This is a genomic window from Mycobacterium sp. PTI7 (assembly GCF_056679845.1).
This window is the reverse complement of sequence record NZ_CM155252.1, coordinates 4,655,924-5,113,247: the sequence shown is the minus strand read 5'-3', so window position 1 is coordinate 5,113,247 and position 457,324 is coordinate 4,655,924. Positions and strand designations below refer to the sequence as shown.

Annotated in this window: 425 protein-coding genes, 3 tRNA genes and 3 pseudogenes (2 of these 431 cut by a window edge); 223 read left to right on the top strand and 208 right to left on the bottom strand. The window is 68.9% G+C overall.

The window, feature by feature from the left end; all coding sequences use genetic code 11:
* Window positions 1–48 carry the beginning of a CDGSH iron-sulfur domain-containing protein gene (locus AC1MEY_RS24655; protein WP_480231656.1) on the bottom strand. The gene continues 108 nt to the left of window position 1, outside the view, so 48 of the gene's 156 nt are visible here — the first part of the coding sequence; its start codon is at window positions 46–48; its stop codon lies beyond the left edge, outside the window.
* A gap of 41 nt (window positions 49–89) precedes the next feature.
* On the bottom strand, window positions 90–782 hold the full coding sequence (locus tag AC1MEY_RS24650) for a HemK2/MTQ2 family protein methyltransferase (RefSeq protein ID WP_480227980.1): 693 nt from the start codon (window positions 780–782) through the stop codon (window positions 90–92).
* A 578-nt stretch (window positions 783–1,360) separates the two neighbouring features.
* On the opposite strand from AC1MEY_RS24650, the gene AC1MEY_RS24645 reads away from it, so the two are divergent.
* Window positions 1,361–2,086 carry a SigB/SigF/SigG family RNA polymerase sigma factor gene (locus AC1MEY_RS24645; protein WP_480231655.1) on the top strand — a complete coding sequence of 242 codons (726 nt, stop codon included), beginning with the start codon at window positions 1,361–1,363 and terminating at the stop codon, window positions 2,084–2,086.
* Between the two features lie 48 nt (window positions 2,087–2,134).
* On the opposite strand, the gene AC1MEY_RS24640 is transcribed toward AC1MEY_RS24645, so the two are convergent.
* Window positions 2,135–2,536 carry a hypothetical protein gene (locus AC1MEY_RS24640; RefSeq protein ID WP_480227979.1) on the bottom strand — a complete coding sequence of 134 codons (402 nt, stop codon included), beginning with the start codon at window positions 2,534–2,536 and terminating at the stop codon, window positions 2,135–2,137.
* Window positions 2,537–2,638: 102 nt separating this feature from the next.
* On the opposite strand from AC1MEY_RS24640, the gene AC1MEY_RS24635 reads away from it, so the two are divergent.
* The 8 genes from AC1MEY_RS24635 (at window position 2,639) to AC1MEY_RS24600 (ending at window position 11,244) form a co-directional block, all read left to right on the top strand.
* Entirely contained in the window at window positions 2,639–3,640 is a 1,002-nt protein-coding gene (locus AC1MEY_RS24635; RefSeq protein ID WP_480227978.1) for a magnesium transporter CorA family protein, read from the top strand.
* Between the two features lie 112 nt (window positions 3,641–3,752).
* A complete protein-coding gene (locus tag AC1MEY_RS24630; RefSeq protein ID WP_480227977.1) occupies window positions 3,753–5,279 on the top strand; it encodes a Re/Si-specific NAD(P)(+) transhydrogenase subunit alpha in 1,527 nt (508 codons plus the stop codon).
* 49 nt (window positions 5,280–5,328) lie between these two features.
* On the top strand, window positions 5,329–6,750 hold the full coding sequence (pntB, locus tag AC1MEY_RS24625; RefSeq protein WP_480227976.1) for a Re/Si-specific NAD(P)(+) transhydrogenase subunit beta: 1,422 nt from the start codon (window positions 5,329–5,331) through the stop codon (window positions 6,748–6,750).
* A 4-nt stretch (window positions 6,751–6,754) separates the two neighbouring features.
* Window positions 6,755–7,594 (top strand): EamA family transporter, encoded by an 840-nt coding sequence (locus tag AC1MEY_RS24620; RefSeq protein ID WP_480227975.1) that lies wholly within the window; start codon window positions 6,755–6,757, stop codon window positions 7,592–7,594.
* A 9-nt stretch (window positions 7,595–7,603) separates the two neighbouring features.
* Window positions 7,604–8,167 (top strand): TetR/AcrR family transcriptional regulator, encoded by a 564-nt coding sequence (locus AC1MEY_RS24615; protein WP_480227974.1) that lies wholly within the window; start codon window positions 7,604–7,606, stop codon window positions 8,165–8,167.
* A 126-nt stretch (window positions 8,168–8,293) separates the two neighbouring features.
* A complete protein-coding gene (locus AC1MEY_RS24610; protein ID WP_480227973.1) occupies window positions 8,294–9,043 on the top strand; it encodes an SDR family NAD(P)-dependent oxidoreductase in 750 nt (249 codons plus the stop codon).
* Entirely contained in the window at window positions 9,040–10,011 is a 972-nt protein-coding gene (locus AC1MEY_RS24605; RefSeq protein WP_480227972.1) for a zinc-binding dehydrogenase, read from the top strand. Before AC1MEY_RS24610 ends, AC1MEY_RS24605 begins: the two co-directional genes overlap by 4 nt.
* Before the next feature lie 93 nt (window positions 10,012–10,104).
* Window positions 10,105–11,244, top strand: coding sequence for an acyl-CoA dehydrogenase family protein (locus AC1MEY_RS24600; RefSeq protein WP_480227971.1), 1,140 nt, complete (start codon window positions 10,105–10,107; stop codon window positions 11,242–11,244).
* Here the strand turns inward: AC1MEY_RS24600 and AC1MEY_RS24595 are convergent.
* From AC1MEY_RS24595 to AC1MEY_RS24575, 5 genes are all read right to left on the bottom strand, one after another.
* A complete protein-coding gene (locus tag AC1MEY_RS24595; protein WP_480227970.1) occupies window positions 11,241–12,452 on the bottom strand; it encodes a sensor histidine kinase in 1,212 nt (403 codons plus the stop codon). The two genes, AC1MEY_RS24600 and AC1MEY_RS24595, sit on opposite strands and share 4 nt — an antisense overlap.
* A 2-nt stretch (window positions 12,453–12,454) precedes the next feature.
* Window positions 12,455–13,051 carry a response regulator gene (locus tag AC1MEY_RS24590; RefSeq protein WP_480231654.1) on the bottom strand — a complete coding sequence of 199 codons (597 nt, stop codon included), beginning with the start codon at window positions 13,049–13,051 and terminating at the stop codon, window positions 12,455–12,457.
* A gap of 653 nt (window positions 13,052–13,704) precedes the next feature.
* Window positions 13,705–15,828, bottom strand: coding sequence for an MMPL family transporter (locus AC1MEY_RS24585; RefSeq protein ID WP_480227969.1), 2,124 nt, complete (start codon window positions 15,826–15,828; stop codon window positions 13,705–13,707).
* Between the two features lie 246 nt (window positions 15,829–16,074).
* A complete protein-coding gene (locus AC1MEY_RS24580; RefSeq protein WP_480227968.1) occupies window positions 16,075–16,674 on the bottom strand; it encodes a MarR family transcriptional regulator in 600 nt (199 codons plus the stop codon).
* Window positions 16,671–18,227, bottom strand: a complete 1,557-nt coding sequence (locus AC1MEY_RS24575; protein WP_480231653.1) for a pyruvate, phosphate dikinase — start codon at window positions 18,225–18,227, stop codon at window positions 16,671–16,673. Before AC1MEY_RS24575 ends, AC1MEY_RS24580 begins: the two co-directional genes overlap by 4 nt.
* Window positions 18,228–18,629: 402 nt before the next feature.
* On the opposite strand from AC1MEY_RS24575, the gene AC1MEY_RS24570 reads away from it, so the two are divergent.
* The 4 genes from AC1MEY_RS24570 to AC1MEY_RS24555 all read left to right on the top strand — a co-directional run bounded on the left by AC1MEY_RS24570 (window position 18,630) and on the right by AC1MEY_RS24555 (window position 35,484).
* Window positions 18,630–31,031 carry a type I polyketide synthase gene (locus tag AC1MEY_RS24570; RefSeq protein WP_480227967.1) on the top strand — a complete coding sequence of 4,134 codons (12,402 nt, stop codon included), beginning with the start codon at window positions 18,630–18,632 and terminating at the stop codon, window positions 31,029–31,031.
* Window positions 31,032–31,052: 21 nt separating this feature from the next.
* The gene (locus AC1MEY_RS24565; protein ID WP_480227966.1) at window positions 31,053–33,386 is read left to right on the top strand and encodes a PEP-utilizing enzyme; all 2,334 of its coding nucleotides are present in this window, start codon (window positions 31,053–31,055) and stop codon (window positions 33,384–33,386) included.
* Between the two features lie 62 nt (window positions 33,387–33,448).
* On the top strand, window positions 33,449–34,669 hold the full coding sequence (locus AC1MEY_RS24560) for an acyl-CoA dehydrogenase family protein (protein WP_480231652.1): 1,221 nt from the start codon (window positions 33,449–33,451) through the stop codon (window positions 34,667–34,669).
* Window positions 34,669–35,484, top strand: a complete 816-nt coding sequence (locus AC1MEY_RS24555; protein WP_480227965.1) for a tyrosine-protein phosphatase — start codon at window positions 34,669–34,671, stop codon at window positions 35,482–35,484. The genes AC1MEY_RS24560 and AC1MEY_RS24555 overlap by 1 nt, the downstream gene beginning before the upstream one ends.
* Here AC1MEY_RS24555 and AC1MEY_RS24550 read toward each other — a convergent pair.
* From AC1MEY_RS24550 to AC1MEY_RS24515, 8 genes are all read right to left on the bottom strand, one after another.
* Complete coding sequence (locus AC1MEY_RS24550) at window positions 35,481–35,807, bottom strand: EthD family reductase (RefSeq protein WP_480227964.1); 327 nt, start codon at window positions 35,805–35,807, stop codon at window positions 35,481–35,483. The genes AC1MEY_RS24555 and AC1MEY_RS24550 overlap by 4 nt on opposite strands.
* A gap of 334 nt (window positions 35,808–36,141) precedes the next feature.
* Window positions 36,142–36,624, bottom strand: a complete 483-nt coding sequence (locus AC1MEY_RS24545; RefSeq protein ID WP_480227963.1) for a DUF456 domain-containing protein — start codon at window positions 36,622–36,624, stop codon at window positions 36,142–36,144.
* Between the two features lie 9 nt (window positions 36,625–36,633).
* On the bottom strand, window positions 36,634–37,335 hold the full coding sequence (locus AC1MEY_RS24540; protein WP_480227962.1) for a haloacid dehalogenase type II: 702 nt from the start codon (window positions 37,333–37,335) through the stop codon (window positions 36,634–36,636).
* Window positions 37,336–37,363: 28 nt separating this feature from the next.
* On the bottom strand, window positions 37,364–38,329 hold the full coding sequence (locus AC1MEY_RS24535) for an NADPH:quinone oxidoreductase family protein (RefSeq protein ID WP_480227961.1): 966 nt from the start codon (window positions 38,327–38,329) through the stop codon (window positions 37,364–37,366).
* 6 nt (window positions 38,330–38,335) lie between these two features.
* Window positions 38,336–39,202, bottom strand: coding sequence for an SDR family oxidoreductase (locus tag AC1MEY_RS24530; protein WP_480227960.1), 867 nt, complete (start codon window positions 39,200–39,202; stop codon window positions 38,336–38,338).
* A 55-nt stretch (window positions 39,203–39,257) separates the two neighbouring features.
* Window positions 39,258–40,667, bottom strand: coding sequence for an aldehyde dehydrogenase family protein (locus AC1MEY_RS24525; RefSeq protein WP_480227959.1), 1,410 nt, complete (start codon window positions 40,665–40,667; stop codon window positions 39,258–39,260).
* 111 nt (window positions 40,668–40,778) lie between these two features.
* Window positions 40,779–41,735 (bottom strand): class I SAM-dependent methyltransferase, encoded by a 957-nt coding sequence (locus AC1MEY_RS24520; protein WP_480227958.1) that lies wholly within the window; start codon window positions 41,733–41,735, stop codon window positions 40,779–40,781.
* 150 nt (window positions 41,736–41,885) lie between these two features.
* The gene (locus tag AC1MEY_RS24515; RefSeq protein ID WP_480231651.1) at window positions 41,886–42,521 is read right to left on the bottom strand and encodes a TetR/AcrR family transcriptional regulator; all 636 of its coding nucleotides are present in this window, start codon (window positions 42,519–42,521) and stop codon (window positions 41,886–41,888) included.
* Between the two features lie 199 nt (window positions 42,522–42,720).
* Here AC1MEY_RS24515 and AC1MEY_RS24510 point away from each other — a divergent pair, with 199 nt between their 5' ends.
* Window positions 42,721–43,299: a TetR/AcrR family transcriptional regulator gene (locus AC1MEY_RS24510; RefSeq protein WP_480227957.1), complete on the top strand. Its 579-nt coding sequence runs from the start codon at window positions 42,721–42,723 to the stop codon at window positions 43,297–43,299.
* A gap of 36 nt (window positions 43,300–43,335) precedes the next feature.
* Window positions 43,336–45,492, top strand: a complete 2,157-nt coding sequence (locus tag AC1MEY_RS24505) for an FUSC family protein (protein ID WP_480227956.1) — start codon at window positions 43,336–43,338, stop codon at window positions 45,490–45,492.
* 37 nt (window positions 45,493–45,529) lie between these two features.
* Here the strand turns inward: AC1MEY_RS24505 and AC1MEY_RS24500 are convergent, their stop codons facing one another.
* Both AC1MEY_RS24500 and AC1MEY_RS24495 read right to left on the bottom strand, forming a co-directional pair.
* Window positions 45,530–46,501 (bottom strand): pirin family protein, encoded by a 972-nt coding sequence (locus AC1MEY_RS24500; protein WP_480227955.1) that lies wholly within the window; start codon window positions 46,499–46,501, stop codon window positions 45,530–45,532.
* Window positions 46,502–46,665: 164 nt separating this feature from the next.
* Window positions 46,666–48,390 carry a putative PEP-binding protein gene (locus tag AC1MEY_RS24495; protein ID WP_480227954.1) on the bottom strand — a complete coding sequence of 575 codons (1,725 nt, stop codon included), beginning with the start codon at window positions 48,388–48,390 and terminating at the stop codon, window positions 46,666–46,668.
* 102 nt (window positions 48,391–48,492) lie between these two features.
* Here AC1MEY_RS24495 and AC1MEY_RS24490 point away from each other — a divergent pair, with 102 nt between their 5' ends.
* The 12 genes from AC1MEY_RS24490 to AC1MEY_RS24435 all read left to right on the top strand — a co-directional run bounded on the left by AC1MEY_RS24490 (window position 48,493) and on the right by AC1MEY_RS24435 (window position 63,809).
* On the top strand, window positions 48,493–49,272 hold the full coding sequence (locus tag AC1MEY_RS24490) for a DeoR/GlpR family DNA-binding transcription regulator (RefSeq protein ID WP_480227953.1): 780 nt from the start codon (window positions 48,493–48,495) through the stop codon (window positions 49,270–49,272).
* Window positions 49,269–50,246, top strand: coding sequence for a 1-phosphofructokinase (gene pfkB / locus AC1MEY_RS24485; RefSeq protein WP_480227952.1), 978 nt, complete (start codon window positions 49,269–49,271; stop codon window positions 50,244–50,246). The genes AC1MEY_RS24490 and pfkB overlap by 4 nt, the downstream gene beginning before the upstream one ends.
* Before the next feature lie 26 nt (window positions 50,247–50,272).
* Window positions 50,273–52,315: a PTS fructose transporter subunit IIABC gene (locus tag AC1MEY_RS24480; RefSeq protein ID WP_480227951.1), complete on the top strand. Its 2,043-nt coding sequence runs from the start codon at window positions 50,273–50,275 to the stop codon at window positions 52,313–52,315.
* A 42-nt stretch (window positions 52,316–52,357) separates the two neighbouring features.
* Window positions 52,358–52,615, top strand: coding sequence for an HPr family phosphocarrier protein (locus tag AC1MEY_RS24475; protein ID WP_480227950.1), 258 nt, complete (start codon window positions 52,358–52,360; stop codon window positions 52,613–52,615).
* A gap of 228 nt (window positions 52,616–52,843) precedes the next feature.
* Window positions 52,844–54,193 carry a type VII secretion-associated serine protease mycosin gene (gene mycP / locus AC1MEY_RS24470; protein ID WP_480227949.1) on the top strand — a complete coding sequence of 450 codons (1,350 nt, stop codon included), beginning with the start codon at window positions 52,844–52,846 and terminating at the stop codon, window positions 54,191–54,193.
* The gene (eccE, locus tag AC1MEY_RS24465) at window positions 54,190–55,587 is read left to right on the top strand and encodes a type VII secretion protein EccE (protein WP_480227948.1); all 1,398 of its coding nucleotides are present in this window, start codon (window positions 54,190–54,192) and stop codon (window positions 55,585–55,587) included. The genes mycP and eccE overlap by 4 nt, the downstream gene beginning before the upstream one ends.
* Window positions 55,588–55,606: 19 nt before the next feature.
* Window positions 55,607–57,211 (top strand): PPE domain-containing protein, encoded by a 1,605-nt coding sequence (locus tag AC1MEY_RS24460; RefSeq protein ID WP_480227947.1) that lies wholly within the window; start codon window positions 55,607–55,609, stop codon window positions 57,209–57,211.
* On the top strand, window positions 57,208–57,555 hold the full coding sequence (locus AC1MEY_RS24455) for a YbaB/EbfC family nucleoid-associated protein (protein ID WP_480227946.1): 348 nt from the start codon (window positions 57,208–57,210) through the stop codon (window positions 57,553–57,555). The genes AC1MEY_RS24460 and AC1MEY_RS24455 overlap by 4 nt, the downstream gene beginning before the upstream one ends.
* Window positions 57,556–57,569: 14 nt before the next feature.
* Entirely contained in the window at window positions 57,570–58,628 is a 1,059-nt protein-coding gene (locus AC1MEY_RS24450) for a hypothetical protein (RefSeq protein ID WP_480227945.1), read from the top strand.
* Window positions 58,629–58,638: 10 nt separating this feature from the next.
* Window positions 58,639–59,772, top strand: coding sequence for a hypothetical protein (locus tag AC1MEY_RS24445; protein WP_480227944.1), 1,134 nt, complete (start codon window positions 58,639–58,641; stop codon window positions 59,770–59,772).
* Window positions 59,773–60,199: 427 nt separating this feature from the next.
* Entirely contained in the window at window positions 60,200–61,339 is a 1,140-nt protein-coding gene (locus AC1MEY_RS24440; RefSeq protein WP_480227943.1) for a hypothetical protein, read from the top strand.
* A 1,102-nt stretch (window positions 61,340–62,441) separates the two neighbouring features.
* The gene (locus AC1MEY_RS24435) at window positions 62,442–63,809 is read left to right on the top strand and encodes a hypothetical protein (RefSeq protein WP_480227942.1); all 1,368 of its coding nucleotides are present in this window, start codon (window positions 62,442–62,444) and stop codon (window positions 63,807–63,809) included.
* Window positions 63,810–63,821: 12 nt separating this feature from the next.
* Here the strand turns inward: AC1MEY_RS24435 and AC1MEY_RS24430 are convergent, their stop codons facing one another.
* The 15 genes from AC1MEY_RS24430 to AC1MEY_RS24360 all read right to left on the bottom strand — a co-directional run bounded on the left by AC1MEY_RS24430 (window position 63,822) and on the right by AC1MEY_RS24360 (window position 80,718).
* Window positions 63,822–64,616 (bottom strand): hypothetical protein, encoded by a 795-nt coding sequence (locus AC1MEY_RS24430; protein WP_480227941.1) that lies wholly within the window; start codon window positions 64,614–64,616, stop codon window positions 63,822–63,824.
* A gap of 12 nt (window positions 64,617–64,628) precedes the next feature.
* On the bottom strand, window positions 64,629–66,158 hold the full coding sequence (eccD, locus tag AC1MEY_RS24425; RefSeq protein WP_480227940.1) for a type VII secretion integral membrane protein EccD: 1,530 nt from the start codon (window positions 66,156–66,158) through the stop codon (window positions 64,629–64,631).
* Entirely contained in the window at window positions 66,155–67,555 is a 1,401-nt protein-coding gene (locus tag AC1MEY_RS24420; RefSeq protein WP_480227939.1) for a MinD/ParA family ATP-binding protein, read from the bottom strand. The genes eccD and AC1MEY_RS24420 overlap by 4 nt, the downstream gene beginning before the upstream one ends.
* A 104-nt stretch (window positions 67,556–67,659) precedes the next feature.
* Window positions 67,660–67,947, bottom strand: a complete 288-nt coding sequence (locus tag AC1MEY_RS24415; protein WP_163796174.1) for a WXG100 family type VII secretion target — start codon at window positions 67,945–67,947, stop codon at window positions 67,660–67,662.
* Between the two features lie 37 nt (window positions 67,948–67,984).
* Window positions 67,985–68,287, bottom strand: coding sequence for a WXG100 family type VII secretion target (locus AC1MEY_RS24410; RefSeq protein WP_163796173.1), 303 nt, complete (start codon window positions 68,285–68,287; stop codon window positions 67,985–67,987).
* A 95-nt stretch (window positions 68,288–68,382) separates the two neighbouring features.
* Window positions 68,383–69,654 (bottom strand): PPE family protein, encoded by a 1,272-nt coding sequence (locus AC1MEY_RS24405; RefSeq protein ID WP_480227938.1) that lies wholly within the window; start codon window positions 69,652–69,654, stop codon window positions 68,383–68,385.
* Window positions 69,655–69,724: 70 nt separating this feature from the next.
* Window positions 69,725–70,021, bottom strand: a complete 297-nt coding sequence (locus tag AC1MEY_RS24400; RefSeq protein ID WP_480227937.1) for a PE family protein — start codon at window positions 70,019–70,021, stop codon at window positions 69,725–69,727.
* Window positions 70,022–70,167: 146 nt separating this feature from the next.
* Window positions 70,168–71,940 carry a type VII secretion protein EccCb gene (gene eccCb, locus AC1MEY_RS24395; protein WP_480231650.1) on the bottom strand — a complete coding sequence of 591 codons (1,773 nt, stop codon included), beginning with the start codon at window positions 71,938–71,940 and terminating at the stop codon, window positions 70,168–70,170.
* Between the two features lie 5 nt (window positions 71,941–71,945).
* Window positions 71,946–74,171, bottom strand: coding sequence for a type VII secretion protein EccCa (gene eccCa / locus AC1MEY_RS24390; protein WP_480227936.1), 2,226 nt, complete (start codon window positions 74,169–74,171; stop codon window positions 71,946–71,948).
* A complete protein-coding gene (gene eccB, locus AC1MEY_RS24385; protein WP_480227935.1) occupies window positions 74,168–75,646 on the bottom strand; it encodes a type VII secretion protein EccB in 1,479 nt (492 codons plus the stop codon). Before eccB ends, eccCa begins: the two co-directional genes overlap by 4 nt.
* A 3-nt stretch (window positions 75,647–75,649) precedes the next feature.
* A complete protein-coding gene (eccA, locus tag AC1MEY_RS24380) occupies window positions 75,650–77,371 on the bottom strand; it encodes a type VII secretion AAA-ATPase EccA (protein ID WP_480227934.1) in 1,722 nt (573 codons plus the stop codon).
* Complete coding sequence (locus AC1MEY_RS24375) at window positions 77,364–77,951, bottom strand: YbaB/EbfC family DNA-binding protein (RefSeq protein WP_480227933.1); 588 nt, start codon at window positions 77,949–77,951, stop codon at window positions 77,364–77,366. The genes eccA and AC1MEY_RS24375 overlap by 8 nt, the downstream gene beginning before the upstream one ends.
* Before the next feature lie 23 nt (window positions 77,952–77,974).
* Window positions 77,975–78,820, bottom strand: coding sequence for an ESX secretion-associated protein EspG (locus AC1MEY_RS24370; protein WP_480227932.1), 846 nt, complete (start codon window positions 78,818–78,820; stop codon window positions 77,975–77,977).
* 2 nt (window positions 78,821–78,822) lie between these two features.
* Window positions 78,823–79,137, bottom strand: coding sequence for a type VII secretion target (locus AC1MEY_RS24365; RefSeq protein ID WP_480227931.1), 315 nt, complete (start codon window positions 79,135–79,137; stop codon window positions 78,823–78,825).
* Window positions 79,138–79,164: 27 nt separating this feature from the next.
* Complete coding sequence (locus AC1MEY_RS24360) at window positions 79,165–80,718, bottom strand: EspA/EspE family type VII secretion system effector (RefSeq protein WP_480227930.1); 1,554 nt, start codon at window positions 80,716–80,718, stop codon at window positions 79,165–79,167.
* Between the two features lie 315 nt (window positions 80,719–81,033).
* Between AC1MEY_RS24360 and AC1MEY_RS24355 the strand changes: the two genes are divergently transcribed.
* Window positions 81,034–82,485 (top strand): MinD/ParA family ATP-binding protein, encoded by a 1,452-nt coding sequence (locus AC1MEY_RS24355; RefSeq protein WP_480227929.1) that lies wholly within the window; start codon window positions 81,034–81,036, stop codon window positions 82,483–82,485.
* Between the two features lie 3 nt (window positions 82,486–82,488).
* Here AC1MEY_RS24355 and AC1MEY_RS24350 read toward each other — a convergent pair whose 3' ends face one another.
* Window positions 82,489–83,265: a transcriptional regulator gene (locus AC1MEY_RS24350; protein WP_480227928.1), complete on the bottom strand. Its 777-nt coding sequence runs from the start codon at window positions 83,263–83,265 to the stop codon at window positions 82,489–82,491.
* A 294-nt stretch (window positions 83,266–83,559) separates the two neighbouring features.
* On the opposite strand from AC1MEY_RS24350, the gene AC1MEY_RS24345 reads away from it, so the two are divergent.
* From AC1MEY_RS24345 to AC1MEY_RS24325, 5 genes are all read left to right on the top strand, one after another.
* Window positions 83,560–83,850, top strand: a complete 291-nt coding sequence (locus AC1MEY_RS24345) for a WhiB family transcriptional regulator (RefSeq protein WP_480227927.1) — start codon at window positions 83,560–83,562, stop codon at window positions 83,848–83,850.
* Between the two features lie 318 nt (window positions 83,851–84,168).
* Window positions 84,169–84,582 carry an EVE domain-containing protein gene (locus tag AC1MEY_RS24340; RefSeq protein WP_480227926.1) on the top strand — a complete coding sequence of 138 codons (414 nt, stop codon included), beginning with the start codon at window positions 84,169–84,171 and terminating at the stop codon, window positions 84,580–84,582.
* Window positions 84,583–84,612: 30 nt separating this feature from the next.
* Window positions 84,613–85,584: a pirin family protein gene (locus AC1MEY_RS24335; RefSeq protein WP_480227925.1), complete on the top strand. Its 972-nt coding sequence runs from the start codon at window positions 84,613–84,615 to the stop codon at window positions 85,582–85,584.
* Window positions 85,585–85,593: 9 nt separating this feature from the next.
* Window positions 85,594–85,902, top strand: a complete 309-nt coding sequence (locus tag AC1MEY_RS24330) for a GNAT family N-acetyltransferase (RefSeq protein ID WP_480227924.1) — start codon at window positions 85,594–85,596, stop codon at window positions 85,900–85,902.
* A gap of 47 nt (window positions 85,903–85,949) precedes the next feature.
* A complete protein-coding gene (locus AC1MEY_RS24325) occupies window positions 85,950–86,324 on the top strand; it encodes a malate dehydrogenase (protein ID WP_480227923.1) in 375 nt (124 codons plus the stop codon).
* 7 nt (window positions 86,325–86,331) lie between these two features.
* On the opposite strand, the gene AC1MEY_RS24320 is transcribed toward AC1MEY_RS24325, so the two are convergent.
* Entirely contained in the window at window positions 86,332–88,020 is a 1,689-nt protein-coding gene (locus AC1MEY_RS24320) for a sensor domain-containing protein (RefSeq protein WP_480227922.1), read from the bottom strand.
* A gap of 172 nt (window positions 88,021–88,192) precedes the next feature.
* On the opposite strand from AC1MEY_RS24320, the gene AC1MEY_RS24315 reads away from it, so the two are divergent.
* Both AC1MEY_RS24315 and AC1MEY_RS24310 read left to right on the top strand, forming a co-directional pair.
* Window positions 88,193–89,377 (top strand): beta-ketoacyl synthase N-terminal-like domain-containing protein, encoded by a 1,185-nt coding sequence (locus tag AC1MEY_RS24315; protein ID WP_480227921.1) that lies wholly within the window; start codon window positions 88,193–88,195, stop codon window positions 89,375–89,377.
* A gap of 50 nt (window positions 89,378–89,427) precedes the next feature.
* A complete protein-coding gene (locus AC1MEY_RS24310; RefSeq protein ID WP_480227920.1) occupies window positions 89,428–90,243 on the top strand; it encodes a thioesterase family protein in 816 nt (271 codons plus the stop codon).
* Here AC1MEY_RS24310 and AC1MEY_RS24305 read toward each other — a convergent pair.
* Entirely contained in the window at window positions 90,240–90,743 is a 504-nt protein-coding gene (locus AC1MEY_RS24305) for a pyridoxamine 5'-phosphate oxidase family protein (protein WP_480227919.1), read from the bottom strand. The genes AC1MEY_RS24310 and AC1MEY_RS24305 overlap by 4 nt on opposite strands.
* 91 nt (window positions 90,744–90,834) lie before the next feature.
* Window positions 90,835–91,287, bottom strand: coding sequence for an STAS domain-containing protein (locus AC1MEY_RS24300; RefSeq protein ID WP_480227918.1), 453 nt, complete (start codon window positions 91,285–91,287; stop codon window positions 90,835–90,837).
* Window positions 91,288–91,553: 266 nt separating this feature from the next.
* Here AC1MEY_RS24300 and AC1MEY_RS24295 point away from each other — a divergent pair, with 266 nt between their 5' ends.
* A complete protein-coding gene (locus AC1MEY_RS24295) occupies window positions 91,554–93,005 on the top strand; it encodes a neutral zinc metallopeptidase (RefSeq protein WP_480227917.1) in 1,452 nt (483 codons plus the stop codon).
* Between the two features lie 112 nt (window positions 93,006–93,117).
* On the top strand, window positions 93,118–93,285 hold the full coding sequence (locus AC1MEY_RS24290; RefSeq protein WP_480227916.1) for a hypothetical protein: 168 nt from the start codon (window positions 93,118–93,120) through the stop codon (window positions 93,283–93,285).
* Between the two features lie 415 nt (window positions 93,286–93,700).
* Here the strand turns inward: AC1MEY_RS24290 and AC1MEY_RS24285 are convergent.
* Window positions 93,701–93,783, bottom strand: a tRNA-Leu gene (locus AC1MEY_RS24285).
* 214 nt (window positions 93,784–93,997) lie between these two features.
* Here AC1MEY_RS24285 and AC1MEY_RS24280 point away from each other — a divergent pair.
* The 7 genes from AC1MEY_RS24280 to pknB (AC1MEY_RS24250) all read left to right on the top strand — a co-directional run bounded on the left by AC1MEY_RS24280 (window position 93,998) and on the right by pknB (AC1MEY_RS24250) (window position 103,596).
* Complete coding sequence (locus AC1MEY_RS24280) at window positions 93,998–95,500, top strand: DUF3662 and FHA domain-containing protein (RefSeq protein WP_480227915.1); 1,503 nt, start codon at window positions 93,998–94,000, stop codon at window positions 95,498–95,500.
* Between the two features lie 136 nt (window positions 95,501–95,636).
* Complete coding sequence (locus AC1MEY_RS24275) at window positions 95,637–96,101, top strand: FHA domain-containing protein FhaB/FipA (protein ID WP_480227914.1); 465 nt, start codon at window positions 95,637–95,639, stop codon at window positions 96,099–96,101.
* Window positions 96,098–97,561, top strand: coding sequence for a PP2C family protein-serine/threonine phosphatase (locus AC1MEY_RS24270; protein WP_480227913.1), 1,464 nt, complete (start codon window positions 96,098–96,100; stop codon window positions 97,559–97,561). Before AC1MEY_RS24275 ends, AC1MEY_RS24270 begins: the two co-directional genes overlap by 4 nt.
* Window positions 97,558–98,964 (top strand): FtsW/RodA/SpoVE family cell cycle protein, encoded by a 1,407-nt coding sequence (locus AC1MEY_RS24265; protein ID WP_480227912.1) that lies wholly within the window; start codon window positions 97,558–97,560, stop codon window positions 98,962–98,964. The genes AC1MEY_RS24270 and AC1MEY_RS24265 overlap by 4 nt, the downstream gene beginning before the upstream one ends.
* Window positions 98,961–100,436, top strand: coding sequence for a D,D-transpeptidase PbpA (gene pbpA, locus AC1MEY_RS24260; protein WP_480227911.1), 1,476 nt, complete (start codon window positions 98,961–98,963; stop codon window positions 100,434–100,436). The genes AC1MEY_RS24265 and pbpA overlap by 4 nt, the downstream gene beginning before the upstream one ends.
* Complete coding sequence (locus AC1MEY_RS24255; protein WP_480227910.1) at window positions 100,433–101,719, top strand: protein kinase domain-containing protein; 1,287 nt, start codon at window positions 100,433–100,435, stop codon at window positions 101,717–101,719. The genes pbpA and AC1MEY_RS24255 overlap by 4 nt, the downstream gene beginning before the upstream one ends.
* A complete protein-coding gene (gene pknB / locus AC1MEY_RS24250) occupies window positions 101,716–103,596 on the top strand; it encodes a Stk1 family PASTA domain-containing Ser/Thr kinase (protein ID WP_480227909.1) in 1,881 nt (626 codons plus the stop codon). The genes AC1MEY_RS24255 and pknB (AC1MEY_RS24250) overlap by 4 nt, the downstream gene beginning before the upstream one ends.
* Here pknB (AC1MEY_RS24250) and AC1MEY_RS24245 read toward each other — a convergent pair.
* Both AC1MEY_RS24245 and AC1MEY_RS24240 read right to left on the bottom strand, forming a co-directional pair.
* Complete coding sequence (locus AC1MEY_RS24245; RefSeq protein ID WP_480227908.1) at window positions 103,574–104,239, bottom strand: aminodeoxychorismate/anthranilate synthase component II; 666 nt, start codon at window positions 104,237–104,239, stop codon at window positions 103,574–103,576. The genes pknB (AC1MEY_RS24250) and AC1MEY_RS24245 overlap by 23 nt on opposite strands.
* Before the next feature lie 90 nt (window positions 104,240–104,329).
* Window positions 104,330–105,109, bottom strand: a complete 780-nt coding sequence (locus AC1MEY_RS24240) for a DUF881 domain-containing protein (protein ID WP_480227907.1) — start codon at window positions 105,107–105,109, stop codon at window positions 104,330–104,332.
* 124 nt (window positions 105,110–105,233) lie between these two features.
* Here AC1MEY_RS24240 and crgA point away from each other — a divergent pair, with 124 nt between their 5' ends.
* Both crgA and AC1MEY_RS24230 read left to right on the top strand, forming a co-directional pair.
* Entirely contained in the window at window positions 105,234–105,518 is a 285-nt protein-coding gene (gene crgA / locus AC1MEY_RS24235) for a cell division protein CrgA (protein WP_480227906.1), read from the top strand.
* Between the two features lie 155 nt (window positions 105,519–105,673).
* Window positions 105,674–106,090, top strand: coding sequence for a PH domain-containing protein (locus AC1MEY_RS24230; protein ID WP_480227905.1), 417 nt, complete (start codon window positions 105,674–105,676; stop codon window positions 106,088–106,090).
* Between the two features lie 64 nt (window positions 106,091–106,154).
* Here the strand turns inward: AC1MEY_RS24230 and AC1MEY_RS24225 are convergent, their stop codons facing one another.
* Window positions 106,155–106,682 (bottom strand): peptidylprolyl isomerase, encoded by a 528-nt coding sequence (locus tag AC1MEY_RS24225; protein WP_480227904.1) that lies wholly within the window; start codon window positions 106,680–106,682, stop codon window positions 106,155–106,157.
* Window positions 106,683–106,780: 98 nt separating this feature from the next.
* On the opposite strand from AC1MEY_RS24225, the gene cwsA reads away from it, so the two are divergent.
* A complete protein-coding gene (cwsA, locus tag AC1MEY_RS24220) occupies window positions 106,781–107,206 on the top strand; it encodes a cell wall synthesis protein CwsA (RefSeq protein ID WP_480227903.1) in 426 nt (141 codons plus the stop codon).
* Window positions 107,207–107,341: 135 nt separating this feature from the next.
* Here the strand turns inward: cwsA and AC1MEY_RS24215 are convergent.
* The 10 genes from AC1MEY_RS24215 to dnaA form a co-directional block, all read right to left on the bottom strand.
* Window positions 107,342–107,414, bottom strand: a tRNA-Ala gene (locus AC1MEY_RS24215).
* Between the two features lie 143 nt (window positions 107,415–107,557).
* A tRNA-Ile gene (locus tag AC1MEY_RS24210) sits at window positions 107,558–107,631 on the bottom strand.
* A 74-nt stretch (window positions 107,632–107,705) separates the two neighbouring features.
* The gene (locus AC1MEY_RS24205; RefSeq protein ID WP_480227902.1) at window positions 107,706–108,638 is read right to left on the bottom strand and encodes a DUF3566 domain-containing protein; all 933 of its coding nucleotides are present in this window, start codon (window positions 108,636–108,638) and stop codon (window positions 107,706–107,708) included.
* A gap of 45 nt (window positions 108,639–108,683) precedes the next feature.
* Window positions 108,684–111,197 (bottom strand): DNA gyrase subunit A, encoded by a 2,514-nt coding sequence (gene gyrA / locus AC1MEY_RS24200; protein WP_480227901.1) that lies wholly within the window; start codon window positions 111,195–111,197, stop codon window positions 108,684–108,686.
* Between the two features lie 55 nt (window positions 111,198–111,252).
* Window positions 111,253–113,298, bottom strand: a complete 2,046-nt coding sequence (gyrB, locus tag AC1MEY_RS24195) for a DNA topoisomerase (ATP-hydrolyzing) subunit B (RefSeq protein WP_480227900.1) — start codon at window positions 113,296–113,298, stop codon at window positions 111,253–111,255.
* A gap of 234 nt (window positions 113,299–113,532) precedes the next feature.
* Window positions 113,533–114,042, bottom strand: a complete 510-nt coding sequence (locus AC1MEY_RS24190; protein WP_480231649.1) for a DUF721 family protein — start codon at window positions 114,040–114,042, stop codon at window positions 113,533–113,535.
* A 62-nt stretch (window positions 114,043–114,104) separates the two neighbouring features.
* Window positions 114,105–115,265: a DNA replication/repair protein RecF gene (gene recF / locus AC1MEY_RS24185; protein ID WP_480227899.1), complete on the bottom strand. Its 1,161-nt coding sequence runs from the start codon at window positions 115,263–115,265 to the stop codon at window positions 114,105–114,107.
* 41 nt (window positions 115,266–115,306) lie between these two features.
* On the bottom strand, window positions 115,307–116,200 hold the full coding sequence (gnd, locus tag AC1MEY_RS24180) for a phosphogluconate dehydrogenase (NAD(+)-dependent, decarboxylating) (RefSeq protein ID WP_480227898.1): 894 nt from the start codon (window positions 116,198–116,200) through the stop codon (window positions 115,307–115,309).
* Window positions 116,201–116,226: 26 nt separating this feature from the next.
* Entirely contained in the window at window positions 116,227–117,426 is a 1,200-nt protein-coding gene (gene dnaN, locus AC1MEY_RS24175) for a DNA polymerase III subunit beta (protein ID WP_480227897.1), read from the bottom strand.
* A gap of 620 nt (window positions 117,427–118,046) precedes the next feature.
* The gene (dnaA, locus tag AC1MEY_RS24170) at window positions 118,047–119,531 is read right to left on the bottom strand and encodes a chromosomal replication initiator protein DnaA (protein ID WP_480227896.1); all 1,485 of its coding nucleotides are present in this window, start codon (window positions 119,529–119,531) and stop codon (window positions 118,047–118,049) included.
* 538 nt (window positions 119,532–120,069) lie between these two features.
* On the opposite strand from dnaA, the gene rpmH reads away from it, so the two are divergent.
* The 9 genes from rpmH to AC1MEY_RS24125 all read left to right on the top strand — a co-directional run bounded on the left by rpmH (window position 120,070) and on the right by AC1MEY_RS24125 (window position 126,327).
* A complete protein-coding gene (gene rpmH / locus AC1MEY_RS24165; protein ID WP_073695092.1) occupies window positions 120,070–120,213 on the top strand; it encodes a 50S ribosomal protein L34 in 144 nt (47 codons plus the stop codon).
* Between the two features lie 19 nt (window positions 120,214–120,232).
* Window positions 120,233–120,574, top strand: a complete 342-nt coding sequence (rnpA, locus tag AC1MEY_RS24160; protein WP_480227895.1) for a ribonuclease P protein component — start codon at window positions 120,233–120,235, stop codon at window positions 120,572–120,574.
* Window positions 120,571–120,876 (top strand): membrane protein insertion efficiency factor YidD, encoded by a 306-nt coding sequence (yidD, locus tag AC1MEY_RS24155; RefSeq protein ID WP_480227894.1) that lies wholly within the window; start codon window positions 120,571–120,573, stop codon window positions 120,874–120,876. The genes rnpA and yidD overlap by 4 nt, the downstream gene beginning before the upstream one ends.
* A gap of 43 nt (window positions 120,877–120,919) precedes the next feature.
* Window positions 120,920–122,041, top strand: a complete 1,122-nt coding sequence (yidC, locus tag AC1MEY_RS24150) for a membrane protein insertase YidC (protein WP_480231648.1) — start codon at window positions 120,920–120,922, stop codon at window positions 122,039–122,041.
* Window positions 122,042–122,099: 58 nt separating this feature from the next.
* Window positions 122,100–122,630 (top strand): Jag family protein, encoded by a 531-nt coding sequence (locus AC1MEY_RS24145; protein ID WP_480227893.1) that lies wholly within the window; start codon window positions 122,100–122,102, stop codon window positions 122,628–122,630.
* 67 nt (window positions 122,631–122,697) lie between these two features.
* Window positions 122,698–123,399 (top strand): 16S rRNA (guanine(527)-N(7))-methyltransferase RsmG, encoded by a 702-nt coding sequence (rsmG, locus tag AC1MEY_RS24140; protein ID WP_480227892.1) that lies wholly within the window; start codon window positions 122,698–122,700, stop codon window positions 123,397–123,399.
* Entirely contained in the window at window positions 123,396–124,394 is a 999-nt protein-coding gene (locus AC1MEY_RS24135; protein ID WP_480227891.1) for a ParA family protein, read from the top strand. The genes rsmG and AC1MEY_RS24135 overlap by 4 nt, the downstream gene beginning before the upstream one ends.
* Window positions 124,391–125,377, top strand: coding sequence for a ParB/RepB/Spo0J family partition protein (locus tag AC1MEY_RS24130; protein ID WP_480227890.1), 987 nt, complete (start codon window positions 124,391–124,393; stop codon window positions 125,375–125,377). The genes AC1MEY_RS24135 and AC1MEY_RS24130 overlap by 4 nt, the downstream gene beginning before the upstream one ends.
* 212 nt (window positions 125,378–125,589) lie before the next feature.
* A complete protein-coding gene (locus AC1MEY_RS24125; protein WP_480227889.1) occupies window positions 125,590–126,327 on the top strand; it encodes an acetyltransferase in 738 nt (245 codons plus the stop codon).
* A gap of 9 nt (window positions 126,328–126,336) precedes the next feature.
* Here AC1MEY_RS24125 and AC1MEY_RS24120 read toward each other — a convergent pair whose 3' ends face one another.
* From AC1MEY_RS24120 to AC1MEY_RS24105, 4 genes are all read right to left on the bottom strand, one after another.
* Window positions 126,337–127,527 carry an N-acetylmuramoyl-L-alanine amidase gene (locus AC1MEY_RS24120; protein ID WP_480227888.1) on the bottom strand — a complete coding sequence of 397 codons (1,191 nt, stop codon included), beginning with the start codon at window positions 127,525–127,527 and terminating at the stop codon, window positions 126,337–126,339.
* A gap of 139 nt (window positions 127,528–127,666) precedes the next feature.
* Complete coding sequence (trxA, locus tag AC1MEY_RS24115; protein WP_480227887.1) at window positions 127,667–127,993, bottom strand: thioredoxin; 327 nt, start codon at window positions 127,991–127,993, stop codon at window positions 127,667–127,669.
* Window positions 127,994–128,005: 12 nt separating this feature from the next.
* Window positions 128,006–128,977 carry a thioredoxin-disulfide reductase gene (trxB, locus tag AC1MEY_RS24110; protein ID WP_480227886.1) on the bottom strand — a complete coding sequence of 324 codons (972 nt, stop codon included), beginning with the start codon at window positions 128,975–128,977 and terminating at the stop codon, window positions 128,006–128,008.
* Window positions 128,978–129,095: 118 nt separating this feature from the next.
* The gene (locus tag AC1MEY_RS24105; RefSeq protein WP_480227885.1) at window positions 129,096–129,341 is read right to left on the bottom strand and encodes a hypothetical protein; all 246 of its coding nucleotides are present in this window, start codon (window positions 129,339–129,341) and stop codon (window positions 129,096–129,098) included.
* Between the two features lie 112 nt (window positions 129,342–129,453).
* Here AC1MEY_RS24105 and AC1MEY_RS24100 point away from each other — a divergent pair, with 112 nt between their 5' ends.
* Window positions 129,454–129,774 (top strand): hypothetical protein, encoded by a 321-nt coding sequence (locus AC1MEY_RS24100; protein ID WP_480227884.1) that lies wholly within the window; start codon window positions 129,454–129,456, stop codon window positions 129,772–129,774.
* On the opposite strand, the gene sigM is transcribed toward AC1MEY_RS24100, so the two are convergent.
* The 4 genes from sigM to AC1MEY_RS24080 all read right to left on the bottom strand — a co-directional run bounded on the left by sigM (window position 129,768) and on the right by AC1MEY_RS24080 (window position 137,410).
* Window positions 129,768–130,340, bottom strand: a complete 573-nt coding sequence (gene sigM, locus AC1MEY_RS24095) for an RNA polymerase sigma factor SigM (protein WP_480227883.1) — start codon at window positions 130,338–130,340, stop codon at window positions 129,768–129,770. The genes AC1MEY_RS24100 and sigM overlap by 7 nt on opposite strands.
* Before the next feature lie 118 nt (window positions 130,341–130,458).
* Entirely contained in the window at window positions 130,459–134,067 is a 3,609-nt protein-coding gene (murJ, locus tag AC1MEY_RS24090) for a murein biosynthesis integral membrane protein MurJ (RefSeq protein WP_480227882.1), read from the bottom strand.
* The gene (locus tag AC1MEY_RS24085; protein WP_480231647.1) at window positions 134,064–136,430 is read right to left on the bottom strand and encodes a DUF6049 family protein; all 2,367 of its coding nucleotides are present in this window, start codon (window positions 136,428–136,430) and stop codon (window positions 134,064–134,066) included. Before AC1MEY_RS24085 ends, murJ begins: the two co-directional genes overlap by 4 nt.
* A gap of 95 nt (window positions 136,431–136,525) precedes the next feature.
* On the bottom strand, window positions 136,526–137,410 hold the full coding sequence (locus AC1MEY_RS24080; RefSeq protein ID WP_480227881.1) for an NUDIX hydrolase: 885 nt from the start codon (window positions 137,408–137,410) through the stop codon (window positions 136,526–136,528).
* 173 nt (window positions 137,411–137,583) lie between these two features.
* Here AC1MEY_RS24080 and AC1MEY_RS24075 point away from each other — a divergent pair, with 173 nt between their 5' ends.
* Both AC1MEY_RS24075 and AC1MEY_RS24070 read left to right on the top strand, forming a co-directional pair.
* Window positions 137,584–138,996, top strand: a complete 1,413-nt coding sequence (locus AC1MEY_RS24075) for a CCA tRNA nucleotidyltransferase (protein WP_480231646.1) — start codon at window positions 137,584–137,586, stop codon at window positions 138,994–138,996.
* Window positions 138,997–139,014: 18 nt separating this feature from the next.
* Window positions 139,015–139,506, top strand: a complete 492-nt coding sequence (locus AC1MEY_RS24070) for a pullulanase (protein WP_480227880.1) — start codon at window positions 139,015–139,017, stop codon at window positions 139,504–139,506.
* A gap of 15 nt (window positions 139,507–139,521) precedes the next feature.
* On the opposite strand, the gene AC1MEY_RS24065 is transcribed toward AC1MEY_RS24070, so the two are convergent.
* On the bottom strand, window positions 139,522–140,298 hold the full coding sequence (locus AC1MEY_RS24065) for a TIGR03084 family metal-binding protein (RefSeq protein WP_480227879.1): 777 nt from the start codon (window positions 140,296–140,298) through the stop codon (window positions 139,522–139,524).
* Window positions 140,299–140,307: 9 nt separating this feature from the next.
* The gene (locus tag AC1MEY_RS24060; RefSeq protein ID WP_480227878.1) at window positions 140,308–141,603 is read right to left on the bottom strand and encodes an MFS transporter; all 1,296 of its coding nucleotides are present in this window, start codon (window positions 141,601–141,603) and stop codon (window positions 140,308–140,310) included.
* A gap of 150 nt (window positions 141,604–141,753) precedes the next feature.
* Here AC1MEY_RS24060 and AC1MEY_RS24055 point away from each other — a divergent pair, with 150 nt between their 5' ends.
* On the top strand, window positions 141,754–142,359 hold the full coding sequence (locus tag AC1MEY_RS24055) for a YqgE/AlgH family protein (RefSeq protein WP_480227877.1): 606 nt from the start codon (window positions 141,754–141,756) through the stop codon (window positions 142,357–142,359).
* On the opposite strand, the gene AC1MEY_RS24050 is transcribed toward AC1MEY_RS24055, so the two are convergent.
* Both AC1MEY_RS24050 and AC1MEY_RS24045 read right to left on the bottom strand, forming a co-directional pair.
* Window positions 142,356–142,709: a hypothetical protein gene (locus tag AC1MEY_RS24050; protein WP_480227876.1), complete on the bottom strand. Its 354-nt coding sequence runs from the start codon at window positions 142,707–142,709 to the stop codon at window positions 142,356–142,358. The genes AC1MEY_RS24055 and AC1MEY_RS24050 overlap by 4 nt on opposite strands.
* A gap of 55 nt (window positions 142,710–142,764) precedes the next feature.
* Complete coding sequence (locus tag AC1MEY_RS24045) at window positions 142,765–143,652, bottom strand: LpqN/LpqT family lipoprotein (protein ID WP_480231645.1); 888 nt, start codon at window positions 143,650–143,652, stop codon at window positions 142,765–142,767.
* Window positions 143,653–143,879: 227 nt separating this feature from the next.
* Between AC1MEY_RS24045 and leuS the strand changes: the two genes are divergently transcribed.
* A complete protein-coding gene (gene leuS, locus AC1MEY_RS24040; protein WP_480227875.1) occupies window positions 143,880–146,759 on the top strand; it encodes a leucine--tRNA ligase in 2,880 nt (959 codons plus the stop codon).
* 55 nt (window positions 146,760–146,814) lie between these two features.
* On the opposite strand, the gene AC1MEY_RS24035 is transcribed toward leuS, so the two are convergent.
* Both AC1MEY_RS24035 and AC1MEY_RS24030 read right to left on the bottom strand, forming a co-directional pair.
* Window positions 146,815–148,494: an amidase gene (locus tag AC1MEY_RS24035; protein ID WP_480227874.1), complete on the bottom strand. Its 1,680-nt coding sequence runs from the start codon at window positions 148,492–148,494 to the stop codon at window positions 146,815–146,817.
* Complete coding sequence (locus AC1MEY_RS24030; protein WP_480227873.1) at window positions 148,491–149,156, bottom strand: SDR family oxidoreductase; 666 nt, start codon at window positions 149,154–149,156, stop codon at window positions 148,491–148,493. Before AC1MEY_RS24030 ends, AC1MEY_RS24035 begins: the two co-directional genes overlap by 4 nt.
* 54 nt (window positions 149,157–149,210) lie before the next feature.
* Between AC1MEY_RS24030 and ggh the strand changes: the two genes are divergently transcribed.
* The gene (gene ggh, locus AC1MEY_RS24025) at window positions 149,211–150,551 is read left to right on the top strand and encodes a glucosylglycerate hydrolase (RefSeq protein WP_480227872.1); all 1,341 of its coding nucleotides are present in this window, start codon (window positions 149,211–149,213) and stop codon (window positions 150,549–150,551) included.
* A 1-nt stretch (window position 150,552) separates the two neighbouring features.
* Here the strand turns inward: ggh and AC1MEY_RS24020 are convergent, their stop codons facing one another.
* The 11 genes from AC1MEY_RS24020 to AC1MEY_RS23970 form a co-directional block, all read right to left on the bottom strand.
* Complete coding sequence (locus tag AC1MEY_RS24020) at window positions 150,553–151,020, bottom strand: MarR family transcriptional regulator (protein ID WP_480227871.1); 468 nt, start codon at window positions 151,018–151,020, stop codon at window positions 150,553–150,555.
* Between the two features lie 50 nt (window positions 151,021–151,070).
* Window positions 151,071–151,829: an amino acid ABC transporter ATP-binding protein gene (locus AC1MEY_RS24015; protein WP_480227870.1), complete on the bottom strand. Its 759-nt coding sequence runs from the start codon at window positions 151,827–151,829 to the stop codon at window positions 151,071–151,073.
* Window positions 151,826–153,622: an ABC transporter substrate-binding protein/permease gene (locus AC1MEY_RS24010; protein ID WP_480227869.1), complete on the bottom strand. Its 1,797-nt coding sequence runs from the start codon at window positions 153,620–153,622 to the stop codon at window positions 151,826–151,828. Before AC1MEY_RS24010 ends, AC1MEY_RS24015 begins: the two co-directional genes overlap by 4 nt.
* A gap of 48 nt (window positions 153,623–153,670) precedes the next feature.
* On the bottom strand, window positions 153,671–154,351 hold the full coding sequence (locus AC1MEY_RS24005; RefSeq protein WP_480227868.1) for a GntR family transcriptional regulator: 681 nt from the start codon (window positions 154,349–154,351) through the stop codon (window positions 153,671–153,673).
* A gap of 49 nt (window positions 154,352–154,400) precedes the next feature.
* Window positions 154,401–155,204, bottom strand: coding sequence for an LLM class F420-dependent oxidoreductase (locus tag AC1MEY_RS24000; protein ID WP_480227867.1), 804 nt, complete (start codon window positions 155,202–155,204; stop codon window positions 154,401–154,403).
* A 116-nt stretch (window positions 155,205–155,320) separates the two neighbouring features.
* On the bottom strand, window positions 155,321–157,396 hold the full coding sequence (locus AC1MEY_RS23995; protein ID WP_480227866.1) for a PhoX family protein: 2,076 nt from the start codon (window positions 157,394–157,396) through the stop codon (window positions 155,321–155,323).
* 139 nt (window positions 157,397–157,535) lie between these two features.
* Window positions 157,536–157,676 carry a hypothetical protein gene (locus AC1MEY_RS23990; protein WP_480227865.1) on the bottom strand — a complete coding sequence of 47 codons (141 nt, stop codon included), beginning with the start codon at window positions 157,674–157,676 and terminating at the stop codon, window positions 157,536–157,538.
* Window positions 157,677–157,713: 37 nt separating this feature from the next.
* The gene (locus tag AC1MEY_RS23985; protein ID WP_480227864.1) at window positions 157,714–158,616 is read right to left on the bottom strand and encodes an alpha/beta fold hydrolase; all 903 of its coding nucleotides are present in this window, start codon (window positions 158,614–158,616) and stop codon (window positions 157,714–157,716) included.
* A 116-nt stretch (window positions 158,617–158,732) separates the two neighbouring features.
* The gene (locus AC1MEY_RS23980) at window positions 158,733–159,818 is read right to left on the bottom strand and encodes an inositol-3-phosphate synthase (RefSeq protein ID WP_480227863.1); all 1,086 of its coding nucleotides are present in this window, start codon (window positions 159,816–159,818) and stop codon (window positions 158,733–158,735) included.
* Between the two features lie 51 nt (window positions 159,819–159,869).
* Window positions 159,870–160,418: a PadR family transcriptional regulator gene (locus AC1MEY_RS23975; protein WP_480227862.1), complete on the bottom strand. Its 549-nt coding sequence runs from the start codon at window positions 160,416–160,418 to the stop codon at window positions 159,870–159,872.
* Between the two features lie 184 nt (window positions 160,419–160,602).
* Complete coding sequence (locus tag AC1MEY_RS23970) at window positions 160,603–161,472, bottom strand: DUF1707 SHOCT-like domain-containing protein (RefSeq protein ID WP_480227861.1); 870 nt, start codon at window positions 161,470–161,472, stop codon at window positions 160,603–160,605.
* A 113-nt stretch (window positions 161,473–161,585) separates the two neighbouring features.
* Here AC1MEY_RS23970 and AC1MEY_RS23965 point away from each other — a divergent pair, with 113 nt between their 5' ends.
* The 8 genes from AC1MEY_RS23965 (at window position 161,586) to dnaB (ending at window position 170,433) form a co-directional block, all read left to right on the top strand.
* A complete protein-coding gene (locus tag AC1MEY_RS23965; protein ID WP_480227860.1) occupies window positions 161,586–162,026 on the top strand; it encodes a DUF5318 family protein in 441 nt (146 codons plus the stop codon).
* Window positions 162,019–164,613: a transglycosylase domain-containing protein gene (locus AC1MEY_RS23960; protein ID WP_480227859.1), complete on the top strand. Its 2,595-nt coding sequence runs from the start codon at window positions 162,019–162,021 to the stop codon at window positions 164,611–164,613. The genes AC1MEY_RS23965 and AC1MEY_RS23960 overlap by 8 nt, the downstream gene beginning before the upstream one ends.
* Window positions 164,610–166,295: a glycosyltransferase family 87 protein gene (locus AC1MEY_RS23955; protein ID WP_480227858.1), complete on the top strand. Its 1,686-nt coding sequence runs from the start codon at window positions 164,610–164,612 to the stop codon at window positions 166,293–166,295. The genes AC1MEY_RS23960 and AC1MEY_RS23955 overlap by 4 nt, the downstream gene beginning before the upstream one ends.
* Window positions 166,296–166,420: 125 nt before the next feature.
* On the top strand, window positions 166,421–166,711 hold the full coding sequence (rpsF, locus tag AC1MEY_RS23950; protein WP_163796068.1) for a 30S ribosomal protein S6: 291 nt from the start codon (window positions 166,421–166,423) through the stop codon (window positions 166,709–166,711).
* Between the two features lie 128 nt (window positions 166,712–166,839).
* Window positions 166,840–167,319 carry a single-stranded DNA-binding protein gene (locus AC1MEY_RS23945; RefSeq protein WP_480227857.1) on the top strand — a complete coding sequence of 160 codons (480 nt, stop codon included), beginning with the start codon at window positions 166,840–166,842 and terminating at the stop codon, window positions 167,317–167,319.
* Window positions 167,320–167,370: 51 nt separating this feature from the next.
* On the top strand, window positions 167,371–167,634 hold the full coding sequence (gene rpsR / locus AC1MEY_RS23940) for a 30S ribosomal protein S18 (protein ID WP_480227856.1): 264 nt from the start codon (window positions 167,371–167,373) through the stop codon (window positions 167,632–167,634).
* A gap of 11 nt (window positions 167,635–167,645) precedes the next feature.
* On the top strand, window positions 167,646–168,104 hold the full coding sequence (gene rplI, locus AC1MEY_RS23935; protein ID WP_480227855.1) for a 50S ribosomal protein L9: 459 nt from the start codon (window positions 167,646–167,648) through the stop codon (window positions 168,102–168,104).
* A 517-nt stretch (window positions 168,105–168,621) separates the two neighbouring features.
* Complete coding sequence (dnaB, locus tag AC1MEY_RS23930) at window positions 168,622–170,433, top strand: replicative DNA helicase (RefSeq protein ID WP_480227854.1); 1,812 nt, start codon at window positions 168,622–168,624, stop codon at window positions 170,431–170,433.
* 37 nt (window positions 170,434–170,470) lie between these two features.
* Here the strand turns inward: dnaB and AC1MEY_RS23925 are convergent, their stop codons facing one another.
* The 3 genes from AC1MEY_RS23925 to AC1MEY_RS23915 form a co-directional block, all read right to left on the bottom strand.
* Window positions 170,471–170,839: a hypothetical protein gene (locus AC1MEY_RS23925; RefSeq protein ID WP_480227853.1), complete on the bottom strand. Its 369-nt coding sequence runs from the start codon at window positions 170,837–170,839 to the stop codon at window positions 170,471–170,473.
* Between the two features lie 424 nt (window positions 170,840–171,263).
* On the bottom strand, window positions 171,264–171,968 hold the full coding sequence (locus tag AC1MEY_RS23920; RefSeq protein ID WP_480227852.1) for a GOLPH3/VPS74 family protein: 705 nt from the start codon (window positions 171,966–171,968) through the stop codon (window positions 171,264–171,266).
* Window positions 171,969–172,000: 32 nt separating this feature from the next.
* Entirely contained in the window at window positions 172,001–172,744 is a 744-nt protein-coding gene (locus tag AC1MEY_RS23915) for an SDR family NAD(P)-dependent oxidoreductase (RefSeq protein WP_480231644.1), read from the bottom strand.
* Between the two features lie 98 nt (window positions 172,745–172,842).
* Between AC1MEY_RS23915 and AC1MEY_RS23910 the strand changes: the two genes are divergently transcribed.
* The 16 genes from AC1MEY_RS23910 (at window position 172,843) to AC1MEY_RS23835 (ending at window position 194,558) form a co-directional block, all read left to right on the top strand.
* A complete protein-coding gene (locus tag AC1MEY_RS23910; RefSeq protein WP_480227851.1) occupies window positions 172,843–173,502 on the top strand; it encodes a TetR/AcrR family transcriptional regulator in 660 nt (219 codons plus the stop codon).
* Window positions 173,444–174,661 (top strand): extracellular catalytic domain type 1 short-chain-length polyhydroxyalkanoate depolymerase, encoded by a 1,218-nt coding sequence (locus AC1MEY_RS23905; RefSeq protein ID WP_480227850.1) that lies wholly within the window; start codon window positions 173,444–173,446, stop codon window positions 174,659–174,661. The genes AC1MEY_RS23910 and AC1MEY_RS23905 overlap by 59 nt, the downstream gene beginning before the upstream one ends.
* A 422-nt stretch (window positions 174,662–175,083) precedes the next feature.
* Window positions 175,084–175,746, top strand: a complete 663-nt coding sequence (locus AC1MEY_RS23900; RefSeq protein ID WP_480231643.1) for a nitroreductase family protein — start codon at window positions 175,084–175,086, stop codon at window positions 175,744–175,746.
* 29 nt (window positions 175,747–175,775) lie between these two features.
* Window positions 175,776–177,506 (top strand): FAD-dependent oxidoreductase, encoded by a 1,731-nt coding sequence (locus tag AC1MEY_RS23895; RefSeq protein ID WP_480227849.1) that lies wholly within the window; start codon window positions 175,776–175,778, stop codon window positions 177,504–177,506.
* Window positions 177,507–178,068: 562 nt separating this feature from the next.
* Window positions 178,069–178,830, top strand: coding sequence for an SDR family oxidoreductase (locus AC1MEY_RS23890; RefSeq protein WP_480227848.1), 762 nt, complete (start codon window positions 178,069–178,071; stop codon window positions 178,828–178,830).
* Between the two features lie 25 nt (window positions 178,831–178,855).
* Entirely contained in the window at window positions 178,856–179,473 is a 618-nt protein-coding gene (locus tag AC1MEY_RS23885; protein WP_480227847.1) for a sigma-70 family RNA polymerase sigma factor, read from the top strand.
* A gap of 12 nt (window positions 179,474–179,485) precedes the next feature.
* Window positions 179,486–180,217 carry an SDR family NAD(P)-dependent oxidoreductase gene (locus AC1MEY_RS23880; protein ID WP_480227846.1) on the top strand — a complete coding sequence of 244 codons (732 nt, stop codon included), beginning with the start codon at window positions 179,486–179,488 and terminating at the stop codon, window positions 180,215–180,217.
* A gap of 76 nt (window positions 180,218–180,293) precedes the next feature.
* A complete protein-coding gene (locus tag AC1MEY_RS23875) occupies window positions 180,294–181,187 on the top strand; it encodes a hypothetical protein (protein WP_480227845.1) in 894 nt (297 codons plus the stop codon).
* A 125-nt stretch (window positions 181,188–181,312) separates the two neighbouring features.
* On the top strand, window positions 181,313–184,123 hold the full coding sequence (locus AC1MEY_RS23870) for a helix-turn-helix transcriptional regulator (protein WP_480227844.1): 2,811 nt from the start codon (window positions 181,313–181,315) through the stop codon (window positions 184,121–184,123).
* Window positions 184,124–184,190: 67 nt separating this feature from the next.
* Complete coding sequence (locus AC1MEY_RS23865; RefSeq protein WP_480227843.1) at window positions 184,191–186,941, top strand: helix-turn-helix transcriptional regulator; 2,751 nt, start codon at window positions 184,191–184,193, stop codon at window positions 186,939–186,941.
* A gap of 140 nt (window positions 186,942–187,081) precedes the next feature.
* Entirely contained in the window at window positions 187,082–187,483 is a 402-nt protein-coding gene (locus AC1MEY_RS23860) for a MarR family winged helix-turn-helix transcriptional regulator (protein ID WP_480227842.1), read from the top strand.
* A 563-nt stretch (window positions 187,484–188,046) separates the two neighbouring features.
* Entirely contained in the window at window positions 188,047–189,246 is a 1,200-nt protein-coding gene (locus AC1MEY_RS23855) for an NAD(P)/FAD-dependent oxidoreductase (protein WP_480227841.1), read from the top strand.
* A gap of 162 nt (window positions 189,247–189,408) precedes the next feature.
* Window positions 189,409–190,323, top strand: coding sequence for an MBL fold metallo-hydrolase (locus tag AC1MEY_RS23850; protein WP_480227840.1), 915 nt, complete (start codon window positions 189,409–189,411; stop codon window positions 190,321–190,323).
* Window positions 190,324–190,786: 463 nt separating this feature from the next.
* Window positions 190,787–191,230: an MmpS family transport accessory protein gene (locus AC1MEY_RS23845; RefSeq protein WP_480227839.1), complete on the top strand. Its 444-nt coding sequence runs from the start codon at window positions 190,787–190,789 to the stop codon at window positions 191,228–191,230.
* Window positions 191,227–194,064: an MMPL/RND family transporter gene (locus AC1MEY_RS23840; protein ID WP_480227838.1), complete on the top strand. Its 2,838-nt coding sequence runs from the start codon at window positions 191,227–191,229 to the stop codon at window positions 194,062–194,064. Before AC1MEY_RS23845 ends, AC1MEY_RS23840 begins: the two co-directional genes overlap by 4 nt.
* Window positions 194,064–194,558, top strand: a complete 495-nt coding sequence (locus AC1MEY_RS23835; RefSeq protein ID WP_480231642.1) for a hypothetical protein — start codon at window positions 194,064–194,066, stop codon at window positions 194,556–194,558. Before AC1MEY_RS23840 ends, AC1MEY_RS23835 begins: the two co-directional genes overlap by 1 nt.
* Window positions 194,559–194,706: 148 nt before the next feature.
* On the opposite strand, the gene AC1MEY_RS23830 is transcribed toward AC1MEY_RS23835, so the two are convergent.
* Window positions 194,707–195,588, bottom strand: a complete 882-nt coding sequence (locus AC1MEY_RS23830; RefSeq protein WP_480227837.1) for an SDR family oxidoreductase — start codon at window positions 195,586–195,588, stop codon at window positions 194,707–194,709.
* An 86-nt stretch (window positions 195,589–195,674) separates the two neighbouring features.
* Between AC1MEY_RS23830 and AC1MEY_RS23825 the strand changes: the two genes are divergently transcribed.
* Both AC1MEY_RS23825 and AC1MEY_RS23820 read left to right on the top strand, forming a co-directional pair.
* On the top strand, window positions 195,675–196,253 hold the full coding sequence (locus tag AC1MEY_RS23825; protein WP_480227836.1) for a TetR/AcrR family transcriptional regulator: 579 nt from the start codon (window positions 195,675–195,677) through the stop codon (window positions 196,251–196,253).
* Window positions 196,254–197,179: 926 nt separating this feature from the next.
* Window positions 197,180–198,655: a PGRS repeat-containing protein gene (locus AC1MEY_RS23820; RefSeq protein WP_480227835.1), complete on the top strand. Its 1,476-nt coding sequence runs from the start codon at window positions 197,180–197,182 to the stop codon at window positions 198,653–198,655.
* 385 nt (window positions 198,656–199,040) lie between these two features.
* On the opposite strand, the gene AC1MEY_RS23815 is transcribed toward AC1MEY_RS23820, so the two are convergent.
* Window positions 199,041–199,523, bottom strand: coding sequence for a hypothetical protein (locus tag AC1MEY_RS23815; RefSeq protein WP_480227834.1), 483 nt, complete (start codon window positions 199,521–199,523; stop codon window positions 199,041–199,043).
* Between the two features lie 496 nt (window positions 199,524–200,019).
* On the opposite strand from AC1MEY_RS23815, the gene AC1MEY_RS23810 reads away from it, so the two are divergent.
* A complete protein-coding gene (locus AC1MEY_RS23810; RefSeq protein WP_480227833.1) occupies window positions 200,020–200,457 on the top strand; it encodes a VOC family protein in 438 nt (145 codons plus the stop codon).
* A 40-nt stretch (window positions 200,458–200,497) separates the two neighbouring features.
* Here AC1MEY_RS23810 and AC1MEY_RS23805 read toward each other — a convergent pair whose 3' ends face one another.
* From AC1MEY_RS23805 to AC1MEY_RS23795, 3 genes are all read right to left on the bottom strand, one after another.
* Entirely contained in the window at window positions 200,498–200,899 is a 402-nt protein-coding gene (locus AC1MEY_RS23805) for a PAS domain-containing protein (protein WP_480227832.1), read from the bottom strand.
* 415 nt (window positions 200,900–201,314) lie between these two features.
* Window positions 201,315–202,154, bottom strand: coding sequence for an SDR family NAD(P)-dependent oxidoreductase (locus tag AC1MEY_RS23800; protein WP_480227831.1), 840 nt, complete (start codon window positions 202,152–202,154; stop codon window positions 201,315–201,317).
* Complete coding sequence (locus AC1MEY_RS23795) at window positions 202,151–202,495, bottom strand: nuclear transport factor 2 family protein (RefSeq protein WP_480227830.1); 345 nt, start codon at window positions 202,493–202,495, stop codon at window positions 202,151–202,153. The genes AC1MEY_RS23800 and AC1MEY_RS23795 overlap by 4 nt, the downstream gene beginning before the upstream one ends.
* Before the next feature lie 140 nt (window positions 202,496–202,635).
* Between AC1MEY_RS23795 and AC1MEY_RS23790 the strand changes: the two genes are divergently transcribed.
* The 4 genes from AC1MEY_RS23790 (at window position 202,636) to AC1MEY_RS23775 (ending at window position 205,019) form a co-directional block, all read left to right on the top strand.
* Entirely contained in the window at window positions 202,636–203,463 is an 828-nt protein-coding gene (locus tag AC1MEY_RS23790; RefSeq protein WP_480231641.1) for a MerR family transcriptional regulator, read from the top strand.
* Between the two features lie 142 nt (window positions 203,464–203,605).
* Complete coding sequence (locus AC1MEY_RS23785; protein ID WP_480227829.1) at window positions 203,606–204,460, top strand: TIGR03620 family F420-dependent LLM class oxidoreductase; 855 nt, start codon at window positions 203,606–203,608, stop codon at window positions 204,458–204,460.
* Window positions 204,461–204,688: 228 nt separating this feature from the next.
* On the top strand, window positions 204,689–204,814 hold the full coding sequence (locus tag AC1MEY_RS23780; protein WP_480227828.1) for a hypothetical protein: 126 nt from the start codon (window positions 204,689–204,691) through the stop codon (window positions 204,812–204,814).
* A 67-nt stretch (window positions 204,815–204,881) separates the two neighbouring features.
* Entirely contained in the window at window positions 204,882–205,019 is a 138-nt protein-coding gene (locus AC1MEY_RS23775) for a hypothetical protein (protein ID WP_480227827.1), read from the top strand.
* A gap of 663 nt (window positions 205,020–205,682) precedes the next feature.
* Here AC1MEY_RS23775 and AC1MEY_RS23770 read toward each other — a convergent pair.
* Window positions 205,683–205,970 carry a hypothetical protein gene (locus AC1MEY_RS23770; protein ID WP_480227826.1) on the bottom strand — a complete coding sequence of 96 codons (288 nt, stop codon included), beginning with the start codon at window positions 205,968–205,970 and terminating at the stop codon, window positions 205,683–205,685.
* 140 nt (window positions 205,971–206,110) lie between these two features.
* On the opposite strand from AC1MEY_RS23770, the gene AC1MEY_RS23765 reads away from it, so the two are divergent.
* Window positions 206,111–206,401, top strand: a complete 291-nt coding sequence (locus AC1MEY_RS23765) for a hypothetical protein (RefSeq protein WP_480227825.1) — start codon at window positions 206,111–206,113, stop codon at window positions 206,399–206,401.
* 69 nt (window positions 206,402–206,470) lie between these two features.
* On the opposite strand, the gene AC1MEY_RS23760 is transcribed toward AC1MEY_RS23765, so the two are convergent.
* Complete coding sequence (locus AC1MEY_RS23760; protein WP_480227824.1) at window positions 206,471–207,022, bottom strand: TetR/AcrR family transcriptional regulator; 552 nt, start codon at window positions 207,020–207,022, stop codon at window positions 206,471–206,473.
* Between the two features lie 94 nt (window positions 207,023–207,116).
* On the opposite strand from AC1MEY_RS23760, the gene AC1MEY_RS23755 reads away from it, so the two are divergent.
* The 4 genes from AC1MEY_RS23755 to AC1MEY_RS23740 are packed head-to-tail and all read left to right on the top strand — an operon-like array spanning window position 207,117 to window position 211,142.
* On the top strand, window positions 207,117–208,031 hold the full coding sequence (locus AC1MEY_RS23755; RefSeq protein ID WP_480227823.1) for an alpha/beta hydrolase: 915 nt from the start codon (window positions 207,117–207,119) through the stop codon (window positions 208,029–208,031).
* Entirely contained in the window at window positions 208,028–209,536 is a 1,509-nt protein-coding gene (locus tag AC1MEY_RS23750) for a flavin-containing monooxygenase (protein ID WP_480227822.1), read from the top strand. Before AC1MEY_RS23755 ends, AC1MEY_RS23750 begins: the two co-directional genes overlap by 4 nt.
* Before the next feature lie 31 nt (window positions 209,537–209,567).
* Entirely contained in the window at window positions 209,568–210,359 is a 792-nt protein-coding gene (locus tag AC1MEY_RS23745) for an SDR family NAD(P)-dependent oxidoreductase (RefSeq protein ID WP_480227821.1), read from the top strand.
* A gap of 12 nt (window positions 210,360–210,371) precedes the next feature.
* The gene (locus AC1MEY_RS23740) at window positions 210,372–211,142 is read left to right on the top strand and encodes an MBL fold metallo-hydrolase (protein WP_480227820.1); all 771 of its coding nucleotides are present in this window, start codon (window positions 210,372–210,374) and stop codon (window positions 211,140–211,142) included.
* Between the two features lie 143 nt (window positions 211,143–211,285).
* Here the strand turns inward: AC1MEY_RS23740 and AC1MEY_RS23735 are convergent, their stop codons facing one another.
* A complete protein-coding gene (locus AC1MEY_RS23735; protein WP_480227819.1) occupies window positions 211,286–212,389 on the bottom strand; it encodes a sigma factor in 1,104 nt (367 codons plus the stop codon).
* Between the two features lie 137 nt (window positions 212,390–212,526).
* Between AC1MEY_RS23735 and AC1MEY_RS23730 the strand changes: the two genes are divergently transcribed.
* Window positions 212,527–213,429 carry an MBL fold metallo-hydrolase gene (locus tag AC1MEY_RS23730; protein WP_480227818.1) on the top strand — a complete coding sequence of 301 codons (903 nt, stop codon included), beginning with the start codon at window positions 212,527–212,529 and terminating at the stop codon, window positions 213,427–213,429.
* Window positions 213,430–213,563: 134 nt separating this feature from the next.
* Here the strand turns inward: AC1MEY_RS23730 and AC1MEY_RS23725 are convergent, their stop codons facing one another.
* Complete coding sequence (locus AC1MEY_RS23725) at window positions 213,564–214,655, bottom strand: fatty acid desaturase family protein (RefSeq protein WP_480227817.1); 1,092 nt, start codon at window positions 214,653–214,655, stop codon at window positions 213,564–213,566.
* Window positions 214,656–215,055: 400 nt separating this feature from the next.
* Here AC1MEY_RS23725 and AC1MEY_RS23720 point away from each other — a divergent pair, with 400 nt between their 5' ends.
* The 4 genes from AC1MEY_RS23720 to AC1MEY_RS23705 all read left to right on the top strand — a co-directional run bounded on the left by AC1MEY_RS23720 (window position 215,056) and on the right by AC1MEY_RS23705 (window position 220,421).
* Complete coding sequence (locus AC1MEY_RS23720) at window positions 215,056–215,670, top strand: CGNR zinc finger domain-containing protein (protein WP_480227816.1); 615 nt, start codon at window positions 215,056–215,058, stop codon at window positions 215,668–215,670.
* A gap of 31 nt (window positions 215,671–215,701) precedes the next feature.
* Window positions 215,702–217,324, top strand: a complete 1,623-nt coding sequence (locus tag AC1MEY_RS23715) for a helix-turn-helix domain-containing protein (RefSeq protein ID WP_480227815.1) — start codon at window positions 215,702–215,704, stop codon at window positions 217,322–217,324.
* 193 nt (window positions 217,325–217,517) lie between these two features.
* Window positions 217,518–219,032 carry a GMC family oxidoreductase gene (locus tag AC1MEY_RS23710; protein ID WP_480231640.1) on the top strand — a complete coding sequence of 505 codons (1,515 nt, stop codon included), beginning with the start codon at window positions 217,518–217,520 and terminating at the stop codon, window positions 219,030–219,032.
* Window positions 219,033–219,356: 324 nt separating this feature from the next.
* Window positions 219,357–220,421, top strand: coding sequence for an LLM class flavin-dependent oxidoreductase (locus AC1MEY_RS23705; RefSeq protein WP_480227814.1), 1,065 nt, complete (start codon window positions 219,357–219,359; stop codon window positions 220,419–220,421).
* Between the two features lie 12 nt (window positions 220,422–220,433).
* Here AC1MEY_RS23705 and AC1MEY_RS23700 read toward each other — a convergent pair whose 3' ends face one another.
* Entirely contained in the window at window positions 220,434–221,078 is a 645-nt protein-coding gene (locus AC1MEY_RS23700) for a CYTH domain-containing protein (protein ID WP_480227813.1), read from the bottom strand.
* A gap of 63 nt (window positions 221,079–221,141) precedes the next feature.
* Window positions 221,142–221,969, bottom strand: a complete 828-nt coding sequence (locus AC1MEY_RS23695; protein WP_480227812.1) for a helix-turn-helix transcriptional regulator — start codon at window positions 221,967–221,969, stop codon at window positions 221,142–221,144.
* 86 nt (window positions 221,970–222,055) lie between these two features.
* Here AC1MEY_RS23695 and AC1MEY_RS23690 point away from each other — a divergent pair, with 86 nt between their 5' ends.
* Together AC1MEY_RS23690 and AC1MEY_RS23685 are read left to right on the top strand one after the other, a co-directional pair.
* Window positions 222,056–222,637, top strand: coding sequence for an SRPBCC family protein (locus AC1MEY_RS23690; protein WP_480227811.1), 582 nt, complete (start codon window positions 222,056–222,058; stop codon window positions 222,635–222,637).
* A 187-nt stretch (window positions 222,638–222,824) separates the two neighbouring features.
* On the top strand, window positions 222,825–223,688 hold the full coding sequence (locus AC1MEY_RS23685; protein WP_480231639.1) for an alpha/beta fold hydrolase: 864 nt from the start codon (window positions 222,825–222,827) through the stop codon (window positions 223,686–223,688).
* 127 nt (window positions 223,689–223,815) lie between these two features.
* Here AC1MEY_RS23685 and AC1MEY_RS23680 read toward each other — a convergent pair whose 3' ends face one another.
* The gene (locus AC1MEY_RS23680) at window positions 223,816–224,529 is read right to left on the bottom strand and encodes an SDR family oxidoreductase (RefSeq protein WP_480227810.1); all 714 of its coding nucleotides are present in this window, start codon (window positions 224,527–224,529) and stop codon (window positions 223,816–223,818) included.
* A gap of 97 nt (window positions 224,530–224,626) precedes the next feature.
* Between AC1MEY_RS23680 and AC1MEY_RS23675 the strand changes: the two genes are divergently transcribed.
* On the top strand, window positions 224,627–224,986 hold the full coding sequence (locus tag AC1MEY_RS23675; protein ID WP_480227809.1) for a MerR family transcriptional regulator: 360 nt from the start codon (window positions 224,627–224,629) through the stop codon (window positions 224,984–224,986).
* Window positions 224,987–225,089: 103 nt separating this feature from the next.
* Here the strand turns inward: AC1MEY_RS23675 and AC1MEY_RS23670 are convergent, their stop codons facing one another.
* Window positions 225,090–226,328, bottom strand: coding sequence for a DUF445 domain-containing protein (locus AC1MEY_RS23670; protein ID WP_480227808.1), 1,239 nt, complete (start codon window positions 226,326–226,328; stop codon window positions 225,090–225,092).
* Window positions 226,325–227,029, bottom strand: coding sequence for an Abi-alpha family protein (locus AC1MEY_RS23665; RefSeq protein ID WP_480227807.1), 705 nt, complete (start codon window positions 227,027–227,029; stop codon window positions 226,325–226,327). The genes AC1MEY_RS23670 and AC1MEY_RS23665 overlap by 4 nt, the downstream gene beginning before the upstream one ends.
* A 373-nt stretch (window positions 227,030–227,402) precedes the next feature.
* Between AC1MEY_RS23665 and AC1MEY_RS23660 the strand changes: the two genes are divergently transcribed.
* The gene (locus AC1MEY_RS23660; protein ID WP_480227806.1) at window positions 227,403–228,326 is read left to right on the top strand and encodes a helix-turn-helix domain-containing protein; all 924 of its coding nucleotides are present in this window, start codon (window positions 227,403–227,405) and stop codon (window positions 228,324–228,326) included.
* 137 nt (window positions 228,327–228,463) lie between these two features.
* On the opposite strand, the gene AC1MEY_RS23655 is transcribed toward AC1MEY_RS23660, so the two are convergent.
* Together AC1MEY_RS23655 and AC1MEY_RS23650 are read right to left on the bottom strand one after the other, a co-directional pair.
* Window positions 228,464–229,354 (bottom strand): SDR family oxidoreductase, encoded by an 891-nt coding sequence (locus tag AC1MEY_RS23655; RefSeq protein WP_480227805.1) that lies wholly within the window; start codon window positions 229,352–229,354, stop codon window positions 228,464–228,466.
* A complete protein-coding gene (locus tag AC1MEY_RS23650; RefSeq protein WP_480227804.1) occupies window positions 229,354–230,094 on the bottom strand; it encodes an SDR family oxidoreductase in 741 nt (246 codons plus the stop codon). The genes AC1MEY_RS23655 and AC1MEY_RS23650 overlap by 1 nt, the downstream gene beginning before the upstream one ends.
* A gap of 369 nt (window positions 230,095–230,463) precedes the next feature.
* On the opposite strand from AC1MEY_RS23650, the gene AC1MEY_RS23645 reads away from it, so the two are divergent.
* Window positions 230,464–231,747, top strand: coding sequence for a sensor domain-containing phosphodiesterase (locus AC1MEY_RS23645; RefSeq protein ID WP_480227803.1), 1,284 nt, complete (start codon window positions 230,464–230,466; stop codon window positions 231,745–231,747).
* Between the two features lie 164 nt (window positions 231,748–231,911).
* Here AC1MEY_RS23645 and AC1MEY_RS23640 read toward each other — a convergent pair whose 3' ends face one another.
* Window positions 231,912–232,601 (bottom strand): GAF and ANTAR domain-containing protein, encoded by a 690-nt coding sequence (locus AC1MEY_RS23640; RefSeq protein WP_480227802.1) that lies wholly within the window; start codon window positions 232,599–232,601, stop codon window positions 231,912–231,914.
* 262 nt (window positions 232,602–232,863) lie between these two features.
* Between AC1MEY_RS23640 and AC1MEY_RS23635 the strand changes: the two genes are divergently transcribed.
* On the top strand, window positions 232,864–233,196 hold the full coding sequence (locus AC1MEY_RS23635; protein WP_480227801.1) for a LysE family translocator: 333 nt from the start codon (window positions 232,864–232,866) through the stop codon (window positions 233,194–233,196).
* A gap of 782 nt (window positions 233,197–233,978) precedes the next feature.
* On the opposite strand, the gene AC1MEY_RS23630 is transcribed toward AC1MEY_RS23635, so the two are convergent.
* Window positions 233,979–234,296, bottom strand: a complete 318-nt coding sequence (locus tag AC1MEY_RS23630; RefSeq protein WP_480227800.1) for a nuclear transport factor 2 family protein — start codon at window positions 234,294–234,296, stop codon at window positions 233,979–233,981.
* Between the two features lie 216 nt (window positions 234,297–234,512).
* Here AC1MEY_RS23630 and AC1MEY_RS23625 point away from each other — a divergent pair, with 216 nt between their 5' ends.
* Window positions 234,513–235,883: a phosphatase PAP2 family protein gene (locus AC1MEY_RS23625; protein ID WP_480227799.1), complete on the top strand. Its 1,371-nt coding sequence runs from the start codon at window positions 234,513–234,515 to the stop codon at window positions 235,881–235,883.
* A gap of 52 nt (window positions 235,884–235,935) precedes the next feature.
* Here AC1MEY_RS23625 and AC1MEY_RS23620 read toward each other — a convergent pair whose 3' ends face one another.
* The 5 genes from AC1MEY_RS23620 to AC1MEY_RS23600 form a co-directional block, all read right to left on the bottom strand.
* Entirely contained in the window at window positions 235,936–236,250 is a 315-nt protein-coding gene (locus AC1MEY_RS23620) for a carboxymuconolactone decarboxylase family protein (protein ID WP_480227798.1), read from the bottom strand.
* Window positions 236,251–236,323: 73 nt separating this feature from the next.
* The gene (budA, locus tag AC1MEY_RS23615) at window positions 236,324–237,007 is read right to left on the bottom strand and encodes an acetolactate decarboxylase (RefSeq protein ID WP_480231638.1); all 684 of its coding nucleotides are present in this window, start codon (window positions 237,005–237,007) and stop codon (window positions 236,324–236,326) included.
* A gap of 130 nt (window positions 237,008–237,137) precedes the next feature.
* A complete protein-coding gene (gene alsS, locus AC1MEY_RS23610) occupies window positions 237,138–238,811 on the bottom strand; it encodes an acetolactate synthase AlsS (RefSeq protein WP_480227797.1) in 1,674 nt (557 codons plus the stop codon).
* Between the two features lie 231 nt (window positions 238,812–239,042).
* Complete coding sequence (locus tag AC1MEY_RS23605) at window positions 239,043–239,957, bottom strand: LysR family transcriptional regulator (RefSeq protein WP_480227796.1); 915 nt, start codon at window positions 239,955–239,957, stop codon at window positions 239,043–239,045.
* Window positions 239,958–240,057: 100 nt separating this feature from the next.
* Window positions 240,058–240,771, bottom strand: a complete 714-nt coding sequence (locus AC1MEY_RS23600; protein ID WP_480227795.1) for an alpha/beta hydrolase — start codon at window positions 240,769–240,771, stop codon at window positions 240,058–240,060.
* A gap of 282 nt (window positions 240,772–241,053) precedes the next feature.
* Here AC1MEY_RS23600 and AC1MEY_RS23595 point away from each other — a divergent pair, with 282 nt between their 5' ends.
* From AC1MEY_RS23595 to AC1MEY_RS23575, 5 genes are all read left to right on the top strand, one after another.
* Window positions 241,054–242,703, top strand: a complete 1,650-nt coding sequence (locus AC1MEY_RS23595) for an alpha-keto acid decarboxylase family protein (protein WP_480227794.1) — start codon at window positions 241,054–241,056, stop codon at window positions 242,701–242,703.
* Window positions 242,704–242,874: 171 nt separating this feature from the next.
* Complete coding sequence (locus AC1MEY_RS23590; protein ID WP_480227793.1) at window positions 242,875–243,498, top strand: UbiX family flavin prenyltransferase; 624 nt, start codon at window positions 242,875–242,877, stop codon at window positions 243,496–243,498.
* A 34-nt stretch (window positions 243,499–243,532) separates the two neighbouring features.
* Window positions 243,533–245,059, top strand: coding sequence for a UbiD family decarboxylase (locus tag AC1MEY_RS23585; protein WP_480227792.1), 1,527 nt, complete (start codon window positions 243,533–243,535; stop codon window positions 245,057–245,059).
* Between the two features lie 230 nt (window positions 245,060–245,289).
* Complete coding sequence (locus tag AC1MEY_RS23580) at window positions 245,290–246,639, top strand: SCP2 sterol-binding domain-containing protein (protein WP_480227791.1); 1,350 nt, start codon at window positions 245,290–245,292, stop codon at window positions 246,637–246,639.
* A gap of 27 nt (window positions 246,640–246,666) precedes the next feature.
* Complete coding sequence (locus AC1MEY_RS23575; RefSeq protein WP_480227790.1) at window positions 246,667–248,265, top strand: FAD-dependent oxidoreductase; 1,599 nt, start codon at window positions 246,667–246,669, stop codon at window positions 248,263–248,265.
* A 4-nt stretch (window positions 248,266–248,269) separates the two neighbouring features.
* Here the strand turns inward: AC1MEY_RS23575 and AC1MEY_RS23570 are convergent, their stop codons facing one another.
* The 3 genes from AC1MEY_RS23570 to AC1MEY_RS23560 form a co-directional block, all read right to left on the bottom strand.
* Window positions 248,270–248,749 carry a winged helix-turn-helix transcriptional regulator gene (locus AC1MEY_RS23570; protein ID WP_480231637.1) on the bottom strand — a complete coding sequence of 160 codons (480 nt, stop codon included), beginning with the start codon at window positions 248,747–248,749 and terminating at the stop codon, window positions 248,270–248,272.
* Window positions 248,750–248,813: 64 nt separating this feature from the next.
* Window positions 248,814–249,365 carry a YaeQ family protein gene (locus AC1MEY_RS23565; protein WP_480227789.1) on the bottom strand — a complete coding sequence of 184 codons (552 nt, stop codon included), beginning with the start codon at window positions 249,363–249,365 and terminating at the stop codon, window positions 248,814–248,816.
* A gap of 96 nt (window positions 249,366–249,461) precedes the next feature.
* Entirely contained in the window at window positions 249,462–250,295 is an 834-nt protein-coding gene (locus tag AC1MEY_RS23560; RefSeq protein ID WP_480227788.1) for an NAD(P)-dependent oxidoreductase, read from the bottom strand.
* Between the two features lie 636 nt (window positions 250,296–250,931).
* Here AC1MEY_RS23560 and AC1MEY_RS23555 point away from each other — a divergent pair.
* Entirely contained in the window at window positions 250,932–254,357 is a 3,426-nt protein-coding gene (locus tag AC1MEY_RS23555; protein WP_480227787.1) for an ATP-binding protein, read from the top strand.
* Here AC1MEY_RS23555 and AC1MEY_RS23550 read toward each other — a convergent pair.
* The 8 genes from AC1MEY_RS23550 to AC1MEY_RS23515 form a co-directional block, all read right to left on the bottom strand.
* A complete protein-coding gene (locus AC1MEY_RS23550) occupies window positions 254,354–254,791 on the bottom strand; it encodes a CDGP domain-containing protein (protein WP_480227786.1) in 438 nt (145 codons plus the stop codon). The two genes, AC1MEY_RS23555 and AC1MEY_RS23550, sit on opposite strands and share 4 nt — an antisense overlap.
* Before the next feature lie 62 nt (window positions 254,792–254,853).
* Window positions 254,854–256,263 (bottom strand): amidohydrolase family protein, encoded by a 1,410-nt coding sequence (locus tag AC1MEY_RS23545; protein WP_480227785.1) that lies wholly within the window; start codon window positions 256,261–256,263, stop codon window positions 254,854–254,856.
* Window positions 256,264–256,442: 179 nt separating this feature from the next.
* A complete protein-coding gene (locus tag AC1MEY_RS23540; RefSeq protein ID WP_480227784.1) occupies window positions 256,443–257,693 on the bottom strand; it encodes a multidrug effflux MFS transporter in 1,251 nt (416 codons plus the stop codon).
* Complete coding sequence (locus AC1MEY_RS23535; RefSeq protein ID WP_480227783.1) at window positions 257,690–258,673, bottom strand: antibiotic biosynthesis monooxygenase; 984 nt, start codon at window positions 258,671–258,673, stop codon at window positions 257,690–257,692. The genes AC1MEY_RS23540 and AC1MEY_RS23535 overlap by 4 nt, the downstream gene beginning before the upstream one ends.
* A gap of 48 nt (window positions 258,674–258,721) precedes the next feature.
* Window positions 258,722–259,429, bottom strand: coding sequence for a hypothetical protein (locus tag AC1MEY_RS23530; protein ID WP_480227782.1), 708 nt, complete (start codon window positions 259,427–259,429; stop codon window positions 258,722–258,724).
* Window positions 259,430–259,824: 395 nt separating this feature from the next.
* On the bottom strand, window positions 259,825–259,992 hold the full coding sequence (locus AC1MEY_RS23525; RefSeq protein ID WP_480227781.1) for a hypothetical protein: 168 nt from the start codon (window positions 259,990–259,992) through the stop codon (window positions 259,825–259,827).
* 117 nt (window positions 259,993–260,109) lie between these two features.
* Window positions 260,110–260,709 carry a sigma-70 family RNA polymerase sigma factor gene (locus tag AC1MEY_RS23520; RefSeq protein WP_480227780.1) on the bottom strand — a complete coding sequence of 200 codons (600 nt, stop codon included), beginning with the start codon at window positions 260,707–260,709 and terminating at the stop codon, window positions 260,110–260,112.
* Between the two features lie 215 nt (window positions 260,710–260,924).
* Window positions 260,925–262,130 (bottom strand): NAD(P)/FAD-dependent oxidoreductase, encoded by a 1,206-nt coding sequence (locus AC1MEY_RS23515; protein ID WP_480227779.1) that lies wholly within the window; start codon window positions 262,128–262,130, stop codon window positions 260,925–260,927.
* A gap of 355 nt (window positions 262,131–262,485) precedes the next feature.
* On the opposite strand from AC1MEY_RS23515, the gene sigJ reads away from it, so the two are divergent.
* Window positions 262,486–263,421, top strand: a complete 936-nt coding sequence (gene sigJ / locus AC1MEY_RS23510) for an RNA polymerase sigma factor SigJ (protein WP_480227778.1) — start codon at window positions 262,486–262,488, stop codon at window positions 263,419–263,421.
* Here sigJ and AC1MEY_RS23505 read toward each other — a convergent pair.
* On the bottom strand, window positions 263,418–263,852 hold the full coding sequence (locus AC1MEY_RS23505; protein ID WP_480227777.1) for a hypothetical protein: 435 nt from the start codon (window positions 263,850–263,852) through the stop codon (window positions 263,418–263,420). The two genes, sigJ and AC1MEY_RS23505, sit on opposite strands and share 4 nt — an antisense overlap.
* Before the next feature lie 87 nt (window positions 263,853–263,939).
* Entirely contained in the window at window positions 263,940–264,305 is a 366-nt protein-coding gene (locus tag AC1MEY_RS23500) for a hypothetical protein (RefSeq protein ID WP_480227776.1), read from the bottom strand.
* Between the two features lie 156 nt (window positions 264,306–264,461).
* On the opposite strand from AC1MEY_RS23500, the gene AC1MEY_RS23495 reads away from it, so the two are divergent.
* A complete protein-coding gene (locus AC1MEY_RS23495) occupies window positions 264,462–264,953 on the top strand; it encodes a pyridoxamine 5'-phosphate oxidase family protein (protein ID WP_480227775.1) in 492 nt (163 codons plus the stop codon).
* Between the two features lie 11 nt (window positions 264,954–264,964).
* On the opposite strand, the gene AC1MEY_RS23490 is transcribed toward AC1MEY_RS23495, so the two are convergent.
* The 3 genes from AC1MEY_RS23490 to AC1MEY_RS23480 all read right to left on the bottom strand — a co-directional run bounded on the left by AC1MEY_RS23490 (window position 264,965) and on the right by AC1MEY_RS23480 (window position 266,134).
* Entirely contained in the window at window positions 264,965–265,444 is a 480-nt protein-coding gene (locus tag AC1MEY_RS23490) for an SRPBCC domain-containing protein (RefSeq protein WP_480227774.1), read from the bottom strand.
* Entirely contained in the window at window positions 265,441–265,800 is a 360-nt protein-coding gene (locus AC1MEY_RS23485; RefSeq protein WP_480227773.1) for an ArsR/SmtB family transcription factor, read from the bottom strand. The genes AC1MEY_RS23490 and AC1MEY_RS23485 overlap by 4 nt, the downstream gene beginning before the upstream one ends.
* A gap of 100 nt (window positions 265,801–265,900) precedes the next feature.
* Window positions 265,901–266,134 (bottom strand): hypothetical protein, encoded by a 234-nt coding sequence (locus tag AC1MEY_RS23480; RefSeq protein WP_480227772.1) that lies wholly within the window; start codon window positions 266,132–266,134, stop codon window positions 265,901–265,903.
* A 118-nt stretch (window positions 266,135–266,252) separates the two neighbouring features.
* Here AC1MEY_RS23480 and AC1MEY_RS23475 point away from each other — a divergent pair, with 118 nt between their 5' ends.
* A complete protein-coding gene (locus AC1MEY_RS23475; RefSeq protein WP_480227771.1) occupies window positions 266,253–267,740 on the top strand; it encodes an APC family permease in 1,488 nt (495 codons plus the stop codon).
* Window positions 267,737–269,059 (top strand): SGNH/GDSL hydrolase family protein, encoded by a 1,323-nt coding sequence (locus AC1MEY_RS23470; RefSeq protein WP_480227770.1) that lies wholly within the window; start codon window positions 267,737–267,739, stop codon window positions 269,057–269,059. Before AC1MEY_RS23475 ends, AC1MEY_RS23470 begins: the two co-directional genes overlap by 4 nt.
* Window positions 269,060–269,066: 7 nt before the next feature.
* Here the strand turns inward: AC1MEY_RS23470 and AC1MEY_RS23465 are convergent, their stop codons facing one another.
* From AC1MEY_RS23465 to AC1MEY_RS23450, 4 genes are all read right to left on the bottom strand, one after another.
* Window positions 269,067–270,125, bottom strand: coding sequence for an ABC transporter substrate-binding protein (locus AC1MEY_RS23465; RefSeq protein ID WP_480227769.1), 1,059 nt, complete (start codon window positions 270,123–270,125; stop codon window positions 269,067–269,069).
* Window positions 270,126–270,318: 193 nt separating this feature from the next.
* Entirely contained in the window at window positions 270,319–270,666 is a 348-nt protein-coding gene (locus AC1MEY_RS23460) for a hypothetical protein (RefSeq protein WP_480227768.1), read from the bottom strand.
* Window positions 270,667–270,767: 101 nt separating this feature from the next.
* Complete coding sequence (locus AC1MEY_RS23455; RefSeq protein WP_480227767.1) at window positions 270,768–271,913, bottom strand: BTAD domain-containing putative transcriptional regulator; 1,146 nt, start codon at window positions 271,911–271,913, stop codon at window positions 270,768–270,770.
* Window positions 271,913–273,760, bottom strand: coding sequence for a serine/threonine-protein kinase PknD (locus AC1MEY_RS23450; RefSeq protein WP_480227766.1), 1,848 nt, complete (start codon window positions 273,758–273,760; stop codon window positions 271,913–271,915). Before AC1MEY_RS23450 ends, AC1MEY_RS23455 begins: the two co-directional genes overlap by 1 nt.
* Before the next feature lie 183 nt (window positions 273,761–273,943).
* Between AC1MEY_RS23450 and AC1MEY_RS23445 the strand changes: the two genes are divergently transcribed.
* The gene (locus AC1MEY_RS23445; protein ID WP_480227765.1) at window positions 273,944–274,291 is read left to right on the top strand and encodes a hypothetical protein; all 348 of its coding nucleotides are present in this window, start codon (window positions 273,944–273,946) and stop codon (window positions 274,289–274,291) included.
* An 18-nt stretch (window positions 274,292–274,309) separates the two neighbouring features.
* Here AC1MEY_RS23445 and AC1MEY_RS23440 read toward each other — a convergent pair whose 3' ends face one another.
* From AC1MEY_RS23440 to AC1MEY_RS23430, 3 genes are all read right to left on the bottom strand, one after another.
* Window positions 274,310–274,738, bottom strand: a complete 429-nt coding sequence (locus tag AC1MEY_RS23440; RefSeq protein WP_480227764.1) for a hypothetical protein — start codon at window positions 274,736–274,738, stop codon at window positions 274,310–274,312.
* Window positions 274,739–274,801: 63 nt separating this feature from the next.
* Complete coding sequence (locus AC1MEY_RS23435; RefSeq protein ID WP_480227763.1) at window positions 274,802–275,566, bottom strand: SDR family NAD(P)-dependent oxidoreductase; 765 nt, start codon at window positions 275,564–275,566, stop codon at window positions 274,802–274,804.
* Window positions 275,563–276,618: an alpha/beta fold hydrolase gene (locus AC1MEY_RS23430; protein ID WP_480227762.1), complete on the bottom strand. Its 1,056-nt coding sequence runs from the start codon at window positions 276,616–276,618 to the stop codon at window positions 275,563–275,565. Before AC1MEY_RS23430 ends, AC1MEY_RS23435 begins: the two co-directional genes overlap by 4 nt.
* 221 nt (window positions 276,619–276,839) lie before the next feature.
* On the opposite strand from AC1MEY_RS23430, the gene AC1MEY_RS23425 reads away from it, so the two are divergent.
* From AC1MEY_RS23425 to AC1MEY_RS23405, 5 genes are all read left to right on the top strand, one after another.
* A complete protein-coding gene (locus AC1MEY_RS23425; protein WP_480227761.1) occupies window positions 276,840–277,736 on the top strand; it encodes a LysR family transcriptional regulator in 897 nt (298 codons plus the stop codon).
* Window positions 277,737–277,820: 84 nt separating this feature from the next.
* Window positions 277,821–279,107 carry a spinster family MFS transporter gene (locus tag AC1MEY_RS23420; protein WP_480227760.1) on the top strand — a complete coding sequence of 429 codons (1,287 nt, stop codon included), beginning with the start codon at window positions 277,821–277,823 and terminating at the stop codon, window positions 279,105–279,107.
* A gap of 98 nt (window positions 279,108–279,205) precedes the next feature.
* On the top strand, window positions 279,206–279,364 hold the full coding sequence (locus AC1MEY_RS23415; protein ID WP_480227759.1) for a hypothetical protein: 159 nt from the start codon (window positions 279,206–279,208) through the stop codon (window positions 279,362–279,364).
* Window positions 279,365–279,482: 118 nt separating this feature from the next.
* A complete protein-coding gene (locus AC1MEY_RS23410) occupies window positions 279,483–279,824 on the top strand; it encodes a DUF3140 domain-containing protein (protein WP_480227758.1) in 342 nt (113 codons plus the stop codon).
* Window positions 279,824–279,997: a hypothetical protein gene (locus AC1MEY_RS23405; RefSeq protein WP_480227757.1), complete on the top strand. Its 174-nt coding sequence runs from the start codon at window positions 279,824–279,826 to the stop codon at window positions 279,995–279,997. The genes AC1MEY_RS23410 and AC1MEY_RS23405 overlap by 1 nt, the downstream gene beginning before the upstream one ends.
* Here AC1MEY_RS23405 and AC1MEY_RS23400 read toward each other — a convergent pair.
* Complete coding sequence (locus AC1MEY_RS23400) at window positions 279,994–280,836, bottom strand: DUF4436 family protein (RefSeq protein ID WP_480227756.1); 843 nt, start codon at window positions 280,834–280,836, stop codon at window positions 279,994–279,996. The genes AC1MEY_RS23405 and AC1MEY_RS23400 overlap by 4 nt on opposite strands.
* Window positions 280,837–280,983: 147 nt before the next feature.
* Between AC1MEY_RS23400 and AC1MEY_RS23395 the strand changes: the two genes are divergently transcribed.
* Entirely contained in the window at window positions 280,984–281,634 is a 651-nt protein-coding gene (locus AC1MEY_RS23395; protein ID WP_480227755.1) for a stage II sporulation protein M, read from the top strand.
* Window positions 281,635–281,677: 43 nt separating this feature from the next.
* Here AC1MEY_RS23395 and AC1MEY_RS23390 read toward each other — a convergent pair whose 3' ends face one another.
* On the bottom strand, window positions 281,678–282,622 hold the full coding sequence (locus AC1MEY_RS23390) for a DUF5996 family protein (RefSeq protein ID WP_480227754.1): 945 nt from the start codon (window positions 282,620–282,622) through the stop codon (window positions 281,678–281,680).
* An 82-nt stretch (window positions 282,623–282,704) separates the two neighbouring features.
* The gene (locus AC1MEY_RS23385) at window positions 282,705–283,400 is read right to left on the bottom strand and encodes a GntR family transcriptional regulator (RefSeq protein ID WP_480227753.1); all 696 of its coding nucleotides are present in this window, start codon (window positions 283,398–283,400) and stop codon (window positions 282,705–282,707) included.
* Window positions 283,401–283,527: 127 nt separating this feature from the next.
* On the opposite strand from AC1MEY_RS23385, the gene AC1MEY_RS23380 reads away from it, so the two are divergent.
* The 3 genes from AC1MEY_RS23380 (at window position 283,528) to AC1MEY_RS23370 (ending at window position 287,483) form a co-directional block, all read left to right on the top strand.
* Window positions 283,528–284,694, top strand: coding sequence for a mandelate racemase/muconate lactonizing enzyme family protein (locus AC1MEY_RS23380; protein ID WP_480227752.1), 1,167 nt, complete (start codon window positions 283,528–283,530; stop codon window positions 284,692–284,694).
* 139 nt (window positions 284,695–284,833) lie between these two features.
* Window positions 284,834–286,219, top strand: coding sequence for a cation:dicarboxylate symporter family transporter (locus AC1MEY_RS23375; RefSeq protein ID WP_480227751.1), 1,386 nt, complete (start codon window positions 284,834–284,836; stop codon window positions 286,217–286,219).
* Between the two features lie 184 nt (window positions 286,220–286,403).
* Window positions 286,404–287,483, top strand: coding sequence for a tartrate dehydrogenase (locus AC1MEY_RS23370; RefSeq protein ID WP_480227750.1), 1,080 nt, complete (start codon window positions 286,404–286,406; stop codon window positions 287,481–287,483).
* A gap of 75 nt (window positions 287,484–287,558) precedes the next feature.
* Here AC1MEY_RS23370 and AC1MEY_RS23365 read toward each other — a convergent pair whose 3' ends face one another.
* The 3 genes from AC1MEY_RS23365 to AC1MEY_RS23355 form a co-directional block, all read right to left on the bottom strand.
* Window positions 287,559–287,993, bottom strand: a complete 435-nt coding sequence (locus AC1MEY_RS23365) for a MarR family winged helix-turn-helix transcriptional regulator (RefSeq protein ID WP_480227749.1) — start codon at window positions 287,991–287,993, stop codon at window positions 287,559–287,561.
* Window positions 287,994–288,094: 101 nt separating this feature from the next.
* Entirely contained in the window at window positions 288,095–288,814 is a 720-nt protein-coding gene (locus AC1MEY_RS23360) for a CIA30 family protein (protein WP_480227748.1), read from the bottom strand.
* On the bottom strand, window positions 288,783–289,253 hold the full coding sequence (locus AC1MEY_RS23355) for a DUF4174 domain-containing protein (RefSeq protein WP_480227747.1): 471 nt from the start codon (window positions 289,251–289,253) through the stop codon (window positions 288,783–288,785). The genes AC1MEY_RS23360 and AC1MEY_RS23355 overlap by 32 nt, the downstream gene beginning before the upstream one ends.
* A 138-nt stretch (window positions 289,254–289,391) precedes the next feature.
* On the opposite strand from AC1MEY_RS23355, the gene AC1MEY_RS23350 reads away from it, so the two are divergent.
* A complete protein-coding gene (locus tag AC1MEY_RS23350; protein WP_480227746.1) occupies window positions 289,392–289,694 on the top strand; it encodes an ESX-1 secretion-associated protein in 303 nt (100 codons plus the stop codon).
* A gap of 3 nt (window positions 289,695–289,697) precedes the next feature.
* Here the strand turns inward: AC1MEY_RS23350 and AC1MEY_RS23345 are convergent, their stop codons facing one another.
* The 3 genes from AC1MEY_RS23345 to AC1MEY_RS23335 all read right to left on the bottom strand — a co-directional run bounded on the left by AC1MEY_RS23345 (window position 289,698) and on the right by AC1MEY_RS23335 (window position 292,995).
* Window positions 289,698–290,147 (bottom strand): hypothetical protein, encoded by a 450-nt coding sequence (locus AC1MEY_RS23345; RefSeq protein WP_480227745.1) that lies wholly within the window; start codon window positions 290,145–290,147, stop codon window positions 289,698–289,700.
* Between the two features lie 70 nt (window positions 290,148–290,217).
* A complete protein-coding gene (locus AC1MEY_RS23340) occupies window positions 290,218–292,041 on the bottom strand; it encodes an alpha/beta hydrolase (RefSeq protein ID WP_480227744.1) in 1,824 nt (607 codons plus the stop codon).
* A gap of 69 nt (window positions 292,042–292,110) precedes the next feature.
* Complete coding sequence (locus tag AC1MEY_RS23335) at window positions 292,111–292,995, bottom strand: LysR family transcriptional regulator (RefSeq protein WP_480227743.1); 885 nt, start codon at window positions 292,993–292,995, stop codon at window positions 292,111–292,113.
* Between the two features lie 178 nt (window positions 292,996–293,173).
* On the opposite strand from AC1MEY_RS23335, the gene AC1MEY_RS23330 reads away from it, so the two are divergent.
* A complete protein-coding gene (locus AC1MEY_RS23330; RefSeq protein ID WP_480227742.1) occupies window positions 293,174–293,947 on the top strand; it encodes an SDR family oxidoreductase in 774 nt (257 codons plus the stop codon).
* 136 nt (window positions 293,948–294,083) lie between these two features.
* Window positions 294,084–295,151: a coiled-coil domain-containing protein gene (locus tag AC1MEY_RS23325; protein ID WP_480231636.1), complete on the top strand. Its 1,068-nt coding sequence runs from the start codon at window positions 294,084–294,086 to the stop codon at window positions 295,149–295,151.
* 10 nt (window positions 295,152–295,161) lie between these two features.
* On the opposite strand, the gene AC1MEY_RS23320 is transcribed toward AC1MEY_RS23325, so the two are convergent.
* Window positions 295,162–295,956: a DUF1906 domain-containing protein gene (locus tag AC1MEY_RS23320; RefSeq protein ID WP_480227741.1), complete on the bottom strand. Its 795-nt coding sequence runs from the start codon at window positions 295,954–295,956 to the stop codon at window positions 295,162–295,164.
* Between the two features lie 149 nt (window positions 295,957–296,105).
* Between AC1MEY_RS23320 and pknB (AC1MEY_RS23315) the strand changes: the two genes are divergently transcribed.
* Window positions 296,106–297,563 (top strand): Stk1 family PASTA domain-containing Ser/Thr kinase, encoded by a 1,458-nt coding sequence (gene pknB, locus AC1MEY_RS23315; protein ID WP_480227740.1) that lies wholly within the window; start codon window positions 296,106–296,108, stop codon window positions 297,561–297,563.
* A gap of 22 nt (window positions 297,564–297,585) precedes the next feature.
* Here the strand turns inward: pknB (AC1MEY_RS23315) and AC1MEY_RS23310 are convergent, their stop codons facing one another.
* From AC1MEY_RS23310 to AC1MEY_RS23300, 3 genes are all read right to left on the bottom strand, one after another.
* Window positions 297,586–299,295: a GMC oxidoreductase gene (locus tag AC1MEY_RS23310; RefSeq protein ID WP_480227739.1), complete on the bottom strand. Its 1,710-nt coding sequence runs from the start codon at window positions 299,293–299,295 to the stop codon at window positions 297,586–297,588.
* Window positions 299,292–300,788: a flavin-containing monooxygenase gene (locus AC1MEY_RS23305; protein ID WP_480227738.1), complete on the bottom strand. Its 1,497-nt coding sequence runs from the start codon at window positions 300,786–300,788 to the stop codon at window positions 299,292–299,294. The genes AC1MEY_RS23310 and AC1MEY_RS23305 overlap by 4 nt, the downstream gene beginning before the upstream one ends.
* 91 nt (window positions 300,789–300,879) lie before the next feature.
* Window positions 300,880–301,953, bottom strand: coding sequence for an AraC family transcriptional regulator (locus tag AC1MEY_RS23300; protein WP_480227737.1), 1,074 nt, complete (start codon window positions 301,951–301,953; stop codon window positions 300,880–300,882).
* Window positions 301,954–302,052: 99 nt separating this feature from the next.
* On the opposite strand from AC1MEY_RS23300, the gene AC1MEY_RS23295 reads away from it, so the two are divergent.
* The 3 genes from AC1MEY_RS23295 (at window position 302,053) to AC1MEY_RS23285 (ending at window position 304,854) form a co-directional block, all read left to right on the top strand.
* Window positions 302,053–302,670: a class I SAM-dependent methyltransferase gene (locus AC1MEY_RS23295; protein ID WP_480227736.1), complete on the top strand. Its 618-nt coding sequence runs from the start codon at window positions 302,053–302,055 to the stop codon at window positions 302,668–302,670.
* Between the two features lie 59 nt (window positions 302,671–302,729).
* On the top strand, window positions 302,730–303,500 hold the full coding sequence (budC, locus tag AC1MEY_RS23290) for a meso-2,3-butanediol dehydrogenase (protein ID WP_480227735.1): 771 nt from the start codon (window positions 302,730–302,732) through the stop codon (window positions 303,498–303,500).
* A gap of 553 nt (window positions 303,501–304,053) precedes the next feature.
* Window positions 304,054–304,854 (top strand): hypothetical protein, encoded by an 801-nt coding sequence (locus tag AC1MEY_RS23285; RefSeq protein ID WP_480227734.1) that lies wholly within the window; start codon window positions 304,054–304,056, stop codon window positions 304,852–304,854.
* 10 nt (window positions 304,855–304,864) lie between these two features.
* Here AC1MEY_RS23285 and AC1MEY_RS23280 read toward each other — a convergent pair whose 3' ends face one another.
* The 3 genes from AC1MEY_RS23280 to AC1MEY_RS23270 form a co-directional block, all read right to left on the bottom strand.
* Window positions 304,865–305,794 (bottom strand): SDR family NAD(P)-dependent oxidoreductase, encoded by a 930-nt coding sequence (locus AC1MEY_RS23280; RefSeq protein WP_480227733.1) that lies wholly within the window; start codon window positions 305,792–305,794, stop codon window positions 304,865–304,867.
* Window positions 305,795–305,847: 53 nt separating this feature from the next.
* Window positions 305,848–306,741, bottom strand: coding sequence for a hypothetical protein (locus tag AC1MEY_RS23275; RefSeq protein WP_480227732.1), 894 nt, complete (start codon window positions 306,739–306,741; stop codon window positions 305,848–305,850).
* Window positions 306,742–306,817: 76 nt separating this feature from the next.
* Window positions 306,818–307,633: a LysR family transcriptional regulator gene (locus AC1MEY_RS23270; protein ID WP_480227731.1), complete on the bottom strand. Its 816-nt coding sequence runs from the start codon at window positions 307,631–307,633 to the stop codon at window positions 306,818–306,820.
* Window positions 307,634–307,742: 109 nt separating this feature from the next.
* On the opposite strand from AC1MEY_RS23270, the gene AC1MEY_RS23265 reads away from it, so the two are divergent.
* The 3 genes from AC1MEY_RS23265 to AC1MEY_RS23255 all read left to right on the top strand — a co-directional run bounded on the left by AC1MEY_RS23265 (window position 307,743) and on the right by AC1MEY_RS23255 (window position 310,539).
* A complete protein-coding gene (locus AC1MEY_RS23265; RefSeq protein ID WP_480227730.1) occupies window positions 307,743–309,152 on the top strand; it encodes an amidase in 1,410 nt (469 codons plus the stop codon).
* A 108-nt stretch (window positions 309,153–309,260) separates the two neighbouring features.
* Entirely contained in the window at window positions 309,261–309,758 is a 498-nt protein-coding gene (locus tag AC1MEY_RS23260) for a septum formation family protein (RefSeq protein WP_480227729.1), read from the top strand.
* A gap of 1 nt (window position 309,759) precedes the next feature.
* Window positions 309,760–310,539: an SDR family NAD(P)-dependent oxidoreductase gene (locus tag AC1MEY_RS23255; RefSeq protein ID WP_480227728.1), complete on the top strand. Its 780-nt coding sequence runs from the start codon at window positions 309,760–309,762 to the stop codon at window positions 310,537–310,539.
* A 4-nt stretch (window positions 310,540–310,543) separates the two neighbouring features.
* Here AC1MEY_RS23255 and AC1MEY_RS23250 read toward each other — a convergent pair whose 3' ends face one another.
* From AC1MEY_RS23250 to AC1MEY_RS23240, 3 genes are all read right to left on the bottom strand, one after another.
* Window positions 310,544–311,209, bottom strand: coding sequence for a cysteine hydrolase family protein (locus AC1MEY_RS23250; protein ID WP_480227727.1), 666 nt, complete (start codon window positions 311,207–311,209; stop codon window positions 310,544–310,546).
* The gene (locus AC1MEY_RS23245) at window positions 311,119–312,090 is read right to left on the bottom strand and encodes a sulfite exporter TauE/SafE family protein (protein ID WP_480227726.1); all 972 of its coding nucleotides are present in this window, start codon (window positions 312,088–312,090) and stop codon (window positions 311,119–311,121) included. The genes AC1MEY_RS23250 and AC1MEY_RS23245 overlap by 91 nt, the downstream gene beginning before the upstream one ends.
* A 120-nt stretch (window positions 312,091–312,210) precedes the next feature.
* A complete protein-coding gene (locus tag AC1MEY_RS23240) occupies window positions 312,211–313,137 on the bottom strand; it encodes a LysR family transcriptional regulator (RefSeq protein ID WP_480227725.1) in 927 nt (308 codons plus the stop codon).
* A 176-nt stretch (window positions 313,138–313,313) separates the two neighbouring features.
* On the opposite strand from AC1MEY_RS23240, the gene AC1MEY_RS23235 reads away from it, so the two are divergent.
* A complete protein-coding gene (locus AC1MEY_RS23235; RefSeq protein WP_480231635.1) occupies window positions 313,314–314,075 on the top strand; it encodes an SDR family oxidoreductase in 762 nt (253 codons plus the stop codon).
* A 39-nt stretch (window positions 314,076–314,114) separates the two neighbouring features.
* Here AC1MEY_RS23235 and AC1MEY_RS23230 read toward each other — a convergent pair whose 3' ends face one another.
* Window positions 314,115–314,663 (bottom strand): TetR/AcrR family transcriptional regulator, encoded by a 549-nt coding sequence (locus tag AC1MEY_RS23230; RefSeq protein ID WP_480227724.1) that lies wholly within the window; start codon window positions 314,661–314,663, stop codon window positions 314,115–314,117.
* A gap of 30 nt (window positions 314,664–314,693) precedes the next feature.
* Between AC1MEY_RS23230 and AC1MEY_RS23225 the strand changes: the two genes are divergently transcribed.
* The 9 genes from AC1MEY_RS23225 (at window position 314,694) to AC1MEY_RS23185 (ending at window position 323,287) form a co-directional block, all read left to right on the top strand.
* Window positions 314,694–315,926, top strand: a complete 1,233-nt coding sequence (locus tag AC1MEY_RS23225) for an MFS transporter (RefSeq protein ID WP_480227723.1) — start codon at window positions 314,694–314,696, stop codon at window positions 315,924–315,926.
* A gap of 225 nt (window positions 315,927–316,151) precedes the next feature.
* Window positions 316,152–317,162: a substrate-binding domain-containing protein gene (locus AC1MEY_RS23220; protein ID WP_480227722.1), complete on the top strand. Its 1,011-nt coding sequence runs from the start codon at window positions 316,152–316,154 to the stop codon at window positions 317,160–317,162.
* Window positions 317,159–318,166 (top strand): ABC transporter permease, encoded by a 1,008-nt coding sequence (locus AC1MEY_RS23215; RefSeq protein ID WP_480227721.1) that lies wholly within the window; start codon window positions 317,159–317,161, stop codon window positions 318,164–318,166. The genes AC1MEY_RS23220 and AC1MEY_RS23215 overlap by 4 nt, the downstream gene beginning before the upstream one ends.
* Window positions 318,163–318,945, top strand: coding sequence for an ATP-binding cassette domain-containing protein (locus AC1MEY_RS23210; RefSeq protein ID WP_480227720.1), 783 nt, complete (start codon window positions 318,163–318,165; stop codon window positions 318,943–318,945). The genes AC1MEY_RS23215 and AC1MEY_RS23210 overlap by 4 nt, the downstream gene beginning before the upstream one ends.
* Window positions 318,946–318,955: 10 nt before the next feature.
* Window positions 318,956–319,843, top strand: coding sequence for a PfkB family carbohydrate kinase (locus AC1MEY_RS23205; protein ID WP_480227719.1), 888 nt, complete (start codon window positions 318,956–318,958; stop codon window positions 319,841–319,843).
* Entirely contained in the window at window positions 319,795–320,490 is a 696-nt protein-coding gene (locus AC1MEY_RS23200) for a nucleoside/nucleotide kinase family protein (protein WP_480227718.1), read from the top strand. The genes AC1MEY_RS23205 and AC1MEY_RS23200 overlap by 49 nt, the downstream gene beginning before the upstream one ends.
* 5 nt (window positions 320,491–320,495) lie before the next feature.
* Window positions 320,496–321,485, top strand: coding sequence for a LacI family DNA-binding transcriptional regulator (locus tag AC1MEY_RS23195; protein ID WP_480231634.1), 990 nt, complete (start codon window positions 320,496–320,498; stop codon window positions 321,483–321,485).
* Window positions 321,486–321,521: 36 nt separating this feature from the next.
* Window positions 321,522–322,544, top strand: a complete 1,023-nt coding sequence (gene fbaA / locus AC1MEY_RS23190; RefSeq protein WP_480227717.1) for a class II fructose-bisphosphate aldolase — start codon at window positions 321,522–321,524, stop codon at window positions 322,542–322,544.
* Between the two features lie 74 nt (window positions 322,545–322,618).
* Complete coding sequence (locus tag AC1MEY_RS23185; protein ID WP_480227716.1) at window positions 322,619–323,287, top strand: NADPH-dependent F420 reductase; 669 nt, start codon at window positions 322,619–322,621, stop codon at window positions 323,285–323,287.
* Window positions 323,288–323,299: 12 nt separating this feature from the next.
* Here AC1MEY_RS23185 and AC1MEY_RS23180 read toward each other — a convergent pair.
* The 4 genes and pseudogenes from AC1MEY_RS23180 to AC1MEY_RS23165 form a co-directional block, all read right to left on the bottom strand.
* Window positions 323,300–323,890, bottom strand: a pseudogene (locus AC1MEY_RS23180) (DUF1707 SHOCT-like domain-containing protein).
* A 6-nt stretch (window positions 323,891–323,896) separates the two neighbouring features.
* On the bottom strand, window positions 323,897–325,099 hold the full coding sequence (locus AC1MEY_RS23175; protein WP_480227715.1) for a lycopene cyclase family protein: 1,203 nt from the start codon (window positions 325,097–325,099) through the stop codon (window positions 323,897–323,899).
* 51 nt (window positions 325,100–325,150) lie between these two features.
* Window positions 325,151–325,990 (bottom strand): NAD(P)H-binding protein, encoded by an 840-nt coding sequence (locus AC1MEY_RS23170; protein ID WP_480227714.1) that lies wholly within the window; start codon window positions 325,988–325,990, stop codon window positions 325,151–325,153.
* Window positions 325,987–326,394, bottom strand: coding sequence for a nuclear transport factor 2 family protein (locus AC1MEY_RS23165; protein ID WP_480227713.1), 408 nt, complete (start codon window positions 326,392–326,394; stop codon window positions 325,987–325,989). The genes AC1MEY_RS23170 and AC1MEY_RS23165 overlap by 4 nt, the downstream gene beginning before the upstream one ends.
* Window positions 326,395–326,481: 87 nt before the next feature.
* Between AC1MEY_RS23165 and AC1MEY_RS23160 the strand changes: the two genes are divergently transcribed.
* Window positions 326,482–327,057, top strand: a complete 576-nt coding sequence (locus tag AC1MEY_RS23160; RefSeq protein WP_480227712.1) for a TetR/AcrR family transcriptional regulator — start codon at window positions 326,482–326,484, stop codon at window positions 327,055–327,057.
* A 7-nt stretch (window positions 327,058–327,064) separates the two neighbouring features.
* On the opposite strand, the gene AC1MEY_RS23155 is transcribed toward AC1MEY_RS23160, so the two are convergent.
* From AC1MEY_RS23155 to AC1MEY_RS23135, 5 genes are read right to left on the bottom strand one after another with little or no spacing between them, the layout of a single operon-like run.
* Window positions 327,065–327,688, bottom strand: coding sequence for a TetR/AcrR family transcriptional regulator (locus AC1MEY_RS23155; protein WP_480227711.1), 624 nt, complete (start codon window positions 327,686–327,688; stop codon window positions 327,065–327,067).
* 56 nt (window positions 327,689–327,744) lie between these two features.
* Complete coding sequence (locus tag AC1MEY_RS23150) at window positions 327,745–328,383, bottom strand: class II aldolase/adducin family protein (protein ID WP_480227710.1); 639 nt, start codon at window positions 328,381–328,383, stop codon at window positions 327,745–327,747.
* The gene (locus tag AC1MEY_RS23145) at window positions 328,380–329,639 is read right to left on the bottom strand and encodes an aminotransferase class III-fold pyridoxal phosphate-dependent enzyme (protein ID WP_480227709.1); all 1,260 of its coding nucleotides are present in this window, start codon (window positions 329,637–329,639) and stop codon (window positions 328,380–328,382) included. Before AC1MEY_RS23145 ends, AC1MEY_RS23150 begins: the two co-directional genes overlap by 4 nt.
* A 31-nt stretch (window positions 329,640–329,670) precedes the next feature.
* Window positions 329,671–330,648 carry a carbohydrate kinase family protein gene (locus AC1MEY_RS23140; RefSeq protein ID WP_480227708.1) on the bottom strand — a complete coding sequence of 326 codons (978 nt, stop codon included), beginning with the start codon at window positions 330,646–330,648 and terminating at the stop codon, window positions 329,671–329,673.
* Between the two features lie 5 nt (window positions 330,649–330,653).
* On the bottom strand, window positions 330,654–332,129 hold the full coding sequence (locus AC1MEY_RS23135; protein WP_480227707.1) for an APC family permease: 1,476 nt from the start codon (window positions 332,127–332,129) through the stop codon (window positions 330,654–330,656).
* A gap of 511 nt (window positions 332,130–332,640) precedes the next feature.
* On the opposite strand from AC1MEY_RS23135, the pseudogene AC1MEY_RS23130 reads away from it, so the two are divergent.
* Window positions 332,641–332,906, top strand: a pseudogene (locus tag AC1MEY_RS23130) (DUF222 domain-containing protein); the annotation flags it as partial.
* A gap of 6 nt (window positions 332,907–332,912) precedes the next feature.
* Here the strand turns inward: AC1MEY_RS23130 and AC1MEY_RS23125 are convergent.
* Window positions 332,913–333,890 (bottom strand): phytanoyl-CoA dioxygenase family protein, encoded by a 978-nt coding sequence (locus AC1MEY_RS23125; protein WP_480227706.1) that lies wholly within the window; start codon window positions 333,888–333,890, stop codon window positions 332,913–332,915.
* The gene (locus tag AC1MEY_RS23120) at window positions 333,887–334,705 is read right to left on the bottom strand and encodes a class I SAM-dependent methyltransferase (protein WP_480227705.1); all 819 of its coding nucleotides are present in this window, start codon (window positions 334,703–334,705) and stop codon (window positions 333,887–333,889) included. Before AC1MEY_RS23120 ends, AC1MEY_RS23125 begins: the two co-directional genes overlap by 4 nt.
* Before the next feature lie 110 nt (window positions 334,706–334,815).
* Between AC1MEY_RS23120 and AC1MEY_RS23115 the strand changes: the two genes are divergently transcribed.
* The 3 genes from AC1MEY_RS23115 to AC1MEY_RS23105 all read left to right on the top strand — a co-directional run bounded on the left by AC1MEY_RS23115 (window position 334,816) and on the right by AC1MEY_RS23105 (window position 338,737).
* Complete coding sequence (locus AC1MEY_RS23115; protein ID WP_480231633.1) at window positions 334,816–335,664, top strand: class I SAM-dependent methyltransferase; 849 nt, start codon at window positions 334,816–334,818, stop codon at window positions 335,662–335,664.
* Between the two features lie 113 nt (window positions 335,665–335,777).
* Window positions 335,778–336,626: an HpcH/HpaI aldolase/citrate lyase family protein gene (locus AC1MEY_RS23110; protein ID WP_480227704.1), complete on the top strand. Its 849-nt coding sequence runs from the start codon at window positions 335,778–335,780 to the stop codon at window positions 336,624–336,626.
* Window positions 336,627–336,727: 101 nt separating this feature from the next.
* Complete coding sequence (locus tag AC1MEY_RS23105; RefSeq protein ID WP_480227703.1) at window positions 336,728–338,737, top strand: OPT family oligopeptide transporter; 2,010 nt, start codon at window positions 336,728–336,730, stop codon at window positions 338,735–338,737.
* On the opposite strand, the gene AC1MEY_RS23100 is transcribed toward AC1MEY_RS23105, so the two are convergent.
* Entirely contained in the window at window positions 338,712–339,347 is a 636-nt protein-coding gene (locus AC1MEY_RS23100) for a TetR-like C-terminal domain-containing protein (protein WP_480227702.1), read from the bottom strand. The two genes, AC1MEY_RS23105 and AC1MEY_RS23100, sit on opposite strands and share 26 nt — an antisense overlap.
* 40 nt (window positions 339,348–339,387) lie before the next feature.
* On the opposite strand from AC1MEY_RS23100, the gene AC1MEY_RS23095 reads away from it, so the two are divergent.
* The 3 genes from AC1MEY_RS23095 to AC1MEY_RS23085 are packed head-to-tail and all read left to right on the top strand — an operon-like array spanning window position 339,388 to window position 343,866.
* Window positions 339,388–340,515, top strand: a complete 1,128-nt coding sequence (locus AC1MEY_RS23095) for an Rv3169 family protein (protein ID WP_480227701.1) — start codon at window positions 339,388–339,390, stop codon at window positions 340,513–340,515.
* The gene (locus AC1MEY_RS23090) at window positions 340,512–341,489 is read left to right on the top strand and encodes a TIGR03617 family F420-dependent LLM class oxidoreductase (protein WP_480227700.1); all 978 of its coding nucleotides are present in this window, start codon (window positions 340,512–340,514) and stop codon (window positions 341,487–341,489) included. Before AC1MEY_RS23095 ends, AC1MEY_RS23090 begins: the two co-directional genes overlap by 4 nt.
* A gap of 4 nt (window positions 341,490–341,493) precedes the next feature.
* The gene (locus AC1MEY_RS23085) at window positions 341,494–343,866 is read left to right on the top strand and encodes a PEP/pyruvate-binding domain-containing protein (protein WP_480227699.1); all 2,373 of its coding nucleotides are present in this window, start codon (window positions 341,494–341,496) and stop codon (window positions 343,864–343,866) included.
* Here AC1MEY_RS23085 and AC1MEY_RS23080 read toward each other — a convergent pair whose 3' ends face one another.
* Together AC1MEY_RS23080 and AC1MEY_RS23075 are read right to left on the bottom strand one after the other, a co-directional pair.
* Window positions 343,867–344,214 carry a winged helix-turn-helix transcriptional regulator gene (locus tag AC1MEY_RS23080; RefSeq protein WP_480231632.1) on the bottom strand — a complete coding sequence of 116 codons (348 nt, stop codon included), beginning with the start codon at window positions 344,212–344,214 and terminating at the stop codon, window positions 343,867–343,869. It lies immediately after the preceding gene.
* A gap of 563 nt (window positions 344,215–344,777) precedes the next feature.
* Window positions 344,778–345,545 carry an isocitrate lyase/PEP mutase family protein gene (locus AC1MEY_RS23075; RefSeq protein ID WP_480227698.1) on the bottom strand — a complete coding sequence of 256 codons (768 nt, stop codon included), beginning with the start codon at window positions 345,543–345,545 and terminating at the stop codon, window positions 344,778–344,780.
* 528 nt (window positions 345,546–346,073) lie between these two features.
* Here AC1MEY_RS23075 and AC1MEY_RS23070 point away from each other — a divergent pair.
* The 7 genes from AC1MEY_RS23070 (at window position 346,074) to AC1MEY_RS23040 (ending at window position 352,294) form a co-directional block, all read left to right on the top strand.
* Window positions 346,074–347,234: an NAD(P)/FAD-dependent oxidoreductase gene (locus tag AC1MEY_RS23070; protein ID WP_480227697.1), complete on the top strand. Its 1,161-nt coding sequence runs from the start codon at window positions 346,074–346,076 to the stop codon at window positions 347,232–347,234.
* 13 nt (window positions 347,235–347,247) lie between these two features.
* On the top strand, window positions 347,248–347,655 hold the full coding sequence (locus AC1MEY_RS23065) for a cupin domain-containing protein (RefSeq protein WP_237571766.1): 408 nt from the start codon (window positions 347,248–347,250) through the stop codon (window positions 347,653–347,655).
* A gap of 11 nt (window positions 347,656–347,666) precedes the next feature.
* Entirely contained in the window at window positions 347,667–348,410 is a 744-nt protein-coding gene (locus AC1MEY_RS23060) for an SDR family oxidoreductase (RefSeq protein ID WP_480227696.1), read from the top strand.
* Window positions 348,411–348,626: 216 nt separating this feature from the next.
* On the top strand, window positions 348,627–349,307 hold the full coding sequence (locus AC1MEY_RS23055; protein WP_480231631.1) for a cutinase family protein: 681 nt from the start codon (window positions 348,627–348,629) through the stop codon (window positions 349,305–349,307).
* Between the two features lie 10 nt (window positions 349,308–349,317).
* A complete protein-coding gene (locus tag AC1MEY_RS23050; protein WP_480227695.1) occupies window positions 349,318–350,907 on the top strand; it encodes an ATP-binding protein in 1,590 nt (529 codons plus the stop codon).
* A 201-nt stretch (window positions 350,908–351,108) separates the two neighbouring features.
* Window positions 351,109–351,618: a cupin domain-containing protein gene (locus AC1MEY_RS23045; RefSeq protein WP_480227694.1), complete on the top strand. Its 510-nt coding sequence runs from the start codon at window positions 351,109–351,111 to the stop codon at window positions 351,616–351,618.
* A gap of 28 nt (window positions 351,619–351,646) precedes the next feature.
* Window positions 351,647–352,294, top strand: coding sequence for an FMN-dependent NADH-azoreductase (locus AC1MEY_RS23040; RefSeq protein ID WP_480227693.1), 648 nt, complete (start codon window positions 351,647–351,649; stop codon window positions 352,292–352,294).
* 213 nt (window positions 352,295–352,507) lie between these two features.
* On the opposite strand, the gene AC1MEY_RS23035 is transcribed toward AC1MEY_RS23040, so the two are convergent.
* Complete coding sequence (locus AC1MEY_RS23035) at window positions 352,508–353,206, bottom strand: SDR family NAD(P)-dependent oxidoreductase (RefSeq protein ID WP_480227692.1); 699 nt, start codon at window positions 353,204–353,206, stop codon at window positions 352,508–352,510.
* A gap of 196 nt (window positions 353,207–353,402) precedes the next feature.
* On the opposite strand from AC1MEY_RS23035, the gene AC1MEY_RS23030 reads away from it, so the two are divergent.
* Window positions 353,403–356,198: a helix-turn-helix transcriptional regulator gene (locus AC1MEY_RS23030; protein ID WP_480227691.1), complete on the top strand. Its 2,796-nt coding sequence runs from the start codon at window positions 353,403–353,405 to the stop codon at window positions 356,196–356,198.
* Between the two features lie 162 nt (window positions 356,199–356,360).
* Here AC1MEY_RS23030 and AC1MEY_RS23025 read toward each other — a convergent pair whose 3' ends face one another.
* Complete coding sequence (locus AC1MEY_RS23025; RefSeq protein WP_480227690.1) at window positions 356,361–357,395, bottom strand: NAD-dependent epimerase/dehydratase family protein; 1,035 nt, start codon at window positions 357,393–357,395, stop codon at window positions 356,361–356,363.
* A 293-nt stretch (window positions 357,396–357,688) separates the two neighbouring features.
* Here AC1MEY_RS23025 and AC1MEY_RS23020 point away from each other — a divergent pair.
* Together AC1MEY_RS23020 and AC1MEY_RS23015 are read left to right on the top strand one after the other, a co-directional pair.
* A pseudogene (locus AC1MEY_RS23020) lies at window positions 357,689–358,636 on the top strand (alpha/beta hydrolase).
* Between the two features lie 203 nt (window positions 358,637–358,839).
* Entirely contained in the window at window positions 358,840–359,184 is a 345-nt protein-coding gene (locus AC1MEY_RS23015) for a hypothetical protein (protein ID WP_480227689.1), read from the top strand.
* A gap of 80 nt (window positions 359,185–359,264) precedes the next feature.
* Here AC1MEY_RS23015 and AC1MEY_RS23010 read toward each other — a convergent pair whose 3' ends face one another.
* Window positions 359,265–359,969: a TetR/AcrR family transcriptional regulator gene (locus AC1MEY_RS23010; RefSeq protein ID WP_480227688.1), complete on the bottom strand. Its 705-nt coding sequence runs from the start codon at window positions 359,967–359,969 to the stop codon at window positions 359,265–359,267.
* A gap of 11 nt (window positions 359,970–359,980) precedes the next feature.
* Entirely contained in the window at window positions 359,981–361,264 is a 1,284-nt protein-coding gene (locus AC1MEY_RS23005) for an FAD-dependent monooxygenase (RefSeq protein WP_480227687.1), read from the bottom strand.
* A 227-nt stretch (window positions 361,265–361,491) separates the two neighbouring features.
* On the opposite strand from AC1MEY_RS23005, the gene AC1MEY_RS23000 reads away from it, so the two are divergent.
* Together AC1MEY_RS23000 and AC1MEY_RS22995 are read left to right on the top strand one after the other, a co-directional pair.
* The gene (locus AC1MEY_RS23000; RefSeq protein WP_480227686.1) at window positions 361,492–361,932 is read left to right on the top strand and encodes a DUF4334 domain-containing protein; all 441 of its coding nucleotides are present in this window, start codon (window positions 361,492–361,494) and stop codon (window positions 361,930–361,932) included.
* Window positions 361,933–362,570: 638 nt separating this feature from the next.
* Window positions 362,571–363,296: an SDR family oxidoreductase gene (locus tag AC1MEY_RS22995; RefSeq protein WP_480227685.1), complete on the top strand. Its 726-nt coding sequence runs from the start codon at window positions 362,571–362,573 to the stop codon at window positions 363,294–363,296.
* Window positions 363,297–363,321: 25 nt separating this feature from the next.
* On the opposite strand, the gene AC1MEY_RS22990 is transcribed toward AC1MEY_RS22995, so the two are convergent.
* Window positions 363,322–363,696, bottom strand: a complete 375-nt coding sequence (locus AC1MEY_RS22990; RefSeq protein WP_480231630.1) for a nitroreductase family deazaflavin-dependent oxidoreductase — start codon at window positions 363,694–363,696, stop codon at window positions 363,322–363,324.
* Between the two features lie 96 nt (window positions 363,697–363,792).
* Complete coding sequence (locus AC1MEY_RS22985) at window positions 363,793–365,376, bottom strand: alkaline phosphatase D family protein (protein ID WP_480227684.1); 1,584 nt, start codon at window positions 365,374–365,376, stop codon at window positions 363,793–363,795.
* A 183-nt stretch (window positions 365,377–365,559) separates the two neighbouring features.
* Here AC1MEY_RS22985 and AC1MEY_RS22980 point away from each other — a divergent pair, with 183 nt between their 5' ends.
* From AC1MEY_RS22980 to AC1MEY_RS22970, 3 genes are read left to right on the top strand one after another with little or no spacing between them, the layout of a single operon-like run.
* The gene (locus AC1MEY_RS22980; protein ID WP_480227683.1) at window positions 365,560–366,534 is read left to right on the top strand and encodes a pyridoxal-phosphate dependent enzyme; all 975 of its coding nucleotides are present in this window, start codon (window positions 365,560–365,562) and stop codon (window positions 366,532–366,534) included.
* A 52-nt stretch (window positions 366,535–366,586) separates the two neighbouring features.
* Complete coding sequence (locus AC1MEY_RS22975) at window positions 366,587–366,793, top strand: hypothetical protein (RefSeq protein ID WP_480227682.1); 207 nt, start codon at window positions 366,587–366,589, stop codon at window positions 366,791–366,793.
* Window positions 366,790–367,812 (top strand): hypothetical protein, encoded by a 1,023-nt coding sequence (locus AC1MEY_RS22970; RefSeq protein ID WP_480227681.1) that lies wholly within the window; start codon window positions 366,790–366,792, stop codon window positions 367,810–367,812. Before AC1MEY_RS22975 ends, AC1MEY_RS22970 begins: the two co-directional genes overlap by 4 nt.
* Before the next feature lie 5 nt (window positions 367,813–367,817).
* Here AC1MEY_RS22970 and AC1MEY_RS22965 read toward each other — a convergent pair whose 3' ends face one another.
* Window positions 367,818–370,205, bottom strand: coding sequence for an alpha/beta hydrolase family protein (locus tag AC1MEY_RS22965; protein ID WP_480227680.1), 2,388 nt, complete (start codon window positions 370,203–370,205; stop codon window positions 367,818–367,820).
* A gap of 361 nt (window positions 370,206–370,566) precedes the next feature.
* Window positions 370,567–370,932, bottom strand: a complete 366-nt coding sequence (locus AC1MEY_RS22960; RefSeq protein WP_480227679.1) for a DUF1330 domain-containing protein — start codon at window positions 370,930–370,932, stop codon at window positions 370,567–370,569.
* An 86-nt stretch (window positions 370,933–371,018) separates the two neighbouring features.
* On the opposite strand from AC1MEY_RS22960, the gene AC1MEY_RS22955 reads away from it, so the two are divergent.
* Window positions 371,019–371,627, top strand: a complete 609-nt coding sequence (locus tag AC1MEY_RS22955) for a TetR/AcrR family transcriptional regulator (RefSeq protein WP_480227678.1) — start codon at window positions 371,019–371,021, stop codon at window positions 371,625–371,627.
* Window positions 371,628–371,648: 21 nt separating this feature from the next.
* On the opposite strand, the gene AC1MEY_RS22950 is transcribed toward AC1MEY_RS22955, so the two are convergent.
* Complete coding sequence (locus tag AC1MEY_RS22950) at window positions 371,649–372,500, bottom strand: SDR family oxidoreductase (RefSeq protein ID WP_480227677.1); 852 nt, start codon at window positions 372,498–372,500, stop codon at window positions 371,649–371,651.
* Between the two features lie 324 nt (window positions 372,501–372,824).
* Window positions 372,825–373,391: a TetR/AcrR family transcriptional regulator gene (locus tag AC1MEY_RS22945; RefSeq protein ID WP_480227676.1), complete on the bottom strand. Its 567-nt coding sequence runs from the start codon at window positions 373,389–373,391 to the stop codon at window positions 372,825–372,827.
* Between the two features lie 108 nt (window positions 373,392–373,499).
* Between AC1MEY_RS22945 and AC1MEY_RS22940 the strand changes: the two genes are divergently transcribed.
* Together AC1MEY_RS22940 and AC1MEY_RS22935 are read left to right on the top strand one after the other, a co-directional pair.
* Window positions 373,500–374,069 (top strand): DUF308 domain-containing protein, encoded by a 570-nt coding sequence (locus AC1MEY_RS22940; RefSeq protein ID WP_480227675.1) that lies wholly within the window; start codon window positions 373,500–373,502, stop codon window positions 374,067–374,069.
* A 77-nt stretch (window positions 374,070–374,146) separates the two neighbouring features.
* Window positions 374,147–375,133, top strand: coding sequence for an amidohydrolase family protein (locus AC1MEY_RS22935; protein WP_480227674.1), 987 nt, complete (start codon window positions 374,147–374,149; stop codon window positions 375,131–375,133).
* A 7-nt stretch (window positions 375,134–375,140) separates the two neighbouring features.
* Here the strand turns inward: AC1MEY_RS22935 and AC1MEY_RS22930 are convergent, their stop codons facing one another.
* On the bottom strand, window positions 375,141–376,100 hold the full coding sequence (locus AC1MEY_RS22930; RefSeq protein WP_480231629.1) for an MBL fold metallo-hydrolase: 960 nt from the start codon (window positions 376,098–376,100) through the stop codon (window positions 375,141–375,143).
* 257 nt (window positions 376,101–376,357) lie between these two features.
* Between AC1MEY_RS22930 and AC1MEY_RS22925 the strand changes: the two genes are divergently transcribed.
* A complete protein-coding gene (locus AC1MEY_RS22925) occupies window positions 376,358–376,741 on the top strand; it encodes a hypothetical protein (protein WP_480227673.1) in 384 nt (127 codons plus the stop codon).
* 10 nt (window positions 376,742–376,751) lie between these two features.
* Here the strand turns inward: AC1MEY_RS22925 and AC1MEY_RS22920 are convergent, their stop codons facing one another.
* The 4 genes from AC1MEY_RS22920 to AC1MEY_RS22905 all read right to left on the bottom strand — a co-directional run bounded on the left by AC1MEY_RS22920 (window position 376,752) and on the right by AC1MEY_RS22905 (window position 379,874).
* Window positions 376,752–377,852 carry an Rv2629 family ribosome hibernation factor gene (locus tag AC1MEY_RS22920; RefSeq protein WP_480227672.1) on the bottom strand — a complete coding sequence of 367 codons (1,101 nt, stop codon included), beginning with the start codon at window positions 377,850–377,852 and terminating at the stop codon, window positions 376,752–376,754.
* A 71-nt stretch (window positions 377,853–377,923) separates the two neighbouring features.
* Entirely contained in the window at window positions 377,924–378,625 is a 702-nt protein-coding gene (locus tag AC1MEY_RS22915) for an SDR family oxidoreductase (protein ID WP_480227671.1), read from the bottom strand.
* Between the two features lie 23 nt (window positions 378,626–378,648).
* Window positions 378,649–379,044, bottom strand: a complete 396-nt coding sequence (locus tag AC1MEY_RS22910; protein WP_480227670.1) for a DUF4345 domain-containing protein — start codon at window positions 379,042–379,044, stop codon at window positions 378,649–378,651.
* The gene (locus AC1MEY_RS22905) at window positions 379,041–379,874 is read right to left on the bottom strand and encodes an alpha/beta fold hydrolase (protein ID WP_480227669.1); all 834 of its coding nucleotides are present in this window, start codon (window positions 379,872–379,874) and stop codon (window positions 379,041–379,043) included. Before AC1MEY_RS22905 ends, AC1MEY_RS22910 begins: the two co-directional genes overlap by 4 nt.
* Before the next feature lie 107 nt (window positions 379,875–379,981).
* On the opposite strand from AC1MEY_RS22905, the gene AC1MEY_RS22900 reads away from it, so the two are divergent.
* Complete coding sequence (locus AC1MEY_RS22900; protein WP_480227668.1) at window positions 379,982–380,581, top strand: TetR/AcrR family transcriptional regulator; 600 nt, start codon at window positions 379,982–379,984, stop codon at window positions 380,579–380,581.
* A gap of 35 nt (window positions 380,582–380,616) precedes the next feature.
* Here the strand turns inward: AC1MEY_RS22900 and AC1MEY_RS22895 are convergent, their stop codons facing one another.
* A complete protein-coding gene (locus tag AC1MEY_RS22895; protein ID WP_480227667.1) occupies window positions 380,617–381,273 on the bottom strand; it encodes a TetR/AcrR family transcriptional regulator in 657 nt (218 codons plus the stop codon).
* Window positions 381,274–381,339: 66 nt separating this feature from the next.
* Here AC1MEY_RS22895 and AC1MEY_RS22890 point away from each other — a divergent pair, with 66 nt between their 5' ends.
* Window positions 381,340–382,782, top strand: coding sequence for a carotenoid oxygenase family protein (locus AC1MEY_RS22890; protein WP_480227666.1), 1,443 nt, complete (start codon window positions 381,340–381,342; stop codon window positions 382,780–382,782).
* 57 nt (window positions 382,783–382,839) lie between these two features.
* Here the strand turns inward: AC1MEY_RS22890 and AC1MEY_RS22885 are convergent, their stop codons facing one another.
* On the bottom strand, window positions 382,840–383,610 hold the full coding sequence (locus tag AC1MEY_RS22885) for a helix-turn-helix domain-containing protein (protein ID WP_480227665.1): 771 nt from the start codon (window positions 383,608–383,610) through the stop codon (window positions 382,840–382,842).
* Window positions 383,611–383,655: 45 nt separating this feature from the next.
* On the opposite strand from AC1MEY_RS22885, the gene AC1MEY_RS22880 reads away from it, so the two are divergent.
* The gene (locus AC1MEY_RS22880) at window positions 383,656–384,312 is read left to right on the top strand and encodes a DUF3159 domain-containing protein (protein WP_480227664.1); all 657 of its coding nucleotides are present in this window, start codon (window positions 383,656–383,658) and stop codon (window positions 384,310–384,312) included.
* A gap of 12 nt (window positions 384,313–384,324) precedes the next feature.
* Here AC1MEY_RS22880 and AC1MEY_RS22875 read toward each other — a convergent pair whose 3' ends face one another.
* Window positions 384,325–385,602, bottom strand: a complete 1,278-nt coding sequence (locus tag AC1MEY_RS22875) for a L,D-transpeptidase (protein WP_480227663.1) — start codon at window positions 385,600–385,602, stop codon at window positions 384,325–384,327.
* A gap of 141 nt (window positions 385,603–385,743) precedes the next feature.
* On the opposite strand from AC1MEY_RS22875, the gene AC1MEY_RS22870 reads away from it, so the two are divergent.
* From AC1MEY_RS22870 to AC1MEY_RS22860, 3 genes are all read left to right on the top strand, one after another.
* The gene (locus tag AC1MEY_RS22870) at window positions 385,744–386,013 is read left to right on the top strand and encodes a CDGP domain-containing protein (RefSeq protein ID WP_480227662.1); all 270 of its coding nucleotides are present in this window, start codon (window positions 385,744–385,746) and stop codon (window positions 386,011–386,013) included.
* Window positions 386,014–386,265: 252 nt separating this feature from the next.
* A complete protein-coding gene (locus AC1MEY_RS22865) occupies window positions 386,266–386,670 on the top strand; it encodes an MmpS family transport accessory protein (RefSeq protein WP_480227661.1) in 405 nt (134 codons plus the stop codon).
* A complete protein-coding gene (locus tag AC1MEY_RS22860; RefSeq protein ID WP_480227660.1) occupies window positions 386,667–389,546 on the top strand; it encodes an MMPL/RND family transporter in 2,880 nt (959 codons plus the stop codon). Before AC1MEY_RS22865 ends, AC1MEY_RS22860 begins: the two co-directional genes overlap by 4 nt.
* On the opposite strand, the gene AC1MEY_RS22855 is transcribed toward AC1MEY_RS22860, so the two are convergent.
* The 4 genes from AC1MEY_RS22855 to AC1MEY_RS22840 all read right to left on the bottom strand — a co-directional run bounded on the left by AC1MEY_RS22855 (window position 389,543) and on the right by AC1MEY_RS22840 (window position 392,469).
* Window positions 389,543–390,004, bottom strand: a complete 462-nt coding sequence (locus AC1MEY_RS22855; protein ID WP_480227659.1) for a hypothetical protein — start codon at window positions 390,002–390,004, stop codon at window positions 389,543–389,545. The two genes, AC1MEY_RS22860 and AC1MEY_RS22855, sit on opposite strands and share 4 nt — an antisense overlap.
* 73 nt (window positions 390,005–390,077) lie before the next feature.
* Window positions 390,078–391,109, bottom strand: coding sequence for a fused (3R)-hydroxyacyl-ACP dehydratase subunits HadA/HadB (locus AC1MEY_RS22850; protein ID WP_480227658.1), 1,032 nt, complete (start codon window positions 391,107–391,109; stop codon window positions 390,078–390,080).
* A 141-nt stretch (window positions 391,110–391,250) separates the two neighbouring features.
* Window positions 391,251–391,676, bottom strand: a complete 426-nt coding sequence (locus AC1MEY_RS22845) for a pyridoxamine 5'-phosphate oxidase family protein (protein ID WP_480227657.1) — start codon at window positions 391,674–391,676, stop codon at window positions 391,251–391,253.
* 43 nt (window positions 391,677–391,719) lie between these two features.
* Complete coding sequence (locus tag AC1MEY_RS22840; protein ID WP_480227656.1) at window positions 391,720–392,469, bottom strand: 3-oxoacyl-ACP reductase family protein; 750 nt, start codon at window positions 392,467–392,469, stop codon at window positions 391,720–391,722.
* A 115-nt stretch (window positions 392,470–392,584) separates the two neighbouring features.
* Here AC1MEY_RS22840 and AC1MEY_RS22835 point away from each other — a divergent pair, with 115 nt between their 5' ends.
* From AC1MEY_RS22835 to AC1MEY_RS22775, 13 genes are all read left to right on the top strand, one after another.
* Complete coding sequence (locus AC1MEY_RS22835) at window positions 392,585–393,133, top strand: TetR/AcrR family transcriptional regulator (RefSeq protein WP_480227655.1); 549 nt, start codon at window positions 392,585–392,587, stop codon at window positions 393,131–393,133.
* A gap of 29 nt (window positions 393,134–393,162) precedes the next feature.
* On the top strand, window positions 393,163–393,996 hold the full coding sequence (locus AC1MEY_RS22830) for a CPBP family intramembrane glutamic endopeptidase (RefSeq protein ID WP_480227654.1): 834 nt from the start codon (window positions 393,163–393,165) through the stop codon (window positions 393,994–393,996).
* A 43-nt stretch (window positions 393,997–394,039) separates the two neighbouring features.
* A complete protein-coding gene (locus tag AC1MEY_RS22825; protein ID WP_480227653.1) occupies window positions 394,040–394,681 on the top strand; it encodes a TetR/AcrR family transcriptional regulator in 642 nt (213 codons plus the stop codon).
* A 103-nt stretch (window positions 394,682–394,784) separates the two neighbouring features.
* Window positions 394,785–395,639 carry a shikimate dehydrogenase gene (locus tag AC1MEY_RS22820; protein WP_480231628.1) on the top strand — a complete coding sequence of 285 codons (855 nt, stop codon included), beginning with the start codon at window positions 394,785–394,787 and terminating at the stop codon, window positions 395,637–395,639.
* Window positions 395,640–395,710: 71 nt separating this feature from the next.
* Complete coding sequence (locus tag AC1MEY_RS22815; protein WP_480227652.1) at window positions 395,711–397,069, top strand: MFS transporter; 1,359 nt, start codon at window positions 395,711–395,713, stop codon at window positions 397,067–397,069.
* A gap of 9 nt (window positions 397,070–397,078) precedes the next feature.
* Window positions 397,079–397,849, top strand: coding sequence for a protocatechuate 3,4-dioxygenase subunit beta (gene pcaH / locus AC1MEY_RS22810; protein ID WP_480227651.1), 771 nt, complete (start codon window positions 397,079–397,081; stop codon window positions 397,847–397,849).
* Entirely contained in the window at window positions 397,846–398,406 is a 561-nt protein-coding gene (pcaG, locus tag AC1MEY_RS22805; RefSeq protein ID WP_480227650.1) for a protocatechuate 3,4-dioxygenase subunit alpha, read from the top strand. Before pcaH ends, pcaG begins: the two co-directional genes overlap by 4 nt.
* On the top strand, window positions 398,403–399,602 hold the full coding sequence (locus AC1MEY_RS22800) for a lyase family protein (RefSeq protein ID WP_480227649.1): 1,200 nt from the start codon (window positions 398,403–398,405) through the stop codon (window positions 399,600–399,602). Before pcaG ends, AC1MEY_RS22800 begins: the two co-directional genes overlap by 4 nt.
* A complete protein-coding gene (gene pcaDC, locus AC1MEY_RS22795) occupies window positions 399,599–400,780 on the top strand; it encodes a bifunctional 3-oxoadipate enol-lactonase/4-carboxymuconolactone decarboxylase PcaDC (RefSeq protein WP_480227648.1) in 1,182 nt (393 codons plus the stop codon). The genes AC1MEY_RS22800 and pcaDC overlap by 4 nt, the downstream gene beginning before the upstream one ends.
* Entirely contained in the window at window positions 400,777–401,466 is a 690-nt protein-coding gene (locus AC1MEY_RS22790) for a 3-oxoacid CoA-transferase subunit A (RefSeq protein WP_480227647.1), read from the top strand. Before pcaDC ends, AC1MEY_RS22790 begins: the two co-directional genes overlap by 4 nt.
* Window positions 401,467–401,531: 65 nt before the next feature.
* On the top strand, window positions 401,532–402,149 hold the full coding sequence (locus AC1MEY_RS22785; protein ID WP_480231627.1) for a 3-oxoacid CoA-transferase subunit B: 618 nt from the start codon (window positions 401,532–401,534) through the stop codon (window positions 402,147–402,149).
* A 40-nt stretch (window positions 402,150–402,189) separates the two neighbouring features.
* Window positions 402,190–404,016 (top strand): TIM barrel protein, encoded by a 1,827-nt coding sequence (locus AC1MEY_RS22780; protein WP_480227646.1) that lies wholly within the window; start codon window positions 402,190–402,192, stop codon window positions 404,014–404,016.
* A gap of 87 nt (window positions 404,017–404,103) precedes the next feature.
* Window positions 404,104–405,336 carry a S1C family serine protease gene (locus AC1MEY_RS22775; RefSeq protein WP_480227645.1) on the top strand — a complete coding sequence of 411 codons (1,233 nt, stop codon included), beginning with the start codon at window positions 404,104–404,106 and terminating at the stop codon, window positions 405,334–405,336.
* A 4-nt stretch (window positions 405,337–405,340) separates the two neighbouring features.
* On the opposite strand, the gene AC1MEY_RS22770 is transcribed toward AC1MEY_RS22775, so the two are convergent.
* Both AC1MEY_RS22770 and AC1MEY_RS22765 read right to left on the bottom strand, forming a co-directional pair.
* Window positions 405,341–405,757 carry a hypothetical protein gene (locus tag AC1MEY_RS22770; protein WP_480227644.1) on the bottom strand — a complete coding sequence of 139 codons (417 nt, stop codon included), beginning with the start codon at window positions 405,755–405,757 and terminating at the stop codon, window positions 405,341–405,343.
* A 57-nt stretch (window positions 405,758–405,814) separates the two neighbouring features.
* A complete protein-coding gene (locus AC1MEY_RS22765; RefSeq protein WP_480227643.1) occupies window positions 405,815–406,186 on the bottom strand; it encodes a cupin domain-containing protein in 372 nt (123 codons plus the stop codon).
* Between the two features lie 163 nt (window positions 406,187–406,349).
* Here AC1MEY_RS22765 and AC1MEY_RS22760 point away from each other — a divergent pair, with 163 nt between their 5' ends.
* Complete coding sequence (locus tag AC1MEY_RS22760) at window positions 406,350–407,201, top strand: NmrA/HSCARG family protein (protein ID WP_480227642.1); 852 nt, start codon at window positions 406,350–406,352, stop codon at window positions 407,199–407,201.
* Window positions 407,202–407,208: 7 nt separating this feature from the next.
* Here AC1MEY_RS22760 and AC1MEY_RS22755 read toward each other — a convergent pair whose 3' ends face one another.
* From AC1MEY_RS22755 to AC1MEY_RS22740, 4 genes are all read right to left on the bottom strand, one after another.
* Window positions 407,209–408,441, bottom strand: a complete 1,233-nt coding sequence (locus tag AC1MEY_RS22755) for a threonine/serine exporter family protein (protein ID WP_480227641.1) — start codon at window positions 408,439–408,441, stop codon at window positions 407,209–407,211.
* Between the two features lie 8 nt (window positions 408,442–408,449).
* A complete protein-coding gene (gene fumC, locus AC1MEY_RS22750) occupies window positions 408,450–409,898 on the bottom strand; it encodes a class II fumarate hydratase (protein ID WP_480227640.1) in 1,449 nt (482 codons plus the stop codon).
* Window positions 409,899–410,160: 262 nt separating this feature from the next.
* Window positions 410,161–411,003 carry an MBL fold metallo-hydrolase gene (locus AC1MEY_RS22745; RefSeq protein ID WP_480227639.1) on the bottom strand — a complete coding sequence of 281 codons (843 nt, stop codon included), beginning with the start codon at window positions 411,001–411,003 and terminating at the stop codon, window positions 410,161–410,163.
* 54 nt (window positions 411,004–411,057) lie between these two features.
* On the bottom strand, window positions 411,058–413,757 hold the full coding sequence (locus AC1MEY_RS22740; RefSeq protein WP_480231626.1) for an AAA family ATPase: 2,700 nt from the start codon (window positions 413,755–413,757) through the stop codon (window positions 411,058–411,060).
* A gap of 58 nt (window positions 413,758–413,815) precedes the next feature.
* Between AC1MEY_RS22740 and AC1MEY_RS22735 the strand changes: the two genes are divergently transcribed.
* The 3 genes from AC1MEY_RS22735 to AC1MEY_RS22725 all read left to right on the top strand — a co-directional run bounded on the left by AC1MEY_RS22735 (window position 413,816) and on the right by AC1MEY_RS22725 (window position 415,956).
* Window positions 413,816–414,274 carry a winged helix-turn-helix transcriptional regulator gene (locus AC1MEY_RS22735; RefSeq protein WP_480227638.1) on the top strand — a complete coding sequence of 153 codons (459 nt, stop codon included), beginning with the start codon at window positions 413,816–413,818 and terminating at the stop codon, window positions 414,272–414,274.
* Window positions 414,275–414,356: 82 nt separating this feature from the next.
* Window positions 414,357–415,226: an alpha/beta fold hydrolase gene (locus AC1MEY_RS22730; RefSeq protein ID WP_480227637.1), complete on the top strand. Its 870-nt coding sequence runs from the start codon at window positions 414,357–414,359 to the stop codon at window positions 415,224–415,226.
* A gap of 10 nt (window positions 415,227–415,236) precedes the next feature.
* Window positions 415,237–415,956 (top strand): hypothetical protein, encoded by a 720-nt coding sequence (locus AC1MEY_RS22725; protein ID WP_480227636.1) that lies wholly within the window; start codon window positions 415,237–415,239, stop codon window positions 415,954–415,956.
* 320 nt (window positions 415,957–416,276) lie between these two features.
* Here the strand turns inward: AC1MEY_RS22725 and AC1MEY_RS22720 are convergent, their stop codons facing one another.
* The gene (locus AC1MEY_RS22720; protein WP_480227635.1) at window positions 416,277–417,263 is read right to left on the bottom strand and encodes a glycoside hydrolase family 6 protein; all 987 of its coding nucleotides are present in this window, start codon (window positions 417,261–417,263) and stop codon (window positions 416,277–416,279) included.
* 51 nt (window positions 417,264–417,314) lie between these two features.
* On the opposite strand from AC1MEY_RS22720, the gene AC1MEY_RS22715 reads away from it, so the two are divergent.
* Window positions 417,315–417,974 carry a lysophospholipid acyltransferase family protein gene (locus tag AC1MEY_RS22715; protein WP_480227634.1) on the top strand — a complete coding sequence of 220 codons (660 nt, stop codon included), beginning with the start codon at window positions 417,315–417,317 and terminating at the stop codon, window positions 417,972–417,974.
* A gap of 3 nt (window positions 417,975–417,977) precedes the next feature.
* On the opposite strand, the gene AC1MEY_RS22710 is transcribed toward AC1MEY_RS22715, so the two are convergent.
* A complete protein-coding gene (locus AC1MEY_RS22710; RefSeq protein WP_480227633.1) occupies window positions 417,978–418,799 on the bottom strand; it encodes a lysophospholipid acyltransferase family protein in 822 nt (273 codons plus the stop codon).
* 103 nt (window positions 418,800–418,902) lie between these two features.
* On the opposite strand from AC1MEY_RS22710, the gene AC1MEY_RS22705 reads away from it, so the two are divergent.
* Window positions 418,903–419,604 carry a dienelactone hydrolase family protein gene (locus tag AC1MEY_RS22705; protein WP_480227632.1) on the top strand — a complete coding sequence of 234 codons (702 nt, stop codon included), beginning with the start codon at window positions 418,903–418,905 and terminating at the stop codon, window positions 419,602–419,604.
* Window positions 419,605–419,711: 107 nt separating this feature from the next.
* A complete protein-coding gene (locus tag AC1MEY_RS22700; RefSeq protein WP_480227631.1) occupies window positions 419,712–420,374 on the top strand; it encodes a GntR family transcriptional regulator in 663 nt (220 codons plus the stop codon).
* Window positions 420,375–420,386: 12 nt separating this feature from the next.
* Here the strand turns inward: AC1MEY_RS22700 and AC1MEY_RS22695 are convergent, their stop codons facing one another.
* Window positions 420,387–421,391 carry a 1-aminocyclopropane-1-carboxylate deaminase gene (locus tag AC1MEY_RS22695; protein WP_480227630.1) on the bottom strand — a complete coding sequence of 335 codons (1,005 nt, stop codon included), beginning with the start codon at window positions 421,389–421,391 and terminating at the stop codon, window positions 420,387–420,389.
* 92 nt (window positions 421,392–421,483) lie between these two features.
* On the opposite strand from AC1MEY_RS22695, the gene AC1MEY_RS22690 reads away from it, so the two are divergent.
* The 6 genes from AC1MEY_RS22690 to AC1MEY_RS22665 are packed head-to-tail and all read left to right on the top strand — an operon-like array spanning window position 421,484 to window position 427,716.
* The gene (locus AC1MEY_RS22690; protein ID WP_480227629.1) at window positions 421,484–422,407 is read left to right on the top strand and encodes an alpha/beta fold hydrolase; all 924 of its coding nucleotides are present in this window, start codon (window positions 421,484–421,486) and stop codon (window positions 422,405–422,407) included.
* Window positions 422,408–422,436: 29 nt separating this feature from the next.
* Window positions 422,437–423,972: a GMC family oxidoreductase gene (locus AC1MEY_RS22685; protein WP_480227628.1), complete on the top strand. Its 1,536-nt coding sequence runs from the start codon at window positions 422,437–422,439 to the stop codon at window positions 423,970–423,972.
* Window positions 423,973–424,002: 30 nt separating this feature from the next.
* On the top strand, window positions 424,003–424,206 hold the full coding sequence (locus tag AC1MEY_RS22680; protein WP_480227627.1) for a zinc-ribbon domain-containing protein: 204 nt from the start codon (window positions 424,003–424,005) through the stop codon (window positions 424,204–424,206).
* A gap of 35 nt (window positions 424,207–424,241) precedes the next feature.
* Window positions 424,242–425,906 carry an ABC-F family ATP-binding cassette domain-containing protein gene (locus AC1MEY_RS22675; protein ID WP_480227626.1) on the top strand — a complete coding sequence of 555 codons (1,665 nt, stop codon included), beginning with the start codon at window positions 424,242–424,244 and terminating at the stop codon, window positions 425,904–425,906.
* On the top strand, window positions 425,903–427,222 hold the full coding sequence (locus AC1MEY_RS22670; protein WP_480227625.1) for a molybdopterin-dependent oxidoreductase: 1,320 nt from the start codon (window positions 425,903–425,905) through the stop codon (window positions 427,220–427,222). Before AC1MEY_RS22675 ends, AC1MEY_RS22670 begins: the two co-directional genes overlap by 4 nt.
* Complete coding sequence (locus AC1MEY_RS22665) at window positions 427,219–427,716, top strand: hypothetical protein (RefSeq protein WP_480227624.1); 498 nt, start codon at window positions 427,219–427,221, stop codon at window positions 427,714–427,716. The genes AC1MEY_RS22670 and AC1MEY_RS22665 overlap by 4 nt, the downstream gene beginning before the upstream one ends.
* Window positions 427,717–427,762: 46 nt before the next feature.
* Here AC1MEY_RS22665 and AC1MEY_RS22660 read toward each other — a convergent pair whose 3' ends face one another.
* Together AC1MEY_RS22660 and AC1MEY_RS22655 are read right to left on the bottom strand one after the other, a co-directional pair.
* Window positions 427,763–428,713 carry an SDR family oxidoreductase gene (locus AC1MEY_RS22660; protein WP_480227623.1) on the bottom strand — a complete coding sequence of 317 codons (951 nt, stop codon included), beginning with the start codon at window positions 428,711–428,713 and terminating at the stop codon, window positions 427,763–427,765.
* Window positions 428,714–428,813: 100 nt separating this feature from the next.
* Window positions 428,814–429,683 carry a helix-turn-helix transcriptional regulator gene (locus tag AC1MEY_RS22655; protein WP_480227622.1) on the bottom strand — a complete coding sequence of 290 codons (870 nt, stop codon included), beginning with the start codon at window positions 429,681–429,683 and terminating at the stop codon, window positions 428,814–428,816.
* A gap of 666 nt (window positions 429,684–430,349) precedes the next feature.
* Between AC1MEY_RS22655 and AC1MEY_RS22650 the strand changes: the two genes are divergently transcribed.
* The 3 genes from AC1MEY_RS22650 to AC1MEY_RS22640 all read left to right on the top strand — a co-directional run bounded on the left by AC1MEY_RS22650 (window position 430,350) and on the right by AC1MEY_RS22640 (window position 431,744).
* Window positions 430,350–430,625 carry a DUF732 domain-containing protein gene (locus tag AC1MEY_RS22650; RefSeq protein ID WP_480227621.1) on the top strand — a complete coding sequence of 92 codons (276 nt, stop codon included), beginning with the start codon at window positions 430,350–430,352 and terminating at the stop codon, window positions 430,623–430,625.
* Between the two features lie 39 nt (window positions 430,626–430,664).
* Window positions 430,665–431,189, top strand: a complete 525-nt coding sequence (locus tag AC1MEY_RS22645) for a hemerythrin domain-containing protein (RefSeq protein WP_480227620.1) — start codon at window positions 430,665–430,667, stop codon at window positions 431,187–431,189.
* Between the two features lie 87 nt (window positions 431,190–431,276).
* Entirely contained in the window at window positions 431,277–431,744 is a 468-nt protein-coding gene (locus AC1MEY_RS22640; RefSeq protein ID WP_480231625.1) for a DUF1348 family protein, read from the top strand.
* A gap of 15 nt (window positions 431,745–431,759) precedes the next feature.
* Here the strand turns inward: AC1MEY_RS22640 and AC1MEY_RS22635 are convergent, their stop codons facing one another.
* The gene (locus tag AC1MEY_RS22635) at window positions 431,760–433,115 is read right to left on the bottom strand and encodes a helix-turn-helix domain-containing protein (protein ID WP_480227619.1); all 1,356 of its coding nucleotides are present in this window, start codon (window positions 433,113–433,115) and stop codon (window positions 431,760–431,762) included.
* Window positions 433,116–433,284: 169 nt separating this feature from the next.
* On the opposite strand from AC1MEY_RS22635, the gene AC1MEY_RS22630 reads away from it, so the two are divergent.
* From AC1MEY_RS22630 to AC1MEY_RS22600, 7 genes are all read left to right on the top strand, one after another.
* Window positions 433,285–434,766 carry an APC family permease gene (locus tag AC1MEY_RS22630; protein WP_480227618.1) on the top strand — a complete coding sequence of 494 codons (1,482 nt, stop codon included), beginning with the start codon at window positions 433,285–433,287 and terminating at the stop codon, window positions 434,764–434,766.
* Window positions 434,759–435,457, top strand: coding sequence for an SDR family NAD(P)-dependent oxidoreductase (locus tag AC1MEY_RS22625; RefSeq protein WP_480227617.1), 699 nt, complete (start codon window positions 434,759–434,761; stop codon window positions 435,455–435,457). The genes AC1MEY_RS22630 and AC1MEY_RS22625 overlap by 8 nt, the downstream gene beginning before the upstream one ends.
* Window positions 435,454–436,218, top strand: coding sequence for an SDR family NAD(P)-dependent oxidoreductase (locus tag AC1MEY_RS22620; protein ID WP_480227616.1), 765 nt, complete (start codon window positions 435,454–435,456; stop codon window positions 436,216–436,218). The genes AC1MEY_RS22625 and AC1MEY_RS22620 overlap by 4 nt, the downstream gene beginning before the upstream one ends.
* Window positions 436,215–437,198 (top strand): agmatinase, encoded by a 984-nt coding sequence (gene speB / locus AC1MEY_RS22615; protein ID WP_480227615.1) that lies wholly within the window; start codon window positions 436,215–436,217, stop codon window positions 437,196–437,198. The genes AC1MEY_RS22620 and speB overlap by 4 nt, the downstream gene beginning before the upstream one ends.
* On the top strand, window positions 437,195–438,070 hold the full coding sequence (locus AC1MEY_RS22610; RefSeq protein ID WP_480227614.1) for a polysaccharide deacetylase family protein: 876 nt from the start codon (window positions 437,195–437,197) through the stop codon (window positions 438,068–438,070). Before speB ends, AC1MEY_RS22610 begins: the two co-directional genes overlap by 4 nt.
* Before the next feature lie 204 nt (window positions 438,071–438,274).
* Entirely contained in the window at window positions 438,275–438,445 is a 171-nt protein-coding gene (locus AC1MEY_RS22605; RefSeq protein ID WP_480227613.1) for a CsbD family protein, read from the top strand.
* A 258-nt stretch (window positions 438,446–438,703) separates the two neighbouring features.
* The gene (locus tag AC1MEY_RS22600; protein ID WP_480227612.1) at window positions 438,704–438,964 is read left to right on the top strand and encodes a lipopolysaccharide assembly protein LapA domain-containing protein; all 261 of its coding nucleotides are present in this window, start codon (window positions 438,704–438,706) and stop codon (window positions 438,962–438,964) included.
* 60 nt (window positions 438,965–439,024) lie between these two features.
* Here AC1MEY_RS22600 and AC1MEY_RS22595 read toward each other — a convergent pair whose 3' ends face one another.
* The 3 genes from AC1MEY_RS22595 to AC1MEY_RS22585 are packed head-to-tail and all read right to left on the bottom strand — an operon-like array spanning window position 439,025 to window position 442,296.
* Entirely contained in the window at window positions 439,025–440,695 is a 1,671-nt protein-coding gene (locus AC1MEY_RS22595; RefSeq protein ID WP_480227611.1) for an alpha-amylase family protein, read from the bottom strand.
* Window positions 440,692–441,675: a TIGR03885 family FMN-dependent LLM class oxidoreductase gene (locus AC1MEY_RS22590; RefSeq protein WP_480227610.1), complete on the bottom strand. Its 984-nt coding sequence runs from the start codon at window positions 441,673–441,675 to the stop codon at window positions 440,692–440,694. The genes AC1MEY_RS22595 and AC1MEY_RS22590 overlap by 4 nt, the downstream gene beginning before the upstream one ends.
* A gap of 48 nt (window positions 441,676–441,723) precedes the next feature.
* On the bottom strand, window positions 441,724–442,296 hold the full coding sequence (locus AC1MEY_RS22585) for a TetR/AcrR family transcriptional regulator (protein WP_480227609.1): 573 nt from the start codon (window positions 442,294–442,296) through the stop codon (window positions 441,724–441,726).
* Between the two features lie 88 nt (window positions 442,297–442,384).
* On the opposite strand from AC1MEY_RS22585, the gene AC1MEY_RS22580 reads away from it, so the two are divergent.
* The gene (locus AC1MEY_RS22580) at window positions 442,385–443,284 is read left to right on the top strand and encodes an SDR family oxidoreductase (protein WP_480227608.1); all 900 of its coding nucleotides are present in this window, start codon (window positions 442,385–442,387) and stop codon (window positions 443,282–443,284) included.
* Here the strand turns inward: AC1MEY_RS22580 and AC1MEY_RS22575 are convergent.
* On the bottom strand, window positions 443,278–443,691 hold the full coding sequence (locus AC1MEY_RS22575) for a pyridoxamine 5'-phosphate oxidase family protein (protein WP_480227607.1): 414 nt from the start codon (window positions 443,689–443,691) through the stop codon (window positions 443,278–443,280). The genes AC1MEY_RS22580 and AC1MEY_RS22575 overlap by 7 nt on opposite strands.
* Window positions 443,688–444,536 carry an NAD(P)H-binding protein gene (locus AC1MEY_RS22570; RefSeq protein WP_480227606.1) on the bottom strand — a complete coding sequence of 283 codons (849 nt, stop codon included), beginning with the start codon at window positions 444,534–444,536 and terminating at the stop codon, window positions 443,688–443,690. The genes AC1MEY_RS22575 and AC1MEY_RS22570 overlap by 4 nt, the downstream gene beginning before the upstream one ends.
* Before the next feature lie 80 nt (window positions 444,537–444,616).
* Here AC1MEY_RS22570 and AC1MEY_RS22565 point away from each other — a divergent pair, with 80 nt between their 5' ends.
* Window positions 444,617–445,546, top strand: coding sequence for an AraC family transcriptional regulator (locus AC1MEY_RS22565; RefSeq protein ID WP_480227605.1), 930 nt, complete (start codon window positions 444,617–444,619; stop codon window positions 445,544–445,546).
* 67 nt (window positions 445,547–445,613) lie between these two features.
* Window positions 445,614–447,284, top strand: coding sequence for an FAD-binding dehydrogenase (locus AC1MEY_RS22560; RefSeq protein WP_480227604.1), 1,671 nt, complete (start codon window positions 445,614–445,616; stop codon window positions 447,282–447,284).
* Window positions 447,285–447,288: 4 nt separating this feature from the next.
* Here the strand turns inward: AC1MEY_RS22560 and AC1MEY_RS22555 are convergent, their stop codons facing one another.
* The 8 genes from AC1MEY_RS22555 to AC1MEY_RS22520 all read right to left on the bottom strand — a co-directional run bounded on the left by AC1MEY_RS22555 (window position 447,289) and on the right by AC1MEY_RS22520 (window position 455,696).
* Window positions 447,289–447,999: an ABC transporter permease gene (locus tag AC1MEY_RS22555; protein ID WP_480231624.1), complete on the bottom strand. Its 711-nt coding sequence runs from the start codon at window positions 447,997–447,999 to the stop codon at window positions 447,289–447,291.
* Window positions 448,000–448,094: 95 nt separating this feature from the next.
* Window positions 448,095–449,117 (bottom strand): aliphatic sulfonate ABC transporter substrate-binding protein, encoded by a 1,023-nt coding sequence (locus tag AC1MEY_RS22550; RefSeq protein WP_480227603.1) that lies wholly within the window; start codon window positions 449,115–449,117, stop codon window positions 448,095–448,097.
* The gene (locus tag AC1MEY_RS22545) at window positions 449,114–449,860 is read right to left on the bottom strand and encodes an ABC transporter ATP-binding protein (RefSeq protein ID WP_480231623.1); all 747 of its coding nucleotides are present in this window, start codon (window positions 449,858–449,860) and stop codon (window positions 449,114–449,116) included. Before AC1MEY_RS22545 ends, AC1MEY_RS22550 begins: the two co-directional genes overlap by 4 nt.
* A 252-nt stretch (window positions 449,861–450,112) precedes the next feature.
* Window positions 450,113–450,769 carry an SDR family oxidoreductase gene (locus AC1MEY_RS22540; RefSeq protein WP_480227602.1) on the bottom strand — a complete coding sequence of 219 codons (657 nt, stop codon included), beginning with the start codon at window positions 450,767–450,769 and terminating at the stop codon, window positions 450,113–450,115.
* A gap of 112 nt (window positions 450,770–450,881) precedes the next feature.
* The gene (locus tag AC1MEY_RS22535; RefSeq protein WP_480227601.1) at window positions 450,882–451,886 is read right to left on the bottom strand and encodes a TerC family protein; all 1,005 of its coding nucleotides are present in this window, start codon (window positions 451,884–451,886) and stop codon (window positions 450,882–450,884) included.
* Window positions 451,887–452,038: 152 nt separating this feature from the next.
* Complete coding sequence (locus AC1MEY_RS22530) at window positions 452,039–454,201, bottom strand: xanthine dehydrogenase family protein molybdopterin-binding subunit (RefSeq protein ID WP_480227600.1); 2,163 nt, start codon at window positions 454,199–454,201, stop codon at window positions 452,039–452,041.
* A complete protein-coding gene (locus tag AC1MEY_RS22525; protein ID WP_480227599.1) occupies window positions 454,198–455,175 on the bottom strand; it encodes an FAD binding domain-containing protein in 978 nt (325 codons plus the stop codon). The genes AC1MEY_RS22530 and AC1MEY_RS22525 overlap by 4 nt, the downstream gene beginning before the upstream one ends.
* Before the next feature lie 2 nt (window positions 455,176–455,177).
* Entirely contained in the window at window positions 455,178–455,696 is a 519-nt protein-coding gene (locus AC1MEY_RS22520; RefSeq protein WP_480231622.1) for a (2Fe-2S)-binding protein, read from the bottom strand.
* A gap of 294 nt (window positions 455,697–455,990) precedes the next feature.
* Between AC1MEY_RS22520 and AC1MEY_RS22515 the strand changes: the two genes are divergently transcribed.
* Entirely contained in the window at window positions 455,991–456,230 is a 240-nt protein-coding gene (locus tag AC1MEY_RS22515) for a hypothetical protein (RefSeq protein WP_480227598.1), read from the top strand.
* A 3-nt stretch (window positions 456,231–456,233) separates the two neighbouring features.
* On the opposite strand, the gene AC1MEY_RS22510 is transcribed toward AC1MEY_RS22515, so the two are convergent.
* Entirely contained in the window at window positions 456,234–457,277 is a 1,044-nt protein-coding gene (locus tag AC1MEY_RS22510) for a zinc-binding dehydrogenase (RefSeq protein ID WP_480227597.1), read from the bottom strand.
* Between the two features lie 26 nt (window positions 457,278–457,303).
* On the bottom strand, window positions 457,304–457,324 hold the 3' end of the coding sequence (locus tag AC1MEY_RS22505) for a carboxymuconolactone decarboxylase family protein (protein WP_480227596.1). The gene runs 759 nt beyond the window's last position; the window shows 21 of its 780 coding nt (coding positions 760–780); its start codon lies off the right edge, out of view; the stop codon is at window positions 457,304–457,306.

Here is a 457,324-nt window from a genome sequence, read left to right as displayed (position 1 = left end):
CACCTCGCCGTCGTCGGTCTCGATGCGCACCGGCCCCTGCACCAGCATCGGCCCGGTCCGGCCGATGCGCACCACGCGAGGTTCGTCGGTCACGGCTTGACCGCGGCCACGACCGCGATCCGCTCGATGCGGCGGCCACGCTCCAGACGACCGGTGCGCTCCAGCCATTCGGCACGGGCCGTCATGACCGGTCCGAACGGGATGCGTTGCCCCGTCACGACTTCTGAGCGGAGACCGGCAGCCCGCAGGCATTCGACGGTCCGGTCGATGTCGGCGAACTCGGAGTGCACGACCAGCAACGTGCCGCCGGGGGCGAGCAGCTTCGGGGCGTGCTCGCACAGCGGGTCGAGCACCAGGCGGCCGTCGGGGCCCGCGTCGAACGCCAGTGATGGTCCCGCCGACTCGGGCAGGTGCTCCGAGGCGGCCTCCTCGTCGTCGACCGGCACGTACGGCGGGTTGCTGAGCACGAGGTCGAACGGCGTGAACTCGGCGGCACGCGCCCAGTGGCCCAGGTGGACGTCGACCTCGACGTCGGCGGCGACGGCGTTGGCCCGGGCCGTGCGCACCGCCTGATGGGACAGGTCGAAGGCCGTCACCGAGGCGGCCCCGCGCAACGCCGCGGAGATTGCCACGAACCCGCTACCGGTACACAGATCGGCGACGCGCAGACCGGCGGGCGGCGCGTGCCGTTCCATGACGTCGACGAGCAGTTGGGAGTCCTCCTGAGGCCGATACACATCGGCGGGGACGAGTTCGACCGGATTGGAGATCGCAGTGGTCACGTTGGCCTTTCGCGGAAAGAATGTCCTCGCCGTCGGGCTACAGCGTCGAGGAAATCAATGCCCCCTGCTCAGGGAAGTAAACCTGCCGGTAACACGGGGGCTATGCCTATCGGGGCCCGAGGCGTATCGTGGGACGAGTCCTCCTGGACACTTCGCCGTTTAGTGAGAAGCGGACAACGCACGCCGCGCCCGATGGTCCGGCAGCGCCTACCTCGTAGAGTCTCCTGCGAGGCGAGCACCTCATAGAGTCCCCTGCGAGGTCTGGCGCCCGTCATCGACACGCGACTACGGCAGATTGCCGGTTCCGTTACTGACGGATTGATGTAGCCGAGCGCTCCATCAGGCTGCATTCAGGACACTCGTGAGGGTCCGCCCATGCACAAGCACATCCGCATCACCGCCAAGACCGCCACCACCGACGTCGTCGGGGGGCTGTCATGACCATCGAACTCGAAGCCGTGGACACCGCGGAGACATCCATCGCGGTCACCCACATCCACACCCTCGAGGACCAGCGGCCCACCCGTGCCGCCGCCGAACGTCCTTCGGGCAATGACGAGTACGGCGACGTCATCGGCATGTTCGAGGTGCTCGGCGGCCTCGACGAGGACTCGCCGGCGTACCGCCGCCAGCGCGACGCCATCGTCACCCGCTGCCTGCCGCTGGCCGAGCACATCGCCCGGCACTACGACAGGCGTGGCGAGGACCTCGAAGACCTCACCCAGATCGCACGCCTGGGTCTGGTCAACGCCGTCAAGCGGTTCGACCCCGAGAAGGGCGCAGGCTTCCTGTCCTTCGCGGTGCCGACCATGATGGGCGAGGTCCGACGCCACTTCCGCGACCACGGGTGGGCGATGCACGTCCCCCGTCGGCTCAAGGACCGCCACGTCCAGCTCACGCGGGCCATGTCCGACATGACCCAGTCACTGGGACGTGCGCCGACGCCGAGCGAGTTGGCGGAGTACCTGGAGATCGACCGCCAGGACGTCGTCGAGAGCCTCGTCGCGTCGGCGGCCTACCGCACGCACTCGATCGATGCGCCGGTCGGCGGCGGAGACGACGGCGACGCCCGCATGCTGCAGGACACGGTCGGTGGGCCGGATCCGGCGTTCGCCCGCATCACCGACCAGGAGTCGGTGCGGCCGCTCATCGCCGCGCTGCCCGAACGCGAGCGGACGATCCTGTATTTGAGGTTCTTCGACTCGATGACGCAGAGCCAGATCGCCGAGCGGATCGGCGTCTCGCAGATGCACGTGTCGCGCATCCTGGAGCGCACGCTCAAGGAGCTGCGCAGCAAGCTCTGACGTGAATCCCGCAGTGGCCGAACGGTTTCGGCCGCTGCGGGATCGTCGTCAGACTGCGGGTGCCGCGCCCGGTCCGGCCTCGAGTTCGCGCAGCGGGGACTGGGGTAGGCGCCTGGGCAGCTCGCCCAGGGCGTCCCGTGCGTCGCCCAGTGCGCCGCGCGCCGCCGTGGCGGCCTCGACCGCCAACACCCGGGCGCGCCGGCCCGCCGCCACCACGAGCAGCCACGGCTGGGCGCGGACGCGCTCGCTGTACGGCGTGTACGAGTAGATCTCGGCGTCGGTGAACAGCGGCAGCAGTTGGGTCGAGGTCACCTCGCGGTAGACCTCGCCGCACTGTCCGCAGCGCACCTCGTACTCGATCGTGTCCGGGCCACATTCGACGAACGAATAGTCGGCGAATGCGACGCAGCTGGGACAGCGGGTCTTGCCACGTTCGACCACCAGGCTCATGCATGGATCGTCCGCCTCGTCGCGCCCGGACACAGCACCTCGGTCCATGTCGTTGCGGTTCCGCGGCCGAATCGAGATCAGTGGGGGGAGCATGATGGTGGCGTGACGGAGGTGCGAGGTCGGGTGTGGCACGGCGGCCGGCCGCAGGAGGGCTTCTCCTTCCACGAGATCTCGAACTGCCTCGACGACGAGGGTGCGCTGGTGTGGGCCGACGTCTACGACCCCGACCAGGCGGCGCTCGACGACCTCGCGGCGGAACTGGGCCTCAACGTGTGGGCGGTCGAGGACGCGACGGCGCCGAAGGAACGCGCGAAGGCCACCGTCTACCCCACCCACACGTTCTTCACGGTCTACGCCGTCGACGCGGTGGCCCCGGTGGACGACACCACGTCGATGCTCGTCAAGCACCGCATCTCGGCCTTCGTGCTGCCGCGGGGCCTGATCACCGTCCGACTGCCACCGCCGGACGGCACCGACGACGTCGACATGGACGCCGTGTCGCAGCGGTTCGACGAACTCGGCGGCCAGGATCACGGCGTCGGTGCGCTGGTGCACGGTCTGCTGGACGTCGTGGTCGACGGGCACTTCGAGGCGGTGCAGCAGCTCGACGACGCCATCGAGGCGCTCGAGGACGAGCTGTTCGCCGAGTCGGGGCCCTCACGTGAGTTGCAGCGCAGGACCTTTCGGCTGCGCAAGGACCTGGTCGAACTGCGGCGCGTCGTGCTGCCCATGCGCGAGGTGGTCAGCGCCATCCAGCACCGCCGCCTCGACGCGAAGACCTCGCCGGAGCTGGATCCGCTCTACTCCGACCTGTACGACCACGTGCTGCGCGCCTCGGAGTGGACGGAGTCGCTGCGCGACATGGTGACGACGGTGTTCGAGACCAACCTCTCGCTGCAGGACGCGCGCCTCAACGTCGTGATGAAGAAGCTGACCGGCTGGGCGGCCATCATCGCCGTCCCCACGGCGGTCACCGGCTTCTACGGCCAGAACGTCCAGTACCCGGGCCTCGAGACGGTGCACGGGTTCGTCGTGAGCAGCCTGATCATCGTGCTGCTGGTCTCGCTGCTGTACGTGACGTTCAAGCGCCGCGACTGGCTGTAGGCCACCGAGGGCCGTTCACCCCGCCGCACCCGCCGTTCACCGCCCCTAAGCACACCGCTCACCGACCGGAGGGGTGTACGCGTCGCCGGTGAGCAAATGCGAGACTCTTCGGATGCAGATCGGGATTCCCCGCGAGTCTCACGCGGGTGAGACGCGTGTCGCCGCCACGCCGCAGACCGTCGGACAGCTCATCAAGCTGGGATACTCCGTCGTCGTAGAGTCCGGCGCCGGCGACGCCTCCAGCTTCGCCGATGCCGCGTACGTCGAGGCAGGCGCCGGTATCGCCGACCCGTGGACGGCCGACGTCGTCCTCAAGGTCAACGCACCCAACGACGCCGAGATCGCCGCGCTCGCCGACCACGCGACGCTGGTCGGCCTCATCTCGCCGGCGCTCAACCCGGAACTCGTCGAGAAGTTGTCCGCGCGGCCCATCACGGTCCTGGCGATGGACGCCGTCCCCCGCATCTCCCGCGCGCAGTCGCTGGACGTGCTGTCGTCGATGGCGAACATCGCCGGCTACCGCGCCGTCGTCGAGTCCGCGCACGCGTTCGGCCGGTTCTTCACCGGCCAGGTCACCGCGGCGGGCAAGGTCCCGCCGGCCAAGGTGCTGGTGGTCGGCGCGGGCGTCGCCGGGCTGGCCGCCATCGGCGCTGCCGGCAGCATGGGCGCCATCGTGCGCGCCACCGACCCGCGGCCCGAGGTCGCCGATCAGGTCAAGTCGCTCGGCGGGGAGTACCTGTACGTCGACAAGGAGGCCGCCGAGGTGTCGGCCACCGGCTACGCCAAGGAGATGGGCGACGACTACAAGGCCCGCGAGGCCGCGCTGTACGCCGAGCAGGCGGGCGACGTCGACATCATCATCACCACCGCGCTGATCCCCGGCCGGCCCGCACCCCGCATCATCACCGCCGAGATGGTCGCGTCGATGAAGCCGGGCAGCGTCATCGTCGACATGGCCGCGGCCAACGGCGGCAACGTCGAGGGCACGGTGAAGGACCAGTCGATCGTCACCGACAACGGCGTGACGATCATCGGCTACACCGACCTCGCCGGACGGCTACCCGCCACGGCGTCGCAGCTGTACGGCACCAACCTGGTCAACCTGCTCAAGCTCCTCACCCCCGAGAAGGACGGCAGGCTCGCCCTCGACTTCGATGACGTCGTGCAGCGGTCGGTGACCGTCGTGCGCGACGGCGAGACCACGTGGCCGCCACCGCCGGTGCAGGTGTCCGCCGCCCCGGCGGCCGCAGCCGCGGCCGCGCCGGTCCAGGCGAAGCCCGCCAAGGAGCCCATGACCGCGGGCCGCCGGCTGGGCATCACGTTCGCCGCCGCCGCGGTGCTGTTCCTGCTGATCGCGCTGTCCCCGGCCGCGCTGCAGGTACACCTCACGGTCTTCGCGCTGGCGATCGTCATCGGCTACTACGTGATCGGGCACGTGCACCACGCGCTGCACACGCCGCTCATGTCGGTGACCAACGCGATCTCCGGGATCATCGTCGTCGGCGCCCTGCTCCAGATCGGGCACGGCGACGCCGTCGTCACGGGGTTGGCCGCCGTCGCGATCCTGCTCGCCAGCATCAACGTCTTCGGCGGCTTCGCGGTGACGCGCCGCATGCTCGCGATGTTCTCGCGCAGCTGACGCCACCCAGCCACTCCGCCAAGCCCTTCCCGAGACCGGAACGGATCGCATGTTCACCCTAGAGACCACTGCCACCGCGGCGTACGTCGTCGCGGCCCTGCTGTTCATCCTGGCCCTGGCCGGCCTGTCCAAGCACGAGACGTCGCGCGCCGGCAACTCGTTCGGCATCGCGGGCATGACGGTCGCGCTCGTCGCCACCGTCGCGCTCGCCATCAGCCGGCACATCGAACCGCTGGGCCTGGGCCTGCTGGCCGTGGCCATGGTGATCGGCGCCGCGATCGGCCTGTGGCGTGCCCGCGTCGTCGAGATGACCGGCATGCCAGAGCTGATCGCGTTGCTGCACAGCTTCGTCGGCCTCGCCGCGGTGCTCGTCGGCTGGAACGGCTACCTGCACGTCGAGCACGACCTCGCCGGCACCGAGGCCGCCGTCCTCGACGGCCAGGGCCTGCTCGGCATCCACTCCGCCGAGGTCTTCATCGGCGTGTTCATCGGTGCGGTGACGTTCACCGGGTCGATCGTCGCGAACCTCAAGCTCTCGGCGCGCATCAAGTCGACGCCGCTGATGCTGCCGGGCAAGAACTTCCTGAACGTCGGCGCGCTGGTCCTGTTCGTCGCACTCACCGTGTGGTTCGTGATCACGCCGCAGCTGTGGCTGCTCATCGCCGTCACCGTGCTGGCGCTGCTGCTCGGCTGGCACCTGGTGGCGTCGATCGGCGGCGGCGACATGCCCGTCGTGGTGTCGATGCTCAACAGCTACTCGGGCTGGGCCGCCGCGGCGTCGGGCTTCCTGCTGTCCAACGACCTGCTGATCGTGACCGGCGCGCTCGTCGGCTCCTCCGGTGCCTACCTGTCCTACATCATGTGCAAGGCCATGAACCGGTCGTTCATCTCGGTGATCGCCGGCGGCTTCGGCATCGAGGCCGGGCCTGCCGAGGACAAGGACTACGGCGAGCACCGCGAGATCACCGCCGAGGGTGCGGCCGAACTGCTGACCTCGGCGAGTTCGGTCATCATCACGCCCGGCTACGGCATGGCCGTGGCGCAGGCCCAGTACGGCGTCGCCGACCTGACCCGCAAGCTGCGCGAGCGCGGCGTCGACGTCCGCTTCGGCATCCACCCCGTCGCCGGCCGCCTGCCCGGCCACATGAACGTGCTGCTCGCCGAGGCGAAGGTGCCCTACGACATCGTGCTCGAGATGGACGAGATCAACGACGACTTCGACGGCACGTCGGTCGTCCTGGTCATCGGCGCCAACGACACCGTGAACCCGGCGGCGTCGGAGGACCCCAGCAGCCCGATCGCCGGCATGCCCGTGCTCACCGTCTGGAACGCCGACAACGTCATCGTGTTCAAGCGCTCCATGGCGTCCGGCTATGCGGGCGTGCAGAACCCGCTGTTCTTCCGCGAGAACACGCAGATGCTGTTCGGCGACGCCAAGGACCGCGTGGACGCGATCAACGCCGCGCTGTAGCCCCATGACCCGCGTCCCCGCGTGGTCGGTGCCGCTGTTCTTCGTCGTCGGCGCGGTGTCGCAGTACGTCGGCGCGGCCGTCGGGGTCTTCCTCTTCGAGACCACCGATCCGGCGGCCGTGGCGTGGCTGCGCGCGGCGGCGGCTGCGGTGGCGCTGCTCGCCTGGCGACGGCCGTGGCGGATGCGGTGGACACGGCGGTCGATCGCCGTCGCCGGCGGCTTCGGCGTCGTCACCGTCGGCATGAACGTCGCGTTCTTCGAGTCGATCGCGCGCATCCCCCTGGGTACGGCCGTGGCCATCGAGTTCATCGGTCCGGTGGCAGTGGCGGCGCTGGGCTCGCGGCGGTTCCGCGACCTGCTCGCCGTGCTGCTCGCCGCCGCGGGCGTGGCGCTGTGCGCGGGCGTGCAGGCGGGCGCCGATCTGGCGGGCGTCGGCTTCGCCCTGCTGGCGGCGGGGCTGTGGGCCGGCTACATCCTGCTCGGCAAGCGGGTCGCCGACGCGGGGGCGGGGCTCGACTCGCTGGCCGTCGGCATGGCGTTCGCGGCCGTGGTGCTCGCCGGCCCGCTGCTGGCCGGGCAGCTCGCCTCCGATGCGTCCGTGTTCACCGATCCGCGCACCTGGGCGTTCGGCGCCGCGGTCGGCCTGCTGTCGACGGCGGTGCCGTACGGCCTCGACCAGGTGGTGCTGCGACGGATCGGCCGGTCGCGATTCGCACTGCTGCTGGCGCTGCTGCCCGCGACGGCCGCGATCGTCGGTGCCGTCGCGCTCGCGCAGCGGCCGACGCTCGCCGAGGCGGCGGGGATCGCGCTCGTGATGGCGGCTCTGGTGGTGGCGTCTCCGTAGGATGGCTCGATGGCCCGCCCGCCCGAGTTCGATCGTGCGCAGGCGTTGACCCGTGCCCTGCACCTGTTCTGGGAGCGCGGCTACGACCGGACCACCGTCCGCGACCTCACCGAGGCCATGGGCATCTCGGCGCCCAGTCTCTACAACACCTTCGGCGGCAAGCAGCAGCTCTTCGACGAAGCCGTCGCCACCTACACCGGCGCGCCGACGCGCGTCGTCCCGCCGGGACTCCGGGAACGCACCGCCCGCGCCGTCTTCGCGAAGATCCTCGACATCGCGATCCGCGAGTACGGAAGTTCCACGCAGCCACGGGGGTGCTTCGTCATCTCCGACCCCGTCCTGATCGACGAGCGTCAGCTGGGTCGTGACGCGATACGGGAACGGCTGCAAATGGCCCACGACGACGGTGACCTACCCGCGGAGCCCGGCGTCGACGCCCTGACGGACTACGTCGACGTCGTCCTACGGGGGTTGTCCTCGCTCGCCCGCGACGGCGCCGACCCCGACGCGCTTCGAGCCGCCGCCGACGTGGCGCTCAGCGCCTGGCCGCGGTCGCGGTCTGCCCGCAGCTGACTCGACCCGGTCGAGCGGCGTGCCCGACGGCGACGGTCGGGATGTGGTTTTATCAACGTTGTTACAAAACACGTGCTGACGCCGAACCGACGGCCGCAGCGAGCAGTCGACCCGAGAAGGATGCCCGTGACGAAGCCGCTCGAAGGACGGACCGCACTGGTCACCGGAGGATCGCGGGGGATCGGCGCGGCCATCACCGCCCGCCTCGCCGCCGACGGTGCCACCGTGGCGTTCAGCTACGCCCGCGCATCCGGTGTCGCGGCCGACCTGGTGGAGACGTTGCGCGACAGGGGCTTTCGCGTCCAGGCGTTTCAGGCCGATCAGGCGGACCCCGCGTCCTGCGCCCGCCTCGTCGACGAGGTCGTCGCGACGTTCGGTCCACTCGACGTCCTCGTGAACAGCGCAGGCATCTACAAGACCGGGACCATCGACGATCCCCAGCGTGACGACGCGGTCTTCGCCGAACAACTGCAGACCAACGTCGTCGGCGTCGTGGCCACGACCCGCGCCGCCGTCCTCAACTTCAACGACGGCGGCCGCATCGTCTCCATCGGGACGACCGGCGCGGCGCAGGCACCGTTCCCGGGCATCGGCGACTACGTGGCCACGAAGGCCGCGCTCGCCGCGTACACCCGGGCGTGGTCGCGCGACCTCGGTGCTCGCGGCATCACCGTCAACATCGTCCAGCCCGGCGCGGTCGACACGGACATGAACCCTGCCGATGGACCCAACGGCGAGCTGCAGAAGTCACTGAACTCGCTGCACCGCTTCGCCGATCCGAGTGAGATCGCAGCCCTGGTCGCATTCCTCGCGGGGCCGGAGGCGGGTTTCATCACCGGCGCCACGATCAACGTCGACGGCGGTCTCAGCGCGTGAGCGGCGTGGTCCGGATCCACCGCCAGGGTGGCCCCGAGGTGCTGGAGTACGGCGACGAGACGTTGCCGCCGCCGGGGACGGGCGCGGTCGTCCTCGTCCACGACCACGTCGGCGTGAACTTCGTCGACACCATGTTCCGGGACGGCACATTCCCCCTGCGCGACTTCCCGATCGTGTTGGGCTTGGAGGGCGCGGGCCGGGTGTCGGCGCTCGGTGCCGGGGTCGACGGTTGGCAGGTCGGTGATCGGGTGGCCTACTGGACGAATCTCGGCGCGTACGCCGAGCAGCGGCTCATCGCCGCCGACCAACTGGTCGCGGTTCCCGACGACGTCACCACGGAGGCGGCTACGGCGGTGCTGACCAAGGGACTCCTCGCGTGGGCCCTCGTGCGGCTCGTCGTCGCGGTCGAGCCCGGTGACACCGTCGTGGTCGGGCCTGCCGCCGGCGGCGTGGGCACCATCCTCTCCCGCTGGCTGACGGCCATGGGTGCCGACGTGATCGCCACCGTGGGGTCCGAGGACAAGCGCGCACTCGTGCGTGCCGGAGGCATCGACACCGTCCTGGTCTCACCGACCCCGGGCGCCGCCGTCGACGCGATCGCCGACCTCGTCGGACCCCGCGGCGTCGACGTGCTGTTCGACGGCGTCGGCGGCACCGGTTTCGCCCGCTCGTGGCCGCTGGTCAAGCGAGGCGGTACCGCCGTCCTGTACGGCGGCGCCGCCGGCTATCCCGACGTCGACGTCCCGTCGATGGAGGCCGCGGGCGTGCGGTTCGTCCAGCCCAGCACCGGCGAGTACGTGAATACTCCGGCGCTGGTCGAGGAGGGTTCCGCCGCGGTCTTCGACGCCCTGCGGCACGGCGTGTTCGGCGAGACCCCGGCCACGATCTTCCCGCTCGCCGAGGTGGCGCGCGCCCACGTCGAACTCGGCGGCCGCAGGACGACCGGCAGCATCCTGCTCGCCCCGTGACGATCGACTGGTTCCCTGCACCACCACCACCGTGGCGGTAGGCCTGCGCCGCGGCGATACAGTTGCCTCCAACGGAAACTAGGAGATGCAACCATGCCGGTCGACCGCCTGCTCCCCTCCGATGAGGCCGCCGAACTCATCGCGCTCACCCGCGACGTCGCCGACAAGCTCCTCGATCCGATCGTGGACGAGCACGAGCGCTCCGAGACCTACCCCGAGGGCCTGTTCGCCCAGCTCGGCGCCGCCGGGCTGCTGAGCCTGCCGCAGCCCGAGGAGTGGGGCGGCAGCGGGCAACCGTTCGAGGTGTACCTGCAGGTGCTCGAGGAGCTGGCCGCCCGGTGGGCCGCCGTCGCCGTCGCCGTCAGCGTGCACAGCCTGTCGTCGCACCCGCTGCTGGCGTTCGGCACCGACGACCAGAAGCAGCGCTGGCTACCGGACATGCTGTCGGGCAACAGGATCGGTGCCTACAGCCTGTCCGAGCCGCAGGCCGGCTCCGACGCCGCGGCGCTGCGGTGCAGTGCCGTGGGCGACGACACCGGTTACGTGCTCAACGGGTCGAAGTCGTGGATCACCCACGGCGGCATCGCCGACTTCTACACGCTGTTCGCGCGCACCGGCGAGGGCTCGAAGGGCATTTCGTGCTTCCTGGTCCCCGGCGACCTGGAGGGGCTGACGTTCGGCAAGCCCGAGGAGAAGATGGGCCTCGCCGCCGTCCCGACGACGTCGGCGTTCTACGACAACGCGCGCGTCGACGCCGACCGCCGCATCGGCGCCGAGGGCCAGGGCCTGCAGATCGCGTTCAGCGCGCTGGATGCCGGACGCCTCGGCATCGCCGCGGTCGCCGTCGGCATCGCGCAGGCCGCGCTGGACGAGGCCACGCGGTACGCGAACGAGCGAACCACGTTCGGCCGCAAGATCATCGACCACCAGGGACTCGGGTTCCTGCTCGCCGACATGTCCGCGGCGACGGTCAGCGCGCGTGCCACCTACCTCGACGCCGCCCGGCGGCGTGACCGCGGCCTGCCATATGGAGCGCAGGCCAGCGTCGCGAAGCTGATCGCCACCGACGCCGCCATGAAGGTCACCACCGACGCCGTGCAGGTGTTCGGCGGCGCCGGCTACACCCGCGACTACCGCGTCGAGCGGTTCATGCGCGAGGCGAAGATCACGCAGATCTTCGAGGGCACGAACCAGATTCAGCGACTCGTCATCGCCCGCGGACTGGCGGGCTAGCCCATCTCCCGCGCGAGTGGCTCCGCGGGTGAGGTGACGGTGACGGTCGTGCCGCGGGCCGACGAGTCGACGTCCATCGAGCCGCCCATCGCGTCGAACCGGGCCAGCAGCGAGCCCAGGCCGATGTGGCCGTCGGCGACGCTCTCGGCGATCCGCTCGGGGTCGAAGCCGGTGCCGTCGTCGGCGACCGTCAGCACCACGCGGTCGCCCACGCGGTGCAGCCCGACGTCGACGCGGGTGGCGTGGGCGTGCTTGTGCACGTTCGCGAGCAGCTCGCGGGCGGCCCGGTGCATCAGCGCCTGCGACGGCGGCTTGCCGACGTCGGCGAGATCGGCCTCGATCACGTGGTCGCCGCGGGACTGGAACTGGCGCAGCACCTCTCGCACCCCTGCCTCGAGGCCGAGCTGGGCGAGCACCTGCGGGTGGAGTTCGGTGACCGTCGACCGCAGGCTCGCCGCGGTCTGCTGCAGCGCGTCGTACACCAGATCGAGTGCCGGGTCGGGCGATCGCTCGCGCAGCTCGTCGACCTCCATGCGCGCGGCGAGCAGGTTCTGCAGCGGCCCGTCGTGCAGGTGCTCGGCGATCTCGCGGTTGTGGCGTTCGTCGGCGGCCATCGCCTCGGCGACCAGCTGCCGCCGCACCTCCTGCAGCGCGTCGACGCGGGCCTGGCGGCGGGCGAGGAAGAAGCACAGCGCGGTGACCGCGACCGCCAGCCACAGCAGGAAGCCGACCTGGGTGTAGACGATGTCGGGCAGGCCCATCGTGTCGTCGCGCTTGGAGTACACGATCCACGCCGCGAGGTAGCCGATGGGAGCGGTGATTCCGAGCGCGGCGGTCAGCGCGGGCCGATCCTGGAAGGCCACCGAGATGGGCAGCAGGAAGAACACCGGCAGCAGCGCGGTGGTGGCGCCGCCCGAGACGACGCACAGCACGACGACCACCAGCACGTCGATCGCGGTCGACGCCCAGTCGGCCCACCGCGGTACCGGTCCGCGCAGCACGATGACCACCCACACCGCGGCGGCGACGGCGTAAGCGCCCAGCACGGTGGCGTACACCTCGGGTAGCCAGGAGTCGACGTCCCAGATCCACACCAGCACCGCGATCAGTGCGATCAGCGGCAGCCGCAGAAAGGCCGATACGCGAACGGGTTCCGCGGCGAAGTACCCGAGGGCCCGGTTCCACTGGCCGGTGCGCTGCGCTGACACGGCTACTCCAGCAGTCCGCGCCGCATCGCCTCGGCGACGGCTGCGGCCCGGTCGCTCACGCCCAGCTTCTCGTAGAGCCGCTGCACGTGGGTCTTGACCGTCGAGGGTGCGAGGAACAGCTCCTTGGCCATGGTCGGGATGCTGCGGCCGGCGGCGATCATCACCAGCACCTCGCGTTCGCGCGGGCTCAGTGTCGGCGCATCGTGGTCACCGCGTTTGCGGATCTCGCCGGCGAGCCCGGCGGCCAGGCTGGGAGCGACGACGTCGCGGCCCTTGGCGCACTCGAGGACCGCGTTGACGAGTTCGGAGCGGCTCGACTCCTTGGGCAGGAACCCGGCGGCGCCGTCCTGCAGCGCCTTGAAGACGATGGCCGGTTCGTCGTGCGCGGACAGCAGCACCACGCGGGTGGGCAGCTTGTCGCGGACCACGGCGGCGGCGACCTGGGCGCCGTCGAGGCCGGGCATCCGGTAGTCGAGCAGAGCGACGACGGGCGAGTGATCGCGGATGGCCTGCAGCGCCGAGACGCCGTCGTCGGCCTCGGCGACCACGTCGATCAGCCCGCTGCCCGTCAGCGCGCGGACCACGCCGTCGCGGAACATCGGGTGGTCGTCGCCCACCACCACTCGCACCCTGTCGGTCACGGCGTCAGCTTCCCATAGGCACCGCACCCTCAAGCGTCAACGAATGATGACGCGCCCAGGAGCGCACATGGTCCGGCGATGGGCGCGCAGCCGCAGGCACCGCACCCCCACGCGTCAACGAATGATGACGCGCCCAGGAGCGCACATGGTCCGGCGATGGGCCCGCAGCCGCAGGCACCGCACCCCCACGCGTCAACGAATGATGACGCGCCCAGGAGCGCACATGGTCCGGCGATGGGCCCGCAGCCGCAGGCACCGCACCCCCACGCGTCAACGAATGATGACGCACCCAGGAGCGCACACCGTCCGGCGCCAGGCCCCACCCGCACCCACCGCACCCCCACGCGTCAACGAATGATGACGCACCCAGGAGCGCACACCATCCGACGCCGGACCCCACCCGCACCCACCGCACCCCCACACGTCAACGAATGATGACGCACCCAGCAGCGCACACCATCCGACGCCGGACCCCACCCGCACACACCGCACCCCCACACGTCAACGAATGATGACGCACCCAGCAGCACACATGGTCCGGCGCCGGGCCCACCGCGACTCGTGCACACGCAACCGCGCTCACCGCGGCTCAGCGTGCACGAATCGCAGGACTAGCGCGCGAACGCTCGCGGCAACCGGTGCCTCCCCCCGAGCGCGCGACGCGGCGGCGCCAACCGCCCGCACTCGCGCAACCCGAACCTGTCGTGCCAGCGCGCCAGTCCCTCGGGCGCCCACCAGTTCCGCGTGCCCATCAGGTGCATGAACGCCGGCACCAGCAGCATGCGCACCAGCGTCGCGTCCATCACCACGGCCAGCGTCAGGCCGAGGCCGAACATCCGCATGATCGACACCTCCGACGCCATCAGCGCCGCGAACGAGATCGCCATCAGCAGCGCCGCGGCCGTCACGATGCGGCCGGTGCGCGACAGCCCCAGCGCGATCGCCTCGTCGTTGTCGGCCTTCGACTGCCGACCGGATTCGAGCCAGTACTCCCGGATCCGCGAGATGAGGAACACCTCGTAGTCCATCGACAACCCGAACGCGACGCAGAACAGCAGCACCGGCACGTGCGCGACGAGCGACCCCGTCGCCGTCGTCCCCAACGCGCCGAGCGCGCCGTCCTGGAAGATCCACACCAGCGCCCCGAACGTCGCGGTCAGCGACAGCACGTTGAGCACCACCGCCTTGATGGGCAGCAGCAGACTGCCGGTCAACAGGAACAGCAGCGCGAACGTGATGACGGCAATCACCGCCAGCACCAGCGGCAGCCGCGCGCTGATCGCCTCGGCGTTGTCATGGGTGACCTGCGCGATACCGCCCACCATGAAGTCCCGGCCGTCCGGCCCGATGACGGAGTGGATCCAGTCGAGCGGGCTGGGCATCTCGTCGCTGACGGTCGGTGCGCTGCTGGCGACGGTGAGATACGCACTGCCGTCGGCGATTCCGGTGGGCGCCGACGGCGGCCCGCGCAGCGCGCCCCCGGCGAACGTGCCCGTGGGCGCCGACACCGACGTCACGTAGCGGGTGGCCGACAGGTCGCGCGCGAAGCGCGACATCTCGGCGCCGCCGACACCGTTCGCGTCGGGCACGACGATCGTCATCGCGGTCGCCGGGTTGTAGCCGAACTCGTCGCGCAGCTGATCGCCGACCTGCCGCGCCGACGCCGTCTCCGGCAGCATCCGCTCGTCGGGGAAGCCCCACTTCACGTGCAGGAACGGCGCACCGAGCGTCAGCAGCAGCACGGTGACGCCGATGCCGACGGCCACCGACCGCCGCGTCGCGAACCGCGCGGTGCGGTACCAGAACGTCCCGTTCAGGTGCGGCGCCGGCGCGGGCCTGCCGATCGCCCGCCGCGCGAACGGCCGCAGGTCCAGGGAGTCGATGCGATCGCCGAGCACCACGATCGCGGCCGGCGCGATGACGAGTGCCGCGAACGCCGTCAGCGCCACCACGGTGAGCCCCGCGTACGCGAACGACTTCAGGAAGTACATCGGGAACAGCACCAGCGCCACCATCGACAGCCCCACCGTCGTCGCCGAGAACAGCACGGTGCGGCCCGCCGTGGCCATCGTCTGGCACAGGGCGGTGTCCACGTCGGAGCCCGCGGCCCGCTCCTCGCGGTACCGGCTGACGATCAGCAGCGTGTAGTCGACGGCGAGCGCCAGCCCCATCGCGATCGTCAGGTTCAGCGCGAACGTCGACACCTCGGTCACCTGCGTGAGCAGCCGCAGCAGCGCGGTCGACCCCACGATCGCCCAGATGCCGACGAGCAGCGGGATGGACGCGGCGAGCAGTCCGCCGAAGACGCCGACGAGCACCAGGAACGTGAACGGGATCGCCAGCGCCTCCATCATCAGCAGGTCCCGCTCGGACTGCTGGTTGATCTCGACGTACGCCATCGCGGGCCCACCCGCGGTCACTATCACCTCGCCGTGCGCACCGGCGAACTCGCGGGCCAGCTCCTCGGCGTGGCGCTGCGACTGGCTGCCGCCGCCCGTGATGCCGACGATCACCAGTCCGGTCGAGCCGTCGGAGCTGATGAGCGCATCGGCGCTCGCCGGCGGCAGCGTCCACGCCGACTGCACGCCGACGACGAACGGATAGGAGTCGAGCTGGTCGGCGACGTCGTGGCCGACGGCGCGGACGGCCGGGCTACGCGCTCCGCCCGGGCCGTCGACGGTGAAGACCATCTGCAGGTCGCCCTGGCCGAACCGGGTGGCCATCAGGTCGGCCACGCGGGACGACTCGGCGCCGGGGTCCCGGAAGCCGGCCGCCGACAGCGACTTGGTGACGTGGATGCCGAAGACGGCTGCTCCGACGGCGAGCAGCGCGGCGACGGCGAGGATCAGACGAGGTGCCTTGCACGCGAGGCGGGCGATGAATTGCAGCGGGCCGAACCTTCCTCATTTCATGAGTGGTTCAAGCGTGCAAGATCACTTTCAAGGTCACTGCGATAATCGACGGAATCGACGAATCCGGTGTCAGTCGCCGTCGCGGGTGCGCCCGGCCAGGCCGATGAGTTCTTCGTGGAGTTCGAACCAGACCGTGTGATACGAGTCGACGAGCGGCCGGCTCAGCCAGGTCAGGTCGCCGGCGCGGGCCTTGTCCAGCGCTGCCTCGAGCCGGGCGCCGTAGCGCCGCAGCCGGGGCAGGACGTCGGACGCGGCGGCGACGACGGGCGCCACGCGCCGGTGCACGTCCTCGACGGCGGCCACGATCTCGGCGTCGCGCGCCGGGTCCTCCTGACGCTCCGCCCGCCCCAGTCCTTCCTCCCGTCGCTCCGCTCGCCCCAGCTGCCACTCCGACAGCGCGGCCTTGAAGTCGGCGTTGACGGGCGTGAAGTCCGCGTAGACGGACGAGGCCGCCGCGGCGTCCACGGACGCGCGCTCGGCGGCCAGCAGCTCGGCCAGCCGCGTCCGGCCGTCGGGGGTGAGGCGCAGCGCGGGCCCGGCGACGAGGAGCCCGTCGGCGACCAGCCGGTCGACGGTCGCCTGGGGATCGGCGCCGGTCGCGGCGGCCACGTCGGCGACGGCGACCCGCCCCTTGAGTCGCACGGTCTGCAGCACCTCGAGGTCGGTCATGCCGTCGATCCTCGACGGGCCGCGATCAGCGTCGCAACCAGGGGCTCGGGCGACACCACGTCCACCCGGCCCGCGGCGATCGCCGCCGCGACGGCAGCCTCGTCTGCCTCCACGACGGGGTGCGCACCGGCGGCGTGCACGCACAGGGGGCTCAGACCTCGGGCGATGCCGTCGAGCCGGTGCAGTTCGGGGGTGTCGGAGGCGGTCCACTCGGACAGCTCGAGGGCGCCCTCGCGGACCTCGCCCGCCGCGCCGTCGACGGTGACGATCCGGCCGTCCCACTCGCCGAGGCCGGGGCCGCAGCCGACGACCGCGGGCAGGCCGAGTTCGCGGGCGACGATCGCCGCGTGGCTGGTCGCGCCGCCCACCTCGGTCACGATGCCGCGCGCGGCGACCATGCCCGCCATGTCGTCGGGGCTGGTGGTCGGGCGGACGAGGATGACGTCGTGTCCCTCGTCGGCGGCGTCGGCCGCGGCGTCGCTGGTGGTGCACACCCGGCCGGTCGCGACGCCGGGGCTCGCGGGCAGCCCGGTGGCCAGCAGCGGGGCCGCGGCACGCGCCTCGGGGGACAGCGTGGGCGCCATCGCGGCGCGCAGCTGGGCGGGCGTCACGCGGGCCACCACCTCGGCGGCGTCGATGGCGCCGTCGTCGTGCAGGTCGAGGGCCAGCCGCACCGCGGCCCGGGCCGATCGCTGCGCCACCCGCGACTGCAGCAGCCAGAGCCTGCCCGCCTCGACGGTGAACTCGACGTCCTGCACGTCGGCGGCGTCGGCCTCGAGTCGCGCGCCCGCCGCGAGCAGCTCGTCGTGCACCCGCGGCAGGTGGGCGCGCAGGCTGTCCAGCGACTCGCAGTCGCGCGCCCCGGACACCACGTCCTCGCCCTGGCCGGTGGACAGCCACTCGCCGAACGGCTCGCGGGCCCCGGTCGACGGGTTGCGGGTGAACAGCACGCCGGTGCCGGAGTCCGCGTCGAGGTTGCCGAAGACCATCGCCTGCACCAGCACGGCGGCGCGGTCGGCGTCGGCGAGCCGGTGGTGACGGCGGTAGGCCCGCACCCGGTCCGACGACCACGACGTCAGGACGGCGGCGACGGCGCCGCGCAGCTGGTCGCGCGGGTCGTCGGGCGGCGGGGCGTGGACGGCACGCCGGTAGCCGCGCCGGAAGCGGGCCACGGTGTCGGCGGCGAACTCGGGCGAGTGCGCGGCGGCGAGCGCCTCGGCGACCGCGTCGTCGATGCCCACGTCGAGCACCGTCTCGAGCATCCCGGGCATCGACGTCACGCCGCTGCTGCGCACCGACACCAGCAGCGGGTCGGGTCCCGCGCCGAACGTGGCGCCGGCGCGCTCCTCGAGCCGCGCCAGGGCGGCGAGTACGTCCGCCCAGGCGGCGTCGAGCAGTCCGGTGGGGTCGGCGGCCAGCTCCGGCGTCCAGCGCACCGCCAGGCAGAACGCCGGCGGCACCGGCAGGCCGAGCCGCGCCATCCGCACCAGCCCGTGCCCCTTGGCGCCCAGCACCGACCTGGGCAGGTCGGTGCGTTCGTCCAGGGTCACCACGGCGTGGTCCAGGGTCATCACCACCTCCGCCGTCGGGTCGGGCCGGGTCTCCCTGGCCGTTCGCTGTCGAGGGACCATTCAACCCCGCCCACGTCAGGCGCCTGCGGGCCCGTCCGATGACCACTTGGCGGGCCGATTCGGATATGGTCACCCAAGCGCGACGCGCGGGCCACGCCATCAGTACATTTGCGGCGATGACCCGCTTGGCAGCGCGAAATCGTCGGGGACGAGAACTGCACCGTGACATCGTCGTCCCGGTGCGCACAGCGGGCTCCCACACAGGGCCGACGACGACCGGGCGTCGAAAGATGCCAGTCAGTGCGTCCTGGGCGAGCCCGGCACCGAAAACTTCAGCGTCGCCCACCACGGGCGTCTGACACGGGCCGACAAGGGACACACCGCATGGTCAATCAACTCGAGCACGCCACCGAAGCGCTACGCAAGGCGCTCTCCCAGGTCGAGCGCCTGAAGAACCAGAACCGCGCTCTGCTGGAACGGTCCGGCGAACCGATCGCGGTCGTCGGCATGTCCTGCCGGTATCCAGGCGGCGTCGAGTCCCCCGAGGACCTGTGGCAGATGGTGGCCGAGGGCCGCGACGTCATCTCCGATCTCCCCGAGGACCGCGGCTGGGACGTCGCCAACCTCTTCGACCCGGATCCGGACGCGCCGGGCAAGTCGTACGCCAACACCGGCGGCTTCGTGGACCGCGTCGCCGACTTCGACGCCGGCTTCTTCGGCATCGCCACCAACGAGGCGCTCGCGATGGACCCGCAGCAGCGCATGCTGCTCGAGCTGTCGTGGGAGGCCCTGGAGCGGTCGGGCGTCGACCCGAGTTCGCTGCGCGGCAGCTCGACGGGCGTGTTCGCGGGCGTCATCGCCGGTGGCTACGGCATGTCCGACGACGCCATCGAGGGCTACCGGCTGACCGGCATGACGTCGAGCGTGACGTCGGGCCGCGTCGCCTACGTGCTGGGCCTCGAGGGTCCGGCCGTCTCGGTCGACACCGCGTGCTCGTCGTCGCTGGTGGCGCTGCACATGGCCGTCCAGGCGCTGCGCCTCGGCGAGTGCGACCTGGCGCTCGCGGGCGGCGTGACCGTCAACGCGACGCCGACGATCTTCGTCGAGTTCAGCCGTCACCGCGGCCTCGCGCCCGACGGCCGCTGCAAGCCCTACGCCAACGCCGCGAACGGCGTGGGCTGGGCCGAGGGCGGCGGCGTCCTGGTGGTCGAGCGACTGTCCGACGCGCTGCGCAACGGCCACCAGGTGCTGGCGGTCGTGAAGGGCACCGCCGTCAACCAGGACGGCGCCTCCAACGGCCTGACCGCCCCCAACGGCCCGTCGCAGCAGCGCGTGGTGCGCGCCGCGCTGGCCAACGCCGGTCTGACCACCTCGCAGGTCGACGTGGTCGAGGGCCACGGCACCGGCACGCCGCTGGGCGACCCGATCGAGGCCCAGGCGCTGCTCGCGACCTACGGCCAGGGCCGCACCGAGCCGCTCTGGTTGGGTTCGGTGAAGTCCAACATGGGTCACACGCAGGCCGCGGCGGGCGTCGCGGGCGTCATCAAGATGATCATGGCGATGCGCAACGACGTGCTGCCCAAGTCGCTGCACGTCGACCAGCCCAGCCCGCACGTCGACTGGACGGCGGGTGCGGTCTCCCTGCTCGCCGAGCCGCAGCCCTGGCCCGCGCGTGACGCACCCCGGCGCGCAGGCATCTCCTCGTTCGGCATCAGCGGCACCAACGCCCACGTGATCGTCGAGGAGCCGGCCGCCGTCGAGCGCCCCGCCGCCGAGGCCGCCCCCGCCGTACTGCCGTGGGTGCTGACCGCGAAGACCCCCGGCGCGCTCGCCGGGCAGGCCGCCCGCCTCACCGAACACCTCGGCACGCACGACGTCAGCGACCTGGACGTGGCGTTCACGCTCGCCGGTCGCGCCGCGTTCGACCACCGCGCCGTGGTGCTGGGCACCGACCGCGCGTCGCTGCTGGCCGGCCTCGCCGAACTCGCCGCGCAGTCCGAGACACCCGAGCACTCCGTCACCGGACACGCCACCCCGACGAGCAAGACGGCGTTCGTCTTCCCCGGTCAGGGCAGCCAGTGGCTCGGCATGGGTCTCGAATTGCTGGACAGCTCACCGGTTTTCGCCGACGAGATCGCCGCGTGCGGTGAGGCGCTCGCGGAGTTCGTGGACTGGTCGCTGATCGACGTGCTCCGTGGCGCCGACGGTTCGCCGAGCTTGGACCGCGTCGACGTGGTGCAGCCCGTGCTGTTCGCGATCATGGTGTCGCTGGCCAAGCTGTGGCGGTCGTACGGCGTGACGCCGGACGCCGTGATCGGGCACTCGCAGGGCGAGATCGCCGCCGCCTACGTGGCGGGCGCACTGTCCCTGCGCGACGCCGCCCGCGTGGTCGCGCTGCGCAGCAAGCTCCTGGTCGCACTGTCCGGCCAGGCGGGCATGGTCTCGCTGGCGTGCAGTGCCGACCGCACCCGTGAACTGCTGCTGGGCTTCGACGGCCTGAGCATCGCCGCGATCAACGGTCGCTCCGCCGTCGTCGTGTCCGGCGCGAGCGCGCAGCTCGACGAGCTGGTGCGCCAGTGCGAGGCACTCGAGATCCGCGCCCGCCGCATCGACGTGGACTACGCGTCGCACTCGGTGCAGGTGGAGGCCATCCGCGAGGCACTGCTGGAGGCGCTCGCCGACATCGAACCCCGTTCCACGCGAACGTCGTTCATCTCTACGGTCACCGGCGAGTCGATGGACACCGCCGGCCTGGACGCGCAGTACTGGTACCGCAACATCCGGCAGACCGTCGAGTTCGACAAGGCGATCCGCGCGGCGTGCAAGCACGGCTACCGCGCGTTCGTCGAGGCGAGCCCGCACCCGGTGCTGATGGCCGGCGTCGAGGACACCGCCGCCGACGCCATCGAGGGCGCCGACCCGATCGTCGTGCCCTCGCTGGGCCGCGACGACGGCGGCCTGGACCGCTTTCTCGCCTCGGTCGCGCAGGCGCACGTCGCCGGCGTCCCGGTGGCGTGGCGCGCGACGTGCCCCGGCGGCGCGCTGTCCGACCTGCCCACCTACGCGTTCGAGCGCCGCCGGTTCTGGTTGTCCGGTGGCGCAGCAGGATCCGGGGACGCCAGCGGCTTCGGCCTGGGCGGCACCTCCCACGCGCTGCTCGGTGCCGTGGTCGAGGTCCCCGACTCCGACCAGATCGTGCTGACGGGCCGTCTCGCGGCGTCGTCGCAGTCCTGGCTGGCCGACCACGCCGTCGGCGGCACCGTGCTGTTCCCCGGCGCCGGCTTCGTCGACCTGGTCATCCGCGCGGGTGACGAGGTGGGCTGCCCCGCCATCGAGGAACTCACGCTGCAGGCCCCGCTGATCGTGCCGCCGACGGGCGTGCCGCTGCGCGTCGTCGTGGGTGCGGCCGCCGAGTCCGGATCCCGTGCGGTGGGCGTGTTCTCGCGTCCGACCGACGACGACGCCTGGGTGCTGCACGCCGAGGCCGTCGTCACCGCCGAGACCGACTCCCCCGCCACCGACCTGGCCGCGTGGCCGCCCGCGGGCGCCGTGCCGGTCGACGTGTCCGACGCATACGGCTCGCTGGCCGCCCGCGGCTACGAGTACGGCCCCGCCTTCCGCGGCCTGACCGCGATGTGGCGCCGTGGCGCCGAGGTGTTCGCCGAGGTCGCCCTCCCGCAGGACCTCGCCGCAGGCGACTTCGGCGTCCACCCGGCACTTCTCGACGCCTCGCTGCACGCGGTGGCGCTGGCCGCCGACGACGCCGCGCTGGCCCTGCCGTTCTCCTGGGAGCGGGTCACGCTGCACGCCGCGGGCGCATCCGCGGTCCGCGTGAAGATCACGCCCACCGGCACGAACTCGGTGTCGATCGAACTGGCCGACGGCCTCGGCCTGCCCGTCCTGTCGGTCGGGACCATGACGGCGCGGCCGGTGAGCGCCGACCAGATCGCCGCGTCCTTCAAGGGCGCCGGCCACGCCGACGGCGAACTGTTCGAGGTCGAGTGGTCCGCGGTCACCGGGCCGGAGACGGCGCCGGCCCCGGCCGAGGGTGTCGTCACGTTCGAATCCGAGCCCGCCGCAGTCGATTCCGAGGATCTGCCCGCGGCGGTACGCGCCGCCACCAACCGCGCCCTGGAGTTCGTCCAGACCTGGCTGGCCGAGCCCACGGGCACGCTGCTCGTCGTCACCCGCGGTGCGGTCGCACTGCCGGGCGAGGACGTCACCGACCTGGCGGGTGCCGCCGTCTGGGGCCTGGTCCGCGCCGCGCAGACCGAGAACCCCGGCCGCATCGTGCTGGCCGACGTCCTGGGCGACCTGGACGCCGCCGCACTGCTCGCGGTCGACGAACCGCAACTCGCCGCCCGTCACGGCGCACTGCACGCCCCGCGCGTGACGCGCAGCCGCGGCACCGACGGCGTCCTGACCCCGCCGGAGAGCGGGAAGCCGTGGCGCCTCGGCGTCACGGAGGCCGGCACGTTCGACAACCTCGCACTGATCGAGGTCCCGAACTCCGACCAGCCGCTGCCGCCGGGACACATCCGCGTCGAGATCCACGCCGTCGCAGCCAACTTCCGCGACGTCATGATCACGCTCGGCATGTTCACCCACGACGCGCTGATCGGCAGCGAGGCCGCCGGCGTCGTCACCGAGGTCGGCCCGGACGTCGAGGGCTTCACCGTCGGCCAGCGCGTGATGGGCCTGTTCCCCGAGGGCACCGGCACCCGCGTCGCCGCCGACGCGCGCCTGATCACGCCGATCCCGACCGGCTGGTCCGACGCCGAGGCCGCCGCCGCACTCGTCGTGTTCACCACGGCCTTCTACGGCCTCCGCGAACTCGCCAAGGTCCAGCCCGGCCAGTCGATCCTGATCCACGCCGCGACCGGCGGTGTCGGCCTGGCCGCCATCCAGCTGGCCCGCCACTGGGGCCTCGAGGTGTTCACCACCGCGAGCCGCGGCAAGTGGGACACGTTGCGGGAGTTGGGCTTCGACGACGACCACATCGGCGACTCGCGCACGCTCGAGTTCGAGCAGAAGTTCCTCGACGTCACCGGCGGCCGAGGCTTCGACGTCATCCTCGACTCGCTGGCCGGTGAGTTCGTCGACGCGTCGCTGCGTCTGCTGCCCCGCGGCGGCGTCTTCCTGGAGATGGGCAAGACCGACATCCGCGACGCGGACGCCATCGCCGCCGCGCACGAGGGCGTGTACTACCGCGCCTTCGACCTGTTCGAGCCCGGCCGGCCGCGCATGCAGGAGTACATCGTCGAGCTGGCCGGCATGTTCGAGGCGGGCACCCTGACGCCGCTGCCGGTCACCACGTGGGACATCCGCCGCGGCGCCTCGGCGCTGCGGTACCTGAGCCAGGCCCGCCACATCGGCAAGGTCGTCATGACCATGCCCGACGCGTGGGCCACCGGCACCGTCCTGATCACCGGCGGCACCGGCATGGCGGGCGCCACGGTCGCCCGGCACGTCGTCGCCAAGCACGGCGTCCAGCACCTGCTGCTGGTGTCGCGCCGCGGGGCCGACGCCCCCGGCGCCGCCGAACTGGCCGCCGAACTCACCGAACTGGGCGCCGACGTCCGGATCGTCGCGGCCGACGCCGCCGATCGCGACCAGCTGCGCGCCGTCCTCGCCGACGTCGCGGTGCCGCTGTCCGCGGTGATCCACGCGACCGGCGTGCTGGACGACGCGATGCTCGGCTCGCTGACGCCCGAGCGCGTCGACCCCGTGCTGCGCGCCAAGGTCGACGCCGCGTGGAACCTGCACGAGCTGACCCGCGACGCCAATCTCGGTGCCTTCGTGCTGTTCTCGTCGATGGCGGGTGTGGTGGGCTCGGCCGGTCAGGCCAACTACTGCGCGGCCAACACGTTCGTGGACGGCCTCGCGGCACATCGCCGGGCCCACGGCCTGCCCGCGACGTCGCTCGCGTGGGGTCTGTGGGATCAGGCCAGCGCCATGACCGGTCACCTCGAGCAGGCCGACCTGTCCCGGCTCGGCCGCGACGGCATCCTCGCGATGTCCGGCGCCGACGCCATGACGCTGTTCGACTCCGCGCTCGTCGTCGGCGAGCCGCTGCTCGCGCCGGCCAAGATCGACCGTGGCGCACTGCGCAAGCGGTCGGCCCAGGGCGTGCTGCCGCCGATGTTCTCGGCCCTGGCCAGCGCGCCCACCCGGCGCCGCGTGGACGACTCGCTGGTCGCCGCCAAGTCGAAGTCGGCTCTGGCGCAGCGTCTGCAGGGGCTCACCGAGCCCGCCCAGCAGGCGCTGATCCTCGACCTGCTGCGCTCGCACATGTCGACGGTGCTGGGCACCGGCGATCCGGACGCGATCGTCGCGGAGCTGGCGTTCTCCGACCTCGGCTTCGACTCGCTGACCGCGGTCGAGCTGCGCAACCGGCTGAAGACCGCCACCGGGCTCGCGCTGTCGCCGACGCTGATCTTCGACTACCCCACCCCCGCCGCGCTCGCGGGCTACATCCGCACCGAACTGGCCGGTGAGGCACCGACGCTCGAGCAGGTGCCGACGGCGCTGTCGGTGATCGACGAGCCCATCGCGATCGTCGGCATCTCGTGCCGCTACCCCGGCGGGGTCGACTCGCCGGAGACGCTGTGGGAGATGGTGGCCGAAGGTCGCGACGTGGTGTCGGACTTCCCGACCGACCGCGGCTGGGACCTCGCCAACCTCTACGACAGCGACCCCGACGCGGTCGGCACGTCGTACGCCAACACCGGCGGCTTCCTCTACGACGCCGCGGACTTCGATCCGGCCTTCTTCGGAGTCTCCCCCACCGAGGCGCTGGCCATGGACCCGCAGCAGCGGCTGTTCCTCGAACTCGCCTGGGAGGCACTGGAACGCGGCGGCATCGATCCCGCCGGGCTGCGCGGTAGCGCCACCGGCGTGTTCGCGGGCATCTACGCGCAGGGCTACGGCATCGGCGTCGACGGCGCCGAGGGCTTCCGGCTGACCGGGCAGGCCTCCAGCGTCGCGTCGGGCCGCGTGTCCTACGTGCTGGGCCTCGAGGGGCCGGCCGTCTCGGTCGACACCGCGTGCTCGTCGTCACTTGTCGCGCTGCACATGGCCGTTCAGGCGCTGCGCCTCGGCGAGTGCGACCTCGCGCTCGCGGGCGGCGTCACCATCAACGCCACGCCGGACGTCTTCGTGGAGTTCAGCAGGCAGCGCGGCCTGTCGTCGGACGGCCGCTGCAAGTCGTTCGCGGGCGCCGCGGACGGCACCGGCTTCGCCGACGGCGGCGGCATCCTCGTCGTCGAGCGGCTGTCCGACGCCAAGCGCCACGGCCACGAGATCCTCGCCGTGGTACGCGGATCGGCGATCAACCAGGACGGCGCGTCCAACGGTCTCACCGCCCCCAACGGCCCCTCGCAGCAGCGCGTGGTCCGGGCGGCACTCGCCAACGCGGGCCTGGTGCCCAGCGACGTCGACGCCGTCGAGGCGCACGGCACCGGCACCACCCTGGGCGATCCGATCGAGGCGCAGGCACTGCTCGCGACCTACGGCCAGAACCGCTCCGAGCCGCTGTACCTCGGGTCGATCAAGTCGAACATGGGACACAGCCAGGCCGCGGCCGGCGTCGCCGGCATCATCAAGGTCGTCGAATCCCTGCGCCACGACATGCTCCCCGCGACGCTGCACGTCGACGAGCCCAGCCCGCACGTGGACTGGACCATGGGGTCGATCGCGCTGCTCACCGAGGCCCGGCCGTGGAAGGCCAACGGCCACCTGCGCCGTGCCGGCGTCTCGTCGTTCGGCATCAGCGGCACCAACGCGCACGTCATCATCGAGGAGGCGCCGGCGGTCGACGCCCCGGTGGTCGTCACCGAGCACCCGCCGGTGGTGCCGTGGGCCCTCTCGGCGAAGAACCCCGACGCCCTCGCGGTGCAGGCACGCCGCATCGCCGAGCACGTCGAGTCCCGTCCCGAGATCGACGCGCTCGACGTCGGCTGGACCCTGGGCGGCCGCTCGGCGTTCGCCCACCGGGCCGTCGTCGTCGGCGCCGACCGCGACGAACTGCTCGCTGGGCTGAAGGCGCTGGCCGAGGGCGAGTCCCCGGCGGGCGTCATCCGCGGCCGGGCGGTCGGCGCGGGCAAGACCGCGTTCGTCTTCCCGGGCCAGGGATCGCAGACGCTCGGCATGGGCCGCGACCTGTACGCCGCCTACCCGGTGTTCGCCGAATCCTTCGACAACACCACCCGCGAGCTGGACCGCCACCTGCTGCGCCCCGTGCGCGACGTGATGTGGGGTGCCAACGACGCGCTGCTCGACAGCACGGAGTTCGCCCAGCCGGCGCTGTTCGCGATCGAGGTGGCGCTGTTCCACCTGCTCGACTCGTGGGGCGTGCGACCGGACTTCCTGATCGGTCACTCGGTCGGTGAGCTGTCCGCCGCGCACGTGGCGGGTGTGCTGTCGCTCGAGAACGCCTCCGCCCTGGTGGTGGCGCGCGGCAGGCTCATGCAGCGGCTGCCCGAGGGCGGCGCGATGGTCGCCGTCGCGGCGACCGAGGACGAGGTGACCCCGCTGCTGACCGGCGAGGTCTCCGTCGCCGCGGTCAACGCACCCGGCTCCGTCGTGATCTCCGGACCCCAGGACGCGGTGACGGCGATCGCCGAGACGCTCCGCGGGCAGGGCCGCCGCACGCATCAGCTGGCCGTGTCGCACGCCTTCCACTCGTCGCTCATGGAGCCGATGCTGCTGGAGTTCAACTCGGTCGCCAGCGGCATGCCGGTCTCGGCGCCCACCATCCCGGTGGTCTCCAACCTGACCGGTGCGGTCGCGGGTCCCGACTTCGGGACGTCGGCCTACTGGCAGCGGCACGTCCGCGAGGCGGTGCGCTTCGCCGACGGCGTCCGCGCGCTGTCGGCGGCGGGCGTCACCCGCTTCCTGGAACTGGGGTCCGCGAGCGGACTGACGGCGTCGATCGCCCAGACCCTCGCCGATCCGGATGCCGTGGTCGAGCCGGTCGCGACGTCGCTGCTGCGCAAGGACCGTCCGGAGCCGGCGCAGCTGCTGTCCGCGCTCGCGGAGTACTCCGTCGCGGGCGGTGACGTCGCGTGGCGCAACGTGTGTGGCGGCGGCCGCCTGGTCGACCTGCCCACCTACGCCTTCCAGCGCCGCCGGTTCTGGCTGTCCGGCAACGGCTCCGGTGCCACCAACGCCGTCGGCCTTGGCCTCGGCGGCGCCGAGCACGCGCTGCTCGGGGCGATCGTCGAGATGCCGGAGACCGGCGGCGTCACGCTGGCCGGCCGCCTGACCGCGTCGACGCAGTCGTGGCTGTCCGATCACGCCGTCGGCGGGGTCGTGCTGTTCCCCGGCGCCGGGTTCGTCGAGCTGGCGATCCGGGCGGGCGACGAGGTCGGCTGCAACACCGTCGACGAACTCATGCTGCATGCGCCGCTGGTGCTGCCGTCGGAGGGCGTCGCCGTCCAGGTGGTCGTCAGTGCCGCCGACGCCGGCGGTGCGCGGGTCTTCTCGATCTTCTCGCGGCCCGACGGCGACAACCCGCCGTGGACGCTGCACGCCGAGGGCGAACTGGGCGTCGAGACCACCGCGCCGGGAACCGAACTGGTGGTGTGGCCGCCGGTCGGCGCCCGCGAGGTCGACGTCACCGACGCGTACGCGGTGCTGGCCGAACGGGGTTACCAGTACGGCCCGGCGTTCCAGAACCTCACCGCCATGTGGCGGCGCGGCGACGAGATCTTCGCCGAGGTGAAGCTGGGCCGGGACGCGTCCGTCACCGGACTCGGCGTGCACCCCGCGCTGCTCGACGGCGCACTGCACGCGGTGATCCTGGGCATGGACTCCGACGAGCTGGCCCTGCCCTTCTCCTGGCAGAAGGTGTCGCTGCACGCCGCCGGCGCGTCCGCGGTTCGCGCCAGGATCGCGCCGAACGGCCCGAGTTCGATGTCGATCGACCTCGCCGACGGTCTCGGCCTGCCCGTGCTGTCGGTGCAGTCGATGGTCGCCCGGCCGGTGACGGCCGCGCAGCTCGCGGCCGCGGTCGGCACCACCACCGGCGGTGAGCTGTTCGAGGTCATCTGGACGCCGCTGACCCCGCCCGCTGAGGCGCCCACGGTGGACGGCGAGATCGGCGTCTACGACACGCGTCCGGTCGCATACGAGGCCGGTGTGCCCGGCGTCTACGCGTCCACCCACGACGCGCTCGCACGCATGCAGTCGTGGCTCGCCGAGCCGGCGGGCACGCTGGTGGTCGTCACCCACGGCGCGGTCGCGCTGCCGGGCGAAGACCTCACCGACCTGCCGGGTGCGGCGGCCTGGGGCCTGGTCCGCGCCGCGCAGACCGAGCATCCCGGTCGGGTGGTGCTGGTCGACACCGACGCCGAGGGCGACCTCGACGCGGCCGACCTGGCGGCGATCGTCACCACCGGCGAGCCGCAGATCGTGATCCGCACCGGCACGCTGCACTCCGCCCGGGTGGTGCCCAGCCGGGCCGCCGACGCGGTCCTGGATCCGCCCGCCGACGGGTCGCCGTGGCGACTCGCCGTCGGAACCCCCGGGACGTTCGACGACCTGGTGCTCGAACCGATCCCGGACGCCGACGAACCGCTGGGCGCGGGCCGCATCCGCGTCTCGATCAAGGCCATCGCGGCCAACTTCCGCGACGTCATGATCACGCTCGGGCTCTACCCGGGTGAGGCCGTCATGGGCATCGAGGCCACCGGCGTCGTCACCGAGATCGGGCCGGACGTCGCGGGCGTCGCCGTCGGTGACCGTGTCATGGGTCTGTTCCCGGAGGGCACGGGCACCGTCGCCACCACCGACGCGCGGGTCGTGCTGCCGGTGCCGTCGGATTGGCGTGACGCGCAAGCCGCGGGCTTCACCGTCGGCTTCGCGACGGCGTTCTTCGCGCTGCGCCAGATCGCCGACGTCCAGCCCGGCCAGTCGGTGCTGATCCACGCCGCCACCGGCGGCGTCGGCATGGCGGCCGTGCAGCTGGCCCGGCACTGGGGCCTGGAGGTCTTCGCGACCGCCAGCCGCCCGAAGTGGGACACGTTGCGCGCCATGGGCTTCGACGACGATCACATCGGCGACTCGCGCACCCTGGACTTCGAGCAGAAATTCCTCGCCGTCACCGGCGGGCGCGGCGTCGACGTGGTGCTCGACTCGCTGGCGAACGACTTCGTCGACGCGTCGCTGCGGCTGCTGCCGCGCGGTGGCGCGTTCCTCGAGATGGGCAAGACCGACATCCGCGACGCGGACACGGTGGCGGCCGCTCACCCGGGCGTCCACTACCGGGCCTTCGACCTGTTCGAGGCCGGCGCCGACGGCGTCGCCCGAATCCTGTCGGGCGTCTCGGATCTGAGCCGCACCGGCGTGCTGAAGCCGCTGCCCGTCGACACGTGGGACGTCCGCCGCGCACCGGCGGCGCTGCGGCACCTCAGCCAGGCCAAGCACATCGGCAAGGTCGTCATGACCATGCCGGACGCGTGGACCACCGGCACCGTGATGATCACCGGCGGCACCGGCATGGCGGGCGCCTCGGTGGCCCGGCACGTCGTCGCCGAGCACGGCGCGCGGGACCTGCTGCTGGTGTCGCGTCGCGGTCCGGACGCCCCCGGCGCGGCCGACCTCGTCGCCGAACTCACCGAGGCGGGCGCCAGCGTGCGCGTCGTCGCGGCCGACGTGTCCGATCGGGACGCGCTGGCCAAGGTGCTGGCCGAGATCGACCATCCGCGGGCGCTGTCGGCGGTGTTCCACACCGCGGGCGTGATCGACGACGCCGTCGTCACGTCGCTGACGCCGGAGCGCGTCGACACCGTGCTGCGGGCCAAGGTCGACGCGGCGGACAACCTGCACGAGCTGACCCGTCACCTCGACGTGTCGGTGTTCGTGCTGTTCTCCTCGATGGCCGGCCTGGTCGGCGGCTCAGGTCAGGCCAACTACTCGGCGGCCAACGCCTACCTCGACGCCCTCGCCACGCACCGGCGCACGCTGGGACTGCCGGCGATGTCGCTGGGCTGGGGTCTGTGGGATCAGACCGGCGGCATGGCGGGCGATCTCGACGAGGCCGGCATCGCCCGGCTCGCACGCGACGGCATCCTCGCGATGTCGGTCCCGGAGGCGCTGACGCTGTTCGACAAGGCGCTGGTGGTCGACGAGCCGTTCCTGGTGCCCGCCCGCATCGACCGGGCCGCGCTGCGGACCAAGTCGTCGGCGGGCACGCTGCCGCCGATGTTCAACGAGCTGATCTCCGGACCGGCGCGTCGCCAGGTCGGGGACTCGCTGGCGGCCGCACAGTCGCGGTCGGCGCTCGTGTCGCGGCTGGCCGGACTGCCGGTCGACGAGCAGCAGGCCGTGCTGCTGGACCTGGTGCGCTCGCACATGGCGACCGTGCTGGGCCTGCCGTCACCGGACGCGATCGGAGCGGACCTGGCCTTCCAGGACCACGGCTTCGACTCGCTGACGGCGGTCGAGCTGCGCAACCGGCTCAAGGCCGCGACGGGTCTGACCCTGTCGCCGACGCTGATCTTCGACTACCCGAACCCGACGTCGCTGGCGGAGTACTTCCGCACGCAACTCGGCGGCGAGACCGACGACGCCCCGGCGGTCAACGCCGTCGAGGCCGAGCTGCAGCGCGTCGTGTCGTCGATCCCGATCAAGCGGCTGCGGCAGGCCGGCGTGCTCGACATGCTGCTCAACCTCGCCGGCCAGTCCGACGTCGCCGAGGACTCGGCGGGCGACCGTGGGGCGCAGAGCATCGAGGACATGGACCTGCAGGATCTGCTCAACGCGTTCGACGACGATGACGACTGAGACGATGACGACCAGGTCGCCATGAGGGTCCTCGTCGCGGGCGCCGACGGGCCCCTCGGCCGGGGGGTCGCGCTGCGGCTCGTCAGCCTGGGGCACGACGTCGTCGGCGTCGGGGCCCGGCGGCCCGAGAGTTGGCCGGGCTCAGTGGAATTCGTGGCGTCGGTTGCCGACGTCACCGGCTTCGACGCCGTCGCGATGTGCGCCGACGTGGACCTGCCCGCCGGACCGGTGCGGCGCGTCGTCGTCCGTCATCCGCTGGTGCTCGGCCGCGACGTCGACGACTCGATGCTGCGGGCGTTCGCGCGGCCCGTACACCTCTACTCCGGCGACGAGGTCGACCGGCCGCTGCAGGTGGTGCACCCGCACGACCTCGAGCGCGCCTACGTCCAGGCCGTGATCGGCGGCGTCACCGAACCCGTCGAGGTGGCCGCTGCCGGTCAGACCACGTTCCGCGCGATCGCCTCCGCGGTGGGGCGCCCGCTGGTGCGGGTGCCGCTCGGGCGCGGGGCGGCGCCGGTCCAGTTCGGCCCGTGGCTGGACGGCGCGAGCTTCATCCGGCCCACCTGGACCGCCGCCGAGTGCCTCGAGGACTTCGCGCTGGTGGTCCGCGCCCGGTTCGCCATCCGGTTCCCGGGGACGGCGGGCCACGTGGTCGCCCTGCCGTGGCGGCTGCCCCGCGTGCGCGAGATCCCCGCAGTCGACACCCCGTCGGAGGACGGCGTCGTCCCCGTGCCAGCCGAGACCACCGGCGCCGGCGGCGAATTCGACACCCCGATCGACCCGCGCTTCCCCGCGTTCGTCGCGACCAACCTGTCCGAGGCGCTGCCCGGCCCGTTCTCGCCGTCGTCGGCGTCGGTGACCGTCCGCGGCACCCGCGCCGCGGCGCTGGTGATCTCGCAGCGGCTGCGCCCGGGCGGCGCGGTGCAGCGCGAGATGGCCAAGCGCACCACCGGCGTGTTCGGCCACCGGCTGTACGCGGGCATCACGTCCGGCCACTTCATGGCGCAGACCGTGCCGCTGGTGGACCCCGACCTCATCATCAACGGCTTCTTCGGCCAGACCGTCGAGGGCCTGTCGCTGTTCGGCGACGAGCTGCCGCCCGTCGAGAAGCGCTCGCTACCCGGGCACGTGCGCGGCGTCCTCACGTTCGCCAACAACCTGCTCGGGCTGACGGCGGGTTCGGGGCGCGACACCCGCGACCTGGTCCGCGACGTCGACCGGCTCGAGGTGGCGGCCACCCACCTCGCCGACGTCGACGACCAGAAGCTGCGCGAGCTGATCGTGCTGGCCCGCGACCACGTGGTGCACGCCTGGGTGCTGGCATCGGCGTCGATCCTGGTGTGCACGGCCTACGGCGTGATCCTGCGCATCCTGTGCGGCCGCGACGTACTGCCGTCGGCGGGACCGGACGTCGCGAGCGCGCAGTCCCTCGCCGCGGTGCACCGCCTGGCCGCCGCCGCCCGCCGCGACCCCGCACTCAGCGCGCTGCTCAAGGCCGAGGACCCCGACCCGCAGACGCTCGCGCACGTCGCACCCGACTTCGCCGCCCACCTGGCCCACGAGATCCGCGCGATCGGCCACCGGGGACCCGGCGAGGTCGAGATGCGCAGCGCGTCGTTCGCCGACGATCCCCGCCTGCTGCTGCGGATGGTCGCCAAGACCATGGAGCTGCCGCCGTGGGAGCCGCCCGCGCCGCCCGAGATCCCGCTGCTGGTGCGGCCGATCGCCGCGGCGGCGTCCGGGCAGATGCGCGACCGGGAGGTGCGCCGCGACCGCATGGTCCGCACCATCTGGCTGCTGCGCGGACTGCTGCGGGAGTACGGTGGCCGGCTGGTCGAGGCCGGCACGCTCACCGCCGTCGATGACGTGTTCTACCTGCTAGTCGACGAACTCGACGCGCCGCCGCCCGGCCTCGCCGACGTCGTCGCCCGGCGCCGCGCCGAGCAGACCCAGCTGGAGCGCATCGTCCCGCCCGAGGCGTTCAGCGGCCGGTGGGCGCCCACCGAGGTCGCCGCGGCGCTGTGCGGTGGCGAGGTGCTGCACGGCATGGGCGTCTGCGCCGGCGTGGCCCGCGGCCGCGTGCGCGTCGTGACGCCCGAGACCATCGACGACCTCGAGCCCGGCGAGATCCTCGTCGCGCAGGTCACCGACGTCGGCTACACCCCGGCGTTCGCCTACGCGGCGGCCGTCGTCACCGAACTCGGCGGCCACATGTCGCACGCCGCGATCGTCGCGCGCGAGTTCGGCGTGCCCTGCGTGGTCAATGCCCGGGGCGCCGCGTCCCGGCTGTCGAACGGCACGCTGATCGACGTCGACGGCACCACCGGCGACGTGACCGTCGTCGCCGATACCTGATCTCTGACGTGCCCGGAGCCCGACTCGACGGGTGTCATATCGTGGCGGGCATGGACTTCTCGATGTCGGCCAAGGGTCAGGATTACCACGACCGCTTGTCGGCCTTCATGCTCGAACACGTCTTCCCCGCCGAGGCGTCCTACGACGCCTACCGGCACGAGAAGGGCCGGGACGATCACACCGTCCCGCCGGTGGTCGAGGAACTCAAGGAGCTGGCCAAGGCGCAGGGGCTGTGGAACCTGTTCCTCCCGTCGGAGTCCGGCCTGAGCAACCTCGAGTACGCGCCGCTGGCCGAACTCAGCGGCTGGAGCATGGAGATCGCGCCCGAGGTGCTGAACTGCGCGGCGCCCGACACCGGCAACATGGAGACGCTGCACCTGTTCGCCAACGAAGAGCAGAGCAAGCAGTGGCTCGAGCCGCTGCTGGCCGGCGAGATCCGCAGCGCCTTCGCGATGACCGAGCCCGCGGTGGCGTCGTCGGATGCCCGCAACATCGAGACCACGATGCTGCGCGACGGCGACGACTACGTCATCAACGGCCGCAAGTGGTGGATCTCGGGCGCCGCCGATCCGCGGTGCAAGATCCTGATCGTCATGGGGCGCACCAACCCCGACGCCGCGAGCCATCAGCAGCAGTCGATGATCCTGGTGCCCATGGACACGCCCGGCGTGGCCGTCGAGCGGTCGCTGCCGGTGTTCGGCTACCAGGATCAGCACGGCCACTGCGAGGTGTCGTTCGACAACGTCCGAGTGCCGGTCGCCAACCTGCTGCACGAGGAGGGCAGCGGCTTCGCGATCGCGCAGGCCCGGCTCGGCCCGGGCCGCATCCACCACTGCATGCGCGCGATCGGCGTGGCCGAGCGGGCGTTCGCGCTGATGGTCGACCGCGTCACCAAGCGCATCGCGTTCGGCAAGCCACTCGCCGAGCAGGGCGTGGTGCAGCAGCAGGTGGCGTTGTCCCGCAACGAGATCGACCAGTCGCGGCTGCTGTGTCACAAGGCCGCGTGGACCATCGACAAGTACGGCAACAAGAGCGTCGAGGCGCGCCTGCAGGTCGCGCAGATCAAGGCCGTCGCGCCGCAGATGGCGTGCAACGTGCTCGACCGCGCCATCCAGGTGCACGGCGGCGCGGGCATCTCCGACGACGTGCCGCTGGCCCGGCTGTACGGCTGGCACCGTGCGATGCGCCTGTTCGACGGGCCCGACGAGGTGCACATGCGGACCATCGCGCGGACGTCGATCGGCGCGGAGAAGTCGCCCTTCGCCGCGGCGGTCACGTCGTAGTGGTGTCGACCGGGCACGAACTCTCGGGGGCATGGAACTTCCGCGACGTCGCGGAGTCGACGGGCATCCGGCCGGGCCGGTTCTTCCGGTCCAGTGAGCTGAGCGCGCTCGACGACGCCGGGCGCGCGGCGCTCGCCGCCTACGGCATCACCGACGTCGCCGATCTGCGGTCGGTGCGCGAGCTGGAGCGGCGCGGGGCCGGCCAGGTGCCCGACGGGGTGTCGGTGCACCTGCTGCCGTTCCACGAGCTGTCGGCCGCGGGGGCCGCGGCCGCCGGCGCGCCGCACGAGCAGAGCTTCGAGCGGATGATGACCGAGAAGCCCGACGACGAGGACGTCTCCGTCGCGGCCACCCGGTTCATGACCGAGGAGTACCTGCGGTTCCCGACGCTGCCCGGCGCGCATCTGGCGCTGCGCGAGGTCATCTCGACGCTCGGCGACGAGCGGCCGCTGATCGCCCACTGCTTCGCCGGCAAGGACCGGACGGGCTTCACGGTCGCGACGGTGCTCGAGACCGTCGGCGTCGACCGCGACGCGATCCTCGCCGACTTTCTGCGCAGCAACGACGCGGTGCCACAGCTGCGCGAGCGGATCCTGGAGTCCATCCGCACCCGCGCCGGCGAGGATGCGACGCCGGAGATCGTCACGTTCGCCGAGGCCCGGCTCACCGAGGAGGTGCTCGGCGTCCGCGAGGAGTACCTCGACGCGGCGCGGCGCACCATCGACACGGAGTTCGGCTCGCTGCCGGCCTACCTGTCGGCGATCGGCGTCACCGACGAGCAGGTGTCCCGACTGCGGGCGGCGCTGCAGGACTAACCGCGGTCCTGGGCGATCTCGATGTCGGAGAACAACACTCGCACCCCGCCGGTGGACAGCCGTCCCATCGCCTCGAAGAACGCCCCGGCCTCCGGGGTCGTGACGGCGGCGCTGGCGGCGTCGTAGTCGGGGTAGTACAGGTCGATCGACCGGTACGCCGGGGTCGGGGAGCCGTCCTCCTTGGGCCACACCTTCGACGTCTCGACGCGGATGTGGCCGGGGATCTTGCGGGCCGCCTCGAGCTGCTCGGCCTCGTAGGCCGCCTCGAACGCCGCCGGGTCGGTCGGGTTGTCGTAGATGACGGTGATCTTCGTTTCGGACATGCTGCTCCTTCGGGGTTCCGTGGGCGGCCGGCGCGCTGGGCCGTCTCCATCATGGTCTGCGTGGGGTCCGGCCGCTTGGCTCCGCGGTGCTCCTGCCGTTCGGGAAGCACGTGCGCGCGTGCCCTGGCGAGAAGCATGTTCGCGCGTGCCCGCCTCTGAGCGACAAGTCGCGACAATCCCGTCGCCGCCGGTGATCCGCCGAGGCACAGAACCCGTGGGCGCCTTCCCCGCGCCCCTCGCAGTCCCTCGTTGTCGCGAGTTGTCGCTCAGAGGTGGGCAGTTGCGGTGCCCCCGGCCCAGAGCCGCGCGGCCCCGTCCCCCGGAGCGCGCGGCCCTAGCTCACCAGCACGCCGACGACCCACACCACCGTCGCCAACAGCGCGCCCGTCAGCTCGACGCCCACCGACAGCGCGACGCCCTTCAACGCGTGCACCGTCGACGCCCACGCCCGCCGCTGGTCGCGCCGCCGAGCCAGCTCGGCCAGGTAGATGCCCAGCACGAAGCCAATCACCAGGCCCACGACCGGAATCACGAAGAAGCCGACGATGCCGCACACCGCGCCCGCGAACAACGTCCCCGTGCCGACGTCGGCGCGCTTCATCCGCCGGGCGGGCCACAGGTACTTGATCAGCAGCGTCGCCGCGAGGATCACCGTCACCACGCCGAGCGTCACCCAGCCCGCGATGGTCTGTTCCACGAAGGCCCACACGCCGATCGCCGCGAGTACCAGCAGCGTCCCGGGCAGGAGGGGGATGACGACGCCCACCACGCCGATGGCGATCGCGACCGCCACCAGGATCAGGCCGCCGGTGTCCACGACCCGAGCCTAGGCGAGCTGACGGGCCAGATCGAGGAAGTCCGTGGCGACGTGGTCGAACTCGCCGACACCCACGCGTGGCGGCGCGCGGCCTGGCCCGCGTTCGAGCGGACGGGAGACGTACGCCGTCCGCAGTCCGGCGTCGCGCGCGGCACGCAGATCGCTGGGGTGTGCCGCCACCAGCGCCAGCGAGCCGGGGTCGACGTCCAGCAGATCGGCGCAGCCGAGGTACGCCTCGGGGTCGGGCTTGTAGTGCCGGAACAGCTCGGCCGAGATCACGCAGTCCCACGGCAGCCCGGCGCGCTTGGCCATGTTGGTCAGCAGCGACACGTTGCCGTTCGACAGCGTGGTGATCGTGAACGACGCCTTGAGCCGGGTGAGGCCCTCGACGGCGTCCGGCCACGGGTCCAGCCGATGCCAGGCCCGGTTCAGGTCGGCGAGGTCGGCGTCGGGCACGTCGGTGATGCCGGCGTCGGCGAGCAGGTCGTCGAGGATCATCCGGTGCAGGGCGTCGATCCGCAGCCACGGCAGCTCGCCGGTGCGCACCCGGTCCATCGCCGCGGGATAGCCCGCCCGCCAGTCGTCGGCGAACCTCTCCCAGTCCCGCTGGACGCCGTGGGCCGCGCCGAACGCCGTCAGCTCGCGGATGACGCTGCCGCGCCAGTCCACGACCGTGCCGAAGACGTCGAACGCCAGCGCGCGAATCGTCATTGCTCGATGTTCTTCGCGCAGGCGCTCATCAGGGCTCCAGGACCAGCTTCCCCCGAATCTCGCCCGCCGCAAGCGCTTCCAGCGCCGCACGACCATCCGACAGCGGATACCGCACCGGGGGCGGCGGACGCAGGCCCGCCGCGACGAGCCGGTTGAGCCCCTTGCCGATCTTCGCCTGGGCGCCCGGCGTCCGGTTCACGAACTCGCCGAGACCGACGCCGACCACCGACACGTTGCGCAGCAGCAGCCGGTTGACCTTGACCGTGGGAATGCCGCCGCCGGAGGCGAATCCGATCACGAGCAGCCGACCCTCGGTGGCCAGCACCCGGATGGCGTCGTCGAACGCGTCGCCGCCGACGGGGTCCACCACCACGTCGACGCCACGGCCCTCGGTGTGCTCGCGGACCGCCTGCGCCCACCCCTCGGTCAGGGGCAGCACCACGTCGGCACCGAGCGACCGGACGAACTCGTCCGCGCCGGTACGGTGCACCATCGCGATCACGCGTGCGCCCATCGCCTTGGCGATCTGGATGGCCGCCGTCCCCACGCCGCCGGCCGAGCCCAACACCAGCACCGTCTCCCCCGGCTGCAACGCCGCGCGGCGCTCCAACCCGAAGAACATCGTGTAGTAGTTGCCCAGCAGCGCGGTGGCCGAGGCGTCGTCGACGTCGTCGGGCGTCGGCACGACGCTGTCCGGTGACACCGCCACCGTCTCGGCCCACCCACCGAGCATCGACAACGCCGACACCCGCTGGCCGACGGTCACCGTCGAGCCCGCGGGCGCGGAACGCACCACGCCCGCGACCTCGGTACCCGGGACGAACGGCGGGTCCAGCTTGAGCTGGTACTCCCCGCGGATCAGCAGCAGATCGGGGAAGCAGACGCCCGCCGCACCGACGTCGACGATCACCGCGGAGTCACCCGCGACGTCGTCCACGTCGGTGTAGGTCAGACCTGCCGGTCCGGTGAGGGATTGTGCGACAAGCGCCTTCACCCGGTATCAGCCGAGCGAGAAGCTGGCCGACTTGGCCGCCGACAGGTCGGTGATCTCGCCCCACTTGCTCGCGACGTCGTCGACCGTGGGCACGCCGTCGGAGAAGGTGATGCCCTCGTTCTGGAAGAGCGCGGTGCGCTGCACCTTGCCGCCGCCGACGATGAAGATCGAGTCGGTGTCGACCAGCTCCTCGGTCATCAGGTAGGCCACCACCGGCGCCACGTACTCCGGCGTCAGCTTCTCGAAGACCTCCTTGGGCAGGATGTCCTCGGTCATGCGGGTCGCCGCGATGGGCGCCACCGCGTTGGTCTTGATGTCGTACTTCGCGCCCTCCTGGGCGAGGGTGTTGATCAGGCCGACGAGGCCCAGCTTCGCGGCGCCGTAGTTGGCCTGGCCGAAGTTGCCGAACAGCCCGCTGGTCGACGTCGCGACGACGACGCGGCCGAAGCTCTGCTCACGGAAGTGCGGCCACGCCGCGCGAATCACGTTGTAGCCGCCGTAGAGGTGCACCTTCAGCACGGCGTCCCAGTTCTCGAACGTCATCTTGTGGAAGGTGCCGTCGCGCAGGATGCCCGCGTTGCTGACGACGCCGTCGACCTTGCCGAACTCGTCGATCGCGGTCTTGATGATGTTCTCCGCGCCCTCGGGCTCGGCGACGCTGTCGTAGTTGGCGACCGCACGGCCGCCGGCGGCCTTGATCTCGTCGACCACCTGGTCGGCCATGTTGTGTCCGGCACCCGATCCGTCGCGCGAGCCGCCGAGGTCGTTGACGACGACGCTCGCGCCCTCCCTGGCCAGCGTCAGGGCGTATTCACGACCCAGTCCACCGCCGGCTCCGGTGACGACGACGACGCGATCCTGTACTCCGGGCATTGCACTCCTCTTTCGAAAGGGGTCGGTCTCTAACGGGTCTGGCTGCTGGACGCGCCTAGAACAGCTTGCGCGCCAGCTTCCACGCCTTATCTGTATACGGCGGGTATATCAGTGCGGTTAAGTCGGGTCGGGTCGTCTTGGTGAGCACCGACTTGCGGTGGCTGAACTCCTCGAAGCCGAACCTGCCGTGGTAGGCGCCCATGCCCGACGGGCCGACGCCGCCGAACGGCAGCTTGGTGGTGGAGAACTGAAACAGCAGGTGATTCACCAGCATGCCGCCGGCGGGCACCTCCTTGATGACGCGCTCGCGTACGGCCTTGGTCTTGGTGAACAGGTAGGCGGCCAGCGGCTTGGGCCGCGAGTTCACGAATGCGATTGCCTCGTCCAGGTTTCCGACGGTGACGATCGGCAGGATGGGGCCGAAGATCTCGTCGCGCATGAGCGGCTCGTCGAGGCTGGGGTCCACCACGACGGTCGGCTGGATCTTGATGGTCGCGGCATCCGAGCCACCGCCGACGGCGACGGTGCCCTTGGTGGCGGCCAGCGAGGACACCAGCCTGTCGAAGTGCCGCTCGTTGACGATCCGCTTGCCCGACGGGTCGCCGGCCTCGAACGTCTCGACCGCCGCCCGGATCTTGTCGACGAGTTCGTCGCGGATGGACGCCTCGGCGATCACGTAGTCGGGCGCGATGCAGATCTGGCCCGAGTTGATCAGCTTGGTCCACGCGATGCGCTTGGCGGCGACGTCGATGTCGGCGTCCGCGGCGACGATCACCGGGCTCTTGCCGCCGAGTTCGAGCGTGACCGGCGTCAGGTGCGCGGCCGCGGCCTCGTAGACGCGGCGGCCGATCTCGGTGCCACCGGTGAAGCACAGCTTGTCGAAGCCCTGCGCGATGAGTTCCTGGCTGACGGCCCCGTCACCCTCGACGACGGCGACGGCCTCGCGGTCGAGGTACTTCGGGATGAGCTCGGCCATCAGCGCCGACGATGCGGGCGCAACCTCGGATGGCTTGAGCAGCACCGCATTTCCCGCAGCAAGGGCGCCGACGGCGGGGCCGAGCGTCAGTGCGAACGGGAAGTTCCATGCGCCGATGACGAGCACCACGCCGTACGGCTCGTACTCCACCCAGCCGCGGCCGGGGCGCTGCGAGAACTCCAGCATCCGGTGCTTGCGCTTGGTCCACTTGCCGACGCTCTTCGCGGCGTCGCGCGCCTCGGCCGCCGTGCTGGCGATGTCGGCGAGCCAGGCCTCGAACGGCTTGCGGCCCAGGTCCTGCTCGAGCGCGCCGGCGATGGCCGATTCGTTCTCGACGATGAGTGCCTCGAGCGCCTTGAGCTGGCGCCGCCGCCAGTCGACGCTGCGCGTCCGGCCGCTCGCGAAGGTCGCGCGGAGCCCGGCGACGATGGCCGGGATGTCGGCGGCGCCGGTCCCCGACGTGGGTGGCGCGACGGATTCTGTGGTCACGGAGTGTCCTTCCTGGACCTACGGGCCGGGGGCAGCGAGTGTGCTCTGCGCCACGATCCTAACCAACCACCTGGTTGGTGAACAGGCCCGCGAATCCGGACGACCCCGCCGTCAGCGGCGCTCGCCCACCACGAAGTCGGAGAAGGCGTCCTCGTCGACCTCCTCGGTGAGCACCCAGCGGTCGAGGCGCTGCATCTCGCTCTCCGAGGTGACGCCCGACGCCGTCCACCCGTGCTCGTTGAGCCAGGTCGCGACGTTGGCGCGGTCGGGATCGTTGTACATCAGCTCGGCGACGTCCGTCGGCGAGGCCCCGTCGAACGCGGCACCGAGTTCGTCGCCCATCGTGGTGCGCAGCGCGTCGAACTTCTCCTTCATCCGCGCCCGCCGCTCCTCGGAGTGCACGCCAACGGTCTCGGCGGCCACGCGACTGCCCGGCGCGCTGAGCTCGGTGATCCGCTCGAACAGCCCGTCCTGGGCGTCGGCGGGCAGGTACATCAGCAGGCCCTCGGCGAGCCAGGCGGTCGGCGCCGTGGCGTCGAAGCCCGCGTCACGCAGGGCGGCGGGCCAGTCGTTGCGCAGGTCGACCGCCACCTCGCGGCGTTCGGCGGTCGGCTCGACGCCGTGCTCGGCCAGCCGCTCCGCCTTGTACTGCAGCACCAGCGGCTGGTCGATCTCGTAGACGACGGTGCCCGCGGGCCAGTCCAGCCGGTAGGCGCGCGAGTCGAGTCCCGACGCGAGGATGACGACCTGGCGGATGCCCGAGGCGGCGGCCGTGGCGTAGAAGTCGTCGAAGAAGTGCGTGCGGACGGCCTGGTAGTTGCCCATGTGGGTGAAGATCTGCGCGACCTCGGCGTCGGCGTCGGCCACCTTGGCGATGAACGCGTCGTCGAGCATGAACTCCCAGACACCGGTTCCCGCGCCGTCGACGAGCACCTTGGCGTAGGGGTCGCGGATCAGCGGTTCGTCGCGTGCGGTCTCCGCGGCGCGGGCGGCCGCGACCATGACGGCGGTGGAGCCGACGCTGGTCGCGATGTCCCAGGAATCGTCGTTGGAACGAAGTGAACTCATGTGTGGTCCGTCCGAAGGCGCTACGCAGGGCTGAGTAGCGATCGTTTGCGATGCTACCGAATCAGTTAGCTCACCTAGATGCCGCGTTATGCGGAATGGCGAGTTCGTAGCGGTGGGACGGCGGCGCGACGGGTCGCACCGATCGACGAACTAGGGCGACAGCGTCCAGAGCTTGTTCGCTAGAAGCAGTTCCAACTTCTCGACGATGATCCCGAGCTCGTCGTGGCCGCCGACGTAACCGGCGTAGAAGCCCATGCCCCACATCACGGCGACGAGCAGTTCGACGAGCGTCGGCACGTCGGTATCGGTGGTCAGCTCGCCGCGCTCGATGGCGTCGGTGACGGCCCAGGTGACGAACGCGCGCGACGTCTTGAGCGAGTTGTGCTCGTCGCGGCTCAGCTCCGGATGCCGCTGCGACTCCAGCACGGACGTGACCAGGAATGCCGCGCCCGAGCGATCGCGGGAATCGGCCTGCATCGCCGCGGAGAAGAACGCTGACAGTCGCTTGAGGATCGACGTCTCGGTCTCGGCCTTCGCCATCCCGGCGGCGACCACCATCTCGTTGGTCTTCTCCACGACCTCGCTGTAGAGCACCCGCTTGCTGGCGAAGTAGTGGTTGATGGCCGGCCGGGTCAGATCGGCGCGGATAGCAATCGCCTGAAACGTTGCCGCGTCATAGCCGAGTTCGCTGAAGACCTCGCGCGCCGCACGCACGATGCGCTCCCTGGTCTCGGCCGCCTTCGCTGCAGGCGGACGTCCTGGACCTCTGGTCGCGGTATACGGCACGGTCAAATTGTGCCATACGCACTCCACCGCCTCATGGCGGTTTGGTTGCGGAAGCGTAAGGAAACCGCTTTCAGCAAATTGCCAGGTCCGGAATGTGCGGTGCTCTAGTGCATAGATGACGAATGTCTGACTCATTACTGGAGTTAGCCACTACGCCTGTGTACGGACGTGTCCCCGAAGCGAACTAAGGTTCACCTCCATGGGGGGAACCATTTCACGGGAGTCGTATCTCGACACCGGGTTGGACGTGCTGTCCGACCAGGGTTACGGGGGACTGAAGCTCGCCGAGGTATGCACTCGGCTCGGCGTCACGACCGGCTCGTTCTATCACTACTTCAGCAGCTGGTCGGTCTACGGCGAGGAACTCCTGGCGCACTGGGTCGAGACCCAGACGGAGAGCATCATCTCGAAGGTGATGGCCGAGTCCGACGCTCGGCGGCGCATCGACATCCTCCTCCAAGAGGCGTTGACGCTGCCCTACGGCGCCGAGGCCGCCATCCGGGTGTGGAGTTCGATCGACGCCTCGGTCCACGAGACGCAGTCCCAGGTCGACCAGCGGCGCTTCGACCTGCTGTTCGCGTCGGCTCTGGCGATCCTCGGCGACGAGGAGCAGGCACGTCGGTTCGCGACCATCGCGATGTACCTGCTGGTCGGATGCGAGCAGGCGACGCTGCCGCGCGTGCCCGAGGACCTGGAGTGGGTCGCGAGTCGTCTCCTTGCCGCGCTGGACCTCGGCGTCTTCGCCAACTCACCGACGCAGCCGGACACGACCGGGTAGCCGCGCGACCGTCCCGGCCGGTCTACCATCCGGGACATGCTGACCCCGGCCGGCCTGTGGCGCAGAGCCGCCGGTCGGCTGACCAGACGCGATCCCGAACGCGACGCGCTGCGGCGCGCCGTGCGCGCGGCGATCGCGCTGCCGATCGCCGCGACCATCGGTTTCCTGCTCGGAAGTGGCTCGCAGACACCGATGTTCGCGATCTTCGGGTCGGTCGCCCTGCTGATCATCGTGGACTTCCCCGGCAACCGCGCCGCCCGGGCCGTGGCGTACGGCGGGCTGGCGTTCAACGGGGCCGTGCTGATCACGGTCGGCTCGCTGGTGGCGCCGATCCCGTGGCTGGCGGTGGCCACGATGTTCGTGCTCGGCGTCGTGGTGACCTTCTCCGGGGTGCTGTCCGAAATCGTCGCCGCGGGCCAGCGCTCGACACTGCTGACGTTCGTCCTGCCCGCGTGCACGCCGCCGGGCCCCATTCCGGACCGGCTGCTCGGCTGGGCGATCGCGCTGGCCGTCGCGATGCCGGCCGCGCTCTTCCTGTTCCCGCCGCGCCATCACGACGACCTGCGGCGGCACGCGGCGCAGGTGTGCCGCACGATGGCCGACCGGCTCGACGGCGCCGCCACCGCGGAGGACGTGTCGTCGGCGATGGGCGCGCTGCGCGCCAACTTCCTGGGTGCCGACTTCCGGCCGGTCGCGCTGACGGCGGGTAGCCGCGCGCTGGTGCGGGTGGTCGACGACCTGCAGTGGCTGTCCGACCGCATCACCGACGGCAGCGGCGACCTGCTGGCCCAGATGCGCGGCCCCGTCACCAGGGTCCTGCGCGATGCGGCGCGGGTCCTGACGACGTCGCCGTCGTCCGGCCGGGACGTCTTCCGCGAGGACCTCGCCAACGCGCTGGCCGAGCAGCGCCGGGTGGCGCAGAGCCGCTACCGCGACGACATCGTCGAAATCCTCGGCGAGCCCAGTGACGCCGCGGCGATCGGCGTCGGCCGAAAGCTGTTGACGCGTCGCACGATATCGGCGTGCGCGGGCGCGACGGGCCGCATCATCGGCATCGCCGCCGCGGCCGACGCCCGGCCCGTCTGGGCCCGCGTGCTCGGCCGTCGGCTGCCGAAGACCGGCGCCGCCGACCGCCTGCTGTCGGAGTCGGAGGCGCTGGCCTACCTCACCACCGGCTTCGTCGCGACCCGCGCGGTGGTGGTGCGCAACAGCCTGCGCACCGGCCTCGGGCTGGCACTCGCCGTCGCGGTCACCCACGTCTTCCCCGTCGAGCACGGCTTCTGGGTGGTGCTCGGAGCGATGTCGGTGCTGCGCAGCAGCGCGCTCACCACCGGCACCCGGGTGGTCCGCGCCGTCGCGGGGACGGTGCTGGGCTTCCTGCTGGGCATCGTGTTCATCGAGGTGCTGGGCGTGGAGCCCGTGGTGATGTGGCTGGCGCTGCCCATCGTCGCGTTCGGCTCGGCGTACGTCCCCGAGGTCGCGTCATTCGTCGCGGGCCAGGCGATGTTCACGATGATGGTGCTGATCATCTTCAACCTCATCGTGCCGACCGGGTGGAGCGTCGGGCTGATCCGCGTCGAGGACGTCGTGGTGGGCGCACTGGTCGGCGTGATCGTGTCGGTGCTGCTGTGGCCGCGGGGTGCCGCGAACTCGGTGACGCGGGCGGTCGACGCGTCGCTCGCGGTGGGCACCACCTACCTGACGGCGGCGGTGCGGCGGGTCACCTCCGGCGCGTCCGAGTCCGCGACCGACCGGGTGTTCGCGCTCGGCCACGAGGCCATGACGGCGTCGCGGACGCTCGACGACGCGGTGCGGCAATACCTCTCGGAGAGCGGCGGTTCCACCGATCGGCGGGCGCCGGTGGTGCATGCCGCCAACCGGGCCATCCGGCTGCGCAACGCCGCCGAGTTGATCGCCGACGTGGTGCCGCCGCCGCTGGAGGCGTATCCGCGGGTGCGCGACATCCTCGACGCCCACGCCGCGGCCGTGTGCGAGCGCCTGACCGGCACCGCCGGCCCCGACCACGCCCCGATCAGCGACGACTTCGTGCTCGCGCTGCGGGCCGAGGCGGGCGCCGAGAAGCTGGCGGTGTCGGCAGCATTACCGCTGGTGACCGTCGCGGCGAACATCGGCGAGCTGGAGCTGCTCTACGCGACGCCCGACGAGCGATTCGTGCACCCGCAGCCGCGGTGAGCGCGGCTGCGGGTGCACGAATCGGCTACGACGTCGGTTAGGACGAGGTGTGCGGGCGCAGTGCGTCCGGCGGGATAGACCCGAACCGGCCGGCGTTGAAGTCGTCCATCGCCTCGATGATCTCGGACTTCGAGTTCATCACGAACGGTCCGTACTGGACGACGGGCTCGCGAATCGGCTGGCCGCCGAGGATCAGTACCTCGAGCGCGGGCCGATTGGAGTCCTGGCCGGCGGCCGCGTCGACGCTGATCCGGTCGCCGGGGCCGAACACCGCGAGCTGCCCCTGCTGGATCGACCGCTTCAGCGGGCCGACGCTGCCCTGGCCGGACAGCACGTAGACGAGCGCGTTGAAATCGCGGTTCCACGGCAGGTTCAGCCGCGCGCCGGGTTCGATCGTCGCGTGCGCCAACGTGATCGGCGTGTGCGTCGCACCCGGTCCCTCCTGGCCGTCGAGGCCGCCGGCGATGATGCGGATGAGCGCGCCACCGTCCTCGGAGGCGAGCAGCTTCACCTCGCCGCCCTCGATCGCCTGGTACTTCGGCGCCGCGAACTTGTCCTTCTTCGGCAGGTTGACCCACAGCTGGACGCCGTGGAACGTGCCACCGCTCTCGACGAGTTCGGCGGGCGGCGTCTCGATGTGCAGGATGCCCGAGCCGGCCGTCATCCACTGCGTGGCGCCGTCGGTGATCAGGCCGCCGCCACCGTGCGAGTCCTGGTGGGCGAAGCGGCCGTCGATCATGTACGTGACGGTCTCGAAGCCGCGGTGCGGATGCCAGTCGGTGCCGCGGGGCTCACCCGGCTGGTACTCGATCTCGCCCATCTGGTCCATGTGGATGAACGGGTCGAGGGCGGCGGCGCTCACGCCCGCGAACGCGCGGACGACGGGAAAGCCCTCGCCCTCGTAGCCGCGCGGGCCGGTCGTGATGGAGCGGACGGGCCGCTCGATGTCGCTCGGCGCGGGTGCGCTGACGCGGGTCAAGGTCAGGGTGTCGGCGGTGACTGCGGGCATCGGTACCTCCTGGGTTCGGAACTACCCGCTTCAACCGGACCACGGTCCGATTGTATTCCGGCCCGTCACCTTCTCCCCGCGAGCAGACGTGAACTCCCCTCCTTTACCGGGAAACAGGGGAGTTGACGTCTTCTCGCGGGTGGACTGGCCGGGCTCGCGCGAGGTCAGGAGAGGGCGGCCATCGCAGCCGCACGGGCATCGGCGGCGGTCGCCGTCCCGAGCGCGGCCTCGGCGGCAGCCTCGCACTGCGCGAGCGTGACCTGCGCGAGCTTGGCGCCCACCCCGGCGATCGCCGTCGCCGCCGCGGACAGCGACGTCACCCCGAGGCCGACGAGCACGCACGCGAGCGCCGGATCGGCGGCGGCCTCACCGCAGACGCCGACGGGCTTGTCGACGGCCGCACCCGCGCGCGCCGCCATCGCGACCAGCGCCAGCACGGCGGGCTGCCACGGGTCGGTGAGCGTGGCCAGTTCGGCGGACATCCGGTCGGCGGCCATCGTGTACTGCGTCAGGTCGTTGGTGCCGATGGACAGGAAGTCGACGTGCTCGAGGATGCGGTCGGCGAGCAGCGCGGCGGCGGGCACCTCGATCATGACGCCGGGAGTCAGGCCCATCGAGCGTGCCTCGTCGGCGAACGCCTTGGCCTCGGCGGCGGTGGCGATCATCGGGGCCATCACCCACGGCGTGGTGCCGGTGTTGCGTGCGGCGTCGGCGATGCCCTGGAGCTGACGGGTGAGGATGCCGGGATTGCCCGTGGCGATGCGGATGCCGCGGACGCCGAGCGCGGGGTTGGCCTCGTCGGGGTGGCCCGCGAACTTGAGCGGCTTGTCGGATCCGGCGTCGAGGGTGCGCACGACGACCTTGTAACTCCCGCCCCCGCTTCGCCCGCCCATCCGCTCACCGAACGCCTCCAGCACCTCGCCGTAGATGCGGGCCTGCTCGTCGACGTCGGGTTCGGTGTCGCGGTTGAGGAAGCACAGCTCGGTGCGGAACAGGCCGACGCCCTCGGCGGGGCTCTGGGCGGCGAGCCGAGCGGCGGCGCCGTCCTGCACGTTGGCCAGCACGGCGACCAGGTGGCCGTCGGCCGTGCGGCCCGGCCCCGTCCACTGCCGGGCGAGGTCGGCGTCGCGCCGGGAGGTGGCGACGGCGTCGGTCGCGGCCTCCTCGTCGGGTGCGACGGTGACGGTGCCGAGCGTGCCGTCGACCATGATCATCGTGCCGGCGGGCACGTCGTCGAGACCGTCGACCGCCACCACGCAGGGGATGCCGAGCTGGCGGGCGATGATCGCGGTGTGACTCGTCGGCCCACCGAGTGACGTGGCCAGCGCGACGACGAGCGACGCGTCGAGACCCGCGGTGTCGACGGGCGCGAGGTCCTCGGCGCACAGGATCGACGGCCGGTCGGGCACCGGCACCCCGGGCTCGGGCAGGCCGCTGATTTCGGCGATCACGCGGTCGCGGATGTCGCGTAGGTCGGTGACGCGCTCGGCCATCAGGTCGCCGGCCTTGGACAGGGCGTCGGCGACCTTGTCGATCGCACCGCTGGTCGCTCGGGCGGCGGGGGCACCGGCCTCGATCCGCTTCTGCGCATCGCGTAGCCAGGCGCGGTCCTGCGCGAGCTGCGCGGTGGTGGCCAGCACCTCGGAGGCGACGCCGGTGGCGTGGGCGGCGCGGGCGCGCAGGCGGTCGGCGACGGCGGCCGAGGCGGCCAGCAATCGCTCGACCTCGGCCGCGCGGTCGGGCTCGGCGAGGTCGGACACGGGAGCATCGTCGACGTGCGGGCGGGCGCCCGGCCGGATCACCGGCGCGTACTGCACGCCGCCGACCGCGGGAACGCCCTGCAGGACGCGACCGGTCGAGAGTGAGGTGGCTGACGTCGTTGTGCTCATGTGATTGAGGTTACAAGAAATCATTGACAAGTCAACACGTTCAGGAGTAAAACAACACATATCAACATTCAAAGCACACATTTCCCACACGGGCGGAGGGCCATGTACGCAGAAGAGCGTCAGCAGGCCATCGCCGCGCTGGTGATGAGCCAGGGCCGCGCGTCGGTCACCGAACTGGCCCAGGAGTACGACGTCACCACCGAGACCGTCCGCCGCGACCTCGCCACCCTCGACAAGGCGGGCCTGGTGCGCCGGGTGCACGGCGGCGCCGTTCCGGCCCGGGCCCTGCACCTCGTCGAGCAGGGCGTCGGCGAGCGCGAGTCCACGCGCGCCGACTACAAGGACGCCATCGCCGCGGCCGCCACCGAGTTCTTCCCCCTCAGCGGGGCGTCGGTCCTGCTCGATGCGGGGACGACGACGGCGCGCATCGCCGCCTACCTGCCGACCGACCGCGAGCTGGTGGTCGTCACCAACTCCGTGTCGATCGCCGCGCGCCTGGCCACCGTGCCGACGGTGACGCTGCAGATGCTCGGCGGACGGGTCCGCGGCGTCACCCAGGCCGCCGTCGGCGAGCAGGCGCTACGGGTGCTCGACACCATCCGCGTCGACATCGCCTTCATCGGCACCAATGCCATCAGCGCCCGCCACGGCCTGTCCACCCCGGACAGCGAGGAGGCCGCCGTCAAGCGCGCCATGGTGAAGTGCGCCAACTACGTCGTCGTCGCCGCCGATTCCAGCAAGGTCGGCCGGGAGGACTTCGTCAGCTTCGCGCCGATCTCCAGCGTCGACACCCTCATCACCGACACCGAGATCGCCGACGACGACCGCTTGGTCCTCGAGGGCGAGGGCGTCGAGATCATCCAAGCGGGAGGCCAGCCGTGATCGTCACCGTCACTCCGAATCCGAGCATCGACCGGACCGTCACCCTCGGCTCGCGGCTGACCCGCGGTGCGGTGCAACGCATCACGTCGGCGACGTCGGAGCCGGGCGGCAAGGGCGTCAACGTCGCCCGCGCGCTGGCGCTGGCCGGTGTGGACGCGATCGCCATCCTGCCCGCCGCCGACACCGACCCGATCGTGACGGCGCTGCGCACCGGCGGCGTCGACTTCCGGTGCGTGCCCGTGACGGGTGCCGTCCGCACCAACGTCGCGATCACCGAACCCGACGGCACCACCACCAAGCTCAACGAACCGGGCGCGCTGCTCGACGCCGCCGCGCGCGACGCGCTCACCCGCACGGTGCTCGACGCCGCCGCCGGCGCGGCCTGGGTTGTCCTGTCCGGCTCGCTCCCGCCGGGCCTGCCCGACGACTGGTACGCCGAGATCGCCGCCACCCTCGCCCCCGGCCGCTGCAAGGTCGCCATCGACACCTCCGAACGACCGCTCGGCGCACTGGCCGCGGCCTTCCGCACCGCGGCACCCGACGTCATCAAGCCCAACGCCGAGGAGCTGGCCGGCCTGGTCGGCGCCTCCGGTGACGACCTCGAGAGAGCCGCCGCCGCAGGCGATCCGGAGCCCGTCGTCGCAGCGGCCAGAGAGGTCATCGAACGCGGCGCGCGCACCGTGTTGGTGACCCTCGGCGCCGCCGGCGCCGTCCTGGTCGACGAGAACGGCAGCTGGATGGCGACGCCGCCGCCCATCACCCCGCGCAGCACGGTCGGCGCCGGCGACAGTTCGCTGGCCGGTTACCTCCGCGCCGAGGTGGGCGGAGCCGAACCGCCGCAGCGCCTCCAGATGGCGGTCGCCTACGGCAGCGCGGCGGCAGCACTCCCGGGGTCGGCACTCCCGGCGCCCCACCAGATCGACCTCGAAGCCGTTCGGGTGTATGCCATTACGCCCGCGTCCACCCGTCCCTGAACTCCGAACTACGAGGAAGTAGCGAGATGCCCATCATCACCACCGACCTGGTCGCCCTCGACGTCGACGCCGGCGGCGACAAGGAGTCGGTCATCCGGCTCCTCGCCGGCCGCCTTGCCGACGCCGGACGATCCTCCGACCGCGACGGCCTGATAGCCGCGGCGATGGCCCGCGAGGCGCAGTCCGCCACCGGCCTGCCCGGCGGCATCGCCATCCCGCACTGCCGGTCGCCGTACGTCGACCAGGCCACCATCGGGTTCGCCCGGCTGTCGCCCAAGGTCGACTTCGGAGCCCCCGACGGCCCGGCCGATCTCGCGTTCCTCATCGCCGCACCGGATTCCGGCGGCGCCGAGCACATGAAGCTGCTCTCCAGCCTGGCCCGCGCACTGGTCCGCAAGGACTTCGTGGCCTCGCTGCGCGCCGCGTCGTCGGATGCCGAGATCGTCGAGCTGGTAGAGGGCGTGGTCAACCCTGCGCCGGCGAATCCCACCCCGACCGCTGCACCCGCCGCCACCCCGGCGACCCCGGCCACCGCACCCGCTCCCGCCGCGGTCGCCGAGACCCGCACCCTGGTCGCCATCACCGCCTGCCCCACCGGCATCGCCCACACCTACATGGCCGCCGACTCGCTCGTCGCCGCCGCCAAGGAGGCCGGCGTCACGCTGCACGTCGAGACGCAGGGATCGTCGGGCAGCACGCCGCTGTCACCGGACGTCATCGCCGCCGCAGGTGCGGTCATCTTCGCCACCGACGTCGGCGTGAAGGACCGCGCCCGCTTCGCCGGCAAGCCCGTCATCGCCTCCGGCGTCAAGCGCGCCATCAACGAGCCGGCCAAGATGGTGGCCGAAGCACTCAGCGCCGCAACCAATCCCAACGCCGCGCGCGTCGAGGGATCCGCGGGCGCACCCGCCGCCACCTCCGGCGGATCGTCGGGCGGCGTCGGCTGGGGCACCCGGACACGGCAGATCCTGCTCACCGGCGTGAGCTACATGATCCCGTTCGTCGCCGCGGGCGGTCTGCTCATCGCACTCGGCTTCCTGCTTGCGGGTTACGACATCGCCAACACCCCCGACGGCGAGACCAAGAGCCTCGGCAACCTGATCGCTGCCGCCAACTCGCTGACCGACCTGCCCAGCGGCGGTCTCGCCCAGTACCTCGGCGCGGTGCTGTTCACGCTCGGCGGGCTGGCGTTCTCGTTCCTGGTGCCCGCACTGGCCGGCTACATCTCGTTCGCCATCGCCGACCGGCCCGGCATCGCCCCCGGCTTCACCGCGGGTGCGGTCGCGGTGTTCGTCGGCGGCGGCTTCATCGGCGGCATCGTCGGCGGCCTGATCGCCGGCTTCACCGCACTGTGGATCAGCAAGATCGCCGTCCCGAAGGCCATGCGCGGCCTCATGCCGGTCGTCATCATCCCGCTCGGCGCCTCACTGGCGGTCGGCCTGCTGATGTTCCTGCTGCTCGGTCGCCCGCTGGCCGCCATCACCTCCGGCCTTACCAGCTGGCTGGGCGGCCTGTCCGGCAGCTCGGTGATCCTGCTCGGCGTCATCCTCGGCCTGATGATGTGCTTCGACCTCGGCGGACCCGTCAACAAGGCGGCCTACGCCTTCGCCACCGCGGGCCTCAACGTCGCCGACCCCTCGTCGCTGCGCATCATGGCCGCCGTCATGGCCGCGGGCATGGTGCCGCCGCTGGCGATGGCACTGGCCTCCACCGTGCGCCCGAAGCTGTTCACCGAACCAGAGCGCGAGAACGGCCGAGCCGCATGGCTTCTGGGCGCGTCGTTCATCTCCGAGGGCGCCATCCCGTTCGCCGCGGCCGACCCGCTGCGCGTCATCCCCTCGATGATGGCCGGCGGCGCGGTCACCGGTGCGCTCATCATGGCCTTCGACGTGACGCTGAAGGCACCCCACGGCGGCATCTTCGTGTTCTTCGCGATCGGCAACCTGGTGTGGTTCATCCTGGCCCTGGCACTCGGGACCATCGTGGCCGCCGCCGCGGTGGTCGCGGCCAAGCAGTTCGCCAAGAAGGACGCCACCGTTGAGGCCGACGCCGAGCTGGCGAACGCCTGATCCACCTCACCACCCACGCACGTCCCTAGAAGGAGAGAGTTCATGCCCAGCAAGACCGTCATCGTTGGCTCCGCCATCGGCCTGCACGCCCGCCCCGCCGCCATCATCGCCGAGGCCGTCGTCGCCTCCGGTGCCGACGTCACCCTGTCCGTCGACGGCGGTGAGCCGGTGGACGCCGGCTCGGCGCTGATGATCATGACTCTCGGCGCGGGCAACGCCGCGCAGGTCACGGTCGTCTCGGACGACGAGGCGGCACTCGCGACGATCGCCGACCTGGTTCAGAAGGACCTCGACGCCTGACCTTGATTAGCTGACGACCAGGCCCGCCTGAGCTGCGAGAGTGCAGCCGGGCGGGCCTTCGTCGCGAAAGAAACCGCGTTCCGCCCCAGTCACGCACCCGTAGGATTGCCCCGTGCATGTGGATCGGGGGCGTGACGTCATGGGATGCGCAGCCAAACAGCTGAGAAGAAGTTTGCTGCTGGCGAGTCAGCACATCTCGAGCGGGTCGTGGACGACGGGGGGTGACGGATGGTTCGGCGCGTAGCGGTGCTGTTCGCCGTGCTGAGCCTGACGTTGCTCAGCGCGCCGCCGGCCGTGGCGATCGAGCCGCCGGTGATCGACAAGGGTGCCCTGCCACCTGACGAGACCGGACCAGATCAGCCCACCGAGCAACGTCGCGAGTGCTCGGGACCCATGGTCTTCCCGAACTCCAACTTCGCCGACAAGCCGTGGGCCAACAACTACCTGCGGATCGCCGACGCGCAGAAATTCGCAACGGGCGCAGGGGTAACTGTCGCCGTCATCGACACCGGCGTCACCGGATCGCCCCGGGTTCCGGCCGAACCGGGCGGCGACTTCGTCGACAAGGCCGGCAACGGAATGTCGGACTGCGACTCGCACGGAACCCTCACCGCCGCGATCATCGCCGGCAAGGGATCGCCCGGCGACGGCTTCATCGGCGTCGCACCCGACGCCCGGGTGCTGTCCATGCGGCAGACCTCGGACAACTTCCAGCCCGTCGGCGCCCGTACCGACCCGAACGACCCGAACTCGACCCAGACGGCGGGCTCACTGCGCAGCCTGGCCCGGGCGATCCTGCACGCCGCGAACATGGGCGCGCAGGTCATCAACATCAGCGAGGCCGCCTGTTACAAGGTGACCCGCCGCATCGACGAGACCAGCCTCGGCGCCGCGATCGAGTACGCCGTCAACGTCAAGGGTGCCGTGGTCGTGGTGGCCGCGGGCAACACCGGCGGCGACTGCACGCAGAACCCGCCGCCCAACCCCGCGCTGCCCGCAGACCCGCGTGGCTGGGAGGGCGTCCAGACGATCGTGTCGCCGGCCTGGTACTCGCCGCTGGTGCTCACCGTCGGCGGCATCGGGGAGAACGGTCAGCCCAGCACCTTCTCGATGTCGGGACCGTGGGTCGGCGCCGCCGCACCGGCCGAGAACATCACCGCCCTCGGCTATGACGGCAACCCGGTCAACGCGCTGGCCGGCCAGGACGGACTGATCCCGATCAACGGCACGTCGTTCTCGGCGGCCTTCGTCTCCGGTCTCGCGGCCATGGTCAAGCAGCGCTTCCCCGACCTGACGCCCGCGCAGATCATGAACCGCATCACCGCCACGTCGCGCCATCCCGGTGGTGGCGTGGACAACTACGTCGGCGCCGGCGTCATCGATCCGGTCGCCGCGCTCACGTGGGACGTGCCCGAGGGACCGCAGAGCGTGCCCTACGAGGTGAAGCAGCTGCCGCCGCCGGTGTACGTCCCGCCGCCGGACCGCGGCCCCATCACCATCGTCGTGATCGTCGGCGTGAGTCTTGCTGCCGCACTGGGTATCGGCGCCATGGCGCGACGTGCGCTGAGGCGCCGATGAAGGAGTTCTTCGGCCAGTTCGGAGTGCGCGCCACCACCGGGCACCTGCTGTGGGCGGCCGTGCTGATCCCCGCGATGATCCTGCTGTTCATCCAGCTGAAGCTGCTGTGGGTGGGGATCACGCTCGCGGTGCTGATCGCGATCGCGGCCGTGCTGACCGTGCGCGGCAGGCGTTTTGCCGGCTGGATCGTCGCGATCTTCTCCTGGCGCAGGCGGCACAAGGCGGCTCCCGCACCGCCGTCCGAGCCCGCGGTCGGGGCGACGGTCGAACCCGGTGACCACGTCGCCGTGCGGTGGCAGGGCGATCACCTGGTGTCGGTCATCGAGTTGGTGCCGCGGCCGTTCACGCCGACCGTGCTCGTCGGCGGCGAGGCGATCACCGACGACGTCGTGAGCACCAAGCTCGTCGAGCAGCTGATCCGGGCGCACTGCCCGGACCTCGAGGCCGACATCGTCTCGGCCGGCCACCGCGTCGGCCGGACCGCGCCCGCCAGCCTGGTCGCGCTGTATGACCAGGTGGTCGGACCGTATCCCGCGCCGGCCAACCGGCGGACGTGGATCGTGCTGCGTGCGCTGCCCGAGGAGACGCGGAAGTCGGCGCTGCGCCGCGAGGTCGGCGTCGCCGGGCTGGCGCGCTACCTGGTCTCGTCGACCACGCGCATCGCCGACCAGCTCGCCAGCAATGGCGTCGACGCGCGGTGCAGCCGCAGCTTCGACGACTTCGACAAGGCCACCGAGATCAGCTTCGAGCGCGAGAGCTGGTCCTCGATCAAGGGCCGCAGCACGTTCACCGCGGCGTACACGGCGCCCGGCGGGCCCAACGTGTGGTGGTCGGCGCGGGCGGACCACACCATCACCCAGGTGCGGGTGCGTCCGGGCATGGCGCCGACGACCACGGTGCTGCTGACCACCCTGTCGAATCCCTCGACGCCACGTGGCTTTTCGTGCCTCTTCGGCGGTCAGCGCGCCGCCATGCTGGGGCAGAGCCCCGTCACCGACCAGCACTACGACCTGCCGATCGGATCGGCCGGCGTGCTGATCGGCGAGACCGCCGACCGCTACCCGGTGTACATGCCGTTCGACGACGTCGACGTCAGCATTAACCTCGGCGACTCGCGGCTGTTCACCCAGTTCGTCATCCGGTCGGCCGCCGCGGGCGCGATTGTGACGCTCGGTCCGCAGTTCACCGAGTTCGCGGGCTTCATCAACGCCCGGGTCGGCAAGGTCGCCAAGATCGGCTGGCCCAACGCCACGACGTACCTCGGCCCGCATCCCGGGGTCGGCCGAGTCGTGTTGCGACACAACTTCATCGACACTCCGCGCCACCGTCAGCTGCCGATCCGGCTGATCAATCCGCGCGAGGAGAGTCGCTACCAGATGGTGCTTGAGCAGTGAGGGACGTCGAGGAGGGCTCGTGGCGGGGGAAGTGAAGGTCGATCCGGCTGAGCTGGACGCCAAGGCGGCGCAGATCAGCGAGCCGATGCCGAAGGCGCCGGGTGAGCCGTTGCCGCCGTGCGCGTTGCAGGTGGCAATCAGCGCGACGAGCGAGCTGAACAAGTCGGCGTCCGCGATGCGCGGGTACGCCGCCGCCGGCGAGGTCGAGGCGACCATCCTCGCCGAATCCTTCCGATCCGCCGCAGCGGCGTACCGCAAGGTGGACGAGCAGGCGGGAGTCGCGGTCGAGAACGGCGAGAACGCGCCGGACATTCCGCCGGTCACGCCGACCCCGCCCACGACGCAGTCGATGCCCCTCCCACCCAGTCCGAACTATCAGTGCCACGCCGCGCCGTTCGTGATGCTGGAGCAAGCTGCCGCGCAGATCGAGGCGCCCGACCAGGCGAGTTCCCTCGAGGCGTTCAAGGGTGCCTGGAACAGCTACGCGTCCGCGCTGGAGGCGCGCAAGGCCTCCTTCAGTACGGGCGGGATGTCCTGGGACGGCGGCGCCGCCGAGGCGGCCGGCGCATCCCTAAAGCTGCACCAGCAGTGGTTGCAGGAGATGGCCGACGCATCACGCGAGCTCGCCGGGCAGGCCGGCACGCTCGCCGAGACACACCGCAGCGCCGCCGACGCGCACCCGAAGCTGTCCGAGATCGCGAAGCTCGACGGTCAGATCCTGCTGGCGACGGACATCGCGCAGAAGGTCATGCTGCTCGAAATCCGACAGCAACTGCAGGTGAAGTCGGAGGAAGTCCTACAGGGCTACGTCGGCAGATCGGCGGGTAAGCCGATCGACCTCCCGAAGCCTCCGAGTACGAGCCCCCTGCCGCCCGCGTCCACCGATGACAGGAAGTCGGACGGAAAGTTCAAGAAGATGAAGCGGCCCGGTGAGGGCGGCGAAGGCGAGGGAGGAGCCGGGGAAACCGGCGGCGGCGGAGGAGGTGGCGGCGGAGGAAACCCGCAGGCCTCACCCGCGCAGCAGCCGCAGCCCACTGCCCCGACGGCTCCGGTCTCACCCGCCTCGGCCCAGCCGCAGCCGTCCTCGGGCGGTTCACCCGCTGGCGGCGGCTCACCGTCCGGTGGTGGCGGCGCCCCGTCTGGTGGAGGCGGTTCACCCGCGGGCGGCGCCGGTGGCGGCATGCCGAGCCTCCCCAACTTCGGCGGCGAACCGTCAACCGACCTGCCAGCCCTCGACGATCCCAGTGTCAGCCCCGCCTCGGCGGGCGGTGGCGGATCGGGCGGCGGCTCCGGTGGCGGTGCGGGCGGCGGCGGCGGGCCGATGCCGTTGCAGCCGAACATCGGCGGCGTATCCGTCGGTCCCGGCGCCGGCGGTGTCGGCGCTCCCGGCGGGCCTGCCGGTGGACCGTCGGCAGGTGGCGCGTCCGGCGGCATGGGCGGCATGGGTGGCGGCATGCCGATGCACGGCGCCGGCCATGGCCAGGGCGGCGCCTCGGAGAAGAAGCGCTCACCGGGGCTGAGTCCCGACGAGGACCTCTACAAGGAGGACCGGGCGTGGACCGAGGCCGTGATCGGAAACCGTCCGCGCCGCAAGGACACCGGTGACGCCAAGGACTCGAAGTGACCGACGAGATGCACCCGCAGGTCGCGGCGGTGCTCGCGCAGGCGCAGCGCCTGCAGTCGCTGATGGACGATCAGCTCGCGAAGATGAAGACCCAGGAGTTCACGGCGACCGACGAGACCGGGACCGTGGAGGTGACCCTCAACGGGCACAGCTGGCTGACCAACGTGTACCTCGAGGACGGCATTCTGCGATCGGGTGCGCAGGTGGTCGAGGCGCGGGTCAACGAGGCCCTGCAGAAGGCCATGGCGGAGGCCGGCACGTCGATCGAAGCCGACCGTGAGTACATCGATTCGGTGGTCGCCGAGATCACCGGCGATGCCGATCGCGACGAACGCTGGACGTGAGGATCTGACCCGACATGAGTGATGGTTCCAAGCCGACGTCCCACCGTCCCTCCGATCCCGACGGCTTCGAGCCGCCGCCCGGGTGGGGACCTCAGGAACCGTGGTCGGGTAAGGCCGGCGGCAGCCGACGACGCGTCGCACTGATCGCGCTCGCCGTCCTCGCGGTCGTGGCGGTGGTCGTCGGATCGATCGCAGTGATCTCCAGCGGCGACTCGGGCGATGCAACAGCCGGGACGACGGACACCTCGGCAGCCGTGCCGTCGGTGACGGCGTCGTCTGCGGCGGCCGGACCGGACGCGGCGAGTGCCGGCGACACCGGCGCGGTCGCGATCGTCACCGAGGATCCGACCTGCGAGGCATGGACTCCGATCGGGGCCGCGCTGACCGACGCCCAGAACGGAACGTTCGCGACCCGATCGGACGCCATGCGGACCGCGGCTGAGCAGATCCTGCCGCTGGCCGAGCAGACGCCGAGTCGTGCGATGCGCGATCTGTACGAGCAGAACGTTGCCTATCTCCGGCTGTACGCCGACGGCAATCCGCAAGCACCCAACGAGGTGGCGGCCCGCGTGACGACGTCCTTGTCCGCGGCGCTGTCATCGGTGTGCCAGGCGCTCGGGACCGGATCGGCGAGTGCCCGGGCCGGCCTCGCCCCGGCCGCGCAACCACCGACGGTCGCTGCCCCCGAACCGACCGACCAGCCCGTCGCGTTCATGGGTCAGGCCGACCCGATGTGCACCCAGTGGCGATCGCTGGTGTCGAACTACACCAACGACTTCGCCGCCTGGCGGGCCACCGACCAGAACGTGGCGGCCGATCGGTGGAGCCCGCAGCAGCGTGCGATCAACGACGCCGTGGCGCCGCGAATGGTGGCCTTCGCCAACGAGTCCGAGGCCGTCGCGCGGGGAACGTCGAACGCGGTGCTGCAGGACCTGGCGACGCTGGCCGCGCAGTATCGCCGGGCCTACGCCGCCGCGCTGCCGACCTACGTACCTGCCGACGCGAATCTGATCCGGACGGCATCGGGCATCGTGGTGGCGATCGACGACGCCTGCGCCGCGGTGGGCGGATAGGGGGACCGGCATGACGACGCCGCCACAGGGAGGATGGCAGCCCGACCCGCACGGTCGGCCGCCGCATGGGCAGCCGCAGTACGGTCCGCCGCAGGGCTATCCGGGCCCGCAGCCCCCGGGGTTCCCGCCCGGCCAGTGGCCGCAGCAGCCGCCTCCGGCCAAGGGCGGTGGATCACTGAAGTGGCTGTTGGTTGCGGTCGCGGTGCTGCTGGTGATCAGCATCAGCGTCGGGGTGACGTTGATCGTCACGCGGGAGGACGGAGATGAGCCGTCGCAGGCTGCTGATGCGAGTACGTCGGATATCGCTAGTGCCAATGACACTGGGCCCGTCGCGATCATCATGGAGGAGCCGACGTGCAAGGCATTCAATACGATCAACAACAGTTTGGCGGACATCGTGGCGAACGGTTGGGCCGAGAACCGCGCGCAACTTGGTTCTCTGTCCGAATGGAGTCCCCGGCAGCGCGAACAGGTGCAAGCGGTATCTGCTGCTATGCGGAACGCCGCAGATCAAGCGGTTGCGCTGGCTCGTGAAACTCCGAACAGGGTAGTGCGTGAGATATATGACCAATTCATCGCATTTGGTCGAGCGTATGCCGACAGCGTCGCGACTTACACTCCACGCAACGACAACTTAGCGTCAGCCAACGTGAGCGCAAGCGGAGCCTTAATTGGGATCTGCAATTCAATTGAGTACGAGTCCGCTGGCAGATCGATCGCCGTCGAACCCTTAAGGCCGCCGAGCGAACTGTCACGGGCTAGGAATCCTGCAGACGCAGGACCATTCCTGTCGGACACAAACGGGCAGTGTGGGGATTGGGTGGCTCGACTGGACCAGTTCATCGCGACGACACCGGACTGGCAGACCCGAGATGGCTCAATCCCAGCATCGCAGTGGACAGCCGAGCGTGTCGCACTCGAGCGGTCTACGGTTCCGCTTTTGGAGCAGTATGCGAGTCAGGCGTCCGAGGCTGGGCGGGCCAGCGGTAACCCCGTGTTCGAGGACTTGGCCGAAACCGCAGCTCTCTATATTCGCTCGTACACCGCTGCGTCTGAGCAGTACGTACAGGGTGATAGTTGGTTGCAGTACACCGGTTTTCGAATTTCGAATCTCATCGCGGCCGCCTGTCAATCGGGTGGTTGAGTCTATACAGCTTCGAGCCGATGACCAACTGGACAGGGAACGCGAAGTGCTGCTGAGCGGCCGGTAAGTGTGTCTCCGGGAACCAGCGACGTGCTCGCCTAGGGCACATCATCGATCGATCGCTTCGTACTGGCGAGTAGTCACCTCCTCTATGGGAGCCGGCGTGAGTTGCGACCTTTGTCGCTGCCGTACTCATAGGCCCCGAACTGGAACAGCCAAGGCACGGACGTCGCTTCTGCGGGCATTCGCGCACCTAGATCGGACGTCGCATGCAGTCTTGCTTTTGCAGCCGTCTCGACGAGACATTGCCGCAAGTACCTGTGCCGATCATGGATTAGGGTCTTTACCAGCATCGGTAAACTGCATCGGGTGCGGAGTCAACGAGCGGGGGCCCAAAGGTGAAGTCAAGATCGCTGGCAATCCCAACGTGAGTACTCCAAACCCGCCCAACGAGTGGCAGCCGCGCACGCCCGATCAGCCTCCGCGCAATCCGGCGTTCTACGGCCTACCAGCTCACAACTACCAGCAGCCTCCGATGCAGGGCAATCCACCAACTATGCCGTGGGCCCAACCGCCGCCGCCACCCCAGAAATCCACGCTCAAGTGGCTGCTGCTGACCGTTGCGGGCTTGCTGGTCGTCGCGATAACCATTGGTGCCACTCTGTTGTTCGTTCGTGATGATGAACCTGGATCGTCATCGATCCCTACGACACCCTCCGACATCGCAAGCAGCGGTGACACTGGCCCCGTGTCTATCCCCACAAGTGATCCAACCTGCAACGCATTCATCTCGCTCAACGACAGCCTTGTGAACCTGCGCATGCAAGGATGGGGCGACCAACGCGCGAATCTCGGACCATCGACGTCGTGGACCCCCGAGCAGCGAAAAATGGTGGACACGGTGGCAACAGCCACCTCGAGGGCAGCAGATCAGATGGTCGACCTCGCCAAGCAAACTCCCCATCGGGTGGTTCGTGAGCTATACGAGCAGTTTGTAGCTTATGGACGAGCGTACGCGGGCAGCATATCGGCATATCAGCCCGTCGACAATTACCTTGCCAGCGTAAACGTCAATATTGGTGATGCGCTTCTCGCAATCTGTACGTCTATCGAGAATGGTGCGGCCGGCCGGACTATTGCTGTCGAGGAGGCCAAATCCCCGACTCAAGTAGCCGAAACTGTAAATCTCGCAGATCCGACTCGTCTTCTCACTGAACCCATTGCCATCTGCTCACCTTGGGTAGAACGCGAGAACAGTATGAAGAGCGAGCTTGGTGCATGGTCTGAGTTAGACACAAATATCGCTGCGTCTGAGTGGACGCCGGAGCATCGCGCCATTGAAGAGGCCGCCATACCCCGGCTCCAACAACTCGGCGAGGAAACGGCGAGCGCAGCACGGGAAAGCGGTAATCCCTTGCTCGAGGACTTCGGAACCCTCTCCGACTTGTACCTCACCGCGTACGCCTCCGCTGGGACAACCTACGTGCCGGCGGACAGCTGGTTAAGCAGCGCTGGGCTGCGTTTAATCAACATCGTTACTGACGCTTGTCGCGCAGAGGGCGGCTAGGCCCGCAATGACAATCAATCGGCCCGCCGGAGGACACAAGCCTCAGATGACAGAGCCGGCAGGTGCGTGGCCGCTGCTCAATGAAGATCTGCTGGCGGCACAAGCCGCCGAACTAGCGCGGATAAAAGCCCTTGTTGAGGAGAGTCTTTTCGCATGGCGACGGGTGTCTCCATTCTTATTCCACGGCCGAGTGTGGGCCGGGCTTGCTGCGTTGGGCGCAAAAGAGCGAACTACTTCTCACATCCTCGAAATGGATTCGCAAACTAAGCAATTGGAAGCCGCCAAGAAGTTCTGTACGCAAGCGCAACAGACCATCATCAACGCGAAGAATGAGATCGCTGATGTCTGCACCATGTTCCAAAACGCAATAGACGATGTTCAAGCCTCGACCGACATCGATGACCAAGACAAGACGGCAACAATTTCGCGGCTCATAGAGGCGGCTGTAAAAATCAATAGGTCTATTGTGTCTGCTGCGGGCTCAGCATTGACTGCCGGCAGAGTTTGGGCCGCTGTGACATCTTCAGAGGAACGGTCAAGTCATGCCATCATGGCGGCGAATCCCGGCAACCCAGGGGGCAATGGCGCAAAGAATGCCCTTGGTGGATCGCAGACGGGCGGGAGTTCGCCTCGTTCTGACTCGAATGCGGTAAAACAGCGAGACCCTGAAAACACCACGTCCAAACAACAGGACGATCGGTCCCGAAGCAGCGCGACCGCGGGTGGCGGAAGTCCTGGAAATGTAATTGACGGATCGACTGCTGGAACGTCTTCAGCAAAGGACGCTGCGCCTGGTGCGAACAGCGGAGTTCAACACGCGGTGTCAGGATCGGCGAGCGGCAACACTGCGCCGCCAACCGGTGGATTACTTAACGGATCTTCCCGTAACAGCGTTAGTCCCGTCCAACCTAGCTCTGTGGCAGCCGACGCAGTTAGCGCGCCGTCCCGCTCACCGCTATCCGCTGGAAATCCCCAAGTACTTTCGGGCGGCTCCAGCAGCGGCGGCTCAAGCAGCCCTGGCGGCAGCAGCAGCAGCGCCAGCCCCTCCTCCCCCTCCCAAAGCACCAGCTCCCCCGCCGGCCAGGACTCAAAGTCCCAGACGATGGAAGTCGGCAAGGACACCCAGGCCGGCGGCTCAGGCGCCGAGGCCGGCAAGGGCGCTGGCGGCGGCGCAGCTCCGACCGACGCGGCCAAGGCTGCAGAGTCCGCGCACACCATTCCCGCCTCGCAGCAGCCCATCTCACCCGCGGCGGCGTCCACCCCGATGCAACCCGTCGCCCCGCCGTCCCTGTCCATCGACCCCTCGACCGCTGCAAACGCCAACGCCGGCAACCACTCCGGTGGCGCGGCGGGCGGGTCCGGCGGCGGCGGTCTGGGCAACCTCGGGGGCATGGGTAGTGGCGGCGGCCCGGGTGGAGGCGGAGGTGGTGGCGGCGGTACGCCGTCCGCGCCGCCTCCGATGAGCGCACCTCCCCCACCGATGCCGCTCGGTGCGCCCGCCACCCCGACGCCCGCGGCCCCGACCGCACCGGGCGCAGGCGGCGGCACCGGCGCCAACCCGGCGGCCAGCAACGTCCCCGGCGGACCCGGCGTCAACCCCGCCTCGGCGGGCAAGATCGACCAGGGCGCGATCGGCGCGGCACCCATCCCGGTGTCGACCGCCCGCATGGAACGCGACGCCATCGCCTCCTCGGCGGCCGGCGGCGCAATGGGCCGCAAGTCCGGCACCGGCAGCGCGGCGCTCATCATCGCGCGCCGCATCGCCGCCGCACTCAACATCGGCGTCGCCGACTTCGGCTTCTACTGGGTCACCGGCCTGACCGCCGACGGCTCGATCGTCGTCGCCAACAGCTACGGTCTGGCCTACATCCCCGACCACGTCAACCTGCCCAAGCAGGTGACGATGGCGACCGCAGACGAGTCGATCCCACCCACCGAACGCGCCAAGTGGGCCACCTACCCGGTGCTCGCACTGCAGGGATGGGCACGCGCCCACGAACAGAAGCTGCGCGCCGTCATCGCCACCGAGGAACAGTTCGCCAGCTTCGATCCCGGCGCGGCCAAGGTCATCCTTCGCCCCGACGACATCCCCGAGTCCGGCCGCATGCAGGGCCGCAGCCGCCTCGAGGTCATCGCCCCCAACGCCGCGGCACACCTCGCGTCGTTCCCCGCGGCGTCGCTGACCGACCTGCTCCCACCCGCGCCGGCCGACACCAGCGCACCCGTCGACAACACCAACGCCCTGTGGTTCGAACTCATCAAGCCGCTGATGAGCACGCAGCCCGAACGCGCCGCCGTCCACCTCGAGGCATTCGTCACCTACGCCGAACACGCCCAGGAGCAGGCGCTCTACCGTGCGCACGTCGCCGTCGACACCGAAGAGCAGCGTGCGGCGATCGCCGACTGGGTCTACTGGCAGCACCTCGCAGTGCTCATGTGGGAAGCCGCCGGCGCCGACGCCAACGCCTGACCCGACGAGCGGCTACAGGCTGGTCGTCGGATCCGGCGCAGCGTGCCGCGGTCCGGACGGCTTCTGGTCTGGCACGGCCGAATCCGACTGCGGCGCTTCGGCAACGGGCGCCCGCTCGGGCCGATGCTGACCGCCGGCGGCGGCGTCCCGCTCAGACTTCTCGGCCGACTCGGAGTCCTCCGAACCCTTGGTCGCCATCTGGGTGATCTGCTGCGCGCCCTGCATGCCGCCTTGCACGGCGCCGCCGAGCGCGCCCATCGCCTGCTGCGGCACCTGGGCGGCCTGGCTCGCCATCTGCATCGGCATGCTCATCATCTGGCCCATCTGACCGGCCGCACCACCGGCTCCCGCGGCGGAACCCGCTGCGCTGGAGACCGATTGCACACCGCCGGCCGCAGCCGCTGCACCGCCGCCGGCCGCGCCGCCACCGGCACCCGCGCCACCACCCGCACCCGAGCCACCGCCCGAAGCCGCAGTACCCGCGCCGTCGAACAGGCCCTTCTCGATCCTGGCCGCGATCTCCTCGTCGGTGGTCAGGTAGGTCGCCGCCGAGGTGACGATGTTCCCGGCCGTCTCACTGGCCTCCGCCTTCACCTTTGGCAGGCCTTCGATGATCGGTGTCTCCAACGCGGGCAGCTTCGCGCTGATGGCCGCCGAGATCGCATCCGCACCGGTCACCGAGAACGGCGCGGGCGGGTCCGGCAGCGCATTCGCGGACGTCTGCAGCTGCGACCCGAGGTCCGACAGCATGCCCGTATCGACTCGGAGGATGTTGCCGCCGCCACCCGCGCTGTCGCCTACACCCATCTCAGACCACCTCTAGAAACGCAGGTTCCGCAGGACGTCGTACACGCTTGCGATCCACAGCAGCAGCGGGATCACCGCGGCGATCGCGATGCCGTCGAGCAGTTCGAGGATCCGCTTGGTCACCGGTGACACGCGCCGCACGCTGTCAGTGGCCCCGATGACGATCAGCGCCAGCGCCCCTAGCGCCGCGTAGATCGTCAGCACCAGCCACGCACCGTCGGGGTTCCAGTTGCACAGCCGGAACGTGATACCGGTCGGGATCACGACGACGGTCGCGAGAAGCGCCCAGGCGCACCAGCGTTCGGCGTACAGCCGGGACCGGAACGCACATACCGCTGTCACCAGGCCGGCGACGATCATGCTGTGCACGAAGAAGTGTCCCTGCACCACGACCGTGATCGCACCGACGGCGAGCACCAGCGCGCCCGCGCTGACGAAGCCGATCAACAGTTGCTTGGCCAGATGGCTGCGCTCGGTCAGGCGCGCCGCCGACTCGGGCACCGACGCGATGATCGCCTGCCACGTCGGCGTCTCTTCATCGGTGGGGTTGGGCGTCGAGACGGGATCCAGCAGCTCGTCGTTGTGGACGGACTCACCGGGCGCGGGGATCGGGGGGAGCGCGATGCGCGCGACCGCCACGGTCAGCTTCGCCGCGTTCGTGACGACGATGAGCCCGAACGCGATCGCGCCGGCCGGCACCCAGTAGGCCCAGCCGTAGCCGAAGGCGATCGCCGCGGCGGTGATCGCCACCGCCGTCACCGCCAAGAAGGACGCCAGCTCGGCCCGCTTGCGGGGCCCGCCGCGCGTCGCGAGGACCAGCAGGAGCAGTACGGCGGACGCGCCGGCGACGTTGGGCGCACCCAGTCCCTCGATGCCCCGCGGGATCGGAACGGCCAGTGCCGCAGCGCCTGCCAGCAGCGGTGTCGCCGCCACCAAGAGGCTCTCGCACATGTCGACGTTGCCGTAGCGGTTCTTGGCGAGCATGCTGCCGCCGAGGACGCCGAGACCGAGTACGGCGACCGCGATGGTCCACCACCAGCTGTGACCGGTCGCCGTCCACGCGCGCATCGCGGCGATCGTCAGGACCGTGGTCACGACGGGGACCGCCAGGCCGACGAACCGGTTCAGCGCGGTGCGGTCGAACTCGGGCGACTCGTCGAGCACGGCAATCGCGTCGATCACGTCCTCGACCAGCGGCCGGTACCGCTCCGTGCGGCTCACCGACACCAGCGTCAGCAGCGACCCGTCGACGATGCCCGCCTCGTCGAGCGACTCGGCGGCCTTCAGCGGCGGCGCACCCGGGCGCGCGAACGCCCACTCGCCCTGGGCCTTGAAGTCGAAGCCCGCCAGCACGTCCTTCGGCGAATCCTCGAGCAGGTCGGCCAGCACGGCCACCGTCTCGTCGATGTACGCCTCGACCGGTGCCGCCGCAGGCAGCACCAGGTCGGTCATGCGCTTGCCGGTCAGGATCGTGACACGCGTGGTCGACGGCCGCCCGGGCGTCACGCCCGACGTGCTGGGTGCAGCCGCTGTGGTGGTCAACGCCGTTCGAGCCGGTCGAAGTCGTCGGACAGCGCCGCGGCCAACTCGACGATCCGGCGGCGGAAGGTGTTGCTCAGCAGCTCGAGCTGGATCTCGGTGCCCGCGGCGATGTGCTTGTCCCAGGGCAGCACGATCACCCGTCCCGGCGCGACGTGGCGCTCGAACTGCTGCACCAGGTCCTCGACGTCGATGTTGGGCTTGCCGGGCACCACGTGGTTGATCACGACGCACGACCGGCCCAGCAGGTCCTGATAGCCGTTCTGCCGCAACCAGTCCATGGTGACGGCGGCCTGACGGGCGCCGTCGATGGATGCGCTCGCCACGATCACGAGGCCCGACACCGTGGACAGCACGCCACGCGAGCCGGACTGGAACAGCCCGGCGCCGCAGTCGGCGAGCACCAGGTTGTAGTACCGCGACACAATGCCGACGGCGGACGACCAGTCCTCTTCGTTGAACTCGCGACGCGCACCGCTGTACTCGTCGGAGGAGAGCACCTCGAGGTTGGAGCCGTTCATGCTGGTGTACGCGCGGATGTCGTTGTAGCGGGCAAGTTCCTTGTCCGACAACAGGTCTGCGATGGTGGCGGCGGACTGACGTCCCGCGCGGTCGGCGAGGTTGCCGCCATCGGGATCGGCGTCGACGGCCAGGATCCGGTCGCCGCGGATCTTGCTCAACGCGGAGCCGAGCGCCACGGTGGTCGCGGTCTTGCCCACGCCGCCCTTCAGACCGAACACGCCGATCTGGTACGAGTCCCGGGCGTTGCGGCGGATCCGGGCGAACAGGTCGAGTTCGTACAGTTCGTCGGGCGAGAGTCCGACGTTGATCCGCGTCAACAGGTAGAGGAACCGGCGCCAGCCCTTCTGCGACGGCATCTTCACCGCCGAGCGGACACCCACGTGGGACAGCGCGTCGATCGCGCGGTGATTGCCCATCGATGCGGCGGACGCCACGGCCGGCTGGCCGCCCGTCCACGCACCCGGGTTCTCGGTCTGCTCGAGGTAGTGCTGCGACGGCGCGGGCGCGGCGGCCGGGCGCTGCTGGTGCGGTGCGGGCGCCTGACGCTGCTGGTCGTAGCGCGCACCGGTCTGGCCCTGGCTCTGCGGTGAACGCATCATGCCGTTGGGCTGCGCACCGTGCTGCGGCCCGGCGGCCCGGGTCGGCGGGATCTGCGTGGTGACCTCGGTGGCGCGCGGCGGCGGCGTGCTCGACTGCGTGGCCGTCGGCGTCACGGGCATGGGATCGGCCGGCGCAGTGCGCCCGGTGCCGGTGGGCATCGGGGTCGCCGAGGCGGCCAGTGCGGCTTGCACGGCCTTCGGGTCGACGGTCGTCGTCTCGTCGTCGCCCGCTTCCGCGGGATCCGACGAGTGGAAGAGCCGGTCATAGTCGGCCGACATGGGAACCCCTCAGCTGATCGAAAGATGATGAACACGAAGTGAGGTGGGCGAGATGGTCCAGTCCGTGACTGCGACCAACCCGCCCACCTTCGCGCTTCGTGGTGCTACGCGAACATCCCGGTGACGCCGGCTTCGGTCTGCGCCATGGTCTGGCCGGCCTCGCCGATGGTCTGCGCCAGGTTCTGCAGCGCGTTGTTCAGCTCGAGAGATGCCTCGTCCCAGCGCATCTGCACGGCCTGGTAGGCCTCCGAACCGGAGCCGCCCCAGACGGCGCCCAGTGCGCCGAGCGACTGCTTGCCCTCGTCGAGCAGGCCGGCGGTGGTCGCGACGGACCCCTGGATCTCGCCCGAGCCGCCTTCGATTCCTGCGAAGTTCCACAGCTGTTCACCCATGTTGATTTTCTCCGTTTCCGTGTCTGTTTGAGCTAGGTCAGATGTTCATCGCGGACGACAGCGTCGAGGTCTGATCCTCGTCGGTCGACGTGTACTGCGTGCCGGACTGGTGGATGTTGCTCGAGATGTCGTTCAGCTGCGTGATCTGCTGCTGAGCGGCCTCGTGGAAGCGGACCAGCGCGGCCTGGGCGGCCGTGCCGGCCTGACCGTGCCACTGGCCGGCCAGCGAGCCCGCGGTGGACTCGACCTGTGCGATGACGCCCTTGAGCTCTCCGGAGATGCGCTCGAAGTTGGCTGCCTCCTTGGCGAGGACAGCGGCATCGGTATTCATCTGTGCCATCGGTGTTTACCTTTTCTCTTTTCCTGTGTCCTCACCATGGGACATGGCGAGTCCTTCCGCCCCCTCGGGCCGGGAAGTCTTGTGTCGGGGACGACTCACCAGTCGTCGTCCTCGTCCTCGCTCAGGTCCTGAGCGAGTGGTGACGGCGCCTGCAGGCCCTGTTTGTTGCCGCCGCCCTTCTTGTGCTGGGCCATGTGACCCATCGGTCCGCCGCCGCCAGCACCGCTGTTGACCGGCGCGAGACCGGCGCCCGACGATCCGGCGCCCGCACCCACCGGCGCCTTGTCGGTGCTGCCGACCAGGTTCGCCATCATCGGCGTCTGGGCCATCGATCCACCCAGGCCGGGCAGCGACGCGGCCCGCACCAGTCCGGCGCCCGAACTCAGCCCCGACCCACCGGCGAGCGGGTGGTTGGAGAACGGGCTCGCCCCGATCAGACCGATCTGGGCCGGATTGGAGTTGCCGCCCATCGAGCTGAACATCGACGTCATCTGCTGCAGCGGGCCGGTGAGCTGCTGCAGCGGCTGCGTCACCATCTGCATGCCCTGCTGAGGCATCTGCATCGCCATCGACCCGATCTGCGATCCGACCTGCATCGCCATCTGGGTGCCCTGCTGCATCGGGTTCTGCTGCGCCGCGTTCTCCGCCTTCTGCTCGTGGCCCTGCGCCTGCGTGCTGGCCTGGTTGCCCATGGCCGCCATCCGACCGGCCGTCAGCCCCACCGACTCGAGCTTCGCCCGGGTGCTGACGGTCGCGATCGACAACTCGCGGACCAGTGCGCCCGGCGCCATCGCCGCGGCCCGGGCCGAGGCCGCCGCCACCGCGCCCTCGCCGACGCCGGGGATGACGACGGGCTTGAGCGGCAGGATCGGCTCGAACAGCGTGTTCATCGTGGTCTCGGCCTGGTAGACGTCCATCGCGCCCGCCGCCTGGTTCCACATCCGGATGAAGTAGTCCGCCTCGTTCATCCCGATCGGGACGGTGTTGACGCCGAGGAAGTTGGTGGCGTTCAGAACCGCGTTGGTCACGTGGTTCTGCTCGATCTCCACCAGCGGTGGCGTGGTCGCCATCGCCCCCGTGTAGGCGGTTGCCTGCGCCGCGGCCTGCATCGCCCGCTTCTGCGCCTGCATGGCCGTCGTCCGCAGCCACGTCACCAGCGGCATGGTCGATGCGACGGCACGTTCGCTCGCCGCGCCCGACCACGAACTCGTCAGCGCCGAGAGGCTCGACATCAGTTCGTCGGCCTGGGTCTCCAGCAGGATCGCCAACGCTTCCCACCCGGCGGCGGCCTGCAGCATGGGTGCAGGACCGGCGCCAAGCATGAGCCGTGAGGTGTTGACCTCCGGGGGCACGGCGTGCCAAAGCATCGTGGGAATTGCAGCGATAGCGACCATGATTTGCTGGGTCCGGTTTCAGCTCACTGAGTTGATGTTGTTATTACGACAAGACGGCGGCGTTTTCGCCGTCGACGGTCGTATAAATGGCGCCGATTTCCATGTAGGCGGCGCCGGTACGCGACATCTCCTCTTGTGCGAGGGCGTTCAGCGCGAGGGTCTGTGCACCCTCCATCGCAAAAGCCATCGCGGCCTGTAGCGAAATCTCGTCCGCGCCGGCCGGCGCGAGGGCCGTGACCTCGGCGGATGCAGCGGTTCCACCGGCCAGGCCGCGAGCACCGTTCGCGATCACCTGCGAGCCGACTCCGACTGCTGCGGGGTTGTGGGACATGGGTTCCATTTGCGGTCTCTCCTCACCTATACCGAACACACTGGAAAGCCAACGATTCGGCGGCACTGCGAGATTTACCAATCCCCGCCATGTAGATCCCCCGATCCGTTTGCTAGCGGTTACCCGCGAGCATTGCTGAATGACTGCATCGAATGTTACCGGGCCTCCGGAGGTGCTGCGAACACTTCTTCTTCGGGGGGGTCCACGTACGGGGCCTGGACGACTTCCTTGCCCTCCGGCGAGACGAGAAACGCCTGGCCAGGGGGCCTGCGCTTCAGCTTGATCTCACTGGAGGGGAACTCGGTCTTCTCGCCTGAGAGGAACATCGTGGGCGACCCGGCACCGAACGCGGCGCCCACGAACTTGTCCATCGTGGCCCGGTGCGCCTGGCTCATCTGACACGTCACGACGATGTGCAGCCCGATGTCCGCGGCGGCAGGCAGCAACGGCCCCAGCGGACCCATCGGCGGCATCACCCCACCCGCCGCGACGATCATGTGCCAGTCGTCGACCAGCAGGACGATGTCCGGACCGGTCCACCACGACCGCGCCCGCAACTGGGCGGTGGTCAGATCGGGCGGTGGCAACCGTTTCTGCAGGTTGATCGCCAGCGCCTTGATCGACTCCTCCAGCGAGGAGTTGTTGCGGTTGACCGCGCCGGCCGCGAGCAGGTGGCTCTGCGGAACGGCGTCGAGCAGGCCCGAGCGGTAATCGGCCAGCATGAACCGCACCTGCGACGGGTCGTTGCGCGCGCAGATCGCCTTCGCCACGGCCTGCGCGATGGTGGTCTTGCCCGACTTCGGGGCGCCGAAGATCAGCATGTGCGGCGTCGCGTGCATCGGGTTGTACGCAACCGACAGGTCCGACTCGCGCAGACCGATCGGCACCGTCCACCTGGTGCGGTAGTCGCTCTCCGGCCCGGGCGGGTTCGGATCCAGGTCGTGCAGGTAGATGCGCTCGGGCAGCACCCGCACCTGCGGCGCCTGCACGGTGGTGAGCGACGCGATGTGCGCCACCGCCTCGGTGATGGCGGGCACCATGTCCTGCGCGCTGTGCACGCCGTCGAGGCGCGGCACGCCGATCATCAAGTGGTGCTTCTCCATCGACACCGCCCGGCCCGGCCGGTTGGCCGGTATCTCGCGGGTGATGCGGTCGATCTGCGTCTCGTTGACGTCACCGAGCCGGAACTCCACCTTGGTGCCGAGGTAGTCGCGGACGCGGGCCTTGAGTTCGGTCCACCGCGGTGTCGAGATGATGGTGTGCACGCCGAACGCCAGACCCTGGCCCGCGATGTCCTGCACCACCGGCTCGAGGTCGGGGAACTCCGACACGAACGCCGGCCACCCGTCGATCACCAGGTAGACGTCGCCGAACGGGTCGGCCGACGCGGGATGGCTCGGGTCCTCGCGCAGCTGCCGGTAGGTCGCAATCGACCCGACGCGGTGCTGCTTGAACATCGCTTCACGGCCGCGCAGAACGGCTTTCATCTCCGCCACGACGCGGTTGACCCGGTCGGGTTCGGAGCGCGTGGCCACGCCACCGACGTGCGGCAGGTCCTCGAGGTACATGAGGCCGCCGCCGCCGAGGTCGATGCAGTAGAACTGCACGGTGCGCGGCGTGTGGGTGGCGGCCGCCGACAGGATCAGCGTCTGCAGGAACGTCGACTTGCCCGTCTGCGGCGCACCGCCCACGGCGATGTTGCCGCCGGCGGCGGACGTGTCGATGCCCCAGACTTCCTGGCGGTGCCGTCGCGGCTCGTCCATGATGCCCAGCCCGAAGCGCAGCGGCTGACGCTGGTCGCGCTCGACGAGTTCGTTCACCGGCGTCGGATCGGTCAACGGCGGCAACCACATCCGGTACGCACGGGCCTCGCCGGTCGCCAGCTGGTTGAGCACGACCTCGCGCAGCACCCGCTGTTCGGGATCCATCGTCGTCACGGCGTCACCGGCTCGGCGATCGGTGCGGCGGTGAACGGCCGGATGTGCACGCGGCTCACCGCGGCATGCCGTGGCGCGGCGTCGCCGTTGTCGGACAGCGCCGCGGTGGGCACGTACGGCTCGCCGGTGTAGATGCTCTTGAACTTCGCCGGGTCCTCCATGCCGACCCGCAGGAAGCCGACGCCGGACTCCTTGTTGGTGATGTACTGCGCCTCGGGTGTACCGATCACCGCCTTGGACTCCGCGGAGCTGGTGGTGCGCAACGCGATTCGATAGGTGAGGTTGGGCTCGAGCTTGTCGATGCGGACGCCGCCGGTGTTCAGCGACTGGGTGGCGAGCAGCAGGTGCACGCGCAGCGACCGGCCGACGCGGCAGATGCGGTCGAACAGCGCGATGAAGTCCGGGTGGTTCTGCAGCAGCTCGGCGAACTCGTCGACCACCACGAACAGCGTCGGCAGCGGCGCCAGGTCCGCGCCACGCTCCCGGTGCTTCTCGTACTCGGCGACGCCGGACAGCGCACCCGCGGCGCCCACCTGGATGCCGGCCTGCCGCAGGATCGACTGGCGTCGATCGAGTTCACCGGACAGCACCTCGCCCATGCGGCTGACGAGTTCGGCTTCCTCCTCCATGTTGGTGACCACCGCCGCGGTGTGCGGCAGCTTCTCCATGCCGAGGAACGTGGAGCCGCCCTTGAAGTCGGTCAGCAGCAGGTTGACCTGATCGGGGTGGTGCGTGGCCACCAGCGACAGGATCAGCGTGCGGAGGAACTCCGACTTGCCCGAACCCGTCGTGCCGATCAGCATTCCGTGCGGACCGGCACCGAACTCCGCGCCCTCCTTGATGTCCAGGTACTGGATGTCGCCGGTCTTCAGCTCGTGCCCGAACGGGATCTTGAGGCGGTCGCGGTCGGTGTCGGTGAACATCCGCCAGCGGTTCGGCGTGACCTCTTCGATGGTCTGCGCGCCCACCAGCTGGTGCCATTCGGTGGCGACCTTCTTCTGGACGCGCGTGCTCTTGTCGATGATGGTGCCGGTGATCGACCAGCCCGCGAGCTTGCGGGCGATCCGCGCGGCCTGCGCCGGTCGCATGGTGTCGGTCGAGCTGGTCACCAGCCGGAACGTCTGGTTGGGCAGCCGGTCGTCGGCAGTTCCCTTGGGGTCGACCCGGATTCGGTAGGCCGACCCGCGGTGGTTGCCCAGGGTGATGACGGTGACGCCGGCGCGGCCGTCGACCGGGAAGCCGGCCTTACCGCCGGTGAGGTCGATGACGACGACGTAGGGGCCCGCGGGCGCCGAGTCCGCGGTGTGCGGCCCGCGCGCCGTCAGGTCGGCCAGTCCGTCCGGACGGGTGAAGACGAGCCTCGTCGCGCCCGCCGCGTCGGTGTCGGTCTGGTGCTGCGTGTGCGGCAACCACTTCAACCACGACCACTGCGGGTCCTCGGGGTTGTCGGTGAGCACCCGCAGCTGCAGCAGGTCCGGCGGATGGAACACCGCCAGGTGGCAGATCATCGCGGTGAGCAGGCCCGCGCTGTCGCCGTCACCGCCGATGGCGATCGTCGGAAAGGTGCGCAGCTGAACGAGTTTCGGGCAGTCGTGGATCAGACCGTGGGTGCGCAGGAACTTGGTCACCCACATGTGGCTGACCGGTTCGAGGTGCGGCTGCGGCGCAGCCTGCGGCCCGGCGAGCTCGCCGCCCACCGACGGCTTCAGCAGACGGTCGACGGCGGGCTCGGTTCCGAGCCCGATGCGCACCGCGGCGTAGAAGTCCGAGTTCGCCTGCCGCGACCACTGCCGGTGCGTGCCGATCAGCGACAGCAGATCGTCGGGATGCGGAGCGTGGTAGTTGAAGAACGTGACCTGCGCGGCGGCCGACGACGTGACGCGGGTCCGCAGACCGGCGAGGTACCGCAGGTACTCCTTGCGGTCGGCGTTGATCTCGGGCACCTTCTTGCCACCCGAACCGCCACCGGCCATCATGCCGACCGTGCCCATGACCATCATGAGCGGCATCATCAGCATGTACGGCGACAGTTGGCGCACGCCGGTGAAGATCATGATCGCGATCATCCCGAGCATGCAGCCGCCCATGACGTAGGGCAGCGCCTTCTGCATGCCCGACGGCGGGATCTCGACGCCGAGGTCGTCGGGCGCCGTCACGTTGATCTCGCCCGGCGTCAGCCGGGGGCCGCGCTTGATCGTCGGCGTGAACTTCTTCGTGGTCATCCGCCACCTCCGGTGTTCGCCGCGGGCTGGGCGCCGCCCGGGCCGGTGTTGATCGGCCGCGGATTGGGATCCGCGGGGAGAGAGTCGTGTTCGAGCAGCGCCGCCTCCTTCGACAGCACCGGCCCGTCCACCAGCAGGCTGACCACCTGCCACGGTGCGGTCACCGGTCCCGACAGACCGAGCGTGCCCGCGGTGTCCTCGTTGGGCAGCCCGTACCGGACGCCCTGGGGGTCGATGTAGTACAGGCTCTCGCCGTACCGCGGATCGGGTGACTGCAGCCGGATGAACTGTCCGCCGTTGATGTAGACGGTCGAGTCGCCGCCGATCTGGTCGATCCCGTTGTTGATCGCCGTCACCGGGATCGGCAGGCGGCGGCCGGCGATCACGGTCATCTTCGGCGCCTGCGCTCCCGCCTCGCGGGTCCATGCCCAGCACAGCGTCGGCGTCTCCTGGCGCAGCAGCGTCTGGAGCGGCTTGTCCGGCAGCGGCGAGACGAACACCTGCTCGGCGATCTTCGCGACGTCGCTCGACTCGATCGCCGGCGGTGCCACCAGGTCGTAGGAGTTGGTCGCGCGCAGCGCGGCGGCGGTGGTGTCGTTGACCTTGGCGACGCCGTCGGTCAGCACCACGTAGAGCTGCTCGCCGGACTCGGTGACGGTCTTGAACACCGAGCCGTTCACCAGGTTCGGCGGCAGGCCGACGCCGTTCGGTGCGCCCGCGGCCACGATCTGCGGCAGCTGCCACGGCCCCACGTTGGGCAGCGCGTTGAAGAGGCCCTCGGAGATCGGCGTGGCCTTCGCGGTCACCGGAATCCCGACGGCGGAGGTGACGGCCCGGTCGGACAGGTCGATGGCATGCCTGCCCGCCGCGGTCACCAGCCAGTCATCCCCGGCGTAGGTGACGAGCATCGCCTGGTCGGGACGCATCGGGCCGGTCGAGGCGTCGGTCATCAGCGGCAGGACGATGACCGACGTATCGATCTTCGGCGCAACGCTTTCCGCCTTGGTGACGGTGTCGCACAGCGTCCACGTCGACTCGCCGACGGAGGACACCGGCGTGGCGTACGGGGCGCCCGGGATGCCGATCGGCTGTCCCTTCGACATGCTGTTCAGCTCGTCGGACTTCACGGCCGACGGCGTGCCCGCGTTGCCCAGCACCAGGCGCGCCGACGTCAGGTTGTACACCGGTCGCAACTGGTCGCTGTTCGGCATCACGATGTAGAGCTGGTTGGTGGTCCGGTCCACCAGCAGGGTGTCGCCGCTGCGCTTGCCCAACGGCTTGAAGTACGCCAGCAGCGCTGCGCCCAGGCAGATCACGACGGCCAGCACGATGCCCAACGACACTGCGCGGCTGTAGAACTGCAGCGGATCGTCGAACATCCGGGTGTCGCGGCGCACGATCGCGTGCTCGACGCGTCGCAGCAGGAAGCGCCAGCCGCTGACCTGGATCTTGGTGGTGAGCCGAAAGCCTGCCATCGTCTAGGCGCCGATGTTCAGGCGTGCGTGTACGGCCTCGATGGCTTCCGCCATGTCCTGCCCCCCGATTTCACTGAGTTGGTCGACGTCGAGGGCCTCGAAGTCCACCGAACGCGTCAGCCGCATGTCGCGGTACTGCTCCCCCGCCTCCACCAGCTGGCGCGCATACCGGCCGTTGCCCGCGATGTCGAGCGCAGGCTTGCCGTTCAGCGCACGCTGGTCGAGCAGCGTGGCAGCCTCGTGGATCTGCTTGGCGGCCTCGTCGCTCAGCTGCGAGTCGTTGTTCGCCGCAAGCACCTTCGCGATCTCGACGATCTCCTCCGGTGCGTAGGAGTCGAACTCGATGCGGGTGGAGAAGCGCGAGCGCAGGCCGTCGTTGGTCTCGAGCAGCCGGTCGATGTCGGCGCCGTAGCCGGCGATGATCACCACCAGTCGGTCGCGGTCGTTCTCCATCCGGGCCAGCAGCGTGTCGAGGGCCTCGGTGCCGAATGGATCGGCCTGACCGTTGCGCTCCTGAACGAGGGTGTACGCCTCGTCGATGAACAGCACGCCGCCCAGCGCGCGGTCGATGGTGCGCGCCGTCTTCACCGACGACTGGCCCTCGTACTCCGCGACGAAGTCCTTGCGCGAGGTCTCGACGAGCTTCGGCTCGGCGATCACGCCCAGGCCGGCCAGGATGTTGGCCACCACCCGCGCGATCGTCGTCTTGCCGGTGCCGGGCGGACCGGTGAAGATCATGTGCTTGGACTGCTGGGCGACCTTCATGCCCCGCGCGGCGCGCACCCTCGCCATCTGCGTTGCGGCGCGGTATCTCTCGATCTGATCCTTGACCCGGGCGAGGCCGATCTGCCGGTCGAGTTCCTCCTGCGCCTCGGCCAGCAGCCGCTCACGCCCCGACGTGTCGGCGACGACGCTGCCCGGATCCCAGGGGTCCGTGCGGGAGGCGATCTTCTCCGGCGTCGTGGTGACCAGGCGGTAGTTCGGATCACGAAGTGCAGCAGTCACCTTCGGTTCGGCATGGGTCGCCTGCAGCCACTCCAGCAGGGCGATCGCCGACTCCTCGTTACCCTGGCTGCGGCGCGTCATCGCCAGGAACCAGGCGATCGCGGTGGCACACGCCTCGCCCGCCGGCGACGAGTTCGACTCGGTGAGCCGGCGTTCGGCCTCGGTGAACAGGCCGAGGTTCGCCGCGGCGACACCGTGCGCGACACCCGCCGCCGCACCCAGGAACTTGTCGGGCCAGCTGCTCGCGCCGCGTACCTCGTCGATGACGTCGGTCCACCGCTCGGCGGCGGCGTAGATGACGGCCTTGATCCACGACACCAGGTGTTCGGCACCGGTCGACTGCGCGTCCTCGAGGGCCTCCATCGCGTCGGCGAAGTTGCCGCCCTTGGCCTCGTTCACCGCGAAGCCCATCGTGATCGCGAGCGGCGAGTTCACCGGGTAGGTGATGTCGCCGAACTGCCCGCCGATCGGTACCCGCGCATTGACGGCGTTCATCGAGATCTCGGCCGCACCGGCGAGCTGGCCGAAATTACCCCGCGAGTACCAGGCGCGGAACAGCGTCACGCGGTCGGTGTCGCCGCAGCGGATGCGGCCCACCCACGCGTCGCACGCCGTCTCGTCGTACGAGGTGATCTCGGTGAAGAGCTCCAACGAGCGGGCCGGAGAGTTGCCCAGCATTCCGACGGCGCTGCCGAAGAGTCCTGCCAACTGGTCAGTCATGGTCACCTGCATACCGGGTCGAGAAGATCGAGGCACGTGCCCGGTCGGCGTCCTCCGGCGACGGCAGGTCCAGGTCGCGGTTCAGGAAGTCCCGGGTGGCTGCGTCGTCGTGACCCTGCTGCCGCATCCCCTCGAGCATGAACGCGTATTGCGAGGACCTGGCGTCCTGCGTGGCCAGGCGGGCGATGACGACGATCTCCTCGGCCAGCTGGGACTCGCTCATCCGCGTGACGCGCGGGGACAGCTCGACCATGTTGATCCGACCGTCCAGGAACGCCGACACCGTCACGGTGCCGGGCGGGTTCGTGACGGTGAACAGCGGGACCGGCAGCGCGTCGGGGTCCTGCGCGGGCGTCTCCGCGACGAGGCCGACGTCGCCGGCGATCCACGCCTCGTCGACCACGTCCGATTCGGTCGCGAGGTCGGCGGCATCGACGGGGGCCGAGACGTTGACGAAGTCGTCCAGTCCGGCCAGTTCGGAGCCCGACCCGTCGTCGGGCACGGAGAAGTCCAACGCGGACAGGGCGTCGTACTCGTCGTCCCCGTCGTCGTCGTAGTGGTGAGGCGATCGGTCGTCCACCGGTGGTCTGTCTCCGTCCGTTCTCAGTCGGCGTAGTGATCTGTCTCGGTTGCGTCGAACCAGCCCTTGGACGGCAGGAAGTCCAACAGCCCGTCGAGCGCGCGCTGCAGGTTCTCCTTGGTCCCGGGCAGGAAGCTGCCGTACAGGTCGCCGTTGACCCGTCGCGGGATGGACACGATGCGCCCCTGCCGGGAGTCGAGGACGCCCGCCGCCACGTCGGTGGTGGTGACGGTGCCACCGGGATGCCGTTCGATGGCGGTGATCTCGACCCAGCTGTCGGGTGCGGCGATCGCGTCGGAGTAGATCCGTGCCGACGGCGGCGCGATGCCGAACCGGCCCAGCTCGTTGGCCGTCGCCGACTCGCCGAGCTGGCTCGCCTGGCCGGTCAGGGGCTCGACGTCGGCGGGGGTTCCGGATCCGAGGACGACGTTCACCATGGCCGCGAGCCCCACCTGCGGCGCGACGCGTTGCAGGACGAGCAGGTCCCCGTCCCGTGCAGCGACGACATGGCGGTCCCCCTTGCGGCACACGGTGAAGCGGATCATCTTGCCACCGACGTCCCGGCGCCACCACCGTCCTTCGAGCGTGCGATCGGCGCGGCTCAGGGTGTCCAACATGCCCGCGACCTCGGCGTGCGGTTCACCGAAGACGTCGAGCACGCCCTGTGCGGTCAGGTCGCGCTCCACCTGCTCCCACACGATGTCGCGGAGTTCGGGAATTGGGATGTTGGGCCGGATGCCCATCGACGGTGGGAAGTCCGTCAGGTTCAGCTTGTCGGCGACGACGAGCAGGCCGTCGATGGTCAGTTCGACCGCGACGACGTCGTCGACGTGCGTCCCGCCGTGGTTGGAGCCGAATGCACCGGTCATGGTCACCTCCGCATCCTGGCGCCGAGCAGATCGCCGGCGCATCCGTCGGTTCCGTCGTAGCGGGAGCCCGCCGCACCCAGATCGTCGTCCAACGCCGCCGACGTCCGTCCGATCGACGTCCCCGCCGCCTCCCGGGCCCGGTTGGCCGCGTCCACCGCGGCTGCGGTCGAGGCGGCGATGACGCCGTGGCTGACGCGGACCGACGTGTCGACGCCGCGCGTGACCTGCGTCGCCGCCTGGATCTCGGTGGCCGCCTGCCCCTGCCGGGCGGACAACGCCCGCAGGTGGGCCGTGGCGACTTTCAGATCGTCTGACATGTGGAACCCCCTCCTCGATCAATCCTGCTACACGGACGCCGGAGCCGGTGAGCCGATTCGGTCATCCCGGTCAGGCATGAACGCGATCGGCGTGCTCGACCGGTTGGGACCGGCGTCGAACCGAGGCTCCACCGGCGCCCGCTCGCCCACCACGACGCCGGGGCCTGCGCCCATCAGATCCGCCCTGCCGTCCCCGTCGCGGTCCTGCTCGATGTCGGCCACCCCGTCGGCGTTCTCGTCGTCCTCGGCGTCGGACACACCGTCGCCGTCGGAATCATCCGCGACGTCGGGCACCCCGTCGCGGTCGGTGTCCTTCGCCCGGGCCTCCGCGGCCTGCGTCGCCTCCTGCGCCGCGTCCTGCTGGGCCTTCTGATCCAGGGCCTGCTTCACCATCGACTGGACCAGGCTCGAGATTTGCGCAGCGCCCATTCCGGCGGCGGCTGCGGGCATGGCCCCCATCGACGCCGGGGGCATCGCGCCACTCATCGGTGATCCCGGGGCGGGCCCCGCGGGCCCGACCGAGGCGACGGGTGCGGCCGGCGCGGTCGGCGTGGGAGCCACCGGCGCACCCGTTCGAGCGGCGCCTGCCGCGGGTGCGCCGCCACCGGCCGCGGCACCACCCGATGCGCCGCCACCGGGCGCACCCGGACTCGTGGGTGCCGTGCCCGCGGGGGTCGGCTCCTCGCACCCGGAGGCGTCCTCGTCCTTGGGATCCTCCTTGGGAGCGCCGTCGTCCTTGGGAGCGCCGTCCTCCTCGCCCGGCGGGGGCGGGGCGTCGGGACCCACCTCCGGCGGTGCCGGCCTGCGAATGACGGTCGCGGCGCCGTACTGGCCGACGGTGTGCTGAATCTCGGCGGCGTTTCCGTCGACCTGCTGCGCCAGCTCGGTCAGCCGAGACGTACACACCCCGAGCGCCTTCGTGACCGCCGCGGTCTGCATCGCGACCGAGGCGCCGACGCCGACGTACGGCGTGGCCGCGATGAGCATGGCCACGACGCCGACGTCGGCGAGCCAGTCACTCTGATCGTCCAGCGTCCGGCGCGCCGCGAGGATCTGTTCCGCCTCGCGGGCGAGTACGGCGTTCACCGACTGATCGGCCGCGGAGACGGCCGCGATCCGGCCGACCTGCGCGGAATTGGTGGACTCGTACGCATCGGATGCACTGCCCGTCCACGTTCCGTCCGGGTACGCCGACGACAGCGTGCTGCGCGCCTCGAGAAAGCGCGTCGCACCGTCGCCGAAGCGCGCGCCGTCCTCCGGATCACCGAGGCCCGTGGTGAGTCGCATCCCCGAGATCGCGACCTGGCCACCGGCCAGGATCGGCGTCTTGGCCCGTCGCAGGAACCGCGCGACGTCCGGCCTGGCGAGGAACGTCGTGGCGTCCGCGGCGTGGCCCGACAGCGCGCGGCCGAGCCTCGCGAGGTCGGAGAGTCGACCGACCGGCGAGAAGCGCTGCAGGAGATTTCCCGCGGCCTTCGCCCCCCGGACGAGGTCGTCGGCGTTGTCGATCAACTCCTTGCCCACTTTGCCCACCCCGAGCATCGCATCGCCGACGTCCTTGATGTCCCCGAGCAGACCCATGCACCCAATCCCCTTCGCCGCCAGCGACGTTACCAGCGGCCGGACCCCCCTCGGCGCACCAATTTCGGCCCGCGGACCTGCTACGGGCCCGGTCCTCGGGCGACGAGCGATGCAGTCACCGGCGCCCGCGTCGGCGGCGTGGCCAGGCACGCAACTGTTGCCCGGACGTGCTGTCCGGGTGATGCTGGACGGTTTGCTGACCGGTGTCGGTCGACGGCCGCGGGCCGCAACTCCCGCGGCGGGTCAGTCGGGTGGTTGATACTTGGTGCGACGTCGACAGTCGCGTCGTCCGTGGATGGAGAGGAGCCCGGTGCCGTGAGCGACCGCGACGATGCCCTGCGCAGAGAACTCGGTTGGACGGGCCCCGAGGAGACCGACTACGAGCCCGCCACCGTCGAACCCACGTTCACGCCCGCGGCGACGCCGCTGCCCACCCGGCCACCGGTCGACGCCGTCTCCACCCAGGAGTTCCCGCCGCACGGGCCGGAGCAGCCGGACGAGTCGTCGCCCCCCGGGGACCCGGGACGCCAGGACGCCGTCCAGCCACCGCCACCACCTCCCCCGCCGCCGCGTTACGGCCCCCCGCCCGGGTTGGCCCGCGATCCAGGACAGCGCGGCAACACCGGCCAGTTCACCGGTCAGCAGCCGGTGTGGGGTCAGCAGCAGGGCTGGCAGCAGCCGCCGCCCCCGCCACACCAGCAGCCCCCGCGCCCGCCGCGACCGGGTGGTCCGCCGCAGGGCCCGCCCCCGCAGGGACAGTGGCCCGGCCAGCCCTACGCCCAGGATCCCCGCACCGCGGCACCCCCGCCGCCGGGTTCCTACGCCGACCGCATCCGCGTCGGTGACCTCGTCCCGGCCAAGCGGACGCCGCCGTCACGCGGTTGGCGCCTGGCCCTGTTCCGCGCGACGTTCGGGCTGGTGAACCTCGGTCAGTCGCCGGAGGAGATCCGCGAGGCCGAGATGGAGGCGCGCATCCGGGGAACCCTGCGCGGGCACTTCAAGATCGGCGTGATGGGCAAGGGCGGCGTCGGCAAGACGACGGTGTCCGCGAGCATCGGTTCGGTGTTCGCGGAACTGCGCCAGGACGACCGCGTGGTCGCGATCGACGCGGACACCGCGTTCGGCAAGCTGGGCAGCCGGGTCGATCCGAAGGCCATCGGCTCCTACTGGGAACTCGCGGCCGATCAGCACCTCGAGACCTTCGCGGACGTGCGCAGTCGCGTCGGAAACAACGCCGCCGGCCTGTTCGTGCTCGCCGGCGAGGGGAGCCCGGCCCGAAGGCGCGTGCTCGACCCGGCGATCTACCGAGAAGCCACCGCGCGGCTCGACCGGTACTTCACCATCTCGATCGTCGACTGCAGCTCCACCATGGACACCCCCGTCACCCAGGAGGTGCTGCGCGACCTCGACGCGATGGTCGTGGTCTCCTCGCCGTGGGTGGACGGGGCCGCCGCCGCCGGGCAGACGCTGGACTGGCTCGCGTCGCGCAACCTCACCACGCTGCTGCAGCGAACGGTGGTGGTGCTCAATGACTCCGACGGCCATGCCGACAAGCGCACCCGCGGGATCCTGGCCCAGCAGTTCGCCGGGCAGGGGCAACGGGTGGTCGAGGTGCCGTTCGACGGACACCTGCGCCCCGGCGGCGTCATCGGCCGGACCGCCGAGATGGCGCCCGCCACCCGGCGCAAGTTCATCGAGATCACCGCGGCGCTGGCCGAGTTCTTCCCCACCAGCGACGACCGTGAACGCGGTCGCGACCGCTTCTGACTCTCAGCGCCAATCGATCTGGGCGATCAACGACTCGATCGCCTCGGCGGCGTCCGCGGCAACCGGCTGCTCGGACTCGGCGGCGACTACGGCGTCGTCCGGGACACCCGCCGCCTGGGCGGTCTCCCCGATCGTGAGGTTCGCGTTGCGGCGCGCGGCGTACAGCCGCTGTCCTAGCGTCGCCGTCGGGGCGGTCGCGGCCAGGCGAGTCAGCTCGTCGATCTGACGCCGCACCGCACTCAGCGACCTGAGCAGCGGCGGGGTGACCCTGCCGATCCTGGCGGCGCGGGATGCGACCGCCTCCAGCTGTCGCAGGTCGGCGAGCATCGCGGTGACGCGAGGCGTGAAGCCGGGATCGTCCGTCGGCGGCAGCGCGTCCACGGTGGCGCCGAGGGTGTGCGCGGCGGCGTCGACCGCCTGCGCGATCAGGGACCCCTCGTCGGCGCCGCCGACCGGTCGCGCAGGGCGCTGCGGTTCGACCGCCGCCGCATCGCCCTCGCGCAGTCGGGTGATGGTGCCCGGAGGCCAGCGCAGGACCTCCTCGAGCTTCGCGCGCGTCTTGTCCCGCGGCCAGCTCCGGCCCTTCTCGAACGAGATCAGTGCACCGGCGTTGATGATGCCGCCGGCAGCAAGGCTGCGCTGGCTGATGTCCAGTTCGCGGCGGCGGGCGGCGGCCGCAGCGCCCGCGCGGGCCATGCCGGGATCGACGTCGTCGGGCTCGTCGGCGGCGTCCGGTCCGACGGACTCCGGTTCGACGCTCGTCACCGACTTCACTCCCATCCGCACATACCGCTGCACCGCTACGACTCGAGTCCACCATAGTCGTCGCGATGCCGTGGCGAAACCGTTGCACGCGGTTGCTTACACGCGTGTAATGCAACGGTTCGGCACGTCTAGAGCTGCTCATGAGTGCTTGTCAGGTTCCCGCGGAACGCACGCCTAGCTGCGCGTACGTGCGCTATCGGTCAACGCCGCCGCTGCTCCACGAACAAACTGTTGCATCGCTACGGTTATTGCTATAGCTTTGCCCCATCGCGCTACGGAACATCTGGCGCCCGACCCGAGGAGCTACGAATGAACGCAGTGGGACTGGACGGACTGCCGGTCGGCGAGTGCACCCACGACCCGGACCGCTGGGTGACGACCGCCGACGAGGACGCCAAGACCATCTGCCGGCTGTGCCCGCGCCGCTGGGCCTGCGCCCGCGAAGCCGTCGAGCTGCCTCGCGCCGAAGGTCTGTGGGCCGGCATCGTCATCCCCGAGGGCGGGCGCGGACGCACGTTCGCCCTGCGTCAGCTGCGTTCGCTCGCCGAGCAGAACGGCTACGCGGTACGGGCCCGCCGTCTCTTCCTCGAGTCCGCCTAGCAACGCGCCTCGCTGCCGGTTTCGAGGGGACGGCAGCGGGGTCGCGAAATTGGTGCCCGCCGCAGGAACAACTTTCGGCGTCGGGCCGTTAAACTATCCGTACGGCTCCGGACAATGCCCCGGGTACCACCCCTTAAGTCGCCGAGAGCGACCACTTGCCGAGAGGCGCATAGGCGGAGTCGTACTTGGAAGCCGCCGACGCTCACGCGTCGGCGGCTCTCCTCGTTTCTGGGGCACCAACGGGTCCCGCCTGTGGATGAAATCGCGACTGTGGATGGATCCCCGGATCTGTCACCCGCCGCTCCTAGCGTTTCGGGCATGACGTACTGGATCAACACGGTCAGCCGCGGACACGTCGAACGCGGCGTGGCCGGCGGTTTCACTCAGGCCAACCACGGCAAGCCGCACATGCTGCGCAAGATGGCGAAGGACGACTGGATCGTCTTCTACTCGCCGAAGACCGACCATCCCGACGGCGCGCCGCTGCAGGCGTTCACCGCCATCGGCCAGGTCACCGACGACGAGGTCTATCAGGCCGACCTCGATCCGGAGTTCCAACCGTGGCGGCGGGGCATGCGGTTCGAGCCGTGCGTCGAGACGCCCATCCGGCCGCTCCTCGACGACCTCGACTTCGTGGTCGACAAGACCCGCTGGGGCTACCGCTTCCGCGCGGGCACCTTCGCGATCGACGAGCACGACTTCGAGGTGATCCGCGCGGCGATGACCGGGTAGGCGCCACGCCGCGGAACTACTGTTGGAGCGGTGAGCAACACCGAGGCGGCACCCGACGAAGTCGCCTGCGGCGCATCGCCCTTCGACGCGGTCTCGACCGGCATCCTGCACCCGCGCGACGTACCGCTCGGCGGTCCGCGCGCCATCCGGGTGCGGCGCACGCTGCCGCAGCGGGAGCGGTCCATGGTCGGTGCCTGGTGCTTCGCCGATCACTACGGTCCGCACTCCGTCGCGTCGAGCACCGGGATGGACGTGCCGCCGCATCCGCACACCGGTCTGCAGACGGTGAGCTGGCTGTTCGAGGGCGAGATCGAGCACCGGGACAGCTCGGGCGTGCACGCGATGGTGCGGCCGGGGGAGCTGAATCTGATGACGGCCGGCGCGGGGATCTGCCACTCCGAGGTGTCGACGGCGGACACCCGGACGCTGCACGGGGCACAGCTGTGGGTGGCCCTGCCCGACTCCGATCGCGACACCGCGCGCGACTTCGCCCACTACGTCCCCACTCCCCGCACCGTGGGCGACGCGACGGTCCGCGTCTTCCTCGGCGAACTGGCCGGCGACCGCTCCCCCGTCCACGCGTTCACGCCGCTGCTCGGCGCACAGGTCGACGTCGCGCCGCGGAGCACCGTCACCTTCGACGTCGACCGCGGGTTCGAGCACGGCGTGCTGCTCGACCAGGGTGACGTGGAGGCGCGCGGCGACGCGCTCGGCACCGGCGACCTCTGGTACCAGTCCCCCGGTGCCGACGAGATCACCCTGGTCAACCGTGGCGACGCACCGGCACGGGTCCTGATCCTGGGCGGCCCGCCGTTCGCCGAGGAGATCGTCATGTGGTGGAACTTCGTCGGCCGCACCCACGACGAGATCGTCGAGTTCCGCGACGAGTGGCACCATCGAGGAGAGCGCTTCGGCGAGGTGTCCGGGTACCCGGGCCCGAGCCTTTCCGCTCCACCCCTGCCCAACGGCAGGCTGCGACCACGTCCGAATCCCGGCCACTGAGGGAGCCCGATGAGTTCCGAGACCACCGACAAGACCGGCGCCACCGCCACCGTCACCGAGGAGCCCGGCCGGTTCACCATCGCCGTCGACGGCGAGACCGTGGGCCTCGCCGACTTCCACGACCGCGCCGGTGCCCGGGTCTTCCCACACACCGAGATCGACACCGCCTTCGAGGGCCGCGGGCTCGGGACGATCCTGGTCGCGCACGCGCTACAGGCGACGAAGGCCGCCGGGCTGCGCATCGTCCCCACCTGCTCGATGGTCGCCCACTACGTCGACAAGCATCCCGAGTACGCCGACGTCACCGACGTCGACTGACCCGACGCGGGCCGCATGATCGTCGGCACCCCGGGTACGGCGCAGGCATGACCGTCTCCACCCACATCCCTGCCCGCACGCTGACGACGTCGCTCGGCGTCACCAGCCTCGCCGTCGGCGCGTCGGAGATCGCCTCCCCGGACGCGGTAGCCCGGCTGGCCGGCGTCGTCCCCACCGACCGAACGCGTCGGGCACTCCGCCTGCTCGGGGTCCGCGAGTGGGGGCACGGCGCAGCGATCCTGGCGGGGTCGCCGAAGCTGGTGTGGACCCGGGTGGTCGGCGACGTGCTCGACGTGACGCTGCTCGCCAGGGCCCTGGCCGCACCCGGCGCCGACCGCAGGCGCGGTGCCTTCGCGATGGGCGTTCTGGCCGTGATCGGCGCCGCCGACGCGTGGGCGGCGAAGCAGGCACTCGACGCCTAGCCCGGCGCTACTCCGTGGTGGTCGAGAACACCACCGTGCGCCGGCCGCCCGCCTTCGCCTCGTACATGGCGCGATCGGCCAGCCGCAGCAGCGCGGCGTCGTCGCGGACGTCGCCCGGGCCGGTCTCCACCACGCCCATGCTGGCACCCATCTGCACCGCGAACCCGGTGAGCATGACGGGCTCGGCCATCAGCGATCGGATGCGCTCGGTCATCGACCGCAGTTCGTCGGCGGTGAACCGGCCGACCAGCAGCACGACGAACTCGTCTCCGGCGAACCGGCAGACCACGTCCTCCTTGCGGACGGCGTTCCGCAGGCGCTGCGCGGCGGCCTGGATCGTCAGGTCGCCCGCGTCGTGACCGAGCGAGTCGTTCACGCCCTTGAGGTCGTCGAGGTCGATGAACAGGACGGCGGCGAGGCTGCCCTCCCGGCGCAGCTCGGCCACGCTGTCCATCAGATGGGTCCGGTTCGGCAGACCCGTCAGCGGATCGTGCAGAGCCTGCTGCGCCAACCGGTCGCGGGCGAGCCGCTCCGAACTCACGTCACGAAACGAGATCAGCACCGCGCTCTTACGACCCTCCTCGGGGTTGAGCCGACGCGTGCTGATCGACAACCAGCGGGCCTCGCCGCCCTCCGGTGCAGCCTTGCGGGCCTCCCCGTGGAACGGCGTGCCGTACTTGATCGTGTTGATGACCGGCGGCTCGCTGGGCGGCTGGATCGGATGGCCGTCGACGTCGAAGACGGCGTACTCCCAGTTCTCGGCCCAGTGCCGGGTGAGTTCGCGGTAGCCCACCACCAGCTCGTCGCCCGCGATCCCCAGCAGTCGCCGCACGGCGGGGTTCACCGACAGGACCTGCCCGGTGGGGTCGAGCACCAGCACGCCCTCGTCGAGCGAACTCACCACGTTCTCGAAGTGTTGCTCGGCACGCCGCAGCGCCGTCTGGTCGGTGCACAGCAGCACGTAGCCGTCGTCCATCGCGGCGGCCGACACCCGCACCGTCCGCGGCGTCCCGTCGGCGGCGTAGTGGGTGTCGGTGACGACCCCGCTCTCCATCAGGATCTTCTGCGGATTGAGTTCGGCGCCAACGGCTTCGCTGACCGGACGGCCCAACACCTCGGCGGCGGTCCGGCCGTACACGGTCTCGGCGGCGGGGTTCCAACTCGTCACGTCGCCGGCGCTGGTGGTCGCGATGATCGCGTCGGAGGCGTGATGCACGAGTGCCGCCTGGTAACTGAGTGACGCCTGCGCCGCCTTCTGCGCGGAGACGTCGCGGAAGATCACCTGGTAGGCGGGCTCGCCGCTCCACACCGTCAGCACGCTGACCGCCTCGACGTCGAGGCGGGTTCCGTCGAGCCGCGTCATGACGGCCTCCGACGACTCGGAGATGTCACCTTGGCGCCGCAGGCCGGAGATGCGATCGAGCATCGCCGGAATGGACTGCGCCTCAACGAAGGTCGTAATCAGGTTGCCGACGAGCTGTTCGGCGGATTCGGCCCGCATCCACCGGATGCCGGCCTTGTTGACGTAGACGACGCGGCCCGCCTGGTGCACGCAGATGGCGTCTGGGCTGTGTTCGAGCAGGCGACGGTACCGCTCGTCGGCGGACTCTCTGCTGGCCTCGGACAGTTCCGCTGGGGAGTCGTCGGTCGTGCTGACGTCCGCCGCGGCGTTGCCCTCGTCAGCGTCCAGTGTCACACGGTCCTCAGCGAGTTAGCTCGGCGTCCAAGCAACCACGGTAACACCGATCTACCTGGTCTCCAGTGCAGTGATTTTCGATTCACCCGACTGGTCAATATGGCCGCGCTGGCGGTTAATCAGAGGAGACGACGCCCCGCCGGGGCTCGACGACTCGAAGGTAGGACAGGACATGGGTGCACCAATCGTTGCCGACAGCGCGACCAACATCATCGGCGTCGGCGCCGTCACCGGATACGGGTGGGGCGTCGAGCCGCTGTGGGAGGGGCTGCTCAGCGGCAAGCCCGCGGCCGACCTCGTCCCGGGCTACGGCGCCGAGGGCGAGTCGGCGTGGCTGGCCCGGGTGCCCGCGGGCGGCGACCAGCGCGACGGCGCCAGCCGGTCGGCGCGGGCCATGCGGTTCGCCGCGCGCGAGGCCATCGCCGGCGCCACCCGGCGCGGCTGGACGCCCGGCCGGCGGGTGGGACTGCTGCACGCCGTCGTCATCCCCGAGATCGAGGAATGGCGTCAGTTCTACCTCGACGACGGCGGCGAGCGGAAGGTGCGCGAGTACCTCGCGCTCATGCCGTCCACGCCCGTGTCGATGCTGATGCAGGAGTACGGCTTTCACGGTCCCGCGATGAACGTGTCCGCGATGTGCGCTTCCGGCAACGCCGGCCTGATCACCGCCAAGACGTGGCTGGACACCGGCATGGTCGACGACGTCGTCTTCATCGCCACCGACCTGTCCCTCACCCCCGAGAACGTCGAGCACTTCGTCAAGCTCGGCGTGGCGATCGTGGACGTCGAGCCGCTCGACGCGTGCCGGCCGTTCCAGCAGGGCAGCCGCGGGTTCGCGGTCGGCGAGGCGTCGGTGAGCTTCGTGCTCTCCGGCCGGGGCGACGCGCCGTACGCCGAGCTGCGCGGCGGCGCGATGACCCACGACGCCTTCCACGTGACCTCCGTGGACCCCGCCCGCACGCAGGTCGACGAGTGCGTCCGCGAGGCCCTGCGCGCCGCGGACGTCCGGCCCGAGGACGTTCGCTACATCAACGCCCACGGTCCCGGCACCAGGCAGTGCGACACCGCCGAGGCCGGCGTGCTCGATGAGATCTTCGAGGGCCGCCCCGAGATCTTCTCGGTGAAGCCGCTGGCCGGGCATTGCCAGGGCGCGGCGGCGGCCGTCGAGGTGGCGGCGACGGCGCTGGGCTACGAGCACGGCGTCATCCCCGCGCCGCCCACCGTGGCACCGGGCCACCCGCGCCTGCTGGACGGCGCGACCCGCATCGACGGCGGGGTCACGCTCAAGACGTCGCTCGGCATGGGTGGGCAGAACTCGGCGGTGGTGCTGGCGCCGCCCCGGATGAGTGCGGCGTAGCGCGGGACGGCGACGGGGCGCGCCCACCCGCCCCGTTATCGTCGGACGCGATGACGACACCTCCCGCCCAGGCGTACTTCGTCCCCGACGGCGATGCCTTCGTGCCCACCGCGATGGCGAAGGGGCCGTGGGGCTCCTCGATCAGCGGCAACTTCGTCGGCGGCATGCTCGGCCGTGCCGCCGAACGCGCCGTCGACCCCGGCCTGCAGCCGGCCAGGCTCACCGTCGACCTGTTGCGGCCCGTGGCGATGGCTCCGATCCTGTTGCGCACGAACGTGGTTCGCGAGGGCCGCCGACTCGTGCTGGTCGACGTCGCACTGAGCCAGGACGATGTCGTGGTCTCCCGCGCGAGCGCCCTGTTCCTCCGCCGGGGCGACCAGCCGCCCGGTGCGGTGTGGACCGCGCCCGTCGCGATGCCGCCCGCCCCGCCCGAGACCGTCGACGCTCCGGAGGGGACGTCGATGATGGTGTGGGCGTACGGCAAGGACCCCGATGCCGCCGGCCGGAGCTTCGACCTGACCCAGTGGCAGCACGACGGTCCGAAATCGGTCTGGCTGCGCGACCTCGGTCCGCTGGTCGAGGGCGAACACACGACGCCGTTCGTCCGCGCCGCGATGGCGGGCGACGTCGCGAGTTCCCTCACCCACTTCGGCACCGACGGCCTGCACTACATCAACGCCGACTACACCCTGACGCTCAGCCGGCTGCCCGTCGGATCCGACGTCGGCCTGATGGCCCTGTCGCACACCAGCGACGACGGCGTCGGCACGGGGACGGCGGCGATGTTCGACCGCGGCGGGCTGATCGGCTCGGCGACCGCCACCGCACTGGCGAACCCCGGCTTCACGCCGCGGGCGACGGGCTAGCCGAGGTACTGCGCGGTGGTGCCGCCGACCGGCATCTCGGGCATGCCGAGCTTGCGGTGATCCCAGCTGCGCAACCGCGACGGCACCACGCGAACGGCGATGCGGTTGTTCATCATCTGGTCGACGAACGGCTTCATCTCGTCGGTGTACGGGCCGGTGTAGCGCTCCCAGACGCTGACGCCGACGCGGTGCAGCAGATCCGGGTCGTCGTCCACGATCTCGGCGGTGCCGTCGATGGAGACGCCGCGCAGGGTGTCGTAGGTCAGACCGTCCTCGATCATCACGGTGACGGTGGGATCGCGCCGGAGGTTGACCGCCTTCTGCGACTTCGCCTTCGTCTCGAACCAGATCTCGCCGTCGAGCACGGCGTACCACATGGCGACCAGGTGCGGCCGTCCTCCGGGCGACAGCGTCGCCATGGTGGCCGTGCGGCTGCGATCGATGAACTCGACGATCTCGTCGTCGGACATGACGATCTTCGAGCGTTCGTTTCTACCCACGGTCCATCCTTACCAGGAGACCGCGGCTGCGACCATCACCGGGATGCCGCCGCGCACGACCCGGTGCTGCGCGGCCGTCCTGCGGGAGAAGTCAGGCGATCCGGCCGAGCAGCGGCAGCAGCACCCGCTGGCGGGCGCAGGACACGTCGGCGAAGTAGCGCAGCGCCTCCGGCACCGAGCGGGCGACGGCGCACGCGTTCTCGTCGACGCCGAGCGCGACGGTGACCTCGTCGGACGCCACCAGCGCGAACTCGACACCCACCGCCTCGCACGCGGTGCGCACCTCGTCGGCCAGCGCGCCGCAGCGGGAGTCGACCCCGTCGACGCCGCCCAGGTCCAGGACGACGCTGTCGTCGAGGACGTGGCGGAGCACGCGGGCGGCAACCCGGTCGACGTTGGCGGCGGTGATGGATCCACTGACGGTCACCACGGTCGCCAGGCGGCGGCTGTAGGCGCGGATGACCGCGCCGTCGAACTCCTGGGCCGGGTTGCCGTCGCGGAAGGAGCGGATCGCGGTCACGGTCTGAGTGGTCGTGTGAGCCATCTCGGGTCCCTCCGTCGTGGTGTGTTGACCTCAACGTATGCCGCAAATCTAAGGCGACGGACGCGGTGCTCTAATGGATTGTTGAGAAAGGGTTTTCGCCCGATCTCGGAATCGCCGGCAATCCCGACCCGAATGTTTGACGCGCGACGGGCTGGGTATACCCGACGGCCTTCGAGCGCGCCGTCGTCGATCGCGGCCCTCCCCCCGACGCTGGTACGGGTTAATCTCGGAAAAGCACCGCGCCCGCCTCACCAGATCGTCAGGACATGAATCGACCCTCTCACGTGGTGGCAGCGCTGGTTGCCGTCTGCTCGATCCTCCTCATGGCGGGCTGCTCGACGGTCACGGAGGGCCGTGCGGTGTCCACGCTGTACGACCCGTTCCGGGCCGGCGGCCTGCCCGCCCAGGACGGTCCGAGCGGCGTGCGGGACGACTCCCCCGCCCCGACCGGCCAGGTCGAGGGCAGTGACGGCGGGGACATCGACAAGCTCGCCCTGCTGTCGGTCAACGACATCACCGACTTCTGGCAGCAGAACTACGCGGCGTCGCTCGGCGGCCAGTTCGTCCCGATCGAGACGCTGCGGTCCTACGACTCGGAGGATCCGTCCAGCCCCGCGGTCTGCGGCGCCGACACCTACGGCGAGCCCAACGCCTTCTACTGCCCGAGCCGCAACACGATGGCGTGGGATCGCAGCGTCATGGTGCCGATCGGCCGGCAGTTCTTCGGCGACGTGTCGATCGCGGCGCTCATGGCACATGAGTACGGCCACGCCATCCAGCAGATGGCGGGACTGGCCGACGACGACACCCCCGTCATCGTCATGGAGCAGCAGGCCGACTGCTTCGCCGGCACCTACATCCGGTGGGTCGCCGAGGGCAATTCGCCGCGTTTCGACCTGAGCACCGGCGACGGCCTCAATCACGTTCTGGCAGCTGCGGTTACGCTCCGCGACCCCATCCTGCGGCCCGGCGACGACGCACTGCTCGAGGAGGGTCACGGCACCGCGCTGGACCGGGTGAGCGCCTTCCAGATCGGCTTCGTCGCCGGCGCATCGGAGTGCACCACCATCGACATGGGCGAGATCGAGCAGCGCCGCGGCGACCTGCCGATGGCGCTGCCCACCGACGAGTACGGCGAGGTGCAGGCCGGCGAGGTGGCGCTCGACGAGGGCACCCTGAGCCTGCTGATGGACGTCCTCGGCCAGGTGTACGAGCCCGCCGAGCCGCCGACGCTGTCCTTCGACCCGGTCGCCTGTGCCGACGCGCAGCCGAGTCCGCCGGCGTCCTACTGCCCGTCGACCAACACGATCTCGGTCGACCTGGGCGCGATGCAACAGCTCGGTGCGGCAGCCGACGAGTCGAATTACGTTCTGCTGCAGGGCGACAACACGGCGCTGTCGGTGCTGACGTCGCGGTACGCCCTCGCCGTGCAGCACGAACGCGGCGACGCCCTGGACACGCCCGTCGCGGCGCTGCGCACGGCGTGCCTCACCGGCGTCGCACAGGCCGCCATGGCCGACACCGTCACGCTGCCGAGTGGCCAGAGCCTGGCGCTCACCGCGGGCGACCTCGACGAGGCCGTCGCCGGCCTGCTGACCAACGGCCTCGCGGCGAGCAACGTCGACAGCCAGACCGTGCCCGCGGGGTTCACCCGGATCGTCGCCTACCGCTCGGGCCTCCTCGGTGACCGCGACCTCTGCTACGCGCGCTTCCGGTAGTCCATTACTGCCACGCTCCGCTCAATCACTGCCAACGGAAATTCTTTCCCTGACCTGCCGGTTATGCCCATCAGAACGCTCACCTAGAGCGAATGAGGGAAAGAGGAAGACCATGAAGAAGTTCGGATTCGCCAGCACCATCGCCGCAGGTTTCGCCGCCGCCATGTTCGCTCTGGCAGCCCCGGCCTCCGCCGGCATCGACCACCACACCTGGATCAACGACATCCAGCAGCAGGCCACCGTCGGCTCCGCCCAGTCCACCGTGGGCAACGGCCGCTAAGCACCAGCTTGATAGGAGGGGCATCCGCTACGGCGGGTGCCCCTCCTTCGTATTTGGGGTGTTGCGCCGAACCGGAGAGTCACGTCGCTGCGCGGGCGCGATCGCGACAGTGGCTTCCGTCTCGGCGAGGGCCTGTCGCGAGATAGCGCTCACGGCTGTCAGGTGGCCCGCGTAGCGACCGTCAGCGCTATCTCGCGCGGCGCGCCCGCCCCTGGCCCGTCGCGAGAGTTGCGTTCTGTAGACGCCCACTCGCACATCCCCGCCACAACGCGACTCTCACGCGAGACTGCCGCCACGGCCGTGAGCGAGGCCGCATCGCGACCCTCGCCGCAGTCTCAACGCATCCGCAGAACCCCGGAAAACACGAAGGCCGCGAACCCCGGAGGATTCGCGGCCGTCGCGCTCGAACTCATTGTGGGCGAAGGGGGACTTGAACCCCCACGTCCCGAAGGACACTGGCACCTGAAGCCAGCGCGTCTGCCATTCCGCCACTCGCCCCAACAACCGGGAAAGGCTATCACGCACCGGCGCTCCTCCCCCAACCGCGCCGATCAGCCTGGCCGTAAGCCGCTGACCAGCCGCGATCGGATTCTCAGAGTTCTGGTGGTCACGCCGACAGGGCCTCGGCCGATACCATGCCCTCAAGAGATCCGCTCCGCGACACGCGGGGCGGTGCGAACCGGCGAGACGACGAAGCGAGGTGTGCAGGGCGATGGGTCTGGTGGGCCGCTTCGAACGCAAACTCGAGTCGAGTGTCGGCGACGCGTTCGCCAGGGTCTTCGGCGGGTCGATCGTCCCGCAGGAGGTCGAGGTGATGCTTCAGCGCGAGGCCGACGCCAAGACCAGGGAACTCGGCGGTCGCCACATTTTGGCACCGAACGAGTACGTCATTACCCTCAGTGTGCCCGACCATCAGAAGGTGAGCGCCGACCCCGACCTCACGTCGACCAGTTTTGCCAGACACCTGGAGGGATACATCCATGACCAAGGGTGGCAAACGTATGGTGAGGTGGTCGTCAGATTCGAACCATCACCGACCCTGCACACAGGCCAGTTTCGCGTCCGCGGAGCGGTCAACCCCGATACTCGTTCTGACCCGGCGGGCGCATCCGCCCCTGCCACACCAGACCGCGAGCACACCGCAGAACCAGGAGTTGCATCGATGACTGACAACCCGACGTACCGCGGCGGCGGCCAGGGCCAGGGCGGCCAGGGCCAGCAGCCCGGCGACGAGTACTACGACTACGGCCGCGGCCAGGGCGACGATCCCCGCCGCCCGCAGCCCCCCGAGGGCGGCTATCCGCCTCCTCCCCCCGGCGCACCCGGTTACCCGCCGGCGCAGGGCGGCTACAACCAGGGCGGCTACCCCGAGCAGGGTGGCTACCAGGACCAGGGCGGCTACTCCGACGGGGGCTACGCGCCGCCGTCGTACGAGCAGCGTCCCCCGGCCGGCGGCTACGACCAGCCCCAGGGCGGCTACAACCCCGGCGGCCAGGGCTACCCGCCCGCGCAGGGCGGCGGCTACAACCAGGGCGGCTACGCGCCTCCGAGCGCCCCTCCCGGCCCGCCCGCCGGTGACTACGACTACGGCCGTCAGGGCGCCCCGCAGCGCCACGACGACTACGGTCGCCCCGAGTCGCGTCCGTCCTACCCCGACCAGGGTGGCTACGGCGACCAGGGCGGCTACCCCGACCAGGGCGGCTACCCGGAGCAGGGCGGCTACGGCGATCAGGGTGGCTACGGCCAGAACTATGGCGGCCAGCCGCAAGGCGGCTACGGCGCCCCCGCGGGCTACGACTACGGCCAGCCGCCCGCCCAGCAGGGCTACGGCGACCAGGGCTACGGCGCGCAGGGCGGTTACGGCGACGCCGGCTACGGCCAGCAGGCCGGATACGGCGGCGGCTACGGCGCAGGCGCGGGTGTGGCCGGCGCGAACGTCACGCTGCAGCTCGACGACGGCAGTGGCCGCACCTACCAGCTCCGCGAGGGCGCCAACGTGATCGGACGCGGCCAGGACGCACAGTTCCGGCTCCCCGACACCGGCGTCTCGCGTCGCCACCTCGAGATCCGCTGGGACGGCCAGGTCGCCCTGCTGTCGGACCTCAACTCCACCAACGGCACCACGGTGAACAACGCCCCGGTGCAGGAGTGGCAGCTGGCCGACGGCGACGTGATCCGACTCGGCCACTCCGAGATCATCGTTCGCGTCCACTAGTCGCAGAGGACTCGAACGGGTCACGGCCTCGGCGCAGCCTCTTCACGCCGGTCGACGTCCAAGTATCGTGACGTTGCCTGCGGGTTGGTCGGCGGGTCGGAGAGCTACATCGGGACGGTGACGGAGAGGACGTCGGATGCAGGGGTTGGTTCTGCAGCTGACGCGTGTCGGTTTCCTGTTGCTGCTGTGGCTCTTCATCTGGTCTGTGCTCAGGGTTCTGCGCACCGACATCTACGCGCCCACCGGCGCGGTGATGGTGAAGCGCGGCCTGGCCCTGCGCGGCACGCTGCTGCCGAACCGGCAGCGGAACGTCGTGCGGCAGCTGGTGGTCACGGAGGGCGCGCTGGCCGGCACCCGCATCACGCTCGGCACGCAGCCGGTGCTGATCGGCCGGGCCGACGACTCGACGCTGGTGCTCACCGACGACTACGCGTCGACACGGCACGCCAGGCTGTCGCAGCGGGGGTCGGAATGGTACGTCGAAGACCTAGGATCGACCAACGGCACATACCTTGACAGGGCGAAGGTGACTACGGCGGTAAGGGTTCCGATGGGGACGCCGGTACGGGTCGGCAAGACGGTAATCGAGCTGCGCCCGTGACCCTCGTACTCCGCTACGCGGCGCGCAGCGACCGCGGTCTGGTCCGCGCCAACAACGAGGACTCCGTGTACGCCGGTGCGCGCCTGCTGGCGCTCGCCGACGGCATGGGTGGCCACGCCGCGGGTGAGGTGGCCTCGCAGCTGGTGATCGCCGCGCTCGCCCACCTCGACGACGACGAGCCCGGCGGCGATCTGCTGAGCAAGCTCAACGACGCGGTGCACGAGGGCAACTCGGCGATCGCGGCGCACGTGGAGTCCGACCCCGAACTCGAGGGCATGGGCACCACGCTCACGGCGATCCTGTTCGCGGGCAACCGGCTTGGGCTCTGCCACGTCGGCGACTCGCGCGGCTACCTGCTCCGCGACGGCGAACTCAACCAGATCACCAAGGACGACACGTTCGTCCAGACGCTGGTCGACGAGGGACGAATCACCGCCGAGGAGGCGCACAGCCATCCGCAGCGGTCGCTGATCATGCGGGCGCTCACCGGCCACGAGGTCGAGCCCACCCTCACCGTCCGCGAGGCCAAGCCCGGCGACCGCTACCTGCTGTGCTCCGACGGGCTGTCCGACCCCGTCAGCAAGGAAACCATCGCCGAGGCGCTGCAGATGGAGGACGTGGCCCAAAGCGCGGACCGTCTCATCGAATTGGCGCTGCGCGGCGGCGGACCGGACAACGTGACCGTGGTGGTCGCCGACGTCGTCGACTACGACTACGGCCAGACCCAGCCGATCCTCGCCGGCGCGGTCTCCGGCGACGACGACCAGACGGCGCCACCCAACACCGCGGCGGGACGCGCGGCGGCGTTCAACCCGAAACGTACGGCCGCGGCGGCGAAGCGGCCGGCGATCGAGCCGGAGCCGCCGCCCAAGAAGCGGTCGCGCCGCATGATGCTCATCGCCGCCGTCGTCCTGGTCCTGCTGCTCGGCGCCGGACTCTTCGTGGGCCGCACGATCATTCGTGACAACTACTACGTCGCCGAACACGACGGTGCGGTGTACGTCCTGCGCGGCGTGCAGGGATCGCTGCTGGGCATGCCGCTGCAGGAGCCGTTCCTGGTGGCCTGCCTCGATGACCGCGGCGACCTGAAGATCATCGGCGCCGGGGACGACCGCGGCGGCTGCCAGACGCTCAAGATCGGCGACCTGCGCGAGTCCGAGCGCGCCCAGGTCAGCGCGGGGCTGCCCACCGGATCCGTCGACGACGCCATCCGCCAGCTGCGCGATCTGGGGACCGACTCGCTGCTCCCGATCTGCGCGGCCGCCGCGCCCGTCGCCACCAGCACCTCGCCGCCGCCCCCGACGAGCGGGACGCCCACCACCACGCCGTCGCGCGGACCGCTGCCCGGCCCGGCCCCGGAAACGCCGACCACCGTCACCTCGCCCGCGCCGTCGCCCACCGTGACGGCCCTGCCCCCACCCCCGCAGGAGCCGGGCACCAACTGCCGGGCTGCGTCATGACCACCGCGCCGCAGGCGGCCGTCACCGTTGCTCCGCCGATGCCCACCCGGCGCAACGCCGAACTGCTGCTGCTGTGCTTCGCCGGCGTCATCACCATGGTGGCGCTGCTGATCGTCGAGGCCAACCAGGAACAGGGCCTCAGCTGGGATCTGCTGCAGTACCTCGTCGGGTACGTCGGGCTGTTCGCCGGCGCGCACCTGGCGATCCGCCGGTTCGCCCCGTACGCCGACCCGCTGCTGCTGCCGGTCGTCGCGCTGCTCAACGGCCTCGGCCTGGTGATGATCCACCGGCTCGACCTCTCGGTCGCCCCCGGCGCCGACCGCGGCCCGAGCGCCAACCAGCAGATGCTGTGGACGCTGCTCGGGGTCGTCGCCTTCGCGCTGGTGATCGCCTTCCTGACCGACCACCGGATGCTCACCCGCTACGGCTACGTGTTCGGCCTCACGGGCCTGGTGCTGCTCGTCATCCCCGCGGTGCTGCCGCGGTCGATGTCCGAGCAGAACGGCGCGAAGATCTGGATTCGCCTGCCGGGCTTCTCGATTCAGCCCGCCGAGTTCTCCAAGATCCTGCTGCTGATCTTCTTCGCCTCGGTGCTGGTGTCCAAGCGCAGCCTGTTCACCAGCGCGGGCAAGCACGTCCTCGGCATGAACCTGCCCCGCCCGCGCGACCTCGCCCCGCTATTGGTCGCGTGGATCGCCTCGGTGGGCGTCATGGTGTTCGAGAAGGACCTCGGCACGTCGCTGCTCCTCTACGCCTCGTTCCTGGTGCTGGTCTACGTCGCGACCGAGAAGATCAGCTGGGTGCTGCTGGGCCTGGGGCTGTTCGCCGTGGGCAGCGTGGTGGCGTTCCACCTGTTCGGACACGTCCGGGTGCGCGTGCAGACCTGGCTGGACCCGTTCGCCGATCCCGACGGCGCCGGCTACCAGATGGTGCAGTCGCTGTTCAGCTTCGCCACCGGCGGCATCTTCGGCACCGGACTGGGCAACGGCCAGCCCGGCACCGTCCCCGCCGCGTCGACCGACTTCATCATCGCCGCGGTCGGCGAGGAGCTCGGCCTGGTCGGCTTCGCGGGCGTCCTCATGCTCTACACGATCGTGATCATCCGCGGCCTGCGCACGGCCATCGCCGTGCGGGACAGCTTCGGCAAGCTGCTCGCCGCGGGCCTCGCGTCGACGCTCGCGATCCAGCTGTTCATCGTCGTCGGCGGCGTGACCAAGCTGATCCCGCTCACCGGGCTCACCACCCCGTGGATGTCGTACGGCGGCTCGTCGCTGCTCGCCAACTACGTGCTGCTGGCGATCCTCGTCCGCATCTCGCACTCCGCGCGCCGCCCGATCGACACCAAGGCCGCGCCCCCGGCGCCGATCGCCTCCGCCGGCACGGAGGTGATCTCGAAGGTATGAACACCTCCCTGCGCCGCATCTCCGTGACGATCATGGTGCTGATCGTGCTGCTGCTCGGAAACGCCACCCTCACACAGGTATTCACCGCCGACGGGTTGCGGTCGGACCCGCGCAACCAGCGCGTGCTGCTCGACGAGTACTCCCGCCAGCGCGGCCAGATCACCGCGGGCGGGCAGCTGCTCGCCTACTCCGTGGCCACCGACGGCCGGCTGCGGTTCCTGCGCGTCTACCCGAACCCCATGGCGTACGCGCCGGTGACGGGCTTCTACTCGCTGCAGTACTCCAGCACCGGCCTCGAGCGCGCCGAGGGCAGCGTCCTCAACGGCTCCGACGAGCGGCTGTTCGGCCGGCGTCTCGCCGACTTCTTCACCGGCCGCGACCCCCGCGGCGGCAACGTCGGCACCACCCTGATCCCCGAGGTCCAGGAAGCCGCGTGGGACGCGATGTCCACCGGCTGCAACGGACCGTGCAAGGGTTCGGTGGTGGCGCTGGAACCGTCGACCGGCAAGATCCTGGCGATGGTGTCCGCACCGTCGTACGACCCCAACCTGCTGGCCAGCCACGACGGCGACGAGCAGTCGGCGGCCTGGGAGCGGCTCCGCGACGACCCCGAGTCGCCGCTGGTGAACCGCGCGATCTCCGAGACGTACCCGCCCGGGTCGACGTTCAAGGTGATCACCACCGCCGCCGCCCTGCAGGCCGGCGCGAACCCCAACACGCAGGTGACCGCGGCGTCGCGGATCCCGCTGCCGGACAGCACGGCATCGCTGGAGAACTACGGCGGCTCGTCCTGCGGCAACGGCGCCACCACCACCCTGCGCGAGGCGTTCGCGCGGTCGTGCAACACGGCGTTCGTGCAGCTGGGCATCGACACCGGCGCCGACAAGCTGCGCGACACCGCGAAGGCCTTCGGGATCGACTCGGCCCCCGAGCCGATCCCGCTCCAAGTGGTGCCATCCACCCTCGGTCCCATGGGCGACGGCGCCGCCGTGGGCATGTCCAGCATCGGGCAGAAGGACGTCGCACTCACGCCGCTGCAGAACGCGATGGTGGCCGCCACCATCGCCAACGGCGGCGTCGAGATGAACCCCCATCTGGTAGCTGATCTCAAGGGCCCCGACCTGGCCAACATCAGCACCACCGCCCCGAGCGAGGCGCGCAGAGCCGTGTCCTCGCAGGTCGCAACTACACTTACGGAACTGATGATTGGCGCCGAACAGGTGACTCAGCAGAAGGGAGCCATCCCCGGCGTGCAGATCGCTTCCAAGACGGGGACGGCCGAGCACGGCTCCGATCCGCGCAACACACCGCCCCATGCCTGGTACATCGCCTTTGCGCCGGCCAAGGCGCCCAAGGTGGCCGTCGCGGTCCTCGTGGAGAATGGTGGTGACCGACTGTCCGCCACCGGCGGGGCACTGGCCGCCCCGATCGGCCGGGCAACCATCGCCGCCGCACTGCGGGAGGGCTCGTGAGTGCACGCGTCGGAGTGACGCTGTCCGACCGCTACCGGTTGCAGCGACTCATCGCCACGGGCGGTATGGGCCAGGTCTGGGAGGGGCTCGACAGCCGCCTCGGCCGCCAGGTCGCCATCAAGGTGCTCAAGGCCGAGTACTCGACGGACCCCGAGTTCGTCGAGCGCTTCCGCGCCGAGGCCCGCACCGTCGCCATGCTGAACCACCCGGGCATCGCCAGCGTCTACGACTACGGCGAAACCGAACTCGACGGTGACGGACGCACCGCGTACCTGGTCATGGAGCTCGTCAACGGCGAGCCGCTCAACGCGGTGATCAAGCGCGCGGGCCGGCTCTCGCTGCGCCATTCGCTGGACATGCTGGAGCAGACCGGCCGGGCGCTGCAGGTCGCGCACACCGCGGGCCTCGTGCACCGCGACGTCAAGCCCGGCAACATCCTGATCACCCCTACCGGGCAGGTGAAGCTCACCGACTTCGGCATCGCGAAGGCCGTCGACGCCGCCCCGGTGACGCAGACCGGCATGGTGATGGGCACCGCCCAGTACATCGCGCCCGAGCAGGCACTCGGCCACGATGCGACCGCCGCGAGTGACGTGTACTCCCTGGGAGTCGTTGGCTACGAATCGGTTTCGGGTCGACGCCCGTTCACCGGCGAGGGCGCGCTGACCGTTGCGATGAAGCACATCAAGGAGCAGCCGGCGCCGCTGCCCGCCGATCTGCCGCCCAACGTCCGCGAACTCATCGAGATCACGCTCGCCAAGGAACCGGGTCTGCGGTACCGCACCGGTGGCGCGTTCGCCGACGCCGTCGCCGCCGTCCGCGCGGGCCGCCGCCCACCCCGCCCGAACCAGGCGCCGGTCATCGGCCGCGCCGCACCCGCCGCCATCCCGTCGGTGACCCAGGCCCGCTCGGCCGCGGACTTCGCTAGCAGGCCGGTCACCCAGGCCAGGCCCCGGCCCACCGCGGGCACCCACCGGCCGCCGGTCGCGCCGCGCCGCACGTTCTCGTCGGGGCAGCGCGCGCTGCTGTGGGCCGCCGGCGTCCTCGGCGCCCTGGCGATCGTGATCGCGATCCTCATCGTGCTCAACGCCCAGGACCGCAAGGACACCCAACTTCCGCCGCCCACGATCACCAACACGACGATCGTCACGCCCCCACCCTCGCCGTCGGCGATGCCGGTACCGGGCGGTCCGGACGTGGCCGATCCGAGTGACGACGACGTCGCCGGGGTATTAGAGATGGCGGCGCACCTCGGCGCCCCACACGAGCAGACGTTGAGATGACTACCCCCCAGCACCTGTCCGACCGCTACGAACTCGGTGAGATCCTCGGGTTCGGCGGCATGTCCGAGGTCCACATCGCCCGCGACGTCCGGCTCCACCGGGACGTGGCGGTCAAGGTGCTGCGCGCAGACCTGGCCCGCGACCCCAGCTTCTACCTCCGCTTCCGGCGTGAGGCGCAGAACGCCGCGGCGCTGAACCACCCGGCGATCGTCGCCGTGTACGACACGGGGGAGGCCGAGACCTCCACCGGGCCGCTGCCCTACATCGTCATGGAGTATGTCGACGGCGTCACGCTGCGCGACATCGTGCACGCGGACGGCCCGATGGAGCCCCGGCGCGCGATCGAGATCATCGCCGACGCCTGCCAGGCGCTGAACTTCAGCCACCAGCACGGCATCGTGCACCGCGACGTCAAGCCCGCCAACATCATGATCAGCAAGTCCGGCGCCGTGAAGGTCATGGACTTCGGCATCGCCCGCGCGCTGGCCGATGCGGGCAACAGCGTCACCCAGACCGCCGCCGTCATCGGCACCGCCCAGTACCTGTCACCCGAGCAGGCCCGCGGCGAAAAGGTCGACGCCCGCTCCGACGTCTACTCGCTGGGCTGCGTGCTCTACGAGCTGCTCACCGGTGAACCGCCCTTCGTGGGCGACTCCCCGGTGGCGGTGGCCTACCAACACGTCCGCGAGGATCCGATCCCGCCGTCGCAGCGCCACGCCGGCATCAGCCCCGAACTCGACGCCGTCGTGCTCAAGGCGCTCACCAAGAATCCGGACAACCGCTATCAGACGGCCGCCGAGATGCGCGCCGACCTGATCCGCGTGCACAGCGGCGAGGCGCCCGAGGCGCCGAAGGTGTTCACCGACGCCGAACGCACGTCGATGCTGTCGGCGACGCCGCCCGGCGGCCGCAACGCGCCCACCGAGCACATCCCGGCCCACCGGCCGAGCTACCGGGACTCCGAGCGGAACAAGTCGGTGCGACGCTGGCTCGCCGTGGTCGCGGTGCTCGCCGTGCTGACCGTCGTGGTGACCGTCGCGATCAACATGGTCGGCGGCAGCCCCCGCGACCAGCAGGTGCCGGACGTGAAGGGGCAGTCCGCCGAGGACGCCACGGCCGCGCTGCAGAACCGCGGCTTCGAGACCCGCGTCGAGAACAACTCCGACTCCCGGGTGCCGCCGAACCGCGTCATCGACACCGAGCCGGAGGCCGGCACCGCCGTCGCCGCCGGTGACCTGATCACGATCAACGTGTCGTCCGGACCGCGCCAGCAGCAGGTCCCCGACGTCACCACCATGACGCCGCAGCAGGCGATCGACGCGTTGCGCGCCGCCGGCTTCGGGACCGTGCGGACGTCGAACTCCGCGTCGCTGCCCGAGCAGCGCGACCGCGTCATCCTCACCAACCCGCCCGCCAACTCGACCTCGGCGATCACCAACGAGATCACCGTCGTCGTCGGCACCGGGCCGGACCAGAAGCTCGTACCCGATTGCAACTCACTGAGTTTCGAGGACTGCGACGGTCTGCTCAAGCGCACCGGATTCCAGCAGACGTTCCGCGTCGACGTGGACAGCACCCGTCCGGTCAACCAGGTGCTGGGCACCAATCCCGCGGCAGGACAGAACCTTCCGCTGGACACGCTGATCCAGATCCAGGTGTCGCGCGGCAACCAGTTCGTGATGCCGAACCTGCGCGGTCAGTTCTGGGTGGATGCCGAACCGCTGCTGCGCAATTCGTACAACTGGACCGGTGAGCTGATCAAGCTGCCGAACGCCCAGAACAGCGGCGTGCCGAGCAACGGGATCGTGGATCAGAGCCCGGCGACGGGGACACCGTTGAAGTACGGCGACCCGATCACGCTGAGCTTCGCGCAGTAGCCGCCCGAACGGTATCGGCGACCTCCTGCTCGAGCTGAGCCACCAGCGCCTCGGCAGGCGGCTCGCCGCACATCGTCAGCCAGTTGGCCAGCATCCGGTGCCCGCCCTCGGTGAGGATCGACTCCGGGTGGAATTGCACGCCGTGGATGGGCAGCGACTCGTGCTGGACGCCCATGATGACGCCGCCGTCGGTCTTGGCCGTGACCACCAGTGCGCCGGGCAGCGTCTCGGGCAGGATCGTCAACGAGTGGTACCGCGTCGCCGTGAACGGATCCGGCAGACCCCTGAGCACCCCGAGGTCGTCGTGGTGCACGGTGCTGGTCTTGCCGTGCAGCAGCTCCGGCGCGCGGTCGACGGTGCCGCCGAACGCGACGCCGATCGCCTGGTGGCCGAGGCACACGCCCAGCAGGGGCGTCGAGGTCGCGGCACAGGCCTGGACGAGGCCGATCGAGGCCCCCGCGCGCTCGGGGGTACCGGGGCCGGGGCTCAGCAGGATGCCGTCGAAACCCGCCGCGATGGCGTCCGGATCTCCGAGACGCTCGTCGTCGTTGCGCCACACCTCGGCGTCCACCCCCAGCTGACCGAGGTACTGGACGAGGTTGAACACGAAGCTGTCGTAGTTGTCGACGACGAGGACCTGCATCACCCCAGGTTACCGCCCTGCCGAACGTGGGTTACCGCCACGGTCCACCGACGATCCGCGTCACACGGGCCCACACTCGACGGCCGACGATCAGTACCCGAGTGGACCCGCCGGCGTCGCGAAGCGCAGCCGCACCGGGGGCTGGTAGCCGACGACCTCGACCTCGTCGCGTGCCTCCTCGGTGTAGCCGAGGCCGAACCGGGTGACGTAGCGCCGGTACAGCGTGACCAGGGGAGCGGCGGCCAGGGCGGACTGCATCGCGGACACGTCGCCGACCGCGGTGATGACGTACGGCGGGCTGTAGGTACGGCCGTTGAGCAGCAGCGTGTTGCCGACGCAGCGGGGTGCGGACGTGCCGATGATGCGCTGATCCTGCATCTGGATGCCCTCCGCACCCGAGCCCCACAGCGCGTTCAGCACCGCCTGCACGTCCTGCTGGTGGACGACGAGGTCGTCGGGGGAGGCGTCGCGCGGGAACTGACCGTCGGCGTCGCGTTGGGCGTCGTTGAGGGTGACCACCAGCCCGGGGCCGCGCAGCGGGGCGACGCCGGCGTCGACGGCCAGCGCGTCGGCCCGATCGGTGAGCGCGGACAGCGCGGCGTCGGCGCCGGGGGAGCCGCCGCCGTGGTGGTTGTCGACGTCGTTCACCAGCGCGTCGCGCTGCGCGGACAGCCGGTCCACCGACTGCTGCGCCTCGCGGACCAGGTCGACCAGGCGGGGGGCGTCGCTGCGCCGGATCTCGTCGCCGCCGGACACGGTGTGCGTGGTCGCGAGCAGGAGGCCCGCGCACAGGCACACGACGGGGACGCCGAACCGCCATACGGAACGGCGCGGGGCGTGGCCGTCCGTCGGCGACGTCTGCCGCTGCATCGGTTCCCCCTCCTGCCGTCCGGAGTCCTCCCGGGACTCCCGCCCGCTGCGATAGGCTCACGGGTGCGTCGGTTCCATCGTCGCACCAGATCACCGCCAACATCGCAGTCAGCCGAAGGTACGCATGCCCAAGTCGAAGGTCCGCAAGAAGAACGACTTCACCGCCAACCCGGTGAGCCGTACTCCGGTGAAGGTGAAGGCCGGGCCGTCACCCATGTGGTTCGTCGCGCTGTTCATCGGTCTGATGCTGTTCGGCCTGATGTGGCTGCTCGTCTTCCAGCTCGCCGCCACCAACCCGGTGGACGCGCCCAGCTTCCTGACCTGGATGGCCGATCTCGCGCAGTGGAACTACGCCATCGCCTTCGCATTCATGATCACCGGTCTGTTGCTCACCATGCGGTGGCGATGACCTCATCGAGCCCCGAGATGAATTCATCTTGGCCTCGCTGCGTTACCCGAATCGCAACCTGTGCGTCACCCAATCACATCGATGTGATTCATCCCCATTGTGCATAGCGCCTGTGGATAACCGGATTGACCACGCATAGAGGGTGTGAATAGTCAATGCAGCAAACATCGTGGGCTCCGCCGACCGGCGGCATCGCTGCCTGCGGCGTCTTCGGTGTTCTCATGGGAATAGCCGCTGTGACCGTAGTCACAGACCCTCCGGGCCGCTTCCTCGCAGGCGTTGCCGGCGCCGGGCTGTTGCTGTTCGCCATCATGTCGTGGCGGGCCCGGCCGAAACTGGCAATCACCGACGACGGGCTCGTGGTGCGCGGCTGGTTCAGCACCCACGTCGTCCGGCGCGGCGACGTCGGCGCCGTCCGCATCACGGAGTTCCGCCGCATCGGACGCAAGGTCAAGATGCTCGAGATCGACACGGTGCCCGACGACCGCCTGCTGGTGTTCACCCGCTGGGATCTGGGGACCGACCCCCTCGACGTGCTCGACGCGCTCACCGGCGCCGGCTACGTCCCCTGACACGACACTGCGCGCCCCCCGATGATGGGTGGGCGCGCAGCTGTGTGCGGTCAGTCGGTCCCGATCAAGAAATGGTGATGGACTCGATCACGACGGGCTCGGTGGGGCGATCGCTGCGATCGACCGACGTCGAGGCGATGGCGTCGACGACCTTCTGCGACTCCGGATCGACGACCTCGCCGAAGATGGTGTGCCGGCGGTTCAGGTGCGGCGTCTTGCCGACGGTGATGAAGAACTGCGAGCCGTTGGTGCCGGGGCCCGCGTTGGCCATCGCCAGCAGGTAGGGCTTGTCGAACTGGAGCTCCGGGTGGAACTCGTCGTCGAACTGGTAGCCCGGTCCGCCGCGGCCGGTGCCGGTCGGGTCGCCGCCCTGGATCATGAAGCCGGAGATGATGCGGTGGAACACCGCGCCGTCGTAGAACGGGCCCGAGGCGCCGCCGGTGGCGTTCTCGGTGCTGTAGTCCTTGGTGCCCTGGGCCAGGCCGACGAAGTTTCCGACGGTCTTCGGGGCGTGGTTGCCGAAGAGTGCGATCTTGATGTCGCCGCGGTTCGTGTGAAGCGTCGCGGTCGCGGTCTGAATTGGGCTGGTCACGAAAATCAGTCTGCCATTCTCGGATCCGCGGCAGTCGCCGCCCCCGCATGAATAGGGTCATGGCTGGAAGTACCGCCCGCGCGTAGAGGAGTCGAACGATGAGAGCCAAGACGACCGTCACCCGGTTGACGCCCCGAGAGCGGCTCACCCGTGGGTTGAAGTACTCGGCCGTCGGCCCGCTCGACGTCACCCGCGGCGCCGTGGGGGTCGGCGTGAACTCCGTGGGGTCGTCGGCGGGTTGGGTGCGCGACCGCTACCGCAGTGGACGCCTGCGCAAGGATCTCCGGGCCGCGCAGAACGCGATCGCCGGTGAGTTGGCCGCGGCCCAGGAGGCGGTGGCCAACCTGCCGCAGACGCTGCAGGGGACGCGTCGCGCCAAGCGTCGGCCCCGTCCGCTGGTGCTGGTGGCTGCCGGCGCGGCGGTCCTGGTGGTGGGCGGGGTGTCGTTCTCGATCATCCGGCGCTCGACGCAGCCCGACCCGTCGCCGCTGCCGCCGAGCGTGGACGTGACGCCGAAGCCGTAGCTTTCGGGGGACGCTGGTGCAGATCTCGCGTGACGTGCGCCGAGATCTGCGTCAGCGTCGTTCAGCGGATGCGTCCACGACGCTCGTGCAGATCTCGCGGCCGCAACCGGCCAGTCGAGTGGGGGAGAAGAAGTGTGGAGCCTAGGAGATTCGAACTCCTGACATCTGCCTTGCAAAGGCAGCGCTCTACCAACTGAGCTAAGGCCCCCTCGGGACGGATCAGTCGGGCTGGTCCGCGGCTACGTGCCACACCTCGACACAGGTGCGCGCTCGGATCACCAGCGCGCCCGCCGCCAGGGCGGTCAGCACTACGAGCAGTCTCACGTCGCACCTTCCTCGAAAGGAAAACCGTGGGCCTAGGAGGACTCGAACCTCCGACCTCTTCGTTATCAGCGAAGCGCTCTAACCACCTGAGCTATAGGCCCGTAATCGCATGTGAACCGAGCGCCGAGATTACCCCAACGGCGGCCATGCGCCCAAACCGCGCCGGACGGGACGGTCAGTCCCGGTCGGCGAGTGTGATCTCCACGCCACCGACGAGGTCGGTGGTGAGGTTGTAGATGAACGCCCCGCAGGTCGCCATCGCCGTCAGCAGGATGATGTTCATCAGGCCGACGAGTGCGGCGCCACCGAAGATCGTGCCGCTGGACACCAGCTCGCCGCCGCTACCGCTGGCGCTGGTCAGGAGGTCGCCGACGTTGCTGTTCAGCTTGCTCCAGACGCCCATGCCGCCGAGCACGAGGTACAGGAACGCCACCGCGATCATCCACACGAAGAACAGGGCGACCGACAGCACCAGCGAGACCTTCAGCACGCTCCACGGATCGAACCGCCGGATCTGCATGCTGGCCCGCACCGGACCCTGCGACCGGGTGGCCACCTGCGGCCTGGTCGCGGGCCTGGCCGGCTGATCCGGGCTCGGGGGCTTGCGCGCGCCCGAGCGCGGCGCGCCACCCGACAGGTCGGGGAGCTCACTGGCGTACGTCTCCGAGCGCGTCTGGTCCGGCCGGGGCTGATCCGAGCGCGGCTGCTCGGACCGGGGCTGTTCGGACCGGGGTGCCTCACCCTCCCGCGGCGTCGACGACTCGCGAGCCGGCACCTCACGGGTGGTTGCGGCATCGCGGTTCGCGGGCGGGGGAGTGGCCGGACCGCCCGACATGAACCGATTGATCCGGTCGTCGACGCCGGGTGCACGCCCGGCAGGCGATCCCGTCCGCACGCCCTCGGGCGCCGGACGCTCGGCCGTGCCCTGACCCTGGCGGGCCCGGGCCGTGCCGCGCTGCCACGGTGGGACGTCGCCGCCCTCGTTCTGCGGCCCGTTGCGCGACGGTCCTCCCGCCGAGCCACCGTCCGAGGGGCCACCCGTCGAGCCGTTGCCGTTGGCCGGCCCGTCACCCGCACGCGGATACCCCGGGTCATTCGGTGAGCTCACGCTCGGCTCCTCATCTCACGCCGGACGAAACGAACGGCGTGGCGTCTACTCGGGCGCCTCGTCCTCAACGACGTCCTCCGCTGCATCTTCGTCGGCATTGCGTGCGACGGCAATCAGTGTGTCGCCCTCACCGAGGTTCATCAAGCGCACCCCCTTGGTTTGCCGGCCGGCCTTGCGCACCTGACGTGCGGCGGTCCGGATGACACCACCGTTGGAAGTGATCGCGTACAGCTCGGTGTCGTCGTCCACGATCAACGCTCCGACCAGCGTGCCACGCCTGCGGTCGTATTGGATCGTGAGGATCCCCTTGCCACCGCGGCCCTGTGCCGTGTACTCCTCGATCGCGGTGCGCTTGGCGTAGCCGCCCGACGTCGCGACCAGCAGGTACGTGCCCTCGCGGACGACGTTCAGCGACAGCAGCTGGTCCTCCTCGTTGAACCGCATGCCCTGCACGCCCGAGGTGGCGCGGCCCATCGGCCGCAGCGCCTCGTCGGTCGCCGAGAAGCGGATCGACTGGCCCTTCGCGGACACCAGCAGCAGGTCCTCGGTGGCCGAGCACAGCACGGCACCGACGAGTTCGTCGCCGTCGCGGAGATTGACCGCGACGATGCCGCCGGAGCGGTTGGAGTCGAAGTCGGTGAGCTTGGACTTCTTGACCAGACCCTTGCGCGTCGCCAGCACCAGGTACGGCGCGTCCTCGTAGGACTTCAGCTGGATCACCTGCGCGATGCGCTCCTCCGGCTGGAACGCCAGCAGGTTCGCGACGTGCTGACCACGTGCGGTCCGCGACGCCTCGGGGAGCTCGTAGGCCTTCGCACGGTAGACCCGGCCCTGCGTGGTGAAGAACAGGATCCAGTCGTGGGTCGAGCAGACGAAGAAGTGGTTGACGATGTCGTCCTGCTTGAGACCCGCACCCTGCACGCCCTTGCCGCCGCGCTTCTGGCTGCGGTACAGATCGGACTTGGTGCGCTTGGCGTAGCCGGTCTCGGTGATGGTGACCACCACCTCCTCGCGCGCGATCAGATCCTCGTCGGCGACGTCGCCGTCGGCGGGGATGATCCGCGTGCGACGGTCGTCGCCGTACTTCTCGACCAGTTCGGCGAGCTCGTCGTGGACGATCGCGCGCTGCCGCTCGGGCTTGGCGAGGATGTCCTCGAGGTCGGCGATCTCGGCTTCGATCTTCGCCAGGTCGTCGACGATGCGCTGACGCTCCAGTGCCGCGAGGCGCCGGAGCTGCATGTCGAGGATCGCCTGCGCCTGGATCTCGTCGACGTCGAGCAGCTCGATCAGGCCTGCCCGGGCGACGTCCACGTTGGCCGACGCACGGATGAGCGCGATGACCTCGTCGAGCGCGTCGAGCGCCTTGACCAGACCACGCAGGATGTGGGCCCGCTCGTTCGCCTTGCGCAGCCGGTACCGGGTGCGCCGGACGATGACCTCGAGCTGATGGACCACGTACAGCCGGATCAGCTGGTCGAGCCGCAGCGTGCGGGGGACGCCGTCGACGATCGACAGCATATTGGCGCCGAAGCTCGTCTGCAGCTGGGTGTGCTTGTAGAGGTTGTTCAGCACGACCTTCGCGACGGCGTCGCGCTTGACCTCGACGACGATCCGCAGACCGACGCGGTCGCTGCTCTGGTCCTCGATGTTCGAGATGCCGGCGAGCTTGCCGTCGCGCACCTGGTCGGCGATCGAGGTGATGAAGTTGTCGTGGTTCACCTGGTACGGCAGCTCGGTGATGACGAGCAGCGTGCGGCCGCGCGCGTCCTCCTCGACCTCCACGACGCCGCGCATCCGGATCGAGCCGCGGCCCGTCGTGTACGCGTCGTGAATGCCCTGCGACCCGACGATCAGTCCGTACGTGGGGAAGTCGGGGCCCTTGACGCGCTCGGTGACCGCGGTGAGCGTGGTCTCCTCGTCGGCCTCGTAGTTGTCGAGGCACCAGAACACCGCCTCGGCGAGTTCGCGGAGGTTGTGCGGCGGCATGTTGGTGGCCATGCCGACCGCGATGCCGCCGGAGCCGTTGGCCAGCAGGTTCGGGAACCGGCTGGGCAGGACCGTCGGCTCCTGCACGCGACCGTCGTAGTTCGGGATGAAATCGACTGTCTCCTCGTCGATCTCGCGAAGCATCTCCATCGCCAGCGGCGTCAGGCGTGCCTCGGTGTACCGCATGGCCGCCGGCGGATCGTTGCCCGGCGAGCCGAAGTTGCCCTGCCCGTCGACCAGCGGGTAGCGCAGCGACCACGGCTGCGCCATGCGGACGAGGGTGTCGTAGATCGACGAGTCACCGTGCGGGTGGTAGTTGCCCATCGTCTCGGCGACCGACCGTGCGGACTTCGCGTGCCCGCGATCGGGACGGAAGCCCGAGTCGTACATCGCGTACAGCACTCGGCGGTGCACGGGCTTGAGCCCGTCACGGACCTCGGGCAGCGCGCGACCGACGATGACGCTCATCGCGTAGTCGATGTAGCTGCGCTGCATCTCCTGCTGGATGTCGACCGGTTCGATGCGATCGGTGGTCGCGCCGTCTTCGCCCGGGGGCAGGGTGGTGTCTGTCATGTGCTCCTCGCTCGTCTATGAGCAGCTCGGGAAGGGGGGAAGAGGTCGTCAGACCTCAGACGTCAAGGAAGCGAACGTCTCTCGCGTTGCGGGTAATGAAGCTGCGGCGCGCCTCGACGTCCTCGCCCATGAGGATCGAGAAGAGTTCGTCGGCCGCGGCGGCATCGTCGAGGGTGATGCGACGCAGCACGCGCGCACTGGGATCCATGGTGGTCTCCCACAGCTCCTTGGCGTCCATCTCGCCGAGACCCTTGTAGCGCTGGATGCCGTCCTCGGTGTTGATCCGCCGGCCGGCCGCGCGGCCCGCCTCGAGCAGACCGTCGCGCTCGCGGTCGGAGTACGCGAACTCGGGCTCGCTGCGCTGCCACTTGAGCTTGTACAGCGGCGGCTGGGCCAGGAAGACGTGTCCATTCTCGATGAGCGGCTTCATGAATCGGAACAGCAGCGTCAGCAGCAGCGTCGAGATGTGCTGGCCGTCGACGTCGGCGTCGGCCATCAGGACGATCTTGTGATAGCGCAGCTTGGTGATGTCGAACTCGTCGTGGATGCCGGTACCCAGCGCGGTGATGATCGCCTGGACTTCGGTGTTCTTCAGGACGCGGTCGATGCGGGCCTTCTCGACGTTGATGATCTTGCCGCGCAACGGGAGGATCGCCTGGTACATCGAGTCGCGACCACTCTTGGCCGAGCCGCCGGCCGAATCGCCCTCCACCACATACACTTCGGACAGCACGGGGTCGGTCGAGCGGCAGTCGGCGAGCTTGCCGGGCAGGCCGCCGATGTCGGTGGCGCTCTTGCGGCGCACCAACTCTCGGGCCTTGCGGGCCGCCATCCGGGCCTGGGCCGACTGGACGGCCTTGTTCAGCACCGTCTTCGCCTCGGCCGGATTCGACTCGAACCAGTGGCTGAGCTGCTCGTTGCAGATCTTCTGCACGAACGACTTCACCTCGGTGTTGCCGAGCTTGGTCTTGGTCTGGCCCTCGAACTGCGGGTCGCTGACCTTCACCGAGATGACGGCGGCCAGACCTTCGCGGATGTCGTCGCCGGTGAGGTTGGGGTCCTTCTCCTTGAGCAGCTTCTTGTCCCTGGCCCACTTGTTGACCACGGTCGTCAGCGCGCTGCGGAAGCCCTCTTCGTGGGTGCCACCCTCGTGGGTGTTGATGGTGTTGGCGAAGGTGTGCACCGACTCGGAGTAGCCGGCGTTCCACTGCATCGCGATCTCGACCTCGTGGCCGGGACCCTTGCCCTCGAAGTCGATGATGCTCTGCTGGATCGGCGTCTTGGTGCGGTTGATGTGCTTGACGTAGTCGACCAGGCCGCCGGGGTAGTGGAAGGTGCGGTGCTTGACCTTGCCGACGCCCTTGGCCTCGGTCGCCTTCTCGGCGGCCTCCTCGTCGGCGGTCTTCGGCGCCTCGGCGGTGTCGCTGACCACCTCGTCGACGACGTCCTCGGCGCTGACCCGCTCGTCGGTCAGCTCGATGGTGAGCCCCTTGTTGAGGAACGCCATCTCCTGCAGGCGACGCGCCACGGTCTCGAAGTCGTAGACGGTGGTCTCGAAGATGTCGGGATCCGCCCAGAACCGGATCGTGGTCCCGGTCTCCTTGGACGGCCCGCCCTGGGCGAGCGTGCCGGGCACCGAGCGGTCGTAGTACTGGAACCACTCGTGGCCGTCGCGCCGGATGGTGGCCTCGAGGCGCGTGGACAGCGCGTTGACCACCGAGACGCCGACGCCGTGCAGACCACCGGAGACGTTGTAGCCGCTGTTCTCGCCGCCGAACTTACCGCCGGCGTGCAGCTGGGTCATCACGACGTCGACCGTCGGGGCGCCGCTGGCGTGCATCTCGACGGGGATGCCACGGCCGTCGTCGGTGACCTGGACGCTGCCGTCGGAGCAGATGGTGACGTCGACGCGGCTGGCGTAACCCGCCATGGCCTCGTCGATCGCGTTGTCGACGACCTCCCACACGAGGTGGTGCAGGCCGCGCTCACCGGTCGAGCCGATGTACATGCCCGGACGTTTCCGGACGGCCTCCAAACCCTCCAGAATGGTGATCGCGGAAGCGCCATACTCTTTGGGTTCGGTCTTCTTCTGGGCAGCCACGTTGGACGCGTCTCCTTGGTCTTTTCGGGGGATCGGCGACTAAGGGGCACGAGGCCCCTCGCGGATCTCCACGCCAGTCTACCGTCAGCTACGGTCCACACTGACTCTCAGGCGGCGTTTTCGGATACCTATTTACGCCCTGCACGGAATTTCTCGACCAGAATCGCGTCCCGACGCCGGAGGACCCGACTTTCGAGATTGTCGCGGCGCTGAGCCGCCGGTCGACGAGGCGCTCTAGCCGTACGTGTCGCGGGGTCCGCGACCCGCGATGTGGTACTTCCCGTGCCGCCAGGACGGCGCGGACGGTCCCACGATCTTCAGCGTCGTCACGACGCCGTCGCCGACCGCCGCCGCGATCTTCGCCAGCAGCTGGGACTGCACCATCCGCAGCTGGGTCGCCCACGCGGTGGATTCCGCCTCGACGGTCAGCACGCCGTCCTGCAGGGACTTCGGTGCGGCGTGCGCGGCGATCTGCTCGCCGACGACCGACGGCCACTGACCCAGCACCGATCCCTCGGCCACGCGGGTGGTCCATCCGCGCCGACGCGCGAGGTCGGACGTCGCCGATCCCAGGGTCTGCGGATCGCGGGCGTCCGGACCTGGCCCCGACCACGACCGGCGACCGCCCCGGCCGGCGACCTTGCGCGACGGGGCGCTGCGGCCGACTCCGCCACGGCCCACGTCCTTGCCCTGGCTCTTGGCCGCGCCGCGCGCCTCCTCCAGGGTGCGGCGCACCAGGTCCATGCCCTTCAGGTGGGCCAGGTGGTCGGGCGGTCCGGACCGCTCGTCGTCCGGACGCTCGCCGGTCACGCCATCACCTCTGACATTCGTCCGTCCTCGTCGTCCCGCATCCCGATCTGGATGCGGCGGGCATCCCAGTCCGCCGGGATGTCGTCGTGCACGGCGGCGGTCACCAGCACCTGCTCGGCCGTCGACGCGACGCCCACCAGCGCCCGGCGCCGCGACTCGTCGAGTTCGGCGAACACGTCGTCGAGCAACAGCACCGGATCACTCCCCTCGCTGCGCAGCAGTTCGTAGGCGGCCAGGCGCAGGGACAGCGCCATCGACCACGACTCCCCATGGCTCGCAAAGCCCTTCGCGGGCTGTTCGCCGAGCCGCAACTCCAGATCATCGCGATGGGGTCCGACAAGACACACCCCGCGCTCGAGTTCGGCGGTGCGGCGGCGGGCCAGTTCGGCCAGCAGCGCGGACTCGTACAGGTCGACGTCGACGGTGCCCGCCGCGGCCTCGGCCTCGACCATCTCGACCCCGCTGCGGTAGCGCACCGACGCGGGCCGCGATGCCGGGGCCAGCAGCTGATAGGCCTTCTCGACCTCGGGTCCGAGCTGGGTCACCAGGTTGACCCGCGCGGCGATGAGCTGTGCGCCGTAGACAGCCAGGTGGCCGTCCCACACGTCGAGGGTCTCCAGCGCGCTCGAGTCGCCGCGGTATCTGGCGCCCGACGAGGTCTTCAACAGCGCCGTGCGTTGCCGGACCACCTTGTCGTAGTCGGCGCGGACGCCGGCGATGGACGGCCGCCTGGTGGTCGCGAGTTCGTCGAGGTAGCGGCGGCGTTCGCTCGGATCACCACGGACCAGCGCCAGGTCTTCCGGCGCGAACAGCACGGCGCGCAGCGCCCCGAGGATCTCGCGCGCACTGCGCACGGGGGAGCGGTTCAACCGGGCCTTGTTGGCGCGGCCGGCGGTAATCTCGAGATCGATCGCCAGTTCGCGACCCTCGTTGACCACGATGCTCGACACCACGGCACGCTCGGCGCCCTCGCGGATCAGCGGGGCGTCGGACGCCACCCGGTGCGAGCCGAGCGTCGCCGAATACCAGAGTGCCTCAACGATGTTGGTCTTGCCGAAGCCGTTCGATCCCACGAACACGGTGCGACCCGGCTCGAGGTCCAGCTCGACCCGCTGCCATGATCTGAAGTCGTTCAGTACGAGACGCCGGACGTACAACTAGTACCGGCCCCACCGACGTCGCGCCGAGGTAGCGCCGGTCACCCCGACTCGCTGATCCTCTTGACGGCGTGACCACCGAACTGATTACGCAGCGCCGCAACGGCTTTCATCGTCGGCGAGTCGTCCTGGCGGGACAGGAAGCGCGCGAACAGCGATGCCGCAATGCCCGGCACCGGAACACGGAGCCGGATGGCCTCCTCGACGGTCCAGCGGCCCTCGCCGGAATCCTCGGTGTAGCCGGAGATGTCGTTGAGTCCCGGATCGTCCTTCAGGGCCTTGGCCAGCAGCTGCTGCAGCCACGACCGCACCACGGTGCCGTTGGTCCACGCCTGGTACACCGCTTGCGGACTCGTCACCAGCGGCTCGGCCGAGAGCATCTCGTAGCCCTCCGCGTAGGCCGTCATCAACGCGTACTCGACCCCGTTGTGCACCATCTTCGTGAAGTGCCCGGCACCGACCTCGCCGGCGTGGACGAAACCGTCCTCCTTCGGGCCGGGCGGACGCAGGGTGTCGAAGATCGGCATGGCACGTTCGACGTTCTCGTCCGAGCCACCGATCATCAGGCCGTAGCCCTCGGTCAGACCCCAGATGCCACCGGACACACCGGCATCGATGAAGCCGATTCCCTTCTCGTCCAACAGCTTCGCGTGCGGCCCGTCCTCGGTGTAGCGGGAGTTGCCGCCGTCGATCACCAGGTCGCCGGGAGAGAGCACCTCCGACAGCGAGACGATGGTGGTCTTGGTGATCTCACCGGAGGGGACCATCACCCAGACCACGCGCGGCGCGTCGAGTGCCTCCGCGAGGGCCTCGAGCGTGGGGACGTCCGTGACTTCCGGGCGCGGGTCGAAGCCGACCACCTCGTGGCCACCCTCGCGCAGGCGCTCACGCATGTTGAAGCCCATCTTGCCGAGCCCGACCAACCCCAATTGCATGTGCGCTCTCCTGAACTCGGGGCCGGTCAGCCTGGTAGGCGCACCGGCATCAACAGATAGACGTAATCGGTCTGGCCAGCGGGGAACGGTCCGCTGGAGCCCGCGTTCCCACCATCATCTCCCGCGGGCCGCAATACCGCGGGGCGACTGGGTGTCGTGAAGCCGAACGTCACCTTCTCGGAGTGCAACGAACCCAGACCGTCGGTGAGGTAGGTCGGGTTGAAGGCGATCGTCAGGGGGTCGCCGGAGAACTCGACGGGCAGGTCCTCCTCGGCACGACCGACGTCCTCGGCACCTGCCGAGAGGTGCAGTACGTCCGAGTCGAACTCCATGCGCACCTGGGCGCCGCGGTCGGCGACGAGGGCGACGCGCTTGATCGCCTCGGTGAGTTCCGCGACGTTGATGGTGGCGATCGCGGTGTGCTCCGACGGCAGCAGCTGACGGAACTTCGGGAACTCGGCGTCGAGCAGCCTGCTGGTGGTCCGCTTGCCGTTGCTGCGGATGCCGAGCAGGCCCTCCTTGCCGACCGACTCACCCGAGCCGAGTGACAGGTGGACCTCGTTGCCGTCGGATCCGGCCTTCGCGGCCTCGGACAGCGTCTTGGCGGGAACCAGCACGGCGGCCTCGATGTCCGCCGACGGCGTCGACCACGTCAGCTCGCGGACGGCGAGGCGGAACCGGTCGGTGGCCGCCAAAACGACCTTGTCTCCGGCGATTTCGACGCGGATGCCGGTCAGCATCGGCAGGGTGTCGTCACGGCCGGCGGCGATCGCGACCTGGCTGATGGCCTGGGAGAAGACGTCCGACGGGACCAGGCCGGTCTCCTCGGGAAGGCTCGGCAGCGTCGGGTAGTCCTCGACGGCCATGGTCGGCAGGGAGAAGCGGGCGCTGCCGCAGCTCAGTGCGACCCGGGTGCCCTCGACGCTCACGTCGACCGGCTTGGCCGGCAGCGACCTGGTGATGTCCGACAGCAGCCGGCCCGACACGAGAACGCTCCCGGGCGATGCGATCTCGGCGGCGACGCGGACCTCGGCGGACACCTCGTAGTCGTATCCGGAGATCGTCAGACCCTCGTCGGTTCCGGTCAGGAGCACACCCGACAGCACCGGCACGGTGGGCCGGGTCGGCAGGATCCGCGCAACCCACGCCACGGCATCGGCGAAGTCCTCGCGCACCAGGCGAAACTTCAGATCCGTCAGACCCGCAGTCGTCGTCGCCACGTCCATAGCGTCCCTTCGCTGAAACCCCAACAAGCGCTGAGCAGCGAGATCGGCGATGTTCTCGCGATCGATCGTGCCGCTGCGGTGTGACGAGCCTACCGACCGTCGCCGACTCACCGTAGAGCCTTCCACGTGAACTTGAAAGCCGATCGGCGCGGCCGTCCGGCCGCGTTTCCGAGGGCGTCGGGCCGGTGCTCCGACGGTGTGTCCCCAAGCCCTTTGTTCTAGAAGAAGAAGATGAAGATAAATGAGTATTAGTAATAGGGCCTGTGCAGTCTGTGGATGACGGGCCGGATCGGCAGGTGGGACGCGGTGCGGGGGTGTGCACTGCTCGTGCACCGAATTCGGCGCACGCCGAGTGGTTTGTGGATGACTGCCCCTGGGTACACCGGCGCCGCTTCCAGACGGCGGGTTGCCCCACGGCTGTGCACAGGTCGGTCCACGAGGTCCGGCTGTGACCAGTGGTGCCGACGGTGCTGAAGTTTTTCGGAACCGGCGAGGAGTATGTCAGCCGGCAGCGCGTGTCGGCGGAATGACACGCCGGGGGATCGAGGCGTGCACGGGCGCCACGACGACGACCGCGGCCGATTTGACGCGGCGCGGGCGGGGTGAATTGGAAGGGGAGATCAGCGCTTGGAGCGCTGGCGGATCCGGGTGGTCAGCTCGGAGACATGATCGAACACCTCACGCCGCTCGGCCATCTCGCCGCGGATCTTCTTCTCGGCGTACATGACCGTGGTGTGGTCGCGGCCGAAGGCCTGGCCGATCTTCGGCAGGGAAAGATCGGTGAGTTCCCGGCACAGGTACATGGCGATCTGACGGGACTGGGCCAGGGCACGCGTCTTGCCGGGCCCGCGGAGCTCCTCGACCGAGATCTGGAAGTAGTCCGCCGTGGTCGCCATGATCGTCGCGGTGCTGATCTGCATGGTGCTGGAATCCGAGATCAGGTCCCGCAGCACGATTTCCGCCAGCGACTTGTCGATCGCGGTCTTGTTGAGCGACGCGAACGCGGTGACGCGGATCAGCGCCCCCTCGAGCTCGCGGATGTTGCGCTCGATGCTGCTGGCGATGAGTTCCAGCACGTCGCCCGGCACGTCCAGGCGATCCATCTGCGCCTTCTTGCGCAGGATCGCGATCCGGGTCTCGAGTTCGGGCGGCTGGACGTCGGTGATCAGGCCCCACTCGAAACGCGTGCGGAGCCGGTCCTCGAGTGTGGCCAGCTGCTTCGGCGGCCGATCGGAGGAGATCACGATCTGCTTGTTCGCGTTGTGCAGCGTGTTGAAGGTGTGGAAGAACTCCTCCTGGATGCCTTCCTTGCCCTCGATGAACTGGATGTCGTCGACCAGCAGCACGTCGATGTCGCGGTAACTCCGCTTGAACGACGCCTTGCGGTCGTCGCGCAGCGAGTTGATGAAGTCGTTGGTGAATTCCTCGGTCGACACGTACTTCACGCGCATGCCGGGGAAGAGCCGCTGCGCGTAGTTGCCCGCCGCGTGGAGCAGGTGGGTCTTGCCCAGACCGGACTCACCCCAGATGAAGAGTGGGTTGTAGGCGCGGGCCGGCGCCTCGGCGATCGCGAGGGTGGCGGCGTGGGCGAAGCGGTTGGACGCTCCGATGACGAACGTCTCGAAGGTGTAGCGCCGGTTCAGGCTGACGTCGGCGCTGGGATCGGCCGGCTTGCGGTTGAAGTAGCTCGGCCAGCTGGCTTCCGCGCTCGCGAGTGCTTCGCCGTCCTCGTCCACCTCGTCGGCGTCGGGATTGGGCACCGACGGGTGATCGTCCGAGTCGGATTCGAGGATGGGCTCGGGATCGGCGATCCGCACGCCCAGCTCGACGCGCTGCCCGAGCCGACGGCTGAGGCTGGTGACGATGTGTTCGCGAAGGTGCCGTTCGATCTCGTTCTGGACGAACGGGGTGGGAACGGACAGCAGGGCGAAGCCCTCGGTGATGACCAGCGGCTTGACCATCTTGAGCCAGGCCCGTTGCTGGGGCGTCAGGACCGAGAGCGTGGCCGCGCCGTTGCCGGAGTCGGACGAATTCGCGTCACCGTTGAGTTCGGCGACGACGTCGTTCCAGACGGCGACGAACGGAGGATCGGGGTCCGTGGTCAACGAGACGTTCCCCCTAGCGGCCAGTCAGCGCAGGTGGCCGAATATGACGATGCCAAAACTGTCCACAACGTTATCCACAGTCTGTGGACAACTGACAGCGGTGTCGTGTCGATGTCTATCGGTGGGACGGACGTGGTCTGCGAGCTCGTCACAGTGGTCGACGGACCGTGGGCTCGCGGGTGGTGGCCATCCTCGTTCGTGGTTCTCAGTGGTCTTTCGCCGGTCGTCTCCGAAACGGCACTGCCAGAAGCTAACAGTTTTCCTCGCGGGTGCCAACCGTTCTGCAACATTGTCCGACGCGATCTGCGGGAGTCCGAAAACGACGTGGAGCGGGGGTGGAGGATGTGACTCGTGTGGCGTGTCCCGCACCCGACGGCAGTGGTTTGACCTAGGGAAATCTCGTCAGTACCCTCGAACAGTCGCCCGAACGTGGTGACACGGCTGCGACCTGGAACCTCGGGGTTTTACGCGCCGGGGCTAGCAAGCGGTCCGTACCACCAAGGGTATGCGCCGCAACACGTATTGAGGAGTGACAGCCGTGGCCAAGGGCAAGCGGACGTTCCAGCCGAACAACCGGCGTCGTGCACGCGTGCACGGCTTCCGGCTTCGGATGCGCACCCGTGCCGGCCGGGCCATCGTGTCCGCGCGGCGCGGCAAGGGTCGCCGTTCTCTCACTGCGTGATTAGCCGCAGGTTCTAGCGGTGCTTCCGGCTCAGTACCGGATGACGCGGTCGGTCGACTTCGGGATGACCGTGAATCGGGGCGTGCGAGCGGCACAGCCATGTCTGGTGGTCCATGCACTCCGGTCCGACGACGATCAGACGACGGCACCCAAGGTCGGTCTGGTCGTGTCGAAGAGCGTCGGCAATGCCGTGGTACGCCACCGGGTGTCCCGGCGGCTGCGGCACGTCGCCCGAGACGTCATCCCGGACCTCGAGCCCGGTGACCGACTGGTGATCCGCGCACTCCCCAGGAGCTGCGACGCGCCATCCGCCCGACTCGACCGCGAACTGAAGACCGCGCTGCGGAAAGCCCGGCGATGAGTCGCTGGTCGCCGTCGAGGGCTCTGGCGCGCGCCGCCATCTACGCCATCGAGCTGTACCGGAACATGATCTCGCCGTACCGGCCGCCGTCGTGTCGCTTCACCCCGACCTGCAGTGAGTACGCGGTCGACGCGCTCCGCGGGCACGGTCTGGTGCGCGGCACCTGGCTCGCGATCGTGCGGCTCGCGAAGTGCGGACCGTGGCATCGGGGAGGATGGGACCCGATACCCGAACCGCGGCACCATCACGGCATACCCGCGGCTGATGGAGCCGCGACGTTGAGGAGCGATTCACTTGTTTAACTGGGCGAGCCTGGACTACATCTACTACCCGGTCTCGGCGATCATGTGGCTCTGGTACAAACTCTTCGCCTTCGTGCTGGGGCCCGCGAACTTCTTCGCCTGGGCGTTCTCGGTCGTCTTCCTGGTCTTCACCCTGCGCGCGATCCTCTACAAGCCCTTCGTCCGGCAGATCGAGACGACCCGGCAGATGCAGGAATTGCAGCCGCAGATCAAGGCGCTGCAGAAGAAGTACGGCAAGGACCGCCAGCGCATGGCGCTCGAGATGCAGAAGCTGCAGAAGGACCACGGGTTCAACCCCATCCTCGGCTGCCTCCCCATGCTCGCGCAGGTGCCGGTGTTCCTCGGCCTCTACCACGTGCTGATGTCCTTCAACCGGACGCAGACCGGGTTCGGCCGGCTCGGGCTGAGCGTCGAGGAGAACAGCTCGATCGGCAACTACGTATTCAGTGCCACCGACGTCGGACACTTCCTGGACGCCAACCTCTTCGGTGCACCGCTGGGTGCGTCGATGATCCAGACCGTCGGCCTCGGTGCCTTCACGGAGTTCGATCGGGCGGCGGTCATCGCCGTCGGCGTCCCGCTGATGATCCTGGCCGGCGTCGCCACCTACTTCAACAGCCGCGCCTCGGTCGCCCGCCAGAGCCCGGAGGCCTCGGCCAACCCGCAGACCGCGATGATGAACAAGCTGGCGCTCTACGTGTTCCCGCTCGGCGTGGTCGTGGGTGGTCCGTTCCTGCCGATCGCGATCATCCTGTACTGGGTGTCGAACAACGTGTGGACCTTCGGTCAGCAGCACTACGTCTTCGGCAAGATCGAGAAGCGCGAAGAGGCCGCCAAGCTCGAAGCGAAGGAACGCGCCTCGTCGAACGCGCCGACCCCGGGCGCCCGTCCGAAGCGCAGGTCGAAGCCCGCTCCGGGTGCGAAGCCCGTCGTCGGCGCCAAGCCGGGTGAGCCAACGGTGGCCGGCGACGCCGAGACCTCGGCGGTCTTCGAGGACGAGGTCCAGTCCGACGGCGATGGCGTCCAGCCGCCCAAGCCCGCGGCCAAGGCACCGGCCAAGGCCCCGCCGGCGAAGGGCACCCGCAACGGAGCCGCGAAGAAGGCCGGGGCCAAGCAGACCCAGCCCAACCGAAACCCCAACCGGCCGCGCAAGCGTCGGCCCTGACCGCACGTCCCGTGGGCACACCCCACGGGTCGGGCGGTGAACGAGGAAGGACGACAACATGACAGACGCAGATACCACCGAGCGCCCCGCCGAGGCGGACGCGGACGAGGCCAAGACCGGGAACCTGGAGGACCATCTGGTCGCCGAGGGTGAGATCGCCGGTGACTACCTCGAAGAACTCCTGGACCTGCTCGACTTCGACGGCGACATCGACCTGGACGTCGAGGGTGACCGCGCGGTGGTCAGCATCGACGGCGGGACAGACCTCAACAAGCTCGTCGGCCGCAAGGGGGAGGTGCTCGACGCACTGCAGGAACTGACCCGTCTCGCCGTGCACCAGAAGACGGGGGAGCGCAGCCGGCTCATGCTGGACATCGCGCGATGGCGTCGTGGCCGCCGTGACGAACTCGCGGCGCTGGGCGACAAGATCGCGCAGCGCGTGCTGAAGAGCGGCGAGCGCGAGGAGCTGGAGCCGATGACCCCGTTCGAGCGCAAGATTGTGCACGACGCGGTCGCTGCGGTCGATGGTGTGCGCAGCGAGAGCGAAGGCGCAGAGCCGTCTCGTCGCGTCGTCGTCCTTCCGGGCTGACCCCGCACACGCGGGGTTCGCGCACAGAGTTACATCCCTGTAGTTCCCTCGAGTCGGTGGCGGAGGAATGTTTCACGTGAAACATGGCGAAGCGCCACCGGCACCGCCCGAGGCGGTCGAGGTCTTCGGTGCTCGGCTCGAGGACGCGGAACGATACGTCCGCGTCCTCGCCGGTGCCGGTATCGAGCGTGGCTTGATCGGTCCCAAGGAGATCGACCGGCTCTGGGAGCGGCACGTGCTCAACAGTGCCGCTGTGGCCGAACTCATCGAGGACGGCGAGACCGTTGTCGACGTCGGTAGCGGAGCCGGCCTCCCCGGCATCCCGATGGCCTTGGCCCGTCCGGCCGCCCGCATCGTTCTGGTGGAACCGCTGCTGCGGCGCGCGGAGTTCCTGACGGAGGTCACCCAAGAATTGGGGCTCGAGGTGACGGTCGTCCGCGGCCGCGCCGAGGAGAAGACAGTGCGGCAGCAGGTCGGCCAGATCGATGCCGTCACGTCGCGCGCCGTCGCCTCGCTGGACAAGCTGACACGGTGGTGCCTGCCGCTGGTCCGCGACGGGGGACGGATGCTGGCGATCAAGGGCGAGCGGGCAGAAGAGGAAGTCGTCGAGCATCGCCGGGTCATGAACTCGTTGGGTGTGGCCGACGTAAGGGTGGTGAAATGTGGCGTGAACTATTTGACTCCACCCGCAACCGTGGTCGTGGCGCGACGCGGAACGCGGTCATCACGGACGAGCCGAATGGCGCGCCCGAACAGGAGCGAACAATGACACGTACTGACCGCCCGGCCGTTCGACGTCCGGGGGACCGGGCCGCTGACGGCGCCAATGTTTCACGTGAAACATGGCTGCCTCCGGCTGAGCCGGACTGGCAGGACCCCGCGATGGGTACGCCCATCGGGGAGGAAGCCGAGCGCGCCGTGAAGATCCTGCACCGCGCGAAGGGGCAGGGACTTCCGCGGCCCCGGCGCCAGCGGGTGTTCACGATCGCCAACCAGAAGGGCGGCGTCGGCAAGACGACCACCGCGGTGAACGTCGCCGCGGCGATGGCGCTGCAGGGGCTGAACGTACTCGTCATCGACCTCGACCCGCAGGGCAACGCGAGCACCGCGCTGGGCATCGAGCACCGCCCAGGCACGCCGTCGTCGTACGAGGTGCTGATCGGGGAGATCACCCTGGAGGAGGCGCTGCACCGGAGTCCGCACAACGAGCGTCTCTACTGCGTGCCGGCGACGATCGATCTCGCCGGCGCCGAGATCGAACTGGTCAGCATGGTGGCCCGCGAGACGAGGCTTCGCAACGCGCTCGCGAGCCTCAAGCAGCACGACTTCGACTACGTCTTCATCGACTGCCCGCCATCGCTGGGGCTGCTGACCATCAACGCGTTGGTGGCCGCACCCGAGGTGCTGATCCCGATCCAGTGCGAGTACTACGCGCTCGAAGGCGTGGGCCAGTTGCTCCGCAACATCGAGATGGTGAAGGCGCATCTCAACCAGAGCCTCGAGGTCTCCACCGTCATCCTGACGATGTACGACGGGCGCACCCGGCTGGCCGATCAGGTCGCCGAGGACGTTCGCTCGCACTTCGGGCCCAAGGTCCTGCGCACGGTCATCCCGCGCAGCGTCAAGGTGTCGGAGGCGCCGGGCTACGGCATGACGATCCTCGATTACGACCCCGGTTCGCGCGGAGCCATGAGCTACTTGGATGCCAGCCGCGAGATCGCCGAACGCGCGGACACCCGGACCAACACGGAGGAGCGGGAATGACACAGCCGCAGCGGAAGCGCACGGGCCTCGGCCGTGGGCTGGCGTCGCTCATCCCGACCGGTCCGGCCGACGGCTCCGAGGGCAACCTGCGGATGGGGTCCGCGGCGGCCGACGTGGTGATCGGTGGCGCGCCGGGTGGACCCATCGTTGACCCCGGCAAGGACGTCGGCGCGGTGTACCGGGAGATCGATCCCGCCGCCATCGAGCCCAACCCGAAGCAGCCGCGCTCCGTGTTCGACGGCGAGGCGCTCGCCGAACTGGTGCACTCGATCCGCGAATTCGGGCTCATGCAGCCGATCGTGGTGCGGCCCATCGAGTCGGTCGAGGGCAGTCCGCGCTACCAGTTGGTGATGGGGGAGCGGAGGTGGCGTGCCGCACAGGAGGCGGGGATGACGACGCTGCCCGCGATCGTGCGCGAGACCGCCGACGACAACATGCTGCGCGACGCGCTGCTCGAGAACATCCACCGCGCGCAGCTGAACCCGTTGGAAGAGGCGGCGGCGTACCAGCAGTTGCTCGACGAGTTCGGGGTCACCCACGAGGAACTGGCCACGCGGATCGGGCGCTCGCGTCCGGTGATCAGCAACATGATCCGGTTGATGCGGCTCCCGGTCGCGGTGCAGCGCCGGGTCGCGGCGGGCGTGCTGTCGGCCGGCCACGCTCGGGCGCTGCTGTCCCTCGAAGCGGGTGCCGAGAAGCAGGAGGAGCTCGCGGCGCGCATCGTGGCCGAGGGCCTGTCGGTCCGCGCGACCGAGGAAGCCGTCACGCTGGCCAACCGCGAGGACGAGAAGGCGCCGGCCAACCCCCGCCGCAAGCCGATCCAGATGCCCGGACTCCAAGACGTGGCCGAACGGCTGTCGTCGGCGTTCGACACCCGCGTCACGGTGAGCCTCGGCAAACGCAAGGGCAAGATCGTGGTCGAATTCGGGTCGGTCGACGATCTGCAGCGAATAGTTGACCTCATGAACGATGCGAAGGCATGACCAGCCACACCACGTAATTACGTCACTGTGACACTCGACCCGCCCGATCACCGGCTCGCGACCCGCTCCAGGAGGAAAACCCTTGTCCGCCAGAAGGATTGGTCTGAGGACGGCGTCGCGGTGAGCATCGGACCGCTCTCCGGGCCGCACACTCCGGCGTCTCCTATCCTGGAGGGGCATCACTGGCCGTCATCCGAACGCAGGGGAGTCTAGTGTCCGCGCGCATCGCCCCGTTGCGGCTGCAGGGCTTCGAGCAGCTGCCGAAGCACGCCCGCCGCTGCGTGTTCTGGGAGGTCGACCCGGCGACGCTTCCGGGAGACGACCACCTCGCCGATCCCGAGTTCGAGAAAGAGGCATGGCTGTCGATGGTCATGCTCGAGTGGGGGTCCTGCGGCCAGGTCGCGATCCCGTGCGGACCCGGCGAGGACGCGGAGCCGGACACGGAAGCGCCGTGTCTGGGCTACGCCTTCTACGCCCCGCCGCGCGCCGTCCCTCGCGCCGGCCTATTTCCGACCGGACCGGTCAGTGCCGACGCCGTCCTACTGACGACGATCGGCGTCGAGGCGGGTGACGACGGCGACGTCCTGCCGCGGGGACTCGTCGCCGCGGTCGTAGCGGATCTGGTGCGCCGCGGTGTGCGCGCGCTCGAGGCGTTCGGCCGCACCGCCGACGCCGCCGACCTCACGGATCCCAGTCAGGTGACGCCCGAGTTGCGGGCGGTCGTCGCGGCTCTGGGGGATTGCTCGACCGAGCAGTGCATCCTCGACGCGGACTTCCTCACCGACGTCGGGTTCGTGGTCGTCGCCGAACACCAGTACTTCCCGCGCCTGCGGCTCGAACTCGAGCAGGGTCTCGGGTGGAAGGCCGGAGTCGAGGCTGCCCTCGAGCGACTGCTGGAGACGGCGCAGCTGCGGGAGCCCGTGGGCGCCGGCGCCAATCCCTGTTCCTGACGGAACGGGTCAGCCGTTGGCGGCCTGCTGCTCGACCGACAGTTCGTGCGCGAGGAGTTCCGCGAACGTGAACGTGCCCGTCGGCCTGTCGTTCTTGCCCAGCAGGTAGAGCCGCTTCACCGACGCGAGGATGCCCTCGGCGATGGAGTCGCGGATCTCGGGGGAGGCCAGACGGTCCCGGTCGTGCGGGCTGCTGATGTAGCCGACGTCCACCTGCACGGTGGGCATGCGGGTCAGACGCAGCAGATCCCACGTCCGGCCGTGCGTGCGGCAGTCACGCAATCCCGTGCGCGCCACCACTTCCCGCTGAATGAAGTCGGCGAGGTTGCGGCCGATCGTGGACACCGAGCCGTGCGCGTTGCCGAAGTAGAACGACGCGACGCCGTTGGCGGGCGAGCCGGGCAGGGTGGCGCAGCGCAGGCTGATCATCAGGTCGGCGCCGACGGTGTTGGCGGTGTTGGCGCGCTCGGCGTCGATCGGGCTGCGGGCCACTGGCCGCGACAGGAACGTCTCCATGCCGATCGCCGTCATGCGGCCTTCGAGACGGCTCGCCAGATCCCAGAGGATGTCGGCCTCGCTGATCGGGCCAGAGGGTCCGTTGATGATCAGCCCGTGATCGTCGGCGCCGCGGCCCGGATCGATGATGACCCGCTTGCCGGACAGGCGGGGACCGGAGCGGCGGACCAGCTCCTCCTCGCGAATCGCGTGCGGGGAACCGCCGGTCACCCGGGAGCCGAGGAAGTACAGCGAGCGCAGCGTCTCGGGCCCGCAGATCCCGTCGGGGTACAGGCCGTACTCCCGCTGGTAGGACATCAGGCTGTTGTGCGTCTGCAGACCGAAGTGCCCGTCGACCAGGTTCGTGTAGAAGCCGAGGTCCTGCAGGCGGGCCTGCAGGGTTGCGACGTCGTCGCCGTACATCGGCGCGCCGAACTGGTGAGCCAGCGTCCGGGCGCCGAGGCGGTAGGACGCCTCCCGCAGGGCCCGGGCGGTCGCCTCGCCGACGACACCGTCGACGAGCAGCCCGCGGTGCTGCTGGAAGGCGCGGACGGCCTGGTCGAGGTCCTCGTCGAAGACGTCCAGCGCGAAGTGCTTGCCGGTCGTCAGATCGTCGTCGGGGCTGTCGACCAGGCCAAGCGCCGAGAGAGCGGCACGGATCTCGGTGACCGCACCCCCTCGGTCACCACGGCGCAGACTCGACATAACCAGGCCCTTCGGTCTCGGATCGCGACCAGAACCACGCCGGCCGGCGCAGATCAGCTAGCCAGCATTGTCGCAGACGGCCGCGAAAATCCGGAAACCAAGAGGCCAGCCGCGCCGCGTGGCGGGGGTCTGACCGCTCCTAGTCGGCGAGCTCGCGCAGCAGCGCGGCCTTGCCCTTCGCGCCCACGATCCGCTTCACCGGCTGGCCGTCCTTGAACAGGATCATCGTGGGGATCGACACGACCTGGAAGTCCCGCGCGGTGGCGGGATTGGCGTCGACGTCGATCTTGGCGACGGTCAGCTCGCCGGCCTTCTCGGTGGCGATCTCCTCGAGTACGGGGGCGACCATCTTGCACGGCCCGCACCAGGATGCCCAGAAGTCCACCAGGACCGGGGTGCTGCTGGACAGCACGTCGGTCGAGAAGGAATCGTCGGTCACCTTCACCGTATTGGTGTTGTCGCTCATGGGATCTCCTTGTTAGACGGGTGCGGAGGTTTCTTGGTCGGTGGCGATGACCTCGTGGTCGGCGAGCCACCGCTCGCTGTCGATCGCGGCCGAACAGCCGCTGCCTGCGGCGGTGATCGCCTGGCGGTAGGTGTGGTCCACGAGGTCGCCGCAGGCGAAGACGCCGTCGAGCGACGTGGCCGTCGTGCGGCCCTGGACGCTCACGTAACCCTCGTCGTCCAGCTCGACCTGTCCGCGGACGAGGTCCGACCGGGGGTCGTGACCGATGGCCACGAAGACGCCGGTGACGGCGAGCTTGGACTCCTCGCCGGTGACCGTGTCCTGCAGGCGCAGGCCGGTGACCTTGGGCTCACCCTCGACTTGGGTCACCGCCGTGTTGGTCAGCACCGTGATCTTCTCGTTCGCGCGGACGCGGTCCAGCATGATGCGGCTGGCGCGGAACTCGTCGCGGCGGTGGATCAGCGTGACGTGGCTGGCGAAGCGGGTCAGGAAGAGGGCCTCCTCCATGGCGGAGTCGCCGCCGCCGACCACGGCGATGTCCTGGTCGCGGAAGAAGAAGCCGTCGCAGGTGGCACAGGTGCTGACGCCGGTGCCGATGCGTTCCTGCTCACCCGGGATGCCCAGGTGGCGCGCCGCCGCACCCATCGCGAGGATCACCGAGTGGGCCGAGAAGGTCTCGTCGCCGACGGTGACCGTCTTGATCGGGCCGTCGAGGGACACCTCGTCGACGTCCTCCATGCGGAGGTCGGCGCCGAAGCGCTCGGCCTGCTCGCGCATCTGGACCATCAGCTCGGGTCCTGTGATGCCGTCCTTGAAGCCGGGGAAGTTCTCGACCTCGGTGGTGGTCATCAGCGCGCCGCCGAACTGCACGCCCTCGAACACGATGGGCTTGAGCTGGGCGCGCGCGGCGTACACCGCTGCGGTGTAGCCGGCGGGTCCGGAACCGATGATGATCAGGTCGTGGACCGTGGAAGCTGAAGTCATATCCGTCCTCGTCATGTCTAGCCGTCCCGAGCGTCTCGGTCCGGCACGCGTATAACACCAGCGTAGGGTGCGGTGTTCCCCCGTGTGCAGGCCGTGCTGGTGTGTCGGGTACCCCGGTCTACCGTGCCGGACGCCTGCGTCGACGTGCGGCCGCGAGCAGGCCGACGGTCACCGCGGCGGCGACGGCGGCGACGATCCTCGCCCCCGGTACCGGCGCGGCGGATGCGGTGGACACCGGTGGCGCCGAGGTCAGGGCCGCGACGATGCGTGCGGTCACCTCGGGCGGCACCTCGGGGGCGGTGTCGGCCCGGTGCAGCTGGGCGAGTTCCCGACGCACCCGGTCGACGGCGTCGTCCTCGGTCACGGGTCCTCCCATGTCTGTCGGCGTGTTCCTGGACACCTGCCGTGCATCACCCGTCCAATCCGGAATCCACGGGTGCGGCACGGCGTTCAATGAAGGGTAGGCGGAACGTCACGTGCCGCCCGGAGAGGTCGTCACCACGATGTTCAATCGAAGGATCGCCACGATCGGCTCTGCGGCCGTGATGGGGCTGGGTGCCTTCGCCGCCGCGGCCGGCATCGCCGCCGCACCCGCTGCCGACGCAGCGCCGTGCAGCCAGTTCATCCAGCCGTACAACCCGTACATCCAGACCTGTGGCATCCCGAACAAGCCACCGGTGGTGCGCGGGGCGTCGCCGGGCGCCGGCGCCATCATCGCGTGCCGCAACATCCCCGGGTGCCTGTCGTCGGTCGTCAACGGCGGCCCGGGGTATGGCTTCGGCGGTCGCGGCTACTGACCCACCGCGGCCTCGCGCCCCAGGGGGCGCAGGGACTCCGCCAGCTTTGCCCTGCCCCGGGCGCAGCGGCTCTTGACGGTGCCCTCCGGCACCCCGAGCAGTCGGGCGGTCTCCGCGATCGAGTAGCCGTGCATGTCGACGGCCACGATCGCCGCGCGTTGGTCGACGGGTAACCGCAGCAGCGCCCTTTCGATCATCAGCGCGGTGTCCAGCACCGACGTCGGATCGGTCGCCGGGTGCACGTCGTCCGCCAACGGCACCGTGGGGTGGGACTTGTTGCGGCGCAGACGATCCAGGCAGGCGTTGACGACGATGCGGTACAGCCAGCTGCTCACCGAGGAGTCGTGCCGGAACGTCGGCGCGTTGCGGTGCGCCTTCAACAGGGCGTCCTGCAATGCGTCCGCGGCGTCGTCGGGGTTGTGACTGGTGAGCTGCGCGAGCCGGTACAGCTGACGGCGATGCCGGTGGAACAGCGTGGCGAACGCGTGCCGATCGCCCGCCACGTGCGCAGCGAGCAGTTCCGCATCGGACCGGTCGCCGTCGGCAACGCCTGCGAAGGTGCTCACAGCCACACCCTAAGCAGACGCGGAGGGCCCTCCCGACACCAGTTTCGGCGGCGCGCGGTTCTGCCCCCTGACCAGGCCGGACGCCGTGCCGGCGCGGTTCAGGCGCTGGGGATGACGGTCAGGACGCCGCCGTGAGCGTGATGTCCGACAGTGCGGTCTCGCTGTCGCCGTTGACGGAGCCCAGGGTGGTGATCCACACCAGCACGTTCGACGTGGGCGCCGCGTCGGCGATGTCGATGGTGTTGGACCCCGTCTTCATGGGGGTGGGCGGGCTCAGCTCCGTGGTGTCGTCCAGCGTCGTCGGGTTGGCCGTCTGCGCGGACCGGATCTGGATCGACGTGCCGGTGCTGTTGAGCGTCAAGGTCACCGATGCCAGCGTGGTCGGCTGGGGGAGCTGCAGCAGCAGACCGACGCCGTTCTTGAACGACGGGAACGGCGCCGGGTCGCTGTAGGTGTCGGTGGGCCAGGCGGTGGCCGGGTTGCCGTCGATGGCCAGCGGCGCATCGGCCGGGTTGTCCGCCTCGCCGCCGGGCGAGAACACCGTCGCACGAACGGGTTTCACCACTCCGGTGTTCGCGGGCGCGGACTCGCTGCCGGGTGCGTTGAGCCCCAGCTCCTGCCGGTCGAGGGGGCCGCCCACGTCGCCGAACAGCCCGCGCAGACCGATCGCCAGCGCGGCGAGCGCGACGATCACGATGACCGCGCCGACGCTGATGCCGATGACGAGGCCCTTGCGCCGACGGGTGCGGGTCTCCGGGTCGCCGTCACCGCGCGGCCGCCGCGCTCGGGGGGTGCCCTCGTCCTCGGGGGCGTCGACGGGGGTGATCAGCTCGGTGCGGTCGGCGACGGCGGTCGCCTGCTGCAGCAGGTTGAGCAGCGTGCCCGCGGTGCGGATGCCGCCGTTCTCCTGCACCGCGCGTGCGGCCGCGGCCGAGATCTGGAACGGGATGTCGCGATCGACGGACCGCGGTTCCACGGGATGACCACCCGAATCCTTTTCGGCCGCGGCCATTCCGCTCGCGACGCCGGTCTCGGGCAGCGGCCAGCGGTCGACCAGGAGTGCGTACAGCGCGGCGCCGATGCCGCGGATGTCGTCCTCGGGCGTCGCCTCGGGCATGGTCGCGGGGAACGCCAGTGCGACGTCACCGTCGATGCTGACGCGCACGCGGCCGGGATGGTCGATCGACAGGGCGACGCCCTCCCGGTGGGCGGCCTCGGCGGCGGCGGCCAGCGACTGGATGGCGCGTGCGCCACCGATCGCCGACGGTGCGGTCTCGGCGACCTCGGCCAGCGACCCGCCACGGATCCACTCGGCGACCACCAGGCCGCCGGAGCCGGTGTGCACCACGTCGAGAACCCGTGCGACACCGGGCATCTCGAGGCGGCTCAGCTTCAGCGTGCGCGCCAGGATCTCCTGGAGTTCCTCGTCGGGCAGGGTGGCCTCGGGGTCGACGAAGGTCAGCGCGACCTGCCGGTCGAGGGCCGTGTCGAGGGCGTGCCAGAACTGCAGGTGCGGCGGCCCGCCGTGGAACACCAGCAGCCGGTAGCGCCCGGCGGCGATGGTGGCGCCGGGGATCAGGTGCACTTCCTCGTCGTCGGTCGCGGCTTCGATCGGCGGCTCGTTCAGCATGCCGAACGACAGCGCCTCGCGGGTGGGGTCGCCGCCGTAGTCGGCGGGCGGGCGACCCGAGACCGGGGGCAGATCGGTCGCCACGTCGGGTTCGAAGTCGTCGGCGGACGGGCGCGGGATGCGAGTGGTCGCGCCGGCGTCGACACCGTCCGCGGAACCACGGGTGGATTCGTCGGTCACCGCTGGTCCTTTCAGGGGTCCCTGCCAAGGTCGGCCTCCGGTGGGCCATACCGGAGGGGCGCCTCGCGTCACCGGCCCGGGTGGGTACGGCGGGCGGGGTTGATTTCTGTGCTCAGAGTACGTGACGGGAGCGTTAGATCCCGGCCGGACGGCCAGTGGCGCGGGGCTCGCGGGCGCCGCCGGGGCAGGGGTTCCGCGACCGAGGCGGCGGCGCACGAAGGCGGCGGCGGACTGCGCCTCGGGCACCTTCGCCGCCAGCAGCACGCCCGCGATGATCGGGAGCATGATCAACCCCAGCACCACCAGTCGCAGCAGCGAGCCTGCGCCGCCGTGGCCGTCGGTCAGCGACTCCAGCCCGAGGAGCTGATCGACGACGTGCGCGAGCAGTCCGGCGCCCATCGAGGCCGCGATGGTGACCAGGATCGTTCGGATCACCGGTAGCCCGATGAGCCGGCCGTCGGCGGGGTTGAGCTTGTTGCGCAGTAGCACGTGCCCGACCGTGGCGCCCGCGATGAAGCCCAGGCCGTTGGCGAGCCCCAGGTATCCGGCCACCAGGTCGGGGTCGTCGGTCAGGTGCGGTGCGGCCAGCGAGGCCGCGATCTTCACGGCCGTGATGACGAGGATCACGCTGATCGGCGTCCACGCCTGCTCGCGCGCGTAGAACACCCGCAGCTGCAGCAGCACCAGTGAGTAGGGGATCAGCGTGAACGCCGACAGGGTGATGGCCATGCCGAGGTAGCCGGCGTCGGTCGACCCGAAGTTGCCGTACGCGAACAGCGCGCTGCCGATCGCCGGACCGCCGACGGTCATGAACGCGACCACCGGGATCATCGTCACCATCGTCAGACGCGTGGCCAGGGACAGGTCGGCGAGCACCGCCGGGGTGTCGTCCGCTGCGGCGTTGCGGGACAGCCGCGGCATCACGACGGTCAGCACCGTCACGCCGATCATGCCGAACGGCAGCATCAGCACGAGCCAGGTGTAGTTGTAGATGGCCGGGCCGGAAGCCGCTGCGTGCGCGGCGATCTGGTTGCCGACGATGAGCCCGATCTGGCTGATCAGGACGTACAGCACCATGGCCGACGCCATCGTCCCGAACTGCTTGAGCCGGTCGTCGACGCCCCAGAGCGGGCGCAGGCTGATGCGCTCCCTGCGGATGGCGACGAGCAGGACCGCGGTCTGGGCGAAGACGCCGAGGGTGGTGCCGATGCCGAGCACCAGCAGCTTGGCGTTGCCCATCTCGACGGGGTTCAGGGACAGTTCGCCGGGCACGATGACGTACAGGCCGAGCGTGGCGATCGCGACGACGTTGTTGACGACCGGTGCCCACGCCGGCGGTCCGAAGACGTTGCGGGTGTTGAGGATTGCCATGAACACCGACGACAACCCGTAGAAGATCACCTGCGGCAGCAGCAGGTAGGCGAAGGCCGTGGTGAGCGACCGGTTCACCTGAGGATCGTCGCCCAGCATCAGCCGGACGAGTACGGGCGCCGCGATCACGGAGATGAGCGTGGCGATCAGCAGCAGCGCCGTGGCGAGCGTGACCAGCCGACGTACGAACGACGTGCCGCCGTCGGCGTCGTCGCGTTCCGCGCGGGCCAGGACGGGCACGAAGATGGCGGTGAAGGTCGCCTCCAGCACCAGCGCGGCGATCATGTTCGGCAGCTGGTTGGCGATGGTGAACGAACTCGACAGTGCCGCACCGAGAATCGCCGCGAGCAGCACGATCCGAATGAACCCCGTGATGCGGCTGACCAGCGTCGCGAGCGCCATGCCCCACGACCGCGACACCACCGCGGCGTCGGAGAGTTCCTTGCGGACGGTGGTCGGTGCGGCCTGACCGGCGCGCCTGCGGGGGGCGGGGCCGCGCGGAATCCGTTGCCGCGGCGGCGCGGGTGACCGCCGGGGCGCGCTCACTCGTCGCCCGGGGCGTGCTTGATGGCGACGTCGAGCGGATCGGACCCGGCACCCAGCCGTTTCGGCTCGGCGAACGCGGGGTCGGCGTCCGCGCGTCCCGGACGGTCGAGGTCGGCGACGTCGGGCTGGCCGCGGAACCGGTGCCACAGGCGTCGGCCGACGAGCAGGAACAGGATGGCGCCCGCCGTCAGCGTGATGAAGAACAGCACCTTGCCGTAGGCGTTGGAGTGGACCGACAGGCGCACGGGCTCGCCGAGCTCGAGGCCGTCGACGGTGCGCAGCGCCACGTCGACCGCCACCCGCTGGGTGAAGTGCACCTCGATCGGCACGCGCAGCGGCAGATATCCGGGCGGCAACTCGATCTCGCCCATGTCGGTGACCGTCATGCCGGGTGGGGCGTCGACGTCGAGCCGCACGCGGATGGGGACGGGCAGGTCGTTGCGCAGCGCCAGCGGCAGCGGGCTGCGCTCGGTCGCGAGGGTGTAGGAGCCGCCGGGGTTGACGATCGACACCGCGCCGAACAGGTCGTCGATGGTGGTGGCGGCGCGGCGCACCCGCTGCTCGCCGAGCCCGTTGCGGGCGTCGGGCGGCACCGACTGGCTGAGCGCCCGCAGCATGTCCTCGCGCAGCGGCGCGGTGTACTGCGTCCCCGTCAGGCCGGTGCGCTCGTCGGTGGTGAGCGCCGACGTCAGCCCCCACAGCCGTGCGGTGGCACCCGAGATGTCGCCGGTCAGGGCGCCACTGATCTGCGACCGCGGGTTGCCGAGGCCGTCGGGCGGCAGCGAATCATCGGCGGCGGGGGCGGTGTTCAGGGTGTCGGCGATCGCGGCGGCGAACGGCCGCGGTGCGGTGAGTCCGGCGCGGATCGACGTGCTGAGCGCGGACAGCAGCGCGCCGGCGTCGTCGGGCTGCAGGTCCCACGTCAGCGGCGGCATCAGGATCTCGGTGCGCGGGCCGGCCGCCGGGCTCAGGCCGCGCCACAGCATCGCGGCTAGCGCGTCCTGGCGGCGGGCGATCAGCGAGTCGTGCTGCAGCGGGACCTCGAGGGATGCATCGAGGTACGACGGCGACGCGGGCTTGGGACCGACGCCGGCCAGGGCGGCGCCGACCGTCGGGTCGAACGGCGCCGTGACCACCTGCGGTCCGTACCGGCGCGGTGCGAGGTCGGCGTCCGGTTGCTCGCCCGAGGCCGAGTCCTGCGCGACGTACTGCGGCGCGGCCACCGCGACCGTCGGCCCCCGAGCGGACAGCAGCCGCACCGCCGGGCCGGTCAGCGGACCGTCACCGAGGAGCGTCGCCCCGCGCACGGACTGCACGCCGAGGATCTGGTCGACCACGTCGGCCGCCTCGGTGGTCGCGATCGCGGCGAGGCCCGGGTCGCCGACCCGCTGCAGTGCGGTGAGGTCGGCCTGCGCGTACGTCGACGTCGTCACGCACATCCGCTCGGCCAGTGTCCGGAGCCGGCCCAGCCAGTTGACGGCGGCCTCCTGACCGGTGCCCGGCACGGTGGCTCCGGCGATTCCCGCGTCGGGGGTGTCGACCACCACGTAGCCCGCGGTCATCGCGTTGACCGTGACCAGCAGGTCGGGGTCCACGGCCAGACACGTTGCGGCCCGCACCCTGCCGTCGGGGTCGACGGGTGGGCTGGTCGCGAAGTCGGCGGCTCCGAGCAGGGTGTCGAGACGGCCGCCGGCGCTCAGCGACGCGGCGAGGTCGTCGTCGACGAGCCGCACGGGGGTGGTGCCGCCGGGGACGCCCGCGGCCAGCCGCGGCCGGTCGGCGAGCGGCCAGAGCATGGTCACCTGGACCGGTCGCGACGTGTCGGGGGGCACCACGGCCGACACCGGATCGGCGGGTTCGGCCGACGGGTCGGGCGGCACGCCGAGGACCGGCAGCAGGAAGCGGGCGTCGTCGAGTCGGGCCGGAGCGCCGTAGTCGGGGGTGCCGTTGACGTTGACGAGCACGGGGTACACGCCGGGCTGCGCGATCCGCAGCGACGGGCCCGCGGCCGAGCGCAGCGGGTAGGTGAGCGTGAACGGGACGCTCTCGCCCTGGTTGAGTTCCGGTGCGACGGTGATGAAGTCGGCCACCGGCTGGTATTGGTCACCGCTGCCGGCGAGGTTGGTGCGCAGGCCCGCGGAGGTGGACACCGCGTCGGCGTGTTCGAGGCGCACCACCACGTCGCGCACCGCGCGGTCGCCGACGTTGGCCACCCGGCCGGTGACCGTGACGAGTGGACCGCTGGCCGTGTCGACGATCTCGGGCGTGACGCCGTCGACGCTGATCTTGAGGAACTGGGTGGTGCCGGGTTCACCGGCGGCGGCGTGCGGCAGCAGGGCGGGCGCGCACACCAGGGTGAGCATGACGAGCGCGGCCACGAGGCGGGCGACGGCGGCGCGCGCCGTGCGGGATCGAGCGGCCGGGTTCGCCTCCCGGGACCTCGCCCGGAACGGCGGAGTCATGGGCTCTGGCCGCAGCCGTTCGCCCGCCGACCGGGCCGCATCTTCCCGCGGTCGCCCCGCTCGACGGCGGGGGTGGCGTCGCCTCGGTCCGCCGTGCGCGGCTGCTGCGAGGCGTCGTCGGGTCGACGGCGGGTGTGCGAGTGGGTCTGCGGTCGGCGCCGCGGTGCGGTCCGCGGCAGCGGCGGCAGGGATCCCGGTCCGTCGGTGTGCAGCTTGTCGATCAGTTCGCCGGCGACCTTGGCGAGCTTGCGCTCGTCGGCGTAGGCCAGTCGGGAGGGGAGGTCGCGCAGCGGCACCCAGGCGACCTCGGTGACCTCCATGTCCTCGTCGGACAGCTCTCCGCCGAGGAATCGCATGAGGTAGTGGTGCACCGTCTTGTGCACGCGCCGGCCCTCGGTGACGAACCAGTAGTCGATGCTGCCCAGCGCGGCGAGCACGCTGCCCTCGATGCCGGTCTCCTCGGCGACTTCGCGGATCGCGGTCTGCTCGGCGGTCTCACCCATCTCGATGTGGCCCTTGGGCAGTGACCACAGCATGCGGCCGCGCCGGTCGATGCGGCCGATCAGCGCCGCGACCTGGCGCTCCTTCGGGCCGTCGATGCCGTCGATGACGAGGCCGCCCGCCGACGTCTCGTGGACCGTGCGGAGCCGCTCGGGCGGGCGGCGCGGGGCGTTGCGGTGGCCGGCAGGGGAGGGGATCGGCGTCGGTACGGATGCGGGCGTGGGGGAGGGCACGGCGCGGATCGGGGGCCTGGGCGTGGGGGTGTCGGACGTGGGTGTCGTCACGTCGCCGGGGGTGCCGGCCTCGGGCGGCCCTGCCGAGCGTCGGCCGCGGCGCCTTCCCCGGCGCCGTCGCGGTTTGGCCCGTTCGCCCTCCGACACCCAAGCGATAGTAGTTGCCACCTGCCTTCCACCCTCCCGCCACTCGCCGTTGGTGCCTGGCTGATGCCCAGTCGTTACGCTGCGCGCTCGCTCGGTGGGCCGCCCGCGAGGCACTAAGCTCATCGCACGTGCCGAACGACGTAAGCGCCGATGCCGCGCTGCTGGCCGCCGCGATGCGCGCGTTGGCGCCCCACGGGCCCCTGCTCACCGAGTTGGGCACGCTGTTCGCCGAGGCGGGTCACGAGCTGTACCTGGTGGGCGGCAGCGTCCGGGACGCGGTCCTCGACCGGCAGGTCACCGACCTCGACTTCACCACGAGTGCCCGCCCCGCCGACATCCAGAAGACCATCCGGCGCTGGGCCGACGGGCTGTGGGACACCGGCATCGACTTCGGCACGATCGGCGCCACCAAGGGCGAGCACCGCATCGAGATCACCACGTTCCGCGCCGACAGCTACGACCAGGTGTCGCGCAATCCGACGGTCGAGTTCGGGGAGCGCCTCGACGACGACCTCGTCCGGCGCGACTTCACCGTCAACGCGATGGCGATCGAACTCACCACTGCCGGGATCGGCGCGTTCCACGACCCGCTGAACGGGCTCACCGCGGCGCGCGACCGGGTGCTCGACACCCCGTCGGCGCCGGAGGTGTCGTTCGGCGACGATCCGCTGCGGATGCTGCGGGCGGCGCGCTTCGTCTCGCAGCTGGAGTTCACGGTGGCACCCCGGGTGCGCGACGCGATGGAGCGGATGGCCGATCAGCTCGGTCGGATCACCGCGGAGCGGGTCGCCGCCGAACTCGACAAGCTGCTGCTCGGTGCCGATCCCACCGCGGGCCTGGACCTGATGGTCGAGACCGGACTGGGCGCCGTCGTCCTGCCCGAGGTCGGCGACATGCGGATGGCCATCGACGAGCACCATCAGCACAAGGACGTCTACCAGCACTCGCTGACGGTGCTGCGGCAGGCGATCGACCTCGAGGAGCCCGGCGGGTCCCCGGACCTGGTGTTGCGGTGGGCGGCGCTGCTGCACGACATCGGCAAGCCGGGCACCCGGCGCCACGAGCCCGACGGCGGCGTCAGCTTCCACCACCACGAGGTGGTCGGGGCCAAGCTGGCGCGCAAGCGGATGCGCGCGTTGAAGTACAGCAAGCAGATGGTCGACGACGTCTCCCAGCTGGTGTACCTGCACCTGCGCTTCCACGGGTACGCCGACGGCAACGGCTCCGGGAAGTGGACCGATTCCGCGGTGCGCCGGTACGTCACCGACGCCGGCCCGCTACTGAACCGGCTGCACAAGCTGGTGCGCGCGGACTGCACCACCCGCAACAAGCGGCGCGCGGCGCGGTTGCAGGCCAACTACGACGACCTCGAGCACCGGATCGCCGACCTGGCCGCCAGCGAGGACCTCGCGCGGGTCCGTCCGGACCTCGACGGCAACGAGATCATGCGGATCCTCGGCATCCCGGCGGGGCCGCTCGTCGGCCAGGCGTGGAACCACCTCAAGGAGCTGCGGCTGGACCGCGGGCCGCTCGATCACGACGAGGCGGTGGCCGAACTTCACCGGTGGTGGAACGCCAGGAGCTAGCGGCGCGTCCTAACTTGCATGGACTACTGCCTGGGTGACGGTGACGGCTCGGCGACCATGTGGACGGTCGACCCCGGACTCGACGTCGACGGGGACGGCGCGATGGACGCGTTCGGCCTGGACTTCGACGGCGACGGCCTGGTCGACGACGCGCTCGCCGACCTCGATGGCGACGGCGTCGTGGACCACGCGGTGCTCGACGCCGGGGTCGACGGCGAGCGGCGCTTCACCGACGACGGTTCCGGCACCTGGGCGGTGAGCGCCGAGCGGGGAGCCCAACTGCGGTGGTTCGCGCTGGACGGCGCCGAGTCGGTGGGTGGGCCGCTGGTGGACTTCGACGGCGACGGCGCCACCGACGACCGCGTGCTCGACGGCGACCGGGACGGGCTCGCCGACCGTGCGGTCGCCGGCTCCGAGGCCTTCGTGGACGCCGACGGCGACGGGCGGTGGGACGTCAGGCTGTCGGACTCCGATGGCGACGGCGCGGCGGATTCGGCCGGCTCGCCCTAGTTGACGGCGAGCGCCCTAGCGCCCGGCCCCGGGCGGACCCGCGAACGCCTGCGCGATGGTCAGCCACCGTGCGGCGTCGTCGCCGACGGCGGTCACGTCGAGGTCGACCGGCGGACGACGCTGGGTCACCAGCATGCAGAAGTCCTCGGCCGAGCCGGTGACGCGCTGCTCGGCGTCGTCGGGCCCCCACGACCAGGTGTCGCCGTCGGGAGCGTTCAGTTCCACGTGAAACGGAACCTGCGGCGGAGTGAGGCCGTGCACGGTGAACGCGAAGTCGCGGGTGCGCACGCCGATGTGTGCGATCGACTTCAGCCGGGCGGTCGGCGGGCGCCGTACGCCGACGGCGTCGGCCACGTCGAGGCCGTGCGCCCAGGTCTCCATCAGACGTGCGGTCGCCATCGAGGTGGCGCTCATCGGCGGTCCGAACCACGGCAGCTTGCGGCCGGACTCGACGAGCGGAAGCTGGTCGTGCAGGGTGCGTCGGGTGGCGCGCCAGTCGGCGAGCAGCTCGGCCGGTGGCATGGCGGCCAGTTCCTCGGCGCCCGCGTCGACGAAACCGGTCGGGTTCTGGGCGGCCTCGGTCAGCAGGTCGGTGAACCCGGCCTCGTCGGTCACCGAGACCACCGCGACCCGGTCGGTCCACAGCAGGTGCGCGATCTGGTGGGCGACGGTCCAGCCGGCTGCGGGTGTCGGGGTGTGCCAGCCCTCGTCGGACAGTCCGGCGACGATGTCGTCCAGTTCGTCGCTCTCGGCCCGCAGGTCGGCGACGGTGCTCGTCAGGGCGTCGGCCATGGCGTCACCCTAGACGGGCGGTGCGGCGGGTCGCGCTCGCCTGCTGATGGTCAGGTGCCCGATCAGGCCGAGCACGTAGACCACGGCGCCGGCGATCGCGAGGCCCGGCGAGTCCCCGTCGTCGGGGATCACGGTGGCGGCGGCGCTGATGGCGCCGATGAACGACACCCAGAACAGCGAGTCCTGCACGGTGAACACGTGTCCGCGCAGGGCGTCGTCGACGTCGATCTGCATGGCGGTGTCGGCGCACAGCTTGACCACCTGTCCGAGCGCGCCGAGCAGGAAGCCGCAGACCGTCATCACGGGTAGGTGCAGTCCGGCGCCGGCGAGCTGCACCACGGCCGCGGCGCCGAGCGCCCAGCTCGCCGTCGCGAACCGCCCCCACCGGCCCACCACGGTCGGCGTCAGCAGCGTCGCCAGGAACGAGCCCAGGCCCGTCGCCGCCACGAACAGCACCACGGTGCCGAACCCTGCGACGTCGGTCGTCCCGCTGTGCCGGACCAGGATGAGCACCAGCAGGGTGTTGATGCCGAAGACGACGCGGTGCGACGCCAGGCCGGTGAGGGTGGCCGCCACCGTCGGCACCGCGGCGACGGTGCGCAGGCCGTAGCCCCAGCCCGTCGCGACCACGTACGCGACCGATCCGTGCACGGCGCGGCCGCTGTCGTCGGGTCCGAGTGCGTGCGGCTTGAACCGGATGGAGAACCACAGCGCCAGCGCGACCGGCACGGCGGCGCTGAAGATGATCACCGAGGCGCCGGTGTCGCCGGATCCGAACAGCCATCGCGGTAGCAGCATGAAGTTGGCCCCGGCGAAGGTGGCGACCGCGCCCGCCGCCGTCGCGACCGAGTTCATGGTCACGACCTGTTCGCGCGGGACGACGTGCGGCAGCGCCGCGGACAGGCCCGACGAGACGAACCGCGTGAACCCGTTGACGACCAGCGCGCCGCACAGGATGGCGAGGTCGCCGGCTCCGAAGGCCAGCAGCGTGGCGACCGCCAGCATCAGCAGCAGCCGCACCGAGTTCGCACCCACCATCACCAGCCGCCGGTCCCAGCGGTCCAGCAGCGCGCCGGCGAACGGGCCAAGCAGCGAATAGGGCAGGAAGAGCACCGCGAAGGCACCCGCGATCGCGGATGCGCTGGCGGCGCGCTCGGGGTTGAACAGCAGCGCTCCGGCCAGGGCCGCCTGGAACAGGCCGTCGCCGAACTGGCTGACCACCCGCAGTTCGAGGAGGCGCTTGAACTCCGGGAGGACGCGAAGCGACCGCAGGAGGGCCACGTGCCTACCCGGGCGACTCTGCATTCCTGACACTTCCGGTTCCGATCCGTGGGACACGACGATTGTTCGACCGGCGATCGGCGACCAGATCCACCCTACAAACGTCGCGGACACTCGGTGGCGACGCCGTGGATGTTCGCCTCCGGTGACGGCCCCTGGTGACATGATGGGCGGGTGGCGCAGTCAGACGATCCGGACGACTACCTCGCGCCTGCGGCGCAGCGGGTCCGGGCAGGGACGTTGTTGCTGGCGAACACCGACCTGCTGGAGCCGACGTTCCGTCGCAGCGTCATCTACGTCGTCGAGCACAACGACGGCGGCACCCTCGGCGTGGTGCTGAACCGGCCGAGCGAGACGCCGGTCTACAACGTCCTCCCGCAGTGGACCAAGTTGGCGTCGAAGCCGAAGACGATGTTCGTCGGCGGACCGGTCAAGCGGGACGCCGCGCTGTGCCTGGCGACGCTGCGGGTGGGCATGGACGCCAACAAGGTGCCCGGGCTGCGACCCGTCCAGGGCCGCATCGCGATGGTCGACCTCGACATCGACCCCGATTCGATCGCCGCGGTGGTCGAGGGCCTGCGGATCTACGCCGGGTACTCGGGCTGGACCATCGGTCAGCTGGAGGGCGAGATCGAGCGCGACGACTGGATCGTGCTGTCGGCGCTGCCGGCCGACGTGCAGGTGGAGCCGCGCGTCGACCTGTGGTCACGGGTGCTGCGGCGCCAGCCGCTGCCGCTGTCGATGCTGGCGACGCACCCGATCGACGTCAGCCGGAACTAGCCCGCGTCGCAGGACAGCGTGCACGACGCGCAGGCACCGCCACTGCCGCAGCCGCCGCCTGCGGGTTGGGCCGCCTCGAGGCGCGCCACCGACCGGGCGGCCTGGTAGCACCCCGCGCCGATGGTGCCCACGGCACCGACCGCGCAGATCACCAGCAGCAGCACCGACGCCCCGGCGAGTGCGGCCGCACCGCCCGCGGCGAGCATCACGGCCCCGGCCAGCTGGGTGGGTGCGACGGCCCGCAGCACCTGGGTGACCACGTCACCCGTGCGGGGACGCGACAGCAACCAGAGGCCTGCACCGGCGACCACGACGGCCGCGCACAGGCACAGCACCGCGGCGATCATCACGCCGTCGACAATACGAGCCCCGCCCCCGGATCGTCACATCCGGGGACGGCCGCTGCTAGCTCGGGACCGCGGCGGGCGCCGGGAGGACCGGGGCCGGCGCGGGCGGTACGGGCGGCGCGTCGGGTGAGGTGACGCGGAAGCCGTTGACGATGGCGTCCGTCGCGTTGCCCGCCGCCACCGTCACCTGAGCGCTCGTGGTCACCGACAGCGACACCAGGTAGCGGTCGGGGCCGGACTGGGCGATGACGTTGCGCCGCGACGTGTTGAGCGTCATGTTGTTCTGCCGGTAGGTGCCCTCGATGACCGACGACGGCATGCCGCCGAAGTCCGCGAGCGAGCCGTCGGTGGAGCGCCAGGCGGGCAGCTGCTGGTTGTCGATGAAGCCGTGGCTGATCGCTTCCTTGGGGTCGAAGTCGCCGACCAGCTTGTAGACCGTCAGCGCGGCGTTGGAGGTGTAGAGGCCGTCGCCGCCGAGGCGGTCGGCGATCACGGCGAAGGCGTCGGGCACGTTGGGGTCGGGCACGTGGCTCCAGCCCTGCGGCAGCGGCAGCACGATGTTGAGCGCGGTGAAGCCGTTGCTCACCTGCGGTTCCATCGCCACGTTCTTGGACCGCAGGAAGTCGGCGATGGTGCCCGACGTGGCGGGCGTGATGGTCGGCACCGGGGGCGCGACCGGCAGGGCCGGTGCGGGGACGGTCCCTGCGAGGCCCGTCGCAGCCGGGCCCTGGGCGGCCACCACGGGGGAGATGCCGGCGGCGGCGGGTGCCGCGGGGACGCCTGCCTGCACGGTGACCGTCTGGGTGACGGTGGCGGGGGCGGGCTGCGGGGGGATCGGGAGGCTGGGTTCGGCCGAGGCGGTGGTGCCTGCGAAGCCGAGCACGCCGGCGACGCCTACGGCGACACCTCCCGTGACGAGCCCCCAACGGCGGGCATTGGAGAACATCTCGTGGCGGTCCTTCCGAAAAAACGGTGCGTCGGCCGCGCTCGTCACGCGCGATCCGACGCTGGTCAGGCGCCGACCATAACCGCGTCCGAGGCCCGGGCTCTACGGCCGGAACCCACCTGCAACCGACCCCTCACCGGTCTGCAACGGAACCGATACCAAGCCGGGCCGGCCGATGCCCGCTCCCGGCACGTGCGGGGGTACTCGTGGGCCCGCGGCGGCCGGCGATGACTACCCTGTTCACCGTGACTGACCTGCCCGTCGACGCCTCGGACACCCCCAAGCACCGCTACAACGCGGACCTCGCAGGGGTGATCGAGCAGCAGTGGCAGGAGGCCTGGGCCGAGCGCGGCACGTTCCACGTGCCCAATCCGGTCGGCTCGTTGGCCCCGACCGACGGGTCCGCGGTACCCGCGGACAAGATGTTCGTGCAGGACATGTTCCCGTACCCCTCGGGCGAGGGACTGCACGTCGGGCACCCGCTGGGCTACATCGCCACCGACGTCTACGCCCGCTACTTCCGGATGACCGGGCGCAACGTGCTGCACGCGCTGGGCTTCGACGCGTTCGGTCTGCCCGCCGAGCAGTACGCGGTGCAGACGGGCACGCATCCGCGCACCCGCACCGAGGCGAACATCGTCAACTTCCGTCGCCAGCTCGGCCGCCTGGGGCTGGGCCACGACGCCCGGCGCAGCTTCTCCACCACCGACGTCGACTTCTACGAGTGGACGCAGTGGATCTTCCTGCAGATCTTCAACGCCTGGTTCGACCCGGCCGTCCAGAAGGCCCGTCCGATCGACGAGCTGATCGCCGAGTTCGATTCGGGTGCAAGGCCACTGGACGACGGCCGGTCCTGGTCCGAGCTGTCCGAGGGCGAGCGGCGCGACGTCGTCGACTCCTTCCGCCTGGTGTACAGGGCCGACTCGATGGTCAACTGGTGCCCGGGTCTGGGCACCGTGCTGGCCAACGAGGAGGTCACCTCGGAGGGCCGCAGCGACCGCGGCAACTTCCCGGTGTTCCGGAAGCGTCTGCGCCAGTGGATGATGCGCATCACCGCCTACTCCGATCGGCTGCTGGAGGACCTCGACGTCCTGGACTGGCCGGACAAGGTCAAGGCGATGCAGCGCAACTGGATCGGGCGCTCCACCGGTGCCGAGGTCCGGTTCGCCACCGATGCCGGCGACATCGACGTGTTCACCACCCGCCCCGACACGCTGTACGGCGCCACGTACATGGTGCTGGCGCCGGAGCACCACCTGGTCGACGCGCTGGTGGCGGAGCAGTGGCCCGACCGTACCGACGAGCGCTGGACCTACGACGCGGCGACGCCCGCCGAGGCCGTCGCGACCTACCGCACCGCCATCGCGGCCAAGTCCGACCTCGAGCGCCAGGAGAACAAGACCAAGACCGGCGTCTTCACCGGCGCGCACGCCACCAATCCGGTGAACGGGCAACGCGTTCCGGTCTTCATCGCCGACTACGTGCTGGCCGGCTACGGCACCGGCGCGATCATGGCGGTCCCCGGTCACGACCCCCGCGACTGGGAGTTCGCGCGCGCGTTCGGTCTGCCGGTCGTGGAGGTCATCTCCGGCGGCGACGTCACCGAGGCGGCGTACACCGGTGACGGGACGATCGTGAACTCCGGCGACCTCGACGGCCTGAGCATCGCGTCGGCCAAGGAGGCCGTGATCAACCGGCTGGAGGCCGAGGGCCGCGGACGGGCCCGCATCGAATACAAGCTGCGGGACTGGTTGTTCGCGCGTCAGCGCTACTGGGGCGAGCCGTTCCCGATCGTCTACGACGCCGACGGCCGTGCTCACCCGCTGCCCAACGCCGCGCTGCCGGTGGAACTCCCGGACATCCCCGACTACGCGCCCGTGCAGTTCGATCCAGACGACGCCGACAGCGAGCCGTCACCCCCGCTGGGCAAGGCGACCGACTGGGTGAACGTCGAACTCGACCTGGGCGACGGCCTGAAGCCCTACACCCGCGACACCAACGTCATGCCGCAGTGGGCGGGCAGCTCCTGGTACGAGTTGCGCTACGCAGACCCGCACAACTCGGAGACGTTCTGCGACAAGGAGAACGAGGCGTACTGGATGGGCCCGCGGCCCGCCGAGCACGGCGCGAGCGATCCCGGCGGCGTCGACCTGTACGTCGGTGGCGTCGAACACGCGGTGCTGCACCTGCTGTACTCGCGGTTCTGGCACAAGGTGCTCCACGACCTCGGGCACGTCAGCTCGCGTGAGCCGTACCGCCGGCTGGTCAACCAGGGGTACATCCAGGCGTTCGCGTACACCGATTCGCGGGGCTCGTACGTCGAGGCGTCGAAGGTGATCGAGCGCGACGGCAGGTTCTTCTACCCGGAGGAGCGCGGGGGGGACGTTGAAGAAGTGCAGGTGTTCCAGGAGTTCGGCAAGATCGGCAAGAGCCTGAAGAACTCCGTGTCGCCCGACGAGATCTGCGACGGCTACGGCGCCGACACCCTGCGCGTCTACGAGATGTCGATGGGTCCGCTGGAGGCGTCGCGGCCGTGGGCCACCAAGGACGTCGTCGGCGCGTACCGCTTCCTGCAGCGCGTGTGGCGCGTGGTGGTGGACGAGGAGACCGGCGTCGAGAAGGTCGCCGACCACGAGGCCGTCGACGACGAGACGTTGCGGCTGCTGCACCGCACCATCGCCGGGGTCGCGGAAGACTATGCGGCGCTGCGCAACAACACTGCGGCGGCCAAGCTCATCGAGTACACCAACCACCTGACGAAGGCGGGCGTGACGGCGCGTCCGGCCGTCGAGCCGCTCGTCCTGATGGTCGCCCCGCTGGCGCCGCACCTGGCCGAGGAACTGTGGAAGCGCCTCGGCCACGACACGTCGCTGGCACACGGTCCGTTCCCGGTCGCCGATCCGGCCTACCTCGTCGAGGACACCGTCGAGTACCCGGTGCAGGTCAACGGCAAGGTGCGTGGGCGGATCACGGTGGCCGCCGATGCCGACGCCGACGCGGTGGAGGCCGCCGCGCTGGCCGACGAGAAGGTGGCGGCGTTCCTCGCGGGCGCCACGCCCAAGAAGCTGATCGTGGTCGCCGGCCGCCTGGTGAACATCGTCGTCTGACTCGCGATTCGTGCACCCGCAGCCGCGGTGAGCGCGGTTGCGCGTGCACAGGTCGCTAGAGCGGAGGCGTCCGCGGCGGGGGAGTGCGGCGCGGGCCGAGGGCCTCGAACGCGGCGGCGTAGCCGAGCAGCGCGACGTCGTCGTAGGCGCGGCCCGCGAACGTCAGCCCCACGGGCATGCCGATGTCGGCCATCGTCCCCATCGGCACGGTGACGGTCGGGATGCCGAGATGGCGGATCGCGAGGTTGCCGTTGGCCACCCACACGCCGTTGCGCCAGCCGAGGTCCGCCGAGTCCGGGTTGACGTCCATGTCGGCGGGGCCCACGTCGGCGACCGCCGGGAACACGACCGCGTCCAAACCCGCTGCGGCGAGCCATTCCTCGAGGTCGACCCGGCGGGTCTCCTCCAGTCCGCGGAGTCCGTCGGCGAGACCGGGGATGGCCAGGAACGAGTCGATCGGGTGCTCGCGCAGGAACGCGGGGTACTCGTTGATGTCGTCGTCGAAGCCGGTGTACCGGTCGGGCAGTGCGCCGTCCGGGTGCGGGAAGATCGTGCCGCCCACGTCGGCGAGGGACGACAGTACGGGATCGCCGTTGGCACGCAGGAAGTCGTCCCACGCCCACGCCGACAGGTCCCAGATCTCGCGCCTGAGGAACTCGGGGTCGATCAGGCCGCGGGTGCCGATCGTCGGCGCACTCGCGCGGTCGCCCTCGTAGTTGCTCACCACCGGGAAGTCGACCTCGACCACCGTGGCGCCGGCCGCCTCGAGGTCACGACGTGCGGCGTCGAACAGCGCGAGAACCGATGGGCGCGTGTCGATCCGCCGCCCGGTCGGCCCGCCGATGCCCGTCGCACCCACGCCCGCGTCGGAGTCGGTGCCGACGTACATCCGCGGGACGCCGAACCGTACGCCGGTGAGGTCCCGCGGGGGCAGGTCGCGGAGGGAGGCCGGTCGGACGTCGTCCACGCGGGGCAGCTGCACCCACGGTTGCGCGCGCCAGAAGTCGCCGCGGGTGTCGGGGTCCTCGACGACCACGACGTCGAGCACCTCGAGGAGGTCGGCCATCGACCGGGTCTGCGGCACGACGACGTCCATGGTGGGCACCAGCGGCCAGCCGCCGCGGGTCGAGATCAGGCCGCGCGACGGGGTGTAGGCGCACAGCGCGTTGTTCGACGCGGGACCGCGGCCCGACGACCACGTCTCCTCTCCGATCCCGAACGCGCACAGGGACGCCGCGGTCGCGGTGCCCGAGCCGTTCGACGAGCCCGAACCGAACGGCGCGGTGAGATGGTGGGCGCTGTAGGGACTCTCGGCCCGGCCGTACACGCCGCGCTGCATGCCGCCGTTGGCCATCGGCGGCATGTTCGTCAGGCCGATCAGCACGGCGCCGGCGGCGCGCAACCGGTCGATCACGAACGCATCGTGCTGCGCCACCAGGTCGGCGAACGCGGGGCTGCCCGCGGCGACGGTCAGCCCGCGGGCCAGGTAGCTGTCCTTCGCGGTGTACGGGATGCCGTCGAGCGGACCGAGGGTGCGGCCCGCGGCGCGGCGGGCATCGGAGGCGGCGGCTGCGGCGTGGGCGCCGGGGTCGCGCACCACCACCGCGTTGAGGTCGCCGTCGTAGGCGTCGATGCGGGCGAGGTAGGCGTCGAGCAGCCCGACCGCGCTCGTCCGGCCGGTGTCCAGCGCGTCGCGGAGCGCGGCGATCGAGGCCTCGTGGACGTCGATGGTCATCGCGGCCGGATGATCACTTCGTGGACGTGCCCGTCCGGCGGCGTCGCGATCGCCTGCGCGACCGACTGTGCGACGGTCTCGGCGGTGAGGAACTGCTCGGGCACGTAGTCACGCTCCTCATAGGCGATCAGGTCGCGCTGCATGTCGGTGTCGATGCGGCCGGGATGTATCGAGGTGACCCGCAGGTCCTTCTCGTCGGCGCGCAGCGAGTCCGCGAACGATCGCAGCGCGAACTTGCTCGCCGAGTACGACGCGAGGCCGGGGGAGGCGTTGATCCCCGACCCGGAGTTGATGAACACGACGTGCCCGCGGGCGGCGCGCAGCGCGGGCAGCAGCGCCAGCGTCAACGCGACCGGTCCGACGACGTTGACCTCGAGCGTCGCCCGCCACTGCTCGGGCACGGTCTCGGCCACGCGGCCCGGGTAGGCGACGCCCGCGTTGTGGATCAGCACGTCGAGTTCGGTGATGGCCTCGACCACCGTCTCCACGTCCTCGGTGTCGGCCAGGTCCATCGGCCACGTGGTGGCGCCGTACAGCTCGGCGACCTCGTCGAGGCGCCGTGACGGGCGGCCGGCCAGGAACAGCGTGTGGGTGGGCGCCAGGGCGGCGGCGATGGCCTTGCCAAGGCCCGCCGAGGCGCCGGTGATCATCGCGGTAGGCACCCGTCAGAGGTTACCGACCTGCACACTCGCCCGCTTCGTCGCATGATTGTTCCGATGCCCCCCGATCCGACCTTCGCGCCCACCCAGCTGGCGGCCCGCGCCGCGTACCTGCTGCGTGGCAATGACCTGGGCACGATGACCACCGCGGCACCCCTGCTGTACCCGCACATGTGGAGCTGGGACGCGGCGTTCGTGTCGATCGGGCTGGCCCCGTTGAGCGTCGAGCGGGCGGTCGTCGAACTCGACACGCTGCTCTCGGCGCAGTGGCGCAACGGGATGATCCCGCACATCGTGTTCGCCAACGGCGTCGACGGCTACTTCCCCGGCCCGGCCCGCTGGGCGTGTTCCGCGCTGACGCCCAACGCCCCGGCCGGCCGTCACACCTCGGGCATCACGCAGCCGCCCGTGCACGCCATCGCGGTGCAGCGCATCCTCGACAACGCGCGCACCCGCGGCCGGTCGACCCGTGCCGTCGCCGAGGCGTTCCTGGACCGGCGCTGGCCGGACCTGGTGCGCTGGCACCGCTGGTTGGCCGAGGCGCGCGACCCGCAGTCCCGCGGCCGCGTCACGCTGTACCACGGCTGGGAGTCCGGCATGGACAACTCGCCACGCTGGGATACGGCCTACGCCAACGTGATTCCCGGCGAGGTGCCGCCGTATCAGCGCGAGGACAACAAGATCAACACCGACGCCACCCAGCGCCCGTCGGACCTCGAGTACGACCGCTACCTGTGGCTCGTCGAGGAGATGAAGTCGGCGCGCTACGACGACGAGCTGCTGCAGAAGGTCATGAGCTTCGCCGTCGAGGACGTGTTCGTCTCGGCGATCCTGTCGGTGGCGTGCACGGTGCTCGCCGAGATCGGCGAGGACTACAAGCGGCCCCAGGCCGACGTGCGCGACCTCTACGCCTGGGCCGAGCGGTTCCGTACCGGCGTGGTCGAGACCACCGACCAACGGACCGGCGCCGCAAGGGATTACGACACCCGCGCGGAGAGCTGGATCGCCACCGAGACCGTCGCGCAGTTCGCCCCGCTGCTGTGCGGCGGCCTCCCGCACGAGCGGGAACGGACGCTGCTCAAGCTGCTGGAGGGCCCGCGGTTCTGCGGCCACCCGGACCTGAAGTACAGCGTCATCCCGTCGACGTCACCGGTGGCGCGGGACTTCCGGGCCCGCGAGTACTGGCGTGGGCCGGTGTGGCCGGTGATGACGTGGCTGTTCTCGTGGTGCTTCGCCCGCCGGGGCTGGGCCGAGCGGTCGGCGATGCTGCGTCGCGAGGGCCTGCGGCAGGCCAGCGACGGGACGTTCGCCGAGTACTACGAACCGTTCACCGGTGAGCCGCTCGGCAGCATGCAGCAGTCGTGGACCGCTGCGGCCGTGCTGGATTGGCTCGGCTGAGCTAGTTCACGGCCTGTTCGGACAGCCGCGTGAGCGGCGCCAGTGCGGCGGCGAGCGCGTCGCGCTCCTCGGCGGTGAGCTTGGTGAGCATGGCGGCCAGCGCCGCGCGCCGGGTGGCCAGCGCCTCGCGGTGCTGAACGAGTCCGCGCGGGGTCACGTCGACGAGGACGGCCCGCAGATCCGAGGGATCCCGTGAGCGCTTCACCAGACCGAGCTTCTCGAGCCGGCGGATCGCGACGGTGGTGGTGGGCGTGCGGACGCGCTCGTGGGCGGCCAGTTCCGTCATGCGGATGGGGCCCAGGTCGAGCAGCGTCAACAGGATCGACAATTGCGCGAGGGTCAGGTCTGCGCCGGGTTGATCGTCGCTCTTGTGGGTGTCGCCGGTGCGCCGGAGCACCGAGAACAGCTTGGAGAGCACCTGTTGCAGCTCTCCCGCCAGTTCAGTGACCTGCGGTTCGGTTTCCACCATGATTCGCTAGTCTAACCTGTCAGCGGCTGTCAGCACCCGAAGACTCAGCTTTAGAGAACCTGGGAGAGGAACTGGCGCAGTCTGTCGGTTTCGGCGGATTCGAACAGCCGCTCCGGCGGTCCCGATTCGACGACGCGGCCGTGGTCCATGAACACCAGCGAGTCCGCCGTCGACCGGGCGAACCCCATCTCGTGCGTCACCACGACCATGGTCATGCCGTCGCTCGCGAGGTCGGCGATGAGGGCCAGGATGCCCTTGACCAGTTCGGGGTCCAGCGCGGAGGTGGCCTCGTCGAAGAACATCACCTGCGGTGACATGGCGAGCGCCCGGGCGATCGCCACGCGCTGCTGCTGACCGCCGGACAGCGTGCCCGGCCGCACCTCGGCCTTGTGCCGCAGGCCCACTCGCTCCAGGTGTTCCATGCCGAGGTCGCGTGCGGCGTCGGCGCTGAGCTTCTTCAGCTTGCGCGGCCCCAGCGTGACGTTGTCGATCACACTGCGGTGCGGGAAGAGATTGAACTGCTGGAACACCATGCCGATGCGCTGCCGCAGTTGATCGGGGTTGTCGCCCAACACCGACTTTCCGTCGAGCAGGATGTCGCCCTGGTCCGGTTCGTAGAGCCGGTTCAGGGTGCGCAGCAGCGTCGACTTGCCCGAGCCGGACGGGCCGATCACTGCGGCCGTGGTGCCGGCGGGGACGTCGACGTCGACGCCGCGCAGGACCTTGTTCGGCCCGAACGCGAGGTGAAGGTCGGTGGCGGACAGCGACACCGGCTCGAACGCGGTGCTCTTGGTAGTGGGGGTACTCACACCATCTCCTGGGTCCGGGGCGGACTGGCCGGGTCGAGCGGATCGTCCGGTTCGGTCTGGGTGCGGCCGCTGCGCAGCCTGTTGTCGATGTAGTTGACCAGGTGGGTCAGCGGGATGGTCAGCGCGAGGTAGAAGATGCCGGCGGCGACCAGCGGCGACAGGTTTCCGGTCTGCGCGTTGAGGTCGCGGCCCACCTGGAACAGCTCGCGCTGGCTGGCGATCAGGCCGAGGAAGTACACCAGCGACGACGCCTTCAGCAGCGAGATGAACTGGTTGACCAGAGCGGGCAGCACCCGCCGGATGCCCTGCGGGATCACCACCAGCTGCATCGAGCTGGTGTAGCTGAATCCCAGTGCGCGCGAGGCCTCGAGCTGGCCGGCCTCGACGCTCTGGATGCCGGAGCGGAAGATCTCGCCGATGTACGCGCCGGCCATCAGTCCCAGCGCGGCGATGCCCAGCGGGTAGGGATTGTTGCCGGTGAGACCGCCGACGATCGGCCCGATGCCGAGCCCGATGAGCAGGATGATGACGACCTCGGGGAGCCCGCGGAAGACGTCGGTGTAGATGCGGGCGGGCCAGCGCAGCCACCGCGATCGGGAGATGCCCGCGACCGCGAGTCCCATGCCCAGCACGAGGCCGATGATGCTGGCGCAGAACGTCAGGATCAACGTGTTGGGCAGGCCGGTCTTGAAGAGGTCGGGGATGGCCTGCCGGTAGAGATCCCAGTCGAGGAACGTGTCCTTGAGTTGCGCGAGTGTCGACTTGGGCGCCGGCGGTGCGGCCCGCGGCCCGGCCTCGGCGGCACCGGCGGCGGCGATCGCGGTGAAGTCGGGCAGCTGGGGCACCGGCGCGGCCTTGGAGCCCGGCTTCCACCCGTTCGGCAGCGCGCGGGGCACCCAGTCCGTGTAGAGCCGCGCCCAGGTGCCGTCGGCGATCACGGCGTCCAGACCCGAGTTGAGCGCGTCGATCAGCGGCTTGTTCTCCTTGGCGACCGCGTAGGCGACGAAGTTGTCCAGGCTGAACGTGTTCTCGATGATCTCGGTCGGGTCGCCCGCCTGGATGGTGCCCTGCGCCTGCTGCGACGGGGCCACCCACGCGTCGATCTGTCCGGTCTTGAGGCTGCCGTACAGGGTGTTGTAGTCGGGGAACTTCACCGGATCCAGGCCGAGGGTGTCGACGACGTAGGCCTCCTGCACGGTGCCCTGCACGACGCCGATCCGCTGCCCTGCTGTGAGGTCACCGAACCCCTTGATCGGCGAGCCGCCCGGCACCACCAGCGAGAAGTAGCCGAAGTCGTAACCGTTGGTGAAGCCGACGGTCTGGCGGCGCGCGTCGGTGGTGGTGATCGACGACGACCCCACGTCGAAGCGACGCGATGCCACCTGCGCGAGCAGGCCCGAGAAGTCGGTACCGACGAAGTTGACGCGCAACCCCAGCTTCTCGGCGACGGCGCGGAGCAACTCGTTGTCGAAGCCGGTGAACTGGCCGCTCGAATCGATGCAGATGCTCGGCGGTGCGTCCGACAGGGTTCCCACGGTGAGGACGCCCGGAGTACCGAGGCCCAGCCGGTTGACGTCGACGCTCGCGAGCGGTTCGACGGTGGGGGTCGTGTACTTGTCCGCCCCCGGTCCCTGCGCGGCCTCCGCGAGGTTGGTCGGCAGGGCGCTGGCGCTCTGCTCGCCCGGCGGCGCGCACTGGTCCGCGCGGGCGCTCGGCGCGGCCATGCCGAGGCCGAACAGCGTCGCGAGGACGAGGAACAGGACGGTGGTCTTGAGCAACCCGTCGCGTGTCATCAGGAGAACGTATCGGTCGAGCCGCGACGTCCGCCCACTTACCCGCGTTCAGAACGAAACGGACGGGAAGTGCGAGGGCGGGATCACCCGCCGCCGAACCAGTTCGGTCACCATCGTCTGGCCCATCACCGTCGCGCGGCGGACGCACGCGTCACGCGCGGCCTCCGGCTCGCGTCCGGCGATCGCCGCGAACTCCGCTTCGTAGAGGTCCACCAACTCGGGGCGGTGGCCGTCGAAGTAGATCGACCAGAAGGTGCGCGGCATCAGCGTCGTCGACGCCCGGATGGCGGCCTGCAGGCGGGGCCCGGCATGCCGGTCGTTGACGGCCCGCCGGAACCGGACGGCGCCCTCCCGGAAGCCCTTCGACTCCGGCCCGGCGCGCAGACCGTCCAGCACGGCGCCGAGTTCGTCGGTCAGCTCCGTGCTGGGCCGGTCCGCGGCGCGCGCCGACGCGATGCCGTTGAGCACGCCGTACAGCTCGTGGTGCTCGCGGACGGCGTTCTCGTCGAAGCGCTCCACGTAGGCGCCGCGGTGGTACTGGGTCGACACGACGCCGTCGCGCTCGAGCTGAACCAGGGCCTCCTGCACCGGAACTCGGCTCAGGCCCAACTCGTCGGCGATCTCGCCGCGGTCCAGCCGGTCACCGGAGCGCAGCTTGCCCGTCAGGACCAGGTTCACGACGTGCGTGACCACCAGGTCCTTCTCTTTGACCCCGTACTTCTTGGGCATGGCGGGTGAAGTGTCTCACGCTGCCACGTCCTGGGGAATCGCCTCGCGACTACCCCTTGGCGCGGTCGTCGCGCCAGCGGACCAGCGCCTCGGCGGGGGCCAGGTCGTAGTCCGGGCCGTTGACGCCGATGGTCAGCAGCGTGACGCCCAGGCCGACGAGCGACTCGGCGCCGGCGAGCATCGTGTCGACGTCCTTCTCCGGGACGCCCGACGAGCGCTCGATCGCCGACGGGTCCCGGCCGACGTCGGCGCAGTGCCGGTCGAGTACCTCGGCCTTGGCGGGGTAGGTGCTGGCGTCGGTGAAGCCGTGCCAGATGTGCGCGTACTCCGCGACCATCCGCAGCGTCTTCTTCTCGCCCTGGCCGCCGATCAGGATCGGGATCTCGCGGACCGGCTGCGGGTTGAGCTTGCCCAGCCGCGAGGTGATGCGGGGAAGCGCCCCGGCGAGGTCGTCGAGACGGCCACCGGCGGTACCGAACTCGTAGCCGTACTCGTCGTAGTCCTTCTCCTTCCAGCCCGAGCCGATGCCGAGGATCAGCCGGCCGTCGGAGATGTTGTCGACGGTGCGGGCCATGTCGGCGAGCAGCTCCGGATTGCGGTAGGAGTTGCAGGTCACCAGCGCGCCGATCTCGATGCGCGACGTCTGCTCCGCCCACGCGCCGAGCATGGTCCAGCACTCGTAGTGGGCGCCCTCGGGATCGCCGTACAGCGGGAAGAAGTGGTCCCAGTTGAACGCGACGTCGACGCCGATGTCCTCGGCGCGCTTCACCGCGTCGCGCATCAGGCCGTAGTTGGGGGAGTGCTGGGGCTGCAGCTGGACCGCGATGCGGACGGGAAGGCTCGAAGAAGTCATACCCCTACCCATACCCCTTCTCCCTCCAGTTCTCCCGCGAGCAGACGTGAACTCCCCTCAATCGGGCGAAAACAAGGGAGTTTGCGACTGCTCGCCGGGAGAAGGTGGCGGAGGAACTAGACGCCGATGTTGCCGCCGTCGCGCCACACCGCGACCACAGACGGCCGCGCCGTGCCGTTGCCGCCCTCGGGCCAGCGGGACATCGGATCGTCGATGCTGTTGTCGTCGTTCTCACCCGGGTGCTGGACGGACACCGTGACGAAGTCGTCGGTGATGACCGGACCGCAGGTCTCCGCACCCAGCGGGACGGTGAGGAACTGCTTGGTCTCGCCGCGGTTGGGTCCCTCGAGCGCGACGGCGAACAGGCCGTCGTTGGAGTCCAGGGCGTTGCCGTCGGTGGAGATCCACAGGTTGCCGTGGCTGTCGAAGGCGAGGTTGTCGGGGCAGGAGATCGGGCTGACCTTCGTCTTGTCGAACCCGGCGAAGTACGTGTCGGCCGCGGCGGGGTCACCGCACACCAGCAGGAGGTCCCAGGTGAACTCGGTTCCCGTGTGGTCGTCGGTGATCTCGAGGACCTGGCCGCTCTTGTTGTCGTTGCGGGGGTTGACCGCGTCTACGGGCGCCTCTCCGGGAGCGCCGCGCTCGTCGTTGTTGGTCAGCGCGACGTACACCTTGCCGGTCTTCGGATTGGCCTCGAAGTCCTCCGGGCGGTCCATCTTGGTGGCGCCGGCCTTGTCGGCGGCGAGGCGGGTGAACACCGCGACCTCCTGGGGGCTGAAGCCGGGCACCAGTGACTCGGCCTGCCCGCCGGGGCCGGACTTGAGCAGTGGCAGCCACGTGCCGCTGCCCGCGAACGATCCCTTGGCGGGCAGCGTGCCCGAGCCGTCGATCTCGGACGCGGGAATGTCGCTCGTCAGTTTCGCTACGTACAGCGTGCCCTCGTCGAGAATGGCCATGTTGTTCGCCATCGCCGGGGCATCACGTCCGGGCTGAATCTTCCTGGCCGACACGAACTTGTACATGTAGTCGAAGCGCTCGTCGTCGCCGGTGTAGGCGACCACGCTGCCGTCGCCGGTGACGTAGACGTTGGCGCCCTCGTGCTTGAGGCGACCCATCGCGGAGTGCTTGACCGGTGTCGAGTTGGGGTCCCACGGATTGACCTCGACGACGTAGCCGAAGCGATTCAGCTCGTTCGGCGACTTGGCCGCGTCGAAGCGGGGATCGAATGTCTCCCAGAGCAATTCGGAGGGTTCCAGCTTGACGCCGTAGCGGTCCTGGCGCTCGGTGTCCGCGGGGTTCACCGCGGGTGCGCCCTTGGCCGCGCCGAAGTAGCTGTGGAAGTTCTCCTCGCCGGACAGCACGGTGCCCCACGGGGTGACGCCGCCGGAGCAGTTGGCGAAGGTGCCCGCGACGGTGCGGCCGGTCGGGTCGGCGGCGGTCTTGACGAAGTCCGTGCCCGCGGCGGGTCCGGTCAACGCGAACGGGGTGTCCGCGGTGATGCGCCGGTTGTAGCGGCCCATCACCGGGCGCAGGCCACCCTGCGGTGTGCGCTCGACCTCCACCACACCCATGCCCATTGCGGCGATCTCGATGTCGAACTGCTCGCGCGTCGGGGCGTCGGCCTTATAGCCGGGGAACATGAACTGCGGCGTGGCGTACTCGAAGTTGGTCACCAGGAGGAACCGGCCGGGCTGTCCCTCGATCGGCAACATGCCTGCGAAGTCGTTGTTGAAGCCGAACTGCTGGCGCTGGGCGGCGGCGGTCTGCTTGGTGACGTCGAACATCGGCGCGCCGGGCAGGACCGGGTCACCCCAACTGATCACGACGCCCTGGTTGTACCCACCGGGGATGACGACGGCGTCGTCGCTGTTGGGCGCCACGGCGTCGAACTTCATGCCGGGCATCGTGCGAGGTTCGGCGGGTCCCACGGACGACGTTGCGGCCGTGCCGGATTCGCTCGGCGAACATGCGGCCAGCACCGATCCCGCACCGACGGCGAGCACGGCCACACCGCTGGCCTGCAGCACCGATCGCCGGGACATGGCCTTGACGATGTCCCCGAAGTATTCGTTGTCGCTCGTGTTGGGGACGGGCTTCGAGCACGCGTCGCCACACTTGTACCGGCAGGTGATGTGCTGCCGCTTCGACTTTCCGTCGTGCGACACGAACAGGTTCAGTGGGACGAGCGCCATCGTCGATGGTCCTTTCGCGAAGCGACGCGGTCAGGGCTGTGACCGCGTCGTTCGTGAACCTATCGAGGCGAGGGAAGCATTCGCCGACGAATGGGTGAACGCCCGGGGCGAGCGGAGCGACGGGTGGTTGAACCCAGTCTTAAGCGGGGGCGGGCTCCGTGGCCGGTGCAGGCTCCGGCGGGTCGACCGGGACGAGGCGCTCGGGGGTCTCGTGCGGGGTCAGGCGCTCGGGGGTCTCGGCGGGGGTCAACGGCTCTGCTGGTTCTGCTGGTGCAGTCATGCCGGGGGGCTACCCGAATCGCCGGAAGGCCAAGCGCTCAGCCGCCCAGCACGCCGCGCAGGATCTCGACCAGTGCCCGCGGCTGATCGCCCTGCACGGAGTGCCCGGCGTCGGGGACCACGTGGGTGGTGCGGAAGCCGGGCGCTCCCGCCGCGAATGCCTCGGCGTCCTCGTCGTTGACGAAGAAGGAGTTGGCGCCGCGCACCAGCGTCGTCGGCATGGTGATCGCGGGGACGTCGTCCCACAGTCCCTCGAACCCGTCGCCCTTGCGGAAGGAGTCGTACCGCCAGGTCCAGCTGCCGTCGTCGAGCTGCTTGCTGTTGTGGAACACGCCGCGGCGCAACGACTTCCGGTCGCGGTGCGGTGAGGCCGCGACGGTGACGTCGAGCATGGCCTCGAAGCTGGGGAACTCGCGGTCGCCGCGCACCAGCGCGACGGCGCCGAGTTGCGCCTTGGTCATCTCCTCGTGGCGTTCCGGCGCCGACGGCGTGACGTCGACGAGGACGAGTTCGGGGACCAGGTCGGGTGCGGTGGCGGCGAGGCGCAGTGCGGTCAGCCCGCCCAGCGACATGCCGACGACCAGGCGGGGTGACGGCGCCCACTCGCGGAGCACCGGCGTCAGGGTCTCGGCGGCGAGCTTCGGCCCGTAGTCGCCGTCCTCGCGCCACGCCGATCGGCCGTGGCCGGGCAGGTCGATGGCGAGCGCGGGCACGCCGAGGCCGAGAATGACGGTGTCCCAGGTGTGCGCGTTCTGGCCGCCGCCGTGCAGGAAGACGACCTCGGGCGACGTCGTTCCCCACTTCAGCGCGCTGATCGGGCCGGACTCGATGCGCGTGACGTCGGGGATCCGCTCGGCGCCGATCTGCTCCGCGTTCTCGGGCAGCAGCGCGAATTCGTCGAGGCCAAGGAGTTCGTCGTCTGAGATGTTCGGGTCGACCACGATTCGGACACTACCGACAGCGAAGTGTGCACCCGCAACCGCGCTGAGCGCGGCTACGGGTGCAGAGGTCGAGCCGGGAGTTACTCGGCCTGGCTTGCACCCGAGTCGCTGCGGTCCTACTCGCCGGCGATGAACGTCTCGAGCTGCACGCGCGCGACGTCGTCGGCCAGCTGCTTGGGCGGGCTCTTCATGAGGTACGCCGAGGCGGCCTCGATGGGTCCGCCGATGCCGCGGTCCAGGGCGATCTTCGCCGCACGCACGGCGTCGATGATGATGCCGGCCGAGTTCGGCGAGTCCCACACCTCGAGCTTGTACTCGAGGGTCAGCGGCACGTCGCCGAAGGCGCGGCCCTCGAGGCGGACGTAGGCCCACTTGCGGTCGTCGAGCCACGCGACGTGGTCGGACGGGCCGATGTGGACGTTGCGGTCCTCGATCTTGTCGGCCAGCGAGCCGGTCAGGTTGGAGGTCACGGCCTGGGTCTTGGAGACCTTCTTGGACTGGAGACGCTCGCGCTCGAGCATGTTCTTGAAGTCCATGTTGCCGCCGACGTTGAGCTGGTAGGTGCGGTCCAGCGTGACGCCGCGGTCCTCGAACAGCTTGGCCATCACGCGGTGGGTGATGGTGGCGCCGACCTGGCTCTTGATGTCGTCGCCGACGATCGGCACGCCGGCGTCGGCGAACTTCTTCGCCCACTCGGGGTCGGAGGCGATGAACACGGGCAGCGCGTTGACGAAGGCGACCTTCGCGTCGATGGCGCACTGGGCGTAGAACTTGTCGGCCTCGTCGGAACCGACGGGCAGGTAGGACACCAGCACGTCGACGTTCGCGTCCTTGAGCACCTTCACGACGTCGACGGGGTCGGTGTCGGAGATCTCGATGGTCTCGGCGTAGTACTTGCCGATGCCGTCGAGGGTCGGGCCGCGCTGCACGGTGACGTCGGCCGGCGGCACGTCAGCGATCTTGATGGTGTTGTTCTCGGAGGCGAAGATGGCCTCGGACAGGTCGAAGCCGACCTTCTTGGCATCCACGTCGAACGCGGCGACGAACTTCACGTCGCGCACGTGGTACGGGCCGAGCTTGACGTGCATCAAGCCGGGGACGTTGGCGTTCTCGTCTGCGTCCTGGTAGTACTGCACACCTTGGACCAGCGAGGACGCGCAGTTTCCTACGCCGACAATTGCGACGCGAACCTCGTTCGACATGGGACTTCTCCTTCTTGGTACGGACCTTCGGTTCCGATTCGGGCTATTACTTCAGGGAGTGGTGGTGTCGGGGCGTTGCGCCCCGCGTTCGGCTGCGATCAGGTCGTTGAGCCACTTCACTTCGCGCTCGCTGGACTCGAGGCCGAGCTGGTGCAGTTGCTTGGTGTAGCGGTCGAACGAGCTGCTCGCCCGCGCGATGGCTTCACGCAGACTCTCTCGGCGCTCCTCGACCTGCCTGCGGCGGCCTTCGAGAATGCGCATGCGGGCCTCGGCCGGCGTCCGGTTGAAGAACGCCAGGTGCACGCCGAAGCCGTCGTCGGTGTAGTTCTGCGGACCGGTGTCGGCGACCAGCTCGGCGAAGCGGGCCTTGCCGGTGTCGGACAGCTGGTAGACCCGGCGCGCCCGGCGGACCTTCACGGTCCCGATGGGTGCCACGTCTTCGACGATGAGCCCGTCGGCCTGCATGCGGCGTAGGGCGGGGTACAGCGAGCCGTAGGAGAACGCCCGGAACGCGCCGAGCAGACCGGTGAGCCGCTTGCGCAGCTCGTAGCCGTGCATGGGCGATTCGAGCAGCAAGCCCAGAATGGCCAGTTCAAGCACCCGAATCACCTCCTCCGACGACGGCGCGCGTTTTCGCTACAGCGGTTCAACACCTCGGCCAACTGTATCGCGCCGATATATGTAGCGCTATAGCGGGGCCACATTGGGTTCAGACGGGGTTCACCCGACGCTCACCTGACGGTGGCCATCCGGGCGGAAGCCGCAGACGCCGGGTGCTGCGGGATCAGTCGGTCGCGGCGTCGATCCGCTTGATCGTGCCGTCGCCGGCGAGCGTGATGTAGCCGCTGCCGAAGTCGCTGTTGACGCCGATCCGCAGCGTGATCTCGCCCGGGGTCACCGGGTCGCGGGTGGGGTCGATGCTGAGGTTGACGTCACCGGGCTCGACGTCCTTCGGGTTGAGCCCGACCGTCTCCGGTGCGCCGCGCAGCAGGCCGACGACCTTCTCGACGTCGAACGCGCCCAGGTCCACCAGCACGTCGTCGTCGGACTTGGTGTTGGCGTTCGGGTCGTCGAAGCCGCCCTTGTAGTAGTAGGCCAGGTAGCGGCGGTCGTCGCTCGGATCGGGCCGGTCGAGCACCGCGTAGTCGGGGTAGATCGTGAGGTTGTAGCCCATGGTGTCGCCGAAGCGCTGCCGCATCTGCTCGAGCAGGCCGTTCAGTCCGCCCAGGGACTGCAATTGTCGGGGCGGGGTCAACACCTTGGCCGGGATGCCGTCGGACTTGGCGCCCGGGTCGGAGGTGAAGCTCAGCGGCGACGTCGTGTTGCCGTACAACCCCCAGCCGATCGCCATGCCGAGCACCACCAGCACCCCGGCGACGGCGAGGCGCAGCCCGATGCCCGCGCCCGGCCCGCCCGCCTTGAACGGCGACGGCTTCTTCAGTTCCGCCATCTGCACCGGCGCGTTCGCCATCTGGAGGTCGGAGAGCAGCGACTGCAGATCGCCGAGCGTCTCGGCCGTGGTCGCCAGCGCGACGCGGGTGCGGTGCTCCTCCATCGAGAGCTGACCGTCGGCGAGCGCGCTGTCGAGGATCTGACACGCGTCGTTGCGATCGGTGTCCTTCGCTCGGGTTCCTGCGCTCTGCCGGGTCGCCACGCGATGATCGTAGGAGGTGGGGCGCGGTTCGTGCTGATCAGTTGCCAAATCCACCCGCGCCGCCGACGGGAGTCGCCCCTCGGCCCTGTGGCAGCCGACGTACTCTGGTCATCGTGCGATTGCAGCGACAGGTGGTGGACTACGCCCTCAAGCGACGGTCCCTGCTGGCAGAGGTCTACTCGGGACGCACCGGCGTCACCGAGGTCTGTGACGCAAATCCGTACCTCCTGAGGGCCGCGAAGTATCACGGCAAGCAGAGTTCGGTGTCGTGCCCGATCTGCCGCAAGGAACCGCTGACCCTGGTGTCCTGGGTGTTCGGCGACCACCTCGGGGCCGTTTCCGGGTCCGCCCGCACCACCGAGGAGTTGGTTCAACTGGCCGCGCGGTTCGACGAGTTCGCCGTTCACGTCGTGGAGGTCTGCCGTACGTGCAGCTGGAACCACCTGGTGAAGTCCTACGTGCTGGGAGCCCCCAAGGCTCCGAAGGCCGCCCCCAAGAGCAGGGGCACCCGCACCCGAACGGCGCGCTCCGGAGCGCGCACGGCCAGTGAATAGCGAAGGGCGCCACGACAGGTCAGCCGACGACGCGCCCAAGAGGCCCGCGGCTGACGGTGTCGGTGGCCCGCAGGCCCGACGTCCCGGCGGACACAGCGCGCCGAGCGGACAGGGTGGACAGAAGCCCCCGCCGAGCCGACCCACGACGCCCGCCGGCGGCAAGACCCCGCCGCCGCGCCGGCCGGGTGGTCCCGCCACCCCCGACGACCGACGCACCATGGTCCTGCCGCCGGTGCGCGACGCCAACGACCCGCGCCTGCGCGACCAGGTCGACGTCGTCAAGGCGGCACTCGACGGCCGCAAGCCGCAGCGCCAGCAGTCGTTCGGCCCGCCACCCCCCGGTGGCCCGGGCGGTCCTGGTGGACCCGGTGGCCCGGGTGGGCCGCGCGGCCCGCAGGGTCCGGGGGACTCCGGCAAGGGGTCCGGCGGCAAGAAGCAGGTCAATTGGAAGTGGGTCCGGCGCGGGCTGATCGTCGCGGCGATCGCGGCGGTCCTGCTGCCGATCGTGACCTTCGCGATGGCGTATCTGATCGTCGAGGTGCCCAAGCCCGGCGACATCCGCACCGCGCAGGTGTCGACGATCCTGGCCGCCGACGGCAGTGAACTCGCGCGGATCGTGCCGCCCGAGGGAAACCGCGTCGACGTCGACATCGACAAGATCCCGGTGCACGTCCGCGATGCGGCGATGGCCGCCGAGGACCGCGATTTCTACACCAACCCCGGCTTCTCGTTCACCGGCTTCCTGCGCGCGTTCAAGAACAACATCTTCGGTGGCGACCTGCAGGGTGGCTCGACCATCACGCAGCAGTACGTGAAGAACGCGCTCGTCGGCGACGCCCGGTCCGGCGTCGGCGGCCTGGTCCGCAAGGCCAAGGAACTGGTCATCTCGACGAAGATGTCGCGGGAGTGGTCCAAGGACGCGGTGCTGCAGTCCTACCTCAACATCATCTACTTCGGCCGTGGCGCGTACGGTGTCGCCGCCGCCGCGCAGGCCTACTTCGGCAAGCCGGTGGAGCAGCTCTCGGTCTCCGAGGGCGCGCTGCTCGCGGCGCTGATCCAGCGGCCGTCGACGCTCGACCCCGCCGTCGACCCGGAGGGCGCCCTCGAGCGCTGGAACTGGGTGCTCGACGGCATGGTCACCATGGGCGCGCTGTCCGACTCCGACCGCGCCGCGCAGGTGTTCCCGGTGACGGTGCCGCCCGAGCAGGCCCGGCAGGAGGGGCAGACGACGGGCCCGAACGGGCTGATCGAGCGCCAGGTCACCAAGGAGCTGCTCGACCTCTTCGACATCGACGAGCAGACCTTGAACACCGAGGGTCTGCAGATCACGACCACCATCGACCCGAAGGCGCAGACGGCGGCCCAGGACGCGGTCACCGAGACGCTCGACGGTCAGGCGCCGGACATGCGGTCGGCGGTCGTGTCGATCGATCCGAAGACCGGCGGGGTCAAGGCGTACTTCGGCGGCACCGACGCCAACGGCTTCGACTTCGCGCAGGCCGGTCTGCCGACCGGTTCGTCGTTCAAGGTGTTCGCGCTCGTCGCGGCGCTGCAGCAGGGCATCGGCCTGGGCTACCAGGTGGACAGCTCGCCGGTGACGGTCAACGGCATCACTATCAACAACGTCGAGGGTGGCGGCTGCGGCACCTGCAGCGTCGCCGAGGCGCTGAAGCGCTCGCTCAACACCAGCTACTACCGGCTGATGCTCAAGCTGAAGAACGGGCCGCAGGACGTGGCCGACGCCGCGCACGCCGCGGGCGTCGCCGAGAGCATCCCCGGCATCGAGCACACGTTGAGCGAGGACGGCCAGGGTGGCCCGCCCAACAACGGCGTCGTGCTGGGCCAGTACCAGTCGCGCGTCATCGATATGGCCTCCGCGTACGCGACGCTCGCGAACTCCGGCATTTACCACCGGCCGCACTTCGTGCAGAAGGTGGTGAACTCCGACGGCAAGGTGCTCTTCGACGCGGCCGAGCAGGTCGACAACGGCGAGCAGCGGATCGACAAGGCCGTCGCCGACAACGTGACCGCGGCGATGCAGCCGATCGCCGGGTACTCCAACGGCCACAACCTCGCGGGCGGTCGGCCGTCGGCGGCGAAGACGGGCACCAACCAGCTCGGCGACACCGGCGCCAACCGCGACGCCTGGATGGTCGGCTTCACGCCGTCGCTGTCCACCGCGGTGTGGGTCGGCACCACCGACGGCACGCAGCCGCTGGTCAATTCGTACGGCTCGCCGGTCTACGGCTCGGGCCTGCCGTCGGACATCTGGAAGGACACGATGGACGGCGCCCTCGAGGGCACCGACACCGAGACCTTCCCGAAGCCCACCGAGATCGGCGGCTACGCGGGTGTGCCGCAGGCCCCGGCGCCGCAGCCGTCGTCCACGGTGGTGGCGCCGCCGCCGCCGTCGGAGACGGTGATCCAGCCGACGCTGGAGATCGCGCCGGGCATCACGATTCCGTTCGGTCCGCCGACGACGGTGCCCGCCGCGCCGCCCCCGCCGCCGCCGGGCGTCGACCCGAACGCTCCGCTCGTACCCGCCGGCGTCACGCCGACTGCGACAGCGCCGCCTCCTCCGCCGTGACCGGCGCGGAACCGGACGAGTCGACGACTCCCGCGCACCCACCGGCAGGCACCGTCTCACCCGCGCCGCTCGCGGACGATCTGCGGACGGCCGACGACCGGGATCTGCCCAGCCGCAACGACGTCACGGTGCGCGCGTTGTCGTCGCTCGCCGGCGGCCCGGTGGGCAAGCACGCGGTGATCGGACGGACGCGGTTCCTGACGCCGCTGCGCGTGATGATGGCGATCGCGCTGCTGTTCCTGGCGTTCGGCTACTCCACCAAGGCGGCGTGCCTGCAGTCCACCGACAGCGGAACGGCCGATCAGCGCGTCGCGGTGTGGGAGAACCAGCGCGCCTACTACGAACTCTGCTACTCCGACACGGTGCCGCTGTACACCGCGGAGTTGTTGAATCAGGGCAAGTTTCCGTACAAGTCCAGCTGGATCGAGAAGGACTCGCGGGGCGAGCCGCGGACGCAGTACGACGGGTCCGAGGCAATTCGCTACATGGAGTATCCGGTCCTGACCGGGCTCTACCAGTACGCGTCGATGGCGCTCGCCAAGACCTACACCGCGCTGACGAAGCTCGTGTCGGTACCCGTGACCGCCGAAGTCGTGATGTTCTTCAACATCTCGGCGTTCGGGCTCGCGCTGGCGTGGCTGGCCACCGTGTGGGCGACGTCGCTGCTGGCCGGCCGGCGGGTGTGGGACGCGGCCGTCGTCGCGGCGTCCCCGCTGCTGATCTTCCAGATCTTCACCAACTTCGACGCGCTCGCCACGGCCGCGGCGATGGCCGCGCTGCTGGCGTGGTCGCGGAAGAGACCGGTGCTCGCCGGCGTGCTGATCGGCGTGGGCGTGGCGCTCAAGCTCTATCCGCTGCTGCTCCTGGTGCCGCTGCTACTGCTCTGCGTGCGCACCGGGCGGCTGCGAGAGTTCGGCAAGACGGCGCTGGCGACGTTCGCCACGTGGCTGCTCGTCAACCTGCCGATCATGGTGCTGTTCCCGCGGGGGTGGTCGGAGTTCTTCCGGCTCAACACCCGTCGCGGCGACGACATGGACTCGATCTACAACGTGGTGAAGGTGTTCACCGGCTGGCGGGGCTTCGATCGGGACCTCGGCTTCTGGGAGCCGCCGACCGTGCTGAACGCGGTGACCGCCGTGCTGTTCGTCCTGTGCTGCGTCGGCATCGCCTACGTCGCGATGACGGCGGCCCGACGCCCCAGGCTCGCGCAGCTCGCGTTCCTGGTGGTGGCGGCGTTCCTGCTGACCAACAAGGTGTGGAGCCCGCAGTACTCGCTGTGGCTGGTCCCGCTGGCGGCGCTCGCACTGCCGCACCGGCGAATCCTGTTGGCGTGGATGACGATCGACGCGCTGGTGTGGATTCCGCGGATGCTGTTCCTGTTCGGCGAACAGAACATGGGGCTGCCGCAGGAGGTGTTCACCACCACCGTGCTGCTACGCGACGTCGCGGTGGCCGGCCTGTGCGTGCTGGTCATCCGGCAGATCTACCGACCCGACCTCGACCTGGTCCGGTGGCACGGCCGGGTGGACGATCCGGCGGGCGGGGTGCTTGATCGCGCACCGGACGCGTTCCCGCCCTGGTGGCCGCGGGGGCTGCGGCCCGGCGGCGTCCGGCCGTGGCGGCGACCCGTGCGCGACGAGCTGCCCGAGCCGGAGCCTGCGGCCACCGGCCCGCAGCCCTGACCGCGAGCACCGATTTGGCTGGTCAGCGCCGCTCCCGGTAGGCTGGGCCGGTTGCCGACGCAGGCGACCCTCCTGCCACGGACTGTCCGTGGCCGCACACGACCATAGGAGGTGATGGGTTACTCATGCGTCCATACGAAATCATGATCATCCTCGATCCCACGCTCGACGAGCGGACTGTTTCCCCGTCGTTGGAGACGTTCTTGAACGTCATCCGCAAGGACGGCGGCTCGGTCGACAAGGTCGACATCTGGGGCCGCCGCCGGCTGGCCTACGAGATCCGCAAGCACGCCGAGGGCATCTACGCCATCGTCGACGTGAAGGCCGAACCGGCCACGGTGTCCGAGCTGGATCGCCAGCTCAACCTCAACGAGTCCGTCCTGCGGACCAAGGTGATGCGGACCGACAAGCACTGAGATACATCGACGGCCTGTGCGCGTCGGGGCACTTCCGTAGGCTCACCTGCGACTGCTTCCCCATCCGCACGAACGCCGGCGACAGTGCTTCGTGCGAATAGCCGACAACACATCTCCAGGAGGACATCGTGGCTGGTGACACCGTCATCACGGTCATCGGAAACCTGACTGCCGATCCCGAACTGCGGTTCACGCCGTCGGGCGCGGCCGTTGCGAACTTCACGGTCGCATCGACCCCGCGCACGTTCGATCGTCAGACCAGCGAGTGGAAGGACGGCGAAGCGCTGTTCCTCCGCTGCAACATCTGGCGGGAAGCGGCCGAGAACGTGGCCGAGAGCCTCACCCGCGGATCGCGCGTGATCGTCAGCGGCCGGCTCAAGCAGCGTTCGTTCGAGACCCGCGAAGGTGAGAAGCGCACCGTCGTGGAACTCGAGGTCGACGAGATCGGTCCCTCCCTGAAGTACGCCACGGCGAAGGTCAACAAGGCCAGTCGCGGTGGCGGCGGTGGCGGCGGCTCACGTCCGTCCGAGCCGCCCAAGGACGACCCGTGGGGCAGCGCGCCCGCGTCGGGTTCGTTCAACGGCGCCGACGACGAACCGCCCTTCTAGACAAATCCCGGCGTCTGACGACGCCCACTGAGTACGACGAAAGAGAAAGACATGGCCAAGACGACGAGCAAGCGTCGGCCGGCTCCTGAGAAGCCGGTCAAGACACGCAAGTGCGTGTTCTGCTCCAAGAAGGGCAAGCTGCAGAAGATCGACTACAAGGACACCGCGTTGCTGCGGACCTACATCAGCGAGCGCGGCAAGATCCGTGCCCGCCGGGTCACCGGCAACTGCGTGCAGCACCAGCGTGACATCGCCATCGCGGTGAAGAACTCGCGCGAGGTTGCTCTGCTGCCCTTCAGTTCTGCGACGCGATAGGGAGGCTTGCGATGAAACTGATTCTCACCGCAGAGGTCGACCATCTGGGCACGGCGGGCGACACCGTCGAGGTGAAGGACGGCTACGGCCGGAACTTCCTGCTGCCCCGCGGTCTGGCGATCCTGGCGTCGCGTGGCGCCGAGCGTCAGGCAGCCGAGATTCGCCGGGCCCGCGAGACCAAGACCGTCCGCGACCACGAGCACGCCGCCGAACTCAAGACCGCCATCGAGGCGCTCGAGTCGGTGTCGCTGCCGGTGCGCACGTCGGGCAAGGGCGGCGGCAAGCTGTTCGGCTCCGTCACCAACACCGACGTCGTCGGTGCGATCAAGAAGGCGGGCGGTCCGAACCTGGACAGGCGCACCGTGGAGCTGCCCAAGGCGCACATCAAGTCGGTCGGTACCTACCCGATCACCGTGCGTCTGCACCCCGAGGTGAACGCGACGCTGTCGCTGAGCGTCGTCGCGGAATAATTACCCCAGCGTCAATACGCCCGGGTGAAGACCAGATCGATCTTCACCCGGGCGTTGCTGTGTCCGCTGGCGAATCTCCGCTGCGAATCGCACGCCAGCGAAGCAACCGACTGTTAACCTCGACGGCTCGTCCCGGCAACGCAACACGCCCGGGAAGTCAACCCGGAGGCGACACGCCGACGACTTTGCATCCACAGTTGTAGCGGGTGCCTACAACCCCGTGATCTGCGCAGACGTCGATTATGTCGCGAGTTGTGCACAGGTTCTCCCCAATGCCCCAACATGCTCGACCTGTTCTATCCACACGCCATCCCCAGGTCTATCAACAGGGCTGCCTTGCGGTGGGTCCAGCAACGTCTAACGTTGTGCCCCGGCGCCACCTCGGTGGCGACGTCGGGCCCGCGAGGTGGACCGCTCCGGACCGCGACGTCGCGGTTGTCGGTGGGTCGTTCTATCGTCGCGGGGGAGTGACGTCGAATGCATGTTCGATGCAGGCATAGGGGAGGTGGGACGCCTAGTGGCCGTCGTCGATGACCTTGGACGTTCGAGCGCGGAGGCACCGCCGGCGAGCGAGGACTACGGGCGCCAACCGCCGCAGGACATGGCTGCCGAGCAGTCGGTTCTGGGCGGCATGCTGCTGTCCAAGGACGCCATCGCCGACGTGCTGGAGAAGCTCCGTCCCGGCGACTTCTACCGTCCCGCGCACCAGAACGTCTACGACGTCATCCTCGACCTCTACAGCCGCGGCGAGCCCGCCGACGCTGTCACCGTGGCCGCCGAACTCGAGCGGCGCAGCCTGCTCAAGCGCATCGGCGGGCACCCGTACCTGCACACCCTGATCTCGACGGTGCCGACCGCCGCCAACGCCGGCTTCTACGCGGGCATCGTCGCGGAGAAGTCGCTGCTGCGCCGTCTCGTCGAGGCCGGCACGCGCGTCGTCCAGTACGGCTATGCGGGTGCCGACGGCGCCGACGTGGCCGACGTGGTCGACCGGGCCCAGTCGGAGATCTACAACGTCACCGAGGGCCGCACGTCCGAGGACTTCGTGCCGCTCGAGGCGATGCTGCAGCCCACGATGGACGAGATCGACGCCATCGCCTCCCAGGGTGGTATCGCCCGCGGTGTGCCGACCGGCTTCACCGAGTTCGACGAGTGCACCAACGGTCTGCATCCCGGGCAGATGATCATCATCGCCGCCCGGCCCGGCATGGGTAAGGCGCTGGCGCTGGACACCCCGTTGCCCACCCCCACCGGCTGGACCACGATGGGCGAGGTCCGGGTCGACGACCACGTGATCGGCGCCGACGGTCAGCCCACCCGGGTGGTCGCGGCGACGGAGGTCATGGTCGGCCGGCCCTGCTACGAGGTCGAGTTCTCCGACGGGACGTTCATCGTCGCCGACGCCGAGCACCAGTGGCCCACCGAGTCCGGGATCCGCACGACGGAGGAGCTGCGCGGCGGCGCCGACCGGATGATCCCCGCGACCCCGCCCGGCGGCTCGGGGCGTCGCACGGCGCTGCTCGCGCCGCCGGTGTACGTGGCGTGGGTGCGGCCGATCGACAGCGTGCCGGTGCGGTGCATCCAGGTCGACAACGAGTCGCACCTGTACCTCGCCGGCGAGGGCATGATCCCGACGCACAATTCGACGCTGGGCCTGGACTTCCTGCGGTCGTGCTCGATCAAGAACCGGCAGACGAGCATCCTGTTCTCCCTCGAGATGAGCAAGACCGAGATCGTCATGCGTCTGCTGTCGGCGGAGGCGAAGATCAAGCTTGCCGACATGCGTTCGGGCCGGATGAGCGACGACGACTGGGCGAAGCTCGCCCGCCGCATGAGTGAGATCAGCGAGGCGCCGCTCTACATCGACGACTCGCCGAACCTGACGATGATGGAGATCCGCGCCAAGGCACGACGATTGGCGCAGAAGACCGACCTGCGACTCGTCGTCATCGACTACCTGCAGCTGATGACGTCGGGCAAGAAGGTCGAGTCACGCCAGCAGGAAGTGTCCGAGTTCTCCCGCCAGATCAAGCTTTTGGCGAAGGAACTCGAGGTCCCGGTGATCGCGATGAGCCAGCTGAACCGTGGCCCCGAGCAGCGCACCGACAAGAAGCCGATGCTCGCCGACCTCCGTGAGTCGGGATCCATCGAGCAGGACGCGGACATGGTGGTGCTGCTGCACCGCCCCGACGCGTTCGAGCGCGACGACCCGCGCGGCGGCGAGGCCGACCTCATCATCGCCAAACACCGTGCGGGACCGACGAAGACGATCACCGTTGCCCATCAGTTGCACCTGTCGCGCTTCACGAATATGGCGCACGGGGGGTAGGTATTCCTTCGGAGGAGTACACCGCGTCAGGGTGCGCCTACGCCTCACCCAAACTCGGCCGATAGTCCGCTACTTCGGCCTCAGCAGCGAGCAACGCACTCAATTCGCCCTCCTGCTGGGCGACGAACACACCGATGACCTGCCGGCACACCTCCGGCACGCTGACCCCGCGCATGTCAGCAATACGCCTCAACCCGAACAGCATTGACGTCGACACGTGAAACTGCACGGCGAACTGACCGCAAGAACCATCCTCGGGCGGTAGCCCCGGACCAACGACCACCGGATCATCTGATCCGAATACGTCGACATCAGCACCGCGAGCCCTCTCAAGGGCCCCACCACTAGCGCCGCCAGCGACGCCCTCGTCCGGGTCGCGAAACTCCTCGTGGCTGAACAAGCTCATTGCGCCCACGCTAGACCTCGGCAGGTTGTGGGACGTCTCGCCGGTGTGCATAGCACCTGCGCATGCTTCCTCCTGGCGTGTCGTCGCGTTGTCCGCGCACGAACCGTTCAGCCGCCGGCGATGGCCCTGCTCGATGATCCCTACAAACCGCATCCGGAAGGTCAACCCGGTCCCCACTACCGGCAGGCGGACGTAGTTGATCGCCGAAACGCCGCTGATGCGCGCGAAAGTAGAGCACGTGCTCGCTCTCAGCCAGTCATCCGCCGCCGTCTTGTGACCCGACAAGGGTGCCCAGTGGCGTGAAGTCTTCGGGCCGCCGCTGCCTGCTGACACTGCCCGCGATCCACAAGCGGACCACTTCCGTTGCAATTAAGCTCATCTCGTCGATTTCTCGGGGTCGCCGTCCCCCGCTGCAATCGTCGTGTCATTGCGGTGGGGGCGCCGTGGTCGCGACGATGACGCTGTTGAAGAGGATCGCGGTCATCGTGCATGTCACTGCCTCGCCAGCCGCCGCTGCGCCGAAGTTGCCGCGTCCGAGTTGCTCCGCGCGGGCGATGACGGCTGAGTTCCAGGGAATCTGCGGATGAAATTGCGGCAGCGCGCCGCTTCCCCAGAGCAGAGCGGCAAGCGCAGCAACACGCGGTGTGGGCGTGGCGTCGTCGACGAGTACCGCACGGACACTCCTCATGAGATCCGCGCGTCGCTGGGTTCCGCCGTCGATCAGGGTGGTGATCGTGAAGAGGCCCAGTGCCTTGCGCTTCTCCTCGCGGACATCGCCGCGAGCGATCAGACGCTCCAACACGGGACGCCGCAGCGTCGGACCGATCGAGGCAAGGACGGCTTGAACTCCCCGCGGTCGTCCGGACACGTATTCCCACGCCGAGTGGAACAGTTCGTCTGACGGCCGGTCCCGTTGTGCGGCAGCCACGGTCACGGTGCCATGGCGTTCCGTCGTGGCCGTGATGCCACCGTCGAGTGCCATCTCGGCGAGCACCGCTGCGCCGAGTACGTAGTACAGGGTGGTCTCCCCGGCGATGGTTCCTGACTCCGGCTGGAACAGAAGGAGAAGTAGGTCCTCGGCCAGAGTGGGCGGGTTCGGATCTGCGGGTGGATGCGTGGTGTCGGTCACCTGTGTGGGACTCCTTTCGAGCGCTCAACGTGTCAGAACTGACTGACGCCACCATCGACGTAGACCTCGGAGCCGGTCATGTACGAACTTCCGTCGGAGGCCAGGAAGGTGATCACACTGCCGATCTCCTCGGCGCGCGCACGGCGTTTCATGGGCACGGTGGAGGTCATGTCGGCCAGTGCGGCGTCGGCCCCGGTGAAGAGATCGGCCAGGCCGGGTGTCTCGGTGAGTCCCGGAGCGACGACGTTGACGCGGATCCTGCGGTCGACGAGTTCTGCGGCCCAGCTGCGAGCCAGGGACCGGATCGCGGCCTTGGACGCGGCATACACGCTGGCGCCGGGTAACGCCTTGACGTCGCCGTTGGAGCCGCACAGGATGATCGACGCGCCCTCGCGCAGCAGCGGAAGGGCGGCCTGCACCGCGAAGATCACCCCGCCGACATTCGTGTCGAAGATCTTTCTGTGGTGCTCCCACGTGAGACTGCCCAACGTCGCGAACTCGTTGATTCCCGCGTTGGCGAAGACGACGTCCAGCCGGCGGCCCGTGGCTTCGATGGTGGCCGCGACACGGTCGAGATCGCTCTGCTCGGTCACGTCGGCCTGAATGGCCTGGGCCAGATCTGCGCCGATGCTGGACACGGCGTCGGCGAGGGCGTCTTGGCGACGTCCGACGAGGAAGACGTAGGCCCCCTGCTGCGCGAGCGCCCGTGCTGCGGCGAGGCCGATCCCGGATGTGGCTCCGGTGACGAGTGCGGTCTTTCCGGTCAGGTCCGACATGAGTTCCTCCAGTTTTGTACCGATCGGTTGCAGTCGCACCATATCAGTTTTGTACCGTTCGGTAGAGGTGTCCGAGGTGCGGGGATAGACTGAGCCGCATGGGCGCAGAGCAACGGCATGCGGGAGGCCGGCCACGCTCGTTCGACGAGGGCCAGGCGCTCGATGGGGCCATCGACGTCTTCTGGCGTCTCGGCTACGAAGGCGCGTCCCTGGCCGAACTCACCGAGGCGATGGGAATCAACAAGCCGAGTATGTATGCCGTGTTCGGCAGCAAAGAGGAACTCTTCGTCCGTGCGCTGGAGCGTTACGGCCGCCGCTACCACGAACATCTGCGTCAGGTGCTGGCGAAATCTAGCGCCTACGACATCCTCGAGTCGTATTTGCGTGACACCGCCAGGGCTGTGCGTGCGGGGAACGCGTTGGGGTGTCTGTCCATTCAAGGCGGCATTTCCTGCGGGCCGAGCAACGCGCGCATACCGCAGCTGCTCGCCGAGTATCGCCAGGGGATCGAGGAAGCCATCGCCGAAGCCCTAGCGGCGGCTGACGATGCGCCATGCAGCGACACCGAGGCGTTGGCGGGATTCGCCGTGACGATCGGACAAGGGCTTGCGGTCCAAGCCGCCGCAGGAGTGCCGCAGGCCCGGCTCGACGCCGCCGTCGACGTGGCTATCGCCAGCTTGGAGATGCTACTGGCCTCCAATGCGCGAACCGACGATGCGGACGGCCGTTCGCGCCGTCGATCTGCGACCGCGTCATGAACACGGCCACAGCGGTGCCGCGGTGTCGCTGCACGGTCAAGCCGGCGTCGCCACGGAGCTAAACGCTACCGATGGAGAGATGTTGAACGCCTGGCACCGCGCTCGCAAGCCCACGCGGCTCTGCACGGCCATCCGCGTCTCGCCACCCAGGAGGGGTCGGCACCGGCGAAGATTCTCGGCCATTGTGATGGCACTGGCCATGATCATGATGGCGGCGACCGCCGCGTTTCAGTTCGGCGCACCATGGTCGATGCGTGCAGGCGACAGCAATCACGTATTCCACGGCGACGGCCATCACCAGCGCTACCAAGTTCATCTCCCGCCTCATTACGACGGCACGACCGCGCTTCCTGTGATGATGGCGATACATGGCTGCGGCATGACCGGATTCGGGTGGAACTCGATGAAGGCCACGACGCAATTCAACCGCTTGGCTGACCGCGAGGGCTTCATCGTCGTCTATCCGACACAGCGACTGTTCCGCAGCGCAGTCAACTGTTGGGACTCGACGGACCCGCGGGAACAACACCGTGGCAGCGGAGAGCCTGCCCTGCTCGCCGGTGTCGTCCAGCAGGTCATCGACGAGTACGGAGCCGACCCTCGCCGCGTCCACGTCGTCGGAGCGTCGTCGGGGGCGGGCACAGCCGTCATACTCGCGGTGACCTACCCCGACGTGTTCGCGTCCGTCACGTCGGTCGCCGGCGGCGAATATGGCCTGAACCAGGTGTCGCCCGACGATCCGGGATCCACACCGCCGGAGTACACCGCGCGTCAGGCGTGGGCCCAAATGGGCGACCGTGCCAGACATTTGCCCTTGCTCGTCATTCAGGGTGACGACGACGAGGTGGTTCCGCCAGTGGTCGGGAGCCGTCTCGTCGCGCACTGGACTGCAGTGAACGACTTGATCGACGACGGCCTACTGAACCGCAGCCTGCGCATGATCGAGAGAACACACGTGGTGCCATCGACATCGAACACGCTCGCATACACGCGGACCACTCGCACTGCTGCCGAGGGGTTTTCGTTCATCGAGTCGTATCTCGTCGAGGGTTTGGGTCATGCGTGGCCCGGTGCGACCGGCGAAGGCGTATTCACCGACCACGCGGGCCCTGACGCCAGCACCATCGCGTGGGACTTCGCGAAACGCCACTCGATCTAGTGTGCCGGTGAGGCGAAGACAGCCCCAACGGTAAACCTCGCGGCCGAGAGGCCCTGTTCGCCGGTGCCGACGAACACCTCCCACGTCCCGTGGCATTGCGGTGCGGTGATTCTGCGGTGTGGCGCAGATGGTGTTCATGCGAGATGACAACTGCGCAAGAGGGGCCGCCCCTCGATCGACGGATCGCTGCACGGCGACTCGCGTTGGTTCCACCTCGCTGACACGAAGCACGACCCCGTGGATGAATTCGCGATCATCGATCCGTTCTGGTGTTCAAAGGCTTGGCTCGAGCAGGACTGAGAAGGGCACGGCAGATGGTGCCCCACGGTCACCCGTTTGGGCACGAGCAAGCAAAGGTGGACGGACTCTCGACGAAACACCGGCTTGCTCACTGGCACAACAGCTACAAGATAGGCGACGCAATGGACGTATACGAGGCAGTAAGAAGCCGCAGGGCGGTGCGCGGATTCACCGATCAACCGGTGCCCCTAACGACGCTCGAGCGGGTGCTGGAGGCTGCCGCCTGGGCCCCGTCCGGATCCAACGTGCAGCCATGGCGCTCCTACGTATTGACCGGTGCCAAGCTCGGCGAGCTCAAGAAACTCGCCGTGGAGCGTGTTGCGGCCGGCGATCCCTGGGACGATAGAGAATACGAACTGTATCCGCCAGCGATGAAAGATCCATACCGAGCGCGACAATCGGCATTTGGCGAACAGCGATACGGTGCGCTAGGCATTGCACGCCAGGACGTGGAAGCCCGACAGCGGGCTGCCATCGCGAACTGGGATTGTTTCGGGGCGCCCGCCGCCCTGTTCTGCTACATCGACAGGCACATGGGCCGGCCGCAATGGGCTGACGTTGGCATGTACCTCCAGACCGTGATGCTGCTGCTTCGTGCCGAAGGGCTGCACAGTTGCCCGCAGATGGCATGGTCGATGGTGCGCAAGACTGTGGCGGATGCGGTGTCACCGCCGGACGAGTTGATGCTGTTCTGCGGCATGTCCATTGGGTATGAGGACATCACGGTGGGTTACGCGAGAACTGGCCGGGCGCCACTCGACGAGACGGTGACCTTCGTCCAGTGACCAGAACCTTCCAGCTTCGAGGAGCGGTGATGAGGAGTCCCGAACAGCAGGTAGCGACATCGGTGCTCGTGATCGGGACGGGAGGTTCGGGGCTTCGTGCGGCCATAGAACTCGCGGAGCAGGGTGTTGACGTCCTCGTGGTCGGCAAGCGTCCGAAGCGCGACGCGCACACCACGCTGGCGGCCGGCGGCATCAACGCGGCACTTGCGACCATGGATCCCGAGGACAGCTGGCAGCAGCATGCGGCGGACACACTTACCGAAAGCTACATGCTTGCCGACCCTGTCACCGTGCAGGTCGTTACCGAAGGTGCAGCAGATTCGATCAAGGAGCTGGAGCGCTGGGGCATGGCCTTCGCCAGGGAGCGTGACGGCAGAATCTCGCAGCGCTTCTTCGGTGCGCACACCTTCCGGCGGACTGCGTTCGCTGGTGACTACACCGGCCTGGAACTTTCACGGACACTGGTGAATAGAGCCGTTCAGCTTGCCATCCCGACCATGGACACGGTGTACGTCACCAAGATTCTCGTCCGCGACAACGTCGTTTTCGGGGCCTATGCGTTCGACCTGCAGGACGGCACGCGGTACTCCATCCACGCCGACGCCGTGATTCTCGCGACCGGCGGTCACACCAGGATCTGGCGGCGCACGTCCTCGCGCCGAGACGAGAACGTGGGCGATTCCTTACGCCTCGCGGTCGAAGCGGGCGGCCGCATCCGCGATCCAGAACTCGTTCAATTCCACCCCTCCGGCTTGATCGAGCCGGAAGACTCCGCGGGAACACTCGTGTCGGAGGCTGCCAGGGGTGAGGGTGGCATCTTGCGCAACGCCCTTGGCGAACGCTTCATGCAGCGCTACGACCCCGAGAGAATGGAGCTGTCAACCCGGGACCGCGTCGCGTTGGGTGCCTATACCGAGATCAAGAATGGCCGCGGTACGCCCCGAGGTGGGGTGTGGCTCGACGTGTCGCACCTGCCGCGAGCGCAGATCATGGAACGCCTCCCCAGGGTGTATCAGACGCTGATGGAGTTGCAACTCTGCGACGTCACCACGGATCCGATCGAAGTCGCACCCACTGCCCATTACTCGATGGGTGGAGTCTGGGTGCGGGCCGCCGACCACAGCACCGACGTCGAAGGCCTCTATGCCATCGGCGAAGCATCCAGCGGTCTGCACGGCGCGAACCGGCTCGGCGGCAACTCGCTGATCGAGCTCCTCGTATATGGGAAGATCGCCGGACGCGCAGCGGCGAACCACTCGAGGCGCCTCAGTGCACAAAACCGTTGCCAGATGGCGCAGTCCGACGCCCGCGACGAGATCGATCAGGTCCTATCGGCGAACGGCTCGGTAAACGTCCGCTTCCTGCAGCGGGCCCTACGCGACACGATGACCGAGCACGCCGGCGTCGTACGCGACGAGCGGGGATTGCAGACGGGTCTCGGCGATGTGGCCGACATCGAAGCGGGTTTCACCGACATCGCCGTCCATCCAGACATTTCCGGATTTGCCGACCTAGCGCACGCCTTCGACCTGAAAGCCGGGATTCTCGCGGCGCGAGCAACGCTTGAGGCGGCCCTGGAGCGGCGCGAGACTCGAGGATGCCACAACCGATCGGACTTCCCGAATCTCAACCAATCCTTACGGGTCAACCTCGTCTGGTCGGGTCCCGGCCGCATCGAACACGCGGCGATCGCTCACATACCGCATGAGATCGAATCTCGAATGAGCAGGGTCGACACCACTGGCAAACTCGCCGAGTGAGACCCGCGCCGAGCGACAGCTTGCCCACCAGAAGTAAACCGACATTGCGGGAAACGACTAGCGGCGTGCGCGTGTGAACCCGGCTCCGCCCTTCAATTCTCACCGTTGAGATCGGGTGTCAAGGGGTGTGGTCCGCACGTACCCCACGAGTTCAACGCCCGCCATCGTGACTCGATCACCCACCGTCGGATGAGAAGCGGTCGACGCGTCGACTGTTTCCGACGTTGCGAAGTTGCTCGGCGGCGCTTGGTGTGCCAACGCCGCCGGGCATGTCGAGTCCAGCTGAAGCAACCACCCTCTTGCACAGCCAATGGCTCAGCATTTCGGGGCCTGACCAACGCACGGCGCCAGGCAAGGCCCTCCGTTTCGCCGTCTTAGAGCTTTCGGCGTTCCGAGCTGCACGTCGATCCGGACCGTCCGAGGCGCGTAGTCCGGTCCCTGGCCACGCACTCCGTAGTGCGCCACGGACTACGGACCACGGACGTCCAGGGGTTCGCTTTGCCCCGAGCCCCGCGAGGCTGATCTCAGCATCAAGGGCAAACACACCAACTGGAGGTTCATCATGAAGATCGTCGTCATCGGCGGCACGGGGCTCATAGGTTCGAAGGTAGTAGCCAAGCTCGCCGACCACGGACACGAGGCAATCGCGGCCTCGCCGGCGTCGGGGGTCGACACCCTCACGGGCGAGGGACTCGACGCGGTGCTGTTTGGTGCGCACGTCGTGGTGGACGTGTCCAACTCCCCTTCCTTCGAAGACGGACCCGCCTTGGACTTCTTCACCACCGGTACGCGCAACCTGCTCAGCGCGGCACAGGAGGCAAGGGTTTCTCACTACGTCGCACTGTCAGTGGTGGGCACCGACCGAATGCTTGCCAGTGGCTACTTCCGCGCCAAGGCGGCGCAGGAGGAACTCGTCGCCAAGTCGACCGTCCCGTTCTCGATCGTGCGCGCCACTCAGTTCTTCGAGTTCGTCGGGCGCATCGCAGATTCGGCGACCGATGGCGACACCGTGCGAATCTCGTCGTCGCCCGTCCAACCGATGGCGGCCGAAGACGTCGCAACCGCAGTCGTCCGGGCCGCGGTGGCCGAAGCACAAGGCGGCATCCTCGAAGTGGCAGGACCTGATCGATATCCACTCGACGGCATAGTCCGTGCCCGCCTCCGCGCGAGCAACGACACGCGTCGTGTCCTTGCGGACCCGCGGGCTCGCTACTTCGGTGTGGTACTCGATGACCACACTCTGCTACCGGCCACCTCGGCGACGGTGTTCCCCACTCGCTTCGCGGAATGGCTGGTCGACAACGCCCCCACTTCGGTGCGGTAGCGCGTCGGCGATGAGGAGGACCACCATGACGACCACGACGCAGGTTCACTGCAAGACACCACCGGACGAGGACGCCGCCGCACGCTTCGCCCGTGAAGTGATGCCGCTGCACGACGTCCTCGAGCGGGGAGCACGGCGGATGACTCGAAACGACGCCGATGCTGCGGACCTGCTGCAGGACGCACTGCTGCACGCTTTCGCGGGTTGGCACACGTTCCGAGACGGCACGAACCTCAGGGCCTGGCTGTTCCGCATTCTCTACAACCGGTGGGTGAGCGCGCACCGCGCGAAACAGTCCCGACCCTTGGAGGTTTCGATCGATACCTTCACCGAGGGCGACACGGCCCATGACACAGCGCTTTCATCGGCGGCCCATCGCTCGGCGGAGGCGCAGGTGCTTGATGCGTTGGTCAACGACGACGTCAAGGCAGCCATGGCCGCTCTGCCAGAGGGGTTTCAAGCGGTCGTGTACTACGCCGACGTTCAGGGTTACACGTACGCGGAGACCGCGGCGATCCTGGACATCCCGGTGGGGACGGTCATGTCGCGGGTGTCGCGTAGCCGGCAACGGATGCGCATCGCGCTGGCCCACTTGGCCCTCGATAGAGATGACGTCGCCGCGCTCGAACAGCGCATCGCATAGGGAGATATTGCAATGTTTACAGAGGATTCGACCATTCCGACAGCCTTGGTCACGGGTGGCACTGCGGGTATCGGCTTCGCGTGTGCGCGATTGCTCGCACGAGAAGGTGCTTCGGTCATCGTTACCGGCCGAGATGCCCGACGGGGTGAGGCCGCGGCCGCCGAGATCGCGGGGACCGTGCGCTTCGTTCAGGCCGATCTATCGGACATGGAGTCCGTGAGATCGCTCGTACAGCAGGCGGGGAACGTGGATGTCCTGGTCAACAACGCCGCCAGCTTCCCGGCGGCCGCCACGACCGACCAAGACCTCGCGTCGTTCGAGAGGACGTTCGACACGAACGTCCGCGGCGCCTACTTCCTGGCCGCCGGCCTGGTACCGGGGATGATCGCACGGGGTAACGGCTGCATCATCAACGTGACCACGATGGTGGCGTCGAAGGGGATACCCGGCGCATCGGTGTACAGCGCGTCCAAGGCCGCGGTCGAATCGCTCACACGCACGTGGGCCGCTGAGTTCGGCCGACACGGGATTCGGGTCAACAGCGTCGCCCCCGGTCCCACCAATACCGAGGGTGTCGTTAGGGAATGGGGCGATGCCAACGAGGAACTCGGCCGCGCATTACCGCTGGGCCGAACCGCTGACCCGGAGGAGATTGCCCACGCGGTGCTCTTCCTCGCCTCGCCGCGTTCGAGTTTCATCACTGGCTCGACGGTGCACGTCGACGGCGGCGGCACCGCGATCTGAACGCGCGAGGCATTTCCAACTGCGCATCCCGGCCTTGACGGCTACGCCGAACTCCATTGAAAGGCAATTCAATCCGATGTCAAGAATTCTGTTGCAGACAACGATCGCAGCGAATCCCGACGACTGGGACATCAGTCGATTCGCACTGCTGGCCGACGAGCTGCGCACCGCGGGTCACGAGGTGATCGCTCGCAACCGGGTGTCGGGCTCCGGCGACGATCCCGTGCTGTGCCACGTCGACGAACTCGGCTTCGACCAGGTGTGGTTGATGGCAGTCGACGTCGGTGACGGGCTGACCGATGCCGAAGCCGAGGCGCTGACGCGGTTCCGCGAGCACGGCGGCGGGGTGCTCACCGCACGCGACCACGAGCACCTGGGCCGCTGCCTGCTGCGGCTGGGGTCGGTCGGCGCGATGAATCATTTCCACGATGCCCGGGTCGATCCGAGCACGCGGTGCGACGACCTCGACACTCCGTCGATATCGTGGCCCAACTACCACTCGGGCGCGAACGGCGACTATCAACCGGTGTTCGCGGAGGAGCCGGTGCACGAAGTGCTCCGGACCGCCAAGTCGGCCAGCGGCCGCATCGAGTGGTTCCCTGCGCACCCGCACGAGGGTGGAGTGTCGGCCGCGGTTGCTGGTGCCACCGTGCTCGCGCAGGGCCGGAGCACGGCGACTGGCAACCGCTTCAACCTGGCAGTCCTCCTGGAGGGCGAGCACGGACCCAGCGGCCGGCCGATGGGCAGGGTGATCGCCGAATCGACGTTCCATCACTTCGCCGACTACAACTGGGACATCGACCGCGGGTCGCCGTCGTTCGTCACCGAAACGCCGGGTGCGCAGATCAAGACCGACCCGACCCGCCTCGCGATCTTCAAGGACTACGTCCGCAACGTTGCGGAGTGGCTGCATCCGCCGACGAACCGGGAGAGGTCTCGGGGTGACGACGTGCTGGCCTTGTCAACATGACCCCCGGCATCGGTATGGCGAGGTGATATTCGACCACTCGGCATCGCGGTCTGTGACAATCACAGCTACCGTTTTCCCGACGCTGTCTCGGAACCGACCCAGCCGGCCCCGCCAGGAGTTCACGCATGCGTGCCAGCCCGCTGCCCAACCTCGTTGGCCGGGAACGTGAGTGCGCGCTGTTGAGGGACGTACTGGCCCGCCTCGGTCGGGGCGAGTCTGCGGTGTGGGTGTTTCGCGGCGAGGCCGGCATCGGCAAGTCAGCACTACTGCAGTACGTGACTGACCGGGCGTCACGGGTGACCGTCACCCGAGCGCAAGGCATCGAGGCTGACATGGAGCTCGCCTACGCAGGCTTGCACGAACTGTGCGCGCCGTTCCTCGTCGAGATCGACGCGTTGCCCGGTCCGCAGCGCGATGCGCTCCGTGTCGCATTCGGGGTGGCGGCCGGTGATCCTCCTGACCGTTTCCTGGTCGGCCTCGCCGTGTTGACCTTGTTCACGCGGGCCTCCGAGACGCGGCCGGTACTCGTCGTCGTGGACGACGCCCAGTGGCTCGATCGGGTATCGCTGCAGACGCTCGAGTTTGTGGCGAGACGACTGCTGGCCGAGGCGATCACGATGGTGTTCGCCGTCCGCGATCCCGAGGGACACGCAGTCCTGCACGATCTGCCGGAGGTCCGGGTCAGCGGACTCGGTGCCGCCGCGGCCGGCGAGCTTCTGGAGGCTGCCGTGGACGGGAGACTCGAAGCGCGCGTGCGCGACCGGCTGGTCGCCGAGACACACGGGAATCCGCTGGCGCTCCTGGAGCTCTACCGAGGCCGCAAGGCTGCAGAACTCGCCTACGGCATGGACGGGGGCACGACGAACGATCCGGGGCCGGTGGCGAGCCTCGTCGAGCGGGACTTCGCTCTCCGGCTGGAATCACTCCCGGCTTCGACCCGAACGATGTTGCTGATTGCGGCCGCAGAACCCGTCGGCGACGCCCGACTGCGTTCTCGTGCGGCGGCGACGCTGAAGGTCACGCCCGATGCCGCCCCGGCCAAGGCGGCCGGGTTGATCGAGTTCGGCGAGTTCATCCAGTTCCGGCACCCCTTGGCCCGATCCGCTGTCTACCACCAGGCGGATCCCCGCGATCGTAGAGCGGTGCATCGTGCACTTGCCACCGCGACGGATGCCGTCCTCGACCCGGATAGGAAGGCCTGGCACGACGCGCAGGCGGCCGCCGGGCCGGACGAGGATGTCGCAGTAGGCCTGGAGCGTGCTGCGGAGCGCGCGCGACAGCGCGGCGGCATGGCCGCCGAGGCGGTGTTGCTCGAACGCGCAGCCGAGCTCACCCCGGACCCGTGGCAGCGCGGGCGCCGAGCCCTTGCGGCAGCCGAGTCGCATTTCTCCGCAGCTTCTCCCGATCGCGCCACGGAGCTGGCTTCGCTGGCGGGTCTCTGCCCACTGAATCACTTGGACAGCGCACGTCTGGCGCGGGTACGTGCCAGAATTCTCTTCGCTCGGAGCAGGAGCGACGAAGCGGCACCTCTGCTTCTCGATGCGGCCGAACAGTTCGCGGCCGCCGAATCGCCCCTCGCACGGGAGACGTATCTGGAGGCGATCAGCGCGACGGTCTTCGCAGGCCGGGTACATGGTCCGTCAGGAGCCCGCGCGGTGGCAGTCGCCGCCCGCGCTTCTGGTGCTCCGCCCTCGAGTTCCGAGCCGGCCGACCTGCTTCTCGACGGTGTGGCCGCACTCCTCGCCGAAGGCTACGAAACCGGAGTCCCGGCGCTTCGTCGCGCTCTCGAGCCGTTCGCCCGCGAGGAACTCAACAGCCGGGAGGCCATCTTGCGGTGGCTCCTCCTCGTTCCGGTTGCACTGGAGTCCTTCATCCACTACGCCTGGGACCTGTCGGCGTGGGAGACTCTCGCCACTCGCGCGGTACGTGTGGCTCGCGACATCGGGGCCCTCGGCGATCTTCCACCCGCGCTCATCTACGCCGGTGGCGTGCACATCCACCATGGCGACTCGGCTGCGGCGGCCCGAATGATCGACGAGGCCGACGCGATCGCTGCTGCCACCGGCAACGCGCCGCACACCTACGCCGCACTCGTGCTGGCCGCCTGGCGCGGCGATGAGAAAGCGGCCGCCGGCATCATCGCAGAGGCCAAGGCCAACGCCACCCAGCGCGGCGAAGTCTCGCTGCTGGGAGCTACCGGATACATCCAGGGTGTCCTGTACAACGGCTTGGCGCGCTACGACGAGGCGTTGGCCGCGGCACGTTCGGGTATCGAGCACGATGGGTTCAACTTCACCGGCCTTTCCTTGGTCGAGCACGTCGAGGCCGCGACCAGATGCGGTGAGTTGGACCAGGCCCGGCACTCGCTCGCACGGCTGGTGGAGGTGACCGCCGCAGCCGACACTGGATGGGCGCGCGGCGTCAGTGCCCGCAGTCGCGCTCTGCTCACCAAGGGCGACGAGGCAGATCACCTCTACCGGGCCGCCATCGAGCAGTTCACCCGTGACCGCGTGGTCGTCGAGGTGGCGCGTACCCACCTTCTCTACGGCGAGTGGCTGCGTCGAACTCGTCGGCGCACGCTAGCGCGGGACCACCTTCGCATGGCCCACGAAATGTTCGACGGGATGCGGGCCACGGCGTTCTCCCAGCGGGCTCGTCGCGAGCTACGCGCCACGGGCGAGCACGTCCGGTCACGAGACGCCGAGTCGGCGAGCAGCCTGACCCCGCAGGAGGCGCAGATCGCGGCGCTCGCTGCCGGCGGGATGACGAACCCCAAGATCGGCGCGGAGATGTTCCTCAGCCCACACACCGTCGAATGGCACCTGCGAAAGGTCTACACGAAGCTGCGGATCAGCTCCCGTCGCGAACTATCGGGTGCGCTCGCTGCGCCGCCAGGCGCGGACCCTGGGCACGCAAGCTCTCCGTCACCCATCTGATCCACGAGGACGTCGAACGGGTTCGGTGGCTCAGCAAGCCGCCCGTCGATACGCTCCCGTGGGGGACATGCAGAGAATGAATGAAGAGCCGGTACAGCTTCTCGGTCGGCGGCGCCAATGCGCAGCCCTCGATGCCCGCATCGCGGATGCAGCGGGCGGTCGCAGCGCGTCCCTGGTTCTTCACGGCGAGCCCGGCATCGGCAAGACTGCGCTCCTGGAGTACGCCCGGAGTCGCGCGTCCGGGTGCCGAATACTCCGCGTCGGAGGCGTAGAAGCAGAGGTGGAACTCGCCTTTGGCGGAGTCCACCAGCTCTGTGCGCCTTTCACGAGCCGCATTGGCCACCTCCCCGAACCGCAGCGCGCAGCGCTTGAGATTGCGTTTGGGCTCAGCGCGGGACGTCCCCCCGACCGCTTTCTCGTCGGACTCGCAGTTCTCAGCCTGTTGGCCGAGGCCGCCGAAACCCAACCCCTCGTGTGCCTCGTGGACGACGCGCAGTGGCTGGATCAGATCTCGGCTCACACGCTGGCGTTCGTCGCCCGCCGCCTGGTGGCGGAGCCAGTAGCGTTGCTGTTCACCGTCCGTGATCCGATCGAGGGCCACCCGCTGCAGGACCTACCTCGGCTCCAGATCGGGGGGTTGGATGACCACGACGCCCGAACGCTGTTGGCCTTGGCGGCCCCCGGGCGCGTCGACGAGCGCATTCGCGACCGAATCCTGGCAGAGGCGCACGGTAATCCACTCGCGCTGCTCGAGCTTCCCCGTGAACTGACTGCAGCGCAGATGACGACACAGCACCCTCGGTTGGACGATCAGCCTGTTGCCAACCAGATCGAGCAGGGCTTCCTCCGCCGACTTCGTCGTCTGGCGCCCGATACCCAGCGCTTCGTGATCCTCGCCGCGGCTGATCCCGTCGGTGACGTGGTCTTGGTACGGAGGGCCGCGGAGAAGTTGGGCATCGACGTCTACACCGCCAGCGCCGAAGCGCAAGCAGCGGACTTGTTCACCGCCCGCACGATGGTCCGGTTCCGGCATCCTCTGGTGCGTTCGGCGGCCTACCGTTCCGCATCCGCCGACGAGCGTCGGCTTGTGCATCACGCGCTGGCCGAGGCGACCAATCCTGAACTCGATCCAGACCGCCGTGCCTGGCACCTGGCGAGCGCTGCCGGTGTTCCGGATGAGCGAGTGGCCGTCAGCCTGGAAAATGCCGCCGCCCGCGCCCGCGCCCGCGGAGGTGTGGCCGCGGCCGCCGCGTTCCTAGAGCGTGCTGCCCAGCTCACGCCCGACCCCGGCCGTCGCGGCTCTCGATCCCTGGCTGCAGCCCAGGCGAAGAGCCAAGCAGGCGAGTTCGACGATGCGCTCGAACTGCTCGACGCCGTCCGGCTACAACCGGTGGATGAGCACGAGCAGGTGTTGGCCGACTTGGCCCGTGGACGCGTCTTGTCCTCTTCCCGAAGTGCGAGCGCGGGCCTGCCCCTTCTGCTCGATGCAGCTAAGCAACTCGAGTCGTTCGATCCCGTTCTGGCGACGGAGACCTATCGTGACGCCATCTACGCCGCCCAAACTGCCGGCCGCCTGCCAGACGCTATCGGAGTGAAGCAAGTCGCGACCGCCGTCTTGGCCATGCCGCGCCCACGGGATCCGTCGCGAGCGGACCTTCTCCTCGAAGGTCTATCGCGCATGTTGGTCGAGGGATACCCAGCCGGGATGCCCTTGGCGAAGCGCAGCCTGAAAGCGTATGAGTATGAGCCACTCTCGCTGGAAGAAGGGCTCGGATGGCTCCCGCTCGCCTGCCGAATGGCGCATGACGCGTGGGAATTCGACCTCTGGTCGGTGCTCTCGGCCCGGCTGGTCGAGCAGGCTGCCGACGCCGGAGCGCTTGCGGTCCTGCCGTCGGCGCTGCTGCTGCGACTATCCAACCGGGTGTACGCCGGCGAGCTGGTGACAGCCGAGTCGTTGGCCGCGCAAGCCGCGACGCTGGGCGAGGTGACCGGGAGCAGCTTCTTTGCCCACTATGGCGCCGTGGTGGTCACCCCGTGGCGAGGAAACGAGTCGGATGCGCGGCAGGCGATCGACGTCATCGTGCGTGATCCGCTGTTGCGCGGTGAGGGCAAGGTAATGACGGCGACGGAATGGTCCGCGGCAGTGCTATACAACGGCTTGGGCCGGTTCGACGAGGCTTATGCCGCCGCTGTCCGCGGCTCTGCCCATCCTCTGGAACTAGGGCTGTCGACCTGGTCCATGGTCGAACTCGTCGAGGCTGCCGCACGGCTCGGTCGTCCAGGTGACGCAGCCGCGGCGGTGCAACACATCCAGGACATGGCAGCAGCGGCGAGGACCGACTGGGCATTGGGCACAGCGGCCTACGTTTCAGCGCTGGTGAGTGCTGGCTCGCACTCGGAGGATCGCTACCGGCAAGCCGTCGAGCAGCTTGAGCGCACCGACGTGGGAATGCTCACGGCCCGAGCGCACCTCGTCTACGGCGAGTGGCTGTGCAACCAGCACCGACAGTCCGATGCACGCGACCAGCTGGCGGGTGCGTACGAAACGTTCACCCAGATGGGAGCCGGAGGGTTCGCCGAGCGGGCGCGGCGTGGACTTGCCGCAACGGGAGTGGTGACGACCAGGCCGCCACCGGACACCGGGACGACGCTGACCTCGCAAGAGAGGCAAGTTGCGCGTCTCGCAGCTGAAGGTCTGACCAACCCGGAAATTGGGGCCCAAATGTTCCTCAGCGCGCACACGGTCGAATGGCACATGCGGAAGGTGTTCATCAAGCTCGGGATCCGATCCCGTCGAGACATCGGAGACCGGATATAGCCACCGGTCCAGAACGGTTCGGCTGAGAAGGTATCCAATGATGCGGTCACGGGTAAGCTGATCGAATGGCACGCGCGACACCTCGGGCTACCCAGGCGAATCGAGCTACCGATCGGCCCGGGGACACCTCACCGTTCGCGATGGGACTGCTCCTGCGCCGGGCCCACAACCGCGCCGCCAGCGAACTCGCCGCCGCGATGCACCCCTTCGGTCTCGAGTTGCGCCACTTCGCGATGTTGATCGTGCTGGTTGATCGCGGACCGACGTTGCAGCGCGATCTCGTCGAGGCAACCGGATTCGACAAGGCTGCCGTGGGCCGCGCGATCGACGATCTGCAGATCGCGGGCCTCGTCACGCGTGAAGGTGTCGAAGGCGACCGCCGGGTGTGGATGGTGCAGATCACCGAGTACGGAGTGACGGTCTTCGACGAGGCTCACCTGGAGGCGCGGGGTATCGCCGACATGTTGGTTGCGCACCTGGAGCCCGGCGAAGCCGAGCAACTGGCGGACCTGCTCACCCGCTACACCTACCCAGAACTGTAACTACCCCCGGCCGCCATCTCAGTCGAAGCAAGAGATTGACGGCTGAATCCGATACGCGCAGCCGCATCGTCTGGGTGAACTCATCGCGTACGAGTTCCTACCTCGCCGCAAGGGAGCTGAAACCTTCTCTGGCCCAGACGAGTTGGATCCGGTTACGTGATGCCATACGCACAGCCGGGGGTTCGACGTCTGCTTGAGACGAGTCAACCGCTGCGAAGCAGGAGCAACCGCTGCGACAGCTGCCCAGCGGGTGCAGTCGAGCGAGTTGATTCGTCTTCGGCTTGACGCCGGTCGGAGCCGAGGGTGTGCTCGGAGGAGCGGACCCTCGAATACGCGAGCCCACGGCGCAACGTTGGCAGCACTAGTGCGCGGTGGCCACGACGGTCTTGAATCGCCTCTAGCTCGAGGATGACCAAAGGGCTCGGTCTGGATCTGAGTCGCCGCGTGGATGAATTGGCCACGCCGTAGCCGTTCTGGAAGTCGGAGGTCCGCCGGCGACTACGCGCTCGATCTCGCTGTGGCGACCCCGGAATGCAACTTGAGAACCTTTGGAGGACAACGTCATGAAACAGATACTCATCCTCGGCGGCGGATTCGCTGGCGTGTGGACTGCGGCCGGTGCTACCCGCGTCTTACGCGACGCCGGGACGGCAGCAGCCGACATTCGCGTGCGTCTCATCAGCAACACTGACAACCTGGTCATACGGCCGCGGTTGTACGAGCGCGATCCCCATGAGATGCGCGTGCCATTGGACGACGTCCTCGGGCCGATTGGAGTGGATCGACTGCAAGCCGATGTGGAGGCGATCTCCCTCGACCAACAGACCGTCACGGTTCGGGGACTCGACGAAGAGCCGGATACCGCCGTCTACGATCGCTTGGTGTTGGCGACCGGCAGCCAGCTCCTTGCCCCCAACTTCCCTGGCGCAGAACATGTTTTCAGCATCGACACCATTGATGCGGCGGCGGCCCTCGACATCCACCTACACCGGTTGCCGAGTCGCACGCGCTCAGCTGCCCGGTACACCGTGGTGGTGGTGGGCGCCGGATTCACTGGTCTCGAGATTGCGACGGATCTCGTTGATCGGCTTCGAGACATCGCTGGCTCGCAGGAAAGTGTGCGCGTGGTCCTCGTCGAGCGCGCCGGCGTACCGGGTCCCGAACTCGGAGACGCCCCACGCCCGACGAACGTCAGGGCCCTCGACGACCTCGGTGTCGAACAGCGACTCGGCGTCACGCTGGTTTCCGCAACAGCCGATCAGGTAGAACTCTCCAATGGTGAGGTGATACCAACATCGACCGTGGTCTGGACCGTAGGCATGATGGCCAGCCCGTTGACCACGCAGATTCCCGCGGCACGAGACCGGTTCGGGCGGTTGCCGGTCGACGGCTTCCTGCGAGTGGTGGGCGTTCCTGGCTTGTATGCGGCAGGGGACACCGCGGCCGCGGCAGCCGAGGAGGGCCATCCCACCATGCAGAGCTGCCAGCATGCCCTGCCGATGGGCAAGTGCGCCGGCCACAACGTCGCCGCGGGTCTTCTCGATCTTCCGCAGATGTCGTTCACCACCGATCCCTATGCGAACGCGATCGACCTCGGATCCGCAGGCGCCGTGACGACTACTGGCTGGGAGCGGACCGTCAATTCGACTGGTCCAGAGGCCAAGGCGATGAAGCAAGCCATCAACACGAAATGGATCTATCCGCCGACTGAATCGGCTGACGTGATCTGGGCCGCGGCGGCACAGTTCGGGAAGGGTGCGTGAGGTCGCCGGCGCCAGCGAGATCATCCTTGCGTCCACGTATTGGACCAATGCCGGACTCGCGTCACGCCTCCGTCGATGGATGAATCCGCTGGTCGCGGTGCGTTTTAAGTCGTGACGGGGCATCCGCGCCGTCTTCGTTGTACAGCATAGGAGGAGAAGAACATGGACGCGGTCAGTGTTTCAAGCCCCGCCACGTCGGCACACGATGAACTGGTTCCGTCGCGATACGCGCTGAAGGTCGGTGACATCGATGTTTTGGTCATCAGCGACGGAGTCCTGCCGATCACCACCTCGACGTTGGCCACCAACGCCGACTCGGCCGACCTCGCAGCCTGGTTGCAAGACATGTTCCTGCCGCCCGAGGTACTCGACTGGCCATTGAATGTGGCCGTGGTGCGCAGCGGTGGTCGGACCATCCTCATCGATTCTGGACTCGGCCTGGAGTTCCCGGACTTCCCGCGGGCGGGTCAGTTGGCCAGGCGCCTGGAGGCCGCAGGCGTCACCCCGGAATCGGTGACTGACGTGGTGCTCACCCATCTGCACATGGACCACGTAGGTGGGCTGCTCGCCGACGGTCTTAGGGCGCGGATGCGTCCGGACCTACGGGTGCACCTGGCATCTGCCGAGGCCGAATTCTGGGCGTCGCCCGACTTCTCCCGCACCGTGATGCCCGCGCCCATTCCGGATGTGCTTCGGACGACGGCGTCTCGATTCTTGGACGTCTACCGCACACAGCTGAAACCGTTCGAAAGGGAGTATGCCGTGGCCCCTGGTGTCACGGTCGTCCGCACCGGAGGGCACACGCCCGGGCACAGCATCGTTCGCCTTGAATCCCGCGGCGACCGGCTGACGTTCGCTGGTGACGCGGTGTTTCAGCCTGGTTTCGACAATCCTCAGTGGCAGAACGGGTTCGAGCACGATCCCGAGGAAGCGACGCGCGTCCGGATCCGGTTGTTACAGGAGTTGGCAGCGACAGGTGAGTCGCTGGTGGCCACTCACCTGTCGTTCCCATCGGTGTGCCGGGTAGCTAAGGCAGGGGACGCCTTCCGCTTCGTCCCGAGCAATTGGGACTACTGACGACAGGTCGAGTGCGTTCACCACAGCGCGTGGGACTCACGCCGCCCACCACGCAGCGGATTTGGCGACGATGGCCTCCGAGTGACGTGAGCCTTGCTTGGAACGCGTTCATCCGCTCGGAGGTCCTCGTATGCCCAAGTGTCCTGCGAGCGTGCGTCTGAATACCGTTGACGTCAAGGCGTTGCGAATGTTGACGAGCCTGTGAACGGTCATCCCTTCGCTCGGCCAGCCCGTCGATTCACCAGACCCCTGTTGTCACACCCGTGACCTAGTTGCGCCGGACAGATTCATATGCAACCGTATCAGGTGCGACGATCAGTGGGTAGGCGGTCAGAGCGTTGCGACACCGGGCAGTGCATTGATGCCGCGCAGCAGATGCTCGCTCGGGCGCGAAGGACGCACAGCCGGGCGCCTGAGGTGGCAGGGCGCACGCACTGATCCTAATTTTCGAGAAGGTAAGAGCGTGAAGAAAGATTCCATCGCCAAGACCATCCTGACGAGGGGATGGATTCCGATATCCGCCGTACTCGTAGTCGGTGTTGGTGCAGGCGGCATGTGGAAAGTGCACCAAATGTCGGCCCCGGCAGCGGTCATCACCGTCAACGGTCCCCAAGCCCCAGAACAATTCACCCCCAAGCAGCTCACTTACGAGCTGTTCGGCGAGCTGGGCGACCGTGGAATGCTGTCCTACATCGACGTCGATGGACATCCCCAACGGGTCGACCTGACCGAATTGCCATGGTCGCATACCGAGACGACCACGCTGACCGTGGTTTCGGGAAGCATCTCCGCCCAAGTCCAGGGCGGTGAGGTCATCTGCCGGATCCTGGTCAATGGGGTCGTCCGCGACGAACAATCGGCCACCCGCCAAGATGCCGACGTCACCTGTCGGGTGAAGTCCGCGTGAGTGCCCACCAGGCCAAGCGCCCGTTCTTCGCCAGAGCCGTCCGACTTCTCGCAGTGCCCATCGTGGCGTTCTGGGCTTTACTGGCAGTCAGCACCAACACGTTCATACCGCAAGTGGAGAAGGTCGCCGACGAACTCGCAGGCGCGATGGTGCCGACCTATGCGCCATCGCAGTCGGGAATGCTCCACATCGGTGAAAAGTTCCAGGAGTCCACCTCGACCAGCTTGACCATGGTGGTGTTGGAGGCCGACCGGCCGTTGGACGACGGCGACCATCGGTTCTACGACGACCTCGTAGGGCGGCTCAAGCACGACAGCACCCACGTGCAGTACGTGATGGATCTGTGGGGAAAGCCGATCACTGCCGCCGGCGCGCAGAGCAACGACGGGAAGTCCGCCTACGTCCTGTTGCGCATCGCCGGCAACAGCGGGCAGATGGAAGCGAATCAATCCGTAGACGCCGTCCGCAACATCGTCGATGGGCAACGTCCCCCGCCGGGACTCAAGGCGTACGTCAGCGGTGCTGCACCGTTGGCTTCGGACACAGTGGCCATCGCCAATTCCAGCCTGAACAACATCACCATCGTGACGATCTTCTTGATCATCGGAATGCTGTTGTTGGTCTACCGTTCGGTGTCCACGGTATTCGTGCCGCTTGCCTCCGTGCTGATTGAGATGCTCGTCGCGAAGGGCGTCATCGCCACCCTTGGTCACCTCGGATACATCGAACTCTCGTCATTCGCGGTGAACATCGTCGTTGCGTTATCGCTTGGAGCGGGAACAGATTACGGCATCTTTCTGATGGGGCGCTATCAGGAGGCACGCTTGGCCGGGGACAGCCGCGAAGAAGCATATTTCAGCGCTTACAAGGGTGTTGCGCCGATCATCATCGGGTCAGGTTTGACGATCGCCGGTGCCGGTTTCTGTTTGAGCTTTGCGCGGTTGAACTATTTCCACACCATGGGTCCGGCCGTAGCCATCAGCATGTTGTTCACCATCACCGCCGCATTGACCCTCGGTCCGGCCGTCCTGACCGTCGGTAGCGCGTTTGGACTCTTCGACCCGAAGCACCGCGTCAATGCACACCTTTACCGACGGATAGGGGCCAGCGTGGTGCGTTGGCCGGTGCCGATACTGGCGGCCAGCTGCGCGGTGGTCATGGCAGGGGCGGTGTTCGTGCCCACCTATCGGGTCAGCTACGACGACCGCAGCTACCAGCCTGCCGGTGCCTCGGCCAATGCGGGATTCACCGCGGCGGACCGACACTTTCCGCAGAGCAAGCTGTTCACCGAGATGTTGATGGTGGAATCCGATCACGACATGCGGAATTCGGCAGACTTCATCTCCCTGGACCGAGTGGCGAAGGCGCTCATACGACTGCCCGGCATCGCGATGGTGCAGGGCGTCACCAGACCCCTCGGCCGCCCACTGGAGCACGCCAGCATCCCGTACCTGTTCACGGCACAAGGCAGTAGTAGCGGTCAGCAGTTGCCGTTCAGCCAGCAGCAGAATGCCAATAGCGACGAGCAGGCCAAGATTCAGGCCGACAGTGTCCAAGCGTTGGGCAAGACGATCGAACTCGTCCAGGAACTGTCCCGTGAACTAGATGCCACGGTACTCACGCTGGAGAACCTGCAGGCGATCTCCGACGAGATCAACGAGGACATCTCCAACGTTGACGACTTCTTCCGGCCCCTGAAAAGTTACTTCTACTTCGAGCCGCACTGCTTCGACATCCCAATCTGCTGGGCGTTCCGGTCACTCTTCGACGGACTCGACGGCATCGACGCACTCAGTGAGCAGATCGGAAACGCTGTCACCAACCTGCAGGCGGTTGATGCGCTGCTGCCTCAGCTGATCTCAGAACTGAAGATCACGTTGAGCAATTCTCGGGCCCTACAGGCCATCGTCGTCAACTCCTACGGTCCCGCACATCTGCAATCCACTCAGATTCAGCAGACCTTCGACGATTTGATCAACGTGGGCAACGACTTCGACGAGTCCCGCAGCGATGACTTCTTCTACATACCGCGTGAGGCCTTCGACAACGAGGACGTCAAGACCGACATGGCGCTGATGATGTCCCCGGACGGTAAGGCCGCCCGTTTCATCATCACTCATGAAGGCAATGCCATGGGTCCCGAGGGTATCCAGCACGTCGAGCAATTTCCCGACGCGGTGAAGATTGCCTTGAAGGAAACCTCGCTAGCAGGCGCGAGCATCTACATCGGGGGCGCAGCGTCCAGCAACAAAGACATCAAGGAACTGGCCGCCGCCGATCTGCTCATCGTGGCAATCGCCGCCTTCGTACTCATCTTCTTGATCATGCTGATCCTGACCCAGAGTTTGATCGCCGCAATCGTCATCCCCGGCACGGTGGCTTTCTCCTTCGCAGGAGCCTTCGGACTGTCAATCCTAGTGTGGCAACACCTTATTGGCCTGCACCTGCACTGGCTGGTACTGCCGATCTCGTTCATCATCCTGGTGGCGGTCGGGTCCGACTACAACCTGCTCTTGATCGCCCGCGTCAAGGAGGAAGTGGGCGCCGGGTTGCACACCGGCCTCATCCGCGCCCTTGGAAGCACCGGCGGAGTGGTGACCTCGGCGGGCTTGGTGTTCGCGTTCACGATGCTGGCGATGCTCATGAGTGACCTGCGGACCATCGGGCAGGTCGGGTCGACGGTGTGTGTCGGCTTGCTTCTGGACACACTCGTCGTGCGGTCCTTCGTGGTGCCGTGCCTGCTCCGCATCCTCGGGCCCTGGTTCTGGTGGCCGACCTTGGTTCGGACCCGGCCACGACGAGAACCGACCGACTTCCCGGGAGTGATCCGATGATCGGCACTGCTCTCTTTGGTTCCCTCACGATCGGCTCTCTGATCGCCGCCGCGATGTTCATCTGCCTGGCCCTCATATTCGTCCAGCGGTGGATGACCCGGCCGACTGCGCCGGGTGGCGAGACCGTAGGGGTAGCGCCCGCGGTTTTGAGGAAACTGCGTCGGCGCGAACCGCTCAGCGACCAAGAGTTCGCCATCGCGGCGGACGTCATCGCCATGCGCGGCTCTCCACTGGCGTATTCGATTCCAGCCGCGATCTTCAGCGTTGGCTGCTTCTATGTGTTCGGAAGCCTTGAGCACCTGCATGGGGCCACGCCTTCGGAGCGGACCTTCCTCGGGGTGATTCCCATGTTCACAGCGGCGAACGTGACCCTTCAGCTAGCGAAGAGTGCGCGTCTGAAGAGGCGACTTCCAGCTGAGTTTCGACGCAGCCGAGGCATGTCTCGAGATCGACGTGGCCGGCGGTCGCATTCAGACCGGGGGGCCCACTCTTGAAAGGTGCGCAGCGGCCACTGCACGTGGGTCGTGAGAATGCAACGCCCTGGAGGCTGCTGGCGGGTGCAGGTCCCGAGAGTCGACACCCCGAACGGGTGGGCGCTACCTCCGACCTATTTCGCATCGTAGGCGAGCGGAGTGGTTCGTATCAGGGCCGAAGGTTCTCGAGATCGGCGAGAAGGCCGGGATGCGTCGGGTGCCAACCCAAGACGTCGCGAGTGTGGCGACTCGAGGCCGGTTGGTCCAGCGCGAAGATATCGCCGAACGGGCCGAACTCCTCCTGCGGGACAGACTGCACGGGTAGTCCCAGCCGGCGTCCGATGACGGTCGCGATGTCACGCACCGCGACGCCCTCCTCGTCGACTGCGTGCCACGACGTGCCCGGCTGCGCTGACTCCAGGGCCAGCCGGAAGACGATGGCAGCGTCGCGGGCATGCACGGCGGGCCAACGCTGCGTGCCATCGCCGGGGTAGCCCGCGACACCGGTGCGACGCGCCGTCGTGGCGAGAACGCCTGCGAATCCGCCGTTTCCGTCATCGTGCGCGGTGCGCGGAATGCGCACCGCAACGCTTCGCACTCCCTGCGACGCAAGACTCAGCAGCGCCACCACTGCGCGGCCGCGCCCCCCGACCGGCCCCTCCGTTGGCGGGGGATCAGCCTCGGTGGAGGCGCGTCCCGCGATCCACGGCGTTCCGGAGGCGACGACGATGGGCCGATTGCTACCCAGTAGCTCGTCACCCATTGCCTCCAATGCGTCCGTCTCCGTGACGATCTCGCGCGTCAGCGCGTCCGGCGTTGCGGCTTCGTGCCCGAAGGCGAGGTGGATCACGCCGTCGGTCCGTCGGACCCCGTCCCGCAGCACGTCGAGATCCAACAGTGTGCCGCGCAGCACCTCGGCGCCCGCGTCGGACAACGACGTCGCCGAGGCGTCGGAGCGGGCCAGCGCGAGGACGGTGTGCCCGTTGCCAAGGAGTTCGGTGACGACGGGCGAACCGATGGTGCCGGTTCCCCCGGTGACGAAAACGCGCACGTGACTCTCCAGACGTAGTGATGAGACCTTTGTCCCGTCAACCTACTACGTGATGGGACAAAAGTCCCGTCGCCTAGGATGGGTCCATGGGCCGCTGGGAACCGGGTGCGCGTCAGCGACTGGTGCTCGCGGCCGTAGACCTGTTCACCGAGCAGGGCTACGACGCCACCACCGTCGCCCAGATCGCCGAGCGGGCCGGCGTCACGAAGAGCACGTTCTTTCGCCACTTCCCCGACAAGCGGGAGCTGCTCGTCGCCGGGCAGGAGAGCCTGTGTCGATTGCTCTCCGAGGGCATAGCGGAGGCGCCCAACGGCGCGAGTGCGATGGTTGCGGTCGCGGCGGCACTCGAACGTGCCTCGACGATGATGGGTCCGGACAATCGAGAACTCGGCCCCCGCATCAAGGCTGCCGTCGCTGCGAGCGCCGAACTGCAGGAGCGCGACGCCTTGAAGACAGTCAGTCTGGCGGCGGCCATGACGGCTGCGCTGAGGGACCGCGGCGTTCCAGAGATGACCGCGCACCTGGCCGGGGAACTCGGCGTGTTGGCCTTCAAGCAGGGTTACGCCCGATGGTCGGAGAACGAGCATCAGGACGGGCGGGGGTTGGCTGAGTACGCGCTGACGGCACTCGACGAACTACGCACCGCCTCGCAGTCTCTGACTTGATCATCTCTCTAGGCGCCGCGGGCGCGAAGACCCCGGCTGCGTCGACTGGTGCGAACGAACCGGTCGTCAAGTGAGAGAACCCTATTGACGTCGGCGACCGGTGCACCATGGGGGGCCGGCGTGTCCAGGATGCGTCCGCGGTTGCTTCGCCCTCGCCACCTCATTTGTAGCGACACGAGACACGCACAGGGTGCAGTTGCACATCGTGTAGTGCCCGGTCGCGTTGTCTCACTTTCTGTCTCACACCGCGTTCCTCACGTCTTGCCGGTGCGAGTTGATATGACTGCGCGCTCGGGACATCCCGCCGTTCTGCGAAGAGGCAGACGTTGAGGCGTCGATCATCTCGACTGCTAGTGCAGGACCCTCGTGCCACGACGAGCCGCTCGGATGCCTCGACGCAATCTTTGCCTGCACCTTGCGAGATCGTCTGCCGCCGTCACCCCGGCCGCGTCCTGCGAAGGCCTGGTCGCGTCGACATGGGCAACGGCGCGGTGGCCTGGTCAAGTGACGCGCAGGCGGCTTCCGGCGGCGGGAAAGAATTTAAGGGCGGACCAGCAATCCGTCATGCCGTTGTTGCGGGTGGGAAGCATCGGGGTTGGCAACGGATGGAGTGCGCCTCGAAGCGCTCAAGTGGAGCGTTGGCTCCGCGGCTTTCCAGTCCTTACTGGCTTCGGACGGCTGATGGCCGCGCCTCAACTCCCGAGTTGTTGCAAACTGTGGCTTTCCTGCGCGGGGTCTGTCAAGCTGTCATCAGCAAACAAGTGACATAAGGAGCGCCGCGGGTGACAAATCTACCCACCACCATGTTCACCGCTCTGGCGGCCGGTGTTCTAGCCACCACGGGGGTCACCGCCGTCGCTGCAGATGGTGAACGGGCAGCATTCGCGAACCCGACGGTCGCGTCGCACGTGATGTACGCGCAGCCAGTGCTGGCCGCCGTCGCGTCGCCCAGCCCGGCACCCAGTGCGCTACTCGGCGCACGGTTCAACGCGGCTGCCCCGCAAGCTGCAGCACAGGGAAGCGCCACGGACCCCGGTGGCACGCTCATCTCGATCACGCCGACTGCACACGGCTCGGCAGCGTCAGCCGGAGCGTCATCGCGCCCGGCATCGGGCAGCAGCGCTACCGTCTTCACACCTGAGGTCGTCGCCGGTGTCGTCGCGCATGCAGGTGGCGGAACACCGGACACCGCGGTCACCGTACTGGTGGCCTCACCCACCGGCGCACTTCAGGTGGCCACCACGACGATCGCGGACCTGCCCGGAGCGCTGGCCGGTCTGCTGGGGGACATCGGCGGCCAAATCCCGATCATCAACATCTTCGTCCGCAACGGAAACGCGACCAACACCGACGGTGGCTTGCTGATCGGCAACGGGTTCACGTCGCAGTCCTTCGGCGTGGCCGGCGGCCGCGGCGGCTTGCTGCTCGGTAACGGCGGTGATGGCAGCGCCAGCATGGGCGGCGGCATGGACGGCGGCGACGGCGGCGCGGCAGGGTTGTTCGGTACCGGCGGTCGGGGTGGTGACGGCTTCGGCGCGAACTCCGACGGCGGCGACGGTGGACGTGGTGGACTGCTGGTGGGCAACGGCGGCGCAGGCGGTGTGGGCGGCAGCGTCACGGGCATCGGCGCGGTTGGCAGTGATGGCGGTGACGGCGGCACCAGCGGCATCTTCGGCGTCGGCGGGGTCGGCGGGGCCGGTGGCAGCGCCACGGGTGTGGCGAATGTCGGTGGCACGGCGGTTCGGGGCGGTGACGGCGGCGCCGGCGGCGACTCGACGTTCAACGCCGGGGCCGGCGGCCAGGGCGGCTCGGCATCGACCGGCGCCGGTGAAGGCGTCGATGACTCAGCGACCGGCGGTCAAGGCGGCGCCGGTGGCAACGCCCAAGTCGGAGACGGCGGCCGCGGCGGCGAGGGTGGCAACGCGACCGCCAGTGCCGGCGATGCCACTGGCGGCCAAGGCGGAGCCGGCGCCGACGGCTCCATCATCGGAAGCGGCGGCCGCGGCGGAGACGGCGGCACCGGCACAACCGAAACGGGCGTAGGTACAGGCGGTGTCGGCGGGACAGGCGGCGCCAGCGGTTCGGCCCTCGGGGGCGGCGGCCGAGGTGGCGATGGCGGCAACGGAGTTCGCAACGACACCGGTGGGACCGGTGGCACTGGCGGCGCAGGCGGCGACGGCCGGGGCGTCGTGACCGGTGGCGGTCGCGGCGGCAACGGCGGCAACGGTGTCGACAACAACGGCATCAATGTCGGAACCGGCGGCGACGGCGGTAGCGGCGGTAGCGGCAGCCTCGGTGGCCGCGGTGGTAACGGTGGCGACGGAGGCGAATCCAACGGAAGCGGGGGCGCCGGCGGCGGCCCCGGTGGCTCCCCCGGTAACACCGGAGGCAGCGAAGCCTAAAGCGTGCCGCGCAGGTTTGAGAGCCCTCGCGGCGGACGAGAATCCGGCTCTGACGATCCGGTCCCGACGGAGCACGTCCGCGGTCACCCGCACCGGTAATCCGGATTCCGTTGTGTCACAGCGGCTCACATCTACCATCTAGGGCCTGGTGCTGTCGGCCAGCACGCCGTAGTCGGCCTACGGTTCGGCATCATCGGTGAGCGCGAACTGTCGCTGGCGTCGGCACTACTTCCTGCGCCGCAGTTGAGACTGCCTCGCGCGGCACGTGCACGGCAGCGTTAGGGACGGACTTCCTCGAGTCCCGTGACGGCGATGTCATTGCAGCGAATTGCACGGTGGGGGAGTAGCACCCCGTCGACGAGGGTTGTGCGTTCGGCCCAAGCGTTCAGCGGTATTGTTCGGCTATTCCCGGGAGATGCCGGCACGCACCCTTCATCTCCTCGGCGTAGGTGTCGAACTCGGCCCGTGCTTCCTCCGCCGTCTGACCTAGCGCCCTCTCGACCGACTCGCGATCGCCGCCGAACAGCACGAACTCATCCAAGGTTTCCAGGACAGCCGCCGAGAAATCGCAACGTACTACTGCGACCTCAGCGAAAATGAACTGCCACCGCCACGCGTTTATCTCCGACGGCGCTGCGACCACTGCCTGAAAGGGCTCAGATTCACCGAAGTCATAGGTGGTCAGGAACAACAGCTCTAACGCGCCGTCAGCCAACGCGGTGACCATGGAGATGCGAGCGTCGTCGTCGAGTTCCGGTGCTGCGACGACCAGCCGACCTGCCGACCAGGACGCACTGAATTGCGACAGCCCATCGAAGAGGTGACGACGAGCCGTGTCCCGCTCGCTTTGGCTGATGGGGCGCATCACCGGACCTTCCCACTCACGAGCCGCCGAAGGGCGACTCCACTAGGGACCAGAACCAAACCCGCCGGTCGCGTAATGTTAACGGTTTGCTCTTCGTCCCAACGAGACCCACATCGACGGGTCCGCCGTCGGCAAGAGATTGACGGTACGACGTGAGGTAATGCGCCACTGTGGTTTGACACGTGCCAGATCATTGCGGCGGAAATCCGTTGCACGGCTTGGCCCAGCCCGATTACTGTCGCCGTCGACTCCGCCCAAGTCGTATCTACCCGGTAAGGGTGCGACCTACCGCGCACGGTGAGGGTGGCTGCCCGTTCGAGCCGGGCCGGAGCCGGAGGACCCACCGCGGCGCGGATCGATCGGGGTCCTCACCACAGTCGCGCCCGAAGGGAATGTCGATGGTCCCGGCGCAGCCGCTTTCGTATCGCTTTCGTGGACCATTTCGCAGTGCTACATCGAGGCCCACCCTTCCTCGCCCCTGCTCGCTACCATGCGACGCATGCCCATCAAGCTAGAGAATGTCGGCATCGCCGTTCGCGACCTCGAGGCAGCGATCGCATTCTTCACCGACCTCGGCCTCACCGTCATCGGCCGTGACACCGTCTCGGGTGAATGGACCGAGACGGCCGTCGGCCTGGATGGCAACCACGCCAGCATCGCGATGCTTCAGACACCAGATGGTCACGGCCGTCTCGAACTCTTCGAGTACATCCATCCTTCCGCGGTCGATTCGACGCCCACCGCCCCCAACGAGATTGGCATGCACCGCGTCGCCTTCTCGGTCGACGACATCGAGTCAGCACTGGAGACGGCCGCGAGGCACGGCTGCCATCCGCTACGCGGCGTCGCGACCTACGAGGACGCGTACAAGCTGACCTACGTACGCGGTCCCAGCGGGATCATCGTGATGCTCGCCGAGGAGTTGAAGAAGGACTGACCTTCGGCTCGGCGACGAGGTTGACGCGCCGCGGGGGTGTTCAGCGCCAGCGCAGCTCGGTCACGTCCGTGATGTAGAGCATCAAGAAGGGATCCGTGGCCCGAAGCAGCAGTGGCGCGGACACTGCCGTGTGCACGGCGTAGCCCTCGACGTGATGCCAGTCGACGACGTCGCCGTCCTTGGCCGCTTCCAACAGCCTCATGCAGTCGGCAGGCGTCGCCTCCGCTTGACCGGCCAGCAATGCCGAGAGGTCGAGGCCGATCATGGCGCCGTCCACATATCCGAATAGCGAAACTGCGGCTGGGTTGGCGTATGCCACCACGGCATCGGGGGCGATGCCCATCACCGCACCGGGCATGCGATCGAGCAGCACCCGCGCAGGCAGGTGGCCGAGCAGTCCTTCGAGGTCGGTGGGTTGGTCTAATCGGCGGCGATCGTGCACGTGCCCACCCCAGCTTCCCTCGATCATTGCTTCGCGCGAGTGGTGCGACGGTTATCGAGCCATTCGTTAATTGGCTATTCTCACCGTGCCGCGCTTACTGGATCACCGGGGTGATCGGTGACCCTCCAGTCCGTGCCAGCCGTGCACGCAACCTGCAGCGAAGGGGCTCTTTGCGCCCTGCACGAGCGAGCCGCATCCCTATCTCTCGCATCTGCGGAGTAAAGAGAGAAAGCGCGCCCCCGTGGGACGACCCGCTCGTTGGTCGATGCCCGCGCGGAGCGACCACTGTGGACGCTGGCAGCAGTACGACGTCCCGCCCGGCTTCCGCAAAGAGCCGACCCGACCCGCTGATCTCGGTCAGCTGCGCCGTGAAATCGGCGGGTCGGGTCGGGTCGTGCTCGTCTCGCTCGGCCCGTCAGTTTGGAAAATCCGCGCTACGAGAGAGGTTTTCGCTCGCCCGGATGTCAGCTAGGGTCTGCGCCAGCGTGTCGGTCACGGCGTCGTAGCCGCTGTTGCCCAGAACCAGCCGGCGGGGCGGTGGGTCCGCAGCCATCGCCGCGATCACCGCACGGGCACCGCGGTGCGGATCGCCGGGTTGCGTCCCGTCCATCTCGACGAAGGCGGCGCGGACCTGCTCCAGCATGTCGTGGTACTCCGGGATCGCCTCCGCGACGGGCTCGTTGGCGAAGCCGGCGTAGGCGTTCGTGCGGAACGCTCCTGGTTCGACCGTCAAGACGGAGATGCCCTGTGCGGCCACCTCGTCGCGCAAGGCGTCGGTCACGGCTTCGATGGCGAACTTCGTCGCGCTGTAGTAACCGAATCCGGGCGCTGACACGAGCCCGGCCACCGAGGACACGTTGACGATCCACCCGTTGCCGCGGGCGCGCATCCCTGGCAGCACCGCACGTGTCACCGACAGCACGGCGAAGAAGTTCAGTTCGAACATCGCCCGCAACGAGGACTCGTCCATCCCCTCGATCGATCCGTACCAACCGCGGCCGGCGTTGTTGATGAGCACGTCGATGCCGCCGAAGTGCTCCTCGGCGGCATGCACCGCACGCCGCACCTGCGCCGCATCGGTGAGTTCGAGCGGCACCACGAGAACGCGGTCACCGTACTGCTGCGCCCAAGTGTCCAGCTCCTGCGGGCGCCGAGAGGTGAGCACCACACGGTCGCCGGCCTCGAGTGCGGTCTCGGCGAACGCCATCCCGAAGTTGCCCGGGGTGCCTCCGGTGATGAACCACCGCCGCGTCATGGCTCGATCACCACCCGGCTGATCACAGTGCCGTCGAGGGTGAAGCGGTAGTGCAGGTCGGCGACCCCGCCCGGGAAGTCGCCCTCCAGGTGCTGTCCGACGTCCACTCCTACGTCGGTCGTCGTCGCACCGGTGAACGAGGTGGTGTAGGCGAACTCGGCGGCCGCGGTGGCCACCCAGGCCCCGATCTCGTCATGTCCCGTGTAGTCGTGGCCTTCGTCGGTCACCACGGCATCGGGGCTGAGTGTGGCCAGCGCTTGATCCTTCTCACGGGCATCTACCGCAGCCATGAACGTTCTGACGGTTTCTGGGAGTGCATCCCAGTCTGTGGTGTTGGTCATGACCCCACGATGAGAGTTGCCGTAGGGGGAAGGTCAAGCCCCGGTTCGAACTCCGTTGTGATGTTGACCTTGCCCTAGGGGGAGGCTTGAAGATGGTCGTGTCCCAGCATGTGGGCGATGCAGACGCAGAGGAGGACGCCATGGGCGCACAGGTCTCGATCGGTGACTTCGCCGTGATGACCAGTCTGAGTAGGAAGGCGCTGCGCCACTACCACGACATCGGCATCCTCGAACCCGCTCACATCGACCCGTACACCGGCTACCGCTTCTACGACACCAGCCAGGTTGATCACGCCCACATCATCCGCCGGTTCCGATCGCTGGGCATGTCCATTCCCGACATCAAGGCGCTGCTGAGCACTGAGGACGCCGCGGCCCGCACCGAGATCATCACGACCCATCTCGCACAGATGGAGGAGCAGCTGCAGCAGACCCGCGACACCGTGGGCGCGCTGCGCGAGTTACTCTCGCCCGTAACCACTCCCGCCCACGTGGAGCTGCGTCACGAGCCGGCGCTCGCGGTGTGGTCCGTGGGCGCCACCATAGACGTCTCCGAGATCGACAGCTGGTTCGGGATGGCGCTCGGGACGCTGCGAGACGCAGTCGCGGCGGCCGGCAACGCACCTCTCGGGTTCGTGCCGGGCGGTCTCTACGACCGGACGTTGTTCCTCGAATCACGGGGAAGGGCATCGCTGTTCGTACCCGCGCCAAATTCAGCGCATCCCCCGAGGGGCGTCCGTGCCGAGGTCCTACCTCAGGCCGAGTTCGCGGTGCTCACCCATTCCGGCGGCCACGACGGTATCGACCGCAGTTACGGGGCTCTGGGAGTACACGTGAACGAGCATCTGATCAGCGACCAGGGACCGATCCGCGAACACTACGTCGGCTCGACGCCCTCGGAACCGTACGACTTCACCGCCACAGAGATCTGCTGGCCGATCTTCAGCACCACCCCACCGCCCGAGTGACGGCACAACGCCGCCAGTTCATACCGCGAACCAGTGGGTAACGCAGACCATCCGTTCAACCCACCGAACCCGCACGTTGGCACCGCACCCACCGCGAGCACCTCAGCGCACGTTGCTGCGCCATCCGAAGGAGACACCTGACGTGTACGAGCAGTTCGGCACCTACGGAGCGTGGCTCAATCCCGCACTGGGCGACGCACCCCGTATCGAATACGCGCCTCAACTCGAAGAGTTGGGATATCAGACGATCTGGGTGGGAATCGGTGCGGACCCCGTGGGTGACATGAACCTGCTCGAGCAGATGGTCGCCGCGACGCGACATGCCATCATCGCGAGCGCAATCATCAATATGTGGCAGGACGACGCACGCAGCATCGCCCACCACTACCGTCGGATCGTCGGCCGCTACGGACCCCGCCTGCTGCTCGGCATCGGTCTTGGTCATCCCGAGAAACGAGACGCCTACGAGAAGCCCTACGAGCGAATGGTCCACTACGTCGACGCGCTCCTAGAGGGCGAGGTGCCGGCCGAAGCGATCGTGATCGGCGCCCTGGGAAAGAACACGCTCACACTGGCCGGCGAGAAGACGCTGGGGGCGCACCCCTATCTCACCGTGCCTGCGCATACGCGACATGCCCGACAACTCCTGGGCGGCAATGCCTTCCTGGCTCCAGAGCACAAGGTGGTACTGATCCAGGACGGTGCCCTGGCCCGAACGATCGGCCGTCCCGCCGTCCAGAATCCCTACCTCGGCCTGCGCAACTACACCAACAATCTGCTGCGGCACGGGTTCACCGCGGCGGATGTCGACGGATCAGGCAGCGACGCACTCATCGACGCCCTGGTCGCTCACGGCTCCCCGGAAACGGTCTACGCGCAGATCGACGGTCACCTCTCGGCCGGTGCGAACCACATCGGCATCCAGATATTCGCCGAGGACCCCACCGCCTCGCCAGTGCAGGCCTTCCGCACGTTGGCCGAGCACCGTCCCGCGTAGAGCGTTGCCTTCGTCTGCCGATCACGACGCCGTAAGAACGAGACGGTGATGGCACTGCACGACACCTGCGTGGGCTGTCCCGCTCAGGAAAGCCACAGTTCCGGCCGAAGACACGAAACCCACCTCGAAGAAGGCCGGCGAGTGTCCCGCACCCAAGTGTGGGTTGGAAGCGGCCAACACCGGGAATGGCAGCACCGAACCTAGTCGACCTTGGACCGAGGAGAAACCATGAGCACGCCCGATCACACCGACGCCGACGACCCTCAGAAGAACGCGTCCCCCGCCCAGACCGATGAGAATGCTGAGCCCACTCCCGAGGAGAGCGCGCAAGCGCAGCCGATGTATCCCACTTAGGCACATGCCCATCCAACGAGAACCCCACCAGTGGTACCCAAGTCAACTCACATTAGAAGGAGACCAAATGAGCACAGCGGATCACGACGACAAGAAGGACGATCAGCCAGTGGAGGTGCAAGAGGTTTTGGACGTGCCCGATGAGGGCGGGAACGCTCCCGTGGCGCCGTCAGAGCAGCCGCCGCTCCCCGACTTCAACTCCTGAGTCATCGGCGCCGAACCCGAAGGCGGATCATCGGGGCGACATAGCGGTCTCATCACTGCTCCTGATTGATGATCTCCGCGACTTCGCCTGGCATGCCGATCGTCATGCCCTCGGGTGCTTCGGCCGGCGTGGTGGGCAGCGCCGGGACAGTCGGTGTCGAACAGCAATCGGGACACATCGGGCTTGAGCGGGTAGTGGTGGATGCCGGCGCGAAGCTGGTCCCGTTGGCCGTCGCTCAACGATTCCCACCAGTTCTGCATGGCGCTGATTCCTGTAGGCACGGCATCTCCTAAGTCGCCGTTTGTGTTCCGGAGCTGATACCTGGCGCGCCCGTCGTTCAAACCCGGTCAGCCAGGATGCGTTGACGTGGTCCGCCGGCTTGGGCACCGTGTGCTCTAGTTCAGCCGGTCCAAGGCGGCACGGATGATGCTGGCTAAGTCGATTCCGTGGTGCGCATGCACCGCTTCGAAAGAACCTGCCTGCCCGAACCCATGGGGACGGCGCGGTCGGTAGGAGGACTCGGTCGCGGATTCACGACGGACCGTCGTAGAGCCCCCGGCGCGCCGGTTGCGCTTCGTGGAGCAGACCGGAGGCTGGTGGCGCACACGACGTCGGCTGCCACGCCCATCTGCCCGAGCCGGTTTGCGGCGGTACGGGTTTCGGTCACCGTGGCTCACGTCGGGCTCGTCGGTGCTCGCGAGCGGCCGGTTCGGTGAGGATCGCAGCGAGCTCCTGCTGAACGGGTTGGGTGGACAGCTCGAGATGCGACTCACCGTCTTCTTCCTCGCGCCAGGGCCCACCCACCCCGAATTCTTCAACTTGATCGGCGAAACCGCCACCGCCGTCGGCCGCACGCGCGGGAGTCCTCCCATACCCCACCTCACCAGAGAGCCGAATGGGCGTGGTCGGCGTCGAGGACATCGCCGCCGCCGCGGCCAGCGTGTTGGTCACACCGGAGGGACACCTCGGCAGGACCTGCGACCTGTCGACGGTGGAACTCACCCGCCACGACATGGCGCGAATCTGGAGCCGCGTGCTGGGGCGTCCATGTTTGCCGTCCGAATCCCCCGCAGTCCCTGAAGGATCCACTGGTGGCGCTGGGACACTGCGGTTCTGCGATTGCCCAGTCGTTGCCGTCGACCGAACTGCGTTCCCTTCCCGGCATAGTTCGGGGATTGCGTGCAGCGCCGAACACCCGAGGCTTCCGACGTCGGTCGGCAGATGCGCAGGGCACCTACGTGCGGATGATGTCGTACTACGACGTGCACGGACTTTCTGGGGGCAACCTCGACGATCTGCCGAAGATGATGCCGCGGAGGGTAATCGGTTACCAGCAGGTCGCTCGCCGTACCGCTACCGAGCGCAGGGCCGCCGCATTCTAGATTTGTCGGCGGGCGCTAACTGCGTCCTCGACATGGGATGGACGTTGCGTGGACACCGGCCGTTCGTGCTCACGGGGGCAGCGGAATCCACCGTGCGGAGAGTACGTTGCAGATCGCGCGTTGCTGCTCCTCGCTCAAGGGGTGCATGAGCAATCCCTCGATGGTGAAGACGCCGATCATGACCTCGGCATCCAGGCCGTCCGCGGCTGCTCCGGCGGACTCCAGCTCGAAGCGGAACAGGCTGGAGGTCAACAGGTGGAAGTTGTCGTGCCAGGTTGCGACCGACGGTGAGCGCTCGGCCCGGGCGTGGACCGTACTGACCAGACGGCTCATCTGCTGCAACTGGCGCACCACCCACAGCAGGCGCACGGGGATGGGTTCGGCGGCCACCGACTGGTACTGCGCCCACGCGTCGGTCATCACGTCGTCCAGCACGGCGATCAAGACGGCGTCCTTGTCCTCGAAGTACCAGTAGATGGTGTTGGGCGCGACTCCGGCTGCCGCGGCCAGGCGACCCATCGGTGTGGCGTCGTACCCGGCCTCGACGAAGAGTTCGCGGGCTGCGGTGACGATCTCCGCCCGTTTCTCTTGCGACGCCTGGGGCCGCTTGTTCTTCGCCATCACCCGAGCCTAGACGACCCTCTTGAACGACGTTCAAGGACCTGCTACGGTTTCTTGAATGACGATCAACAGAGTGCCGTCGCCTGGAGGGCCAATGACCGCGCACACCTACACACGGCACGACGTCACCTTCCAATCCGCGGGCGTGGCATGCGCGGCATGGCTGTATCGCCCCGACGACGTGGAGAACCCGCCGATCGTGGTGCTGGCCCACGGGTTCGCCGCGTTCCGCGAGCTGCGATTGGACGCCTACGCCGCCCGATTCGCCCAGGCCGGGTACGCCGCGCTGGTGTTCGACTATCGGTACTGGGGGGCCAGCGGCGGGCAACCGCGTCGGGTGCTCGACATCGCCGCTCAGCATGCCGACTGGCGCGCCGCGGTGGCATTCGCCCGCGGCCTCGATGGCGTCGACACCACCCGGGTGGTCTGCTGGGGGTCCTCCTTCGGCGGCGGACACGTCCTCGACCTGGCTGCCCAGGACCACCAGCTGGCGGCCGCAATCGTGCAGGTGCCTCACGTCACCGGTCCCGCATCGGCGTTCGCACAGGCCCCGATGCTGGTCGCTCGCCTGGCCCTTGCCGCGGTGCGCGATCAGGTGGGGGCATGGCTGGGCCGCCCACCCCATCGGGTGAAGTCGATCGGACACCCGGGTGAGGTCGCCATGATGACCTCTCCGGGCGCCTATGACCTCGTGCTGAGGATGGCCGGGGACAAGCGGGACGAACTGCTGGCCGAGAACGACGTCGCCGCCCGCATCGCCCTACGCGTGCCGCTGTATTCCCCGGGCCGACACGTCAGCAAGATCACCGCACCCATGCTGGTGCAATTGGCTACCGGTGACGACGTCACTCCGTATGTGAAGGCTCGAAAGATCGTGTCCCGCATCCCCAAGGGCGAGGTGAAGTCGTACGACTGCACGCACTTCGAGCCGTACCTGGACCCGCACTTCGAGCGGATCATCACCGACCAGATCGATTTTCTGGACCGCCACGTCGGAGCCGGGCGATGACGGTGCCACAGCAGACGGCTCCTGCCCTGCCGGCGTCAGTGCACACCTTGGTGGTCGGCGCGGGGTTCGCGGGGTTGGCTGCCGCGGCGGCGGTGCTGCGCGCGGAGCCGATGGCGGACTTACTCATCATTGAGCGGGCCGACGAGGTCGGTGGGACGTGGCGAGACAACACCTATCCCGGGTGTGCGTGTGACGTCCCGACGTCGCTGTACTCGTTCTCCTTCGCCCCTAGTGCGACATGGAGTCACACCTTCGCCCGCCAGCCCGAGATCCACCGCTATCTGACGACGGTCGCTGACCAGACGGGGCTGCGGCGCCGCCTGATCACCGGATGTGAACTGCTCGGAGCGTCCTGGGACGACGGCGGGCAGTGCTGGCAGGTTCGCACCTCCCTGGGCACGCTGACCGCCACGGTCCTGGTCGCCGCTACCGGGGCGCTGTCCACCCCGAAGTTGCCCGACGTGCCGGGCTTGAACGACTTCGCGGGCACGGTGTTCCACTCGGCCACGTGGGACCACGGCCACGATCTGACCGGGGAGCGGGTGGCCGTTATCGGTACCGGGGCATCGGCGGTGCAGTTCGTACCCGAGATCGCCGACCGGACGTCCCATCTGACGGTGTTCCAGCGGACCCCGGCATGGGTGATGCCGCGGCTGGACCGCACGCTGGGCCGCTTCGAGAAGGCGTTGTACCGCCGAATTCCCTTTCTGCAGAAGCTCGTTCGCGGCGCCGTCTACACCTACAGGGAGGGCTACCTCGTCCTGCTGGCGCACCTCACTTGGCTCCTGCCGCTGGTTCAGATGATCGCGAAGGCCCGACTTCGCCGTCAGGTGCCTGATCCGGCGCTGCGTGCGGCGTTGACGCCGGACTTTCGCATCGGGTGCAAGCGGATCTTGCTGACCAACGATTGGCTGCCCACGCTGTCCCGCGCCGACGTCGACGTGGTGACCAGCGCGCTCACCGAGATCACCCTCACCGGGGTCCGCGACGGCGTCGGCACGCTGCACGAGGTCGACACAATCATCTTCGCCACCGGCTTCACCCCTACCGAGCCGCCCGTCGCGCACCTGCTGACCGGCACCGACGGTGCAACCCTGGCCGAGCATTGGGCAGGCAGCCCGATGGCGCACCTGGGCATCACCGTGGCCGGTTTCCCGAACCTGTTCCTGATGTACGGGCCCAACACCAACCTGGGACACAGCTCCATCGTCTACATGCTCGAATCGCAGGCCGCCTACCTCGCCGCCGCTATACGCACTATGCGTACGGAGGGCCTCGTGTCGGTCGACGTCCGCCCCGAGGCCCAGGTGTCCTACAACGCGTGGGTCCACAACGCCCTCGGGGGCACGGTGTGGAATTCCGGGGGATGCTCCAGTTGGTATCTGGACTCTCAGGGCCGCAACTCGGTGATGTGGCCGACGTTCACCTTCCGATTCCGCGCCCGCACCAGAACTTTCGACGTCCACGACTACCTCACCCGCACGGCACGGCAGACCGCAGCGTGATCGACACCCGTCAACGAAGAAGGGAGCGCTCATGACAAACCCTCGACGGGCCGCCCTGATCACCGGCGCATCCGCCGGCATCGGAGCCGCCTTCGCCCGCCACCTCTCCGCCCACGACTACGACGTGCTGCTCGTCGCGCGACGCGCCGAGCGGCTCGACGAACTCACCGCCGATCTCCGGCAGACGCACGGCACGCGCTGCGAGGTCTTCGCCGCCGACCTGACCGACCCCACCGCACCCGCCGCGATCTCCGAGCACGCGACCAGCATCGGCATGCCCATCGACGTCCTCATCAACAATGCCGGGTTGTCCGCGAGCACGAAGTTCTCACAGACCCCGTGGGAGTCGGTGGCTGGAGAAATCCAGCTCATGATCACCGCGACAACCGAACTCGCACACCGGGTGATCCCAGGCATGAAGCAACGGCGATGGGGACGCATCGTCAACCTGTCCTCGCTGGCCGCGATGGCACCACCCGGAGAAGGTCTGCTCTACACCGGCATCAAGGCCTACGTCCTCGACATGTCGCAGTCCCTGGACATGGAACTGAAGCCATACGGCATCCACGTGACCGCGCTCTGCCCCGGCTTCACCCACAGCGAGTTCCACGACGTCATGGGCGCCCGCGAGGCCGCCGACCGGCTGCCCGGTCTGCTCTGGCAGAACCCCGAAGACGTCGTGCGCGAGGGATACGAGGCGGTGATGACCGGCAAACCCATCTGCATCCCCGGTACCGTGAACAAGCTCACGGCTGCAGCTATACGACCACTCCCACAACGCATTCAATACCGCCTCGGCCGCAGCCTCAACCCGTTCAAATAGCATCGAGGCAGAATGGCACACACGCCCGTCGTTGACGGCCCGTGGTTTCGAACACGGGTGGTAGACAAGTTTCTTGACCAGATCGACGAACCACACGTCCATGAACTCGTGCAAGTCAACCTCTGGCATCTGCGGGGCCGCGACCGTGACCTCGTCGTCGACACGGGGCTCGGCGTGGCGTCGTTGCGCCACCACCTTTCGCAGCTCTTCGAGCGGGATCCGGTCGTTGTGCTGACCCACGCCCACCTCGACCACATGGGCGGCGCGCACGAATTCGCCTGCTGTTGGGCGCATCCTGGGAACCCCTTCGAGGATCCGCCGACGGGCAGCCTGCTCTTGGGGCCACTTTCCGAAGAGCTGGGCATCTGCGTCGAGCACTTCGGTGCGAGTGACTTGGCGCTGATCGACGCCCTGCCGCGAAGTGGCTACGCCCTCGATGAGTATCGCTTGCGACCGGCGGCCGAAATCCGTTGGTTGCGGGAGGGGGCGCGGGTCGATCTCGGGGACCGTGAGTTCACGGTGCTGCATCTGCCAGGGCATAGGGAATCCAGCATCGGTCTGTTCGACGAATCGGATGGCACCTTGTTCTCCGGTGACGTGCTGTACGACGACGTTCTCATCGACGCCTGCATCGGATCAGACGTTTCGAAGTATTGCTCCACCATGCGGCGGCTCATGGAGCTTGACGTCAGCGTCGTCAACCCGGGACATGGCGACGGGTTCGACGGATCTCGCATGCGCGATATTGCCCGCACCTACCTCGACACAACTAACCGCTGCTGATGCTGACCAAGTGAGCGCTACGTCCGTCAGGGGCGTGCGACAGATCGCCCGGGTTCTTGCGTGCGGATCTGCCCGTGGCGCACGTCTACCCCAGGACCGGGCATAGGGCTTTCTGAGATCGCACTCGCGGGTTGGGCCCAGGGCTAGATGAACTGCGCGACCTTCACTTCGGTGCGGAACCACATCAGCTGCTCGATGCCCTGATCCGAGGCGCTGACGGAAAGCAGGGTCTCGAACACGCCGTCGTCGACAGACACCACGACCGCGGGCCGTCCGTTGGCCGAAACCCACCGCAGATCGGAGGTCTTAAAAACGCGTTCACGGAACGCGACGACGAATCGAGCGATCGTGTGGCTGCCGACGACGGGCATCTTGGCCGCATGACGGGCGCCGTTTCCATCTGTGTAGCTCACCGCGTCGGCGGCCAACAGCTCTTCGAGTTCTTCCATGTTCCCGTTCTTGGCGGCCGCGACGAAAGCGGTGAGGAGACGGTGGTGCTCGTCGGAGTCGACGAGCGCGCGACGTTCCCCGGTCAGGTGCGTACGGGCCCGGCGCGTCAACTGGCGGGCATTGCTCTCCGACGTTTGGATGGTGTCGCCGATGAGGGTGTAGGGGTAGTCGAATGCTTCACGCAGAACGTATGCCGCGCGTTCGGTCGGGGTCAGCTTCTCGAGCAGCATCAGGGTCGCAAGTTCCAAGGCCTCAGCACGCTCGGCTCCTAGTGCCGGATCAGCGGACGTGTCAACCGGTTCGGGCAGCCATGGGCCGATGTACGTCTCGCGGCGAACGCGCGCCGAACTCAGCTCGGTGATGCACAGGCGGGTGGTCGCCGAGACCAGGAACGCCGTGGGGTCGCGGACGACGGAGCGGTCGTAGGACTGCCACTTGACCCACACGCTCTGCACGATGTCCTCGGCGTCGGAGACGCTGCCCATCATGCGGTAGGCAACGCCGAACAGTTTGCCCCTGACAGCACCGAAGACGTCCGCGGCATCCCTGAGGTCGTCCGGCTCGGGATACCGGTCAGTCATCGAGCAAGTGAAACACATACCGCGAGGTCGGGGGGGTGTGACCGCAGGAGGTCGGCTGTCAGGTTCCGGGCGAATGTCCGGTCCGTAATGGCGACGACTCATCAGGTGCGAAGGAGACCGGGCGCCGTCAGTGCCATGACCCTTTGCAGGGGGAGTCGACGACCGCCGTGCTGAGTCGGAGACGTGGTCACTACTCATGGCGGCAACGGCGATCACGAGCAGGCAACGAGCCTCGTCGAACTGGCATATCGGCCTCCATGTCACAAACGAGGGCACCGCTCGGTCCTCACTGTGGACGGCATCACGACGTCCGTATCGCACCACATCCGACGAGCGCTCTGGAGGAGCACACCATGACCCTGGACATCACCACGCGAGGCCTCGACGAGCTGGTCCCGTCGCGCTACGCACTGGCGGTCGGCGACATCGACGTACTGGTCATCAGCGACGGGGTGCTGCCGATCACGGCCGTCACCATGGCGACCAACGCCCCCGCGGACGACTTGTCGGCCTGGCTCAAGGACATGTACCTGCCGCCGGAGATCACCGACTGGCCGCTGAACGTCGCGGTGGTGCGCAGTGGCGGCAAGACGATCCTGGTGGACTCCGGACTGGGCACGGAGTTCCCCGACTTCCCGCGGGCGGGCCAGCTGGCCACGCGGCTGCTCGCCGCGGGCATCGATCCCGCATCCGTGACCGACGTGGTGTTGACCCATCTGCACATGGACCACATCGGCGGGCTGCTCGTCGACGGGTTGCGCAACCGGTTGAGGCCGGACCTCCGAGTGCATCTGGCTGCCGCCGAGGCCGAGTTCTGGGCCAGCCCCGACTTCTCCCGCACCGTCATGCCCGCACCCATCCCGGACGTTCTGCGCCGCACCGCAACACAGTTCCTGGACGTGTACCGCAGCCAGCTGCGCACCTTCGAGACGGAATACGAGGTGGCACCCGGAGTGCTCCTGCGGCGCACCGGCGGCCACACCCCCGGACACTGCGTCGTCCGCCTGGAATCCCAGGGCGAGGCTTTGACCTTCGCCGGTGACGCCGTATTCCAGCCCGGCTTTGACAATCCCCAGTGGCAGAACGGCTTCGAGCACGATCCCGAGGAGTCGACCCGCGTCCGCATCCGCCTCCTGGGCGAGTTGGCCGCCAGTGGAGAGGCGCTGGTGGCCACTCACCTGCCGTTCCCGTCGGTGTGCCACGTCGCAGTCGCCGGCAACGGCTTCAAGATGATCCCGGCCACCTGGGACTACTGACGCCGCACCGACCCGTGCCGTTTCCCAGCGTCAACTGGGGTAGCTGCGGGGCGTCGTCGGCCTGGGTTCGGAGACGAGCGGAAACGCACCGGTCCTCACCGGAACCAGGCCGCTCGACCGAACTCGTGACGACGCTACCTGCGGCGACCGGCGGTCCGGAGCCGGTCCGGAATGGCCAAACCGTGGATGATCCGCTGCGTCCGGAACAATTGGCGCGGAAGCGAAGCCGAGTTGTACGGCAGGTCGAACTTCTCGCACAGCTCCCGCACGCGGACACTGATCTGCGGGAGGCGGATGCTGGGCAGATCAGGAAACAGGTGGTGCTCGATCTGGTAGCACAGGTGACCGCCTGAGATCGCGAGCAGCGGGCTGACTTCGAAGTTGGCCGTCCCCAGCATCTGCCGGAGATACCACTCACCCCGGGTCTCGTCCTCGACCACCGCTGGGTCGAACGTTTCGGCGCCGCCGGGGACGTGTCCACAGATGATGTTCACGTACACCCACAGGTTCCGGATCGTGTTCGCCGTCAGATTGGCCGCCAGAGTCCGTCGCCACCGACGCGTGCTCAACGCGGGCATGACCACGTAGTCCTTGGCCAACTGACGTGTGACCTTGCCGAAGAACTTCCGCTTCTCGACCGCAACAGCGTTCGACGAGTCCAACCGGAGACGCTCCGAGTGAAGCCCGTGTAGGGCGATACCCCATTCGAACATCGCTGCCAACACCAGGTTTCGCAGCGGAGTCACCAGGTACCACGGCCGCCACGGCTGGTCAGGGGTTACCCGCAGTAAGCGGTAGCCGATGTCCTCGTCCATACCGAGCACATTGCTGAAGACGTGATGCCGGTAATTGTGCGAGTAGCGCCACTGAGCGGAATCCCCGACCATGTCCCACTCCCAGGTGCTGGAGTGAATCTCGGGGTCGTTCATCCAGTCCCACTGGCCGTGCGAGATGTTGTGACCCAGCTCCATGTTCTCGATCGACTTCGAGTACGCCAGCGCGCACGTGCCCAGAAGCCAACCCTTCTTCGACCGGCTGCCGGCGATCATCAACCGCGCCGCGACGTCGAGCGCACGCTGAAAATGGATCACCCGCCGGATGTAGGCCGCGTCCTTCGCCCCGAGCGAGTCCTCCACGTCCTGGCGAATCGCGTCGAGTTCATCCGCGATGTCTTCGACGTCCGTGGTGCTCAGATGCAAGTAGCTGGGGACGTCGGCGATCGCCATCGGGCTTCCTCTGGTGAGTGCGGGATGAAAAGCGTCGCAATCCACCGTGAGCGTTAGCTCGAGCGTAGAGGCTCGGGCTTAACGGCAAGTAATCGAGGCTCTCCCGGCGGGCGATATGGCGGGGCCGACGCGCGTTGCCGGGCCCTCGAGCCTGAGCTGGAAGTTCGCAACGACCAGCATGAACACTCGTCGGGCACCCGGGGTTGAGGCCCTTGGGACTTGCTGAGAAATCGTTCAGGATCAGGCGCCCCTGTGCAACGGGCGACGACGACCACCAGCGCGCCCTGACACTGTGGAAGGACTCACTGCAGCTGGATTGCGTCCCGCAAGTGACCCTCATTACCCGCCATGTCCAGATTCCGAACACACCCGCCGTCTCAGGCCCCCCACAGTTGAGGACATGAACCGAATGGGATCGTCATCCACCTTGCTGATCGACAAGAGCGCCCACGAACCGGAGTGGGCGGCGACCGCGCGCCACGGCTTGCGCCCGGCCCCGGACGGCCTGGCACTGGTGCAGGACTTTCTCAACACTCGAGCCGTTGTCGGAAGCGGAATCGATCTGCTGAAAAACGCCATCCACGCGAACGCGTGGGCCGTCGCGGCCATGGGTGCGTGGACGGCACGGCGGGGTTTCGCAGCGCAGCCTCCGGCGCTTTCAGAACACGATGCAACCGAGTTGCGCAGACTGCGCGATTTCTTGGGCGACGTGATGGACGGGCATGGTCCCGAGTTGGGGCTCCGCACTCCCTCCGACGCGCAGATCGTCACCACCCGCACGGGAGACATGCACTGGGTGCCGGCGGGCTCCGGATGGCAGTGGGTGCAGAGCGCCGTAGTTGGTGAGATCCTCTTGAGCCGGCACACCATGACCTGGCGGCGTATGAAGCAGTGTCGCAAGGCCGACTGTCGCGTTACCCTGTACGACAGGACCTGGGACAACCGTGCCGTCTGGCACGACCGATCGACCTGCGACCCCTCGTTCGGCGATCCCTACCCCTTCCATCGCGTCTAGAGGCACCCGTGCCGCCGAACCCGTTCACCTGATGAATCCGGACTCGATCGCCGCCGCCGCGCGTCGTATGACGATGTCCGGCCTGGATCCTCACCGCCGCAGGGACGGCACGGCGTCTCCGGTCGATCCGGAGAGCCGGCTGCTGAGCGCGGCCGGGCCCGTCCTCGATCGGCTGGCATCGATCCTCGTGGGAACGGACGTCTGCATCATCCTCGCGGATCGCGAGGTACGTCTCGTCGACCTCCGGCCGGGAACGGCGTTGATCCGCGACGCGCTGGGCGAGAACGGTGCCGTGGTCGGCAATCTCTTCTCCGAGGAGTCCTCTGGAACCAATTCCGTGGCCACCGTTCACGAGCTGCGGGTGCCCCTCACCGTTCTCGGAGACCAGCACTTCTTGGAGCCGATGAAGACGTTCAGCTGCCACGGACATCCCGTCATCCATCCGCTGACCCGTCGCCTGGAAGGCGTTCTGGATCTGACCTTCTTCGTCGACCAAGGAAATCCGCTGTTGCAACCGATGCTCGAGCACGCCGCCCGAGATATCGAGGCTCAACTGGTGACACAGTCGCCGCGAGACGAGCGGACGCTCATCGATGCCTACCGACGTATTGCGGTGCGTCGCCGTGGTGCGCCGGTTGTGGGCATCGCGGGCGACCTGGTCCTGGCGAACCCGGCTGCGACTGCGCTGCTGGACGCGGTGGACTACGCGGCGCTCGGAACCATCACCGCCGAGACGCCGGTGGGGACCCACGTCCTGAGTTCTGGAATGCGGGTCGGTCTGCGAATCACCCATGCGACGCCCGGCGCGGGGCTCGTCGTCGAGATCGACCCTCTCGGGATGACCGCGACGACACCACGTCTCGACCTGAAGACGAGGAGCCGCTCGCGGGCGGAGCGCGTGGAGACTCAGATAGTCGACGCGCGGGCGCACCGGAAGTCTCTTTCCGTCGTCGGCGAGCGGGGAACCGGTCGGTCCTCTGCTCTGATGCGGTTGATGGCCGGCGCCGATCCGTTGGTGCTCGACGGCATCGACCGGGTCTACGAACCCGAGACCGCCTGGCTTCAGCGGGTCACTCGTGCGCTGAGTGACGACGCGCGTCCGGTGATCATCGAGAACGTACATCTGCTGTCCCCTCAGGCGGCACGCGCCGTACGCGTTGCCATCGAGGGGACGTCGGTATGGTTCGCTTTGTCGAGCGATCCCTTGAATCGGTTGTCGCCGGACGTCTTTGCGCTCGTCGATTGCTCGGCGGTCCGGCTCGAGCTGTTACCGCTACGGCTGCGCAAGCACGAGATCCCCGGAATGGCTCGGGCAATGCTAAACGAGCTAGGATCTCCCGCCCGGTTCACCCCCGCCGCACTGCGCGCCCTGTTGGCGCACCAATGGCCTGGCAACGATTCGGAACTGCGTGCCGAAGTGGCGGAGGCCGCCCGCCGTCGCTCCACGGGCGACATCGCGGACGGAGATCTGATCCGCCTGAAGGACCGCGCCGCGGCCGGTCCGATCCTCGGTGCCATCGACACGGCGTTGCGTGCCACCGTGGAGGCGGCACTCGCCACCCACGGTGGCAACAAACAAGCAGCGGCACGCAGCCTCGGCATCAGCCGCACGACGCTGTACAAACACATGCGGGCCTTCGGCCTTCGCGTCTGACGACCCGTGCCGGCGCGGCGAAATACGTTCGCGCTATTGCTATCTGAGTTCAACGTGGTGAACGTCCCCGCGTGAGCAGCGCCACACGAGCTGTCCACGAACTGAACACTTCGATCGTCGGCGCGGCGGCACCATGGGAGTCGTGAAACAGACACATGCGAACCCCACATCCAAGACCGACCCCAACGACGACATGAGGGCCGCAACCGACTACATCGTCGTCGGAGCCGGCACGGCGGGCAGCGTCCTCGCGGCCCGGCTCACCGAGGACCCACACACGCGCGTCCTCCTCGTCGAGGCCGGGTCTGCGGTCGAGCTTCCCGCGATGGCCGTTCCGTTTCGGTGGCCCGAACTCATGGCGACGGAGGCTAATTGGGGTGACATCACCGTCACGCAGTCCTTTTCCGGGACCTCGGTACCCGCACCGCGGGGGAGGGCGCTCGGTGGATCATCGAGCACGAACGGGCTGACCTTCGTTCGTGGCCACCGCGCCAGCTACGACGCGTGGATCGATCAGGGCGCCAAGGGATGGGGCTTCGACGACCTGTTGCCGTACTTCAAGCGATCCGAGTCCACGCAGGGCCGCGACCCCGGCGTCCGCGGGACCGACGGCCCGCTGACGGTCGGACCCACCGCTGAGCCGAGCCCCATCGCGGTCGCAGCGCTCAACGCCTCCGCCGAGTTGGGCTACGAGACGGCGAGGGACATCAGCAGCGGCGTCGAAACCGGATTCGGTCTGGCCGACAGCAACATCAAGGATGGACGGCGCCAAAGTGCAGCCGACGCCTACCTCGATGAAGCGACGCTGGGTCGTCCGAATCTGCAGGTGGTCACCGACGCCATGGTTCAGCGCATCTTGGTGACCGACGGTGTCGCCATCGGCATTGAGTACGTTCGCGAAGGTGTCGCGACGCGCGTTCACGCCGCACGCGAGGTCATCCTCACCGCTGGAGCAATTGGGTCGGCGCAACTGCTGCTTGCGTCTGGGATCGGACCGGCACGACATCTCCGCGAGGTCGGCGTCGACGTGGTCCTCGACCTCCCGGGGGTGGGGGAGAACCTGCACGACCATCCCATGTCGACTGTGCTGTACGAGGCGACGGCAGCGCTGCCACACAATCCGCGAAACCCCATGGGCCAAGCCGTCGGATTGATCGAGACGGTGCACGCCGACGCAGGGCCCAACCTGCAGATCCTGGTGATCGCTGCGCCGATGCGGGCCTCCACGTTGCCCGGCCCCGACGATGGCTATGCCGTTGCGTTCTCGGCAATCACACCGTTCAGCCGCGGTCGGGTGCGTCTCGCGAGCGCGTCGATGGACATCGGACCGCTGATCGACCCCAATTATCTCGGCGACGATCGCGATGTGGCCGTGATGGAGGCCGGCTTCGAGATCGCCAGGCAGATCGGCGAATCCGCAGGTCTGTCGCAATGGCGCGCTGGGGAGGTTCAGCCGGGGCCGGCCGTTCAGGATCAGTCGTCGGTGCGCCAGTACCTCGGGCGCAGTCTGCTGGTCTACTTCCATTACGCCGGCACGTGCCGGGTCGGCACCGACGAGATGGCGGTGGTGGACCTCGAGCTGCGGGTGCGCGGCATCGACGCGCTGCGTGTCGCCGACGCATCGATCATGCCGTCGCCCGTCTCGGCCAACACCAATGCCACCGTGTACGCGATCGCCGAAAAGGCCGCTGATCTCATCCGGCTGTAATCGGTTCGCACTGCCTGGCGACGGGGCATGCGGATCGCTGCCACTTGGCGTCTGCGCAGTCTCAACTGCCCTGCCCGTAGTGCTCGACGGGTTACGCCGTCGGTCAACCGGGACGGCCCCCTGAGGACGTCCCACGGTGGGCGATTCGTGCACGCTCAGTCGCGCCTGGCGAGACGGGGCGTGCACGATTCACTCGATGTCGACGCCATCCAGTGCGCACATGACGGTCTACCGCAGGTCCTCGCCTTCGTCCACTCGGCAGTCGCTCGACGTCGCGCGCAGGGGACGGGTCAACCTCGGCTAGTCCCCGGGAATACCTGAACGGTGAATGAGGTTTGCGGTGCAGCGAAGGCTTTCGGATTCCTGAGCTTCGGGCACTATGCATCCGCTGGCGGTTCGGGCGGACCCGACGCCGCCGACATGCTGCGCGATGCAGTCGACATAGCGACAGGTGCCGACGAGTTGGGCGTCAACGGCGCTTACTTCCGCGTTCACCATTTCGCCCGGCAGTCCGCTGCACCCATGCCGCTCCTTGCCGCGATCGCCGCCCGCACCCAGCGGATCGAGGTCGGCACCGGTGTCATCGACATGCGGTACGAGAACCCGCTGCATCTCGCCGAAGAGGCAGCTGCGCTCGACCTGCTCTCGGAGGGGCGGGTGGCACTCGGAGTCAGTCGCGGGTCGCCTGAGCCGGCGTTACGCGGGTGGGAGGCCTTCGGGTACCGGGGTTCCGCGGATCCGCGTGGCGCCGACCTGGCCCGGGACAAGTTCGACCTGTTCCTGCGGGCCGTCCGTGGTGAGGGTGTCGCCGACGCCGATCCCCGGCAGTTTGGGCGAGTCGGAAAGCTGCGCATCGAGCCGCACTCGGCAGGATTGGCCGAGCGCATCTGGTGGGGTGCCGCGTCGCGAGAGACCGCGAAGTGGGCTGGCACGGCAGGCGTCAATCTGATGAGTTCGACGCTGCTGACCGAAGCTACGGGGGACGCCTTCGCAGACCTCCAGGCCGACCAGATCGACCAGTTCCGCGCGGCCTGGGCGGCCGCAGGTCACCTGCGAGTCCCACGAGTTTCAGTGAGCCGCAGCATCTTCCCGCTCGTAACCGATCTGGACCGGCAATACTTCGGTCCTCGGGGTGACGATTCGGCAGACCAGGTCGGCATCATCGACGGGTTCCGCTCGACCTTCGGCAAGACCTATGCCGCCGAACCCGACGTCCTCGTCGAGCAACTGAAGGCCGATGCCGCAGTCCAGTCGGCAGACACGCTGATGCTCACGATCCCCAGCCAGCTCGGGGTGGACCTGAACCTCCACATCCTCGAGACGTTCGCCCGTCACGTGGCCCCGGCGTTGGGGTGGGAGCCGAACTTCAAGGGACTTCCCACCGGTTGATGACGCGAAGCGTCACGATCGCCTCTCGGAGCCTTCCACGTCGTTACGGCCGAGGGTCTCGACGAACCGAGGCCCGAACTCCTGCAGCTCATCGCGGTAGCCGGCGGCCCACTCGCCGAATGGCTGATGAGCCAGGTACTCGTTGCGAAAACGGTCGTCCTCGGAGACCTCGGTGGCACAGAAGTCGGGGATCACGAGGTCGACCACGGGGGAGTTGCGCTCGACCTCGGCCAGTAGCAGGGGCGCGTTGCGGCCCAGGAACCGATCGACGATCCAGCCGTCCTCGCCCAACCAGGCGGAGTACCGGACCTTGACGACGACATGCTCCGCACGGGAGACGATCTGCCCGGCGACGGTCGGGTCGATCTCGCGTTCGGCTTCATAGCGTGTGCCGCCGACGGCCGGCCCCTTGGCGGTCATGGTTCCGATCGCGTCGGCGTCCACGCGGCCCAGTGCGTCGACGAGATCTGGCAGCGAAGCGTCGAGTTCGATGGGAGCGGAACCCTGCAACCGGACGCGAACCGCATAGCCGTCTGCGGCGAACAGGTAGGCCTGCAGGATGAGCGCCGGCCGCGGATCGAGCGCTGTGACGGCGGGCATCTCGCGGACGTAGAACTTCCGCTCGAACTCGAAGTCACCGGAGTTGGAGTCAGACACATCTCGACGTTAGCCCGCGAATGCGGCATTGGTCCGGAGGCGGAGCAGTTCAAGCAGCGACGATTACGGACTCTGGATGCCGACGACCCTGAGCAGGTCGAGCTTGTCCGCGTCGGTGCTGCCCGGTGCAGCCGTGTAGACCACGACACGGAGGTCTGAATCGGTCGTCGTGAGTACGTCGCAGTCGAAGGTGACGTGTCCGACGACAGGTGAGTCGACCGTCTTGCGATCGCTTCGTCGGGTCGCGACCTGCCACTCGCCCCAGAGATTCTCGAAGGTCGGGCTGGTGGCCCGTAGATCGGCGATGAGGTCGATCAAACCCCGGTCGTCCGGGTACACGCTCACGGCGGCGTGCAGGTCCGACACCATCTCTCGGGCGAAGTCGTCTGCTTGGTCCCCGGACTGGACGAGGGGAATGTTCTCGTTGACGAACGCCTGCCAGATCAAATTGGCATCACGACCGGAAAGGGCCGTCTGATCTCCGAAGAGCGCATGCCACATCCGGTTCCCAAGGATGAAATCCCATGCTGCCGTGTAGATACCGACGGGCGTTTCCGTCAGGTGATCGAGGATCCGCTGCAGTCCCGGGCTTAGGTGAGTCGATATCACGCCGCGGGATGGCGGTGCGACCCCTCCTGAACGGAAGAGCACGTCGCGTTCTTGGGCAGTCAACCTCAGGGCACGAGCGAGTGCGGCGAGCACCTGCGGAGAGGGGTTGCGCGCCCGGCCCTGCTCAAGACGCACCAAGTAGTCCACCGACAGGCCGGAGAGTGAAGCCAGCTCTTCGCGGCGAAGGCCTGGGCTGCGGCGATCCTGACCAGACGGCAGACCAGCTTCCTCAGGACTCGCGCGGTCGCGCCACGCCCTGATCGCGGCACCGAGTTCGGTCATCACACGAGTGTGCCACCGGTTCGCGGGTCACTCGGTGGTACTGCTGGTCTCTGGTGGGGAGCTTGCGGAACATGCATCGTCGAGTAATGGCAAACCCCAATCCCATTACTCTGCTCATCACGTCGGCCGACCGTACGGTGCCGGTCACCGTCCAGCAGCGATCGCGCCTGACACCCGCCGAGTCCATGAGTATCATTGCGCCAGTTGATCTTTCGATGATCTTCCGTCCGGTCGCACCATTTCCCGGTGTCTCTGGGGTCGCCAACCAGACCGCGGCGTGGGATCACCCCGGACCGTCCCGGAACCCGCAGTTCACGGACGGGTCCCAGGCCACCGAGCAATTGATCGAGTACACGTCGGGTTCTAGCTTCGCCTACCAACTGAGCGGGTTCACGAACGCGCTCTCCAGACTCGCCGTCGGAGTTCGCGGCGAGTGGACCTTCACACCGGATGGCACGGGAACGCTGATCCGGTGGTCCTACGAGTTCAAGCCCTTGCCCGGTCGCCGCTGGATCGTCGCGGGACCGTTCAAACCGTTGTGGCGGCGCTACATGACGGTCGCCCTGGCCCGGTCCGTAGAAACTTCGGAGGCGCACTTTCAGCCCGCCGCGCAACGGGACGGTCGTAGTGAACGACGGCCATCGCCAACCGTCGGGATCGAGGGCTGAGGATGCGTCGGCATCCCCTCGACGATCGGACGACATCACGAACGAGGTGCGCGAACGCGGTGGCGCCCAGGTCGGGGCGACGGCAGACGCGCTCAACACGGCGAATACCCGTTGCAACCGATCGATGATGAGCCATCATCAGGCGATCAGAAGGCCACGTCGTCGAGCAACATTGGAAGAGCGAGCCATGGTCGAGCCGCCCGACGGACACGTCGTTCAGCTCCGGGACGGCCGAAGTATGGGTTACGCGGAGTACGGCGACCCGAATGGCTTCGTCATCGTCAGTGCGCACGGCGGCCTGGCGTGCCGACTGGACGTTGCGGCAGCCGACGCCGTAGCGCGCGACGCCGGAGTCCGGCTGGTGTCACCGGATCGTCCCGGCATCGGGTGGTCCGACCCGCAGCCCGGGCGCACGATTCTGGACTGGGCCGACGATGTCACGGACATGCTGAATCAAATCGGAGTCGACCGTTTCGGCGCCATGGGATGGTCGATGGGTGGGCCGTACGCCGCCGCCATCGGATACGCGGTGCCACAGCGGGTATCGCGGGTGGCGATCGTCGCGGGCGCCCTGCCGCTCACCGAGCCGGGCGTCTTCCCCGAGCTACCGGCGATCGATCGTGCATACACGGTCCTGTCCGAGCGGGCACCGTGGATTGCCGGACTGTGCTTTCGCGCGATGGGATCGGCGGCTCGGTGGGCACCGAACACGTACGGCCGACTGGCCGCTCGCGATTTGGGCCCCGCAGACGGCGCCGTCCTCCGCGCAGAGGGATTCGGCACCTTCTCGTCGATGTCGAGGGAAGCTCTGCGCCGGCCGGCCGGCGTCGTCGAGGAATACCGAGCGTGGAGGCGGCCGTGGGGATTCGCCCCCGAAGACCTCGTGGTTGCCGTCGACGTGTGGGCCGGAACCCACGACGAACTCATCGATGCGGAATGGCCGACGGCGTTGGCGGACCGCATTCCGGGCGCCCGATTGTGTCGGCGATCCGGCGGCCATTTCATGGCCCACCTGCACTACCGAGAGATCTTCGAGGCCCTGCGTGAGTGACCTCGGCTTGACGTCACTTCGCCGCAGCGCTTCGACGACCAACTGACGCATCGGGGTCGCCAGGCATCCGTCGTCACGTCCGGTTCTCGGGGAGAGCCCGGTCGACTGCCTGGTCGACCAAGGATCCTCAGCGCATGTGCTCGAGGAATCCGTTCGGGGGCCCGGTCAAGGCCTCCTTCGCGGCGCGGGCATCCGAGTCGACGAGGACCTCGACGTCGTCGTGTTCGATGCCGTCGAGCGACGCTCTCGCCACCTCGTCAGCGCCGATCTTCGGTCCGTCGTACCCGGAGGAGAAGTCGGTCTCCACCGCCCCGAAGTGGAGACTCTGAACGAGCACCCCGGCGGGTTCGAGTTCCATGCGGAGACCACTGGTGAGGCTCCACGCTGCTGCCTTCGACGCGCAGTACGCGCCATTCTCGGGCGCGGAGAACCAGGCGGCGGCCGAGAGCACGTTGACGACGGCGCCCTGCCGGGACCTCAATGCGGGCGCGAATGCCCTGGTCATCTCCAACGCGCCGAACACGTTCGTGTCGAACTGCCGTCGCATCTGGGCCACGGATCCGTCGAGGAGCGATTCGAACGCGACGATCCCGGCGTTGTTGACCAGGATGGAGACATCAGTGGCTGCACCTGCGGCCCGCAAGATGTCGTCCGAGTTGGTGACGTCCAAGCGGACGACCTCGATGCGTGGGTCGTGCGATGACTCCCGGTCGATCGAATGCGTGTCGCGCACGCCGACGTAGATCTTTCTGACACCACGGGACAGGAACTCCGACACGAAGGCGCGCCCGATTCCTCGATTGGCACCGGTGACGAACGCGACCTGATCGCTGATTCTCATTGCCGTCCTCTGCTCCGACCACCCCGCAGTGCGGGCTCCCCAAACACTAAGATGTGACACCGGTGTCAGGTTCAAGCCCACAATCGGACAGGTTCACATGCGCATCGGAGATCTCGCCCACACGACGGGTGCCAGCGTGCGATCGCTGCGTTACTACGAGCAGCAGAGACTTCTCGCTTCCGATCGCACTCCTGGCGGACAACGCACGTACGACGAGGACGCAGCCGGCCGGGTCCAGCTGATCCAGCATCTCTATGCCGCAGGACTGTCGAGCCAGGCCATCGCGGCCCTGCTGCCGTGCGAGACCACGAAAGTGGTCACCGACGAGATGCTCGACCTGGTACGCCATCAGATGTCTCGCATCGAACTGCGCATCGAACAACTCACCGCGGCCCGAGAGAACCTGAACGGCATTCTCGACACCATGGAAGCCGCCGCCGGAGTGCCCGGAGCCTGACCACACCGAGAACGACGACGGTCCACCATCAGTGGAGACGTCAAGCCACGCGTATGTGCTCGTGCCGGCGCGGTTCGCACACTCCTGCCGCGTCCGCGTCGGCTCAGCGGGACGCGAAGTGCACGATCAGCTCGGCCTGCAGCTCGCCGAACAGGAAGCCAAGTGCCGCACCGAGAACGACGATGATCCACTCGTCGTCCTTGAACGCCGGCCGAAGCAGGTTCTCGTATGACGTGGCGTCGAGCTGCAACATCTTCTCGACCATCATGTCCTCGAGCTGGAGTCGCTCTGCGAAGTATTCCTCGATGTAGCTCGACGTCTCCGGCAGCTTCGCGACGATCGACTCGGCGATCTGCTGCTTCATGTCCTGGTACTGCCGGCTGCCGACCGCCTCGATGACGCGGACGGCGACGCCGAGCTGGTCGTCGATGGTCGTGCGAATCTCCGTTTGGATGACGTCGAAGAACTTGTCCGACATCGGGCCGGTGAGGAGACTTTCCATGATGGCCTTGGGTGTGAATATCTCCCTCGCCATCAGCGCCGCGTAACCGCGGATCACATCCTCGCGTTCGGCCTGGAAGACGCCCTGCCATTTGATGCCGGGGAGGACGGTACGCCGGCTCATCGGTCGGAAGATCATCTGCAGCGCAATGTAATCGGTGAGGCCGCCAGTTAGGAGGCCGAACGCCGGCAACGTCCAGGTCCATCCCGTCACGCCGAACACTACGACCTGGACGAGGCCGATGATGAAGCCGAAGATGAGCCCGGCCCTGATGAGGAACTTGAACGCCGACTTTCCGATGTCCTGAAAGACCCTGTTGAGCTTGACTTTGTCGCGCACCAGATTGGTGACGACCATGTGCTTGATGTCGAAGATCTGGTCGACCTGGCTCTTCACGCCTTCGAACATCTTGCGCGACGCGGCAGGGATGCGACTGTCCACGTTCGCGACGATGAGTTGCTTGACCTGGTCGGGCGTGGCCCGCCAAACCTGGGGTTGAAGGGCCATCATCATGGTGTCGACGAGTTCGGCGGCGGCCTCGTGCAGAGGTTCGCCAAGCTCCCTGACCAGCTCGTCGGGGTCGATCTTGTCGAACATCTCCTGCGGATCGATGATGCCCGAGGTGAGCGAATCCACGGCGACAGCAGCCATTTTCGGTGCGCGCTTGGGGATTTGGCCCTGCCAACCGAGGTACGGCTTGATGCCGCGGAACTCCACCGGGTAGAACATCATCTTCAGGGCGAGGATCTTCGTCGCCCAGCCGACCAGCGCGGCGCCGAGCGGGATGGTGACGTACACCCACACGGGGTAGGTGAAGATGTCTTCCCAGCCGCCGTTCACTTGGCTGCATCCCAGAGCTGTTGACCCAGCTCGGTGATGCGCAGGGTCCGCCGGACCACCCGTGCCGACCGCATACCGCGCCTGGCACTCGCAACGGCGAGATTCACGGAGGCGTCGGTCAGCAACATCTCGTAGTCGTCATACATCCGATTGCCGCCTTCGGGGCCGGTGACAGCGAGTCCCGCCTGGATGAGGCGGCTTACGTAGAGCGGGGTGTGGTCGGGCAGCGACACCCCGGCGGCCCGGCCCACCGTTGAGGCGTTGACCAGTACGAATGCTGTGCTGGAGCCGATGACGGGCTCTGCGACGTCGATGACCGGGTAGGCCGAGCCATCCGAAAGTGCCGCCAGAATTCGGGCCTCGTCGGGGAGGAGATTCGTCAGCAGTGCAAGGTGCAGCGTGTTCCGGCTGTCGGTGGGGCTGTTGTACATCGATCTGTCCAGCAACGAATGCAGCACGTCGGTTGGAGTAGCTGGTGCATGTTCGTCGGCGGAGTTGGCGTCATCGGGCGCCGGCTCAAGATTGGCGAGGTGCTCGCGGACGGCCCTGACCACCAGTCGCTCGGCATCGGCTACCAGCGGCAGCACTGTGTCGGCGAACGGAGCACGCCTGACTGCATGCTCCGCAACCTGCAGCGCCATCGCGAATAGACCGGTGGCCGTCATATGCGCGGTGCCGCTACGCGACCGTTTGCGGAACACCCAACAGCCCGTACGAAAGCCGACCCTCGGTGTACCGCATCCCCCGGTTCTCGCATCGGCGCATCGTATGCGACGTCATGCGCAGCTATCGGCGAATCAACAATGTCGTAGAACACCGCTTTCGTGACCTGCGGAAGTTCCTGAAGTCATGAAAATGGCTTCACCCATGCGTATCAGATCAGTGTCGAAGTGTAACGTCGGCCAACTCGTAAGCCCGCCGCTTCACGGGAGTTGCTGTGATGAACCGCGGACGGAAGATGGCCAACATGGCCGCGCGAGGACAGGGGCGATGAGCTCCACGCCTTGTCCAGGTGTCGGCTCCCCACCCCCGTGGTACCGTGACTTCACGCGTGAACCAACGAGGAAGAGTGCGATGCTGAGCATGCTCGCCGCGTGCGACGCGGCCGAGGCCAGACTGCCGGCGGTCAGGCAGTCGAGCAGCCACGACCTTCGGTGGGATTCGGTGCTCGCTCGGACGTACCAGGAGAAGCCCGACGTCGACGAGTTCACCACCTTGCCGACGAACAACCTGCTGTTCGTCTTCGTGACCGGGGGCATCTACGCCATCGACGAACTGAGCGACGGACGGTGTCACAGCACGGTGTACCGCCCCGGCTCGACGGGACTCACGGCCCCGGGGAGTGCAAGCACCCTGCGGTGGCGCTCCATCGGCAGGCGGCCCCTGACGTCTCTTCAGGTGTATCTGTCTCCCGACCTGTTCGCCGGTATCCGCTCCGAGGGTGACGAGCGGGCCTTGGCCGTCCTGCCCGACGCACTCGCCGTCGATGATCCCGTCATCACGACGGTGGGACGTGCGCTCGGCTGGGCGCTCGAGTCCGAGGCGTCGTCGCTCTATGCCGATTCGGCCGCTCAGTTCCTGGCCGCCCACGTCGTGGAACGGCATCTGAGGTGTCGGGCCGTGCCGCGCGGTCGCGGTCTGGAAGCCAAGGCGTTGACCGCGGTGGTGGCCTACATGCAGGACAACCTCGCCGCCGACGTCACCCTGGAGCAACTGGCCGCGGTGGCGCGGCTGAGCAAGCACCACTTCCTCCGTTCGTTCAAGACCGCAACGGGGGTCACACCGAACGGTTTCCTGATCGAGATGCGGATGCAGCGCGCGTCGGAACTGCTGGCGGCGCCGACGAGCACGGTGAGTTCGGTGGCCGCCCGATGCGGCTATCGAAGTGCCAGTCACTTCGCAGCGGCGTTCCACCGTCATCACGGCATAACGCCCAAAGCCTTTCGTGCAGAACGGTTGTCGGGGTCCTCAGGTGGGGGTCCCATGCGGTCGGCGTGATCGCCGCCACCGCGCTCCAGCCGTGCCGGCCGCCGCCAGTCCCACCGAACCGACCGGCACCAGCGCCACCAATCGGTCGTCGTGGCGACTCGCACTCAGGGCACTCCTTCGGCTGGACGAAAGACTGTCACGCAGCGCTATGGTGCGGGACGCAGCAGGTCGCTCAATCCGAGTCGCTCGTAGAACTTCCGCCGTATGCGATCGCCCACCTCGTTCACCTCTTCGGCGCCGTCGTCGGCGGGATCGATGTGAACGCGGAAGGGGCGCTGCCCCTTCGGAGTGTCGACCACGTCACGGATGGCGCGTGCCACCTCCGACGGGTCGGCGTCCGGTGGCGACAATTCGTTGAGCTTCTCGGTCACCTGGTCGACGAGCCCGCCGTAGCGGGATTCGTAGGCGGCGGCGGTGTCCCCGTCCGTGGGTTGGCCGGCGTTGGCGAAGTGGTTGGTTCCGGAGGTGAAGGATCCGGGCACGATGATCGACGTGTCGATGCCGAAGCGAACGAGTTCGGCGGCGTAGCTCACGGCCAGCGAGTCTTCGGCCGCCTTCGCTGCGAAGTAGGGAGCCAGGTACGGCGGCGTGCCGCCGCGCGTACTGGTCGAGCCCACCCACACCAGCAGTCCGTCACCGCGCTCCCGCATGTGCGGCAGGACGGCACGGTTGACGCGTTGCGTCGACAGCACGTTGACGTCATAGGCCTGTGCAAGGTCCTCGGGTGTGAACGACTCCGTCGGACCCAACACCATGTGACCGGCGTTGTGCACCACCACGTCGAGGTGACCGACGTCGGACAGGATCGACGCGATGGCGTCGTCGACGGACTGCTGATCGCTGACGTCGAGTTCGACGGGCCGCAGATCCACCGAATGCTCGGATGCATGGGCGATGGCGTCGGCCGCCGCCCTCTGGTTCTTGGTCTCGAGGTTGCGCATCCCGGCGAAGACGGTGTGCCCGGCAGAGGCCAACTCGCGCACGGTCATGGCGCCGAATCCGCTCGACGCTCCCGTGACCACGATCGTCTTGGCCATCAGATCACGCCGCCGTTCACGTAGATGGTCTGCCCGTTGACCCACCGCGCCGGACCGGCCAGGAACGACACCGCGTCCGCGACGTCGGCGGGCTCACCGAGCCGGGCGAGTGGGGCCATCTCGGCCATGTGCTGAATCTGTTCGTCGCTCTTGCCCTCCAGGAAGAGCGGCGTCGCGGTCGGCCCCGGAGCCACGGTGTTCACGGTGACGTTGCGACCCCGCAGTTCCTTGGCGAGGATCAAGGTGAGGGCCTCGACCGCGCCCTTGCTCGCGGCATACGCCGAATAGGTCGGCAGCGCCAGTTTCACCACCGACGACGAGAAATTGATCAGCGCGCCCCCGTCGCGGAGGTTCTTCGCCGCCCACTGCGAGATGACGTACGTGCCCCGAACATTGGTGCGCATCGTGCGGTCGAAGGTGTCCAATGACGTCTCGGCCAGGGGCGAGAGGATCATGATTCCGGCCGTGTTCACGACGACGTCCACGCCCCCGTAACGGTTGGTCACCTCGTCGAACATCGCGGACACGGCGTCTTCGTCGGCGACGTCGGCCTGGACTGCGAATGCCGAACCGTTCGCCTCGGTGACGGCCGACACCACCTCGGCGGCCCGATCGGCACTGCCCGAGTAGTGCACCGCAACGGCGAATCCGTCGTCGGCGAGGCGTTGGACGATCTCGCGGCCGATGCCACCCGACCCCCCGGTCACCACGGCCACCCTCGCCTCGTGGGCGTTGCTCACTTCTTACCTCCCGCGGCTTCGTACCCTCGACGAAGATCCGGCACCAGAAAGTCTGCCGTCCGCGCGGTTGGTCGAGTAGCGCGATGTTGCGCAGTTCGAACGGTGAATTGCTGTGTCCGAATCGGTCGGACGCCGGGCCGGTCCAGGGCGGTGCGGACTCGTCTGCCCCACATCCCTGACGGTGTCGATGGGCTGAGGTGGGACTACACCTCGGTATCGCACCGGGCGATGAAACGAGTACGACGAAGTCGGCACATCGCACGCCACCCGGGGGTCTATGTTTGGGAAGTTGGCGACGCCAATGCTGAGTGGTCGATCAGCGATTGACGACGCAGGTGGGAACGAGATGCATTGGTCAGAAGACCGTCCATGATGGACTCAAGGTCGACGTCCCCCGAGGGCTTCGACCGGGCGGTCGCAGGTGATGGGCTTCGAACCGTCTATCAGCCCATCGTTTCGCTCCCAGAGGGCTGCACGGTTGGATTCGAGGCGCTGGCCCGTTGGACGCATGTCCCCACCGCACTTTGCGAAGCCGTCTTCCGCCATGCGGCGCGTTCTGGCCAGGCTCTACGACTGGAGCGTAATTGCATCGAAGCGGCCATCACTGGTGCGAGAGACGCCGGTCTGACCCCGGGCAGCGCGCTGTTCATCAATTGTGAGGCCGCCGCACCGTTCGTCAGTCGGTCACACAGCAGCGTCCTCGATTACGGCGCGGACACCTATCAGATCGTCTTTGAGGTCACCGAACGCGATCTGCTCGCCGACCCGGCCAACTTGTTGCGCAAGGTGGTCGCACTGCGTGACGAGGGGTTCGCCGTGGCGCTCGATGACGTTGGTTCAGCGGCTGAGTCGCTTGCACTTCTCGATGTCTTGGCGCCGGATGTGATCAAGCTCGATCTAACCGTCGTCCAGTCGCAACCCCGCTACCGTCAAGCACGCACGTGGGCAGCCGTGCTCGAGCATCACGAGCGTGCAGGTGCCCATGTGGTGGCAGAGGGCATCGAAACAGAGGAGCACTTCGATCGGGCGCTTGCGCTAGGCGCCACCATGGGGCAGGGCTTCCGTTTCGGACACCCTGAGCCGTTGAGCGAGGACGCCGCTACCAGCTCTCCGTGGCCACCGATACGAACCCAGGATTCCTGTGCCGACTTCGGATCTCCGTTCGAGGCGATGCTGAACTACCAGATTGCACGAGTCGAGCCGAGACCAATGGCAGTTCGGCGGTATCCCAGGTCGACTGTGATCGCGCTGTCGGATTCTCTTGCGCAGCAGGCACTCGAGGCCAGCGATCCGCCCATGGTGCTATCTGCACTGCAGAATGCGATGTCCTTTACCGGGGACACGCGGGCCCGGCTCGGGCATCTGGCCGAACGCTCTCCGTTGGTGGCGGTCTTCGGGGTCGATGTGGCCCAGACCCTAGACTTCGGCATAAGGGGCGTGTGTTTCGACCACGACGATTCCCTTCGTGGTCAATTCATCGTCGTCGCACTTGGCGCGAACATCGCGGCCACTGTCGTTTGTCGTGAGGTCCCATCGGAGGACCACGCAAACCATGACGGGAGTCAGTTCTTCGATGTCGCAGCAAGTAATGATCGTGCCTTGGTGACCCGAATCGCTCGCCAGCTGTTGAGCCGTATGTTGGCGGCACGCTGAGAATCGCCGCCCACGTGAGCTGGCCGGGGGGCCTCACGAAATGCAATTCTGCAGGCGCGTCCGCTGGTCCATCGACGCTCGGGACCGTCATCACTGAGCTGCAACGTCTTTCGCATGGATTCGGACCGTACCGAAAGGCCGACGGTTGATTGGCACGGCACCGTTTACGGACGGGAGTCGATGACGCGCTGTGCGATGACCGTCAACTTCTCGTTCCGGTCCTGTGAGAGCTGGCGCATCATCTCGAACGCTGCCAACGCGCCGATGGCAAAGCGCTCCATGATGACGCCCTTCGCCTGGCCAATCACGTCGCGACTGGCGAGAGCTGAATTGAACTGAGTGGTTCGGTCGTCGGCGATGATGGCGATGGCAGCCTGCGTCGCCAGCATCGAGCCCAGCGTTTCTGCTTGCGGGTCGAACGTGTGCGGTGCACGGCCGAACATGTTGAGCGCTCCCGCGCCCCTGCTGTGGGTGTAGAGCTGAAACGACAATGCGGTGTGGACCCCCCTCTCGACGGCGCCTGCCGAGAATGCCGGCCACCGTCGGTCCACCCTCAGGTCGGCGCAGCGAACGACTGCTTCGCTGCCCGTCGCGGCGTCAAGGCATGGTCCTTCGCCGACGTCGAATTGCAACTGGTCCAACTCGACGATGACCGGTGTCGTTGGCTTCACCGATCGAAACGTGCCATCGGCAATCGTCAGAACATCTGCGTAGTCAACGTGTTCGAGCAGGTCTACGGCTGCAGCCGTTACGGCGGCTAGTACGTCCCCGATCTCTTGGTAGGCATCGATCCTGCTCGCCACGTCGTGCATGGCCGAGGAAAGGCCATCGTCCTGGATCGGAGGGATCTTCATGTAGATGACTTCCCGCTGCCCGCAGAGAGAGGTGTCGAGCTGGCGGTCAGGACTTGAGTATGCGCCTGCAAGTGACGGCCGGGGGCTACCCAGGGGGCTTGGTCGCACCCGCTGGGCACAGAATGACGCCGCGAGGTCCGAGGCCGAAGAGCGCCGACAAGCGCGCGGGCTGCGTGCCCCCGCCGTGCCGCGATCTCCGTCAGCTCTCGCGCAGTGCACCAGCGTGTGGAGAACCGACGAGGGGGCACACACGTGAGCGTGGATGCGTCGTCGCTGCTGGGATTTCATCGGCGTAGCGGTCATTGCGTATCTAGTTCCGGGGCCGGACTGGTTGATGGTGATGCGCGGTGCCACCGATGGCGCGTGGAACGGTGTCCGTACGGGTTTGGGCACCCAGGGCGGTTTGCTCGGCCATGGGCTACTCGCGACGGTCGGCGTCTCAACGCTCCTTACTGCAGCGCCCGTGGCCTTGGTTGCCATTCAGGTGGTGGGTGCCCTCTACCTCCTCTACCTCGGGGTCGGCGGCATCCGAGCCGGCGCCGCCGATGACACCGTCACCCACGTCGGGTGGCGACATGCGTTCGTCTCAATCTGACCAACCCGAAGTTGATCGTCTTTTGTCGCAATCGCACCACAATTCGTCGACACAACCCGGCCCGTGTCGCCGCAGATGCTTACCCTCACGATCGTGGACGTGGTGGTGGGAATGATCGGGCTGGTCCTCTTCACCGCCGCCGAACACCTCTAGACCGGAGACGGGCTTACCGTTACACCCGCACACGGAAGTCACTCGCGGCGAGGGACACCGGGTACGCGCGCCGGCGGAACGGAGCAACGCATACGGGACCGTCGAGCGCGGGCGCGAGGACATCGTGGACCGTCCCCACGGCATGCACGGGACCCGATGTCGGCGTACGCCATGCCGGAGCCAAGAGGCGTCCGAAATGGGGTTTAGCGGTCTTGCCGTGCGGTAGTCATTGGCCAGCGTGGGCCGGAATGTGGTTGCGACCGGCTTCCGTGAGGTGGCCGTTTGGGGGCAACCGCGTCGAGAAGTGTGCGCACCGCGTCTCACAATGAGCGTTGAGGTCAAACGGTCACCGCCCCGACCAGCGAAGAATCGCGTTGTCACCGACCTCGCGACGGTGACTACCGGCGCGGATTGGGGTCCGTGCGCCATTCGAACTGCGGCCCTGCCGACATCCATGCCCGAGAGCCATTGTTCGTGGTCATTTCACTTCTCGAACCTGGGTCCTGAGGTCGTCGGCCGTGACGAGGTCGCGGGCGAGTGGCCCGACACCACCGTTGGCCTGGATGTCAACCGCGCAGAGTTCGCGATGCTCGAGACGCCGGACGGTTCATATTCCGAGCGCGAGGATGTCAACGGTAGTAGATCTCGAGCGACTCGATCAGCGTGTCCTGGACGATGAAAACATCGACGGCGTACCGTGTTTCGCCCGTCGGGCTGACTGCCTTGAACTGGACGATGAGCGCGTCGCCGTCGGCGAACTGCCTTTCGACCTCATGGGCCGACGGTCCGGGCAGCCACAGCTCTCGGTAGAAATCTGCGATCTGATCGGTACCTTCGTGGCGGCGGTCCTTCTGTGACAGCGTCGCCGTCGGCGTGAACAAGGCGACGAGTCCGGCCAGGTCAGCATTGTTCACGGCATCGATGTACTTGTCCGTGAGAGTTCTCATGCCGCCATCCAACTACTCCCGCCAGTCTCATGGGTCACGTATCGCTGAGTCAGACCATGCACTCCGGGGCTACCAACCCCGAGGCACGTCGCGAGACATGACCGACGTCGTCGAGACGCCGATGGAACAGGGTCGCGAACTCCACGACGAGCGGCCTCGCGGCCGTCGAGTCACGGTCCCTACAATCGAGCTGCTCCGGCTGCGTGAGGATCGCCCATGAAGATGCGTGGATGTCTGCTCACCGTGATCGTCTGCGCGGGCACGCTGCTGAGTCCGGCCACCGCTACGGCACAGAGCGTGACGACTCTGAGCGTGCTGCGGGGGTTGACGCCCGTCGCGACCCTGATCGACACCGACGCGGGCCGGGCCGCACTGGCGGCCGACTTCAGGGTGACGGGGTCGATTCAGAACGGAACGTCGGGTCAGCCGACCCTGCTGCCGTTCGCCGATCAGCAGCAGCAGGCGCTGCGCGACGCCTTCATCACCGACGGCAACGCCTACCAGCTCGCCGACGGCCTGGGAACCAAGCTCGGTGGCGCCTACCAGAGGTTGACGTCCTACACCCGCGACCCCGATGGCAACGAGGACTTCACCAACGTGTCGCCGGCCGTCGCCGATCTGATCGCCTTCGCATCGAGCACCACCGAGGCCGACTCCAATGCGGGGAAGTACTTCTTCGCCAACGCGACCACCGATGGAAGGACGCCGGTTTCGGCTGAGGCGCTGGCGATCCTGCAGGAGGCGGGCGGAGTCACCGACGTCTTCGGCAAGGCCTACGACCTGCCGGCGGGCAGTGCGGGTGCCGACGCCTACGGCGATTCCCGGCCGTTTCAGACCGAGCCGAACCTGCTGACCTACGGCGGTGCAGACTTCTTCGGGGTGCCGTCCGACAGTTCGTCGTGGTTGCGTGGGCCGGAGCAGAACTTGGTCAACAGCCCGTCCTACCCCAGCGGCCACACCACCTACGGATACACCGAATCACTGGTGCTCGGCCTCCTGGTCCCCGACCGCTACCCGGAGATGATGGCCCGCGCCGCCGAGTACGGCAACGACCGCGTCATCATCGGCGCGCACTACGCCATGGACGTGCTCGGCGGACGGACGCTGGCCACCTACGACATCGCGCACCTGCTCGCGAACACGCCGGAGTACGTCGGCTTGGAACGCGACGGGGTACGCATCGACGACTTCCGCCAGGCGCTGGCTGCGGCGCGATCCGAACTCGCTGGCGCACTCGCCGGTGCTTGTGGGAACACCGTGGCAGTGTGCGCCAGGGACGATCAGAGCCGCTTTGCACGGCCCGAGGACAACGCCCGGTTCTATGACTCCACCCAGACTTACGGCCTGCCAACGGTGTTCGAGAGTACGAAGAATGCCGCCGCGGACGTCGGCAAGGTGGCACCCGAGGCGGGATACCTCCTCACCTCCGCGTATCCCTACCTCTCGCTCGACCAGGCCAACGCGATCCTGACGGCGACCCTCGGGCCGGGCGGCGGCTTCCTGGACAACGGCAGCGCCTTCGGGGTGTATTCGCGCCTCGATCTTCACCGAGCGGCACGACAAGCCATGGAGGCCGCACCGCGATAGCCGGTAGCGCTCTTCGTATTCGCGCTCGCGCCATGCCCGAGAGCGGGCCGGCTCAGAGCAATGTGTCCGCGGCGATCACCGAAGCGGAGATGGCCGCGGGAAACCCCGCGTAGAAGGCGAGATGTGTGATCAACGCTGATATCTCGTCAGTGGTCAGTCCATTGTCGACACCGCGCCGCAGGTGTGCCCGCAGTTCGTCGGGCCGGTAGAGCGCGATCAGGGCGCTCAGCGTGGCGATGCTGCGGTCGCGAGGGCTCAGCCGATCGTCATTCCAGACTTTGTCGTAGAGCGGAGAATCGACGAGATCGGCCAGCTCCGGGGTGAATCGCCGCGCGGCGCCGCGCGGTGACTCGTTGATGTCGGTCATGACTGCTCCTTCGATGACGGTGCGCGCTCGTGGATACGGACCCCAGCGAGTCAGCGGCGGCCACGCGCGTCGATCAGTCGCCACCCTCGGCGTGGTGGATCTGCGCCGAGACGTCCTCGCCGACGAGATCGGCGTGCAGGAATGCACCGGATGTCGGCAGGCGCAGGTGTAGTTCCGAGGCGGTGCTGATCGCGATGTGCCCGGAGTCCAGGGTGAAGTCGAGGACGTGACCTCCGCTGGTGCGTTCGTCGTCGAGGAAGTGCAGGTGATAGCCGGCCACCGAGATGCCCTGCTCGAATTCCGGTGTGCGGAAACCGACGAGAACACCGTCCACGTGATCGAACGTCTTCTCGGCCTGACCGTCGCTGGCCTCGGTCAGCGGGGGATAGGGCGGTGTCTGGGCCTTGACGGTGCGGGTGCGCACATTCGAGAGCGCACCGGTGACCCGGACCGCGTAGATCAGGTTGGGGCTCTCCACCGTCTGATCGATCAGCTCGAGGACATCGGACCGGCTGGTGGGGACGTCGACGGTGAGGGTGGTGCTGGGCGTGAATTGGGTGACCGCCGCGAACGGCGAACGGTCGGTGCGGTTCGCCACGGTCGCGCTGCCATCTGATCGCAGGTGGTAGCAGACGCCGTCGAGGATGACCATTTCGCCGTCGAGACGGTTGAAGGTGCCGAGGCCGAAGTCGCCGTGGCGCAACAGTTCCTCGATGGTGATGTCGCCGTCGTAGACGCCGTCGAGCAGCGCGCTCATGGTCGAGGACTGGAACACCTCGGCACTGCGCGGATCGCCGGTGACCGTCGTGCCGTGGTGGGCGATGACCTTGCGCGCCCACGTGACGAACTGGTCGAGGGTGCCGTGTCCTGATGTCATGGGGTGGCCGTCACTCGAAGCTGTCGTCGTGCAGGTGCGCGGCCAAGTCGGTGTTCCTGCTGTAGTCGACGGCGACGTCGATCACCGATGGTCCGTCTTCGCCGAGGGCCTGCGCCAGCGTGGAGGTGAACTCGTCGAGTGAGTCGACACGGTATCCGCGGGCGCCGAAGGCTGCTGCGTAATTGGTGATGTCGTAGTCACCCAGTTGCACGCCCGACTTTCGGCCGTACTTGAGGACCTCCTGAAAGCCGACCATGTCGTAGGTGTTGTCGCGCAGGATGACGTGCGTGAGGTTGAGGCCCAGTCGCGCTGCGGTTTCGAGTTCCTGGGCGGAGAACAGGAACCCGCCGTCCCCGGAGATGGACACGATGTGGGTGCCGGGGCGCACCAGCGCGGCGGCCATGGCCCAGGGCAGCGCGACGCCGAGGGTCTGTTGGCCGTTGGAGAACAGCAGCCGCCGGGGTTCGTAGACCCGGAAGTGTCGCGCCATGTAGATGTAGACCGAGCCGACGTCGCAGGCGATGGTGGCGTCGTCGTCGAGGTGTTCCCGTAGCGCCAGCACGACGGAGGTGGGGTTGAGTCCCGTTGCCGTGCCGGGGATCGCGCGTTCGGTGGTGTCGATGTCGGCGAGCGCCTGACGCTGACGGGCGATGTCGTCGACGTAGCCGTCGGCGAGTGTCATCCCGGACAGCAGCCGGGTGAGTTCGACGAGTGTGTCGGCGATGTTGCCGCGTAGCTCGCTGACGGGCTGGTAGTGGTTGTCGATGCCGGCGGGCAGGGAGTCGATGTGGACGACGGTGCGGGTCGGGTCGTCGTTCCACAGGCCCGGGTCGTATTCGACGGCGTCGTAGCCGATGGTGATCAGGACGTCGGCCTGGGCGACGAGGACGTCACCGGGTTGGTTGCGGAACAATCCGACGCGTCCCAGGTAGTGCGACTCCAGGTCTCGGGAGATGACGCCGGCGCCCTGGAACGTCTCGACGACGGGTAGCTCGGTGGCGGACACGAGAGCGCGCACCGCTGCACAGCTGTCGGGTGCCGCACCTCGAACGCCGACCAGGAGAACCGGGCGTTTCGCCGCCTTGATGAGGTCGGCGGCCGCGCGGATCCCGGTGATGGGTGCGCCGGCCAATGCCGGTACCGGGTGTCGCGTGGTGATGGCCGATTCAGTGGGGGCACTGAGCACGTCGGCGGGGAGCACCAGTGCGGCGGCGCCTTGCGGCTCGGTGAGCGCGGCGCGGAAGGCGCCGACGGTGGCCTCGGCGGCGTTGTCGGCGTCGTTGACCTCGCCGGTGTGTTTGGTGACCGTCGTGAGGAACGCGGCCGCGTCCATCGATTGGTGGGTGCGCTTGAGGCGGTCGGCCCGGCCCACGGCGCCGCACAGGGCGACGACGGGATCTTGCTCGGTGTTGGCGGTGAGCAGTCCGGTGGCCAGGTTGGTGGTGCCGGGGCCGGAGGTGACCAGCACGACACCTGGTGTGCCGGTAAGTCTCCCGATGGCACCGGCCATGAAGGCTGCGTTCTGTTCGTGGCGGCACACGATCAGTTCGGGCCCCCCGTCCACCAGAGCGTCGTAGACGGCGTCGATCTTCGCCCCCGGCACGCCGAACACGTAGGGCACCTCGTAGGCGGTGAGCACGTCGACGATGCGCTGGGCGCTGCGGGTGGAGCGGTCGCTGGTCATGTGTCGTCCTTCGTCGTGTGAAGTCGGGGTGCGGGGGCGTCCGGGACTACTCGGCGTGTCGGCCCGCGCTGCTCGCCGAGAGGTGTTCCGGGGATTCACTGCAGCCTTGCTTGGACGGTGCCGATGCGTCCAATTGGTTCTTCGAGGTCACTCCATAGGCGAGACCTATGCGTCCGAATCCGTTGTGTTGCCGAGGGACCGGAGTCGCCGCCCCTCGGCGGGCAGTCGGAATCATGTACACACCTGGCCTGAAGTCTCCTCCACGTTCACCGTGGTGTTCCACAGCGCGAGGAATGCACGCAAGGGCGCAGACGCGGGAATGTCGTTGCGCCAGACGAGCATCTTCTCGAAGTCGATCTGCGGGGCGATCTGCCGGATGGTGAGGCCGCAACCGATGAGGGCGGGATCGCAGCGGGAGCTGAGCGCCACTCCAAGTCCTTGCTGGGCGAAGGAGACCTGCAGGCGTACGTCGTTGGCCGCACAGTTGACCAGGACTTCGGTACCGGACGCTGCAGCAACCCGGTCGATGCTGGCACGCAACGCGCTGGTGCGCGGGTAGGTGATGATCGGATGGCGGGCCAGCTCGCTGAGTTCGAGCGGGTCACCGTCACCGAGTGGGAACACACAGGGGTCGAACACCGCGACGATCTCGTCCACGAACAACGGCGAGGTGCTGATCGAGGCCGGCAGCGCATCGACGGGCCGGGCGATCACGGCTGCGTGCAGCTGGTTCTGCAGCACCATGTCCAGCAGTGGCTTGCTGGTGGCCTCGGAGACGATGATGTCGATGCCGGGGTACTCCTTCCGAAGCGCGCCGAGCAACACCGGGGTCGTGGTGTGTTCCACCCCTCCTCCCGTCCCGATCCGGAACTCGCCGCGCAGCAGACCGGCACGTGCGGAGAACTCTGCCTTGGCGTCGTTGGCGGCCTGAATGCACAGCCGTGCATAGGGCAGCAGCACCTGACCGGCGTCGGTGAGCGCCGTGGTGCGCTGAGTCCGGTCGAACAGCGCTTCGCCGAGTTCGCGTTCGAGCCCCTGAATCTGCGCGCTGATCGAGGGCTGGGTGATGAAGCACTTCTGGGCGGCCCGGGTGAACGAGCCCTCGTCGGCCACCGCGACGAAGTACTCCAGGGTCCTCAGCTCCATGAACCGACACGATGCCCGATGATCATGACTGGCGGCTACTCATACGGCAAAGATTCCTGGTAGCGGGGGGCCGCGATGTTCCTGGGGGTTTGCCGACACGTCAGCCGAGGGCTCGCACGATCTCCCGAATCGTATCGACGACCACGGCAGGCTGAGACAGCATCACCAGATTGGAGGAGTCGACCTCGCGGATCGCGGCACCGGCACGCTCGTAGCCGAAGTGCTGAACCTGCGGGAGGATTCCGCGATCGGCGGTGCACAGGACCGCCCAGGTCGGGCGAGCCCGCCAGGCCGCCGTCGTGGCCGGCTCGGCGAACGCAGCGGCGGCCACGGGCCGCTGCGACACGGCGAGCACCGACGCAACCCCGGGATCGACGTCAGCGGCGAGCACCGAGGCGAACTCCGAGGGGTCAACCGACACGTCGATCCCGGCGACGGAGTGCTCGGTGGCCGGAAACGGTGTCTGGATCAGTGCGTCGGGAAGGTCGGAGTCCGGGAACCGGCCTTGGAGCTGCGCGATGCTTTCGCCCTCGGCCAGCGCGTATCCGGCGAGGTAGAGCAGCGCCGCGACGTTGGACGCGGTGCCGGCTTCGGTGATGACCGCTCCACCATAGGAATGGCCGACCAGCAACACCGACCCCGCGATCGTCTCCACGAAGGCACGGACCAACGCGGCGTCTCCGATCAGGCTGCGGTTCGGCACGGCGACGGCGACCACGGGGATGCCAGAGTCCAGAAGTCCCTTCGTGACCGGCTGGTAGGACGAGGCATCGGTGAAGGCTCCGTGCACGAGAACCACGGTCGGGGTGGGCATCACGGACACGCTCCGATGAACGACGAGTGAACGCTCACAGCGTGACGGGCCAATTCGTCAGCGTCCAATCGTGTTTGGCGATGCGGTCATAGGCGCAGCCAATCCAGGTCCCCATCGGCGCAGCCGATGGTAGCCCGTGGCGATTCCTATTGGACGCCGAACTGGTCGAGACGTGAAGCTTCGATGAACCCAGGGAGCCGGTGCCGCTCGGTGGTCCGCAGGCAGCCAAGCCCGCGCCGCGTTCGAGAGGGCTCGACCGTCGACGAGAGAAGGAAGGGTCAGATGAGCGTCACCGTGATCGAGTACGTCCTCGGCAGGCTGCACGACGTCGGCGTCAACGACGTCTTCGGCGTGCCGGGGGACTACGCGTTCCCCCTGCACGACGCCATCGTCGCGCATCCCGACATCAGCTGGATCGGCTGCTGCAACGAACTCAACGCCGGCTATGCCGCCGCCGGGTACGCCCGCGTCCACGGCGTGGGTGCGGTCACCACCACCTACGGGGTAGGGGAACTCAGCGCGATCAGCGCGGTCGCCGGTTCCTATGCCGAGAACCTGCCGGTCTTCCACCTCGTCGGGATGCCCACCCTGGCTACCCAAGCCAACCGGTCACCGGTGCACCACACCCTCGGCAACGGAGAGTTCGACCTGTTTCGGTCGATGGCCGACACCGTCGTGGGCGCCAGCGCGATCATCACTCCGGCCAACGCCGTCGCCGAGACCGAGCGTCTGATCGCCGAAGCCCTCTACAACCGGCGTCCCGTGTACATGGCCCTGCCCTCCGACGTCGTCGACAAGCCGATCCTCGCGCAGTCGGACCCCTTGCCCTTGCCGGTCAGCGATTCGACGGCACTGGTGGACGCGACCGACGCGGTGGTCGGTGCGGTGGATGCCGCGTCGACGGCGTGCGTCCTGCCCGGAATCCTCCTGGACAGGTTGGGGCTGCGGGAGGTGGCCCAGCAGTTCGTCGAGGCGGCGGATCTGCCGTTCGCGACCATGTTCGCCGACAAGTCCGTTCTCGAAGAAGATCACCCCAACTACGTCGGTATGTACGACGGCCGACTCATGGACCCGGCCGTCCGCGAGTTCGTCGAAACGTGCGACGTCGTCGTGGCGTTCGGCACGATGGCGACGGACTTCAACACCGGCGCCTTCACCGCCAACCTCGACGCCGACAAGATCGTCAAGATTGACCTGCACAGCACGCGTGTGGGGTCGACCGTCTACCAGGGCGTCGAGATGGCCGACCTTCTCCGCGCACTCGCCGGGCGGTCGTGGAGCACCCGTCAACGCGGCGGTCCACGGCCCGAGCAACTGGGCCCGGTATCCGGCTCCGGTGCCGATCCGATCACCGCGGACGCGCTGTACCCGCGATGGGCTGACTTCTTGCGGCCCGACGACATCGTCATCGCCGAAACCGGCACGTGCTCCATGGGATTGGCGTTCGCACGGCTCCCGCGCGGTGCACGGTTCCACAACCAGACCCTGTGGGGCGCCATCGGATGGGCCACCCCGGCAGCATTGGGGGCGGCCGTCGCCGCGCCGGACCGGCGGCTGGTCTTGTTCACCGGGGAAGGCTCCCACCAGCTGACGGCCCAAGAGATCGGCCAGTTCCACCGCCTCGGATTGAAGCCGATCATCTTCGTGCTCAACAACAACGGTTACCTCATCGAGCGGATGCTGTGCACCGACCCCGACATCGCCTACAACGACGTCGCGCCGTGGAACTACCCCGAACTCCCGCACGCACTGGGATGCAACGACTGGTTCACCCCGCGGGTGACTACATGCGCCGAACTCGACGCCGCACTCGCGACCGCCGCCGAAGGCACCCGGGCCGCCTACATCGAGGTGATGACGGGGACCTACGAGGTGCCCCCACTCGTCCAGAAGCTGCACGAGAACGTCAAGACGCTCTACAACACGGGCTAGCGCGAGGCGTGTCGATGGGAAGCCGAAGGACCGCGAACCCGTGATCTCCGACGCTGCCGTCATTACCCGCTAGCCGGAAGGGGCAACTGCCGCCACCGGGCTGTCGACCAGTACGCGATCGGGGTTGGCTCGAGTCACGACATTCGGCCGGCACAACAGAAGGGGATCGACATGACCACCCGCGTGATCGTAGGAATAACCGGGGCCAGTGGCACGGCGTACGGCGTGCGTCTCCTGGACGTGTTGCGCGAAGAGCCGGACGTCGAGACGCATCTGGTGATGTCCCAATCTGCTCGCAGGACACTGCATTACGAACTCGACATGACCGCCCACGAGATCGAGGAACGCGCCGACGTCGTGCACAAGCCCAACGACATCGGTGCCTCGATCGCGTCGGGATCGTTTCGCGCTCACGCCATGGTCGTCGCCCCCTGTTCGATGAAGACCGTAGCCGGCATCGCGACCTCCTACTCCGACAACCTGCTGCTGCGCGCCGCCGACGTCATGCTCAAGGAGCGACGCCGCCTGGTTCTGCTGGTTCGCGAGACACCTCTGCACCTCGGACACCTGCGCCTGCTCACCCAGCTCGCCGAGATCGGCGCGATCATCATGCCCGCGGCGCCGGCGTTCTATCAGCGGCCCGAGACCATCGACGACCTGATCGACCAGACCGTCAACCGCGTCCTGGACCTCGCCGACGTCGAACTGCGCCGAGACCTCTTCCCCCGCTGGACCGGCGGACAGCCGGCACCCGATCCGCACCACGAGCCCGAACTCGTCCGTCCCGTCCGCTGACCGCCGATACCGATTCCCGAGGAGCGCACAGCACATGTCCGCACGCGTCGACCGCAACAAGATTCCCCGCAGCTACCGCGAGTACCTGGCCCTGATGAAGGACATGGGTGAACTCGTAGAGATCGACGATGAAGTCGACTGGAACCTGGAGATGGGGGCGATCTTCCGCCACTCCGCCGAAACATGCGCTCCCATGACGGTGTTCAACCACGTCAAGGACGCCGCGCCCGGATTTCGTGCGGCCGACTGGGGCATGGGCAAGAGTGGTCACCCCACCCAACCGTGGCGCCGGCTCTCCGCCATGCTCGGACTGCCGCCCGAGACGCCCCTGATGGAGATCCAAGCCGCCTACATCGAGGCCAAGGAGAACGGTCGCTCCTACCCGCCCAACGTGGTCGACGCCTCCCAGGCGCCGTGCAAGCAGAACAAGTGGACCGGCGATCAGATCGACCTCAACAAGATCCCTGCGCCGCTGGCCCACGACGGCGACGGCGGCCGGTACCTGCAGACCGCGGGCCTCAACATCGCCCAGACCCCCGACGGAAAATGGACCAACTGGTCCACCAACCGCGCGATGATCCTCGACGCCCAGACCATGACGGGCCAATGGTGGCCCAAGCAGCACAACGGGATGATCTGGAAGATGTGGCGCGACGAGGGCAAGGACATGCCGTGGGCGTGCGCACTCGGTGTGAGCCCGGTCGCCTCCACCCAGGCCGCCTCCCGCATCCCGGCGTGGGTCGACGAATACGATATGGCCAGCGCACTTCTCGGCGCACCGCTGGACATGGTGAAGTGCGAGACCAACGACATCCTCGTCCCCGCGGACGCCGAGATCATCATCGAGGGCGTCATCGAATACGGCACCCAGGAGCCCGAGGGTCCCTTCGGCGAATACCCGGGCTACCTACCCGACGAGACCACGATCTTCCCCCGGCAGAAGGTCACCTGCGTGACGTTCCGCGACAAGCCGATCCTGCCGATGTCGATCCCCGGAGTGCCGATCGACAACTGCCACGTCACCATGGGGTTCTTCATCTCCTCGGACTCGGTGGTCACCCTGCAGAAGGCCGGCCTGCCGATCATCGACGGCATGTATCTGTTCGAGGCCGCCATCCTGTGGTTCGTGGTCCGCGTCCCGAAGGATTGGCACGACCGCACCGGCTGGACGCTCGACGACTTCATGAACCGCCTGGGCAACACGTTCTGGACCGACCACGTCGGCGACACCGTCACCAAGATCCTCGTGGTCGACGAAGACATCGACCCCTCCGACGTGAAACAGGTTGTGTGGGCGTTCGCCTCGCGCAACCACCCCACGTTCACCACCTACCTCTTCCCGGAACTTCGCGCCTTCGGCGACGGCATCGAGTCCTACCACACCACCCGCGAACTCTCCGAGGACAAGGGGACCTCGCTGGTGATCTACGCCTGCCTGGAGAACGCCGACCGGGTCGGACGGCCCGAGAAGCGGGTGATGTCCTTCGACGAGAACTACCCCGAACCCGTCAAGCAGAAGGTGCTCGACAACTGGGAGCGCTGGGGCTTCGCCGCTCCGTGACCGGCGCGCTGACCGGGCTCTGAGGCGCGTTCGGTAGGTGTTCGCCACCTGCCAACGCATTCAGTCGAACCCCCGGAGGCAGATCCGCTGCCGGATTGAATAACGGTGGCGTTATCCAGGGCGGTGTGGTTGAGTCTGGATAACGAACAAGTTATCCAGGCGGTCGTCTCCGGAAGCCGCTGCGTGGGGAGCCCCCAGTGCCCGACAGCGCATCGAAGGAGCAACCGTCCATGGTCAAGCGATACGCGATCAACGATCACCCCACCGTCGTCAACGCCCGGAAGAACCGGACGGTCGCGCCCCGGGCGGCCGAGCCACTCGATGCGGAATGGCTGCGGCAGATCGCACTGGACGCAGGCGCCGACGACGTCGGCTTCGTCGAGATCGAACGACCCGACATCGCCGATCAGCGAGCGGATCTCGACGCCGCGCTGCCCGGCGTCCAGACCCTGGTCAGCTTCGTCCGTCGCATGAACCGCGAGAGCATCCGGACGCCGGCACGATCGATCGCCAACCTCGAGTTCCACCACACCGGCGACGACACCGACGAGATCGGCCGACACCTGGCGACGCGACTGGAGTCGGTGGGGGTTCGAGCCATCAACCCGGCGATGGGCTTCCCGATGGAGATGGACGAGTTTCCCGGCAAGACGTGGGTGGTCAGCCACAAGCCGGTGGCCGAGGCGGCCGGGCTCGGACGAATGGGCATCCACCGCAACGTCATACATCCCAAGTTCGGCAATTTCATCCTGCTCGGCACCGTGCTGGTGGATGCGAAGGTCACCGAGTACTCCACGCCGCTCGACTACAACCCCTGCCTGGAATGCAAGCTCTGCGTCGCGGCCTGCCCGACCGGTGCCATCGCTCCGGACGGTCACTTCGACTTCTCGGCGTGCTACACCCACAACTACCGGGAGTTCATGGGCGGCTTCGGTGATTGGGTGGGCCAGGTCGCCGACAGCAAGAACGCCGACGACTACCGCTCGAAGGTGCCCGACAACGAGACCGCGTCCGTGTGGCAGAGCTTGTCCTTCGGCGCCAATTACAAGGCCGCGTACTGCATGTCGGTGTGCCCGGCGGGCGACGACGTCATCGGCGCCTGGCTCGACTCGCCCAAGACCCATCTCGCGGAGGTGGTCCGACCCCTGCAGCGCAAGGAGGAAACGGTCTACGTCATCAAGGGATCGGATGCGGAGGAGTACGTGAACCGCCGCTTCCCGGACAAACACCCGAAACACGTCGGTCAAAGCCTGCGGGCCAGGAGCATCGACGGCATGGTCGACGGCTTGCCGCTGATCTTCCAGCGGGAGCAGACCAAGGGCGTGACCACGACCTACCACTTCAGCTTCACCGGGAACGAGACACGCCAGTTCACGGTGCGCATCGACGACCGCGAACTCGACGTCCGGGACGGCCACCACGGCCGGCCCGATCTGAGGGTCGACGCCGACGCGAAGACCTGGCTCCGCTTCCTCGACAAGCGATCGGTGTTGCCGTTCGCCTTGCTGAGCCGCCGCATCAGGCTGCACGGCTCACCGAAACTGTTGCAGGCCTTCGGCCGGTTCTTCCCCTCGCAGTAAGCGCCACCGACCGGAAGGAGGCCGTCGATGCCCCACGTCATCACCCAAAGCTGTTGCAAGGATGAATCGTGCGTGTCGGTCTGTCCGGTCGACTGCATCCGTCCCGCCAGGGGCGAAGCCTTCACGGACACCGCGATGTTGTTCATCGACCCGCAGACGTGCATCGACTGCGGGGCCTGCAAGGACGTCTGCCCGGTCGACGCCATCCACCTCGACACCGACCTGCCGGCATCGCTCAAGCGGTTCGAGGAGATGAACGCCGACTACTTCCTGGCCCATCCACTCCAATCCGACTTCACGTCCGAGATGCCCGCTCACACAGCGGTTTCAGCTGGCACGCTGCGGGTCGCCATCGTCGGTGCCGGTCCAGCGGCGTGCTATGCGGCGGCCGAACTCCTCGAAACCGACGGCGTCGAGGTAAGCCTGTTCGACCGGCTGCCGACGCCCTACGGTCTCATTCGCGCCGGCGTGGCACCCGACCACCAGGACACCAAGTCCGTGGTCCGGGTCTTCGAACGTGCGTTGCAGGACGAGCGACTCGCGTGCTTCCTCAACGTGGAGGTGGGGCGGGACGTCTCTCACGACGAGCTGATGGCGGACCACCATGCCGTCGTGTACGCGGTCGGGGCCTCGGCGTCACGGGTTCTCGGAATCCCTGGCGAGGACCTCCCGGGGAGTGTGGCGGCCGCCGACGTCGTCGGCTGGTACAACGGGCATCCTGACCACGCGCATCACGACTTCGACCTGAGCGGTCGGCGTGCGGTGATCATCGGAAACGGCAACGTCTCGCTCGACGTGGCACGGGTGCTGCTCCTCGACGAGGGCGCCTTGACTGAACGATCAGACGCGGCCGACCACGCATTGGCCGCGCTGTGCAGCAGCGTCATCGAGGAAGTAGTCATCCTCGGTCGCCGAGGACCGAGGCATGCCGCTTTCTCGATGAGTGAGTTCCTTGCTCTCGGTTCACTTCCCGGTGTCGACGTCGTCATCGACGAAGGCGACCTCGAACCCGAACCCGGGGACGACGTCGAGACCCGGTGGAAGCTGAAGGCCATCCGGGAGTTCGCCGACCGACCCAGCGGCCGGAATTCCAAGCGGATCGTCTTCCGATTCAACACGGCACCGGCCCGCATCCGCGGGACCGATCGTGTGACCGGTCTCGACGTCACGACGCCGGCCGGCGTGGAGGCCATCGAGGCGTCGTTCGTCATCCGATCGATCGGATACCGGGGGAGGCCCGTCACCGGGCTGCCCTTCGACGACGATGCCGCCATCATCCCCAACGATGGCGGCCGCGTCCTCGACCAGCAAGGTGCCCCGGTGGCGGGTACCTACGTCACGGGATGGATCAAGCGGGGCCCGAGCGGCGTGATCGGCACCAACCGGGCGTGCGCGAAACAGACCGTCGACCGGCTGTGGTCGGACTTCGACGCGGGCCGTCTGACCATCGACGAGCCGCGGGCCGTCGACGTGCGGCGGCTGTTGGCCCAGCGCGGCGCCGCATCATTGGACTGGAGCGCGTGGCAGCGGATCGATGCCGCTGAGGTCGGCGCCGGCGCAGCGGCTCATCGTCCGCGCCGCAAGATCACCACTCGGTCGGAGCTGATGACCGTCGGATCCGGGTAGCGCGTCAGTCGAAGCTGAACGTGGGCTGGACCTCGATGTGGGCGGACGGCGTGCTGGGACGGTCGTCGTCTGCGGTGACGCGTACCCGCACCGGCTGACCGGTGCGGGAGTCGACGAATCGCAGCGGGGGCGAACCCTCTTGGAGGTGTGCATCACCCCACTGCGTGATCGCCATGAACATCGGCAGCAGGTCTTCACCCGCCTCGGTGAGCCGGTACTCGTCGCGGACGCGCGCGCCGGGATCCTGATACGGGAACCGGGCGACGACACCTGCAGACTCCAGCTGCTTGAGGGCGCGCGACATCGCAGGCGCCGACGTGTCGATCCGGTCGACGAAGTCCTCGAATCGGGTTGTGCCGTAGAAGCATTCCCGCAGGACCAGGAAGGTGGTCTTGGTGCTGAGGAGGTCGAGCACCTTGGCCACGGAACAGTGCGCCGTCCCGCGCCACCGGTCGCGGTCGGTCAGTTGATCGTCCAACGTCATCGACATGGCACCATTGTAACTAACGATGGCATTACCCAGAAGTGACTGGGTCGCCCACCTGAGGTCACTGCAAAGGCTCGGGGGTGAAGGTGACGTCGACTCCGCCGACGGTCATCGTCACCTGACCCTCCATCACCATCACCTGCGCCGCGACCCGTCGGTCGACGGTGTGAGCCAACTCCTGCACCGGCTCGTGCGGTATCCGGACCACGGACAAATTCGCCAGGCCGGCCACCTTGGGGCCGACGGTGCGCCACCACGTGGCCACTCCGGCGGCGAATGGATACAGCAGCACCTGATCGGCCTGGCCGGCCGCCTTGCCCAAGGCGCGTTCATCGGGCTGGCCGACGGTGATCCATTCCAGGATTCGGCCCGTGTAGTCAGCCAGTCGCACGTCCGGCACGCCAGGTGTGGACAGTCCCGCTCCGAACGTGAGCTCGCCGTCGACGTCGCCCAGCCGGTGCGCGCGCAGCCCGAAGGCCAACAGACGCAGGACCATCCGCTCATCGGTCTCACTGGGATGGCGGGCCACTGTCAGCGTGTGATCAGCGTAGTAACCGTGGTCGACGTCGGAGACGCCGAGCTCGACCTTGAACACCGTTGCAGAAAGGGCCACGCCACAGTGTCCACCCTGGTGGTGTGCCTCGAGCAGTCAGGTCGTGGCGCTGGTCGCCGACCGAGTCGCTGCCTCACACCGCGGCCGGCATGCACGTCAGGAACGAAGATCACCTGTGCGGTACTCGCTCAGCGCGGTGGTCCGACGGGTGAGTTCGACGAACATCGGCTCGTGACCGGGATCGGCGTCGACCGCCGCCCAGAGGCGGTTTCGACCGGCGGCCGAAATAGGCAGGCGGGCAGGGTCGTCGACGACGGACAGCAGCGCGTCGAAGTCCTGCGCGGAGGCGCGCAACGGCCTCGGGTTTGATTCATCCAACGCGCGCTTCACGACGGCGGCCATCGGCCCGATCTCGAACAGACGCAGCGCGGTCTCGTAATCTCCGCCGAGGATGTCGGTCAAGTCGAGCGCTTCGCGAAGCCCCACTTCGGCGGCCATGACGAAGGCGTTGGTGATCAACTTGTACTTCACGCCGGCGCCGGCCGAACCCACTCGCTGCACGCGGCCCAAGGAGGTGAGAACGCCCTCCGCCTGGTCTACGGCCGCGGGATCGCCGCCGACGAGAAACGTCACGGACCGCTCCCTGGCGTACTTCACCCCGCCGACGATCGGCGCATCGACCACGTTCTGTGGCGATGCAGCATCACCACGGACGGCGGCGATCGCGGCCGGCGTCGTCGTCGAACACACGACGACCACGGCGTCGGGTTGCAATCCCGCCAGGATGCCGTCCGGACCCGAGTGGGCCGCGGGGATGTCATCGGACATCACCAGGCTCAGCACCACGTCGGCGTGGCGGGCGGCGTCCGCCGGCGACGACGCGGCCCGTGCCCCGTCGGCCTCCGCGGCCTTCATCCGTTCCGGGTTGGGGTCGTACGCCCAGACCTGATGTCCGGCGGCGACGAGATGCGCAATCATCTCCGAGCCCATGTCCCCGACACCTACTACGCCTACCGATGACATCAGCTTCATCCTCACTCGCGAAAGTCGTTCGTTAGAGCCGTATTGGCAGCAGCCGTTGGCTGCGTAGATGAAGCGTAAGCGCGCCTGGAATCGGTGGCATTGCTGCTAGCAGGAGCACTCGTCGGCCGCTAGCCCCAAGCGGATCACCGATGACATGGCGCTGGTGCGGTTGTCGATGAAGGCAGCCACGGCCGTGATCGTCGCCCAGTGCAGCGCGGCCTCTCGGTCGCCGGCGGATGCACCAGACGGTGCGCACGGCTGCCCCGAATCCTCGACGTGGCAGCACGGACGGCCGGGCTTCATATCGGTGGTCATGGTCGCCTCGTGTTCTCCGCGCGAGTGAACTCCGGAAGGAGTGTCGCCCGTGGATCGGGCGATGAGACAACCATCTCGCTGTGGCGGCGCGGAGTCTGTCGGGTGATCGGTGGACGAGCCGGTGGAGACGTCTGTCCGCCAGGTGGGGGATGTCGTGAGTAGGCCGGTTGGGGACACTGCGGATGTGGTCGCCAGGACGGCCCAGGCGTGTGACATGTCGATGACGTGATGCCTGCCGTTTTCTGGACGCTCGAGCCCGCGATGACGGTCGCGCTTATTCTGTCGGCAATGAATCTCGACGAGACGGTCGCAGTTCGTCTCATCGGCGAGGTGCGGGTCACGCACCGTGGGCGCGTGGTCTACCCGCGGGTGGTCGGTGGTGCGCGCTGCGTCGAGGTTCTCGCCTATCTGGCCGTGAACCGGAATCGCGAGATCCCGCAGGACGAACTCGCCGGTCTGCTCTGGCCGAAGACTCGACCGCAGTCGTGGAACTCGGCGCTGCGCGGTGTCCTCTCGCGGGTGCGCGACACCATGGAGTTGGCGTCGCTACCCGCGGGCAGCGTGCGATCACGCGGCGGCTACGTCCGGCTGTCGCTACCCGACGGACTAGTGACGGACATCGAACTGGTCCGCCGCTACTGCGCTGCGCCCGGTGACGATCCATCCACTGCGGTCGCGGATGCCCGGCGCGCGCTGGCCACCACTGCCGAACCCGCGCTGGTCGGCGCCGCCGGCGCATGGGCGGACAAAGTTCGCACCGAACTGGAGCAGCTGCGTCGGCGAGCGTTCGAGATCGATGCGAGCGGATCACTCACCCTGGGCGAACCCGGTCGCGCGATCGCCGCCGCGGAGGGCCTGCTGGCGCTCGACCCGCTGCGCGAGAGCGCCTACCGGACGGTGATGAGCGGATACCTGGCCCTCGGTGAGCGGGGACTCGCACTGCAGGTCGCTGCCCGCTGCCGCCGCATCCTCCAGGAAGAACTCGGGGTGGCGCCGTCCGCCGACACGGAGGCCCTCTATCTCCGGATCCTCCGGTCCGACGAGCCCGGTCCCACCGCGCCGCATCCTGCGACCGACGACGACGACTTCATCGGACGCGGATCCGAATTGGTGGCCGTGACCGACGCGATCGGCCGCGCCGATCGGGGCCGGGGACAGTTCGTCGTCGTCACCGGCGAGGCCGGAAGCGGCAAGACCACGATCGCACTCGAGATCATGAAACGCGCCCGCGCGGCCGGGGCTCGAGTCCTGTTCGGTCGGTGCAGCGAAGAAGCCATCGTGCCGTTCGAGCCGTTCGTCGAGGCCGTCGGTCGGGAGTTGGACACGCTGGCCACGACCGAGACGCGAGAGTGGTTGCAAGCCAACGGTACCGACATCCTTCGTCTCGTGCCGACCGCAGCGCGACGCCTTGGGATGAAGGCGCCTGATCGGACCGAGGTCGATGAGCGCGCCGTCGTCATGACCGCGGTTCTCGACTGGTTGACCTCCTCGATCGGGCCGGGACCCACGATCTTGATCATCGACGACCTGCACTGGTCATCGGCCGCCACGCTCGCGGTCCTGCGGTATCTGATCCATGCATCCGAGCAGAGCAGGTTGTGCGTGGTCGCCACGGTCCGCGACGAGTACGCCGATCACGCCGACCTCCGCGCGACGCTGTTCGCGCCGACCCGGACGAGTGGAGTGCAACGTCTCCATCTCGGCGGGTTGAGTTTGGCCGAGGTCGGCGCGTTGGTCGACGCAGCGGACACGACACTCGATCCGGCCACCCTGTACGAACGCACCGACGGACTCCCATTGTTCGTGGTCTCGCTGATCAACTCGAACGAGGCCGGTTCCGTCGGGACGTTTCCCGCGTCGATCGCCGAATCGGTCGCACAGCGCGAACGCCTACTGCCGCCCGCGGCCCTGGCTCTACTGCAATCGTTCTCGGTGGTGGGGCTGGTCTCGCCGCGTCTGGTGCTGCGTACCGTCGCAGACGATCTCGACGACATCGCGTTCGCCGACGCGCTCGACGTCCTGGTGCGCAACCGGCTGGTGATCGAAACACCGTCGGGCGACGAGATCCGGTTGCGGCATCCCCTGGTTCAGGAGGCGGTCTACGCCGGCATCGGTGGCCGCCGCCGCGCACAGCTACACACCCGCGTGGCGCTCGTGATGGAACGTCTCGGCGTCGCCTCCGGCGCCGAGGACTACTCGCGACTCGCGTACCACTTCAGTCGCGGACTCGACGCCGAACGTTCACGCGCAGCCGACTTCTCCAGGAGAGCCGGTGACAGCGCCATGTCGATCGGCGCCTATGAGGATGCCGTGGTGTTCTACACGACCGCTACCGAACAGTTGGCTCCGCGAGGGGACTCCGCCGCGCGCTGTCGTCTCCTCGTCGATCTCGGTCGGGCGCAGCGCAAGGCCCGTGACGCAGCCTTTCGTCCCACCCTGTTCGAGGCGGTCTCGATGGCCAAACGCCTGGGCGACATCGATCTACAGGTGGCCGCGACGCTGGCGAACGACCAGCCGGGCACTCTCTACGCCCACCTTCACTACGATCACGAACGGGTCGAGACCCTGTACGACGCGCTCCACGTCCTCGAATCCGAGGGACGCGGCGACGGGTCCGCCGCCGCTCTTCTGTTGTCGCAGTTGGCCATCGAGTCGGTCTGGGTGGCAGAGTCCAGCGCCCTGCGTGACCTGCTCGCCCGATCCACCGCGTCGGCGCGGCGGTGCGGGGACAAAGATGCGCTCGTCGCCGGCCTGTTCGCGGTTCTGATGGTTCTGCGGGTGCCGTCCTGCGCCGAGTTGCGCAAGGAGGCGTACGTCGAGTTGATGGCGCTTCTGGACGAGTGGCCGGCGCGACGCGTCGACGCCCTCGTCTCGGTGTGGATCGCGCGTCATCAGATCGAGTACGGACATCTCGCCGCCGCGGCCCAGACCCGGTCCGCCCTGACCGTGGCGCGGGTATCGCGTGATCCCGAGTTGGCCTGGTTGGTGCGCAACATCGACTTCGCGATCGATCTGGCAGCCGGACGTCTCGAGCACTGCGACGTGAGGTTCGATGGGCTACGCGACATTCCGGCGTCGCCCGCAGTCACCTATTCCTACGGGCGATTGATGGGGCAGCTGTTCACCCTGCGGGCGTTGCGCGGTGACATGAGCGAGGTCGTGTCGGCGGCGGACGGCATCACCGAACGCTTCGACGTCGCCATCTATCGCCCGATTCTGGCGACCGCGCACGCCGACGTGGGAGACGTCGCCGCCGCGGTGGAGCTCATCGGATGGTACGACCGGCGGCGTATCGGTGAGATCCCGGTCGACAACCTGTGGTTGGGCACGATGGCCGCGATCGGCCGGGTGGCCGCGCAAGTGAGCAACGTCGAGGTCTGCGCCATGATCTACGACCTGCTCGCCAACTACGCGGGTGAAAACACGATCTCGTGGGCGTCGGTCTACGGCGTCGTCGATCATCACCTCGCAGAGCTGGCGATCGCACTGAGCCGATACGACGTGGCCGCCACGCATCTCGACGACGCCTTCGCCGAGCACGAGCGACGCGGCTTCGCGGGCTGGCTATCCGAGACCGCCTACCTCGCCGCGCTTTTGGAGACCAGAAGGATCGGGCGGCCATCCGAGCCGACCATCGCGCGCGCACGGCGGCTGGCCGACGACGTCGGTGCAACCGCGGTGCGCCGCCGCATCGACGCCATCCGCGCGACCTAGAGAATGTTGTCGGTGTACGGCGGCAGCCACCCGGGCTCGTCGGGCAGCACGGTGGCGGGCGTCACCGGGTAGGTCTGCTGATTGTCGATGGACTCGGGAGTCCAGTGGCCGTTGCAGCTGTAGATGGTGTTCTCCGACAGGCCGGAGTCGGTGTCGTAGTGATCCAGGCAGGACGACGAGCTGTAAGAGGCCGGGAACCAGATGGTGCGGGTGCGCTGCCAGGAGCCGTCCGGCTGCTGCGGGCCGTCGCAGACCTTGCGACGTTCCATGCCGAAGGCTCCCCAGTGAATCGTTTCGCAGCCCATGCTGGGGCCGGGGGTGAGGCCGGGGTCGGCGTGGCCGACGGCGGGGGCGCCCAGTGCGATCAGTGCCGACGCGGCGGCGAGGACGGCTCCGGTTGCGACGCGGCGCTTCCGGCTGAAGGTGATGGTCATTCGTAGTTCCTTTGTCGAGGTTGGTCGTTCGAAGATGGCGCCCGGATCGGCGCCGTTACTGATCAGCCGTTGCCGGCGAGGGCGTCGAGCTTTCGTCCCCGGACGTACACCTCGGCGATCGAACTCTCGCGCAGGCCCATCAGCAGCGCGAAGAGGGTCTGGTCACGGGCGAGGTCGGCATCGTCGGCGCGATAGGCGTTGGCCAGCAACCCCTTCAGCGCGTCCTCCGGCTCGATGACGAGGAAGTCGGCTTCCTTGCCGGTGTCGAAGTTGCCGAAGCGGTTCTCCATGTCCAGCGCGCGGGCGCCGGCCAGGGTGCCGACGAACAACATCTCGGCGGGGTGCATCGAGACGCCGTCGTCGCCCGGTTCGGTGATGTGCTGCTTGAACGCATCACCGAGGACGCGGGAGATCAGCCATTCGTCGCCGCCACCGAAGTCGGTACCCGAGGAGATGTTCACCCCCGAGGCGACGGTTCGCTTCCACGGCATGGTGCCCGACCCGAGGAACAGCTGAGACACCGGGCAGTGCGAGATCGACGTGCCGGTCTCGGCCATCCGCTCGAGTTCGACGTCCTGGCAGTGCACGCAGTGCGCGAGGATGGTGCGCTTGCCGAGCAGGCTCTTGCCGCCGACCTTCGAGCCCGGGAGGAACTTCCCGTCGTAGGTGTCGAGGTACGAATTCACCTGGTACACCTCCTTGGTCGTGTCGACCTCGCCGGTGCCGGGGCGGTTGTTCTCGTTGAGGTGGCTGTGTACGTAGACCCCGCGGTCCTTCACCTCGTCGTACAGGTCGCCGAGGTTCTTCAGGGTCTCCGTGGTCACCGACAGCGAGAAGCGCGGGACGATCGCGACGTGCAGCAGCGCGGTGTCGACGTCGCCGGTGTCGGCGGCGTGCCACTTCTCGATCTCCGCGCGGGTGAGGCGGATGGCCTCCTCCTCGGACGTGATCAGCGGCTGCGCGGTCTCACCGCCGACGGTCTGGATGCCCCGACCGCTGACCACCCGCAGTCCGGCCTCCCGGGTGCGTTCGAACAGCGCGTCCTGGGCGTGGGGGAATGCCGACCCGAAGACCATCGCGGCGGTGGTACCCGCGGCGATGCGTCGATTGCAGAACTCGACGGCCGCCTGACCGGCGAACTCCGGATCGGCGAACTTGCTCTCCGAGGGGAAGATGCAGAGGTTGAGCCACTCGAGCAGTTGGCCGCCGCCGTAGGAGTCGCCGGCGTAGGTCTGCGGGAAGTGGATGTGGGTGTCGACGAAGCCCGGCAGCACGTAGCCGCCGCGGTGGTCGTTGACGGTCGTCGCGGCGTACTCACCGGGCAGCGAGTCGCGGTCACCGCAGAAGACGATGGTGCCGTCGTCGTCGACGACCAGGGCCCCGTCGGGAATGGAGACGAGCGCCTGAGCGGCCTCGGTCACCAGCGGGTTCCCTGCGATGTGGAAGACGTGGCCGAGATGGACCTGCGTCATGGATGCTCCTCGATTGTCGTATCTGGATCAGCTGGTTGAACAGAGCGTTTCGTGCCACCCGGACTGTCGAACGAGGTCAACACTGCCGTACCCGCGGCGTGTCGTCCGTCAAGTGATCGGTGGAGGGGCCGGTGGAATTCCCGTGTCCACCAATCGGTGGAGAAAGGGGACGGCGGGCATCATGAACCGTGTCGTCCCGTCGGTGTCGGTGAGTCCCCGGCCGGGGCTTCCGCTTCGGCGGTTCGGCGCGTCGACGTCGCCCACAGGAGGAGCACCAGGGCCGCGACGCCGCAGACGACGTAGAGCCAGCCCAGCGTGCCCTGGTCGTTCTCGGGTAGTACGCCGACGGCGGCGAGCGCGACGCTGACGATCAGATAGCAGCCGGCGCTGGCGATGCCACCGACGAGCCCGAGGTTGCGGGTGAACAAACCCAGCGCAAGGCCGTACATCTGCGGGCACAGCACGCCGCATCCCGCCAGCGCGAGGGCGGCGCCGATGGTGAGTGCCCAGGCGTCGAGGCCGACGGTCAGCGCCGACACGACGAGTACGGCGGTGCCCGCGCCGAACAGGGCCAGCGCGCTGAACGCCAACCGCCGGGTGCTCGTACGGACCGCGAAGTAGCCGCACGCCAACTCGCCCAACAGGTTCGCCGCACCGACCGCGAGCGCGATGGCGCCGTAGGCCGCGGGCGCGAAACCCAGACCCTCCTGATAGAGGAACGGGCCCGCGACGCCGAACGCCAATTGGGCCGCTGCCAGCAGTCCGAACACGAAGACGAAGCATCCGAAGATCGGATTGCGCACCGTGTGAACGACCGACCGTGACGTGGCGCGCACCGCAATCGGCGTGCGGTTGCCGCGTTCCAGCGTCTCGGGCATGGCAGTCGCGACGAGGACCGCCACCAGCGCGGCGAGCACGGCGACGAGACCGAACACCACGCGCCAGGTCGTGTACTGCACCAGCACGCCGCCGACGGCAGGGGCGATCACCGGCGCCAGACCCCACGCCGCCCCGAGGATGCCCGACACCGAGGTGAGCTTGGCCCCGCGAAAGCAGTCCGCGGCAACGGCATAGGAGAGCACCATGCACGCGCACGCGGCAAGGCCCTGCAGGAACCTCGCGAGAAGGAGGAAGGTGACGTTCGGCGCGATGGCGCACAGCACGCTGGTGACGACCACCACCGCGAGGCACGTCAGCAGCACCGGTTTGCGACCCCACGCGTCGGCCATCACGCCCACCGGGATGAAGCCGATGGCGAGACCGAGCATGTAGACGGTGACGGTGCCCTGCAGCGCGGCCGGGGTCGAGGCGAGGTCGGTGACCATCTGCGGCAGTGCCGGGGTGTAGACGTCGAGTGGGATCTGGCTCAACGGGATGATGCACAGCAGGATCGCCACGATGTGGCGCGGCGGCCCCGATCCCGCTGTCACGGAAGCGTCCAGAACTTCACCGTGACGAGGTAGAAGATTACCGCCCACACCGCGTTGATCGCCAACACCAGGGCGAAACCCTTGACGTTGGTGAGGGGTTGGCGCGCGTTCTTGGCCGGCGACATCCAGAACCGCAGGATCGGGTTGCCGTAGAAGGGCATCGTCACGTAGCTCATCACGAAACTCGACAGCAGGTTGCCCACCAGCATGCCCAGCCACAGCGGCATGCCCAGCGGCGCGGTGAGCAAAGTGAGGAACACGACCGTGGGATACAGACCCATCCACACCGCGATCGAGGTCTTGAAGTCCGACGGTGGCGGCGCGTCGGTGTCGCCGTAGTCGAACCAGTTGCCGAACGCGTGGTCGATCCTGCGCATGGTGAAGTCGGTGAACCGGTCGTCGGACAGCAACTGCCGGCGACGATCCGACGTCAGCCACGCATCGAGGTGCTCGGCGTCGTCGAACTTGTAGCTGATCGTCCACTCGTCCTGCACGCCGGCGACCGGGCGGAAGACCTCCGACCCGCGGAACCCCGCAAACTCGCTCTCCGCCTGACGCACCTCGGCCTGCCAGTCGAGGAACTCCTCGACCTGATCGTCGGCAATCCGGTGGCTGACGACGACGCTGACCAACGTGTCGTCGACCTTGCCGTCCTGCGCGATCACCTGCTGCGTGCCGGGTCCGTCGAACAGGTCGGCGCCGCGGTCCAGGAACTCCTGACGGGTGGCGCTGTTGACCCAGTTCTGCATGTTGGCCACCGAGTCGAACCGGTAGACCACCACCCAGTCCGGTTCCGTCGCGGTCGGCCGGCGCAGGTCGACGCCACGGAAGCCGGGATAGCGGGCGGCCGCCGCGCCCAGGCCCTCCTGCCAATCGACGTAGTCGTCCTCGCGGCCGGCCCGCACGCGCTGACCGATCAGAAGCGTTGCGGCGCCGTCGCGCCGTTCTGGCGCGTCGGCCACCTGGATGTCGTTGGTCATGTCGTCCTTTGAGGGGGGTGCCGCCGAGAAGAGGTGATCGACGCCCTGCTACCCGTCGTCCCCGCCGCCGCTGTCGCCGATCACCGGCGGAAGCCCGCCGCCGTTCTCGCCGGGCATCGGCGGGTAATCGGGGTTGATTCCGCCACCGTTCTCACCGGGCATGGGCGTATACGTCGGGGCCAATATTCCGTCGTCCCCGTCGGGCAACGGCCGTGGCGGCACGATCACCGTCTGGGTGGCGGTACTCGGAATCACGTAGGTCGTCTCCGTCGGCGGGGCCGGCACGTACTCGGTCGTCGGAGCCGGCGCAACGGTCCGCGTGACCGTCTGCGATCCACCGGTCGGTCCCGGGGCGGCCGAACTGGACTGTGCAGTGGTCGGCGCCACCGCCGAGCTGGACGTCGACGGTGTGGTCGCCGTGGTCGCCGTGGTGGACGAGGTGGACGTCGTCGACGTGGTCGACGTGGTCGAAATCGGCTCCTCGCCACCGGTGAGCGAGACGAGCGCGTAGCCGACGACCGCGAGAGCGATCACGATGACGGCGATGGCGCCGAGGATGGCCGGCTTGCGGTACCAGGGGACGGATTCCTGCTCGTATTCGGCGTGCTCGCCGTAGTCCCCGTAGTCACCTAGGGAGGCGGTCGGCTCGCTCCACGCGGTCGGCTCGCTCGGCGGATGGTTGAGCGCCTGCGTCGGCTCGCTCTCCGGATGGGAAGGATCATTCGGGGGTCCGTCGGGACCTACTTCGCGCGCCACGCGGCAAACTCTAGAACCGGAATGCAAACATTTTGCACACGAGCGCTGGCGGCATAAACACGTGCGCTTCCGTCCGCATCACGGGCCGTCGGGCCGGACGCGCCAGCAAAGAGCGATTCTCGCTGCCACGCGTCGAGACGGAAGCCACTGTCGCGATCGCGCCCGTTCGACGACGTGACTCTCCAGTTCGGCGGAAGCTACTCGCGAGAGTTGCGTTGTGGCGAGGAAGTGCGAGTGAGCGTCTACGAAAAGCAACTCTCGCGATCTCCGCGTCGAGACGGAAGCCACTGTCGCGATCGCGCCCGCGCAACGACGTGACTCTCCAGTTCGGCGCAACACCCGCACACGAAGGAGGGGCACCCGCCGTAGCGGATGCCCCTCCTTGCGCGACTGACCTAGCGGCCGTTGCCCACGATCGACTGGGCGGAGCCGACGTTGCCCTGCTGCTGATTGTCGTGAATCCAGCTGTGGTGGTCGATGCCGGCGGAGGCCGGGGCTGCCAAGGCGAACATGGCGGCGGCGAAACCTGCGGCGATGGTGCTGGCGAATCCGAACTTCTTCATGGTCTTCCTCTTTCCCTCATTCGCTCTAGGTGAGCGTTCTGATGGGTATAACCGGCGGGTCAGATGGGTAATTTCCGTTGGCAGCGATTGTGCGGCGCATGGCAGTCTTCGAGCCCATCAGGCGGCGGGGTGCACGACCGGATGGCCACCACCCCGTCCCTCGTCGCCGAGGAGGCGCCGCAGGGTGCGTCGGCCTCTGTGCAGTCGCGACATCACGGTTCCCACCGGGATATCCAGCAGCACCGCGACTTCCGCGTACCGGAATCCCTCGACGTCGACGTAGCGAATCGCCGTGCGCTGCCCCTCGGGTAACGCATCGAGTGCGGCTCTGAGTCGATCGTCGCCGAGTGCTTCGAGAGCCGTCAGTTCGGCGGATGGCGAGGCGACCGACGATTGCCGCACCGCTGAGTTGAACTCCAGATCGGAGAGATGGCCGGTGAGCACCTCCGTGGGCCGCCGCTGCATGCTCCGGTAGCGGTTGATCCACGTCGTGGTCATGACGCAGAGCAGCCATGCCCTGATGTTGGTGCCTCGGGAGAACTGCCCGAAGCTGCGGTATGCCTTCAGCATCGTCTCCTGGACGAGATCCTCCGCGTCGGCATGGTTGCGGGTGTACCGCCACGCGGCCCGATGCAGTTGATCCAGCATCGGCAGTGCCTGTTCGGCGAACCCGTCGCGTGGATCTCCAGGGTCGTCGACGTCAAGGGCGAGGGTCATGGCGCGCCTCCTCTAGGTGCGATTGTCAATCCTGTTTCTCTGCTACCGCTTTGACGATCCAGAGGTTGGACACGTGATGTTCTGGACGGCAATGGTGGTGCGAGTCACCTCGGATGCGTTCTTCACGTAGAAAGCCGTCGCACGCAGGGCAGCGCTGCGTGCGACGGCTTCCGATGACCCGTCCGGGCCGACTGGGTGCCGGTCCGTATCCCGGGTCAGTCCATGGACCAGGTGAAGCGGTAGTCGGCTTGCTGCAGGATGATCGCTGCGTCGTCGACCGGCGGGTAGATCCACTCGGTGTTGATCCGGTGCTTGAGGGCCTTCGCATCGCTTCCGGTCGCCTGGATCTCACGCTCCCAGCCCGTCGTGAGTACAGCCCCGGCCGGACCGAGATCCAGACATGTCACATAGGGATTGGGCGCGAAGGCAACCGGTTCGAGGCCCAACAGGTCGGCCGCGACGTTGTGGCCCGCGAACTTGCCCGAGGGGGTCGCGTACTGGCAGCTCTGCATGGCGACGCGCCCGTCCTCGACGAGCGCTGCCGCCGTGTCACCTGCCGCATAGACGTCCGGGGCCGTCGGAACCCGCAGGTTGTCGTCGACGATCAAGCGGCCGATGGCATCTCGTTCACCGGGAATCATCTGGGTGAGGGGACTGGCGAGCATTCCCACGGTCCAGACGGTCGTCGACGCAGGGATGACCTCACCGTCGTCGAGACGCACGTGTGTGTCGGTGACCTCGCTGACGGTGGCTCCCAGTCGAACCTCGATGCCCAGGTCCTCGAGGGCTGACGTGATGTACGGACGAGGTCCGTCGCCGAGCTGCGGACCGACCTCGCCAGCCCGATCGACGAGGACGACACGTGCCCGTGCGCCCTTCGCGTGCGCGAACTCCCGTAGTCGTCCCATCAGCTCGGTGGCCACCTCCAGGCCGGTGAACCCTGCGCCGATGACGACGGCGCTGTACGTGCCGTCTTTGGTGGTGCCCTCGGGCAGCGCCCGGAGGTGCTGTTCGAGCGCGTCTGCGGAGGTGATCGTATCGACGTCGAACAGGAACTGCCGTCCGACCACCGTCGGCTCGACCACGTGGCTGCCGGCCGCGAGCACCAGCCGGTCGTATGTCATGACCCGAGGCGCCCCGTCCGCACCCACGGCGGTGACCGTGCGCGTCGCGGTGTCGATCCCGGTGACGGTCGCACGGACGCGCTCCACGCCGATCGGCGTGAGCACGCGGTCCAGTGACACCGACATCCGGCCCGGATCGCGCTCGTACAGGCGCGGCCGAATCACCAACTCGTCGCTGTCGCTCACCAGGGTGATCTGCGGGCGGGTGCCGGCGGACCCGTTCATACCTGCCACGCGCGCCGCGGCTGCGGCGCTCCACACGCCGGCGAATCCGCCACCAATGACCAATATGTGCATCGTGCTCGTGTCTCCTCGGTTGTTTCCTACGGCGACGGTCGGTCGCCGGCATCCCTGTCGGGAATTGGCCGCAGTGCAGTGACCGGGTCATCGGATGTGACGCCGTAGGTCGTCTGATCGTGAGGCGGTGGTGACCTCTGCCACATCCGGCGATGTGCTGTCACACTTCGGCCCTCGCCGGTGTCATGAGGGTGTACGCACCGAACCAGGGAGGTTCCATGCCACTCATCCCGCCTGCTTCGCCGATACCGGTGAAACCGGACGTTCAGCAGCCGTCGTTGGTCGACCGAGTCACCCCGACGTCGACACCCGCATGGCGCATCACGCCGCTGCACGAGTTGCGGTGTTGACCCCGATGACCGACGTCGCAGTCGATCTCGCGGAGCGCCGCGTGGATCGCACGGTGTTGATCAACGTCGCGTATCGGTTGCTCGGTTCGATGGCAGACGCCGAGGACGTTGCGCAAGAGACCTACCTGCGCTGGTACAAACTGCCGGAGGATGAGCGCGATGCCATCCGCACACCTGCTGCGTGGTGCGTGCGGGTCGCCACGCGCGTGTGCCTGGACATCCTGACGTCTGCTCGGCATCGCCGCGAGAGGTACGTCGGCCCGTGGCTGCCCGAACCCGTTCCAGGGCAGCGCTTCGATACGCCCGGCGCGTCAACGGATCCGGCCGACGTGGTCGTCGGCGACGACCTCGTCACGATGGCCATGCTCGTCGTAATGGATTCGATGACGCCCGCAGAGCGGGTGTCCTTCGTGCTGCACGATGTCTTCGGCGTTCCGTTCGGCGAGATCGGCGCGATCCTCGGTCGGTCCGAGGCGGCGTGCCGGCAACTGGCGGTATCGGCTCGGCGCAGAGTCGAGCCCTCTCGTCAGTGTGCGCGGGATCGCGCGCGGCACACGGACACCACGGTTGCCTTGACCGACGCCTTCCAACGCGGCGACCTCAACGCCCTGATCGCGCTACTGGACCCGACCGTCACCGTGACCAACGACGGAGGAGGGACAGTGCGCGCTGCCCTGCGGCCAATCGTGGGCGTCGAGAAAGTTCTTCGATATTTCAATGGGATTCGACGCCTGGAAGCCGACGTCGAGACTTCCGTGGTGAACGTCAACGGTCAAGCGGGGCTGCGGATGCAGCGCAACGGCTCGACGATCGCCGTGGCGGCGCTCGAAGTCCGTGCCGGGCGCGTCACGCAACTCTGGGTGATGCGCAACGCGGCCAAGCTGACGTGCTGGGACGACCGCGGCGCCGAGGCGACCGTGGATGGCCGCGGGCCGGGCTAGGACACCGTCTTCGAGACTGCAGGCACGGTGCGCCGCGCAGGCAACAGTAGAAGCCCGGACACGACCAGGAGGGCGCTCAACGCGATGACGTTGAGGATCTGATCGCGCGGCTCGTACATGTGCAGCATCCGCATGTGAAAGACCCAGTGCAAGAGGTTGAACACCGTCCAGGCGGCCCCCGTGATGCGCACGAGTGTGGTGTTCGGGCATCGGATGAACGCCGCGATCGACAGGGTGGCCAGTCCCAGGAACATGGCGCCCGTGTCGGTGGCGAAGTGCTCGTTGAACGGCCCCAGCTGCGGTAGCCACGTCAACCCCATGCCGGGGAAGGCGTCATACCAGTGGCGGGGAAAGAAGTATGCCCAGACACCGGTCGACAGCCCGACGGCGGACAGGAAGAGCAACAGGATGCGTTGGAAGAAGGGTTTCATGCTCCATATGACGGGACAGACGCTGAAAGTGTGATGTCGGTTCGTCGAGATGGGCCGCGCCAGGTGTCGCGCGGATACGCGCATGGGTCAACACAGTGCGCCGATGAAGGTGGGGAGGTAGACGACTTCCTGCTCGATGCCGTGACCGAAGCTCTTGATGCGCGTGACCGGGCGCCCAGGCCGGGTCGCGCTCACGGTGCACTGATCCTCGGCACGCAAGGCCTCGACGGTGCCGTGCGCGGGGGCGGCCGAGGAGTGAGCAGGCATCGCCACCGCCAGGATCGCGACCGCCTCGGCGACCAGGAGCATCATCGCCGCGAACCACGCCACCATGGCGAACGCGAGGCTCGATCCGCCGCCCCGGCGTTTCAGGCCGTGCGATCGCGTCGACGGCGGGGACGGGTGCCGGACGTCGAGGTCGAACAACATGCGGTGGTGGGTTGCGAGTTCCACGATGAACCCCTTCGTCTGCCCCGCAGCGGGTTCTGCGTTCGGCGTCACCTACTTAGACGAACTGGCGTTGCACCTCGTGATGGTGACGTCGGGCACTGCCGGCGGCGCGCGCCACCGCCGGCGCCCCTGTCGACGTCCATCCGATGCTCAGCATCGATGCCTGAACCGTTCCGCACACTGGCGATTTCGCGCTTGCTACCCTCGTTCATGCCACGAAAACTCACCGACGAAGAAGTTGCGGCGTACCTGGATAGCCGGCCATCGTGGGCGGTCCTGAGCACCATCGACAAGGATGGCTTCCCGCACTCGGTGCCGCTGGGATACTTCCGCCTCGACCGCGACGTCGTCATGGGTGTGCGAGACGGGACACGCAAGGTCGCCAACGTCGAGAGCAACCCGAGCGTGAGCATCTTGCTCGAGGACGGCTCGAGCATGGCGGACATCAAGGGCGTCATGCTTCAGGGTCACGCCCGCATCGTTCGTGAATCCGACGAGGCACTCCAGCTCGCGAGGGAGGGCGCCCGGGCACGCGGCGTGCCGGAGTCCGAATGGCCCACCGAGCCGAGGCCGGGCGCCGCCTACATCCGCATGACTCCCGTCAAGACGCTGTCGTGGGACTACTCGAGTCCGGCGCCAGACCAGGCGTAGCGTCGTCCGGTCTACGCCCGCGTCTCATCCAGCAGACCGTCCAGCTTGGCATAGCCCTCGTCGACGCCGGTCTCCATGCCCGAGGCCAGCCACGCGTCCCGGCCCGCGAAACTGTCCACCAGCGACTGCGCGTGCAGCCGGGTGCGACCGTCGCCGAGGTCCTCGAACCACAGGGTCTCCAGGGCGACGTCATCGGGCATTCCCTCGAAGGTGAAGGTCTGCACGATCTTGTCCTGGCCGACGGTGTGGAAGCAGCCCCGGAAGCCGAACTCCTCGCCATCTCGCGACGCCACGTAGCGCCAGCTGCCACCGTTTCGCACGTCCCACTCGAGAATCTTGGTGTCCATGCCGTCCGGTCCGATCCAGCGGCTGAACAGTTCTTGATCCGTGTGCGCTCTCATCAACTGCGCTGGCGTGCAGTGGAAGTCGCGAGTGATGCGGATGAGTGGAACGTTCTGGTCGGCCTCTATGACGGCCCGTCCCTCGGTCATGATGCCTTGCCCCTTCCTCGAGGTGTCGTGGTTTCGCTGTCCGTCATCTCTGCAAGCACGGCGTCCAAGCGCCGGTACCGCTGTTCGGCCTGCCGCTGATATCGCGCGATCCATGCGGTCATCAACTCGAAGACCTGAGCCTCCAGGTGCACCGGACGGGTCTGCGCGGCACGGCCTCTGCTGACGAGGCCCGCATCCTCGAGGACCTTGAGGTGCTTCGACACGGCTTGAATGCTGACGTCGTACGGTTCGGCGAGCTGGGTGACCGTGGCATCGCCCATCGTCAGGCGAGCGACCATGTCGCGTCGCAATGGATCGGCCAGTGCCGCAAAGGCCTTCGAGATCTCATCCGTCACGACATGTCCTCAACTGTTTGGTTGAACAACAGTCTGCGCGCCGTAGCAGTCGTAGTCAACCCTTCGGTTGAATACGAAACCGTGGAACCGCCAGTCGAGGTCAGGCGCCGTCGGAGCCCAGCCGTTCGCTGTAGACGGCGTCCATCGAAAGTCCCGACGCGCGCATCTCGAGCAGGCCCTGGACGTGCCGCCGCGCCGAGGTCTCGGTGCCGTGGTCCTTGGTGAGGTGTGCGGCCTTCTTGCCACGGACCTCGCTCCACTCCACGTGCCAATGCCCTTCGTTGGCCACGGTGTCGTGGACGAGGGTCACCTGGGTCACGCGGCGGGCAATCACCCACCAAGGTTACGGCGGCAGCCGACACGGCCCATTGACGTGAAAGTAAATTCCGCACCGGAGGTCCCGGCCGTCCTCTAATGTCTCGTACCACCAGCCACGGAAGGTCGGAACGTCGATGACGGCAGAGAACGTGGCCAGCTCCTCAGCTGCACCCGAAGAGAATCGGGGTAGCGGCTCGGAACCGGAACTGAAGCGCACCCTCGGTGGCTTCCAGATATTCGCGGTCTCCTTCGCGTTCATCTCGGTGGCGGTCGGCATCTTCGCGACCTATGACGACGTCCTCAGAAACTCCGGACCGGTCGGCATCTGGTTGTGGATCTTCGCCGCGGTCGGGCAGGCATTGGTGGCCCTGGTGGTGGCGCAGTTCGCGGCCCGGATCGCGCTCAGCGGGTCGTCGTACCAGTGGGCGTCGCGGCTGGCCAACCCGAAGATCGGCTGGCTGTTCGGCTGGCTGACGTTCTGGTACCTGGCGATCGCGGTGGTCGCACTGGACAACGCGCTGGCCAGCCAGGCGTTCATGCCGCTGGTGGGAATGGCGGAGAACGAGGACACCGCGCGCATCCTCACGGTGGTGATACTGATCATCCAGTCGATCCTGGTGATCGCCTCGACGAAGCTGCTGGGCATGATCACGTCGAGTGCGGTGGGCATCGAGTTGGCGATCATCGTGGTCTTGGTGGTCGGACTCGCGGTCGTGATGGCATTCACCGGGAGCGGCGATCTGTCCAACCTCACCTCGCGTGGGGTCGCGGCCGACTCGCCGAACTACTTCGCCATCGGCGGCGGGTTGATGGCCGGCATGATCATCGGCCTGACCACGCTGGTCGGCTTCGACTCCGCGGCGAACCTGGCCGAGGAAGCCAAGGATCCGTTCAAGAGCGTTCCCCGCGCGATCGTGGCCTCGGTGGTCGCAGCCGGAGCGCTGGGGTTCCTGTTCCTGATCGTCCTGACCATCGCCATCAAGGACATCCCCGGGGTGACGTCCAGTGGGTCGCCGGTGGCCGAGATCATCCGCAGCCAGTTCGGGGTGATTGCCGAACGATTCCTGTTGGCGGCTCTGGCCTTTGCGATGTTCGGCGCGGGCATGGTGATCATCGCCGCGTGTGCACGGCAGGTGTTCGCGATGGCCCGCGACAAGCGGTTCCCGGCGCACGAGCTGATGAAGAAGGTCAATCCCAAGACCCGAACCCCAGTCCCGGCCACGCTGCTGATCCTCGCCGTCGGTGTCGTCCTGATGGTCGGGCTCCCCGGGGAGGCACTGATCCCGCTGATCGTCGGATCCACGATTCTGCCCGCGCTGATCTACACCGGCATCGTCATCCTCTACCTGGCGGTGCGTAAACGCCTGGAACACAAGGAAGGTGGCTTCAGCCTCGGGCGCTTAGAGATGCCGGTCGCGGTGGCCGCGCTGATCTGGGAGGCGTTGGTCCTGTTCGTGCTCGTCACGCCCGGAGACAACACCATTCCGGTCCTCATCGTCGTGGCCCTCATCCTCGCCGGCGGCGTCTACTTCGGGTACATGTACTTCTTCCACCGTGACATCCTCGACGTCGAACCGGGTATGGACGACGCCGGCGCGACCGCACCGAAGGCGACCTCGTGAACCGGGCTGGGCGCCTTGCCGTCTCGGCCGTCGTGGCCGGCCTCGTCGTTCCACTCGCACCCGGCGTGGCGACGGCGGAGCCACTGCCCAGCTGCTCCACTCAGGACTGGCTCGGTGTGTGGGCAGCCGCCCCGTCGGATGCCTCCCGCGGCACGGACGACATGGACCGGTTCGACCTGTCGATGAACCCGAAGTCGGTGGTGCGGGACGAGACCATTCGGGCCATCCTCACCCCGACGTTCGGTGGCACGACGGCGCGGATCCGGCTGTCGAACCGCTTCGGCACCGTTCCCGTCACGTTTGCGCAGGCGACCGTCGCACGCCGCGCAGATGGGCCCGCGCTGGTGCCGAACACCGTTGCGCCGCTGGTCTTCGCGGGCAACCGCAGCGTCACCGTGGCTCCCGGGCAGGACGTCCTGAGCGACCCGGTCGACGTCGCGATTCAGGCCTTCCAGCCGCTGGCCGTGAGCCTGCACGTGGCCGGCGACATCGGTAAGCCGACCGAGCACGCGGTCGCACGGCAGACGTCCTACCTCACGCCCGAGGGTGCCGGTGACCACACCGGCGACGTCGACGGCGACGCGTTCACGCAGCGCACCACCAGCCGCCCGTTCGTCAGCGGCGTCGAGGTGCTGGCGCCGATGTCGGACGGCGCGGTGGTCGCACTCGGTGACTCGATCACCGACGGCTACCAAGCGGTGCCGGCAGGAGCGCCGGAGACCCTGGAAGGCATCGATGCCGACGGGCGCTGGCCCGACGACCTCGCCCGCCGGCTGGCCGCCGCCGACCGCCCGCTGTCGGTGCTCAACCTCGGTATCGCAGGCAACCGCGTGCTGCAGGACTCGGCGGTCGGTGGCCAACCGGATGTTCAGGGTGCCGCGGTGTTCCGGCGGCTCGACGCCGACGTGCTGACCCAGTCGGGCGTGACGACGGTGATCTGGCTCGAAGGGATCAATGACCTGTTCATGTCCCCGAACGCCACCTTCGAGCAGCTCACCGGTGGATATCGCGACGTGATCGACCGCCTCCACTCTCGGGGTCTGCGGGTGCTGCAGGGCACGCTGACCCCGGCCGGCGGCAATTCCGCTGCGCCTCCGGGCAGCGAGGCGGTGCGTCAGGCCGCCAACGCATGGATCCGGGAGGACAGCCCGGCTGACGGGGTGGTCGACTTCGATGCCGCCGTCCGCGACCCCGCCGACCCGTCGCGGATCAATCCGGCCTACGACGGATCCGACCACCTGCACTTCAACCTCGCCGGCTACCAGGCGATGGCGAATGCCGTTCCGCTGGAGCAGATCGCCGACCGCGCCTGCTCGTAGGCGAGCATTACGGGATCGGCTGGTTGGCAAGTTCGACGGCGCGACTAAGCGTGGCCCGGTCGACGACGTCGCCGGCGTTCATGGGCTGGGTCAGCACGCCCGACTCGGTCGCGATGTCGATCATGAACTGCACGCTGCCGTCGGTGAGGCCGCCGTCATCGGTCCAGAACGGGTACCTCTGGATGAGCGCGAACAGCTCCCGCAGTGACTCCTCCGACGGCGGATCCGCGACGTACTCGTTCACCGCGGACTGGAACAGTGCGAAGTCGCCCCGCAGTTCGCGCATCGCGCGCAACGTGGTGGCGCAGTACCTGGCGGCGAGTTCGCGGTTCTCGACGAGCCAGTCCGCCTGGGCCGCCTGAGCCACCTTGATGAAGCCGGGCGCATTGTCGTACAGCGTCGCGATCTGCACTGGCCGGTTCACCGACGCCTGGGCGCCGTCGTACTGCGTGTCGTGAATGACCGTGGCATCCAGGCCGCCCGCGGCCCACTCCGACGTCCGCGCGCTCGAACTCTCGATGATCCGTGGATTGGGGATCTCGTCGACGTCGCGAGGTTCGCCGATGCCGCTCAGCAAGGCGTTGAGGACGATGGCTCCGGCGCCACCGGGACTGTCGATGCCGACTCGGGTCGACGGCTCGAACAGCTGACCGGCCGTCGTCACTCCGTTGGCGCCGGCCAGGACGAAGTCGTCCATGCTGACGTACGGACAGAACATCTTGACGTCCTCGCCCTGCTCGCGCGCATCGAGGATCGCGGAGAACGACGTCGCCAGGATCTGCGCGTCGCCGCCGAGGAACGACTGCACGGCGGTGGTGTGGGAGTCCTGCGTCGTGACGTTCTGCTGCACGTTGATCGCCAGCCCGAAGTCTCCTCCGTTGCGGTTGACGCCGTAGAGCAGGGGGATTTGCGACGCCTGCGGCTGCGTACCGAGTGCGATGCGTAGCGACTCCCCGTTGCTCGGCTCGGCCGCCAGGGCCGAGCCGGCGCCACCTGTGAACGTCACTGCGGCGACGGTGCCGATCGACGCGAAAACCGCTGCGCGACTGCGACTCTTGGTGGACATGGGTCCCTCGTTCCTGGTAGGCCGAGCCGGATCCCACTGCCGTGGTTGAGGTGACCGTACAGCGCGTGATCGGCTCGAACGTCGAAACCGTCGCATTGCTCGGGGATGCCGGCGTGCGTCGAACGTGCGGGTAGCGCTGCGATCCGGCTGCCGATCGCGACAGTGGCTTGCGTCTCGGCGAGAGCGGCCGGTGTCAGTGGCTGAGTTGTTCGTTGCTGCCCTTGTGGCCCTGGCCGTTGTGGTCGCTGTGGGGGGCGGCCTCGCCGGGGAACAGGACGTGCTGCTCGGTGGTGGCGCCGCCGGGGGTGGGGACGGGGGTGACGTCGGGGCCGCGGGTGGCTGCTTCGAGTGCGTTGGTGATCTGGTCGGCGTCGCCGATGGCCGGGCCGGCGGTGCCGGTCATGGGGGTTCCGTCGACCTGGACGGTGGTGGTGGCGGTGTCGGCGTGGGCGGGTGCGGCGATGGCCACCACGGTGGCGCCGAGGCCGGTGAGGCCGAAGGTGAGGATGGCCGCTGCGGTGGCGATTCGGGTGGTGATCATGGTGTTCTCCTTCGTGGAGCCACTCTGTGTGGCTGCGTGAAGAAAGAATGCGGCGGCGTCCTCAACGAAACCTCAACGCCGGCCGGAGGGCCCCGGGCAGGTCAGGGCGCAGGCGGCTCGACCGGTGCGACCTCGAAGGTGAACCGATGACCGGCGATGGTGATGACGTCGCCGTCGGCGAGGGTCGCGCTGCCGCGAATGCGCTCGCCCGAGACCTGTACCCCGTTGACCGAGCGGAGGTCGTTGATCACGAAGCTGGCGCCGGTGTCGATCACGGTGGCGTGGTGCCGGCTCGCCTTGGGGTCGTCGAGCACGATGGCGTTGTCCTCGCGGCGGCCGATCCCCGTGGCCACCGTCTCCAGCGGGTAGCAGCGACCGGCGGCGTCGCGGAGTTGCGCCCGGTGCGGCGTCGCCGGACTGGAGTTCGACGTATGGAGTTCGAGCATGGTGAAGACGTCGGATGCCTCGCTCTGCGCGATGCGTTGGACGTCCAGCGGCTCCTGGCGCAGGATCTGCTGGTGCAGTGCGCGAAGGGTCGAACCGGGATCGATGCCGAGTTCCTCGGACAGCGCAGATCGCAGTCGGCGGTAGGCGTCGAGTGCGTCGGTCTGGCGCTCGGCCACGTAGTAGGCCGTGATGAGCTGCGCCCACAGCGGCTCGCGGTAGGGGTGCTCCGTGACGAGGGATTCGAGTTTACTGATCACCGAAGCGCCGCGCCCACAGGCGATCTCGGCCTCCGCTCGCATGACCTGTGCGCCCACCTTGTCCTCGACGAGCGCGGTGGCGAACGTGTCGGCGAATCGGAATTCGCGTAGGTCGTCGAGGACGGGGCCGCGCCACTGCGCGAGGGCGGCGGCGAGCCGGTCACTGGCCTGCGCGAACCGACCTGCCGCGGCCGCCTGGGCGCCCGCCGCCCGCTCCGTGGCGAATCGCCCGAGGTCGCAGGAGGGCTCGGGGACGTCCAGCCGGTAGCCCGGCCGTGCGCTGACCAGGACGGTGCGCGGATCGACCCCGGCCGAGCCGAGGATCTTGCGCAGGTTCGCGACGTATACGTGCAGATTGTGGGTCGCGTCGGCGTTCGCGTCATCCCCCCATATCGCGTCGACGATCGAGTCCCTCGGCACGGTGCGATTGCGGTTGATGAGGAGGAGTGCGAGCACGGCGCGCTGCTTCGGGGTGCCCAAGGGCATAGGCCGGCCGTCCACGCTGACCCTCAGCGGGCCCAGCACCCCGAAGTCGAGACTCATCAATCGACGGTGAGTTTCAGCACGGGATGGGGGCCGGCGTCGGTCACGTAGACGTTGCCCGCCGCGTCGACTGCCACACCCTGAGGGTCGTTGAGTCCGGTGAACGGCAGCGGGATCGCCGCCGGTGAGCCCGCCTTGAGTTCGACGACCCCGGCGTTGCCTCGATCGGTGACGTAGACGCTGCCCTTCGTGTCGATCGCGACACCGTGGGGATCGTTGAGGCCAGTGAAGGGCAGCGCGGTGGCCTCCGTGGAGCCTGCCGCCAAGCGCATCACCCGGTTGTTGCCCCAGTCGGTGACGACGACACCGCCGTCCGCGTCCACCGCGACGCCGCGCGGGTCGCCGAGGCCGGTGAACGGCAGCGGGACCGCCGACGTCGACCCCGACGGCAGGAACAGCACCCGGTCGTTGCCACGGTCGACGACGTAGACGTCACCCTCCGGACTGGTGATGATGCCGCGCGGATCGTTGAGCCCGCTGAAGGGGAGCGGGATCGCCGCGGGCGCGCCTGCAGGCAGCCACATCACCCGGTCGTTGCTCGAGTCGGTGACGTAGACGTCGCCCTTCGCGTCGACCGCCACGTCTCGCGGGTTCTTCAGTCCGCTGAACGGCAGCTGGGTTGCGGCAGTCGCGCCGGCCTCCAACCGCATCACCCGGTCGGTGCCGATGCCGGTGACGTACGTGTTCCCATCGGCGTCGACCGCGATCCCCGCCGCGACGGGAATCTCCGGAAACGGCAGGAAGCTCTGCGAGGAGAAGCCCTGGCCGACCGGCACGTCGAGCGTCCCGCCGCCGCCAGGATCCGACGATGGCGGGACGGCGTCGGATGACGGCCTCGTCACCACGATGACTGCGCCCACCACGATCGCCACCACGGCTGCGGCGACGATGGCGATGACCTTCCGCGACCTCGATGCGGGTTGCGTGGACGGCAGGATCGCCGCGGTATCGACGGCGCCCGTCGCCGCGCGGGCCGCGGCAGCGAGGTCTCGAACGGTGGGGTAACGCTCGTCGGGATCCTTGGCCATTCCCTTGGCGACGACGGCGTCGAGCGCGGGGGAGACGTCGGGCGCGCTGGCGCTGGGTCGTGGCGGTGGCGTGTGCAGGTGGTGGGCGATCATGCCCTGGATGCCCATGTCGCTCGAGAACGGCGGCTTCCCCGTCAGGCACTCGTGCAGTACGCACGCCAGGGCGTAGACATCGACGCGCGCATGGGTCTTCACGGCGGCGCCGATGGCCTCGGGCGCGATGTACGCCGCGGTGCCGATCGTCTCGCCGGCCCTGGTCAGCGTGTGGTCCCCGGACGCGTGGGCGATTCCGAAGTCGATCAGATAGGCGAAGTCGTTGTCGGACACCAGGATGTTCGACGGCTTGACGTCGCGGTGCACCAGACCGACGTCGTGCGCCGCCTGGAGTGCGCCGGCCACCTGCGTGACGATGGCCACCGCACGCGCGGGCGCCAGAGCGCCTTCTCGCTTGATCAGCGTGCGCAGGTCCGTCCCGTCGACCAACCGCATGTTGAGGAAGAGGCGGCCGTCCATGTCGCCGAAGTCGTGGATCGGGATGACGTGCGGCTCGGTCAGCTGCGCGACCGCCTCACATTCCCGGCGGAACCGTTCGCGCGGCTCCTCGTCCTCGGCGGAGCGCTCGGGGAGGACCTTGAGCGCGACGACCCGGTTCGTCTGCCGGTCGCGGGCTCGCCACACCTGGCCCATGCCGCCCTCGCCCACCAGCGACAGCAGTTCATATCGCCCGAAGGTGCGGACGGGCTCCGTGCCCTCGGGGACGTCGTCGGCCGACGGAGGGTCCTTCGGGGCTTCTCCGCCGTCTGCGACCGTCTCATCCATGGTGCTGCGCACTCCCGTGAACGGCCGACTTCGAACTGATCCATTGAACCAGTCGACGCGTCAATTCAACGGCTAATGGATCGACGGGCCGGTGCACCCCGCCGGCGTTGAGGTTTCGTTGAGGACGTCGCCGCATTCTTTCTTCACGCAGCCACACAGAGTGGCTCCACGAAGGAGAACACCATGATCACCACCCGAATCGCCACCGCAGCGGCCATCCTCACCTTCGGCCTCACCGGCCTCGGCGCCACCGTGGTGGCCATCGCCGCACCCGCCCACGCCGACACCGCCACCACCACCGTCCAGGTCGACGGAACCCCCATGACCGGCACCGCCGGCCCGGCCATCGGCGACGCCGACCAGATCACCAACGCACTCGAAGCAGCCACCCGCGGCCCCGACGTCACCCCCGTCCCCACCCCCGGCGGCGCCACCACCGAGCAGCACGTCCTGTTCCCCGGCGAGGCCGCCCCCCACAGCGACCACAACGGCCAGGGCCACAAGGGCAGCAACGAACCCCAGGGCCACTGACACCGGGCGAAGCGGCGGCTACGTGGCGTGCAACGGACCGGAGAAGGACTTCTTCAGCGTGCGAGGAGCGACGACCGGGAGCGTGGCCGCCAGGGCCCGCCGCACGAGTGTCGTTGGATTGCGGGTCAACTCGATGTCGACCCGCGTGCCCGCGTCGTACGGGGTGAGCTGGAAGACCCAGCCGCCGCCGGGACCGAAGACCTTGGAGTCATGGGTGGTGACGGTGACGCGGTGACGTCGATCGTCCCAGTCGTAGCGTGCGCGTTCCCACGCCGAGGCGGTGCCCTCGGTGACCTCGGCCCAGGTGTCACCGAGCGCGTGCACCGTGAAGTGGTCGGCGTCGATGGTGGGCCACTTCCGCGGTCGCGCGGGTGAGAAGTCGGTGAGGATGGCCATGAGTTCGGGCGCGCTGAGTGACGAGGTCATGTGGAGCTCGACGGTGGGCATGGGTGCTCCTTCGCGAGAAACGTTGTGGTCGAGACGGATTGGATTGCCGAGGTTCCATCGGTCTCACACCGTGGTGGCGCCACCGTCGACGGTCAGGATCGTGCCGTGGATGTTGCTTGCCTGGGGACCCGCGAGGAACACCACGGCGGCGGCCACCTCGGCGACCGTGCTCATCCGGTGCGAGGGGATTCGGGCGAGGATCGGTGCGATGCCGTCAGCGAATTCTTCGTTGCGTTCCGTCGCAATCGGACCGGGTGCGACGGCGTTGACCCGGACACCGGCGGGCCCGTACTCAGCGGCCCAGGCCTTGGTGAGCATGTGGACGCTCGCCTTCGTCGCCCCGTAGAGCGCCGAGCCTGCGGCGCCGATGATTCCGCTGATGGAGCCGATGTTGACGATGGCACCGTCACCGCGTTCCGCCATGGCCGGCGCGAGGAGCCCGGTCAGTAGGAACGGCGTGGTGACGCTGACCCCGAATGCGTCGGCGATGTCATCGGGTGTGACGTCGGCAGTGGGAGTTGGCTGCAGCAGGGTGGCGACGTTGTTGATCAGTATGTCGACGTGTCCGCCCAGGTTCTTCGCCGCCGCTGCGGCCAGATCGGCAACGGCGCCGGAACCCGCGGCGAAGTCCGCCGGAACGTACACGGCCTGGCCGCCCGCGGACTCGATTCGAGCGACGACCTCTTCTCCGCGAGCCCGAGTGCGCCCGGTGATCACCACCTTGGCACCCGCGGCGGCGAGGGCGGTGGCGATGCCGGCGCCGAGCCCGGAGGTCGAGCCGGTGACCAGGGCGTTACGCCCAGCCAGTGTTGATGCGGTGGTGTTCATCGGAGTCCTTTTCTCGTGGCGATGTCGATGACGGCCGAGGCGAATCGTTGAGGTGCTTCCTGAGGGACGTTGTGGCCGATGCCCTCGAGGACGCGGTGCTGGTACGGGCCGGTGTAGAGCGAGCGGTAGGTGCTGCCGTCCTTGGCGGCGCCGTCGAAGTCGCTGCCGATGGTGATGGTCGGGACGCTGATCGCCGGCTTGGTGGCGAGCCGTCGTTCCGCTGCGTCGTAACGGCTTTCGCCAGGAGCAAGGCCGAGTCGCCAGCGATAGTTGTGGATGACCACGTCAGCGTGATCGGGGTTGTCGAACGACGTCGCGGTCAGGTCGTAGGTGGTGTCGGCGAACTGCCACAGCGGAGAGGCCTTTGTCCAGATGAGACGGTTGAACTCCTTGGTGTTCCGCCGGTATCCCCGTTCACCGCGGGGGGTGGCGAAGTAGTACTGGTACCACCAGCCGTACTCGGCCTGGGGAGCCAGAGGTTCGCGATTGGCGGCCAGATCGACCACGATGTAACCGCTGACGGCCACCAGGCCGGTGCACCGCTGCGGCCACAGCGCGGCAATGACATTGGCGGTACGTCCGCCCCAGTCGTACCCGCCGAGAATCGCGCTCGGGATGTGCAGCGCGTCCATCAGGTCGACGACGTCCTGCGCCAAGGCGGCTTGTTGACCGTTGCGCGCGGTGTCGATCGAGCGAAACCGCGTGGTACCGAATCCGCGGAGGTAGGGGACGATGACGCGGAACCCACTGGCCGCAAGGGTCGCGGTGACGTCGGCGTAGCTGACGATGTCGTACGGCCAGCCGTGCAGCAGGACCACCGGCCGGCCGTCGGGCGGGCCCGCTTCGGCATATCCCACGTTCAGGTCCCCGGCGTCGATCTGCTTCACCGGGCCGAGTCGATGCTGCGGGGCGGCCGGCGGGTTGGCGGCGCCATCCGACGCCGGGTATCCCGGTCCTGGGTCGTCGCCCGACGGTGCGCACGCTGCGAGACTCAGACCACCCGCGGCAGTTGCTGCGAGCCGCGCGAAGCCTCTCCTGCTGATCGCCGTCACGCGTGTCCTCCTCGTCGAGTGGGTGAGGCTTGGTGCCGATCACCGCTCACCGACCATTCGACCCGTCGATGGCCATCGTGTAAAATGATCATTATTGATAGCGATGATCTATTACAAAGATGACCGGGCTGCGCGGCTGATCCGAGGGGTAGGACCCAGGCCATCGCGTGATGCGATCAGAGGCGCCGCTGGCCATCGCGACCGCTGATAGCTTGCTCCGGATGGAGCTGCGCCAACTCGAGTACTTCTTGGCCGTCGCCGACGACATGAGTTTCACGCGCGCGGCCCAACGCGTGCACGTCGTCCAGTCGGCCCTGTCGACGTCGATCAAGAAGCTCGAGGACGAGCTGGCCGTTCAACTGTTCGACCGGTCCCGTCAGCAGATCCGGTTGACCCCGGCCGGCGAGGAACTGCGCGAGCACGCCCGTCAGCTCCTCCGCTCAGCCCGGCGCGCGAAGGACGCACTCAACGACTACCGCGGGCACCTCACCGGCACGGTCGAGTTCGGTTCTCTGGTGACCTTCGGCGCAATCGACGTTCCCAAGGTGCTGGGTGACTTCCACGCTGCGCATCCACACGTCCGAATTCGGTTGCTCCTGAGTCAGACTGGATCGTCGTCCTACATGACCTCGATCGCCGACGGGTCATTGGATCTTGCACTCGTGTCCGCACCCGACCGGTTTCCCCCGAGCATCGATCTCCACCTACTCGCCCGAGAGCAGATGGTGTTCAGCTGCCGTACCGACCACCCACTGGCGGACCGGACCCGGGTCGACATCAGCGAACTGGCCGACGAGAACCTCGTGGGGTTTCCCAAGGGTTTCGGCATTCGACGGCTGGTCGACGACGCGTTCGCCGCAGCCGCGCTGACCCCACGAATCCTCTACGAGGTGCCCGCCGACTTCACCGTGCCTGCCGCGTTGATCCGCAACGGGCTCGGAACGGCCTTCATGCCCGTGAGCGAGGTCGAGCGCTTCGACGACGTGGTGGGCATCCCGCTCGTCTCGCCCATCGAGTGGCAGGTCTACTTGGCACGCCCGAAGGGGGAGAACATCAGCCCCGCCGCCGCGCGGCTGGCAGAGATGCTTCTCGCGGCCGCCGAGGACGCACGACGATGACCGGGCGTCGACGCCTGCCGCGGTGCGATTGGATCTCGTCGCCCGTCCTGTGACACTGCTCGAACCGAACCGCAGAGGAGAACGATGTCGACACCGCGGGACACCGCCGAACTCGAACCCCTGGCCACGCACGGGCCCACGCGCGCGTGGGCCGCCGTCGCCGTGCTCGCCCTCGTCGGCACCCTCAACTACGTCGACCGCTTCCTGCCGGGCGTGCTGGCCGAGCCCATCAAGCAGGAACTGGCGTTGTCCGACACCGCGATCGGCGTGATCAACGGGTTCGGATTCCTCATCGTGTACGCCGTATTGGGCATCGTGATCGCGCGAGTCGCCGACCGGGGCATCTTCGGCGCGGTCATCGCCGGCAGCCTGACGCTGTGGGGTTCGATGACCATGCTGGCCGGCGCGGTGCAGTCCGGCGTGCAGCTCGCGCTGACCCGCGTCGGCGTGGCCGTCGGCGAAGCGGGCAGCACGCCGGCAGCGCACGCCTACGTCGCACGCAACTTCGTTCCGGAGAAGCGGTCGGCGCCGCTGGCGGTCATCACCATGTCCATCCCGCTCGCCAGCGCCGCCAGCCTGCTCGGCGGCGGCCTGCTCGCCGAGAGCATGGGGTGGCGCGCCGCATTCGTGGTGATGGGCGGAATCAGCGTGCTGTTGGCGCCCGTCGTGCTGTGGGTGGTGGGCAGCCGCCAAAGCCTGCCCACCCCGCCGTCACGGGATCCCGCCGCCGCGCTGAACTGGTGGGACCTGCTGCGCAAACCCAGCTTCCTGGCCATGGTGGCCGGCACGGCTCTGGTGTCTGCGGCCGGCTACTCGCTGACCACCTTCGCCCCGGCGTTCCTGATGCGCACCCGCGGTATGTCACTCGGCGAGGTCGGCATCGAGTACGGCCTTGCCACTGGTCTGCTCGGCGTTCTCGGGCTGCTCATCGTCGGACGGATCGCCGACCGGCTGGCCACCCGGGACGCGCGCTGGTTGCTGTGGATCGTGGTCATCCTGATCACCGGCCTGCTGCCGGCGTCCGTGCTGGCGTTCATCGTCGAGAGCCGCACGCTGTGCGTATGGCTGCTGGCCCTGGCCTACGTCATCGGCAACGCATACCTGGCGCCGTCCATCGCGGCGATCCAGCGTCTGGTGCTGCCCGAGCAGCGCGCGACTGCGTCCGCGATCTTCTTGTTCTTCAATGCGACGCTGGGCGCGGTCGGGCCGTTCCTGACCGGTGTGATCAGCGATTCACTGACCGCAGAGCTGGGCCCGCAGGCGCTGGGTCGTGCGCTGCTGATCCTGGTGCCGACCATGCAGCTGGTGGCGATCGGCTGTTACGCGCTCGCCGCACACCGCTATCGCCGCGACATCGTCGAGGAGTCCTGAGCCTTCGCGACCCATCCGGCGCCTCGAAGTCGTGGACATCGCGGAGAGCGAGTAGCCGCCGGCAACACGTTTCGGAGACGGGGATTACTCTGCGCGCCATGGGGATCATCCGACGGTTCATGGATCGCGTGATCGACCTGTACGTCGACGACCTGAACCGCGAGGCACCCAAGCCCACGTACAGCGACGGCAACTTCCTGACGGGTGGCGGGATCCCCCGGGAGCGCCGGCGTTTGCGGCGGCGGCGCTCTCGCTGACGGACGGCCCCGATGCGCGTCGCGCCGGCACCACACCGACGTCTGAAGCCCGATTGCGCGGTCGATCCGCGGGTAGACCACCGGCTGAACATGGGAGTCGAGCCGGAGGTGAGTGTTGATGAGTGGCCACGTCGAGGTCGATCAGGACCTGTGGGACGAGTTTCATCGCGTCGTGAACATGACCTCGCGCGAGCTGTCGGAATGGTTGCGCACCAGATCCGCAGGGGAGGACGCCGAGGAGTTCCCCGACCAGTCGGGTAGCCAGACGGGGCAGCACGTGCTGCACATCCTGTCCAAACGCCGGACCGACCTCACCGAGGACGACGAACGCGTGATGCGCAACGTCGTCGACCGGATACACGCCGAGCGCGGCGTGGACCTCGAGCCGAAGGCCGGTCAGGACAACTGGCGGCATCGCCTGATGACCCTGGGACACGATCCACTGAAGGAGGCACGCTGATGGAACGCGGTAGCGCCAAGCACAGCCAGCGCGAAGACGACGCGTTGAAGGACGAACTGAGCGGCATGCTGCAGGGCAACCGGCCCACGCGCGCAGAGGAATGGCGCGATCCCGAACCGCCCGCCGACGACGATCCGGACGTACCCTTCGCGGGCCCCTCCGACCGCGGTTAGGGGCCCACCCGCCACCAGGCGGTCACGTACAGCGCGAGCGCCGTGGTCAGGCCGATGACCACCCACAGCACCACGGTGTAGTCGACCCACGATCCGATCGGCGGCGACCCGGGGAACAGGTTGCGGATGGGCAGGACGGCGAACAGCATCACCGCGAACCAGGTGACGATCGGCGGCAGGAACTGCTTCCGCCCGCGCAGCGTCTGAATCGCCACGAACAGCGTGCAGATCGGCAGGACCAGGAGCACCAGGCACATCGCGATGCCGAAGCCCACCGTCGCGCCGGTGCGCGTGACGTCGATGTCCAGGACCTTCCCCCCGCCGGAATCGGACTCGCTCGCGTCGACGGCCCAGGAGGTCAACGAGTCGGTGACGGCCACCTTCACCGGCACGGCCACCCGAGCGGCACCGGTCCCGGTGAACACCAGCACCTGCACGTCCGACGCCTGGTAGCCGTCGAACGGCCACCGGCGGATGTCGCCGTCGGCGTACAGGCTGACCGGTTGTGAACCCGCGCGAGTGCCGGCTGCGAAGGTGAGCGAGTCCGCAGTGGCGGCCGGGCTGACCTCGACGGTCATGGGGTCGCGAAGATCGCCCTCGGCGTCGAGTAGTTCCGCTCCCGGATACACCGAGGCACGGGTCTGAATTGAGAACGTCTCCCCCGACACGGCATTCACGTCGAGGTACACCAACGCGCCATCCGGGGCGGGCTGCCGGTCGTCGGGTCCGTCGCTCCGACCCCCGAGCGCGTAGGTCGAGACGACGGCGACGTAGATCCCGATCACGGCGAGCACCGACAGCACCGCCCACGCTCTGCCGCGAGTTCTCGTCGTTGCCATGGGCGCCTCCTGAATGTCTGACCCGGAATAGCGGGATCGAAGGACCCGTTCCCCACCTTGGTGGGCTTGACCGTGCCGCAGCGTCCGAGTGTCTCATCAACCGCTACGGCACGTAGTCGAGCAACGTGTCGGGAAGGCGAAGACGTCATGGACTCTCATCTCGAGACGGTGCCGCGAATCGATGCGTGGCGGCCGGTGGGCATCATCCGGGCCAACGCCCGCGCATACCTCGCGCTGAACGCTGTCACGTACGGCCTGTTCGTGGTGGGCTTCGTCGTCGGGCTCTACGCCCCGCATCTCAATCGAGCGCAGGTCACACGGTTGAACGAGGACGGCACAACGGATCTCGTTCGGTCGCTGATCGAGCAGCCCTGGCTCTTCGCGCTGACGATCCTCGCCGTGAACACGGTCAAGATGGGCTTGGCGACGATCGTGCTGCCGTCGATGATCGTGCCCTTCGCGGGCATCCCGTTGTTCGCCTACTGGGCGTTCACGACGGGAATCACCCTCGTGCCCGGCAGCGACATCGGGTGGGTGGCGCTCATCCCGCATTCCGTCACGCTGGTCATCGAACTTCAGGCGTACATCCTGTTCGTGCTCGGTGCGTACGTGCTCGGACGGAGCTGGGTCTGGCCGGCATCCGTCGACGCCGAGAATCGGCGAGCAGGCTACGCCCGTGGGCTACGGCAACTCGGTTGGTTGTCGCTGCCCGCGGCCGCACTCCTGGTGGTCGGCGCGGTGTACGAGGCGTTCTCGCTGCGGTACTTCGTGCATCCGCTGGCTCAGTGGTTGTTGTAGTACGACATCCGACCGTTGCTCGCCACACCGCCGAGTCCGATGGTCACGCAGGCCGGGCCTTGTGCGTCCAGCGGTGCGGATCGTCTTCCAGGGCGTCCCTGTCCCAGTTCATCAGGTCGGCGGCCGCGCCGTAGGTGACCTCGAGGAAGTCGAGCACTGTCTGGTCGGGATCCTCGGCCTGCCGTGCCGCCTCATACGGCAGGAGGTACTGCCGCAAGCCGGTGTCGTAGAACGCGCCGTCGGGAAGGCCGGTGGCGTCGGCGAATCCGGCGGGTTCTGGATAGGCGTACGAGTAGAACGCGCCCTCGGCCCCACCGCCGGGCCAGAACCCACAACTGCTGAGTTCGTGCGAGTACCCCTCTTCCATGACCCAGTCGCCGCAATTCGGCGCGCCGCCGGGGTGCCGTGGTGCCGTGCGACCGGAGAATCGCGTACACGCGAGATCGAACGAGCCCCAGAAGAAGTGCACGGGGCTGACCTTGCCGACGAAGTGCGCGCGGAACCTGTTGATCACCCGGTCGGCCTGCACCAGCTGACGCCAGAATGCGTTGGCCGCGTCGGGGTCGTAGCCGACGTGCGTGTCCTCGGCGAACGGGATGGCGGGGTCTACTTCATTGGGACTGTTGGAGATTCGTGCCTCGATGCCCAGTCGGCCGAGCGTGTCCACGACGTCTCGGTGGAACTGCGCCACGGACGTGTCCCGCAGGTCGATGGTGGCCCGGCCACCGTCACTCACACGCACCACCAGGACGTGGTCGACGAAGTCGAACTCCATGTCGAACGATTCGATGCCCGCCGGTATCGCCGACGTCGTCAACCCGCGTGGTGACACGTAGAGCGCCACCTGCCACCAGTGGTTGACCAGCGGTGCACGGGACAGTCGGACCTTGCCGACGATCTGGCTCCACATGTGGAGGGACCGTCGAGTCGGGTCCCAGTCGTCGACCCGCAGCGCCGGCCAACCCTGACCCGTGTGGACGTTGGTCATTGGAGCTCCTCGTCGTCGTGACACCGAACCGCGTGGTTGGTAGGGATGATGCCAAATCGAGCCGCCTGGCGGGTGCTGAGGCTCAAGCGATTTCGGGGGCCGCGAACCGTCCCTCGAGCGCTTCGATCGCCGAGGCCGTCAGGCTGTTCTCGATGTGCAGCCGCGCCAGGTCGTGCACCGCGGCGGCGTCACGGTCGACGACCAGTTCGAGCATCTGATGGTGCTGGTTGAAGTCGATCACGCGGGGCTCGTCCCCCGCCGGCAGCATCAGACCGAGACGGCGGTACCGGTCGGACTTGGCCCAGAGGTCGTCGAGCGTCTTGATCATCACGCCGTTGTGGGCAGCTACGTACAGCGCGCGGTGGAACGCGCTGTGGGCGCACAGTCCGTCCTCGCCCCATTCCCGGGTGACCGGGACCAGATCGGCCAGCGTCGTCCGCATGACCGCGATGTCGTCGTCGGTGCGGCGCTCGGCGGCGAGCGCCACCGCTGCAGGCTCCAAGGCCAGCCGGACCTCGAACAGCTGGCGCGCCTCGTCGGCGCCGATGGACGAGACCCGGGCGTCGCGGTGATTGTCGAGTTCGATGAGGCCTTCACCGCTGAGTCGGCGGATGGCCTCCCGCAGCGGGGTGATGCTCATCCGCATCTGTTCGGCGAGTTCGTACTGCGACAGCCGCGAGCCGGCAGGTAGGCCACCACTGAGTATCAGTCGTCGAAGTTCGGCGTAGGCCACGTCGCTCTTGCTCGAGAAGACATTGGTGACCTGCGGTGATGTCATGTGCGCCGCGTTCCTTCCCTGCCGGAGCGGTGGTCATCGCCACGAATTGCCCCTTGTGCTCACCGTCACACAAAGCCTAGCATCGGCTATCAGTTACATCTTATAAGTTACGAGAAAGGCGAAGGCAATGAAGATCCTCTCCATCCACGAGGGCGTCGTCCCCATCAGTTCGTCGATCCGCAACGCCTGGATCGACTTCAGCTCGATGGACTGCTCGATCGTGGCGATCGTCAGCGACGTGGTCGTCGACGGCGAACCGGTGGTCGGCTACGGGTTCAACTCCAACGGCCGCTACAGCGCCGGCGAGATCCTCCGCCGCCGCGCGATCCCGCGGCTCCTCGACGCCGAACCGGAAAGCCTGCTCGACGAGGCCGGCGACCTGGACCCGACCCGCGCGTGGCCGATCATGATGAACAACGAGAAGCCCGGCGGCCACGGCGAACGCTCCGTCGCCATCGGCGTGCTCGACATGGCGCTGTTCGATCTCGCGTCCAAGATCGCCGGTCAGCCGCTGTACCGCTACCTGTCCGAGCGGTACGGCGACGGCGTGCCCGACGACTCGGTGTTCGTCTACGCCGCCGGCGGCTACTACGCCCCCGGGAAGACGCTCTCGGACCTGCAGGACGAGATGCGCCGATTCCTCGACATGGGCTACTCGGTGGTGAAGATGAAGATCGGTGGCGCCGACCTCGCCGATGACATCAAGCGCATCGAAGCGGTCCTGGAGGTCCTCGACGGGGACGGCTCCCGCCTCGCGGTCGACGTCAACGGGCGCTTCGACCTCCAGACCGCGCTGGACTACGGCAAGGCGATCGAGCCCTACGGTCTGTTCTGGTACGAGGAGGTCGGCGACCCGCTCGACTACCGCCTCAACGCCATCCTCTCCGAGAACTACCGGGGCCCGATCGCCACCGGAGAGAACCTGTTCTCCGTCCAGGACGCCCGGAACCTGATCCGCTACGGCGGCATGCGGCCCGACCGCGACTACATCCAGGTGGATCCGGCGCTGAGTTACGGACTCACCGAGTACCTGCGCGTGCAGGAGATGCTGAAGGAGCACGGCTGGTCGTCGCGCCGCTGCATTCCGCATGGCGGACACCAGTTCTCGCTACACATCGCCGCAGCGCTCAAGCTCGGCGGCAACGAGTCCTACCCCGGCGAGTTCCAGCCCACCGGCGGGTTCGCCGACGACGCCGTGGTGTCCGACAGCCAGGTCGGGCTCACCGAGATCCCCGGCATCGGCTTCGAAGCCAAGAGCGCGTTCTACGAGGTGCTGCGCGAACTGCACCGCTGACGCCGTTCCGGTGCCATCCGGTTCTCCAGGGCCGGGCGGCGCGCACCACACCGCTGCCCGGCCTTCCGGCCCGCCGCCCAGCGCATCCCGACTCGGCCGGCACGACCCCCATGCTGCACCGGATCAAAGGAGTTCCGTCATGTCCACGATCACCGCCACCGCCCCACTTCGCCGGTCGAGGCTCGCCTCCCTGATACGCCAACTCTGGTTCCAGGTCATCGTCGGCGCCGTCCTCGGCATCGCCGTCGGCGTCCTGCTGCCCGACGTCGGCGCCGCAGTGACACCGCTCAACGACTGGTTCATCGGCCTGGTCAAGATGATCGTCGTCCCCGTGGTCTTCTGCGTCGTCACCCTGGGGATCGCCACCATGGACAGCCTGCGCCGCGCGGGCCGCATCGGCGTCAAGGCACTGGGCTACTTCTTCGTGCTCTCGCTGGTCTCGATGTTGATCGGCCTCGTGGTCGCCAACGTCTTCAAACCCGGTGCGGGGATGAACATCGACGTCTCCACTCTCGACGCCAGCACCATCCCCGGGGTGGACTCGGGGGAGAAGGTCGGCTTCGTCGAGTTCGTCACCAACCTGATCCCCGAGTCATTGTTCGGCGCGATCACCGGCCACGCCATCCTGTCGGCGCTCCTCGTGTCACTGCTGATCGGGTGCGCACTCAACGTCACCAAGGCGCACAGCGCTCCCATCACCGCGATGATCGAGTCCCTGTCGCACGTCGTGTTCAAGATCGTCGGCTGGGTCATGCGCCTTGCCCCGATCGGCACGTTCGGCGCCCTGGCCTCCGTCGTCGCCAAGTACGGTGCCTCCAGCCTGCAGCAACTCGGCTTCCTCATCCTGCTGTTCACGGGCACCTGCATCATCTATGTCGTCGTGCTGCTGGGCCTGATCTCCAAAGCCTGTGGCATGAACGTCTTCACCCTCATGCGCTACCTGAAGACCGAACTGCTCATCGCACTGAGCACCTGCTCCAGTGAGGCGATCCTGCCGCAGCTGGTGCGGAAACTCGAACACCTGGGCTGCGGCAAACCCGTTGTCGGTCTGGTCATCCCGGCGGGCTTCTCGTTCAACCTCGACGGCTCGGCGGTCTACCTGACCATGGCCTCGCTGTTCCTGGCGCAAGCCGTCGGCATCGACCTGTCCTGGCAGTCGCAGCTCATCATGGTGGGTGTGATGATGCTGACCAGCAAGGGCACCGCCGGCATCGCAGGAGGCGCATTCATCGTGCTGGCCTCGACCATCACCGCCGTCGGTCACGTACCGCTGGCCGCCCTCGCCCTGATCGTGGGCATCGACCGCATCCTCAACGAGGGCCGTGTCTTCATCAACGTCCTCGGCAATGCGATCGGCACGATCGTGATCGCCAAGTGGGAGAACGACTTCGACGACGAGCAAGCCCGCGAGGTCCTCGCCGGACGGCGCGAGTTCGACATCTCTGCCGAAGAGCCCGAGGGGGACGTCCCCGCTGAGGCAGCCGAGTCGACCCCGGGCAGCCGCCACGCCGCCGCCGCCTCGTGACGACCAAGGATCGAACCGCCGGGCGGGCCCGGCGACCCGAAGAGTAGGAAGAGACGATGTCGCGCATCCGGGTGACCACCGTCCACCTCGTCCTGGGTGACGAGGTGGACGCCCTCCTGCGTCGCCACGGCTGCGAACCGCTCCATGCCGTCACCTGAACCGCGCACCGAGAGGACCCACCCAGATGTCACGAACCCACCGAATCGCCGTCATACCCGGCGACGGCATCGGCACCGAAGTCGTGCCCGAGGGCCTGCGCGTCCTCGACGCGGCGTCCCACGCGTTCGACCTGCGATTCGAGTTCGAGCACTTCGATCACTCGAGCGCCGAGTACTACGCCAAGCACGGGAAGATGCTGCCGGACGACTGGTTCGACGAGCTGAGTGGCTTCGACGCAATCTTCTTCGGTGCCGTCGGATGGCCCGACGTGGTCCCCGACCACGTGTCGCTGTGGGGGAGCCTGCTCCAGTTCCGCCGCGCGTTCGACCAGTACGTGAACCTCCGACCGGTCCGGCTGATGCCCGGTGTACGCAGTCCGCTGGCGGGACGTTCGCCGGGCGACGTCGACTTCTACGTCGTACGCGAGAACACCGAGGGCGAGTACTCGAGCGTCGGCGGGAAGATCTTCGAGGGCACCGACCGCGAGGTGGTCATGCAGGAGACGATCATGACCCGCACCGGTGTCGACCGGATCCTGAAGTTCGCCTTCGACCTCGCGGCGACTCGTCCCAAGAAGCACCTGACCTCGGCGACCAAGAGCAACGGCATCTCGATCTCCATGCCCTACTGGGACGAACGCGTTCAGGCGATGGCGACCCACTACCCCGACATCGACGTGGACAAGTACCACATCGACATCCTCGCGGCGAACTTCGTCATGCACCCCGACTGGTTCGACGTCGTCGTCGCCTCCAATCTGTTCGGCGACATCCTGTCCGACCTCGGCCCCGCGTGCACCGGCACGATCGGCATCGCCCCCAGTGGCAACATCAACCCGGAACGCCGCTTCCCCAGCCTGTTCGAGCCGGTGCACGGGTCGGCGCCCGACATCGCGGGAAAGGGGATCGCGAATCCGATCGGCCAGATCTGGTGCGCCTCGATGATGTTGGAGCACCTCGGCGAGCCCGCCGCCGCCGGCGCAGTGCTCAATGCGATCGAGACAGTCCTGGCCAGCGGCGGCGACGACCTGACCCCGGACATGGGCGGCACGGCCGACACCAAGACTCTCGGCGCGGCCGTGGCCGACGCCGTGACGGCGCCCTGAGCGGCGCGGCAATCGGCGATCAGGCCGTGCGCGCGGCCACGTCGACGGGTGGGTGTCAGAGTTGCAGTGCCGGACCTAGTCGACGGCGGGGTGTGCGAGTCCTTCGAGCGTGCGGCGGAGGTCGTCGAGGCCCCTGTCGGTGAGCTGGCAGGCTGTCTTGATCTGGTCGGTGATGCCTCGAACGTCGGGCTCGAGATCGCGCCCGCGGGTGGTCAGGTCGACGAGCACTCGCCGCTCGTCGGCGACGTCCCTGGTCCGCGTGACGACACCCATCGCCTCGAGCCGCTTCACCAGGGGCGTGATGGTGCCGGTGTCCATGTCGAGGCGCGCGCCCAGTGCGCCGACGGGCAGCGGTGCGCCATCCAGCAGCGCCAGCACCACCAGGTATTGGGGAAACGTCAAGCCGAGCGGTTCGAGGAACGGCTTGTGCTGGCGGATCATCCGGTTCGCAGCCCCGTACAGGGCGAACGACAGCTGTTGTCCCAAGTGATCGGGCACTGCGTCTGGCACCGCCTGCTCCTCTCGCGCACCATTGTCTGTCAAGCTAGACTCTAGCACGCTAGTGATACGGCGAAAGCGTCATCTCGGGCTAACGGATGTTGGGGAGAGTCTCAGAACGTGGCGTCGATCGCCCTGACGGTGATCGCGAACGGGCCCTGCTGCTTGTCGAGCACGTAGACCGACAGCTGGTCGATGCCCGACGGATCCAGCCTCCGGGGTGCGTCCGGGTCCGGGTCGAGGCGCATGCCGACCGGCTCGAAGCCCTCGACGGGCAACGCGTAGTCCCGTTGGACGCCGGCCTCGGTCGGGAAACGCTGAATGTACGACCACGGCTGCCCTGCGATCCCGGCCTTCACGAGATAGGTCTTGCCGTCACCCAGGGCCCGCACGCGCAGCGACGTCGAACCCGTTGCCTTGGAACCGATCTCGGGATCCTCCGGCCCGCGAGCCGAGGCGAATCCGCCGTTGTTCTCCAACGACAGGTTCCCGGAGAAGGCGAGGCCCCCGTCCCCGAACGTCACCGTCGAGGTGGACCTGCCGCCCATCACCGGGTCGTTGACCGTCGTCCAGGCGGCCACCGCGGCGGCATCGCCGAGGTCGACCAGCGCCACGTCGGATCGGTCGGCCGCGATGGCCGGGGCCGACGAGCGGGTACTGCCCGGCGTGCTCGGTTCGTCCGCACCGGCGGATTGTTCGGCGCTGCCGCACGATACGACGAGGAGGATCGAGCAGACGCCCGCCAAGCCGAGCCGTAGCCGGCGGCTCACCGACGTGTCGGGCCGGTGACTCTCCACGGGGTCAGCACGCACCGGGATCGGCGCCCTTGTCACGGCTCCTCATGGGCATGCCATCGATCACGGCGTAAATCGTTCGCAGTTCGGGAACCGCGTCGACGCGCCACTTCTCGCCGCCGTCCTTGCCGATGAGCAGGACGCTGAAGTCGTTGGCGCCGATCCCGAACCGGGTGGCCAGCCGTCCCGACTCGTCGGCACCGATGGCTCGACCGTCGAGGGTGCTGTTGCCCTCGGCGACCAGCACGCCGAGCACCATGTCGCGATCGTCGAACTGGCAGCGAGTGGCCTCGATCCGGCTCAGCGTCTCGACCAGTTTCGGATCGTCGTTCGAGGGCGCGAAAACCAGAAGTGGACGTCGTTCCCAGCGATAGTCGTCGAGGTCGGCGGCCGTCGCGGTGGCCGATCCGAGCACGCTGCTCACGATCAGGGCGACGAGCACCAGCGCCAATAGCCCGACCCTGCGCTTCTCGACCATGGTGATTCCGACTCTACCGACGCACGTCGGGTTGTCGAGATGGACGACCGGGGAAAGTGCCGCTCAGGGGCGAGTCCCGGTCGCCATAGGATGGAGTGATCTGGCGTCCGCGCCGTGGTTCCAGCGGAAGGTGCCGACATGACTGGCTCCCAGCCCCTACGGGTCGACCCCGGCGCATTGACGACCGCGGGCACCGAGTTCGACCAGGCCGGTGCGAGTCTGGCAGGGCTGGATGCCGACGGCCCACTGGCCGACGCCGCCGCTGCGGTACCTCAGTTGGCCACCGCCGCGGCCGCGCTGAACGCCCAGTCGGCCATCGCTGCCGAAACCGATGAGGTTGCGAAGGCGACCGCCACCTACGGCGGGAACCTCAAAGATGCTGCCGCGCAGTACGAATCCGGCGACCACACCGCGGCTGCGTCGATCGGCGCGGCCGGTTAGGCGCTACCCGGTGAGTTCGCCGCGGATGTCCTGCTCGTCGGCGCCGTGCTCGCCGGCATTGCGGCACTCACCGTAGATCTGGATGTAGCCGCGATCGGGATGATCGGGATTGGCGGTGACGATCGCCATCACCTCGCCGAGGTTCATGGCTCGACCGTGCGGGTCCTTCCCTGGGGGCGCGCCCCTACTCCAACCGTCGGCCACCATGGCGTCGACGATCCCGTCGAGGTACTTCTCCTTGTCCGCCCCGGCCGGGAAGGTGAAGCCCATTCCGACCTGCCCGCGGAACGGAGCGACCTCCTGATCGGTGCAGGAGTCGAACTCGAAGGTGGCGCCGCGCAGGTCTAGGCGTGTCGCCCGAACCAGTCGCCTGGCCGGGTCCACCACCTGTGCACGGGTCTGCTCGTCGCTCATCTCCGGGCCGTCGAGATCGGCCGAACTCTCGGAGCCCATCGCGCATCCTCCTAGCAGTAGTGCGCCGGCCACGATGGCCGCTCCCAACGCCGCGACGCGGCCCGCGCGGTCAGTACTGGTGGTTCCTGGTGACGGTGCCACGATCGCCTTCCGGGTCGTTGAGGGCAGGCGTGCCCGGTATTGGAGTGTCCCAGTCCGGCAGGTCGATCGGTGGAAGTCCCGGAAGATCCAGTTCGTCGGGCAGGCCGACGTGGGGTTGCCTGCGACCTTCGGCGGTGAGCCCGTTGTCTTCCAGCGTCGACCCGTCCCCGGTCGCGATGTCGGTCATGGCGCGGAGCGATTCGCTACCCACGTCGTAGTAGCGGGAGTGGTCGCCGAAGTCCGGCAGACCGCTGCGGCCGGGCACCTCGGCGTCGAAGCGCACGGAGCCGAAGCCATCACCCGCCGGATCGCTGCCCAGACCGGCCTCGAGACCCAGCGGGTAGCCCAGTTCGCGGTTGATGATGTCGGGGATCGGGCCGGCCTGACCGAGCCAGGACACGGGGTCACTCGAGGCGGCACCGACGTAGACCTGCCCGCCGTCGGGGAGGTTGAAGTCGGCGGCGCTTTCAGCCAGATCGGTCCCCGGACTGCCGATCAGTACGGCGTTGTCGGCGCGCATGCCGCTGCCCGCGAACGCGTCCGCCACCGTGGTGGACCCGTAGGAGTGCCCGATGACGGTCACCGTGGACGGGACGCCCTCGTGGGTGGCGCCGAGTCCGTTGACGTCGGCGGCGAGCATGTCGCCACCGGCACGGGCCAGTCCGGGCGTGGCGATGCGGGGGTCGGTGGGGCTGTCGGGCGCGTCGTAGCCCATCCAGGCGATCACCGACGTCGACTCGTCGGGATCGCCGAGGCGCATCTGGTCGTACAGGTTGGTGGCGTTGTCACCCTCGAGCCAGCCGTCCTTCACGCTGCTTCCGGTGCCCGGCACCACGACGGCGGTGTTCTGGGCCTTGTCCGGGTTGCCGATCGCGACGGCCGCCTTGCCCTGACCGTTGAAGGCCAGCGGGTCGTACGCCCACAGCATCACCGGACGATCCACGGTGCCCTCGGCGGCCGTCTTCTCCAGACCCTTCCGGGTCTGCACGGCGTTCCCGTACCGGGTGGCGTCGGTGGCGCTCAGCCCATAGGCATCCGGATCGGACAGCACCTCGTCGGTGGACACGCCATGCTGATTCGCGACGTCCTCGACCCGCGACAGGTCGTCCTGCAGGACGGCCTGATTGACCTGATCCCGCACCTCCGCGGGAATCCCGTTGAGGTTGCCCAAGTCGGCCGGATGGTCGGCGATGAGCTGATCGCGCTCGTCCTGGCTGAGCGAATCCCACCACGTCTTGACGTCCTCGGGCGGGGTGTCCGAGGACGGCAGCCTGCGGGGATCGCCCAGCGTGCCGGGCGGCGTCGCGGGGACCGGTCCGCCGACGGCCGCCGAGATGGCGGCAGCGGTCGTGGCGTCGATCTCGGTGAACACCGCGAGAAGCCTCTTGATGATCGCCGTCCACCCGGGAGCCAGCAGGCGCAGGATCGGCGGGATGGGTGGCGGGGTGGCCGTGCCGTCGTCGGCGACCTGCCAGCCGGCGGCCCGCAGCACCCCGACGACGGCGAGCAGCCCGGTGCGGGTCGAGTCCAGCTGGCTACCGCCGGACTGCAGTGCCGGCTGCAGGGCCGCGAGGCGCGCTCGCAGTTCCTCCTGCTGATTCAGGTTCTGCTCGGCCCGGGCGATGGCCGCGTTCGCCGCCTGGCCCTGCCACGACTCGCGCAGGTGAGCGAGTGCTCGACGTTGATCGGTCGTCACCGCGTCGAGCGCTGAAATCTTGGTCCCGAGGTCGGCGGCGGAGGCGATGAGCCGCTGGGGTTGCGACGCCTGCACCGTCGACACCGTCACCGACACCTGAGACCCCCTCGCGTCTGCGTTTCATCGTCGCACGGCCGACGCAGGGCCCACCGCACCAATTGGGATCTATCGGGGCTGCGGATTCGGTGAATGGCTGGGTGTGATCGGTTGCTGATCGGCACGGGACGGGGCGAGCAGTACGGCGCGAGCCTCGGACACCGTGTGCGGCAGCCAGACGGCCTGCACCGGCATCATCGGCGGGTCGATCATGGGGCACACCATGACTCGTCCTCCGAGAGCTGGGCCGACGGGGGCAGTGACCAGTGCGACGTGGTCGTTCTCCGCTACCGCGGTGATCGATGGAACGCCCTGAAGGTTGTCGACCGCCAGGGTGGGTTCGAACCCTGCTCTGCGACAAACGGATACGAGGAAGTCGGTATAGAAGGAAAACGTCGGAGGCGCCCAGACGACCAACGTGAAGTCGCTGATGTCGCCGACCTGCAAGTCGACGCGGTCACTCAACGGATGTCCAGCCCGGACCGCGATACGAAGTGGGTCATAGCTGATCACGGCCGCTGCGAGATCGGGAGGTGTGGTCGCACCTCGGCGTAGTCCAACGTCGACGGACCGCGCAAGCAGGCCGTCCTGCAGTTCGTCGGGAAAGAGCTGTCGCACGGTCACCGACAACTGAGGCAGTGCACGGCGAATCGGCTCGACGATCACGAACGCCTCTTCGGGGCTGATGGCCGGTGAGTGCCCGACCACGTACGGTCGCGACTGCTCACCGGCGGCCTCGCGCACGGTCTCGCCGAGAGCTTCTGCGGCGGCGAGCAAGACGGCGGCGCCGTCACGCAACCTGCGTCCAGCAGCGGTCAGTCGCAGACGACGACCGCGGCGGTCGAACAGCGTCGCTTCCAGTTCACGCTCGAGCTGACGCATTGCCGTGCTCAACGCCTGCTGCGTGATGTGGAGGTGGACGGCGGCGGAGGCGAGGCTCGCGTGATCGGCCACGGCGGCGAACTGCGTAAGGCGTCGCAGGTCCAGGGGTGCGCGGGTCACTCATGGCCCCTCTCACAAGTTGTGATTGTCAATCGACCATAACAATCTGCTCGTCATTTGTGCTCGCCCGCTCTACCGTCGGTCACCGATACGCACCGCCGACCGGTGGGGTCACGACGAACGGATACGGATGAGCAAGCACGACATCAACGGCAAGAACGTGCTCATTGCCGGCGGAGCCAAGAACCTGGGCGGCCTGATCGCGCGGGACTTCGCCAAGCACGGGGCGGAGGCGGTGACGGTCCACTACAACAGCGAGTCCACGCGCAAGGCCGCCGACGACACCGCGGACGCGATCATCGCCACGGGCGCCAAGGCGCACGTGCTTCAGGCCGATCTGACCTCCGCGGACGCAGTGGCACGCCTCTTCGGAGAAGCCACCGAAGCGATGGGTTCGGTGGACATTGCCATCAACACAACGGGCATGGTCATCAAGAAGTCCATGATCGAGATAACCGAGGACGACTACGACACGATCTTCGCGATCAATTCGAAGACTGCGTTCTTCTTCATCCAACAAGCCGGCCTTCACCTTTCCGACGGCGGCAAGATCATCTCGCTGGTCACCTCGCTGCTGGCCGCCTTCATCGGCGACTACTCCGCCTATGCCGGATCCAAGGCGCCGGTCGAACACTTCACCCGCGCCGCGTCCAAGGAGTTCGGCAAACGGGGAATCTCGGTTGTCGCCGTCGCTCCCGGGCCGATGGAGACGCCATTCTTCTATGGTCAGGAATCAGCAGAATCGGCTCAGTTCAACCGGACGGCGGCGGACCTGTCCGCATTCACCAAGACGGGTCTGACGGACCCGAACGACATCGTGCCCGTCGTCCGTTTCCTGGCGGGTGAGGGCTGGTGGATCACGGGGCAGACGATCTTTCCCAACGGCGGCTACACCACCCGGTGACGACCAAAACCGACACTCGGCACGGGAAGCACGCCCACGCGAGTAGACATCGCCGGTGTCAGTTCGTAGCCTTGCGCGGGACGTCGACAGCAGGGCCGGCACCGGTCCCTTAGCGCGAAGGATCGTGACCAGCCGAATGCTCCGGATGCGCCATTCACTTCGGCGAACGGCGTACGGCACGGCAGCCGCGGCACTGGTGGTCGTGATGTCGATCGGCGGCGTCAGAGCCGATCCGGCCACGGACGCGCTGGCCACACTCAACGAACTGTCTCAGCAGGCGGTGCAGAGTCGCGAGGCCGTCACGGCGGCCCAGCGCGACGCCGACGCCCGACTGGCCGAACAGACCGCGGCCGTCGACCGCCACAATGCGGACCTCGCGGCACTGGCGGTTGCGAACGCCGAACTGGCACCTCATCAGGCCGCCGTCGACCGGGTGGCGGCGATGCACTACACCAGCGGCAGCGGTCAGTTCGCGGCGATGCTCACCGCATCCTCGCCCCAGCAGCTCATCGATCAGCTGTCGCTGCAGCGAACCGTCGCCGCGGTTGCGGCCGAGCAGTTGAAGGCGTTCCACGCGGCACGCGAACGCGCGGCCACCGCCGCCCAGGCCTCGCAGCGATCGGCCGCCGACGCAGGCGCCGCCGCCGAGGCCGCCACCCGTCTGCGTGCGGAACTGCAGGCGAAGTGGAAGGAACTGCTCCGCCAGATCGCCGCCGCGGAGGCGCAGTACGCGGCGCTGACCCCGCAGCAGCAGGCGGTCATCGACGCCGCCGTGCCGCCACCGATCGCGGCGGTACCCGGCCTGCCGCCGGGCGACGTCGCGCCGCCGCCGGCCATGACGGACATCCCCGAGGCACTGCCCGTCGGCGTCGCGGCGGAGGCGGGGATGCAGCCCAACACCGTCCTCGCGGCGCGCGCCGTCAGCGCGGCGTTCCCCCAGATCGCGGAGATCGACGGGGTCCGTCCGGACTCGAAGCCGTGGCATCCCAATGGGCTCGCGATCGACATCATGATCCCCAACCCCGAGAGTCCCGAGGGCATCGCGCTGGGCGACCAGATCATGGCGTTCGCAATGAGCAATGCGGGCCGGTTCGGGCTGCAGGACGTGATCTGGCGCGGTACGTACTACACGCCGGCCGGGCCGCAGGCCTCGGGTTACGGGCACTACGACCACGTGCACATCACGACGACGCCGCGTCGTTAGCGGTCATTCGTCAGGGGTGCAGGCTCCACTGACCGACGTCGGATGCCAGCACGTCGTTGACGTCGACGCGGATGCCCCCGACCACCGGCCCCGGGTTCGACGCGGTGTCGATGATGCGCTGATAGAGCACGGCGCCGGGGTAGATCTGACCGCCGGACCAGGACCGGGTCTGCCAGGCCCACACCTTGCCGGGGGTACTCGACCTCCCGACGACGCCATCGGCCACCGCCCACTGGCAGGCCCGAATGCCCCCGTAGATCCCGGTGCGTAGCTCGCCGATCACCGAGTTGATCCCGCGGAACCACGGCAGCACCACGCCGTTCCACGTCTCGCGGTCCACGTCGTCGTCGACGCTGAAGTAGACGGGGGCGCTCTGGCCGCCGCCCGCCGCGGTGTGCAACTGCCAGGCGGTGCGGGCGTCGGCGACGCCGCCGGCGAACCCGCGGGTGAAGTCCGACGGCGCCGTCCCACCCGGCTTGCCGTACTGGAAGTTGCTGACGATCGCCAAACCGGCCGCGGCGAGCGTCCGGGCGTAGGGCAGGGTGATCGGCTTCGCGCCGAAGGACGAGCCGGGCCGCGAGGTCGAGACGTAGTTGATGACGCCGGCGTGCCCGGCCGCGATGATGTCCTGGGCCGGGATCTGCCGCATGGCGTAGTCGATCAGCGTGGACCCGGCGGCCGCGGCCGAGGGCATCGAGGCACCCGTCGCCGCGCCGAGACCGGCCAGCGCGGACGCGGCGGTCGCGTAGCGCAGGGCGTCACGCCGGGAGATCGGCACGGGCGCGATGTTAACAACGAGACGCATGTGGTCGAGCGATCCGCGTCGGGCGAGTCGCGAGTCCGATGTCGCATCGTTATCCGGCACGAGAACGTGCGTCGGTAGGCGACATGTCGATGACCTTCCCGGGCTCGACCGACACCCCCTAGACACCGATGGCGTGTCAGGATCGCGGGGTGTCCTCCCGATTCGCCGATCGCTACGAGCTGCGCGAGGTCGTGGGCATCGGCGGGATGTCCGAAGTGCACCTCGCGAGCGATCTGCTGCTGAAGCGCGACGTCGCGGTGAAGGTGATGCGCGCCGACCTCGCGACGGACTCCACCCTCAACGAACGATTCCGGCGGGAAGCGCAGAAGCTGGCCGGCCTGAACCACCCGGCGATCGTCGCGGTCTACGACACCGGCGAGGCGCAGACGCCCACCGGGAACGTCCTCTACATCGTGATGGAGTACGTCGACGGACTCTCGCTGCGGGACGTCCTCAGAGCACGTGGACCCATGACACCGCGGCGAGCCGTCGCGGTCGCCGCGGAGGTCTGCCAGGCGCTCGAGTTCAGTCACCGGCGCGGGATCATCCACCGCGACGTCAAGCCGGCGAACATCCTCATCGGGGACGACGGCGCCGTGAAGGTCGTCGACTTCGGCATCGCCCGCGTGCTCGCCGACGGCGCCGGCAGCGACACCCGGACCGGCGCGGTGATGGGAACCGCGCACTACCTCTCGCCCGAGCAGGCGCGCGGCGGCGAGGTCGACGCCCGCTCCGACGTCTACTCCATCGGCTGCGTGCTCCACGAGATCGCCACCGGGCAGCCGCCCTTCACCGGCGACTCGGCCGTCGCGATCGCCTATCAGCACGTCCGCGTCGATCCGGCCGCACCCTCGAGCCGCAACGACCAGCTGAGCCCGGAGTTCGACGCCGTCGTCCTCAAGGCGATGGCGAAGGACCCTGCCGACCGCTACCAGTCCGCCGCGCAGATGCGCGTCGACCTGCTCCGCCTGCAGAACGGCGAGACCCCCTACGCCGCCACGGCGTCCGCGGTGGAACACACGTCGCCGCTCCCGCCGGTGCCCGGGCCCCGGGTGCCGACGCGGAAATGGTCTGCGACGCGGAAGGTCGCGACGGCCGTCGGAGTGATCGCGGTGCTCGCCGTCGCGGTGACCGGCGCCCTGCACCTCACCGGCGGCGGTCCCGACGGCACGGGCGTACCCGACGTCCGCGGGCGAGCGGTGGCCGACGCGGTCGCGGTATTGCAGGACAGCGGGCTGCGACCGCGCGTGGAGCAGAAGGCGCATGCCACGGTGCCCACCGATCGCGTGATCGACACGACGCCCTCCGCCGAGGCCGTCGTCGACGCCGGCAGCGAGGTCACCGTCGACGTGTCGTCGGGCCCCGCACGGGACGCGCCCGGTGCCAGCCTCGGCGTGGTGCCCAACGTGTCATCGCTGACCTACGCGGAGGCGATCCGCACGCTGCTGGCCGCGGGCTTCACGAGGTTCCGGCAGGCATCGATGCCGTCGTCGCCCGAGATGACGGACCTCGTCCTCGCCACGAATCCCGCAGCGGACCGCACCGTGGAGACGACCGCCGAGATCACGATCCTGGTCGGGTCGGGTCCGGCGGCCGGGACGTCCTGACGGGTGCGTGGCCGTCAGCCGGTCACGATGCGGGATGGAGCCGCAAGGCGGCGGGAGCACCGTCCGGGACGGCGCGCCTGGTCGGGCTGACGGGATCTATCCGGACGTACGGTGCGCCGAGCGGCGGACGCTGGTCCGGCTCGCCCTTGTTCGGCCACAGTGCGGTCGCGCGTTCGGCCAACGCCGTGATGGTGAGCGACGGGTTCACCCCCAGGTTCGCGGTGATGGTCGAGCCGTCGATCACGTGGAGCCCGGGATGTCCGTGCATGCGGTGGTAGGGATCCACCACGCCGTCGTCGGCGGTCTCGCCGATGACGCACCCACCGATGAAGTGGCCGGTCATCGGGATGTCCGCCAGATCCGCCCACGCGCCCCCGGCGATGCCGTCCATGTAATCGGCTGCGCGACGGGCGACTTCGTGCCCGGCCGGGATCCACGTCGGATTCGGATCGCCGACGCCCTGCCGTGACACCATCCGCCGTCCGAACAGCCAACGGCGGGTGAAGGTGGTGATCGAATTGTCGTGGGTCTGCATGACGAGGAGCGGAATCGTCTGCTCGGACCAGTTCTTGGGGTTGAGCAGGCGGGGGAGATCCCGGCGTTGGCTCAGCAGATCCTTCATGCCCGTTCGCCAGCGCCGCCGGCCGTCCAGACCGTCGACGAGGATCGTGCCGAGCAGCCCCATCAGGTTGGAGTCGTGGCCGTACCGGCACGGCTCGACGTGCGTGTGTTCGTCCGGATGGATCGACGACGTGATGGCGACGCCCTCCGAGTAGTCCACGTCGTCGCCACGCGCCCGCACGGCGAGGATCGACTCGGAGTTGGTGCGTGACAACTCGCCGAGGCGACGGGAGACCCGGGGCAGGCTGCCACGGTCGCGCAGCCGGTGGAGCAGCCGCTGGGTACCGAGTGCGGCGGCCGAGAAGACCACCTCGCGAGCGGTGAACGTGTGCCGCTGCCTGCGGATCTTGGCTCCGGTTCGACGCGTGACGACGTCATAACCGCCGTCCGCGCGGGGCACGACGTCGACGACCGTGGTCGACGGATGGACGTCCGCACCGAGCTTCTCGGCGAGGTAGAGGTAGTTCTTCACCAGGGTGTTCTTCGCGTTGTGGCGACAGCCGGTCATGCACTCGCCGCAGTGCGTGCACGCGTTGCGGTCGGGCCCGGCGCCGCCGAAGTAGGGGTCGCCCACCGGTGCGCCCGGGGCGGCCTGCCGGCCGTCGCGGTCGCCGAAGCAGACGCCGACGGGAGTGGCGTGGAACGAGTCCGCGATGCCCAGGTCCGTCGCCACCTGCAGCATCACCTTGTCCGACGGCGTGGTGCGCGGGTAGGTCGCGACGCCGAGCATCCGCTTCGCCTGGTCGTACCAGGGCGTGAGTTCGGCCTTCCAGTCGGTGATTCCGCTCCAGCGCGGATCGTCGAAGAAGGGGTCCCCGGGCTCGTAGAGGGTGTTCGCGTAGACCAGCGAGCCGCCACCCACGCCTGCGCCGCTGAGCACCACCGCGTCCGACAGCACGTCGATGCGCTGGATGCCGTAGCAGCCGACGGAGGGCTTGAACAGGTAGTCCCGGACGTGCCAGCTGTTCGTGGCGAAGTCCTCGTCGCGGAACCGGCGGCCCGCCTCGAGCACACCGACGCGGTAGCCCTTCTCGCTCAGACGGAGAGCGGTCACGCTCCCGCCGAACCCAGATCCGATCACGAGCACGTCGTAGTCGAAGGCCTCGGTCATGCGACAACCTCCTCGGTTGTGGTCATCGGCAGAACTTCCTGATAGCTGGTGAGATCGACGGTGTGCGTGCGGCGCTGGTACTCGCGGACCAGTCCCGGCCAATTGGTGGTCACCCGACCGGAGCCGGCTCGATACCAGGATTGGCAGGCGGTCCACACGCCGTCGTCGAGACGGGTCTGGACCTCCGCGTCGTAGGCCTCCTCCACTGCCCGCCGAATCTCCAGGGCGCGCAGGGGCTCTCGGCGGGCCAGCTCCGCGACGAGTTGACGGATGTACCCGGCCTGCTGCTCCATCATCAAGATGGTCGAGCTGCTGCCGAGGTTGGTGTTCGGACCGTAGATCATGAACATGTTGGGGAATCCCGGGACGGCCATGCCGAGATGGGCGCGAGCCCCCTCGGACCACTCGGCCCGAAGATCGCGACCGTGCCGACCCGTAATCTGCATCGGCGCCAGGAATTCGGTGGCCTTGAACCCGGTGCCGTAGATGATGACGTCGACCTCGTGCAGCCGGCCGTCGGCGGTACGAACGCCCGTCGGCGTCACCTCGGAGATCGCGTCCGTCTCGACCTCGACGTCGTCCTCGGCCAGCGCCGGATACCACTCGCTGCTGAACAACACGCGCTTGCAGCCGATCGGGTAGTCGGGTGTCAGCTTCGCACGCAACTCGGGGTCCTTGACGTGACGTTCGAGGTTGAGGATCGCGGCGGCTCGGATCGGCCGCGCGAGCCGAGGGACCCGGGTCAGCGCGAGACCGAGGAATTCGGTGATCTGCCAGACGACTCCGCGCATGGCGGCGGCGAACCCGGGCACCCTCGCGAAGGCGGTGTGGTGCGCGTCGGTGTAGCCGCGGTCCGGCTTGGGCAGGACGTACGGGGCGGACCGCTGAAAGACGGTGACGTGCGCGGCGTTACGGCGGATCCGCGGGACGAATTGGATGGCTGACGCGCCGGTGCCGAGCACGGCGACGCGCTTGCCGGTCAGGTCGACGTCGTGGCGCCACCCCGCGGAGTGGAAGGACGGGCCCGCGAACGTCTCGATGCCGGGGATCGGCGGCACCGCCGGGCGGGAGAGCTGGCCCACCGCGGGCACCAGCACGTCGGCTTCGAGCACCTCACCCGACGAGGTCGACACCCGCCAGACGGCGCTGTCGTCGTCGTAGGCCGCGGACGTGACCTCCACCCCGGTGCGCACCAGCTCGCGCAGGCCGAAGCGATCGGCGGTGTCACGGATGTACGCGAGGATGTCGGACTGCTTGGCGTACCGGCGGCCCCAGTCGGTCTTGCGGGCAAAGGAGTAGGAGTACAGGTGCGACGGGACGTCGCAGGCCGCCCCCGGGTAGGTGTTGTCCCGCCAGACCCCGCCGACGTCATCCGCCTTCTCGAGCACCGTCACGTCGGCGAGCCCGTCCCTGGTCAGCTCCCGCGCCGCACCGAGTCCGCCGAATCCGGCTCCGATGACGATGACGCGGGGGCGGCGGCGGGCGGAGGTCATGGGTGAAACGCTAGGGCCGCCGAGGGCGTGGCCGGCAGAGCATTGCGGACGGTGAATCCATGATTCCGGCCAACCGCCCGGCCCGAGCGCCTCACACGGTGAGCACGCGTGCGCGCGGCGCGACCGAACGTTGATGGCGTGCGGGGGTGGTGCCGGTCCACCGCTTGAACGCGGCGATGAAGCTCGTCGCCTCGGCATAGCCCAGCCGCAGGGCGATGTCCTCCACCGAGAGCGCACCCGTCGCGAGCAACTCCTCGGCGAGCATCCGGTGCACCTCGTCGGTCAGATCCCGGAAGGTCGTGTCCTCCTCGGCCAGGCGCCGCCGCAGGGTCCGCTCGCTCATCGCCAGGTGCCGGGCGACCTTCCCGATCGTGTGCGGTGCGCCGTCGATCGAGGCCAGTTGCTCGCGGACGCGCAGCGCCACGCCGGTCCGCTGACGCCGGCGCTCCAGCAGGGTGGTGCACTGCGTCTGACACATCGCCACGCTGATCTCGCTGGCCTGGGGCAGCGGGTGCCCAAGGAGTTCCGCGGGCCACGACGCCACGGTGACCGGCCCGCCGTGGCGCGGTGTCACGCCGAACGCCGACCGTGCCGCGGCGTCTCCCGACGCGGGCTCCTGGCCGGCGAACTCGATCGCGGTGAACGGGACGGGGCCGCCCGACGACTCGGACATGACCTGCGCGATCGCCGACAGGTCGCGCCGGACGAGGAACTCGGCGACCGGACCGGTGAGGCCGGGGAGGTCGAGCCGCAACGTCGCGACCGGTCCGTCGACCGTCACCGTCGGTAGGCAGAACCCATAGCTGAGTTCGTAGTAGCGGGCTGCGAACCGGACGGCGTCGCCCAGGGTGGGACTCGTCAGGCACGCGAAACCGAAGATGCCGAACGCGCCGACGTGGTAGCCGGCTCCGACGCGGATTCCGAGGTCGGCCGCTCCGGCCGGTGTGCCCAGCAGCGTCACCAGGTTGGTGGCAATGGCCAGCTCTTGCCGACCGAGGATGGTCCGGCCGTGATCGGTCAGGTCGGTCTCGGACAGACCCGAGCCGTCGAGCAGATCGGCGATCGTCAGTCCGTTGTCGGTCCCGAACCGTGCCATCAGTGCGGCACTCGCGGTGTTCCGCGGAAAGTCCCAGTGCGACACCTGCGATCCGGCGAACACCTGCACGGGTCCCAGTATGGCCTTCCGGCGGATGCGGTCGTCTCGGGTTCATCGTCTCCGGGGTGCCATAATCGCCGATTCGACGTCCGAGAGGGATCCGAAGACATGAGTTCACCCGTCGACGACCACCAGGCGACGTTGCACTGGTCGCAGATCCACGGCTGGTTCGGCTGGCGCGACCTCCAGGAGGAGGCCGTCGCGACGTTCCCCGCCGGCAGCACGTTCGTCGAGGTCGGCTCATACCTCGGCCGTAGCCTCTGCTCGCTGGCGGAGGTGGTGGGCGAGTCGCCCCGCGACTTCACCGTGGTCGGCGTCGACTACTGCCGCGGCAGTGGACGCGAGGGGACCGCGGACAAGGACTCCCACGCGGCGGCCGTCGCCGACGGCGGCGGTACCTTCGCCGGACAGCTGCACCGCAACGTCATCGAATGCGGCTTCGCCGATCGTGTGCACCTGGTGGTGAGTCCCTCGCCGTCGGCGGCCGCGCTGTTTGCCGACGGCTCACTGGCCTGGGTGCACCTCGACGCCCGCCACGAGTACGACAGCGTGGTCGCCGACATCGACGGCTGGTTGCCGAAGGTGGCGCCGGGCGGCTGGCTCTCCGGTGACGACTACGACGAGCAGTGGTGGCCGGGAGTGGTTGCCGCAGTTCGGGATCGCGTGCCCGATGCCAAGGAGTGCTCGACCCGGCAGTGGCGCTGGGTGAAGCCGGTGGGCTCGTAGAAGCGGGTGGGGACCTCTCCCGAGGGGTCGCCATCGCCGGAAGCGGGTATGCCGCGTCGATGACGGTCAACGCATATCCCTACGCCGGCAAGACGGTTCTGATCACCGGTGGCGGTACCGGCATCGGCCGGGCCATCGCCGAGGCGTTCCTGGACAACGGTGCCAACGTCGCGATCAGTGGACGGCGGCGCGACAAACTCGACGACGTCCTCACGGGGCATCCCGAGGAGCGAACGCTGGCAGTCGAGGCGGACGTCACCGACGACGAGTCCGTCGAGTCGATGGTCGCGGCGGTCGTCGAGCGGTTCGGCACGCTCGACGTCCTGGTCAACAACGCCGCGGCCTACGTCAGCGGACCCTTCGACGACCTGACGCTCGACACGTGGGAATCGATCCGGAGCACGAACATCGACGGCTTCGTCCACGTGGTCCGACACTCCCTGCCGGAACTCGAGAAGTCCGGCGGGAACGTCGTCGTGGTCGGCTCGGTGTCCGGGCTGCGAGGCGATTGGGGTCAGGCCGCGTACAACGCCACGAAGGCAGCGATCATGAACTTCGTGCAGTCGCTGGCCCTGGACTACGGGCCCCGGGGCATCCGCTTCAACGCGGTCGCGCCGGCGCTGACCATCACCGATCTCACCCGGTCGATCGAGGAGGACGAGGCGGCGCTCGAGGCCGCCGTCAACCGGATAGCGCTCGGGCGTCCGGGTCGGCCGGCCGACATCGCGCCCGCCGTGCTGTTCCTCGCCAGCCCGGATGCCGCGTACATCACCGGAGCCTGGCTTCCCGTCGACGGGGGCACGTCGGCCAGTACCGGGCAGGCGCACTAGCGCCCTAGTTGTCGTTCGCAGGTAGCGGCGTTCGTACGTTCCGCCCGTCAGCCGAGCAGTGTGTCTCCCCAGCGGGTCAACGAATGATGACGCGCCCAGGTGCACACGTGCTCCGGGCGGGGCCGCTCAACGCGTCGAGATAGCGCTGAGGCGACGACAGTGTGAGTGACGGTGGCGCTGAGCGCTATCTGGACGGTCGCGGGCTGCGTTCTGCCCGTCAGCCGAGCAGTGTGTCTCCCCGGCGCGTCAACGAATGATGACGCGCCCAGGTGTACACGTGCTCCGGGCGGGGCCGACCCACGCATCGAGATAGCGTTCAGGCGACGAAAGTCCGAGTGACGTTGTCGCTCAGCGCTAACCGAACGGTAGCGGGCTACGTCGGTGAGCAGCGGACCCAGGTGCAGTGCGGCGGCGGGTGTGTCGACGTCGACGTGCACGACGACGGTGGTGCGTTGCCCGTGCGGGCGGCGGGCCACGGCCCGACAACCTGACACGGCCGCGGCGCGCGTCGCTCGACGCCTGAGGCATCCGTCGGGTCGGTAGCGTGAGCGCCGTGGTCGATGACGGTTGGGCCGACGCCTGGGCGGAACCTCGCGTCGGTCTGCGGGAGCACATGGCGACCGCGGCGGTCCTCGGGATCGGCGTGCTGTCGAGCGTGTTCGGCGTCATCCTCGCCATCGGAGGCAACACGGTGGCGTTGGTCTACTGCCTGCTGTTCGCGACGGCGATGTTCCTGGCCGCGGCGTTCGGGGTGGCGACCCGTCGCGATGACCGTGACCTGTCATCAGCCGTGCGCACCAAGGGCCAAGACACTGAGGTGCGTTATGCGACAATGCCGTTCGCCATCCTCGTCGGGTTGACCTCGTGCCTCGCGGTCTTCTGCGCCGGCGCGGCCATCCAGGTCGGCGGCGGCGTGTCCGTCCTGCTGGGCGCCGGGGGCCTGTTCTTCGCGTCGTTCGGAGTGGCGGCGGCCACGGGGCGGCTCCAGCGTGGCGGCATCCTGTTGTCGGAGACGGCGATCTCACAGCGCGGGTGGAGCTTCGAGTCGCGGCTCGAGTGGTCCGCCGTCGCCAGGATCGAACGGGGATTCCACGGCCACCCGGTCATCATGGTGTTCGGATTCGCGAACGCCGAGTGGAGCCGCCGGCACACCACTCCGCTGTGGCGGATCGATCGCCTGCCACCCGTGCCGATGATCGAGGTGGACTGCCGCAGGTTTGACGTCGATCCGCGCACCCTCCAAGGCTTCCTGCGGACCTACGTGGACGCGCCGGGCACGCGAGGCGAACTCGGGACCGAACTCGCCCTCGCCCGAGCGCGGCGGCAGGCCGGCGACGAGGCCCCCTCCGGCTGACCAGGGGCGACTATCCGACCGAAGTCAGCAACGCCGCCTCGCGCCACAGACGGTGCGCGTTCTCGCGGTCGAGCGCGTAGGGCGCGACACCGCCCGCGCGGCCCAGGTTCGGCGCGCGTTCGGTCACCACGTCGGCCTCGACGTTGTTCTCGAAGTACCGGCCGCCGACTCCGTCGACGAGTGGCGACGCCGCGAGCAGTACCGACGTCGAGGCGCCCTGCTCGACCGTCTTGCGGAACTCCTCCGGGGTCCGCAGCCCGCCGGTGTGCTTCTGCAGACCCGTCGCGATCGCGCCGGGATTCAGTGCATTGCAGAGGATTTCGTCATCAGACCACCGGTCGCTCACCTCCACGGCGAGCAGGACGGTGGCGGTCTTCGACTGTCCGTAGGCGGTCATCGGATCGTATGGCCGGAACCGGTAGTGCAGGTCGTCGAACACGACGGGGGAGAACAGGTGTCCCGTCGAACTGACCGACACGACGCGCGCGCCACCGGCGGCCGCAAGGGCTTCGTGCAGTCCAGCGACGAGCGCGAAGTGACCAAGGAAGTTGCTGGCGAACTGCATCTCGCACCCAAGCGCACTGCGCTGAAGCTCGGGTATCGCCATCACGCCGGCGTTGTTGATCAGCATGTGCAGCGGCCCGTTCCACGCCCGGACGAAGGCCGCGACCGATCCGAGATCGGTCAGGTCGAGCTGAGCCGCCTCGATGGCGTCGTTCCCGGTGACCCGTCGCAGCTCCTCGGCGACGCCCTTCCCAGCGTCGAGCCGACGGACGCCGAGGACCACCTCGGCCCCTGCCGCCGCCAGGGCGCGCGCGGTCTCCACCCCCAGTCCACTGGTCGCCCCGGTGACCACTGCGCGCTTCCCACGGAGGTCGACGCCCTGGAGCACCTCGTCGGTGGTGGAGTCGAAGCCGAAGGGCGTGGTCGCTGGTTGCATCCCCTGAATGTTGCACCTCTGACAGGTCGCCGGACCGGTTGGCGGAAATCAGCTCACAGCGCGAGGAACACGCGGTCGAGGACTCGGCGCCGGCCGGCACGGAGGGCCGTCGTGCGGGAGGCGACGTTCAGACCGTCGATCGTGCCGATCAGCAACCGGTCCGGGTCGGCTCCGACGCCGGCCGCCCAGGCGGCCTGCGCGTGCACCGCGTAGCCGTGCCCCCGGTGGTCGGCGGCGACGACCTCCTCCTGGATCTCGTCGCCCTCGATCCAGCGGATGGACCCCGGCGCGACCGCGAGCAATCCGACGGGTGTGCCGTCGTAGGTGATGGCCCGCAGCTGCCCGTAGTCGTGCCAGTGCCGAAGATCGTCGGGTTCGGCCGGTGTGACGTTGCGCGCGAGTGCGGGATCGTCGGCGGCCAAGCGCTCGTAGCGCTCGTTCACCATTGCGATCGCCGCGTCGGCGGTCGCGAACGCCGACAGCCGCACCGACGGATCCGGCGGACGGACGTCCCGGTACCGTGCGGCGTGAATGGTCATGTCCAGCAACGCGTCCGGCCCGGTGACGAGCCCGGGCCGCGTGCAGATCCGCAGATGCCTCGGCCGGAACACCGACCACTCGTCCCTGACGCACGCGCGCAACCGGTCGAGGTCGTCGAACCCGTGCGCGATGACCTCGACGAAGGGACGGGTCACGTCACGGTCGCGGAACCGGATGCCGCCGAGCAGTCCGCCGTGGGACGTACGGACGATCCGGTGCAGGTAGTCGTCGTTGGCGACCCCGGGCAGTGACACGTGCTCGTAGAACGCTGCCGCGAAGGCATCGTCGTCGACGCGTGACGACTCGAGTTCCCACCACGACGCCATGCGCGCAGCGCCGTCGTGACCGTAGAGATCGACGGCCACCGCTCGTTCGTCGTCGAGCGACGTCCATTCAGCCGAGACCATTGCCCGGCATTCAACGGCACCGGCCGAACCCGGGGCAACGTATTTTCCGCCGCCTGCCGGGGGAGCGGAACCGCGGTCAGCGCAACGCGTGCCGCACCGCGTCGAGCACCATGCTCCTCGCGCGGCCGTCGATCCGCGTGCTGGTCGACATGAACAGGTCGACGTCGGGCAGTGGTGGGAGTTCGGTGACGTGTCGCAGCCCCTCGGGCGCGGGCCCCATCCGTGGCAGCGGAGTGACCCCCAGGCCGTCGCGGGCACCGGTCAGGACGCAGGTGAGGTCGACGCCCTCCTTCACGATCCGGACGGGGCGCCCGACGAGCACGGCGGTGGCCTGGTCGCGGACCGCGCACGGTCGCGCGAAGAACACCAGCCGATCGCGGGCGGCGTCGTCGGTGCCGAACCACAGCAGCGGCAGTGACGCCACCCGGACGGCCCCGGGACCGGCGCGGCCGAGCATCAGCGCCACGTCGGCCCGCGAATCCGCCACGAGCCGACGGACCCGCTCACTCCGCGTCAGACGCAACTGGATGTCGTGATCGGGGAAGGCCGACGCCAGCGTCGACACCACAGTCGGTACGAGGAACTCGGCGGCGTGCTCGCTGGCCGCCACGACCAGCTGATCGTCGCGGGGACCGCGCAGCGCACGGACGGCATCGTCGTGCTCGTGCAGAATACTGCGTGCACGAACGGCGAGTTCCTCACCGTCACTGGTCAATCCGACGCCGCGGCCCTGGCGCACCACCAACCGGCAGCCGGCCTCCCGTTCGAGCCTGCGGATGTGTGCGCTCACCGCTGCCGGCGAGAGATGCAGCGCTTCGGCGGCGCGGCGCACCCCGCCGAAGGCGGTCACGGCCGAGAACGTCCGCAGGGCGGTGATGTCCAGCGTGGCCACGGATCCATCCTGCCACTGATCGTTCACGATGCGTGAACGATGTTGATCGGCAGGCTCGTCGAGGCCGACGCTCGAACGACACGCAGCACTACGACGAGGAGAACGCGCCATGACGTTCGACGCCATCTACACCGACGCCACCGAGTTGGCTCACCTCATCCGATCCCGCCAGGTTTCGCCGGTGGAGGTGGTGCAGGCGCACCTGGACCGCATCGATGCCGTGAACCCGGCGGTCAACGCCATCGTCACGGTGTCGGAGAATGCCATGGCAGCCGCCCGGGCCGCGGAGGACGCGGTGTTTCGAGGGGACGAGCTGGGCCCGTTCCACGGGGTGCCCTTCACCGTCAAGGACTCGATCGACACCGCCGATCTGCTGACGCAACGCGGGTCGCCGATCTTCGCCGGACGCGTGCCGGATGTCGACGCCGTCGGCGTCGCCAGGATGAAGGCGGCCGGCGGGATCGTCCTCGCGAAGACGAACCTGCCGGAGTTCTCCTACTCCACCGAGACGGACAACCTGCTCACGGGCAGGTCGAACAATCCGTGGGATCTCGAGCGCACGCCGGGCGGCTCCAGCGGTGGGGAGTCCGCGGCCATCGCCGCGGGGATGTCGCCGATCGGCCTGGGGACGGACCTCGCGATCTCAGTACGCGGACCGGCCGCTCAGACGGGGATCGTCGCGCTCAAGCCCACGCACGGCCGCATCCCGATGACCGGGGTGTGGCCGCGCGAGCCGCGCAGGTTCTGGCACGTCGGTCCGATGGCCCGCAGCGTGCGCGACCTCGCCCGCGCCTACTCGGTGCTCGCCGGTCCCGACGGAGCGGACGCCTTCGCCACCAGCACCGCCGGTGTCGATGCGGGCCTGGGCGATGCACCGGGCCGGCCCGTACGCGTCGGATGGTTGGTCGAGCCCGGCTTCGGGCCGATCGACGCCGAGTTCGGAGCCACCGTGCAGGCGGCCGCGGCGGCACTGAGGGATCTCGGCTGCGTCGTCGAGGAGGTGCAGATCCCCGCGCTCGAGAAGGACTTCGCGCTCGACATCTTCAACCGCCTCCACGTCATGGAACTCAAGCCCGCGTTCGTGGCGGCGACCGCCGGGCGGCCCGACGGCGACCTGTTCACGATCAGCAAGGCCATGCTCGCGACGCCGGACACCGCCATCGACGACTACGTCGCCGCGGAGCAGGCCGCCGACCGCCTGCGCGACGGCTTCGCCGACTACTTCCAGCGCTACGACGCGCTGCTGGCGCCGGTCCTGCCCGTCCCGGCTTACCGGCACGGTACGACCGAGTTCGTGATCAACGGCCAGATCGTCGACGCCACCCACGTCCAAGGTGCCACCGTCCCGTTCAACGTGACCGGGCTCCCGGCCCTCTCGATGCGCTTCGGCACCAGCGGTGAGGGACTGCCGATCAACGTGCAGCTGGTGTCGAGTTGGTTGGCCGAGTCGACGATCCTGCACCTGGCATCGCTGCTCGAATCGGTGAGCGCGGTGCGCGACCTGCATCCCGACCTGTAGTCCGGGTGACGACGCGAGTCACCGTCGCGTCACACATCGCGAACGACGTTCGGCCACGGACGGCGGACCCACGCGGTTGAATCACGGTACGGGCGCTGAGGGGGCACAGTGAAGGCATCGGGATCGATCGTGGTCGGCATGATCGTGGCCGCCGTCGTCGGGACGTCGGCGGGGTGTACGAGCGAGATCCAGGGTTCGGGGACGACCGCCACCGTGCCATCGCCGTCGTCCTCGGTCAGTGACGACGGACGTTCGGTCGCAAGCTATTTCAAGGTGGGGGACTGTCTGCGCGACAGGCCGGAGGCCGGAACCGACGCGACGCTGGTCGACTGCGCCGAACTCCACTCCACCGAGGTGTACGGCGTCTTCGTGCTGCCCGACGGTGACTTCCCCGGTGCGTCCACCATCAAGGAGTACGTCGACAAGTGTCCCGCGTTGGCGCGTCAGTACGCCACGCCGGAAGAGGGCCTCGACCCGACGATGCAGACCGTCCGGAAGTCGCCCGATCAGCAGTCCTGGGGGATCGGCGATCGCTCGGTGACGTGCTTCCTCGCGTTCGACGTACCGCGCGAGGGAGCGTTCGGCGCCGGCCGGTGGATCAAGTGACGTGACGTCCCCGCCGCAGCGCGGCCGCACGGCCGTCGTGACGGGCGCCGGCGCCGCCGACGGGATCGGCATGGCCTGCGCCCGTGCGCTCGGACTGTCCGGTGCCGTGGTGATCGTGACGTCGACCACCGAGCGCATCGTCGAGCGGGTCGAGGAGCTGCGCCGGCTCGGCATCGAGGCGCACGGCGTCGTGGCGGACCTGCTGGCTCCGGGCGGTGCCGAGTCGGTGAGCGCCCGCGCGCTGCAGGAGACCGGCCGCATCGACGTCCTGGTGAACAACGCCGGCATGACCGCGGTGGGGGCGACCGACGATTCCGCCGCACTGCACGAGACGACCGCCGGGTTCTGGGACGCGTCGCTGGCGCGCAACCTAACCACCGCCGCGTCCATGACGCGGTCCGTGCTCCCCGCCATGATCGACCGTCGGTACGGGCGCATCGTGATGATCGCCTCGGTGTCGGGACCCGTGATGGCCTATCGCGGCGACGCCGCGTACCACGCGGCGAAGGCCGGAATGACCGGACTGGCGCGGTCGGTGGCCGTCGACTACGCCGCCGACGGCATCACCTGCAATTCGATTGCGCCGGGCTGGATCTCGACGGGCTCGACGTTGCCCGACGAGGAGCGCGCCGGTGCTGCGACACCCATGGGCAGATCGGGCCGTCCCGATGAAGTCGCCTTCCTGGCCGCCAGTCTGGCCGCGCCCGAAGCGTCCTACGTCACCGGGCAGACGCTGATCGTCGACGGCGGCAACTCGATTCAAGAGTCGCGGCAGGGCTGACCCGTCACGACTTGCGCGCCGATGCCGTCATGGCTGCGACGATCTCGTCGGTCGAGACCACCGCGTGCGCCAGGAACGCGTAATTGATGAGCGCCGCCTGATATCCGTCACCCCGCGTCGGATGCCGCGGGCCGGCGGTCGCATCTCGCACGACGGCGACCTCGAACCCGTTCTCGAGCAGGTCGCGCAGGTGGGATTCGACGCACATGTTGGCCAGCATCCCGCACAGGATGATCTTCTGGATTCTCCGCTTCCGCAGCTGCAGGACGAGGTCGTTCGTCGACGGACCCCAGACCTTGTGCGGGCTCGCGACGATCGTCGTGCCGTCCTCCAGGTACGGCTTGAGTTCGTCGAGCCAGTCCGCACCCGATCCGGTGAATCCCTCGAGCGAGAGCGCGCCGGTGCGAGCGAAGCTGCGGGTGCTGAACTCATCGGCCTCGAGCGGACCGTTGAACGACCAGCCGTCATCGGTGGGATAGAAGTAGTGCGGCGACACGACGACGGCGTAGTCCGAATCCTTGGCGGCAGCGAGAATCTCGACCAGGTGTGCCACGGTGTCGTTCTCGGTGACGCTCGCCCCTACGGCGTCCCAGTTCCTCCCCGATGGGCTGAGGACGTCGTTCTGGGGGTCGATGACGACGACTGCGGTGTCGTACGCGGAATACTCCATGGGTGATCAGCCTTTCGTGACGGGGGTGTCGTGACGGGGGTGTCGTGACGGGGATGTCGAGTGGACGTCGAGCGCAGCGCCGTGACGGTCATCTGTGCCGCGATGGCGAGGAGCAGGGCCGCGAAGCTCGCCGACGAGACGGCGGGTGGCAGTGCGACGGCGAGGTAGACCGCGGGAACGCTGGTGACGGCGGCGGCAACGCCGAGTATCAGGCCGGCGCGGACGTCGACGGGATTGTGACCGCGGCGGTTGCCGGCCGTGCCGACGAGGCTGGTCGGGATGCTGACGAGCAGGGCGGTGCCCTTGGCCATGACGTCGACGAATCCGAACACCGAACCCAGCAGCGGCACGGAGATGATGGCACCGCCGATGCCGAACATGCCCGAGGCCACTCCGGTGAGTAGTCCGACGCCGACGTAGCCGAATGCGGAGAGTGCCGAGAGGGGCAGTGCGGGAACCGGATCGGACGATGCGGCCAGCATGTGCGCGGCGACCAGAACGATGAAGCCGATGAAGGCCCACCGCAGCCACGCGACCGACAGTCGTCGCAGAACGCGGGTGCCGATGACCGCCCCGGCCATGGCGCCGACCGAGATGAGCGCCGCGGCAACGACGTCGACGTATCCGTGGAGCAGATAGGTCGTGGAACTCGCGATGGCGGTCGGGATGATGGCGACCAGCGAGGTCGCGGCGGCTTGCCGCTGATCCATCCGGGCGCGCCAGACCAGCAGCGGCACCATCAGGATGGCCCCGCCGATCGCGAACAGTCCCGACAGGACCCCTCCGACCGCACCGATGACCACGAAGGTGGCCCAGTGCGCCGGGGCGCGGCGTGTGGTCGTGCTCGGGCGGGACCCGTCGATGATCGTCGTCGTATCCATGCGAACCTCCTGCGAACGGACGGATTGACCGTCGATTCGAAGCGTGCGCGCAGGAGCCGACCCGACAAAGTGGCAACTGGTTCGTGCACTGATCGGTGTCGCCGATTAATGCCGCCGCGCTCAGCCGGTGAAGCGCAGGTGCCCCGGTTCCATCCGCCAGCCCGAGGGCACTGCCGCGGTCAGTGCCAGCTTCACGAATCGGCCCACCGCGGCGGTCTGGGCCCGCTCGGGGTTCCACTGCAGCGTGTAGGGCATGCGCAGCGAGGGGATGGTCGACCGCACGGCGGTGTCCGGTGGCAGGCCGAGCGAGGCCACCAGGAAGACCCACGTCGCCTCGCTTTGATTCGTCCAGCCGGACGACGACAGATCGGTCGCGTCGAGTTCCACCGACGGAGGACTCAGCGCCGCTTCGTCGAGGGCCTGCCGCTGCGCCACCACCCAGTTGGGGAACAACGAGTGGCTGGGCAACCCCAGGGGGTGCCGACCGAGGTCACTCAGCCCGACGTCGTCGCCGTCGGCGAGGGGGTGGTCGGGGCGGAGCCCCACCAGGAGCGGTTCGCTACAGAAGACGGCGTTGACCACGCCCGCGGTCTCGGGCATACGGCCACAGGTGAGCGCCACGTCGATGACGCCGTCACCGAGTGCCCGTACGAGGTCGGGCAGCCACATCCGTCGGACGTCCACGGTGACGTCGGGCAGGGCGGTGCGCGCCGCGGCGCGCAGGTGCGGCGCCAGTGTCGGGGCAACGGGTGGCGTGATCGCCACTCGGACGGCACCGGACTCGCCGGCGGCGATCCGGCGTACGGCGGCCTTCGTGGCGGCGACCTCGTCGAGGAGCACCTTCGCGCGGGCGAGCAGCTCTTCGCCCGCGGCGGTGAGGGCGACCCTGCGGGTGGTGCGGGTCAGCAGGGCGGTCCCGAACTCGCGTTCCAGCCGGCGCACCATGTCGCTCAGGGTGGGTTGGCCGATCAGCAGCTTCTCGGCGGCACGTCCGAAGTGCAGTTCGGTGGCGACGGCCACGAATGCCTCGAGCTGCCGAAGCTCCATCGTCGAAGCGTATCCGTCGTGACCGGAATTGGTGATTGATCGCGCCGAGCGATGAGTGGCGCCCTCACTTGCCCCTAACTCCCCGGCGGAGCTGCGGACACCATGGGATCCAGGCCGACATCCGGCCGCCGACGACCAACAGGGGACACCTCGTGAACACTCCACGCACTGCCACGATGCCGACGACGCAGGGTCGGCTAAACGGGAAGACGGCTCTGGTCACCGGCGGCACGTCGGGCATCGGACTCTCCGCCGCGCGCCGGTTGGCCGCCGAGGGCGCGTACGTGTTCATCACCGGCCGCGATCAAACCCGCCTGGACGGCGCATCCGCCGGCGCCGCCGGGACCATCCACGGCATCCGGGGTGACGTCAGCAACCCGTCCGATCTCGACGCCCTCGCCGGCGAAATCGGTTCGCGTGGGGCGGGATTGGACGTGATCTTCACGAACGCGGGTGGTGGAGACTTCGCGGCGTTGGCGGAGATCACCGTCGAGAACTACCGAGACACGTTCGACCGCAACGTCGCCGGGACGCTGTTCACCGTGCAGAAGATGCTGCCCCTGCTCAACGACGGTGCCTCGATCATCCTGTCCGGATCGACGTCGGCCCACGAGGGCATCCCCTCGTTCAGCGTGTACGCCGCGTCCAAGGCCGCGGTGCGGTCCTTCGGCCGCACCTGGGCCGCCGAACTCGTCGACAGGCGCATCCGGGTGAACACCCTCACCCCCGGGCCGATCGACACACCCGGCCTGGCGGGACTCGCCCCCGAAGGCGAGCAGCAGCGGCAGATGCTCGACGGCCTGGCGGCCTCGGTGCCGATGAAGCGTCTGGGTCATCCGGACGAGATCGCCAATGCCGTGCTGTTCCTGGCCTCCGACGAGAGCAGCTTCATGACCGGCGCCGAAGTGTTCGTCGACGGCGGCCAGGTGCAGATCTGATCATGGTGCGACGGCTCGGCCGGCAATCACCCGCTCTCGTCAGCGGCGAGACTCGTTGTCGACGTTCGTGATTCGATCGACCACCTCGAGGAGTCCCTCGTCGGCCTCCAGTGGTGTCGGCCGGCCGCCGAGCGCACGATTGAGGGCGTTGTAGTAGAGCCCGTCGCCGATCAACTTCACCGCGCGCGCGACGTCGAGGTCCCCGAGCGCGTGGTGCAGCAGCTCGAGCCAGGCCTCGGACGCGGCCTCGATGACGGCGCCTGCCCGGCCGTCGCCCGACTGCCGCAGTCGGGATACGGCGACGAGTGCGCGGTCCAGTGGCGTGTCAGCGTAGTGCGACGAGCGGACGTAGTAGCGCGCCGGCCCCTCGTCCGCGGTACGCATCGCCTCGGCGTCCTCCGCTGCCAGCGCCGCCAAGCGGTCGCAGAGGCCGACGGCCAGCTGGTCCTTCGAGGGGAAGTGGTACAGCAGTCCGCCCTTGGACACCTGGGCGCGGGCGGCGACGGCTTCGAGGGTCGCGTGACGCTCGCCCTCCGTGATGAGGAGGTCCGCGTACGCGTCGAGTATGCGATCCCGCGATGACGTCACACGCCCACCCTACGATGACGGTCAGGGGCTGTGTACCGTCTGGACGGTACAGTGCGGAGCGAGCGGAGGACGACCATGGGCACCTACCGGAACCTCTTGCGGGTGCCGGGTGTCCTAAACGTGACGGCCGCCCAGCTGTTCGCACGCCTTCCGCTGGGCATCCTGTCGCTGGCGATCCTGCTGCACGTCCAAGGACTGACGGGGTCGTATGCGCTGGCCGGCGCCGTCGTGGCGAGCGTTGGTGTGGGGGAGGCCATCGCCATGCCGGTGACGGCGCGTCTCGCCGGACGCCTCGGCGTGGCGCGCACGTTGGCGACCGCCAGCATCCTGAACGCCTCGGGCACGGTCGCTTTGGCGTTCGTCGGCTCGTCTGCGGGACTGCTGGTCGGACTGGGCCTGCTCACGGGGGCCTCGATGCCGCCGCTGATGCCGGTCGTGCGTGCCCTCTATCCGCGGATGGTCCCCGGTGACGAGGTCCGGACGCTGTTCGCCCTCGACACCACCGCGCAGGAACTGATCTGGGTCATCGGTCCCGTCGCCGCCACCGTCCTCGCCTCAGCCGTCGCCACCACGTTCCCGTTGCTCCTCTGCGCGGCGATCGTGCTGCTGGGCACGTCGTGGTTCCTGCTCGGCTCCCGTCGCCTCCATCCCGCCAAGGCGGTGAACCACACCAGATTCGGCCGGGTCCTGTTCCACCGGGCGGTCCTGCTGGCCGGGATCGCGAGCCTCGCCCTGGTTGCATCGTTCACCGCGCTGGAGGTCGGCATCATCGCCGCGCTCGGCGACAACGGCCTCGTCGCGGGTGCGGCGATCGCCTCGGCAAGCGTCGGGTCCCTGATCGGCGGACTGCTGCTCGGCCACCGTCGGCTCGGGGTCAGCGGCGTCGTCGCATCACTCGCCGCGGTCGGACTGGGCGTCACCCTCTACGGCGTCGTCGACAACCTCGCGCTGCAGTTCGCGGCTCTGCTCGTCTCCGGCGTGGGGTTCGCCCCCGCCATGTCGGTCCTGCACGTGATGGTGTCGCGGGAGATCGGCCAGGACGTGGCCACGGAGGCGTTCGGCTGGCTGAGCAGTGCCGCGATCGTCGGCGGCGCGATCGGCACCGCCCTCGCCGGCGTCGCGACCGACGCCCACGGTGCGCGGGGTGCCGTGGTCGTGTCGGTGGGATTGTCGGCCGTCGCCGCCGTCAGCCCGCTGGTGGCGCGAGCCTTCGGTCCGCTGCCGGGTCTGGCCAGAGAGCCGGAGACGCTTCCGGTGGGGTGAACCTCACCCCGTACGCCCGGTGAGACTGCGCCGAGGGTCGTGATCCGTCACTGACCACAGCCCTCCGTGCAGTCTCACGGGCGACCTCCGCGGGTCACCGGATCGACGCCGCCTCGGAGGTGACGACCATTCTTGCGAAAGCGCATGCGCAAGCGCTTGCGCGTCCCTAGGGTCCTCCGGAGAAGCGCGGCGTGACGGGCGTCGCATCGGGACAAGGGAGTCCACATGTTCGTTGGTCGCAGCAGGGGCACGCGCATGGTCGGGGCGGTCTTCGTGGCCGGCTCGCTGGTTCTCGGCATGACGGCCTGCGGTGGATCGGACTCCGGCGGCGTCAAGGTCGGGTTGATCACGAAGACCGACTCGAATCCCTTCTTCGTGAAGATCCGCGAAGCCGCCAAGGCGCAGGCCGACAAGGACGGCGCCGAGCTGGTCGCCCTGGCCGGGGCCTTCGACGGTGACAACGAGGGCCAGGTCTCGGCGATCGAGAACATGGTCGGCCAGGGCGTCAAGGGCATCCTGATCACCCCGAACTCGTCCACCGGCGTGCTCGACGCCATCAAGAAGGCCCGCGATGCCGGCGTCATCGTCATCGCGCTCGACACCGCCACCGATCCCGAGGACGCGGTCGACGCCACCTACGCCACCGACAACAAGGCGGCCGGGGTGGCGCAGGGCAAGTGGGTCAAGGCCGCACTCGCCGGCAAGGCGCCCCAGGTGGTGATGCTCGACGGCACCCCCGGCGGCACGGTCGACACCTTCCGCCACGACGGGTTCCTGGAAGGCTTTGGTATTACGAACGACTCACCCGAGATCGTCGGCCAGGAGAACACCAACGGCGATCAGACGAAGGCGCAGACCGCCATGGAGAACATCCTCCAGCGCGCACCCGGCATCAATGCGCTCTACACCATCAACGAGCCGGCAGCGGCCGGTGCGTATCAGGCGATCCAGTCCGCCAACCGCGTTCCGCAGATCACCATCGGCTCGATCGACGGCAGCTGCACGGGCATCGCGGACGTGAAGTCCGGCAAGATCGGCGCCACCGTGCTGCAGTTCCCGGCGAAGATGGCCGAGCAGGGCGTGCAGGCCGTGGTCGCGTTCGCCAAGGACGGCACCAAGCCCAGCGGCTTCAACGACACCGGCTCGCAGCTCGTCACCGACAAGCCGGTGCCCGGGATCGAATCGAAGGACACCGCCTGGGGTGAGCAGAACTGCTGGGGCACAGCCAGTTCATGACCACAGACGCACCGTCGACGGCGCCATCGACGGCGAAGCCATCGGCATCGAGCCGGTTCACGGTGGGAAACCTCCTCCGTGAACCGCTACTCGGTCCGCTGGTGGCGCTCGTCATCGCCATCGTCATCTTCAGCTCGGTCTCGAACTCGTTCCTCAACCCGCAGAACGTGTCCCTGATCCTGCAGCAGTCCGTCGTCGTCGGCATCCTCGCCGTCGGCCAGACGCTGATCATCCTGACCTCCGGCATCGACCTCTCCATCGGCGCGGTCGCGGTCTTCGGCACCATCGTGATGGCCCAGAGTGCCGGCGCAGGAGGACCGTTCATGGCGCTCGGGTCGACGCTCCTGGTGTGCGTGGTGTTCGGCGCGATCAACGGCGGCCTCGTCACGGCACTGCGGCTGCCACCGTTCATCGTCACGCTCGGCACGTTCACCGCGATCCAGGCCGCGACCCGGCTGCTCGCGGGTTCCGAGACCTACCGGGTGGAGCCCGGCCTGCTGACCTTCCTCGGCACGTCGTTCCGCATCGGGTCGTTCTCGACCACGTACGGCGTGGTCGCGATGCTGCTCGTCTACCTGGTGATCTGGTACGCACTGTCCCAAACGTCCTGGGGCAGACACGTCTACGCCGTCGGCGGCAACCCGCAGGCATCCGACCTGTCGGGCATCAAGTCGCAGCGGGTGCTGTTCTCGGTCTACATCACGACGGGCGTCATCGCGGCCATCGCGGCGTGGGCTGCGCTCGGCCGCATCCCCAACGCCGACCCGAACGCGTATCAGAATGCCAACCTCGAGTCGATCACCGCGGTGGTCATCGGCGGGACCAGCCTCTTCGGCGGGCGCGGCGGCGTCGGCGGGACCCTGGTCGGCACGCTGATCGTCGGTGTCCTGCGCAACGGACTCACCCAGGCCGGCGTCGACAACCTCTACCAGAACATCGCGACCGGGGTGCTCGTGATCGTCGCGGTGGCCGTGGATCAGTTCGCACGCAGGAGATCACAGTGACTGGCGCACCGGTTCTGGAAGCCCGCGGACTCGTCAAGAAGTACGGCAACGTCACGGCGATCAACGGTGCGGACTTCGAACTCCGCGACGCCGAGGTGCTCGCCGTCATCGGCGACAACGGTGCCGGCAAGACGAGCCTGATCAAGGCCCTGGCGGGCGCGGTGGTGCCCGACTCGGGCGAGATCCTGATGAACGGGACGCGGGTGTCCTTCAAGAACACCCGGGACGCCCGGGCGGCCGGCATCGAGACCGTCTACCAGGACCTCGCCGTCGTACCGGCCCTCGACATCGCGTCGAACCTGTACCTCGGACGCGAGGTACGACGGAAAGGACTGGCGGGCAGCCTCTTCCGCCGTCTCGACATGCCGAGGATGCGCGAGGAGGCGTCGCAGCACCTCGCGGACCTCAAGATCGGCATCAAGTCGGTCAACCAAGCCGTCGAGACGCTGTCCGGCGGGCAGCGCCAGGGCGTCGCCGTCGCGCGGGCCGCCGCGTTCGGCCGCGGTGTCATCATCATGGACGAGCCCACCGCCGCACTCGGCGTGCGGGAGTCGGGTCAGGTCATCGACCTCATCCGGTCGATCCGCGACCGGGGCATCCCCGTGGTGCTCATCAGCCACGACATGCCGCACGTGTTCGAGGTGGCCGACCGCATCCACGTCCACCGACTGGGGCAACGCGCCGGCGTCGTCGATCCGAAGCAGCGCTCGATGTCCGAAGTGGTGGCGCTCATGACCGGGGCAGAGGAGCCGACCGATGAGGAACGCGCCGGTCTCTGAGAAGGCCCCCGTGGGGGTCTTCGTGGGACTGGCGACGCTCGACGTGATCCACCGCATCGCGACACCCCCGAATGTGAACGAGAAGGTCACTGCCGCTGTCCAGTTCGTCGCGGCGGGCGGACCCGCCGCGAACGCCGCGGTCACCTTCGCCGCATTGGGCGGCGAGGCGATCCTGGTGACCGCGCTCGGCGATGAGCCGGTCGCCGACCTGATCCGCGCCGACCTCACCGCCTACCGCGTGCGGGTCGTCGACGCGGCGTCGGGCACCACTCGCGCCGTGCCCGTCTCCGCGGTGTCGGTCGTGGCGTCGACGGGCGACCGATCGGTCGTATCCCTGGACGCCGTGAATTCCGATGCCACACCCCCGGCCGATCTCGACGACCTCGTGGCGGCGGCCGACGTGGTGCTGGTGGACGGGCACCACCCGCTGATTGCGCGCGCCGCCGCCGCGAGTGCGGCCGCGCGCAACGTCCCGCTCGTGGTCGACGCGGGACGGTGGAAGCCGGTGATGGGCGATCTGCGGTCCTTCGCGACGGACATGGTGTGCTCCAACGACTTCCGGGTACCGGATGCCGACTCCTCCCGATCCACCGCCGCGGAGCTGGTCGGCAGCGGAGTACGCACCGTCGTCACCACGCACGGTGCCGATCCCGTCGAGTGGTGGTCGGACGGCGAGTCCGGTGCCGTGCCCGTCGATCCGGTGGTGGTGGTCGACACCCTCGGGGCGGGCGACGCGTTCCACGGCGCGTACGCGTACTTCTGCGCCGCGGCCGAGATGGGCGTCCCCGACCGCGTCGATCGTTCGGCCCGCGTCGCGGCACTGCGGTGCTCGGTGGTCGGGCCGCGGGCATGGCTGAGCCACCTACCCACCGAACCGACCCGGAAGCGAGCACGGTGAGCATCTCCCACGACGTACGGGACGCGACCCTGGAGGAGCTGGTCGAATCGGCCAGGGCGCTGGTGGTCCCCGGCGAACGCCGCATCCTCGGCCTCACCGGCGCGCCGGGCGCCGGAAAGTCAACGGTGGCAGACCGACTCGTCGCCGCGCTGGGGCCGGACGTCGCCGTGCTCGTCCCCATGGACGGCTTCCACCTCGCCAACGACGTCCTGATCGCCCTCGGGCGCCGCGACCGCAAGGGTGCGCACGACACGTTCGACGACGGCGGTTACGCACGGCTGATCACGACCCTGCGCGCGCAGCGTCCCGACGACCCGGTGGTGTACGCGCCGCGCTTCGACCGCGACCTCGAGGAGTCGATCGGGTCGGCGATCCCCGTTCCGTCCTCGGTCCCGTTGATCGTCACGGAGGGCAACTACCTCCTGCTGGACGCCGACGCATGGCCGACGGCACGGGCGGGGATCGACGAGGTCTGGTTCCTGGCCCCCGACAGCGACGTCCGGCACGGGCGGTTGGTCCGCCGGCACGAGGCCTACGGCAAGTCGCCCGAGGACGCGGAGTTCTGGGCGCTCGGCCCCGACGAGCGCAACGCCCAGCTCATCGAGTCGACCGCCGTCCGCGCGGATCGTGTCGTGCGACTCCGGTGACCACGATGGGCGACGTCGCCCGCCTCGCCGGCGTGTCCGCGTCCACGGTCTCGCACGTGCTGAACGGCACGCGCAGGGTCGACGCTTCGACCCGGCTGCGCGTGGAGGCCGCGATCGAGAAGACCGGGTACCGGCGCAACGTCGTCGCGCGGTCGCTCGCCGCCGGGCGGACGCACACGGTGGGACTGTCGATCTCCGCCTTGACCAATCCCTACTTCGGCGGCCTGGTGCACGCCGTGGAGCGGGCGCTGTCGGACGCGGGCTACGTGCTCGTCGTGGGGGACTCCCACGACGACGTGGACTCGGAGAAGCGCGTCACCGGTTCGCTGCTCGACCGGCAGGTCGACGGGATGATCGTGGCGCCGGCTGCCGGGTCCGAGCGGGTCACGCTGCCGGTGATCACCCGCGCCGGAACGCCTCTGGTGCTGATCGACCGCGGCGTCGACCTCGGGTGCGACCAGGTGGGCCCGGAGAACCTGGTCTCGGCGAAGTCGTTGACCGAACACCTGCTCGACCTCGGACACCACCGGATCGCCGCCGTTCGCGGCCTTGCCGGAATCTCCTCCACCACCGAGCGTTTCGACGGCTACGCCGAGGCCCTCGCCGATCGCGGCATCGCCGTCGATCCCGCGCTGGTGGTCGACGGCGAGTCCAACACCGACGCGGCCGAACGCGAGGTGTACGCGCTGATGTCACGACCCGACCGGCCCACCGCGCTGGTGTCGCTGAACAACGCGATGACGATCGGCACGCTCAAGGCCCTGCGGAGTCTCGGCCTCGCGATTCCCGGCGACGTCGCCTTCGTCTGCTACGACGACTTCGAGTGGTCGGACCTCTTCGAGCCCAAGCTGACCGCGGCGGCGCAGGACGTCGTGACGATCGGCGCCACGGCGGTAGAACTGCTCCTCGCCCGCATCCGGGGCAGTGACGCCGAGCCGCAACGGATCCGCGTGCCCACGTCGTTCCACCACCGCACCTCGTGCGGCTGCACGTGACGCCCAATCCAGCTCCCGCAGTGAGGACGCCCCACCATGCCGATGGCCACCCCCGACCACTACGTGGCGATGCTCGACCGCGCGAAGGAAGGCGGCTTCGCGTATCCGGCCATCAACGTGACCAGCTCGCAGACCCTCAACGCCGCGTTGCAGGGGTTCGCCGAGGCCGAGAGTGACGGCATCATCCAGGTGTCGCTGGGGACGGCGCTGTATCTGTCGGGCAACGTGGTGCAGAACCGCTTCGCGGGATCGAAGGCGTTGGCGCTCTATGCCCAGGAGGTCGCCGCCCACTACCCGGTGACGGTGGCCCTGCACACCGATCACTGTCCGGCCGAGAACCTCGACGACTGGGTGCGCCCGCTGATCGCCGACTCGATTGATCGCCGTGCGCGCGGCCTCGACCCGCTGTACCAGTCACACATGTGGGATGGATCCGCGGTGCCGCTGGCCGAGAACCTGCGCATCGCAGACGAATTGCTGGAGGCGTCCGTCGCGGCCAACACGCTGCTGGAGATCGAGGTCGGCGTGATCGGCGGCGAGGAGGACGGCGTGACCCACGAGGTCAACGAGCAGCTGTACTCCACCGTCGATGACGCACGCGCCACCGTCGCGGCGCTGGGGACGGGGGAGCGCGGCCGGTACCTGACCGCACTCACTTTCGGCAACGTGCACGGCGTGTATCACCCGGACTCGGTGCATCTGCGCCCGGAGATCCTCGCGGAGATCCAGACGGTCATCGGCCGCGAGACCGGCACCGACAAGCCGTTCGACCTCGTCTTCCACGGCGGCTCCGGATCGAGCGCCGAGGACATCGCATCCGCGGTCGCGAGCGGTGTGGTCAAGATGAACGTCGACACCGACACCCAGTACGCCTTCACACGATCCATCGCGGGCCACATGATCGCCGGATACGACCGGGTGCTGAAGGTCGACGGCGGCTACGGCGACAAGAAGGCCTACGACCCGCGGTCGTGGGGCAAGCCGGCGGAGAACGCCATGGCGGCGCGCGTGGTCGAGGCCGCCCGCGTGTTGGGGTCGGCCGGCCGGGCGATGCGGTAGGCCCGCCGCGTGGAATAGCCACCACCGAGCGGGTGTTGGCCCCGAAGGTCCGCAGCACCCTACGGAGGCGACGCATGAGAATCGGAATCATCGGTGCAGGTCTGATCGGCGGCACGCTGGTGCGCCGGTGGCGCGAACTCGGCCACGACGTCTACGTGGCCAATTCGCGCGACCCCGAGACGCTGGCCGACCTCGCGGCCGAGACGGGTGCGACGGCCGTCTGGGCGAAGGACGCCGCCACCGACGCCGACGTGGTCGTGGTGAGCATCCCGCAGAAGAACGTGCCCGATCTCGCCGACGGGATCGTCGCCGCGCGCAAGCCGGGCGCACCGGTCATCGAGACCAACAACTACTACCCGCAGCAGCGCGACGGCGAGATCTCGGCCATCGAGGACGGCCAGGTCGAGAGCGAGTGGGTGGCCGAGCTGATCGGCGCGCCGGTGTACAAGGTGTTCAACGGGATCTGGTGGAAGCACCTGCTGGAGAGCGGCAAGCCGAGCGGCACGCCGGATCGCATCGCACTCCCGATCGCCGGCGAGGACGGGCCCGGTCGCGAACTGGTCCACGCGCTGGTCGACGACCTCGGCTTCGACCCCGTGGACGCCGGCCCCATCGCCGAGTCGTGGCGCCAGCAGCCCGGAACACCGGTGTACGGCAAGGACTTCGACGCGGTGAACACCGTCAGGGCGCTCGCCGAGGCCACACCCGAGCGAACGGCCGAGTGGACCGCACGCACCCAGTGACCGGACCGGCGCTCAGCCCAGCATCCGCTTGAAGGCCGTACCGAACGGGTGTCGCGCGGTCACCGACCCGAACCGCACCCGGCCCCGCACGATGACGTGCAGTCGATCCGACGCCGGGCTCGTCCGGACCTTGACGTCCAAGGACGAGCCGAAGTTCTGCACGCCGTTCAGGTCGGCGGTGGCGCCGTCGGGGAGGATCAGTTCGGTCGAGCTGAGGTGGTCGTCGATGTCGATCTGGACGACGGGCGCCTGCTACGCGGCGGCGGTGAAGTCGAGCTTGGTCGAGCACATCCGGGTGATCAGCTGGATGTGAGGTGGCACCGTCCACGGTCCCTTCCGGGACACGCTCGACATCCAGCTGCGCAGCACCTCCGGCGCTGCGGGCGCCGCCGGTGTCGCCGGCACGCGATCATGGCGGACGTGCGGGATGTCGGCGATCACCGCGTCCAGCTCCCCGCGGGTGCGGGCGCGGAGCACGACGTCGAGTCGTTCCGTGTACTCGTCCAGTGACAACATGCCCTGTCCGACGGCGTGTTCGAGGATCTTGGTCACCGCTGCGCGGTCGGCGTCGGACGCCCTGAAGTCGGATGGCTCGGAGATCATGTCCACTCAGGATAGGCGCGGACGCCGTGTCTTCAACCCCTCGTTCGTCCGCACCGCGGGAAGCATCGCCGACGTGACCAGGTGACGGCGAAGCCCTCCGCCGGAGGTTCGGAAGAGGCAGTTCATGGCCGCGACGATGCCGGTGACGTCGTCGCGTGCCGTGAGGTACGTCCACCGGTGCGAGTCGGGGAGCGCGAAGAACTGCTCGAAGAAGCCGGGCACGTCGGCCGGCGGCATCCGCAACATCGACTCCAGCCCGATCCGGCGGACGCGGTGGACGATTCGCGCGCTCCGCGGCCACACCGTCTTCTGGGCGGCGTCCAGCGCCTGCGCCGGATCCCCCGGTAGGTGCTCGGCGAGGGCGGCGGCCACCTGCGGCGCGAGCCGGAGCGACGCGGCCAGGCTGAACCCGGTCGCGGGATGGATCAGTGGTGCGGCGGCACCGAACCCGAGGGCATCGGACGCTCCGTGTCGCTGGTGGTCGACGCGGAAGGAGACCTTCTCGCTGCGTGTGTCCGGTGGTGCGGTGATGCCGTGGTGGGCCATCCGGGCATGGAGACGCCGGCGCAGGGTGGCCAGCGGCAACCCCGGCCGGCGCGCCAGGGAGGTCTCCTCCACGAGTACCTGGCCACCACCGAGCGGGATCACGTAGACGAACGTCGGCCACCCGTCCTCACCGTGGTCCTGCCGCCAGTCCATGAACAGCGCGTCGCCCGGATTCACCAACGGCGCCGCCGCGTCCTCGTCGATGACCAGTCCGTACGCGGTCTGTGCCGCGGACGTGCGGCGCGAGGAGGACGAGTCCAGCGGTCGCGCCCCTCCCCCGGCGTCGACGACGACGGACGCACGTAGGTGCGATCCGTCGGCCAGGGCGACGACGCCGGCCTCGGGCGATCCGGTGACCCGGCCGGCGTGGATGCGGACGCCGGTCAGCCCGCCGGTGAGGTGGGCCTGCAGCGCGGGGATGTCGAGAACGGCGTACTCCCAGCCGAGCTTGTGCTCCGTCACCGCGATCGCGCGGCCGGCGGCGCGCGCCGCGACCACGGACTCGGGCAGGTCGGCCGGTAGCTCGTCGCTCCACATCCCGTAGGTGGCGGTCCACGGCCGCTCGGGGGCGGTGTCGACGAGTCCGGTCGACAGCCCCAGCTGCCCGCATGCCCCGGCCAACGCCAGACCCGCGGGCCCGCCCCCGACCACTAGAACGTCCATGCGTCCATCGTGTCATCGTCCGCGACCCGGACGGGGACACGGGCGGGCGCGCTACCAGTCGACGTCGGCGGCGAACTCCTCGAACGAGCGTGGCGGCACGCCGGTCAGCCGCAGCACCTCGTCGGTCACCCGGTCCTCGGCGCCGTCGGCGATCAACGCGTCCAATCCGGCCAGCATGTCCGCGTAGTCGACCGACATCCCGTCGGCGACGAGCAGTTGCCGCATCTGATCGCGGTCCACGGCGACGTGCGTGACACGGCGGCCGGAGGTCCGGCCGACGATCCCGGCGACGTCGGCGTAGCTCAATGCGGCGGGGCCGGTCAGGATGGGATCGCAGTTCAGGGGTACCTCGGAGACCAGCGCGTGGGCGGCCACCCGCGCGATGTCCCGGACGTCGATGAAGCCCACCCGGCCGCCGTCGGTCGCGGTGGTGAGGACGCCCGACGTGCGGATCGAGTCCGCATGCGGGTGTCGACCGGAGAAGTTCTGCATGAACCAGCTCGGTCGCAGCACCGCCCATTCCGGGAACGTCGCCGCGACGGCCGCGTGGACGTCGCCGAGCGTGGGACCACCCGACTCGATGAGCGAACTGCTCTGCAGGACCGCCCGCCGGACGCCCGCGTCGCGGGCCAGCCGGAGGAACGGCCGCATGACCGACCCGGGCGACGACTCGCCAGTCGGAGCGATGAGGTAGATCCGGTCCACACCGTCGAGGGCGGGTTCCCAGGTCGCGCGGTCGTACCAGTCGAAGCGGACGCCGCGGCCCGACTGTCCCGCCCCGCCGCCCCGGCCGGCGGCGGTCACCGCCGCACCGGCCGCGGCCAGCTCGGCGCAGACGAACTGGCCGGTGTTCCCGGTGGCACCGGTGACGAGCACCGCGCCGTCGGTCATGACGCCTCGATCGCGTCGAGGACGGTCAGCGGGTTCCAGTAGTCGCGGTAGAGCGCCATCTTGCCGTCGACGAGGGTGAGGACGACGACGTAGGACATCTCGTAGGGCACGCCGGTGGACTTCACGTGCCCGCTGGCCGCCCACTCGATGATGGCGGTGTCGGGATCGACCGTCTGATGGACGTCGAGATGCGTCACGCGCTCGAACTCGATCTGCGAGGGGACGGCGCGCAGGTACTCGCCGGCGGCCTCCTTGCCCTCGACCCGCCGTGGCCGACCGACCGGCGCATAGGGGAATTCGAGCACGACGTCGTCGTGGCACCTCGCGAGCCACCCGTCGACGTCACCGGCCCGGATCGCCTCGGTGGCCTCGACGAACACGTCGCCGGGAAGGGAGGTGGTCATGGCAGTCTCCTGTCGGTTACGATTCGGACCGTCAGTCCGTTTCGACCACTATATGGACCGCCGGTCCGCTTTGGCAAGGGAGGCGTCGTGGCAGAACGTGCGGACGCCGCGCGCAACCGGCAGGCGGTGCTGGTCGCGGCCGGCCGGCTCTTCGACGACGCCGCCGACGTGGACGCCGTGTCGATGGACGACGTCGCCCGGGCGGCAGGCGTCGGCAAGGGAACGCTCTTCCGCCGCTTCGGTGACCGCGCCACCCTGCTCCGCGCGGTCTACGACGCACGCCTGGTGGACCTGCGCACGGCGATCGAATCCGGCCCGCCCCCACTGGGACCCGACGGCGAGGCCCGCGCCCGCATCTCCGCGGTGCTGGCGGCCGTCGTCGACTTCAAGCTGGACAACCGACGACTGGCACTCGCCATCGAGCAGGACCAGACCGGTGGTGCGCCGACGCTCTACACGTCGCCCGGTTACGTGACGACGCATCAGCTGCTCTCGCAGCTGATGGCCGACGCCGGAGCCGCCGACGACGCCCCGTGGTTCGCCTACGTGGTGCTGGCCGCCACCCGGATCGATCTCGTGGACCACCTGGTGGGCGCCGCAGCCGTCACCCGTCGCCGGCTGCACGACGACCTCGAGGTGCTGGTGACCCGGCTACTGGACTGAGCCGGCGTCATCGGGCGGCGTCGAGGGCCTTCTGGTCGATCTGAAAGCCCATGGCCTCCAGCTGAACTCGCATCAGCTTCTTCTGGTGCGCGGCCGGAAGCCGCTTCGGGAACAGCTCGGCGTGCACCGACAGTCCGTCGATGACGGCGATGAGCAGCTCGGCCACGTCCGCGTCGGTGAGGTCGCTCTCGAGCCGTCCCGCGCCGCGGACGTCGGCGATCAGGCTGCGGATCCGCTTCAGTAGGTCGTTGGCGGCGTCGCGCTGGAACTCGCGCGAGGCCGGATTCGAGACCGCGCGCGGCCAGAAGTTCATCTCCATCAAGGTCTCGACGCGTCGCTCGCGGTCGAGGGGGAGGTTCTGCATCAACATGGCCCACAGCCGGCCGAACTCGTCCTTGCCGCGCATGCTGTCCTCGACGCGAGTCATGAACTCGCGGTGGGTCTTCACCAGGATCGACTGGAGGATGTCGTCCTTGTCCTCGAAGTAGTGACTGAGGACCCCGTTGGAGTAGCCCGACTCGAGTGCGATCGCGCGGGTGGTGGTGTTGTCGAGGCCGACGCTGTCGATGACCCGGATCGCCGCGCGCAGGATCTCCTCGCGGCGTTCGTCGTGATCGACGATCTTCGGCATCGGGTCCCCTCGGCTGTCCGGCTGTGAACGAGTGTAGGACCCGGGCCGGCCGGGCCTCAGCGACCGTACGACAGGCGCCGACTCTGTTCGGCGACGGCGTCCAGATCCTCGTCGGTGAGGACCGCCGGGGTGCCGATGCCGGACGCCGCCAGAAAGACGTCGCACACCCACTCGACGAGGCAGGCGTGCTCGACGGCCTCGGCGAGCGACCCTGCGCTGCTGACGGCACCGTGATTGCGCATCAGGACCGAGCCGAAACCCGCTGCGACGGCGTCTCCCACCGCGTCGGCGAGTTCGTCGGAGCCGAACAGGAGATACGGGATGGTCGGGATCCGGCCGCCGAGTCGGCGCAGGTTGTAGTGCACCAGGGGCATCTGGTCGCACACCAGCCCGACGGCGACGGAACTGCGCCCGTGGGTGTGGACGACGGCTCCCGCCGCCGAGCGCTCGTAGATGCCCAGGTGCAGGCCCGTCTCGGAGGACGGCCGGGACCCGTCCAGGACGTCGCCCGTACGGCTGACGACGGTGATGTCCTCCGCCGTCGCGGCCTCGAAGCGCATTCCCGCCCGGGTGATCAGGACGCAGTCGTCGGACCGCACGCTGACGTTGCCTGCGCCCGCCACCGCCACGCCCTGCGCTGCGAGGTCGCGGCAGCTCGCCGCAACCTCGGCACGCACCGCCCGGAGGTCGGTCATGGTCGGGGGTACCGGGCCCGGAGCGCGCCGAAGGCACCGTCGAGACCGGTGAGCGCCATGTCGAGGTCACCGTCGGTCATCGCGGCCGAGACGAACCAGTTGTGCTTGGGGTGGACGTACACCCCGCGAGCCTGTGCCTCGGCGCTGAACGCGACGGACAGCTCGTAGTCGGCGTCGTTGGCGAACAACAGGTTCGGCATCTGGGCGGGCCCGGTGTAGTGCACGTCGAAGCCCCACCGCTCGGCGCTGCCGACGATGCCCGTGCGCAGGTCCTGCCCGAGGTCGCGCATCCGCGACACGGCGTCGCGGCGGGCCAGTTCGGTGATGGTCGCGAGCCCGGCGGCCATGGCCACGGCCCCCATCCAGAACGAGCCGGTGACGAAGATGCCGCCGGCCGCATCCCGGTAGCGGTCGGTGCCGGTGACCGCGGCCAGCGGGTAGCCGTTCGCGATCGCCTTGCTCCACGGCGTCAGATCCACTGGGACGCCGAGCGGTTCCCAACTGCCGCCGTGGTGCAGCCGGAAGCCCGCGCGGACGTCGTCGAGGATGAGTGCCGCCCCGATCTCGTCGCAGTAGGCGCGGACGTCGCGGGCGAAGGTGGGATCGACGAACTCCTGGTCGTACCCGGCGTCGTGACGGAAGGGGCTGACGATGATCGCGGCGACGTCGCCGGCCCGATCCCCGACCGCGGCGCGGATCGAGGCGATGTCGTTGAACCGGTAGTGCAGCAGGTTGGCGCGGTCGGCAGCGGTGACACCCGCCGGGAACGGGGTGCACCAGGGGGCGGCGCCGTGATAGGCGCCCTCGGCGACGAGGATCATCGCGCGACCGGTCTCGGCACGTGCGATCGTGCAGCACATCGTGGTGGCGTCGGTGCCGTTCTTGGCGAACATCGCCCAGTCGGCGTCGGCGACCGTCTCGACGAAGGCCTCCGCCAGCTCGACCATGACCGGCGCGGGACCGTTGAGGCAATCGCCCTGTCGGCGTTGCGCTTCGGCCGCTTCCTCCACCACCGGATCACCATGACCGAGGATGACCGGACCCCAGCTGCACATCAGGTCGACGTACTCGTTGCCGTCGACGTCCCACAGCCGAGCGCCCCGCGACCGCTCGATGAACTGGGGGATCGCCGGGAACGCGTTCATGTTCTCGTGGCCGTACATGCCGTTCGGGACGACGGCCTTCGCGCGGCGTCGAAGCTCGGTGTCGGCACTGCGCTGCCGCTGATCGGCGGCGACGTCGATGTCGGTGGTCATGGCGTTCTCCCTCTGGTGCAGCGGATTCGAGTCACGCGTCGAGCGCGGTGGTCGTGCGGGCGGCGATGCGGCCGCCCGCGTCGGGGTGTGATGCGGAGACGAGCGCGAGCACGCCTCCGAGGTCGTCGATGCCGGCGTCGGATCCGAGCCCGGAGGCCACCAGCGCGCCGCACGCGGCGCCGATGAGCGCGGCGTCCTCCGCGGAGCAGCCGGACAGCAGCCCGGTGATCATGCCCGCGTTGAACGAGTCGCCGCAGCCGGTGGTGTCGACGACGGTGGTGGGCAGCGCCGGGACGGAGACGGGGTCGGAGTCGGGCCGCACCAGCACCGCACCGTGTTCGCCGACGGTGACGGCGACGGCACCCACTCCGCGTGCCAGCAGCAGCCGCGCGGCCTCGACGAGGTCGTCCTCTCCGGTGAGCCCGCGCAGCTGCTGGTCGTTGGGCATGAACCAGTCGATCAGCGGCAACAACGGGTCGAGCAGCTCGAGCGTTGCCGGCCGTCCGGGATAGAGCAGGTCGACGAAGATCGGTATCCCGGCCGCACGCACGGCGGCGAACAGTTCGATGCCGTCCGAATCCAGCAGTCGCGGGCTGGTTTCCGGTCCGCCGAAGAGCACCGCGTCGGCGGTGAGCACGGCCGAGCGATCCACGTCGGACGGCAGCAGAGATGCCATCGCACCGGGGACGTGCAGCGCGGGGCGTTCGCCGTTGGGACGGATCGGCAGGATCGTCGAGGCAGTCTTCTGCCCGCGCTGCATCACCAATCCCGTGGTGTCGACGCCGTATTCGTGGAGCTGCGTGACGAGGAGTCGTCCGAGGACGTCGTCCCCGATGGCCGCGAACGACGACACCGTGGCGCCGAGCTTGGCGAGGTCGACGGCCGCTCCGCCGCCGGTTCCGGCGACGGTCACCCGGATCTCGTCGAGCACGACGCTGCCCTGCCCCGCGGGGATCTCCGAGACCGGTCGGCCGAGGATGTCGATGAGGTGCGGGCCGATGACCGCCACGGCACTCACGGTTGTGCCCGGCTCTCGGCGGCGGGCACGGGGTCGAAGTCGACGACCAGGTCGCGGCGACGGTGGTACACGACGAAGCCGATGACGAACGCCAACGGAATGCTCCACGGCAGCAGGTTCGGCAGCAGGGCGTCGGTTCCGGTCAGCACCGAGTAGTTCGCGATGATCAGGCCGGTGGCGGTCAGCAGACCGATCGCGCCGACGGTGGGGGCGATCAGCGTCTTCCACAGCCGCCGGTCCCTGCGCTTGCGGAAGAACACCACCACGGTGACGGCCACCGCGCCCTGCATGGCGACGATGCCGACGGTGAACAGGCCACCGAGGCTGGTGTAGACGCCGAGGTAGGGGTCGAGGCCGATGATCACGAACAGGGCGACCAGCACGGCGGTCAGGACCGACAGCGCCTCGCTCGCGCGTGCCGGCCCCCGGTACCGCGGGTGCAGGACGCCCAGGAACCGCGGCATCGTGCCCTGGGTTCCCATGGTCTGCAGGTAGCGGGTCGTCGCGTTGTGCAACGCCACCAGCGACGCCAGAACGCTGGTGAGGAAGAAGATCTGCATCAGCGTCGTCAGCAGCGGGCCACCCTGGTCGCCGGAGAGGGTGAACAGCAGGTCGCCCTGCGCCTCCTGCGCCACGGGCACGATCTGGTTCACGCCCACCGAGCCGACGATGAGCCACACCGTGAGGAAGTAGAAGATCGAGATGACGCCGACGCACAGGTAGATGGCGCGCGGCACCGTCTTGCCGGGGTTGCGCGCCTCGTTGGCGTAGATGACCGCGGATTCGATGCCGATGAACGAGGTGAACGCGATCATCAGCGCCGGGCCGACGCTGCCGGAGAACACCTGCTTGGGGGAGAACACGTCGAGCGGGAAGGCCGAGAGCCCGCTGTGCGCGAGGATCAGCACGTCGAGCACGATCAGCATCGCGAACTCCGCGGCGATCATCACGAGCAGGACCTTTGCGCTGAGGTCGGCGGCGTAGCGACCGATGGTGCCGACGATGACCATGGCGACGATCGAGTACAGCCACCAGGGCAGATCCAGGCCGTACGGCTGCGCGATCACGTCGGCGAAGTAGCCGGCGGCCGCGGTGATGGCGATCGTCCCGGACCCGTAGGCCAGGGTGGTCGCGTAGGCCGCGCCCAGACCGGCTCCGGGCCCGAAGCCTGCGTGCACGTAGCGGGCGAAGCCGCCTCCGCCGGGGACCGCCCGGTTGATGGCGACGTAGCCGGCCGCGAAGCACGCGAGCACCACGCCGGCCACCAGGAAGATGATGGGAAGACCTGCGCCGTTGCCCAAGGTGAAGCCGATCGGCGTGTTGCCGATGACCGATCCCAGCGGCGCGGCACAGGCGATGACGAGGAGTGCGACTCGGCCGGTGCCGAGATTGGCCTTGAACTGCGTCGGGCCGGCCGGGGACCCGGGGTCCGCGGCGGCCACGGGGGCGGCGTCCGGTGCGTGTGATGACATTCGTCTTCTCCCAGGCGATCTCGCAGGCTGTTCATGCCGGATGGCGGGATGCGCTCCGGCTCGTCGGTGACCTGGATCGCACGCTCTTGGGAACAGTAGACGGACGTCCGAAATAGAACAAGGGCTGGCGGGCCTGTTAACCGGATCGAAACTCCGGGCGGGTCCTGCCGTCGGTTTCGGAGGTGATAGCGCTGAGCGACACCGTCACTCGCACGTTCGTCGCCTCAGCGCTATCTCGACGCGGTGAGCGGCCCCGACCGAAGCACGTGTGCACCTGGGCGCGTCATCATTCGTTGACGCGCTGGGGAGACATAGTGCTCGGCTGACGGGCAGAACGCAGCCCGCGACCGTCCAGATAGCGCTCAGCGCCGGCGTCACTCGCAACGTTCGTCGCCTCAGCGCTATCTCGACGCGGTGAGCGGCCCCGCCCGGAGCACGTGTGCACCTGGGCGCGTCATCATTCGTTGACGCGGTGGGGAGACACAGTGCTCGGCTGACGGGCGGAACGTACGAACGCCGCTACCTGCTGTGCGACGCCACCTGCGAGGTCTGGTTCGAACGCCAGGGCCGGCCCATCGGTGCCGGACGGACCACCCGCACCATCAACCGGCGGCTGCGCCGCGCTCTGGAGCACCGCAACCAGTGCTGCATCCCTGGCCCGCCCCACCCACCACAGCACCACCGGACGTCCCACCCTGCCCCTGCCCGCTCGGGGAACGCGCCCAATGGTGGTGGTACACACCGTTCGAACCACCATCACCTACGAGCGACAACTAGCCCGGGTCAGGCCCGAGGGCGCTCCAGCAGCGGGTTGCGGTCGCTCGAGACGACGTGTCCCGGCTCGGCGCCGGGGATGAACTTGCGCCAGTCGCCGCTGATCATCGTCGGGCTGGGAATCACCTTGGTGCCGTCGGCGAAGTACGTCGTGGCCAGCACGACACGGGCCGCAGTGGTCAAATTGGCGCCTGCGGTGTGGAAGCAGCTGGCGGCGTGGAAGCTCACCTCGCCTACGGCGAAGGGCCCGTCCTCGACCTGAACCGCCTCTGCGCGAAGGACTTCGGACACGCCACGGTCATACGACGTGCCGTGCTTGTCGAATTCGAGGTCGGCGACCAGGTCGGCGACGTCGGCGCCGCGGGCGAACGCCAACGGCCCCATCTCGCGTGGCGTGGGCTGCAACGGGATCCACGCGGTGAGCACGTCGGGCGAGTCCAGGGGGAAGTGGTGGGCGTCGTAGTGCCACGGGGTACGTCCGGCGCCGGGCTCCTTCGACAGGGCGTTGTCGTGGTAGAGCCGCACCTGACCCGTACCGAGCAGGGCTGCGCTGATGCCGCCGATGCGCGGTGACAGCACCGCTGCGCGCACCAGGTCGTCCTCCAGCCACATCATCTCGCGACTCTGGAAACCGACTGCGGGATCTACGGATTCGTCGAGCATCTCGCGCAGGCGCATCCGCAGCCGCTCCACGGTGCCGGGGCTCAGCACGCCGGGCAGCTTGATGAACGCGTCGGTCTGGAACTGGCGGAACTGGGCTGCGGTGACCGGGTAGGGCTCGGCGAGTTCGGCGAACACCTCCTCGTCGGACGGCAGTGGACCCGGATCGTGCGGCGGCGGGTCGACGAACGGGCCGTCGGGAACGGGACCGTCGGCCAGCGACATGTACCAGTCCCACCACTGGTCGTTGCCGCGGTCCCACTCGACGGCGACGTCGGATGCGGTGCCCGCAGCGGTGGTGTCGGACAGGTGCGGGTTGCGAATCATGGCTGCGTCCAGGTGATGAGGTGGGCTTCGTGCTCGAATTCGTAGGCGCCGTCGGACGTGCGGCAACCGGCGAGATAGGCACCGAGCACGTCACTGGCCTCCATCTGGTCCAGTGACAACGCGTCGTCGAACGCGCAGCGCTGCAGGAAACCCTCGGCGACGGCGCGATCGGCCGTCCCGGTGCGGTAGTGGATCACCTGGACCTCAATCGGCGCACCTGCCGAGCGGAGTGCCGCCGCGACGCCCTCGGCATCCGTGTACGGGGTGGCATCGGGGGCGAACGAGGCGCGGTACGCGTCGTAGAACGCCAGGTAGTGCGACCGCGACGACGCCTGGGCGACGGCTCCGAAGCCGCCGGACCGGAGCGCGGCGACCATCTTCGCGACGCCGGCGGCCAGCTCCGCGGGCGGCAGCGCGTACAGCGCATGCGTGGCCCACGCGACGTCGAAACTCGTGCCGGCGAAGTCCTGCAGGAACACCTCGTGCTCGGCGGCGGCGACGAAGGGCGGCGCGAGGACCGCACGCGCCTCGGCGATGCTGAAGGCCGACGGGTCGAGCAGATCGACGTCGACGGCGGGTTCCGTGGGAAGGCCGGCCGCCAGCAGCGCCGACGGGAACTTTCCGCTTCCGCACGCCACGTCGAGCAGGCGTACGCGACCGTCGACCGCGCGAGCGCTCAGGTCGGCCGCCCAGTCCCGGGCGCCGACGAGCTGCCGGTAGTCCTCGGTGGCCAAGGCGTAGAACGCCTGCATCTCCGACCGGCCGGCCTCGCTCCAGTGGTCCAGGCTTCGCTGGGCGGTATCGGGTCGATTCATCACTCCAGCCAACCACGGATCCCGTGGCCGGTTTCTTACGCAACGGTGTCGAAGCGGTGCTTTGGTTCGGACTGGCGATTTTCCAAGGAACACTGGCGAGGGTGACAGTGATGGGGCCGCCCCTGCCCCTCGATGGACTACGGGCCCGAATCATCGATCGACCGGCGTTGCCGGCGCTGTCGCCGGAGCGATACGCCCTTACCCACGCCATCTACGAGGCGGCGAGCGATCAGCGGTCTCGGCTGCAATCGTGGCTGGCCACCGCCCTGCCGCCGATGCTCGGCACCTGTGACCCCGTGCGGGTCGTGGGCGTGGGCGTCGGCGACGGCAGCGTGGACGCGCCACTGGCCGCGGCCCTCGCCGCGGACGGCCGCCAGGTGCGCTACACCGGCGTCGAACCCCACCCACCGTCTGCGGCCAAGTTCGCCTCACGGCTGAACGATCTCGACGTCGATGCGCTCACCCCGACCGTCGTCATCGGCGACTTCGCCGACCACGACGCCGGCCACCCCGCCGACCTCGTCCACTTCGTCCACTCGCTGTACTACGTCGCCGACCTGTCGGCGGCGCTGAAACACGCGACGAGCATGGTCCGTCCCGGCGGCCTGCTGGTCAGCGCCATCGCGCCGCTGCAGCCGTTGTGCTCGCTCACGGAGATGCTGTGCCCGTGGGCCGGGCTGAAGCCCTGGTTCTCCGAGGACGTCCAGGCCGAACTCGAGTCACGCGGACTGACGACGCGCACCGAGACCATCGTCGGTCACCTCGACGCCCGCGACGTGCTCGACGACTCGCTCGGACGGGGCGAGGCCGTGCTGGACTTCCTCATCGGAGCCCGTTCGCGCGCACTCCCACCCGCCGCCCGCGAGCAGCTGCTCGACTACCTCCGCGAGATCTCGCTGCCCGGCCGACCGGGCGTCCTGCCCCACCCGGTCGACGTCCTGATCACCCGGGTGCCCTGAGTCGTCACGCGTACCGCCGGGCATCGGCGGCGTGAACAAAACGAGCACAACCTGGCGCGATCGCCGGGTGGCCCCGACGATGGAGTGACATCGACGAGTGAGGGGCCTGCCGAGTGACGGTTTCACCGCAGTTGACGGAGCGACTCCGCAAGCCGCACTGGTCACTGGCCAGGACCTGGCTGCTGCAGCCCGGCATCCCGGATGGCGCCGCCGTCTACGACGCGGCCGTCACCGGCAGCGCCGACGCCGTCGTCCTCGACATCGAGGACGGGCTGCCCGCCTCGCAGAAGTCGGACGGTCGCGCGGCGGTCGCCGAGTGGCTCGGCGGAGGGTCCGCCTGGGTGCGGATCAACGCCGTCGGGACACCCGAGTGGTCGGCGGACCTCGACGCCCTGACCGACGTCCCCGGACTGTCCGGCGTCATGCTGGCGAAGGCCGAATCCCCTGACGACGTCGCATCGACGGCGGCCCGCCTGCCGTCGGGCACCCCGGTGGTGGCGCTGGTCGAATCGGCGCTCGGGCTGGAGTCGGTCTCGGACATCGCGCGGACGCGGGGATGCTCGCGAATCGCGTTCGGCGTCGGGGACTTTCGTCGTGACACCGGGATGAGCGCCGACCCCACCGTGCTGGCCTACGCCCGCGCCCGGCTGGTGATCGCCAGCCGCGCCGCCGGCCTGCCCGCTCCGATCGACGGACCGACGCTGCGCGATCAGACGCGTCACCTCGCCCGCGAGACCGCGGTGGCCAAGGCGGCCGGGATGACCGGCCGGCTGTGCCTGGTGCTCGATCATGCCGAGACGATCAACAGCCTGCTCAGCCCGTCCCCGCTCGAGATCGACGAGGCGCGCGGCACGCTGGCCCGCCTCGACGCGCCCACCGGCCCGTACGACGGCAGCGTCGGCCCCACGCGTGCGCGCGCCGAGGCCGTGCTCGACCTGGCCGAGAAGCTCGGTCTCGTCTGAGCCGCGGCGTTGTGCTGAGCGCTCGGTGAACGCCCACTAACATCTCCCGGGCGCGCAGCGTCGCTGCGACGTTCGAACCACTACCCGAGTGGGAGATGGTCATGGCGAAACTGGACGACGTCGAGGCGACCGCCCCGTCGATCCGCGAACTCACCGTCCGGGGCGTGGTCCTCGGCGGAGTCATCACGCTGGTCTTCACGGCGGCCAACGTCTACCTGGGCCTCAAGGTCGGTCTGACGTTCGCCACGGCGATCCCCGCCGCGGTCATCTCGATGGCGATCCTGCGCTACTTCCGCGGGCACACCATCCTCGAGAACAACATCGTGCAGACGATCGCCTCGGCCGCGGGAACCCTGGCCGCGATCATCTTCGTGCTGCCCGGCCTGATCATGATCGGCTGGTGGACCGGCTTCCCGTACTGGATCACCGTCGCGGTGTGCGTCGTCGGCGGAATCCTGGGTGTCATGTACTCGGTGCCGCTGCGCCGCGCGCTGGTCACCGGCTCGGATCTGCCCTATCCGGAGGGCGTGGCCGCCGCCGAGGTGCTCAAGGTCGGCGAGGCCGCCGAGGACGGCGGCGAGGGCAACCGGCGGAGCCTGCGCGCCATCCTCGTCGGCTCGCTGGTGGCGGCGGGGTTCTCACTGCTCGCCGCGACCAAGCTGATCCTGAGCGACGTCTCCACCTACTTCCGCATCGGTGCCGGCGGCTCGACGGTGGGCGCCAGCCTGTCGCTCGCGCTCATCGGCGTCGGCCACCTCGTCGGCGTCACCGTCGGCTTCGCGATGATCGTCGGCCTGGTCATCTCCTACTTCGTGCTGCTGCCGACGCTGACCTGGAACGACATCCCAAGCGGCGCGGACGTCTCCGAGATCGTGTCGAGCACGTTCTCCAGCGACGTGCGGTTCGTCGGCGCCGGCGCGATCGCGATCGCGGCGGTCTGGACGCTCGTCAAGATCCTCGGTCCGATCGTCCGCGGCATCCGGGCCGCGGCCGTATCGACCCGTGCGCGCCGTGGCGGTGAGCGCGTCGAGCTGGTCGAGCGCGACCTGCCGATCTGGATCGTCGGCGGCACGATCGTGGTATCCCTGCTGCCGATCGGCCTGCTGCTGTGGTGGTTCCTCGACAGCACCGACGTCGCGGGCAAGGGCCCGCTGACCATCGTCGTGACCCTGCTGTTCGTGGTGGTGATCGGTGCGGTGCTCGCGTCCGTCGCGGGGTACATGGCCGGCCTGATCGGCTCGTCCAACAGCCCGATCTCGGGGCTCGGCATCCTGGTGGTCGTCATCGCATCGCTGGTGCTGGTGCTGGTGCACGGCCGCAGCGACGACCCGGCGCAGACGCTGGGGCTGGTGGCGTACGCGCTGTTCGCGACCGCCATCGTGTTCGGCATCGCCACCATCTCGAACGACAACCTGCAGGACCTCAAGACCGGCCAGCTGGTCGGCGCCACGCCGTGGCGGCAGCAGGTCGCGCTGGTGATCGGCGTGATCTTCGGCGGGCTCGTCATCCCGCCCGTGCTCGGTCTGCTGAACACGGCCTTCGGTTTCGCGGGTGCGCCGGGTGCCGGCGAGAACGCCTTGGCCGCACCGCAGGCGGCCCTCATCTCGTCGCTGGCCAAGGGCGTCTTCGGCGGCGACTTGGACTGGGGTCTGCTGGGCCTGGGCGCCGCCATCGGTGCGGTCGTGATCCTCGTCGACGAGGTGCTCAAGCTGAAGACCAGGTTCGCGCTGCCGCCGCTGGCCGTGGGCATGGGCATGTACCTGCCGATGTCGCTGACGCTCATCATCCCGATCGGCGCGCTGCTCGGCCGGTTCTACGACAGGTGGTCGGATCGGTCCGGCGGAGACGCCCGAGACATCGAGCAGAAGAAGCGGCTCGGGGTGCTGATGGCGACCGGTCTGATCGTCGGCGAGAGCCTGTTCGGCGTGGTGTTCGCCGGCATCGTCGCGTCCTCGGGGAGCGATACCCCGCTCGCCCTGATCGGCGAGGACTTCGCGAGCTGGGCCGAGATCCTCGGTGTCGTGCTGTTCGTGGCCGTGGTCGCGGGCCTCTACAGGTGGACCCGCCGGTACGCGGGCGCCGCGGTCACCGGTCCCGGCTCGGACGCCTAACGGGGTTCGCCGACCACCCGGAGCTGACCAGAGCGGTCAGGTCGTCCACCCACGCATCGTCGAGCGGGGCGTCGTGCCGCACGATGATGCGGAAGATCGCGCTGCCCACGACGACTTCGGCCAGCAGCGGGAGGTCACCGACGTCGCTGGGCAGGTCGGGCTGGTCGCCGATCCGGGTGCGGAAGGTGGCGAGGCTCTCGGCGAACCGGGACGTCATCCTGCTGTGCACGTCCGGGTCGGCGACGGTGTCGGCGATGAGCGCCGGTAGCGCGATGCGGACCTCGGGCCGGTCGAACATGGTGCGCGTGGCCTCCACCAGCGCCCGGATGTCCTCGACGACGTCGCCGGATGCGCTCGGCATAGCGGTGACCTCGGCGGGCAGGATCGCCTCGTGCACCAGCTGGGCCTTGCCCGACCAGCGCCGGTAGATGGCCGCGGTGGTGGTGCCGGCCCGGGCCGCGATCGCCGACAGGGACAGCGCGGAGTAGCCCGACTCGAGCAGCAGCTCGCGCGTGGCCTCGATGATCGCGGCGTCGATCCTGCCGTCGCGCGGCCGTCCCGCGGACGACCGGACGGAGTCCTTGTCATCCTTGGGCGGATCTGTTCTCATGATTCAAATATAACCCGCATCGTATCGTTATTGGAGAGTCGTGTTCCCCAGCCCCCTCGACGAATACCCGATCCACCAGGCGCCGGTGCCCATCAGCGCGCCGGCGACGTCGGACCGCAACTTCTACGATCGCTCGTACTTCAACGTGCTCGACCGCGACGGCCGGTTCATGGCATTGACCGGAATCGGCTACTACCCGCGGCTCGGCGTCAAGGACGCCTACGTGGTGGTGCGGCGCGGAGACACCCAGACCGCCGTCCGCTTCAGCGACGCGATCGACGACGACCGCATGAACCAGAACGTCAACGGCTACCGGCTCGACGTCGTCGAACCGCTCCGGGAACTGCACCTGACGGTCGCCGACACCGAGGGCATCGCCGCCGACCTCAGATGGCGCGGCCTGTTCCCGGCCGCCCTCGAGCATCCGCACCAGATGCACTCGGATCGACGAGTGACGTTGCAGGCCTGTCGATTCGCCCAGCTCGGCACGTGGGAGGGATGGATCGACGTCGACGGTGACCGCCTCACCGTCGACCACAGCACCTCGGTGGGCAGCCGCGACCGGTCGTGGGGCATCCGGCCGATCGGCGAGCCGGAGCCGGCCGGCAGGCCCGACACCGCCTTCCGCGGGATGTGGTGGCTGTACCTGCCGCTCGCGTTCGACGACCACCAGATCTTCCTGATCATCCAGGAGGATCCCGACGGCCACCGCAGCCTCTACGACTGCACCCGCCGATGGCCGGACGGCAGGGTCGAGCAGCTCGACGGCGTCCGAGCGACGATCCACTACACGCCCGGCACCCGCATTCCCCACGGTGCGCACGTCGAGATGCTGACCCGCTCCGGCGATCGAATTCAGCTGGACGTCGAGTCGACGTTGTTCGCGCCCATATCCTTCGGCTCCGGATACGGCGGCGACCCGTCGTGGGCACACGGCACCTGGATGGGTGGGCCGACCTCGGAGCGCGTGTCCTACGACATGACGGATCCCGAGGTCATGGCCCGCGCCCCGTTCAGCCTGATCGACCACGTCGGTCGCGCCGTCTACACCGATGCCGACGGCCAGACGCATCGGGGCGTCGGCCTGTTCGAGCACGCCGTCATCGGTCCCCACCACCCGTCCGGGTTCTCCGACTGGACCGACGTCGTGGCGGAGGCGACCACGTGAAGGTCATGACGGCGCTCTTCGGCCCGACCGATGCCGTCGAACGTGCGGCGTTGCTGCGCGAGGCCGGAGCCTCCGGCGTGTTCACCTTCGAAGGGCCGCGGGAGGTGTTCACCCCGCTGGTGCTGGCGTCGACGGTCAAGGGTCTCGACCTCATGACCAATGTCGCGATCGCGCTGCCGCGCAATCCCATTCAGCTGGCGCACCAGGCACACGACCTCCAGGAGCTGTCCGAGGGCAGGTTCATCCTCGGGCTCGGCACCCAGGTACGCGCCCAGGTCGAGAAGCGCTACGGCGCCGAGTTCGAGCACCCGGTGGCCCGCATCAAGGAGATGGTCGGAGCGCTACGGGCGATCTTCGCGACGTGGAACGACGGCGAGCGGCTCGACTTCCGCGGCGAGTACTTCCGCCACACCCTGATGACGCCCACGTTCAATCCCGGTCCGAACCCCTTCGGGCCGCCGCCGATCTACCTGGGCGCGCTCGGTCCCCGGATGACCCGCGCGACTGCCGAAGTGGCCGACGGTCTGCTGGTGATGCCGTTCGGATCCAAGAAGTACCTGCACGAAAAGACCGTGCCCGCCGTCCGCGAGGGGCTCGCGGCCGCGGGCCGGGACGCCGACGACCTGGCGGTGGTCCCCGAGATCATCGTGTCGGTGGGCGAGGACCACGCGTCGACGCGAATGCTGCTGGCGTTCTACGGATCCACTCCCGCGTACCGCCCGGTGCTCGACGCGCACGGCTGGGGTGATCTGCAACCCGAGTTGAACGCGATGTCCAAGCAGGGACGATGGCAGGAGATGGCCACGCTGATCGACGACGAGGTACTGCACACGATCGCCGCCTGCGGAACCCCCGCCGAGGTGGCCGCACACATCCGCGACCGCGTCGACGGCGTGTCCGACCGGATCTGCCTGTACCAGCCGGGACCCATCGCCGTCGAGGCACTGGCCGAGATCATCGACGCGCTGGACTGACGAGATGCCCACCACCACCGTCGAATACGACGAGATCATCGACGACCGCTTCGGCGGCAAGGCCCTCGGGCTGGCGAAGCTGATGCGACTCGGGCACCCCGTGCCCGAGTACTTCGTGATCGCGCACGCCGCAGGCGACTCCGTGCCCGATCCGGTGATCGACCGGTTCACCCGGATGCGGGCCGCCGAGGCCTCGCCGGTCGCGGTCCGGTCGTCGGCCACCGGCGAGGACGGTGCTCAGCAGTCCTTCGCCGGTCAGTACGACACGGTGCTCGGCGTCGACTCGGTTCCGGACTTCGTCGCCGCCGTCCAGCGGTGCGCCACGTCGGTCGGATCGGACCGCGCGGCCTCCTACGGCGGCCCCGAGCCCGTCACGATGCACGTCGTGGTGCAACGGATGGTCGACGCCCGCGCCGCCGGAGTGGTCTTCACCGCCGACCCCGCCACCGGTCGTCGGGACCTCGTGGTGATCGACGCCGTCGCGGGACTGGGCGAAGCCCTCGTCGACGGCACCGCGATCTCCGACCACCTCGTCGTCACCTCGGACGGCACCCCGGCGGTCCGCGAGGTCGGCGACGTCCCGGTCCTGTCCGACGACGAGGTCGCCCAGATCCGCGACGGCGCACTGCATGCGGCCGGGTACTGGGACGGGCCGTTGGACCTCGAGTGGGCGATCGACCGGGCCGGCCGGCTGTGGTGGCTGCAGGCGCGGCCGATCACGACGCTGCCCGGTGACCTCAACGAGATGGACACCCCCGTGGCGGGCCCCACGCACATCTACACCCGGTGCAACATCGGCGAGATGATGCCGGGTGCGTTCTGCCCGCTCACCGCGGCGGTGTCCGGGCATGCGATCGACTACGCAATGCAGATGACGCAGGTGGTGGCGCGCGCGCAGGACCGCTACGACCGGCAGTGGCTGCAGGTGGGCTACTTCTACGGGCACATGTTCCTCAACATGACCGAGGGCACGGCGCTCAGCTCGGGCATCCTCGGCAATTCGCTGGAGCAGTTCTCGATGTCGATCTGCGGCCGCGTGGTCGACGAACTCGAGCCGGCACCGCCGAAGCCGTTCCTCCAGAAGCTCGTCAACACGTTTCGGCTCACCTCGCACGCGCTGTCGGCGGGGCCGGCGATCCGACGGCTCGGCGATCAGATCGCCGGGTTCGAGATCCCGACCGGTCGCGACCCCAAAGCGGTCCTGCGGCAACTGGAGTCAGGTGTCGAGCTGTACTGCCACGTCACGCTGGTCCACGTCCGCTCCTCGTCCCGTGCTGCGGTGGGGGCGAACGTGCTGGAGAGCTACCTGGTGCGTGCCGCGGTCAAGGCCGGTCGCACGGAGAACGACGGACAGGCCGAGGCCGCCCGCCTGATGGCCGGGGCGAGCGACGTCGAGAGCGCGATGATGGTGCAGGAACTGCACGAGGTGGTGGGCAGGATCGCCGCCGACGAGGTGACCGCCTGCGCGTTCCTCGCCGCACCGCCCGCGGAGGCCGTCACGCATCTGCGCCAGGCCGAGGGCCCCGCTGCGGAGGCGTTGCGGCGGTTCCTCGTTCGGCACGGCCATCGCGGTTACCGCGAACTGTGCATGCGAGATCCTGCCTGGGCCGAGGACGCCGAGGGGCTGGGTTCGATGATGCAGGTCATGGTCACCGCGTCCCGCGAATCGGCCGGCGAGGTCCCGTCTGCCGTCGTCGTCGACGAGCCGGGATCGCGCACGGTGCGACTGCTGGCACGTCTCGCGCAGGGCGGTGCCCGTGGCCGCGAGGAAACCAAGGCGAAGATGGCGCTGATGGCACACCGCCTCAAACTGGGATACCGCCACCTGGGCGAGGTGCTGGCCGAGTCCGGCCGTCTGCCCGATGCCGACCTCGTCTTCTTCTTCGACCGGCCGGAGCTGCCGATGCTGGTCGGTGACGGCGACGTCGCAGACCTGGTGGGTCGTGCGATCGGGCGTCGCGAGGCGCTGCCCTTCCAGCAGTCCCTCGAGTTCGACGACGTCTCGGTGGGCCGGCCCGACCCGATCCTCGGCAGGCCCGTGGGCATCGTGACCGACGATCAGATCCTGGGCCGTCCCGCCAGCCGCGGAGTGGTGGAAGGTACCGTCCGCGTGGCCAAGTCGATCCAGGACGCGCGTCAGGTGCAGCGCGGGGAGATCCTCGTCGCGCCGGTGACCGACGTCGGGTGGACCCCGTACTTCACCGTGATCGGCGCCCTCGTCACCGACATCGGCAGCTCGGTGTCCCACGGTGCCGTCGTCGCGCGGGAGTACGGCCTGCCCTGCGTGGTCAACACGCTGGTGGCCACCCAGGTGCTCCGCACCGGCGACCGCGTCCGGGTGGACGGCGACAAGGGTCTGGTGACGCGGCTCGCGTGACTAGCTCGCGTTCTCCCGGCCGGACCGTGCGTTGGCCTCCAGGACTTCGGGGACGTGCGTCTCGGCCCAGTCCCGGACGGCGGCCAGCGGACCGAGCAGCGAGCGGCCCAGGGGCGTCAGCGCGTAGATCACCGGCGCCGGCACGCCGTCCAATTCGGTCCGCAATACGAGGCCGTCTTGCTCCAGCGCCCGCAAGGTCTCGGTCAGCGCCTTCGACGTGATGCCCTGGATCCGCGCCTTCAGTTCGCCGAACCTCGCGGTCCGTTCTTCGAGGGCCACGACCACGAAGATCGTCCAGCGGGCGCCGATCCGGTTGAGGACAACGCGACTGGGGCACGTGGCGGCCATGATGTCGTAGGCCTTCGGTCGCTCCGAAGTGCTCACACGGTTCTCCAGTTCCCGTCGACGGACTTGTGGCTTCTCAAGTTTTATGTCCAATTCTCAAGTGAAATGTCCACACGATGTCCAATTGGACATGTCGGTGAGATTTGGTTGAAGCCCCCGATTTGTCAGGACCGGAACGCGACTGACCGTGCCTGCGTAGCTATCTGCTGGCAGCTGAGGTCACCTCGGCCAACGTTCGGCAAACGTAGTTGTCCCTGCACGCCCACATGGCCGGCCGTCGGTCAGGGCGCCGCCGGATGAGAAGCGCGGTCGGCACCGTCGCTGAACCGACACGCCTGAGTAGCATATGCCGTAGTTGCACAACATGACTCGCCGGGATCCATCGTCACAGCTGCTGACCGCTACTCAACGGACGCAGGTCGGCTGGAAGCAGGCAGAAGGGACGTCGGGGTCACCGACGCTATTCCGTGCAGGCAAGAAGTCGGCGGCTATGTCGGTCATGCTGCGGTCATCGGTAGGGGCGCGGTAGCTGCAGTCCGTCTCCGGTCAGGACGCCGGAGCCGATCTCAACCCCAGCGCTTCAGAATGTCCTGCATCCTCGCGGTCAATGCCGTTTGCAGGAACGGCCCGAAACTGATCCGCGCTATCCCCAGCGCCGCTAGCACGCTCAGATCATGTTCGTCTGGTCTCGCCACGGCATTGACAGGCAGAGGCAGCTCGGCCGCCAGGCGCCGGTGGGTGTCCTCATCATGGAGTCCGATGGGGTAGAGGCAGTCGGCCCCGGCGTCGGCCGCATCGCGCAACCTGGCGATCGCGCGCTCAATCCTGTCGGACTCGTCGCCGAGCTGATGCAGAAGCACGTCGGTCCGGGCGTTGAGCACCATATGCACGCCGGACTTGTCCGAGGCGGTGCGGAGTGCAGCCACCAGTTTGGCCTGTTCAGCGGAAGTGCGAAGTCGGCCTGCCTCGCTGTGTACCGTGTCCTCGACGTTCAGGCCCACCGCCCCCGCCTCCAGTAGACCGCCGATCATTCTGTCGGCACTGACGCCGTAGCACGACTCAACATCGACCGACACCGGAACGCCGACCGCGGCAGTGATCTGCGCGGTGCGTTCGAGCACGTCCTCGAACTGCATCCCCTCGTGGTCGGTCTTGCCCATCGAATGCGCGAGGGGTTTGCTTCCCACCGTCAGCGCCGCGAATCCGGCGTCGGCAGCCACCCGGGCTGACCACACATCCCAGACGGTGGGCAGCACAACCGGGTCGCCCGGCAGGTGCAGTTCTAGCAGCGCCTCGGCGTGGCCGGCGAGATCGTCGCGAAGCGACTGGTTCATTTTCCCTCTTCCCTGAACATGGAATGCAGTAGCACAGAAGAACCCGATACTGGGGCGCAGTCGCCGCAAACGCGCATCGATGACCTGCGTCGATTATAGGAATCGACTTCGCGGCCGCGCACCGTAAACCAACGGCTATGTGCTCAAGGCGTCTACGCAAGCACCACTGATTCGGGTCCATTGGCAAATGTCGACGTCGCAGCCCCGCCCGCGTGGCTGTCCGCGGACTACGGGTTTTCCGTGGTCCCTGGATGGCGCCGTGAATGCAAGCATCGAGACGGCCAACAACGATGGTGACACGAAGGGACGGAATGACGAAATGTTCTCGTCCTCGGCGGCGGCTTTGCCGCTGTGTGGGGCGCAGCGGGCTCGATCCGTCTGGCTCGCTCCGTGGGCGATGGCCAGCCGGACACGAGGGTCACTAAGTCCATCAACATCCAGTGGGTCTACCCGCCCGCTGACTCCGCCGAAGTGCTTCTGGCCAACGCCGGCCAGTTGAGTACCAGCGCCTGAATTGAGGAGCAGCACATGACATCCACCACCCGCGTCGTGGTCGTCGGCGGAGGATATGCCGGCGTCCTGGCCGCCAACCGGTTGAGCCAGCGCACTGACATCGACATCACTCTGATCAACCCGCGGCCTCAGTTCGTGGAACGCATTCGTCTGCATCAGCTCGTCGCCGGTAACGACGATGCCGTTGAGGACTACTCAGCACTTCTGACTGACCGCGCGAAGCTGGTGGTCGACACCGCGCAACGTATCGACGCCGACGCCAAGGTGCTGCGTCTGGCCGCGGGCACCACCCTGGACTACGACTATCTGGTCTATGCCGTCGGCAGCACCGCCTCGGTACCGATCAGCGTGCCGGGTGCAGTTGAATTCGCCTACCCGTTGGGCGAGTTGGAGGCAGCGCAGCGGCTGACCGCCCGCATGGCCGACACGCCGCTGCAGGCGCCGATCGTGGTGATCGGCGGAGGACTGACAGGTATCGAAGCTGCCTCCGAGTTCGCGGAGGCCGGACGGTCGGTCACCCTGGTCACTGGCGCGCTTGGGCCCTCGCTGGCCAAGGGGGGACGCCGGTCGGTCGCCAAACGCCTGAAGAAATTGGGTGTCACGGTCGTCGAGAACGCCACCGTCACGCAGGTACGAGCGGACCACATCACCTTGCGCGACGGCACCACACTGCCCAGCGCGGTCACGGTGTGGACGGCGGGGTTCGCGGTGCCTACCCTGGCCTCCGACAGCGGACTGCCCACCGATCGGCTCGGCCGACTGCTCACCGACGAGACGCTCACCAGCGTCGACCACCGCTCGATCATCGCCGCGGGCGACTCGGCCTCCCCCTCAGCGCAGCCGCTGCGGATGAGCTGCCAGCTCGCCATGCCACTGGCGTCGCACGCTGCCGACACCCTGCTGGCGCGCCTGGACGGCAAGGAACCCAAGAAATTGAACCCGGCCTCTGTCGGACAATGCATCAGCCTGGGCCGCCACGCCGGCACCATCCAGATGGCGCACTTCAACGACGAGGCTCTGCCGATGCACATCGGCGGCCACCTCGCCGCGTCGATCAAGGAGTCCGTGTGCAAGGGCACGCTGTCATTCCTGGCCAAGGAGGCCCGTAAACCGGGCAGCTACTTCTGGCCCCAGGGCGGCAAGCGCCAGAAGAATCTCACCAAAACCCCAGTCTGAGAGAGGAACACTGATGTCTGATGTGATGCAACGGCTGATGAAGGCCATGACGGTGATCCAGTCCGTCGAACCGCCGCGCATTCCCGATGGCGCCCACGCGATGACAGCGATCATCGAATGGGGCCCCGGGGACCGCGGCGCACCACCGCACCGCCACCCCGGCGGGCCGTGCTTCGGCTATGTCCTGGAGGGCGAGATGCTCTTCGAACTCGAAGGCGAAGCACCACGGGTGATCAAGGCCGGCGAAGCGTTCTGGGAGCCCGGCGGCGATGTCATCCACTACTCCGATGGCAACAACCGCGACGACAGCACGCTGCGATTCCTGGTGACCATGCTCTGCCAGCCCGGTGTCGACATGTTCGTTCTGGTCGACGACGCTGAACTCGAACAGCGCAAAGATCGTCGCGTACCGAAGAACTGAAAGGAACATCGATGAAGATCACCGTTGTCGGCGCCACCGGACAGATAGGCGCCCGCGTAGTCGACTTGCTCACTGCTGCAGGCCATGAGGTTACCGCCGCCTCGCGTGCCAGCGGGGTGGACGCGGTTACCGGTGACGGCGTGGCCGCAGCCCTCGACGGGGCAGACGTCGTGGTCGATGTCCTCAATTCCCCCACTATGGAACCCGGTCCCGCCGTGGACTTCTTCACCAGCTCGGCGACCACGCTCCTCGCCGCGGCCAAGAAGGCCGCCGTGACGCACTACCTCGTGTTGTCCATCGTGGGTGTCGGCAGCGTCGAGGCCGAGGGATACCTCAACGGTAAGCACCTCCAGGAAGAACTGGTCGCGAACTCCGGCGTCCCGTACACCATCGTGCGGGCTACCCAGTTCCACGAATTCGCCGAGGGCATCGCCGGATCGCTGCTCGTCGACGGCGAAGTCCACGCACCGGATGCGTTGATTCAGCCGATTGCCGCCGCCGAGGTCGCCGCGGTGATTGCCCGCGTCGCCACCGAGACACCACGCAACGATGTGCTGAACCTCGGCGGCCCGGAACAGATGTCATTCGCAGACCTGGCCCGTACCGTCTTCACACATCAAGGCAAAGAGCTGCCGATCGTCGTCGACCCCCAGGCCACCTATTTCGGTGTCGCGGTGCAGCAGAACAGCTTGATCACCTCAGTTGGCGCCGAGCTGGGCGGCACGCGCCTCGCGGAGTGGTTACAACATCGGTGAGCGGCTGCGGCGACGTTGTTTCTCGCCACCGGCTCCTCCGATGGGCCCACTCGACGCGCATCAAAACCATTCTCGTACGGCCCTATTCCCAACCTGACCCACAACGCTACGAACCCAGGAGAACGCAATGCTCGTAGCACTATCCGGTGATTGCGCCGACCGGGAGAAGGCATTAGTCGAGGTAGGGGCTTGCCAGATGCTGGGAGGTTGGCGCTGATGTGGCAGGTTATCCGTGCGGCGGCTGCCGTGGGCGTGCTGGCGCTGGTGTCGGTCGGTCCGGCTGTCGCGCCTGCTGCATCCGCTGCGTGCGAGGACGTCGAAGTGATTTTCGCGCGCGGCACTTTTGAGGCCCCGGGCATTGGCCGAACCGGGGAGGCATTCGTGAACTCGCTGCGCCCGCAACTCGGCGGTCGATCGCTCGGTGTCTACGCAGTGAATTACCCGGCATCGCTGGACTTCGCGCGGGCGGTCGATGGAATAGTGGACTCTAGCAACAGGATTCGCACCGTAGTCGATTCGTGCCCGGACACCCAGATCATCCTGGGCGGCTACTCCCAAGGCGCAGCGGTCAACGCCTATGTGACCATGGACGCGATCCCCGAAGGGGTGGCTCTACCCCCTGGTGTCACGGACACCCTTGGCGCATCTCAGCGTGACCGCATTGCGGCGGTCGTGCTGTTCGGTAAGCCGTCGGCGGCCGTTGTCGGCCTGGTCAACCGAGCCGCCCCGCCGATCACCATGGGTGCCGCCTTTGCGGACAAGACGCTCGATCTATGCGCGCCGCAGGACCCAGTATGTGAGGCCGGCAGCCTCGACCGGGCCGCGCACAGTCTGTACGCGGTCAACGGCATGGCGGAACAGGCGGCCACCTTCGCCGCTCGACAGTTGCCGGCCTGAGGCACCCCAGATGACACGCGATCCCTGCCGCCCGGAGGAGCTGCGCAGTCTGGAGCTGTTCGGGGGGCTGCACGCCGCACAGCTGCAGTCGTTGTGCGCGAGCGGACGAGTCGAGGTGATGCCAGCCGGCCCCCTGGTCAACGAGGGACACGCCGCATCGCATTTCTACGTGCTCCTCGACGGCGAGGTAGTGGTCTGCAAGCGTGCCGGCCGCGACGACGTGGAGATCGAACGCACCACACGTCGGGGGCTGGCATTCGGCGCGCTTTCTGCCTTCACCGGCACCGAGGACCGCTACTACGACTGTTCGGTGCGCCTGATCCGGCCCTGCCGGCTGTTCATTATGGATGCCGCCGATTTCGCCCAGTTCATGACGGCTGAATCCCCGATGGCGGTGGAACTGATCAACGGGTATCTCACCGAGAGCGTGCAGCAGCGTCGGGTACTCGGGCAGCGCGACGCCCTGCTGGCGTTGGGTGCACTGACCTCCGGGCTCGCCGGTCAACTGAACCGGCCGGCGGCGATAATCGCCGACGCCATCTCCCACCTTCGCGACACCTTGTCCACCACGGGACAGGACCTTGTGTCACTGCTCGATTGCCAACTGACGCCGGGCGCACTGCACCTCCTGTTCGGCTTCGAAGACGAAGTGGTGAAACACATTGCGAAGACTTACGCGCAGGTCAAACAGATCGACGGACAGGCTTACGTCGCCCCGCTGACGGCATCGGAAGTGGGAGACCGTGAACAACAGATCGGGCGCTGGCTGCAGGAACACAATGTTGCCGCCGGCCCCGACTCTGCGTCGAACTTCGTCCGGGCGGGGCTCGACGTCGGGTGGTTGGACCGAATCTGGGTGTCGATAAGCGATGCTGGCGCCGCACATGCCATGGACCGGGTGTTCAGGAGGCTGGAGCACACCGTCGACATCGAGACACGGATTCTGATGATTTCTGAGGCCTGTGAACGCATTTCAGCGCTGATCGCGGGGGCCAAGCTCTATTCGCAGATGGACCGCGGCGCTTACCAATGCGTTGACGTTCACGAGCTGCTTCGCGGCACGCTGGTGATGTACGGCGACAGGATCGCGATGCCAGGCAAAGGCAGACCCGTCACTCTGGTCAAGGACCTTCACCCGAGTCTCCCCGAAATACATTGCTATCCCGCGTCTCTCAATCAAGTGTGGTCGTGCATCTTCGACAGGGCGATCCGTGACATGAACGGTCGCGGCACGCTCACGTTGCGGACAACACTGGAGCGTGACTCGATGATCCGCGTCGAGATCGGCGACGACGGCCCCGGCATTCCCCACGTCGTCACCGATCGCACCCTTGTTCGCTTCTTGACTACCCGGGGTGCCAGGGACGGAGCCGGCTTGGGTTTAGACGAGGCGCGGCGCATCGTGGTCGACCAGCATCACGGCACACTCACGGTCGAGTCCGTGCCTGGCGGCACTCGCGTCATCGTGCATCTTCCGGTGCGCGCACCGGCCCCGAATCACATCGAGTCAACCGTCCTCGAGCTGCCAGGTGCCAGAGCCCACGAGGCCGGCCGGGGTCCACCCGGCGTCGTCGATGGAAACCAGCCGGGCCGACGCTGAAGCGGCCATCGATAGCCCCCTTACTCACGGTTCATGCCACACCTGTGCCGGAGGTTGAGCGTGGTTCTCAGCGCGTTCCGGGAACCACGTCTTGTAGTGGCGTTCTGCACCGGAAGCAGGTCGGTGCCTTTGCCTTTGAGGCTGACCGAGGCGGGCGCCACTGTTTGTCCGATACCCACGAAAAGCCCTGAAGGATAAATCATGTCACTATGGAATCCGAACACCATCATGGACGTCCCGCCCTACCCGCCGGCGCGGTTTGACGGCGATCCGGAGATCAGCGCGATCGTGCGCCGCGGCGATGCCCCCGAGGATTACGCCGTAGGAACGTCGAAGTTCCACTATCTGGTCGATGAGAAAACCTCAGCGGGTGATTACGGCCTGTACCGCGTCGCACTGGGGCCACGTGCTGCCGGGGCCGCCGCGCACTACCACAAAGCGATCTCTGAGGCGTTCTACGTCTTGACCGGCGGCATGCGGTTGTACGACGGCGACAAATGGGTTGATGCCAAACAGGGCGACTTCCTCTTCGTCCCGCCCGGGGGCATCCACGGCTTCCGCAATGAAACTGACGACGCTGCTGAGTTCCTGATTCTGTTCGCGCCCGGCGCACCGCGTGAAGCCTATTTCGAGGGCCTCAAGCATCTTGCGGAGCTGACCGACGAGCAGCGCATCGAATGGAACCAACGCCATGACAGCTTCTTCCTCTGATCAGCAACCCTCAGCCGACAGGACGACCATGAACCACCTCCTCCACATCGATTCCTCCGTCCGCGCCGAGAACTCGGTGAGCCGCGCCTTGACCGCCCGCGCCGCCGGGCGGTGGCGTGCGGCCCACCCCGAAGGCACCGTCACCTATCGAGATTTGGCGGCGAACCCGGTGCCGCACTTGGACGCCGAGAACGGGTTGGCGCTGATGACACCGCCGGAGGAACACACGCCAGCCCAAGCCCAGACCTACTCATTGAGCAAGAACCTCATCGACGAGATCAAGGCTGCCGACACGGTGATCCTCGGCATGCCGCTGTACAACTTCGCTGCCCCCAGCCTGATCAAGACCTGGGTCGACCACATCATCACCGGCGGACTGTCCTTCGCAGCCGATGGCACCAGCCTGCTCGGCGACACCGAATTCATCGTCTTGGAAAGCCGCGGCGGCGGCTACGGGCCCGGCACTCCACGCCACGGCTGGGACCACGCTGAATCCTGGCTCGCCCATGGTGTTTCGATCACCGGACTCACGCCGCGCATCATCGTTGCCGAACTGACCATGGCCGCCGTCGACGCCCGTATGGCGCACCTCGCGCCGCTGGCCGAGGAAAGCCTGGCCCGGGCCCACGCCGAGATCGATGCCCTGTGGATGATCGACGATGAGAGCGCAGCCTGACTGTCGATCCGAGCGAATCAGCGCGAGGAGGCGACCCAACTCGATCTGTCTTCGCCAGATCCGGCGTAGCCCCGTGGGGATACGGACTCCGCAGTACGGGGTCCGAGTTTTGTCGCAGTGTGCGCCATACCGACGCAACCTCGGCAGCACCGGCACATGGCCGCGCGATTCATCTAGCCATGGCCGCCCGGAGACGTTGTGGTCGTGCCGGACTCAGGCCACAATGGCCCCGCCGTCGACGAACAGGGTGACCCCGGTGATGAAACTCGCTCGCGGTGAAGCGAGAAAGAGTATGGCTTCGGCGACTTCGGCGGGGTGAGCGAGACGGCCCAGCGGTATCTCCGGGCTCAGCACGATGTCGGTGGCCGTGGGACCTGGTGCCACGCTGTTGACTCTGATGCGATGGCTGCCGAACTCCACTGCCCAGGTGCGTGTCAGCGATTCAACGGCGGCCTTGGTTGAGCTGTAGGTGGATGAGCCCGGTATCCCTTTAACCGCGGGCGCCGAGGTGACGTTGACGATCGCCCCGCCGCCATGACGGATCATCCCCAAGGCGACCTCGCCCACCAGGTAGTACAGGCCACGCACGTTGATGTCGTAGGTTCTGGTGAAGCACTCGATGTCATGGTCGACCGAGAGTGCACGGGGCGCGGCGGCCGCGGTATTGACCAGGATGTCGATGGGGGTTTGGCCCGCCAGATAGTCAACGGATTCCAGGTCGGCCATGTCCGCAGCGATGAATCGGGTGCCGCCTCCGATGTCGGATGCGGCGACACTTCCCCGTCGGGCGTCGCGGCCGCTGATGATGACGTGGGCCCCTGCCTGCCGCAGCAACCGCGCGGTGGCCAATCCGATGCCTGAGGTCCCGCCGGTTACCAGGGCGGTTTGTCCCGAGAGTTCAGATTCGCTCATCACGTGCCCTCAATCTGTGGATCGGTTGCGTCGGGCTCATGCACCGCGTGGTCGACAGTGACAGGTACATCAGCGGCAGGGACCACGGAAAACCCGTAGTCCCTGCCGAGCGCGGGTAGCTCTGCAGCCGCAGACTCGGCGTGAAACAATTTGCTCGTACCGGCGGCCAGCGACGTTGGCCGCATCCGACGTTCCGATGGAGGCGGCCAACTCGATCGTGTCGATCTCCGATTACAGCAGTGCCGCGTTGCCCGGTCGCGCGGATGAATGCCACACACTGCTGGATGTGCTGGTCTCGCTGCGGTCGGGGCGCAGCGAGGTGCTGGTGCTGCTCGGTGAGGCCGGTATCGGCAAGACGGCGTTGCTACACCACCTACGGGACTCTGCCCGGGACTGCATTGTGTTGAGCGCGGTCGGTGTGGAATCCGACATGGAGTTGGCGTTCGCCGGGCTCCAGCAGATGTGCACACCGGTGATGGAGTTCCGATCGGGCCTGCCGCACCCTCAGCGGAAAGCGTTGGAGCAGGCTTTCGGTCTCAGCGACACCGGCACACCGCCGGACCGTTTCCTGGTGGGGCTGGCTATCCTCGGACTCCTGGCCGCAGCGGCACAGGACCGACCGGTGCTCTGCCTGGTCGACGATGTGCAATGGCTAGATCAGGTGTCCACGCAGACGTTGTCCTTCGTCGCGCGTCGACTGCATGCCGAGTCGGTTGGGTTGGTATTCGCGCTACGCACGCCCATCGACGGCACTGCGGATCTGCCCACTCTGAAAGTCGGAGGACTCGACGACGCCGATGCTCGCAGGCTGCTGGACTCGACGTTCCCGGCGCGTCTGGATGCGGCAATGCGTGATCGGATCGTCGCCGAATCGCGAGGAAACCCGCTGGCGCTGTTGGAGAGCCCCAAGAGCATTGATGCCTTCGACTCCACCGTCGGCGCGCAGCGCACCCGGATGCGTTCGCCCAGCCTCGGAGTCGAGCAGCACTACCGACGCTTGATCGTGAACCTGCCCGCCGAGACGCGGACATTCCTCCTGGTCGCTGCCGCCGAGCCGGTAGGAGACCCAGCACTACTGCTGCGTGCGCTGGCGCATCTGGATCTCAAACCGACGAGCATGACACCCGCCCAAGACGCTGGTCTCATCGAGTTCGACACCCGGGTGCAGTTTCATCACCCGCTGGCACGATCTGCGGCCTATGGGGTGGCGACCGTGGAGCAACGGCGCACCGCCCATGGCGCGCTGGCTGCGGTAACCGACCCTGCCATCGACCCCGATCGGCGGGCCTGGCATCGCGCGCTCGCTACCGATTCCGGGGATGAGCAGGTCGCCGTTGAACTGGTCGTGTCTGCAGAGCGGGCCCGCCAGCGCGGTGGAACTGCCGCTGCGGCGGCGTTTCTGACACGCGCCGTCGAGCTGACTCCGGATCCTTCCGTCCGCAGTGAGCGGGCACTGGCCGCCGCCGAGGCACACCGCGAACTGGCCTCCTTCGCCGCCGCCCACCGCCTCCTGGCGACGGCAGAGCGCGGCCCGCTAAACGGCTTTCAGCGGGCACGGCTGGCCCAGCTGCATACCCGGCTGTCCTTCGCCTCAGCTCGCGCAGACGGCAACCCCGCGGCCCTTGCCGAGGCCGTCACGCAATTCATTGCAGTAGCACAGCAATTGGCACCACACGACAGAACCCTCGCCGCCGAGGCCCACCTGGAGGCGCTGAGCACCGCGATGTACGTCGGGCGCAGCGCAGAGGGCTTGACGACCGAGGTCGCCACGGCGTCCTGGGAGGCACTCAATGAGCTGACACCGCGCGGCCCGCTGGAGCTGGTCACCCACGCGTTGGCCCAACGATTGGCCGTCGGTGCTGTGGAAGCGATGCCCGCCATGCGCCGCGCCATGGATGCGCTCAAGGAGTCGACCCACGCAAAGGCGGACGAATCGGGATGGTTTTGGCGGGCGTTTCCCATCGTCCACGAATCATTGATCCACGAAACATGGGACGACGGCTGGAGCGAAATCTCCTCGCACGCCATGCAGCTGGCGACCGACGCCGGTGCGCTAGCGCTGATGCCAGCGGCGTTGCTGTCCCGTGCCGGAGCACACTTCGAAATGGGTGAACTAGCCACGGCCAGTGCACTTGTCGCCGAAGCCAACGACTTGTCGATCGCCATCGGCTACGCGCCGTTGAAGTATCACCGGATGATCGTGACGGCGTGGAAGGGCGACGAACCCGAGGTGGCACGACTGGCTGCGGCGGCGATCGCGTCCGGACAGGCACGGGGCGAGGGGCGGTTCATCGGGCTGGCCCACTACGCCACCGCAGTGGTGAACAACGGACTGGCCCGCTACCTGCAGGCTCTGGCTGCAGCGCGCAGCGCCTTCGAGTACGACGACCTGGGGTTCCATCCTGAGTTACTGACCGAGATCATCGAGGCCGCCGTGCGCACCGATGACCGACTGCTTGCCGAGCAGGCTTTCGAATCCCTGCGGGAGCGGACACGGGCGGCCGGCACACCCCGCGCACTGGGCTCGCTGGCGCGATCGCAGGCATTGCTGTGCAAAGGGGAGCAGGCGAAATCGCTGTACGAAGAGGCGATCCGGCACTTCGAAGCAACCTCGCATGCGGTGGCTCTGGCCCGTGCCCGCCTGCTGTACGGGGAGTGGTTGCGCCGCAACGGTCCTGCGACCGCTGCGCGGGAACCGCTGCGGATCGCCCATGAGCAGTTCGTCCAGTTCGGTTCAGTGGCCTTCGCAGAGCGGGCCCGCCGGGAGTTGCAGGCCGCCGGGCAGAAGGCCCGCAAACAGCCCACCGCCACCGGGGACCAGCTGAGTCCACAGGAACAGCAGATCGCGGAACTGGCTAAGCAAGGCCTGACCAACCAGGAGATCGCCGGCCAATTGTTCATCAGCGCCCATACAGTGGAATGGCATCTGCGAAAGGTGTTCACCAAGTTGGGGATTCGCTCGCGACGCTCACTACGGCAGAAGCTCGGCTAGCGGATCCGTGACGCGGGATCCTGCAACGACAAGCTCCCTGTCGGAGTGCGTGTCGCCACGTGCGCGGGACTCCGCCATTAGAGCCGCCATGGCCATCGCCGCTGCGCCAATCGATGGCTGACCTGACAGGTCAGCGGGGCCCTGGCGCCATGTTGTCGCCGATCAGACGAGGCCTCGGTCGATCAGGGATTGGGCGGTATCGCGGACGGTTTCGGCCACGGGGCGCGGTGTCCAGCCGAGGATGGACATTGCCTTGGCGTTGCTGATCTGCGGCCGCTTGCCTAGCTGCGTGAGCGCGTCGCGCAGCGCTGGCACCGTCTCGGCGAGTTGGCGCACTTCCTGCTCGCTGTATTGGTCGGTAGTGACCTGCGAGGCTGCTTCGCCCAGGCTGTCCCGCAGGATGGTGGCGATGGAGAGGAAGCTTTGCGGCGGACCATCGGCGACGAGCAGGATCCGTTCACCGGAGGCGTCATCGTTGGTCACCGCCTGGAGGTGGGCGGTTGCGACGTCGCGCACGTCGACGACGCCGAAGTACTGAGGCACGACCCGTGTGAGTTCACCGGTGAGCATGGACTGGATGAACTTCACCGAGGTCGACAGGTGTGTTCCGATGGTGGGCCCGAAAATGCCCACCGGCACCAATGTGGTGAGCTGCAAACCGCCTCCCTCCTGGGCGATGAAGTCCCACGCGGCGCGTTCGGCGATCGCCTTGGAGCGGATGTAGGCGGTGTTGTCGTCGTCGGGGTCGGTCCAGTCTTGCTCGGACCATTGGTCGCTGGTTTTCGGGGAGTAGCCGACTGCCGCGAACGATGAGGTGAGAACCACTTTGGCGCAGCCAGCGTCGCGGGCGTGCCGCAATACACGCAACGTTCCTTGGTGGGCCGGGATGATGATGTCGTCGTCGTTCTGTGGAGCGTCCGTCGGAAACGGTGAGGCGATGTGCACCACGTAATGCGCGCCGGCTACGGCTGCAGGCCAGCCTTCGTCAGCAGTGAGATCGGCGACAGCGAAGTCCACGCTGTGCGGATCAAGTCCTTGCGATGCAACGGTGTCCAGGACCTCCTGCGCGCGTCCCTCGCTGCGGATTGCGGCACGCACGGCATAGCCGCTGCGGAGTAGCTGATTGACAACATGGCTGCCCACGTAGCCGGCCGCGCCGGTCACAAGAATTATCGGTTGGTCGGCATGCGAGATCACCACTGCACTCTCACACCGCCGTGCCCGCTCAGGCACCCTGGAGAATCCGTAGTCTCGGACAATCCGCACCGCAGTCGATGGTCCGGCACCACGAGGCGGCGCAGCGTCGACAGGTCGCCGAAGGCGATGAGGGAACACAGCTGATCCGCTGGTCGGCTGGCCAGCTGACCTTCCCCGGGTGGCTGCGCAGTGCCGATCATTCCGCCCGATAACCCGCTAGTACTGCGTGTGGCGGGCCGGACCACGGACTTTCCAGGGTCCTTTCCTCTTCGCGGAAGACAAGGCTGAAACTCATGCCAGATCATGTGCTCGAACCTGCCGCACAAGCTTTCGCCGACGCCACCGCCAACCCACCGTTCCTCTATGAACTGGGCCCCGAGGGCGCCAGGAAAGTCCTCGACGACGTACAGGCCACACCCGTCGCCAAGCTCGACGTCGAGGAACGCTGGGTCACCGTGCCGTGCGACCACGGCGACGTCGCCGTGCGGATCGTCACCCCACCCCAGGCGAGTGGCCCGCTACCGGTGGTGCTCTACATCCACGGCGGCGGCTGGGTGCTGGGCAACGCCGCCACCCACGACCGCCTGGTGCGCGAGCTGGCCGTCGGCGCCCACGCCGCCGTCGCATTCGTCGAATACGACCGATCCCCGGAAGCCCACTACCCGGTGGCCATCGAGCAGGCCTACGCCACTGCACAGTGGATCACCCGCGCCGGCGCCGACGAGGGTTTGGACGCAACCCGCATGGCAGTGGCCGGCGATTCCGTCGGTGGAGACATGACCGCCGCAGTGGCGATCATGGCCAAGCAGCGCGGCGACGTCACCTTCATCCACCAGTCGATGTACTACCCGGTCACCGACGCCGCGCAAAACACCGACAGCTACACCGAATTCGCCAACGGCCCCTTCCTGACCGCCAAGGCGATGGCCTGGTTCTGGGACTGCTAACTGCCCGAGGTGGCCCTGCGGTCGGAGATCACCGCGTCACCGCTGAGGGCCAGCGTCGAAGAACTCCAGGGGCTGCCGCCGGCACTGGTGATCGTCGACGAAAACGATGTGCTGCGCGACGAGGGCGAGGCCTATGCCCGCAAGCTCACCGCCGCCGGGGTACCCACCACCAGTCTGCGGGTCAACGGCATCATCCACGACTTCATGATACTCAACCCCGTCCGAGACACCGACGCCGCCACCGCGGCGATCGAGTTCGCGATTCACACTTTGCGAAAGGTTTTCGCACGGTGAAGCTTACGATCCTTCGGCACTAACGGACACATCGGCCCCAAAGTTGTCGCCCTCTTGAGCGCCGCCGGGCAAGCGCTTGTTGGCGATGCGCAGCGCCGGTGCTGACAGGTGCGATCCGCCGGTGCGCCATCTCAGTTCCGGCCCGGAAAAGGCCGACCCGCAAGCCAATGACCATCAGCAAGCATGAAGGAAGGTAATACCCAATGGCCGTAACAGCTTTCACCGTAACCATCCCCTCCGACCGCATCGACGGCTTCCGTGAACTCCTCGCCGAAGTGAAGAAGGACGTCTCCGGACTGGCTGAGCGAGCACGAGCGGTGGGCTACTACCGAGAGCGGATGTTATTGCAGCCGCGTCCAGACGGTGACGCGCAACTGATCGTGTTCCTGGAGTTCGACGACGCGATCAGCGCCCAGGAGTTGATCGGCGCGGTGGTGGCGTACGAAAGCGAGTTCACCAAATGGTGGAATCCGCGATACTACGAATTTATCGGGTCCCCGCCGCTGATCGCAGAAACAGTATTCTCCTGGGACGACGACGCACGCTGAAACGTGGTGTGTCAGCGCAAATTCCGTCTGCCTACACACCGCACCGGCAGCGCATCGAGCGTCGATGGGGATCGCAACTCTTACGGCGCGGACGCTGTGATGATTCCGAGGACAACAGCCGATCCGCAGGCCAAGAACTCGGTGCCCTCCACCGCGACGTCGCGCATCTGAGTTCTGGTGGGGCGTTCGGGCCCGAGCAAGGCGGTCACCGCGCGGGCCAGGACGCTCGACGAGTCTGGCGAGGTTGCCTCGCCCGATGTCTCGTTCCCGAGCACGAGAAAGCCGCGATAGAGGGCCATGAGTGCGTAGGCCTGCTCGTCGAGCAGCCAGTCTGTGCGCGCTAGAGCATTCTTGCGCCACGCGGGCAGCATGGTGTTCATCAGCGCATCGGGGCCGAGCGCATCCACCAGGGCCGCCGAACGGGGGTCGCCGGCGACCGTTCCCAGCAGTCCGTCGTCGTTGCGCAGTATCGCTCTGACGAACGGTCGGTGGGCCGCTCTGCGCATCAGGCTTGGAAAGAGCTGCGAGGGCCGGGCCAGATCCGGGTCTGCCCGCAGGTCGGTGGTGAACTGTTCGGCCAGGTCGAGGAAATCTCGGCCGATCAGCCCCAGGAGAAGATCGGACTTACTGGTCCAGTACAGGTACACCGTCCCTTTGCCCACCCCCGCCTTTTCCGCCACGGCAGCCACGGTGACCGCCTTGCTGCCGCGGGCCTGCAACAGCTCGCCGGCGGCGGCCAGGATGCGCGCTGCTGTCGCAGACTGCCGTTCGGGGAGTTCAGCCATCACGTCTCCCTTCATACCCTGGCTGCGGGCAGCGGACGGGAGGACCGTAGACGTTGCAACGCCTTGGCGGTGATGTCGGTGGTTCGCGCCTCCACCGCACCTTCGAGCGCCTTGCTCAGGAGCCGCCGACCCAGGGCGAAGCGCGTGACCACCGACATGGCGCGGCGCACCTGGATCTGCCGCAGAGCATCAGGGACGAAGAATGCGCGCTGCTTGAGGCCCACCGCTTGGTACTCCTCGATGTAGGGGCGCAAGCCTTGCTCCCATTCGCTCAGGGCTGTGGACACATCCCCAGGGTGGCGTTCGAGCAACTCGCCGAGAAGGTCCGCGCCGATGAGACCGGCCGACACACCCATGCCCGCGTACAAGGTGACAGACCAGGCGGAATCGCCGAGCAGCAGCACCCGTCCCTGGTGCCACGTGTTCAGGTGAACTTGTTCGGCGGAATCGAACAGCACGTGTTCGGCGTGATCGAGTGCATCGAGGACATCGCTGAGCGTGGCGCCCAGCGGCTGGTCGGCGAAGACCTCCCGAATGCGGTCCGCCGCATGGTAGGTGAACTCGGCATCCACGTCGTCGGTCCGGTAGGAGATCATGATCGTCGGATCGTGGTCGGCGAACGCGAACACCCACATCGCCCGGTCGGGTTCGACCAGCTGTACGCTCACGCCCGGTTCGAGACCTGCTGGCGTGCCCGGGAATTCGAAGGCGGCCACCATATAGCCCAGGCGATGCAGGTACTGCTCATGTGGGCCGAAGACCAGAGACCGCACGGTCGAGCGCAAGCCGTCGGCCCCGACCACGAGGTCGAACCGCTCGGTCACCGATTGCCCAGTGGCCGAGTTCACTAAGGTGACGTCCACCCCGTCGTCGTCCTGCACGATCGAGGTGGGCACCGTGGAGTAGCGCACCTCGACATCCGCGGGAAGGGCCGCGAAGGTGGCTTGTTCGACGTCGCCCCGCAGCATCAGCCACGGCCGGCCCGGTAGATCTTTCATGGAGAAGGTCCGGAACTTGCGGCCGCTGCGGTCGACGAGATAACTGAGTGAGTATGGATTGCGGTCGTGCAGGTGGCTGAGGATCCCCAGTCGGTTGGCGGCGATCAATCCGGCTTCGAACAGTCCGACGAAATAGCCGCCGCGGCGCCGCTCGGCGGAGCGTTCGACGATGACCGGTGTCCAGCCGGCCGCGTGCAGACGAGTCGCCGTGGCGATGCCGCTGACGCCCATTCCTACCACCAGAACCCGCCCTGCGTCGGCTGCCCGACCTTGCTGTAATGCCTCGTTGTTGTTCATGCTGACCAAAACGGAAACCGGGTCAGCTTCATTCCCCAGTTTAGAGGGTCATTGCCGAAGCCGTGATGACCACTTGGGACTATGCAGTCAGTGCGAGTGGTTGCAGGGAACAGCACCCCCGGTGCGGGAAGGCAACGAAAGGAACGTTGATGAATTTCAAACGGCTGTGCCGTGACGGATCTGTCACCCAGGCTGACTTGGCAGTAGCCTTCGACAGGCTGAGTCCGGTGAGTATCGACATGTTGATTGGGACCTGGAAGGTCGACCCCAGTTACGGCGATAGCCCCGGCGGCGAGATGCTCATCGAAAGCGGCTGGTGGGGAGCCCGCTTCGTCGATGCCGAAACTGTTCACCCGCTGCTCTACCCGAGACCCGACGGGAACGGGGTATTCGCCGCCGACCTTCAATCGGTGCTCGCAGTGCTCAGCACGGGCGAACGAGACATCTCAGCGAGGAGAAACGAGGTAGAGACCTCGACGCCGATCGGGAGACTCCGCATGGTCGAGTATCGCGACGTCCTCACGGCCACGTTGGTCTACGACCAGGTGCCGGTGCTCGACTATCTCCGCGCCATCGACAGCGACACCATCGTCGCCGCAGTGGAGCACCGCGGCCTTATAAATCAACCCGACTACGCGCTGCTGCGGCGCTGCCCCGAACCAGGATGATCGACGGATTCTTCAGGATTGCATAACGCCCATCACCATGCTTGTGAAAACCGTCGCCTTCGGTCACCTGGCACAGGGTCGATTCACTCAGCATGCCGGTGCCCTCGCGGAGAACCGGGTCGAATTCATCTGTCGTTGAACTGAATCGGCTCGACGAATAGTCAGACCGACGCACTGGACTACGGACCGACGTCAGCAGGAGTTTCGTCGGCCAGCCGGTCGCGCATCGTGGAGTCGAAGCATGCGCTGACATTGGCGAGATATGACGAAGCCCGCCGCAGTCCAACTTCATCCGGCATCAAGCGGTGGCCTGGCTCTCGTCACGCGACTAAACGATGGCCTTTGGGCTAGTTGGGCGTGCCACGGCTGGCGGGTAGTCAATCCACCTCACCTCGGCAGTGGACATGAAAGTGAGAATTCCCGGGGTGGACATCGCGTGAGAATGCCGCAGTTCTTGCAGTTCAGGGCGTTGCGTGTGGACATGAAGTTTGAGAAGCCACAGGACTCGTTCGACCGACCATAGCCGGTGCGGCGACGGACCCGAGTGTCCGCCGGTGGGAGGCGGTTTCGTTGAAGATACCGGCGTCGCGTCCCTAGCCTCGACCCGAGACCCCATCACGACGAGGCACGGAGGCAGCATGAGTGAGCGCACGACGTTGGCGGGTAAGACGGTCCTGGTGATCGGTGGCACGAAGTATCTCGGGCTGCGCATCGCAGCCGAGTTGGACGGCATCGGTGCGCACGTCGTGATCTCGGGACGCGACGGCGACCGGGCACACGCCGCCGCCGCGACGCTGTCGAACGCCCGCGGACTCCGGCTGGACGTCACCGACGAGAACGACATCAATTCGGCCGCAGCCGATCTCGAGACCGTCGACCACGTCGTCGTCACGGCGGCCGCCCCCCACAACGTGCCGGTCGGCGAGCTCGACCGCGCCGCCGTGACGCGCGCCTTCGACGCGAAGGTCATCGGCCCGCTCCTGGTGGCCAAGCACTTCGCGCCACGGATCACTCCCGGCGGATCGTTGCTGCTGTTCTCCGGCGTCGCAGCGTGGACGCCGTCGCCCGGATACGCCATCATGGGCGTCACCAACGGTGCCGTCGGGTTCACCGTGAGCCACCTGGCGCGGGAACTCGCACCGGTGCGGGTCAACGCCATCGCGCCGGGCATCGTCGACTCCGGCAAGTACGACGCCATGGCCGCCGGGGACAGGCAGGCCTTCTTCGACGCGTCCGCCGCCAGGACCCTCGCCGGACGGATCGGCACTGCCGACGACGTCGTCGACGCCGTGATGTGGTTGCTCGCTGCAGGTTTCGTCTCCGGCGAGACCATCCACGTCGACGGCGGGGCCCGTCACGTCTGAGGATGAGGGGTCGGCTGGTCCGGTGTCAGGCGGGCTCGACGCGGAACACCGGGCAGACTCCGGCGACTGCCGCTAGCGAGTCCGGCGTGACGTCGGGTACGACACCCGCGTCCCGCATGATCGCGACACCGTCGGGAGTGACGTCCGGCCACGCGCGCAGGATCGGTTCTGCCGCAGCGCGGTCGAGTTCGACGAGACGGATGCGCTCCTCCGTGCCGGCGACGGAGAGTTCCGCGGTCTCGGCCGCCCGGACGTTGCGGACCCAGTCCGCGCCGGGGAAGCCGCCGACGATGAATCGCTCGCCGTCGCGCTCGTACAGCGTCACGGGCGTACGCCGTGGCGTCCCGCTCCGCCGGCCGACGACGGTGAGCACTGCCGACGGGGATTCGGGGTCCGCCATCACCTGCGCGTTGACGTCCTTGAGCCATTCCGGCGGGCGAATGGAGAATCTGGGGTCGGTCACGGGCGCTCCTCGGTCGGCGGTTCCGGTCAATGCCTACGTCGGCGACAACTCCCTGGAGTACAGCGAAGTTCCGGACGCGTCCCGCAGATCGACCGTCAGCGTCCTCGAATCCGCGTCGATGGCGACCTCGCCGAAGTGCTGGAAGCCCTGCGCGGGTGAGGTGTCCTTCTCCTGCGGCGCGTGGACGAATTCGTAGCGGGCGCCGAAGGTGCCGTCGAGCGGGCTCTGCGGAAAGGCGCCGGCATTCAGCGGCCCGGACACGAATTCCCAGAACGGGGTGAAGTCCGCGAACGCAGCCCGGTCGGGGTGGTAGGAGATCGCGGCGGTGTAGTGCACGTCCGCCGTGAGGTAGACGACGTTGCGAACGTCCGTCGTACTGGCCAGGATCCGGGAGAAGGCGATCTCGCGGCCGAGTGGGCGTCCGCCGTCACCCTGCGCGACCGCCTCCATGGACGCCGGACCGTCGGCGGGGTCGGTCGCCGCGTCCGGTACGACGATGCTGATCGGCAGGTCGTTGGCGACCACCTTCCACACCGCCGTCGACGCCGTCAGGCCGTCGATGAGCCATTGCGTCTGTTCGCGCCCCAGCACCCCGGCGTCGTCGGACTCCGCCCACGCCTGCGTGTTCGGGTTCTTGTAGGAACGCATGTCCAGGACGAAGACGTCGAGCAGCGGGCCGTAGGAGATCTTGCGATGCAGTCGTCCGTCGACGGCCTCGGAGGGGTCGACGGGCTGCCATTCGCGCCACGCCTGGTACGCGTGACCCGCGAGGGCGTCCACGTCGGTCCGGGTGTAGCCCTTCCGGTTCTGTCCGGCGAGCGATTCACCGGGAAACCAGTTGTTGACCACCTCGTGGTCGTCCCACTGGACGAGTTGGGGAACCGAGGCGTTGAACCGTCGATAGTGGTCGTCGCTCAGGTTGTAGGCGTAGTTTCCGCGGAAGTCCCCGAGCGTCTGTGCCACGCGGTCCTTGGCGGACGCCGTCACACTGGCGTAAGTGCCGCCGTCGTTCTGCACCTGCGTCGCGGGTACCGGACCGTCGGCGTAGATGGCGTCGCCGGAGTGGACGAAGAAGTCCGGTCGGCGGTCGGCCATGGCCCCGAAGATCGCCATGCCGCCCCGCCGGTTGATTCCCCAGCCCTGGCCCACGACGTCGCCGGACCAGAGGAACCTGACGTCCCGCGGTACTGCCGGGACGGTGCGGAAGACGCCGACCGCCGGTTCCGACGTCGCGCCGTCGTCGCCCTCGAGGGTCACGCGGTAGTGCACGGTCTGGCCAGGCTCCAGGCCGGTGAGGCGTACCCGACCGGTCCCGTCCGAGTCCGGGGTCAGCCACGGCCCCTGGGTGCGCTCGACGGACGTGAAGGACTCGGTGGCCGAGGTCTCGACGATCATGCGCGCGCCGACGTCGGAGCGGGCCCAGACGAGTGCGCCATCGCCGCGAGGGTCGCCGCTGGCGATGCCGTGGGTGAGGCGGGGACGGTCGACGATCAGGCCGGGGCCGGCGCCGCCACACGCCTGCAGGGCCGCCGCCGCGGGGACGAGGAGCGCGCCGGCCAGCGAGGCCCGCAGCACGGTCCGGCGGGGGACGATCGCTCGTCCGTCGGTCGTGGGCATGGGTGCCAGCATCCGGTGGCCAGGCGACGCCGCGGTGAACGCGCGACGGAGCGGAGACCGCCACCGGGTATCGCGAACACCAACGGATCGGGCACCCGCCCGCTCACCGCTCGGTCGTCACGCCGAGCGTCCGCGCCCTAGACTCGCCACCGGGCGACTGATGACTCGAGATGGAGTGTCGACATGGCCACGATCCCCACCGATCGAGTCCTGCTCGGAACCTGGCCGACGCCAATGGAATCCGCACCCCGACTGGCCGCGGCGATCGGTCTGGGTGCGGCTGATCTGTGGCTCAAGCGCGACGACCTGACCGGCCTGGCCGGCGGCGGGAACAAGATCCGGAAACTGGAGTGGACCGTGGCGGCCGCGGTGGCGGACGACGCCGACACCCTGATCACGACGGGTGCGCCCCAATCGAATCACGCCCGCCTCACCGCGGCCGCAGCCACTCGACTCGGGCTGGACGCGGTGCTGGTCTTCCCAGGGGAGCCGCCGCCGGACGCGTCGGGAAACCTCCTGCTCGATGCCATCCTCGGGGCCACCGTCGTCTGGGCGGGCGACGAGCCGGTCGATGAGGCCGCGGCCGCCACCGCCACCGCCGAACGTCTACGCGGCGAGGGCAGGCGCCCGGCGATCATCCCGTTCGGCGGGTCCGACGGCGTCGGCGCCCACGGCTACCGGCTGGCCGGGCAGGAGATCGCCGAGCAGGCCGCCGACGTCCGCCACGTCGTCTGTGCGGTGGGGTCGGGTGGCACCATGGCCGGCCTGGTGGCGGCGCTCGGCGCGACCCGAGTCCTGGGGGTGCACACCGGCGCGGTGCCGGATCCCCGCGCGCAGGTGGGCGGTCTCCTGGCCGACATGGGTGAGCAGATGCCGGCCACCGAGTTGCGGATCCGGGACGACCAGGTCGGGTCCGGCTACGGCTCGCTCGCGCCGCAGGCCACGAGTGCGCTCCGTCTGGCCGCACGGACGGAGGGCCTGGTGCTCGATCCGACCTACACGGCGCGTGCCATGGCAGGTCTGATCGCCGAGATCCGCGACGGATCCATCGCGCCAGGGGAGACGGTCGTCTTCCTGGCCAGCGGCGGTCTACCGGGCCTGTTCGGCCATCCCGCCGCAGCGGAGCTGGCCACCGCGGCGGCGGACGCGGGCTCCTGAACCGACTCCTTCTACGATGGGTCCGATCACGAGCGGACTGAGGAGATCGACTGTGCCCGATGAGCTGGCGGAGGTACTCGGCGAGCAACCACCCGCCGCGGTCGGTGCGTTGCCGCCGGAGGTCCGGAGCCGACTGGCCGGGCAGATCGAGGCCGCCCGGCGGCGCCAGGCCGAGGCGATGGAGACCGGGGTCAAGGCCGCGCTCAAGGGTGTCCCGCTGCCGCTGCGCAGCGTGGTCCGCAAGGCGCTGCTCGGATGACCGCGACGCGCGCTCGACCGGCAGTGGAGGCGATCGCCCGGCAGTTGGGCGTCGACGCCGCCGACGTCCACGGACTCGACGACGTACCCGATGACGAGCTGGCCGCCCTGCAGGCTCAGATCCATGGCCGGCTGATGGCCGACAAGCGTCACCGCTTCGCGCGGGTGGCGGCGCTGGCCCGCACGATGCCCGGTCCGCTCGCAGGGCGGCTGGGGGAGAAGTTCCTCCCGCCGAAGGGGGCGGCACTGGTCGCCGAACTGCTCGAGCCCGACAAGGCACGCGACCTCGTCGACCGCGTGTCGGTGACCTACCTCGGCGACCTGGCCATCGCCCTGGATCCGGTCCGCGCCCAGGACGTCGTGCGCGCCATCCCGCCCGCACGCGTGGCCGACGTCGCCCGAGAACTGTTCCGCCGCAAGGCGTACGAGGCGATGGCGCGATTCGCCGACTCCGTGGAGGCCGACGCCCTGCTGGCGACGCTCGGGGTGGCGAGCCCGCACGACCTCTTGGCCGTGGTGCCGCTGCTCACCTGGAACGACACCCTGGACCAGGTGATCGGTCAACTGCCCGACGAGCAGGTACGCCAGATCGCCGAGGAACTCGACGCCGCAGAACTCGCGGAACTGGCGCTGGCGCTGGACCCGCACCGGTTCGGGCCGATCGTGGCGTCCGTCCCGGTCGGCACCGTCGCCGACATCGCAGGCGCGCTGCTCGACGGCGGTGAATGCGCGGCGATGGCGGGCTTCGCGGGCGTGATCACCCCGGAGATGCTCAGCGCCGCAGTGGCTCAGGCATCCGACGGCCACCTCGCCGCACTGACGGCGGAGATCGCCGACGGAGCGATGTGGGCCGAACTCGACCACTTCGCTCGAGGCCTCGACGACGCGGGCCTGGGCCGGCTCGTCGACGCCCTCGCGGCGCTGCCCGCCGAATCGTTCGAACGCCTACGGAGCGCAGTCGAGTCAGGCTCTCCCGCAGTGGAACTGGTGCGCAGCGCGGAGCAGCGCCGGACGGGCTGAACCGGTCACGCCGACAGTGGCGCCTGGGCGGCTGTCCTGGCCACGGCGTCGGTGATGGTCGGCAGGGACACGGCGAGGCCGGCCACGTCGAGGACTCCGAACGACCCGAAGTTCTCGTAGTTGGCGGTCGACGCGACCACCTGCAGGGTCAGCGTCTGGCCCGCGCTCAACGTGTGCGCCACCTGCTCGAGCGGGATCGTGACGGTGTGGCTCTGTCCGTCGAGGGTCACCGGAATGGGCGTCACCTGGTTGCCGAGTACCGCGCCGGTCGCGTCGTCGACGAGCTGGGCGAAGACGTGCCTGCTCGTTCCGGTACCCGAGTACGTCAGGGTCAGCTGGGGTGCGCCCACGACGTAGGTGGTCTGCGTCGCCGCCGGGATGGTGAGGTTGTAGGCGTTGATCGCCTTCGTGCCTCCGATGGGGAGGACGAACAGCAGGGGACCGGAGCCGCCGACGAGTGGGATCAGCGGCAGGGTGCCCGGTGCGCTGCTCGATGCCACGATCGAGGCGGCGGGCGTGGCCGGGTAGGTGGTCGACGAGAAGAACTGGCCCCGTTGGTCGACCCACTCGAACTGCGGACCGGTCGACACGTCCTGCTGTCCCTTGACGTAGTGCGCCAGCCACGCCAGCGTCTGGGTGGTGATCACCTGGCCGTCGGTGGGATCGAACAGGTTGTTGGTGCACAGTCCGTGGCCACCGCAGAACCAGAGCACCTTGGTGGGGACGCCGTTGGCCATCAGCGCCAGGGCGTTCGCCTGCGCCTCCTGCAGGGAGAACAGCGTGTCGACGGTGCCCTGGATGAGCAGCGTCGGTGCCGTGATGTCGGCCAGCAGCGCACCGGGTCCGCGCTGCGACAGCAGGTCCTGCTGCTCCTGGGTCAGCGTCCCGGTGAGGTCGCCGTAGATGGCCGCCGGATAGATGGCGGGGTTGGGGCGGGCGTTGGTGAGCAACAGTGCCGCGGTGAGCAGGGTGCCCCACCCGCTCTTGAACGCCTGGCTCTTGTAGAGCGAGCTATTGAGGCTGTTCCACGCGATCGTCGGCACGATCGCGTCGACGCGGTGATCGATCGCCGCGGTGACGAATTGGATGCCGCCACCGTAGGATGCGCCGACCATCCCCATCCGCGGATCGCCGGGGGCGTCGAGCTGGACCTCGGGCAGGGTGGCCACCCAGCTGATGATCGCCGACGTGTCGCGGGCCTCGAAGTCCGCCGAGTCCAGTTCCAGCGTTCCACCCGAACGGTATTCACCGCGCGGATCCCACGTCACCACGTTGTAGCCGGCGGCGCGCAGGGCGCCCACCCCGACGGCCCCGAGGTTGTCGGTGAGGATGCCGTCGAGGATCGTGCCGTCGAGGTTCGTCGCCCCCGGCATGCCGAGGCCGGGACCCTGCAGGACCGTCGTCGCCCGCTGACCCGCCCGCAGCCCGCCCGCCGGCATGAAGTGGACGTAGATCTGGGTCCCGTCGAACGACGTCAGCATCACGTCCCGCGAGACGGGGTCGCCCGGCGCGCCCGGTCGCACCGGATACCCGACGAACGGGTGGATGACGTCACCGATGATCGGAATCTGGTGGATGGCCGCGACCACCGGCGTCACGAACACCGGCCCGATGATCGGGATGTACTGCAGGAACTCGAGCGGAGCGGTCTGGAGGACGACGACGGGCGGGCCGGGGATGGCGGGCGCGGCGAGCGCGGCGGCCGGCCTCGTCGCCGTCGTCCCGGGTGTCGTGGTGGTTTCGGGGGCCGTGGTCTCCTTGCGCGCGGCCGACGCCAGCGTCAACGCGGCCAGGGACTCCGTCGGCGCGGTCGGGCCGTCACCGGAGACGGGTTCGGCAACGGGGGTTTCGACGGCCGTCACGGTGTCGCGAGACGCGGTCGGGCCGTCGTCGACGGTCGCGGTCGCGGGCGATTCGCCCTGCGGCGCCGACGCTTTCGCCGTGGTGGGCGTGCCCTCGGGCTCCGTGCGGGTGCCCGTGGCGCCGGCGGGTCGGTCGAGCCGCGGCGTCGACGAGCGGTCAGCAGTCGAGTACGTGCCGGTGTGCGCCCCGCCGGTGGCGACGACGGTGCCGGGCGTCGTCGCGGGTGCCGTCGCGGTGGCGGACCCCGCGGATCCGGCGACCGACGCCGACGTGTCCGGCTGCACCCCGGACACCGCGTCCGTCGTCGGCGACTCCGACGACGGCTCCGACGACGATTCCGACGATGCTGCCGACGACGTCGTGCCGGTGGACGATGCGGAGGAGGAGGACGCACCCGACGACGAATCGGAACCCGAGGAGTTCGCGGGGTCGGCCACGGCGATTCCACAGCCGCCGTACAGGATTGCGGCCCCGATGCCCAGCGCGGCCGCCAGACTTCCGACCCGTCCGACGTGCAATCCCTCAGCCATGCCGCCCCACCCTCACCGATGCCGTCACTTCGGTGCGTCGCACCGCAGCGACCATAGCGTCGGCCGTGGACCCGCCGGCCGGCTTTCGGAGGATGAGCGGTCCTAGGGTCGCACCACCACCGCGGACAAGGGGTCTGACCGTCCCGCGACGATGTCGCGCCACACCGGCTCGGTCGCCGGCAAGCCGGTCACCGTCCGTATCCGCAGCCACCCCGCGGCCCACGCCACGAGATCCGAGCGCGCATCGTCGTACAGCGCTTGCACTGCGGGCCAACCCCGTTCGCAGGTCAGCTCGACCTCGCGGTCACCGGTGTTGAACATCGTCAGCGGAGACGTCCACGTAGGTCGTGCCGTCGGTGACTCAGAGGACGGACGTGGTGGGTTGCAGCACGGCCGTCGACACTGCCTCGGCGCGCAGGTGCTCGAACTCCTGGTAGTCCGGATCGTTGACCATGTCGACGAAGTTCTGCCGGCTGGGGTAGCTGACCATCGCCACCATGTCCCAGTCGCCGCCTGCGTCCGCGACGAGCGACGGGTGTCCCATGCCGCCGTACACGATGGTCACGCCGTACCGCTCGCTGACGCCGGTGCTGGTGAACTTCTCCATGTACTCCCTGTACTTGGCCTCCCCGCCGGGTGCGAACCTCAGCAGGTTCAGCATGACCACCGGTCCGTTCGGGTCGGTGGCGGCAAAACGCTCGAGGTCGGCTTCGTTCAGTACGGGCATCTCGGTCTCCTTGGTAGTTACTTGCTATACGACACGCAACCTACAGCGTGCCACCGACACGTACCCGGCGGGAGACAATGACCGACATGGACGACACCCGCCTGGCCCGGCGTACCCAGGCGGAACGCCGCGCCGACACCCGGCGCCGAGTGCTCGACGCAGCGACGGCCCTCGTCGCCGCGCACGGCTCGAGCGCGGTCTCACTCGCCGCCGTCGGTGCGGCCGCCGGGTACAGCCGCGGCATCGTCAACCACCACTTCGGCAGCAAGGCGGGTCTGCTGGAGGAACTCATCAAGCACACCCAGCAGTTCGACGTCCCGGCCGAGTCGCCGACGGGCCTGGGGTGTCTGACCGAGTTCGTCGCCGCGTACCTGGGCGGGATGCACGACCGGTCGCCACGATCGGAGGCGTTCCTGAAGATGTGGACCGAGTCGGCGAACCTGGAGCCGTCGCTCGCGTCGTTGTTCGCCGAACGGGACGCCGCGTTCCGCGACCACCTGGTGCACCAGATCCGGGCGGGCGTGGCCGACGGGTCCATCGATCCCGACGTCGATCCCGACCTCGCCGCCGTCGCGATCATCGGGCTGCTGCGCGGCACGGCGATGATGGCGTTCTCCACCGCTCGAGAAGTCTCCGCCGCCGACCTCGCCGGAGAGGTGGCCCGACGCGTCGAGCGGAGTCTCGCCGCGCGGTGAGCCTCCGACGTCAGCGGCGTCTCACTCGTCGAACGCCACGGAGCCGGCGACGGCGCGTTGGGCCTCCAGGGCCGCCAACCGCGTCGAAAGGGCCTCGTGGACATGCTCGTAACTGTCGGCACCCAGCGTGAGTCGGATCGGTGGTTCGGCCTGCCGAGTGGTCTCGTAGACGAGCGCGGCGATCTTCCGGGGGTCGCCCGTCATCGACGAGGCGTCGGCCTCGGTCAAGCTGCGCCGGACGTGCCCGACCGCCGTGTCCCGGTACGGCTCGGACTCCTCGGTGAACTGCATGCCCGTCAGGAAGCCGGTGCGGGTTCCGCCGGGTTCCACGATGGTGAGACGGATGCCGAAGTCCGCCACTTCGGCCGCGACGCTCTCCGTGAAACCCTCCAACCCCCACTTGCCGGCGTGGTAGGAGCTGTGGGTCGGCACGCTCGTCTGACCGCCCATGCTCGAGATTTGGATGATCCTGCCGCCGCCCTGCTCGCGCATCGGCGCGAGGAAGGCCCGCGTGACGAGCATCGGAGCGATCAACAGGACCTCGAGCTGGTCACGGATCTGCTCCGCGGTCATCTCCTCCGCGGCGCCGACGACCACGTACCCGGCATTGTTCACCACGACGTCCACCGGCCTGGCCGCGACGGTTCGGGCGATGACCTCCTCCACCCGTGCCGGCTGGCCGAGGTCGAGCACCTCGACGGCCAACCGGTCGCCGTACCCGTGCCGGAGGTCGTCGAGGACGTCGCTGCGACGGACGGTCGCCGTGACGTGATCGCCTTCTCTCAGCGCGTGTTCGACGATGTGCCTGCCGATCCCGCCCGACGCCCCGGTGACGAACCAGTGCCGGGCGCCCCTCTCGTGAACGTCACCCACGAGTACTCATCCACCAGGTATCCACGAGCCCATTGTCGCCGTCGCCGGGACGATCGGCCAGGGACCGCCCATCCCCCCATGACGAATGTCGCCGTGGGCAGCCCGCATCCGTGTGACCATCGACACCGGGCCGTAGGGATACCGTCAAGGACCATCGACGCCGGCCGCGCGATGCGCTGCAATCGAGTGATGACCTCGAGTTCAGTCGCCGGTTCGTTGATCGGGCTGCTTCCGGTGCTGGTGCTGTGCGGCCCGACCGCGACCGTGCTGCTGGTGTGCCGCTACCTCAATCGACGCGACGAGCGTCAGGCCGGCCGGGCGTCCTCAGCGACCGAGGTTGCGGGGGTCGCCCAGCTCCTCGGCGAACGCGTCGCCGACGTGACTGCGGCCGGTGCGTGGCCGGGCGTCGTCCAGTCCGGTCGCCGCTCGTAGGAACGGCCCGAAGAGGTGCCACCCCAGCTGCAGTGCCAGTGCGTCGGCCGTGGCCACGCGTGCGGTGTAGTCGTCGTCGTGCCGGCTGAGCGCTGACTCGACGAGCTTCTCCACGTTGGGGAATCGGTGTTGCAGGCGCCCGACGTCGAAGCCGTCGAGCAGCGATCGTGCGATCACCTTCCAGCTGCGCTCGGCACGCGCCTCGACCACGTCCCGCGGCGCGTCGGCGTCCCGGATGGTCGCGAGGTCCGCGGCGATGTAGTCGAGGACGGCCGCCACGACCGCCTCCTTGTTTCCGACGTGCCGAAAGATCAACCCCGCGTTGACACCTGAACGCTGAGCGATGTCGCGCAACGACGTGGCTGCCGGGCCCCTCTCGGCGAAGAGGTCTGCCGCGTGCGACAGCACCAGCGGCCGGATGCGGGCACTCGCGCCTCCGTCCCCGCTTGCTGTAGTCATTTGACTACGTTAGCTTGTAGTCGATCGACTACACGCGACGCGAGTGGTGGGTCGACCGCTCGACCCGCGATGCCCGGCGGGCGACGCCATCCCGATCGAGGAGAGAACATGTCAGAACCCGCGTTGGACGAACTCAGGTCCACGGATGCCGACCGCTGGTTGCGCGTCTACTACTCGATGCGCGGCGTGGTGTCGCTCATCTGGGTGGCGGCCGCGCTGACCGTGGGGACGATGTCGCTGCTCGTCGCCGGGGTGCTGCTGGTGATCTATCCGGCGTGGGACGCCGTCGCGAACGTGCTCGACGCCCGGCAGAACGGCGGGCTGCGCCGCAACCCCACCCAGGCGTTCAACACGGCGGTCAGCAGTCTGACCACGGTTGCGGTGGCCTTCGCGCTCGCCGCCGGCATGCACGAGGTGCTGGGTGTCTTCGGCGTGTGGGCGGCGCTGTCGGGCCTGCTGCAGTTGGCGACGGCAGTACGTCGATGGAGAACCGTTGGCGCGCAATGGCTGATGATCATCAGTGGCGCCCAGTCCGCGGCGGCGGGCGCCATGTTCCTGGTGGCGGCCAATGCGCCCGAGACGCCCAGCGTCGTCGACATAGCGCCCTACGCGGCATTCGGCGCCTTCTACTTCCTGGTCTCGGCGGTCTGGTTGGTCGTGTCGGCGCGACGCCGGTAAGCGGACGCGGAGGCATGCTCGTGGGCTACGTTCACCGCACGTTCGATGCCAAAGTCGACCGACCGTAGGGGAATGCCATGTCGCTGATCGCCCTCGAAGAGCACTTCGCATGGGATCCGGCAAGCTCCGGAAATCCCGTGGCCACCTGGCTGGCATCGAACGATTCGCTTGCCCATCAACGGTTGTACGACACGGGATCGATGCGCCTGGAGCAGATGGACGCGGCCGGGATCGACTTTCAGATCATGTCGCTGTTCGATCCGGGCGTGCAGGAGCTGACGGACGGTGGGCTCGCCGTCGATCTCGCGCGACGCGCGAACGACGAACTAGCCGAGACCGTCCGGGCACAACCCGCGCGCTTCGGTGGCTTCGCGACGCTGGCGACACAGGACCCCACGGCTGCGGCCGACGAACTGGAGCGTGCCGTCTCAGACCTCGGCCTGGTCGGCGCGTTGATCAACGGGCACTGCCAGGGCAGGTACCTCGACGATCCCGCCTATGAGTCGCTGTTCGAACGCGCTGAGGCACTCGGCGCGCCGATCTACCTTCATCCCACGACGCCCCATCCCGCGGTGATGGAGGCCTGGTTCAGACCGTACGTCGAGCAGGGCCTGCACCTCGCGTCGTGGGGCTTCGCCGCCGAGGCGGGAACACACGTGCTGCGTCTCATCTATTCCGGACTGTTCGACAAGTATCCCAAACTGCAGATGATCATCGGCCACCTCGGTGAGATGCTGCCCTTCGCGGCCTACCGGATCGACCGCTACTACGGGCTCGGTGGCACGGGTGAGAACCGCTTGCGTCGACCGCCCTCTGCGTACCTTCTCGACAACTTCCACGTGACGACGAGCGGCAACTTCTGCCCGCCGGCCTTCGCGTGCACCCTCGACGTGATGGGCGTCGATCGGGTGATGTTCTCGGTGGACTACCCCATGGACGACAACCAGGACGGTGCCGCCTTCCTGTCGTCGTTTCCGATGGACGACGACGATCGCCGAAAGGTGTCATGCGAAAACGCGATCCGGCTGTTTGGCGAGCGACTACCGGACCACCTGGGCGCGTGATGCTAGCTCAGAGCGCGAAGACCTGGCCGTCGCGGGCGACGGTGATCCTGCCGGAGTAGTTCCTGCCGATGGCGGCCTGCCATTCGGAATCGGGGAGGTCGTTGGGGGAGTAGTGGCTGACGACGACGTGTGCGACGTTGGCGGCCGCGGCGACCTCGCCGACCTGCTCCGCCGAGGTGTGCGACTTCACCAGGTATCCGGGTGGAAATCTGTTGCCGTAGTAGGCGTCGTCGAGGCTGAACTGCGCCTCGTGGACCAGTACGTCGCAATCGCGGGCCAGGGCGATCACGTTGTCGGACTTCGTGGTGTCGCCCGAGAACGTCACCGACCGACCGGATCTCTTCAGGTCGAAGCGGAAGGCGAAGGCCGGATACACGTCGTAGTGGGAGACGAGCGTCGCGGTGACGGTCACGTTGTCGTCGGACATCACGGGAAAGGGCGCCATCGCCGGTGAGCGGTTCAGGTAGTCCGAACCCGGTGGCACCGCGATTTCCACGACGTCGGCCAGGGTTCCGATGTCGTCGGTGCCCATGTCGCGGATGAAGATGTTGTTGGTGTACGCGAACGCCTGCTGCAGGGCCGCGGTGGTGGCGGCGAGGCCCGGCGTCGGATTCGTCGGATCGATGATGGCCGGATTGGCGTTGCCGACGCGACTCGGCGGCAGTCCGCCGGCGGGGCCGGGTCCGTACACGGTCACCGGGGCCTTGCCCTTCGCCGCCGTGTAGCCGCCGGAGAGGAAGAAGCTGAAGTAGTCGACGATGTGATCGGTGTGCAGGTGGGTGATGAACATGCTCTTCAGGTCGTCGAAGCGCAGGCCTGCGTTGGCAAATGCGTTGAGAGACCCGAGGCCACAATCGATCTGATAGACGTCGCCACCAATTTTTAGTGCCGACGAGATCCCGGTCATGTTCGGTACCGGTGGCGGTCCCGCCTGCACCCCGAGCGTGATGAGTGCGTCGGTCGGCAGCGCGGCCGGCGTCTCCGCCGACGCCGTCGGGGTTGCCGACGAACCGAGGACGGCACCGGCGGTCACGGCGGACACCGACGCCGCCAGCATGGTTCGCCTCGAGATCGCGTGGCCGCCGGTGCACTGGCACGTGCCCGGGGGCTGCATGCGGGTGAGCATAGGCCGGGCAGTGCCTCGCGGATCGGCGTTTGCGAAGTTGGGATCGGTAGCCGGACCGGGGCTGTGTTCTGTCCTCACACAACCAACGAGAAGGACACATGATGAGGTCGATCTTCACGCGGTCAACTGCCGCCGCACTGCTCGCGGGTGCCGCTGCACTGACGAGCCTGACGCTGACGCCGGCGACCGCACAGGCGGATCCGGACGCTCGGGCGACCGGACCCTTCACCTGGTGCCCCGGCCAGTACGAGGGCTTCGCCTCCGGTTCGGAACGGCCCAACTGGGACTGGAACGTCTGCCACACCTACTGGTGGAGCTACGGCGTTCCGGGCAACGTGGCGCCGAGTGTCTGGGAGGGCGCGCTGCCGCCCGCCGAGGTCCCACTGGTGAACCTGACGAGGCCGCCGGTCAACTGCGGACTGTTCTACTGCCAGGACCCCGGCGGTCGGTACGCGGTGGACCCGCGCCTCCCCGCCCCGTGAGCCGACCGGGTCACGGCAGCGGATACCGCAGTATCGCCGCCACCCCGTCGTCGGGCGTGATCCGCTCGTCGGTGCGCAGCAGGGCGGCCTTGATCGTGACGGCCGCGAACGGCAACGCCTCGTCGGCGCGCAGGGTCTGCGTCGGGGCGGCGCCCAACTCGGACAGCACGTTCGGGTTGGGTGCGACCGTCGACAGATCGTGGTCGGCGATGACGGTGGCGTCACCGAGGTCTCCGATGATCAACGTCTCCACTGCCCCGGCGCGCAACGCGGCGCACACGCCGTCCAGTCCCTGGGTGGCCAGACCGGAGCCCTGGCCGATCGCCTTCGAGAAGCTCTGCGCCGCGGCGTCCATCTCCGTCACCCGCCGTCGGAGTAGTTCCTGATCGATGACGTGCCGAACCTCGCCGTCGTCGACGCCGCTGTTGCGGGCGCCGACGTCGAGTTCGACCACGAGGTCGAGCACGCGCTGCTCCAGGGTGGGCATCAGATCGGCGCGTGACTGCACCTCGCCGACCACGAACACGACGTCCGGTGACTCGGAGTCCACGAGGTGCGCCAGCCGGTCCGCCACGGCGCGCAGGTTCTTGCGGCCGGCCTCCATGGTGCGTCGCTGCGGATCGCCGTAGCCGGGTGTCTCGGCGCTGTCGGCCTTGTGAATCGGGTGCCCACCGCCGTCGACGCTCTCCGAGCGCACGCGCCCGTCGTGGTGCAGGGTGACGTCGCCGCCCGCGTGGTCGACGGTCGCCACGACGTAGGTGGCGTGCGGCGACGCGTAGGTCACCAGCGGTATGAGGTAGGGCAGCGTCGAGACCCGCGTCTCGGGTGTCTCCAGCGGCCGGATCAGGTGCTCGTTCACCAGGATGCCGTCCGCTCCGGCGACCACGCCCCGGCCGCTGCGGCCGACCGGCGGCCTCGATTCCAGAATGGCGCGCTGCAGTGCGTCGATCATCTCCTCGGACGCCTCCTGGCGCTCGAGGTCCTCGCGGATGGCCCGCCACTTCAACTCCCGCTGAGCAGCGGCGTCCTCGGTGTCGTGAGAGTCATCCCAGTAGACCGACGCGTACGGGCCCTTCGACTCCAGCAGCGACGTCAAGCGTTCGGCGTGCATAGATCCTCCGTCCTGATCCGTCCGGTACGGGCTCTGGGGTGCCCAGGCATCGAGCGGACAAACGCGACGGCCTACAGGTGTGCCATGCGCTCCGAGGCGGGCTTGCTCAGCGCGGCGTGCACGGCGACAGTCATGTCGTCGGCCAGCACTTCGTCGGCGCCGGATTCGACGCCGTCGAGGATGCGACGGACGATCTCGGCGGGATCCGACTTGGGGACGTCGGGAAATGTCTTGCCCATGTCGGTGTCGACGAGTCCGACGTAGACGCCCACCACCTGGACGCCGCGCGAGCCGAGTTCGAGCCGCATGGCGTCGGTCGCGTTCCACAGCGCGGCCTTGGTGACGCCGTAGCTGCCGCCGACGGGCAGCCATGCCAGTACCGACGCCACGTTGACGATGGCGCCGGAGTGCTCGGCGATCCGATCGGCGAAGGTCGAGGCCAGCGCCAGCGGCCCGAACAGGTTGGTCTCGAGTTCTTCTCGCAGCCCCGTGGTGTCCGCGGCCAGCACCGAGCTGCCGCGCACGATGCCTGCGTTGTTGATCAGCACGGTGACGTCGGAGGCCATCCGGCCCGCGTCCGCCACCGAGGCGGCATCGGTCACGTCCAGCCGCAGCGGCACGATCCGGGGATCGGCGACGTCGATCTGGGAGGTGTCGCGCGCCGCGGCGTAGACCTTGGCCACTCCGCGTTCGAGGAGCTGCGTCACGTAGTGGCGGCCCATTCCACGGTTGGCGCCGGTGACGAGAACGGTCTGATCATGCAGTGAGGTCATGTCTGCTCCTTGGGTTTGGTGTGTTAAGTGGGTGAGTTCTGCAGGCGTCGCCGCCACGCGATGATGATGGGGACGAGGACGGTCTCGCCCACGGTCGCCGCGACGATGGCCGGATGTGGCCGCCCGTGCTGACGCCAGGACAGCAGCCGGACCGCGCCGCCGACGGCCACCGTCGCGAGGACGGTCGTCGTGGCCGGCGACCGGTCGACGCGCCCGAGTTCGGTCCACAGCGTCAGGCCCGCGGCGACCTTGAAGGTGTTGGCGTAGCGGAACGCGCTGTCGACGGTGGGGAGGACGGCCGGCGAGCCGCCGGGAACGGCGCGTGGACCGAGCAGTGCCTCGCCGAGTCCGCTGAGGACGGGTAGGACGGCGAACGCGCCTATCGTCCGTTGCAGCGGCCTCAGGTTGCGGGTGGTCACGAGAGGAACGCCAGCGTCTCTGCGACGAATTCGTCGTGGTACTGGAAGATGCCGCCGTGCCCGGCATCCGGGTAGATCACCAGCTTGGCGTCGGGGATCCGCGACGCGAGGTCGTGCGAGTTGGAGGTGGGCACCATCCGGTCGTGGTCGCCGTTGGCCACCAGGACGGGCTGCCCGATGGTGCTCAGATCGGCCGGTGCCGCGGTGCCCCACGAGTGAATGGCCTTGAGCTGCGTGCGGAAGGCCCCGATCGCGATCGACTCGTCGCGGTCGGACTTCCGTTCCTTCAGACGCGCGACGAACTTCTTCGACTCGGCCTTGCCGTGTGCGGTCTTGGTGAAGAAGAGGTTCTCCTTGGGGTCCTTGAACGTCAGGGTCGCCTTGACGCTGTCGCTGATCGTCACCCCGGTGACCTTGTCGATGCCGACGCCGCCGGCAGGGCCCGTGCCGGCCAGGATGAGCCTGCGGACCAGGCGCGGCTCGCGCGCCACGATCACCTGGGCGACCATCCCGCCGAGCGAGAACCCGAGCAGATCGACCTCGTCGAAGCCCAGCGCGCGGATGAAGGCGATGGCGTCGGTGGCCATCGCCTCGACGGTGTCGGGCGTCGTGCCGGTCGAGGCGCCGATTCCACGGTTGTCGAACGTGATGACCCGGTGCTGCGCGGCGATGCCGTCGACCACCCGGGGATCCCAGTTGTCGAGGACGGCGGCCAGGTGGTTCAGCAGGATCACCGGTACGCCGCTGCGCGGCCCGAGGTCACGGTAGGCGAACGTGACGCCGGCGGCGGTCACGGTCTTGGTCGGAATGCGTTCGTGTCTCTCGGCCATGCACTCGCTCCTCGGTCGATCGGTCGGACTCAGGTACACCGTCCGGTTTACCATGGCGACCGTACACGCCGGTGGCCCGAAGGTAAACTCATCGGTACACTTCAGCCATGAGTGAAGCTGCCGATGATCCGACGGCCCCCGCCCGCGGCGGTCGCGGCGCACGCAAGCGCATCGTCGAGGCGGCCATCGACCTGTTCTACCGGGAGGGCATCAACGCCACCGGCGTGGAGAAGCTCGCCAATGAGGCGTCCGTATCGAAACGTACTCTCTATCAGCACTTCCCGAGCAAGACCGCCGTCGTCGAGGAGTATCTCGGCCAGATCCGGCAGCACGTGGGGGATCCGATCCACCCGAGTGCCGACGACGCCCGGCGATCGCCGCGTGCCCGAATCCTGGCGCTGTTCCCCACCCCGTCGTCGAGCGGACACATGCGGGGCTGTCCCTTCCACAACGCCGCCGTCGAGGCGGGCGAGGAGATGCCCGAGATCCACGAGATCGTCCAGGAGCACAAGCGGCAGTACATCGCCGGACTCGCGAGGCTGGCCAAACAGGCCGGCGCCGAGAACCCGCGGCTGCTGGCAAATCAACTGGCCGTGCTGTTCGAGGGGGCGGCCGCACTGTCGACGTCGTTGGACGATCCGGCGCCGTGGACCCATGCCCGGAAGGCGGCGCAGACCCTCGTCGACGCCGCCACCGGCAGTCGCTAGGGCTTCACCTTAATGACCGTCGTGCACTAGCGGGCTCAGCCGGCCAGGGATTCGGTTGCAGCGGCGAAGGATTGATCGGCTCGGGCGCGGTCGTCGCCCAGACCGACGATGACGTCGACCGCCAGCGGTCCGAGGACGTGGGTGAGCCCGTGCCCCTCCTGGCCGAAGAAGCCCGCCAGTTCGAGCATGACGGCGCCGTGGACCAGGCTCCACAGCCGGCCGGCGACGTTCAGTTCACCGTCGTCGCGGATGCGGTCCGCCGCGACCATTCTCCGCACGGCGGTGCGCAACGCCTCGAATGACTCGGCCCATTCCGCACGATTCGTGACACCGCCGGTGCTCGTCACGTCGGTGCGGTGCCCCGCCACCGTTGCCGGTGCCGCGGAGCCGAAGATGAGTTGGTAGCGCTCCGGATTGGCCAAGGCGAACGCCCGGTAGGCGTTGCCCATCACGAAGAAGTCGGCGACCGGGTCGTCGGTCTGTCCGGCGTCGGTCAGCGCGTGCGTGAAGCGCGCGAACGCCTCGCTGGCAACGGCATCGATCACGCCGGTCATCCCGCCGAAGTGGGTGTAGACGGCCATTGTCGACGTGCCCACCTCCGCGGCGAGGCTCCGCACGCTGAGCGATTGCAGGCCGTCGCGTTCGAGGAGGCGCATCCCGCCCTCGACCAATCGTGCCCTGACGTCGCTCACCCTTGCGATGTTGCCATAACGCTGTTATAAACGGGGTATCAATAACGCTGTTATGGAGGGTTCGTCATGACCAACCGCTACCTCGAGGGACCGAACACGCCGATCGACGAGGAAATCACGCTGACCGACCTCGAGGTGTCCGGCTCGATCCCCGACTTCCTGGACGGCCGCTACCTGCGCAACGGCCCGAACCCGATCGGAGAGATCGACCCCGAGCTGTACCACTGGTTCGTCGGCGACGGCATGGTGCACGGGCTGCGGATCCGCGGCGGCAAGGCCGAGTGGTACCGGAACCGGTGGGTGCGCGGCCCGCACGCCACCCGCCTGCTCGGCGAGGAGCGGCGGACCGGACACACCGGGATCTCCGCGCTCGGCGCCAACACCAACGTGATCGGGCACGCCGGCAAGACGGTCGCGCTGGTCGAGGGTGGCGTCGCCAACTACGAACTGACCGACGAACTCGACACGGTCGGACCGTGCGACTTCGACGGCACGATCACCGGCGGATACACCGCACACCCGAAGCGCGACCCGGAGACCGGCGAGCTGCATGCCGTCTCCTACAACATGTACCGCGGCAACACCGTGCAGTACTCGGTGATCGGCGTCGATGGCCGGGCGCGTCGCACCGTCGACATCGAGGTCACGGGCAGTCCGATGATGCACGACTTCTCGCTGACCGAGCGACACGTCGTGTTCTACGACCTGCCGGTCACCTTCGACGGTCGCCAGGCCGCGGAGATGACGGTGCCCCGCGGATTGCGATTGCCGGCCCGGCTCCTGCTGTCGGCGTTGATCGGTCGCGTCCGCATTCCCGACCCGATCAGCGCGCGGACCCCGATGAAGATGAGCGCCGACCGCCGGTTCCCGTACTCGTGGAACCCGCGGTATCCGGCGCGGGTCGGCGTGATGCCGCGCGACGGCGGCAGCGCCGACGTGCGCTGGTTCGACGTGGAACCCTGCTACGTCTTCCACCCGATGAACGCCTACGACGACGGCAACACGGTCGTGCTCGACGTGATCCGCCACCCGAAGATGTTCGACACCGACCACCTGGGACCGAACGAGGGCCCGCCGACGCTGGACCGCTGGACGGTCGACCTCGCCGACGGCAAGGTGCGTGAGTCGCGGATCGACGACCGCGGCCAGGAGTTCCCGCGCGTCGACGAGCGGCTCGTCGGCAAGCGGCACCGCTACGGCTACGCGCCCGCGGTCGGCGAGGGCACCGGCGGGACCGGCACGCTGCTCAAGCACGACTTGGTCGGCGGGAACAGCCAGGCCCGGTCCTTCGGGGTGGACAAGTCGCTGGGCGAGTTCGTCTTCCACCCGTCCGCGCCGGACGCCGACGAGGACGACGGCGTGCTGATGGGCTACGTCTACGACCGACCGACCGACCGCAGCGAGCTGGCGATCCTGGACGCCCGGACCCTGGATACGGTGGCCGCGGTCAAGCTGCCGCACCGGGTGCCCGCCGGCTTCCACGGCAACTGGGTGCCGACGGCGGGTTAGCCGATCACGATGTCGCTCTGAGAGGTCTGCCGTGGACATATATCCACGGCGACGCTCTCAGCGCGACATCGTGTCGGGGCTACGGCCTTCCTCGTCCAGGATCTCGCGGCTGCGACGGAGCACGTCGAGTTGGGCGACGTTGTACAGCTCCGTGATGGCCTCGGCGATGGTGTCCGCGGCGAACCGCGCGCCCCGCGGGGCGTCCGTTCGGGATTCGCGCAGGCCGGGGTGTGCGGCGTACAGCGCGCGGATGTAGGGGGCCATGCGTTCGGCGAGGTCGCGACGGGTCTCCTCGTCGGCGTCGGCCGGCAGGTCGTCGAACGCCGAGGCCGTCGGCTCCGGTGGGGAGTTGCTCAGCAGGTCGGCGTAGACCCGCAGGCCCTCCGGTCCCAGCACCCGGGTCAGGACGACGACCAGTGAGCGATCGGCATCCGACAGCGAGGCGACGGCGTCCGGCGGCACGAACTCCGCCGGGAGGTCCGTGGGCGCGGAGGTCGCCAGCAGCACGCCCACCTCGGCGCGTGCACGCTGCAACCGCTCGATGGTGCCGGCGAGTTCGGCGTCGAGGGCGAGCAGGGCCTCCCTCGGATGGTGGTCGTCGTCGTCGAGTTCCGCGATCTGCGGGAGCGACAGGCCGAGGTCCGTCAGGCGCCTGATCCGCACCAGCCGGACGAGGTGGGGCACTCCGTACTGCTTGTAGCCGTTGGAGCGGCGCTCGGGCTCGGCCAGCAGACCGACCTGGTGGTAGTGCCGCACCGCCCGCACGCTGGTGCCGGCGAGTTCGGCGATCTCACGGGTACTCCACGCCACGGTGCCATTCTGGATCATCGCCGGGTTTGACCATGCCGCAGCGTCCGGGTGTGTGCTCCACGCATGACTTCGCAACCGCACGATCCCGCCCGCGACGAGCCGGTCACGCTCCTGGACCGCATGGGAGGTGTGTCGGGCCTGGTAGCGGGTGCCGTGCCCGCCGTCGCGTACGTGATCGCCAATGCCATCGCAGGTCTGGACGTCGCGGTCGTGGTGGCCGTCTCGGCGAGTGTCGGACTGATCGTGCTGCGCAGGGTGCGGGGGCAGTCGATCCAGCCCGCCGTGTCCGGTCTGCTCGGGGTGGTCGTCGCGGCGCTGATCGCGTTCTACACCGGCTCGGCCGAGGGCTACTTCCTGCCGGGCATCTGGGCGAGCCTCGTCACGGCCGTGGTCTGCGCGGTGTCGATCCTGGTGCGTCGGCCCATCGTCGGTGTCATCTGGAATGCGCTGACCAGCCGCGGGTCGGCGCGGCCGTGGCGTTCCGACCGGGTCACGCTGCGGGCGTTCGACGTCGCGACCCTCGCGTTCACGGCGGTGTTCGTCGCGAGGTTCGTCGTCCAGGACTGGCTCTACGACGCCGGTTCGACCGGATGGCTGGCGTTCGCGCGGATCGCGATGGGCTATCCGCTGCTGGGGCTGGCGCTCCTCGTGACGTACTGGGCGGTGCGGCGGGCTCGCCGGCTCGGCGCGGTCGACGCTCCGGTGCAGGTCGTCGCGTAGCACCCGCCGCTTCTACTGGTGCAGCGCGCTGCCCTTCACCCACTCGGTCCACGGCAGCGTCCAGTCGCCGTTCTGGTCGAGCCGCAGCGGCACACCGCCGGTGTTGCGCACCTCGACCACGTCGCCGGGCTGGGAGAAGCCGTAGAACCACTCGGCGTTCTCGCTGTTGAGGTTCAGGCAGCCGTGGCTGGTGTCGGTGTTGCCCTGCGCCCACACCGTCGAGTTCAGCTGGTGCAGGTAGATGCCGTCGCTGCTGATCTGGGTGGCCCAGGGGATGGTCTCGCGGTAGCCGAGCCGGCTGTTGACCGGCAGGCCGAACGTCGAGGAGTCCATGATCACCGGGTTGGCCTTGCCGATGACGGTGTAGACGCCGGGCGGGGTCCAGAAGCTCAGCGTGGTGCCGTCGATGGTCTCGGTGCCACCCATGCCCATCGACGTCGGCATGGTCCGCACCAGCTTGCCGTTGTCGAAGACGCTCACCTGCTTGGTGGTGTCGTCGGCGATGGACACGTGCGAGTCGCCGATCCGGAACGACACCTGCTCGTCCTGCTCGCCGTAGAGGTCGTCGCCGAGCTGGGCGCCGTACAGGTCGGCCGCCACCCGAACGGTCGTGCCCGGCGCGTAGTACTTCTCGGGACGCCAGTGCGCGGTCTGGTCGTCGACCCAGTACCAGCTGCCCTTGACCTTCGGCGACGTGGTGACCTTCAGGTTCTTCTCCGCGACCACCTTGTCGGCGATGGGTTCGTCGAAGTGCGCGACCACGACCATGCCGATGCCGTACGTGCCGCCGTCCTGGATGGGCGTGTAGCCGACCGTGTTGAGGTACACCCGGGTCTGGTCGCCAGGGGTCAGCGTGGTGAAGCTCGACGTCTGACGCGTGGGCATGCCGCCGGGCCCGCGTCCCGAGACGGTCAGGGTGTAGGTGCGCCCGTAGCCGAGCTGCACCGTCGGCTTCCACGCCGTGCCGTCCGGGGTGACGACGCCGGGGATCTCCTTGCCTGCGTCGTTCACCATCTCGACGCTCTGCACGGCGCCGCGCGTGGCCGAGACGAGCACGCGCGCGCCGGGGTTGACGTCGACCGCACCCGGGGCGGGGATCAGGTTCAGCGCCGCGGGCTCGGTGGGGGACGGCGGCGCGGGGGCGGAGGCGGGTCGAGCCTCGGACGCCGTCGTCGTCTGGCACGAGCCGGCGCAGGCCGGGGCGCTGGCGACGACGAAGCCGCCGGTGAGTGCGAGCACCGCGAGCAGGCCTGCCAGGTAGGCGCCGCGGGCATGGCGAAGGGACGTCAACGGGTCTCCAGGGAGTCGGCGAGGGCCGGGGCCATCGGCGGCCGATCGGATGACTGCATCCTAGGGGATGCGGCCCGACACCGGTGACCACGACGACCGCTCCGGGGCCGAGTAAAGTCGCTGCCCGTGAGTAGGTTTCGGGTGGCACGCCCCCTGGTCGTCGCGGCGGCGCTGGTCGCCGGCGGGCTGGCGTCGGCCGCGCCCGCGAGTGCGGGGTGCGAGGACCGTGGCCGGGTGCAGTACTGCGACCAGCCGGAGCGTCCGGACGGCACCTGGGACCGCTGCCGGATCTTCATCGGCTACGGCGTGAGCGGCATCGGCGACTACCAGCCCACGCAGATGCGCTGCTATCCGATCAACCCGAACAAGCTCTGGTGGGGCGGCGAGCCGCCGTACCACATCGATCCCTGACGTAGCGGGCTCGCCTACCACGCCGAGGGTGGCGGTACCAGAGGGCGAACCTCGGAAGTTGCTGTGAACGGCGCACATTCGCCCACGCAGGCGTCCCGCCCGGTGTTGTGGAGAACGGTCCGGTGTCGTACCGTCAAGCTCGTTGTTTAGCCATCCTAGAGGAATCTCCGTGACGTCCAGTGCCGGTTGCCGCCCGTGAAAGGGTCACGCGCGCAGCGTGTCTCGCTCGGGCGGCGAATCGCCAGGCGCTGGATGCTCATCGTCGCGGTGGTCGTGGTCGTCGTCGCGGGCTTCGCCGTCTTCCGGCTGCAGGGCATCTTCGCCTCGCAGGACGTCACCTCCACGCCCAATGGCGCCGACAGCGACATCGTGCCGTTCAACCCCAAGCACGTGGTCCTCGAGGTGTACGGCCCGCCAGGAACGGTCGCGACCATCACGTACCTCGACGTCAACGCGCAACCGCAGCGCGCCGACGACGCCACCCTGCCGTGGGCGTACGACGCGACCACCACTCAGCCCGCCGTCTTCGTCAACGTGTCGGCGCAGGGTGACGGCGACTCGATCGGCTGCCGCATCAAGATCGACGACGTCGTCAAGGACGAGAGATCGGTGACCACCCTGAACGCCTTCACCTACTGCCTGGACAAGTCCGGATGAGCACCCGCCGCATCCCGGACGTCATCCGCCGGTTCTCGGTGCCGATCGCCCTGTTCTGGCTCGCGCTCGCCGTGCTGACCAACGTCTTCGTGCCTCAGCTGGAGACCGTCGCCGAGGCGCACAACGTCTCGCTGAGTCCGCAGGACGCGCCGTCGCTGCAGGCGAGCAAGCAGATCGGCAAGGTGTTCGACGAGTTCGACTCCGACAGCTCGGCGATGATCGTGCTGGAGGGCGACCAGCCGCTCGGCGCCGACGCCCACCGGTACTACGACGGCCTGGTCGACGAACTCGAGAAGGACACCAGGCACGTCGAGCACGTCCAGGACTTCTGGGGTGATCCGCTGACCGCCGCGGGCTCGCAGAGTTCCGACGGCAAGTCCGCGCTGGTGCAGCTGTACCTCGCCGGCAACCAGGGCGAGTCGCTGGCCAACGAGTCGGTCGACTCCGTACGCCAGATCGTCGCCGACACCCCGCCGCCTCCGGGGCTCAAGGCGTACGTCACCGGCGCGGCGCCGCTGGTCACCGATCAGTTCGAGGTGGGAAGGCACGGCACCCTCAAGACGACGTTGATCACGCTCGGCGTCATTGCGGTGATGCTGTTCTTCATCTACCGCCGCCTCACCACGGTGTTCCTGGTGATCTTCACGGTGATGATCGAGCTGACCGCGTCGCGCGGCGTCGTCGCCGTCCTCGCGAACGCCGGGATCATCGAACTCTCGACGTACTCGACGAACCTGCTGACGCTGCTCGTCATCGCGGCCGGCACCGACTACGCGATCTTCCTACTCGGCCGCTTCCACGAGGCCCGCTGGGCCGGGGAGGACCGCATCACGGCGTTCACGTCGATGTACCACGGGACCGCGCACATCATCCTGGGCTCGGGCCTCACGATCGCCGGCGCCGTGCTGTGCCTGAGCTTCACGCGGCTGCCGTACTTCCAGAGCCTCGGCGTCCCGGCCGGCATCGGCGTGCTCGTCGCGGTAGTGGCCGCGCTGACGCTGGCGCCCGCGCTGCTGGTCATCGGTCGCCACTTCGGCCTGTTCGAGCCCAGCCGGCCCATGCGCACCCGCGGCTGGCGCCGCATCGGGACGGCCATCGTCCGCTGGCCCGGCCCGATCCTGGTGGCGACGGTGGGCATCGCGCTGATCGGGCTGCTCGCCCTGCCCGGCTACCAGACCAGCTACGACGCCCGGCCGTACCTGCCCTCGACGGCGCCGGCCAACGTCGGCTACACCGCGGCCGAGCGACACTTCTCGCAGGCGCGACTCAACCCCGAATTGCTCGTCGTCGACGCCGACCACGACCTCCGGAACCCCACCGACATGATCCTGCTCGAGCGCGTCGCCAAGGCGGTCTTCCACACCGACGGCATCGCGCAGGTGCAGTCGATCACCCGCCCGCTCGGCACGCCCCTGGACCACACGTCGATCCCGTTCCAGATCAGCGCGAGCAGCGCGTCGCAGATCAACAACCTGCCGTTCCAGCAGGCCCGCGGCAGCGACCTGCTCAAGCAGGTGGACGTCATCAACGACTCGATCGAGACGCTGCGGCAACAGTATGCGCTGCAACAACAGTCGAGCGCCGCGACCGACGAGCAAACCCGGGCCTTCCAGCAGACCGTCGCGACCGCCGAGGACCTGCGCGACAAGATCGCGAACTTCGACGACTTCTTCCGCCCCATCCGCAGCTACTTCTACTTCGAACCGCACTGCTTCGACATCCCGGCCTGCGCTGCCATCCGGTCGCTGTTCGACGCGCTCGACGGCATCGACGCCCTGACCGACCAGCTGAAGAACGTCTCCGGCAGCATCGCCAATCTCGATGCGCTGCAACCGAAGCTGCTGGCGCTCATCCCGCCGCAGATCGCGAACCAGCAGACCAATCGCGATCTGACGCTGACCAACTACGCGACGACGTCGGGCATCAACGACCAGACCGAGGCGGCGCTGAAGAACTCGACCGCACTGGGCCAGGCGTACGACGCGTCGAAGACCGACGACTCGTTCTACCTACCGCCGGAGGCGTTCAGCAACCCGGAGTTCCTGCGCGGGCTCAAGCTGTTCCTGTCGCCCGACGGCACGGCGGCGCGGATGATCGTCACCCACGAGGGCGATCCCGCGACGCCCGAGGGCATCTCGCACATCGAGGCCATCCGCCATGCCGCGCAGGGTGCCGTCAAGGGCACCCCACTCGGCGGGTCCAAGATCCTCATCGCGGGAACTGCCGCCACCTACAAGGACATTCAGGACGGCGCGAAGTACGACCTGATCATCGCCGCGATCGCGGCGATGAGCCTGATCCTGCTCGTCATGATGTTCATCACCCGCAGCATCGTCGCCGCGCTCGTCATCGTCGGCACGGTCGCGCTGTCGCTGGGGGCGTCGTTCGGCTTGTCGGTGCTCATCTGGCAGGACCTGCTCGGCATCGACCTGTACTGGATCGTGTTGGCGCTGGCCATCATTCTGCTGCTGGCGGTCGGATCCGACTACAACCTGCTGCTGATCTCCCGGTTCAAGGAGGAGATCGGTGCGGGCCTCAACACCGGCATCATCCGGGCGATGGCGGGGTCCGGCGCGGTGGTGACGGCCGCCGGCCTGGTGTTCGCGGCGACGATGGCGTCATTCGTCTTCGCGGACCTGCGGATCCTCGGCCAGATCGGCACGACGATCGCGCTGGGTCTGCTGTTCGACACCCTCATCGTGCGGTCCTTCATGACGCCGGCGGTCGCCGCGCTGCTGGGCCGCTGGTTCTGGTGGCCGCTCAAGGTGCGCCAGCGTCCCGTCCCTCGACCGTTCCGGACGGGCGACGACGGCCGCCAACTCACGCTGTGGGACGACGACCCGACGGTTGCCGGTACGCCCCGACACGCGCGTTAGCGGCCGGCGGTCACCACGTCGCGGGACTGCTCGGCGAGGGTCAGTCGCTTCCCAAGGCGCGCGACCTTGCGGAGCTGCACCGCCATGTTGATCGACGTGAGCATCGGGATGCCGCCGATGAAGGTGCGGAAGGACGGGTCGCCGCCGTGGACGTGCAGGATGTAGAGGCAGCCCACCACGTAGAAGAAGCCGAGGGTGAACAGCGCGGCCGGTATCGCGTACGCCAGCGGTGAGCGGGCGTCGTCGACCAGTTCGGCCGCATAGTCGTATTCGTCCCGTGTCAGGGGTTCTCGCTTGCGGACCTTGGCGAGCACCGCCTTGTGTGCTCCGACCTGGTCACCGAGCGGGTGCGACGTCCGTCGTTCCAGCCGGCCGACGTAGACGAAGACGCAGGTGGCGAAGACGGCTTCCATGACGCCCGCGAAGATCGTCAGGTCGCCCCAGGGACCGAGGTTCATGCCCGAAAACGTTACCTTCCCTAAGCACCCGCTGCTGATACTCACAGGAAGGTGACAGGGGAGGCGGACCGCCTCAGCTGAAGCGGACGTTCAGCGTCGCCAGCCCGAAGATCTTCCGGCCCGCGGACTTCGCGGCGACGATGATGACGCCGGTGCGGGTCTCGGGGTCCAGGCTCTTGATGCGTCCGCTGTACTCGATGACCGCGCCCTCGGCGGCGGTCACGATCGCGGGCTGGGACAGTCGCACGGCGTAGCGGGTGATGGCACCCGGGTCGCCCAGCCACGACGCCGCGTATCCGGCGCCCAACCCCATCGTCAGCATCCCGTGGGCGATGACGTCGGGTTGACCTGCGAGCCGGGCGATGTCGGCGTCCCAGTGCAGCGGATTGGCGTCACCGGCCACGCCGGCGTAGTTGACCAGGTCGCCGCGGGACAGCCGCCCCTCGTGCACGGGCAGCTCGTCGCCCACCTTGACGTCGTCGAAGGACGGCGAGCCCGGCGTGCGGGTGAGGCCGCCGTCGGCAATGTGGACGTCGCCCTCGGGGCGGGTGGCCTTCTCGAAGTCGCTGTGCGACTCGTCGCGGCCGAGCATGTTGACGTCGTGCATCATCACGCCCGCGACGGCCGCCCGGATCGCCGGATCCACGTCCTCGGGGGTGACGCCGACGACCGTGGTGTGCAGGGTGTGCACCCGCTCGCCCGCGGCGTCGGTGAACGTGTTGGTGACCGTGATCAGGTCCCGGCCCGCCATCCGCCGCACCGAGGCCAGTTCGACGTCGGTGTGCAGGAGGTCACCGGCCACGATCGGTCGGTGCTGCTCGAAGACCTCTTCGGTCTGCAAGTACATGTCGTAACCGATGACCACCGATTCGAACATCTTCTGGTTGCAGACCATCGCCGGCGCCGACGTGAAGGTCAGCGGCGCGACCAAGCCGGCGTAGCCGAGCTTCTCGGCTTCGGGGAGGTCCCAGTGCGCGGGGTGATAGTTCTGCACCGCGCGGGCGAACTCGCGGACGCGCTCGTGGCCCACGAGATACGTGTCGTCTGCCTGGTAGTAGTGGCCGACCCGGGATTCGAGTTCCGACGCCTCTGCTGCTGTGGTCACGGGATCGTCCTCATCGAAGGTGCTCAACACTTGCCGATCGGCTCGTACTCACGTGCCGACCCCAGCACATTAACGCGCGGCGCGCTCGTCACTAAACGGCGATGCGTGCGCGTGGGCACCTCCAGCCACCCGATCGGTGGCCTACAGGTCGTCGGAGAAGTCCGCGGTCATCCAGCGATCGGGGCGCACGGTGAACATCACGTTGCCCACGTCTCGCATCGACTCCATGAAGGCGTGGCCGCCGTCCTCGCCCAGGTAGCGGACCGCGATGGCCAGGCCGAGGTCCGGCGGCGTAGGTGTCGTCGTGTCGACGACGGTGCCCTCGACGACGACGTACTGGTAGGGCGGTTCCTCGCGCTGGACGACCAGTGTCACGACGCCCGCCTCCCGGATCAGTCGCGCCTTGCGCGAGGAGGCTCCGGTGCTGATCCGGATGAGACCGTCGGCGTAGTCGTACCAGATCGGCACGCTGGCCGGCGGCCGACCGTTGTCGGCTGCCACCGACAGCACGGCGACACGGACGTCCTGGAGGAACTGCTGGCGGTCCTGCTCGGAGAAGGCCTTCATCCCCCGGGCAACGCGGCTGCTCGGCGGGGCTATTCCCGCGCCGTCAGACGGTGAACCCGCCGTCGACGTTCCAGTGGGCGCCGGTCACGAATCCGGACTCCGGGCCGGCCAGGAAGCTGACGATGGCGGCGACGTCCGTCGTGTGGCCGTAACGGCCGAGCGGCATGATCTGCTTCAGGCTCTCGGGGAAGTCGCCCCCGTCGTCGGGGTTGGCATCGGTGTCGATGGGGCCCGGTTGCACGTTGTTGACGGTGATGCCGCGCGGTCCGAGTTCGCGGGCGAGGCCGCGCGTGAACGACGACACCGCGCCCTTGGTCAGGGCGTACACCGACAGGCCCGGTCCCGGTACGCGGTCGGCGTTGATGCTGCCGATGTTGATGATCCGTCCGCCGTCGGCGAGGTGCGGTACCGCGGTCTGGGTCGTCCAGAACATGCCGCCGACGTTGACGGCGATCATCCGGTCGTACTGCTCGGCGGTGTAGTCCTCGATGGCGGCGATGGTGACCGACGCCGCGTTGTTGACGACCACGTCTAGGCCGCCCAGCTCGCCGACCGCCCGCTCGACCGCGGCCACGTTCTGGGCAGGATCGGCGGCATCGGCCTGGATGGCCACCGCGGTGCCGCCGGCGGCGGTCACGTCGGCGACGAGCTTCTCGGCGTCGGCCGCCGACGCGGCGTAGGTGAAGGCGACGGCGGCGCCGTTACTGGTCAGCCGCCGGACGATCTGCGCGCCGATGCCGCGCGACCCGCCGGTGACGAGGGCCCGCTTGCCGGCCAGGGGTGTGGTGCTCATCGCGAACGACCTCTCAGTGAATTACGAACCGTAGTGTTACTTATTACGCTGGATCAAGCCGGTATGGGGCCAACCCATTCCCCACGTGACCGGCATCACACGGAGGTGGTCGTCAATGGCAGTCGGGAGGCCGCGCGAGTTCGACCCCGCCGAGGTCGAGGAGCAGGCGATGAAGCTGTTCTGGGAGCGCGGGTTCGACGCCGTCTCGATCTCCGACGTCACCGCCGCCACCGGCGTCAACCGCCGCAGTGTCTACGCCGAGTTCGGGTCGAAGGAGCAGCTGTTCGAGCGGGCGATGCGGCGCTACCTCGCCGGGCCGGGTGGTTACATGGCCGCGGCGATCGCCCTGCCGACGGCCCGCGAGGTCGCCGAGGCGATGCTGCACGGCGCCGCCGAGACGGTCAGTGGCGAGACGCGGGGATGCCTCACGGTCGGCCGCGCCCCGGGACTCGCCGAACTGCGCGAGGCCACGGTGCACCAGCTCGCCACGCGGTTCGACGCCGCGATCGACGCCGGTGAACTGGCAGGCGCCGACGCGACGGAGCTGGCCCGGTGGATCGCGGCGGTGTGCCAGGGGATCGCGATCCAGTCGCGCAGCGGAGCGAGCCGCGCCGAGTTGCACGCCGTCGCGGACCGGGCGATGGCCGGCTGGCCCGGCACGTGACGGCCCGTGATGCACGGACTCTCGCACCCGTGGCGATCGCCGTGGTCCTCGCGGTGGCCGCAAGCATCGCGGTCCAGGTTCTCGAGGACGTCACGACCCGGGTGGCCATCGGCGCCGTGGTGACCGCGGCGCTGCTCGCCTTCGGCGTCCTACTGCGGCGACGACCAGGATGCGAGGGTCCGGCAGACGCCGTGCTGGCGCTTGGCGCCGTCTCGGTGTTCGGATGGGCCTCCGCCATCATCACAGCGAACGAGGCAGTGGCGCACTGGATCTCGACCGCGTCGCTCCCGGCGGTGTTCCTCCTGGTGAACTCCACCAAGCTGATCTCGGTGGCGGTGCTGCTGGCGATTGCCGTCGGTTACCGATGGTCACCGCGGCGGCTCCTCGTCACCAGGGGCGAACTGAACGCACCGACCGGCGTTCCGGGACTGCGGTGGTCGGTGGCGGGACCGCTGGTGATCGTCGTCGTCTCCGTCCTCTTCCTCACCGATCCCGCCGTACTGGACGGGGCGCACGGCGCCGATGGTCTCGTCGGCGTCCTGCTGGGCGCACTTCCCCTGCTCGTCGCCGGGCCGTTCGTGAACGCCGTGTCCGAGGAACTGCTCTACCGCCATGCGCTGATCGGCACGACGAGATCCGTCACCGGGCCCTGCGTCGCACTGATCCTGTCGTCGGTGATCTTCGGCCTCGGCCACGTCACGGGGAGCCCCGGAGGTGTGACCGGCGTGCTCTTCACCTTCGTCTTCGGTCTCGTCACGGGATTGGCGATGCTGCAGAACCGGGGCACCGCCTGGAACACCACCATCCACTTCTTCGCGGACCTCGCCGCGATCACGGGCATCGTCATCCTCGGGGCGACGTAGTCGCGTCTCCTGTCGAACGCGGGGCGGACAGTAGGCTCGCGGCGTGACCGGCGATCCCCGCCCCGAACTCCAGCGTGACGCCGAGCGGACCCGTGCCGACCTCCTCGCCGTCGCCACCGAGGTGTTCGCCGAGTCCGGCTATTCGGGTGCGCGGGTCGACGAGATCGCCGAGCGGACACGCACCACGAAGCGGATGATCTACTACTACTTCGGCGGCAAAGAGGGCCTGTACATGGCCGTGCTCGAGAGCGCCTACCGCGGTATCCGCGAGGCCGAGCAACGACTTCGGGTGGACCACGTCGATCCGGTGGACGCGATGCGCAAGCTGGCGGAACTCACCTTCGACCACCACCTCGACCATCAGGCCTTCATCCGGCTGGTGGCGATCGAGAACATCCACCGCGGGGAGTACATCGGGCGGATCGACTCGCTGCGGAGTCTCGGTCAGCCGGCGACGTCGCTGCTCGACGAGATCCTCGCCCGCGGCCACGAGCAGGGTGTGTTCCGTGCCGACGTCGAGGCGCTCGACGTGCACCTGCTGATCAGTTCCTACTGCGTGTTCCAGGTGGCGAACCGCTACACCTTCGGCTTCCTGTTCGACGTGGACTTCGCCGAGCCGGAACGGCGCGCCCACCTGCGGCGCATGATCGGCGACGTCGTCGTCGGGTGGCTCACCACGCGCTGACGAGCGAGCCGGCTCACACGATCTGCTTGACGAGACGTGGGACACAGTGCTTCACTTTTACGAACGTACTAGTTCGTACATTGATGGGAGCGGTGACGTGGTGGTGCACAGCCCGTACCTGGTCGGCCTCGTCGGACAGGGCGTCGGCCCGTCGCTGACCCCCGCACTCCACATGGCCGAGGGCCGCGCCCATGGCCTCGACTACGTCTACCGGACCATCGACCTCGCGTCCGTCGGCCTCGACGCCGACCGCATCGGCGACGTCCTGACGTGGGCGCGTGCCCTCGGGTTCGACGCGCTGAACGTCACCCACCCGTGCAAGCAGTCGGTGATCCCGCACCTCGACGACCTCGACGACGGCGCGAAGGCGCTGGGTGCGGTGAACACGGTGGTGTTCGGGCCGACCGGCACCGTCGGGCACAACACCGATGCGCCCGGCTTCGGCACGGGTTTCCACGAGGGGCTGCCCGGCGCGGCCACCTCCCACGTGGTGCTGCTCGGCGCCGGGGGAGCGGGTGCCGCGGTGGGCCACGCGCTCCTCGACCTGGGCGCCGAACACCTCATGATCGTCGACCTCGACGTCGACCGGGCCACGGCGCTGGCGGGCGAACTCGCCACGCGGCACCGCGATGCGCGCGTCGACGCGTCGGCATTCGACAAGCTCTCGATCCTGTTGCCGCACAGCGATGGCGTAGTGCACTGCACGCCCACCGGCATGGCCGACCACCCCGGCATGCCGTTCGACGAGGCTCTCCTGCACCCCGACCTGTGGGTCGCGGACATCGTCTACCGGCCCCTCGACACCGCACTGCTCACCGCCGCCCGTCGGGCCGGCTGCCGGACCCTCGACGGCGGACACATGGCCGTCCACCAGGCGGCCATAGCCTTCCAGCTGATCACCGGTATCACCCCGGACGCCGACCGCATGTCACGCCACTTCCGCACGCTCGCAACGTAATCGGCAGCACCCGTTCGACAACGATCCCATTCGACGTCTATCCCATTCAACGAGGAATGTAGGAGGAACCCATGAGCATCACCGACAGCACCCCACCCGACGGCGTCCCCGCCGCCGCACCCGAACGGACGCCGAAGAAGGCCGCACTGGCCAGCTTCATGGGCAGCGCCGTCGAGTACTACGACTTCTTCGTGTTCGGCTTCGTCGCAGCGCTGGTGTTCCCGAAGGTCTTCTTCCCCGAGGGCAACGAGACCGTCGCGCTCGCACAGTCGTTCGCGACGCTCGGTGTCGCCTATCTCGCGCGGCCGATCGGTGCGTTCGTGATCGGTCACTTCGGTGACCGCATCGGGCGCCGGAACGTCCTGATGTTCACGCTCATCCTCATGGGCGCATCGACGTTCGCCATCGGCTGCCTCCCGACCTACGAGACGGTCGGGGTGCTCGCACCCATCCTCCTGGTGACGTGTCGACTGCTGCAGGGCTTCTCGGCCGCGGGCGAGCAGGCCGGTGCCAGCTCGCTGACGCTCGAGCACTCGCCGGACGGGCGCCGCGCGTTCTTCACGTCGTGGACGCTCACCGGTACGCAGGGCGGTCTGATCCTCGCCTCACTCGTCGTCATCCCTGTCGTCGCACTTCCCGACGAGGACCTGTACTCCTGGGGCTGGCGAGTTCCGTTCTGGCTCAGCGCCTTCGTCGTCGTGGTCGCGTACTTCATCCGCCGCCGGCTGCACGAGACGCCCGAGTTCGAGGACGCCAAGGCCGCGGGCACCATCGCCAAGATGCCGCTGGCGCCGCTGATGCGCAATCACTGGCGTGACGTGCTGCGCGTCATCTTCTGCGCGATGATCGCCGCCGTGTCGACGGTGTTCGCCAACCTCGCCATCGCCTACGGCAAGAAGATGGGCCTGAACGCCGACGAGACGCTGTGGCTGGTCGTGGTCGCCAACATCGTGGCCCTCGGCACGCAACCGCTGTTCGGCAAGCTCGCCGACCGGATCGGCCGCAAGCCCGTGTTCATCTATGGCGCGCTGTCCTCGGCGGTACTGATGCCCTTCTACCTGCTGTCGATGAGCGGCGGCAACGACCTGCTGATGTTCGCGCTGGCGATCGCGACGTTCTCGTTCGGCTACGCGGCCGCCAACGCCGTGTGGCCGTCGTTCTACGGCGAGATGTTCGCCACCCGGGTCCGGTTCTCCGGGTTGGCGATCGGCACGCAGCTGGGCTTCCTGGTCGCCGGTTTCGCCCCGGCCATCGTCACCGCACTCGGCGGTGTGGAGGAAGGTGGCTGGGTGGTCATCAGCATCTTCACCGCCGTCGTCTGCCTCATCGCCACGGGCGCCGCCCTGACGGCCAAGGAGACGAAGGACGTCCCGACCGCGGACCTGGGCGAGAAGACGCCCGCCACCGCGCGCAATCTCGTCGACCACTGAGGAGGCACCGTGCAGACCGACTCCGACAGCGCGATCGCCGACCAGCAGGCGGTCAGCGCCGAGATCGAGGCGATCGCGGCCGAGTACGAGCGCGCCGGGGTCGAGGAGACGCAGCCCCGGCTCGACTATCGGCCGTATCGCAGCAGCCTGCTGCGATACCCGACGAAGGACCTGCACCAGGTCGACCCGGAGGGCGTCGAGCTGTGGACGCCGTGCTTCTCGGAACGCGACGTCAACCCGCTCGAGGCCGACCTCACCATCCAGCATGGCGGTGAGCCGATCGGCGAGCGGATGGTGGTGACCGGCCGGGTGGTCGACGGCGACGGCCGGCCGGTGCGGCGCCAGCTCGTCGAGATCTGGCAGGCCAACGCGGGCGGTCGGTACATCCACCAGCGCGACCAGCATCCCGCGGCGATCGACCCGAACTTCACCGGTGTGGGTCGCTGCCTGACCGACGACGACGGCACCTACCGGTTCACCACCATCAAACCGGGCCCGTACCCGTGGAAGAACCACCGCAACGCCTGGCGGCCGGCGCACATCCACTTCTCGCTGTTCGGCACGGAGTTCACGCAACGGATGATCACCCAGATGTACTTCCCGAACGATCCGCTCTTCCCGCTCGACCCGATCTACCAGGCCGTCACCGACCCGAAGGCCCGCGACCGGCTGGTCGCCACCTACGACCACGACGTCACCACCCACGAGTGGGCGACCGGGTACCGCTGGGACGTCGTGCTCAGCGGCGCCTCGCGGACGCCCGTGGAGGAGGACCGATGACCAGCGCCCAGACCGCCACCCCGGGCCAGACCGTCGGCCCCTTCTTCGGCTACGCCCTCCCGTTCGACCGGTGCCACGAACTGGTGCCGCCGGGGTCGCCGAACGCCGTCCAGCTGTCCGGGATCGTCACCGACGGCGCCGGCCGGCCCGTCCCCGACGCGCTGCTGGAGATCTGGCAGGCCGACGCCGACGGCACGGTGCCCCGGTCCGCCGGCTCGTTGCGCCGGGACGGCTTCACCTTCACCGGGTGGGGGCGGGCGAGTACCGGCGACGACGGCCGGTACTCCTTCTCCACCGTGATCCCCGGCCCCGTCCAGCCGGGGGCAGCGCCGTTCATCCTGCTCACCGTGTTCGCCCGCGGCCTGCTCAATCGACTGTTCACCCGCGCCTACGTCCCGGGCGACCACCTGAGCGGGGACCCACTGCTGGCGTCGCTGCCACCCGAGCGCCGCGAGACGCTGATCGCCACCCGCGACGCGAGCGGACTGCGCTTCGACGTCCAGTTGCAGGGTCCGCGCGAGACCGTCTTCCTCCGCTACCCCGGGCAGCAGCGGTGACGGACCTGTTCTGGCCGGGCGACCACCTCGCCGGCGACCTGATGAGCGACGAGGCGTTCCTCGCCGCGATGGTCGCCGTCGAGCAGGCGTGGCTCGGCTGCCTCGTCGACGCCGGGATCGCCCCGGCGGAGGCTCGGACCGAACTGACCGTCGCGGACGGCGATGCCGAGACGATCGCGCGCCGCGCCGACGTCGACGGCAACCCCGTCAGCGCGCTGGTCGCCATCCTGCGCGACCGCTCGGACGAGACGAGGGCGCGCTGGCTGCACCGCGGTCTGACGAGTCAGGACGTGCTCGACACGGCGGTGGTCATCTGCGTCCGCGACGTGCTCATCAGGGTCGGCGTCGAATGCGCCGCGCAGGTGCGGGCACTCGTCGACCTCGCCGAACGGCACCGCGACACACCGGCCCTCGCGCGGACGCTCACCCAGGCGGCACTGCCCAGCACGCTGGGCGCCAAGGTCGCACGCTGGCTCGACGGCGTGCTCGACGCGGCGGAGCCGCTGGCCGGCCTGCGGACGTCGCTGCCCGTCCAGATCGGCGGCGCGGTCGGCACACTCGCCGCCACGACCGAACTCGCCGGCTCCGTCGACCGGGCACTCGCACTGAGCGACGCGCTGGCCGACGAACTGGTCCTGGCGCCGGCGCTGCCGTGGCACACGACGCGCGCACCGATCACCCGGATCGGGAATGCGCTGGTGAGCTGTTGCGACGCCTGGGGACACGTCGCCGCCGACGTCGCGACGGGCAGCCGCCCCGAAATCGGGGAACTCGCCGAGGGCAGCGGCGGCGGGTCGTCCACCATGCCGCACAAGAACAATCCGGTGCGCTCGGTGCTGATCCGCCGCGCCGCGATCACCGCGGGCCCGCTCGGCGCCACACTGCACGCCGCGTCGGCCGGCAGCGTCGACGAGCGCTCCGACGGCGCGTGGCATGCGGAATGGGCCACGCTGCGGACCCTGGCGCGACGCACCGTGGTCGCCGCCGCGCACACCTCCGACCTCGTCACGGGACTCCGGATCGACGAGTCCCGCGTCGCAGCCAACCTCGCCGCCGCAGACGGTCTCTACGCAGAACAGCAGACGATGAGCGAATTGGCCGGTCGCCCGGCGCGTTCCGACTACACCGGTGCCGCCGATCGCTTCGTCGAGGCCACGCTGACCCGCGCCCGCCGCTTCCTCGAGGAGTCCTCGTGACCGTTCCCGCGCTCGCCACCGTCGACTTCCGCGGACCCGACGACGGCCCGCTGATCCTGCTCGGCCCGTCGCTGGGCACGTCGGCCGCCACCCTGTGGGGCGCGGTCGCCGACCGGCTCGTCCCGCACGCCCGTGTCGTCGGCTGGGACCTACCCGGCCACGGCCGCGGTGCACCGGCCACGGACTTCTCGATCGCCGACCTCGCCGCCGCCGTACTCGCCGTCGCGGATCAGGCCGGCGCCGAGACCTTCCACTACGCAGGCGATTCCGTGGGTGGCGCCGTCGGCCTGCAGGTGCTCCTCGACGCGCCGGGCCGGGTGAGCACCGCGACGCTGATGTGCACCGGCGCGGTGATCGGCACACCGGACGGCTGGCACGAGCGCGCCGCCACCGTCCGCGCCGACGGCATCGCCCCGATGGTCGCCACCTCGCCGCAGCGCTGGTTCGCGGCGGGCTTCGTCGAGCGGCACCCCGGCGTCACCGCCGCACTGCTCGACGGACTGAGCCACACCGATCCGGAGTCCTACGCGTCGGCGTGCGAGGCGCTGGCCGACTTCGACGTCGCACCGCGACTGCGCGAGATCACCGCACCCGTGCTCGCGATCGCGGGCCGCGACGACGTGCCCACCCCGCCGGAGTCGTTGCAGCGCATCGCGGACGGAGTGCAGAACGGTGAGATCGTCGTGCTGGACGGCGTGGGCCACCTCGCGCCGGCGGAGGCACCCGACCGGGTCGCGGCGCTGATCGCGGAGAACGTGGGACTGCCGACGTCTCCGACCTCCGGCACCCTGGACGACGTCCACCGGGCCGGCATGGCGGTCCGGCGCGAGGTGCTCGGCGACGCCCACGTCGACCGGGCCGTGGCCGCCACCACCGACCTGACCGCCGACTTCCAGCGCATGATCACCGAGTACGCCTGGGGCGGCATCTGGACCAGGCCCGGGCTGGACCGTCGCAGCCGCTCGATGATCACGCTGACGGCCCTGATCGCGCGCGGCCACCACGAGGAGTTCGTCATGCACCTGCGCGCCGCGCGCCGCAACGGCCTGACGAACGACGAGATCAAGGAGCTGATCATGCAGACCGCGATCTACTGCGGCGTCCCCGACGCCAACTCCGCGTTCCGCATCGCCGCCGGTGTGCTGTCCGACTACGACGCCGAGGGCGGTGCCCGATGACGCTGATCACCGGTGTTCCGGCGGAGGCGGTGGCCGGCATCGCCGACGGATCGACCGTCCTGGTCGGCGGTTTCGGGATGGCCGGCATGCCCACGGTCCTGATCGACGCGCTCGTCGACCACGGCGCCACCGACCTGACGATCGTCAGCAACAACGCCGGCAACGGCGACACCGGCCTGGCCGCGCTGCTGGCCGCCGGACGGGTGCGCCGGATCATCTGTTCGTTTCCACGACAGCGTGATTCGTACGTCTTCGACGAGCTGTACCGCGCGGGCAGGATCGACCTCGAGGTGGTGCCGCAGGGCAACCTCGCCGAACGGATGCGGGCCGCCGGCGCCGGGATCGGGGCGTTCTTCTGCCCGACGGGCTTCGGCACCGACCTCGCCAAGGACAAGGAGACGCGCACCATCGACGGGCGCGACTACGTGCTCGAATACCCGATCCGGGGTGACGTGGCGCTGATCGGCGCCCATCGCAGCGACCGGATGGGCAACCTCGTCTACCGCAAGACGGCCCGCAACTTCGGGCCGGTCATGGCGACGGCCGCCGACCTGACCGTCGTCGAGGTGTCCGCCGTCGTCGACACCGGTGACATCGACCCGGAAGTGGTGGTGACGCCGTCCATCTACGTCGACCGGGTGCTCGACCTCGGCGCGGCGACCGCATCCATGTCGGAGGCCTCGTGACCATCGCACTCACCGTGTCGGAAACCGTCGAGAACCTCGACCGCGGCCCGCTCGGACGCGACGAGATGGCGCGCGCCGTCGCAGCCGACATCCCACCCGGGTCGTTCGTCAACCTCGGCATCGGACAACCCACGAAGGTGTCGGACTACCTGGCGCCCGACAGCGGGATCGTGCTGCACACCGAGAACGGGATGCTGGGCATGGGTCCCGAGGCCGTCGGCGACGAGATCGACCATGATCTGACCAACGCCGGCAAGATCCCGGTCACCGAGCTGCCCGGCGCCGCGTACTTCCACCACGCCGACTCGTTCGCGATGATGCGCGGCGGGCACCTCGACGTCTGCGTCCTCGGCGCCTTCCAGGTGTCCGAGCGTGGCGACCTGGCCAACTGGCACACCGGCGCACCCGGAGCGATCCCCGCCGTCGGCGGCGCCATGGACCTGGCGATCGGCGCCAAGGACGTCTTCGTCATGATGTCGCTGTTCACCAAGGACGGCACGCCGAAGCTGGTGTCGCAGTGCACGTATCCGCTGACCGGCCTGGCGTGCGTCAGCCGGGTCTACACCGAACTCGCGACGTTCGCCGTCGGGGCGGACGGGATCCGCGTGATCGCCACCCACGGCATCTCCTTCGCCGAACTCCAGGAGCGCCTCGCCCCGACGCTCCGGCGCGTCGAGGACTGACCGTGCCGACCCACCTCGTCGCGAAGGAAGGCCACCCGCAGTGACTCTCAAGACCATCGCCACCGTCTGCCTGTCGGGCACGCTCGACGACAAGCTCGTCGCCGCCGCGCACGCCGGATTCGACGGGATCGAGCTGTTCGAACCGGACCTGATCGCATCGACGTCCAGTCCGGCCGAGATCCGCGGCCGCTGTGCCGAACTCGGGCTTCAGATCGTGCTGTACCAGCCGTTCCGCGACCTCGACAGCACCGATCCCGAGCAGTTCGAGCGCAACCTGGTGCGGCTCGACCGCAAGTTCGACGTCATGGCAGAACTCGGCGTCGACCTGATCCTGGTCTGCTCCAATGCGTCGGCCGACGCGGTCGCCGACATGGACCTGCTCGCCACGCAACTGCGGGCGGCAGGGGACGTCGCGAGCCGACGCGGCGTCCGGATCGCCTACGAGGCGCTGGCGTGGGGCCGCGAGGTCGACCTGTGGCAGCAGTCCTGGGAGGCCGTCCGGCGGGCCGACCATCCCGCCATGGGCCTGTGCCTGGACAGCTTTCACATCCTGTCGCGATCGTCGACCATCGACGACGTCGCCGACGTGCCGGGCGAGAAGATCTTCTTCCTCCAGCTCGCCGACGCGCCGCACAAGGACATGGACGTGCTGCAGTGGAGCAGGCACTACCGGCTGTTCCCGGGCGAGGGTGCCTTCGACCTCGTCGGATTCACCGGGGCCGTACTGGCCGCCGGGTATGAGGGGCCGCTGTCCCTCGAGGTGTTCAACGACGTCTTCCGGCAGTCGTCACCGGTCCGCACCGCGATCGACGCGGTGCGGTCACTCGGCGCCCTCGAGGCGGGTCTCGGCGACGCGCTGCCGCGACAGCGCTTCGACGCCGCCTTCGTCGAATTGAGCGTGACGCCCACCAACGTCACCGCCGCCGAACGTGCGCTCACCGCACTGGGATTCGCCCGGTCGGCGAGCCACCGGTCGAAGCGCGTCACGGCGTGGACGCAGGCCGCCGCGACCATCCTGGTGACCGTCACGACCGATGCGCCCGAGGACGATTCGTCGGCCATCGCCGCGATCGCGTTCGATGCGGAGGACCCGACGGGCTTCGCGGCCTCGGCCGAGGGCCTGAACGTCGCCGCCCTGCCGCGGGTGGTGCGACCCGGCGAGGCGGACCTGCCCGCGGTCGCAGCACCGGACGGCGTGTCGATCTTCTTCGTCTCCACCGAGAGCGGCGGCCTCGACTGGCGCCGCGACTTCGAGCCCGTGCCGGCGGGCGACGCGCCCGCCGGTGCCGGCATCACCGGGATCGACCACGTCTCGGTCACCGCGCCGTTCGACCGCTACGACGAGAGCGTCCTGTTCTATCGCTCGGTGCTGGGCATGCGCACCGACGAGGTGGCGGAGTACCCCGGACCGTACGGCCTGGTGCGCAGCCACCTGCTCCGGGCTCCCGATCCGTCCGGATTCGGTGTGGCGCTTGACGGTCCGCTGCTGCGGCGCGGCAAGTGGACCCCGGGCGTGCAGACTCCGCAGCACGTCGCCTTCGTCACCGACGACATCCTCGCCACCCTGAGCGGGCTGCCCGACGATGCGCCGATCCTGCGCATCCCCGCCAACTACTACGTCGACCTCGCGGCGCGCCTGGATCTCGACGACGCGTTCGTGGACCGGCTCCGCCGCTGCAACGTGCTCTACGACCGCAGCGCCGACGGGGAGTACCTGCACGCGTACACGACGGTGATCGGGTCGCAGGTCTACTTCGAGATCATCGAGCGGCGCGGCGACTACCGCGGCCGTCCGCTCGCGGACGCGCCGATCCGCATGGCGGCGCACGTCGCCGCGCGTCGCGGGCGGGTGGCGGCTGCCGGTTAGCTCGCGTTCGCCCTGAGCGCAATACTTCTCGGGCGTTCCTGATCTTGTTCTCAGTCGCGTCTCAGTGACCACCCGCACCGTGGTGTCATGACGACACCGCCGCCCGATCCCCGTGGCCACCCCCCGACCTGGGGCTACCCGCCCCCGATGCAGGTCGCGCCGCCGCCGCCCGCGGCCCTGCGGCCGAAGCCCCGTCGCACCGCCCTCATCGTCGGCGCCGCGGCGATCGCGGTCGTCAGCGGTGGCATCGGCGCGACGACGGCGGTGACCGTCGACCGGACGCACGACGTCCCGGCCGTCTCGCAGACCACGACGGCGTCGAGGCCCGCCGCGGCGCAGGCCGCACCCGGCGCACCGGAGGGCTCCGTCGAGGAGGTCGCGGCCAAGGTGATGCCCAGCGTCGTCAAGCTGTCGCTGAAGATGGGCGACGAGGGCGCCGAGGGGTCGGGCATCGTGCTGAGCCCCGACGGCCTCATCCTCACCAACAACCACGTCGTGGCCCCCGCGGCCGGCGAGGCGCCCGGTGCCCGGCCCGCCGCCATGAACGGCGCAGGCGACGTCACCACGAACGTCACGTTCTCCGACGGCCGGACCGTGCCGTTCTCCGTCGTGGGCACCGACCCGAGCGGCGACCTCGCAGTCGTGCGCGCCGAGGGCGTCTCGGGCCTGACGCCCATCGCCATTGGGTCGTCGAAGGACGTGAAGGTCGGTGAGAAGGTCGTCGCGATCGGTTCGCCGCTGGGTCTGGAGGGCACCGTCACCTCGGGCATCGTCAGCGCGCTGAACCGGCCGGTCGCCGCGGGTGAGGCCCAGGGCGGCGACGTCTCGGTCCTGGAGGCCCTGCAGACCGACGCGGCGATCAACCCGGGCAATTCCGGTGGCGCACTGGTCAACATGAAGGGCGAGCTGATCGGCGTCAACTCGGCGATCGCCAGCATGGGCGGCGGCTCCGGCGCGGGCGGCGGACAGGCCGGCTCCATCGGCCTCGGCTTCGCGATCCCGTCGGACCAGGCCAAGCGCATCGCCGGCGAACTCGTCTCCACCGGCACCGCGACGCACGGCTCCCTCGGCGTGCAGCTGAGCAGCGATCAGAACGCCTCCGGTGGCGCGGCGATCAGCGCCGTCACCGCGGACGGTCCGGCCGCCGCAGCCGGCGTCCCCGGCGGCGCCGTCATCACCAAGATCGACGACCAGGTCATCGACGGGCCCGAGGCGCTGGTGGCCGCGGTGCGGTCCAGGGCGCCGGGCGACACCGTCTCGCTCACCTACGTCGACGGCGGCGCCCCGGCCACCGCTCAGGTCACGCTCGGCAAGGCCTGACCCGTCAGTCCTTGCGACGCGGACCCGGCCGCCGCTTCGAGGTCTTGGCCTCCGGCGCCGGGTTCGTGTCGGCGGACAGCCCGGTGATACGGCCGATGGTGCTCACCCCGGGGATGTTCTGCACGACGCGGACGGCCTGATCGCCGCGCGCCACCACCGCCTCGAGCTGTGGTAGCAGCCGGTCGATGGCCTCGAACGTCGGGTCGGCGAGCGCCAGGTACCGCTCGAGCCTGTCGAGGTTCTTGTTGAGACGCTCGGTCGCGGCCGCCAGGTTCTCGATGAGGCCGGGCAGTTGCGCGACGATCTGCGCGGACGCCGTGGGCACCCGCAGGGCGCCGCTCGCCAGATCCTGCGCGGCGTTGGCGGCCGCCTGCGCCGCCGCCCGCAGGTCCGCGGGCTGTGATCTTCCCTTGTCGGTCATGCCATCAACTCTGGCGCAGCGCCCGTCGCCGCGAGGGGGTTTGACCGGAGTCGCGCGCTACCCGGCCGACGGCTCGTCGGGGACGAAGTGGGTGTCGGCGCCCGTCGTGAACACCACGTAGGCGCGCTTCCACGGCTCGTCGTTCACCAACCGCCACTCGTGGCCCGTGCCGGTGTGGTCGATCGCCAGCAGGACGTCCCCGGGATGAATCGTGAACGTCTCGCCGCCGACGGTCGAGAACTCCAGGACGCCGGACAGCGTGAGGACGTACTGCGGGATCGGATCGTTGTGCCAGTCGAACGACGAGTGCGCCGCGGTCTCCTTGAACTCGATCGACTCGGCGCCCACCAGCGCTCCGGTGGCGATGCTGCCGCGCTCGACGTGGGAGTTGCCATCGGGGCCGGTGTACAGGCGGAATGCTCGGATCATCGTCGTCCTTCTCTCGGTGGGCGGTACGTGCTCAACTCTGCCCGGTGGAGTCGCTCCCGTGATCCCGGCCAACGGGGGACGCGGGTGGCGGCTAGCCGGAACCGCGGCAGACGCCTGCGGGTGGCAGGCTGGCAGCACCGGACAGACGACGTAGGGGAGATCCATGACGCAGGGACCGTTCGCAGTGTTGGGCGCCACCGGTGCGCAGGGCGGTGCCGTGGTGACGGCGCTGCTCGAACGGGGCGCCGCCGTGCGGGGCATCACGCGCCGCACGGATTCAGCGGCGGCGCGCCGCCTGAGCGACGCGGGCGTCGAGGTGGTCGCCGCCGACCTCTCCGACGAGGCGTCGGTGGCGGCGGTGTTCGACGGCGTCAGCGGTGCGTATGCGCTGACGACACCGTTCGAGGAGGGGCCGTCGGCAGAGATCGCACAGGGCGAGACCATGATCGCCGCAGCGTCTTCCGCGCGCGTACCGCACCTGGTGTTCAGTTCGGTCGCGGACGCCGACCAGCACACCGGCATCCCGCACTTCGACAGCAAGGCCGTGGTGGAGCAGTCGCTCGCGACGTCTGGCCTGTCCTACACGATCGTCGGGCCGACGTACTTCTACGACAATCTCCTCAGCGGTCTCGACGACATCAAGGCGGGTGTCCTCGAGCTGGCCGTCCCCGCCGACAAGGGGCTGCAGCAGCTGTCCCGGCGCGACCTCGGCCGCTTCGTCGCAGCCATCCTCCTCGATCCCGAGCCGCACCGCGGGGCGCGCATCGACATCGCCTCGGACGACCCGTCGCCGCGCCGGATGGCGGAGGTGCTGGCGGGTGCGGTCGGCCGACCGGTGAACCTGGTGACCGACGATCCCGCCGACATCGAGTCCGAGGACATGCGTGCGATGTTCGGCTTCCTGTCCGGCGGCGGGTACACCGTGGACATCGCCGACCTGCACGCGCGGTTCCCCGACGTCGGCTGGCAGTCGTTCGGCGACTGGGTGGGCACCGATCTGGCCGCCGCGCTGTGACGGGCCGTCAGCGGAAACGGTGAAGCAGGCTGTCGCGCAGGCGCATCGGCACCACCAGTCCGATCGCCATGGCGGCCGTCACCGTGACGGCGATCGCCCCGTCGGACGCCGTGGCGGTCAGTACCTGCGCCGAGGCGTTGCCCGGCAACTGCAGGACGCCGCTGAGCATCCGGAACACGAACATGCCGGGAACCAGTGACACGACGGCGGCGAAACCAATGGCGGCGAACGGCATCCGCAAGAAATGCGACAGCGGGACGAGCAGGATGCCCACCAGCAGGCACGCGAGCAGCGCCGCGGTGGCGAGGCTCGTCCCCATGACGTCGAGCGCCCACCAGTGCACGCCGTGGGCGGCCATCCCGGCGAGCACCGGCCACCCGATCATGCGGTACGGCATTGAGAAGTAGACCGAGTAGGACGCGGCGGCGACCGCCGCGGCCAGCACGTCGAGGTACAGGGGCACCGCGGCCGTGGCGCCGGTGACCGGCAGCTCCTGACCGCCCGCGTGCAGGCCGACCACCAGGCCGAGCGCGATCGACACGAGAACCATTGCGGCGAAACCGATCCGGGCCGCACCGAGCGAGGTGCGCAGCGACAGCAGGTCGAGTGCGCCGTTCAGCACGTGCGGTCCGGGGACCAGGATCATGGCCGGGCACAGCGCGACGACGCCGGCCGCGGCACCCAGATTCAGGTGCACCGCCGCCGCGCCGACGAGACCGGCCACCACCGCTGCGACGAACGCCTGGATCAGGACGCCGACGCCGAACCTGCCCAGCGTGCGCCGGAGGACGCCGCCGACGGCGGCACTCGCCGCGGCCAGGAGGACGGCGCGGACGTCGTCGGCGCCGAAGATGACCGCCAGCGCGGCAGATCCGGTGGCACAGGCGAGTACGAAGACGCCGGGGTGCGACGGTGGCAGTGTCGCGGCGGCGGAGAGTCCGGCAGAGACGTCCGCCGCGTCGAGCGGCCCGTCCTCTGCGCGGTCGACCACGCGCATCGCGGCGGCGACGCGTCGCATGTTGATCGCGGTCGGCGTGACGGCCGCGACGCGCGGTCGGTCGCCGACGAGGATCAGCGATTCCCACGACGGGATCAGCCGGCTGCGCACGCCGAGCCCGGAGTTCAGCCTGTCGACCGCGAGCAGCGTCGTGCTGGTGGACTGGCCGTTGTCCTGCAGGAGGACGGCGGCGTCGAGCACCGTATCGAGCGGATCCGGTGTCTCGCCGCGCTGCTGGCTCACTCTGGCTCCTAGAACGGTCCGACCATGTCGGCCGGTACGACGATGCGGTCGAAGTCCTCGGCGCTGATCTTCCCCGATGCGAGCGCGGCCTCGCGCAGGGTGCCGCCGGTGCGATCGGCGTCGTGGACGATCGCCGACGCCGCGTCGTAGCCGATCACGGGCGACAGCGCCGTCACCAGCATCAGGGAGCGGTCGACGAAGTCGGTGATTCGCGTCCGGTTCACGTCGATGCCCTCGATGCAGAACTCGCGGAACTTCTCGCAGGCGTCGCCGAGGATGCGCGCGGAGTGCAGGAAGTCGTTGATGATGATTGGCCGCATCGCGTTGAGCTGGAAGTTGCCCTGTGAACCGGCTATCGCGAGACCCGCGTCGTCGGCGAGCACCTGGATGCAGACCATGACCATCGCCTCGCACTGCGTGGGATTGACCTTGCCCGGCATGATCGAGCTGCCGGGCTCGTTGGCGGGCAGTCGGAGTTCGGCGAGGCCGGCGCGCGGTCCCGAGGCGAGCCACCGGATGTCGTTGGCGATCTTCATCAGCGTGACGGCGAGCCCGCGCAGCGCCGCGCCCGCCGCGACGATGGCGTCCAGACCGCCGAGCGCCTCGAACTTGTTGGGGGCGGTGACGAACGGCCTGCCGGTGAGGTCGGCGATCTCGGCGGCGATCTCCGGGCCGAAGTCGTGCGGCGCGTTCAAGCCGGTGCCGACCGCGGTACCACCTGCGGCCAGCCGGTACAGCTCACCCTGCGAGGCGTCCACCCGGTCGATGGCCGTCCGGAGCTGGGCCGCCCAGCCGGACCACTCCTGGCCGACCGTCAGCGGGACCGCGTCCTCGAGGTGGGTGCGGCCGATCTTGACCAGGTCGTTCCACGTCGCGCCGGTCGTGGCGATCGACTCCTGGAGGTCGTTCGCCCGGGGCAGCAGGCGGTCCTGGATCTCGAGGACGGCGGCGATGTGCATGGCCGTCGGGAAGGTGTCGTTGGAGGACTGGCCCATGTTGACGTCGTCGTTGGGGTGGATGGGCTGCTTCGATCCGAGGGCGCCGCCGACCAGTTGGACGGCGCGGTTGCCGATGACCTCGTTGACGTTCATGTTCGACTGCGTGCCCGAGCCGGTCTGGAAGACGTACAGGGGGAAGTGCTCGTCCAGGTGCTTGCCGATCACCTCGTCGCAGACCTGGCCGATGACGTCGGCCTTCCACTGCGGCAGCCGGCCGGCGCGGGCGTTGACGCGCGCCGCGGCCTTCTTCACGTATCCGTAGGCGTGGTAGACCTCCTTCGGCATCTTGTCGTTGCCGATGGAGAAGTGGATGAGGGACCGCTGGGTCTGTGCGCCCCAGTACCTGTCGGCCGGGACGTCGATGGTGCCCATGGAGTCCGATTCGGCGCGCGTGCCGGTCGCGTCGATGCCGATGGGGACGTCTCGTATCTGCGGCGGCGAGGTCTCGTGCGATGTCATGCCTCAAGCCTTGCCGAGACGGCGGACGGAGTCGTCGACGCTAGCGGCCATCGTGGGTGGGGGTTAGCGGGCAGTGGGTGAGCGCTGTCCCGGCCGCGAGGGCGGGGGTGTCGCTCCCCGGTGCGTCATCATTCGTTGACGCGTGGGGGAGCGCTCGTGGTCGGGTGGCGGTCCGGGCCCCGCGTCGAGATAGCGCTGGTGGCTGCTGCCACTCGGACATCACGACCGTCAGTGCTATCTCGACGGCGAGCGACGGGCAGGGCTAGGCGAACTGCGAGTATGCGGAAACGAACAGCGTGTAGGGGTTCCCGAAACGGCCGTAGGCGCTTTCCATCTCCGAGACGACCTCGGCCCCCGTGGTGGATCGGCCGACCGCGCGGTCGAAGTCCTCGATGTACTTTCGCGACTGCGTCACCTGCCGGTTGGCATCGTCGTCCGGGGCGTCGGGATCTCGATGGCCGGCGATGATCGTTCGGGGGGCCAGGGCCGCAACGGTGTCGATGGTCGACAGCCATGCCTCGCGGGTCTCCGGCGTCGAGTTCCACAGCCACATGTGGACGTCGTTGTACACGGCATCGCCGGCGCAGACGGTGTCCAGGTCGTCGATGCAGACCACCGACCCGGCGACGCCGTCCGCGAGACCCACGGGCCGGAGCACCAGCGAGTGGCCCTCGAGGTCGACGACGTCGGTGGTGGCCACCGTCGGTAGCGCCGGGGAGGCGTCGTACCGATCGCCGAACCAGGTCGACCAGTTCGCCAGGCTGTCGGGGTGGACCTGTGTCCTGGCCTCTTCGACCACGTCGGCAAGCCCGACGAGACGTGCTTCCGGGAACGCTTCGAGTACCGGACCCGCACCGAAGAAGTGATCCCCGTGTCCGTGGGTGACCAGGATGTCCGTCACCCTTCGGCCGCGGTCGGCGACCCATGCCGCGAGTCGCTCGCCCTGGTCGATCGTCATCAGCGCGTCGATGAGGACGGCCTCGTGGTCGCCGGCGATCAGCGTGGCCGTCGAGGCCGGCCACGTCGCGCTGTCGGGACCAGGCCAGGCGGGTCCACCGTCGACGGGCAGGTACCCACCGTTGAACACCTCTATCGACAGCGTCATGGGGCGAACCGTAGTTTCGGCCCTGCCGCCCGTCCATAGGTCAGATGACTGGGATCAAGCACTGAGCGCGGCGTGCAATTGGTTGCGGCTGGTGATGCCGAGCTTCGGGAACACCTTGTACAGGTGGGCGGCGACGGTGCGGTGCGACACGTAGATGCGGTCCGCGATCTCCCGGTTGGTCAGACCGTCCGCAGCCATCTGGGCGATCTGTAGCTCTTGCGGAGTCAGCACCTCGGAGGCGGTGTGCGCCGACGGGCAGGCGGCGGGGGCGACACCCGCGGCGCGCAACTCCGCAGCGGCACGATGCCGGAACGGTGCAGCACCCGCGGCGTGGAACACCTGGACGGCGACCGCGAGGTGGTCGCGCGCGTCGGTGATCCTGCGTCGGCGCCGCAGCCACTCGCCGTAGAGCAGGTGCGTGCGAGCGTTCTCGAGCGCGGCATCGAATTGCCCGCCGGCACGCAGCGCCGCGCGGAAGTGGTCCTCGGCGTTCTCGGCGGCACCGGCCAGCACCGCGTGGGCACGGTGCACCAGCATGCTGTCGATCCCGAGCAACTTCGCCTGGTGCTCCGCGTCCGCCACGAACGGGCGGACGGCGTCCGCCTCGCCGCAGCCCGCGGCCGCCTCCGCCAAATCGGCGATCGCCCACCGCCGACTCGTCCGGTGCAGCGTCATCTTCGACAGGTGCTGCAGTGCCGCTTGGTGGTCGGCGCCGGCGAGTGCCGACAAGCCCGCGGCCCAGTGGACGTCGTCGTGCCACAGGATCGTGGGGTCGGCGGCCAAGTGCGCGCGGGCTCGGGACAGGGCTTCGCGGGCACCGTCGAGGTCGCCACGCCAGGTCAGCGCCCGAGCGTGGATGGCGGCGGCCGAATTGGCCGTCATCGCCAGGTTCATGTCCTCGGCCATCCGCAACGCGGTTTCCGCGGCGACGGCCGCCGCGTCGATCCGTCCCTCGACGAGCAACAACTGCGCGGTGCCACGGAGACCGCCGCACTCGTCGGCAGGCGATCCCCGTCTGCGCGCCGCGTGCTGCATGTGCGTCCAGCACCGCAGCGCCGAGCGGCGATCGGTAATCGCCTCCGCCGCGAACGCCAGAGACATCGACGCCAGGGGTGTGTCGGAGAGCGCCTCGACGAGGTCCGGAAGCCGTTCGGCCAGAGCCGATCCCGATCCGGTGTCGTCCACCAGTGCGCGGGCGATGTCGGTCAGCGGGTCGCCCGTATCGTCGGGGTCGAGTGCTGCGGCGACCGCGAACCGGGTGTGTGCCGGCAAGCCTCGCATGCGGCAGTCGATGGCCGCGGCCCACAGGAGTCTGCGCCTGCGCTCGTCACCCGCCGGGTGGCGCAGGGCCAGCGCGACGAGTTCGTCGGCGGACCGGCCGGGGGTCGCCGTGGTGACGTTGAGGACGAACTGGGTCACGACGAGGTCGGCGAGGCCGCTGGACGCGTCGGCCATGGGTTCGGCCTCGCGCAGGAGGTCGCCCGCTTCGGCGACGAGTCCGGCGGCCCTGGCGAACTCGGCGGCGGACACCAGCCGACGGACACGGCCCGTCGGGTCGGTCGACAGTGCGGCGGCCCGACGCATCGCAGCGGACGCCTCCGCACCGGCACCGCGAGATCGTGCGAGTTCGGCAGCCGCGTCGAGGTCCGCGGCGACGCGTTCGTCCGGACCGTAGGTGGCCTCGGCCCGGTGCCATGCCGACCGCACGGAGTCGGTGGCGGCGTCGGCGAGCGCCCGATGAACCTCGACACGCGACGCCAGGGTTGCGGCGCCGTATACGGCGGAACGAATGAGCGGGTGGCGCACGCGGATCCGCCCGCCGCCGACGCTCACCAGACCGGCGTGCTCGAGCGGACCGAGGAACTCGGTGAGTGCGAGGTCCAGGCCGTCGGCTGCGCAGCTGATCTCGGTCAGGGTGCCCTCGCTGGCCGCGATCAGCAGCAGGAGCGTGCGGCTGCCGTGGGGAAGGGTGTCCAGTTGCGCCAGGAACGCGCGTTCGACGCGACGGCTGGTGGGCAGGGGCTCACCGGTGAAGACGGCGCGGTGGTCGGCGAGATCAGCGGCCGCAGAACCTAACTCGAGGACGGCGAGCGGGTTGCCCGCGGCCTGGTCCAACACGTGGCGGGCCAGCTGGGCATCCAGTCTCCGCGGTGACGTTCCGGGCGAGGACCGGTCGAGCAGGGCCTCGGCGTCCACGCGGGCCAGTGGCTCCAGGGGCAGGCGTGGGAGGCCCACGAGCTGCGGTGCCGAGGCGTCGAGCGTGGTCCGCTGGGCGCAGAGCAGAACCAGCGGGGCATTGCTCAGCCGTCGGGCGACGAAGGCGAGCACGTCGATCGAGGACTGATCCAGCCACTGGACGTCGTCGATCACGAGCACCAGGCGGCGCTGGGCGGCGGCCTCCTCCAGCAGTCCGAGGACGGCGAGGCCGACGAGCAGACGGTCTGGAGCGGGCCCGTCCTCGAGGCCGAATGCGGTCATCAGAGCGGCGCGCTGGCGGGCGGGGAGGGCAGTTGCGCTAGCAAGGACGGGGTGCACGAGTTGGTGGATGCCGGCGAAGCCCACCTCGGTGTGGCTCTGCAGTCCGCAGCAGTCGAGCCGCCGAAACCCGTTGGCCGTGGCCCACTCCGCACCGACCGCCAGCAGCAGGGACTTGCCAATGCCCGCATCGCCTTCGATGACGAGAGCCCTACCGCTGGTCGACGTCTCGGCCAGCAGGCGGACCAGTGCGTCCCGCTCCGCAGTCCGGCCGACCATCACCGTCGGCAATCTATCAGAGCTGAGTAGGACTTGCCTATCCAGATAGAATGGCGACATGCCCGACGATCCGTGGTCCGACGAGGTCTGCCCCATCGCACGCGCCATGTCGGTCCTCGGGCAGCGGTGGGCCGTCCTAGTCGTGCGAGAAGCGCTGCTCGGGCGCTCCTTGTTCTCGGAGTTCCGGCGCGAACTTGGTGTCGCGCCCGATGTCCTGAGCGCCCGTCTGGCGGCCCTGGTCGAGGTGGGCGTGCTCGACGCGGTCGAGTACCAGGCGCCGGGCGCCCGTCGGCGCAATCGGTACGTGCTGACCGACGCCGGACACGACCTAATCCCCGTCCTGGCCGCGGCCGCACAGTGGGGTCACCGCCACATGACCCGGGCGGACAGCAGCCCCTACCGATTCGTCGAGTCGGCCACCGGGCGGGGCGTGGGTGTCGTCATGCGGCGACGGGACGGCACACTGGTTCCCACCGCGAACGTGGACCTGGTCGACGCCGGGCTGTCCCGGCAATAGTCATCTGACGGATGCCCCCCGGGCCTCCCGGGTGTGAGCGTGAGGACGCACGCCTTTCGTCCTCACCCAGGGAGTCCCACGCTTGAGCATCGACACCGCGATAGACACGACAGGGTCTGCGACCGCGCCCAATCGCCGACTCGACGTCGGCCAGGAGACCTACGCATACCGGCGGATGGGCACGGTCTCGGCCACGGTGCCGCCACTGCTGCTGCTGCAGCACTTCCGCGGCAACCTCGACTATTGGGACCCGGCACTGCTCGACGTGCTGGCCGTCAACCGCGAGGTCATCACGGTCGACCTGCCGGGCGTCGGGGGCTCGACCGGCGTCACCCCCGACAACGTCAACGACATGACCCGCCAGGCACTGGCATTCGTCGACGCGCTGGGCCTGCGAACCATCGACGTGCTCGGCTTCTCGCTCGGCGGTCACATCGCGCAGGAGATTGCCCTGGTGCGACCGCGGCTGGTGCGCCGGCACGTCCTCGCGGGTACCGCACCGCGGGGCGCGCCGAAGCTGCACCGGTGGTCGGACGACGTCTACGCCTGGGCATGCGGGGACGTGACGGCGCCGGACGACTTCATCTCGCTGTTCTTCTCCGGTTCCGAGGAGAGCACGAGGCGTGGGTGGGAGTATCTCGCCCGGACCCACGCTCGTACCGAAGACCGCGATCCCGAGACGACGCTCGGCTGCCGGGACGCGCAGTACCAGGCCCTGATGACGTGGGGCATCCCCGACTCGTCGCAGTTGGAGCGGCTGTCTGCCATCACCCAGCCGACGTTCGTCGCGAACGGCGACGACGACACGATGATGTCTACCTCCAACAGCCATCTGCTGGCGGAGCGGATCTCGGGAGCGCAGCTGCGCCTGTACCCCGACGCCGGACACGGCTTCCTGGATCAGTATCCGGTCGAGTTCGGCCAGCACGTCCGACAGTTCCTCGGCCGGTAGGGGAGACGACGTGCCGGACGTGCTCTCCACGATCCTGCAGGCCTATGGCGGCAGCGAGCGCTGGAATCAACTCAACTCGGTCAGCGCGCACAAGCGCTTCGGCGGTGCCATCTGGGACATCAAGCAGGTGCCCGGCATCGTCGACGACGGCGAGGTGACGGTGTGGGTCAAGGACCAGCGCACGTCACTGCGGCCCTTCACCGAGGACGACCTCGTCACGGCTTACACGCCGGAGCGGGTGGGCATCGAGACCCGCGACGGCGACGTCGTCCAGGTGCTCGAGCATCCGCGGGCGTCCTTCGACGGTCATGTCCTCGAAACCCCCTGGAGTTCGCTCCAATTGGCGTACTTCACCGGCTATGCGATGTGGACCTACACGGCCGAGCCGTTCAACCTCCTGCTGCCCGGTGTGCGCACCGAGGAGGGTGAGCCGTGGACCGAGGACGGTCAGCGGTGGCGGCGGCTGCACGTCGACTACCCCGACACCATCGCCACGCACAGCCCGCACCAGATCCTGTACGTCGACGACGACGGCTTGATCCGCCGTCGCGACTACCAGGTCGACATCGCCGGTGGATCGCCAGCGGCGCACTACGTCTCGGACTTCGACGAGGTCGACGGCCTCGTCATCCCCCGCACCCGCATGATCTACGTCCGCGACGACCAGAACCACCCCGTCCCCGACCAGCTCGTCGTCTCGATCGAGTTGACCGACGTCACCGTCGACTGACCTGCGGGGGAATCCGAACACGAGAACACCGACATCTCGCTACGCCGAGGACCGATTCGTCGACGTCGAGGTGCTGACCCACGCCGTCAACGACGACGCGACCGACTCCTGTGGTTGACGCTTGCGCCCCGGCGAGGACGGGGGTGTCGCTCCCCGGTGCGTCATCATTCGTTGACGCGTGGGGGAGCGCACATGGTCGGGTGGCGGGCCGGCGGTTCGGGCTCGCTGCGTCGAGATAGCGCTGGTGGCTGCTGCCACTCGCACATCACGACCGTCAGTGCTATCTCGACGGCGAGCGGGCCGGACGCCCGCCGGGCGACCTACCAGCCCGCGTTGCGCGCGAGGTCGATCGCGTACTGGTTGACGAAGGTGCCCGCCGACGCCTCGCCCTGACCGCACGAGCCGTCCGACTCGCCGGGACGCTTGACCCACAGGAAGGCGTCGATGTTGCCGTTGCCGGTGTTCGCAGTCGGGGTGACGCCGAGGGCGCGGCCGCTCGGGTTGCACCAGTAGTACTCGCCCTCGGCCGGGCCGGCGCCGTTGCGCGAGGTGTCGATGACGTAGGGCTTGCCGCCGGTCATGCCGGAGATCGCGTCGCCGTAGCCGATCTCCTCCTCGGTGGTGAAGAAGTTGGCGGTGTTGAGGCTGAAGCCGCGCGCCTTCGCGACGCCGACCTGGTTCAACCGGTTCGCCATCTCACCTGCGGCGGTCCAGCGGGAGTGGCCCGCGTCGACGTAGACGGCGGTGGCGGGGTTGCGGGTGAGCGTGTCGACGGCGTAGCTCATCAGGTCGAAGCGCTCCTGGCGCTGGTCGCCGGACAGGCAGTCGGCCATGGCGAGCGCATCGGGCTCGAGGATGACCGCGGCCGGGCCGCCGCCGATGGCGCCCGCGACCCCGTCGATCCAGCCCTTGTAGGCGCCCGCCGAGCCGAACCCGCCCGCGGCGAAGCTGCCGCAGTCACGGTGGGGCAGCGCGTAGAGCGCCAGGACGGGCATGGTGCCCGCGGCCTGGGCCGTCGCGATGTACTTGGCGTCGACGGCGGGGGTGGACCGGTTGTCCATCCAGTACGCCGTCGGCGTGTTGGCGATCGCGTCGAGCTGCGGGCTGCCTGCGCCGGCAGCGGCGCGACGGGCCTTCGAGTCGGGGTTGACGTAGAACGGCAGCCCGCCCAACGGGTTGCCGTCGGCTGCCAGGCGGACCGCCGGGGTGGGCGCGGACGGCGCCGGTTCGGCGACCACGCCGACGGCGGCCACGGCCGCGACGGCCAGGAAGGGGGAGATCCACCGTGCAACAGCTGAGAACGTCACGCCAAAAACATAGGGTGGCGGCGAACCGAGCGCCAAACCGGAGGGGGTCCCGTGGCGGAAGAGTCGCGACGACCGCGGTCGCGCGGGCTGGGCAAGCGCGCCTCGCTGGTGACCTGGTCCATCCGCCTGGTCCTGTGGACGCTGGGCTTCACGCGGATCATCCGGACCAGGATCGTCGGCGCCGACGTGGTGCCGCAGGAGGGCGCGGTCCTGCTCGCCGCCAACCACACCTCGATGATCGACGTGCTGTTCCTCCTCGCGGCGCTGCGGCGGCAGGCCATCGCGATGGCGATGGCGGAACTGTGGAAGTCGCCGCTGACCCGCTGGCTCGTCGAGGTCCTCGGCCAGATCCCCGTCGTCCGCGGCGACCCGGAGTCCGGCCGGCAGGCGATGGAGGCCGCCACGCACGCCCTGGAGGACGGCGCGCTGGTCGGCATCTTCCCCGAGCAGCGCTGCGTGCGGCCCGGTGAGGTGGCCCCGTACCGGCCCGGCGTCGCGGTGCTGTCCAAGCGGACCGGCGTGCCGATCATCCCGGTCCGACTCGTCGGCGCCAACCTGGTGCTGCCCTTGGACCGGCGGTTCCCGTCGTTCGGACACACCGTGCACGTCCTGTTCGGTGAGCCCATCGACCCCGCCGACTTCCACTCGGTGGACGGGCTGCTCGTCGAGGTGGAGCGACGGATCACCACGCTCGAGGTGCCCGGCGCCTGATCGTCAGCGGCGCTCCGGACCGAACAGTCGGCGACGGACCGACCGGTTCGGATCCGCGCGTTGCTCGGCGAGCAGGAACTCGATGCCCGACTCGATCGCCGCCTTCGTCCGGTCCCGGACGTCCGTGACGGCGCGATCGTCGGTGGTCCCGATGGCGCCGACGTCGATGGGCTCGCCGAACCAGTAGTACTGCCGTTCGGGGCGCGGGATGGGCGTCGGGCCGATGCCCCGCACGATCGGGAACAGGTCGGGGCTGCCCGACACCTTCTCGAAGTACCGCACCGCAGGCGCCATCCAGGGGTGGTCGGTGTCGACGACGACGTCAAGCGAGTCTTCAGCGCCCACCGACGCGAACGGGACGATCGGGTAGCCGTACTTGACCGCCAGCCGGGCGAAGCCCATCCGGTTCTCCCAGATGAGCTGATACTTCTCGCCCTTGCGCTTCGCGACCTCGCGACCGCCACCGGGGAACACCAGGATCGTCTCGCCGCGGCGCATCAACTCCTCGGCCATCGCCGGGGTGCCGGGCACGACGCCGATCGCGGACAACAGGTCCCGCCACCGCGGCAGCTTGAAGTGCGCGTGATTGCCCATGATCCGCGGTTGGACGCCGCGGTCCCACAGTTCGGCGAGCAGCAGCGGGGAGTCGAGCAGTCCCAGCAGCGTGTGGTTGCCCACCAGCAGCGCCCCTCGCTCGGGCAGGTTCTCCGCGCCGTAGACCTTCGGATTGATCAGGCGCCGCACCGGCCGCAGCACTCGCGAGACGCGGGCCAGCGTCCGCGCCGTCGGCGGCTCGGGAACCCCGGCGATCTCGACGTCGGTCACCTGAGTCGCTATTGCCTGGGACGGGAGCGGTAAACCCCGGCCGGGTTCAGGTACCGCCCGGAGCGGGTAGTGCACTCGCCGACTGCGACGAGGAGGACCTGCCATGCCCGACGATGGACTCGAGACCGCGGACGGGCGTCTGCCCGGATACGTCGCCGTACCGGCAGGGGTCGGCCCGTGGCCGGCGGTGGTCGTCCTGCACGAGGTCTTCGGGCTGAACGACGACATCCGCCGCATCACCGATCGCTTCGCCGCGAACGGCTACCTGGCGTTCGCGCCCGCGCTATTCGCCCGCGGCTTCAAGCCGGCGTGCATCGTCAGCGTCTTCCGCTCCCTCGCGACGGGGACGGGCTCGGCGGTCGACGACATCGTCGCCGCCGCCGAGGCGCTGCGCGCCGACGACAGGACGACCGGGAAGGTGGGCTCGGCCGGCTTCTGCATGGGCGGCGGATTCTGCTTCCTGCTCGCCGACCGCGGCGTGTTCGACGCCACGGCGCCCAACTACGGTCCGTTCCCGCCCGCCACCGGGGTGCCGACGCGATCGTGTCCACTGGTGGCCAGCTACGGCGCCGACGACCGGCTGCTGCCGGGTGCGGCGGACAAGCTGGAGGAAAGTTTGGCGCCCAGCGGAGTCGACCGGGACATCAAGGAGTATGCGGGCGTCGGCCACAGCTTTATGAACGAGTGGGGCACTCCGCCGCCGGTTCGGGTGGTCGAACGCATTGCCGGACTGCATCATTCGACCGCACAGGCCGACGACGCGTGGGACCGGATCCTGGCGTTCTTCGGGCGTCACCTGGTCTGACGAGTTCGCCGCTTGACCCTCCCCCTGTGGGAGGACCGACCGTGGGGGCATGACCACAGTCGACGTCATGACGTCGCGGACGCGACGTCTCGGATACCGTATTTTGCATGCCGGTGCCCGACGAGCAGGGAAAGCACAGGAGGTCGCTCCTGCGGGAGCAGGCCTACGTCTCGCTGCGCGACGCGATCATCAGCGGCACGCTGGCGCCGGGGGAGAAGCTGCGCGACCCCGAACTCGAGAACTGGCTGGGCATCAGCCGCACGCCGATCCGGGAGGCGGTGGCGCGGCTGGAGGCGGCCGGGCTGGTGCACACGCTGCCTGGGCGCTCGACAGTGGTGTCGACGATCGAGCGCAAGGCGGTGTTCGATGCGCAGGCGGTGGCCGCGACGATGCACGCACTCGCCGTCCGCATCGCGGTTCCGCTGATGGGGAAGACCGAGATCGCCGCCATGGTGGAGGCGAACAAGGACTTCGCCGCGGCGTTCACCGCCGAGGACGCGGCCGCGGCGATGCGCGCCGACGACGAGTTCCACGGGGTCGCGGTGGTCGCGAGCCGCAACGAGGTGATCCCGGGCGTGCTCGAACAGGTGACCCCGGTGCTGCGGCGACTCGAGTTCCGGCGCTTCTCCTCGCTCACCGGCCGGCAGTCGATCGCGCAGCACAAGCGGATCATCAGCATGTGCCGCCGCGGCGACGCGGACGGCGCAGCCGAAGCGACGCAGCACAACTGGGAGACGCTCTCGCTCCTGATGGGCGTCGAGGAACTGTAGGAGCCGGCTACCTCAGAACACGCCGCTGTAGGCGTTGAGGGCGGGTTGGCCGCCCAGGTGTGCGAACAGGACCGTGGACCCGGCGTCGATCTGGCCGGAGCCGACGAGGTCGACGAGCGCCGCCATCGACTTGCCCTCGTAGACCGGGTCGAGGATGACGCCCTCGAGTCCGGCGGTGAGCCTGATGGCGTCGATCGTGGAGGCGACCGGTATCCCGTACGACTCGCCGGCCCATCCCTCGAGCACGGTGATCTCGTCGTCGCGGAGGTCGCGGCCGAGCCCGATGAGTTCGGCGGTGTTGCGGGCGATGCGCTCGACCTGGGTTCGCGTCGCCTCGATCTTCGCGGAGGCGTCGATGCCGATGACGCGACGGGGGCGCCGCTGGCCGGCAAAGCCCGCGATCATGCCGGCGTGGGTGGAACCGGTGACGCTGCAGACGACGACCGTGTCGAAGAAGACCCCGAGTTCCTCCTCCTGTCGTTCCACCTCGTAGGCCCAGTTCGCGAATCCGAGGCCGCCGAGTCGGTGGTCGGATGCGCCGGCGGGGATGGCGTACGGCGTCCCGCCGGCCCGCTCGACGTCGGAGATCGCCTCGTGCCAGCTGTCCTTGAACTCGATGCCGAAGCCGGCCGCGTTCAGTCGGACGTCGGCGCCCATGATCCGCGAGAGGAGGATGTTGCCCACCTTGTCGGCGATCGGATCGGGCCAGTCCACCCACTTCTCCTGCACCAGGACCGCGCGCATGCCGAGCGTGGCCGCGACGGCGGCGACCTGACGGGTGTGGTTCGACTGCACACCGCCGATGGAGACCAGTGTGTCCGCGCCGCTGGCGAGGGCGTCGGGCACCAGGTACTCGAGCTTGCGGGTCTTGTTGCCGCCGAACGCAAGTCCTGAGTTGACGTCCTCGCGTTTGGCCCAGATCTGGGCGCCGCCCAGGTGGCGACTCAGTCGGGGGAGCGGGTGGACGGGGCTCGGTCCGAAGGTGAGGGGATACCGCTCGAAGTCGTGGATGGACATGCGCGTGGTGCTCCTGACGGTGGCGGACAACGTAAATATGCAATATATCGGCTGATGTCGACGAGTGCGACCGCAGGTGCCGAGGAATTGATATGCAATATATCGCGTTCTGGTTCGACGACGCGGCCATCGGGGCCGCCGACACATCGGAGGTACTCGTGTTCCACGTCAGGCCAGGACTCATCACCGGCGCGGCGCTCGCACTGTCACTCGCGGGCTGCAGCACGTCCGGCACCACACCCGCCGAATCCCAGCCGTCGACCGGGCCGAGCGCCGTCTCGGCCGAGGAGCCCGCCGCCGCGGTCAAGCCGACAGTGGTGCTGGTGCACGGCGCCTTCGCCGACTCCTCCAGCTGGAACGGCGTGGTGGCCAACCTGGAGGCCGACGGCTACCCGGTGATCGCGGCCGCCAACCCGCTGCGCGGTCTGCGCGCCGACGCCGACTACCTCCGCAGCGTGATCGACGGCGTCGCCGGCCCGGTGGTGCTGGCGGGCCACTCCTACGGCGGCTCGGTGATGAGCGAGGCGGCCGACGGGGATCGGGACGTCACGGCGCTGGTGTACGTCGCCAGCTTCCTGCTCGACCAGGGCGAGACCACCTCGCAGCTGGCCGCCAAGTTCCCCGGCGCCAAGCTCGGGCCGGCGCTCGATCCGGTGCCCTTCCCGCTGCCGAACGGCGGCAGCGGCACCGATCTCTACGTCAAGCAGGACGAATTCCGGAACGTCTTCGCCGCGGACGTCCCCGAGGACGTCGCCGACCTGATGGCCGCCACGCAGCGACCCATCACCGAGGCCGCCCTCAACGAGCCCGCGACGCGGGCGGCGTGGAAGACGATCCCGTCGTGGAACCTCGTCACCACAGAGGATCTCGCGATCCCCGCCGAGTCCATGCGCTTCATGGGCGAACGCGCCGGATCCCACACCGTGGAGGTCGCCGCGTCGCATGCGGTCACGGTGTCGCAACCCGACGCCGTCGCGGACCTGATCGACGAGGCCGCCCGCACCACGGCGCCGTGACCACCACTACATCCAAGGAGCACGACAGCATGTCCACGAACGACTCTCAGCACTACGACTACGTGGTGATCGGCGCCGGCTCGGCCGGATGCGTCATCGCCACCCGCCTCTCCGAGGATCCGGACGTGCGCGTCCTGCTCCTCGAATCCGGGCCGGCCGACACGATGGCGGAGATCGCCGCGCCCCCAGCGTGGCCGTCGCTGTGGGGCAGCCAGGTCGACTACTCGTATGCGACCGTCCCGCAGAACGGCACCGACGGCCTCGCCCACGACTGGCCGCGCGGCCACACCCTGGGCGGCTCCAGCAGCATCAACGCGATGGTGTACCTGCGCGGGCACCCGGCCGACTTCGACCGGTGGGCCGAGTCGGGTTGCGGGGGTTGGGGTTACGCGGACGTCCTGCCCTACTTCCGTCGCATGGAGACGGCCCATGGAGCGGACTCCCGCTACCGCGGTGTCGACGGGCCGATGCGTCCGGCTCCGGTGTCGAAGGCGGAGGCGAACCCGCTGTCGCAGGTGTTCCTCGACGGCGCCGGTGCGGCGGGCTTCCCGCTGACCGACGACTTCAGCGGCGCCTTCCCCGAGGGGGCCGGCTGGCACGACCTGTCGGTCACCGGCGGACTCCGGCAGAGCGCCGCCGCCGCGTACCTGCACCCGGTGCGCGGTGGCAGGCCGAACCTGACGGTGTCGACGGGGTCGCGGGCACGGACGCTGCGCTTCGACGGGAACCGCTGCGTAGGAGTCGACTTCCTCCGCGACGGTGCGGTCGTCACCGCCCACGCCGACGCCGAGGTGATCGTCAGCGCCGGCGCGGTCGACTCGCCGCGGCTGCTGCTCCTGTCCGGCATCGGGTCGGCGGCCGAACTCGACGCTGCCGGGGTCGCCGTCCGGCACGATCTGCCCGGCGTGGGCCGCAACCTGCACGACCATCCGCTGTGCGGCGTCGTGTACGAGGCGGCCCGACCGATTCCCGCCGGCCGGACCAACCACGCCGAGGCATCACTGTCCTGGCGCAGCGACCCCTCGCTGGCCGGTCCCGACATGCAGCTGATGTTCATCCACGTGCCGTTCCACCCGGGGCACCTGACCGCCCCGGCGAACAGCTTCACGGTGGGCGTCGCGCTGGTGCCCGAGGCGCGCGGGTCCATCCGCCTCACCGGGCCCGATCCGACGGCGCCGCCGGCGATCGATCCCAACTACCTGGGGACGGAGTCGGACGTGCGGCGCATGCTGCTGGGCGTGGACCTCGCGCGCGAGATCGTGGCCACCGAGCCGTTCGCGCCGTGGCGTGGGCGGGAGGTGCTGCCGGGTCCCGACGTCACCGACGAGCGCGCACTGCGCGAGTTCGTGGCCCGCGGCACCAGCACTTACTACCACCCGGCGGGCACGTGCGCGATGGGCGTCGGCGAGGAGGCGGTGGTGGACCCGGCGTTGCGGGTGCGCGGTCTGGAGGGACTGCGGGTGGCCGATGCCTCGGTGATGCCCACCGTCGTGTCGGTCAACACCAACGCCGCCACGATCATGATCGGCGAGAAGGCCGCCGACCTCATCCGTCGGCCGGCCTAGGAGAGGACGGGCCGCACCTACCCTGGAGTCATGTTGCTCTTCTTCGGTTACGGCACCAAGCAGAAGCACCTTGGCGCGGGGGAGGTGCGGACCTGCCCGCGCTGTCACAACTCGACGCAGTGGTCGCGGATGCGGGAGTTCAAGCAGTTCTCGCTGTTCTTCGTCCCGATCGCGCGGTGGAAGCGCCGCGAGTTCGAGATGTGCGGCATCTGCGGGGCTGCCCTGGCGGTCTGAGCGTCACCACCGTCGGTAGTGCGACGATGGACACCATGACCGCAACGCTCGTCGCGAAGGACGTGGCCGGTGGGTTCGCCCACCGCACCCTGTTCGAGGGCGTCGACGTGACGGTCGCGCCGGGCGACGTGGTCGGGGTGGTGGGCGCGAACGGCGCGGGCAAGAGCACCCTGCTGCGTATCCTGGCCGGTGACCTGCCGCCGCTCGACGGCGTGGTCAGCCTGGCGCCGGCGGACGCCTTCGTCGGCTGGCTGCCGCAGGAGCACGAGCGGGTGCCCGGCGAATCGGTGGCGGGCTACATCGCGCGCCGGACGGGTTGCGCCGCCGCCACCGCTGCCATGGACGCCGCGGCGGCCTTCCTCGCCGACCCGGACAGCGCGCCCCCCGGCGTCGACCCGGCGGCGGCCTACTCGACGGCGCTGGACCACTGGCTCGCGACCGGCGCGGCCGACCTCGACGAGCGACTGCCGGTCGTGCTGGCCGACCTGGGGCTCGACACCGGGGTGGTGCGGCCGGACACGACGCCGATGACCGCGCTGTCGGGCGGGCAGGCGGCGCGGGTGGGGCTGGCGGCGCTGGTGCTGTCGCGATTCGACGTGGTCCTGCTCGACGAGCCGACCAACGATCTCGACCTCGACGGGCTGGCCCGGCTCGAGCAGTTCGTCCGCGAGCTGCGCGGCGGCGTGGTGCTGGTGAGCCACGATCGGGAGTTCCTGGCGCGCTGCGTGACCCGCGTCCTCGAACTCGATCTGGCGCAGAACACCACCACGGTGTTCGGCGGCGGCTACGAGAGCTACCTGGAGGAGCGTGACGTCGCACGCCGGCACCGGCGAGAGCAGTACGACGAGTTCGCCGACAAGAAGGCCGATCTCGTCGCCCGGGCGCGCACGCAGCGCGAGTGGTCGAGCCAGGGCGTCCGCAACGCGATGCGCAAGGCACCCGACAACGACAAGAACCGGCGCCGGGCCGCGACCGAGTCGAGCGAGAAGCAGGCGCAGAAGGTCCGGCAGATGGAGAGCCGCATCGCCCGCATGGAGGAGGTCGTCGAGCCGCGCAAGGAGTGGACGCTCGAGTTCACCATCGGCGCTGCGCCACGGTCGAGTTCGGTGGTGGCGACGCTCGAGAACGCCGTCGTGCGCCAGGGCGACTTCGTCCTCGGGCCGGTCTCGCTGCAGATCGACGCCGGCGAGCGGATCGCCGTCACCGGCCCCAACGGCGCGGGCAAGTCGACGCTGCTGCGGCTGCTCCTCGGCCGGCAGAGCCCGGACGAGGGCCGCGCCAGCCTGGGCGCCAACGTCGCGATCGGCGAGATCGACCAGGCGCGTGCGGACTTCACCGGCAGCGCCACCCTCGTCGACCGCTTCGAGGAACGCGTGCCGACGTGGACGACGGCCGACGTGCGCACCCTGCTCGCCAAGTTCGGATTGCGGGCCGACCACGTGGAGCGCACGGTCGACGACCTCTCGCCGGGCGAGCGGACGCGTGCCGGTCTCGCCCTGCTGCAGGCCCGCGGCACCAACGTGCTGGTCCTCGACGAGCCGACCAACCACCTCGACCTCGCCGCGATCGAGCAACTCGAGCAGGCGCTCGAGTCCTACGACGGCGCCCTGCTGCTGGTGACCCACGATCGCCGGATGCTGCAGAACGTCCGGGTGGACCGCACGTGGGCGGTCGACGGCGGGAAGGTCAGCGAGTCATGACGGACACCGAGCCCGACATCCCGGAACGCGACACCCCGGAACCCGACGCCGCCGGGCCGCCGTCCGGCCCGAACCGACTCCCGCGGTGGCGCAGTCCGCTGCGCGGTCTCTGGCTGACGTCGGTGTTCGGCTCCGTGCTGCTGGTGGCGCTGCCCATCGTGACGATCACCGGCCTGCTGTCCTACATCGCCTACGGACCGCAGTTCGGCCAGGCCATGCCCGGCGACGTCGGCTTCCTCAAGCTGCCGACGTTCGACTGGCCCACCGACCCGTCGTGGCTGTACCGGCTGAACCAGGGCCTGCACGTCGGCCTGGGTCTCATCCTCATCCCGCTGGTCCTGGCCAAGCTCTGGTCGGTCATCCCGCGGCTCTTCGCATGGCCGCCCACGCGGTCGATCGCCCAGCTGATCGAGCGGGTGTCGCTGTTCATGTTGGTCGGCGGCATCCTGTTCGAGATCGTCACCGGCGTGCTGAACATCCAGTACGACTACATCTTCGGGTTCAGCTTCTACACCGCCCACTACTTCGGCGCGTGGGTGTTCATCGCGGGCTTCGTGGTGCACGTCGCGATCAAGCTGCCGCGGATGTGGGCCGGTCTGCGGTCGCGGTCCATGCGGGAGGTGATGCGCACCAGCCGCGCCGACACCCGTCCCGAACCGTACGAACCCGACGGTCTGGTGAGCGTGGACCCCGCGCCGCCGACGATGAGCAGGCGCGGTGCGCTGGCACTGGTCGGCGGCGGCACCCTCCTGATCGCGGTGCTCACCGCCGGGCAGACCCTCGGCGGGTGGACGCGCCAGACCGCGCTGCTGCTGCCGCGCGGCCGGACCCGTGGCGACGGACCCAACGACTTCCAGGTGAACCGGACCGCGGCGGCCGCGCGCATCGACCCGAGGAGCACCGGCGACGGGTGGCGGCTGACCCTCAACGGCGGTCCCACCCCGGTGGTCCTGGACCGGGCCGCGCTGAGCGCCATGCCGCAGCGCACCGCGGTCCTGCCGATCGCGTGCGTCGAGGGATGGTCCACCACCGAGACCTGGACCGGGGTGCCGCTGCGCGACCTCGCCCGGCTGGCCGGTGCGCCCGAGCCGCGGTCGGCCCGGGTGTCGTCGCTGGAGCGCGGCGGCGCGTTCAGCCGCGCCACGTTGCAGGCCAACCAGGTCGGCCACCCCGACGCGCTGCTGGCGCTGCGGGTCAACGGCGCCGACCTGTCGCCCGACCACGGGTATCCCGCCCGCGTGATCGTCCCGGCGCTGCCCGGCGTGCACAACACCAAGTGGGTCGCCGCCATCGACTTCGAGGCGGGCGGCCGATGAGCGCCGCACCGTCGCGCTTCCGGGCGATCTACGGGTCGCACCCGCTGCACCTGCTCGTCCTGATCGCGGGCTTCGCGCTGTTCGGTGCGGTGATCGCCACGATCGGCCTGACGGCGCTGTGGAACCCGAAGGTCTGGTGGCAGTCGATCGCGGTGTGGTTCGCGGCCGCGATCATCCTGCACGACCTCGTGCTGTTCCCGGTGTACGCGCTGGCCGACCGGCTGTTGGTCGCGGTGACACGCGTGCGGCCCGCCCGCGGGGCCGGTCCTCGGGTGCCGCTCGTCAACTACGTCCGGGTGCCCGCGCTGGGCGCCGGGTTGACGCTGCTGGTGTTCCTTCCCGGCATCATCGAGCAGGGCGGGCCGGCGTATCTCACCGCGACGGGCCAGACGCAGGAGCCGTTCCTCGGTCGGTGGTTGTGGCTGGTGGCCGCGATGTTCGCCGTCAGCGCCGTCGTCTACGCCGTCCAACTGGTGCGCGCCCGCCGGCACTGACGCCGAGCGCACGCTTGTTGGCGCCCGCTCTCGGGCGATGCGTTCATCAAGCGTGCGGTCGGCGGTCCGGCACGGTGAGGCCGACCAGCTCCTCGGACAGCCGCCACAGCCGGGCCGCGTCGTCGGGGTCGGCGGCGGGCCGGTAGACCTCCTGCTCCGCAGGCGGACCGGCGAGGTGCTGAAAACCGCTCGGTCCGTACAGCCGTCCGCCCACCGCGTCGGGATGGGTGGCGGCGTACAGGGCGGGGAGCAGACCGCGGTCGACGGTCTGGGTGAGGCCGAGCCGCGACATCAGCCGGATGGCCCGCACCGACAGCGTGTCGCGGGTGCGGCCCAGGTGGGGTTGTGCGGCAAGCAGATTGGTCGCGGTGATGCCGGGGTGCGAGACGTTGCTGGTGATGCCCCACCCTGCCGCGGTGCTGCGCCGCTGCAACTCGAGGCCGAACATCAGGTTGGCGATCTTCGACTGGCTGTAGGCGTGGTCGACCGAATACGACCTCTCGAAGTTCGGATCGTCCCAGTTGATCGCGTGCGACCCCGCCGCGATGCTGGACTGCGTCGTGACGCGGGCCCGCCCCGCTCGCAACAGGTCCAGTACCCCGACGGTGAGGGCGAAGTGGCCGAGATGGTTGGTGCCCCACTGCAGTTCGAAGCCGTCCGCAGTGGTCTGGCGGTGCGGCGGCTTCATCACGCCGGCGTTGTTGATCAGGAGGTGAATCGGCCGGCCCTCGTCGACCAGCTGCCCGGCGAGATCGGCCACCGACTGCAGTGACGACAGATCCAGCCTGCGGAGACCGATCCGCGCGTCGGGAGTCGCCGACCGGATCCGGTCGATCGCGGCCCGGCCCTTGGCCTCGTTGCGCACCGGCAGCACCACCTCGGCTCCCGCGGCGGCGAGCCTCCCCGCGAGGCCGAACCCGACACCGTCACTGCCACCGGTGACCACGGCCACCGTGCCACTCAGATCGGGCACCTCTACGTCGAACGTCCTGGGCATCGTCTTCTCCTGTCGGGCGGTTGGCGTCCTCTGCCACCGACGCTCCCAGGTTCGGCCGACGGCATTCAGGGGGCGATCGTCCAGGGATCGACGATCCCCCTCAGCCGCCTCCGCGCGATCCCACCGGCACGTCGTCGCGCGAGTACGCGTCCGGATCGGCGCCCAGCGCGGTGAGCTTGACGTGACTCTCGGTGCCCGGCTCGGCGGTGAACACCAGCAGCGTGTGCGACTGCGCGACGTCGTAGAGGATCTGGCACTGCACGTCGAGGACGCCCAGCGTGGGGTGTGCGATGCGCTTGGAATGGTCGAGCGTCGCGATGACGTCGTGACGCTTCCAGAGCGTGGCGAACTCGTCACTGCGGTCCAGCAGTGTCCGCACGACGTCCGCCGCCCGCGAGGTCGCGCCTTCGCGGGCGTAGACGACGCGTGCGTCGGCGACGAACCGCCGCCCGATCTCCGCGCGGTCCTCCTCCGGGTAGACGCGTCGCGCGTGGGGATCGGTGAACCACCGGAACACCACGCTGCGGGACATGCCCTCGAACGCCGTCTCGTCACCCAGCAGAGCCCGAGCGGCAGGCGTCTGGACCAGGGTCTCGCCCAGAGCGGACATCACCTGCGCCGGGGTGTCGGCCAGGCGGTCGAGGATCCGCATCGTCGCCAGGCTGACCTGGTGATCGCCCACCGCCCGCGCGGGCGCGTTGTGCCCGGCCAGGCGGAACAGGTGGTCCCGTTCGTCGAGCGACAGCCGCAGGGCCCGCGCCAGCGACGACAGCACCTCCGGTGAGGGTTGCGGCCCGCGCCGCTGCTCCATCCGGGCGTAGTAGTCCGTGGAGATGACGGCGAGCGCCGCGACCTCCTCGCGACGCAGGCCGATGGTCCGGCGGCGGGCGCCGGCGGGCAGGCCCACGTCCGCAGGTGCGAGCGCGGCGCGACGCGTGCGCAAGAAGTCGGCGAACTGGCCCCTGTCCATGAGGCCATTGTCCCCGCGGTGGCGATCCGATCCAGGGATCGCGGCTCCCCCGCTCGGATCCGCGCCCGTCGGCGACGACTACGCCAGTCTCAGGATGACCGCGTACTCGGTGCTATCGGGAGATGCACGCCATGGTTGCCCTTTTCGCGCTCGCCCGCCTGAACGGCGACCGTCAGGCGCATGACCCGATAGGAGCGATCACGTTGTGGTGCAGTGGCAGTGGCCGCGCGGAGGACGTGCCCACCGTGCTGGAGGGTGACCCACGTCACTGCCCCGTCGGACCGGCGTTCTGCTCACACCACTGCCGCCCGACGGGCATTCACCGGACCGGCGAAAGTTAACTCGGCGAGCCGCCGGGGGTTTGCCACGATTCGCCCGAGATGCGCGAAAGAAGTTGCCACCAGGTGGGTTTGCGGTCCCCGGTGAGGACCGTCGGACAGTCGTCGTCGCGCCCGAACCGTCCTCGGATCGGCCACGGCAGGGCATCCTGCGACCAATCGGACGGCCCGGACACGCCGAACCGGGCGTTAATATCGAGGTAGCGCGCTCCGGCGCGCCGCTTCCTTTCTGCCACAACACTGTTGGCAGCTACCGTCAACGGGGGTCACGCACATGTCCGAGCGCCATCGCACGTCAGGACGCGGACGCGTCGTCAGCAAAATCGGCGTGACGGTCGGCGCCCTCGCCATCGGCACTGCCGCGGCGTTCGCGCAGGCCGCGCCCGCTGCTGCGGACAGTCACGAGTTCCTGCACGGACTCGAGGATCGGTACTCCTTCATGACGCCGCAGCAACTGCTGGCCGCCGGTCACCGGGCGTGCGCGGTCATCAACACCGGCAAGCCCGCCGCCGATGCCAGCGACGTCATCGACCACGAGTGGGGCCTGAGCCCCTCGGTCGCGATGGTGATCGTCACCAGCGCCACCACCAACCTGGGGTGCTGACGCCGGTTTGACGGGCCGCGTCCCGGTGAATCCCCGGGCATGGCTGACATCATCGACCTCGTCTACGCCGACCACGACTGGCTGCGTCGGCAGTTCTTCCGCCTGGACGACGCGAAGACCAAGGACGAGCTGGCCGCCATCTGGGACGCGCTGAGCAATCGACTGGACGCGCACGCGCAGGCCGAGGAGACGGTGTTCTACCCGGCACTGCTGAAGCACGGCGGCAGCGATGACCCGGGCAATCCCGAGGGCGACCCGGAGGACGAGACCGAGGACGCGATCACCGACCACAACGCGATCCGCGACGCGGTGCGCGAGTCCCGCAGGCACGAAGCCGGCAGCGAGGAATGGTTCGCGGCGGTCTTCCAAGCACGCAAGGAGAACGGCGAGCACCTCGACGAGGAGGAGCGCGAAGCCATGCCGGACTTCATCAAGAGCGCCTCCCTCGAATTGCGCCACGAACTGGGCATGCAGTGGCTGCGCTTCACCTCCGACCACGAGACGACCACCGGCATCGACAATCGGGACAAGGACGCCGACGCCTACATCGAGCGCAACTCCTGACCGGGGCGTCGTTGCCGGAACACCGTCGGAGCAGTGGCTGACGGATTGGTGCTCGCCACGCGCGCCCAGGGCGGGCACGCTGTCGGAATGGACTCCGACGACGCACGACCGCCGTTCCCGCCGTTCGACCTCGAGTCGGCACGCCAGAAGGTGCAGGCGGCCGAGGACGCGTGGAACACCCGTGATCCGGAGCGGGTCAGCAGGGCGTACACGCGGGACAGCGTGTGGCGCAATCGCGACGCGTTCGTCACCGGCCGCGCCGAGATCGTCGAGTTCCTGGCGGCGAAGTGGCGCCGGGAGCACGACTACGCACTGCGCAAGAGCCTGTGGGACTACCACGGCGACCGGATCGCCGTCCGCTTCCAGTACGAGTGCCGCGACGACGCCGGGCAGTGGTGGCGCTCGTACGGCAACGAGCTATGGGAATTCGACGGCAACGGGCTGATGCGCCGCCGCGAGGCGAGCATCAACGACCTCGCCATCACCGAGGCCGACCGCCGCTACTTCGGCCCCCGGCCCGATCACGAACGCGGCGTGGACATTCCGCTCCGGTGAGCTGAGCCCGGCGGATCAGCTGCGATCCGCCGCCTGCAATCCGATCGAGAAAGCTGCCAGGTCGTCGTTGTCCAACGGATCGCGGCCGGTGAGTTCGAGGATTCGACCGAGCCGGTGGCGCACCGTGTTGGTGTGCAGGTACAGGTGTCGCGCCGTCTCGCTGAGCGACCCGTTCGCGGCGAGGAACGCGCGCAGGGTCAGGACGTGCTGCGTGCCGCGCCGTCGGTCCATCTCGGCGAGCGGATCGATCAACTGCTGGCGGAACGGCGCCAGCTGCGCGAGCGGCAACTGCTCGAGCAGACTCTCCAGCGTGCTCAGCTGGTCGGGCCCCACGCGCCGGCCGCGGCGCAGTGCCAGGTCGAGCGCGATGCGCGCCTGACCGATGGCCGAGCCGACCTCGGTCAGCGGCACGGACGCGGAGTGTCCCGATGGCAGCGAGAGTTCGTCGCGGGCGTCCAGTGGGTCGGTGGTCAGCATCAGGCACAGGTCCGGCGCATCGCCGACCAGCGCATCCGGGATCGCCATCGACAGCAGCGCACCCGCACCCGCCGGCCAGGCCGAACACGTCAGCGTCCCCGCCGCGAAGCCCGGCCAGTCCAGCAGCTGGCTCAGCGCGTCCGGCAGCAGCATCCGCCGCTCCACCAGTGAGAGCAGCTGGCCGACGCGTTCCCGCGCGAGCGCCGACTCGACGTCCTGCTGCGCCTGCGTGGCGCGGACGAACCGGGCGATCAGGTCCAGCAGCGGCGGCTCCGGCTGATCGCCGCTGCCCACCCAGCCCAGCGTCCCGACCCCCGGGACGTCCACCGACACCGCCGCGGCCTCGACGTCCGCGCCGTCGGTGTCGAGCAGGAAGTAGCAGTTGAGCATCTGGCCCGCGGTGTCGAGGAGACCACGTGCGGACACGTGTCGCCGCAGCGCCGAGAGCAGTTCGGGCACCAGGGCATTGGTGGCCCGGGCGACCGCGATCTCGGCGCCCAGCTCGTACTCGGCGACGAAGCGGCTCACTCGGGCGAACGGCACGCTCGGCGACGCGACCAGCACCGGCAGATCTAGCCGGCCGCACCGCTCGAGCAGAGCGGGCGGCACCGCGTCGTGCCCGTCGCCGACGCCGAAGCACACCCCCGCCGCACCCGCAGCCGCCAGCGCGTCGGCGAAGGTCCGGCAGTCCTGTGGGGTCTGCAGGCTGATGCCGACCGTGCACACCAGCTCGCCGCCCCGCAGGTACCGCGACGGGTCGCGCATCTCGGTGATGTGCGCCCAGCTGACGGGCCGGTCCAAGGCCGCCGCGGCGCCGTCGGGAACGGTCAGCCCCACCTGCAGGAGGTCGCGAAGCGTGGGCGCCGCCGACACCTCCGGCACCGGATCCGTCATTGGACGAGCGTAACGCCGTCGTCACACCGGCGGGCGTCGGCGTTGTGCGATCCTCCAAGGCGGCGGGCCCGTCCGGTGCGATGACTGCGTGTTCGGCGGATTGACTGGCGCATGGACTGACCTGGGGGGATCGTTCCCTCGACACGGCATCTACCAGTGGGAGCAGCACATGGCGTCATCCACGAGCCCGGCCGACCAGTCACACCTACTGCGGCGGGAATTCTCCCTGTGGTCGGCGTTCGCCTTCGCGTTCGCGTTCATCTCGCCGATCGTCGCGCTGTACGGGATCTTCGGCCTGGCGCTGACCGCGGCGGGACCCAGCTTCTGGTGGGGCTTCCTGCTGGTGTTCGCCGGGCAGTTCCTGGTCGCGCTGGTGTTCGCGACGCTGGTGTCGCGCTGGCCGCTCGAGGGATCGATCTACCAGTGGTCGCGCCGCCTGCTCGGCACCACCTACGGCTGGTTCGCCGGGTGGGGCTACATGTGGACGCTCGTGATCGCGATGGCCACCGTGGCGCTGGGCGCGGCGGGCTTCATCGCGAACATCATCGGCATCGAGGAGCCGTCCGGCGGCACGCTCGCGCTGATCGCACTCCTCATCCTGCTGGCGGGCACCGGGGTCAACCTCGTCGGCCGCGGCGCGCTCAAGGTCTTCATGGTCGGCAGCATCATCGCCGAGGTGATCGGATCGATCGTGCTCGGCACCTGGCTGCTGCTGTTCCACCGGCAGAACTCGCTGTCGGTCCTGTTCGAGGGCGGCGGCGCCGACACCGACACCCTCGCCTATCTGACCGGGCCGTTCATGCTGGCCGTCGCGTTCATCGGCTGGTCGTTCGTGGGCTTCGAGTCCGCGGGGTCCATCGCCGAGGAGGTCCACGAGCCGCGTCGCGACCTGCCCAAGGCGGTGCTGTTCTCGATCAGCTTCATCTTCGTGGTGGTCGCGTACTCGGCGCTGGCGATCATCCTCGCCATCCCCGACCTCGGCGCGGTGGCCGACGGCACGGTGTCCGACCCCGTGTACGACACCCTCACCACGGCGCTCGGCGCCGGCATCGCCAAGCCCGTCGAGGTGCTGTTCGTGATCGGCTTCCTGGCGAGCTTCCTCGCGCTGCAGACCTCCGCGTCGCGCGTCATCTGGGCGTACGCCCGCGACGGCGCTTTGCCTGCGTCGGCCACGCTGGTCCGTCTGCGCGGCAAGGCGCGCATCCCGGTGACGGCCATCCTGGTGACCACGGTGATCGGGGCGGGCCTGTTCCTGCTGAGCATCGTCGCCGGCGACGTCTACTCGCTGATGGTCAACTTCACCGCGGGCGGCTTCTACCTGGCATTCCTGTTCCCGCTCATCGGCTTCCTGGTGGTGCTGCTGCGCCGCGGGTGGACGCCCGGCCGGTTCACACTCGGCCGTGCCACGGTGCCCGTCGCGGTGATCGCCGTGGTGTGGGCGGCGCTGCAGTTCCTCAACATCGCCTGGCCGCGCGTCGCCTTCGACCAGCGCTACCTGGACTGGTCGGTGTGGATCGGCGTCGCCGTGCTGGGCGTGCTCGGGGCGATCGTCCTGGCGAGCGTGCGCTCGAAGATCGTCGGCACGTCCGTCGTCGACGACATGGAGGCGCGCGACGAGCTGGCCGACGACCGGGCCCACGCCGGTGAGTGACCGTCCGGTCGCGCTCGTCACCGGCGGCGCCAGCGGCATCGGCGCCGCCGTGGTGGACGCGCTGACCGCCCGCGGGTTCGCCGTCGGCTGCCTGGACCTCCGCGGCTCGGCCCCGGCCGCCGAACACACCGTGGCCGTGGACGTCTCGGACGCGGCCGCCGTCGCCGACGGGGTGGCCGAGGTGCGGAACGCGCTCGGGCCGATCGCCGCGGTCGTGACGTCGGCGGGCTACTACGAGATGGCGCCGGTGTCGGACATCGGCGTCGACGCGTGGCGCCGGATGCTGCGGGTCCACCTCGGCGGGCTGGTGAACGTCGCCCGTGCGACGCTGCCCGACCTGACGGCGACGCGTGGTGCACTCGTCGCCGTGGCCAGCGAACTGGCGATCGGCGGGGGAGGGGACGACGTGCACTACGCCGCGGCGAAGGGCGCGATCCTCGGCCTGGTGCGCAGCCTCGCCGCGGAGGTCGCCGGCGACGGCGTGCGGGTCAACTGCGTGGCACCCGGACCGACGGACACCCCGCTGCTGGCCGCCGACTCACCCTGGCGCGCAACGGACTACCTCTCCACGCTGCCCCTGCGCCGGCTGACCACCCCGCAGGAGGTGGCGCGGTGCGTCGAATACCTGGTGTGCGACGCGACGTTCAGCGTCGGCGACGTCGTCAACGTCAACTCCGGAGCCGTCATATGAGCACGAACCTGACCGGCCGGGTGACACTGGTCACCGGGGCCGCACGGGGCATGGGTGCCGCGCACGCCCGACGGCTGGCCGCCGCCGGAGCGACGGTGGCGGTCAACGACGTTCGGGACGGCCCGGAACTCACCGCACTCGCCGAGGAGATCGGCGGGCTGACCGCCGCGGGCGACGTCTCCGATCCCGCCGCGTGCCGCCGCATCGCCGACGACGTCGCGCGCGCCGCGGGCCGCCTCGACGTCCTGGTGGCGAACCACGCTTACATGACCATGGCCACGCTGGCCGAGCACGACGACGCGGACTGGTGGAAGGTGGTCGACACCAACCTCGGTGGCACGTTCTTCCTCGTGCAGGCGGTGCTGCCGCACATGCGCGCGGTCGGGGCGGGTCGCATCGTGGTGATCTCCAGCGAGTGGGGTGTCACCGGGTGGCCCGGTGCGACGGCCTATGCCGCCTCGAAGGCCGGACTGATCTCACTGGTGAAGACGCTGGGCCGCGAACTGGCGCACGAACACGTGATCGTCAACGCGGTGGCGCCCGGCGTCACCGACACCCCGCAGCTCCAGGTGGACGCCGATGCCGCGGGCGTCGACCTGGCCGAGATGCACCGCAGCTACGCGTCGTCGATTCCGCTGGGCCGCATCGGCATCGCGGACGAGGTCTCGGCGGCGGTCGAACTGCTCGCCGACTTCGAGATGGAGGCCGTCGTCGGCCAGGTGATCTCGTGCAACGGCGGGTCCACGCGGACGAGGGCATGAGGAAGGGATCAGACGTGCATCAGCCGTACGTTCGGAGCGAGACCGGCATCGTGGGTCAGGTGGACGCCCGCGCGGTGCCGCGGTATGCGGGCATCGGGACGTTCGCGCGGCTCCCGCTGCGCCACGAGGTCGACGACTACGACATCGCCGTCGCGGGCGTGCCGTTCGACAGCGGGGTGACCTACCGGCCGGGGGCGCGCTTCGGGCCGTCCGCGATCCGGCAGGCGTCGCGACTGCTGAAGCCGTACCACCCGGCGCTCGACGTGGCGCCGTTCGCGACGAAGCAGGTCGTCGACGCGGGGGACATCGCCGCCAACCCGTTCGACATCGACGCCGCCGTGGACGAGATCCGCGCGGGCGTTCTGGGACTGCTGACCCGACCCGAGCAGCGCATCGTGCTGCTGGGCGGCGACCACACCATCGCACTGCCTGCGCTGCAGGCGATCAACGCCGTGCACGGGCCGGTGGCGCTGGTGCACTTCGACGCTCACCTCGACACGTGGGACACCTACTTCGGCGCCCCCTGCACGCACGGCACGCCGTTCCGGCGGGCGTCGGAGCAGAACCTCCTGGTGAAGGACCGTTCGGCGCACGTCGGCATCCGCGGCTCGCTGTACGACCGGGCCGACCTCCTCGAGGACGCCGAACTCGGGTTCACCGTGGTGCACTGCCGCGACATCGACCGCATCGGCGTCGACGGCGTGATCGAGCGCGTGCTGGAGCGGGTCGGCGACCATCCGGTGTACGTGTCCATCGACATCGACGTCCTGGACCCGGCGTTCGCGCCGGGGACGGGGACACCCGAGATCGGCGGCATGACGAGCCGCGAATTGGTGGCGGTGCTGCGCGCGATGCGCGAGCTGACCATCGTCGGCGCGGACGTCGTCGAGGTCGCACCGGCCTACGACCAGGCCGAGGTCACCGCCGTCGCCGGGGCCAACATCGCCTACGAACTCATCACCCTGATGGCCGACTCGTGACCGAATTGCGTTGGCCCGAGGGCAAGACCGCCGCCGCGGCGTTCACGTTCGACGTCGACGCGGAGTCCGCGGTGCTGTGGGGCCCGCCGGGGACGCTGGAGACCGTCGGTGCGCGCATGAGCGTGATGAGCCACCAGGCGTACGGGCCGCTCGTCGGGATCCCGCGCATCCTGGACCTGCTGGAGCGACACCAGATCGCGTCGACGTTCTTCGTGCCCGGCCACACCGCCGACCGCTACCCCGAGGCGATCCGCAGCATCGTCGCCGCCGGCCACGAGATCGCCCACCACGGATACCTGCACGAGCAGCCGACCGCATTGACCCTCGAGCAGGAGATCGACGCGCTCGACCGCGGTCTGGCCGCGCTGGCCGACGTGGCCGGGGTGCGGCCGGTGGGTTACCGGGCGCCGATGTGGGACCTGTCGTGGCGCACGCCGGCGCTGCTGGCCGAGCGCGACTTCCTGTACGACTCCAGCCTGATGGACGCCGACCATCCCTACGAGCTGGCGATCACGCCGGGCGCGGACCGCTCGATCGTCGAGATCCCGATCCAGTGGGCGCTCGACGATTGGGAGCAGTACTGCTTCCTGCCCGACGTGTCCGGCAGCGGACTCATCGAAAGTCCGCGCAAGGCAAGGGAACTGTGGCAGCTGGAGTTCGACGGGCTGCGCCGCGTCGGTGGCTGCTGGGTGCTCACCAACCACCCCTTCCTGACCGGCCGCCCCTCGCGCGCCGCCGAACTCGACGACCTGATGCGCTACGTCCTCGACCACGACGACGTCTGGGTGACGAACCTCGGCGCGATTGCCGAGCACGTTCGCGGGCTGGGCCTGTCGCCGCGGAGCATCACCCCGCCCGACGTCCCGCGCTGAGGGTTTCGCCGCGCCGCCGCGGCGAGAGTTGCGTTTTGGCGCGGACGTGCGAGTAGGCGTCTACGAAAGGCGAGTTTCGACGCCGTCGACTGCCCGCCCGACCGCGGTGTGTGACAGATCACCCGGATTCGGGCATGCGGATCTGCCGATGGCGCACGTCTACCCCATCAGAGAAGCAGCATCCGCACTCCGAAGGGAACCATCATGAGCTTCATCGACAAGGCCAAGAACGCAGCCGAGGACGTCGTCGGCAAGGCCAAGGAAGTCATCGGTGACGTCACCGACAACAAGGACCTCGAAGCCGAAGGCAAGAAGGACCAGGGCACGGCCGGTGTGAAGAAGGTCGGCGAGAACATCAAGGACACCTTCAAGTAGGTCGCCGCCAGGCCGCCACACCATCCGTTCGACGACCGTCGGTCCCGCCCACGGGCGGGGCCGACGGGTTCGTCGCGCCAGAAAGTAGGACCATCACGTGAGCAAGGACCGAGGAATCGCCAGCCGTCTCTTCGAGGGACTCGGCCGATTCACCTGGGGCTACGGCAAGCGCAAGCTGCGCGAGCGCCGCGCCCAAAAGAAGCAGCACAAGCGCTAGTCGCGCACCCCATCCACCGAACGACCCGAAGGAACATCACCATGACCACTCCCACCGTGGACCGCACCCCCACCCGCCGCGGCGGCGGCTTCGCCACCAAGCTGGGGCTGATCGTAGCGCTCGTGCTCGTCGTCGCGCTGGCGATCTTCGCGCTGCAGAACACCGTCCACACCACCATCAACTTCATCGGCTGGAACTTCGATCTGGCACAGGGTGTCTCGCTGCTCGGCGCGGCCGTCGTCGGCGCCGTCATCGCCCTGATCGTCAGCGCCGCGATCCGCGTGCGCCGCGCGATCCGCTGACCCGCAGCACCCAGCGAGTGGGGCGTGCACCCGACATCGGGTACACGCCCCATTCGTGTCTCAGATGATCGGATCGTCCTGCGGGCCGAGCACGCGCAGCCACCGGTAGCCGTAGGGCTCCAGGTCGAGTTCGACGCTGGGACCGATCTCGGTCTCCGTCAGACCGTCGAGCAGGTCGACGAGCGTCGACCCCGATTCGACGTCACCGAGGCTGACGGTGATCCGTGCGGCTTCGGCGCCGAAGTTGTGCAGCGCCAGCATCTTCCATCCCGACTCCTCGCGGCAGACGTGCGCCAGCACCGCGCGGTTGGGCTGCTTGAGGATCTCGATCTCCGACCAGCCGATCTCGGGCTGGCTGCGATGGGTGTAGATGAGATCACGCATGAACCACCAGAACGACGAGTGGTCGCGCCGCTGGTCGGCGGCGTTGACCCGCTCCGGGCCGTACATGCCGTCGGTGAGCGGGCGGGTGAGCCGCCGCTTGGCCGCCGTCGAGAAGCCGCCGTTGGTCCCGCCGGTCCACTGCATCGGCGAGCGGACCGCGAGCCGGCCCGGGATGTCGGGGTTCTCCGCCATCCCGATCTCCTCGCCGTAGAACAGGACCGGCGTGCCCGGCAGCGAGAAGGCCAGTGAGTACGCCATCTTCAGTCGGCGCTCGTCGCCCCCGAGCATCGACGGCAGCCGCCTGCGGAGACCTCGGTCGTAGAGCTGCATGTCGGGGTCGGGCCCGAAGGCGTCGAACACCTCCTGACGCTCGGCGTCGGTCAGCTTGTCGAGGGTGAGTTCGTCGTGGTTGCGCAGGAAGTTGGCCCACTGGCTGGTGATGTCGAGCGTCGGCCTTTGCCGCAGCGCCTTGGCGATCGGTCGGGCGTCGCCGCGGGCCATCGACAGGTAGATCTGCTGCATCCCGATGAAGTCGAACTGCATGTTGAGCCCGTCGCCGTCGGGGCCGCCGAAGAACGCCTTCTGGTCCTTGTAGGGGACGTTCACCTCGCCGAGCAGGACGGCGTCCCCGGTGCGGCGGTTGACGAAGTTCCGCAGGTCGCAGAGATACTCGAACGGGTCGAACCCGGGGTAGCCCGGCACCGGGTCCTTGGCGAACAGGAACGGTACGGCGTCGACGCGGAACCCCGACACGCCCAGTTCCAGCCAGAAGCCGAGCGTCCGCGAGATCTCCTCGCGCACCTGGGGATTGGCGATGTTGAGGTCCGGCTGGTGCTTGTAGAAGTGGTGCAGGTACCACTCGCCGGTCTTGGGTTCGAGTTCCCAGATGCTGTCCTCCTGGTCGGGGAAGACGACGTCCGCGGGACTCGACGGCGGCTCGGTGGGGCTCCACACGTAGTAGTCGCGGTAGGGGTCGTCGACGCTGCGTCGCGCCGACTTGAACCAGGGATGTGCGTCGGAGGTGTGGTTCATGACGAAGTCGACGATGACGCGGATGCCGTTGGACCGCGCGGTGCGCACCAGTTCGACGAAGTCGCCGAGCGTTCCGAGACGCGGGTCCACGCCGAAGAAGTCGGTGATGTCGTACCCGTCGTCCTTGCGGGCCGTCGGGTAGAACGGCATCAGCCACAGGCAGGTGACACCCAGGTCGCCGAGGTACTCGATGCGGTCGGTCATGCCGCGGATGTCGCCGGTGCCGTCGCTGTTCGAGTCGAAGAACGTCTCGACGTCCGCACAGTAGAAGACGGCGTTCTTCCACCACAGGTCACCGGTGTCGGCGCGCCTCACGCGGTCACCAGCTGCGGCGCCGTGACGGACAGCTGTGGCAGGACGTGCTCGCCGAACGCGTCGATGAACGCGGACTGGTCCTGGCCGACGAAGTGCAGGTACAGCTCGTCCCACCCCTGGTCGACGTACTCCGCGAGCCACGCCGCATGCCGGCCCAGGTCGCTCGAGATGTTCACCGACTTCCTGACCTGGTCGACGGTCACGTCCTCGCCGATGGCGTCGAATGCCTCGACGGACTCGGTGTCCCAGCAGACCGGAGGCGGGAAGACGTTGCCGCGCCACTGATCGTGGGCGATGGCCTCCGCGGTGTTCTCGTCGGGCGCCCAGCTGAGGTGCACCTGGAGCCGGGCGGGTCCGCGGCCACCCGCGTCGCGGTAGGAGTCGAGCACGTTCCGCAGCACGTCCGGCGCCTGGTTGACGGTGATCAGGCCGTCGGCCCAGCTCGCGTGCCGTCCGGCGGTGGCCGGTGTGACGGCCGGGCCCACCAGGTCGGGTACCACGTCGGGCAGCGTCCACAGCTTGGCGCGGTTGACCTGCACCAAGCCGTCGTGGTTCACCTCCTCGCCGTGCAGCAGGCGGCGGATCACGTCGACGCACTCGACGAGTCGTTGATCGCGCACCTCCTTGCGGGGCCAGACCTCGCCGGTGACGCGCTCGTTGGAGGCCTCACCCGAGCCGAGCGCCGCCCAGATGCGGCCGGGGAACATCTGCGCCAGCGTGGCGATGGCCTGCGCGATGATCGCCGGGTGGTAGCGCTGCCCGGGGGCGTTGACCACCCCGAACGGCAGCGCCGTCGTGGCGAGGGCCGCGCCGAGGAAGGCCCAGGCGAAGCCGGACTCGCCCTGGCGGACGCTCCACGGACTGAAGTGGTCCGACGACATGCCTGCGGTGAAGCCCGCGCGTTCCGCGTGCTGGACGTCGTGGAGCAGTTGGGCCGGGGTGATCTGTTCGTGCGAACAGTGGAAGCCGATGACCGTCATGCCGAGCCGACTACCCGTTTTTCCGGCGCGTCAATTGGGGCCGTGTCCTCAGCCGAGGTGACGGGCGACGGCGCCCACCTCGCGGGCGACGGCCATCGCGATCTCCTCGAACGATCGCCGTTCGTCCTCGGCGATCCACTGAGCGAACGCGATGCCGAACGCCATCACGGCGAGCTGGGCCGCCACGTCCGCCGCCATGCCGTCGACGCCCCGATCGCGCAGCGCGCCGGCAAGTGCGTGCCCGACGCCGACGAGCTTGAGCGCTTCCCGTTCGCGCAGCGCGGGATTGGCGTCGATGACGGACTGGCGCACTCGGGAGTGCGACCTGCGGTCGTCGTCGAAGAATGTCGCGGATGCCCGTAGCGCGCTGAGCGCCAACTCGGCGGGTGCGGCGTCGGAGGGCGCGTCGTCCACTCCGGACAGGAAGGCGTCGATCAGGCTCTGCTGGCCGTGGAAGAGCACTTCGCGCTTGTCGCTGAAGTGGCGGAAGAACGTGCGCTCGGTGAGGCCCACGGCCTGCGCGATCTCGGTGGCGGTCGTCTGTTCGTACCCGCGGGCGGCGAACAACTCGAGTGCGGCGTCCTGCAGCCGCTCCCGGGTTCCCGGCACCCACCTGACCATGGAGGGAAGTGTAGTGATGACAGTGACTGACTTCGCGTGTACGGTCGGGATGTCAGCAACTGACATCGCCTGTGGAAGGACTCGAATCATGCACGTCTTCATCACCGGAGCCTCCGGATGGATCGGTAGCGCGGTCGTCGACGACCTCCTCGCGGCCGGCCACGCCGTCACCGGCCTCGCCCGCTCCGACGCCTCGGCTGCCGCCCTCGAGGGCAAGGGAGTGACGGTCCGGCGCGGCGACCTCGACGACCTGGACGCCATCCGGTCCGGGGCGCTGGCATCCGATGCCGTCATCCACCTCGCCAACAAGCACGACTGGGCGGACATGGCGGCCACCAACGCCACCGAACGCGCCGCCGCGAATACCGTCGGGGACGCGCTCGTCGGCACCGGCAAGCCGTTCCTGCTGGCGTCGGGTCTGGCCGGTCTGGCGGAGGGGCGGGCGGCGACCGAGGAGGACGCTTCGCCGTTCCACGGACCTGACGCACCGCGCGGCGGCACCGAGAATCTGCTGCTGGACTTCGCCGGCCGCGGCGTGCGGTCGGTGGCGTTGCGGTTCTCGCCGACGACGCACGGCACGGGTGACCACGGGTTCGTCGCCACCCTCTGTCGGATCGCCCGCGACCGGGGCGTCTCGGGCTACCCCGGTGACGGCCGGAACCGCTGGGCCGCAGTGCACGTCGCCGACGCCGCGCGCATGGTCGTGCTCGGGCTCGAGAAGGCGCCGGCCGGCAGCCGGCTGCACGCCGTCGCCGAGGAGGGCGTGCCCACCAGGGTGATCGCCGAGGCCATCGGGCGGGCGTTCGACCTTCCCGTCGCCGCCGTGCCCGACGATCGCATCGGCGAGCACTTCGGCTGGATCGGCGGGTTCTTCGCGATGGACATGGCCGCGAGCAGTGCGGCGACTCGGGAACTCCTGGACTGGACGCCGACCGGCCCCACGCTGATCGAGGACATCGACGGCGGCGCGTACCGGCCGGGTCAGTAGACGTACCGGCGCACCGCGTCCGGGTGGATGACCAGCCGCACCTGGTCCTCGGCGAGGATCGCTGCGAGGTCGACGGCCCGGGCCGGGTCGTCGAGGTCCCAGTAGCGGGCGGCGAGACGGGCGGCCAGCTCGCGACCGCCGTCGGGCTCGACCGTGACGGGCCCGGCCACCGACACCCACCGCTCGCGCTCACCCACCGGTGCGGCGACGACGATCGACGCGCGGGGGTCCCGACGTGCCCACCGGACCTTGAGAGTGTCCGGGGCGGTGAACAACTGGACCGTGCCGGCGTCGGTGGTCTCGAACCAGACGGGCCTCGGCTGCGCGGGTGTCGGCCCCGCGGCCATGCTGAGGAAGCCGTGCAGGGGGCGGCGCAGGAAGTCGATGTCCTGCTCGAGGAGACTCATCGGTCCCACACTCCGGTCGCGGCGGTGCGCAGGACGTAGTCCTCGAACGTCCCGGGTGGCCGCCCGAGCACGGTCTCGACGCCGTCGGTCGTTTCCGCGATGGTCCCGCGTTCCATCAGCGCGTACATGTCGGCGAGGTGGTGCGCGCCGTCCTCGGGCAGGCCGTCCGCGACGAGCGCCTTCACGTACTCCTCGGCGGAGATCCGGGTGTAGGTGACGGCCCGCCCGGTCGCCCGCGCGATCAGGTCGACGGCCTCTGCGAAGGCGATCCCGCGCGGACCGGACATCTCGTAGGTGCGGCCCGCGTGTCCGCCGGGTTCGGCGAGGACCGTGGCGGCCACGTCGGCGACGTCGTCGATGTCGATGAAGGGCTCGGGAACGTCACCCGCCGGCAACCGAAGGTCGCCGGCGACGACCGGGGCGTGGAACAGCTCCTCGCTGAAGTTCTGGTCGAAGTTGTTGGGCCGCAGCACTGTCCATTCCAGGTTCGAGGCGCGCACGGCGTCCTCGGCGTCGCGCATGTCCAGTCCGAACGTGGAGTCGCCCCACGTGTCGGCGCCGCGGCCGGAGAGCAGCACCAGTCGCCGGACGCCCGATGCCTCGGCGCGGGCGACGAAGTCGTGCACCGGCCCGGACCACCCCGGTGAGACGACGTAGGCGGCGTCGGCCCCGTGCAGGGCGGCATCCCAGGTGTCGGGTGCGGTCCAGTCGAACGGCGTCGCGCTCGATCGGGACGCGGCCCGCACGGGTGTGCCGCGCAAGCGCAGTCGGGCGGCGACGCGGCGGCCGGTCTTCCCGGTGGCGCCGAGGACGAGGACGGTGTTCTGGGCGGTGTCGTCGGTCATGCAGTCAGTCAACCGTGCGGGATCGGACGCTTCCATGGGTCAGACCCTCGGAAACCTGTCCAATCGTCTAACCTCGCGGCATGGACGTGTTCGGAGATCTGTTTCGTGGCGTGCGGGCGCACGGATCGCTGTTCGGCAGCTCGACCCTGACCGCGCCGTGGGCCCTGCGCTTCGTCGACGGTGCGCCGCTCACACTGTGCACCGTCGTGGGCGGTGAGGGCTGGATCGTGCCCGAGGGCGGTGAGCCGGAGCGGCTGCGCGCGTACGAGACCGTCGTCGTGCGCGGGCCGGGCACCTTCACGTTCGTCGACGCCCTCGACACCAGCGCCGAGCCGGTCGACTGCGGTGAGTTCTGCGCGGCGCCCGAGCTGGGCGGTACGCGGCACAGGTTGGGCTGGAGCGACGTCGGCGCCGGCGAGACGACGCTGATCGTCGGCGCCTATCCCGTCCGCGGCGAGATCAGCCGGCGCCTGCTCGACGCGCTGCCCGTCGCGTTGCGCGTCGAGGCCGGTGGGACCGGTGACGCGGTGGTCGACCACCTCGCCGCCGAGGTCGCCGTGGACGCTCCCGGTCAGCAGCTCGTGCTCGACCGCCTGCTCGACTGGATGCTGGTGTGCACGCTGCGCGAGTGGTTCGACCGGCCCGGCGGCGAGCCGCCGGCGTGGTGGTCCGCGCAGCGCGACCCGGTGGCCGGCGACGCGCTGCGGCTGCTGCACGCCGAGCCCGAGGCGCCGTGGACGGTGGCCTCGCTGGCCGATCGCATCGGGGTCTCGCGGTCGACGCTCGCCAAGCGGTTCGCCGACCTGGTCGGCGAACCCCCGCTGACGTACCTGACCCGCTGGCGGATGACGCTTGCGGCCGACCGCCTGGTCGACCAGCAGTCGTCGAGCATCGCGGACGTCGCACGCGCCGTGGGATATTCGGACCCCTTCGGTTTCAGCGCGGCGTTCAAGCGGATTCGCGGCGTGAACCCGAGCGAGTACCGCCGGACGGCCTCACGGGCGGTCTGAGCAGGTACGCGACCGCCGGACGTTACCGTGGCGAGCACGTGCACGTCCCCGGTGGCTGGAGGAATGAATGCAGGCTGACGTCATCGTCGTAGGAGCCGGTCTGGCCGGGCTGGTCGCCACCCACGAACTGACCCGACGCGGCAAGAGGGTGCTGATCGTCGACCAGGAGAACGCCGCGAACCTCGGCGGTCAGGCGTTCTGGTCGTTCGGCGGGATCTTCCTGGTGAACAGTCCCGAGCAGCGCCGGATGGGCATCAAGGACTCGTTCGACCTGGCCTGGAACGACTGGCAGGGCAGCGCCGCCTTCGACCGACTCGACGACGAGGACGTCTGGGCCGCCCGCTGGGCCCGCGCCTACGTCGAGTTCGCCGCCGGAGAGAAGCGCTCGTATCTGGCCGAGCACGGCATCAGCTTCCTGCCCACCGTCGGGTGGGCCGAGCGCGGCGACCTTTCCGCCAGCGGCCACGGCAACTCGGTGCCCCGCTTCCACGTCAGCTGGGGTACCGGCACCGGCGTCGTGGAACCCTTCGTCGCGTCCGCGCTGGAGGCCGCCGATCGCGGACTCGTCACCTTCCACTACCGCCACCGCGTCGACGAGTTCGTCTACGCCGACGGCGCCGTGACCGGCGTGCGCGGAGCGGTGCTGGCCCCCGACGACGCCCCGCGCGGTGCGCCGTCGAATCGCGACGTCACCGGCGACTTCGAGCTGTCGGCGCGGGCCGTCGTGGTGACCACCGGTGGCATCGGCGCCAACCACGACATCGTCCGCCGGTACTGGCCGGAGCGGATGGGCACGCCGCCGGCGGAGATGATCACCGGTGTCCCGGCCTACGTCGACGGGCGCATGCTCGACATCGCCGCGGACTCCGGCGTGCGGCTGGTCAACCGAGACCGCATGTGGCACTACACCGAAGGCGTCGTCAACTGGGATCCGATCTGGCCCCGGCACGCCATCCGGATCCTGCCCGGACCGTCGTCGATGTGGTTCGACGCGCTCGGCCGGCGCCTGCCCGAGCCGTTCCTGCCCGGCTACGACACCCTGGGCACGCTGCGGCACCTGCGCACCACGCCCGACATCGCGCGGTACGACCACTCCTGGTTCATCCTCACCCAGAAGATCATCGAGAAGGAGTTCGCGCTGTCGGGCTCCGAGCAGAATCCCGACATCACCTCCAAGAGCAAGAAGGCCTTCCTCAAGGAGCGGCTGTTCAACAAGAACGCGCCCGGCCCGATCGAGGCGTTCAAGGACCGCGGCGAGGACTTCGTCGTCGCCCGCACGCTCGAGGAACTCGTCGACCGGATGAACGCGCTGACCGACGAGCCGCTGCTCGACCCGGTGGCCATCCGTCGCCAGATCGAGTCGCGTGACATGCAATTGGCGAATCCGTTCAGCAAGGACGCCCAGATCCAGGGCATCCGCAACTCGCGGAAGTCGCTGGGCGACCGCATCGGCAGGACGGCCGCGCCGCACCGGATCCTCGATCCCGACGCCGGCCCGCTGATCGGCGTCAAGCTGCACGTGTTGACCCGGAAAACGTTGGGCGGCATCCAGACCGACCTGTCGTCACGCGCGGTCGGGATGGACGGCGAGGTCATCCCCGGCCTCTACGCCGCGGGCGAGGTCGCCGGCTTCGGCGGTGGCGGCGTACACGGATACAACGCGCTCGAGGGCACGTTCCTCGGCAGCTGCATCTTCTCCGGTCGCGCCGCCGGGCGGGCGCTCGCCGACACGCTGTGAGTGGTCAGGCCCACTTGGCGACGGCCCACCTCTCGAAGAGGCCCAGCAGGGAGTCGGTGAGCTTGCCCAGCAGGGCGAGCGAGATGATCGCCAGGAAGATGCGGTCGATGCGGCCGTTCTGGCCCGAATCCAGCAGCAGGAAGCCCAAACCCATCGAACTGGCGATCAGTTCGGCGGCGACGAGGAACAGCCACGACTGAGCGAGTGCGAGCCGCAGCGCCGACACCGTCGACGGCACGACGGCGGGCAGCTGCACCGTCGTGAACAGCCGCAGGCCGTGCAGCCCGAACGCACGCCCGGCCTCGAGCAGGTGCGCGTCGACGTGGCGCAGCGCCGACCCCACGATGGTGTAGACGGGGAAGAACGCGCCGATCGCGATCAGGATGACCTTCGACTCCTCGCCGATGCCGAACCAGAGGATCAGCAGCGGCACCCAGGCGAGCGACGGGACGGCCCGTACGCCGCCGAACGTCGGTGCGAGAAGAACGTTCGCGAATCTGGACAGTCCCACGATCGCGCCGAGCGCCAATCCGACGGTCGCTCCGATCGCGAAGCCCACCACGACGCGCTGGGTGGAGATCGCCACGTAGTGGCCGTAGAGCCCGCGCTCGGTGAGGTCGACGGCGGCGAGCCACACCGACGTCGGGGACGGCAGCACCGACGCCGCCACCAGCCCGCTCGCCGACGCCCACTGCCACAGGGCCAGCACGAGCACCGGCACGACGGCACCGCCGACGACGCGAACCGACCGGCGGTTCAACGGGTTCGCCGACCTCGGGTCGTCCCGCGTGCCGGCGGCGACCGCGGCGGTCACGTCGCCTGACCGACGCGGGAGCCGTCGGCCTTCTTCGCGAAGCCGTCGTCGATGATCGACGCCAGTGCGTCGTCGACCTGCTGCTGATCGGGCACGTCGCCGAGTTCGACGAACGTCGGCCCGATCTTCTCGAGGACCGCCAGCTGGGTCGGTCCGGGCACCTGGTCGACGTCGAGGTTCGAGCGCTCGGTGATCACCGTGGTGGCGACCGCCGGGTCCAGACCTGCGGCGTCGGCGAGGATCTGGGCGGTCCGCTCCGGGTTCTGCGTCGCCCACGTGGCGGCCGCGGCGTAGGAGTCGACGACGAGTTGCGCCAACGCGGGCTTCTCGGCGAGGAAGTCCTCGCGCGCGTTGAGGAAGCCGTAGCTGTTGAAGTCGAGGTTGCGGTAGAACAGCGTCGCGCCGGTCTGTTGGGCACCGGCCATGATCGGGTCGAGCCCGGCCCACGCGTCGACGGAGCCGTTCTGCAGGGCGGCCCAGCCGTCGGCGTGCTGCAGGTTCTGCACGGTGACGTCGCGAGCGGTCAGCCCGTTGGCCTCCAGCGCCTGCAGGAGGAAGAAGTAGGGGTCGGTGCCCTTGGTCGCGGCGACGCTCTTGCCGCGGAGTTGCGCGACGCTGGTGATGGCGCTGCCCTTGGGCGCGACCAGCGCGGCCCACTCGGGTTGCGAGTAGATCGCGATGGTCTTGATCGGTGACCCGTTCGAACGCGCAAGCAGCGCTGCCGAGCCCGCGGTCGATCCGACGTCGATCGCGCCCGCGCGCAGTGCCTCGTTGGCCTTGTTCGATCCGGCGGACTGCACCCAATTGACGGTGACGCCCTCGGCTTCGAGCCAGCCCTGGTCCTTGATGATCAGGCTCAGCGGGTTGTAGGTGGCGAAGTCGATGTCGAGCACCTGACCGTCCACCGTGTCGCCGGCAGATGAGGAGGACTCGCCCTCACCCGATACACACCCGCTGAGCAGTAGTGCCGTCGACGCGATCACGGCGACGAGGGCCGTCCTGGCTGCGGTGAGTCTCATGGTCTGCCTTTGCCTCTGCGGGTGGTCGGGAGGTCGCGTGCGCGGTGGTGGCGGTCGACGCCGAGGCCGTCGAGCAGGCGGCCGCGGAGTTCGGCGAGTTCGGCGGAACCGCGGTCGCGCGGCCGGTCACCCGGAACGGGGACGGTCTGACGGATCGTCGCGCCCGGGACGCCGTCGTCGTGCCCGAGGAGGATCACGCGGTCGGCGAGTTGCAGCGCCTCGTCGACGTCGTGGGTGACCAGCAGCACCGTCGCCGGCGCGGCCTCGTGCACGTCGAGCAGCAGGTCCTGCATCTTCAGGCGGGTGAGGGCGTCGAGCGCGCCGAACGGCTCGTCGAGCAGCAGCACGCCCGGGTTGCGGGCGAGTGCCCGCGCGAGTGAGGCCCGCTGCGCCATGCCGCCGGACACCTCGCGGGGTCGGTGGCCGGCGAAGTCGGTGAGCCCGACGAGGTCGAGCAGGGTGGCGACCTTCTCCCGGCCGGCCGAGGCGGGCGTCTGCGGCGGCAGTCCCAGCGCCACGTTCTGCGCCAGGGACCGCCACGGCAGCAGTCGGGGCTCCTGAAAGCCGACCGCGCAGCGCGGGTCGTAGGGCGCGACGGGTGCGCCGTCGATCTGCGCGGTGCCCGCGGTGGGCGCGTCCAGCCCTGCGACGATCCGCAGCAGCGTCGACTTGCCACAGCCGCTGGTGCCGACGATCGCCAGGATCTCACGGGGCGCCACCACCAGGTCGACGTCGCGCAGCACGGGGCGGACCTCGCCGTTGGCGGAGGTGAATGCACGCGCGAGGCCGCCGAGGGAGACCTCGAGGGCGTCGTCGGCGAGCCGCACGTCGATGACGGGGGTGGGCGCGGCCAACGAGAACTCCAACCAGACGACGGCGCGAGGGGTGTCGACGCGCATCCGGATGGTCGCCTAATCACCCCGTCCCGTCACGGGTTGGAATCCGCGTGGTTCGAATGGCGGTGTGCTTGGTCGTCGGGAAGACGCGGCGCTGCGTCAGGCGGTCATCACGAAGTCGGCGCCGCCGACGAAGACCATGCCCGACGGGTGCGGCGAGTTGATGGCGCCGACGACGGCGGTGGCGATGGACCCGTCGATCATGTCGCCGGAGACCACCGTGAACCGGACGCCGGCCCGCTCGAACGTGGAACGCATGGCGTACAAAGCGGTTTCGCCGGCACGCTTGCTGGCGGCGACCGGTCCGTAGCCCACCGGGACGCCCTTGTTCGGGAAGAAGTGCGCCTGGTGGCTGGTGACGTAGACGATCCGGCCGTTGACCGGCATCACCGGAACGGCCAGCTGCGCGAGGCGGCGCTGCCCGTCGCGGTTGAGGCGCATCGCGTAGCGGGGATCGGCGCCCAGCTGCAGCCCGCCCGACGCGGTCAGCACGAGGGCGTCCAGCCGGCCGAAGCGCCAGGCGATGGTGTCGACCATCGCGACGGCGGCCGCCTCGTCGGAGATGTCGGCTGCCAGCGTGGACGCGTGCCCGCCGGCGGCCCGGATCGACGCGACGAGGGCGTCCGCACGGTCCGCGGTCTGGCGGTAGTTGACGATCACGTGGGTGTCCGCGTCGGCGAGCTGACGGGCCACGTCGGCGCCGATACCCCGCGATCCGCCGGTCACCAGGACGATCCGTGAGGGTTCGTGCGCCATGTCGGGTTCCTTCCGTCGCTGCCGACGACGTTGTCGGCCGAAGCCCAACCGTACACCGATCTTAAGAAAAATAAGGCCTACATAAGGTCACGGTAAGGCGGCGGGACGACGGTCAGTGCGACGCGTCCGGTTTCTCCTTCGACGCCCGCAGCGACCCGGGATGGGCCTTCGCCGACGGGTCGTTGCGCGTCTTGATCAGGCTGGCGACCGTCACGATCGCGAGGACCGCGATGATCACGACGAGGCTCAGGTAGGTGTTGATCTCGGGCACCCGGGGGTCGATGTCGACGTGCGCCCAGTGCAGCACCAGCTTCACGCCGATGAACGCGAGGATGATCGCGAGCCCGGTCGAGAGGTAGACGAGCCGATCCAGCAGGCCCTTGACCAGGAAGAACAGGGCGCGCAGGCCCAGTAGCGCGAACGCGTTGGCGGCGAACACGATGAACGGCTCCTCGGTCACGCCGAAGACCGCGGGGATGGAGTCGAGGGCGAACAGCAGGTCGACGCTGCCGATCGCCACCAGGACCGCGAGCAGCGGGGTGACCATGCGGCGGCCCTCGCGGCGGGTGAACAGCTTGCCGCCGTCGTAGTCGTCGGTGATCGGCAGGAAGCGGCGGGTGGCCTTGATCATCACGTTGTTCTCGATGTCGGGGTCCTCGTCGCGGTGTCGGAACAACTGCACCGCGGTGAAGATCAGCAGCGCGCCGAACACCAGGAACATGAACGAGAACAGCGACAGCAGGGCCGCGCCGACGACGATGAAGATCGCCCGCATGATCAGCGCCAGGATGATGCCGAACGTCAGCACCTTGTGCTGGTGCTCCTCGGGCACCGCGAACGTCGTCATGATGATCACGAAGACGAACAGGTTGTCGACCGACAGGCTCTTCTCGACGATGTAGCCGGCGAAGTACTGGGTGCCGAAGTCGCCGCCGTACGCGCTCGCGAACCACACGCCGAACGCGACGGCCACCAGGATGTAGAACACCGACCAGGCCGCCGCCTCGCGGAACCCGACGCGGTGCGGGCGCAGCGCCGCCAAGAGCAGGTCCACCGCGAGCAGCGCGATGATCAGGCCGACCGTCACGACCCAGGTCGTCGTCGAGATCTCCAGCATGCGTCCATGGTGGCCGACCGGGGACGCGGCACTGGAACCACGATGCCGATGGTGACGTTTTCGTAAGATCAGCCGCGCCGAGCGCACGCTTGTTGACGGGCCCACTCGGGCGATGCGTTCGACAAGCGTGCGCTCGGCGGGTCAATCCAGGGTCAGAGCAACTTCTCGATCGTGATCGGCAGATCGGTGACGCGCTTGCCGGTGGCGTTGTGCACGGCATTGGCGATCGCACCGGGCACGCCCACCATCACCACCTCGCCCAGACCCTTGACGCCGATCGGGTCGGCCACGTCGTCGCGCGACTCGAGGTAGACCGCGTCGAGCGCGGGCACGTCGGCGTTGACCGGCACCAGGTAGTCGGACAGATTCGCGTTGACGATCCGGCCGTCGCGGTAGTCGGTCTCCGCGGCCTCCAGCAGCGCCATGCCGATGCCCTGCGTCATGCCGCCGAGGGCCTGGCTGTGCGCGAGCTTCGGGTTGATCACCCGCCCGGCGTCGTACACCGCGTAGAGCCGCCGGATGCGCACCGTGGCCAGCAGCGGGTCGACGGCCACCTCGGCGAACACCGCCCCGTAGGCGTGCATCGAGAACCGCTTGTTCGCGTCGTCCGGGGTGTAGGTGCCGTCGGCGTCGAGGCCGGGCAGACCGCGGCGGCGCAGCACGTCCTGATACGTCTCGCCCCGGCCGGCGTCCGAGCGCAGCTGCATGCGTCCGTCGACGACGGTGACGTCCTCCGGCCGAGCGCCGTTGAGTGGCGAGCCGGGATCGAGGATCGACGTGCGAATGATCCGGTCACGCAGCGTGTTTGCGGTGACGAACACGCTGGAGCCGCCGCTGGCCATCAGCTGCGAGCCGTACTGGCCCGCGGCGTCGGGGTAGCGGCTGTCGCCCAGGTTGACGCGAATCCTGTTCAGCGGCAGCCCGAGTGCGTCGGCCGCCACCTGGCCCAGCGCCGTGTACGTGCCGGGTCCGATGTCGCTGGCGGCGGTGTACACGTCGACGGTGCCGTCGGCGTTGATCCGTGCCGACGCCGACGACTCCGAGCGCGCGGTGTGGTAGAGCGCGGCGGCCGTGCCCATCCCGATCACCAGGTCTCCTTCGCGTACCGCGCCGGGGGTGGGATTGCGCAGGGACCAGCCGAACTCCCGGGCGCCCCGCTCGAAGCACTCGGTGAGCCGGCGGGTCGAGAACGGCAGGCCCTTGCTCTGGTCGACCCGCGGTTCGTTGCGCAGTCGCAGCTCGATCGGATCCATCCGAAGGCGTTCCGCGAGTTCGTCGATCGCACATTCGAGGGCGAAGGCACCGGTGACCGCACCGGGGCCGCGCATGTAGGTGGGCTCACTGACGTCGAGTGGGACCACTTCCGAGGACGCGCGGAAGGCGGGGGAGGAGTACAGCAGCCTGGTCCCCTCGGTCGGGGAGTCCTCGTAGCTGCCGTACCGCGAGACCTCCACCCGGCTCTCGTGGACGGTCGCGGTGATGCGCCCGGTCCGGTCGGCGCCCATGGCGAGGCGCTGCCAACTCTCCGGTCGATAGCCGATCGCGGCGTACATCTGCTCGCGCGTGAGGGACAGCTTGACCGCGCGGCGGGTCTGGCGTGCCGCATGGGCGGCGAGCAACTGGTGCGGCCAGGTGCTTCCCGCACTACCGAACGCGCCACCGACGAACGGCGAGATGACGTGGACGGCGTCCTCGGGGATGCCGAAGGCCTTCGCGTAGGCACCCCGGCTCCGGGACACGGCCTGCACCTTGTCCCACACCGTCAACCGGTCGCCGTCCCACGCGGCGATGGTGGCGGGGATCTCCATGGGATTGTGGTAGTTCCGCGCGATCGAGTACGTGCGGTCGACCACCTCCGCGGAGGTCCGCAGCGCGGCGTCGGCGTCGCCACGCCGATACTCCGGCGACTTCTGGCTCGGTTCACGTGCCGCGTCGTCGAAGTCGGTGTGCTGCGGCTCGCCGGTGTAGCGCACCGTCACCACGGTGGCGCCGTGGGCGGCCGCCTCCGCGGTGTTCGCGACGACGATCGCCACCGGCTGACCGAAGAACGCGACCTGGCCGACGTCGAAGGGCAGTGTCACGCCGCCGAAGTCGGTGATCACGCGCACGACGTCGGCGTGATCGGTGGCGGCCTTGGCGTCGATGCCGTCGATCGTGCCGCGGGACACGGTGCTGCACACCAGTGCCGCGTGCAGGTGGTCGGGCACCGGATGATCGGCGGCATACTTGGCGGCGCCGGTGACCTTGAGCCGTCCGTCGACGCGGGAGACGGACTGGCCGGAGACCGCGGTGGGCGTCGCGAGCGGCCGCGTCACGGCAGACCCGCCACGGTCGCGAGCTGACGCTGAACGGCGCGCTTGACCAGTTCGACCTTGAAGCCGTTCTCCGACAGCGGCTTCGCACCGTCCGCCGCGACTGCCGCCGCATCGAGCCACAGCTGCGGGCTGGGTGGCCGGCCGGCGAGTCGGGCCTCCACGGCGGGGAGTCGCCACGGCACGGTGCCGACACCTCCGACCGCGACGCGCGCCGAGCGGATCACGCCGCCGGAGAGGTCCATCGCGACGGCAGCCGAGGTGAGCGCGAACTCGTAGGACTGCCGGTCGCGGACCTTCAAATATCCGGAGCGCCGGGTGTCGGGGCGGACGGGGACCTCGATCGCGGAGATCAACGCCCCAGCGGCCAGGTTGTTCTCGCGGGCGGGGGTATCACCGGGCCTGCGGAAGAAGTCGGCTATCGGGATGGTGCGCTCGCCGTCGGCATCGCGGGTGATCACCACGGCGTCGAGGGCCGTTAGCGCCACGGCCAGGTCGGACGGGTGGGTGGCGACACACGACGCGCTGGTGCCCAGGATGGCGTGCGTGCGGTTGCGGCCGTCGATGGCGGCGCACCCCGAGCCGGGGTTGCGCCGGTTGCAGGCGGCGCCCACGTCGCGGAAGTAGAGGCAGCGCGGGCGCTGCAGCAGGTTTCCGCCGATCGAGGCCATGTTCCGCAGCTGGGCCGACGCGCTGAGTTCCAGCGCCTCGGTGATGACGGGGAACTGTTGCCGCACCTGGGGATTCGAGGCCAGCGCCGTCATCCGGACCAGAGCCCCGATGCGAAGTCGGGTCGGGGACAGATCGACGTCGCGGTAGGGCAGCGCGTTGATGTCGACGACCCGGTCGGGGCGCTCGACGGTCTGGCGCATCAGGTCGACCAGCGTGGTGCCACCGGCCAGGTACCGGGCACCCTCGGCGCCTGCGGCCAGTGCGGCGGCTTCGTCACCGGCGGTGTCGTAGCGGAAGGGGAACATGGTCAGACACCGCCCTGATCGGCGACGCGCGAGATCGCCGCGACGATGTTGGTGTAGGCGCCACATCGACAGATGTTGCCGCTCATGGACTCTCGGATCTCCTCGGGCGATCCGGCGCGACCCTCGCGGATGCACCCGATGCCGGAGAGGATCTGGCCGGCGGTGCAGTACCCGCACTGGAAGCCGTCCTCGTCGATGAACGCCTGCTGCAGCGGGTGCAGGCGACCGTTCTCCTCGAGCCCCTCGATGGTGGTGACCTCGGTGCCGTCGGCCTGGACGGCCAGCGTCAGACAGGAGACGACGCGCTCACCGTCGAGCAGCACCGTGCAGGCGCCGCAGGCACCCTGATCGCAGCCCTTCTTCGTGCCCGTCAACTCCGTGTGCTCGCGCAGCATGTCGAGCAGCGAAGTGCGGTTGTCCACCGTGAGTTCGCGCTCGTCGCCGTTGAGGGTCACGCGCACCGCGCTCGACGTCGACGTGTCCTCGTCGGTCTCGGTCGCGCAGCCGTCGAGCAATCCCATGGCCGCGACGGCTCCGCCGACGGCGACGGATGCGCCCACGAAGGTCCGCCGCTTGATCCGCCATGCCTCTGTATCCGCGGCTGCGGACGCGCTGTCGTGCTCGTTCAAAGTCGACCACCTCTGGAAGTACGGGCCCCGTGCCCCTCCAGAGTGCCAGCGCCGCGAGCGGTGAGGCAGCCACTGACGAGCGGTGTACCGGCGGGGCACCCCAGGTGCGCGTCAGTTTCGGGTTCGGGGGCCGGGGTAATCGCCCGTCAACGGACCGACCGGCCTGACGGCCAAGACTGGAGACACGTGAGCTTCCTCGAGAACGCCAAGGACAAGATCAGCGACGCCGCCGACAAGGTCAAGGACGAGCACTGGGCCCACGAGGAGAAGGCCGAGGACGACGTCGAGCCCGATCCCGGCGTCGCCGGTTCGCGGGCCAAGCGCGACGACGAGGACGGCACGTACGTCGGCCGCACCAATCCGCAGTTCGACGCCGAGACCCAGGAGAGCGGCGCCGAGGCCCGCGCGGAGGCCGACGGCCAGTAGCGGTCAGGGCGTCACGAGCACCTTGAGGCTCCGGCGGTCCGCCATGTCGCGGTACCCGCCCGGGACGTCGCCGATGCCGACGGTGGAGTCGAACACCCGGCCCGGATCGATGGTGCCGTCGAGCACGTCGGGCAGCAGTTCCTCGACGTAGGCCCGCGCCGGTGCGGGCCCACCCGCCAGGCGGACGTTGCGACCGAACAGGCTTGCGAACCCGATTCCGGCGTCCTCGTATTGCGGGACGCCCACCCGGCTGATGACGCCGCCCGCACGGACGATGCCGACGGCCTGCTCGTAGGCGGGCATGTGACCGACGGCCTCCAAAACGACGTGGACGCCGTCGCCGCCGGTGAGGTCGCGGACCGCGGCGATGCCCTCGTCGCCCCGGGCGGACACGACGTCGGTGGCGCCGTAGTCGCGTCCGAGGTCGGTGCGCTGCGCGTGGCGGCCCATGAGGATGATCCGCTCGGCCCCCAACCGCTTGGCCGACAGGACCGCCATCAAGCCCACCGCGCCGTCGCCGATCACCGCGACGCGGGTGCGTGGGCCGACGCCACCCATCTTCGCAGCGTGGTGGCCGGTGCCGAGGACGTCGGACAGCGTGAGCAGTGACGGCACGAGTGCGGAGTCTTCGCCGACGGGCAGCTTCACCAGCGTGCCGTCGGCGAGCGGAACGCGGATGGCCTCCGCCTGCGCGCCCTGGTCGGGGATGTTGTCCCAGAACGTGGCGGCCGGATCGGCGCACGACGTGTGCAGGCCCTCGCGGCAGAACTGACAGGTGTTGTCCGACACCGAGAACGGCGAGACGACGAGGTCGCCCTTCGTCACGGTCGTCACGTCGGCCCCGACGTCTTCGACGACGCCGATGAACTCGTGGCCCATCCGCGCGGGGCCGCTGCCGGCGCCCATCGACGAGTAGGGGTGCAGGTCGCTGCCGCAGATGCAGGACGCGGTGATGCGGACCAGCGCATCGGTCGGGTGCTCGATCCGGGGATCGGCGACGTTCTCGACGCGGACGTCGCCGGCGCCGTACATGAGTGTTGCGCGCATGGTGTGGTGCTCCTTCGAGGGTGACTTCAGCGGTTGTCGACGACATC

Coding starts and splice junctions, on each gene's coding strand:
- AC1MEY_RS22765 (WP_480227643.1), bottom strand. CDS start 406,186: ATGATCCGAGCATTCCGCCTGTACACCGGCCCCGATGGCAACTCCCAC.
- AC1MEY_RS23675 (WP_480227809.1), top strand. CDS start 224,627: ATGCGCATCGGAGATCTCGCCCACACGACGGGTGCCAGCGTGCGATCG.
- AC1MEY_RS23120 (WP_480227705.1), bottom strand. CDS start 334,705: ATGAATCGACCCGATACCGCCCAGCGAAGCCTGGACCACTGGAGCGAG.
- AC1MEY_RS22640 (WP_480231625.1), top strand. CDS start 431,277: ATGGACTCCGACGACGCACGACCGCCGTTCCCGCCGTTCGACCTCGAG.
- AC1MEY_RS23040 (WP_480227693.1), top strand. CDS start 351,647: ATGAACCACCTCCTCCACATCGATTCCTCCGTCCGCGCCGAGAACTCG.
- AC1MEY_RS23235 (WP_480231635.1), top strand. CDS start 313,314: ATGCCGACGACGCAGGGTCGGCTAAACGGGAAGACGGCTCTGGTCACC.
- AC1MEY_RS23605 (WP_480227796.1), bottom strand. CDS start 239,957: ATGGAGCTGAGGACCCTGGAGTACTTCGTCGCGGTGGCCGACGAGGGC.
- AC1MEY_RS23690 (WP_480227811.1), top strand. CDS start 222,056: ATGGCAAACCCCAATCCCATTACTCTGCTCATCACGTCGGCCGACCGT.
- AC1MEY_RS23810 (WP_480227833.1), top strand. CDS start 200,020: ATGCCCATCAAGCTAGAGAATGTCGGCATCGCCGTTCGCGACCTCGAG.
- AC1MEY_RS22970 (WP_480227681.1), top strand. CDS start 366,790: ATGACCGCGACGCGCGCTCGACCGGCAGTGGAGGCGATCGCCCGGCAG.
- AC1MEY_RS23725 (WP_480227817.1), bottom strand. CDS start 214,655: ATGGCGATCGCCGACGTCCCCAGCTACTTGCATCTGAGCACCACGGAC.
- AC1MEY_RS23990 (WP_480227865.1), bottom strand. CDS start 157,676: ATGACTGCACCAGCAGAACCAGCAGAGCCGTTGACCCCCGCCGAGACC.
- budC (WP_480227735.1), top strand. CDS start 302,730: ATGACGGTCAACGCATATCCCTACGCCGGCAAGACGGTTCTGATCACC.
- AC1MEY_RS24010 (WP_480227869.1), bottom strand. CDS start 153,622: ATGACACGCGACGGGTTGCTCAAGACCACCGTCCTGTTCCTCGTCCTC.
- rsmG (WP_480227892.1), top strand. CDS start 122,698: ATGTTTCACGTGAAACATGGCGAAGCGCCACCGGCACCGCCCGAGGCG.
- AC1MEY_RS23465 (WP_480227769.1), bottom strand. CDS start 270,125: ATGTCCACCAAGAGTCGCAGTCGCGCAGCGGTTTTCGCGTCGATCGGC.
- eccE (WP_480227948.1), top strand. CDS start 54,190: ATGAAGGAGTTCTTCGGCCAGTTCGGAGTGCGCGCCACCACCGGGCAC.
- AC1MEY_RS22880 (WP_480227664.1), top strand. CDS start 383,656: ATGACTTCGCAACCGCACGATCCCGCCCGCGACGAGCCGGTCACGCTC.
- AC1MEY_RS23870 (WP_480227844.1), top strand. CDS start 181,313: ATGCGTGCCAGCCCGCTGCCCAACCTCGTTGGCCGGGAACGTGAGTGC.
- AC1MEY_RS24345 (WP_480227927.1), top strand. CDS start 83,560: ATGAACGCAGTGGGACTGGACGGACTGCCGGTCGGCGAGTGCACCCAC.
- AC1MEY_RS22550 (WP_480227603.1), bottom strand. CDS start 449,117: ATGAGACTCACCGCAGCCAGGACGGCCCTCGTCGCCGTGATCGCGTCG.
- AC1MEY_RS24275 (WP_480227914.1), top strand. CDS start 95,637: ATGCAGGGGTTGGTTCTGCAGCTGACGCGTGTCGGTTTCCTGTTGCTG.
- AC1MEY_RS24430 (WP_480227941.1), bottom strand. CDS start 64,616: ATGGGTGTAGGCGACAGCGCGGGTGGCGGCGGCAACATCCTCCGAGTC.
- trxB (WP_480227886.1), bottom strand. CDS start 128,977: ATGACTTCAGCTTCCACGGTCCACGACCTGATCATCATCGGTTCCGGA.
- AC1MEY_RS23440 (WP_480227764.1), bottom strand. CDS start 274,738: ATGCCCACCGTCGAGCTCCACATGACCTCGTCACTCAGCGCGCCCGAA.
- AC1MEY_RS24005 (WP_480227868.1), bottom strand. CDS start 154,351: ATGCCCAAGAAGTACGGGGTCAAAGAGAAGGACCTGGTGGTCACGCAC.
- AC1MEY_RS22670 (WP_480227625.1), top strand. CDS start 425,903: ATGACGGACACCGAGCCCGACATCCCGGAACGCGACACCCCGGAACCC.
- rpsR (WP_480227856.1), top strand. CDS start 167,371: ATGGCCAAGACGACGAGCAAGCGTCGGCCGGCTCCTGAGAAGCCGGTC.
- AC1MEY_RS23600 (WP_480227795.1), bottom strand. CDS start 240,771: ATGCCCACCCCGACCGTGGTTCTCGTGCACGGAGCCTTCACCGATGCC.
- AC1MEY_RS24580 (WP_480227968.1), bottom strand. CDS start 16,674: ATGACCGACCTCGAGGTGCTGCAGACCGTGCGACTCAAGGGGCGGGTC.
- eccCa (WP_480227936.1), bottom strand. CDS start 74,171: ATGACCACGAAGAAGTTCACGCCGACGATCAAGCGCGGCCCCCGGCTG.
- AC1MEY_RS22600 (WP_480227612.1), top strand. CDS start 438,704: ATGACCACTCCCACCGTGGACCGCACCCCCACCCGCCGCGGCGGCGGC.
- AC1MEY_RS23345 (WP_480227745.1), bottom strand. CDS start 290,147: ATGGGCTCCGAGAGTTCGGCCGATCTCGACGGCCCGGAGATGAGCGAC.
- AC1MEY_RS23250 (WP_480227727.1), bottom strand. CDS start 311,209: ATGGAGTATTCCGCGTACGACACCGCAGTCGTCGTCATCGACCCCCAG.
- AC1MEY_RS24230 (WP_480227905.1), top strand. CDS start 105,674: ATGCAGCAAACATCGTGGGCTCCGCCGACCGGCGGCATCGCTGCCTGC.
- AC1MEY_RS23030 (WP_480227691.1), top strand. CDS start 353,403: ATGGAGGCGGCCAACTCGATCGTGTCGATCTCCGATTACAGCAGTGCC.
- AC1MEY_RS24405 (WP_480227938.1), bottom strand. CDS start 69,654: ATGCTTTGGCACGCCGTGCCCCCGGAGGTCAACACCTCACGGCTCATG.
- AC1MEY_RS22605 (WP_480227613.1), top strand. CDS start 438,275: ATGAGCTTCATCGACAAGGCCAAGAACGCAGCCGAGGACGTCGTCGGC.
- AC1MEY_RS24365 (WP_480227931.1), bottom strand. CDS start 79,137: ATGTCAGACGATCTGAAAGTCGCCACGGCCCACCTGCGGGCGTTGTCC.
- AC1MEY_RS23385 (WP_480227753.1), bottom strand. CDS start 283,400: ATGACATCACCGCAGGTCACCAATGTCTTCTCGAGCAAGAGCGACGTG.
- AC1MEY_RS23415 (WP_480227759.1), top strand. CDS start 279,206: ATGGGGATCATCCGACGGTTCATGGATCGCGTGATCGACCTGTACGTC.
- AC1MEY_RS23490 (WP_480227774.1), bottom strand. CDS start 265,444: ATGACCGAGGGACGGGCCGTCATAGAGGCCGACCAGAACGTTCCACTC.
- AC1MEY_RS23240 (WP_480227725.1), bottom strand. CDS start 313,137: ATGGAGCTTCGGCAGCTCGAGGCATTCGTGGCCGTCGCCACCGAACTG.
- AC1MEY_RS24640 (WP_480227979.1), bottom strand. CDS start 2,536: ATGAGCCTGGTGGTCGAACGTGGCAAGACCCGCTGTCCCAGCTGCGTC.
- AC1MEY_RS23195 (WP_480231634.1), top strand. CDS start 320,496: ATGGGCGACGTCGCCCGCCTCGCCGGCGTGTCCGCGTCCACGGTCTCG.
- AC1MEY_RS24060 (WP_480227878.1), bottom strand. CDS start 141,603: ATGCAGAGTCGCCCGGGTAGGCACGTGGCCCTCCTGCGGTCGCTTCGC.
- AC1MEY_RS23545 (WP_480227785.1), bottom strand. CDS start 256,263: ATGACGCAGGTCCATCTCGGCCACGTCTTCCACATCGCAGGGAACCCG.
- pbpA (WP_480227911.1), top strand. CDS start 98,961: ATGAACACCTCCCTGCGCCGCATCTCCGTGACGATCATGGTGCTGATC.
- AC1MEY_RS23175 (WP_480227715.1), bottom strand. CDS start 325,099: ATGGACGTTCTAGTGGTCGGGGGCGGGCCCGCGGGTCTGGCGTTGGCC.
- gyrA (WP_480227901.1), bottom strand. CDS start 111,197: ATGACAGACACCACCCTGCCCCCGGGCGAAGACGGCGCGACCACCGAT.
- AC1MEY_RS23405 (WP_480227757.1), top strand. CDS start 279,824: ATGGAACGCGGTAGCGCCAAGCACAGCCAGCGCGAAGACGACGCGTTG.
- AC1MEY_RS24145 (WP_480227893.1), top strand. CDS start 122,100: ATGACAGACGCAGATACCACCGAGCGCCCCGCCGAGGCGGACGCGGAC.
- AC1MEY_RS23350 (WP_480227746.1), top strand. CDS start 289,392: ATGACTGGCTCCCAGCCCCTACGGGTCGACCCCGGCGCATTGACGACC.
- AC1MEY_RS23520 (WP_480227780.1), bottom strand. CDS start 260,709: ATGACCCTCGCCCTTGACGTCGACGACCCTGGAGATCCACGCGACGGG.
- AC1MEY_RS23045 (WP_480227694.1), top strand. CDS start 351,109: ATGTCACTATGGAATCCGAACACCATCATGGACGTCCCGCCCTACCCG.
- AC1MEY_RS23720 (WP_480227816.1), top strand. CDS start 215,056: ATGAACCGAATGGGATCGTCATCCACCTTGCTGATCGACAAGAGCGCC.
- AC1MEY_RS24550 (WP_480227964.1), bottom strand. CDS start 35,807: ATGTCCGAAACGAAGATCACCGTCATCTACGACAACCCGACCGACCCG.
- AC1MEY_RS23580 (WP_480227791.1), top strand. CDS start 245,290: ATGGTCAAGCGATACGCGATCAACGATCACCCCACCGTCGTCAACGCC.
- AC1MEY_RS23850 (WP_480227840.1), top strand. CDS start 189,409: ATGGACGCGGTCAGTGTTTCAAGCCCCGCCACGTCGGCACACGATGAA.
- speB (WP_480227615.1), top strand. CDS start 436,215: ATGAGGAAGGGATCAGACGTGCATCAGCCGTACGTTCGGAGCGAGACC.
- AC1MEY_RS23475 (WP_480227771.1), top strand. CDS start 266,253: ATGACGGCAGAGAACGTGGCCAGCTCCTCAGCTGCACCCGAAGAGAAT.
- AC1MEY_RS24340 (WP_480227926.1), top strand. CDS start 84,169: ATGACGTACTGGATCAACACGGTCAGCCGCGGACACGTCGAACGCGGC.
- pcaG (WP_480227650.1), top strand. CDS start 397,846: ATGACCAGCGCCCAGACCGCCACCCCGGGCCAGACCGTCGGCCCCTTC.
- AC1MEY_RS23715 (WP_480227815.1), top strand. CDS start 215,702: ATGAATCCGGACTCGATCGCCGCCGCCGCGCGTCGTATGACGATGTCC.
- AC1MEY_RS24565 (WP_480227966.1), top strand. CDS start 31,053: ATGAGGGTCCTCGTCGCGGGCGCCGACGGGCCCCTCGGCCGGGGGGTC.
- AC1MEY_RS23750 (WP_480227822.1), top strand. CDS start 208,028: ATGACGGTGCCACAGCAGACGGCTCCTGCCCTGCCGGCGTCAGTGCAC.
- AC1MEY_RS22655 (WP_480227622.1), bottom strand. CDS start 429,683: ATGGACAGGGGCCAGTTCGCCGACTTCTTGCGCACGCGTCGCGCCGCG.
- AC1MEY_RS22735 (WP_480227638.1), top strand. CDS start 413,816: ATGCCCGACGATCCGTGGTCCGACGAGGTCTGCCCCATCGCACGCGCC.
- AC1MEY_RS23570 (WP_480231637.1), bottom strand. CDS start 248,749: ATGACGTTGGACGATCAACTGACCGACCGCGACCGGTGGCGCGGGACG.
- AC1MEY_RS22965 (WP_480227680.1), bottom strand. CDS start 370,205: ATGGCTGAGGGATTGCACGTCGGACGGGTCGGAAGTCTGGCGGCCGCG.
- AC1MEY_RS24085 (WP_480231647.1), bottom strand. CDS start 136,430: ATGCTCACCCTGGTGTGCGCGCCCGCCCTGCTGCCGCACGCCGCCGCC.
- AC1MEY_RS24280 (WP_480227915.1), top strand. CDS start 93,998: ATGGGTCTGGTGGGCCGCTTCGAACGCAAACTCGAGTCGAGTGTCGGC.
- AC1MEY_RS23280 (WP_480227733.1), bottom strand. CDS start 305,794: ATGCAACCAGCGACCACGCCCTTCGGCTTCGACTCCACCACCGACGAG.
- cwsA (WP_480227903.1), top strand. CDS start 106,781: ATGAGAGCCAAGACGACCGTCACCCGGTTGACGCCCCGAGAGCGGCTC.
- AC1MEY_RS22985 (WP_480227684.1), bottom strand. CDS start 365,376: ATGCCCACGACCGACGGACGAGCGATCGTCCCCCGCCGGACCGTGCTG.
- AC1MEY_RS23575 (WP_480227790.1), top strand. CDS start 246,667: ATGCCCCACGTCATCACCCAAAGCTGTTGCAAGGATGAATCGTGCGTG.
- AC1MEY_RS22760 (WP_480227642.1), top strand. CDS start 406,350: ATGACGCAGGGACCGTTCGCAGTGTTGGGCGCCACCGGTGCGCAGGGC.
- AC1MEY_RS23535 (WP_480227783.1), bottom strand. CDS start 258,673: ATGACCAACGACATCCAGGTGGCCGACGCGCCAGAACGGCGCGACGGC.
- AC1MEY_RS22525 (WP_480227599.1), bottom strand. CDS start 455,175: ATGTTCCCCTTCCGCTACGACACCGCCGGTGACGAAGCCGCCGCACTG.
- AC1MEY_RS23730 (WP_480227818.1), top strand. CDS start 212,527: ATGACCCTGGACATCACCACGCGAGGCCTCGACGAGCTGGTCCCGTCG.
- AC1MEY_RS22960 (WP_480227679.1), bottom strand. CDS start 370,932: ATGCCCGTACTGAACGAAGCCGACCTCGAGCGTTTTGCCGCCACCGAC.
- AC1MEY_RS24020 (WP_480227871.1), bottom strand. CDS start 151,020: ATGGTGGAAACCGAACCGCAGGTCACTGAACTGGCGGGAGAGCTGCAA.
- AC1MEY_RS24360 (WP_480227930.1), bottom strand. CDS start 80,718: ATGGGTCTGCTCGGGGACATCAAGGACGTCGGCGATGCGATGCTCGGG.
- AC1MEY_RS24265 (WP_480227912.1), top strand. CDS start 97,558: ATGACCACCGCGCCGCAGGCGGCCGTCACCGTTGCTCCGCCGATGCCC.
- AC1MEY_RS23425 (WP_480227761.1), top strand. CDS start 276,840: ATGGAGCTGCGCCAACTCGAGTACTTCTTGGCCGTCGCCGACGACATG.
- AC1MEY_RS23915 (WP_480231644.1), bottom strand. CDS start 172,744: ATGTCGGACCTGACCGGAAAGACCGCACTCGTCACCGGAGCCACATCC.
- trxA (WP_480227887.1), bottom strand. CDS start 127,993: ATGAGCGACAACACCAATACGGTGAAGGTGACCGACGATTCCTTCTCG.
- AC1MEY_RS23380 (WP_480227752.1), top strand. CDS start 283,528: ATGAAGATCCTCTCCATCCACGAGGGCGTCGTCCCCATCAGTTCGTCG.
- AC1MEY_RS23295 (WP_480227736.1), top strand. CDS start 302,053: ATGAGTTCACCCGTCGACGACCACCAGGCGACGTTGCACTGGTCGCAG.
- AC1MEY_RS24505 (WP_480227956.1), top strand. CDS start 43,336: ATGCTGACCCCGGCCGGCCTGTGGCGCAGAGCCGCCGGTCGGCTGACC.
- AC1MEY_RS22890 (WP_480227666.1), top strand. CDS start 381,340: ATGACCAACCGCTACCTCGAGGGACCGAACACGCCGATCGACGAGGAA.
- AC1MEY_RS22770 (WP_480227644.1), bottom strand. CDS start 405,757: ATGACCGACAAGGGAAGATCACAGCCCGCGGACCTGCGGGCGGCGGCG.
- AC1MEY_RS23910 (WP_480227851.1), top strand. CDS start 172,843: ATGGGCGCAGAGCAACGGCATGCGGGAGGCCGGCCACGCTCGTTCGAC.
- AC1MEY_RS23995 (WP_480227866.1), bottom strand. CDS start 157,396: ATGGCGCTCGTCCCACTGAACCTGTTCGTGTCGCACGACGGAAAGTCG.
- rpsF (WP_163796068.1), top strand. CDS start 166,421: ATGCGTCCATACGAAATCATGATCATCCTCGATCCCACGCTCGACGAG.
- AC1MEY_RS23220 (WP_480227722.1), top strand. CDS start 316,152: ATGTTCGTTGGTCGCAGCAGGGGCACGCGCATGGTCGGGGCGGTCTTC.
- AC1MEY_RS23115 (WP_480231633.1), top strand. CDS start 334,816: ATGGGGCCGCCCCTGCCCCTCGATGGACTACGGGCCCGAATCATCGAT.
- AC1MEY_RS23165 (WP_480227713.1), bottom strand. CDS start 326,394: ATGACCACCTCCCTTCCCGGCGACGTGTTCGTCGAGGCCACCGAGGCG.
- AC1MEY_RS22945 (WP_480227676.1), bottom strand. CDS start 373,391: ATGACTACAGCAAGCGGGGACGGAGGCGCGAGTGCCCGCATCCGGCCG.
- AC1MEY_RS22665 (WP_480227624.1), top strand. CDS start 427,219: ATGAGCGCCGCACCGTCGCGCTTCCGGGCGATCTACGGGTCGCACCCG.
- AC1MEY_RS23355 (WP_480227747.1), bottom strand. CDS start 289,253: ATGGTCGAGAAGCGCAGGGTCGGGCTATTGGCGCTGGTGCTCGTCGCC.
- fumC (WP_480227640.1), bottom strand. CDS start 409,898: ATGACATCGCACGAGACCTCGCCGCCGCAGATACGAGACGTCCCCATC.
- AC1MEY_RS22865 (WP_480227661.1), top strand. CDS start 386,266: ATGCTCATCGTCGCGGTGGTCGTGGTCGTCGTCGCGGGCTTCGCCGTC.
- AC1MEY_RS23075 (WP_480227698.1), bottom strand. CDS start 345,545: ATGAACCAGTCGCTTCGCGACGATCTCGCCGGCCACGCCGAGGCGCTG.
- AC1MEY_RS22920 (WP_480227672.1), bottom strand. CDS start 377,852: ATGCACGCCGAACGCTTGACGTCGCTGCTGGAGTCGAAGGGCCCGTAC.
- AC1MEY_RS24400 (WP_480227937.1), bottom strand. CDS start 70,021: ATGGAACCCATGTCCCACAACCCCGCAGCAGTCGGAGTCGGCTCGCAG.
- AC1MEY_RS23200 (WP_480227718.1), top strand. CDS start 319,795: ATGGCTGAGCCACCTACCCACCGAACCGACCCGGAAGCGAGCACGGTG.
- AC1MEY_RS23660 (WP_480227806.1), top strand. CDS start 227,403: ATGCTGAGCATGCTCGCCGCGTGCGACGCGGCCGAGGCCAGACTGCCG.
- AC1MEY_RS23710 (WP_480231640.1), top strand. CDS start 217,518: ATGAGGGCCGCAACCGACTACATCGTCGTCGGAGCCGGCACGGCGGGC.
- AC1MEY_RS22925 (WP_480227673.1), top strand. CDS start 376,358: ATGATGAGGTCGATCTTCACGCGGTCAACTGCCGCCGCACTGCTCGCG.
- dnaN (WP_480227897.1), bottom strand. CDS start 117,426: ATGGACGTGGCGACGACGACTGCGGGTCTGACGGATCTGAAGTTTCGC.
- AC1MEY_RS23125 (WP_480227706.1), bottom strand. CDS start 333,890: ATGATTCGCAACCCGCACCTGTCCGACACCACCGCTGCGGGCACCGCA.
- eccA (WP_480227934.1), bottom strand. CDS start 77,371: ATGACTGACCAGTTGGCAGGACTCTTCGGCAGCGCCGTCGGAATGCTG.
- AC1MEY_RS23855 (WP_480227841.1), top strand. CDS start 188,047: ATGAAACAGATACTCATCCTCGGCGGCGGATTCGCTGGCGTGTGGACT.
- AC1MEY_RS24500 (WP_480227955.1), bottom strand. CDS start 46,501: ATGCCCGCAGTCACCGCCGACACCCTGACCTTGACCCGCGTCAGCGCA.
- AC1MEY_RS23860 (WP_480227842.1), top strand. CDS start 187,082: ATGGGACTGCTCCTGCGCCGGGCCCACAACCGCGCCGCCAGCGAACTC.
- AC1MEY_RS24135 (WP_480227891.1), top strand. CDS start 123,396: ATGACACGTACTGACCGCCCGGCCGTTCGACGTCCGGGGGACCGGGCC.
- AC1MEY_RS23435 (WP_480227763.1), bottom strand. CDS start 275,566: ATGAACACCACCGCATCAACACTGGCTGGGCGTAACGCCCTGGTCACC.
- AC1MEY_RS23620 (WP_480227798.1), bottom strand. CDS start 236,250: ATGACCGACATCAACGAGTCACCGCGCGGCGCCGCGCGGCGATTCACC.
- AC1MEY_RS23055 (WP_480231631.1), top strand. CDS start 348,627: ATGTGGCAGGTTATCCGTGCGGCGGCTGCCGTGGGCGTGCTGGCGCTG.
- AC1MEY_RS23795 (WP_480227830.1), bottom strand. CDS start 202,495: ATGACCAACACCACAGACTGGGATGCACTCCCAGAAACCGTCAGAACG.
- AC1MEY_RS24295 (WP_480227917.1), top strand. CDS start 91,554: ATGAATCGACCCTCTCACGTGGTGGCAGCGCTGGTTGCCGTCTGCTCG.
- AC1MEY_RS23505 (WP_480227777.1), bottom strand. CDS start 263,852: ATGAAACCCTTCTTCCAACGCATCCTGTTGCTCTTCCTGTCCGCCGTC.
- AC1MEY_RS22520 (WP_480231622.1), bottom strand. CDS start 455,696: ATGGGATTGCTCGACGGCTGCGCGACCGAGACCGACGAGGACACGTCG.
- AC1MEY_RS23330 (WP_480227742.1), top strand. CDS start 293,174: ATGAGCAAGCACGACATCAACGGCAAGAACGTGCTCATTGCCGGCGGA.
- AC1MEY_RS23905 (WP_480227850.1), top strand. CDS start 173,444: ATGCGCGAACCGACGATGCGGACGGCCGTTCGCGCCGTCGATCTGCGA.
- AC1MEY_RS23215 (WP_480227721.1), top strand. CDS start 317,159: ATGACCACAGACGCACCGTCGACGGCGCCATCGACGGCGAAGCCATCG.
- AC1MEY_RS23790 (WP_480231641.1), top strand. CDS start 202,636: ATGGGCGCACAGGTCTCGATCGGTGACTTCGCCGTGATGACCAGTCTG.
- AC1MEY_RS23420 (WP_480227760.1), top strand. CDS start 277,821: ATGTCGACACCGCGGGACACCGCCGAACTCGAACCCCTGGCCACGCAC.
- AC1MEY_RS23185 (WP_480227716.1), top strand. CDS start 322,619: ATGAGAATCGGAATCATCGGTGCAGGTCTGATCGGCGGCACGCTGGTG.
- AC1MEY_RS22685 (WP_480227628.1), top strand. CDS start 422,437: ATGTCCACGAACGACTCTCAGCACTACGACTACGTGGTGATCGGCGCC.
- AC1MEY_RS24520 (WP_480227958.1), bottom strand. CDS start 41,735: ATGAGTTCACTTCGTTCCAACGACGATTCCTGGGACATCGCGACCAGC.
- AC1MEY_RS23495 (WP_480227775.1), top strand. CDS start 264,462: ATGCCTGAACCGTTCCGCACACTGGCGATTTCGCGCTTGCTACCCTCG.
- AC1MEY_RS23305 (WP_480227738.1), bottom strand. CDS start 300,788: ATGACCTCCGCCCGCCGCCGCCCCCGCGTCATCGTCATCGGAGCCGGA.
- AC1MEY_RS23630 (WP_480227800.1), bottom strand. CDS start 234,296: ATGAGAACTCTCACGGACAAGTACATCGATGCCGTGAACAATGCTGAC.
- AC1MEY_RS24490 (WP_480227953.1), top strand. CDS start 48,493: ATGTACGCAGAAGAGCGTCAGCAGGCCATCGCCGCGCTGGTGATGAGC.
- AC1MEY_RS24510 (WP_480227957.1), top strand. CDS start 42,721: ATGGGGGGAACCATTTCACGGGAGTCGTATCTCGACACCGGGTTGGAC.
- AC1MEY_RS23800 (WP_480227831.1), bottom strand. CDS start 202,154: ATGACGCGGCGGTGGTTCATCACCGGAGGCACCCCGGGCAACTTCGGG.
- AC1MEY_RS24630 (WP_480227977.1), top strand. CDS start 3,753: ATGCAGATCGGGATTCCCCGCGAGTCTCACGCGGGTGAGACGCGTGTC.
- AC1MEY_RS22660 (WP_480227623.1), bottom strand. CDS start 428,713: ATGCCCAGGACGTTCGACGTAGAGGTGCCCGATCTGAGTGGCACGGTG.
- AC1MEY_RS24070 (WP_480227880.1), top strand. CDS start 139,015: ATGGACTACTGCCTGGGTGACGGTGACGGCTCGGCGACCATGTGGACG.
- AC1MEY_RS24420 (WP_480227939.1), bottom strand. CDS start 67,555: ATGTCGGCCGACTATGACCGGCTCTTCCACTCGTCGGATCCCGCGGAA.
- AC1MEY_RS23745 (WP_480227821.1), top strand. CDS start 209,568: ATGACAAACCCTCGACGGGCCGCCCTGATCACCGGCGCATCCGCCGGC.
- AC1MEY_RS22855 (WP_480227659.1), bottom strand. CDS start 390,004: ATGAACCTCGGTCCCTGGGGCGACCTGACGATCTTCGCGGGCGTCATG.
- AC1MEY_RS23865 (WP_480227843.1), top strand. CDS start 184,191: ATGCAGAGAATGAATGAAGAGCCGGTACAGCTTCTCGGTCGGCGGCGC.
- AC1MEY_RS22510 (WP_480227597.1), bottom strand. CDS start 457,277: ATGCGCGCAACACTCATGTACGGCGCCGGCGACGTCCGCGTCGAGAAC.
- AC1MEY_RS22635 (WP_480227619.1), bottom strand. CDS start 433,115: ATGACGGATCCGGTGCCGGAGGTGTCGGCGGCGCCCACGCTTCGCGAC.
- AC1MEY_RS23080 (WP_480231632.1), bottom strand. CDS start 344,214: ATGGCCGCCACGTGCCCCAGTCGCGTTGTCCTCAACCGGATCGGCGCC.
- AC1MEY_RS22940 (WP_480227675.1), top strand. CDS start 373,500: ATGTCAGAACCCGCGTTGGACGAACTCAGGTCCACGGATGCCGACCGC.
- AC1MEY_RS23880 (WP_480227846.1), top strand. CDS start 179,486: ATGTTTACAGAGGATTCGACCATTCCGACAGCCTTGGTCACGGGTGGC.
- AC1MEY_RS23450 (WP_480227766.1), bottom strand. CDS start 273,760: ATGGATGAGACGGTCGCAGACGGCGGAGAAGCCCCGAAGGACCCTCCG.
- AC1MEY_RS23085 (WP_480227699.1), top strand. CDS start 341,494: ATGCCCACCACCACCGTCGAATACGACGAGATCATCGACGACCGCTTC.
- sigJ (WP_480227778.1), top strand. CDS start 262,486: ATGACCGACGTCGCAGTCGATCTCGCGGAGCGCCGCGTGGATCGCACG.
- AC1MEY_RS23640 (WP_480227802.1), bottom strand. CDS start 232,601: ATGAAGATCCCTCCGATCCAGGACGATGGCCTTTCCTCGGCCATGCAC.
- AC1MEY_RS24300 (WP_480227918.1), bottom strand. CDS start 91,287: ATGGCTCACACGACCACTCAGACCGTGACCGCGATCCGCTCCTTCCGC.
- AC1MEY_RS24310 (WP_480227920.1), top strand. CDS start 89,428: ATGACGACACCTCCCGCCCAGGCGTACTTCGTCCCCGACGGCGATGCC.
- AC1MEY_RS24560 (WP_480231652.1), top strand. CDS start 33,449: ATGTCGGCCAAGGGTCAGGATTACCACGACCGCTTGTCGGCCTTCATG.
- AC1MEY_RS22630 (WP_480227618.1), top strand. CDS start 433,285: ATGGCGTCATCCACGAGCCCGGCCGACCAGTCACACCTACTGCGGCGG.
- AC1MEY_RS22695 (WP_480227630.1), bottom strand. CDS start 421,391: ATGTCCATCCACGACTTCGAGCGGTATCCCCTCACCTTCGGACCGAGC.
- eccB (WP_480227935.1), bottom strand. CDS start 75,646: ATGGCAGGCTTTCGGCTCACCACCAAGATCCAGGTCAGCGGCTGGCGC.
- AC1MEY_RS24325 (WP_480227923.1), top strand. CDS start 85,950: ATGACCGTCTCCACCCACATCCCTGCCCGCACGCTGACGACGTCGCTC.
- AC1MEY_RS22740 (WP_480231626.1), bottom strand. CDS start 413,757: ATGGTCGGCCGGACTGCGGAGCGGGACGCACTGGTCCGCCTGCTGGCC.
- AC1MEY_RS24445 (WP_480227944.1), top strand. CDS start 58,639: ATGACGACGCCGCCACAGGGAGGATGGCAGCCCGACCCGCACGGTCGG.
- AC1MEY_RS22900 (WP_480227668.1), top strand. CDS start 379,982: ATGAGTGAAGCTGCCGATGATCCGACGGCCCCCGCCCGCGGCGGTCGC.
- AC1MEY_RS23105 (WP_480227703.1), top strand. CDS start 336,728: ATGGCGAAACTGGACGACGTCGAGGCGACCGCCCCGTCGATCCGCGAA.
- AC1MEY_RS22885 (WP_480227665.1), bottom strand. CDS start 383,610: ATGATCCAGAATGGCACCGTGGCGTGGAGTACCCGTGAGATCGCCGAA.
- AC1MEY_RS23515 (WP_480227779.1), bottom strand. CDS start 262,130: ATGCACATATTGGTCATTGGTGGCGGATTCGCCGGCGTGTGGAGCGCC.
- AC1MEY_RS22645 (WP_480227620.1), top strand. CDS start 430,665: ATGGCTGACATCATCGACCTCGTCTACGCCGACCACGACTGGCTGCGT.
- AC1MEY_RS23900 (WP_480231643.1), top strand. CDS start 175,084: ATGGACGTATACGAGGCAGTAAGAAGCCGCAGGGCGGTGCGCGGATTC.
- AC1MEY_RS23035 (WP_480227692.1), bottom strand. CDS start 353,206: ATGAGCGAATCTGAACTCTCGGGACAAACCGCCCTGGTAACCGGCGGG.
- AC1MEY_RS24000 (WP_480227867.1), bottom strand. CDS start 155,204: ATGACTTCTTCGAGCCTTCCCGTCCGCATCGCGGTCCAGCTGCAGCCC.
- AC1MEY_RS22560 (WP_480227604.1), top strand. CDS start 445,614: ATGCAGGCTGACGTCATCGTCGTAGGAGCCGGTCTGGCCGGGCTGGTC.
- AC1MEY_RS23740 (WP_480227820.1), top strand. CDS start 210,372: ATGGCACACACGCCCGTCGTTGACGGCCCGTGGTTTCGAACACGGGTG.
- AC1MEY_RS23410 (WP_480227758.1), top strand. CDS start 279,483: ATGAGTGGCCACGTCGAGGTCGATCAGGACCTGTGGGACGAGTTTCAT.
- AC1MEY_RS24590 (WP_480231654.1), bottom strand. CDS start 13,051: ATGTTCCGCGACGGCGTGGTCCGCGCGCTGACGGGCAGCGGGCTGATC.
- AC1MEY_RS23065 (WP_237571766.1), top strand. CDS start 347,248: ATGTCTGATGTGATGCAACGGCTGATGAAGGCCATGACGGTGATCCAG.
- AC1MEY_RS24475 (WP_480227950.1), top strand. CDS start 52,358: ATGCCCAGCAAGACCGTCATCGTTGGCTCCGCCATCGGCCTGCACGCC.
- AC1MEY_RS23460 (WP_480227768.1), bottom strand. CDS start 270,666: ATGATCACCACCCGAATCGCCACCGCAGCGGCCATCCTCACCTTCGGC.
- AC1MEY_RS22700 (WP_480227631.1), top strand. CDS start 419,712: ATGCCGGTGCCCGACGAGCAGGGAAAGCACAGGAGGTCGCTCCTGCGG.
- AC1MEY_RS22775 (WP_480227645.1), top strand. CDS start 404,104: ATGACGACACCGCCGCCCGATCCCCGTGGCCACCCCCCGACCTGGGGC.
- AC1MEY_RS22905 (WP_480227669.1), bottom strand. CDS start 379,874: ATGGCCGAGAGACACGAACGCATTCCGACCAAGACCGTGACCGCCGCC.
- AC1MEY_RS24370 (WP_480227932.1), bottom strand. CDS start 78,820: ATGACCGGTGCATTCGGCTCCAACCACGGCGGGACGCACGTCGACGAC.
- rplI (WP_480227855.1), top strand. CDS start 167,646: ATGAAACTGATTCTCACCGCAGAGGTCGACCATCTGGGCACGGCGGGC.
- AC1MEY_RS23680 (WP_480227810.1), bottom strand. CDS start 224,529: ATGAGAATCAGCGATCAGGTCGCGTTCGTCACCGGTGCCAATCGAGGA.
- AC1MEY_RS23585 (WP_480227792.1), top strand. CDS start 243,533: ATGTCCGCACGCGTCGACCGCAACAAGATTCCCCGCAGCTACCGCGAG.
- AC1MEY_RS22955 (WP_480227678.1), top strand. CDS start 371,019: ATGGACGACACCCGCCTGGCCCGGCGTACCCAGGCGGAACGCCGCGCC.
- AC1MEY_RS24350 (WP_480227928.1), bottom strand. CDS start 83,265: ATGGGAGTGAAGTCGGTGACGAGCGTCGAACCGGAGTCCGTCGGACCG.
- AC1MEY_RS23555 (WP_480227787.1), top strand. CDS start 250,932: ATGAATCTCGACGAGACGGTCGCAGTTCGTCTCATCGGCGAGGTGCGG.
- AC1MEY_RS22990 (WP_480231630.1), bottom strand. CDS start 363,696: ATGGCGGACCCCGAATCCCCGTCGGCAGTGCTCACCGTCGTCGGCCGG.
- AC1MEY_RS23100 (WP_480227702.1), bottom strand. CDS start 339,347: ATGAGAACAGATCCGCCCAAGGATGACAAGGACTCCGTCCGGTCGTCC.
- AC1MEY_RS23780 (WP_480227828.1), top strand. CDS start 204,689: ATGAGCACGCCCGATCACACCGACGCCGACGACCCTCAGAAGAACGCG.
- AC1MEY_RS23525 (WP_480227781.1), bottom strand. CDS start 259,992: ATGAAGAAGTTCGGATTCGCCAGCACCATCGCCGCAGGTTTCGCCGCC.
- AC1MEY_RS24570 (WP_480227967.1), top strand. CDS start 18,630: ATGGTCAATCAACTCGAGCACGCCACCGAAGCGCTACGCAAGGCGCTC.
- AC1MEY_RS22705 (WP_480227632.1), top strand. CDS start 418,903: ATGCCCGACGATGGACTCGAGACCGCGGACGGGCGTCTGCCCGGATAC.
- crgA (WP_480227906.1), top strand. CDS start 105,234: ATGCCCAAGTCGAAGGTCCGCAAGAAGAACGACTTCACCGCCAACCCG.
- AC1MEY_RS24435 (WP_480227942.1), top strand. CDS start 62,442: ATGGAAGTCGGCAAGGACACCCAGGCCGGCGGCTCAGGCGCCGAGGCC.
- AC1MEY_RS24415 (WP_163796174.1), bottom strand. CDS start 67,947: ATGGGTGAACAGCTGTGGAACTTCGCAGGAATCGAAGGCGGCTCGGGC.
- AC1MEY_RS22575 (WP_480227607.1), bottom strand. CDS start 443,691: ATGAGTCTCCTCGAGCAGGACATCGACTTCCTGCGCCGCCCCCTGCAC.
- AC1MEY_RS23980 (WP_480227863.1), bottom strand. CDS start 159,818: ATGTCGAACGAGGTTCGCGTCGCAATTGTCGGCGTAGGAAACTGCGCG.
- AC1MEY_RS24075 (WP_480231646.1), top strand. CDS start 137,584: ATGCGCGCGTTGGCGCCCCACGGGCCCCTGCTCACCGAGTTGGGCACG.
- AC1MEY_RS23155 (WP_480227711.1), bottom strand. CDS start 327,688: ATGCCGAAGATCGTCGATCACGACGAACGCCGCGAGGAGATCCTGCGC.
- ggh (WP_480227872.1), top strand. CDS start 149,211: ATGCCCCCCGATCCGACCTTCGCGCCCACCCAGCTGGCGGCCCGCGCC.
- AC1MEY_RS23310 (WP_480227739.1), bottom strand. CDS start 299,295: ATGACCGAGGCCTTCGACTACGACGTGCTCGTGATCGGATCTGGGTTC.
- AC1MEY_RS23060 (WP_480227696.1), top strand. CDS start 347,667: ATGAAGATCACCGTTGTCGGCGCCACCGGACAGATAGGCGCCCGCGTA.
- AC1MEY_RS23445 (WP_480227765.1), top strand. CDS start 273,944: ATGATCACCACCCGAATCGCCACCGCAGCGGCCATCCTCACCTTCGGC.
- AC1MEY_RS23375 (WP_480227751.1), top strand. CDS start 284,834: ATGTCCACGATCACCGCCACCGCCCCACTTCGCCGGTCGAGGCTCGCC.
- AC1MEY_RS22620 (WP_480227616.1), top strand. CDS start 435,454: ATGAGCACGAACCTGACCGGCCGGGTGACACTGGTCACCGGGGCCGCA.
- AC1MEY_RS23885 (WP_480227847.1), top strand. CDS start 178,856: ATGACGACCACGACGCAGGTTCACTGCAAGACACCACCGGACGAGGAC.
- AC1MEY_RS23560 (WP_480227788.1), bottom strand. CDS start 250,295: ATGGGCTCGGAGATGATTGCGCATCTCGTCGCCGCCGGACATCAGGTC.
- eccCb (WP_480231650.1), bottom strand. CDS start 71,940: ATGGATCCCGAACAGCGGGTGCTGCGCGAGGTCGTGCTCAACCAGCTG.
- AC1MEY_RS22915 (WP_480227671.1), bottom strand. CDS start 378,625: ATGACCTCACTGCATGATCAGACCGTTCTCGTCACCGGCGCCAACCGT.
- AC1MEY_RS22980 (WP_480227683.1), top strand. CDS start 365,560: ATGGCCACGATCCCCACCGATCGAGTCCTGCTCGGAACCTGGCCGACG.
- AC1MEY_RS23685 (WP_480231639.1), top strand. CDS start 222,825: ATGGTCGAGCCGCCCGACGGACACGTCGTTCAGCTCCGGGACGGCCGA.
- AC1MEY_RS23925 (WP_480227853.1), bottom strand. CDS start 170,839: ATGAGCTTGTTCAGCCACGAGGAGTTTCGCGACCCGGACGAGGGCGTC.
- AC1MEY_RS22535 (WP_480227601.1), bottom strand. CDS start 451,886: ATGCTGGAGATCTCGACGACGACCTGGGTCGTGACGGTCGGCCTGATC.
- AC1MEY_RS22860 (WP_480227660.1), top strand. CDS start 386,667: ATGAGCACCCGCCGCATCCCGGACGTCATCCGCCGGTTCTCGGTGCCG.
- pntB (WP_480227976.1), top strand. CDS start 5,329: ATGTTCACCCTAGAGACCACTGCCACCGCGGCGTACGTCGTCGCGGCC.
- budA (WP_480231638.1), bottom strand. CDS start 237,007: ATGAGCGCGCTGCTCGACGGCGTCTACGACGGCGACATCACCATCGAG.
- AC1MEY_RS24245 (WP_480227908.1), bottom strand. CDS start 104,239: ATGCAGGTCCTCGTCGTCGACAACTACGACAGCTTCGTGTTCAACCTC.
- yidC (WP_480231648.1), top strand. CDS start 120,920: ATGTGGCTCTGGTACAAACTCTTCGCCTTCGTGCTGGGGCCCGCGAAC.
- AC1MEY_RS23760 (WP_480227824.1), bottom strand. CDS start 207,022: ATGGCGAAGAACAAGCGGCCCCAGGCGTCGCAAGAGAAACGGGCGGAG.
- AC1MEY_RS22995 (WP_480227685.1), top strand. CDS start 362,571: ATGAGTGAGCGCACGACGTTGGCGGGTAAGACGGTCCTGGTGATCGGT.
- AC1MEY_RS24495 (WP_480227954.1), bottom strand. CDS start 48,390: ATGAGCACAACGACGTCAGCCACCTCACTCTCGACCGGTCGCGTCCTG.
- AC1MEY_RS22590 (WP_480227610.1), bottom strand. CDS start 441,675: ATGACGGTCATCGGCTTCCACTGTTCGCACGAACAGATCACCCCGGCC.
- AC1MEY_RS22570 (WP_480227606.1), bottom strand. CDS start 444,536: ATGACCGACGACACCGCCCAGAACACCGTCCTCGTCCTCGGCGCCACC.
- AC1MEY_RS23150 (WP_480227710.1), bottom strand. CDS start 328,383: ATGACCGACCTCCGGGCGGTGCGTGCCGAGGTTGCGGCGAGCTGCCGC.
- AC1MEY_RS23325 (WP_480231636.1), top strand. CDS start 294,084: ATGCTCCGGATGCGCCATTCACTTCGGCGAACGGCGTACGGCACGGCA.
- AC1MEY_RS23775 (WP_480227827.1), top strand. CDS start 204,882: ATGAGCACAGCGGATCACGACGACAAGAAGGACGATCAGCCAGTGGAG.
- AC1MEY_RS23005 (WP_480227687.1), bottom strand. CDS start 361,264: ATGAACAACAACGAGGCATTACAGCAAGGTCGGGCAGCCGACGCAGGG.
- AC1MEY_RS23135 (WP_480227707.1), bottom strand. CDS start 332,129: ATGTCATCACACGCACCGGACGCCGCCCCCGTGGCCGCCGCGGACCCC.
- pknB (WP_480227909.1), top strand. CDS start 101,716: ATGACTACCCCCCAGCACCTGTCCGACCGCTACGAACTCGGTGAGATC.
- AC1MEY_RS24065 (WP_480227879.1), bottom strand. CDS start 140,298: ATGGCCGACGCCCTGACGAGCACCGTCGCCGACCTGCGGGCCGAGAGC.
- AC1MEY_RS23395 (WP_480227755.1), top strand. CDS start 280,984: ATGGACTCTCATCTCGAGACGGTGCCGCGAATCGATGCGTGGCGGCCG.
- AC1MEY_RS23825 (WP_480227836.1), top strand. CDS start 195,675: ATGGGCCGCTGGGAACCGGGTGCGCGTCAGCGACTGGTGCTCGCGGCC.
- AC1MEY_RS22840 (WP_480227656.1), bottom strand. CDS start 392,469: ATGAGCACCACACCCCTGGCCGGCAAGCGGGCCCTCGTCACCGGCGGG.
- AC1MEY_RS22790 (WP_480227647.1), top strand. CDS start 400,777: ATGACGCTGATCACCGGTGTTCCGGCGGAGGCGGTGGCCGGCATCGCC.
- AC1MEY_RS24480 (WP_480227951.1), top strand. CDS start 50,273: ATGCCCATCATCACCACCGACCTGGTCGCCCTCGACGTCGACGCCGGC.
- AC1MEY_RS24290 (WP_480227916.1), top strand. CDS start 93,118: ATGAAGAAGTTCGGATTCGCCAGCACCATCGCCGCAGGTTTCGCCGCC.
- AC1MEY_RS22540 (WP_480227602.1), bottom strand. CDS start 450,769: ATGGCGCACGAACCCTCACGGATCGTCCTGGTGACCGGCGGATCGCGG.
- AC1MEY_RS23070 (WP_480227697.1), top strand. CDS start 346,074: ATGACATCCACCACCCGCGTCGTGGTCGTCGGCGGAGGATATGCCGGC.
- AC1MEY_RS22680 (WP_480227627.1), top strand. CDS start 424,003: ATGTTGCTCTTCTTCGGTTACGGCACCAAGCAGAAGCACCTTGGCGCG.
- AC1MEY_RS23320 (WP_480227741.1), bottom strand. CDS start 295,956: ATGCGTCTCGTTGTTAACATCGCGCCCGTGCCGATCTCCCGGCGTGAC.
- AC1MEY_RS23245 (WP_480227726.1), bottom strand. CDS start 312,090: ATGGATACGACGACGATCATCGACGGGTCCCGCCCGAGCACGACCACA.
- AC1MEY_RS22815 (WP_480227652.1), top strand. CDS start 395,711: ATGAGCATCACCGACAGCACCCCACCCGACGGCGTCCCCGCCGCCGCA.
- AC1MEY_RS22785 (WP_480231627.1), top strand. CDS start 401,532: ATGGCGCGCGCCGTCGCAGCCGACATCCCACCCGGGTCGTTCGTCAAC.
- AC1MEY_RS24620 (WP_480227975.1), top strand. CDS start 6,755: ATGACCCGCGTCCCCGCGTGGTCGGTGCCGCTGTTCTTCGTCGTCGGC.
- AC1MEY_RS24045 (WP_480231645.1), bottom strand. CDS start 143,652: ATGTTCTCCAATGCCCGCCGTTGGGGGCTCGTCACGGGAGGTGTCGCC.
- AC1MEY_RS22675 (WP_480227626.1), top strand. CDS start 424,242: ATGACCGCAACGCTCGTCGCGAAGGACGTGGCCGGTGGGTTCGCCCAC.
- AC1MEY_RS24190 (WP_480231649.1), bottom strand. CDS start 114,042: ATGGACCTGGTGCGCCGCACCCTGGAGGAGGCGCGCGGCGCGGCCAAG.
- AC1MEY_RS23050 (WP_480227695.1), top strand. CDS start 349,318: ATGACACGCGATCCCTGCCGCCCGGAGGAGCTGCGCAGTCTGGAGCTG.
- leuS (WP_480227875.1), top strand. CDS start 143,880: ATGACTACCCTGTTCACCGTGACTGACCTGCCCGTCGACGCCTCGGAC.
- AC1MEY_RS24410 (WP_163796173.1), bottom strand. CDS start 68,287: ATGGCACAGATGAATACCGATGCCGCTGTCCTCGCCAAGGAGGCAGCC.
- AC1MEY_RS24615 (WP_480227974.1), top strand. CDS start 7,604: ATGGCCCGCCCGCCCGAGTTCGATCGTGCGCAGGCGTTGACCCGTGCC.
- AC1MEY_RS23645 (WP_480227803.1), top strand. CDS start 230,464: ATGATGGACTCAAGGTCGACGTCCCCCGAGGGCTTCGACCGGGCGGTC.
- AC1MEY_RS23755 (WP_480227823.1), top strand. CDS start 207,117: ATGACCGCGCACACCTACACACGGCACGACGTCACCTTCCAATCCGCG.
- AC1MEY_RS23455 (WP_480227767.1), bottom strand. CDS start 271,913: ATGAGTCTCGACTTCGGGGTGCTGGGCCCGCTGAGGGTCAGCGTGGAC.
- AC1MEY_RS23590 (WP_480227793.1), top strand. CDS start 242,875: ATGACCACCCGCGTGATCGTAGGAATAACCGGGGCCAGTGGCACGGCG.
- AC1MEY_RS24645 (WP_480231655.1), top strand. CDS start 1,361: ATGTTCGAGGTGCTCGGCGGCCTCGACGAGGACTCGCCGGCGTACCGC.
- AC1MEY_RS24450 (WP_480227945.1), top strand. CDS start 57,570: ATGAGTGATGGTTCCAAGCCGACGTCCCACCGTCCCTCCGATCCCGAC.
- alsS (WP_480227797.1), bottom strand. CDS start 238,811: ATGACCAGCGACCGCTCCACCCGCAGCGCCCAGCGCATCGTCGACGTG.
- AC1MEY_RS22690 (WP_480227629.1), top strand. CDS start 421,484: ATGCAATATATCGCGTTCTGGTTCGACGACGCGGCCATCGGGGCCGCC.
- AC1MEY_RS24530 (WP_480227960.1), bottom strand. CDS start 39,202: ATGCCCGGAGTACAGGATCGCGTCGTCGTCGTCACCGGAGCCGGCGGT.
- AC1MEY_RS22585 (WP_480227609.1), bottom strand. CDS start 442,296: ATGGTCAGGTGGGTGCCGGGAACCCGGGAGCGGCTGCAGGACGCCGCA.
- AC1MEY_RS22845 (WP_480227657.1), bottom strand. CDS start 391,676: ATGAAGGCCTTCTCCGAGCAGGACCGCCAGCAGTTCCTCCAGGACGTC.
- AC1MEY_RS23695 (WP_480227812.1), bottom strand. CDS start 221,969: ATGACCGAACTCGGTGCCGCGATCAGGGCGTGGCGCGACCGCGCGAGT.
- AC1MEY_RS22935 (WP_480227674.1), top strand. CDS start 374,147: ATGTCGCTGATCGCCCTCGAAGAGCACTTCGCATGGGATCCGGCAAGC.
- AC1MEY_RS23170 (WP_480227714.1), bottom strand. CDS start 325,990: ATGACCGACGGCGCGGTGCTCGTCACCGGTGCCACCGGGAACACCGGC.
- AC1MEY_RS24600 (WP_480227971.1), top strand. CDS start 10,105: ATGCCGGTCGACCGCCTGCTCCCCTCCGATGAGGCCGCCGAACTCATC.
- AC1MEY_RS23370 (WP_480227750.1), top strand. CDS start 286,404: ATGTCACGAACCCACCGAATCGCCGTCATACCCGGCGACGGCATCGGC.
- AC1MEY_RS24315 (WP_480227921.1), top strand. CDS start 88,193: ATGGGTGCACCAATCGTTGCCGACAGCGCGACCAACATCATCGGCGTC.
- AC1MEY_RS23265 (WP_480227730.1), top strand. CDS start 307,743: ATGACGTTCGACGCCATCTACACCGACGCCACCGAGTTGGCTCACCTC.
- AC1MEY_RS24240 (WP_480227907.1), bottom strand. CDS start 105,109: ATGCAGCGGCAGACGTCGCCGACGGACGGCCACGCCCCGCGCCGTTCC.
- AC1MEY_RS23145 (WP_480227709.1), bottom strand. CDS start 329,639: ATGACCACCGACATCGACGTCGCCGCCGATCAGCGGCAGCGCAGTGCC.
- AC1MEY_RS23550 (WP_480227786.1), bottom strand. CDS start 254,791: ATGACCATCACCTTCAGCCGGAAGCGCCGCGTCGCAACCGGAGCCGTC.
- AC1MEY_RS23890 (WP_480227848.1), top strand. CDS start 178,069: ATGAAGATCGTCGTCATCGGCGGCACGGGGCTCATAGGTTCGAAGGTA.
- AC1MEY_RS24035 (WP_480227874.1), bottom strand. CDS start 148,494: ATGACCATCGACGTCCACGAGGCCTCGATCGCCGCGCTCCGCGACGCG.
- AC1MEY_RS22745 (WP_480227639.1), bottom strand. CDS start 411,003: ATGACGCTGTCGATAGAGGTGTTCAACGGTGGGTACCTGCCCGTCGAC.
- AC1MEY_RS23655 (WP_480227805.1), bottom strand. CDS start 229,354: ATGGCCAAGACGATCGTGGTCACGGGAGCGTCGAGCGGATTCGGCGCC.
- AC1MEY_RS22580 (WP_480227608.1), top strand. CDS start 442,385: ATGCACGTCTTCATCACCGGAGCCTCCGGATGGATCGGTAGCGCGGTC.
- AC1MEY_RS23390 (WP_480227754.1), bottom strand. CDS start 282,622: ATGACCAACGTCCACACGGGTCAGGGTTGGCCGGCGCTGCGGGTCGAC.
- AC1MEY_RS23010 (WP_480227688.1), bottom strand. CDS start 359,969: ATGGCTGAACTCCCCGAACGGCAGTCTGCGACAGCAGCGCGCATCCTG.
- AC1MEY_RS24540 (WP_480227962.1), bottom strand. CDS start 37,335: ATGACGATTCGCGCGCTGGCGTTCGACGTCTTCGGCACGGTCGTGGAC.
- AC1MEY_RS23895 (WP_480227849.1), top strand. CDS start 175,776: ATGAGGAGTCCCGAACAGCAGGTAGCGACATCGGTGCTCGTGATCGGG.
- yidD (WP_480227894.1), top strand. CDS start 120,571: ATGAGTCGCTGGTCGCCGTCGAGGGCTCTGGCGCGCGCCGCCATCTAC.
- AC1MEY_RS24330 (WP_480227924.1), top strand. CDS start 85,594: ATGAGTTCCGAGACCACCGACAAGACCGGCGCCACCGCCACCGTCACC.
- gnd (WP_480227898.1), bottom strand. CDS start 116,200: ATGCAATTGGGGTTGGTCGGGCTCGGCAAGATGGGCTTCAACATGCGT.
- AC1MEY_RS22565 (WP_480227605.1), top strand. CDS start 444,617: ATGGACGTGTTCGGAGATCTGTTTCGTGGCGTGCGGGCGCACGGATCG.
- AC1MEY_RS23400 (WP_480227756.1), bottom strand. CDS start 280,836: ATGGCAACGACGAGAACTCGCGGCAGAGCGTGGGCGGTGCTGTCGGTG.
- mycP (WP_480227949.1), top strand. CDS start 52,844: ATGGTTCGGCGCGTAGCGGTGCTGTTCGCCGTGCTGAGCCTGACGTTG.
- AC1MEY_RS23625 (WP_480227799.1), top strand. CDS start 234,513: ATGAAGATGCGTGGATGTCTGCTCACCGTGATCGTCTGCGCGGGCACG.
- AC1MEY_RS23015 (WP_480227689.1), top strand. CDS start 358,840: ATGGCCGTAACAGCTTTCACCGTAACCATCCCCTCCGACCGCATCGAC.
- AC1MEY_RS24130 (WP_480227890.1), top strand. CDS start 124,391: ATGACACAGCCGCAGCGGAAGCGCACGGGCCTCGGCCGTGGGCTGGCG.
- AC1MEY_RS23275 (WP_480227732.1), bottom strand. CDS start 306,741: ATGGTCTCGGCTGAATGGACGTCGCTCGACGACGAACGAGCGGTGGCC.
- fbaA (WP_480227717.1), top strand. CDS start 321,522: ATGCCGATGGCCACCCCCGACCACTACGTGGCGATGCTCGACCGCGCG.
- AC1MEY_RS22835 (WP_480227655.1), top strand. CDS start 392,585: ATGGCAGTCGGGAGGCCGCGCGAGTTCGACCCCGCCGAGGTCGAGGAG.
- AC1MEY_RS23875 (WP_480227845.1), top strand. CDS start 180,294: ATGTCAAGAATTCTGTTGCAGACAACGATCGCAGCGAATCCCGACGAC.
- AC1MEY_RS24120 (WP_480227888.1), bottom strand. CDS start 127,527: ATGTCGAGTCTGCGCCGTGGTGACCGAGGGGGTGCGGTCACCGAGATC.
- AC1MEY_RS23595 (WP_480227794.1), top strand. CDS start 241,054: ATGAGCGTCACCGTGATCGAGTACGTCCTCGGCAGGCTGCACGACGTC.
- AC1MEY_RS23635 (WP_480227801.1), top strand. CDS start 232,864: ATGCGTCGTCGCTGCTGGGATTTCATCGGCGTAGCGGTCATTGCGTAT.